Origin of the sequence: Mycobacterium mantenii (assembly GCF_001667865.1) — a bacterium.
In the GTDB taxonomy this organism is placed as follows: Bacteria; Actinomycetota; Actinomycetes; order Mycobacteriales; family Mycobacteriaceae; genus Mycobacterium; species Mycobacterium mantenii_A.
Window position 1 is genome coordinate 57672 of the sequence record NZ_LZJP01000089.1, and the last position, 439129, is coordinate 496800.

Sequence of the window (439129 nt, forward strand, 5' to 3'; positions counted from 1 at the left end):
CTACCTTGTATCAGTTCCCGAGTAGCAGCGGGCCCGTGGAATCTGCTGTGAATCTGCCGGGACCACCCGGTAAGCCTAAATACTTCTCGATGACCGATAGCGGATTAGTACCGTGAGGGAATGGTGAAAAGTACCCCGGGAGGGGAGTGAAATAGTACCTGAAACCGTGTGCCTACAATCCGTCAGAGCCTCCTCGTGGGGTGATGGCGTGCCTTTTGAAGAATGAGCCTGCGAGTCAGGGACACGTCGCGAGGTTAACCCGTGCGGGGTAGCCGCAGCGAAAGCGAGTCTGAATAGGGCGCATCCCCTTTGGGGTGTAGTGGCGTGTTCTGGACCCGAAGCGGAGTGATCTACCCATGGCCAGGGTGAAGCGCGGGTAAGACCGCGTGGAGGCCCGAACCCACTTAGGTTGAAGACTGAGGGGATGAGCTGTGGGTAGGGGTGAAAGGCCAATCAAACTCCGTGATAGCTGGTTCTCCCCGAAATGCATTTAGGTGCAGCGTTGCGTGGTTCACCACGGAGGTAGAGCTACTGGATGGCCGATGGGCCCTACTAGGTTACTGACGTCAGCCAAACTCCGAATGCCGTGGTGTAAAGCGTGGCAGTGAGACGGCGGGGGATAAGCTCCGTACGTCGAAAGGGAAACAGCCCAGATCGCCGGCTAAGGCCCCTAAGCGTGTGCTAAGTGGAAAAGGATGTGTAGTCGCAGAGACAACCAGGAGGTTGGCTTAGAAGCAGCCACCCTTGAAAGAGTGCGTAATAGCTCACTGGTCAAGTGATTATGCGCCGATAATGTAGCGGGGCTCAAGCACACCGCCGAAGCCGCGGCACATTCACCGTACGGTGGATGTGGGTAGGGGAGCGTCCCTCATGCAGCGAAGCCGCCGGGTGACCGGTGGTGGAGTGTGGGGGAGTGAGAATGCAGGCATGAGTAGCGATAAGGCAAGTGAGAACCTTGCCCGCCGTAAGACCAAGGGTTCCTGGGCCAGGCCAGTCCGCCCAGGGTGAGTCGGGACCTAAGGCGAGGCCGACAGGCGTAGTCGATGGACAACGGGTTGATATTCCCGTACCCGTGTATAGGCGTCCCTGATGAATCAGCGGTACTAACCACCCAAAACCGGATCGACCATTCCCCTTCGGGGGCATGGAGTTTCGGGGCTGCGTGGGACCTTCGCTGGTAGTAGTCAAGCGATGGGGTGACGCAGGAAGGCAGCCGTACCAGTCAGTGGTAATACTGGGGCAAGCCCGTAGGGAGAGCGATAGGCAAATCCGTCGCTCACTAATCCCGAGAGGTGATGCATAGCCGATTGAGGCGAATTCGGTGATCCTCTGCTGCCAAGAAAAGCCTCTAGCGAGCACATACACGGCCCGTACCCCAAACCAACACAGGTGGTCAGGTAGAGAATACCAAGGCGTACGAGATAACTATGGTTAAGGAACTCGGCAAAATGCCCCCGTAACTTCGGGAGAAGGGGGGCCGGAATACCGTGAACACCCTTGCGGTGGGAGCGGGATTCGGCCGCAGAAACCAGTGGGTAGCGACTGTTTACTAAAAACACAGGTCCGTGCGAAGTCGCAAGACGATGTATACGGACTGACGCCTGCCCGGTGCTGGAAGGTTAAGAGGACCCGTTAACCGTAAGGTGAAGCGGAGAATTTAAGCCCCAGTAAACGGCGGTGGTAACTATAACCATCCTAAGGTAGCGAAATTCCTTGTCGGGTAAGTTCCGACCTGCACGAATGGCGTAACGACTTCCCAACTGTCTCAACCATAGACTCGGCGAAATTGCACTACGAGTAAAGATGCTCGTTACGCGCGGCAGGACGAAAAGACCCCGGGACCTTCACTACAACTTGGTATTGGTGTTCGGTACGGTTTGTGTAGGATAGGTGGGAGACTGTGAAATACAGACGCCAGTTTGTATGGAGTCGTTGTTGAAATACCACTCTGATCGTATTGGACACCTAACGTCGAACCCTTATCGGGTTCACGGACAGTGCCTGGCGGGTAGTTTAACTGGGGCGGTTGCCTCCTAAAATGTAACGGAGGCGCCCAAAGGTTCCCTCAACCTGGACGGCAATCAGGTGTTGAGTGTAAGTGCACAAGGGAGCTTGACTGCGAGACCTACAAGTCAAGCAGGGACGAAAGTCGGGACTAGTGATCCGGCACCTCTGAGTGGAAGGGGTGTCGCTCAACGGATAAAAGGTACCCCGGGGATAACAGGCTGATCTTCCCCAAGAGTCCATATCGACGGGATGGTTTGGCACCTCGATGTCGGCTCGTCGCATCCTGGGGCTGGAGCAGGTCCCAAGGGTTGGGCTGTTCGCCCATTAAAGCGGCACGCGAGCTGGGTTTAGAACGTCGTGAGACAGTTCGGTCTCTATCCGCCGCGCGCGTCAGAAACTTGAGGAAACCTGTCCCTAGTACGAGAGGACCGGGACGGACGAACCTCTGGTATACCAGTTGTCCCACCAGGGGCACGGCTGGATAGCCACGTTCGGACAGGATAACCGCTGAAAGCATCTAAGCGGGAAACCTTCTCCAAGATCAGGTTTCTCACCCTTTTAGAGGGATAAGGCCCCCCGCAGACCACGGGTTCGATAGGCCAGACCTGGAAGCCCAGTAATGGGTGCAGGGAACTGGCACTAACCGGCCGAAAACTTACCAACACACAATCGCAACCACAGTCCATTTCACGGCAGTAATGCCGCGAAAACGCCACACCCCCCACCAAACAAATTTAAATAGAGTTACGGCGGCCACAGCGACAGGGAAACGCCCGGTCCCATTCCGAACCCGGAAGCTAAGCCTGTCAGCGCCAATGATACTGCCCATACGGGTGGAAAAGTAGGACACCGCCGAACATACACAAAAACACCCCCGGCAACGGGGGTGTTTTTGCATTCGCAATCAAATGCGTTATTCAGTCGAATAAGGTTAAGTTCGCCGCCGTGCGGCTGCGCTCGAGATCGAGAAGCGTTCGCTTCCGGTCCAGGCCGCCACCGTAGCCGGTGAGGCTGCCGTTGGCGCCGATCACCCGGTGGCACGGGACGACGATCGCGATCGGGTTGTGCCCGTTGGCCAGTCCGACCGCGCGTGCGGAACCGGTAGCTCCGATCTGGTGGGCGATCTGTCCGTACGACCGCGTCTCCCCGTATGGGATTGTCAGCAACGCCCGCCATACCCGGCGCTGGAATTCGGAGCCGAGCAGGTCGTATTCGAAGTCGAAGTCGGTGCGCTCGCCGGCGAAATACGCGGCCAGTTGCTCGACGGCCGCGCTGAACGCCCGCGGATTAGGCGACCAACCGGTGCGGCTCGGTTCGTAGGTCTGGTCGACCATCCGCAGGTGTGTCAGCACCGAGCCTCGGCCGGCCAGGGTCAGCAGCCCGATCGGGCTGTCGATGGTGCGGTACTCGATCATGTGTGCCACTCTCCCCCGCAAGCGGGAGGTGCCCCCACTTCATCGCTTCGCTCTGCATCGTCGCCGGCGCGAATCATGCGACCTCCTTTGGCGGCCAATGGTTTACGGGATGTTCGAGTGTGGTCCAGAGGTACTGGGTGGCGTAGGAGCGCCAGGGTCGCCACCGCGCACTGCGCGCGACGAGGGAGCGCTCGTCGGATGGCAAGCCCAGCTGTTCGGCGGCCAGGCGCAGACCCAGATCGCTGGCGGGAAACGCGTCGGGATCCCCGAGGCCGCGCATTGCGATCACCTCCGCGGTCCATGGGCCCACCCCGGGCAGGGCGAGTAATTGCGTTCGGGCGCTTTCCCAGTCGCACCCGGTGCCCAGGACGACGCTGCCGTCGGCGAGGCCGGCGATCAGGGCGCTGAGCGTTCGTTGCCGGGCCTTGGGCACCGCCAGATGGACGGGATCGATTTCCGCGAGCTGCTCGACCGACGGGAAGGTGTGGGTCAGAGTTCCCTCGGGGTCGTTGATCGGCTGGCCGTAGGCAGCGACCAGGCGGCCGGCGTGTGTGCTCGCTGCCTTCGTCGATACCTGTTGCCCTAGGACCGCGCGCACCGCGAGTTCGGCCTCGTCGACCGTGCGGGGAACCCGCTGCCCGGGCGCCTTGGCTACGACGGCGCAGAACTCCGCATCCCCACTCAGCGCTTCGTCCACCGCTTCGGGGTCGGCGTCGAGGTCCAGCAGCCGCCGGCACCGCGCGATAGCCGTTGTCAGATCGCGAAAGTCGTCGAGTACGAGCATGCATCGGACATGGTCGGCAGCGGGGGTCAGGGTGACGATCGCGCTGCCGAACGGAAGGCGCAGACTGCGCCGGTAGGCGCCGGCGCGGACTTCCTCGCAACCAGGCACCGTGCCGGCCGCCAGATGACCGAAGACCCCCGCATAGGCGAACGGTGTGCGCACCGGGAGCCGAAGACACACGGTGCCAGGGGAATTGGGCACCGCGGTGGAGGGTGTCGCCGCGCGCCGGCGCAGCGCGCTCGGTGTGTTCTCGAACACCGAGCGCACGGTGTCGTTGAACTGGCGGATGCTGGAAAAGCCGGCGGCGAATGCGACGTCGCCGAATGGCAGGTCCGTTGTCTCGATCAACACCCTGGCGGTCTGAGCCCGTTGCGCGCGGGCCAGCGCGAGAGGGCCGGCCCCAACCTCGGTCTGTAACAGCCGCTCCAGTTGCCGGGTGGTGTAACCGAGACGGGCGGCCAGGCCGCCGACACCTTCGCGGTCCACCGTCCCGTCGGCGATGAGCCGCATCGTTCGCGCCACGATGTCACCGCGCACGTTCCATTCCGGAGACCCCGGCGACGCGTCGGGGCGGCACCGCTTGCACGCCCGGAAGCCCGCACGCTGGGCGGCCGCCGCCGTCGGGTAGAACCGCGCGTTGCGGGCGAACGGTGGGCGCACCGGGCAGCTGGGCCGGCAGTAGATCCGGGTGGTCAGCACCGCGGTGACGAACCAGCCGTCGAACCGGGCGTCCTTGGACTGGACGGCGCGGTAGCAGCGTTCGAAGTCGTCGTGCACGGTTCCAGACTTACACCCCGCCTCCGACAAAACTGGCGGAAAAGCGACATCGTCGTGGGCTGGTGCCGCGGCCCCGGAGTCGGCCGTGCGGGGTTCGCCATCTGCCGCGGATTTCTCGTCCAAACGAGATTTTTGCTGCGGCCGATGGTATTTACTGTGATCCGGCTCACTGACTCTGGTGGGTATGACTCGACGGGGTGAGCGAGTTGGGGAAGGCGAACCGATGACGTGGCTGGCGACATGGTGGGGCCAGGACGACCATTTCGACTGGCTGACAGGCTATTTGCAAGCCCACGGGCTGAGCACAAGTACTCGCAAGGTTCTAGCCGTGGTGGCGGCCTCATTGGTGTTGGTGCCCGTCAACGTGTTGTGGGGACCCGTCCCGTTGTACCCGCGTGTCGCGCTGACGGTTTCGGTCGTCGCCGCCATCCTGGGGCTGGGCATGGCGGCGCTGTGGTTGAGCGGATGGCCCACTCGGCGCCAGTCCATCTTCTACATCATGACCGGCGCCGTATCCATCGGCGGCGGTTGCCTGTGGCAACCCCAGCCGCTCATCGGGCTGATGGCGTGCTCGGCGTTATCCGTCACCGGCGGGTACATCGCGTTCTTCCACACAGCAAGGCTCATGGTGCTGAACTTCGTGCTGGCCAGCACAATCGGGGCCTGGCAAGCGGTGCGCCTGGCCGCTTCCGGGCAGACGGTGCTGGCCTTCACCGGTTACTTTCTGGTCCTGGAACTGAACGTGGTCGTCCCGCTTGCCATCCAGGTCGTGGTGCGCGCGCTGTGGTTGGACCTCTTGCGAGCCAACCGCGACCCGCTGACCGGGCTGCTGAATCGGCGGGCCTGCGACCGGGCCATCGTCGGCCGGATGCTCGCGGGCGCCAATCACATGTTTCTGGCGGTGGCGATGGTCGATCTGGATCGCTTCAAAGAGCTGAACGACACCCGCGGGCACGCCGCCGGCGACGAGGCGCTGATCGCGGTGGCGGGCACCTTGACCACCGCGTGCGGAGACACCGCCGTCGTCGGTCGCGTCGGCGGGGAGGAATTCCTGGTCGCCGACATCGTTACGACAGAACAGCTGCCGAGGTGGGGCCGGCAACTCTGTGACGCCGTGGCCGCGGTGAACGCGTCCGTGACCGCCAGCGTCGGCATAGCCACCCTGGAGTTGGGCAGCGTGATCTCGGAATACGCCGAACATGCGTTTCACCAATTGGTCGCCCACGCCGATAAGGCGATGTACGAAGCCAAGCGGTGTGGGGGCAACCAAACGCGCCATCATCAGATCGCGGTCTGAGGCACTACTCGCACGCCGTTGTCTGGGGTCTCGACTCTGGATTCTCCACGGCTGCGGCGGCCGCGATGAAGTCCCGGGGCGAGCGGGACAACGGTCGGCCGGAGTCCCAGATCACGCCCACATCCCGGCTCAGCCGGGAGGCGTCCCGACGCACACGCCGCCGGCGCACGCACCCGCGCCGCCCGGTCCCGCAGACGCGCCCGCGCCCGGCACACCCGCGCTGGCCCCACCGGGCCCGGCACCGGCGCCCGAACCGCCAGGCCCGGCAGTAGTGGCGCCACCCGGTCCGGTGGCGGGACCCCCGCCGGGTCCGCCGGGAGCCGGCGACGTCGGTGCAGTCGTCGTGACGCTCGCCGGCGTCGTGACGGTGGTGGTGACGGTCGAGGTGGTCGGGTTCTTGTTGTCGTTGCTCGAGCCGCATCCCGCGGTCAACGAACTCAGGGCGATCGCCGCAGCGATCCCCGCGGCGACAGAAGCGCGGCGGGCGAGTCCACTACCGGTCATGTCAAAGCCAATCTCTGAGGGGTCATTTCCTGTGTCCCTCTACCCATTTCGTCCCGATATCAATCGTGCTGCGGGTCGTCAGCCCCGGCGGGCGCCGCCAGCCGGATGGGACGGTCATGCCCGCGAAGGGTCACGCTGTCACCCAAAGACCAACGCGTCCGCTCGTTTTCACTTGCACCCTCGATGGCGTGGGCCGTCGCGAGCAGCCGGTTCGGGTGTGACTTGGCGAGTTCGCACAGCCGGGCTGCCGCGTTGACCGGTTCACCGATCACGGTGTATTCGAAGCGTTCCCTGGCGCCGACGTTGCCCGCGACGACTTGACCCGCCGCCACGCCGATGCCGGCCTGGCAATCCGGCATCTCGTCGTTCAGGCGCTCGGCAATGCAGCGTGCGGCGGCCAGCGCCTCGTCTTCGGGACTGGCCAGGCGATTCGGGGCCCCGAAGATGGCCAGCGTCGCATCGCCCTCGAACTTGTTGACCAGCCCGCGGTGGCGGTCTACCTCCTCGACGACGATGCCGAAAAATTTGTTGAGCACCGAAACGACTTCGGAGGGAGGCCGACTGGTCACCAACTGGGTGGAGCCGACGATGTCGATGAACAGGACCGCAACGTGGCGTTCCTCGCCGCCCAGCTTCGGCCGCTCACGTTCCGCGGCGAGGGCGACCTCACGCCCGACGTGCCGGCCGAACAGGTCGCGGACGCGTTCGCGCTCGCGCAGCCCGTCCACCATCGCGTTGAAACCGCGTTGTAGCTCACCGAGTTCGGTGCCGTCGAACACGACGAGGTCGCCCCGCAGGTCACCCCGCTCCACACGCCGCAGCGCCGCACGGACCACGCGCACCGGTGTCGCGGTGAGCCAAGCCAGAATCCACATCAAGGCGCAACCGAAGGTCACCGTGGCTATCGACACGATGAACACGCCAACCGCGAACTGGGTTTCGGTCAGGTTGCGCATCAGGGCCTGAAAGCCCGCCAGAAAGGCGATGCCGAGAACGGGCAGGCCCGACCCGAGGAACCAGACCACCATGGTCCGGCCCATGATGCCCGAGGCGAATCGCCGCGGTGGTGGCCCCGCTTCGAGCGCCTGGGCCGCCGCCGGGCGCAGCGCGAACTCGGCGAGCAGATAACTGCCGGTGGCCACCAAGATGCCGCAGATGCCCACCGCGATGAGGAAGCGCGGGATGAACAGCGTGTTGACCAGGCCGTAGAGCGTCGTCAGCACCACCGCCCCGACACCCCAAAGGACGAGATCGAAGCGGGCGATCCGCCATGGCGCCAGGAAAGTATTGCGCTCATCATCCTGGTTGGGCGTGCGCTCCTCGATGGCCCAGCGGAGCGATACGACGGTCCTGCGGGTGATCCAATAAGTGCCCACGGCCAGTGCCAGCGCGATATAGCCAGGTGATGCCAGGAAGGTTATCCACCACGGTGCGTCGAACACGCTTGGCTGCGGAATGGCGACCGTCACCAGGAGCAGCGCGACGGCGATGCCGATCAGGTTGGCCCCCAGCACGAGCACGGTCAGGATGACCTGAATGCGGATGCGCCGACGTCGCTGGCTTTCGGAGACCCGGCCGAGCAGCAGGGAGCCGTAGGCCGGAGTCTCCGGTAACCGGCCGCTCTGCCGGGTGACCGTCTCGAGCACCCGGCCGATGCGTTTTGCCAAGCTATGGGTGGCCGACATGGTGGCGTCAGCCTAATTTGTCGGCCACGCTCTAAGGTGAGTCGGGTGCGTCTAGTGATCGCCCAATGCACCGTTGACTATGTCGGCAGGCTCACCGCGCATCTGCCGTCCGCGCGCAGGCTGCTGTTGTTCAAGGCCGATGGGTCGGTCAGCGTGCACGCCGACGACCGCGCCTACAAGCCGCTGAACTGGATGAGTCCGCCGTGCTGGCTGATCGAGGAGCCCGGCGACCAGGCGTCGCTGTGGGTGGTCGAGAACAAGGCCGGCGAACAACTGCGCATCACCGTCGAGGAGATCGAGCACGACTCCAGCCATGAGCTCGGCGTCGATCCCGGGCTGGTCAAGGACGGAGTCGAAGCGCACCTGCAGGCCCTGCTCGCCGAGCACGTGCAACTGCTGGGCGAGGGATACACGCTGGTGCGCCGCGAGTACATGACCGCCATCGGACCCGTCGACCTGCTATGCCGTGACGAACGCGGCGGCTCGGTGGCGGTGGAGATCAAGCGACGCGGCGAGATCGACGGGGTCGAGCAGCTCACCCGCTACCTGGAGTTGCTCAACCGCGACACCGTCCTGGCTCCGGTGAGGGGAGTGTTCGCCGCTCAGCAGATCAAACCCCAGGCCCGTACGCTGGCCACCGATCGCGGCATCCGTTGTCTGACACTGGATTACGACAAGATGCGCGGGATGGACAGCGACGAATACCGGCTGTTCTGAGTATTCGCCACTAGAGGAGATCGCATGGCTCGGCGCCGGACCCCATCGCGGCGGCAGCGGCCGTGGGCGCCACTTCCGGAGCTGCGCCGGGTGGAGACCGGGCCCGACGGCCATGACTACGAAGTCCGCGCCGTCCCCGCCGCCCGCGCGGTCAAGACCTACCGGTGCCCCGGTTGCGACCACGAAATACGTTCCGGCTCAGCACATCTGGTGGTGTGGCCGATCGATTCGACCTTCGGTGCGGGCCCGGGCCAGGTCGAGGACCGCCGGCATTGGCACACGCCATGCTGGGCGCACCGCGCTACCCGCGGTCCGACCAGGAAGTGGTCGTGAATGCCCGGTCTCAGGCGGCCGGTTCGACGAGCTCGATCAGAACTCCGCCGCCATCCTTGGGGTGGATGAAGTTGATCCGGGAGTTTGCCGTGCCGCGACGGGGTGCGTCGTAGACCAGTCGCACACCCTGCTCGTGGAGCTGCTCGACGAAGGCGTCGAGATCGCTCACCCGAACGGCCATCTGCTGGATGCCGGGTCCGCGCTTGTCGAGGAACTTCGCGATGGTCGACGACTCGTCGATCGGGGCCATCAACTGGATCTGAGCGGTGCCCGCCTGGGCGCCACGCACAGCCAGCATGGCTTCGCGGATTCCCTGCTCCTCGTTGACTTCCTCGTGCACCAGGATCATGCCGAGGGTGTCGTGGTACCAGGTGATGGCGGCGTCCAGGTCGGCGACTGCGATGCCGACGTGATCGATCGCGGTCACCAGGGAGGTGGCCAGGAACTGACGGGCGTCAACTTGATCGGTCGTCATCACATAACGGTAACCTGGCGGCAAAGATTGCGCTTCTCGGGGCGGCCGAAACGGCCATCGGGGGCGCGCCAGTAAGCCTTAGGAGAGAGTCATGACGACGTCGGTGATCGTTGCTGGAGCGCGGACACCCATCGGCAAGCTGATGGGTTCGCTGAAGGATTTTTCCGCCAGCGATCTGGGGGCCATCGCGATCGCCGGCGCGCTGGAAAAGGCCAATGTTCCGGCCTCGGCGGTCGACTACGTGATCATGGGCCAGGTGCTGACGGCCGGGGCCGGCCAGATGCCGGCACGCCAGGCGGCCGTGGTGGCGGGCATCGGCTGGGACGTTCCGGCGCTCACCATCAACAAGATGTGCCTGTCCGGGATCGACTCCATCGCGCTCGCTGACCAGCTCATTCGGGCCGGGGAGTTCGACGTGGTGGTGGCCGGCGGCCAGGAGTCCATGACCAAGGCGCCGCACCTGCTGATGGACAGCCGCTCGGGCTACAAGTACGGCGACGTGACGGTGCTGGACCACATGGCCTACGACGGCCTGCACGACGTCTTCACCGACCAGCCGATGGGCGCGCTCACCGAACAGCGCAACGACGTCGACAAGTTCACCCGGCAAGAGCAGGACGAGTTCGCTGCGCGGTCCCACCAGAAGGCGGCCGCGGCCTGGAAGGACGGTGTCTTCACCGACGAAGTGGTGCCGGTCAACATCCCGCAGCGCAAGGGCGATCCGCTGCAGTTCGCCGAGGACGAGGGGATCCGGGCCAACACCACCGCCGAGTCGCTGGCCGGCCTCAAGCCGGCATTTCGCCGCGATGGCACCATCACCGCCGGATCGGCCTCTCAGATCTCCGATGGTGCGGCCGCGGTGGTGGTGATGAACAAGGCCAAGGCACAGGAGCTGGGGCTGAGCTGGCTGGCCGAGATCGGCGCGCACGGCGTGGTGGCCGGGCCGGACTCCACCCTGCAGTCGCAGCCGGCCAACGCGATCAAGAAAGCGATCAAGCGTGAGGGCATCTCGGTGGACCAGCTCGATGTCATCGAGATCAACGAGGCATTTTCCGCGGTGGCGCTGGCGTCGACCCGCGAACTGGGCGTGAACCCCGACCTCGTCAACGTCAACGGCGGCGCGATCGCGGTCGGACATCCCATTGGGATGTCGGGGGCGCGGATCACGCTGCATGCCGCCCTGGAACTGAAGCGGCGCGGCTCCGGATACGCCGTCGCGGCGCTGTGCGGCGCCGGCGGACAGGGCGACGCCCTGATTTTGCGCGCAGGATAGCCAGCGGTTGCGGGCTTTCGCCGAGGTTGCTGGCGCGGCGCGCCGACGACAAATTGTGATCTTCGTCATATCGGGGCGCTGCGCCGCCATTCGGAGCGATTTTTCGCCCCTTGCGCGGCCGCCTGAGCGCCGCCGCCACCGGGTGGATGGGTGGCCCACGCGCATGACAAACTTGACGGCGTGACGCGTCCGCGACCCCCTATCGGCCCCGCCCTGGCTGGTGCGGTCGATCTCTCCGGCCTCAAGCAGCGGGCCCAGCCCGCAGGCACCCCTGCCGGAGGATCCGCACCGTCGGCCGCCGAGGGTGACCCGGGAATCATCACGGTCACCGAGGCCAATTTCGAGGCCGAGGTCCTGCTCCGGTCCGAGGAAGTGCCCGTTGTCGTGTTGCTGTGGTCACCGCGCAGCGACGCGTGCGTCCAGTTGCTCGACACGTTCGCCGGCCTGGCCGCCCAGGACAATGGCAAGTGGGCGTTCACGACGGTCAACGTCGATGTCGCGCCCAGGGTTGCGCAGATATTCGGTGTCGACGCCGTCCCGACCGTGGTGGCGTTGGCCGCCGGTCAGCCGATCTCGAGTTTCCAGGGGATGCAGCCGACCGAGCAGTTGCGCGGCTGGTTGGACCAAATTCTCTCGGCGACCGCCGGAAAGCTCAAGGGCGCAACCGGTTCCGCGGGGCCTGAGGCGATCGACCCCGAGCTGGCCGCCGCCCGTCAACAGCTGGAGGACGGCGATTTCGAGGCGGCCAAAGCGTCCTACCAATCGATCCTGGACGCCGACCCGGCCCACGCCGAAGCCAAGGGCGCGATTCGCCAAATCGAATTCCTCACGCGCGCAACCACGCAACGCCCGGACGCCGTCGATGTCGCCGACGCCGCGCCCGGCGACATCGAAGCCGCCCTCGCGGCGGCGGACGTGCAGATCCTCAATCAGGATGTCAGTGCGGCGTTCGATCGCCTGATTGCCTTGGTGCGCAGCACATCCGGCGACGACCGGACGCTAGTGCGCACTCGCCTGGTCGAGCTGTTCGAACTCTTCGACCCGGCCGATCCCGAGGTGGTCGCGGGCCGGCGCAACCTCGCCAACGCGCTGTACTGAAGCGGCTCTACTCGGGTTCCAGCCACAGGGCCGACGTCGGCGGCAGCACCAGCATCGCCGAGGCCGGGCGGCCGTGCCACGGCTCTTCGGTGGCATCGACGCCGCCCATATTGCCGATCCCCGAACCGTTGTACGCCGTCGCGTCCGTGTTGAGCACCTCGCGCCAGCGACCGGCCGACGGCAGGCCGAGCCGGTATCCGCCGTGTTCGGCACCCGCGAAGTTGAACACGCACGCCATCACCGAGCCGTCCTTGCCGTAGCGCAGGAAGCTCAACACGTTGTTGGCCGAGTCGTTGGCGTCGATCCAGGAATAGCCGTCGGGCACGGTGTCCTGGCTCCACAGCGCGGGGTGGCTGCGGTAGATGTCGTTGATGTCGCGGACCAGGCGCAGCACCCCGTTGGAGAACCCTTGCTCATCGAGCTGCCACCAATCCAGACCGCGCTCCTCGGACCACTCGGCGCGCTGCCCGAATTCCTGTCCCATGAACAACAATTGCTTCCCCGGGTGCGCCCACTGGTAAGCGAGCAGGCTGCGCAGCCCCGCTGCCTTGACGTGATTGTTGCCCGGCATCCGGCCCCACAGCGTTCCCTTGCCGTGGACCACCTCGTCGTGGCTGATCGGCAGCACGTAGTTCTCGCTGAACGCGTACAGCATCGAGAACGTCATCTCGTGGTGGTGGAAGCTGCGGTAAATCGGATCGCGGCTGATGTAGTCGAGCGTGTCGTGCATCCAGCCCATGTTCCACTTCATCGAAAAGCCCAGGCCGCCAAGGTTTGTCGGTCTTGTCACCCCGGGCCACGAGGTCGACTCCTCGGCGATGGTGACGATCCCCGGGGCGGTCTTGTGCACCGTGGCGTTCATCTCCTGCAGGAACTGCACGGCCTCCAGGTTCTCCCGGCCGCCGTAGATGTTGGGGGTCCAGCCGCCCTCCGGGCGCGAGTAGTCCAGATAGAGCATCGAGGCGACGGCATCCACCCGTAGGCCGTCGATGTGGAACTCTTCGAGCCAGAACAGCGCGTTGGCCACCAGGAAGTTGCGCACCTCCCGACGGCCGAAGTCGAATACGTAGGTGCCCCAATCGAGTTGCTCGCCACGCTTCGGGTCGGAGTGCTCGTAGAGCGGCGTGCCGTCGAATCGGCCCAGCGCCCATGCGTCCTTCGGGAAGTGCGCCGGCACCCAGTCCACCAGCACGCCGATGCCGGCCTGGTGCAAGGCGTCGACCAGGGCCCGGAACTCGTCCGGTGTGCCGAATCGGGACGTCGGCGCGTAGTACGACGTCACCTGGTAGCCCCACGATCCGGCGAAGGGATGCTCGGCGACCGGCAGCAGCTCGACGTGGGTGAATCCGTGTTCCACCACGTAATCGGTGAGTTCGCGGGCCAATTGGCGGTAGTTGAGTCCGGGGCGCCATGAACCCAGGTGGACCTCGTAGGTGCTCATCGGCTCGAACACCGGGTTGCGCTGGGCGCGCTCGGTCATCCAGTTGGCGTCTTCCCAGGTGTACTCGCTGTGCGTGACCCGGGAGGCGGTGTGCGGCGGCACCTCGGTGGCGAACGCCATGGGATCGGCCCGCTCGGTCACGACGTCGTCGGCGCCGTGGACGCGGAACTTGTAGAGGCCGTGCACGGGGAAGCCGGGCCAGAACAGCTCCCAGACACCCGATGAGCCCAGGACCCGCATCGGGGCTTCACTTCCGGTCCAGCCGTTGAATTCGCCGATCAGGTTGATGCCCTTGGCGTTGGGCGCCCACACCGCAAAGGACACGCCGTGCACGACGCCGTCGGCCGTGGTGAACGAGCGAGGATGTGCGCCAAGGACTTCCCAGAGCCGCTCGTGGCGCCCTTCCCCGAACAGGTGGAGGTCGACCTCGCCCAGCGTCGGCAAGAAGCGGTATGCGTCGGCGATGACGTACGGTTCGGCGCCTTCGTAGGTGATCTGCAGCCGATAATCGATCAGGTTGACGAAGGGCAACACCGCGGCGAACAGGCCGGACTCGACGTGCTGCAGCGGAAACCGGTCATCGCCGACCAGCGCGACAACTTCGGCCGCGTGCGGCCGGTAGGCCCGAATGACGGTGTGATCCCCGTATTCGTGGGCGCCCAGAATGCTGTGCGGGTTGTGGTGTGTGCCAGCGATCAGGCGCGACAGGTCGGCCGGATCGGGAGCCAGGTGTGTCCGAGCGAGTTGGTCGGTTTGGCTCATGTCCCTTTCACCTCCGGTCCGTTTCATTGCCTGCGTAGCAGTGTCATTCGTGAGTCGTACGGTATGAGTGGCATGTTGATGATGTGCGCGACCGCCTGCCCGGGGTCGAGGCGAACGTAATTGGCCTGCCCCCATTGGAATTCCTGGCCGGTGATCTCGTCGCGCACCCAGAAGCGCTCGTATGGCTCCATACCCAATGCGGCCATATCCAAAAACAGCGTCGCTTCCTCGGTGCCGAACGCGTTGAGCGTGACCACCACCAACACGCAGTCGCCGGTCGCCGGGTCGAACTTGGAGTAGGCGATCAGCGCATCGTTGTCCACGCTGTGGAAATGGATCGTGCGCAGCTGCTCCAGTGCGGGGTGCAGGCGGCGAATTGCGTTGAGCTGCGTGATGAATGGCTCGAGCGAGCGTCCTTCGGCGAGCGCACCCGCGAAATCACGGGGCCGCAACTCGTACTTCTCCGAGTCCAGGTATTCCTCGCTGCCCTCCCGCACCGCACGGTGCTCGAACAGTTCGTAGCCCGAATACACGCCCCACGCCGGCCCCATGGTCGCCGCCAGCACCGCGCGGATGGCGAACATTCCGGGACCGTTGTGCTGCAGGATGGCGTGCAGAATGTCGGGGGTGTTCACGAACAGGTTGGGTCGGCGGAAGTCGGCCAGGTTGGCGATGTCGTTGCCGAACTCCGTCAGCTCCCACTTCGCCGTGCGCCAGGTGAAATAGCTGTACGACTGCGTGAACCCCAGCTTGGCCAGGCCGTACTGCCGCGCGGGCGGCGTGAACGCCTCGGACAGAAACAGGACGTCGGGGTCGATGGCTTTCACCTGAGCGATCAGCCAGGCCCAGAAATCCGGCGGTTTGGTGTGCGGGTTGTCGACGCGAAAGAACTTGACGCCGTGGTCCATCCAGTGCCGGACCACACGCAGCACCTCGTCGTAGAGGCCGGCCGGGTCGTTGTCGAAATTGATCGGATAGATGTCCTGGTATTTCTTCGGCGGGTTTTCCGCGTATGCGATGGTGCCGTCCGGCAATTCGGTGAACCAGTTGCGGTGCTCACGCGCCCAGGGATGATCCGGTGCGCACTGCAGCGCCAGGTCCAGCGCCACCTCCATGCCCTGCTCGCGCGTCGCGGCGACGAAGGCGTCGAAGTCGTCGATGGTGCCCAGATCCGGGTGGATGGCGTCGTGCCCGCCCTCGTCGCTGCCGATCGCCCAGGGCGAACCCACATCTCCGGGCGCGGCGGTCGGGGAGTTGTTGCGCCCCTTGCGATGTACCTTGCCGATCGGGTGGATCGGCGGCAGGTAGACGACGTCGAATCCCATTGCCGCGATACGTGGAAGTTGGGCGGCTGCCGTCGCGAAGGTGCCGTGCACGGGTTTGCCCTTGGCATCCCACCCGCCGGTCGAGCGGGGAAACATCTCATACCAGGAGCCGAACCGGGCCAGCGGCCGGTCCACCCAGATGCCGTACTGCTCGCCCCGGGTGACGAGATCGCGGAGCGGGTAGTCCGCCAGGATCTCCTCGACCGCCGGCCCCAGCGCCAGCGCGGATCGGGTCACCGGGTCTCCGGACTTGCGCAGCGCGGCCGCGGCCGACAGCAGAGGTTCGCGCAGCGCGCGCGGCACGCCCGTCGCTGCGCGCTCGAACAAACCGGCACCGACCAGCAGGTCGTTCGACAGTTCGGTCTCGCCCTGACCGGCGTCCAGTTTGGCGACCAGCCCGTGCCGCCACGAGTGAATCGGGTCGCCCCACCCGTCGACCCGGAAGGTCCACAACCCGACCTGGTCGGGCGTGAACTGACCGTGAAAGACATAGGGCTCGAGACCCATCGTCATCGGCAGCAGCAGCGGCTTGATCCGTTGCTGGTCGACTTTGCCGTCGCGTTCGGTCGCCGGCCGCGCGGGGGCCTGCACCGCCTTGACTCGGCGGGTCTCCGTTACCTGTGGATAGCCGGGACCGAGGTAGCGCACGACCAGGGTCGCCGCCACCGCCTCGTGGCCCTCTCGCCATACCGCGGCCCTGACCGGCACGACCTCGCCGACCACGGCTTTCGCGGGATAAGCGCCACAGGAAACGACCGGTTGGACGTCATCGATTTCGACACGACCGGGCACCACCACTCCGTTCCGATTGTGTGCGGCCAACCCGCGGTGTGCTCCGTGCGGAATGCCGCTCGTCGGGAAACTTCCTGTCGTGGGGAACTTTCTGTGCGGGGAAGCATCGTTGCGACCCCGATAACTACTCGATACCCACCCTAGTCTTCGGTCACACACCGTCGGGGAAAAGCGGTCCTTCCCGCCGTGCACGGGGCGGGAACCTCAGTAAGGTAGTAACGCGTGAAAGCCCTCCGCCGGTTTACCGTCCGTGCTCACCTTCCGGAGCGTCTGACCGCGCTGGACCAGTTGTCGACCAACCTGCGATGGTCGTGGGACCTACCCACCCAGGAGCTTTTCGCGACCATCGACCGCGACCTGTGGGAGCGGTGCGGCAGCGACCCGGTCGCGTTGCTGGGCGCGGTCAACCCGGCGCGGCTCGACGAGCTGGCGCTCGACGAGACCTTCCTCGGTCGGCTGGACGAGCTGGCCGCCGACTTGAATGACTACCTGAGCCGCCCGCTGTGGTATCAGCAACAGCAGCAGCAAGGCGCCGAGATGCCGGCCGCCATCGCCTACTTCTCGATGGAGTTCGGCATCGCCGAAGTGCTGCCCAACTACTCCGGTGGCTTGGGGATCCTTGCCGGTGACCACCTGAAGTCCGCGTCGGATCTGGGCGTGCCGCTGGTCGCGGTGGGGCTGTACTACCGCTCCGGATATTTCCGGCAGTCGTTGACCGCCGACGGCTGGCAGAACGAGACGTACCCGTCGCTGGACCCGCAGGGCCTACCGTTGCGGCTGCTCACCGACGCGACCGGCGAGCCCGCCCTGGTCGAGCTGACGCTGCCCGATTCCGCGCAGCTGCACGCCCGGATCTGGGTCGCCCAGGTGGGCCGGGTTCCGCTGTTACTGCTGGATTCCGACGTCCCCGAGAACGAACACGAACTGCGCAGCGTGACCGACCGCCTGTACGGGGGCGATCAGGAACACCGGATGAGGCAGGAGATCCTCGCCGGCATCGGCGGGGTCCGCGCGATCCGCGCGTTCACAAACTTTCACGGGCTGCCCGCACCCGAGGTGTTCCACATGAACGAGGGCCACGCGGGGTTCCTCGGAGCCGAACGCATCCGCGAGCTGATGACCGGTCCGGGGCTGGACTTCGACACCGCGCTGACGGTGGTGCGCTCCAGCACGGTGTTCACCACTCACACCCCGGTGCCCGCCGGCATCGACCGCTTTCCCATCGAGATGGTGCGGCTGTACTTCGACGACCACGCGGGCGCATCGAAATCGGATGAGGCGGCGGAATCCGGTGCGGCAGCGCAATCCGGTGACAAGGCCGCGCCCTCGGACGCCACGGCCGCGCCGGTGTTGCTACCGGGGGTGCCGACGGCCCGCATCCTGGCACTCGGCGCCGAGGACGACCCCGAAAAATTCAATATGGCGCACATGGGTCTGCGGCTGGCCCAGCGCGCCAACGGTGTGTCGTCGCTGCACGGCCGGGTCAGCCGGTCGATGTTCAACGAACTGTGGCCCGGCTTCGACGCGGGTGAGGTGCCGATCGGCTCTATTACCAACGGAGTTCACGCGCGCACCTGGGCGGCGCCGCAGTGGCTGCAGCTGGGCCGTGAGCTGGTCGGGTCGGATTCGTTCAGCGATCCGGGTGTTTGGCTGCGCCTCAAGCAGGTCGATGCGGGCCATCTGTGGTGGATCCGCTCGCAGCTGAGGTCGTTGCTGGTCGACGACGTCCGGCGCCGGCTACGTCGCTCGTGGCTGGAACGAGGTGCCTCCGACGCTGAATTGGGTTGGATAGCAACGGCATTCGATCCCGAAGTGTTGACCATCGGGTTCGCTCGACGGGTGCCGACGTACAAGCGATTGACGCTGATGCTGCGCGACCCGGAACGGCTGGAACGGCTGCTGCTCGATCAGGAGAGGCCCATTCAGCTGATCGTCGCCGGGAAATCGCACCCTGCCGACGACGGAGGGAAAGCGTTGATTCAGCAGGTGGTGCGCTTCGCTGACCGGCCGCAGGTGCGCCACCGCATCGCATTTTTGCCCGATTACGACATGTCCATGGCGCGGCGGCTGTATTGGGGCTGCGATGTCTGGCTGAACAATCCGCTGCGGCCGTTGGAGGCTTGTGGCACGTCGGGAATGAAGAGTGCGCTCAACGGCGGCCTGAACCTGTCAATCCGCGATGGTTGGTGGGACGAATGGTTCGACGGCGAAAACGGTTGGGAGATACCGTCTGCCGACGGTCTGGCCGACGAGGACCGGCGCGACGACCTGGAGTCCAGCGGGCTATACAAGCTGCTGGAAGAAGCCGTGGCGCCGAAGTTCTACGAACGCGATGAACACGGCGTCCCGCCGCGCTGGATCGAGATGGTGCGCCACACGGTGCAGACGCTCGGCCCGAAAGTGCTGGCGTCCCGCATGGTGCGCGACTACGTCGAGCAGTACTACACGCCCGCCGCGCAGTCGCTGCGCAAGACGATCGCCCCCGCCGACGGCGCGGCGGGCGGCGCCGAGTTCGGCGCGGCCCGCGAGCTGGCCGCCTACCGCCGGCGCGCCGAGGAGGCCTGGCCCAAGATCGTCATCACCGACGTCGACAGCACCGGCCTGCCGGACAGTCCGGTGCTCGGCTCCAAGCTGACCCTCACCGCCACCGTCCAGCTGGCCGGGCTGGCGCCCGACGAGGTCACGGTCCAGGCGCTGGTGGGCCGGGTCGACGCCAGCGACGCGCTGCTGCAGCCGATCACCGTCGAGATGTCCTACACCGGCACCGCCGAGGGTGGCAACCAGGTCTTCTCGACGACAACGCCGCTGCCGCTGGCGGGATCCGTCGGCTACACCGTGCGGGTACTGCCCCACAACCCGATGCTGGCGGCCAGCAACGAGCTCGGTCTGGTCACGCTGGCCCGCTAGCCGAACCGCTGCTGGGTAATTCCCAGGTGGCGTTCGGATAGGCCCTCGGCGAACCGGATGCGGTTGAATCCGGTGCGTTTCCAATCACTTCGTGAACCTTCGCGGCCGATGGCCTACGGTCGTCCACTCGAGGCGAACCGATCGGTCATATTTCCAAGTCTCATTATCAAAAAGCCCCGCTTCAGGTGCGTTTTTGGGCAACAATTGCGGCGACGGCGCAACGGCCTCACCGAGCGGAGATGCGTCATGGCGAACGAGACTGCTGCTCATTCTGCGACTCGTGGCAAGCATGCCGGCGATCATGCGAGGACCGGGGATGCCCGAGCCATCGCTGGTTTCAACCCGGTCAATAATTCGATCAGCAGACGTCGCCTCGCCGGGAGACGACCCGCCACTACGCTCACCAGACGTCGTCAGCCGTCGTCGACGACGGTCCTACTGGTCGCGGCGTTCGGCGCGTTCTTGGCATTCCTCGACTCAACGATCGTCAACATCGCGTTCCCGGCCATCCAGCGGTACTTCCACAGCAGCGACATCAGCAGCCTGTCCTGGGTGCTCAACGCCTACAACATTGCGTTTGCCGCCTTTCTGGTGGCCGGCGGCAGGATTGCCGACTTACTCGGGCGCAAGCGGATGTTCATCTACGGGGTGGTGTTGTTCACCGTCGCATCCGCGTTGTGCGCGGCGGCCGACACCGTCGGGCAGCTCGTCGCATTCCGGGTGCTGCAAGGCATCGGAGCGGCGACTCTCGTGCCGGCGTCCCTAGCGCTCGTGGTCGAGAGTTTCGAGGAGGCGCGACGCGCACATGGCGTTGGTCTCTGGGGCGCAGCAGCTGCCATCGCGTCGGGTCTCGGGCCTCCCATCGGAGGCGCGCTCGTGGAGGCGTCGAGTTGGCGCTGGGTCTTCTTGGTGAATCTGCCGCTCGGCGTTGTAGCTGTGGTAGTGGCACGGCGGGGGCTGGTCGAAAGCCGCGCCTCAGGACGGCGGCGTGTGCCTGATTTACGGGGTGCGGTGTTGTTGGCCGTAGGACTCGGATGCCTGACCCTCGGCTTGGTCAAGGGCCCGGACTGGGGCTGGGTCAGCCCAACAACCATCGCGTCGTTCCTGGCCGCTGTCGTCGCGATGCTCGGATTCGTGATGAGTTCGCGAGGCCATCCAACGCCGCTGATAGATCCCGCGTTCCTCCGCATTCGGTCGTTCACCGCAGGCAACGTCCTCACGCTTGTCGCCAGTGCCGGGTTCTACGCCTACCTGCTGACCCACGTGTTGTTCCTGAACTACGTGTGGGGCTACAACTTGCTGCGCGCGGGCTTGGCGGTCGCGCCCGCTGCTTTCGTCGCGGCTTTCGTTGCAGCGGTGCTCGGACGCGTCGCCGACCGGCATGGTTACCGCCTGATCATCATCGCGGGCGCGCTGGTCTGGACGAGCAGTCTCCTGTGGTACATCGAACGCGTCGGATCCAAACCCGATTTCGTCGGGCAATGGTTGCCCGGTCAACTGCTGCAGGGCATAGGGGTCGGGGCGACGCTGCCAATGCTTGGCAGCGCCGCACTTGCCGGGTTGGCCGCAGGCGGCAGCTATGCCACCGCGTCGGCCGTGGTCAGCAGCACACGCCAGCTGGGCGCCGTGATCGGCATCGCATTGCTGGTGATTGTCGTGGGAACGCCGGCCCACGGGGCCACCGAACAGACGTTGCGCCGAGGCTGGGTGCTGGCCGCCGTCTGTTTCGCGGTGGTTGCGATCGGCGGGGTGTTGCTGGGGCGCACCCGCCGCGTCGCTGCGATGCCGGCGGAATCGGAACTCCCGCTGCGCCTCGATTCGCCGGAACCGGGAAGTGCCCCCGGGATCGTTTCCCTTCCCGCCATTTCGCGGTCGGGCGCGGAGGGCGGGGTTGATCCGCTGGGCGGTCTGCCGCTGTTTGCCGGGCTGGACCCGATCTGCCTGTCAGAGCTGCGCGAGTGCGCCGAGCAGATCGAGCTCGAGGCGGGCTCGTATCTCTTTCACGCCGGAGACGCGTCCGATTCGCTGTATGTGGTGCGTAGTGGTCGCCTGCAGGTGCTCCAAAACGACGTGGTTACAACGGAATTGGGCCGCGGCGAAGTCGTCGGTGAACTCGGATTGCTGATCGATGCACCCCGGTCCGCGTCGATTCGTGCGGTGCGCGACACGACCCTGGTGCGGCTCACCAAGGCCCAATTCGACAAAATCGCCAATCCCAGCGTCCTCGAGGCGTTGGTCCGCGTGCTGGCAACACGGCTGCACCAGGCTCCGCCCCCGGCGGTGCCGCCTGCCTCGACACCTGAGGTGGTCGTCGCGGTCGTCGGCCTCGACAATCGCGCGCCGGTATCGATGGTGGCTGCCGAACTGGTGACCGCGCTGTCACCGCGGCTGCAGGTGCTGGACCCGGGCCGGGTGGACCGCGACGGCTTGGAGCGTGCCGAGCGGGCGGTGGACAAGGTGGTGCTGCACGCGGCAACCGATGACGCCAACTGGCGTGACTTCTGCTTACGGTCGGCCGACCGGGTCGTGCTGGTGACGGCCGATCCGGCACCGCCGTCGACGCTGCCGGCACGAGCAACGGGTGCCGACCTCGTTCTCGCGGGACCGCCCGCCGACCGCGAATGCCGTCGCCAGTGGGAAGAATCCTTGACGCCGCGCTCGGTGCAGGTAGTGCGGGCAGGTCACAGGACTGCCGATCTGCGGCCCCTTGCGGCACGCATCGCGGGACGCTCGGTCGGGCTGGTCCTCAGCGGCGGGGCGGCGCGCGCCTTTGCGCACCTTGGGGTGCTCGAAGAGTTGGAGGCGGCGGGGGTGACGGTCGACCGTTACGCCGGGACGAGCATGGGCGCGATCATCGCGGCGCTCGCGGCGACCGGTAAGGATGCGGCAGCCGTAGACGCGCACATTTACGAATACTTCATTCGCAGCAACCCGACCAACGACTACACCCTGCCGAGCAAGGGACTGATTCGGGGGCGGCGTACCTTGGGCGCTCTCGACAGTGTCTTCGGGGGACAGTTGGTCGAGGAATTGCCGAAGGAATTCCGCTGTGTCAGCGTCGACCTACTCGCGCGTCGGGCCGTCGTGCATCGACGAGGTCCGCTCGCCGATGTCGTCGGTTGTTCTCTGCGGGTGCCGGGTCTGTACGCACCGATCGTTTATGACGGGGTGCTCCACGTCGATGGCGGTGTGCTCGACAACCTGCCGGTAACGACGCTGGCGCGCCACGAGGGCCCACTCCTCGCGGTGAGCATAGGCACGGGTCAGCAGGCAACCCCCGCCACCGACAGGAAGCCGGCGCGCTCGCCGCGGGTGCCAAACGTCGTAGACACGCTCATGCGCACCATGACGATCGGCAGCGCGATGGCAACGTCGACCGTTCTCGAGCAGGCGGATCTGGCGATCCACCCCGACACCAGCAGCATCGGCTTCCTCGAATGGCACCAGATCGACCGTGCCCGCGAGGCCGGCCGAATCGCGACCCGTGAAGCCCTGCCGCAGATCATGCGGGTAGTGCAGGGCGAATCTGCGCATGCCTGAGGTCGCGGTGGTGACCGACAGCACCGCCTACTTGCCCGCCGCACTCATCGACAGCCTCGGCATTACGGTTGTGGCGCTGTATTACGACATCAGCGGCGATGCTTCTCCTGGCGGGGGCCACGATGTGCCTGGCCGCGGGCTGCGCGAATCGGAATTCGACGGTGATCTCGGGCGGTTCTTTGCGGAGCTGGACGCATCGAAGACGGTCGCGACGACGTCGCCGCCTACCGTTGAGGATTTCGTCGAGGTCTTTGACCGGTTGCTGCAGCGGCACAGCGCCGTCGTCTCGGTGCTGATCTCCTCAGGCATTTCCAGGACCTGCTCGATCGCCCGACAGGCAGCCGCACGGCTGGAGTCTGAGGGCCGCGGTGGCGCCCGGGTGGAAGTGATCGACTCGGCCGGCACGGCCGGCCACCAGGGCGTTCAGGCACTGGCGGCGGCGCGGGCGGCCGCCGCGGGGGAAGACAGTTTGGGAGTGATCGCCGCGATGCGCCGGGCGCGCCAGGAGGTCAGGCAATGGTTCGTTCTCGACACGCTTGAGTATGTGCGGCGCAGCGGCCGGATCGGTGGCGCGGCCGCATGGCTCGGATCCGCGCTCGACCTCAAGCCGATCTTGCTGATCGAATCGGAGTTCAAGGCCGTCGAACGAGTGCGCACGCGCAGGCGCGCTGTCGAGCGGTTGGTGGAGCTGATGCGGGAGCGCCGCGCGGTGGGCGCCGATCGATGGTTCGTCCAACACGCGTATGCGCACGAGGACGCGCAACGGCTGGCTGAGCGTCTTGCCAAGGTGTTCGGCTCTGAGCCTGAGTTCGTCTCCGAGGTCGGCCCGGTAGTCGCGACGCACACCGGTCCGGGAGCGTTGGCGGCCGGAAGTCTTCCCACGACGGCATTGGAGGGCGCATATGGCTGAAGTCGCGGTCGTTACCGACAGCACCTGCGCGTTGCCGCAGGCGCTTGTCGAGAGCCTGGGCATCACTGTGGTATCGCTGTATTACGACATCACCGGTGCCGCGTCGCCCACCGGCGGTCATGAGCTGCCTGGCCGTGGGGAGCGCGAGTCGGACTTCGACGGTGATTGGGCACGGTTCTTCGCCGAACTCGACGCGTCGAAGACCGTCGCGACGACCGGGCCGCCCAAGGTCGAAGATTTCGTCGCGGCCTATGAACGGCTGCTGCAGGAACACAGCGCCGTGGTCGGCGTCATGCTTGGGTCAAACCTGTCCCCGACGTGCGAGTTCGCACGTGAGGCGGCGGCACGGGTGGACGGCGAGCGGATAAAGGTCTTCGATTCGGCCGGCGTGGCCGGCCACCTGGGTTGTCAAGCGCTGGCGGCGGCGCGTGCCGCGGCGGCAGGAGCCGACCTACAGGGCGTGGCCGAGCAGGCACGCCGGGCGCGCCAGGAGGTCAGGCAATGGGTCCTTGTCGACACGCTTGAGTATCTGAGGCGCGGCGGACGGGTCGGCACCGCCGCCGCATGGATCGGGTCGGCGCTCGATCTCAAGCCGATCTTGATGATCGAATCAGAGATGAAGGCCGTCGAACGCGTGCGCACTTTCAGGCGCGGGGTCGAGCGGTTGGTCGAGTTGATGCGACAGCGGCGCGCGGTCGGCGCCGATCGATGGTTCGTCCAGCACGCCGATGCGCAGGAGGACGCGCAGCGGCTGGCCGAGCGTCTCGCCGGGCTGTTCGGCACCGAGCCGGAGTTCATCTCTCCGGTCGGACCGGTACTGGCCACTCATACCGGTCCGGGGATGCTGACGGTCGGCGGTCTTCCCAGCGCGGCGTTGGGATAGGCGAGGTAGGCGACCAATGGGCCGGCTATCCGCGTGGCTGAATGAGAGGTCAGACCGGCCAGCGCGTGTCTGGAACCGGTTGGCGATCGGAGGTCTTGCCGGTGCGGCGCTGGGGTAGCGAGCATCGCGGCCCCTGGTCACGGATGCAGCCCAGGTGTTCGACGAAAGTCAGCAGACTTCCCCCCGCCGGAAGTCTGCGGCAGTACGCTTACTGCCGTTACAGGTCGTGGCTGGACATGATTCACGGTGTTCGGGACCGGCTGGAGTGCGCGCATGGCTGATGTCGCGGTGGTTACCGACAGCACTGGCTACCTGCCGCCTGCGCTCGTCGACAAGCTCGATATCACGGTGGTGTCGCAGTACTACGACACTGGTGAAGGACCACTGCGCGAGTCGGAGTTCGACGGTGATTTCGCACGGTTCTATGCGGAGTTGGACGCGTCGAAGAACGTCGCGACTACGTCGGCGCCGACCGTCGAGGATTTCGTCGCGGTCTTTGACCGACTGCTGCAACAACACAATGCCGTCGTCTCGGTGCTCATCTCGTCTGGTATTTCCGAGACCTGCTCGATGGCTCGACAGGGAGCCGCGAAGCTAGGGGGCGATGGCGGCGAGCGGGTGGTCGTGATCGACTCGGCCGGCTTCGGCGGCCACCTTGGACTGCAGGCTCTGGTGGCAGCGCGCGCCGCGGCCGGGGGAGCCGACGCGGAGGGTGTTATCGAGCGTGTGCGCCAAGCCCGCAAGGAAGTCAAGGGCTGGGGCCTGGTGGATACGCTCGAGTACCTCCGCCGAAGCAACAGAGTGGGCGCCGTGGCCGCATGGGTCGGATCGGCGCTCGATCTCAAACCCATCCTGGCGATCGAATCGGAACTCAAGGCCCTCGAGCGCGTGCGCACCCACCGGCGAGGTGTCGAGCGACTGATCGAACTGATGGTCCAACGGCGCGCTGCGGGCGCCGACCGGTGGTTCGTCCAGCACGCCTTCGCACACGAGGAGGCGAAGCGGCTGGCCGAGCGCGTCGCCGAACTGTTAGGCACCGAACCGGAGTTCATCTCCGAGATCGGACCCGTTGTTGCAACGCATGTCGGTCCGGGGACGCTGTTGGTCGGTGGACTTCCAGGTGCGGCGCTGAGGTAACCGATGAGTGCGCCCGCGAACGTGAAGTGCGGTCAGTGTGGGGCTGGGAACCGGCCTCAGGCCAAGTTCTGCGGCAAATGTGGCGGCCCGCTTGCGGTCGAGATTGCATGTCCGGGATGCGGCGCGCGCCATCCTGCGGGACAGCGCTTCTGTGACGAGTGCGGCACCGAGCTGAACGCGCGGTCCGCGCCGGCGCAGCCTACGGGTCCGCCGGTTCCCCAGACGCTTGCAGACGCGCGTTACAGGCTCGGCCGCCTGCTCGGCGAAGGTGCCGGCAAGCGGGTGTACCTGGCGATCGACACCCGCCTGCAGCGCGAGGTGGCCGCCGCAGTGTTCAAGGCCGGCGGTACAGACGAGGCAGCCATGCGCCGCGCGCGCCGGGAAGCCGAGGCGATGGCGAAGCTCGGCGAGCACCCGAACATCGTCAACGTGTACGACTTCGGCGATGAGGCGGGGCAGCTATACCTGATCAGCCAGTACATGGCCGGCGGGGACCTCTACAGCTTGTTGTCAGACGCAGTGGATCACCGGCTCGCCGTCGAAGAGGTGGTCCGCATCGGGCAGGACGTCGCCAGCGGCCTGGCGCACGCACACGCCCAGGGTGTGGTGCACCGCGATGTCAAGCCCCAGAACGTGTGGCTGGCACCCGACGGCACCGCCAAGATCGGAGATTTCGGGCTCGCGGTCGCAGAAGGCGCAACGCGAGTGACGGCCGTCGGGACGGTGATCGGAACGGTCGCCTACATGCCGCCCGAGCAGGCCCTCGGTCGGGGTTCCGACGCACGTTCGGACATCTACTCTCTTGGTGCGCTGCTGTACGAATTGCTCTGCGGGATAACACCATTCGCGGGTGAATCAGCGGCTGCGATTGTCTCCCAGCATGTTTCGACTGCTCCGGTCGCGCCGAGCGGGCATCGCTCCGGTGTTCCTGCACCGCTCGACCAGTTGTTGCTCAAAATGCTGGCGAAGTCGCCAGAGGCGCGCCCTCAGCAGGCAGCCGAAGTTCGCGATGCTTTAGGGGCCATCGCCGCTGCGGTTGCCCGTGGCGATGGCTCGACTCAGGACATGGCGGCGCTCGACCGGATCACCGATGGCACATTCCTCGGACGAGAGCGGGAGACCCACGAACTCCGGGCCGCGATCGATGACGCTGTGGGCCGGCGCGGCCGTACTGTGCTGATAAGTGGCGAGTCGGGAATCGGCAAGACCCGGCTCGCGTCGGAGGCCGCGGCATACGCCGCCCTTCGGGGAGCGCAGGTCCTGTGGGGTCGCTGCTATGCGGGTGCGGGCGCTCCTGCCTATTGGCCGTGGGTCCAGGCGATCCGCGACTATGCACGCGGTCACGATGCCGAAACGGTGGCTGCTGACTTGGGCTCCGGAGCGTTCGAGATCGCACAGATCGTCTCCGAGATACGCGAGCGGATGCCGGAGATCCCCGAATCGCCGGCATTGGACGCCGAGCAGGCGCGATTCCGGCTGTTCGATTCGGTGGCGCGATTCCTGATCGGTGCCTCCGACCGCCAGCCTCTGGCAATCTTCCTCGAAGACCTGCAACAAGCCGACCAACCCTCGCTGATGCTGTTGGCTTTCGTGGTGCGTGAGTTGGCTCACTCGCGCGTGTTCGTGCTGGGCACCTACCGCGACGACGAGCTTCCCGATGATCACTACTTAAACGAAGTGCTCACCGGGCTCAGCAAGGAACGCGGCTACGCACGCATCAAGCTGCGAGGGCTTTCCGATCAACACGTCAAGGCGATGCTCGAAGCGGTGCTGCAACAACCGCTGGATCGACGTGACGAACTCGCGCTCGCCGACGCCGTTTGCCGAGAGTCGGAGGGCAATCCGTACTTCACCGAAGAGATCGTTCGCCACCTGATCGACTCCGAAGTGCTTGATTGGCGCGACGACCGTTGGGTTGTCAACATCAGGGACGATGGGGAGCTCGGTATCCCTCGGGGTGTCCACGAGGTGGTCTCCCGCCGGTTGGAGAAGTTGCCCGCCGAAACACTCGAGCTGCTGTCGACCGCGGCGGTCATAGGTCGCGAGTTCGACCTGCCGGTGCTGGCCCACGTCAGCGCGCTGGAGGCGGATGCCGTTTTGGAGCGGATGCAGCCAGCGCTCGAGGGGGCGATCGTGCGGCAAGCCAGTGGCGAGCCGGGCCGGTATGCCTTCGCCCACGGCGCGACTCGTGACGCGCTGTACGACGACCTCGCCACGCTGCGGCGCTCCCAGCTGCACGTCGCTGCCGGCGAGGCCATTGAGGAACTCTACGAAGACCGGATCGAGTCCCACCTGTCTGCGATCGCGTTCCACTTCGCCAAGGCGGCTCCCTACGGTGATGCCGCCAAGGCAGCCGACTACGCCTGGTGGGCGGGCGAGCGGGCGGCGGCGACGTATGCCTATGAAGACGCAGTCAGCCTTTACGGGACGGCGCTGCGGCTGTTCGACACGATCTCGGAGGTGGTACCGCAGCGCCGGTGCGATCTGCTGCTGGCGCTGGGGGATGCCCAGTGGCGGGCCGGCGAAGGCGAAGGCGCCCGAAAGACTTTCGGCGAGGCGGCGTCGATCGCGCGCGAGCTGGCGCTCAACGACCACTTTGCCCGTGCCGCACTCGGATACGGTGGCGGCCCGGGCGGCTTCTCGATCACCGACCGCGCCGACGAACAGTTGGTGACCTTGTTGGATGAGGCGCTCGAGGTCCTGCCGGCGCGCGACAGCGCGCTGCGAGTGACGGTCCTTGCCCGGCTGGCGCTAGAGCTTCGCCGCAAGGGCGCGCTGGCGGAAGCCGACCGAGTCAGCGCGCAGGCCATCGAGATGGCCGAACGCGTCGGCGACACAAAAATCTTGCTGCTGGCCATGCACAGCCGGCAGTGGTCCACCTTGGGTCCTGATCGGATCGACGAGGCGATCGCGTCGGGCGAAGAGATGGCGCGGCTCGCTCGGATCCTCGGTGACCGGGACATGGAGTTCGAGGGCCACCAGCTGCGGCTGATCGCGCTTGCCCAGCTCGGCGACTTCCGGGCGGTGGATCAGGAGATCGCGGCGTGTGACCGGCTGGCCAACGAACTGCACCAGCCGCGCTACCTGTGGCAGACCGCGGTGTTCCGCACCATGCGAGCACTGATGCAGGGTCGCTACAAGGAGTCGGAGCGTCTTGCGCAGACGGCGCTGTCGATCGGCCAGCGCGCCGAGCCGGAAGTCGCGGCAGTGGTTTTCGGCGCGCACTCTTTTCTGACCCGGCTCGCGGACGGCACCCTGGATCAGCTGCGCGATGCCGCGCGCGAAGCCGCGGCGCGCTACGGCCAGGCGTGGCCGGCATCGTACGTGTGGCTGCTGACCGAGATCGGCCAGCTCGATGAGGCGCGCGCCAGGTTCGCGGAGCTGGCGACTGACGGCTTCCAAGCGCTACGCCGCACCAGTGATTGGTTGACGTCAGTCTGCGTGCTCTCGATGGCCTCGATTCCGATCGGTGATCGACACTCCGCCAGCGCTCTGTACGAGCTGCTTTTGCCCTACGAAGACCGCTGCACGCTGTTTTTGGCCGGGGCCGGGTGTCTCGGCTCCAACCACACGTTCCTCGCCTTCGCCGCCGCGGCGGCGGACCGCCGCGTGGACGCACAGCATCACTTTGACCTGGCCCTTGCGCGTAATGCGGAGATCGGCAGCGACTACGTGACACCCCGGGTCTGCTACGAGTACGCACGCATGCTGCTCAACACGTCTGAGCCGGCGGATCGGGCCAAGGCGATGGGCCTGATCGACCGGGGACTCGACATTGCGCAGCGCAACAGCATGCGCGTCGAGGTCGAGCGACTCGTGCAGCTGCGCCGAGGGCACGAGGAGAGCCGGGCGCAGCAGCTCGGGTGGTCGGTGATGGACGACGTTGCAGAGTCGGTCGAGGCGGACCGGCCCGACCTCAGCAGGGTCGCCGCCCCTGACGGAACGGTCACGATCATGTTCTCGGACATCGAGGGCTCGACGGTACTTGCCGAGCAACTCGGCGACGATCGCTGGCTGAAGCTCTTGCACCGCCACAACGCAGTTATCCGCCGACAGCTGGCAGCCCACAGCGGCTTTGAGGTCAAATCGCAGGGTGACGGCTTTATGGTCGCCTTCGCCAGCGCCCGCAACGCGCTGCGCTGCGCGATCGCGATACAACGCGACTTGGCGTCCTATCGCGATCCGTCCGGTAGCCAGGTAGTGCGCGTCCGGATCGGGCTGCACACCGGCGAGGTGATTCGCGAGCGGGAAGATTTCTTTGGGCACACCGTGATCCTGGCGGCGCGGATCGGGGCCAAAGCGAACGGGAACGGGATCCTGGTGTCGGCGGTCTTACGCGGGTTGGTTGCCGGCAGCCACGAGTTCCAGTTCGGCGAAAGCCGAGAGGAACAGCTCAAAGGCCTGCAGGATCCGCAGCGCGTCTATGAGGTCTGCTGGAATTAGGCCTCAGGCCGGCAGACCTTCCGCGGCGCCGCGCAGGCGCTGCAGCGCCTGGCGCACCTGCTCGCCGTTCGTCGTCTGCCAGAACGGCGGCAATGAGGCCCGCAGGTAGCCGCCGTAGCCGGCGGTGACCATGCGCGAGTCGAGCACCGCCACCACGCCGCGATCGGTGACCCGGCGCAACAGCCGTCCCGACCCCTGCGCCAGCAGCAGTGCCGCGTGGCTGGCCGCGACGGCCATGAAGCCGTTGCCGCCGCGCGCGGCGACCGCGCGTTGCCGCGCGCTCAGCAGCGGGTCGTCGGGCCGGGGGAACGGGATGCGGTCGATCAGCACCAGCGACAGCGACGGCCCGGGAACGTCGACGCCCTGCCACAGGGACAGCGTGCCGAACAACGACGTCTGGGGGTCGGCGCTGAACTGCTCGACGAGTGCCGACGTACTGTCGTCGCCCTGACACAGCACGGGCGTCGACAGCCGTTCGCGCATGGCCTCGGCCGCCGCCCGGGCGGCGCGCATCGATGAGAACAACCCCAGGGTGCGTCCGTCGGCGGCGGTGATGAGTTCGGCGATCTCGCTCAGCTGCTCGGCTGAGCCGACGCCGTCGCGTCCCGGCGGCGGCAGGTGGCCGGCCACATAGAGGATTCCGGCTTTGGCATGCTCGAACGGCGAACCCACGTCCAGCCCGCGCCAGCGGGCGTCGTCGTCCTCGGCGGTCAGTCCCCACGCCGCGGCCATGGCGTCGAACGATCCGCCGATGGTCAGCGTCGCCGACGTCAGCACCACCGTCGAACCCGAGAAGACCCGGGCCCGCAGCAGCCCGGCGACCGACAGCGGCGCCACCCGCAACACCGGACGCGGTGCGCCCCTGATCTCCTCGTGCTCCAGCCAGACCACATCGGTGCGGTCGGGGATGGCCGGGCCGAACGACGCCAGCACGCGCGATGCGGTGTCCGAGATCTCGCTCAGTGCCGCAACGGCTTCGGCGCGCGCCGAGGCCGCCTTGGGGTCGTTCGTGGTGTCGATCGCCGAACGCGCCGCGGTCGCCACGTCGCGCAGTGCCGTCAGGTAGGTCGCCAGCTCGTCATCGAGGCGATCGATGCGGCCCGGCGTGCCGTCGTGGATGAGCGAGGCGAAGTTGGCCGTCGCCGCCTCCAGACGCTGGACCAGTTCCGGGTCCACCAAACGGCCGATCCGCCGGGCGGCCACCCCGAGGCCGGCCGACGTCAACTCCGCGGTTGCCACCGACGTCACCCGATCCACCAACTCGTGCGCTTCGTCGACGACGAGCAGCGCATGCTCGGGCAGCACCGCCGAGTCGGCCACCGCGTCGATGGCCAGCAGCGCGTGGTTGGTGACCACGACGTCCGCGCGGCCCGCCTGACTCCTGGCCCGTTCGGAGAAGCACTCGGTGCCGAACGGGCAGCGCGACAGGCCGAGGCATTCCCGCGCGGAGACGCTGACCTGCGACCAGGACCGGTCCGGGACGCCGGGCTTGAGATCGTCGCGATCACCCGATTCGGTGCTCGACGCCCATTCGGTGAGCCGTTGCACGTCGCGGCCCAGGGCGCTGACCGCCATGGGGTTGAAGAGTTCCTCCTGCGGCCGGTCGTCGCCTTCCTCACCGTCGGCCGCCCCGCCGTTGTGAATCTTGTTCAAACACAGATAGTTTCGTCGGCCTTTGAGCAACGCGAACCGCGGGCGGCGTGGCAGCGCATCGGCCAGCGCGTCGACAAGCCGGGGCAGATCGCGATCGACGAGCTGACGTTGCAGGGCGATCGTGGCCGTGGACACGACGACGGGGGACTCGTCGTCGAGAGCGTGGACGATCGCGGGCACCAGGTACGCGAGCGACTTGCCGGTACCGGTGCCGGCCTGCACTACCAGATGCTCCCCGGTGGCGAAGGCTCGCGCCACCGCGGCGGCCATCTCCTGCTGGCCGCTGCGTTCACTGCCGCCGAGCGCGGCCACGGCGGTGGCCAGCAGCTCGGACACGGACACGTCGGACGTGGCTACCCTCTTCGCAACTCTGGGGCGGTGCTACCGCCGAGCAACTCTGGGGCGGTGCTACCGCCGGCCGGCGGGAATCAGCGTCGTCGTGACCGCGGGATCGCCGTGCGACAAGTTCAATCCCTCCCACGGCAGACTGCGCAGCCCGGAAGTTACCAGCTCGCGCGCCGCCGCGAGGTTCGGTTTGGACACCAGCTCGCCGCCGCGGACCAGAGGGACGGTCACCAGCCGAGCCGGTCCGGAGACCGCGGGCCGATGGCCGGCCGGATACACCACCTCCTCGGTGATGATGCCCGAGCCGCGCGCCAGGCGCAGCGCCTCCTTGCGCCCGCCGCGGGATTCCTTGTGGCTGCTGCGCTTTTGCACCGGCAAGCCGTCCACCTCGACGAGTTTGTACACCATGTTCGCCGTCGGGGCGCCCGAGCCCGTCACCAACGAGGTGCCCACGCCGTAGCTGTCCACCGGCTCGGCGGCCAAGGCCGCGATGGAGAACTCGTCGAGGTCACCGGAGACCACGATGCGGGTTCGGGTGGCTCCCAACTTGTCGAGTTGCTCGCGCACCTGGCGGGCCAGCACGCCCAGCTCGCCGGAGTCGATGCGCACCGCACCCAGTTCGGTGCCGGCGGCGGCCACGGCATTGGCCACACCGGCCGTCACGTCATAGGTGTCCACCAGCAGGGTGGTGTCCACACCGAGCGCCTCGACCTGTGCGCGAAACGCCGCCAATTCGGTCGATTCCGTAGCTGAGTCGGCGCGGGAGTACAGCATGGTGAACGCGTGCGCGGAGGTGCCCTCGGCGGGTATCCCGTAGCAGCGCTGTGCCTCCAGGTTGGACGACGCGGCGAAGCCCGCGAGGTAGGCGGCGCGGGCCGCCGCGATCGCGGCGTGCTCGTGGGTTCGTCGCGACCCCATCTCGATCAACGGGCGTCCCCTGGCCGCGCTCACCATGCGCGCCGCGGCGGACGCGATCGCGGTGTCGTGATTGAAAATCGACAGGGCCAGCGTCTCGAGCACCACGCATTCGGCGAACGTCCCGCTCACCGACAGCACGGGTGATCCGGGGAAATACAGCTCGCCTTCGGCGTAGCCGTCGATGTCACCGCCGAACCGAAATTCGCGCAAGTACCGCAACGTATCTGGGTCGAGGAATTGCCCCAGCGACTGGCATGCCTGGTCGTCGAAGGTGAACTGCGGTAGCGCCTCGAGCAGCCGGCCGGTTCCGGCGACCACACCGTAGCGGCGCCCCTGGGGAAGTCGGCGGGCGAAAAGCTCGAAGGTGGTCCGTCGATCGGCGCTGCCGTCGCGCAGCGCCGCGGCCAACATCGTCAACTCGTACTTGTCGGTCAGCAGCCCAGTAACGACCGCGTCGTTCATTCCATAACGGTATCGGCTGCCATTAGGGGCTCTGTAACGTCGTCCATCCCTCGGTATCGTGTAGGCCATGGTTGTTATGTCAGCGCCCACGAAGCCGGGCACTACAGGACAACGAGAGTCCGCTCCGGTAGAGGCCACGACAAGCCCGTGGGTCACGATCGTCTGGGACGACCCGGTCAACCTGATGACCTACGTGACATACGTGTTCCAGAAGTTGTTCGGTTACAGCGAGCCGCACGCCACCAAGCTGATGCTGCAGGTGCACAACGAAGGAAAGGCCGTGGTGTCCGCCGGCAGCCGGGAGTCCATGGAAGTCGATGTGTCCAAGCTGCACGCCGCCGGTTTGTGGGCGACGATGCAGCAGGACCGCTGAAGCCCGAGGCGCTGGCGATTCCCTGTGCGCAAATGGAAGCGGGTCGAGACCGCCGACGGTCCCCGTTTTCGGTCGTCGCTGGCCTCCCATGAGGCCGCCCTGCTCAGAAACCTGGCGACGGCGATGATCGGTTTGCTCGACGAGCGTGAATCTTCCTCGCCCGCAGACGAACTCGAAGAGATTACCGGGATCAAGACCGGAAACGCCGAACCGCCGAACGATCCCACGCTGCGCAGGCTGCTGCCCGACTTCTACCGGCAAGACGACGAGGACGACGCGTCGCCCGATGCCGCGGACAGCCTCAACGCCGCCCTGCGCAGCCTGCACGAGCCCGACATCGTCAACGCCAAACGCGTTGCCGCACAGCGGTTACTGGATACGGTTCCCGACGACGGCGGCCGGTTCGAACTCACCGAGGAGGACGCGAACTCCTGGATCGGGGCGGTCAACGACATCCGGTTGAGTTTGGGCGTCATGTTGGAGGTCGGGCCGGACGGCCCCGAGCGTCTGCCACCCGATCATCCGCTGGCCGTGCACTTCGACGTGTACCAGTGGCTGACCGTGCTGCAGGAGTACCTGGTCCTGGTGCTCATGGGTCCCCGATGACCGCGACGGACGCCCGATGAACGCCATCACCGACGTCGGGGGAATCCGCATCGGCCACTACCAACGACTGGACCCCGACGCGTCCCTGGGCGGCGGCTGGGCCCGCGGGGTGACCGTCGTGCTCGCCCCGCCGGGTACCGTCGGCGCCGTTGATTGCCGCGGCGGGGCGCCCGGCACCCGGGAGACCGACCTGCTGGACCCGGCCAACACCGTGCGGTTCGTGGACGCGGTGTTGCTCGCCGGGGGCAGCGCCTACGGGCTGGCCGCCGCGGACGGTGTCATGCGCTTCCTGGAGGAACGCGAACGCGGTGTGGCGATGGACGGCGGAGTGGTGCCCATCGTGCCGGGAGCGGTGATCTTCGATCTCCCGGTCGGTGCCTGGGAGTGCCGGCCGACGGCCGAGTTCGGTTACGCGGCCTGTGTCGCCGCCGAGGACGGCACGGCGATGGGTGTCGGCAGCGTCGGCGCCGGCGTCGGGGCCCGCGCCGGGGTGCTCAAGGGCGGTGTGGGAACGGCCTCGACGACGCTGCCGTGCGGCGTGACCGTGGGCGCGCTGGTCGTGGTGAATTCCGCCGGTGAGGTCGCCGACCGGGCGACCGGCCTGCCGTGGATGGCCGACCTGATTGATGAGTTCGCGCTGCGGCCACCGCCGGCGGAACAGGTCGACGCCTTCGCCCAGTTGCCGACGGCGTCCACTCCGCTGCAGAACCCGCTCAACACCGTCATCGGGGTGGTGGCCACCGACGCCGCGCTGAGCCCCGGCGCGTGCCGTCGCGTCGCCGTGGCCGCCCAGGACGGCCTGGCCCGCACCGTCCGGCCGGCGCACACCCCGTACGACGGCGACACCGTGTTCGCGCTTGCGACCGGGGCCGTGGAGGTGCCACCCGCGGCCGACGCACCCGCCTCGTTTTCGCCGGAGATGCGGCTGGCCGCCGAGGTGGGTGCCGCGGCGGCCGACTGCGTGGCGCGCGCCGTGCTGGTCGGTGTGTTCGCCGCGGATTCGGTCGCGGGGATACCGACCTACCGCGAGGTGTTGCCCGGGGCTTTTCCCTCATGAAAAGTTCACCGCCGTCCGCCCCGGTAACCTGCAGCTATGGGTAAGAGCACCGGGCGTCCCGCCGCACCGGCGACCCGGGCGAAGCGGCCCGCGTGGGCGGTGGGTGCCGCCACCATCCTGACCTTCGTGGCGCTGCTCTACCTCGTCGAGTTGATCGATCAGCTGACCCGGCACTCCCTGGACCAAAACGGCATCAGACCGCTTGAGGCCGACGGGCTGTGGGGGATCGTCTTTTCTCCCGTCTTGCACGCCAGTTGGCAGCATCTGATGGCTAACACGGTCCCGCTGTTGGTGCTGGGATTCCTGATGACGCTCGCCGGCCTGTCGCGGTTCATATTCGCCACGGCCATCGTCTGGATTCTGGGCGGCTTCGGCACCTGGCTCATCGGCAATGTCGGCGCGCGCTGCCCGTACGTCGGCGTACGCTGCGAGACCACCCACATCGGTGCGTCGGGCCTGATCTTCGGCTGGTTGGCGTTCCTGATCGTGTTCGGCTTCTTCACCCGCAAGGTGTGGGAGATCGTCGTCGGCATCATCGTGTTGTTCGTCTATGGCGGCGTCCTGCTCGGCGTGCTGCCCGGCACGCCCGGCGTGTCCTGGCAGGGCCACCTGTGCGGGGCGATCGCCGGCGTCGTGGCCGCCTACGTCTTGTCCGCACCGGAACGTAAGGGCCGGACGTCGAGGAAAGTCGGCGCCGCCGCGCCGCGGCCCAAGACATGAGCGCGGCATTGGCGCCCATCGGGGTCTTCGACTCCGGTGTCGGGGGACTCACCGTCGCGCGGGCGATCATCGACCAGCTGCCCGACGAGGACATCATCTACGTCGGCGACACCGGCCACGGCCCGTACGGTCCGCTGACCATCCCCGAGGTCCGGGCGCACGCCCTGGCCGTCGGTGACGATCTCGTCGGCCGCGGCATCAAGGCGTTGGTCATCGCCTGCAACACCGCGTCCGCGGCTTGCTTGCGCGACGCCCGCGAACGCTACGACGTGCCCGTGGTGGAGGTGATCCTGCCGGCGGTGCGCCGTGCGGTCGCGACCACCCGCAACGGGCGGATCGGCGTCATCGGCACCCAGGCGACCATCAACTCGCACGCCTATCAGGACGCGTTCGCCGCCGCCCGCGACACCGAGATCACCGCGGTGGCCTGCCCGCGCTTTGTCGACTTCGTGGAGCGCGGCGTGACGAGCGGGCGCCAGGTGCTCGGGCTGGCCGAGGGCTATCTGGAGCCGTTGCAGCGGGCGCAGGTCGACACCCTGGTTCTCGGCTGCACGCACTACCCGCTGCTGTCGGGACTCATTCAGCTGGCGATGGGTGACAACGTGACGCTGGTCTCCAGCGCCGAGGAAACCGCCAAGGAGGTGCTTCGGGTGCTTACCGAGCGCGACCTGCTGCGGCCGCACGACGCGCCGCCCGCGACCCGGGTCTTCGAAGCCACCGGCGACCCCGAGGCATTCACGAAGTTGGCGGCGCGATTCCTGGGTCCCGCGGTCACCGGCGTGCAGCCCGTTCACCACGTGCGGATCGATTAGCCGTGCCGACGAGATTCTCATCACATCAATGCGGCGATGTTTTCGTCACGGTCCCATCGGGCATGGCACAGTAGTGTCCGTGCGAATAACCGTGCTCGGCTGCTCGGGCAGCGTGGTGGGGCCGGATTCGCCCGCGTCGGGTTATCTGCTCCGGGCACCGGACACTCCGCCGTTGGTCATCGACTTCGGCGGGGGCGTTCTCGGCGCGCTGCAGCGCTATGCCGATCCCGGATCCGTGCACGTGCTGTTGTCGCATCTGCATGCCGATCATTGTTTGGATTTGCCCGGACTTTTCGTTTGGCGGCGCTATCACCCGACGCGCCCCGACGGCAAGGCTTTGCTGTACGGCCCCGGGGACACCTGGTCGCGGTTGGGCGCGGCGTCGTCGCCCTACGGCGGCGAGATCGACGATTGTTCGGACATCTTCGACGTTCGTCACTGGGTCGACGGCGAGGCGGTGACGATCGGCGCGCTCACGGTGACCCCTCGAGTGGTGGCTCACCCGACCGAGTCCTATGGCCTGAAGATCACCGATCCCTCAGGCGCGTCGTTCGTCTACAGCGGTGACACCGGTGCGTGCGATCAACTTGTCGACCTGGCTCGCGGTGCCGATGTCTTTCTCTGCGAAGCCTCCTGGACGCACTCCCCGGACCGTCCGCCCGCCTTGCATCTGTCGGGCACCGAGGCCGGCCGGGCCGCGGCCGAGGCCGGCGTTCACGAACTGTTGCTGACGCACATCCCGCCGTGGACCTCGCGGGAGGACGTGATCAGTGAGGCCAAGGCCGAGTTCGATGGGCCGGTGCACGCGGTGGTGTGCGGGGAGACGTTCGATATCCGCCGCTCCGAAAGGGTCTGAGCCACGCGCGACCGCGCCGAGTCGCCCGGCTCCTCAGCGCGGGGCGCGCATCGTCGGCGGGCTAGTGTTGGCTTCGTGACGAGACGAGAAGACGGCCGCCTTGACGACGAGCTTCGGCCTGTCGTCATCACCCGCGGTTTCACTGACCACCCCGCCGGTTCGGTGTTGATCGAATTCGGCCACACCAAGGTGATGTGCACCGCCAGCGTCACCGACGGGGTGCCGCGCTGGCGCAAGGGTTCGGGCCTGGGGTGGCTGACCGCCGAGTACGCGATGTTGCCGTCGGCGACTCACTCTCGCTCGGACCGCGAATCGGTGAAGGGCCGCCTGTCCGGGCGCACCCAGGAGATCAGCCGGCTGATCGGTCGGTCGCTGCGGGCCTGCATCGACCTGGCGGCGTTGGGGGAGAACACCATCGCCGTCGATTGCGACGTCTTGCAGGCCGACGGCGGCACCCGCACCGCGGCCATCACGGGCGCCTTCGTGGCGCTGTCCGATGCGGTGACGTATCTCGCCGCGGCGGGCAAGCTGTCCGATCCCCGCCCGTTGTCGTGCGCGATCGCGGCGGTCAGCGTCGGCGTGGTCGACGGCCGGATCCGGGTCGACCTGCCCTATGAAGAGGACTCCCGCGCCGAGGTCGACATGAACGTCGTCGCCACCGACACCGGGACCCTGGTGGAGATTCAGGGAACCGGTGAGGGCGCCACCTTCCCGCGTTCGACGCTGGACAAAATGCTCGACGTGGCCCTGGCCGCATGCGAGAAGTTGTTCTCCGCGCAGCGCGAGGCGCTGCAGCTCCCGTACCCCGGTGACCTTCCCGAGGGGGCTCCGGCGCCGAAGGCGTTCGGCAGCTGACCGTGCCTGATGGTGACGACCCGCAGCGCCCGGCTTCGCCGCGCTTGCGATCGTCACGCCCGCTGGTCGCCAGCCTGACCTTGACCTAACTGTCCCGCGGTTTACCACCGCCGACACCGCGGCCAAGACGAGACAACTTCCGGTCGGTTATGACCCGTCCTTCTGCAGCTCGAATATCGGGATGACGCGGGTGGTCTTTGACTGGTAGTTCTCGAACGCGAACGCGGGTACCTTCGCGTTGATCTTCGGGATGACCGCCTGACGCTCGGACGAGTCGAGCTCGTGCGCGACGACGTCGAACGAGTCGGTGGCGACTTCAACGCGCGCCCGCGGGTTGGCCCGCAGGTTGTGCACCCATCCCGGGTTGACGTCGGCGCCACCGTAACCCGCGACGATCAGCAGCTTGCCGTCGATACGGAAGACCACCAGCGGCGCGACGCGCGGCTCGCCGGATTTCGCGCCCTTCGTAGTGAGTAGCAACAGCTCGTTGCCCTCGAATCGTCCGCCGACCTTGCCGGCGTTGGCGCGGAACTCGCCGGTGATGTTGTTATTGATCGCCTTGAGCGTCTCGGTATCGGGTTTGTGGCTCACCCTGGGGGAAGCTGGTTCGTCGCCCTGTCTATTCCTTGCGGAACGTGCCTTAAGCCGTGGCGGCACTGCTGAGCGATTCGCGCCGCCGACCCATCGGCTCGCAGTCCGTAAGGTGGCCGGGGTGCATCGGCAACGGCCCAGACGCGTGGTTAGGAATAGATGATGACCCGGCTGCTGGTCGCCAGCCGCAATCCGAAGAAGCTGGCCGAGTTGCGCCGGGTGCTCGATTCTGCCGGCCTGACGGGGCTGACGTTGGCGTCGCTCGACGATGTGGCGCCGTTCGAGGAAGCGCCCGAGACGGGCGCGCTTTTCGAGGACAACGCCTTGGCGAAGGCGCGGGATGCGTTCACCGCGACCGGACTGGCGAGTGTGGCCGACGATTCCGGGCTGGAGGTGGCCGCGCTCAACGGCATGCCGGGTGTGCTGTCGGCGCGCTGGTCGGGTAAGCACGGCGACGACGCCGGCAATACCGCATTGCTGCTGGCGCAAATGCGCGACGTGCCCGACGGCCGGCGCGGCGCGGCGTTCGTGTCCGCCTGTGCGCTCGTCTCGGCCGCCGGCGAGGTCGTCGTCCGCGGCGAGTGGCCCGGCAGCATTGCCCGCGAACCGCGCGGCCATGGTGGCTTCGGTTACGACCCGGTGTTCGTTCCTGATGGCGATAACCGCACCGCGGCGGAGCTGAGCCCTGCGGAGAAGGACGCGGTGTCGCATCGCGGTCGCGCGTTGCGGTTGCTGTTGCCGGCGCTGGAATCGCTGGCCCGATCCCGGGATTAAAACGCTCCGCATGGCATCGGCAACAGGCGTCACTTAAGTCCCGGCGCAGGATGATTGACGTTTTGCCCGCCTTTGAGCGACAAATCGCTATTGCCCGGCGTTGTCGCGCAAAGGTGGGCACTCGCGGTGCCATGCCGGGGAGAGACCGGTGGGGCGGATGTGACCTAGATGCCGAAGCGCGCCTTGACGTCCCTGGTCTGGAAATGCTCGACGATGATGCCGAGCAGCGGGACGGTCCCGGAGAGCAGCACGCCCACCGTCTTGCCGAGCGGCCAGCGCACCTTGACCGCCAGGTTGAAGGCGGTCAACACGTAGATGAAATACACCCAGCCGTGGACGACTTCGATCCAGCGGATCTCGTGGCCGAAGGCGAGGTGCGAGACGATCTCGTAGCACAGTGCGATCAGCCACAGACCGGTCGTCCACGCCATGATCCGGTAGCCGACCAACGCGGTGCGGATCTTGTCGACGGGGACTGCGGGCACTGGCGCCCCGGGCGTCTCCGGTGTGGTCATGCGGTTGTCCTCTTCTGCTTTTCGGCGTCTTGCGCGGCGAGCTCGGCCAGGTAGGTGTTGTACTCCCGTAGCGCTGGGTCGTCGGATTCCTGCGGCGGGGGCTTGGGTCGCTCGGGCAACAGCCCGGCGGGTATCTCGGTCATCGCGTCGGCGCTGCGCGGCTGTGGTGGTTCCTCTTCGTAGCGAACGAATTTGCGGTACGCGTACACGCAGAACCACGCGAACAGCGGCCACTGCAACGCATAGCCGAGATTCTGAAATGAGCCGGAGACGGACTGGAACCGGGTCCACTGCCACCAGCCCAGGGCCAGGCAGCCGCATGCCGCGACGATCACCAGAGCGATCAGCGCCGGCCTGCGACGATGTGTAGTGGACACCCCTTGACCGTACCGCTCACGATTTGGCCCCGACGAATTCGTCGAGGCGCGCCACCGCCGCCTTGCGATAGACGGCGATGACGTAGCGGCTCGATCGCGTCCACGGGATGCCGAGGTCGTCGAGCGCATCGGTGAACAACCCGCGAATGTCGTCGGATCGGTTCGAGAAGTGGTAGCGGACACTTCGGACCCCGCGGTCGTTTGCGACCACACGGCATCCGTCGCTATCGATGAGGCCGCGAATGAACTCCTGGGTGGCTTGCTTGACGAGCACTTCTTGCCATGGCTCCAACCGGATCGGCCTTAGGTGCTTCTTGCCGGGACCATGTTGGGGGAGCAGGCATGGCCAGTGTTTCGAGTACAGCGAGACGACTACGCAGCCATTGGGCTGTGGGTGGATCGACGCGCGCTGGCCGGGCATCAGGGCGTCGATGGCTACCCGGCAGCGTTCGATGATTTCGGGATATTTTTTGTCCAGCGTGACGCGGAGACGCCAGACTCGTCGATCTCGTGAGACGCAACCGTCACCGAGGTACAGGCCAAGGACGTAGGAATATGGCGCGGCCGGAAGAGCACCGAAGTCGTGAAGGTTGCCGCAGTCTGACCCGCCTAAAAGCCGCGGTCGAATCTGCGGCCTGCGCCGCCAATCCTGCACTGTCGGTCGCGGCACAACGAGCTGTCGCGCAATCGCGCAGTCGTTTACACCAGCTGCGATGAGGCGCCGCGCCGCGTCAAATTGCTCCGCTGAGCGCACGTTGCCGCCTCTCGTCCTTGATAACCCAAGTTAGATCACGCCGCCGACATGTTCTGGCAGCGCTAAGCGGATAAGATCACGAGCGCTTGCGGGCGTGGCGAAACTGGAAAACGCGCCGGCTTTAGGTGCCGGTGCTCGAAAGAGCGTGGGGGTTCGAGTCCCCCCGCCCGCACAGATGCTCCAGGACGGTCGGGTCTAGCTTCGCTTGCGAGCCGCACGGCCAGATGGGAGGCAACAGCAAACGAACCCGAGCCGAAGATTTCCAACGGTGTGTGCGTCAAACCCTCCATCGCGGGTACCTGAAACTCACCGGACGGAAGGGAAACGCCATGCCCACCGGAACACAACCCACACCGCCAGGCGAAAAAGCCGTCACCGCAGAAGAAATCGAGGTCGCAGAACGCAGAGCCGCCGTAGCCCGCGAACGCGCGTTTCGCGCGGGGCTGTCCGCGGCGCAAAGCTTCGAAGACTCCGCGATCCAGCATGAACGAGTCGCGAAGCTACAGGACCGGGCCGTCGAACGGGGCTCGCTCGACGCTGACGTGCACCGCAGGTCTGCGGTCATCCACCGCCAAGCGGCGGCAGACGACCGCAAGCTGGCCGAGCTGAAGCGGAAACAATCCGCGGATTACGGCGCCGGCTCCTAACCCACGCTCTCAGTCCGCCACGAATCGGGTGCGCACCTGCGGCGCCGGCAGCGGACAACTGTCGTACTTGCCGCCGACGCGATAGCGGACGGCGGCGAACCTGTCGTAGAGCCAGTCGCGCAGCGGAGCCGGAATGGCGCGCGCAACCGTGAACACCCGCCACGCTCCGCCGAGATAATCGGCCACGCGCAGTACGGCATCGGACCGGACGGCCACCCGCTCAGAGGGTCGGCCGGGGTCATCGACGAACACCACCGAATCGACGCCCCCGATCTCCGGATGCCGCTCGATGATCGCCTTGGCGAAGACGCTCTCTAGGGCCGCGAAGCGCAGGGGACCGGTGGGATCGAAGCGAAGGATCGTGCGCACCGACCGGTTGCACACCCCGCACACCCCGTCGTACAGGAGCACCGGCGCCGTCGACTCACCGCTCATTCCTGTCACGTTACCGACGGGCACGGATCATGGCGGGGACCGAGGTTGACCTATGGTTAGGCAACCCTTAGTTTGTGCGGTAACGTACCCAGCCGTGACCGCCTGGCCGGTGATCAGCTCGCCGAACTCAGGGTGTACGCGGCCGTCGCCGGCCGCCCCGATCCGTGGCCTCACGGCGATGATTGCGCCGGGTCGTCAGATCGGTGAGGCCGCCGCGCCGTGCGCCGCAAGAAAGGACCGGTGATGGCACGCGGATTCTCCGGTGTGATGCTGCGCAGCTTCGGTGCGCGCGACCACACCGCGACGGTGATCGAAACCGTCCGGATCGCCCCGCATTTCGTGCGGGTACGCATGACCTCGCCCACGCTCTTCGAAGACGTGGATGCCGAACCGGCCGCCTGGCTTCGGTTCTGGTTCCCGGACCCGGACGGGTCGAAGACGGAATTCCAGCGCGCCTACACGATCTCGGAGGCGGACGTCCCCGCCGGACGCTTCGCCGTCGACATCGTGCTGCACGACCCCGCCGGCCCGGCATCGCTCTGGGCGCGCACCGTGCAGCCCGGGGCCAGCATCGCGGTGATGGCGCTGATGGGCTCGTCGCGATTCGATGTGCCCCACGAGCAGCCCGCCGGTTACCTGCTGATCGGCGACTCGGCATCCATTCCGGGAATGAACGGGATCATCGGGGTCGTCCCCGACGACGTCCCGATCGAGCTGTACCTCGAACAACATGACGACAACGACACGTTGATCCCTATCGCCCGGCATCCCCGGCTGCGCGTGCACTGGGTGCCCCGCCACGACGAGAAGTCGCTTGCGGCCGCGATCGAGAGCAGGGATTGGTCCAACTGGTATGCGTGGGCGACGCCCGAGGCCACGACGCTCAAGCAGGTTCGAACCCGGCTGCGCGACGAATTTGGCTTTCCCAAATCCGAGGTGCACGCCCAGGCCTACTGGAGCGCCGGGCGCGCGATGGGCACCCGGCGCGGCGACGAGCCGGACTCGCCCGACACGATCGCACCCGGCGTATCCGCGGAAGACCTTGCGGCGCAGCTGGAATCGGCTCCGCAGGTATCCGACGCGCCACCCGTCCCGGCGGCCCGCGGGAACTGGCGCGCCCAGGGCGCCGGCCGGCTGCTCGCGCCGCTGCGCTCGGCGCTGATCCTCTCGGGCGTGTTGCAGGCGGTGATCACGCTGGTGCAACTGGCGCCGTTCGTGTTGCTGGTCGAGTTGGCCCGGCTCCTGGTATCCGGGGCGCCCGCATCGCGACTGGTCGATCTCGGCATCGCCGCGGTATCGCTGCTGGGCCTGGGAGCGCTGCTCGGTGCCGCCCTCACGCTCTGGCTGCACGTCGTCGACGCGCGATTCGCCCGAGATTTGCGGTCGCACCTGTTGCGCAAGGTGTCTCGGCTACCCCTGGGCTGGTTCACCGCACGCGGGTCGGGGTCGATCAAGCAACTACTGACCGACGACACGCTGTCGTTGCACTACCTGGTCACCCATGCCATTCCGGACGCGGTCGCCGCCGCCGTCGCTCCGGTCGCGGTGCTGGTCTACCTGTTCGCCGTCGACTGGCGGGTCGCGCTGGTTTTGTTCGCGCCCGTGCTGGTGTACCTGGTGCTGACGTCGTCGCTGACGATTCAGTCCGGCCCGCGCATCCCGCAGTCGCAGCGCTGGGCGGAGACGATGAGCGGTGAGGCCGGCGCATACCTGGAGGGCCAGCCGGTGATTCGCGTCTTCGGCGGCGCCGCCGCGTCCAGCTTTCGGCGCCGGCTGGACGAATACGTCGGCTTCCTGGTCGCCTGGCAACGCCCGCTGGCCGGCAAGAAGACGTTCATGGATCTGGTCACCCGTCCCTCGACGTTCCTCTGGCTCATCGCGGTCACCGGCACATTGCTGGTGGTAACGGGCCGGATGAATCCGGTCGATCTGCTGCCGTTCCTCTTGCTGGGCACCACATTCGGCGCTCGACTGCTCGGCATCGCCTACGGCCTGGGCGGCATCCGGGCCGGCATGCTGGCCGCCCGACGCCTGCAGAACACGCTGGATGAGGCCGACCTCGCGGTGCGAGACCGCGACGAGACCACCGGGGAGCCGGCCGCGACGGTGGTGTTCGACCACGTCGGCTTCGGCTACCGCCCCGACGTCCCGGTCGTTCACGACGTATCGCTGACCTTGCGGCCCGGCACGGTCACCGCGCTGGTCGGCCCCTCCGGATCCGGCAAGTCGACGCTGGCCGCCTTGCTGGCGCGGTTCCACGACGTCCAGCAGGGTTCGATCCGCGTCGGGGGACAAGACATTCGGTCGATTACCGCCGACCAGCTCTACGCCCAAGTCGGATTCGTCCTGCAGGAAACGCAATTGGTGCACGGCACCGTCGCCGAAAACATCGCGCTGGCCGTCCCCGATGCCACCGCGGCACACATCGAACAAGCGGCCCGTGAGGCGCAGATCCACGACCGCATCATGCGACTGCCGGATGGCTACGACACCATTCTCGGCGCCGGAAGCGGGCTCTCGGGTGGTGAACGCCAGCGGCTCACCATCGCCCGCGCGATCCTGGCCGACACCCCGGTGTTGATCCTGGACGAGGCTACCGCTTTCGCCGACCCGGAATCGGAATACCTTGTGCAGCAAGCGCTCAACCGGCTGACGCAGGACCGCACCGTGCTGGTGATCGCGCATCGCTTGCACACGATCACCCGGGCCCACCAGATCGTCGTACTCGACCACGGCCGCATCGCCGAACGCGGCACGCACGACGAGCTGCTGACCGCCGACGGCCGGTACCGACGGCTGTGGGACGGCGGTCGCGCGCAGGTGGCCGCCGGCGCGCCGGGCGAGGGGGCGCGATGATCCGCACCTGGTTGGGTCTGGTTCCGGCGGATCGCCGCAACCGGGTCATCGCCTACACGGTGCTGGCATTGGTCTCCGTGGTGGCACGCGCGGTGGCCACCGTGATGTTGGTCCCGCTGCTGGGTGCGTTGTTCGGCGACGTCCCGCAGCGCGCGTTGGTGTGGCTGGGCTGGCTGACCGCCGCGACCGTGACGGGTTGGGTCGTCGACACCGCGACCGCGCGCATCGGTTTCGACCTGGGTTTCGCGGTGCTGGATCACAGCCAGCACGACGTGGCGGATCGATTGCCCGGCGTGCGGCTGGACTGGTTCACCGCCGAGCACACCGCGACGGCACGACAGGCGATCGCTGCCACCGGACCCGAACTCGTCGGGCTCGTCGTCAACCTGCTCACGCCGCTGATCTCCGCCGTCCTGCTGCCCGCGGCCATCGCCGTGGTCTTGTTGCCGGTCTCCTGGCAGCTGGGGGTCGCCGCGCTGGGGGGCCTGCCGCTGCTGCTGGGCGCGTTGTGGGCGTCGGCGCGCCTGGCGCGCCGCGCGGATGCCGCGGCGGCCGACGCCAACAGCGCGCTCACCGAGCGGATCATCGAGTTCGCCCGGACCCAGCAGGCATTGCGGGCCGCGCGGCGCGTCGAGCCCGCGAGGAGTCTGGTCGGCGACGCGCTGGCGGCACAACACGGAGCCACCATGCGCCTGCTCTCCATGCAGGTTCCGGGCCAGCTGCTGTTCAGCCTCGCCAGCCAGCTCGCGCTGATTCTGCTGGCCGGGGCGACCACCGCGCTGACCGTGAACGGCACGCTCACGGTGCCCGAGGCGATCGCGCTGATCGTCGTCATCGTCCGTTACCTCGAACCGTTCACCACCATCAGCGAGCTGGCGCCGGCGCTGGAGAGCACCCGCGCCACGCTCGACAACATCCGGCGCGTGCTCACCGCGCCGCTGATGAACGCCGGAACCGCGACGCTGGAGGGCGCCGCGGCGCCCCGTATCGAGTTCGACGACGTCATGTTCCGCTACCCAGCTGTCGGTGGCGCCACCGACCTGGTGCTCGACGGGGTGAGCTTCACGCTGGAGCCGGGCAGCACCACGGCGATCGTCGGACCGTCCGGTTCGGGCAAGAGCACCATCCTGGCGCTGATCGCCGGGCTACACGAGCCCGCCGGTGGCCGGGTGCTGATCGACGGGGTGGACGCGGCGACGCTGGACACCGAGGCCCGGCGGGCAGCCAGCAGCGTCGTCTTCCAGCATCCCTACCTGTTCCACGGCTCGATCCGCGACAACGTGCTTGCCGGAGATCCCGGCGCCGGCGACGAGCACTTCGCGCGGGCGGTGGCACTCGCGCGCGTCGACGAGCTCGTCGGGCGGCTGCCCGACGGCGCCGACACCGTCGTCGGCGAGGCCGGCTCGGCACTGTCCGGTGGTGAGCGCCAACGGGTCAGCATCGCCCGCGCGTTGCTCAAACCCGCCCCGATCCTGCTGGTAGACGAGGCGACCAGCGCTTTGGACACCGAGAACGAGGCCGCGGTGGTCGACGCGCTCACCGCCGACCCGCACTCGCGCACCCAGGTGATCGTCGCGCACCGGCTGGCCAGCATCAGCCACGCCGACCGCGTGCTGTTCCTCGACAACGGACAGGTGGTCGAGGACGGCGCGGTCGACGAATTGCTCGCTGCGGGTGGCCGTTTCGGCGAATTCTGGCGGCAGCAGCACGAAGCCGCCGAATGGCGCATTCTGGCCGATTAGCGTACCGCGATGGACCGCAACTCTTGCGGTATGCCTTACAGTTTGTCAGTCGGACCGAGCGGTCTGCGTACAGGAGGCGTGCTGCTTATGAGTGCTGTGCTGTCGATACCGCGTTACCCCGGCGACGTGACCCCGCAGTGGTTGTCGGCCGCGCTCAGCGGGAGCGGCGCACCTGTCGAGGTCGCCGACGTGGACGTGGTCGCGATCGGCACCGGACAGACCGGGGCGACCTACCGGGTCACCGCTCGCTACGCGACGGATCCCGGTGACCTGCCGCCGACCTTCGTGATCAAACTGCCCGCCCAGGACGACACGGTGCGCGACCGGGTGGTGATCGGCTACCGCAGCGAATGCGCCTTCTACTCCTCGGTCGCGGATCGGGTGCAGGTGCCGACGCCGCGGTGCTTTTACTCCGAAATCAGCGAGGATGCAATGGATTTCGCCCTGCTGCTGGCCGATCAGGCGCCGGCGGTGCAGGGCGATCAGCTCGTCGGCTGTGGCGAAACCGAAGCGCGCCTTGCGGTTACCGCGCTGGCCGGCCTGCACGCGCCGAGTTGGTGCGATCCCGTCTGGCTCGATTTCCCGGGCATCGCCTTCGGCCGGCCGGATGAAGCCGGCGCGGGCGGGATGGGCGAGGTGGCGAAGATGAGCGCCGACATCACCCTGGAGAAGCTGGGCGATCGGATGAGCCCCGAAGACCGCGACACCTTCCGCGCGGCAATGGGTTCGATTGCGCCGTGGCTGCTGTCCGAGTACGACCGGTTCGCCTTGCTGCACGGCGACTACCGGCTGGACAACCTGCTGTTCGATCCCGAGCGCACCAGGGTCAGCGTCGTCGACTGGCAGACCCTCGGCGTCGGTTTGCCGGCCCGCGACCTCGCCTACTTCACCGCGACCAGCCTCAATTCCCGGCTGCGCGCCGGCATCGAAGAAGAGCTCGTCGCCGCCTACCACCGCTCGCTGACGGCGCTCGGGGTCAGCGACTACGACCGCGAAACATGTTGGCGCGACTACCGGCTCGGGGTGTTGCAGGCACCGCTCATCTCGGCGCTGGGATTCGCGTTCGCCGCGGCCACCGAGCGCGGCGACGACATGGTGCTGACCATGCTCAGCCGCGGCTGCCGGGCGATTCGCGACCTGGGGACGCTGGACCTGATCGGCTGAGGACTCAGAGGTCGCCGGTGAAATCGGCGCTCAGCCAGCGGTCCGGCCGGATGGTGAAGAGCACCTCCTCGACGCCTTCCATGCTGCGCACGAACGCGCGGCCGCCCTCCTCGCCGAGGTACCGGACGGCGGTCGACTCCTGCAGGTCCGCCGGGGCCGGCTTGGTGGTCTCGACGACGGTGCCTTCCACCACCACGTACTGATACGGCGGCTCCTCACGCTGAACCACCAGCGTCACCGCCCCGGTCTGCGCGATCAGGCGGGCCTTGCGGCTCGACGCCCCGGTCATGATCCGGATGTCCCCACCGGGGGTGTAGTCATACCAAATCGGGACACTGGCCGGCGGCCGGCCTTCGGTGGCGGCGACGGACAGCACCGCCACGTGCTTGTCGGCGAGGAACTCCTGGCGCTCGGTTTCGCTGAAGGCTCTCATGACGAGTGCAAACGCCGGGACCGTGGAGCTATTCCCGTGCGACCGGTCAGTACTGCGTCGAACCCTGATCGACCGGGATCTGGGCCGCGGTGACCTTGCGCGACTCATCGCTGGCCAGCCAGCACACGGTGTCGGCGATCTCCTCCGGCTCGGCGACCCAGTCGGGCAGGAACGGTGTGAGGACGTGCGACAGCTGTGGGTTGGTTTCCATCGTCTTGCCCACCGCCGTGACCATGTCGCCGGATCCCATCGCTGTGTTCACCGGACCCGGGTGCACACTGTTGACCCGGATCGAGTGCTTGCCCAATTCCGCGGCGAACGCCCGCGCCAACCCCGTTACGGCATGCTTGCTGGCGGTGTAGTGAATCATGAACGGCTGCATCTTCATTCCGGCCGCCGAACTGATCAGGATGATGGAGCCGCCGCGGCCGCCCTCGATGATCTTGTCCGCGCCCGCCATCACGGTGTTCCAGGTGCCGGTGACGTTGATGTCCATCACGTCGCGGAAGTTCTCCGGCGTGATCTCGTCCCAGGCCTGCGGGGCCGCGACCCCGGCGTTGGCGACGATGACGTCCAGGCGTCCCAGCTCGGCGACGCCATCCGTGACGACCTTGCGGAGTTCGTCGAAGTCGCGGGTGTCCACGACCGAGGCGATGATCCGGCGGTCGGCCGCCTCGACCAGGCGCACGGTCTCGCTCAGGTCATCGGGAGTCGCCGGGTCGTAGGGCACGCACGACGGCAGCTTGCCGGCGATGTCGACGGCGATGATGTCCGCGCCTTCGGAGGCCAGGCGCACCGCGTGCGCCCGGCCCTGTCCGCGTGCCGCGCCGGTGATGAATGCCACTCTTCCGGCAAGCTTGCCGCTCATGGTTGCTCCTCTGTTGGGTTCGGCGCGGCCACCGCTAGCGCTGCGCCGCCTTGACGAGATTCGATCCGATGATCAAACGCTGAATTTCACTGGTGCCCTCGTACAGCCGGAGCAAACGCACATCACGGTAGATGCGCTCGACGGCCACGCCCCGCATGTAACCCGTGCCGCCGTGAATCTGCACCGCGAGATCCGCGACGTTTCCGGCCATTTCGGTGCAGAAGACCTTGGCGGCCGACGGTGCGATCCGGCGATCCTCGTTCGCTACCCACAGCCGAGCGGCCTCGCGCACCAGCGCACGGCCGGCCATCACACCGGTCTGCTGGTCGGCGAGCATGCCCTGCACCAGCTGGAAGCTTCCGATCGGCGTCCCGCCCTGCGTCGCGGTGGCGGCGTACGACACCGATTCGTCGAGCGCGCGTTGAGCAGCGCCCACCGCGAGCGCGGCGATGTGCACCCGCCCGCGGGCCAACGACGTCATCGCTGCTCGATATCCGTGGTCTTCACTGCCGCCGACGAGCGCATCGGGGCCGACGCGGACGTCGGTGAAGTTGACGTCGGCCGTCCAGGCGCCTTCCTGGCCCATCTTGGCGTCCTTGGCGCCCACCTCGACGCCCGCGGCGTCCGCGGGAACCAGGAAGACGGCGATCCCCGGGCCCTGATCGTCGGCGGGCCGGGTCCGTGCGAACACCACGAAGAGATCGGCGACGGGCGCGTTGGTGATAAACCGCTTCTGGCCGGAGATGACCCAAGCCCCATCCTTTCCGGAGCCGTCGCGAACGGCTTTGGTCCGCAGCCCGGCGGGGTTCGATCCGGCGCCGGGCTCGGTCAGCGCGAAGGAGGCGACGACGTCGCCCGAAGCGATCGACTCCAGCCAGCGGGATTTCTGTTCGTCGGTTCCGAACCCGACCAGAACCTGCCCGGCGATGCCGTTGTTGGTGCCGAACATCGACCGCAGCGCCAGGGACGTGTAGCCCAACTCCATCGCCAGCTCGACGTCTTGCCTGAGGTCGAGGCCAAGACCGCCCCACTCCTGGGGAATCGCGTAGCCGAACAGTCCCATCTTCTTGGCCTCGTCGCGCAGGTCGTCGGGGACGCGATCGGTGTCGAGGATCTCCTGCTCGCGCGGGACGACGACGCTGCGCACGAATTGCCTTGTCTGAGAGTGGATCTCACGGAAGTCTTCGTCCGATACTTCAGCGAATTCGGCGGTCGCCATCGACTCCACGCTCCTCTCCCCATCCGGGGCACCCCGGTTCAGAGCAGGATCCTATATCAAATATGATATTTGCCGGCACGTGCCCGGTGGAGGCGATAGCAGTGAAGGATGAGTGATCAGGTGTCGTTGTTGTCAGGTCAGACCGCAGTCATCACAGGCGGAGCGCAAGGGCTGGGGTTGGCGATAGCGGAGCGCTTCGTCGCCGAGGGTGCGCGAGTCGTGCTCGGTGACGTCAACCTCGAGGAAACCCAGGTGGTGGCCAAGCAATTGGGCGGCGACGACGTCGCCGTCGCGGTCCGGTGCGACGTCACCCAGTCGTCCGACGTCGAAACGCTGATCCAGACCGCGATCGAGCGCTTCGGCGGCCTGGACATCATGGTCAACAATGCCGGCATCACCCGGGACGCGACGATGCGCAAGATGACCGAGGAACAATTCGACCAGGTGATCAACGTGCACCTGAAGGGGACCTGGAACGGCACCCGGCTGGCCGCCAACGTCATGCGGGAAAACAAGCGCGGCGCCATCATCAACATGTCCTCGGTGTCGGGCAAGGTCGGCATGATCGGCCAGACCAACTACTCGGCGGCCAAGGCCGGCATCGTCGGCATGACCAAGGCGGCCGCCAAAGAGTTGGCATACCTGGGCGTCCGGGTGAACGCGATTGCCCCCGGCTTGATCCGCTCCGCCATGACAGAGGCCATGCCGCAGCGCATTTGGGATTCCAAGGTTGCCGAGGTGCCGATGGGCCGGGCCGGTGAGCCCAGCGAGGTCGCCAGCGTCGCGCTGTTCCTGGCGTCCGACCTGTCGTCGTACATGACCGGCACCGTTATGGAAATCACCGGCGGCCGGCACCTGTGAGCGCCATGCGCCAGGCCGTCATCTGTGAGCCCGTCCGGACGCCCATCGGCCGTTACGGCGGGATGTTCAAATCGCTGACCGCGGTTGACCTCGGTGTCACCGCACTCAAGGGGCTGCTGGAGCGGACCGGGCTGACGCCCGACGCCGTGCAGGACGTGATCCTCGGCCACTGCTATCCCAACAGCGACGCGCCGGCGATCGGGCGCGTGGTGGCGCTGGATTCCGGTCTGCCGGTGACGGTTCCGGGCATGCAAGTGGACCGGCGCTGCGGGTCGGGCCTGCAGGCCGTCATCCAAGCGTGCCTGCAGGTGGGCAGCGGCGACAGCGATCTCGTCGTCGCGGGCGGTTGCGAGAGCATGAGCAACGTCGCCTTCTACTCCACCGACATGCGCTGGGGTGGCGCCCGCCACGGGGTACGGGTGCACGACGGGCTGGCCCGGGGACGCACGACCGCCGGCGGCCGCAACTACCCGGTACCCGGCGGAATGCTGGAAACCGCCGAGAATTTGCGCCGCCAGTACGGCATTTCACGCCGGGAGCAAGACGAGCTCGCGGTGCGCTCCCACCAGCGTGCCGTTGCCGCGCAGAAAGACGGCATCCTGGCCTCGGAAATAATTCCCGTGATCATCCCCACCCGAAACGGCGAGGAAGTCGTCGACACCGACGAACACCCACGCGCCGACACATCGGTCGAATCGCTGGGCAAGCTCAAACCCGTTCTGGTAAAGGATGATCCGGAGGCGACGGTCACCGCAGGCAACGCCAGCGGACAGAACGACGCGGCGTCGATGTGCGTGGTCACCACGCCGGAGAAGGCCGACGAATTCGGGCTGACGCCGTTGGTGCGCCTGGTGTCGTGGGGCGTGGCGGGGGTCGCGCCCAACGTCATGGGCATCGGGCCGGTGCCCGCGACCGAGGTGGCGCTGGCCAGGGCCGGCCTGCAATTGTCGAACATCGACCTCATCGAGCTCAACGAAGCCTTTGCCGCCCAAGCGCTTGCGGTGATGCGGGAATGGAAGTTCGGCGCCGCCGACCACGAGCGGACCAATGTGCACGGTTCGGGGATCTCGCTGGGCCATCCGGTCGGCGCGACGGGCGGGCGGATGCTGGCGACCTTGGCGCGCGAGCTCGATCGTCGCGAGGCCCGCTACGGCCTGGAGACCATGTGCATCGGCGGCGGCCAGGGCCTTGCCGCCGTCTTCGAGCGGGTCGCATCGCGATGACCCGATCGGGGTTGCCGCTGGACGGCCTCACCGTGGTGGAGGTGTCGAGTTTCGTCGCCGCGCCGCTGTGCGGCATGACGCTCGGTCAGCTTGGCGCGGAAGTCATTCGCGTCGATCCCATCGGTGGCGCCTCCGACGTGCACCGGTGGCCGTTGGCGGCGGACGGCACCTCGATCTACTGGACCGGGCTGAACAAGGGAAAGCGCTCCGCCACCATCGATCTGCGCTCCCCGGACGGCCAGGAACTGGTCCAGCGGCTGATCATCCAGGGCGACGGCGTCGTCGTGACCAACGCCGCGGGCTTGTCCTGGCTCGGCCACGATGTCCTGACGGCCAAGCGCCCCGACGTGATTCACGTCCAATTGCTCGGGCGCGGTGACGGTTCCACCGGAGTGGACTACACGGTCAACGCGGGCCTCGGGTATCCGCTCGTCACCGGTCCGGCCGATCATGCCGGTGCGGTCAATCACGTGCTGCCGGCCTGGGACGTGTGCTGCGGGCTGTACGCCGCGCTGGCCGTCGTCACTGCGGTGCGCCACCGCGAACAGTCCGGGGCGGGGGCGCGGATCAGTCTGGCGCTGGAGGACGTGGCCCTGGCCACCGCCGCCAACCTCGGGCTGCTGACCGAGCCGCAAGTCGTCGGGACACAACGCGAACGGCTGGGCAACGCCATCTACGGCCAGTACGGGCAGGACTTCACCAGCAGCGACGGGGCCAGGTTCATGGTGGTTACGTTGACCAATCGGCACTTTCGAGACCTGCTCGCGGTGACCGGCACGGACGCCGCGGTGTCAGCCCTCGCCGAGGCACTGGGCGCCGATTTCGGTGCCGAAGGCGATCGTTACCGCTACCGCGATGTGCTGTCGAGTCTGTTCGCCACCTGGTTCGGCGATCACACCGCCGACGAGATCACCACCGCGCTGTCGGGCACCACGGTGCTGTTCGAGCGGTACCGCACCTTCGCCGAGGTCGCAGCGGGACCGAAGGTCACTGAAAATCCGATGTTTTCGCGATTGCGCCAACCGGGTCTCGGCGACTACCTCGCCCCGGGCCTGCCGGCCGCGTTCGACGGCACCCATCCGGCCCCCGCGCCCGCGCCCGCCCTGGGGGCCGACACCGCCGACGTCCTGGCGCGTCTGGGGTTGAGCGCCACCGACATCGAGCGTCTGACGAACGCCAAGACCATCGCCTGCTGAGCGGCCGAAAGGGAAAGACAGCACATGACCAAACTCGCCCAGACCCTCGGACTGACCGAGATCCAGACCGAGATCATCGCCACCGTACGGAAATTCGTCGAGAAGGAAGTCATTCCGCACGCGGCCGAGCTCGAGCGCGGTGACACCTACCCTCAGGAAATCGTGGACCAGATGCGGGAGATGGGCCTGTTCGGCCTGATGATTCCGCAGGAATACGGCGGGCTGGGGGAGTCGCTGCTGACCTACGCGTTGTGCGTGGAGGAGCTGGCGCGCGGTTGGATGAGCGTGTCCGGAGTGCTCAACACGCACTTCATCGTGGCGTACATGCTGCGCCAGCACGGCACCGACGAGCAGAAGCAGCGGTTCCTGCCACGCATGGCCGCCGGGGAAACCCGCGGCGCCTTCTCGATGTCGGAGCCGGAGCTGGGTTCCGACGTGGCCGCGATCCGCACCCGGGCCCGGCGCAACGACGACGGCACCTACACCATCGACGGCCAGAAGATGTGGCTGACCAACGGCGCCACCTCGACGCTGGTGGCGGTGCTGGTGCGCACCGACGAGGGCTCGGACAAGCCGCACCGCAACCTCACGGCGTTCCTCGTCGAGAAGCCGGTCGGTTTCGGCGAAGTCGTTCCCGGCCTGCGGATCCCGGGCAAGATCGACAAGCTGGGCTACAAGGGCATCGAAACGACGGAGATGATCTTCGACGGCTATCAGGCCGGCGCCGACGACGTTCTCGGCGGCACGACGGGACAGGGCTTCTTCCAGATGATGGATGGCATCGAGGTCGGCCGGGTCAACGTGTCTGCGCGCGCGTGCGGTGTCGGGATTCGCGCCTTCGAGCTCGCGGTGCGCTACGCCCAACAACGTGAGACCTTCGGCAAGCCGATCGCCGAACATCAGGCCATCGCATTCCAATTGGCCGAGATGGCGACCAAAGTCGAAGCCGCACACCTGATGATGGTCAACGCGGCACGCCTGAAGGATTCGGGGGAGCGCAATGACGTGGCCGCCGGGATGGCCAAATACCTGTGCAGCGAGTATTGCACCGAGGTCACCCAACAGAGTTTCCGGATCCACGGTGGCTACGGCTATTCCAAGGAATACGAAATCGAGCGGCTGATGCGTGACGCGCCGTTCCTGCTCATCGGAGAGGGCACCAGCGAGATCCAGAAGAACATCATCAGCAAGCGACTGCTCGCCGAGTATCAGGTGTAAGCAGATGAGCGTTCCGGATTTCGCTGCGCGGCCTCAACTTTCGGAGGACGTTGCGCGGATTATCCGCAGGCGGATATTCGACGGCACGTACGCCGCCGGATCGTACGTCCGGTTGGATCAATTGGCTGCGGAGCTGGGCATCAGTGTCACCCCGGTGCGTGAGGCGCTGTTCGCGCTGTGCGCCGAGGGCCTGATCAATCAGCAGCCGCGACGCGGCTTTGTGGTGTTGCCGGTCACCGGACGCGACCTCACCGATGTGGCGAACGTGCAGGCGCACGTCGGTGGTGAATTGGCCGCGCGGGCGGCGCTCAACATCACCGACGAGCAGTTGCGCGAACTCAAGGAGATCCAGGCGCAGCTGGAGGCCGCCTATGCAGGCGACGAACACGAACACACCGTCCGGTTGAACCACGAATTCCATCGCGCGATCAATGTCGCGGCGGACTCGCCCAAGCTCGCCCAACTGATGTCTCAGATCACCCGTTACGCCCCCGAATCGGTGTTTCCCGCGATCGAGGGCTGGCCCGAGCAATCGATGCAGGACCACCGGCGGATCCTGTCCGCCCTGAAAAAGCGCGACGACAAGCTCGCCCGGGCGGCCATGTCGGAACACCTTGCCGCCGGTGCGGTTCCGTTGATCGACCACCTCGTTGCGCGTGGGGTGGTCGTCGAGGCCGGCGCCGGTTCTCCCTAAGGCCACCGCGGCGGCATCTCTTGTTGCGCACGCCCAACTAGGCATACGCTGCAACGCAAGGGGGCAAGAGGGCAGAGCGAGGAAGAATGTCGCCACCGCTTCGTGCATCGGCAGTGTTCGTCGCCTGCATTAGCGCACTCGCATTCGCCGCACCGGCGAATGCCGACCTGCTCGACCCGATCCCGGGCAACGGTGTCTTCGTCGTCGGGCCCGACATCGCACCGGGCCTCTATCACACCGGCGGGTCGGGATCGACCTTCGGAGTGTGGATCAACAACGTGCCGACCCAGGAGTCGATGTGCTCGTGGTTCACCTACAGCACGCCGGACGCGAACAAGGACCATGTGCTCCAAACGAACACCTCCATCGGCCCGATGTTCGCGAACATCAACTCATCGGTGAAGGCCTTCGAGTCGCAGAACTGTCAGCCCTGGACGCGGGTCCCCTGAGCCTCGTCGGCCAGCATCTCGCGGAGTCGGCGGATGTCGACCTTGCCGGTGCCGCCGCGCGGCACGTCGTCGTCGGAATCCAGCAGCAGCCAGACCGTCGGGACCTTGAAGGCGCTCAGCAGGGTTCGTGCCGAGCGGCGCAGCGGCTCGGCACTCAGTGCGCGATCGCCACACACCACCGCCGCGCCCACCCGATCACCCGTCGTGCCCGGCACATTGGTGACGAAGGCGTTGTCGATGCCGTCGATGGTGCGCAGCGCGCGCTCGACCTCGCTGGGGTAGACGGTCGCCCCGCTGACCTTGAACATGTCATCGGATCGCCCGTGGTAGAACAGGAAGCCATCCTCGTCGAGGTGGCCGAGGTCACCGGTGGGGTAAAAGCCGTCGGCGGTGAAGAGGTCCTCGCGGGTCCGCCCGCAGATGCCGCGCAGGGTATGCGGGCCGCGGATGTGGATCATGCCGGTGGCTCCCGCTGCGACGGGCTCACCGGTGTCGGTATCGACAATGCGGACTTCTGTGCCGGCGAACGGCTTTCCGCAACTGCCCCAGGCCGTCGCGGGCATGTCGGTGTCGGCGGGATAGCCGCAGTACGGCCCGAAGGCCTCGGTCATGCCGAACAGCGTCGCCCGGGCGCCGGGTTGGGCGCGCTGCTCGGGAGGCAACAGGGCCTGCAGACTTCCCGCCTGTAGAGCCGAGAGGTCAGCGTGGGCCTCGCCGGCGTGCCGTGCCAAGGCCTCGGCTTGGTCCGGCCAGCCCCGAAACAGCGTGACCCGTTCGCCCTCCAGCAGTTTCAGGGTCGTTTCCGGCCGGGGTATTTCCTCGGTCACCAGGGTGGCGCCGGCCAGCAGGACGGACAGTATCCCGCTGCCGAAACCGCCCACCCAAAAGAACGGCATCGGCAGGTACAGGCGGGTTTCGGAGGTGATGCAACGCGCCGCCAGGCCCGACTGCACGGCGCCCAACGCGTTGCCGTGGGAATGGACGACTCCCTTGGGCGATCCGCTGCTGCCCGAGGTGAACATGATGACCAGCGGGTCGGCGGGCGTGACCGTCGCGGTCATGGCGTCCACGATGCTGCGGGCAGCTTCGCTAGCGACCGCGCTGTCGAGTCGGTCGATCGACCAAACCTGGCGCAACGCAGGGAGTTCGGCTTGTCGCGCCGTCGGCAGGTCGTCGAGGTAGCGGTGGCCGCGGAATTCCTCGACGCTGATCAGGAATTGCACCGCAGCCGTACGCAGTTGCGCGGCCAGCTCCGCGGCGGTCAGCAGGGTGCTCAGCGGGACCAGCACCGCGCCGACGCGGGTCAGGGCGATGGCGACCCGCACCCAGCGGGTGCCGTTGGGCATGATGAGTCCTACCCGGGTGCCCTTGCCGATGCCGGCTTCGACAAAGGCTGCGGCCAAATCACGTGTGGTCGAGTCGAGTTCGCGGTAGGTCATCCGGGCGGCGGGATCGATCACCATCGGCGTGTCACCATCGTGGGCGGCCCGCAGCCGCACCAGGTGGTCGATGGTGCTAGACATCGAAGAGCTTTCTGAGTTGACGCACGTCGGCCTTGCCGCTGGACAGCAGCGGAACCTCGGCACTGCGCAGGGCGACGAACCGCTTGGGAATCTTGTACGCGGACAGCTCCGTTCGGAGTCGTTCGCCCAGCGCGGCGCCGTCGAAGTCCGCCGCACTCCCGTCCTGGACAACCACCGCGGCAACGACCTGACCGCGCCGCGCGTCGGGAATGCCGATCACATAGGCCTGCGCTCCGCCGGTGACCCTGCCGATGGCCTTCTCCACTTCGGCCGCCGAGACGTTGGCACCCGACGTTTTGATCATCGCGCTGCGCCGACCGACGAAATAGACGAATCCGTCGGCATCGACACGCACCAGGTCGCCGCTGTGGAACCAGCCGTCGGCATCGAAACACTCTTCCCGGCTGCGCTTGTGGTAGCGCTGCATCAGGTAGGGCCCGCGCAGGCACAGTTCGCCGATCTCGCCGACCGGTACGGCGGCCGCGGTATCGGGATCGATGACCTTGGTCTCGAATCCCGGTGCCGCCCTGCCGAACGATCCGCGCCGGTGCTCGGGCTGGTCGGACTCGTCGTCGCCGATCAGCACGACGCTGCCGGCCTCGGTCATGCCCAGCATGTTGTGCCGCAGTTCCGGGTCGGCCGGGCGGGCGTCGGGCGCCATGATCGGGTAGAGGTTGCCGCGCCGCATCGACGACAGATCGCGCTGGGGAAAGCTCGGGTGGTCGGTGAGGTGGGCGATCGCCGCCGTGAAACCGTTGGTGATGGTCGGCTTTTCGGCTTCGAGCAGGTCGAGCGTCGCGCCCGCATCGGTGGCGTTGGAACACACCAGGGTCGATCCGGCGAGCAGGGTTGCGAGCAGGCCGAACGCCAGCCCGCCGATCCAGAAGAACGGCGAATTGCAGAACAATCGGTCGTCGGCTTTCAGACCCCGGATGTCGTTGAGGTTCTGCTGGTGCGCGAGCAGGGCACCGTGGGTGTGCACCACCCCCTTGGGGGCGCTGGTGGATCCCGACGTGTACACGATCGTCAGCGGATCACATTCTGCGACGTCATCTTCCAGCGCCGTCAGGAGCGCGGGGTCGATGGAATCGGCTAGCCGGTACACGGCCTCGTGAGTGACCGCGACGTGGCGCAGCTGGGGTGCTGCCGCACACAGCAATCGGGAACCGAGGTCGGCGTCCGGGAGGATCTCGGACAGTCGCTGCACGTAATCGTGAGAGCGAAAAGACGCGGCGGTCAACAAGATTGCAACGTCGCCGTCGACCAGTTGCTCGCGCAGCTCGCGGGCGGTGACGAAGGTGGAGAACGGGATCACCACGGCGCCGATCCGGGCCGCCGCCAGCATCCCGACGACGAACGCGGGTCCGTTCGGATAGAGCAGGCCCACATGTGTTCCCTTGCCGGCGCCGAGGGCGATCAACCCGCGGGCCAGCTCAGCCGAGCGCCGATCGGCGTCGGCGTAGCTGATCCGGTCATCGTCGCAGACCAGCAGCGGGTGGCCCCCGCGCGCGCGGGCTTGATGCCGCAGGGTCTGGGCGACCGTCAACGACTCAACGGGCATGGTCGCGCTGCATTGCGGGCTCGCGAAAGAAGCCCCGAATCGCGCCGAGATCGGCCTTCCCCGAAGGTGTTCGAGGGAGGGCGTCGACGATCGCGATTTCGGTGGGTATCTCGTAGCGAGCCAGTCGCTCGCGCAGATACGCCACCAGCTCGTCGGCCGACGCGGGCTGGCGGAGCTCGACCATGGCGACCGGCGTCTCGCCGAGCCGCTCGTCGTGTTGGGCGATTACGGCCGCACCGGCCACCGCGGGGTGGCTTTCCAAAGCGGCGCGCACGTCGTCGGGCATCACCTTGAAGCCGCCGCGGATGATCGCCTGGTCGGCGCGGCCGACGATCCAGAGAAAGCCGTCGTCGTCGATGCGCGCCATGTCGGTGGTCCGCATCCATTGCGCGGCGGGCCCCAGCTGGCCCGGCTTGACCTCCAGCAGGCCGACTTGGTCCGGGCCCAGCGGTGTTCCGTCCTCTGCGACCACCCGGAGCTGCGCGCCCGGGTTGGCCCGACCGACGCTGCCCCTCTTGGTCTTCCAGTACCGCTGGTGGTCGGGAAGAGTCCAGCCCGCCACGCCGCCACCGAATTCGGTTGCTGCATACGAGGTCAACACCGGCACGCCGTACTTCTCGGTAAAGGCATCGGCATCCTCGGCCGACAGCGGCGCCGTCCCGCAGGTGACGGCGCGGAGGCTTTCCAGGTCGGCGCGCGAAAGATCGGAATGCAATACCGTGCGCAGGGCGGCCGGTACCAGCGACGCCGCGCGGGGCCGGTGCTTGCGCACCGCCTCGGCCCATGCGGTGAGCTCGAATCTCTCCAGCAGCACGAACGGCCTTGCCTCGGTGATGCATTGCAACACACGAAATACCCCGCCGATGTGCACCAGCGGCGAGTTCACGATGGCGACGCCGCGGCGCGGCTCCACCGGCGCCGGCGCGCGGTCGGGTTCGGCGCCCATCACGCTGCGCGCCAACATGTCGTAGCCCAGGTCGATTCGCTTCGGCGGGCCCGTCGTTCCGCTGGTCAGCATGCGCACGGCGACACCGGACGGCGGACCGGCGTCGCCGGTACGCGGCGCGGGAACGTCGTCGCCGTCCAGCAGGCCCGAGATCGTAACCGTCGGCGTGCCCGCGTCGACCAGCCTCGTCAGATCGTCGCGCTCGCCGATGATCACGGGAAGCCGCAGCCCGGCAACGTCGGTCTTGGTGCGCTTGTCACCGCGCGAGGGGTTGATGACCACGACCGTGCCACCGCCGAGCAGCACGCCCAGGAAGGCCGCCACGTGCCCCGGCCGGTTGCGCAGCAGCATCCCGACTTCGGCTCCCTCGGTGACGGCAGCGATGCGTCGCGCCGATGCGCCGACCCGAGCCCAGGAGATCCATTGGCCGCCATATTCGATGGCGTGCGACTCCGGTTGGAGGTCGAGCACGTCGGCGATGCGTTGAACCAATGGGTGACGCGGCATCAGCGTATCTTCGGTGTCCGCGCGGCGGGCGGGGCCGGGGAATCGTGCTGAGCGGCGAGTTCCGCCGTGCCCAACGGGTTTCCCAGCCGCGTGTAGATCAGGCCCTGGTCCAATGCGGCGCGGTACGGCTTGTCCAGCGATTCCCAGATTGCCTTGACGGTGCCCTGGGTCGCGGCCGGCGGCTTGGCGGCGATGGTGGCCGCGATCTCGTGGGCGCGGTCCCACAGCGTCTCGGCGCCAACCACTTCCGACACCAACCCAATGCGAAGCGCCGTGTCGGCGCTGACCCGTTCGTCGTTTCCCATCAGTGCGATGCGCAACGTCTCGCCCAGGCCGATGCGCCGCATCAGGCCGATCGGCTCCAGCGCGCAGACCAGTCCGGCCGATACGTGCGAATCGAAGAAGGTGGTGTCGTCGGCGCAGATGACCACGTCGGATTCGTTGATGAAGTAGAACGCCCCCGCGGTGCACATGCCCTGAACCGCACACACCACCGGTTTCCACATCTTCTGCCATTTGGGGCTGAGCAGTTCCCCGGGATCCTCGTGATTCCAGACGTTTTCGGGCTGGCCGTACGGCGTCTTGATATCGAGCCCGGCGCTGAATGCCCGGTCGCCGGAGGCACGCAATACCACCGCATGCACCGAATCGTCGAATTTGACCATCCGCCACGCGCGGGCCATCTCCTCGCACATGGTGCGGTTGAACGCGTTGAGTTGCCCAGGGCGATTCAGCGTGATCGTGGCGACATGGTCGTCCGCGTCGACCTCGAGCAGAATGGTTTCGAAGGTCATCGGCATTGCCAATTCGGTTTGCGCTTCTCGACGAACGCTCTGGGGCCTTCCTGCGCGTCCTCGGTGCGCAGCACACGCTCCCGGAAGGTCTCGGCGAGTATCTCCGCCTCGTGCAGCGGCACGTTGAGGCCTTTGAGGATCGCCAGCCTGGTTCCCCGGACAGCCAGCGGCGCATTGGAATTCACGATGTCAGCGATCTCGTGGGCCCGTTCCAGCAGGCGATCGTGCTCGACGATCTCGCTGATCAACCCGAGCTCGTAGGCGCGCCCGGCGCCCATCCGCTCGTGCTTGCCCATCAGGGCCATTCGCAGCGCGATCGAGCGGGGCAACACCCGAGACACCCGCACCAGCTCCCGGCCGGCCACCAGCCCGATGCTGACGTGCGGATCGAAAAATGTCGCCTGCTCCGAGGCGATGACGATGTCGGTCGTGGTGACCCAGTCCATGCCGGCGCCACAGCAGATTCCGTTCACCGCGGTCAGCACGGGCTTGGCCATGGTGCGAAACGGCGGTGTGCCCTCCTGCGGCGCCTCCCATTGGTCGTACGTCGACAGGTATGGCCGCTCGTAGATCACCTTGCCGTCTTCGGGTATCTCTTTCACGTCGGCGCCGGTGCAGAACGCGCGGCCGGTGCCGGTGACGATGGTCAGCCAGACGTTGTCGTCGTTTTCGGCCTCGTCGTATGCGGCCCGAAGCTCGGTGATCATGTGCGGGCTGAGCGCATTGAGGGCGTCCGGACGGTTCAGGGTGATGGTCGCGGTGTGTCCGTCGACCTCGTACTTGATCGTGTCGAACGAATCAGTGGGCATCGGTCGTCCCTTCGTATGAACGTCGAGTGTGGGGCATATGGACGGATTCGAGGCAGTTCCCGTGCGTAGGGCCCACACTCGATGCCCAAGAGTTAGCGTCCACGAAAATCCGGATCCCGTCGCTGCCGGAAGGCTTCCAGACCCTCCTTGAAATCGCTTGTTCGGCAGGATAATTCCAGGTTGAACAGCTCCTGGGTCAGCGACTGGCTCAGCGTCGCATGCTGGCCGAAGTTCAGCGCCTGTTTGGCCAGTCCGATCGCCGCGGTCGGCCCGGAGGCCAGCCGGCCGACCAACTCCTCGGCGGCATGTTCGAGGTCGGGGCCGCTTACCGTTTGGTGAATCAATCCCCAGTCGGCCGCGTCCGGCGCGCCCACCTTCTCGCCGAGCAGCAGCATGCGCCGGGCCCGCGCCAGGCCGACGAGCCGGGGCAGCAGCCAGGTGGACCCCGAGTCCGGGCTGAACCCGCGGCCGACGAACGGCTCCCAGAACACCGCGTCGTCGGCGGCCACGGTGAAGTCGGCGCCCAGCGCGAGATTGCAGCCGAATCCCACGGCCCATCCCCGGACGCTGCACACCACCGGCAGCTGGATGCTTGCGATGAGCTCGATGACGCGGTGGGCGGCGTGGGGGATTCTCCGCACCAGGTCCCCGGCGCGGGGACGTTGGCCGCCGGGATCGTTGGCCGCCACCCAGTCGGCGCCGGCGCAGAAGTCGTCGCCGGCGCCACGGATGTGCACGGCCCGCAGCGAATCGTCGGCCGCGGCGTCGGTGAGTGCGTCGACCAAAGACCGGATCATCAACTGCGTCAACGAGTTACGCCGGGAAGCGCGATCGAGCGTAACCAGCAACACCGCACCGTCTCGGTGCACTGTTACCGAGCCCTCGGTACCGGCCGTGTCGGCCCCCTGACTCACCGTCGAATCCGGCCTTTCCTCGCCGATACGGTTACCCATACAGTAGGCAATACGATTGATACGCTGTATAAGTTAGCAAGGATACGCTGCCTGCGAAACAACGGGGTGGAAGAGAAAACCACGACCCGCGCCGGCGACCACGCGAAGCGAAGCACTGAGGAGGAGCGGCGCCTATGCCGATCGAGGAGGGGCCCGCCGCGCCCGCGCCGACGAGCAACGGCGACGCGAGATTCGGCGAGGCGCCGCTTGCCCAGACGGTGGCCGCGGCAGCCGCCATGCGGCGCCTCAGCTCGCTGCTGGTGTCCCTCGAGCACCCGCACCGCGCGGTGGACGCCATGCTGGAGAAGTTCGCCGAGTGGGAACGCGAGCTGGCCGCCGCGGCGCCTGCCGACAACGCGCCGCGCATCGGCGAAATGCCCGACGATCCCCGGCGCGTCTACCTGAACCACGCAACCGATATCGGTGCCTACAATCCGAGCTTTCCCGAATACCGGTTCGACCACCTGGATGCCGAAAACGCGACGGGCACAGTCGATTTCCCCCTGATATACGAGGGGCCGCCGGGACTGGTGCACGGTGGCTTCCTGGGCGTCTTCTTCGACTGCGTCATTCAGCACCACAATTGCGTCACCGGGCTTTCCGGCAAAACGCGATCCCTCGTCGTGACCTTCCGCCGGCCGACACCGGTGTTGACCGAGTTGCGCTTCGACATCGCCCGCCTGCAGGGCGAGCGCGGCATCACGTCGACCGGGCGGCTGCTGCTCGACGACGAAGTCCTGTGTACCGGCGAGGTCAACACGTTGGCGTCACGGCCGGAGAAGCTTGCCGGATCGCGATTCGGCAGGCGCCGAAAGGAGTCCAATACATGACCGGCTCGAGCACCTCTGACGATCGCGTGCTCTTCGACGTCGATCCCGATCGGCGCATCGCGACCATCACGCTGAACAACCCCAAACAACGGAATTCCTATGACGCGGCCATGCGCGAGGCCGTCGCCCGTTGTCTGGACCGGGTGGCCGACGACGACGACCTCACGGTGGTGCTACTGCGCGGGGCCGAGGGAGTTTTTTCCACCGGTGCCGACATGAACAATGCCTACGGCTGGTATGGCTCGTCGGCGCCGCCGGACCAGGCGGCCGGCGACGACCGGACCGCCAACCGCCGCCCCAGTCAGCGCCGGCGACTTACCGTGGACCGCAGGTCCTTTGGCTTCTATCACAATTTCATGGGCTTCCCGAAGGTGACGGTGGGCGAGATCGCCGGCTACGCCCTCGGCGGCGGTTTCGAGATGGCGTTGATGACCGACATCTCGGTGATCGCGCGGGACACCAAGATCGGCATGCCGGCAACCCGTTTCCTGGGCCCCGCGCTCGGCAGCCTGCACATGTTCTTCCACCGGCTCGGGCCGGTGCTGGCCCGACGCCTGTTGTTGACCGGCGACATCATCGAGGCGGGGGAGATCGAGCACCTCGGCGTCTTCACCGACACCTGCGCTCCCGGCGCGGTGACGGCCCGGGCGCGCTATTGGGCCGAGAAGGCGGCGAAGATGCCCGCCGACGGTGTCGTCATCGCCAAGGAGGCGTTCCGGCTTGTCGAGCAGAGCCAGGTGTACCAGGGCGAAGAGGTCGCCAGCTACCTGTTCCACGCCTTCGGCACGAACCTGCAATTCGGGCCGGGCGAATTCAACTTCGTCAAAACCCGTGCGCAGCACGGCGCGAAGGAAGCGTTTCGGTTACGCGACGAGCATTTCCACGTCCCGGAACCCGAGGGCTGACAAGGCGTTTGGTGCGGGGCTAGCGAGTAGCTGCCGCCTTGGTTCGGCCGCGCGTGGAAGCCGACTTGGCGGGCTTGCGTTGCCGTGCCGGCGCCGCCTTGCCGTCCTTCGAACCCTTGCTCTCGTCGATCAGCCGGCCGGCGTGATCGAGGATGCAGGTGAGCCCGTACTCGAAGTTGGTTTCATCGGGCGCGCCGATGCGGTGGCCTATCCGGGTCACCTGGGCAAGAAGTGGGGTCTTCTCCGGGTCGATGGACACGGCGTCTTCGATTGCGCGGGGTCCGACGTCCGACGACTGGTTCTTTTCGTAGAGCCGTTGCAGTACCACCGAACCGCGCACGTGAACCGAAATCGCCGAATAGGTGTCGAACGCATCCTCCGGTGACAGCCCGGCCTGCACCAGATTGGCGACCGCCTTTTCCATCTCCTGAGCGCCCATCCGCGCCGCCTTCGGGGAAAGGGCCGCCCGAATCAGAATCAGGTCGCACAGAATTGGGTTGCCCATGAACGTCTTACGCATCAAGCGCGCATGGTTGGCCAATGTCTCGCGCCAGTCGCTGGCTTCGACATAGGGAGTGGCGAACACGTACTTGCTCAGCGCACGGTCCGTCATCGCGTTGAGCAGGTCGTCCTTCTTGCGGAAGTACCAGTAGATGCTCGTCACACCGACACCGAGATGTTTGCCGAGCAGCGGCATGCTGAGGTTGTCGATCGACACTTCCTCCGCGAGTTCGAATGCGCCGCTGATGATGTCATCGGGATTGATGGACCCGCGTTCGCGCCGTTGGCGCTTATCGGCGGTTGCCTGTTTTGCCACTACGGGCACCTCCATCAAATTCCGTTCCGTACCTGCGGTCTGGCAGCCGTACTGCCGGTACAGTTGAATTTACCGGCACTTCTCTTCTGACCTGCGTATACGCCTTCGTGTCGCATTCTTCCTCTGCTACTGTAATACCTATCGTAGGCTTTTTGGTAAACCGGCTGGACAGGCGAAAATGACCAGACTAGGGCTACGGATTAAGCAATGGATCTAGGGCTGGCGAATGCCACTGCGGTGGTGGTCGGCGGTAGCCGCGGCATGGGCTTGGCGACGGCGCGCTGCCTCGCCGACGAAGGCGCTCGGGTGGCGGTGGTGGGCCGTAGCCGCGACGCCCTCGACGCCGCGGTGAGCGATCTCACGCAACGTGGCAGCCCGGACGCGATCGGACTGACCGCCGACATCGGCGACGACGATGCCGTCGGTGAGGTGTTCAGCGAGCTTGCCCGGCGATGGGACGGCGCACTCAATGCCCTTGTCATCACGGTGGGGCCGGGCGCCGCGGGAACGTTCGAGGATCTGACCGACGACCAGTGGCGCCAGTCGGTCGAAGACGGCGTGCTGGGGATGGTGCGCTGCGTCCGTGCGGCGCTTCCGCTGCTGCGCAAGGCGCAATGGGCCCGCATCGTCAACTTTTCGGCGCACTCGACCCAGCGGCAAAGTGTCATGCTGCCCGCCTACACGGCGGCGAAATCGATGCTGACCAGCGTCTCGAAGAACCTGTCGCTGCTGCTGGCCAAAGACGAAATCCTGGTCAACGTGGTCTCACCCGGCAGCATCGCGTCGGAATCCCTGGTCGGCTGGGCGAAGTCGGTGGGGGTGGACGGCAACGACCCCTATGCCCTGATGGAGGCCATTGCCAAGCATTTCGGTCATCCCGCGCACCTGCCGCGTGCGGGCCTGCCGGACGAAATCGGCCCGGTCGCCGCGTTCCTCGCCTCGCGGCGTAACTCCTACATGACCGGTGCCAACATCAACGTCGATGGCGGTTCAGACTTCACCTGACCACGGGTCGAAGAAATCGATTGGCAGACAGAAGGAGTCGATTGTGGCTACGGCAGCAGAGGCGCGCACCTGGGCGCCCGGCGCATTGCGGGGGATCGGTGACTCCCTCTACACCCCGTTCTGCGGCACCGACGGCGATGACATCGACTGGGACGCCTACCGGACGCTGGTGCGCTATTGCGTCGGTGATCTCGGGCATCCGATGTTGTGGTGTACCAGCGGGATCGCCGAGTTCTGGTCGCTGACCCTCGATGAGCGGAAACGCCTGCTGGAGGTGGCAGTCGAGGAAGCGCGCGGCATCAATCCCGGCGTCGTGGTGCAGGCGTGCACGGCGGCCAATTCGGCGAAGGACTGCGTGAACCTGACGCTGCACGCTCAGGAGGCGGGGGCTGACATTGCCTACATCCAAACACCGATGATGGAGGCGCACGGCGGCGAGGGTGTGTTGCGCTTCTTCAAATATGTTGCCGCGCACACGGATATCGCCTTGGGCATGTTCAATTCGCCATCCTCGGGTTATGTGTTGACGCCCGTCGAAAGCGCCCGCATCTATGACGAGGTTCCGGCCGTGTGCGCAACCAAGGAGGGTGCTTTCCGGCCGGCGAGCAGCCGGATGCTGCATGAATTGGCACCCGGTCTGGCCGTGTGGGAATGCGACAAGACGGTGTACCGGGCCGGCTGGCTGCGCGACGGGATCGTCTGTCCGGCGCAGCTGGGTACCGCGGGCTATCTCTTCGAAACGCCTGCGCGGCGACTGTTTTCCGAATACTGGGACCTGGTTCAGAGTGACAAGCTCGTCGAGGCCATGGATTACGGTCGCGAGTCCGGCCTGGACCAGTTCGACCTCGACATCGGATCCTGGTGGACGTGTTACCCGGGACGAGCGGATTACTTCACCCACTGGGGCGGGGCATTCAAGTACGCGGCGTCGCTGCTGGGCCTGCCCATCGGTGCATATCCCCATTCCCGCCCCCCGCAAGCCGAGCTGCCCGCCGAGGCGAAGGCTCAGATCGAAAATGCCTACCAGCGGCTGGGCTTGCTCGAAAACGCGTTGCAGTAGCGGGGATCACGCAGCGAGGCGGACCCGGTCTCCGACCGGGTCCGCTCCACTGGCTGGGGCCGTTACTGCTGTTCGGCCCGCTCACGCTCCTCGTGGGCCTTGGCCTTGCCACGGGCTTTCTCGGCGGCCGCTTCCTTCTTTCCAGCGTTGCGCTGCGCTTCCGCCTTGTCCTGCTGGGCCTTGCCCTCTTCGACCAGGCCGTCGTTGTTGATGATGATCCCGATGACCTGCTTGGTCTTTCCGAGGGCATCCTCGATGATGCCGCGGACGAGTTCGATCGGGCCGCTCTTGGTGTCAACCATTGCATCTACCTCCCCATTGTCGACTGCTTGTTGTGGGTTTCCCGATCGCGCGGCCGATGCAAACGTGTCGCCAACGTGTCACGCGCCACAACATTCAAGTCTTGCCACGCCGTCGGCCGTTTGGCCCCGAAATTGGGCCGTGGCAGGCGGTTCGGGAGTTACGGGCCCGTCAAAATCGGTGTGGCCCGCACCGTCGATACGCGTGCGGCTGGAGCGTCGCCTCGGCGTCCGAAACCGCAGTTTAGTCGGGGTTTCGCGGCCTGATTGCCGCGGTTGTGGAATGCGGTACCGATAGGTATACAGTATGGGTACAAACTCGCCTGTTGGTCAGCTATGAGGGGACGGTCTGATGAGCGCCGCCGACCGTGTGGTCACCGATGAGGCGGTACTGTACGAGACCACTGATACCGGTGTTGCGATTTTGACGTTCAATCGTCCGGATCGCCTCAACGCCTGGGGCCCCGACATCGCCGCGGGGTTCTACGCGGCGATCGACCGCGCCGAGCAGGACCCGGCCGTCCGGGTGATCGTGCTGACCGGCCGCGGCCGGGGGTTTTGTGCCGGTGCGTATTTGGGCGCACCGAGTTCGGCACCCAGCTACGGCGAGACGATGGAGAAGGCGGGTCAGACGGACCTGGCCGACCTGGTCGGGGAGCGCCCACCCCACTTTGTGACGACGCTGCGCAAGCCGGTCATCGCGGCGATCAACGGTGCCTGTGTCGGCATCGGGCTGACCCAGGCGCTGATGTGCGATGTGCGGTTCGCCGCCGCCGGCGCGAAGTTCGGCGCCGTATTCGCCCGGCGCGGTCTGATCGCGGAGTTCGGGATCTCGTGGATACTGCCCCGGCTGACCAACTGGGGCGTCGCTCTCGATTTGTTGCTGAGCGGACGGACCTTTCTCGCCGAGGAGGCCGCCGAGTTGGGCCTCGTCAAAGAGGTCGTTGCGCCGGACGGTCTGCTGCGGCGCGCCTTGGACTATGCCGAGGACATCGCCGCCAATTGCTCTCCGGCGTCGATGGCCGTGATCAAGAGGCAGGTCTACGGTGACGCCAACCGCGACGTCGTACAGGCCAATTCGCTTGCCGAGGTTTTGTTGCACGAGGCCATGCCGCGCCCCGACGTCATCGAGGGCATCACGAGTTTTCTCGAGAAGCGGCCGCCGCGATTCCCCTCCCTCGATTCGACCGACGCTTGATGTTCGCCGGTAAGGCGGAAAGGATTGATCATGGCTGACTTGAGTTACCAGGCGATCGACGTTGACAACCACTACTACGAGCCGCTGGACTCCTTCACCCGTCATCTGGACAAGAGGTTCAAGAGCCGCGGTGTGCAGATGGTCAGTCAGGGCAAGCGCACCTTGGCCGTGATCGGGGGGCGGGTCAACCACTTCGTTCCCAATCCCACCTTCGACCCGATCATCGTGCCGGGCTGCCTGGACCTGTTGTTCCGCGGCGAGATTCCCGACGGTGTCGACCCGGCGTCGCTGATGAAGGTCGAGCGGCTCGGCGAACACCCGGAGTACCAGAACCGCGACGCCCGCGTCGCGGTGATGGACACCCAGGACATCGAGACGGTGTTCATGCTGCCCACCTTCGGCTGCGGAGTCGAGGAGGCGCTCAAACACGACATCGAGGCGACGATGGCGTCGGTGCATGCGTTCAATCTGTGGCTCGACGAGGATTGGGGCTTCGACCGGCCGGACCGCCGAATCATTGCGGCGCCGATCATTTCGCTGGCCGACCCGGCCGAGGCGGTCAAGGAGCTCGACTTCGTGCTGGGGCGGGGCGCCAAGCTGGTGCTGGTGCGGCCGGCGCCGGTGCCCGGGTTGGTCAAGCCGCGGTCGCTGGGCGATCCCAGCCACGACCCTGTGTGGGCCCGGCTGGCCGAGGCGGGGGTGCCGGTGGGATTCCACCTGTCCGACAGTGGTTATCTGCACATCGCGGCGGCGTGGGGTGGCAAGGCGACGTTCGAGGGCTTCGGCGCCAAGGATCCGCTGGACAACGTGCTGCTCGACGACCGCGCCATTCACGACACGATGGCCTCGATGATCGTGCACGGGGTGTTCACCCGTCATCCGAAACTCAAGGCGGTCAGCATCGAGAACGGTTCTTACTTCGTGCACCGACTGATCAAGCGCTTGAAGAAGGCGGCCAACACCCAGCCCCAGTATTTCCCCGAGGACCCGGTGGAGCAGTTACGCAACAACGTGTGGATCGCCCCCTACTACGAGGACGACCTGCCGGAGCTTGCCGAGGCCATCGGCGTCGACAAGATTCTGTTCGGTTCCGATTGGCCGCACGGGGAAGGCCTCGAATCGCCGGTCTCGTTCGCCGAGGAGCTGAAGGGCTTCAGCGAGTCCGATGTCCGAAAGATCATGCGGGACAACGCGCTAGATCTGCTCGGCGTCCAAGTCGGCTCGGCCGCTTGATCGACTTGATTATCCAAGGCCGGCCACGCCCGTGAGTGAATGGACCATAGGGGCGGTTCTCGACGAAATCGCCAACGTCATCGGAGACCGGACGATGACGGTGTGCGGCAGCCGCCGCAGCACCTTCCGCGAGTCGGCCGACCGCACCCGCCGGCTGGCGAACTTCCTGGCCAGCAACGGATTAGGGGCGCACCGGGAACGCGCAACCCTGCAGAACTGGGAGTGCGGGCAGGACCGGGTGGCGCTGGTCATGCACAACGATCTGTACCCGGACATGGTCATCGGCTGCCTCAAGGCCCGGACCGTTCCGGTGAACATCAACTACTACTACACGCCGCGCGAGGTCGCGGAGCTGCTCGACTACATCCAGCCCCGAACCGTCATCTACCACCGCGGGCTGGGCGAAAAATTCGCCGACGTGCTCACCGCCGCCGGCGTTGACGTGTTGTTGTCGGTCGACGACGGAAGCGGTGCCCCGGAACTGCCCGGCGCGGTGTCTTTGGATGACGCACTGGCGCAGGGGGATGCCGACCACGGCGTGACGGCATCCCCGGACGACCTGCTGATGATCTGCACCGGCGGCACCACCGGTCGGCCCAAGGGTGTGCTGTGGCGCCAGTCCGACATCTATGTGTCGTCGATGGTCGGCGCGGACCATGCCTGCGCCCGGGAGATCCACGACAAGGTGCGCGGCAACGCCGGTGCACCGTGGTTCGCGGTCTCGCCGTTGATGCACGCGGCCGGCATGTGGACGGCCTTCTCGGCGGTCATGGCGGGTACGCCCGTGGTGCTCTACGACACCTCCAGAAAGCTTGACCCGCATGTGGTCTGGGAGACGGCCGAGCGTGAGAAGGTCGGCATGATGACCATGGTGGGGGACGCCTACGCCGCTCCGCTGGTGGCGCAGTTACAGGGCGGTTCCTACGATTTGTCGTCGCTGTACGCCATCGGCACCGGCGGTGCCGCAACGAATCCGAAGTATCAGCAAGCCCTGCTGGAGCTGTTACCACACATCACCCTCATCAACGGGTATGGCTCATCGGAGACCGGGAACATGGGCTTCGGCCACAGCCGGCCCGGCACCCAGGCCGACACCTTCACGCTGCGCGAAGGCGGATTGGTTCTCTCCGAGGACTATAGCCACTTCCTGTCCCCGGGAGAGTCGGAGGTGGGCTGGGCCGCCAGGGAAGGGCGAATACCGTTGGGATATTTCAACGATCCCGAAGCCACCCGCAAGACCTTCCCCGAGATCGACGGCAAGCGGGTGGTGATATCCGGCGACCGGGCCGCACTGGAACCCGACGGGGCGCTGCGGTTGTACGGCCGCGACTCGTTGGTGGTGAACACCGGCGGCGAGAAGGTTTTCGTCGAGGAGGTCGAAGAGGTGCTGCGCGCCCACCCGGCGATCGCCGACGCGCTCGTGGTCGGTCGCCCCAGCGAGCGCTGGGGCGAAGAACTCGTCGCCCTCGTCGAACTCCGGGTCGGTGCCGTCGCCGGCGCCGATGAGTTGCACACGCTGTGCACGTCGCGACTGGCGCGGTTCAAGGCGCCCAAGGAGTTCCTCGTCGTCGAGCAGGTCCAGCGCCTGGGCAACGGCAAGGCCGATTACCGTTGGGCGAAACGTCACGCGACAGCAAAGGCGCCGATGTCGACATGAAAGCTATCGATTGCCTGGTCAACGTGCACTTCGGCGAGACCGAGCAGCAGCCGACGTGGATGCTCAAGGTGCGCGACGACTACTTCAAGGGCCCGGAGTCCATGTTCGAGCCGGTCGAGTTGGCCAAGCTGCTCGACGAGATGGACGCGCAGGGTGTGCACAAAGCCATCCTGATGGACAACCTCGCCAAGCCGTCGGTGACCGCGCGCAAATTCGTCGAGGAGAAGCCCGAGCGCTTCGCCCTGGCCATGGGTGGGGTGAACCTGCTGCGGCCGATGCCGTCCCTGCGGGAACTGTCCGCCATCGTCAACGACCTGCCGGTTGCCTATGCCGCTGTGGGGCCGAGCTTTTGGGGTGACGGTCAGTACCCGCCCAGCGACGCCGTCTATTACCCGCTCTACACCAAGTGCGCTGAGCTCGAGCTGCCGCTGTGCATCAACACCGGCATTCCCGGGCCGCCCATCCCCGGGGAGGTGCAGAATCCGATCCACCTCGACCGGGTCTGCGTGCGATTTCCGGAACTGAAGCTCTGCATGATCCACGGCGCGGATCCCTGGTGGGACATCGCGATCAGGCTGTTGATCAAATACGCCAACCTGCGGCTGATGACGTCGGCGTGGTCGCCAAAGCGATTGCCGGAGAGCCTGTTGCACTACATGCGGACCCGCGGACCAAACAAGGTGATCTTCGCTTCCGACTGGCCGGTGCTGAAAATGCACCGCGTCGTTCCGGAAGCCGCCGGGCTGGACCTGCCCGCCGACGTGCTCGACAACTACCTCTACAACAATGCCCAAGAATTCTTCTTCGGTGGCCGGGAGAAAGGCTGAGGATGGACCGCTACGAACTACGTAGGCTCGACTACAGCCTGACGCCGGATCACGAGGCGTTGCAGGCCGCCTACCGTGATTTCTTCAAGACGCGCTGTTCGATCGAAACCGTGCGCGCCGCGGAGGAAACCGGGTTCGACAAGAACCTGTGGGAGCGGTTGTGCGCCATGGGCGCAACAAGCATGGCGGTCCCGGAATCCGCGGGCGGGGACGGTGCGACGCTCGTCGATCTGACGTTGGTGGCCGAGGAGATCGGGCGATCGCTGGCGCCGGTACCGTGGATCGACCAGGTCTGCACCGCACGGCTACTCGCGCGCCTCGGCGCGGCCGAACCCGACGTCGTCCACGGCAAGCGACTCGCCGCGTTCGATCCGCAGCACGACAGCGCGTCCGGCGCCCGGCTCCTGCCCACCGGGTCGATTGCCGATGAAATCATCGTCCGCGACGGCGAGGACGTCGTCGCGCTGACGTTCGGTACGCGCCCCACCAAGGTGGACAACATCGGCCGGCTGCCGATGGCCTGGGTGGATCCGGCGACCGCGGACACCCGGACCGTGTTGGCCGCCGGGCCCGAAGCGTTGGTGGAATATCAACGGGCACTTGACGAGTGGCGGGTGCTGAGCGCAGCGGCGTTGGTGGGCCTGGTGGAGGAGACCATGACCATCGCGGCCGAGTTCGCCAAGACCCGCTACACGCTGGGGGTGCCGATCTCGACGCTGCAGGGCATCTCCCATCCGCTGGCCAACATTGCGATCACCGTGCAGGGCGGCCGCAATCTGGCCCGGCGCGCGGCCTGGTTCCTCGACAACGAGCCGCACGAACGACCGGAGCTGGCGCCCTCGGCGTTCGTGTTCATGGCGGAGGAGGCGGCGAAGGCCGCGACCATGGCAGTACATATCCAAGGCGGACTTGGTGTTTCGGCGGAGGCGGCGGCGACCGCGTATCTGGTGCGTGCCCGGGGCTGGGCACTGGCGGGTGGGGATCCCGGCGCCAGCGCCAAGTACATCGGCGAGCTCGTCGCCGCACGCGAAAGTGGAAAGGGCGCCTAAGTGGACTTCTCACGTGTCGCGCTATCCGGCGACGATCAGCGCTTCCTTTCCGAAGCGCGCGATTTTCTGCGCACGCACGTGACAGAAGACGTCAAGCGCCGGGACCGGGAAACGGGCGACAACTTCGACGAAGGGGTGCACCTGGCGTTGGGTGCCGCCGGCTATCTCGAACGCGAATGGAAGTCGGCAGCCGACGGCGGCTTCAGCCGGGTGCATCGCCGCATCTGGGAGCTGGAGAAGCGGCGCGCGCACGTGCCCTGGGTGACCTGGGGCACCACCGCGATGGTGGCCCGTTCGGTCGCGAGGTTCGGCTCCGCCGAGTTGCAGGATGAGGTGTTACCGGGCGTCTTCAGCGGGCACGTTCGCCTGTGCCTGGGCTACACCGAACCCGAAGGCGGGTCCGACATCGCCACCTGCAAAACCCGCGCGGTCCGCGACGGCAACGGTTGGGTCATCAACGGCTCCAAGATGTTCACCACCGGGGCCCACAACTGCCAGTACGTCTTCCTCATCACCAATACCGATCCGGACGCTCCGAAGCACAAGAGCCTGACCATGTTCCTGGTCCCGCTGAACTCCGCGGGCATCGAGATCCAGGGCATCCGCACCGTCGACGGCGACCGCACCAACATCGTCTACTACAGCGACGTGCGCGTCGACGACAAGTACCGCCTGGGCGATGTGAACGCGGGCTGGACGGTGTTGCGTGAACCCCTCAACACCGAGCACGGGGCGGTGGCGGCCGCCCCGGACGGGCTGCAGGACGTCTCGATCATGATGCACCAGGCCGGCTTCATGGCCGACGCCCTGGACAAGGCCGCAGCCAGGGTCGCGGAGCGGAACCCGAACGGGCGCAGGCTGATTGACGACTCGGCGGTGTCATATCGCCTGGGCCGCAGCGCCGCACGGATGGAAGCGTCACTGAGCGCGCCCGGCATCTTCGGGCGCGTCGCCCTGGCGCAGACGATGCGTGACATCGCCCCGGACCTGATGGACATCCTCGGCACCGCGTCCACGCTGCCTGTCGGCACCGACGGCGCGGCCGACGACGGCGCCGCGGAGTACGTGTACCGCTTCGCGCCGCTGGTCGGGATCTACGGCGGCACCCTCGAGGTGTTCCGCAACATGATCGCGCAGTACATGCTGGGCCTGGGCAAGCCGGCGTACGCGCCGCCGGTCAAAAAGGTCTCCTAGCGCCCGCGGCCATGCCGCGGTGGTGCTGTTAGCCCGTCGCCGAATGTGCACTCAGCGCGAGAAATCACCCCGATTTTCGCACCGAGCGCACGCTCGGCGCGCGTCAGTGGTTTTCGCGCGCCAACCCGAGCGGTCCGTCATCCGTGCCCGTAGATGATCCGCAGCATCTTGAGGTTGATACGGATGAAACGTCCGAACTGCACGAGAATGCTCTGACGCATCCGGAGCGTCGCAGCGGTGGGCAGCGGTGCGTCGGCAATACGCTCGGCCGTCAGCGCGTTCACGTCTGAGCGGGTGTTCTCGTCGTCCATCGCGTGCCTTTCACTCAGGGATCAGCCACCAGAACGGGCGGGCCTTCGCCTTGTAAATGAAGAGATAGTGCAACAGCAGCTTGATCCAGTGACCGGCCAAGCCGAGCTCACCGGACGTGCCGGCGACATCCCGACCCGTTTGCGGATACTTCACCGGGTCGGGAACCACGGGGAACATCGTCATCGCCGCGGCCGAGCCCTCACGCAACCCGGTGCCAGCCGACGCAACGCACGCGGCGCCCATGCTTGCCATCGACGCGTGATGCGCAACAGCATTCGGGCCCTTGGTGATTCGATCCCGGATGGTCTCGGCAACCGTCTTGGCCATGATGCCCGACGGCATCCCGGTGCGCGGCGGGCTTGGCGTGATCACCGTGCCGTTGGGACTCGTACGCGGCCGGGATATCGGGTGGGGCGGCGCGAAAGCGATGCCGGGCGCGAAGACGTTCGGGTAGGCGGGGGATTCGTAGGTGTGTGGCCAATCCTCGGCCGACCACTCGTCGTAGGACTTGACCGAGTAGTCGGCATCCACCTTCAGGAAACCTGACGGTGCGAACAGGACCGACGTGATGTCGTTACCGCCCTTGTCGTATGCGGCAATGGCGGCTCCCCTGAAAGGCGGCAGCAGCATGGCGAAGTCGAAGTCCAGCTCGTGCTCTTTGCCGTCGAGTTGCTCGTAGCGCAGCTTGCCATCCATCACCTCATGGACTGCCGCTTGGGTGATGGCCCTGACGCCGCGCTCACGGAACAGCGACTCGGTCCACAGCCGGCTGGACTGCACAAAGCCCTTTTCGACGAAACTCATGCCGCCGACTCCGAAGTCGCCCAGTTCGTACTCGTTCGTGAGGTAGACGATATCGGCGAGGTCGCGCACGCCGGCGGCCCGCAGCGTGTGCTCGACGTTGAAGGCGTACTCGAACGCCGCACCCTCGCAGGTGCAGGTGCCGTGTCCGACGCCAATGACAAGGCGCTGCTTCTCGCCTGCCTTCATCCTGGCGATGACTCGGCCGAGCGCTTCCGCCGCTTCGACGGCATGGGCCGCCGTGCACACCGAGTACGAGTGGCCGGCGGGCCCGAGCCCGGGAGTGGCCGCGAAGTTCAGTCGCGGCCCGGTTGCATTGACGAGGTAGTCGTACGTAATGGAGCCGGTCTGGCCGTCTTGCTCCTCGTCGGTGTAGGTGAAGTCCACCGATGGTGCCGACTGGTCTCCACTGCCCTCCGGATGGATTGCCGTGGCCAGCGCTTGATGAAAGACGATGCCCTTGCGCCGGTAGATCGGCCTGAGCGGAATGAGCACCTTGGCTGGATCCATCCGGCCGACGCCGACCCAGATGTTTGACGGAATCCAGTTCCAGTCGGCGTTGGGGGAAATCACGACGACCTCGTGACGGCGGGCCAGCCATCGGCGCAGGTGCAGCGCGGCGGTGTGCCCCGCGATGCCGGCACCCAGGATCACGACTCGTGCCATTGATACTCCTCGGTCAAAGCTGACAACTCGACTAACGCCAAGGTGCTCCCGAGGTCAGAATGCGCGTGGTGATATCCCGGTTCTAGGGCCCATTGACTCTATTGGGGGAGATCTAGGTGCTACATCGTTCAAAACGTGACCGATCGACCCGAATTGGGGAGGGTAACGACCACCGCGCGGCCCTCTGTCAGTGATTCATTCGAGCGGCCGAGTCGGCTGGGTCGGATCGCGGCGCGGGTGGGCATCGTTGCCGGTGTGGTGTCCGTGACCGCCGCGACCTAGGTAACCGGGCCCGAATTTCGAAGTGGGAATACCCCTACCCGTATAGGTATTATAATGAGTATGACGGAAGACCGCCACCACCACCAGCAGGTCCTAGACGACCTCAACCCGCAGCACCGCGCTCTGCGCAAGATGATCCCCGAGGTCTATCGGGGATTCGCAGAGATGAGTAACGGTGCGTTGTCCTCGGGCGCCTTGGACAAGAAATTCAAGGAGCTGATCGCGATGGCGATCGGCGTCGTAGCCGGGTGCGACGGTTGCATCGCCTCCCACGCCCAGGGGGCGGCCCGTGCCGGCGCGACTAAGGAGGAGGCCGCCGAGGCGATCGGCGTCAGCATCCTCATGCATGGCGGGCCGGCCACGATCTACGGTGCTCGTGCTTACGACGCGTTCTGCGAATTCGCAGACAAGACCGCGAATACCGGGGCCGGATCGCCTCAATGATTGTCGTATAGGACCGTCGGTGGCCCCGGGTGTCCGGGCCGCTGGCGTCCTCGGGCCTACCTGCGGGGCCGGCCCAAAACCCCGAAAGGAACACTGATGACCGTCAAAACACTTACCGGCGCCGATTTCGAGTCGACCATACGCGCAAATCCGATTGTGCTGGTGGACTTCTGGGCTTCTTGGTGCGGACCGTGTCGGGCTTTTGCGCCGACCTTCGAACGGTCGGCGCAAAACCACCCGGATATTGTTCACGCCAAGGTGAACACCGAAGCCGAGCGCGAACTGGCCGCTGCCGTCGGCATCCGCTCGATTCCGACAATCATGGCGTTCCGCGAGGGAATCCTCGTCTACAGCCAGCCGGGAGCAATGTCACCCGCGGTGCTGGACAACCTGATCGGACAGGTCGAAGGGCTCGACATGGAGACGGTCCGTGCGAAGATCGCCGAGCGCAAAGCTGCGGTAAAGGCGTAGCGGCCGAGGCTGTTTCGCCCTGCCACGCAGAGAACTACCGTGTGTTATCCCGTACGTTGCAGCCACTGCGGCAAGATCACGTGGGCGGGCTGTGGTCAGCACGCCGAGAGCGTGATGAAACGTGTGCCCACCGACCAACGGTGTACCTGCAGCCGTAGCAGCGCCAGATAGTGGCGTAGATGTCGCGCGGCGCGGCCGGCGTCGGCTCCTCGGCGCTCACCCCGCTCAGGTGGTGAGGATCGTCGCCGCGGCCGTGCCGGGCGCGCCATAGAGCTGAGTGAATCCGACCTTCGGGTTGCCGGGCACTTGGCGCTCGCCCGCCTCACCGCGGAGTTGGCGCACGATTTCGTGGATCTGCCGCAGGCCGGAGGCGCCGATGGGCTCGCCGTTGGCGATCAGCCCGCCGTCGGTGTTGACCGGCATCGTCCCGTTGATCTCGGTGGCGCCCTCGGCGAGCAGCTTTTCCTGATCGCCGTGCTCGCAGAATCCGCACTCGGCCATGTGGATGATCTCGGCACCGGCGTCGGTGTCCTGCAACTGGATCACGTCGACATCGGCGGGGGCGATGCCGGCCTTGGCGAATGCGCTACGGGCGGCGTAAACCGTTGGGGCCACGTCTTCCTCGACGGGGGCGCAGGTGGTGTTGACCTCGTAGGCGCCGTAGCGGCGGGTGCGGACCTCGACCGCCCGCAGGTAGACGGGCTTGGCGGTGTAGCGGTGCGCGATGTCCGCGCGGCACATGACCACGGCGGCGGCGCCCTCGTCGGGCGCGCAGAACATGTATTGGGTCAGCGGATAATTGAGCATCGCCGAGTTCAGGATGTCTTCTTCGGAGATCGGTTTGCGGCGAAATGCGTTGGGGTTCATGGCCCCATTGCGGAAGTTCTTGGCGGCGACCCTGGCCAGGGTCTGCTGGGAGATGCCGTGGTCGTGCAGGTAGCGGTTGGCCTTCATGCCGAAGAACTGAGTCGTCAGGTATTGCCCGTTCTCCGCATACCAGCGCGGCATCCCGACCAGGGCGGGGTCCTCGGTGAACGCACCCCGCGGGTGCTTATCCAGCCCGACGGCGATCCCGATGTCGTAATCGCCCAACCGGATGCCGTCGGCGCACGCCTTGGCGGCGCTGGCCGCGGTCGCGCACGCGTTGAACACGTTGGTGAACGGGATGCCGGTCAGGCCGACCATGCCGACGATCGCGTCCGGATTGGCCACCGTCCAGCTACCGCCGGTGGCGAATTGGACGTCCCGCCAAGCGATACCGGCGTCGGCGACCGCGGCGAGGATGGCGTCGACGCCCATCTGCATCGCCGACTTGCCCTCGAAGCGCCCGAACGGGTGCAAACCCACGCCGATGATGGCGACATCATTCATGGGCGCCGCTCCTCCCCATCGCTTCGCTCTGCATCGTCGCTGCGCGGTTGCTGTTGGGGGTCACGCAATGGCTCCCGCGTTCTTCAGTTCCTCGATGCGGTCCCAGTCCATGCCCAGCTCCATCAGCACCAGCTCGGTGTGCTCGCTGGCCTGTGGCGCCCGCGTCGTGGTCAACGGCTCGTGGTTGAACTGCACGGGGCCGCGGACCACGCGGAACGGCTTGCCGCCGGCGGCGAGTTCGACCTCGCTGATCATGTCGTTGGCGACGGCCTGCTCATCGTCGATCAGGTCGAGCAGGCTCTGGAAGGGCGCCCATTGGCCCTTCATCGTTTTGAGGTGCTGCCGCCAATAGTCAAAGGGCTTGCCGGCGAAGGCCTTCGCGATCAGTTCGGTGGCGGCGTCGGCGTTTTGAATCAGCGGAAGCACGTCGGAGAAGCGGGGATCGTCGGCCGCATCGGGGATGCCCAGGTGTTCGAACGTGTCGCGGATCAGGCCGGTCGGGCTGATGATGCACAGGTTGATCGTGCCGCCGTCGGAGGTTTCGTAGTTGCCCATGAACGGGTTTACCGATGGCGCGCCGGAACCCGGCATCGGGGTGCGCATGACCTCGCCGGTCTCCATGCCCTGCGTCACGCTGGCGCCCGCCGCCCACCAGGCCGTGCTCAGCAGCGACACGTCGAGCTCTACGGCTTCGCCGGTGCGCTCCCGGTGCAGCAGCGCGGCCGAGATGCCGCCCGCGATGAACATGCCGCCGATCGAATCGCCGAACGCGGGAATGCCTTGTCCCAGTGCGCCGCCCAGCTCTTCCGGCGTCAGCGCGTAACCGATGCCGCTGCGCGTCCAGAACGCCGTTCCGTCATAGCCGCCGGTGTCACGCTCGGCCCCTTTGTCGCCGTAGGCCGAACCGCGCGCGTAAACGATGTTCGGGTTCACCGCGCGGATGTGCTCCACGTCGAACTTGTGCTTCTGTCGCTGCGCGGGCATGTAGTTGGTGAGGAACACGTCGGCGGTCTTGGCCAGCTCGTAGATCACTTCCTGACCGCCCGGCGTCGATACGTCGACCCCGACGCTGCGCTTGCCCCGGTTGGGATGCTCCATCAACGGGTGCCGCTCCGGATCGAGTTGAATGCCACCCATGTTGATGAAACCGCGTTGGGTGTCGCCGCGCAACGGGTGCTCGACCTTGATGACGTCCGCTCCCCAGTCCGCGAGGATCGCTCCCGCCGCCGGAACGAAGGTGAACTGCGCAAGCTCCAGGACCCGAAAGCCCGCCATGACTTTGACCATTTTGTGGACCCTACTTCGCGTCGAACGTCACCGGAAGCGCATTCGGTGACCGGAAGGGCTGACCGTGGATGTGCGGGTCACCCTCGGTCAGCAAGGTGACGTTGGTCAGCCGGTTCAACAGGCATTCCATCGCAACGCGCGTCTCCAGCCGTGCCAGATGCAATCCCAGGCAGGTGTGCTCGCCCGCGGCGAACGAGATGTGCGGAATCTGCTTGCGGAAAATGTCGAACTCTTCGGGGCGTTCCCAGCGCCGCTCGTCGCGGTTCGCCGATCCGATGCACACCCCGATCACCGAACGTGCCGGAATCTTCACACCTGCCACCTCGGTGTCCTCGGTCGTGAAGCGCTGCACGGTGGTCAGCGGCGTCTCGTAGCGCAGCCCTTCCTCGATGGCGGGTGCCAGAAGCTCGCGGTCGGCTTGCAGCGCGGCGAACTGCTCCGGGTGCGTGAGCAAGAGATAGAGCAGGTTTCCCGACGAGCGGTAGGTGGTTTCCAGGCCGGCGGGCAGCAGCAGCCGCAGGAACGAGTAAATGGCTTCGTCGCTGAGCTTTTCGCCGTCGATCTCCGCGGTGACCAGGTCGCCGATGATGTCCTCGGTGGGCTTGGACTTGCGCTGTTCGATCTGCTCGACGAAGTACTCCTTGAGCGCGGTCGACGCCTCGAAGGCGCGCTCGTAGTTGACGTGGTAGCTGATCAACTGCACGGCGCGAGTGTGGAACATCGGCAGGTCGTCATCGGGCAGCCCGAGCAGCCGGGCGATGACCCGGGTGGGGAATTCGAAGGTGAACTGCCGGACCAGGTCGGCCCGGCCGGTCTCGATGAATTCGTCGATCAGGGCATTGCAGATCGGCCGCACGATGGTCGGCTCCCAGCGGGCCAGCGCCTTCGACTTGAACGCCGCGGAAACCAGGTTGCGGTGTTCGCGGTGCTTCTTGCCCTCCATCGCCAAAATCGTCGGCCCCATGAACAGGCCGATGGTCTTGTCGTACGGCTTGGAACTGAACACCCGGCCGTCCCGGAACACCGTGTTGACCGCGTCGAACGACATCGCGGAGTACTCCCGTTTGGGCATCAGGGACTCCGGCGTCTTGGAGTAGTCCATCACCGAGCCGGCGAACACCCCGGCCTCTCGCCGTTTGCGGGCGAAGAACGGGTAGGGGTCGCGCAGGCTGACGGTCTCGTCGCCGGCACCGGCGGCGGTGTGAACGTTGGTCGTCACCTGATCTCCAGCATCTTGATCTCAGCACGATCGAACACTTCCTCGTAAGATCGTACTGTAATTATTACAGTAGGCAATATGGGCATGACCGGGCGAGGCCGCTCGCCGGTCCGGACACCGAAGGTGATTCATGAGCACACTCGACGAACGCGCTCACGGCACAGTCGAACAGCGGCCCGCCGAGCTGGGTGCCGTGCTGGAGCGGCAGCGGCGTGCGTTCCTGGCCGAGGGGCCGCCCAGCCTGACGGTGCGGCGCAACCGCATCGACCGGTTGATGGCGCTCGTGTTGGACAACACCGATGCGTTCGTGGACGCGATGGCCGCCGACTTCGGCACGCGGTCCAAGGCGGCAACGTTGTTCACCGAGGTCATCGGCATGCTCTCGGTCATCGAGCACACCAGATCCCATGCCGCGCAGTGGATGCGACCGACCAGGCTGATGCGGACGGCGCGGCTTTGCGGGCTGCGGGCCGAGGTCCAGCCCTCACCGCTCGGGGTGATCGGGATCATCGGGCCGTGGAACTTCCCGCTCAATCTCGTGGTCCTTCCCGCGGCCACCGCGTTCGCGGCCGGCAACCGGGCGATGGTCAAAATGTCGGAGGTCACCGCGCACACCGCCGACCTGATGGCGTCGCTGGCGCCCGAGTACTTCGACTCAGAGGAACTGCACGTCGTCACCGGCGGTCCCGACGTGGCGGCGGCCTTCGCCGCCCTGCCCTTCGATCACCTCTTCTTCACCGGCTCACCGTCGGTCGGTGCCCTGGTGCAAAGGGCGGCGGCGCAGAATCTGGTGCCGGTGACGTTGGAACTCGGCGGCAAGAATCCCGTCGTCGTCGCGCCGGGCGCCGACATCCACCGCGCCGCGGTACGGATCGCGCAGGCACGCATGGTCAACGGGGGACAGGTGTGCGTCTGCCCCGACTATGTGTTCGTGCCCGAGGAGAAGCTGGACGCCTTCGTCGTCGTCGCGCGGAGCACCTTGCGTGACATGTTCCCCACCATCGTGTCGAACAAGGACTACTGCTCGAGCGTCAACCAGGCGAATTTCGATCGGGTCGTCGGCCTGATCGAGGACGCGCGGGGCAAGGGGGCCGACGTGGAAACCATTGCGCCGGGCGGGGAATCGTTGCCCGACCATGCCTCCCGCAAGATCGCTCCCACCATCGTGCGTGATGTCGATGACCGGATGAGGATCGCCGGCGAGGAAATCTTCGGCCCGGTTCTGGTGGTGAAGGAGTATTCGCGGTTGGCGGAGGCCATCGACTACATCAACGGCCGCCCGGCGCCGCTGGTGGCGTACTGGTATGGACCCGACGATGCCGACTTCCGCGCCTTCGTTCGTCGCACCCGCAGCGGCGGCGTCGCCCGTAACGACTTTGCGGCACAGATGATCCCGTCGGCGGCGCCATTCGGGGGAGTGGGCCGCAGCGGGATGGGTGCCTACCATGGCAAGGCCGGTTTCGATACCTTCAGTCATCACCGCACCGTGGTGGGCAACGACCTGCCGTTCAGCATCACCGGGAACGCGGCGCCGCCGTTCGGCCGGTCACTGCGGCTGGGCGCAAACCTCATGATGCGCATGACGCGCGCTCGCACCCACCGGCGGCTGCGGGGCCGGCCGCGCGGATAGCGACGGCGCTCTAGCGGTCGGCGTGCGCGGAGCCCGAGTTGGTCAGCCTCGCGGCGCGCGCCAGCAGGCCCGCGTAGCGCACACCGAGCAACCGCGGCACCGCGGCCATCGCGCGCCCGTCGGCACCGATGAGGATTCTGGCCTGATTCCTCTCGGCCCCACGCAAAATGAGCCGGGCGGCCTTGGTGGGAGAGGTGAGTGCCGCGCGGTCGAAGAGTTTGGCCGCGACCTCGGGATCCTCGGTGTCCGACGTGCGCATATTGGCCCCGAAGTTGGTACGCACGACACCGGGATGCACGCAGTGCACGGTCACGGGGCGGCGTTCGATGATCATCTCCTGCCGCAGCGCTTCGGTGAAGCCACGCACCGCGAACTTCGACGTGCTGTAGGCGCCTTGGTAGGGAATCGCGATCAGGCCGAAGGCGCTGGACAGGTTGATCAACCGGGCGGGTCGTCGCGGCGAACCGGCCTCGATGAGTTGTGGCAGAAAGGCTTTGGTCCCGTTGATGACGCCTCCGACGTTGATGCCCATCAGCCAGTCGAAGTCCTGCCAGGACATGTCCGCCACGCTGGCGAACAGGTCGACTCCGGCGTTGTTGAACAGCATTGCGGCGGGCCCGTGCTGGCGGCGCACCTCTTCGGCGAAGCCCATCACCGCACCCCGGTCGGCGACGTCGACCCGATAGGGCGTGACTTGCCCTGCCGGACATGCCGCCTGGGTTTCGGCCAGGCCGTTCGGGTCGATATCGGATGCGGCGACGTGCGCCCCATCCCGGGTAAGCGCCTGCGTCAAGGCGCGGCCGATGCCGGAGCCGGCACCCGTGACCACTGCGACACGACCTTGGTACTTCACGAGTTTGTCACGCCTCCACTCCTGCTTCGACGATCCCGCGGATCCGGTCTACCGAGACGTCGAGGTTCTTCTGCAGATCTCCACGACGGTCCCGGACGAACAAGAACAGGTGCTCGAATGCGACCGCGCCGAACGGCAGCCGAACGCACATCCGGAACGTTTCGGTGAGACGCGTTGTGCCGATGGTGGATCCGGGATCGATGAGGTACGTCCATTGCGTCCAGTCCCCACCCATCGCCTGAACGACGAATGAGAACCTGTGTCCCGGTTCGGCTTCGACGACGTCGGCAACGGTGCGCCACCGGCCCAGGCGACGGCGGTTTCACGCCTGGAAACGGTTCGGCCCCAGCCACTTTGCGCGCGTTGTCTCCGGACTCCACTCCGGAATGCGGGTGACGTCGGAGACGACGGCGTAGACCTGTTCCGCGGAGGCCCGCACTTCGGTCGATGCCGTCAGCGTCTCGTCCTGTTGCAGCAACGTCATGATCTACGCCTTCCCGCGGCGGGCCGCCGGCAGCACCGTCAGCCATTCACCGCCTGCTCGCGCGCCCACCGATAGTCGGCCTTACCCGACGGGCTGCGCTCGATGATCGAACGGAACACGATCGCTTTGGGCAGCTTGTAGCGCGCCAGCGTCTGCGCGGCGTGCGACACCAGTTCTTCGGCCTCGGCGCCGGCGCCCGGTGCGAGCGCCACCACGGCGACGACCTCCTGGCCCCACCGTTCGCTCGGACGGCCGGCGACCACCACGTCGGCGACCGCGGGATGCGACGCGATGGCGGTTTCGACCTCCTCGACGAAGATCTTCTCGCCCCCGGAGTTGATGGTGACCGAATCCCGGCCCAGCAATTCGATGGAGCCGTCGGTGCCGTGGCGTGCGCGGTCACCGGGGACGGCGTACCGGACACCGTCGATCACCGGAAATGTCTTGGCCGTCTTGGCCGCATCGCCCTTATAGCCGAGCGGAACGTACCCCCGCTGCGCTAGCCAGCCCATCCCGTCGTGGCCTGGGTCCAGGATTGCCGTCAGGTCCTCGGCGGCTACGAAGGTGTCGGGCCCGGCGTTGAACGTGCCGGTGGCCACCGCCCCCGACGTCGACATGTGATGCATCTGCGCCCCGGTCTCCGACGAGCCGACGCCGTCGACCACAACGGCGTTCGGCAGCGCTTCGATCAGGCGTTGCTTGACGTAAGGGGTCAGCAGCGCGCCGCCGTTGGCGACGACCGCCAGCGACGACACGTCGGCGATCCCTTTCTCGATGGCCGCGACCAGGGGGCGCGCCATCGCATCGCCCACCACGGTGACCACCATGACTTTTTCCCGCTCGATCGTCCGCACCACGTCTTCGGCGTCCAAATGATCGACGACTGTGGGAAAGACGACGGACTGCCCGGTGGTGATCGCGGTCATCACGCTCCACTGGGCCGCACCGTGGATGAGCGGGGGCAGAATCATCAGCTTGGTGCCCGGGCCCGCGGCGGCACGTTCGACGATCTCGTCGATGGAGCTCGACGGCTCGCCCGTCATGAGATTCCGGCCGCCGAATGAGGTCATGAATATGTCGTGCTGGCGCCACAACACGCCCTTCGGCATCCCCGTCGTGCCACCGGTGTACAGGACGTACAAGTCGTCGGCGGAGTGCTGCACCGGCGGCGGTTCCGGCGACACCGACGCCAGGGCCGCCTCGTAATCGACTGCGCCCTCGAGCAAGTCGTTGCCCGACTCGTCCGCGATCTGGATCAGCACGCGCAGCTGTGGCAGGTCCGGCAGGATCTCGGCCACCCGCGGCGCGAACGTGGCGTGGTAGAGCAGCGCGGTCGCGCCGGAATCCGCCAGCAGATATTGCAGCTCGCTCTTCACGTAGCGGAAGTTGACGTTGAACGGGGCGACTCGCGCCTCGAAGCTGCCCAGCAGGGCCTCGACGAATTCGTTTCCGTTGTAGGCGTAGAGGCCCAGCAGGTCTTGGCCCACCTCGTGGCCGCCCAGCGCGGCGCGCTCGGTGTGGCATCCAAGCCCACGGGCGTGCAGGTACGCGGCCAGCCGGCTGGAGCGCTCGATCACCTGCCGGTAGGTGTAGCGCCGGTCTCCCTGGATGATCAGCTCCCGATCGGGGATGGCGGCGGCGACCGCCTTCGCGACGGCCGGAACCGTGAATGCTGTTGTGGTGTCGGACATCGTGCCTCTCACGGCTGGTGGGGTAGCAAACGAACCATCAAGCCGTTGGCTTCGCTGAGCAATGTTCCATCGGCGGCTATCATAGTAGCGTCAATGAAAACCTTCCTACCCTCGACGCTGGTGATGCGGCCATGCGCGGTCAGCGGCTGGTCAATGGGGGTGATGTTGCGGAAGTCGACGTGCAAATAAGCCGTGCGCGTCGGCCGGATGCCCGCGGTGGTCACGACCATGCCGAACAGCCAGTCGTAGAACAGCGGGATCATGCCGCCGTGCACCGCCCGGTTGCCGCCGATGTGCGACGTGGTGAAGTGACCGGCCATCCGCACGCCGTCGCGGCCGGACTCGGTCACCAGCCAGGGCGGCATCAGGGGATGGGCCAGTCCGGGCAGGCTCAGCACCCGGCCGGCCACCGCCTCGGTCTCCGGGACCTCGTGGCCCTCCAGCAGCGCGCAGGCGTCCTCCAGGTGCGCGGTCGCGGCCGCCCACAGCGCGGGGTCCGGCTTGGTGGACACGGTCAGGTCCTGCAGGCGACGCAGCGCGGCGACGAACGGGCCCAGTTCCGCGGGAGCGTGCTCCACGGGGGTGACGTCGGGGAATCCGCCACGCACTTCGGGCGCCGTTTCGGTCATCGCGCTGCCCCGTCCCATGCCTGGAGCAGATCGTCGGTGCTGGTGATGCTGGCCAGCAGCGACAGCGTGTTGGCGATCATCGCTGCACCATAGTCGGCGGGTATGCCGGCGACCGCATCACGGGGCAGGACCACCCGGTAGGCGGCGTTGACGGCGTCCATGACGAGGTTGGGGATCGCGATGTTGAGCGAAACGCCAACCACGACAATGGTCGACACCCCGAGATTGCGCAGCACGGCGTCCAGGTCCGTGCCGCCCATCGGGCCCACGCCGTGCCACCGGCGCAACACCAAATCCGAAGGCTCCGGACCTAAGTCGGGCAGCAGCTCCGCACCCGGCGTGCCGGGCGTGATGTCCACCCGATTGCCGCCGCCCATCGCGAAAATCTTCGCGTTGTGGTTGGAGCCGAGCCCGTCGGGCCGCCGCTGTACCAGGCAGTGCACGACGCGCACCCCGGCCGCCCGGGCCGCGGGCAGCAGGCGCGCGATGTTGGGCAGCGCCTCGCGGCGGGCCTCCTCGGCGAGCATCGCCAGCCCGGCATCGGGTCCCATCACCGCACCCTGGCACTCCTGGGTGACGATCGCGGTGTGCGCGGGTGTGACCAGTCCGGCCAGCCGGTCCGTCATGCGGGGGTGCCCGCCGGAGCGACATCATAGAACTGCGTCGCCCATTTCCTCAGCGCCATATAGCCTTTCGCATCGACCTTGGACAGCGCGGGGTGTTCCACGTATTTCTGGTAGCGCCAGATTTGCAGATCGTCGAACACGGTGGACAGGAACTGCTTCTCGATGACCTCCCGCAGTTTGCCGTCAGGAACGGCCGCGGTGTCGCCGGGCAGTCGCGGCCACCAGATCGAGTAGAACAGGTCCGAGCATTCGTCGTCGACCGGTGTGCAGGTGAAGATCAGCCGATGATTCTGCGCGCCCTCGAAGACGCTGATCGCACCGCCGAGGCCGAACAAGTGGCTGTGGAAGCGCAACGCGAGGTCCTCGGGGTTGTCGCTGCGCGCGTCCGGCCAGCCCGCGACGAACTGCCACTCCTGGTCGACGATCTTCCAGTCCAGCACCCGGGGCGTCACGGTGGCGTGGTGCACGTACTCGAAATGTGCGCTGTCGGGCGCATTCTCGGCCACGATCTGCGGGTGCACCGGTTCGCGCTCCGCGCGCCGGGAGAACTCCGGGTACGCCCGGTAATAGGCCGCCGGGTCCGTCTCGAACTGCGGGAACTTTCCGAAGATGTCCGGCATCCCCCACTGCGGCTCCTTGCCGTCCGGGTGGTGCCAGACGAAGACGCAGTCGTACTGCTCCCGCACGGGAAACACCCTGAGCCGTAGCCCGCGGTTGGGCCGGTCCGGCTGATACGGGATGTACCGGTTGGTGCCATCCGGTCCCCACCGCCAGCCGTGGAAGGGGCACTCGACGCAGTCGCCGACCACCTTGCCGCCATGCCCGATGTGCGCGCCGAGGTGTTTGCAGTGGGCTTCCAGGACGTGCAGCTCACCCTGCTCATCTCGGTAGGCCACCAGATCCTCCCCGAAGTAGTGCAGCGGCCGGACCTCGCCGACGGGAAACTCCGGAGACCAGCCGACCATGAACCAGCCGGTGACTTTCCAGGTGAATGGGACTTTCACGCGAAGCCTCTCGATTTCCGATAGATACTAAGTCCGTTACAGTATAGATTTCAGCAGTCTGGTCCGTAACCGGCAAGGGAGTGACATGACTGAGGCGGCGGACGAGCTGGAAGCCATCCGGCAGCTGAAGGCGCGCTACTGCCGTTTCCTGGACACCAAGGACGCCGCGTCCTGGCGTGACGTGTTCACCACCGATGTGGTCGTCACGCTGGACATGGCGGTGTCCACCGCCGGCGCCGATCCCCAGACCGCGGCACCGATCGAAGGCGTTGACAACTTCGCTCCCGTGGTGATGGGCGGCCTCGAGAACGTAGGCGACCCTGCACTTCCTCTGCAGGAAAGCCACACCCCCGAGCTGAACCTCACCTCGGCCACCACCGCGACGGGCATCTGGGCGATGGAGGACCTGCTGATCTTCAATGACGGCCGCGAGTTATACGGGGCCGGTCACTACCACGAGACCTACGAGAAGAGCGACGGTCGCTGGCGGATCAAAAGCCTGCACCTGACCCGAACCATCTTGAAGATGACCGGTGGTGAGAATGGCTGAACCTGATACCTCGTTCGATGTGCTCGTCATCGGCGCCGGATTTTCCGGGCTGTATATGCTGCACCGGCTGCGGCAACTCGGGATACGGACCCGGGTGCTGGAGATGGCCGGAAACGTCGGCGGCACGTGGCTTTTCAACCGGTACCGGGGTGCGCGGTGTGACATCGAGAGCATCGAATACTCCTACAGCTTCTCCGAAGAGATTCAGCAGGAATGGGTTTGGACCGAGTCGATGCCGGCCCAGCCCGAGATCGAGGCCTATCTGAACTTCGTGGCCGACCGGCTCGACCTCCGGCGCGACATTCAATTCAGCACCGAGGTCGTCGCGATGACCTTCGACGAAGTCGCCGGCGTGTGGCTGGTGCGCACCGAAGCCGGCGAATCGTTCCGGGTGCCGTTCGTCGTCGCCGCCTCGGGCATTCTGTCGGTGCCGCTGGAACCCGACATTCCCGGAATGGACGCCTTCGCCGGGACCTCACTGTTCACCAGCCGCTGGCCCGAGGGCGGCGTGGACCTCAGCGGCAAGCGCGTCGGCGTCATCGGCACCGGCTCGACCGGCGTTCAGCTCATCCCGGTGGTAGCTCGAGAAGCCATGCACCTGAGCGTGTTTCAGCGCTCGCCCGCCTACACCCTGCCCTGGCGGGTGCATCGGTTCTCCCCGGGCGAACTCGACGACATGAAGGCACGTTACGACGACATCCGGGCCGCCCAACGAGCCCACCCGATCGGGGCGGCGCGGCTGAGCGCCTTCTCCGTCCTGCTCGAGATGCTCGGCAGGCCACCGTTGAAGTCGGCGACACGCACCGAACAGCTGCGCGCCATCGAGGAGAACGGTGTCATGGGCGCGTTGAACTGGGGCGACATCTTCTTCGACATCGAAGCCAACCGGATGGCCGCCAAGCTGTACGGCGAGGCGGTGGCCCGGATCGTCAAAGACCCGGACACCGCCGCGTCATTGGTGCCGGTGCATCCCTTCGCGTGTAAGCGACCGATCATCGACCAGGGCTACTACGAAACGTTCAACCGGGACAACGTCACCCTGGTCGATCTGCGGCGCTCGCCGATCCGTGCGGTCACACCGGGTGGCATCCGCACCGAGAACCAGCTGCACGAACTCGACGTCATAGTCTACGCAACCGGATTCGACGCCATGACGGGCGCGCTCAGCCGGATCGACGTCCGCGGTCGAGGCGGGATGTCGCTGGGCGACTTCTGGGCCACCGAAGGACCGCTGTCGTATCTGGGCGTCGCGGTCGCCGGCTTCCCGAATCTTTTCACGGTTCAAGGGCCGGGCAGCCCGAGCGCCGCCACGAACTTCGTCGCCGCACTCGAACAGCACGTGGAGTGGATCGGTGACTGCATCGCGTATCTGCGCGCCAACGACATTCGCACCATCGAAGCGCTGAGCACCGCCCAGCAGGAGTGGATCGACCACGCCACCGCGCTGGTCGCGCCGACGGTGTTGGTTCACCCGTCATGCAACTCCTGGTACAACGGCGGCAACGTGCCGGGCAAGAAGCGGATGTACATGGGTTATACCGGCGGCATTCCCGAATACCGGCGCCGCTGCGACGAAATCGCGACCGGCGGATACACCGGTTTCAAGCTGTCCTAGTTGGTGAAGGTGACGACATGGCAACGGCATTGAACGGACTGGGCCTGGCCAGAGATATGGCCCGCGAATTGGGAATGCTGGTGCCGCGCACGGTCGCCGGGCTGCAGGAGTCGACCGGCTGGGCGCCCCTGTCGCCCCGCGGCGCGCGGCAGTTCGGCGAGGCGATGCTCGACGAACTGGTGCTGAGCGGCTTTTCGCTGCTGGCCAGAAGCCCCGCGGCGATGCGGCCGTTGGATGCGTGCACCGCGGCGGCCGAAGAGCTTTCGTCGCTCGGTATCGACCGTGCGCACGCCGATCCGAAACCGTTGCGGGCAAACTCGATACGCAGGCGCAGCATCGCGGGTCTGGCGTATGAACGGATGGCCTTCGAGCACGACCCGGCGTTGCCCGCCACGCTGGAGGCCGACGGCCTGGGCGGGCCGGCGCGGGCGGTGGTGCACCTGTGCCGGCACCACGACGGGCCCAGGCCGTGGCTGGTATGGGTGCACGGCGCCGGCCAGGGTGGCACCGAAGACCTGCTGCTGTCCCGGATCGGACGGCTGCATCACAAGCTGGGGTTCAACGTCGCGCTACCGGTGCAGCCCGGCCACGGTTGCCGGCGGCGCCAATGGCCGGTCTATCCCGACATGGATCCGCTGGGCAATGTCGCGGGGATGATGCGCGTGGTCTCCGAGGTGCGCGCAGTCGTGCGCTGGGTGCAGCCGCAAGCCACCGCCGTTGTGGTGGCCGGGATTTCGATGGGCACACCGGTGGCCGCGCTGGTTTCGCACCTGGAGAAGCAGACCGACGCCGTCGCCCTCTACACGCCCATCCTGGGGCTCAACGCCATGATCGCGCGGCACCTGCAGCGGTGGGGTCCCTCGCGGGACGGGTTCCGCGAACTGCTGGAATCCCCCGTGGTCACCCAGCTGACCTCGGTGATCGATCCGTTGGCGGTCACTCCGGCCCCGCCGCCGGATCGCCGGCTCATCGTCGGCGCGTGGCACGACCGGATGGCGATGCGCGAGCCCGCCGATGCTCTGCAGGACCGCTGGGGCGGCCAACTGTACTGGTATGAGGGCAGCCACGTCGGGCACATCTTCTCGCGGCGCGTGCAGCGCATCACCGACCGATTTCTGCGCGACGTGGCCTCGCGCCAAGACGACCCGGTGCCCGACTGATGGCGGCCGCATGGACGGCACGTACGGTGGTCGAGCTCTACAACCTCGTCGTGTGGAACGAATGCAACATCGACCTGGCCGCGGAGCTGTTGGCCGACACCGTGATCCGGCACGAGGTGGGCGGGGCGCGCACGCTGACCCACGCCGAAGCGGTGCAGCGGGTGGCCGACATGTGGCAGATGGCCGACTCGCTGCACTTCGACCTCAACGTCGTCATCGAGGGCGACGACGGTGAGCACGTGGCGATCGTCTACGACTCGACGATTACCACCAAGGACGGCACCGAGACCAACATCGCCAGCATCGAGGTGTTCCGCGTCGTCGATGGCAAGATAACCGAGGTGTGGAACTGTGGCTACCAGCAAGGGGTTTGGAATTGAGTGAGCGTTCGCTTGATGAATTGGGCTTTTACCTGCTGGCCGGGGCCGGTGGTGAGGGCCCGGCAACCTTGATGGACGAGGCCCGTCGCGGCGAGGAACTCGGCTTCGGCAGCGCCTTCATCTCCGAGCGGTGGAACGTCAAAGAGGCGTCGTCTCTGGTGGGGGCGGCGTGCGCGGTGACCAACCGCATGCAGATCGCCACCGCCGCAACCAATCACAACACCCGCCATCCCTTGATCACCGGCTCGTGGGCGACCACGATGCATCGCCTGTCCGGCGGCCGATTCACCCTCGGCATCGGCCGTGGCATCGCCGCGATCTACGGCGCCTTCGGCATCCCGCCGGTGACGACGGCGCAGATGGAGGACTGGGCCCGGGTCATGCGCCGGCTGTGGCATGGCGAGCTGATCTTCAACCACGACGGCCCGATGGGCAAGTACCCCATCCTGTTCCTCGATCCCGACTTCAACGAAGACATTCGGCTGGCGCTGGTGGCCTTCGGGCCCAACACGCTCGCGCTCGGGGGGCGAGTGTTCGACGACGTCATCTTGCATACCTACTTCACCCCCGAGACTCTGCAGCGAAGCGTCAAAACCGTGAAGTCGGCCGCGGAGAAGGCCGGCCGTGACCCCGGCAGCGTCCGGGTGTGGTCGTGCTTCGCCACCGTCGGTGACCATCTGCCCGAGGAACTGCGGTTGAAGAAGACCGTGGCGCGCCTGGCCACCTATCTGCAGGGCTACGGCGATCTGCTGGTCGAGACCAACAACTGGGATCCCGCTGTGCTGCAACGCTTCCGGGAAGACCCGGTGGTCACGTCGATCGCGGGCGGGATCGATCACAAGGGAACGGCCGAGCAGATCGAGCACATCGCGACGCTGATTCCCGACGAATGGCTGGAACCGTCGGCTACCGGGTCGGCGCAGCAGTGCGTGGACCGCATCCGCAAGGAATTCGACTACGGGGCCGACGCGGTCATCATGCACGGTGCCACACCCGACGAGCTCGAGCCGATCGTCGCGGCCTACCGCGAGACTGTAACTACCGACGCTCCCACTCGGTAAACGCGTCGGTAGTTGCAGTTTCGCGGCAGTCCTAAGGCATGATGACGGTCCGGGTGACCGGTTCGGCGGCCGCCTGCCTGCTGGACAGGCCGCGCTTCAGCGAGGCAAGCAGGGCGTCACGCGTCTCCCGGGGATCGATGAGTTCGTCGAAGCCCATGTGCTCGGCCGACCGGAAGGAAGCCTGCAACTCGGCATCGCGCAACTTCGCGGTGACGTCCTCGCCGGCGTGCGTCGCCCGGCCCAGCGCCGCAGCGCTCATGGCGCCCATCGTCGCGCCCGGGTAGGCGAAGGTCGCGACCTGATGGTCGAAGCCCAACAGCGACATGACCATCGACCCGAACCCATACGCCTTGCGCAGCGTGAGATGCAGTTTCAACGTGGTGGCGGCGGTCTGCGCGGCGAACATCCGCGCGCCGGCACGCAACACACCGCTGCGCTCGGAGCGGCTGCCGGGCAGCATGCCGGGATTGTCGGCCAGGAACACGATGGGCAGGTGAAACGAGTCGGCCACCATGATGAAGTGCGCGGCCTTGTCGGCGGCGTCGGCATCGATGGAGCCGGCCAGCACCTGGGGCTGGTTGGCCACCACCGCGACCGGATGGCCGCCGAGGTGGGCGAGCCCGCAGATTATCGCCTTGCCGAACTGCGGCTGCACCTCGAACCAGTCCGGGCTGTCGAAGACGACTTCGAGCACCGCACGCATGTCGTAGACGCGGCGGTTGTCCCGGGACACGATGTCGAGCAACTCCGGCGTCTGCCGAGGCGCGGTGGCCCCGTCCGCGGGCAGTGACGGCGGGTAGGACCAGGCGCTCGGCGGGAAGTACGACAGATAGCGCCGGACGTCGTCGAGGACCGCCTCGTCGTTCTCGGCGACATTGTGTATCACCCCGCTGGGCAGGGCGACGGTGGGCCCGCCGAGGTCTTCCTTCGAAATCTCTTCTCCGGTGGACTCTTTGACGACTGGCGGTCCGGCGGTGAAGATCGCGCCCTGGGCACTCATGATGCGGAAGTCGCAGACCGGGGCCACCAGCGCGCCATGTCCGGCGGAGGGGCCGAGCACGGCCGCGACGGTCGGAACCCGGCCCGAGCACTGCGCCTGCGCGAGCAGATCGGTGGGGGTGCGCCCGTAATGCCCGCCGCCGGGACGGAAGCCGGCGCCTTCGAGCAGCATCACCAGCGGAATCTTGTCCCGCAGCGCCAGTTCGGCGATGCGGTACCGCTTCGAGTTGCCGCCCGGGCCGATGCTGCCCGCCATGGTGGTGAAGTCCTCGGCGCCCAGCATCACCGGCGAGCCGTTGATCTCACCGGAGCCGACCACCAGGCCGTCGCCCGCGATTTCACCACCAACCAGGGTGCCGAGCTCGCGGAATGTGCCCGGATCGAGGAGGTACTCGATTCGCGCCCGCGCGTCGAGCTTGCCCTTGTTGCGATGCTTGTCGAGCCGCTCCGGCCCGCCCATGTCCCACGCCTGCTGACGGCGCCGCTCGAGATCCTCGAGCGTTTCTCCCCAGTCCTGGGCTTTCGGCATGCCTATGTCCTACCTCATGGAGATTCGTCGCGCGACCAGTCCTATGGTGGCGACCCGCTGCGCCGCGCTTGCGACCGCCACAGATCTGTAGGGTCACATACTGGATTGCTTACTGTAAAGTTACCCGCATGCGCGACGCCGCCCGCCTCAAGGTCGACGGGGGCATCCCCAATCGGCTTGCACAGGTGGCCGATGCGGCCGTCGCTCTTGAAGAGCAGGGGTACGACGGAGGCTTTACCGCCGAAACCAGTCACGACCCTTTTCTTCCGCTGCTGCTGGCCGCGGAACACACGTCGCGGCTCGAACTCGGCACCAACATTGCGGTGGCGTTCGCGCGCAATCCGATGATCGTCGCCAACATCGGCTGGGACCTGCAGGCGTATTCGCAGGGCCGGTTCATCCTGGGCCTGGGAACGCAGATCCAGCCGCATATCGAAAAGCGATTCAGCATGCCGTGGAGTCATCCGGCGGCCCGGATGGCCGAATTCGTGTCCGCGTTGCGGGCGATCTGGTCGGCGTGGACGGACGGCACCAAGCTTCGTTTCGAGGGCCGTTTCTACACCCACAAGATCATGACTCCGATGTTCACCCCTGAGCCCCAGCCACATCCACCACCGAAGGTCTTTCTGGCCGCCGTCGGTGAGGCGATGACCGAGATGTGCGGCGAGGTCGCCGACGGGCACCTGGGGCACCCGATGGTCTCCAAGCGCTATCTCGACGAGGTGACGGTGCCGGCGCTGCTGCGCGGCATGCAACGCGGCGGCCGCGATCGCGGCGACTTCGAGGTGTCGTGCGAAGTGCTCGTCGCCACCGGTCACACCGACGACGAATTGGCCACCGCCACCGCGGCCGTGCGCAAGCAGATCGCCTTCTACGGCTCGACGCCGGCCTATCGCAAGGTCCTCGACCTGCACGGGTGGGGCGAGCTGCACACCGAACTGCACCGGCTTTCGCTGGCGGGGGAGTGGGACGCGATGGGATCGCTGATCGACGACGAGGTGCTCGGGGCTTTCGCCGTCGTCGGACCGCTCGACACCATCGCCGCCGCCTTGAAAAGCCGGTGCGAAGGTGCGGTCGACCGTGTCCTGCCCATCTTCTTGACCGCGTCGCAGTCCTGTATCACCGCCGCATTGAAGGAGTTTCACCAGTGAGCGCAACGACGATGGACGAGGCCGCAAAGCTTTTGGCGGACCCGTTGGCGTACACCGACGAGCAGCGGCTGCATGCGGCGCTGACGCACCTACGCGCCAAAGCTCCGGTGTCCTGGGTGGAGGTGCCCGACTACAAGCCGTTCTGGGCGATCACCAAACACGCCGACGTCATGGACATCGAACGCGAGAACATGCTCTTCACCAACTGGCCCCGGCCGGTGCTGACGACCGCGGAGGGCGACGAGATGCAGGCCGCCGCCGGCGTGCGCACGCTGATTCATCTCGACGATCCGCAGCACCGGGTGGTGCGCGCGATCGGCTCCGACTGGTTTCGTCCAAAGGCGATGCGGGCGTTGAAGGTTCGCGTTGACGAACTGGCCAAGATCTATGTCGACAAAATGATGGCGGCCGGCCCGGAATGTGACTTCGTACAGGAAGTCGCCGTCAATTACCCGCTCTACGTCATCATGTCGCTGCTGGGCCTGCCCGAGGCCGACTTTCCGCGGATGCTCAAGCTGACCCAGGAGTTGTTCGGGAGCGACGACTCCGAATTCAAACGGGGCAGCTCGAACGAGGATCAGCTGCCCGCGCTGTTCGACATGTTCCAGTACTTCAACGGTGTGACCGCGTCGCGCCGCGAGCATCCGACCGAGGACCTCGCGTCGGCGATCGCGAACGCCCGCGTCGACGGCGAACCCTTGTCGGACATCGACACCGTGTCCTACTACCTGATCGTGGCCACCGCCGGGCACGACACCACCAGCGCGACCATCTCGGGCGGCCTGCAGGCGCTCATCGAGAATCCCGATCAGCTGCGGCGCCTGAGCGACAACCTCGACCTGATGCCGCTGGCCACCGAGGAGATGATCCGCTGGGTGACGCCCGTCAAGGAATTCATGCGTACCGCCGCCAGGGACACCACCGTGCGCGGAGTGCCCATCGCCGCTGGGGATTCGGTGCTGCTGTCCTACGTTTCGGCCAACCGTGACGAGGACGTGTTCAGCGATCCCTTCCGCTTCGACGTCGGTCGTGACCCCAACAAGCACGTGGCCTTCGGCTACGGGGTGCACTTCTGTATGGGCGCGGCGCTGGCCCGCATGGAGGTCAACAGCTTCTTCTCCCAGCTGCTGCCCCGGCTCAAATCCATTGAGCTGACCGGTGATCCGGAACTGGTCGCCACCACTTTCGTCGGCGGACTCAAGCATCTGCCGGTTCGGTACTCGCTGGCCTGACCTTAAGCCCCGCCCCGGTCGCTACACTTCCGGTGGAGGTCTGGCAATGACGCGCAGGACGATGGTCATCACGGGCGCCAGCGACGGCATCGGTGCGGCGGCGGCCCGCCGGCTCAGCCGCGGCGGTGACAACGTGGTGCTGGTGGGACGCTCGGAGAGCAAGACCGCGGCCGTGGCCGCGGAGCTCGATGCCGACTACTTCGTCGCCGACTTCGCCGATCTGTCCCAGGTGCGGGCCCTGGCGGACAAACTCCGGTCCGAGTATCCGCGCATCGACGTGCTCGGTAACAACGCCGGGGGCGTGTTTTCCAAGCTGCGGCGAACGGCCGACGGCCACGAGATCACTCTGCAGGTCAATTACCTGGCGCCGTTCCTGCTCACCACGTTGTTGCTGGACGTGCTGGTCGGTTCGCGGGCGACGGTCGTCAACACGTCCAGTTCGTCGCAGCGACTGCTGCGCAAGGTCAAGCTCGCCGATTTCGACACGACGGACAGGCGCCGGCCCAGCACCGCCTATGCGGTGGCGAAGTTGGCAAACATCTTGTTCACCAAGGAATTACATCGGCGCTTTTTCGCCGACGGACTGTCAGCGGCGGTCGTGCACCCGGGTTTCGTCAACACCAACATCGGTCACTCGTCGGGATCCCGATTTCTGACCACCATGCAGCGAACCCCGGTGAGCCGTTTCATCAAAACTCCGGATCAGGGCGCCGACCAACTGGTCTGGCTGGCGACCAGCTCGCCCGGCGTCGACTGGGCTTCCGGCGAGTACTACGCGAAGGGCAAGGTCGCCAGGGTCAACCGCGCGGCCGACGATCCCGTGCTCGCGCGCAAGCTGTGGGATCGCACCTTGGCCAAGGTTGCCTAGCAGGGCGGCAACCGCCGAGCGTCACGCCAGCGTGACGGCGACCCCCACGCGTGACGGTGGGCGCGGCCGATGGGGTGGGGGCGGACTAAACTCGCGTCTTGTGCAAGATGGTCCCCGCTCGGCCCTGGTGACCGGAGGCGCGTCCGGCATCGGGCATGAGGTCGCCGCACGGTTGCGCGAAGCGGGGCGCGACGTCGTGGTGTGGGATCTCTCAGGTGCCGACATCGACTGTGACGTCAGCGATCCCGACGCCGTGTCGGCCGCCATGCGACAGGTCGTACGAGACCACGGCCCACCCGACCGGATCGTCACCTGCGCCGGAGTCGGCGCGTCGGGCCTGTTGCTCGAGCAGTCGCCCGCGGAATGGAACCGGGTGTTGAGGGTCAATCTCACGGGGACCTGGCTGACGATTCGCGCCGGCGCGCAGGCGATGGTCGACGCGGGGGTGGGCGGCTCGATCGTTGCGGTCTCAAGCATCAGCGGCACTGTCGCCGATCGCGATATGGGCGCCTACTGCGTGTCGAAAGCCGGCGTGAACATGTTGGTGAAGGTCGCCGCAGCGGAGTGGGGGGCCTACGGCATCAGGGTGAACGCCGTCGGGCCGGGCGTCACTCGAACTCCGATGCTGGCGAAACCCGAACAGCTACCCGGCTGGGTGGAAGCTCTGTCCGAACGAACTGCGCTGGGAGGTCTGGGGGACGCCGTCGACGTGGCCGGGACGATCGTGGGCGTGCTCGAGTTGCCCTGGGTGACTGGCCAAGTCGTGCACGCTGACGGCGGCTTGGCGCTGCACAGTCCCATCGACGCGTACGGCCAACTGCAGCGGGTGGTGGGCCGAAAGGCCTCAGCTGATCCCGAAATCGATGATGCCCCGGACGATCTTGCCGTTGAGTAGGTCGTCGTAGGCGTCGTTGACCTCGTCGAGGCGATAGCGCTTGGTGATCATCTCGTCGAGCTGAAGCTGACCGGTCTCATAAAGCCTGGCCAGCCGGGCGATGTCCGCCTTCGGGTTGCACGAGCCGAATATGGTGCCCGCCAACGTCTTGTTCATCAGGATGAAGTCCTGCAGGTCGATTTTGACCGACCGGGTCAACTGCGACGTCATGCCGGTGAGGACGCAGGTGCCGCCCTTGCGGGTGAGCTTCACCGCGTCGCGGACGTCCTCGGGGGTGATCAACGAGGGTGAGACCACCACCGCGTCGGCCATCACCCCGTAGGTCAGACCGCGCACCAGGTCCAGCGCCTCGTCGATCGTTGCCGCGCTGTGCGTCGCGCCGAATTGCAGCGCCGATTTCTGTTTGAAGTCCACCGGATCGACGGCCACGATCTGGGCTGCGCCGTTGATTCGGGCACCCTGGATCGCACCCGTGCCGATCCCGCCGACGCCGATCACCGCCACGGTATCGCCGGCGCGCATGTTCGACCGGTTGGCGACCGAACCGTAACCGGTTGGAATGGCACACGACAGCAGCGCGCTCGACGCCAGTGGCAGATGTTCCTCGATCTTCACCAGTGAATTGGTCGACACCACAGTGTGTTCGGCGAATGCGCCGACCTTGGCGATATGACCCAGGTTGCGGCCGTCGGCGGTGTGGTGGCGGAAGGTGCCGTCCGTCGGCATCCCCGGGATCATGGTGCCGATGCCGACGTCGCACAGGTATTCGATTCCGCTGGCGCACCAACGGCATTGGCCGCACACGGCGACGAAGGACATCACCACGTGGTCACCGGGTGCGAAATCGGTGACGCCGGGGCCGACCTCGCGCACGATGCCGGAGCCTTCGTGGCCGCCGATGGTCGGGAACATGGTCGGCAGCCCCATCGATCGCATCACCTCGTTCGGCGCCGACATGTCGCCCTTGAGGATGTGGTCGTCGGAGTGGCACAGGCCGGCGGCCGCCATCTGTACCAGTACCTCGCCGGCCTTGGGAGGATCGAGCTCGAATTCCTCGACAGACCACGGTCCGCCGACGTCGTGCAGGATCGCTGCGTGGCTTCTCATGCGGCGGGGGCGAAGGTGACCAGCAGCTTGTTCGGCGACCGGAAGGTGAGCCCGACGATTTTGGATTCCTCGCCGGTTCCGTCGTCAGGCACGAACGCCAGGTCGTCGACGCGGTCGAGGAGGCTGTTCAACATGACCCGCGTTTCCAGCCGGGCCAGATGCATGCCGAGGCACATGTGGATGCCGCCGGCGAAGGCGATGTGGGATTGCCGCGGCCGGCGGATGTCGAACGTGTTGGGATCGGTCCAGCGGCTCTCGTCGCGGTTGGCCGAGCCCATGCACATGTCGATCTGGGCATTGGCCGGGATTGTCTTTCCGCCGATTTCGACCTCTTCGGTCGTGGTCCGCATGACCATCGTCAGTGGCGTTTCGAACCGCAGGCCTTCCTCGATCGCCATCGGTATCAATGACCGGTCCCGGTCGACCATCGCCAGCTGTTCTGGGTGGGTCAGTAGCAGGTACAGCAGATTGCCCGACGAGCGGTAGGTGGTCTCCAGGCCGGCCGGCAGCAGCAACCGCAAGAAGGCGATGATGGCCTCGTCGGTGAGTTTCTCCCCGTCGATTTCGGCGGCGACCAGGTCGCCGATGATGTCGTCGGTGAGCTTGCGCCGGCGCTGCTCGACTTGTTTGAGGAAGTAGTCGTAGAGCTCGGTCGCGGCGTTCAATCCCGCCATGATGTCGGTGGGGATCGAGATCAGGTCGAGGGAGAGCCGCCGGAACAGGTCCAGGTCCTCGGCGGGCAGGCCGAGCAGCGTCGAAATGATCCGCGTGGGAAATTCGAAGGTCACGGCCTTCACCAGGTCAGCATGACCGTCATTCTTGATTTCGTCTACCAGTCGATCGCAGACCGGCCCGATGACCGACGGCTCCCAGCGTTCCAGCGCGGTCGCCCGGAAGGCCTTGGCCACCAGGTTGCGGTGGTCGTGGTGTTCCCTGCCGCCCATCGCCAGGATGGTATGTCCCATCACCAGCCCGATCGTCTTGTCGTAGGCGGCCGACGTGAAGACCCGGTCGTCGCGAAAGGCTTGGTGGACACCGTCATAGCCGAAAAGAACCCACTCGTCGCTGGGCCTCAGTTCCTCCGGCAACTGGGTGTTGTCCGAAAGGGACCCGTGCCATACCGGGTCGGTGTGCCGCATGTGTTCGAAGAACGGGTAAGGGCTGGTTTCGCCGGTGAAATCGAGCGGGGGTACGACGGGCTGACCGTTCGGGCCAGTGCTGAGCGTCATCAGCGCTCCTCCTGAGACAACCGATAAGGCCGTTCACGCGGACGGGTTTGCGAGTGCCCGCGGGATCCACGGCGGGGATGTACCGAGCGGAAAATAGCTATCATAGTATAAATAGCAACGAAGCCCAACGGCGTGGGTGGTAACGCCACCCGCACGGTGACCGATGTGGGGCGTGCGCGGACCCACTCGACGTGGTCTCAGTCCTATCGCACCGGCGGCCCGCCGGGCTCGAGTCGCGGTGCCGAGCACCTCGTGTGTCACTCGCTAAAAGCGCAGGTCTACCTTGAAGGTGGTTTCCGGTACGGGACACCGTCCGGGACCGCCGAAGCGCCCGCACGACGAGCCCGAAAAACGAGTTGACATGACACAGACGAACCTGGCCCGGCCGCACGGCCTCAACCGCATCGACCCGGTGTTGCGGGACGCCGCCGTGGAGTTGGGCGCCTTCGAATTTCGCGCCGAGACATTGCCCGCCGAGCGGGAACACGCCAACCTGCTTGCCGCGCAGCGCGCCGCATCGGCCGACACCACGGGCGTCTCAATCGATTCACGATCCATCGCCGGGCCGGACGGTCAGCAGCTCGGCCTGCGGCTCTACCGCGGCCGCACGGAATCCTCCGCGCCGCTGGTGGTGTACGCCCACGGTGGCGGGTTCGTCACCGGGAACCTCGAGACTGACCATGCCCACTGCGTGGAGCTGGCCCGCGACGGTGGCTGCCTGGTGGTATCGGTCGACTACCGACTGGCGCCCGAGCATCCCTGCCCGGCGGCGCTCGACGATGTCGAAGCGGCCTTCCGGTACGTCGTCGCGAACAGCGCGGAGCTGGACGCCGACGCCGCCCGCATCGCGGTGATGGGCCGGGACGCCGGCGCGGCGCTGGTCGCGGGCCTGACCCAGCGCATGTTCGACCAGGAAGGCCCGACGATCCTGATGCAGATCCTGCATCAGCCGATGCTCGATTCCGACGCCACGCCGTCGCGTCGCGAATTCCAGCGCACCCCGGGCCTCAACGGCCCGGCCGTCAGCCGGGCGTGGAACCACTACCTCGGGCACGCCAGCGCCAACGGTCAGCATGTGCCCGCGCACCGAGCCAATCTCGAAGGCCTACCGCCCACGTTCATCAGTTGCTCCGAGATCGATCCCTGCCGCGACGAGGCCATCGACTACGCCAACCGGCTGCTGCACGCGTACGTCCACACCGAATTGCACGTGATCGCCGCGACGTTCAACGGCTTCGACTCGATGGTCCCCGATTGGATTGTTTCCCAGGAGAATCGGGCGCTGCACGCGCAGGCGCTGCGCCGCGTGTTCGCCATGTAGGTTCGACCGGGCCCCGCTGAGCCGGCGCCTTGTCGATTGATGGTCGACGGTCCCCTTTTACCGATTGAACTCCGGTATCTCTTACCGTATCGCGCGTTGCTAACATCGGAAATGCCAGCCAACCGAGGACCGATCGGGCGGATGATCAAACACTCAAACCGTTTCCGTTGCAGCCGCAGCGATCGAATATCAAGAAGGATCCCCTCGGCACCATGACCACCCTCGACTCTCCCGAAAAGATTCTTTTCACCTCGACCACCCAAGCCTTTCTGGATAAGGAAGCGCCGCTGCGACGGGTGCGGGAGCTGCACGCCGCGGGTACGTCGTTCGATCCCGCCTGGTGGCAGCGCGCCGCCGAGCTCGGCTGGACCGCCCTGCTCGTTCCGGAAGAGCTGGGCGGCGGAAGCGTCTCGGAAAACGGCTTCGCCGATCTGGCGATGGTGGCCGAACAACTCGGGAAGACGGTGGCGCCCGGACCGCTGTATCCGGTCAGCACCGTGCTGGCGGGCCTTGTCGAGTGCACAAACTCCGGCGAGCACGCCGACACCATCGAGGCGCTGATATCCGGTGAGGCCGTGGCGTCGTGGGCGGTCTGCGAGCCCGGTCAGGGGTGGGCACCGCTGAATCCGTCGGTGACCGCCACCGAGACCGACTCCGGTTACCGCATCGACGGCATCAAGGACCGCGTCGAGGCGGGCGCCCAGAGTGCGGCGCTGCTGGTGGTGGCGCGCGGCGCCGCGAACGCCGGTGAAATTCGCCAGTTTCTGGTCCCGACGGACATGCCGGGCGTCCGGATCGAGCCCCAGCAGTCGGTCGATCTGGTCAAGCAATACGCCCGCGTGCACTTCGACGGTGTCGTGGTGCCACGCTCCGCGGCCGTCGGAAGCGCCGGCGAGACCCCCGCACTCGTCGAGCGGCAGAGCCGGATCGCCCAGGTGCTGCAGTGCGCCGAGGTGATCGGCGCCCTGCAGACGGTGTTCGACCTGACCGTGCAATGGGCGCTGGACCGACACACGTTCGGTCGTCCGTTGGCCTCGTATCAGGCCCTCAAACACAAGTTCGCCGACATGAAGCTCTGGCTGGAAGCCTGTCGCGCCACCACCGCGGCGGCGGTGGCCGACGTGGCCGCCCGCTCGCCGGAAGCGAACCTGTCGGCCAGCATTGCCAAGTCCTACGTCGGGGAGATGGCCGGCCAGATCGTGCAGGCGTGCGTGCAGATGCACGGCGGAATCGGTGTCACCTGGGAGCACGACTTGCATCTGTATCTTCGTCGGGTCACGTTGTACCGCGGCATGTTCGGGACGCCGGAGGAGCACAATCTGCGCGTCTACGAGTTCGAGAAGGCGGGTCGTTCGGCGAAATGAAGAAGACCAGATGACGTCGACGGAATCCGTTGCGGAGTTCGCCGCGCGGGCCAGGGCATGGCTGGCGGACAACATGCCGCCCGTCGACCGTGAGGCCCCGCCGGCCGCGCCTCGTGACGAGGAACGGTCGTGGTTGAGGGCCCGAGAACTGCAGAAGCGCTTGTACGACGGCGGATTCGCCGGCATCTGCTTTCCCCGGGAATACGGCGGCCTCGGGCTGGACTACGAATATCAAAAGGCATTCGACGTCGAATCCCTCGACTACGAAATGCCGTTGATTCTCAACACCCCGACGTTCACCATCTGCTGCGCCACGCTGCTGGACACCGGCAGCGAAGACCAGAAAAAGCAGCACATCGCCGCGGCGCTGCGTGGCGAGGAAGTCCTGGTGCAGTTGTTGAGTGAGCCGAGCGGCGGATCGGATCTGGCCGGGGTCCTCACCCGGGCCGAGCGGCATGGCGATCGTTGGATCATCAACGGCGCCAAGACCTGGAGCACGAGTGCGTTCGCCGCCGATTACGGCCTGTGTCTGGCCCGCACCAACTGGGACGTGCCCAAGCACGAGGGCCTGACGATGTTCCTGGTACCCATCGCGCATCCGGGAATCACGTTGCGGCACATCACGATGCTGAGCGGTTCCACCGAATTCTGCGAGGAGTTCCTCGACGGGGTCGACGTCGGAGATGACGCCGTCGTCGGGGAGGTCAACGGCGGCTGGGCGGTTGCGTCACGCCAGCTGTACCACGAACGGCGAGCGGTGGGGCAGGGATCCGAGTTCGCCAGCGGCAGCGGCAGCGAGGGCGGCAATGCGATTCCGGTCGATTACGTGGCCCTTGCGGAGAAGACCGGGCAAGCCGACGACGAACGCGTACACGAGATGGCCGGTCGCGCCCTGGTACATCGTGCGGTAGCCGAGCAATTGATCGGTCATGTGTACCGCAGCGTCAGGGACGGCGCGCTGCCGCCGGCCGCGGGAACGCTCATCAGGCTGTTCCACTCGGAGACCACGACGACAGATGTCGACACGGCCTTGGCGATCGCGGGCACCGCCGGCGTGGTGGGGGAGCAGGGTGCCGGGCTCGAAACAGGCCTGCGTTATCTGTCTCGGCAAACCGTCGCCATCGGCGGCGGGACAACGGAGATGGCCCGCAACGTGATCGGCGAGCGGGTGCTGGGCTTCCCCCGGGAATACGCCGCGGACCGCGGGGTGCCGTTCAACCAGGTGCGGCACGGCGAGCGGTCCGACCGGGTCTAACCCTCGGCGACGAGATTCTCGGCGAGGCCGCTGACCACCGGGATCTGCACCAGCGACAACACGTGGTGCGCCGGGCTTCCCGGCGGAGCCACCAGTACGTACTCGCTGCCCTGTCGCTGCGCCCGTTCGCGGGCGGCGGCCAGCGCGCTGACACCCGCCGATCCGAGCTGGGTGACCCCGCTGAGATCGACCGTCAACGGTGCCACGCCGGAACGGCTTTCGACCGCGATCTGCCGGTCCAGGGTGGATGCGGTGTTGGAGTCGACGTCGCCACTGACCACGATGCGGCCCGGTTCGCTGACCTCGGAGACGAATTCTGCGCTAACCGGCCGCCGACCGGTCGCCCGGCTGACCACCGAGTCCGCGATGAAATTCGCCGGCCGCGAAAGTTGGTGCGTCACACTGGCGGTCGTCCCCTCGGCGCCATGACTGACATGCGCCTCCGACACCAGGGCCTCGGCCATGGCGAGGCCGCGGCCGCGGCCGGTCTCGCCCTCCAGGTGATCCTTCCACCGCCCACGGTCGCGCACCGACGCGTGCAGGTTGCCATCGCCGGACAGCGTCGCCTCGACGACAACGCCGTCGGTGACCTCGGCCGCATAACCGTGCTCGACCGCATTCTCGACGAACTCCGAGATCGCGTGCACCACATCGGAGATGTCGTCGGCGTCGGCGCCGATCTCCGCCAGCCACTCTCGCAGGCGGGTGCGCACCGTGCGCGCGGCCCGGATGGTCGCGTCCAGTGTCAGGTGCAGCGGTGCGGGCGGCGTCTTGCGTTGTGCGGCAAGAAGTGTCACGTCGTCGCTGTAGCCGGTCGAGCGCAGCAGCAATTCCAGAGTCTCCGAACAGATGCGGTCGATCGGCCGCACCGACGACTCGATGACGAAGCCGCGCTGGCCGCCGGCGATATTCGCGGCGAGCTCGGCGAATTCGGCGGTGCTGGCGCCCAGGGGCCGGCCGGGTCTTTCGATCAGGCCGTCGGTGTACAGCAGGATCGAGTCGCCCACGTCGAGGAATTCCGTGCGTACCGGGAAGCCGGTGCCGCTGCCGAGCGGACCCGCACCGGACGGCTCGAGATAGCGTGCGGTGGCGTCCGCCGTAACCAGCAGCGGGGGCGGGTGTCCGGCGGTGCAGTAGCGGAATTCGCCGGTGCCGAAGTCGAGCGAGCCGACGCAGATCGTGGCCGCCTTGGACCCGGGGACGTGCTTGCGGAATCGGTCGACGGCCTCGAGCGCCGCGGCGATCGGATATCCCGCCACGACCTGCATCCGCAGCGCGGTCCGCAGCTGCGACATCACCGCGGCCGCTTCGACACCGTGGCCGACGACGTCACCGACGACGAGCACCAGCCGGTCCCCGAGGGGTATCGCGTCGAACCAGTCGCCACCGGCCGCGGTGTCCTCTGCGGCGACCAGATACTGCGCGGTCACATCGGCGCCGGGAATGACCGGCACCGACGGTGCCAGGAGCGCCTGCTGCATGACGGTGGCGGAATCGCGGACGTTGCGGTAACGCTCGGAAAGCTCCTCGAGGCGGGCTTCGGCGGCCGTCCGCGTTTGCACCCGGCTTGTCACGTCGACGAAGGCCAGCTGCACGCCCTCGATCGAGCCGTCCTCCGCGCGGCGCGGCGTGACGATGAAGTCGAAGAAGTGTTCCTGGGCTTGCCCGGTGCCTTCGAAGTCCGCCTGTACCCGCCATTCCGTGCCCGACTGGGGCTCGCCCGTTTGATACACCCGGTCGAACATCTGGATGATTTCCTGGCTCTCCAGCTCGGGGTAGATGTCGCGGACAAATAGCCCGATGGAGTCGATCGGCGGACTGAGCGTGCGGTAAGCCGCATTGACCGCGACGAATCGGTGGTCGGGCCCCTCGAGCCCGACCAAGAGCGCGGGGACGTTCTCGAAGACGCGGCGTACGTCGTCCGCCGCGCCGACGGTTCTGTCCCAGTCCTTTTCGGCCGACATTTGGCCGTCCTCCTAGCAGCCCCGAAGGCCCGCAAAGCGGGGCCGGGTCGAAAACCGGGTCAAATGGGCCAACCTAATTGCACACGTAGGTGTTCACATTAGCAATCAATCCCGCATATGCATTGCAATGGTTTGGTACCCGTTGGATTGGTGTCGCCGAATTCGCGGAGAAATGCAATTGACGGCGGCGGAAAAACGGGGTCAGCTAACCGCACAGTGGCCCGTTTGCGGATGTGGGCGACGGGTACCACGCAATCGTGGCCGATCTTGTGGCACGACGCGGGACGGGGCTCTGGCGGCGCCTCCTGTCGTCGCCGGTGCTCACCCTGAACGGCTGGGTGGCGTTCAACCTGCCGCGCGCGGTGACCGCGCTGGGCGGGGCGCTGCTGACCGGTCTGGTGGCGGTGCACGTCTACACACTGACCGCCCAGCGTGACGCGCCCGGGTATTTCGTTGCCTACGTGCTTGTGCTGGCGGCCGCGTGTGTGGTCGCCGCGAGCGCGATGCTGGTCGGTATCAAACCGTCTGTGCCCCAAGCTGGCTGGTTTCTCGGCAGCTTGGTCTGCCTGGCTTTTCTGGGCGTGTATCTGGTCACTCGGTGGGTCAGTCTGCCCGGGCTCGCCACGGTGACCGCCCGATGGGACTTCGCGCCCGGAACATTGGGAATGGTTTGCGCGGCGGCGTTTATCGCCGTGCATACGACCGTGTTGTCGGGCATCAACGTCGCCTACCCGCAACGGCAGCAGTGGTATGACTGACGGAGCCCAGGCATGACGACGTTGGATTATCCGGTATGGCTGCGCATCGATCATTGGCTGAACGTCTTGTTTGTGACGTTGATTCTGCGCAGTGGCATCGAGATTTTGGCCACCCACCCGAAGTTGTACTGGCACGACGACAGCAAGCCGGGCACGGAATGGGCACGCTTCACCAGAAAGGTGATGCCACGGGACCGGATCTACGACACCCTCGACGAAGAAGAGGACTACAGCCCGTTCATTTCGCTGCCCGGACGCGCGCAGTTGGGCGTGGGCCGTCACTGGCATTTCTTTGTGGTCATCGGCTGGATTCTGCTGGGCCTGTCGTACTACATCCTGTTGTTCGCTACCGGCCAGTGGCACCGGTACTGGCCGGCCTCCTGGTCGATCTTCCCCGAAGCGTGGGACGACATCGTCACCTACCTGACATTCAACCTGCCGCCGGTGTTGCCCGGTGAGCCGCTGGACGCCATGCAGAAGCTGACCTACGCAGGGGTCATCTTCGTCCTGGCGCCGTTCCAGATACTGACCGGAGCCGCTCAGTCCCCGGCGATCGAGGCGCGGTTCCCGTGGTACGTGCAAATGTGGGGCGGTCGGCAATGGGCCCGAAGCCTGCATTTCCTGGGGCTGATCGCATTTCTGGTCTTCATCGTGATTCACCTGTCGATGATTTTCTTCTGGGGCTGGGGCAGGCTTACCGCGGCAATGATTTTCGGCGCCGTCCGTAACACGCACTGGGCGACAGCGATCTCCCTGCTGATCATCGCGGCGATCATCGCCGTCCATGTCGCGGCGACGGTCTGGAGTCTGCGCAACCCACGGTCGGTGCAGCGTGTGCTGGGGGCGGTGGTCACCGCGGCCCGGCTACTGCTGCTGCGGCCATTGAACTCACGCCAGAACTATCCCGCGCACAAGATTTCCAAGCAGCACCGCATCAACGGAAAGCCGCCCACCAGCACGGAATACAAGGTGATGGCGGTGCACAACTTCGTGGACTGGCGACTGCGGGTCGGCGGCCTGGTGGAAAACCCGGTGACCCTGGACCTCGCTGCGCTGCGCGCGCTGGCCGAATCCGAAACGCAATGTGTGATGCACAATTGCGTTCAGGGCTGGACCAGCATCGGCGAATGGACCGGGGTACATCTGCATCAGCTGGTGGACCTGGTGCGGCCGCTGCCGCAGGCGCGCTACATCTGCTTTTTGACCATGCAGGACAACAGCACCGACGAGCCGGCATCGCACGGCGGCGGCCAGTTTTATGAGGTGCTGGACCTCGAATTCGCCGACAAGCCGCAGACCCTGTTGGCATATGAAATGAACGGCGCGCCTTTGCCGATCCAACACGGTGCGCCCTTGCGGTTGCGAGTGGAAACCCAGGTGGGTTTCAAAATGGCCAAGTGGATCAACCAGATCGAATTCGTCGAGGACTACGCCGGGATCGGCATGGGTACGGGCGGCTGGCGCGAGGATCGCGTCTACTACGACAAGGACGTGGAGATCTGAGATGGGCGAGACAGCGACCGACGGGGTGGGCGTGCGCCCCGAGCTGATCAGCTTGGAGACGGTCGCCCGCCATCGCGTTCTCGAACAGGTCGCGGCGAAGGGCGGCCATTGTGAGGCCTGCGGCGCAACCGATTTCGACGTCGGCGACGCTCTCTACCTCGGCTTCCTGTTTTTGAACGAGGAGGCCGGCGCCTATATAGTCGCGCTGACTTGCCGCAATCCGAGCTGTCCCAAGCCGCGAACCGCGATCAGGTTGCGCGACAACGAGTTTCTCACCTACGCAGGAACCGCCTCGGGCGCTTCCGGGCCCGACGCCCACCATTAGCCTGACCGTCCGTGGACCCCGGAAGCTGCGGCCAGGCGAGGTCGAAACGCTTTATCAGAGGGGACAATTCCCCTAGCTGATCGCACAGCGACTGAAACCGGCGCTGATCGTCGTCACCGAGGCGGCCCAGCGAGCTGTAATGCGCCACGCGGGGTAGCCGTCCCGCGAGCGCGGTACCCCACCTGATGCTCAGGTCATAGATCTCTTCGTCGTCGACGTCGTCACGCTGTCCAAGTTGCCGCAGCGCTTCGATCTGCTCGGTGAGAACTGCGACGTCGTCATCGATGCTGACCGGAAGCCGGCCTTGGGATGTCACGCTCATCTGCCCTCCTCGACCGATGCACTCCTAGTGACCGCGGAACACGCACCATGTTGCGTATACCCCTTTCTCGCGGCCGGACGCTGGCATCCACCCCCGGTTGCCGCGACGAGCGGTGATGAGTCTGCGTCATACCTGCTCTCGCGGCTGTACCCGTTTATCTCGGGTGCCGGAGGGTACTTGTCGAACACCGTGCAGCCGACCCGGCCGTTAGAGCGTTTTATGGCGCTAATCGTTCCGGGAACGTTCCGTCAACCCCAAAACGTCGTGCAAGGAGTAGAGCGATGAGCGACCAGGACGGAATCATCGAACGATTGCGCGACATCCTCGACCGATCAGATGGCTTATCCGATCTCCTCGAGCAATCACTGGTTCATGCCCGAGCCACGGCCGAGAGTCAGTTGCGGCCTGACCTATTCGCGGGGCTGGAGTGGCCGACGAACGCCGCGGAGTACGAGGACTATCTAGAACACTTCATCAGATGGGTACACCGATGGCACGATGCCGCCGCAGGTCCTGATTCGATTTCCTCTTAGGAAGCCGGGAGGTGGCGATGAGTGACCTACTAGCGCAGTTCTTCGACGGATGGCAGCCTGCGGTCTATGCGGCGCTCAAAGCGCTCGCCTTATTCACCACCGCGGTAACGGCTTTCCGGCTCGTGCTGCGGCGAACCATCGCCGAGTTCACGCCGTTCGACTGGGTAACCGCAGTCGCGGTCGGCGCCATCGTGGGGCGCACCGCGACGGCCGCCGACACCTCCTGGCTAACCGGGACCGCAGCGCTGCTCACCCTGATCGCCGCCCACGACCTTGTCGCGCGGCTGCGCCTGATTCCATGGGTTCGCCGACTCGTTGACCCGCCGGTACGAGTTCTGATCAGCGACGGTCAAGTCGACGACGCAAACTTGAAACGTTGCAGGCTGACTCGAGGAGATTTAGACGCGGTCCTGCGCCAACACGGTCAACAAACGGCCGACGACGTTCGTCTCGCGGTGTTCGAAACTAAAGGTGTGGTTTCCGTTTTCTCCAATGCCGACCCATCCGGCGCTGTCGACCGATCAGGCTGAGACCTGCTTTTTGGCCGGCGCGGAAACCTTCATGAGCTTCATCAGGTTGCCGCCCATGATCTTGGCGATGTCCTCCTCTGAGAAGTCGCTCAGCTCGTCGACGAAGGAGATGGGGTCTTTCAGGCCTTCGGGGTGCGGCCAGTCGGAGCCGAACAGCACCCGGTCGGTGCCCACCATGTTCACGATCTCGGTGAAGCGGTCCTCCCAGAACGGGGTGATGTAGACGCAGCGCTTGAACGCCTCGATGGGGTCCTCGCTGAACGACTGCGGCATCTTCTTGTAAACGCCCTTGAGGCCCTTGAACAGGTCCGGCACCCAGTCGGCGCCGTTCTCGATGGACAGGATCCGCAGCTCCGGGTTGCGGGACAGCGCGCCGTGGCAGACCAGCGCACCCATCGCGTCCAGGATCGGCCGATGGCCCATCGCGAAGCTTCGGAACGGGGTCGGCTTGAACGGCAGGAACTCGTCGCCGGGCTCCCACACGTTCGCGAATTCGGAGTAACCGCTGTCCGAAGCGTGCATCGACACCGGGATCTCGGCCTCGATGCAGGCCTGCCAGAAGGGGTCGAACTCCTCGAGCCCGAAGGATCGGCTGCCCTTGAAGCCGGGGACCGGTGCCGGGCGAACCAGCACGGTGCGGGCGCCGCGCTCGAGGCACCACTGGAGTTCTTCCAGTGCGCGGTCGACGATCGGCAGCGTGATCACCGGGGTGGCGAAGATGCGGTCGGAGTAGTTGAACGTCCACTGCTCGTGCATCCACTCGTTGAGCGCGTGGATGACGTCGTGGGTCATCTCCGGGTCGTCCTTCATCCGCTCCTCGACCAGGCTGGCCAGGGTCGGGAACATCAGGGCGTAATCGATGCCGAGCTCGTCCATGACCTCCAGGCGCGCGCCCGGTTCGCGGAATGCGGGGATGGACTTCATCGGCTCGCCGAGGATCTCGCGGTAGCTCTTGCCCTGTGCGCCGTTGCGGAAGTAGTCCTCCTGGGCGCCGGGCTTGGCGACCTTCTCGAAGGTCGGGTTGGGGATGTACTCGCTGATGTGGCCGCGCACGACGATCTTGGTGCGACCTCGGACCTGCACGTAGTCGATGACGTTCTTGCGCTTCTCCGGAAGATACTTGGTCAGCGCTTCCTGCGGCTCGTACATGTGGTTGTCGGCGTCGAACACGGGGAAGGAAAGTTCGCGGGAGGGCATGGCGATCTCCTTGCAGAAGTCCTGAATTCTCACTGTGTGGTAATGACGTTACCACTTTGGCCCGGTCGCGTGTAGCGCCCCAGCCGGCTCGGTCGCGCGCTGAACGTCACGCTGGCGTGACGGTCGATGGCGGCTGCCACGCTGGCGTGACGCTCGTCGTCGCCTAGCCGTCCGGCCAGCTTGGCAGCTTGGGTGTGGCGCCCTCGATCACGGCGAAATTGACGGTCGCCGTCGCCAACAAGTCCTCATCGCCGTCACCGTAGATGTCGATTTGCATGACCATCGCTCGCCGACCGGAGCGCAACATCCGGGGCACCGCGAACGCCGCGCCCTGCCGGATCGGTCGCAGGTAGCGGATGAACAGATCGGCAGTGGTCATCGTGGTGCCCGGCTGCAGGTAGCTCAGCCCGAATTGTCCGCCCGCCACATCGACGAGCGTGGCGATCAGGCCGCCCTGTAACGCGCCGGAGGTGTTGACGACCGCGGGACTGACCGGCATGGTCATGGCGAATTCGCCGTTGCGCGTGCTCGGGCGCATGCCGATCTGACTGAACAACTCGGCCAGCGACGGGGCGGCCGATTCCTCGTCGGTGTCGCGGATGCCCAGGGCGCGGCTGCAGAAGTCATAGAGCTGGCCGGCATCGACCGGTGTTCCGTTCAATTCCGAGCCCAGCCAATGCAATCGCTGCGCGCCCATCACCGTCTGCATCACGATGGCCGCCGACGCGCCGATGTCCAGTCCGGGGTTGAAGACGCCCTCGGTGATGCCCTGACCGACGATGTCGCGGATCAGGCCGTGCAGGGGAGAGAGCACCCGGGCGTATTCGCGGGGCCTGGTCTCGGCCAGGTGCTGGTTGTACAGGGTCAACGCGCGGTTGAGGCTGTCCTGGGTGCTCGACTCCGGTTGCTGGCTGAGCCGGTCGATAAGCAATTTCAGTGCCGAGGTGCTGTCCAGCCCCGTGGTCTCGGCGCGCCACGTCTGCACCGATTGGGCGATGGTTCGATCGAACAGCGCCAGCAGTAGCTCGTCCTTGCTGCTGAAGTGTTGGTAGAAGGCGCGCAGCGACGTCTTCGAGCGGGCGACCACCTCTTGCACGGTGAAGTCGGTGCGTCCCGTTTCGCCCAGTATCGCCACGGCGGTCTTGATGAACCGGTCGCCGCGCGGTACTTCAATTTCGTCACTGGGGTCGGCCATGAGCGATTGGTCCCCTTCTATGCGGCGCTGCTCGCGCTATGAGAATGAGGTTACCGCGCGTCGCCGCTGGCTGTGCTCAGACGGTGCAGGCCGAGCCAGGCGCATCTTGGGATTGGTAGCGGAATGGCCCGTGTGTGCTGGTTAGGAGGACGCCGCGCGAAACGGGGGAATGGAAAGGGAAACCCGTCATGGCAACCAATCGGATCATTGCCGGCACGCTGGCGTTGGGCGGTGTAGCGATCGCTTTCTTGGCTCTGGCCGCACCCGCTCAGGCCGGCCCGTCGTATTGGCACTACTGCCCAGGACATTGGCAGTACACCGTTCCGGTTCCGGCGGGAACCGACATGAGCGTGTGTCACCGGCTCGCCGTCACCGTTGTTCGCGGTCCGTCGGGCCCGGTCTACAACTTCGTCGAAGTTGATCAGTCCCAAGTGCCTCCGCCCGCGCCTGGCTTCCCTTGGCCATGAAAGTAACTGGGAAGGGCCAGTTTCACTCGCGGGGTGCGCGCTCTGCCTCGTGGGCCAGCGCCTCGGCCAGGCGCGCATAGGACGCGCCAATCCTGGACTGCATGAAATTTCCGAAGCCGGGGACACGCGGTGTGCAACTCACGGTCCATATGATGCGGCACCCGTTGGGGTCATCTTCGATCCGGATATCGCCCCGGTAGTCCTTCAGCCCCATGTACCAAGGAAGCGACGCGACATAGGCCTGATGACGCGGTCGCGTTCCGTCGACGATCGTGTCGCGAACCACGCTGTGCCCGATGCGCATCCACCTGATGCCACCCCTCTCGGTGTCGGGCTCTCCGTGCCGCTCCCATGATGCGGCGGACACAGTTGGCAGGAAATCTGACCAACGCTCGACATCCATGAGTACGTCGTATACCGCTACAGGTTTCGCGGTCGACAGCTGTTCGGCCCGGCATGACAAGGACCTACTCATGCTGCCGAAACGTAATACAGCAGCCCGGCTCCACGCGGTGATTCGGGCGAATCCCTCGCTCAGAATGGCGGCGGGCCGTCATCGGGGTCGTCCGGTGGGGCGGGGCCGGGTGACGCGGCTTGTTGTGCGGATTGACGGGCTTGACGTACTGCGCGGTTATGCCGGCGCCCGTCGGCAATGTACTTCGCGCGGTTCTCGGCGCGGGTGCGCCGCCGCCTGGGCATCATGGCGGTCCGATCGGCAACGCGATCGCGCTGGCGCGGCGGGGCTATCTCACCCGTTGGTGCGCACAAAGACGGAAACAGCAGCGCACTGCCCGGCGTGGTCACGTAGGTTTGCCCCGACGGGGAGCGCCAGATCACCGTGCCGTCGGGCAGCTGCTGATCCTGCCATCCCCAGAAAGTTTTGATCAGATGATGTTGACGGCAAAGACATTTCAGGTTGGACGCGTGCGTCGGGCCGCCCTGAGAATGGGGGATCGTGTGGTCGAGATCGGCTTCGGTCGCGGGGCAGTCACAGCCTGGGAAGCGGCAGGTTAAGTCGCGGCAGCGCACGAAGTCGGCCAGCGTCCGCGAAGGGACGTACCCGCGCTCCGGCGATGCCTCCCCGGGATGCACCAGCGGTCGCAGTCGTGACGAGTCGGCAAGCTGCGCAACCAACTCCGCAGGGATCAGCACGTCGGTGCCGACGATCGCGCCGGGGTCTGGCGCGGCGCCGTCAACGGTGGACTGGTTGGCCACCACGTGGATCACGACCGGGCCGGGCGCGGGACTCGCACCGGCGGAACAATTCGGCTGCCCGCAGCGGCACTGCAGCCTTTCGGCTCCGGCCGCCATCGCCCCCACCGCATCGGCGCGACGCTGCTGCAGAGTTCGCGGGTCGCTTTCACAAGCGGTGCCGGCCAAGGCATTTAGCCGGGCGTCCACGGCGTGGGCATCGGTGGCGAACAGTCTTGCGTGAACCTCTGACAGGCCGTCGCCTCCGTCCCATATGGAGAACTCACGACTCGCTTGCTGCTTGCGGCGACGCCGGACCGCGTCGCGGTCGGCCCGGGCCACGACCCGGTCCACCGCAGCGGCCAGTCGTCCGCGCGTCATCGTCGGCCATCGTTGGACCCTCAACGCGAGCGCAGTATCGACCGCGGCCATCACCTCGGCATCGTCGATCAAGTCGGTGCGGAACACGATCGTCTGGAACGCCGAGTAACTGATGTCACCGGAAACCAACGCGGAGCCCACTTTTGGTAGGCGATTGCGCATGGCGCGCGAGTAGTTCAGGTAACTCGACGCCTGCGCTTGGCTTATTTGCAGCGCCGCCGCGATCTCTGCGGATATGGAATCCCACGTGTCGGTCCACCAGGTCTCGCGTTCCCCGTACTGGCGCAGCCGCAGCGTGTCGAGCTCGCCAATTGCCGCCAATCGCTGACCGGCCGCCTGGTTCTCCGCACGCGACCACGAACAGATCCGTTCCAGCAAGGCCGCCGACTCCGGCGTCGAGGCCGGATAGACCCGCTCGAACATCGCGTCCAACCGCGCGATCACCTCGGGTGGAGGCCTGCGGCCCTCAGTCGACTCGAACATAAATTCGAATATAAGTCGTCGGTCCGACAGTTTCTCCGAGCGCTCAGCCGCCCCGGGCTTCGATCATCGCCGAGCGGTTGACCTTGGTTGCCGCGGTGCGGGGAATCGCGTCGACGAACTCGACCGTCTTGGGGGCCTTGTAGTGAGCCAGCCGGCCCTTCGCGTACTCGATCACCTGCTGTTCGGTCAGCGGCGCGCCCTCCGCGACCTCAATCACCGCATGCACCCGGCGTCCCCACTGCGTGTCGGAGAGCCCTATGACCACCACGTCGGCGATGTGGGGGTGGCCGGCGAGGGCGGACTCGACCTCGGCCGGAAAGACGTTGGCGCCGCCGGTGACGATCATGTCGACGCGGCGATCGACGATGTAGAGGAAGCCCTCCTCGTCGAGGTGGCCGATGTCGCCCGCCGAGCGGAAGCCGTCCTCGGTCGACGGCAGCGGCGCCGCACCACCCAGATAGCGGGATCCCGCACTCATCGGCGCGCGCAGGTATATCTCGCCGTGTTCACCGGGGCCAAGGGGTTTCCTTCCGGCGTCGAGAATGCGAATCTCGGTCTCCCGGAAGCCGCGGCCGACACTGCCCGGATGAGCGAGCCACTCGTCGCCGCGCAGCGCGGTGAGCCCGAGGTTCTCCGTCATGCCGTAGGCCGACACGATCCGCTCCGGGCTCAGCAGTTCAAACCAGGTGTGCATCAGCGACGGCGGCATCACAGCGGCGCCCTGCAGGATGAAGACGACGCTGGACAGGTCCCGCTGCCGAACATCGGGCCGGGCCGCGATGCGCGCCAGCATCGTGGGCGTGGCCGTGAAGTTGGTGATCCGAAATCGTTCGATCACATCCAACACCAGTGCCGCGTCGAACTTTTCGAGGATGACAAGGTGGTCGCCGGCTAGCAGGAAGAAGAAGGTGGCGAAGCCGTTGGTGTGATACATGGGAGCGGGCACCATGATGGTCTGCGGCTGCGCCACCGGCGTCCAGTTCGACAGGAACGGCTCGCCGTGCTGAGGCGTCCACAGCGACGGTGCCAAGCTGAGGATCACTTTGGGGACGCCGGTCGAACCGCTGCTGCAGATGCCGTTGACGTGCGGGGAAACGACGGTGGGCAGCGGGCTTGCGGACTCGCCGGCGGCGCAGGTCTCCAATTCCCACCGCGTCTTTTCGTCGACGACGACGGCGGGGTCGATGACTTCGCGCACCCGGTCCCGCTCCCATTCGGGGAGATCCCAGTGCATGGGGACGGGAACTGCGCCGATCTTCCAGCACCCGAGCGTCGCCAGCACCAGATGCACCGAGTTCGGAATGGCCAGTGCGACAAGGGAACCCTCTTGCGCGCCCTTGCCGGCCAGTGCCCGGCCCCACTGATTGGCGCGGGCATCGAGTTCACCGAAGGTCAGCGAGGTCGCGCTGCCGTCGAGCGCGACAATCGTCACCCCGAGATCGTCGCGCCGTTCCTCGGCGAGCTGTTGCAGCTTGATCCCGAAAGGGATCCCGTCCTCGAGCGGGTTGGGTGTCACCGCGGCCGCGACGGGTTCGGTGGTCATCTGCGCCGCTCCTCCTCATCGCTTCGCTCTGCATCGTCGACGGCGGTGGTCATCTGCGCCGCTCCTCCTCATCGCTTCGCTCTGCATCGTCGCGGGCGGTGGTCATCTGCGCCGCTCCTCCTTAACGCCGGCTCATGCGAATACCGGCTCGCTGAACAGTGTCTCCAATGACCCGTCCGACACGCAGGGAATCAGGCGTAAGGCGAGTTCCTCGGTGCCCAGCGGCAACCGCATCAGCGGTTGGGTATGCCGGTCCAGCACGCTGACGTCGGACTCGTCGCAGAACCCCAGCGCTCCGAGCAACTGGTGGGACGTGCGCATCACCTGCCGAGCCGTGTCGGCGGCCTTCAATCGAAGAACCAAAGCATCGGCCGAATGAATCTGCGCCGGAAGGGTTTCGGGGCGGCAGATGGTGAACTTCGCGAGTTCGTGCAGGCCGCGCACCGCCACGGCCGCATCTGCGACCGCGAACCGGACGGCCTGAAAGTCCGCGAGCGGCTTGCCGAACTGTATCCGGGCGCGCACGTGGTCGGTGACGATCCGCAACGACTGCTGCACCGCTCCCAGAATCCGCCATGATCCCAGCACGAGATGAAGGTTAACGTCGTCGGCGGGCACGGTTCCCTCGGGTGCGCTCAAGGTGGCCGGGACCAGGAACGGCCCCAGCTTGGCGCCGGTCCGCGAGGCCGGCTGCGGCCGGTAGCGGTTGCCGTCCAGGTCCGCGGCGATCCAGTCGCCGGCCAGGTCGCCGTGGTCGATGCGCGGGGCCGTCGGATTGACCAGGGTCAGACGCGCGCCGTCGATCGCCAGCAGCTCCTCCACCAATGGATAGGGGAGCACGGTGGCGCCGGCGGCCTGGCACAGCACCGCGGCGGCCAGCAGGTCATCGGGCGCCGAGCGCACGTCGAGGTCGAACGCGCCGACATCGTTCAGCGCGGTACGCGCCGCATCACGGACGGCGTCATCGGTCTCGGCGCGCAGCGCGGCCGGCGGCCCACCCAATCGGATGAGCCGCTTGCCGGCGACGGCGGCGAAGTCGCTGATGTCTTGTGGTAGATCGGTTTTCACCTGTGTTCTCCCAATACGTCTCGTGCCACCAGCATGCGTTGCACCTCGATGGTGCCCGATGCCACGGTGGCCGCTTGCGCGTAACGCCAGTGGTCTTCGATCGCTCCGTGCAGTGCCGCGGAGGAGCCGCTGTCGAGCGCCGTCGGGCCCAGCACGTCGAACAGCAGCTCGGCGACCAGTTGATCGCACGTCGTGGTGATGATGCGCGCGGCACTGGCGGCCGCCCCCGCCGCCGGATCGTCCTGCAGCGATACGGCGCGATAGGCCAGCAACCGGGCGACCCGCAGGTCGACGAGCGCGCGCACCCATCGGGTGCGGATCGTTTCGGGCAGCCGGTCCCAGTCGTCGCCGAGTTGAGCGCGTATCCGTTCGAGCAGCGACTCGCAACGTGCGTAGCGCGCGATGCCCACGCGCTCGAAAGCCAGGGCCTCGCGCATCACCCGCCACCCGTCGCCGACCTCGCCCAGGACGTCGCCGGGAAACGCCTGCACGTCGTCCAGGAACATTTCGTTGAGGTGGTGCGGTCCCAGCATCGACGGAATCGGCCGGACGGTAAAGCCCGCACGGTCCATCGGAATCAGAAAGAGGGTGAGCCGCTTGTTCTTTGGGGCCTCGGGGTCGGTGCACGCCGCCAACACGCACCAGGATGCCATCAGCGCATACGACGTCCACACCTTCTGGCCGGTGATGCGCCACCCGTCGCCGTCGGCAACTGCGCGGGTGCGCAACGACACCAGATCGGTTCCGGCCTCCGGCTCGGAAAAGCCCTGGCACCAGATCACGTCTCCGGCGGCGATGGCGGCCAGGTGCTTGGCCTTCTGTTCTTCCGTCCCATAGCGCATGAGTGCCGGACCGACCCAGTTGATTCCCATGTACTGCGGACCGCGCGGCTCGTGCTGGGCCCACATCTCCTCGCGCAGGACCGTCTGTTGCCAGACCGAACCACCGCCGCCGCCATGCTCTTTCGGCCACGCCAGCGCCAGGAGCCCCTCGGTGGCCAGCAGTTTGCAGAACGTCTCGGTGGTGGCGAGGTCCTGTGGGTTTTCGGTGCAGGCACCCAGGAAGTCGGCCGGGATGTGGCTGGCAACCAGCTCGCGCAAGTGGGTTCGCAGTTGTCCGGCGTCGTCGCCGAGGTCGTAGTCCATTGTCGTCATCCCTTCGGCAGCCCGAGCAGCCGCTCGGCGATGATGTTGCGCTGAACCTCCGACGTTCCGCCGTAGATGGTCGCGGCCAACGCGTCCTGACGTTCGAACAAGAGATCCGGATCGGTGGCCGAACCGGGGCCCGCGGCGGCCGCACTCAGTTCCCAAACACGCTGCAAGGTAAGCGATCCCAGCAGCTTCATGGTGTCGGCTTCCGGGCTGGGCCGGCCCGCGAGTTCGTTGCCCAAAGCGCGATATCCGGTGGCCCGCAACGCTTCGGCATCGGCGAGCAGCGAACCGAGTTCGGCGTACACGTCGTGACTCGCGGCGCCGGCATCGCGCACCGAGTCGAGTCCGCGTTTGATCTCGACCCAGTTCATGATCCAGATCATCTGGCGCTCGTGGTGCAGCGACGACATCGCGACATTCCAGCCGCCGTTGAGTGGTCCCAGGAGGTTCTCGGCGGGCACGTCGACGTCGTCGAGAAAGACCTCGCAGAACGTCTCGTCGGAGATCGACGCCATCCGGATGGGCTCGATTCTGACCCCGGGCGAATGCAGATCGAGGATGAAGCATGAAATGCCACGGTGTTTCGGCGCATCCGGATCCGTGCGGGCATACAAGGTGCACCAGCGCGACTCGTGTGCTTGCGTGGTCCAGATCTTGTGGCCGTTGACCCGGAACACCTCGCCGTCGCGTTCCGCGCGGGTACGCAGACCGGCGAAATCCGACCCCGCCTCGGGCTCGGACATGCCCAGCGCCCACCACTCGTCACCGCGCAGCAGCGGGACGAGCAGCCGCTCGACCTGGGCGGGCGTGCCGAACTGACGGATGCCGGGCGCGGCGACGCCGGGGCCGGCAATATTCGGCAGCTTGGGCGCGGACCGCAGCGCCGCCTCGATCCGGACTTCCATCGCGTCGCGCAAGCCCAGCGATCGGCCACCGTGCTCGCGCGGCCAGGTCGGTTGTAGCCAGCCGGCCTCGAACGAGGCCCGCTGGTAATCGCGCCGCAACCCCAGGTCCCAGCGGTACTGCCGATAGTTCGCGTAGTAGTCGTCCGGCAGAAACTCCGCCAGCCACGCGCCGAATTCCTCGACCACCGGGTTCACGCCGCACCCCCACAGAATCGGCGGCCGACCTCGTAATACAGGGCGCGGCTGTCGCCCAGCAGGGCGGCGCCCTGCCAGGCGCGCCTGACATAGAGGTGGGCGTCGTGCTCCCAGGTCTGCCCGAGCGCACCGTGTACCTGGACCGCGGTGCGCGCGCAACTGGTTGCCGCGTCGTTGGCCGCCGCTTTGGCCAGCGCGGCGGCGGTCCACACCTCGGTGGGTGGGGTGGTCGGGTCGGCGAGCCGGGCCGCCGCCGCATAGGTCAGGCTGCGGGCGCGCTCGACGCCGACGTAGTTGTCGGCCAGGGCGTGTTTGATGCCCTGGAATGCGCCGATCGGCCGGCCGAACTGGCTCCGCGATTTCGCGTGCTCGACCGAGCGGTGCAACACCGCGCTCGCCACGCCGAGGAGGTCGGCGGCCGAGGCCACCCACGGCGCCGTCAACGCCGTTTCGAGGTCGACCGGCGCCACGGCGACGGGCTCGGTGTCGATCTCGACGCCGGCCAACGGCTGAGCGGGATCGGTGGATTCGGACGCCGTCGCCGCGGTGATCCCGTCGCCGCAGCGGGCGACCGCCGCCACGGTGTCACCGTCCTCGGAGCGGGCCAGCGTGACGACGAGCTCCGCGCGCGAGAGGTTGGGGACCGCGACCGCCGTGCCGCGCAGGCGTCCCTGACCCATGGTCATCGGCGCCCCGGGCAGTCGGGAGCCCGGGGCGTGCAGGGCCACGGTGGCCACGGCACCACCGGCGATGTCGGTCAGCACCGAGTCGAGGCCGCTGTTGCGCAACAGGCCCGCGGCCAGACCGACGCTGCTCAGCAACGGAATTGGCGCGAGGGCGGCGCCGCACTCCTCGAGGACCACGGCCAGCTCGACCGGTCCGTAGTCACCGGCGTCCGGGGCTGCGAGCTCGGTCCAGCCGAGGTCCACGACCGTCTTCCACAGCGTGCGCCAGCGCTCCGGATCGGTCATCGCTTGACGAGCGGCGTCGGTCGGGCACTCCGTACGTAATATGTCGCGTACGGTGTCGCGCAGCGAGAGCTGCTCCGAGTTCAGCCCGACATCCATAAGACCTCTAACATAGTAAAGATAATAAACTAGCCGTGCCGTCAATCGCACGGGTCCCGGACGCATAGGTGGCGCATGGCTGAGTGGTATCTGTTCCTGCCGCAGGTGAGGTTGTCGGCCGCCGACATCGCCGACCGGGCACATCACGCCGAGGCCAGCGGCTTCGACGGGATCGCCTTCATCGACCACCTCGAGGCTCCGGGGTTGCCCGACGAAAGCATCTGGGAGGCAATGGGCATTGCCACCTGGGTCGCGGCCAGGACCGAGCGGTTGCGGATCGGGCATTTGGTGCTGTGTGATGCATTTCGGCATCCGGCCGTGCTCGCCAAACAGGCCGTCACCTTGTCGGAGGCCTCGGAGGGCCGGTTCGAGTTGGGCCTCGGGGCGGGATCGTGGCCCTCGGAATTAGCCAGATTCGATATCGGCCAGCAGGATCCGCGGGCCAGGGTCGAACAACTCGGCCGTCACCTGGAACTCATCAGGGGATACTGGGGGGACAACGAACAATCCGGCCCGGCTTCGCAGGCTCCGCGACGGTCGTACCCGATACCGCTGGTTCTGGGTGGGAGCGGACCCAAGATGATGGAACTCGTTCGCAGATATGCGGATTGGTGGAATCTGCCGGCCAACCAGCTCGACAGGCTGCCCAAGCTCGCGCCGTCCGCGGGAACCGCCCGGATGTCGATTCAGCAGATGGTGGGCTTTGTGCGGTCGGGCAGCGATCCCGAAACCGTGCGCGAGGTCAGCGCACGGCGATTCGGCAACCTCGGGTCCGGACTGGTCTGCGGCGACGCCGACGAGCTGATCGGGCACTTCCGTGGGCTGGCCGCGCAGCGGGTCGAGCGGTTCTACGTCTGGTTCGCCGACTTCGCCGTGCCGGACTCCCTGCGCGAGTTCGGCGAATCGGTGATCAAGGCCTTTCCGGCGCCGTAGCCCTCGCGCGGCGACGGGCTTCGGTGGGCACGACCGGCGGTCGCGCGAAGGGTCCGCGCTCCACGGCGGACAGCCGGATTTCCGGCAGGTCGACCGAGGGGTCGAGGGTATCCAGCCAGGCGACCGCCTCGGCGACGTCCGACACCTGAATCGCGTACATCTCGAAGGGAACGTCCTGCAGCATCTCGGTGGCCACCGGGCCCGGCGTGACGATGTGCACGCTGATGCCGTCGCGGTCGACTTCGAGTGCCAGGGCCCGCGCGAACGCGTTCATTCCGGCCTTCGACGCGGAGTAGGCGGTGCGGGCCGGCATCGGCTCGTGCGCCGCCGACGACGAGATGAACACCAGCCGCGAGCCCGCCGTCATTTTGGGCAGCACCGCGGACGTCACCACAAAGCACGAATCCAGGTTGGCCGACATGATGGATTGCCACTGCTCGAAGGTCTGCTTGCGTGCGTAGGTTCCGCCGAGCGCGCCGGCCGCGTGCACGACGAGGTCGATCGTCTCCAATGCGCTTATGGCAGTGGAGAATCCGTTTGGATCCGAGGCGTCGGCCACGATGTGGCGGGCACCGATCTCCTCGGCGGCCGCGCGCAATGGTGCCTCGCGGCGGGCGGAGAGCACCACGTCGTAGCCGCGCTCAACCAGCTTGCGGGCGCACCCTTTTCCGATCCCACCGCTGCCGCCGGTGACCAATGCGGTTCGCATGACCGTTGCAGGCCGCCCTTCAGGAGTGCCGAACGTCCCGCGGCCGCGACAACGCCTGCGGGGAGAGCGCGTAGATGCGTTGATCGTGCTGACCGGACAGGACGTAGGTCTGCGTGTCGGCCAGGTGGCGACCCGCGATGCGGCGGGCCCGCTCGACGTTGCCCTCGGCGATCGTCTCGGTCAGCTTGACGTGCGTGCTGAGCACCGCGCGGCGCTGAGTGAGCGAGGGGTAGGTGCCGCGGGACGCGCTCTCGTCGGCCCACTGGCGCTCGTGGCTGCTCCACAGTGTCTCGAGGCTGCCGACGACGGCGATGATCGTGTGATTGCCGCAACCACGGACGACCTGATCGTGGAATTCACGGCCGATTTCCGTGAAAAGCCTTCCGTCGTCCAAGTTTTCGGCCATCGATTCGTTGATTCGCGTCAGTTCGGGCACCAGGGTTTCGGCCCGGTCAGGCCGGCGGGCGGCCAGGGCGGCGCAGGCGGGCTCGAGCTCCTGCAACGCCATGCCGAGGTCAGCGACCTCAACCGACTCGCTCTGCAGTAACAGGCCGAGCATGTAGGCGGCGCTGGTCTTCGCAGGGGCGTGCACGACGGCACCACCACGGTTGCCCCGCCGCACCGAAACCAGCCCCTCGGTCTCGAGAATCCGCAAGGCTTCGCGCAGCGAGACCAGACTCACGTTGAACTGTTCGACGAGCACCTCTTGGCGTGGCAGGAGATCGCCGTCCGCGAGTTCGCCGTCGATGATCTGACGGCGCAACTCATCGGCTACGATTTCGGCGATCCGCGGCGCCGACAACCGGCGCCGGGCGTCGGGGCCAATTCCCAAGGCGGTCATCCGATCCTCGAAACACAAGCAACTCGCTGGCTTAGCTATTTTAGCAGTAATGATATAAATAGCTTCTCTGATCGCATGTCGATCGGAAGGGCGGGTGCAATTGAGCGAGCGGTCCGACAGCCGGCCGACACCGCTACACGATTTGCGTGTCGTCGAGATCAGTGACCGGATAGCGGGCAGCTACTGCGGGAAGCTGTTGCTCGACGCCGGTGCGCAGGTGCACAAAATCGAGCCGCCGCAAGGGGATTCGCTGCGGCGGTATTCGGCCAGCGGTTCGCCGGTTGCGCCGGAGGCCAGCGCGCCGTTTTTCAGCTATCTCAATGCGGGCAAGCGCAGCGCGATCTTCGCGCCCGGGTCACAGCGCTACCGCGACGAACTCGCCGCCGCCGACGTCGTGGTCGTGACGGCCGGCCCGGCTCGGGCCGCGGCGCTGGGCATCGACCCGCAGCAACTGCTGGACCGCTCGCCGCGGGCAATCATCGTCACCATCTCCGACTTCGGCTGGACCGGGCCCTACGCGGACCGGGCCGCCACCGAGTTCACCCTGCAGGCGTGGGCGGGCTCGCCGGGCTTCCGCGGCGATCCCGCCGGGCCGCCGATTTCGATCGGCGGTGATCTCGGCGAGTACATGGGCGGGGTGTTCGCCGCGTTCGGTGTCCTGGCGCTGCGCCGCCGCGTCGAGCGCGGCGGCCTGGGCGAACACCTGGACCTGTCCATGCTGGAAGCGATCACCACGATGCAGAGCAGCGAATGGCTGCATTCGCAGCTGCTGCGCGTCCCGCCGATCCGGCGCACCACCGAGGTGCCGTCGATCGAACCCGCCAAGGACGGCTACGTCGGCATCACCATGGTCACCGGTCAGCAGTGGCTCGACTTCGCCGCGATGGTCGAATGTCCGCAGCTGGAGCAGATCGAACAGCTGCGGTTTCAAATCGGCCGGTGGCAATACCGGGACCTGATCCGCGAACAGATCCATCCCTGGCTGGCCGAACGCACCGTCGCGGAAATCGTCGAACTCGGCCAGCTGTTCCGGCTGCCGATCGCCGCGCTGGGCAACGGCTCCACCATTCGGGAGCTCGAGTACGTGCGCGAGCGCGGGGTCTTCACGCGAAACCCCGCCGGCTTCCACCAGCCCCGGCCGCCGTGGCTGATGTCGGTGTGTGCGCCCGCACCCGTGGGTGCCACGCCCCTGCTCGGCGAGGCCGACGACGAGTCCCCTTGGCGCCGTGCGGAACTCGAAGCGGATCCGACGCTGGATGGATTACCGCTGGCCGGGGTTCGCATAATCGACCTGACCGCGTTCTGGGCGGGCCCCGCCGCAACCCACCTGCTTGCCGCCTTCGGCGCCGACGTCGTCAAGATCGAGTCGATTCAGCGCCCAGACGGCATCCGCTACTCGGGCGGGATGCGCACCGACGTGGACGACTGGTGGGAGTACGGCTGGGTGTTCCACGCGATGAACACCAACAAGCGTTCCGTCACACTGGATTTGGGATCCGAACCGGGTCGCCGCCTGTTCACCGAGCTGGTCGCCGGCGCCGACATCGTGATCGAGAACTTTTCGCCGCGGGTGATGGAGCAATTCGGGCTGACCGACGACGTACTGCGCAAGGTCAACCCGAAACTGGTGTTCGCGCGCATGCCCGCGTTCGGAGTGGAAGGGCCGTGGCGGGAACGGGTCGGGTTCGCCCCGACCATGGAACAGATCGCGGGCTTGGCCTGGGTGACCGGCCTGCCGGACGCGCCGCCGGTGACACCGCGCGGGGCCTGCGATCCGCTGGCCGGCGTGCACGCCGCGTTCGCCGTGCTGGCCGCGCTGAACTTCGCCGAGCGCACCGGGACAGGCCAGCTGGTCGAGCTGCCCATGCTCGAAACCGTGCTCAATGCCACCGCGATCCAGGCGATCGAGGCGGAGGTCTTCGGGGTGACGCTGAGCCGTCGCGGCAACCGCGGCCACAGCGCGGCGATCCAGAACATCTACCGGTGCTCCGGTTCGGACGACTGGATCGCGATCACCGTTCGCAACGATGAGCAGTGGACCGCGCTGGTGGACGTGATGGATCGACCCGGGTGGTGCGACGACGAGGCCTTGTCCACAGTCGCCGGACGTCACCAGCGAGCCGACGACATCGATGGCCGGCTGGCGGACTGGTTCGCCGGGCAGCCACTCGACCCGACGGTGGAGCGTTTGGCGGGCGCGGGCGTCCCCGCTGCTCCCGTCGTGTCGCCGTCGCTGGTCACCGACAATCCGCAACTGCGCGAGCGCGGCTTCTTCGAGGCGTTGCATCATGCGAGTACCGGATTGGGTCTGTACCCCTGCCCGCCGTTCGCCCGCCTCGCCGGGCAGGACAACTGGCTGCTGCGGCCGCCGCCGAGGCTGGGCGAGCACAATGAAGAGATCCTGCACGATCGGTGCGGGCTGACCGACGAAGAACTGACACGCCTCGCGACCAGCGGGGTGATCGGGACCCGACCCAAGGGCCTCTAGAGAAGTGGAGGGTATCTGATGCGCGTAACGGTCGACGAGAATTTGTGTGAGGCCAACGGCTTCTGCGAATCGCTTGCGGCGGAAGTGTTCGAGCTGGGTGACGCCGATGTGGTGCAGATCGCGGACGGTCCCGTGCCGCCGCGCCTGGAGATCGACGTGCGCGCCGCGGTGGACCAATGCCCCAAGGCCGCGTTGCGGCTGCTGGACTGACTCATCCGACGACGAGCGCCGAAACGGCGCGAGTGTGGGGGCGCTACCTGAGTCAGCGCCGTTCGGTCAGCGATATGGCCATCTCGTCGTAGATCGACATGTTGGTGGTCAGGTTTGGATGCGCCACCGTGGCCGGGCCGATCTCGATGTCATCGCAGCGCAACAACAGTTCGTCGAGGACCGCGCGGAGTTCTGCCCGGGCCAGCATCGCCCCCAGGCAGTGATGCGGTCCGCCGCCCCCGAATGCCACGTGAGGGTTGGGCTGCCGGCCGATGTCGAAGACGAACGGGGACTCGAAGACCTCCTCGTCGCGGTTGGCCGAACGCAGCGTCGACACCACGCGTTCGCCCTTGGCGATGTGCTGGCCGTCCATTTCGACGTCGACTTTTGCGGTGCGGGTCCAGTACGCCACCGGCGAGGCCCAACGCAATACCTCCTCGACCGCGCTGGCCCGCAGCGCTTCCTCCGAGCGGTACCGCTCGATCTGCTCGGGGTTGGCGATGAAGGCTTGCAGCCCGATGGCCAGGGCGTTCTTGGTGGTGTCGCTGCCGGCGAACGCCAGCACAAAGAAGAAGAATTCGAGTTCGTTGGCGGGCAGGCTGAACGGCTCGCCGTCGTCACCGGTGATGACCGCGGACGCCAGGGTGCTCCAGATGTCGTCGGTGGGGTTGCGCCGCTTTTCGGCGGTCAGCTGCATCGCGTACTCGAAGACCGAGCCGAAGAGCTCGAGTTCGACCTGACCGCTCGGGTGGTCTTCGGGCGCGAGCGCCTTGAGGATGCGGTCGAATATGTCGAAGATCCGCGGCCGATCCTCCTCCGGAATGCCGATGATGTCGCCGATCACCGTCATCGGCAACGCGTCGGCGACGTCCTCGATCCAGTCGCCACCGCCCCGGGCGAGCAGGCCGTCGATCATCCGCGCCGCGCGGGCTCGGATGCCGTTCTCCAGCTTGGCGATCGCCCGCGGATTGAACGCGTTGGAGATCAGCTTGCGGCGCTTGTTCAACGCCGGCGGGTCCAACGTGATGATCGTCGGGAACGACGAGAACATGGCGACCGGTTGAATGAGTGGACCGTCGGCCGCGGTGAACGAGTCGGTGTCGCGGTGCAGGCGGACCGCGTGCCGATGTTTGGTGGCGACCCAGAATTGGCGCTTGACGGTGGAGGCGACACCCGGCGTCAGGTCGTGCCGGAACAGCGGATTGCTGCGCCGCAGTTCGGTGAACAACTCGTCGGGAAAGCCGTTACGCCACAGGGCGAAATCGGAAAGGTCGACTGCCGCGGCCGTCATGCACCACCCCGCTTGCTCAGGCGTCACGCGACCACCGGCGGGCGCCGCGTTGACGTTCAATGTCTAAAATAGTAAAAATAGACTTTAGTCGTCGAAACGCGGTGAGGTAAGAGCGGCCCAATTGCGCCCGGCCGCGTGGGAAACGGAGTTCTCGTGACGAATACGATTCCAGAATCAGACCCTTCAGAACGGGAGTTCGGGCAGGCCGGCATCGCGTTGTCGACCTACCGCTTCCCGACGGGCTGGTTCATCGTCGCTTTTGGGACCGATCTGGCTCCGGGCCAAGTCAGGCGCGCGCACTACTTCGGTGAGGAGTTGGTGCTGTTCCGCACGCAGTCCGGCCAGGTCCACGTGATGGAGGCCTACTGCCAGCATCTTGGCGCCAACCTCGGGGTCGGCGGCACGGTGGAGGGCGAAAACATCGTCTGCCCCTGGCACGGGTGGCAATGGCGCGGCGACGGAACCAACGCGCTGATTCCCTACAGCAAGATCGGCTGCAAGAACAACGTCCGCATCCGGACTTACCCGAGCATGGAGTGGTACGGCTTCATCTTGGCCTGGCACGAGCGGCACGGCCGGGCGCCGTACTGGCAGCCGCCGGTGCTACCCGAGCTGGAAACCAACGAGTACTACCCGCTGCACCCGCACACCCAGATGCTCAACCGGGTCAAGGTGCATCCGCAGATGATCATCGAGAACGCCGCCGACCCTTACCACGTGCAATACGTGCACAAGGCGGCCAATCCGGCCACCACGGCGTCGTTCGAGGTCGCCGGGTACCACCTGCACGCCACGGTCAACGCCCATTTCGGCGGGGGACGGGCGCAGACGTGGTTGACCCCGAACGGCCCGGTCGACGCCAAGATCATCTACGACAACTATTCGCTGGGCCTGGGCGTGGTGCGGTTCCCCAGCGAGTTGGTGGCCACCGTGCAGGTCACCGGTCAGACGCCGGTCGACGAGGACTACACCGATTACTTCTACACGCAGGCGTCCGTCCGGGAGCCGGGCGACAGCGGTGACGTGCCCACCGGACGTGCCGCCCGGTTCCTGGCTCTCCAGCAAGAGGTCATCAAACAGGACTTCTTTACGTGGGAGAACATGAAATACCTGGAGAAGCCGAACCTGGCGCCCGAAGAGGCCCACGACTACGCGGCGCTGCGCCGCTGGGCGCACCGCTTCTACCCGGGGGAGCAACCATCGCCCTCCGACTTCGGCTATAACGCCGACGGCGAGCCCGACCCCGCGGCCGCGAAAGCTTGATGCGGGGGCCCGCCGACTTCGGCGTCGACCGTTTCACCGTGCCGGCCGTGCTGGATCGCCGCGCGCAGCAGTATCCCGACCGGGTGATGATGTCGATTGCCGGCGTCGACGTGACCTTTGAGCAGATGCGCCGGCGGTCCTGCGCCGCGGCAAACATGTTGACCGACTTGGGTGTCGGGCGGGGCGACCGCGTCGCGTTGTTCACCGGCACGTGCCCGGAATGGGTGTACTTCTGGCTGGGCGCCGCGCGAATCGGGGCGGTGAGCGCGGCGATCAATGCGGCGAACAAGGGTGACTTCCTGCTGCACGCCCTTCGGCTGTCGCGGGCCAAGGTGCTGCTGACCGACGCCGAACGCCGGCCCCGCGCCGCCGAGGTCGCCGACGCGGTGGAAACCCTGACAAGCGTTGTGGTGCAGGGTGATTCGCTCACGGCGACGTTGAGTCAAGACACCGACGGTGCACCGGCCGGCGGCCCCGGTCAGGCGGACGGCCTCGCCTGCCTGTTCTACACGTCGGGCACCACCGGCCCGTCCAAGGCGGTCGCCACGACATGGCAATACCTGTTTTCGGTCGCCGCGACGGCCTCATCGGCCTGGGAATTTCGCGAGGGTGAGGTGCTGTGGACGGCGATGCCGCTGTTTCACCTCAGCGCGGCGCCCAGCATCCTGGCCCCCATGCTGGTTGGCGCAACCACGGTGCTGGCGGGGGCTTTTCATCCCGGCGAGGTCTGGGACGACATACGCGCCCGCGGGGCCATCGGGTTCGCCGGCGCCGGGGCGATGGTGTCGATGCTGCAGAACATGCCCGCGGATCCGCGCGACGCACAGCTGCCGTTGCGGTTCATCTCCGCCGCTCCGATCGATGTGGCTTCCTACCGCGCGATCGAGAAGCGCTATGGCTGCCGCATCGTTACGATGTACGGGCTCACCGAGGCGTTTCCCATCGCGGTCAAGGCGGTGGCCGACAGTGGGGTTCCGGGCACCTCGGGACGGCCGAATCCCGATTTCGAGGTGCGGATCCTCGACGAACACGGAACCCCGCTGCCCGCCGACACGGTGGGTGAGATCGCTTGTCGGCCCAGGCATCCGCATGTGATGAGCGAAGGTTATGTCGGCGCGGATTCGGAGATAGAGCCGCATCCGGAATGGTTTCGCACCGGCGATCTCGGGAGGCTTGATCGCGATCGGAATCTGACATATGTGGACCGGCTCAAGGATTCTTTGCGCCGGCGCGGTGAAAATATCTCTTCGGTCGAAGTGGAGAGCGTCGTCATGCGCCATCCCGCCGTGGCGGAAGCCGCGGCCGTCGGCGTGCCCAGCGAGCTGGGGGAGGAGGACGTCCTGATAGTCATCACGTTGCGGCCGGGCGCCACACTGGATTTCGCGGAACTGCTGGACTTCTGCTCGGCCCGTATGCCGTACTTCTGCGTGCCTCGATTCGTGGAGACGGTCAATGAACTGCCGAAGAACGTAATCGGACGAATACGTAAAGATTTGTTGCGTGCTCGTGGCTTGAGTGAGGCCACTTGGGATCGCGAAGAACACGGTTATGTCGCCAGCCGCTGAGTTAAGTTAGTGTTACGTGAGGCGATTTCCCGTCATTTCCCTACAGAGGCTGGAGAGCCACCATGACCCTGACCTATCAACAAGAGCAGTTCCTCCACGCCGCGACGGGACGCGCTGCAATCCTGGATTTGAATGCCCGGCACAACCGGGCCTACTCGGCCGGCGACCGCGACCGCTGGATCTCCACCTTCCGTCATTCGGGCGCCAGCTATACCCGCGACGGTGAGCGGTTCGACGACCTGCGTTCGGCCTTCGACGGTGGCGACGGTCAGCGACTGGTCACGGTCGATCACGAGATTCGCATCGACGGGGTCAACGCGTCCCAGCATTGTGTCGTCGTGCTGTTCGCCGCCATGTACGGCGACACCACATTGCGGGCCACCGGGACATTCCGCGACACCTTGACCTACGAGCGGGGTGGTTGGTACTTCACTTCCCGTACGTTGCAGTGGGATTCGGTCCCGAGTCGGCACCCGCTCGTCATGTGAGCGGCACCAATACGTGGATCAGGACTTCAGTCAGCGGCTAGCCTTCGGCACCTATGAGGATGCGCTGCGGATGGTCGGCGCGAAGGGCGAGCCCCGCACAGCGGCGACCGCGGTCAGCGCCGCACGCATCCAGTTGTTCGCCGCGATGGTCCGCGACGGCAATCGCTCCTATTGGGATTCCGAGTTCGCCCGCCGGCATTGGGGAGGCCTGCTAGCGCCACCGGCGCTGTTGATGGGCTGGCTGATCGCGCCGCCATGGCAACCCGGAGGCAGGAGGTCGGGTTCGCTGATCGCCCTGCGGGTGCCGCTGCCCGGCACCACATTCATCAACGCCGCCAACACGGTCGAGTTTCCCGAGCCCATCGTCGAGGGTGACGTGCTGACCGTGGTCGACGAACTGGTGTCGGTGTCGCCGGAAAAGCAGACGCGGCTGGGCGTGGGCCACTTCGTGGAGACGCTGGAGACCTACCGCCGCCAGGACGGGACCGTGGTGGCCACCTGTCGTAATACCTTGTTCCGCTTCACCCCAGGGGCGTCCTCGTGACCGGCGACGGCCTGGACTGGAACCGGATCACCGTTCCTGCCGAGCTGCCGGAGGTGGTCGACCACATCAGCTACCAGCGCGTGGTGGAGAACGCCGGAGCGACGTGGGACTATTTTCCCGGACATTTTGATCCGAATTACGCTCAGACCCAGGGCAATCCGACGATCTACGTTAACACGATGCACCTGGCTGGTTTCGCCGACCGGGTCGCGACCGACTGGGCGGGCCCGCGGTCCCGGGTGGTACGCCGCTCCATGCGGCTGGCCGGCTCGGTGTATGCCGGCGACACGATCATCGGCCGGGGCCGGGCCGTCGCGAAGCGGCGGGACACCTCGGTGGACCCGCCGCGCTGTCTGGTCGACATCGAAATCCAGGTGACCAATCAGCACGGCGCCCTGTGCTGTCCGGTCGAGCTGACCCTGCAGGTGCCCGAAACCGTTTGAGCGCCGGTGCGTTTCAGTTGGACAGCGGCGGCAGTTGGCCTTTGCAGATCAGCGTCTGCAGCTCGACGTACTCGTGCAGCCCCTCGGGCCCGAACTCGCGCCCGATGCCGGACTGCTTGAAGCCGCCAAACGGTGCGCCGATGTCGAGGGTGTACATGTTGATGCCATACGTCCCCGTGCGGACGGCGGCCGCGACGTCCAGTCCGTGTTCGATGTCGGCGGTCCACACCGAACCGGCCAGCCCGTAGTCGGTCTCGTTGGCGATGCGGATCGCGTCGTCCTCGTCGCGGTAGCGCAGGACCGTCAGCACCGGACCGAAGATCTCCTCCCGGGCGATGCGCATGTCGTTGGTGGCGTCGGCGAACAGCGTCGGCTGCACGTACCAGCCGCGCTCGGACGGGCTCTGTTCGCCACCGAGCACGACGCGGGCGCCTTCGCTGCGGCCCGACTTGATGTAGTCCTGGACGCGGCGCTGTTGTCGTTGGGCCACAAGCGGTCCGATGTCCGTCGCCTCGTCGGCCGGATCGCCGACGTTCAGCGCCGACATCATTCCGGCCAGCGCGTCGACGACCTCGTCATGTTTACGGTCGCTGACCAGGATCCGGGTTTGCGCGACGCAGGCCTGCCCGTTGTTCATCAGCCCCGCGGACTTCAGGCCGGCTACCGTCTTACCGATGTCGGCGTCGTCGAGGATGATCGCCGCGGACTTGCCGCCGAGCTCCAGGCTCACCCGCTTGAGCTGCTCGCCGCACAGCGCGGCGATCCGGCGCCCGACGGCACTGGAACCGGTGAACGCGACCTTGTCCACCCCGGGATGACGCACCAGTGCCTCGCCGATCTCGGGGCCGCCGGGCAGCACCGACACCACGCCTTCGGGCAAACCGATCTGCTCGATCATCTCGGCCAACCACATAGCGTCCAACGGTGTTTCGGGCGCGGGCTTGATGATGACCGTGCAGCCCGCGATCAACGCCGGGATCAGCTTGGGCATGATCAGAAACTGCGGGACGTTCCACGGCACAATCGCCGCGACCACCCCGACCGGGGCCCGGCGCAGGTGCACTTCGCCGAGCACGCCCTGGCGGCGCTCCTCCCACGCGAAGTCGCGGGCGGCGGCCAGCGAGAGGTGGATCAGCGCGGCGGCGGCCGCCCCCTGGCCCATCCGGCTGAAACTGCGCGGTGACCCCATCTCGTCGGTGATGAGGTCGGCCATCTCGTCGGCGTGGCCGGCGTAGATTCCGGCGAGCTGTTCGACCTTGGCCATCCGGTCGGCATGGCTCATCCGTGGCCACGGGCCGTGATCGAACGCGTGCCGTGCGGCGGCGACGGCGGCCTCGACGTCCTCGGGGCCGGCGACCTGGACGTGCCCCATCGGTTCCTCGGAATGCGGCGAGATCACGGCGAGCTGCTGGGGATTGGCGGGCTTGCGCCACTGCCCTCCGATGAACAGTTCGTCATAGCAACGATGGTCGGAGTTGTTCGTCATCAGGGCACTTCCTTGGGGCGGCGGCGGGTGCAGGATGAGACGGTGTCCGCAACTTTCTATTGACGCTAACATAGCGAAAAAAGGACTGGTCAGAAATCCGCGGGCGGATCATCAGCGACGATGGCGAGGCGAGGCGCGATATGAATAATGACTGGCGCAGCTATCCATTTCAGTTGGTGCCCGGCGACAGCCAGTTGGAGTTTCCCGCCGCCGAAGGCGAACACCCCGATCAGGAGTCGGACACCTGGTTCATCGCCGGCCAGCTCGACGCCGCGGACACCGGTCGGTCGTTCGCCTTTCTGACCATCTTCAACAAGAACCGCCCCGGCGGGACGGTCGTAGCGGACTTCTACACGATGGCGCTGTTCGACCTCGACACCGGCGATTACGGAACCTTCACCGATTACGACATGCCGCCGGCCAATATGGAGCCGGGCGCCCAGCGCAAGCTGACGATGGCGTCAGGCCATCTCGACATCACTTACCACAGCAGCGCGGGAACCGCGTCGTGGACCACCAGCCGCAATAGCGATGGCGAACTGCTGCCCTACACCTATCGGGTCAGCCTGGTCGGAAAGGATCAGTCCGGTCGGCCCATGCGGCTGGATCTGGCCGTAACACCAACGCGCGCACCGACACCGGTGGGTGCATCGACGTACAACGGGAAGATCGTCTGCTTCGGTCAGAGCGATACCTATTCCTACTTCCAGACCGGTATGGCGATGACCGGCACCTTGCGTTGGGGCGACGTGGTCCAGCAGGTGTCCGGCACCAGCGGGCACGTCGATCGGCAGTGGTTCCCGAAGTACGCCGGCGGCGGTGGGTCCGGGGGAGACCCGCGGGCCAGGTCGCACGAATGGCGCACGATCAACTTCGACAACGGTGTTGACCTGAGTATCTGGCGCCAGTTCGACCGCACCAACAGCAATGAGCTGCAGCCGTTTACCGGTGTCACGACCAGCCACCCGGACCCCGCGATTGCGCCGGAATGTGCCGAAGACCTCGAGGTCACCGTCACCAGTTACGTGCGCTGGCCGGAGGCCGTGCGTCCCCTGGTGCGGCCGCTAGCCCCGGCTCGGTACATGCCCGATCGGCACCGGATCACTTGTCCCACATTGCAATTGGACCTCATTGGAGAGCCGTTGGTGGCGGCCCCGGCGCACGGCCTGCCGATCGAGTACATGGAGGGTCCCTACCGCTACCACGGGACGATGTGGGGAAATCCGGTCACGGGCTTCGCCTTCAATGAACGCTCGCTGGCGCTGTACCGGGATTGGGAACTGATCGAGGTGCTTTCCACCACCGTCGCGAACTTGGCACCGCCGGCCCCCGAGCTGCAGACCATGGTCGATCAGGTCGTGCCCCTGGTGGCCGCCGGCCATCGCAAGGCGGCCGTTGAGCTGCTGTTCAGCTCGGCGCCTGTCGAAAATGACGCGCTGGCAATGCTTCTCGATGACCTGATCAAGGTGCTATCGGCTGACGGCAGTTGACTGCTGCGACAGCGCCCGGGCCCACGTGATGTGGCGATGCTGTAACCCCGGCTCGTTGCGGCCGAACACCAGGTGGTCGCGGGCTCCCGACTCGAGATTGGCTTGCAGCCCCGCGGCCAGCCGGTAATCCTCGTCGCGCACGGTGGCGTGCGCATAGTCGAAAACTTGTTGGACGGCGGTTGCCACCGCATCATCGGAGACGTCTTGCGGTGTTGCGTTCTGGTGGACGGTGATTGACCTGCCGGGCCGGTCCCCGGGGTAGACCCGGAACAGCTCACCGTTGGCGATCGTCACCGAAATCACGATGTTGGGGAACAGTGCATAGATCACCACCACGTTGTAGAACGGGCTCCATTGATCCTCCGGCACGTCGTCGAGCTCCACGATGGTGTTGAGCGGAAAGATCAGCCGGTGGTGCGGCCCGTAGGAGTCGAACACCGTGCAGTTGCTCCGCGCGATCGTGGCGAAGGTCTGCCGGTGGACGGTGGCGAAGTGATAGTTCTCGGCGAAGGTGTCGATCGCTAATTTCCAGTTGATCGGGGAGTCCAGCACCTTCTCACCCAATGGGGACCAGCGCCCGATGCCCCAGGAGTCGAGTTCGTCGGCCAGCGGGCCCAGGTGTGCGGCCACGTCCAGCGTCGCCCCGGGATCCAGTGCCACCCAGAGGAATCCGGCGAATTCCGAGGCCGGGAGCTCGGTCAGGCCGGCGGACCCCAGCGGTACGTCAGGGAAACCCTCGCGTCCGGGCATCCCGGCCAGCCGCCCGGTGTTGTCGTACGTCCAGGCGTGGTACGGACAGGTGAACCGCTTGGCGGTGCCGCATCCCGACGCCACCTGCGACTGGCGGTGCAGGCAGACATTGTTGAATGCCCGCACCGCTCCATCGGCGGCTCTGGTCAACAGGATGGATCGCCCCATCACCGTCTTGGTGCAATACGCGCCGGGGCCGGGAAGTTCCGAGACGTAGCCGACCAGTTGCGGGCTGTCCAGCAGCATGGCGCGGTCCTGATTGTGCCGCTCGATGCCGGTGTAGTCCTGCGCGTCGACCGTGTGCTGGGCGGGAGCGAGATCGGTCGTCTTGTCCCGCGCCAACTTCAACGCGCGCCGGGTCAGGTCGATGAGCTGGTGGTGTTCCATCCGCTGATTACAGACCTTGTGACAGTTGTAAGGTCAAGGAGTGGCTGAGCAGTTGCTGATCGGCGACGTCACGGCCTTGACGGGCATCGCTTCCGGCCGTATTCGCCATTACGAGAAAATCGGATTGCTGCACGCGCATTACCTGCCCAACGGCTACCGGGTTTTCGACGTCGAGCAGGTCCTCGACTTGTTGCGCATCGACCTGATGCGGAGCCTCGGCCTCGGCATCAACGACATTCAGCGGCTGATCGAAGGTGGGCACAGCACGCTGGCCGGCCTGCTCGACGAGCACCGCACGTTGCTGATGCAGCAACGCGAGCGGCTGGACCGGCTGATCCAAGCCATCGATGCCGCCACCGAGTGCGGCGGCGGAGACCTCAGCGAACACATCCTGCGCCGGTTGGCGACCACACACCGCGACAGCATCGGTGTGATCGGGCGGCTCAGCGCCCCCGTGTCGGCACCCCTCGCCGCGATGTACGCCGACTTGTTCGACGAGTGGGACCTCCCGGTTCCGGTGTTGTTCGGACAAATGGTGCTGCCGACCGCGGCCAGCACCCTGTTGTCGCAACTGGCCGAGACGCCGGGCCGCGAGGTGCTGTTCGATCGGTTGCGCGACCTGGCCGCCGATGTGATCGCGTTGGGCGAGGACGTTGCGGCGGCGGAGAAACTCGCCCGCAGGTGGATCGACCAGCAGCTCGCCGACCCCCTGCCCGACGATGTGGTGGCCGTGCTGCGGGGCGTGCAACCGCTGTTGGAGCACGATCCGGTGATCGTGCAGGGCTTTCGCGCGTGGGCGGGCTCCATCAGCCCGGCCGCCGCCCGGTTCATCGCGGAGATTGCCCAGCAGACGGCTTGCCGCGGACTGGAGGCCGTGAGCGTCATCGTGCTGCCCGCGCCGGAACCCGTCCAAACCGACGATGCTGCACTGTGATGCAGATGTGATCAGTGTGATCCACGTGGCATATGGGGTTTCTGTCGTACCCTGTGGCTTGTGTCATCCGTTTCGCGACGCGATCTGCTCAAATTCGCGGCCACAGCCCCTGCGCTGCTCGGTCTGGGGGCCGCGGGCGCGTCGCTGAGCGCCGCGCCGGCATCGGCTTCGCTCGGCACCCTGCTCGACTACGCGGCCGGGGTCATTCCGGCCAGCCAGATCCGGGCCGCCGGCGCCGTGGGATCGATCCGGTACGTGTCGGACCGCCGCCCCGGCGGCAACTGGATGCTGGGCAAGCCGATCCAAGTCGCCGAAGCGCGGGACCTCGACAGCAACGGCCTCAAGATCGTGTCCTGCTATCAGTACGGCAAGGCCAGCACCGCGGACTGGCTGGGCGGCGCCAACGCCGGCCTGCAGCATGCCCAGCGTGGGATGCAGCTGCACGCCGCGGCCGGCGGGCCCGCCGGCGCACCCATTTATGCCTCGATCGACGACGATCCCTCCTACGAGCAGTACAAAAGCCAGGTGGCGCCCTATCTGCGTTCGTGGGAGTCGGTAATCGGTCATCAGCGCACAGGCGTGTACGCCAATTCGAAGACCATCGACTGGGCGCTGCACGATGGATTGGGCTCGTACTTCTGGCAGCACAACTGGGGTTCGCCCAAGGGGTACGCCCACCCGGCGGCCAATTTGCACCAGGTTGAAATCGACAAACGCAGCGTCGGTGGGGTCGGCGTGGACATCAACGAGATCCTCAAGCCCCAATTCGGTCAGTGGGCCTAACGCCCGATGCCGTCGTCCGGCGCCGCCGAAACGCCGACTCTTAGAAATCCCAGCAAACACTCGTTCGCTCATTTCCGGTAGGGGCGCGGGCGGCCAATCGCCGTCGGATGCTGCCGGCGGCACCGCGACGGCACTCCGCGGCCCAAAATTTTTATGTAACGATTCGATAACAAGACTGCCTTGATCTGCGCAGTTATAGCTACTCGACCGTAACCACCTGCATGCAGCAGGTTTGTTAATCGGGTCCGCGCCGCCGGTGAAACCGCGTGTTACCCAGGACACGGTTACCCGTGCGTAGAACTCATCAGTAACCGATCAGCACGCAAAACGAGGGCTGATCCTTATGACACTCTTAGTACAGCCGATGGAGTCCGTCGCGCCGCTCAGCACCACCCGGGCGGTCCGCCGACAACACACCGGCCAGCCGTTTTCCCGGCTAGTGATTCGACGCTGAACCACGCCGCATCGACAGAACCCCCGCCCGGCGGTGGTGACCGCCAGACGAACGAGACCTAAAGACGCATACAGGGGAGACAGACAAAGTGACGATCCACGAGCACGACCGGGTGTCCGCCGACCGCGACGGGCATGGCCCGCAGGGGGGCAAGCACCCACAAGCCGGGGACACCCACGCTCTTGTCGACCGCCTGACGGCCGGCGAGCCGTACGCCGTGGCATTCGGCGGCCAGGGCAGCGCCTGGCTGGAGACGCTCGAGGAACTGGTGTCGTCGGCCGGCATCGAGTCCGAGCTGGCGACGCTGGTCGGTGAGGTGAACCTGCTCCTCGAGCCGGTCGCCAAGGAACTTGTCGTGGTGCGTCCAATCGGCTTCGAACCGCTGTCGTGGGTGCGTGCGCTGGCAGCCGAGGATCCGGTCCCCTCTGCCAAGCACCTGACTTCGGCCGCGGTATCAATACCGGGCGTGCTGCTCACCCAGATCGCGGCCGTGCGGGCGCTGGCACGGCAAGGCATGGACCTGAAGGCGACGCCGCCGGTGGCGGTCGCCGGACACTCCCAAGGCGTGCTCGCCGTCGAGGCGTTGAAGGCCGGGGGCGCCCGCGATGTCGAGCTGCTGGCGCTGGCCCAGCTGATCGGTGCCGCCGGCACGCTGGTGGCCCGCCGGCGCGGGATCTCGGTGCTCGGCGACCGCCCGCCGATGGTGTCGGTCACCAACGCCGATCCCGAACGCATCGGCCGGCTGCTCGAAGAGTTCGCGCAGGACGTGCGCACCGTGCTGCCGCCAGTGCTGTCCATCCGCAACGGCCGCCGTTCGGTCGTCATCACCGGCACCCCGGAACAGCTGTCCCGCTTCGAGCTCTACTGCCAGCAGATCTCGGAGAAGGAAGAAGCCGACCGCAAGAACAAGCTGCGCGGCGGCGACGTCTTCTCGCCGGTGTTCGATCCGGTCCAGGTCGAAGTGGGCTTCCACACGCCCCGGCTGGCCGACGGCATCGACATCGTCGGCAGCTGGGCCGAGAAGGTCGGCCTGGACGTCGAGCTGGCCCGGCACCTGACCGAGTCGATCCTGGTGCGTCCGGTCGACTGGGTGGAGGAGATCACCCGCGTCAACGACGCCGGCGCTCGCTGGATTCTCGACCTGGGGCCCGGTGACATCCTGACCCGGCTGACCGCGCCGGTGATCCGAGGCCTCGGTGTGGGCATCGTGCCCGCGGCGACCCGCGGCGGGCAGCGCAACCTCTTCACCGTCGGTGCCGTCCCCGAGGTCGCGCGGGCCTGGTCGAGTTACGCCCCGACGCTGGTTTCCCTGCCCGACGGCAGGGTCAAGCTCTCGACCAAGTTCACCCGGCTCACCGGCCGCTCGCCGATCCTGCTGGCCGGCATGACCCCGACCACCGTCGACGCCGCGATCGTGGCCGCCGCGGCCAACGCCGGTCACTGGGCCGAGCTGGCCGGCGGCGGGCAGGTCACCGAGGAGATCTTCGCCGACCGCGTCGAGCAGCTGTCCGGGTTGCTCGAGGACGGCCGTACCTACCAGTTCAACGCGCTGTTCCTGGACCCGTACCTGTGGAAGCTGCAGGTCGGCGGCAAGCGGCTGGTGCAGAAGGCGCGCCAGTCCGGCGCGGCCATCGACGGTCTGGTGATCAGCGCCGGCATCCCTGATCTGGAGGAGGCCGTAGAGCTGATCGAGGAGCTGGGCGAGGTCGGCATCAGTCACGTCGTCTTCAAGCCGGGCACCGTCGAGCAGATCCGCTCGGTCATCCGCATCGCGACCGAGGTTTCCACCAAGCCGGTGATCGCGCACATCGAGGGTGGACGCGCCGGCGGTCACCACTCCTGGGAGGACCTCGACGACCTGCTGCTGGCGACCTACTCGGAGTTGCGGTCGCGCTCCAACATCACCGTCTGCGTCGGCGGCGGCATCGGCACGCCGGAGCGGGCGGCCGAATACCTGTCCGGGCGCTGGGCGCAGGCCTACGGCTTCCCCCTGATGCCGATCGACGGCATCCTGGTCGGCACCGCGGCGATGGCGGCCAAGGAGGCCACCACGTCGCCGTCGGTCAAGCGGATGCTGGTCGAAACCCAGGGCACCGATCAGTGGATCGGGGCCGGAAAAGCTTCGGGCGGAATGGCGTCCAGCCGTAGTCAGCTCGGTGCGGACATTCACGAGATCGACAACAGCGCCTCACGGTGCGGCCGGCTTCTCGACGAGGTAGCGGGAGACGCGGAAGCCGTCGCGGAACGTCGCGACGAGATCATCGCGGCGATGGCCAACACCGCCAAGCCGTACTTCGGCGATGTCGGGGAGATGACCTACCTGCAGTGGCTGCAGCGGTACGTCGAACTGTCCATCGGTGATGGCGATTCGACCGCCGACACCGCGTCACCGGGCAGCCCGTGGCTGGCCGACACCTGGCGCGACCGTTTCGAGCAGATGCTGCAACGGGCCGAGGCGCGTTTGCACGCACAGGATTTCGGCCCTATCGAGACGCTGTTCGACGGCTCCACCGACGACGGCGCACGGCTGCTGGAAAATCCCGCCGAGGCTATCGCCACCCTGTTGGCGCACTACCCCGACGCCGAGCGCGTGCAGCTGCACCCGGCCGACGTCCCGTTCTTCGTCACGCTGTGCAAGATGCTGGGCAAGCCGGTCAACTTCGTGCCGGTGATCGACAAGGACGTGCGGCGCTGGTGGCGTAGCGACTCGCTGTGGCAGGCGCACGACGCCCGGTACGACGCCGATCAGGTGTGCATCATCCCGGGTACCGCGGCGGTGGCCGGCATCACCCGGATGGACGAACCCGTCGGTGAACTTCTGGACCGCTTCGAGCAGGCCGCCATCGACGAGGCGCTGGCCGCCGGAGTGGAGCCCAAGGCCGTCACGTCGCGCCGCACCGGTCGCGCCGACGTGACCGGTCCGCTGGCTCTCGTGCTGGACGCCCCCGACGTGCTCTGGGCCGGCCGCACCGCGACCAACCCGGTCCATCGGATCGCCGATCCCTCCGACTGGCTGGTGCATGACGGACCCGAGAGCCGCCGCGCCACGCATTCATCGACCGGGGCGCGGCTCCAGGTCGACGGCGACCGCGTCGTGCTCAGCGTTCCGGTGTCGGGCACCTGGATCGACATCCCATTCACCTTGCCGCCCAACACCGTTGACGGTGCCACCCCGGTGGTCTCCACCGAGGATGCCGCCACCGCGATGCGCGCGGTGCTGGCCATCGCCGCCGGGGTCGACGGGCCCGACTTCCTGCCCGCGGTCACCGACGGAACGGCCACCGTCACGGTGGACTGGGACCCCGAGCGGGTCGCCGACCACACCGGCGTCACTGCCACCTTCGGAGAACCGTTGGCGCCGAGCCTCAAAACCGTGCCCGACGCGCTCGTCGGCCCCTGCTGGCCCGCCGTCTTCTCGGCCATCGGCTCGGCCGTCACCGACGCCGGCATTCCGGTTGTCGAGGGCCTGCTGAGCCTGGTGCATCTCGACCACGCCGCCCACATGGTCGGCACCCTGCCGAAGTCCCAGTCGCAATTGACGATCACCGCAACGGCTTCGGCGGCCATCGACACGGACATGGGCCGCGTCGTCCCGGTTTCGGTTGTCATTGCCGACGCCAACGGTCAGATGATCGCCACGCTCGATGAGCGTTTCGCCATCCTGGGACGCACCGGCTCCGCCGAACTGACCGACCCGGCGCGCGCCGGTGGCGCGGTGTCGCAGAACGCGACCGACACCCCGCGTCGGCGCCGCCGCGACGTCACCATCACCGCCCCGGTCGACATGCGGCCGTTCGCGGTGGTCTCCGGTGACCACAACCCCATCCACACCGACCGGGCCGCCGCACTGCTGGCCGGACTGGAATCGCCCATCGTGCACGGCATGTGGCTGTCGGCCGCCGCCCAGCACGCGGTGACCGCCACCGACGGTCAGGCCCGCCCGCCGGCGCGGCTGATCGGCTGGACCGCGCGCTTCCTGGGCATGGTGCGTCCCGGCGACGAGGTTGCGTTCCGGGTCGACCGAGTCGGAATCGACCAGGGCGCAGAGGTTTTGGAGGTCGCCGCCCGAATCGGATCGGACCTGGTGATGTCGGCGACGGCGCGCCTGGCGTCCCCGCACACCGTCTACGCCTTCCCCGGCCAGGGAATCCAGCACAAGGGCATGGGCATGGACGTCCGGGCCCGGTCCAAGGCCGCCCGCAAGGTGTGGGACAAGGCGGACAAGTTCACCCGCGACACCCTGGGCTTCTCCGTCTTGCACGTGGTGCGCGACAACCCGACCAGCATCATCGCCAGCGGTGTGCACTACAACCACCCCGAGGGCGTGCTGTACCTGACGCAGTTCACCCAGGTCGCGATGGCCACGGTGGCCGCCGCGCAGGTCGCCGAGATGCGCGAGCAGGGCGCCTTCGTCGAGGATGCGATCGCCTGCGGCCACTCCGTCGGTGAGTACACCGCGCTGGCCTGCGTGACGGGCATCTACGAGCTGGAAGCCTTGCTGGAAACGGTGTTTCACCGTGGATCGAAGATGCACGACATCGTGCCGCGCGACGAGCTCGGCCGGTCCAACTACCGGCTGGCCGCGATTCGGCCGTCGCAGATCGACCTGCCCGACGACGAGGTTCCGGGCTTTGTCGCTGGAATCGCCGAGAGCACAGGCGAGTTCCTTGAGATCGTCAACTTCAACCTGCGCGGCTCCCAGTACGCGATCGCCGGCACAGTGCGAGGCCTGGAAGCGCTCGAAGAAGAGGTGGAGCGGCGCCGCGAGATCAGCGGCGGCAAGCGCTCGTTCATCCTGGTGCCCGGTATCGATGTGCCGTTCCACTCGCGGGTGCTGCGCGTCGGGGTGGCGGAATTCCGGCGGTCGCTCGACCGGGTCATGCCGCGCGACAAGGACCCCGACGTCATCATCGGCCGCTACATTCCGAACCTGGTGCCGCGTCCGTTCACCCTGGACCGCGACTTCATCCAGGAGATCCGCGATCTGGTGCCGGCCGAGCCGCTCGACCCGATCCTCGCCGACTACGACACTTGGCTCGCCGAGCGCCGCATCGAGATGGCACGCACCGTCCTGATCGAGCTGCTGGCATGGCAGTTCGCCAGCCCGGTGCGCTGGATCGAGACGCAGGACCTGCTGTTCACCGAAGAGGCCGCCGGCGGTCTGGGTGTGGAACGGTTCGTCGAGATCGGTGTGAAGTCCGCGCCGACCGTCGCGGGCCTGGCCACCAACACCCTCAAGCTGCCCGAATACGCCCACAGCACAGTGGAAGTGCTCAACGCCGAGCGCGACGCGGCCGTGCTGTTCGCCACCGACACCGACCCCGAACCCGAGGACGAGCCGGAGGTCGCGGTGGATTCCGACGCTGCCGCGTCGGACGTGGGGCCCAACCCCAATGTCGCACCGGCCGTCGCTGCGGCTCCCGCTGCCGCCCCGTCGGGGGGCCCGCGCCCCGACGACATCGGGTTCGACGCCGCCGACGCCACCCTGGCGCTAATCGCGTTGTCGGCCAAGATGCGAATCGACCAGATCGAGGAGCTGGACTCCATCGAGTCCATCACCGACGGTGCGTCGTCGCGGCGCAACCAGCTGCTGGTGGACCTGGGTTCGGAGCTGAACCTGGGCGCCATCGACGGCGCCGCCGAAGCGGACCTGGCCGGGCTGCGCGCGCAGGTGACCAAGTTGGCGCGCACCTACAAGCCTTACGGCCCAGTGCTTTCCGACGCGATCAACGACCAGCTGCGCACGGTGCTGGGGCCCTCGGGCAAGCGGCCCGGCGCCATCGCCGAGCGGGTCAAGAAGACCTGGGAGCTGGGCGAGGGCTGGGCCAAGCACGTCACGGTCGAGGTGGCGCTGGGAACCCGCGAGGGAACCAGCGTGCGGGGTGGCGCCATGGGCCACCTGCACGAGGGCGCGCTCGCCGATGCCGCTTCCGTCGACAAGGCGATCGACGCCGCGGTGGCTTCCGTCGCCGCGCGTCGTGGCATCGCGGTTTCGCTGCCGTCTTCGGGCGGTGCCGGCGGCGGTGCGACCGTCGACGCGGCCGCGCTGAGCGAATTCACCGACCAGATCACCGGCCGCGACGGCGTGCTGGCCTCGGCGGCCCGCCTGATCCTGGGCCAGCTGGGCCACGACGACCCGGTGAGCGCGCTGCCGGCAGCCACCGACGCGGAGCTCATCGACCTGGTGACCGCCGAGCTCGGCGCCGACTGGCCACGCCTGGTGTCGCCGGTGTTCGAGCCGAAGAAGGCGGTGCTGTTCGACGACCGGTGGGCCAGCGCGCGCGAAGACCTGGTCAAGCTCTGGCTCAGCGACGAGGGCGACATCGACGCGCGGTGGGTGGACCTGTCCGAAAGGTTCGAGGGCGCAGGCCATGTGGTGGCCACCCAGGCCACCTGGTGGCAGGGCAAGGCCCTGTCCGCGGGCCGTCAGATCCACGCATCGTTGTACGGCCGCATCGCGGCCGGCGCCGAGAACCCGGATCCGGGCCGGTACAGCAGCGAAGTCGCCGTGGTGACGGGCGCCTCCAAGGGCTCGATCGCCGCGTCGGTCGTCGCGCGACTGCTCGACGGCGGTGCCACCGTCATCGCCACGACGTCCAAGCTCGACGACGAGCGCCTGGCGTTCTACCGCGGGCTGTACCGCGACCACGCCCGCTACGGCGCCGCGCTATGGGTGGTCGCCGCCAACATGGCGTCCTATTCCGACATCGACGCGCTGGCCGAATGGATCGGCACCGAGCAGACCGAAAGCCTTGGGCCGCAGTCGATCCACATCAAGGACGCGCAGACCCCGACGCTGCTGTTCCCGTTTGCCGCACCGCGGGTCGCGGGTGACCTGTCCGAGGCCGGCTCTCGCTCCGAGATGGAGATGAAGGTGCTGCTGTGGGCGGTGCAGCGGTTGATCGGCGGGTTGTCGAGGATCGGCGCCGAGCGCGACATCGCGTCGCGGCTGCACGTGGTGCTGCCGGGCTCGCCGAACCGCGGAATGTTCGGCGGTGACGGCGCTTACGGTGAGGCCAAGTCGGCGCTGGACGCCTTGGTGAGTCGTTGGCACGCCGAGTCGTCGTGGGCGGCCCGGGTCAGCTTGGCGCACGCGCTGATCGGTTGGACCCGCGGCACCGGGCTGATGGGCCACAACGACGCCATCGTCGACGCGGTCGAGGAGGCCGGGGTCACCACCTACTCGACCGATGAGATGGCGGCAATGTTGTTGTCGCTCTGCGACATCGAGTCCAAGGTGGCCGCGGCGAGTGCGCCGATCAAGGCCGACCTGACCGGCGGGCTGGGCGAGGCGAACCTCGACATGGCCGAGCTCGCGGCCAAAGCCCGCGAGCAAGCCACTTCGGGCGAGGAGGCCGACGAGGCCGCCACCGAGGGCACCATCGCCGCGCTGCCGTCCCCGCCGCGCGGCTTCACCCCGGCACCGCCTCCGGAATGGGCAGACCTCGACGTCGACCCGGCCGACCTGGTGGTCATCGTCGGTGGCGCGGAGCTGGGCCCCTACGGCTCGTCACGAACCCGCTTCGAGATGGAGGTCGACAACGAACTGTCGGCTGCCGGCGTCCTGGAGCTGGCCTGGACCACCGGGCTGATCCGCTGGGAGGACGACCCTCAACCCGGTTGGTACGACGCGCAATCGGGCGATCTGGTCGACGAATCCGAGTTGGTCGAGCGCTATCACGACACCGTCGTCGAGCGCTGCGGCATCCGCGAGTTCGTCGACGACGGCGCGATCGACCCCGATCACGCTTCGCCGCTGCTGGTGTCGGTGTTCCTGGACAAGGACTTCGCCTTCGTGGTGTCCTCGGAGGCCGACGCGCGCGCCTTCGTCGAGTTCGATCCGGAGCACACGATCATCCGGCCGGTGCCCGACTCCAGTGACTGGCAGGTGATCCGCAAGGCCGGCACCGAGATCCGGGTGCCGCGAAAGACCAAGCTGTCGCGGACAGTGGGGGCGCAGATCCCCACCGGGTTCGACCCGACCGTGTTCGGCATCAGCCAGGACATGGCCAGCTCGACCGACCGGGTGGCCCTGTGGAACATCGTCGCGACCGTCGACGCGTTCCTGTCGTCGGGCTTCACCCCGGCCGAGTTGATGCGCTGGGTGCACCCGGGGCTGGTGGCCAGCACGCAGGGCACCGGCATGGGCGGCATGACGTCGATGCAGACGATGTATCACGGCAACCTGCTCGGCCGGAACAAGCCGAACGACATCCTGCAGGAAGTTCTGCCGAACGTCGTTGCCGCGCACGTCATTCAGAGCTACGTCGGCAGCTACGGCGCGATGATCCACCCGGTGGGCGCGTGCGCGACCGCGGCGGTGTCGGTCGAGGAGGGCGTCGACAAGATCCGTCTCGGCAAGGCCGAGCTGGTGGTCGCCGGCGGATTCGACGACCTGACGCTGGAAGCCATCATTGGCTTCGGTGACATGGCGGCCACCGCCGACACTTCCATGATGCGGGGCCGCGGCATCCACGACTCGAAGTTCTCCCGGCCCAACGATCGACGCCGGCTGGGATTCCTCGAGGCGCAGGGCGGCGGCACCATCCTGCTGGCGCGCGGCGACCTGGCGCTCAAGATGGGCCTGCCGGTGCTGGCCGTGGTGGCCTACGCGCAGTCGTTCGCCGACGGCGTGCACACCTCGATCCCGGCGCCGGGGCTGGGCGCGCTGGGCGCCGGTCGCGGCGGCAGGGATTCGGCGCTGGCGCGGTCGCTGACCAAGCTCGGCGTGGGCGCTGACGACATCGCGGTGATCTCCAAGCACGACACGTCGACCCTGGCCAACGATCCCAACGAGACCGAACTGCACGAGCGGCTCGCCGACTCGCTCGGTCGCTCCGAGGGTGCGCCGCTGTTCGTGGTGTCGCAGAAGAGCCTCACCGGGCACGCCAAGGGCGGCGCGGCGGTCTTCCAGATGATGGGGCTGTGCCAGATGCTGCGCGACGGGGTGATCCCGCCCAACCGCAGCCTGGATTGCGTCGACGACGAACTGGCCGGCTCGGCCCATTTCGTGTGGGTGCGCGAGACCTTGCGGCTCGGGGAGAAGTTCCCGCTGAAGGCGGGGCTGCTGACCAGCCTTGGGTTCGGCCACGTTTCGGGGTTGGTCGCGCTGGTGCACCCGCAGGCCTTCGTCGCCGCGCTCGACCCGGAGCAGCGCGCGGACTACCAGCGGCGCGCGGACGCACGCCTGCTGGCCGGTCAGCGGCGGCTCGCGTCGGCGATCGCCGGCGGCGCCCCCATGTACGAGCGGCCACCGAACCGTCGCTTCGACAGTGAGACACCGGAGAAGCGTCAGGAGGCGGCGATGCTGCTCAACCCGGATTCGCGCCTGGGTGACGGCGAGGCCTACCAGGTCTCGGCCGGATGACGCCGGCTTGTTGTCCGGCTGCGCACCGGTCGGCTACGCGGACCGCATCGTCGCCGCGCCCGGCCATCCGTTAGCCTGGCGACCGATGGGAATTGTCGGTGTGGGGATCGATCTCGTCTCCATTCCTGATTTCGCCGAGCAGGTCGACCAGCCGGGAACCGTCTTCTCCGAGACGTTCACGCCGGGGGAGCGCCGCGACGCGTCGGACAAGAGTTCGTCGGCGGCGCGTCACCTGGCGGCCCGCTGGGCCGCCAAGGAGGCGGTGATCAAGGCCTGGTCGGGGTCGCGGTTCGCGCAGCGCCCCGTGCTTCCGGAGGACATCCACCGCGACATCGAGGTGGTCACCGACATGTGGGGACGCCCCCGGGTGCGGCTGAGCGGCGACATCGCCAAACACCTGGCCGACGTGATCATCCACGTATCGCTGACGCACGAGGGCGATACCGCGGCCGCGGTGGCCATCCTGGAGACGTGCTGACGTCGAGCTGGCGTGTCCCCCGCAAGCGGGGGTGCCCCCAGCTCGGCTCTGGCCGACTAGCCTCGGGGACATGAGCGATCTGGTTGAACGCGTCCGCGAGTTGCTGCCATCGGTGCGCCGCGACCTCGAAGACCTGATGCGCATCGAATCGGTGTGGGCGGACCCCGGCCGCCGCGACGAAGTACACCGCAGCGCGCAGGCCGTCGCGGACCTGTTGTCGCAGGCCGGTTTCGGCGACGTGCGGATCGTCAGCGAAGGGGGAGCGCCTGCGGTCATCGCGCGCCACCCCGCGCCTCCCGGCGCGCCGACCGTGCTGCTGTACGCCCACCACGACGTCCAGCCCGAAGGTGACCGCGGCCAATGGCTGTCGCCGCCCTTCGAACCCACCGAGCGCGACGGCCGGCTCTACGGACGCGGCAGTGCAGACGACAAAGCCGGCATCGCAACGCATTTGGCTGCATTTCGGGCGCACGGCGGCCAGCCGCCGGTGGGCGTGACGGTATTCGTCGAAGGGGAGGAGGAATCCGGGTCGCCGTCCCTGGCCCGACTCCTGGCCGCCCACCGCGATGCGCTGGCCGCCGACGTGATCGTCATCGCCGACTCGGACAACTGGAGCACCGAGGTCCCTGCGCTGACGGTGACGCTGCGCGGCCTGGTCGACTGCGTCGTCGAGGTCGCCACCCTCGACCACGGGCTGCACTCCGGCATCTGGGGCGGCGTGGTGCCCGACGCCCTGAGCGTGCTGGTCCGGCTGCTGGCCAGCCTGCACGACGACGACGGAAATGTGGCCGTCGCCGATCTGCACGAAAGCACTGCCGCCGCGGTCGATTACCCGCCCGAGCGGGTGCGCGCCGACTCCGGTCTGCTGGCCGGGGTGGCCGAGATCGGCTCGGGGTCGGCGCCGCAACGGCTGTGGGCCAAACCGGCGATCACTGTGATCGGTATCGACACCACACCCGTCGAGAAGGCGTCGAACACGCTGATCCCGCGGGCGCGGGCCAAGATCAGCATGCGCGTCGCGCCCGGCGGTGACGCCGCGGCGCACCTGGACACCTTGACCGCCCACCTGCAAAGCCACGCGCCGTGGGGTGCGCACGTCAGCGTCACCCGTGGCGACATCGGTGAGCCCTACGCCATCGACGCCACCGGCAGCGTCTACGACGCCGCGCGGGCCGCGTTCCGGCAGGGGTGGGGGACCGATCCGATCGACATGGGCATGGGCGGATCGATCCCGTTCATCGCTGAGTTCGCCGACGCGTTTCCGCAGGCGAAGATCCTCGTCACCGGCGTGGAGGACCCCGCGACGCAAGCGCACAGCGTCAACGAGAGCCTGCACCTCGGGGTGCTGGAACGCGCGGCGATCAGCGAGGCGCTGCTGCTCGCCAACCTGGTCTGAGCCGTCGCACCGAGGCTTCGGCAACGTCGCGGCAACGACGCTGTCCACCTCAACGTGAGGTTGAATCTCCCGGTTGGTCTTTGTTTAATACCCCAGCTCAAGGGTAGATAGACCTCTAAGGCCTCATAGGAAAGATTTTCGCGAGGGCTGAAATTAGCTCTGCTGCAATGCATCTGACGGGATAGCTCTCGGTCGGCCCGCCTGGTAGAGACCGTGTGTTCGGCCGCTTGCCACCGCACCCATTTCGTGTAACCTTCTTAACTATTAAGTAAGTGAACTGACTCTCTTGGTAAGAGGGGGACGCGTGGACGTGCGAGCGCAGCTGTCGCACTTGAGCTCGGAGGAGCGCGAGACCCTGGCGGCCAGGATCATGACCCGCTTGGACGCCGACTCGGCCTCCGCCGATCACGACGTCACCATTCTCGGAGGCGGCGTCGCCGGCCTCACGCTGGCGCTTGAGCTCCGTAGCGTGCGTCCGCAGACTCGAATCCTCATCATTTCGCCGGCGTCACACCCCGTTCCGGAGGTCACCCACACGGTCGGGGAGTCGACAGTCGAGGTTTCCGCTCATTACCTCCGGGATCGGCTCGGATTAGGCGATCATCTGCATACCGCCCAGATCCGCAAAATGGGGTTGCGGATGTTTTTCTCGCACGACGGGAACACCGATATCGCCCGGCGGTTGGAGCTCGGCAGCTCCGCATTCATACCGCAGGTGACCTATCAAATCGACCGCGGCAGGTTGGAGAACGAGCTGTACCGACGTTGCCTGGCGCAAGGTGTTGCCATCCTCCGCGGTCGAGTCGTGTCGGTCGCCGGCGGCCATGGGGGGCGCGCACACACGGTCTCCGTTCAGAACGGTGAAACGATCACCCACACCACCGCGCGCTGGATCGTCGACGCATCGGGCCGCAACCGGACGCTGCCTCGCCAACTCGGCCTGAAGCGCCCCAACAAACACAACTGCAATGCGGTGTGGCTACGTGTCGCGACCGAGATAGACATCGGCCAGTGGAGTGACGACCCGGCTTGGCAGGCGCGCCTCATCGAAGGCGATCGTGCGCTGTCCACCAATCATCTGATGGGCGAGGGATATTGGGTCTGGCTGATCCGGCTCGCGTCGGGGTCGACCAGCGTTGGGATCGTTGCCGACCCCGCCTTCCACAAGTTCGACCGCTTCAACACGCTCGCTAAAGCCCGAACGTGGCTGCGCCAATACGAGCCGCAGTGCGCCGCGGTCTTGGCAGAGCACGAACACCTGATCAGAGACTTCAGGGTGATGAAAAACTACAGTCACGGCGCCACCAAGGTGTACGACGGCCGCGACCGTTGGTGTCTCACCGGGGACTCGGGAATCTTCCTGGATCCCCTGTATTCGTCGGGACTCGACCTCATCGCGATCGGCAACGGTCTGATCACCGACATGATCGCCCGCGAGCTCGACGGCGAGGATGTCGTGGCGCGGTCCGGCATCAGCGATTCCCTGTTCCGGTCCCTCACCGACATGTGGCTCGCTGTCTACTGCGACCAATACCAACTGATGGGCTCGCCTGCCGTCATGTCGGCGAAAGTAATCTGGGATATCGCGTTCTATTGGGGCTTCGTGGGCTTGCTCTACAGAAACGGTCGATTCGTCAGTGTCGCAGACGACCCTCATGTGGTGCCCCACCTGGAAGGGCTTATCGCGCTCAGTAACCGCACGCAAAAATTCTTCCGCGAGTGGGCCGCGGTCGAGATCGCCCGTCCGGCGGCACAATTCGTCGATTTGTACTCGCCTTTGAACTTCATGGTGACGCTCCACATCGCGATGATGAAAGAACCCGCGGACTTCGCCGCACAGTTCGATGCGAACGCCCGGCTCCTGCGTCAGCTTGCAGGCCACCTGGTGGAGACCGTGGTGTCGGAGAAATGTGCTGATTTCGCCGAAGACGGCGTGATGCTGCAGGTGCAAGCCTGGCAACAGGACCCTCTGCTGCGCGAGCTCCGATCCGTCTATCGCCATGAGCAGGCAATTAATCCGATCAGCCAAGATTGGATTCTCGGCACCGTACCCGCACTAGAAGCAAGTTGACCCGAAGAAGAATCGCCCGCGGTCTGGCTCTGGGAGCCTTGCACATTCGCCGGCCAGCGTCCCCTTTGCCCTCGGTGGAGAGCACGGCGAACCACAGGCGGCCGCGGATGCACACGAACGACGAATGCGCCCGCAACGGCCAGCCGCGGCAATCCCGTGCGAGCCGATGAAAGGCCTTACGGGGAAAGGATGAGCATGGCCGTCGAACACAGCACTCGCGAACCCTTGGCGATCGTCGGCATCGGGTGTCACTTTCCGGGCGGCGCCCACACGCCAGATAGCTACTGGAACCTGCTGTGCAGTGAAATCGACGCCACGCGCACAGTCCCCGAAACACGATGGAATGCCGAGAAATACTACGATCCGAACCCGGCGAAGGTCGGCAAGATGGTTACCCGTCGAGGCGGATTCCTCAGCGAGATCGATCAATTCGACCCGCAATTCTTCGGCATCTCTCCACGAGAGGCGAACCTGGTCGATCCACAGCAACGCCTGTTGCTTCAAACGACGTGGGAGGCTCTGGAAGACGGCGGAATAGCCCCGGACAGCCTGGCCGGCACCGAGGTCGGCGTCTTCATCGGTGGTTTCACCCTCGACTACCAACTTCTGCAGAATCGCGGACGCGCCAGCCGGTACCGATTCAAAACCCACTCCGCCACCGGAATGATGATGACGATGCTGGCCAACCGGATCTCGTTCGCCTTCGATTTCCGCGGCCCAAGCATGACGGTCGATACGGCATGCTCGAGCTCACTGGTCGCCGTACATCTTGCGGCGCTGAGCATCTGGAACGGTGAATGCGACCTCGCGCTGGCCGGTGGCGTCAACATCATGATCGGGCCGAACACCGCCATCGCCGAATCGAAGAGCGGCTTTCTCAGCCCGGACGGCCGATGCAAGGCCTTCGACGAATCCGCTGACGGCTACGCGCGCGGAGAAGGCGGCGCGGTCGTCGTCATCAAACCGCTCGAGCGGGCGCTGGCCGACGGCGACGAAATCTACGCGCAGATCCTCGGCACCGCCGTGTCACAGGACGGTCGCACCGACGGCATCACCGTCCCCAGCGCCGAAGCACAAGAAGCGGCGATCACCACCGCCTTGCGACGAGCGGGCGTTCGGCCCGGCGAAGTCGGGTACGTGGAGGCGCACGGCACTGGAACCCCCGTCGGCGATCCCATCGAGGTCCGCGCCCTCGCCAATGTCCTTGCCGCAGACCGGCCGGCGTCGGACCCACTGCTGATCGGATCGGTCAAAACCAACATCGGCCATCTCGAGGCCGGTGCGGGGGTAGCCGGACTGATCAAAGCGGCACTAGCGCTCAAGCACGGCTACATCCCGGCGAACCTGCACCTGAAAAACCCGATTGCCCTGGGCAGCTCGGGTCTTGCCGTCGCCGGGACCAGTCGCCCGTTTCCGGGCGACAGGCGACGCGTCGCGGGGGTCAACTCGTTCGGGTTTGGCGGCACCAACGCCCACGTGGTGCTCGCCGAGCCCCCGGCCCCAGTTCGCGCCGAGACCTCGAATCACGCTCAGCGGCCGCCGCTGGCCGTGCTGCCGATCTCCGCGCGGACAGAGGAGGCGTTGGTGGCGGCGGCCGGCCGATTGGCCGAGCACGTGCGCGCTCACCCCGACCTCGCACTGCACGACCTGGGTTACACCCTCAGCCGGCGTCGGTCGCACCTGAGTTATCGCGGTGCCCTCGTCGTGGACAGCATTGCCGACGCGCTGGACCAACTCCAGGCCTTCGTTGAAGGCCGGCGCAGCCCCGCGGGCCGCACACCGCCAACTCCGCCCAAGTTGGCGTTTGTCTGTACCGGGATGGGACCCCAGTGGTGGAAGATGTGCCGCGGACTGCTGGACGTCTATCCCGCCTTCACCGACAGCATTCTGCGAAGCGACCGCGAGCTCGCCCGTTACGCCGACTGGTCGTTGATCGATGAGCTCCGAGCCGACGAGCCCGGCTCTCGTATGGCGGAAACCGACGTCGCGCAACCCGCCAACTTCGCTATTCAGCTAGCGATCGCCGAGCAGCTCAAGCAGTTCGGGGTCAACCCCGACGCCGTGATCGGACACAGCGCCGGTGAGGTCGCCGCGCACTACCTGGCCGGTGTCCTCACCTTCGAGCAGGCGATCCGGGTCATTTATCACCGGAGTCGCCTCCAGCAACGCACGCGCGGACTGGGCCGCATGCTCGCCGTCGGCCTCAGTGCCGACTCGCTCACCCAGTGGATCGACGGCGCAGCGTTGGACGACCTCTGGCGGCGGGTGTCGATCGCCGCGGTCAACAGCCCGTCGGCGGTCACCGTCGCGGGAGACGGCGATGTCCTGGAAGACATCGCTCGCCAACTCGACGAACGCAAGGTCTTCAACAAGTTTCTCGCCGTGGAAGTGCCCTATCACACCCACTACATGGACGCGGTGCGAGACGATCTGCACAGCGCCCTGGACGGGCTGTCATCCAAAGCGGCGACGATCCCGCTGTTCTCCACGGTGACCGGAGAGCGGTTGCAGAGATATGCCGCCGGTGCCGCCTACTGGTGGCAAAATACCCGCACCACAGTACTTTTCGAGCCCGCGATCACCCGGATGCTCGACGAGGGATATACCCACTTCGTCGAGCTGGGACCACATCCCGTTCTGGCACCGTCCATCGCCGAGATCGCCGCAGCCCAGAACAAAGACGCTGTCGTCCTGGCGAGCCAGCGACGAAACGAGGACGACAGCCGCACTCTGATGAATTGCGTTGCCGCACTGCATTGCTATGGCCACCCGGTGGGGTGGGACGCTTTCTACCCCAGCCAGGCGGCGCGGCCGGTAAAGCTCCCTTCCTACCCATGGCAATGCAGAAGGTATTGGAACGAGACCCAGGAAGCCGCGGAGGACCTGCACTACGACCCGGTGCATCCGCTGCTCGGGCAAGCGGTGAGCGCCGTGCACCCCACTTGGGAACTGGAGTTGAGCACCGCCACCGTCCCGTTCATCGCAGATCACCAGGTCCAGGGAAGTGTTCTGCTGCCCGGGGCGGCATACATCGAAATGGCCTTGGCCGCCGGCGAAGAAGCCTACGGGTCGGCGGACCACAGGGTGGAAAACCTGAGGCTGCATCGCGCCCTCATCCTCGACGACACATGCGACCCTATCCTCAGGACAACCCTCAACCAGGACACCGGGACGCTCGAATTCGCGGCATTCACCGCGACGGCGGACGGCGAGCTGAAGTGGACGATAACGGCGACCGCGGAACTCAATGCACTTCCGCGATCGCCCGGCCACCACGAGTTCCCCAGCACGACAGGGCAAGTCATCACCATCGACGGCGACGAATTCTACGCCCGCACCCGAGCCGTCGGCTTGGCGTACGGTGACGCATTCCGGACCATCACCGGTGCCGCTGCCGGAGACGGCTGGGCGACAGCCCGGATCGCTATTCCCGCGAGCCTCACCGGAGAAGTCGCCAGCTACCGATTCCATCCGGCTCTCATCGATGGCGCTTTCCAAACGCTTTTGGGTACATCGCTTTTCGGGCGGGACGCGAACGAGAGTCCCTACCTTCCCGTTCGGATCCGGCAGAGCGCCATATACGGCGCGCCCGAAGAGAATATGACCGTCCAGGTACGGGTCACATCGGCCACCGAAGACGAGATCGAGAGCGACATCGCGATCGTCGGGGACGGCGGGCGACCGCTCGCCGTCTTCAACGGATTCACGGTGCAATCACTCAGTGCGTCGTCTCGCATGTCGCCCGAACGTGTCGACAAGGGACTGTATGAAATACATTGGGTCGCACAGCCCGGCGTCGAACGCGATCACCGCGAGAGTCCGCTTACGGCCGAGAGCATGTCGTGGCTGATCTTCATCGATGCCGCCGGCGTGGGCTCGGCGCTCGCGGAGCGGATGCGGCGCGGCGGCCAGCGCGTCCGAACAGTCGAGCATCGACCCGTCGAGTCGCTCGCGGAGCTCGACGACGGGTACGCGCTGAACCCGCGACAGCCCCGACAGCTGCACCAGTTGCTAGAGACACACCTCGCCAGGGAAGGACAACTCGCCGGCATCATCAACTGCTGGCCGATGAATTTCCGTCCACATCCCGACGCTTCCGAAACGAATGACCAGATCGGCGTTTTCGCGATCCTTCATCTCGTCAAGGCCCTGGCAGAATACGACATCGTCCAGCCTCGCCTCTACGTCGTCACCGCTAACGCGCAGCCGGCGCCCGGGACCGAAGCGCTGGCCGTCGAACAAGCGGTCGTCTGGGGACTGGGTCGCGTCGTCGGCCACCAGGAATTCGTCAAGCACTGGGGCGGTCTTATCGACATCGACGACACCGACGATCACGTGGAGACCGCCGCCCGCATCTGCGAGCACGTTCTCGGCGATGACCCAGAGGACCAGATCGCCGTGCGGGGCTGCAGGACGTTCGTTCCGCGTCTTCGCCCGAGCAGCAGCCTCACGAAGGCCTTTCCAACCAAACTCACCCCCGACGCGACCTACGTGGTCACCGGTGGAGCAGGGTCCCTGGGCCGCACCATCGCGGCATACCTTGCCCGACGGGGGGCACGGCATATCGCCCTGCTGTCCCGGAGCGAAATCCCGTCGAGGAGTTGCTGGCCGTCGCTACCCGACGACCACCGGCATAAGTCAACCGTCGGCGCGATCCAACACATCGAACACCTCGGCGCTCGGGTGACGACAGCCAGTGTCGACGTAACCGACGCCAGGCAAGTCGAGACCTGGCTGAGTCATCACCTCCGAGACGGAGGCCCGCCCGTTCGTGGAATCATCCATGCCGCAGGTTCTGTCGACGATCAGCTTCTGGTCAACATGACCGAAGCGGATTTCGCCGCAGTGATGGCGCCCAAGGTCACCGGCACTCGCGTGCTGCACAACGCTTTCAAAGAGCACGAGCTGGAATTCTTTGTGATGTTCGGGTCCGCAGGGTCGGTCATCGCAGCACCGGGTCAAGGTAACTACGCCGCCGCCAACGCTTTCCTCGATGCCTTCGCGCACTACCGACAGGCCGAGGGACTGCCGGCCCTCACCATCGGGTGGGGCCCCTGGTCGGTCGGCATGGTCGAAGAGCTCAAGCTCGAAAAGATCTACGCTCAGCGCGGAATCGAGCTGATCACGCCCGCGGCGGGCACCCAGATTCTCGATCGACTCATCAACCAAAAGGCGCCCAACGTCATCGCCATCACCGTCGAATGGACGCGGGCCCGCCGGGTCGGGCTTGTCGGACAATTACCGCCGATGTTCTCCGAACTGGGAACGGCCGACGCCGCGCCCGATGACACCGATTCCGAATCGTCCATACTCGACACCCTGTCCGGTTGTCCGGAAGCCGAGAGGCTTGACATGGTCGCCCGCCTCGTTCGGCAAATCGTGTCCGCGGTCTTCGAAGTCGCGGTGACCGAAATCGGACCCGACGACGCCCTCGACGATCTTGGGTTGGACTCAATGATGGCAATGGATTTCAGGACAAGAATCAGTGCGACCTTCGCGATCGACCTACCGGTGCTGGAATTGCTCAGAGGGGTAAGCGTCAACTCACTGGCCGTTCGGATACTCGGCGAGCTCCAACCTGGCTGCGCCGACCCGCCCGGGCTCGACGAACAACCACCGGAGGCTACGTCCGATGACGTCGATCGACTCATCGAGCAGTTATCCGAGGCGGACCTGCGGGAAGTGCTGGCCGATCTTCAAAGACATCCCACCGAGCGGGGGACGGGAGGGGCGCAAGCGTGAATCCCGCACCACCGCCGGGCCCGGCGATGACGACGGCCGACCGCTCGTCCGCGGTGCATGTTCGGGGTTTGTCGAAGACCTACGGACAGTTGCACGCGGTGCGCGATCTGGACCTCGACATAGGCTACGGCGAAATTTTCGCGATCCTGGGGCCGAACGGCGCCGGCAAGTCGACGACCATCGAAATCCTCGAGGGCCACCGGCAACGCGATTCGGGACACGTGCGTGTTTTGGGCGCAGACCCCGGGACCGCGGGGCGGACCTGGCGCGCCAAGATCGGCGTTGTGCTGCAAGAAGCCAGCGACTTCGGCATGCTGACGGTGTCCGAGACCGTGCACATCTTCACGAAATGCTATGGAAGAGCTCGTGTCCCGGAGGAGACACTCGAACTCGTCGGGCTGGCCCCGGTTTCCGATTCCAGGGTGAGGACGCTATCGGGGGGACAACGCCGTAGGCTCGACGTCGCTCTCGGCATCATCGGCATGCCCGAATTGCTGTTCTTGGACGAGCCGACGACGGGGTTCGATCCAGACGCGAGACGCCGATTCTGGGACCTCGTCAGGCTATTGGCCGGCGATGGCACGACCATCCTGTTGACCACCCACTACCTGGAAGAAGCTGCCGCACTGGCGGATCGCGTGGCGGTCCTCGCCGGCGGCAGGGTGGTGGCGGTCGACTCGCCGGCGAAACTGACCGAATACGTGAACTCGGCCGCGACGGTCCGCTGGATGGAGGGAGACGAGGTCCACGTGGAGAAGACTGATCACCCCACCGAATTGATCCGGCAGCGGTCAAGGGACGGGGCGGAGCTGTCTGCGCTGACGGTCTCCCGCCCGACGCTCGAAGACGCTTATCTTGAGTTGATCGGTTTGGCGTGATGGACGTCGACCAAGTCAGAAGTGCTTCACCGCCACGCGGCCTGACCGTCGTGCAGCCGCCGCTTCCGTCGCCGCTGCGCATCGGGGTGTCGCGAATCGTGCCTGAGTTGAAGATGTTTTACCGCCGGCCGGAGCAGTTGGTTCTCACCTTTTCGATGCCCGCGGTGATCGGCATTCTGTTGGGTTCGATCTTCACGACCAAACTGCCCAACAGCGATACCAGCACGGGCGCCGTGATCGCGGCGAGCATCCTCGCTTACGGGATTCTCTCGACCTCATTCATCAACCTCGGCATCAGCATCGCGGCCGACCGTGAAAGCGGCGCGCTGAGGCGCCTGCGGGGAACTCCGACGACCGCGTCCTCGTATTTCATCGGAAAGATCGCCCTGGTAGCCGTCGCAAGCCTCGCCGAGGCCGTTGTGCTCCTGGCCGTAGGCGTGCTCGTCTTCAAACTTCATCTACCTACCAATGGGTTTGGATGGTTCACCCTGTCCTGGGTGTTCATCCTGGGCATTGTCAGCTGCTCACTACTGGGCATCTTCGTCAGCAACTTGGCCAGTGGCGCGGTTTCCGCCGCCGTGATAACCAACGGCCCGGCGGTGGCTCTGCAATTCGTGTCAGGCACATACGTTCCGCTGATCGCACTACCGGCATGGATGTTGACCATCGGCTCCGTGTTCCCCGTGAAGTGGATGGCCCAAGGGTTCCGGTCGGTGCTCCTACCGCCGAACATGGCCGCATTCGAACCGGCGGGCAGTTGGGAACACTGGACGACGTTTCTGGTATTGACGGCGTGGAGTGTGGGTGGATTGATCGCCTGCCTCGCGGTTTTCCGCTGGTCGGACACGAAATAATCCCGATGCCTTCCCTGCTCGCTATCACGTCGCACTTCTTCCTCCAGATCGCATTCATCTTGCTGACTTATCGCCTGCTCTGGCCGCTCTTCCGCCGGCTGGGTCAGGTGCAAGTGGTCGCGATCATGGTGGCCGGATTCGTGCTCGGCCCTTCGGTTTTGGGGTGGATATGGCCGGCCGGGCAGCACTGGCTGTTCCCGACGAAGCTGACCATCGGCGCCGAAACGTTCACACATCCGAATCTCACGGCCATCTACGTCGTCGGCCAACTCGGGCTCGTGCTTTACATGTTCCTGGTGGGGGCGTCGTTGAAGCTCGAAATTCTGAGCGCACATCTGCGGCAGGCAGGTGCGACTTCGGCCGCCGGTATCGGTATCCCATTGATGCTCGGTGGTGTCACCGGATGGTTCATGGTCAGCCTCGGGGGCTATTTCACGGGCAAGGTCGCGCATTGGCAGGGTGGCCTATTCGTTGCCTCCGCGGTGGCCATCACGGCGTTTCCGATGCTGGCGTGGATCGTCTACGACTCCGGACTGCTCAACACCCGACTGGGGACGATGTCGTTGTCCTGCGCGGCCGTTGACGACGCTTGCTCGTGGATACTCCTGGCCACGCTGGTGGCGACCGCCAAGGGAAGCCTGTCCGGCGCGGTTCTGGCGATCGGAGGCGGGCTGGCCTACTTGCTGTTCATGGTCTTCGTCGGCCGGCCGCTCCTTGCCAGATTGGCAACGTGGACACCGCCCCGCGCCGACGTCGAACGCACCGGTGGATTGCCGATCGCGCACCTGTCCGTCGTTCTGCTGGTCGTGCTGACCGCGAGCTGGTTCACCGATGCAGTCGGAATCTATTCCGTCTTCGGTGCTTTCGTGGCCGGCGCCGTAATGCCCCGCGGCGCCCTGCTTGATGCACTCCGAGATCGGTTCGAACCGCTGGTCGCATACCTGTTGATTCCGGCGTTCTTCATCTACTCGGGGCTGAACACTCAGCTCAGTCTGATCTTCGACGGATCTACCCTCGTCATGGCGATCATCGTGCTCGTCGTGTCGTTCGCGGCGAAGTTCGGTGCCATCGGACTGACGGCGCGCTGGCAGGGCATGAGCTGGAACGAATCGGGTGCGATGGGGGCGCTCGCCAACGCCCGCGGCCTGATGGAACTGATCCTGATCAACATCGGATTGGAAGCGGGCCTGATCACCGGCAAGACCTACACGATCCTGGCGCTGATGACGATCATCACCACGTTCGTTGCCACCCCGCTGCAGCGCCTGTTCGAACACCGCCTGAAGAAATCGGGATGCAGGTTCGGGCCCGCGGGCGAGGAGCCTTACCGCGAAGTTGTTCGCGGCCCCGGCCGAGCGCGAAACTCGAGCCCCGGATTGCATATGTAGAACGACGGTCTCGTCGCATACTGCTTCTGTATGCAGCCACTCGTCCGCAGGAGACGCCACCGTGAGCACGGAAAACACCCTGACCGGAGACGCCGGCAAGACCAAGCGTTACCACTTTGATCGCCACACCCCCGAGTACCGCGAGCGGTTCACCGCGATCACCGAGGAGATGCACGCCAGGTGCCCGGTGGCGTGGACCGACACCTACGACGGGCATTGGGTGGCCGCGGGCAACCAGGAAGTCTTCGAACTCGCTCGCTGCCCGCACGTGTCCAACGATCACGACGTCACCGGCGAGGGCACCGGCTATAAGGGCATCACGATTCCCACGCTGCCGCAGGGCACCGGCGTCCGCGGCGGCATGCTCGAGATGGACGAACCCGAGCACTCCGCCTACCGCAGCATCCTCAACCCCTACCTGTCGCCGGCGGCCATCAAGCGCTGGGTGCCGTTCGTCGACGAGATCGTGCGGGCCAGCATCGACGAGAAGATCGAAGTCGGGCGAATCGATTTCGTCGACGATCTCGCGAACGTCGTGCCCGCCGTCCTGACTCTGGCGATCATGGGCGTTCCGCTGAAGAAGTGGCAGTTGTATTGCGAGCCGGCCCACGCGGGCGTCTACACCCCCGCCGATTCCCCGGATGCGCCAAGGGTTTTCGAGCAGACGATGGCGATGGTAGCGGACCTGTTCAACCACCTCCTCGAGATCCGCGAGAACCCACGCCCCGGCATAGTGGACGCGTTGGCAAGACTGCAGATCGACGGCGAACCCGCCCCCGACGCCGAACTGCTCGGAATGCTCAGCTTGATCATCGGCGGGGGTTTCGACACGACGACGGCGCTGACCGCGCACGCGCTCGAATGGCTGGGCGAGAATCCCGAGCAACGCGAACTGCTGACGCGGGCGTCGGAAACGCTGCTCGACTCGGCGACCGAGGAATTCCTGCGCTACTTCACGCCCGCTCCCGGCGACGGCCGCACGATCGCCGCCGACCTCGAAATAGCGGGCACCCGGTTCAAGGAGGGCGATCGCCTGTGGTTGTCCTGGGCGATGGCCAACCGCGACCCCTCAGTGTTTCCCGATCCGAATAGGTTGGACCTCGGCCGTAAGAACAACCGGCACTTCAGCTTCGGGCTCGGCATCCACCGCTGCATCGGCTCCAATCTCGCGCGGGTCGTGTTCAAGTCGATGCTCACGGCGGTGCTGGACCGGATGCCCGACTATCGCTGCGACCCCGAGGGCACGGTGCACTATCCGACCATCGGCGTGATCCAGGGCATGCAACATCTTCCGGCCACCTTCACCCCCGGCGAGCGGCTCGGACCGGGGATCGACGAGACGCTGGAGAAGTTGCAGCGGGTCTGCGACGAGCAGGGGATCGCGCGGCCCATCACCGAGTACAAGGAAGCCGCCGTCATCGGCTAGACCGACAGGTCGCGGCGCAGCTTGGCGACGTGGCCGGTCGCCTTCACGTTGTACTGCGCGACGGCGATCTTGCCCTTCTCGTCGACGACGAAGGTGGACCGGATGACGCCGGTGACCGTCTTGCCGTACATCTGCTTCTCGCCGTAGGCGCCGTAGGCCGTCAGCACCTTACGGTCGGGGTCGGACAGCAGCGGGAACGTCAGCTTCTCGGCGTCGCGGAACTTGGCGAGCTTCTCCGGCTTGTCGGGGGAGATGCCGATGACGTCCAGGCCGGCACCGTTGAGCTCGGCCAGGCTGTCCCGAAAGTCGCACGCCTGTTTGGTGCACCCCGGCGTCGAAGCGGCCGGGTAGAAGTAGACGACGACGCGACGCCCCTTGTAGTCGGCCAGCGACACCTTGTTCCCGTCGGCGTCGGGCAGGCTGAAGGAGGGGGCTTTGTCGCCCGGTGCAAGCCGCGTGGTCTCGGTCAAGGTGGTCCCTTTCTGTTCACCGGAGCGTTGGGGTTACCGCCAGCTGATCTAGGGTAGTTCGGGCAGGTGCATGAGCCGGATAGTGGGCGACTTGGAGGACACAGTGGCGGACCGGGACCCCGAAGCCATCAAGCAGGACATCGACGTCGCCCGCGACCAGCTGGCGGCCACCGTCGACTCGCTTGCCGAGCGGGCCAACCCGCGTCGCCTCGCCGACGACCTCAAGGTCCGGGTGATCGGATTTGTGCAGAAGCCCGCGGTGCTGGCGTCGCTGGCCGGGGTCGGGGTGCTGGTCGTGGTGGTGACGGTGCATCGCGTCAGGAATCGCTGACGCGAGGGCCACGTCTTGGATCGCGCCTCGCGGCGACCAGAGGCCCGGCTTACCCCCAGCCCGGCGGGTCGTTCTCGGCCATGTACGCCTCCCACGCGGCGCGTCGCATGGTCCGGGTGTGCAGGTCCTGGCAGATCGCCTGCGCCTCCCCGGCCGAGCCGGCCCGGCCCAGGTCGTGGTGCACCAGCCCGTCGTCGACCCGCTCGGCGCGGAAGCCGCCCGTCGAGACCGCATGGACCCGAAACTCGCTGCGGTCGTCGATGTTGGCATGGAAGTGGCCTTCGTAGGGCTCGACCCACTTCAGCTCCGTTTTCACAAGTCCCCTCTGAGAAGCCCCGTCGGGACAGATCGTAGGTCTCGCGGGGACGCTGGGAAAGGGATTTGTCGGAGATTGATACCCATCGGGCAACCCCCGCTGGAACTGGTGAAGCCACCGAATACCCAGAGATTCGGTGGCTGGTGCGCCGTCAGGGTTTCGAACCCCGGACCCGCTGATTAAGAGTCAGCTGCTCTACCAACTGAGCTAACGGCGCTTGTGGTCGGCCGAGACCGCGTAGGCGACAATAACAGGCGTCCCGCCGCGGAGCGAAATCCCGACCTCGGTCCAGGATACCGCCCGGGGCGAGGGGTGCTTTCCCGTGTTCGCGTCGGTGCGGGTCGGCGGCGCGCGCTCGAGCCAGCCGGATCGCCGGGCCACCGCCGGTGCGGTCTTGTCCCGCAAGGATTTTCATTTCTGGCGACGTCACAACACCGTGCCGCAGAAGGGTGTCCGGTCGGTGCAAAAGGCGGCGTCCAGCTCGGCCAAAGCGCCCTGGCGTGCCCCGGTGATGCGACCGGCCCGGGCAAGCTCGGAAACCCGGTGCGCCCCCATGTAGACGGTGGCCAAGTCGGCCAGACCGATCTCGATGTCCGGGGACCCGTCGTGGGGCGTGCACTTCCCGGCGCCATCGCGAGTCCGGAGCGCAAAGCGCCCTCCAGCGAGGCCGAGCGGGTCTGTGACGTCCAGCACGATGTCGGCGTCGGCGGCGTAGGTGCGGGCGCTGAGCGTCTCGGGGATGTCGTTGAGGCGCACCCACAGGAAGTCGCTCACGCCCTTGGTTTCGGCGGCGCGTTGGTCGACGAGTTTGAGCGGCAGTGGATCATCGGTAGGCACGTCGATCTCGACGCGATAGAACATCTCCAGCACCAACAGCGTCTGCAGCAACTCGGTGTGCGCCTCGTCGGTGACCGGGCAGAAGTCTTCGACGACCACGGTGCCCAGCGGTGGACGGAACGCGTGCTGGTGCGATCCCGCAACCCGGTAGGTCAAAAAGCCGTCGGGGTGAATGGTGTAATGCAGCGCAGATCCGTTGCCGCGCTGGGTCGGTCGGTCGTCCAGGTAGTCGGCCCACCACGCGTCGTCCCGGGATATCGCGCCATTGGTTGCGGCACACCATCGTTCGTAGATCTCGGGCAGGTGCCGTCGCGCCTCGGCGGCGTTGACCTCCCGCGCCCGAATCCGGGTGGGCGCGGTGCGTAACTTCGCGAAGCGGCGGTCGATGGAGTACGTGTGGGTGTAGCTCGATACGCCGGCGCCGAAACCGTCGTACATCGCGGTCTGCGTCGGTACGCCGCAGACGATGGGGTAGCCGCGGTCCAACAGGATGCCGAGCCCCTTGGCGCTGAGCTGCGCCCAAAGTCCCTTGCCCTGATGCGTTGAGGCAACGGCGATCATCGTCAGCCACGCGACCCGCAGGTTGGCGCCACCCGGCACGGTGAGCCGCGAGGGGTAGATGATGGACGTTCCCACCAGATTTGGTCGTTCCGGATCGGAGACATCCTCGGCAATCAGGATGTTGTCCAAGCTGACTCGGCGTTTCCACCCCTCGAGGTCTTCCGGGCCCACCGGATCGCCGAAAGTCCGGGCCTGATTCTCAAAGACCGCCTGCCAATCGTCTTCGGTGGGATGCCGAATGTTGGTGCCGTCGTCCTTGTCATCCATAGCACATCCAATCTGCTTGTAGCCCAGCCAAACCGGCACTGCGCACAGCGAATCCACGTACCGAGTGTGCTTTTACTTTCGATACCCGAGTGCCTGACGGTCAAACCTCGATCCGAACATAGGAGCGATGCGCGCGAATTCGGGCCGATGCGAGCAATTAGATTCCGGGCGGGTCAAACGGCACGCTTTCGGGTAGGCGATAGGCCATGCTGCACGTAATCACCCGGCTTGCGATCGCCGCGCCGCGCCGCATCATTGCGGTCGCCGTGCTGCTCCTGCTGGGGGCGGCGATCTTCGGGCTGCCGGTGGTCAACGGTCTTTCCGGCGGTGGATTCCAGGACCCCACCTCGGAGTCTTCCCGCGCGACCGACACCCTTCGGGACAAGTTCCACCAGACCGATCAGCAGATGCTGATCGTGGTGACCGCGCCCACCGGCGCCCGCGGTGATCAGGCGCGCCGGGCCGGCACGGAGATTGCCGAGCAGCTGAAACGATCGCCGTGGGTGCTCAATGTGTCGTCGGCGTGGACGTCACCGCCCCCGGCCGCGGCCCAGCTGGTCAGCAAGGATGAGAAGTCCGGAATGATCGTGGCCGGCCTGAAAGGCGGGGAAAACGACGCGCAGAACTACGCCAGCGCGCTGACCAAGGACCTGGTGCATGACCGCGACGGCGTCACCGTGCGCGCCGGCGGGATGGCCGTGGCGTATGCGCAGATCAATGACCAAAACCAGCGCGATCTGCTGTTGATGGAGTCCATCGCGATCCCGCTGAGTTTCGCGGTGCTGGTCTGGGTGCTGGGCGGAGTGGTGGCGGCGGCGCTGCCCATCGTCCTTGGTGCGTTGGCCATCGTGTGCACCATGTCGGTGTTGCGGCTGATCAGCTTCGCCACCGACGTATCGACGTACGCGCTGGACCTCAGCATCGCGATGGGCCTCGCCCTGGCAATCGACTACAACCTGCTGATCATCACCCGCTACCGCGAGGAGCTGGCGCGAACCGAGGACCGGGATCGGGCGTTGTACCGCACCATGGCCACCGCCGGTCGGACCGTGCTGTTCTCGGCCACCACAGTCGGTTTGTCGATGGCGGTGATGGCGCTGTTCCCGATGTACTTCCTGAAGTCGTCGGCCTACACGATCGTGGCCACCGCGGTGATCGTCGCGATCGCGGCCGTGGTGGTGACCCCGGCGGCGATCGTGCTGCTGGGGCCCCGGTTGAACACGATGGACGCCCGCCGAATGATGCACCGCATCCTGCACGGGCAGCGCTCATTCCGCGATCCCGCGCACAACCCGCTCGTGTCGCAATTCTGGTACCGGTCGACGAAGTTCGTCCTGCGCCGCGCCATGCCGGTCGGGCTGAGCGTCGTCGTGCTGCTGCTGTTGCTGGGCGTGCCGTTTCTGGGGGTGAAGTGGGGTTTTCCCGACGAGCGGGTGCTCCCACGATCGGCGTCGGCGCGCCAGGTGGCCGACATGCTGGACAGCGATTTCGCGAACGGCCTGGGAACCTCGGTGTCCGTGGTGGTCCCCGACGCCAACGGGGTGACCCCCGGCGAACTGCGGCGCTACGCCACCGAGCTGTCCCGGGTGCCCGACGTGACCGCGGTCACCGCACCGATGGGGACGTTCGTGGCCGGGAAGCGGGTGGGGCCGCCCGCCGCGGCCACCGGCGTGGCCAACGGCAGCGCATTCTTCACCGTGGGCAGCTCGGCGCCGCTGTACTCGCGGGCCTCGAACACCCAGCTCGATCGATTGCATCGGGTCGGCGGCCCGGCGGGGCGGCCGGTGGAGATGACCGGGCTGGCGCAGATCAACCGGGACAGCGTCGATGCGATCACCAAGCGTCTGCCGCTCGTGTTCGCGCTGATCGCGCTGATCACGTTCACACTGCTGTTTTTGCTCACCGGCAGCGCGGTGCTGCCCCTGCAGGCCCTGGTGTGCAACGTGCTGTCGCTGACGGCGGCATTCGGTGCGATGGTGTGGATCTTCCAGGACGGCCACCTGGGTGCGCTGGGCACCACCCCCAACGGGACGTTGAACGCGAACATCCCAGTGTTGTTGTTCTGCATCGCTTTTGGGTTGGCCATGGATTACGAGGTTTTCCTGGTCTCGCGCATCCACGAATACTGGCTGGCGTCGCAGGCCATCCGGGAGACGCGCCCGACGCCGGCCCAGGCGCGCCACGAAACCGACGAGAGCACCGCGCTGGGCATCGCCGGCATCGGCCGGGTGGTCACCACCGCCGCGCTGGTGATGTCGATTTCGTTCGCCGCGCTGATCCCCGCGCATGTGTCGTTCATGCGAATGCTGGGCCTGGGCCTCACCCTCGGTGTGCTCGTCGACGCCACCTTGGTGCGAATGGTGTTGGTTCCGGCCTTCATCCACCTGATGGGCCGCTGGACATGGTGGGCTCCCCGGTGGTTGTCGTGGCTGCGGGACCGGTCCGTGACCGGCGAAGGCGGCGAGGTCGCGGTGGGGCGGGGCCGCTGGGCCCGCGACGCACCCGAGGTGCCGCGACCGATGATCAGAAGGTGGCCGACCAGAGCCGCGCCCGGGCGCAGCTGACACGACGAGGTGCGTTGTAGGGCAATGACTTTCGCATAGACGACACCGGTGCTACCAGACATCGACGGAGAACCCTTATGGCTCAAGCGAATATCGCCGCGCTACTGGCGTTGAGTTCTGCGCTGTGCGTGGCGATCGGCGACGTCCTGCAGCAGCGCGCCGCGCACTGCATCGCCGACCGGTCGACCGGCCCCGTCGAACTGTTCGCCAGCCTGCTGCGTAACCGGCGGTGGTGGTGGGGCGCACTGCTGCTGGTGGCCAGCATCGCGCTGCAGGCCGCCGCGTTGGGCGGGGGTTCGGTGCTGTTGGTGCAGGCGCTGCTGATGTCCTCGGTGCTGTTCGCGCTGCCCATCAACGCCAGGTTCTCGCACCGCACCGTGACCGGTGGCGAATGGGTGTGGGCTGCGTTGCTGACGGCCGCGGTGATCGTGGTCGTGATCGTCGGCAATCCGCAGGCCGGTCATTCGGGCGCATCGCTGCGGACGTGGGCCGCGGTGGCCGCCGTCCTTGGGCCGCTGCTGGTCGGCTGTGTGGTGGTCGGCCGCATCTGGGGTGGTGCCGCGGCCGCGGCGCTATTCGCCTTCGCATCGGGGTCGTTGTGGGGCGTCTTCGCGGTGCTCGCGAAGGAGGTTGTCGCCCGGCTCGGTGACGGTGCTGGCGCGCTGACCCGGACTCCGGAGCTGTATGCCTGCATCCTGGTCGCGCTGGGGGGAGTGGCGTGGAGTCAGTCGGCGTTCCGGGCGGGTCCGTTGACCGCGTCGATGCCGACCCTGCAGATGTCGCAGCCGGTGGTGGCCGCGGTGCTCGGCGTCGTCGTCCTCGGCGAGACGCTGAACACGGGCCGTGCCGGGATGATCGCCCTGGCGGTGGCGGCGCTGGTGATGACCGCGGCGATCGTCAGGCTCGCGCGCGTGGAGGCCGTCAGCACCCGCGACAGGGTCGAGGCGCAGCTGCGTGACGAGGTCGGATTGCCGGCGTAATCGCACCGCGGCGGGCCTGGAAATCGGCCCGCGACGGCCTGGCAATCGGCCGGTGGCGGCGGCTGGACCTCGCCCGAATGACGAATTCATTGCGGTGGTGACACCGAACGGTCGCCCCGCCTCTCGTACGCATGGGAGTGTCGGCGAAAGCCATTAGAATGCCTGCAGCTACCTCGCTGGTCAGCGGTGACCAACTCGAGAAACACAGGGAAGGTCACTGGATGGCGCATTTGCGGAGACGACGATCGTGGCTGGTAGCCGCGATGGTTCCGATTGCTGTCCTCGGCGCCGCCTGTCACAGCAACCAGGCGGCGGCACCGCCGAAGGTCATCTTCGACAAGGGCACCCCGTTCGCCGACCTGCTGGTCCCCAAGCTCACCGCCTCGGTGACCGATGGCGCCGTCGGTGTGACGGTGGATGCGCCGGTGACCGTGACCGTCGCCTATGGCGTGCTCGCGTCGGTCACCATGGTCAACGAGAACGGCAGGTCGATCAGTGGGCAGCTGAGTCCCGACGGGCTGCGCTGGTCGACCACCGAGCAGCTCGGCTACAACCGGCGCTACACGCTGAGCGCGAAGGCGACCGGCCTGGGCGGCGCGGCCAGCAAGCAGATGACGTTCGAGACCAGTTCACCCGCCCATCTGACCATGCCCTACGTCAGTCCGGCCGACGGCGACGTGGTGGGCATCGGCGAGCCGGTGGCGATCCGCTTCGACGAGAACATCGCGAACCGGGCGGCAGCGCAGAAGGCCATCAATATCACCACTAATCCTCCGGTGGAGGGGGCGTTCTACTGGCTGAACAACCGCGAAGTGCGTTGGCGCCCAGAGCGTTTCTGGAAGTCGGGGACCGTTATCGATGTGGCGGTCAACACCTACGGGGTTGACCTGGGCGACGGGATGTTCGGTGAGGACAACGTCAAGACGCACTTCACCATCGGCGACGAGGTTGTCTCGACGGCCGACGACACCACCAAGACGGTGACCGTGCGGGTCAACGGTGACGTCGTCAAGACCATGCCGACGTCGATGGGCAAGGACAGTACTCCAACGGCCAACGGCGTCTACATCATCGGCGCGCGGTTCAAGCACATCATCATGGACTCGTCGACCTACGGCGTTCCGGTCAACTCGCCCAACGGATACCGCACCGAGGTCGACTGGGCCACGCAGATGTCCTACAGCGGCGTCTTCGTGCATTCAGCGCCGTGGTCGGTGGGCGCTCAGGGCCACACCAACACCAGCCACGGCTGCCTCAACGTCAGCCCGAGCAACGCCGAGTGGTTCTACGACCACAGCAAGAGCGGCGACATCGTCGAGGTGGTGCATACGGTCGGGCCGACGCTGCCGGGGATCGAGGGGCTCGGCGACTGGAACATCCCGTGGGCGCAGTGGAAGGCGGGCAACGCCAACACCTGACGTGCCGGTCAGTCGATCTTGTGCCAGTTCCCGCAGCTGCGGGTCATGAACGCGACATCGGTCGGCAGGATCCGGACCACCTGAGGGCCGTCGCCGACGTTGTTGTCGATGATGTCGTTGGTGTCGAAACTGCGCAGCCTGGCCCAATAGCATCCGTATTTGCCGCCATCGGTGCGATAGGTGCCCGCGGCGATGTCTTTGTTGACGATGTAGGTGCCGTTGCTCTCGATCGAAGTCTTGGGCCCCGGCGGGGGTGGCGGGGTGACGGTCTTCGTCACCGTTTTGGTCTCGGCCGGCAGCGTGGAGATCACGGTCGTCGTGGTGTGACTCGAGCCGCCGCAGCCCGCGATGAATAGCGCGACCACCACGGCTGTATACGTCGCCCAGCGGCCCGTGCGAAGCGGGCCCCGTCTGGCCGGGGCGGGAGGTTGTCTGGTCACTGTTTTCCACTCACGGTGCATCCGCGTTGCGGGGAGTCCTTAACACGATAAAAGGTCAGGGAGCGCGATGCTCCCTGACCTGTGGGGTGAGTGACGGGACTCGAACCCGCGACATTCAGGATCACAACCTGACGCTCTACCAACTGAACTACACCCACCACGGCCGCAGGCCGACCTTCGCACGATGAGGGTCAACGAGCGGCGACGTCGATACTAGCCGGTTGGCGGCGCGCCGGCCGAATCGCTTGGCCCCGGTGCGTCTTTTCCGCCGTCGAGGGCGGTGACCACCGCCTCGATTTCGCTGGTAGACGGGCCCGGTGGCGAGACGAATGCGGTCTGCCGGTAGAACTGCAGCTCGCGGATGGATTCATGGATGTCGGCCAGCGCGCGGTGGGCCAGCCCCTTGACCGGCTGGCCGAAGTAAATCCGCGGGTACCAGCGCCGGCAGAGCTCCTTGATCGAGCTCACGTCGATCATGCGGTAGTGCAGGAACGAGTCCAGGGCGGGCATGTCGCGCACGATGAAGGCGCGGTCGGTGGCGATGGAGTTTCCGGCCAGCGGCGCCGTCTTGGGTTGCTTGACGTGTTCGCCGATGTAGTCCAGAACCATCGCCTCCGCGGTCGCCAGGTCGACGGTGGAGGCCCTCACTTCGTCGGTCAGACCGGAACGCGAGTGCATTTCGGTGACCACCTCGCCCATTGCCGCAAGCGCGGCATCGTCGGCATGGATCACCACGTCGACCCCCTCGCCGAGAATGTTCAAATCGGCGTCGGTCACCAGCGCCGCGATCTCAATCAGCTTGTCCGAACCCAGATCAAGCCCGGTCATCTCGCAGTCGATCCACACCAATTCGTCTCGCACAGCGCTCAGACTAGTTGTGATCGCAACTGCGGCGGAGCCGGGCGTGGCGGGTCGCCACCATCAGACGAGGCCCAGGTGACGCCCGCGGCGGCCCTCGCCCCCGTATCCGCTAGAGAAGTAGGGTGAGCGTTGTCGAACTGCATGCCGAACCACCGGGGAAGAGGGGCGCAGCACGATGAGCACCGATTCGGCGGCCACGGCCGCGACGCAGATCGCCGGCGGCTACGCCGTCGACGGCCAGTCGCTGGAATTGGGCACGGTCGTCATCGACGGCGCGGCCGACCCGGCGGCGCAGATCCGTATCCCGCTGGCCACCATCAACAGGCACGGCCTGGTGGCCGGGGCCACCGGAACGGGCAAGACCAAGACGCTGCAACTGATCGCCGAGCAGCTCAGTGCCGCCGGTGTGCCCGTGCTGATGGCCGATGTGAAGGGCGACCTGTCCGGGCTGGCCCGGCCCGGCGAGGGCAACGACAAGACCGCCGCGCGGGCCAAGGACACCGGCGACAACTGGGAGCCGACGGGGTATCCGGTCGAGTTTTTGTCGTTGGGCACCAATGGAATCGGCGTGCCGATACGCGCGACCGTCGACAGCTTCGGCCCGGTGCTGTTGTCGAAAGTGTTGGGGCTCAACGCCACCCAGGAGTCGACGCTGGGGCTGATCTTCCACTGGGCCAAGGATCAAAATCGTCGGCTGGTCACCACGGACGATCTCCGCGGCGCGATCGGCTACCTGACCAGTGACGAGGGCAAGGAAGACCTGAAGTCGCTGGGAGGCGTGTCGGCGACGACGGCGGGCGTCATCCTGCGGGCGCTGGTGAACCTCGATGCCGAGGGCGGGGACACGTTCTTCGGCGAGCCCAAGCTCGACCCGAACGATCTGCTGCGCGCCAACGAGCGGGGCCAGGGCATCGTCTCGCTGCTGGAGTTCACCGGTCAGTCGGTGCGTCCCGTCATCTTCTCCACCTTCCTGATGTGGCTGCTCGCCGACCTGTACGCGAAACTGGACGAGGTCGGTGACGTGGACCGGCCCAAGCTGGTGTTCTTCTTCGACGAGGCGCACCTGTTGTTCGCCGACGCGTCCAAGGCCTTCCTCGAGCAGGTCGAGCAGACCGTCAAGCTGATCCGCTCCAAGGGCGTCGGGGTGTTCTTCTGCACGCAGCTGCCGACGGACATCCCCAACGACGTGCTCTCCCAGCTGGGCGCCCGGATCCAGCACGCGCTGCGGGCGTTCACGCCCGACGACCAGAAGGCGCTGAGCAAGACCGTCCGCACCTACCCGAAAACCGATGTCTACGACCTGGAGTCGGCGCTGACGTCGCTGGGGATCGGCGAGGCCGTCGTCACCGTGCTGTCCGAGAAGGGCGCACCGACGCCCGTCGCGTGGACCCGGATGCGAGTGCCGCGCTCGCTGATGGCCTCGATCGGCACCGACGCGATCGAAGCCGCGGCGAAAAGCAGTCCGCTGCAGGCGAAATACGGTCAGACGGTCGCCCAGCCGGCGCAGCCCCAGGCCGGACCGCGGGATCAGCAAGCCCAGCCCGCGCCGCAGCCGCCGCAGGCCCAGCCCGGCTACCCGCCGGTGCCGCCGAACGAGCCGGTCCCGCCGATGCCGGAACCGGCGGAGCCCAAGGGGTCGAAGGGTCCCTCCATGTGGGAGGAAGTCCTGCAGAACCCGACGGTGAAAAGCGGCATCAACACCGCGATACGCGAGGCGGTGAAGGGCATCTTCGGCACCGGCCGCCGCCGGAGGTAACGCCTACCCGCCGCCGAGCTTTTTGTAGAACGCGCCCACAATGGGCGCCACGATGGCGCGCGGACCGTACCCGCTGGCCACCGACATGGCCTTCGACGTCAGGCCCGGCACGACACGCATCTTGTTGCGCGCCAACGCATCCAGCGATACCCGCGCGGTGTGCTCGGTCGAGATCCAGAGGAAGTCGGGCACCAGCCGCTCGACGATCGAGGCCTCGGTGTCATCGGGCAGGTCGGTGCGTACCGGGCCCGGCGCCAGCAGCGTCACATTGACACCGGACCCGCGCAGTTCGCCGCGCAGCGATTCGCTGAAGGTGTTCGCGAACGCCTTGGTGGCCGCATAAGTCGCGTTGTAGGGGATCGGCGAATTACCCGCCGCCGAGCCGGAAATCAGGATGCCGCCGGCCTTCCGTTCGACCATCCCGGGCAGCACCGCCAACGTAAGGTCGTGCACGCCAAGGACATTCAGCTGCAGCTGCGCCTTTTCACCGGCCGGATTGAGCGTGGCGACCGGACCGAAGGTGGCGGTGCCGGCATTGGCGCACAGGATCGAAATGGGGCGGGCGCCCAGTTCGTCGCACAGTTTCGCGCGTTCGGCCGGGTCGGCAAGGTCGGCGGGGCGAACCTCGACGGTGACGCCGTACTTGTCGGTCAGGCGAGCGGCCAGGTCCTTGAGCAGGTCTTCGCGGCGCGCGGTGACTATCAGGTTGTGTCCGCGTGCGGCGAGTTCGGTGGCGAGCGCTTCACCGATGTTCTGCGAAGCTCCGGTGACAACGGCGCGCGCCTCGGGGCTAGGAGCGGGTATCGGCATGCGCCAATCGTAGACAGCGGGCGATACGTGGCCCGCAGGCGATCGCGGGCGCCTATAGAGTTGCCGGGCATGAGCCAGCCGGAGCCGCGTGCCGCCACGCCCGTGCGGTCGCACGTGTTCGCGTGGGCGCTCTGGGATTGCGGCTCGACCGGTCTGAACGCGATCGTGGCCACCTTCGTCTTCGCCGTCTATCTGACCAGCAGCGTTGGCGTCGGGATATCCGGAACCACCTCGCCGGCGAGCTGGTTGGGCCGCGCTGCGGCCGTCGCCGGGCTGACCGTCGCCGTGCTGGCGCCCGCCGTCGGCGTGTGGGTGGAGTCCCCGCACCGCAGGCGGGTGGCCTTGAGTGTGCTGACCGCCGCCGCTGTGACGCTGACCTGCCTGATGTTCTTCGTCCGCGACCGCCCCGCCTACCTGTGGGCGGGCCTGGTGCTGTTGGGCGCGACGGCCGCCTGCGGCGACCTGGCCAGCGTCCCGTACAACGCCATGCTGCGTCAGCTCTCGACGCCGCAGACGGCCGGGCGGATATCCGGATTCGGCTGGGCGGCGGGTTATCTGGGAAGCGTCCTGCTGCTGCTGGTGATCTACACCGGGTTCATCTCCGGGTCCGGCACCGGACCCGACGCCACGCGTGGCCTGCTGGCAGTTCCCTTGCGGGACGGGCTGTATGTCCGCGAGGCGATGGTGGTGGCCGCGATCTGGTTCGCGGTGCTGGCGCTGCCGCTGCTGTTCGTCGCGCACCGGCTGAGCGAATCGCCGGAGGCGCATCAGCCGACGAGCATGCTGGGTGGCTATCGCAAGCTGTGGACCGAAATCAGCGCGGAATGGAGGCGCGATCGCAACCTGGTGTACTTCCTGTTCGCCAGCGCGCTCTTCCGGGACGGGCTGGCGGCGATCTTCGCGTTCGGTGCGGTGCTCGGCGTCAACGTGTACGGCATCTCGCAGGCCAACGTGCTGATCTTCGGGGTGGCCGCCAGTGTGGTTGCCGCGGTGGGCGCGGTGCTGGGCGGGTTCGTCGACCACCGCGTCGGATCGAAACCCGTCATCGTGGCGTCCCTGTCCGCGATCGTCGTCCTGGGCCTGACCTTGATGGTGTTGTCCGGGCCGGTGGCGTTCTGGGTGTGCGGGCTGCTGCTGTGCGTGTTCATCGGGCCGTCCCAGTCGTCGTCGCGCGCGCTGCTGCTACAGATGGCCAAGCACGGCAGGGAAGGGGTCGCGTTCGGCCTCTACACCATGACCGGGCGGGCGGTGGCGTTCGTCGCGCCGTGGCTGTTCTCGGTGTTCGTCGACGTTTTCGGCGCCGTGCGGGCCGGCCTGGGCGGGATTTCGCTGGTGCTGATCGCGGGGCTGGTGGCGATGCTGGTGGTCCGCGTTCCGCTGCGCGGCGTCGTGGTGACCGAGCCCGCGGTAGAACCGTCGTAGCCGGCCGCGCTAGCCGCGGGCGTCGCAGATCGTCAGGCCGCCGCCGACCCGCTTGCTGACCTGAACCCCGTCGACGGTGAGCGTGCAGGTGACGCTGTGACCGATGTTGACGATCGTGACGTTGGCCGGGTGGGAAGCGGACTTCGACAGGCTGACCTCTTTGCTCCAGGGCAGCGCGACGTTGAATTCGGTCTGGATGAGCCCGCCGGTATCGATGTACATGATGCTGATCGCGCGCCCCTCACCGCTGACGGTGTAGACAACGTCTTGCATTGCGGCCGGCCCGGTCGTCTCGGGCGGCGTCTCGGGGCCGCTGGTCGGCGGTATCGGGACCGGGATGAGCGACGGTGACCGGTGCGTCGTCGTGGTCGGGCTCTGCGGGCTCGGCTCGGGCATCGCCGGCAGCGGCGGGACGGCGGTCTGGGTCTTGATCGCGTCGTTGGCGAGCACCAGCGCGATCACCAAAGCGACGACCAGCAGGACCGCCGCGCCGGCGCCGAGCCACAACCATCGCGACGACTTCGGCCCGTCCGGCGGCGGGGGAGCCATGCCCGGCGGCAGGCCGCCCGACGGGGGAAGGTCCTGCTGCCAGTAGGCCGGCAGCCGTTTGGTCGTGTTCGTTTCGTCCGGGGTGGGCGCCCAGGGCGACGGTGTTGCGCCGTAGTGGGGCGCGTACGGCGTCTGGTCGGCGTACGCGGGATCAGCGGAGGGCGAATACCTCGGCTGCTGCGGCCCCGGCTGCGATGTACTAAACCGCTCGGTGGGACGTGAATCGTTCATGTCCACCTCATGGCTTGCAGGGTACCTGGACTCGGTGTTAAAACCCTGAGTCACTTTACGACGGGCAGCTCAGGGGCACTGATTTCCGGCGGCGAGCGCGGCCACCGTCATCGCCCGCATGACGCTGCGCGATCGCGCCGCGCGCACGGTCTTGCTGCGTGCAGTATCGGGGGACTTCATGCTGTGCGGTGTCGAATTCAGCAGGCCGAACACGGCGTGCGCGGTCAGCCGGGCGTCCGCCTCGGCCAGCTCGGGGTTCAGCTCCCGCAGCACGCCCACCCAGACCTCGACGTATTGGCGCTGGGATTTGCGCACCTGCTTTTCGGCGGCCTCCGGCAGGTACGCAAGGTCGCGATCCTGAATGCGGATCAGGTCGGGCTCGTTGAACACGAAGTCCAGATGGAAGTCGATCAGCCCGTCCAGCGCGGCGGCGGCGTCGGGGGTGTCGGTCTGCACCTGCCGGGCGCCGGCGAGCAGCCGGGTGCTGATCCCCACCAGCAACTCGACCAGCAGCGACTCTTTGTTGGGGAAGTGCCGGTAGATGGCCGGCCCGCTGACCCCGGCGGCGGCCCCGATGTCTTCCAGCCGCACCGCGAGGAACCCGCGCTCGGCGAAGAGCCGCTCGGCGGCCGACAGCAGTTGTAAGCGGCGGTCGGACTTCAACTGGCTGCGGCGGTTTGGGGCATCGGCGGCACCGGCCCGGCCCTCGGAGGCGGACGTTGTCATGACGTACCTCCGTTTGGCTGATTGGCCCCAACGTAGCACGAGTTACTCGCGATTAACTCGCATTTTTCGACCGCTGCGGTCCTCCCTGGACCGGCAACGGCGGCAATGGTATTCTCACTCCTTGAGTTAATGAGCATTAACTCAATAGCCCGACCGCACGACGGCAAGGAGGCTGCTGCGGCGATGGACAACGTGGCGACCGCGCCCGCGAAGGCGTCGTTCTCCGATGAGCACCGCCGGCTGGTCGGTGAGTTGAACACCAAGCTGGCGGCCGCGGCACTGGGCGGAAACGAGCGCGCGCGGGAGCGCCACGTCAGCCGCGGCAAGTTGCTGCCCCGCGAGCGGGTGGACCGTCTGCTCGACCCGGGTAGTCCGTTCATGGAGCTTTCACCGCTGGCCGCGGACGGCATGTACGGCGACGAATCCCCCGGCGCCGGGATCATCACCGGCATCGGCCGCGTGTCGGAGCGCGAGTGCGTGATCGTTGCCAACGACGCGACGGTCAAGGGCGGCACCTACTACCCGATGACGGTCAAGAAGCATCTGCGCGCGCAGGAGGTGGCGCTACAGAATCGGCTCCCGTGCATCTACCTGGTGGACTCCGGGGGCGCGTTCTTGCCGCGGCAGGACGAGGTGTTCCCCGACCGCGAGCATTTCGGACGCATCTTCTACAACCAGGCGACCATGAGCGCCAAGGAAATTCCGCAAGTGGCCGCGGTGCTCGGTTCGTGCACGGCCGGCGGCGCCTACGTGCCGGCGATGAGCGATGAGGCCGTCATCGTCCGCGAGCAGGGCACGATCTTCCTGGGCGGCCCGCCCTTGGTCAAGGCGGCGACCGGGGAGATCGTGTCGGCCGAAGACCTCGGCGGCGGCGACCTGCACTCCCGGGTGTCCGGTGTCACCGACCACCTGGCCGAAGACGACGAGCACGCCCTGCGGATCGTGCGCGCGATCGCGGCCACCTTTGGCCCGCGCGAGCCCAGCCCGTGGGACGTGCGAACCCCGCTCCCGCCCACCTGCGCGCAGACGGAGCTTTACGACGTGGTGCCACCCGACCCGCGGGTGCCCTACGACGTGCACGAGGTGATCGTGCGGCTGGTCGACGGCGGCGAATTCAGCGAATTCAAGGCCAATTACGGCAAGACGCTGGTGACCGCGTTCGCCCACATCCACGGCCACCCCGTGGGCATCGTGGCCAACAACGGTGTGCTCTTTAGCGAATCCGCCTTGAAGGGAGCACATTTCATCGAGCTGTGCGACAAGCGCAAGATCCCGCTGCTGTTTCTGCAGAACATCGCCGGCTTCATGGTCGGCCGCGACTACGAGGCCGGCGGCATCGCCAAGCACGGCGCCAAGATGGTCACCGCCGTCGCCTGTGCCCGGGTGCCCAAGCTGACCGTCGTGATCGGTGGATCCTATGGGGCGGGCAACTATTCGATGTGCGGCCGGGCATATTCGCCACGCTTCCTGTGGATGTGGCCCAACGCTCGCATCTCGGTGATGGGCGGTGAACAGGCCGCGTCGGTGCTGGCCACCGTGCGCGGCGAGCAGCTCGCCGCCGCCGGCAAACCGTGGTCGGCCGACGAGGAAGAGGCGTTCAAGGCGCCCATTCGCGAACAGTACGAAAGCCAGGGCAACCCCTATTACTCCACGGCTCGACTCTGGGACGACGGGATCATCGACCCGGCCGACACCAGAACTTTTGTCGGGCTTGCCCTTTCGGTGTGCGCCCAGGCGCCGCTGGAACCCGTCTCCTACGGCGTCTTCCGGATGTGAGTGCAGTGTTCGAGACCGTACTAGTGGCCAACCGCGGCGAGATCGCGGTGCGGGTGATCCGGACCCTGCGACGGCTGGGCATCCGCTCGGTCGCCGTCTACAGCGATCCCGACGATGGCGCCCGGCATGTGCGCGAGGCCGACGAAGCGGTGCGGTTGGGACCCGCCGCGGCGCGCGAGAGCTATCTGAACATCGACAAGGTCGTCGAGGCGGCCCTGCGCACCGGATCTCAAGCGATCCACCCCGGGTATGGATTCCTCTCCGAGAACGCCGATTTCGCGGCCGCCTGCGAGCGGGCCGGGGTCATCTTCCTGGGGCCGCCGGTCCGCGCGATACAGGTGATGGGCGACAAGATCACCGCCAAGAACGCGGTCGCCGCCTTCGACGTGCCGGTGGTGCCCGGCGTGGCCAAGCCCGGGCTGAGCGACGACGACCTGGTCGCGGCCGCGGACGAGGTCGGATATCCGGTGCTGATCAAACCGTCCGCGGGCGGCGGCGGCAAGGGCATGCGACTGGTGGAGGAACCGGCCAAGCTGCGCGAGGCGCTGGTCGGGGCGCGGCGCGAGGCCGCCTCGTCCTTCGGCGACGACACGCTGTTCCTCGAACGATTCGTGTTGCGGCCCAGGCACATCGAGGTGCAGGTGCTCGCCGACACGCATGGCAACATCGTGCACCTCGGCGAGCGCGAGTGCAGCCTGCAGCGACGCCATCAGAAGGTGATCGAGGAGGCGCCCTCGCCGTTGCTCGACGAGGCGACGCGGGCGCGCATCGGGGCGGCCGCCTGCAACACCGCACGCAGCGTCGATTATGTCGGCGCGGGCACGGTCGAATTCATCGTCTCCGCGGACCGGCCCGACGAGTTCTTCTTCATGGAGATGAACACCCGCCTGCAGGTTGAACATCCGGTCACCGAGGCGGTCACCGGGCTGGACCTGGTCGAGTGGCAGCTGCGGGTGGCCGCCGGCGAGAAGCTGGTGATCGCCCAGGACGACATCGAACTGCACGGGCACGCGATCGAGGCCCGCGTGTACGCCGAGGATCCGGCTCGCGGATTCCTGCCGACCGGCGGGCGGGTGCTGCAGGTTTCCGAGCCGTCCGGTGCCGGTGTGCGGGTCGACTCCTCGCTGCTGCCGGGGACGGTGGTCGGCAGCGACTACGACCCGATGCTGAGCAAGGTGATCGCCCACGGGACCGACCGCGACGAGGCGCTGGCGAAGCTCGACCGGGCTTTGAGCCGCACCGCGATCCTGGGAGTCCAGACCAACATCGAATTCCTCCGGTTCCTGCTCGCCGACGAACGGGTGCGAGCCGGCGATCTGGACACCGCGCTGCTGGACGAGCGGCTGTCGGACTTCGCTCCGCTGCCGGCACCCGATGACGTGCTCGCGGCGGCCGGTCTCTATCGGCAGTCGGCGCTGGCGTTTTCGGCTCGCCGCTTCGCGGGCAATCCCTGGGCGGCGCCGACGGGGTGGCGGGTCGGCGGTAGCCCGGCGCCCGTCCGCACCGACATGCGCACCCCGCTGCGCAGTGAGACGGTGTCGGTGTGGGGGCTGCCCCAGGCGGCCACCGTACAGGTAGGCGAGAATGAGACCCATTCCGCCGCAGTGCAAGTTGAGCGCGACCGGATGAGAGTGACGCTGGACGGTGTGCGCCGCGAATACCGCTGGGCCGAGGCGGACCGGCATCTGTGGATCGCCGACGAGCGGGGAACCTGGCACCTGCGTGAGGCGGAGGAGAACAAGATCCACCGCGCCGCGGGCGCGCAGCGGGCCGAGATCGTCAGCCCGATGCCCGGCAGCGTGATCGCGATTCAGGCATCCTCGGGCGCCGACGTTTCCGAAGGCGACGTGGTGGTCGTCGTCGAGGCGATGAAAATGGAACATTCGCTTGCCGCACCGATTTCGGGACAGGTGGAGGTGCTCGTCTCCGTTGGCGATCAGGTGACGGTGGACCAGGTGCTGGCCCGGCTGGCGCCCGAAGAAAGCAAGGATTAAGGGATCATGACGACAACGATTACCGCGGGAACGCTACCCAAGGAATACGAAGACCTGCGCGCCACCGTCGCCGATTTCGCACGGACCGTGGTCGCACCCGTGTCGGCGAAACACGATGAGGAGCACAGCTTCCCGTACGAGGTCGTCGCCAAGATGGGCGAGATGGGGCTGTTCGGGCTGCCGTTCCCGGAAGAGTACGGCGGCATGGGCGGCGATTATTTCGCGCTGGCGCTGGCCCTCGAGGAGCTCGGCAAGGTCGACCAGTCGGTGGCCATCACGCTGGAAGCCGGCGTGGGGTTGGGCGCGATGCCGATCTACCGGTTCGGCACCGAGGAGCAGAAGCAGAAGTGGCTGCCTGACTTGGTCGCCGGACGGGCGCTGGCCGGCTTCGGGCTGACCGAACCGGGCGCCGGTTCCGACGCCGGTGGCACGCGCACCACCGCGCGGCTGGAAAACGGCGAGTGGGTGATCAACGGCGCCAAGCAATTCATCACCAACTCCGGCACCGACATCACCTCGCTGGTCACCGTCACCGCGGTCACCGGGACCGTCGGCGACAGCAAGAAAGAGATCTCGACGATCGTCCTGCCCAACGGCACACCGGGATTCACCGTCGAGCCGGTGTACAACAAGGTCGGCTGGAACGCCTCGGACACCCACCCGCTGACCTTCGCCGACGCTCGCGTGCCCGAGGAGAATCTGCTGGGCGCCCGCGGAACCGGGTATGCGAACTTCCTGTCCATCCTCGACGAGGGCCGCATCGCGATCGCCGCGCTGGCCACCGGGGTGGCACAGGGCTGCGTCGACGAGAGCGTCAAGTACGCCAAGGAACGCGAATCGTTCGGCAAGCCGATCGGCTCCTACCAGGCGATCAGCTTCAAGATCGCGCGGATGGAGGCGCGGGCACACGTCGCGCGCACGGCATACTACGATGCGGCAGCAAAGATGTTGGCGGGCAAGCCTTTCAAGAAGGATGCGGCGATCGCGAAGATGATCTCCTCGGAGGCCGCGATGGACAACGCCCGCGACGCCACCCAGATCCACGGCGGCTACGGCTTCATGAACGAATATCCGGTGGCGCGGCACTACCGCGACAGCAAGATACTCGAGATCGGTGAAGGGACTACCGAAGTGCAGTTGATGCTCATCGCGCGATCGCTCGGGTTGTCATGAGCGCACCCGACCAGGAAGGCAAGTCGATTGTCCAGCGGGGCTTGTGGTTTGAGGAGTTCGAGACCGGCACCACCTACCTGCACCGGCCCGGCCGCACCGTCACCGAGGCCGACAACGTCCTGTTCACCACGCTGACGATGAACACCCAGTCGCTGCACCTCGACGCGGCCTGGGCCGCCGAGCAGCCCGGCTTCCGGGGCGAGCGGCTGGTCAACTCCATGTTCACCCTCTCCACACTGGTCGGGCTGTCGGTGTCGCAGCTGACGCTCGGCACCATCGTGGCCAACCTGGGTTTCTCCGAGGTGTCCTTCCCCAAGCCCGTTTTCCACGGCGACACCCTGTACGCCGAAACGGTGTGCACGGGCAAGCGCGAATCGAAAAGCCGGCCCGGCGAAGGCATCGTCACCCTCGAGCACACGGGACGCAACCAGCACGGCGAGGTCGTCGCGCTCGCCGTGCGCACCACGCTGGTGCAGAAGCGCCCAAGCAACCAGGAGACCAAGTGAACCTGCAAACCGCCGGCCCCGGATGGCTCTTCTGCCCGGCCGACCGTCCCGAGCGTTTCGCCAAGGCCGCCGCTGCCGCCGATGTGGTGATCCTCGACCTCGAGGACGGCGTGGCCGAAGCGGACAAGCCCGCGGCGCGCAAGGCATTGCAGGAGACACCGCTGGACCCCGAGCGCACCGTCGTACGGGTCAACGCGGCCGACACCGCGGAATACCCTCTCGACCTCGAAGCCTTGGCCGGGACCGCGTACACCACGGTGATGTTGTCCAAGACGGAGTCGGCCGCGCAGGTGACGGCGCTGGCGCCGCGCGATGTGATCGCGCTGCTGGAGACGCCGCGCGGTGCGGTGTTCGCCACCGAAATCGCGGCGGCACAGGGCACCGTGGCGCTGATGTGGGGCGCCGAGGACCTGGTGGCCGCGCTCGGCGGTAGCTCCAGTCGCAAGGCCGACGGCACCTACCGGGACGTCGCCCATCACGTGCGGTCTGCGGCCCTGCTCACGGCGTCCACCTTTGGCCGGGTCGCGCTCGACGCGGTGCACCTGGACATCCGGGACCTGGATGGTTTGCGGGACGAGGCCGAAGACGCCGTCGCGCTGGGTTTCGCCGGCACGGTGTGCATCCACCCGAGCCAGATCCCGGTGGTCCGCGAGGCGTACCGGCCCAGCGACGAGAGGCTGGACTGGGCACGACGGGTGCTGACGGCGGCGCGTTCCGAGCGCGGGGTCTTCGCGTTCGAAGGACAGATGGTCGACTCGCCGGTGCTCAAGCACGCGCACATGACGTTGCGCAGGGCGGGTGAGACCGTCCCCGACTGACGGCTTCGGGAACCGCCCGGACGGAATTCCTGCGCCGCAGCGCGACACGCTGCGCCGTCTTCGCAATCCCGCGGTCTCTTCTCGTTTGAGCGCATAATGGTGAGTACGCCAGTGTCGCGGCGAGCGAAGCCTTTCGGGCAGCCGACGATCGACCTCCGCTCGCGGTGGGTTTCGGCTGACCGTGTGCCGGGACCCGTTGTGGCTCACCGGGCCACGCGGCACCGGCAAGAGAGGCGGTGTGGCGCAGGTGTCTTCGACGCCGATGACTGTCGATCTCGAGCCGGTGCAACTCGTCGCCCCGGATGGCTTACCCACGTCCGAACACCGCTACAGCCGTGAGCTTCCCGCCGAGACGCTGAGCTGGCTCTACGAGATGATGGTGGTCACCCGCGAGCTGGACGGCGAATTCGTCAACCTGAAGCGGCAAGGGGAACTGGCGTTGTTCGCGTCCTGTCGCGGCCAGGAAGCCGCCCAGGTCGGGGCGGCCGCGTGTCTGCGCAAGACGGACTGGTTGTTTCCCCAGTACCGGGAACTCGGCGCATTTCTGGTGCGCGGCATCCCGCCCGGGCACGTGGGGGCGGCGTGGCGCGGAACATGGCACGGCGGTTTGGAATTCACCAAGAAGTGCTGCGCTCCGCTGTCGATTCCGATCGGCACCCAGACGCTGCATGCGGTGGGGGCGGCGATGGCCGCCCGACTCCTCGACGAAGATTCGGTGACGGTTGCCTTCATCGGTGACGGCGCCACTAGCGTCGGAGACGTGCACGAGGCGCTCAATTTCGCGGCCGTGTTCGCCACGCCCTGCCTGTTTTTCGTGCAGAACAACCAGTGGGCGATCTCGGTGCCGATCTGCAAACAAACCGCCGCACCGTCGTTGGCCCACAAGGCGATCGGCTACGGAATGCCCGGAATCCGGGTGGACGGCAACGACGTCCTGGCCTGTTACGCGGTGACGGCCGAGGCCGCCGCCCGGGCCCGGGCCGGCGGCGGACCGACGTTGATCGAGGCGGTCACCTACCGCTTGGCACCGCACACCACGTCCGACGATCCGAGTCGATACCGGACGCAGGACGAAGTCGACCGCTGGGCGGCCCTGGAACCGATTGCGCGGTACCGCAGCTACCTGCAAGGGCGGGGCCTGTGGTCAGAACGGTTGGAGGAACGGGTTGTCGGCCGCGCGAAGCGGATGCGGGCCGAATTGCGCGAAGCGGTGTTCGACGCGCCCGATTTCGACATCGACGAGGTATTCACGTCGGTGTATGCCGAGATCACTCCGGGACTACAGGCGCAGCGGCAGCAGCTGCGGGCCGAACTCGACCGAGGTGATTGAGAGGCGTCCATGACTCAGCTCGCTGATCGGCCCGCCGGCCACGGCGAAACGCTCACCGCGGCAGTGGAGAACGTCGCGCTTGGGGCAGAGTCGTTGACGATGGTGCAGGCGCTCAACCGCGCACTGCACGACGCGATGGCCGCCGACGATCGCGTGCTGGTATTCGGTGAGGACGTCTCGGTCGAGGGAGGGGTGTTCCGGGTAACCGAGGGACTGGCCGCGGCGTTCGGCGAGGACCGCTGCTTCGACACGCCACTCGCGGAGTCCGCCATCATCGGGGTCGCGGTGGGGCTGGCACTGCGCGGCTTCATTCCGGTACCCGAGATCCAGTTCGACGGATTCTCCTACCCCGCCTTCGATCAAGTGGTCAGCCACCTGGCGAAGTACCGCACCCGCACCCGCGGCGAAATCAACATGCCCGTGACGGTGCGCATTCCCTCGTTCGGGGGAATCGGTGCCGCCGAACATCATTCGGACTCCACCGAGTCATATTGGGCGCACACCGCCGGCCTGAAGGTGGTGGTGCCGTCCAGCCCGGCCGACGCGTATTGGTTGCTGCGTCACGCGATCACCTGCCCGGACCCGGTCATGTATCTGGAGCCCAAGCGCCGGTATCAGGGCCGTGGGCTCGTTGACGTCACCCGGCCGGAACCGCCGATCGGACGGGCGATGGTGCGCCGGCCGGGCACCGACGTGACCGTCGTAACCTACGGCAGCTTGGTCGGCACCGCGGTGGGTACCGCCGAAGAAGCGCAGCGGCAACGTGGTTGGAGCCTGGAGGTCATCGACCTTCGATCCCTGGTGCCGCTGGACTTCGATACCGTCGCCGCGTCGATCCATCGGACCGGGCGCTGCGTGGTGATGCACGAGGGGCCGCGGAGCCTGGGGTATGGCGCGGGGTTGGCCGCCCGAATCCAGGAGGAGTTGTTCTACGAGCTCGAGGCACCCGTGTTGCGCGCGTGCGGGTTTGACACCCCGTATCCTCCGGCGCGGTTGGAGAAGTGGTGGCTGCCCGGCCCCGACCGGCTACTGGATTGTGTCGAGCGCGTGTTGGAACAGCCATGAGCGACGAGCGGATCAAGTCGTTTCGGGTTCCCGACCTCGGTGAGGGACTGGAAGAAATCACGGTGACGCGGTGGCACGTGGCGGTGGGTGACGACGTCGCCCTGAACCAGGTGTTGTGCACGGTGGAGACCGCCAAGGCAGAAGTGGAGATTCCCAGCCCGTACGCTGGGCGGATCGTCGAAAGGAACGGCGCCGAAGGCGATGTGCTCAACGTGGGGGCGGTACTGCTGCAGATCGACGTCGCCCCGGTCGGCGGCGAATTGCCGTCCGCTGAAACGGACGTGCCCACGCTGGTCGGTTACGGCACCGACTCAGGCATCGACGCCAGCCGGCGCACCACCCGTCCGCTGGCCGCCCCTCCGGTCCGCAAGCTGGCCAAAGAGCTGATGGTCGACCTCGGCTCGGTACAGCACCGCGCAGGCGCCGTCATCACCCGGCAGGATGTGCTCTCGGCGGCTCGCGCCAACGGAAACGGCGCCGATGTCCGGCCCGTCCGGGGTGTGCACGCCCGGATGGCGGAGAAAATGGCGTTGTCGCACAGGGAGATTCCGGCGGCAAAGGTTGGTGTCGAGGTCGACTGCAGCGAGCTGCTGCGGATGTCCGACCGGCTTCGGTCGGCGCATGCGGAGATCACGCCCTTCGTGCTCATGTTGCGACTGCTGGTCATCGCGTTGCGCCACAACGAGATATTGAACTCGACGTGGGTCGACTCGCCGCAGGGACCGCAGGTGCGCGTCGACCATCGTGTGCACCTGGGCGTCGCCACGGCCACCGAGCGTGGCTTGCTCGTCCCGGTAATCGCCGACGCCCATAGCAAGACGACCCGCGAACTAGCCGGCAGGGCAGCCGAATTGGTCGCCGGTGCGCGTGCGGGCACCCTGGAACCGGGGGAGTTACGGGGTTCGACGTTCACCGTGACGAATTTCGGGGCGCTGGGCGTGGACGACGGCGTGCCGGTGATCAACCATCCCGAAGCCGCCATCCTAGGCATCGGGGTGATCAAGCCGCGGCCCGTCGTCCGCGGCACCGAGATCGTGGTGCGCCCGACGATGACGTTGACGTGTGTGTTCGACCATCGCGTCGCCGACGGCGCCCAGGCGGCCCAATTCGCCTGCGAGCTCAAGGATCTGATCGAGTCGCCCGATACCGCGCTGCTGGACTTGTAGGTTCGGGTCAGGAGTGCGGCGGCACCGGGCACCAGAACAGGCCGCAATTGAAATTGGGCTGGTGAAACGGCGGCGGCGGGGGGTACGGCGGCGGGTTGTCGGTGTCCCAGCACTGATTCCAGTACCTGTTCTCACCCCATGCCGGGTTCCACGGCTGGTTGGGGCACCAGTGCACTCGTGGCGCAGGCCCCGGCTGCGCGTGCGCGGCTCCCGGGGCCAGTGCGACTCCGGCCGTCGCGACTCCGCTGGACAGCAGGACCCCGGCGATCAGTCGGGTCAGGGTGTAGTGGGTGTGCACGCTGCAGTCCTTTGCTCAGGCCGGTTGGCGTCGTCGCGGCAAGTGCACCCCGACGGCTACGCTACCGATCCCAAACTGCACACACACGGGAACGCCTACCTGCGTTGTGCCGCGGCCAATCGCTGTGCGAATTCCGGTGATTGGATCGAATAGGACTGCGGACCCAGCTCGGCGCGCATGGCGAGCTGATGTTGCTCGTTGTCCAGCGACCCCGGACTGACGGTGGCGCGCATGGTGGCCTTGGTCGCCAGCACCACTTCCCGCGGGGCCGCCGCCGGGCCGGCGGCCAGCTCGAGCGCCGCAGCGACCGGATCGTCGGCGACGCTCAGCGCCAAGCCATGCCGCACGGCGGCGTCGGCGTCGAAGCGCATGCCGAACAGCAGGGCAGCGCGGGCGACCTGCGGGCCGACCGCTCGCTGCAACATCCATGTCGCACCCCCGCCGGGGTGCAGCCCCAGCTTCTGGAATCTCGCGTCGAACACGGCGGCGGGTCCGGCGATCCGCACGTCGGCCGCCAGGGCAAGGTTCAGACCCGCGCCCACCGCCGCGCCGTTGACCGCGGCAATGGTGGGCAGCCGGCAACTACCCACGGCCATAAACCCGTCGTACAGCTGCTGCAGGCCCGTCTCGGCCGCTCCGCCGCCGGCCGCGCCCAGGGCACTGAGATCGGCACCCGCGCAGAACGCCTTGCCGGCCCCGGTGACCACCACGGCATGCACATCAGGATCGGCCTCGGCCCGCTCGACGGCCTCGCGCAGGTGCCCGGACGACTCGGCGGTTATCGCGTTGCGCCGATCGGGATCGTTGACGGTGATGAGTGCGACGCGGTTGGTGACGGAGAACAGGATGAGTTCGGACTGGGCCATCGGGCACCTCCGGCTTCGGGTATCGGCTGTGGATGCACCCGACCATGCATCGGCGGCAGCGTCGCGGGCGAGTTAAGACTACTTCGCGCGTTGGGGGCGGGGTCCGCCGGTGTGAACGTCACTAACGAGAACCAGGGGAAAAGGCGGGCATTCCACCGGGTCTTATTGGCTCATCCGAGCAGCCGACGCCATTAGCGGGCGCCCCGCGCATCTACGGCCACGCCGCGCAAACGCGAAAACCTTTGCGGGGTGCGCGGTCGTTACCAGAATCTACAAGTATTGCTGTATTTATTGGAAACAATCCGACGCGTTTGGCCTCGTTGGCCAGCTCGCCGAGTCGACCTGGCAACACGCACGGTGAAACGTCGACCGGGCCAGGGGCCAGCGCTTTGGTGTCGTCTTGTTGAGCCGCCGAAATTGATGGGAAACGCTACAGCTCGGGTTTCGCTAACTTCTTCGCCAGCTCATCGAGTTCGGCCTGGCGCTCACGCACCGCGCACCCCCCGCGCTCCGTACGCGCGCCCTGCAGAATGGCCCTCGGCAGCGCATCGCTTCGCAACCTGTTGTTGGCGTAATGAATTGCGGCGTCGATCATCTCGATGTACCGCTCCGCGTCGTCCTCTGCGCAGGAACCCTCGATGCGCTGGACTTCGTCCCAGCACGGATAGGACGAGTATCGGGCGTCAAGCTGTTGCTGGGAGACTTGCGTTCCGAAGTAACAACGCCAGTCGCGGCTCAACCAACCCCTAGTCTTGACTTCGACTTTGATTCGATTGCCAACGCCGGCTACAAACCTCGGCTCTCCGACGCGTACTACCGGCTCCCAGTCATTCGACGCCATATCGCCAACCCCTCGAAGAGAAGACGCTCTAAGTAATGATCTCCCCGTAAGCGCCATCTGCTCGTTTTGACACGCTGTTCCCGGAATGGTTAAACCGCAAACTTTTCAGAGCGACTTCGACCTTTGCCGGTGTATCAGGCAGTATGGAAGACGACCCAAATGCCATTACCGGCGGTTCCGCGTACGCGCTTTGCGGTCCTTGGCTTCGTCTGCAAATTTGGCCGTGACCTGCGTCACTGTGGGTACCGCCCGGACGCACACTCCCAACCTTGGCCCGCGGCCGTCACATCCGCCACTCGGGCACCCCCTGATCGTCACGAGGTGACTTCCGAATCCGCTAGCACATGCGCTATCGGACTCGCGAAGCTCGAAGTGGTCAAGACCAGCGGTCGCCCGAACTCGCCACGCGCCGATCGCGCCGGCCCGTTTCGAGCTCCCGCAGCCAAGGATCCGTTGAGGATCCGCCAAGCCGCCGCCCCCAAGCTCATGTCAGCCCAAAAGGGCATCCCAATCGGCATCAACGCGAGGAGCACCTCATGCGGAAAACGGGGTACAGGACGACGCGGTACGGGGCCATGGCGGCCCGGGCGTACGCAAGGACACGCGATCCCAGAATCGGATACGTGCGCCTGATGCTGGTCTCCATCACGACAGCCGGGCTGATCGGCCTCGGCGTCGGTGTCGGTGTCGCCAGCCTCGATCGGCCGTTGGCCGGGCGGCGTTGCTCCGGTCCGGATGTGACCACGCACGACGCAACCGGCCTGACGTTGTCGTGCGGCCCGGCGGCGGGTGACAATCGCGAGGCGGTGTGGCAGCATGCGCCGGCGTCATAGCCCCCGTAGGTCAAGTGGCAGAGCGGGCTTCGGGTCCGTCGAATGCCCCTCGGCGGTGCGCCCCGGCAAGGACGAGCGAGCGCCACCATCCGCGGTGCGCGCCGTTGACGCGCCACTTCATCAAAGAACTGAGGCAGGCGCCCTCAGAGATGGCCCGCCACGAAAGTGGCGGCCTGACTGGGCATTCCGGACCCTTTGTAAGACTGGGCGGCCGCCGAGAACATCTCGTCGTGCGAGGGCAGCGCCAGGGCCCCACCCGGAGTGCAGACCGGGTCACCGGGCGCGCACAGGTCGATGGCCTTGGCGCCGTACCACGGGCTGACCACACTCACCGGTGCCCCCAGGTACCGGGCCGACGGGTTCCCGAACAGGGCGAGCGCGGCGACATGGTTCGCCTCGTCCGCCGTCAGGATCTGGGGCATCAAGCCCGCGATCGGTGCCTGGGCGATGGTGATCAGATCGATCACCATGGCGCCCTGGGAGTATCCGCCGAGCACCAGTTTGGTGCCGGGACACGTCGCAACCATGGCCTGAACGTGAGCATGGGCGTCGCCGGCGCCGGCCGATGCGGACGGGGCGAAATCTTCGTCGGCCGGATAGTTGACCGCATACACCGCGACGGAGCGGCCCCCGACCTGGGAACGCAGGGAATCGATGAATTCCTGTCCGACCCCGCCGACGCCGGGCGGCTCAGCGGTGCCTCGGGCGAACGTCACCTCGATGTCGGGGCAGGGGACGGCGGATGCGGAAATCGGCGGGCACAGCAGCGCCGCGCAGGTTGTCGCCACCGCGGCACCCAGCAAACGCGCTAGCCGGCGTGCGTTCACGCAACCAATGCTGACATATCGCGGCCGCAAAAGGCACCGCCCAAATCACGCCGGTCGGCGCCGGAACTTTCGATCCGCACCGCTTGCCGGCGGGTGGTGGCGTCGGCCGCGTGTAATCGAAGGTATCGCTAGTCGTTATGGCGCAACGGTTCTCGATGCCCGGGTGATGCCGTTGTTGGCAACGCATGCAATGTCCGGCTAAAAGCGGCAGCAACCAGACAGCAGCGTCCGAACGCTTCGTTGTCCGTCAAGCCCATCGCGGCGCCTGGGAATCGCCCACCCGTTGGTGGTGACAAAGCGGTGGCAGAAGCAGGTCCGCCGACTTCGCTGCAGGTCGAAGGGTGATCGTCGAGCCTGACTTTCTCACGGCCGATGACTATCCGCAAAAGGAATCTATTGGGTTCTCATTTGCAACGAATGCAATACTCGTCAGCCTGATTCTGCGTTTCGTGTATCGAACTGCATTCAGGACACTCTTGAATGTATTTGTGATTTGGATTCAGGCACGTAGCCATCGAGGCCTGTTTTTGCCTGAATACACTTGCTGAACTCTTATTCCTACCGGACAACATTGCGATCGATTTCCCTGCTCAAAGGTGCATAGCAGCGGCTGCGAAAGCAGCTACCTCAGTTTGCCGTTATCCATCCCTGTTCCCAAACACGGCTGGTTGAAACCTCGGGGGAGGTCGACCTCCCACAACGCTGTCGCGAGGCCCGCGGGGCTGCAGTGGGCTACCCCGCATCTGCATTCCAAAATGGCGTAGCCCACTACTCTAGACGGCTCATTCTGCCGCGCCGGAGACTAATAACGTTCTGCCCCTCCAGCGAAAGGTTAAGCCATGACCATCGTCGCTACAACGATTGTCCATCCGAACCCTGGGGTCACCTGGGACGACATTCAGAAGCAGCTGAAGCGAGCGACTGGGCTTGCTCGCAAACATGGCGCGGAGAACGTCACCGCACTGGTCAACATGATCGGAGGTCAGGGCACCAACGCCATCGGCCTGCTGACGACCGCCGAGGACTGGGCCACATACGGCAAGATCCAGCAGAGCCTCAATGCTGACCCGGATTACCAGAGCCTTCTCGTCGACGCGGCCCAGATGGCCACCTGGGAGAACTACGTCAGTCAGACGATCGAGGTCTGAAAACGCGCTGAGTATCACGTGATCGACAACCCTCGGCCCTGCGTATCGGCGCCGTTGATTGTCGATCGCCCATCGACCGCCTAGGTAGACACCAGTAGTGGCTACCTAGGCGTTAGGCGACCGTTCTCCAAGTGAGATCGCCCATTCCCGCCGGGAGCGGTGCCGCAACTCAAACCATTCTGAAAGATCGACCGAAATACCGACAGGCCTTATCCGCAGACGAGACGTCAAGCGTCATCCGACGTCATACACCGAACAAAGTGCCCCCGGCACGACTCGAACGTGCGACCTAGGGATTAGAAGGCCCTTGCTCTATCCACCTGAGCTACGGAGGCAATGTGCAGGTCAGTCTATCCAACCCCACCCGCTGAACCGACTCGCCGCCGCGACGCGCGCGAAAACCCTTCCCGCGCCACGTTTATCGGTTATCGTGAGGACCCTCGACACACGTACAACATCGGCCGGTCATCGGCTGTTAACCGCAACGGGGCGTGTGCATAACGTCGAGTCGAGAGGTGACGTCGTAATGAGCGTGGCCAGTAATCGGACATCGCCCTGCTCGTGGGCCGGCACCCAGGCGGCACGCCTGGCCGCCGAAGCCCGGGATGTCTACCAGCTCGGCAACCTGGTGCTGCGGGGAGGCCCGCTCGCGCTGGGCTTTGTCGCCGGCTGGCTGTTCACGGAGTTTCCCCCGCACGTGGTGACCGGGCATGCGCTGTCCCGTGTTTCGCACCCGTCGGTCGGCCGGGTCGGCAAGACGCTGGCCGCCCAGCGGGCCGACCGAACCCTGACCACCGCGCTCGAGGAGGCCTTCGGCCCCGAGTTCCGGGAGCAGGTATGTCACCCGGCCGCCGTCGCGGCCCTGTGCGCCCGGCGAGGTGGACTGCTGGGCAGGCCCGGGCCGCACCGCCGGTACGCGGCCCAGACGTCCGGCATCTCCTACGGTCCGAGTCCGCGCGACAACCTGCTTGACATCTGGCGGCGCGATGACCTGGCGCCCGGCTGCCGGGCGCCGGTGCTGATCCAGGTGCCGGGCGGGGCCTGGGCGCTGAACGGCAGGCGCCCGCAGGCGTACACGCTGATGAGCCGCATGGTCGAACTCGGCTGGATCTGCGTCTCGATCGACTACAGCAAGAGCCCCCGCGCCACCTTTCCCGCGCACCTCATCGACGTCAAAAGGGCGATCGCGTGGGTCCGGGAGAACATCGCCGACTACGGCGGTGACCCCGACTTCGTCGCGATCACCGGCGGTTCGGCGGGCGGGCACCTGGCCTCCCTCGCGGCGCTCACGCCGAACGACCCCACCTTCCAACCCGGTTTCGAAGACGCCAACACCACCGTGCAGGCGGTCGCGCCCTATTACGGCGTCTACGACTTCACCGACTTCGAGAACATGCACGTGCTGATGTTGCCGTTCCTCGAACAGTTCGTGATGAAGGCCCGTTACGCCGACGAGCCCGAGCGCTTCACGGCGGCGTCGCCGGTTTCCTACGTGCACAGCGACGCGCCGCCCTTCTTCGTGCTGCACGGCGAGAAGGACGAATTGGTGCCCAGCGGCCAGGCCCGTGCCTTCTGCGCGGCGCTGCGCGCGGCCGGCGCGGCCACGGTGGCCCACGCCGAACTCGGCAACGCTCACCACGCTTTCGACATCACGCCCACGGTGCGGTCGCGGCTGGCCGCCGACGCCGTCGCCGATTTCCTCGGTGTCGTCTATGGGCGGCGCGTCAGCTCGCTGCTGGATTCGCTGCCCCTGTCGGCCACTTCGGCCAGCTGAGCCCCCGCCCGAGTACCTGTCACTCCTTTCACCAGCGCGGTAACCCGACTAGCGTTGGGTAGACCATTGGGGTTGGTGGGTCCAAGGCAGGAGGCTTGATCGACGGTGACAAGGTTGGCGCGTCGAGCTGATGACCATGACTGAGGCCGTCGAGGCGATCAAGTTGTCCGACCAGCTCGGGCCGGTTGACTACCTACTGCACAGGGGAGAGGCGAACCCCCGAACCCGGTCGGGGATCATGGCGCTGGAGCTCCTGGACACCACGCCGGACTGGCAGCAATTTCGCACCCGATTCGAGAACGCCTCCCGCCGGGTGTTGCGGCTGCGGCAGAAGGTCGTGGTGCCCACCTTGCCGACGGCGTCGCCGCGCTGGGTGGTCGATCCCGATTTCAACCTGGATTTCCACGTGCGCCGGGTGCGGGTGTCCGAACCCGGCACGCTTCGTGAAGTATTCGATCTCGCCGAGGTCATTCTGCAGTCGCCGATGGACATTTCGCGGCCGCTGTGGACGGCCACCCTGGTCGAGGGTCTGGCCGACGGAAGGGCCGCGACGCTGCTGCATGTCAGCCACGCCGTCACCGACGGCGTCGGCGGGGTCCAGATGTTCGCCGAGATCTACGACCTCGAGCGCAATCCGCCGGCCAAGCCGACGCTGCCGCTGCCGGTCCCGCAAGACCTGACGTCCAATGACCTGATGCGCCAGGGCATTAACCACCTGCCGTTCGCCCTCGTCGGCGGTGTGATGGGCGCGCTGTCGGGCGCGGTCTCGGCGGCCGGGCGCGCGGTCCTGGAACCGACCGCCACCGTTTCGGGGATCGTCGGGTACGCCATGTCGGGCATGCGCGTCCTCAACCGGGCCGCCGAGCCGTCGCCGCTGCTGCGGCGGCGCAGCCTGGCCACCCGCAGCGAGGCGATCGATATTCCGCTCGCGGATCTGCACAGGGCCGCAAAAGCCGGCGGCGGATCGATCAACGACGCCTACCTCGCCGGACTGTGTGGCGCCCTGCGCCGCTACCACGAGGCGCTCGGCGTGCCGATTAGCACGCTGCCGATGGCGGTGCCGGTCAACCTGCGCGCCGAATCGGACACGGCCGGCGGCAACCGGTTCACCGGTGTCAACCTAGCGGCGCCGATCGGCACCGTCGACCCGGTCTCCCGGATGAAAAAGATTCGCGCTCAAATGACGCAGCGCCGTGACGAGCCCGCGATGAACATCATCGGCTCGGTGGCGCCGGTGCTCAGCGTTCTGCCGACCGCGGTGCTGGAGGGGATCACCGGCTCGGTGATCGGCTCCGACGTGCAGGCCAGCAACGTCCCGGTCTTCCCGGGAGACACCTACATCGCCGGCGCAAAAATCTTGCGACAGTACGGTATCGGCCCGCTGCCCGGAGTGGCGATGATGGTGGTGCTGATTTCCCGGGGCGGCTGGTGCACCATCACCGTGCGCTACGACAGGGCCTCGGTGAAAAACGAGACGTTGTTCGCCCAGTGCCTGCTGGACGGTTTCGACGAGATCCTGGCGCTGGCCGGTGATCCACCACCGCGCGCGGTGCCCGCCTCGTTCACCGAGCCGGCCGCGTCGTCCCGATCGGCGGCGGGCTCATGAGCGCCTCGACGGAGCAGCCCGACGAACGCGGTACCCAAAACACCGGGCAGGACATGCGGCTGCCCGGCTCGGTCGCCGAGATCATGGCCAGCCCCACCGGGCCCAAGATCGGTGCGTTCTTCGACCTGGACGGCACGCTGGTCGCCGGGTTCACCGCGATCATCCTGACCCAGGAACGGCTGCTGCGCCGCGATATGGGTGTGGGGGAGCTGCTCGGCATGGTGCAGGCGGGCCTGAGCCACACCCTGGGGCGCATCGAGTTCGAAGACCTCATCGGCAAGGCCGCCACGGCGCTGGCCGGCCGACTGCTCGACGACTTGGAAGAGATCGGCGAGCGGATGTTCATCCAGCGGATCGAGTCGCGAATCTACCCGGAGATGCGCGAGCTGGTGCGCGCTCACATGGCCCGCGGTCACACCGTGGTGCTCAGCTCGTCGGCGCTGACCATCCAGGTGAACCCGGTCGCGCGTTTCCTCGGCATCCCCAACATGCTCACCAACAAGTTCGAGACCACCGAGGACGGCATGCTCACCGGTGACGTCGAGAAGCCGATCCTGTGGGGGCCGGGCAAAGCCGCTGCGGTACAACGGTTTGCAGCCGAGCGCGATATCGATCTCAAGGACAGCTACTTCTACGCCGACGGTGACGAGGACGTCGCCCTGATGTACCTGGTCGGAAATCCGCGGCCGACGAATCCCGAAGGCAAGATGGCCGCGGTGGCCAAGCGCCGCGGTTGGCCGATCCTGCGCTTCAGCAGCCGCGGGCCGGTGGGCCTACGGCGGCAATTGCGCACGCTCGCCGGCTTCGGCTCGATGTTCCCGGTCGCTGCCGGCGCGGTGGGCATCGGCGTGCTGACCCGCAACCGGCGGCGCGGCGTCAACTTCTTCACCTCCAACTTCTCCCAGTTGTCGCTTGCGATTGCCGGGGTGCAACTCAACGTCATCGGCAGGGAGAATCTCACCGCACAACGCCCGGCGGTCTTTATCTTCAACCACCGCAACCAGGTTGACCCGGTCATCACCGGCGCGCTGGTGCGCGACAACTGGGTCGGCGTGGGCAAGAAGGAGCTGCAGAAAGACCCCGTCATGGGCACCATCGGCAGGCTGGTGGACGGCGTGTTCATCGACCGCGATGATCAGGCCGCCGCGGTGGAGATGCTGCACGAGGTCGAAGACCGGGCGCGCAGGGGGCTCTCGATCGTGATCGCCCCGGAGGGCACCCGCGTCGACACCACCGAGGTCGGCCCATTCAAGAAGGGGCCGTTCCGGATTGCGATGGCCGCGGGCATCCCGATCGTCCCGATCGTGATCCGCAACGCCGAGCTCGTTGCCGCCCGAAACTCGACCGTCATCAACCCGGGCACCGTCGACGTCGCGGTCTTCCCGCCGATCTCGGTGCAGGACTGGACACTTGACGACCTGCCGGAGCGGATCGCCGGGGTGCGCCAGCTGTATCTGGACACGCTCGCGAACTGGCCCGTCGGCGAACTGCCCGAGGTCGACCTGTACGCCGAGAGGAAGGCGGCCGAAAAGGCCAAGAGCCAGGCCGCCAAAGCATCGGCGAAGAAGGCCACGGCAAAGAAGGCGCCCGCGAAGAAGGCCGCTGCAAAGAAGGCGCCCGCGAAGAAGGCCGCGCCGAAAACGAAGCAGCCAAAGGCGAATCCCCACGAATCCCAGGCCGCCCTCAAAGACGGTGAGGTGCAACGACCCGCCGCGGCCGTCAACGCCGAGCCGCCGGAGTCGCCGACCCGAGGGCATCCGTGACCGAACCGGCCGCAGATACCAGCGCGATCCTAGCCAGGACAGACTCGCTGGTATTGGCGTCGATGACCTCGCCGGTCGAGATGGATCTGGTGACGGCGTGGATGGATCGACAGCGCGCCGGCAATCCGGGGGCGAATTTCGATCTGGTGAAACTGCCGAGGCTCGACGCGCCGCCGGAAGCGATGACGGCCCTGGCCGAACAGCTCGAGTGCGGGGAAGACCGCTCGATCGTGCCGGTGCGGGTGTTCTGGCTGCCGGAGCCGGATCGCGGCCGACTCGCCAAGCTGGCCGGGCTGCTCCCGGGCCGGGATCCCTACCATCCCAACCAGCGTCAGCAAGAACAGATCGTGCGAACCGCTCCCCAGCGGGCACGGGTGGTGGCCGGCGAAGCGGCCGCCGTCTCCGAACTGCGCCGGCAATGGCGGGACACCACCGTGGGGGAAGACAAGAACGACTTCGCCCAGTTCGTGATCCGCCGCGCCATCCTGGCGATGGAACGCGTCGAGTACCGAATCCTCGGACCCCAGTACAAATCCCCGCGATTGGTGAAGCCGGAGATATTGGCCTCCAACCGGTTTCGCGCGGGCCTGGCCAAGATTCCCGGCGCCACCGTCGACGAGGCCGGAAAGATGCTCGACGAACTCGCCACCGGGTGGAGTCGCGCCTCGGTCGACCTCGTCGGGGTTCTGGGCAGGATGCTCAGCCGCGGCTTCGATCCCGAGATCGACTACGACGGCTACCAGGTCGCGGCGTTGCGGACCGGCCTGGAGGCTCACCCCGCGGTGCTGCTGTTCTCGCACAGGTCCTACATCGACGGCGCGGTGGTGCCGGTTGCCATGCAGGAGAACCGGTTACCGCCGGTGCACGTGTTCGCCGGCATCAACTTGTCGTTCGGTGCCATGGGCCCGCTGTTGCGACGTTCCGGTGTCATCTTCATCCGCCGCAACATCGGCAACGACCGGCTCTACAAGTTCGTGCTGCGCGAATACGTCGGGTACATAGTCGAGAAGCGGTTCAACCTGAGCTGGTCCATCGAGGGCACCCGTTCGCGCACCGGAAAGATGCTGCCACCCAAGCTCGGCCTGCTGGCCTACGTCGCCGACGCCTATTTGGACGGCCGCAGCGAAGACATTCTGCTGCAACCGGTTTCGATCAGCTTCGACCAGCTGCACGAGACGGCGGAATACGCCGCCTACGCCCGCGGCGGTGAGAAGACACCCGAAGGTGTCGGCTGGTTGTACAACTTCATTCGCGCGCAGGGTGAACGCAACTACGGCAAGATCTACGTCCGATTCCCCGAAGCGGTGTCGATGCGCCAGTACCTGGGCGCACCGCACGGCCCGGTGGCGCAGGATCCGGACGCCAAAAGGCTTGCGCTGCAGAAGATGTCGTTCGAGGTCGCCTGGCGGATCCTGCAGGCGACGCCGGTGACGGCCACGGGTCTGGTGTGCGCATTGCTGCTGACCACGCGCGGGGCGGCGTTGACGCTCGGCCAGCTGCACCACACCCTGCAGGACTCGCTGGATTACCTGGAACGCAAACACAACCCGATGTCCACCAGCGCCTTGCGGCTGCGCACGCACGAGGGGGTGCGCGCGGCGGTCGACGCCCTGTCCAACGGACACCCGATCACCCGGGTCGACGGCGGCCGGGAACCGGTGTGGCGCATCGCGCCCGAGGAACAGCACGCCGCGGCCTTTTACCGCAATTCGGTGATCCACGCGTTTCTGGAGACCTCGATCGTCGAGCTTGCGCTGGCCCACGCCCGCCACGCCGACGGCGACCGCATGGCGGCCTTCTGGGACCAGGCGATGCGGCTGCGCGATCTGTTGAAGTTCGACTTCTATTTCGCCGACTCGGCGACGTTCCGGGACAATATCGCCGAAGAGATGGCCTGGCACAACGAGTGGGAGGCCCACGTCGTCGCCGGCGGTGACGAGATCGACGCGCTGCTGTTCGCCAAGCGTCCGCTGATGGCGGAAGCGATGTTGCGGGTGTTCTTCGAGGCCTATGAGATCGTCGCCGACGTGCTGCGCGACGCACCGCCGGACATCGACCGACAGGAACTGACGGAGTTGGCGCTGGGCGTCGGCCGACAGTACGTGGCGCAGACCCGGATCCGCAGCAGCGAATCGGTGTCGACGCTGTTGTTCGCCACCGCGCGTCAGGTTGTCGACGACCAGAATCTGACCGCACCCGCCCCGGACCTGGCCGAGAGGCGAGGCCAATTCCTGCGGGAGCTGCGCGACGTCCTGCGCGACTTCAACTACGTCGGGCGGATCGCGCGCGACCAGTTCGTGGCCCGCGAGGCAAGGGCGCGTCAGGACCGTCTGAACAGCCACACTCTGTAGCCGGCCGGCCCGCCCATACCCTGGATGTATGACCGTCGCTCCGTCTGCCGGCACGGCCCCGACCGACGCCGCCCAGCGCCGCGCGCTGGTGTGGCCGGTGCTGGCCGGAGTCGCCGTGCTGGCGGGCTGCACGGCCGCCGGCATCGGGACGCTCTCGCTCGCCAGCGCGCTGACCGTGACTGGCCTGCCCGATCCGGGCCAGGTGACCACCCTGGGGCTGCCGTTCGTCCGGGCCGCGGGCGAGATCGCCGCGGTGCTCGCCGTCGGGTCGTTTCTGCTCGCCGCATTTCTGGTGCCGCCACAGCGCAACGGTGTCCTCGACGCCGACGGCTACCGGGCCCTTCGGCTCGGGACGGTGGCGTCGGGGGTGTGGGCGGTGTGCGCCGCCCTGCTGGTCCCGCTGACCATTTCGGACGTGTCAGGCCATCCCGTCGCCGACATTTCCCCGATGCGGATGTGGTCGTTGGCGGGCATGATCACCAACGCCTCGGCCTGGCGCTGGACCGCGCTGCTGGCCGCGGTGATCACGCTGGCGAGCCTGTCGGTGCTGCGCTGGTCTTGGACGCCGGTGCTGGCCGCCGCGTCGGTGGTGACGCTGATTCCGCTGGGGCTTACCGGTCATTCGTCGGCCGGGGGTTCGCACGACCTGGCGACCAACGGCCTGCTGATCCACCTGGTCGCCGCCAGCCTGTGGGCCGGTGGCCTGCTCGCCCTGCTCGCCCACGTCCTGCGGGGCGGTGGTCACCTCGGGTTGGCCGCCCGGCGCTTCTCGACGATCGCGCTGTGGTGCTGGGTCGCGATGGCGGTGAGCGGACTGGTCAACGCCGCGGTTCGGGTGCAGCCGTCCGACCTGCTCGGCACCGACTATGGGCGGCTGGTCACCGCCAAGTTCGTCGCGCTGTGTCTGCTGGGCGCGCTCGGTTGGCGCCAGCGACGCGTGAGTGTGGCTGCGCTGCAAGCGGATCCGACTCCGGCGCGCGCGCGTGGCGCGCTGTTGAGGCTGACGCTGATCGAGGCCGCCGTTTTCGGCCTCACCTTCGGCATCGCCGTCGGGCTGGGCCGCACCCCGCCGCCGCCACCCCCGGCCCGGTTGCCGTCGATTCCCGAAGCCGAGATCGGTTACGACTTCGACGGGCCGCCCACGCTGGCGCGCATCCTCTTCGATTGGCGCTTCGACCTGATCTTCGGCTCCGCCGCCCTCGTCTTCGCCGGGCTGTACGTGGCGGCGGTGGTGCGGCTGCGCCGCCGCGGCGACAAGTGGCCGCCGGGCCGGACGCTTTCCTGGCTGCTCGGCTGCGCGGTCTTGCTGTTCGCGACGTCGTCGGGCGTCGGTCGCTACATGCCGGCGATGTTCAGCATGCACATGGTGGTCCACATGTGCCTGTCGATGCTGATCCCGATCCTGCTGGTGCTGGGCGCCCCGGTCACCCTGGCGTTGCGGGCGCTGCCGGCGGCCCGCCGTGACGATCCGCCGGGCATGCGGGAATGGCTGCTGGCCGCGCTGCACAGCCGCTTCTCCCGGTTACTCACCAACCCGGTGGTGGCCACGGTGCTGTTCGTCGGCGGGTTCTACGGGCTGTACTTGTCGAGCCTCTTCGACACCACCGCGAGCAGCCATGCCGGCCATCTGGCGATGAACACGCACTTTCTGCTGAGCGGCTACCTGTTCTATTGGGTGGTGATCGGGGTGGACCCGACGCCGCGACCGATCCCGCCGCTGGCCAAGGTGGCCGTGGTGTTCGCCTCGTTGCCGCTGCACGCCTTCTTCGGGGTGGTGATGATGGGCACCAAAAAGGTGCTCGGCGCCGACTATTACCGCTCGCTCGGCCTGAGTTGGCACACCGATCTGCTGGGAGACCAGCGACTGGGCGGGGGCATCGCCTGGGCGGCGGGGGAGTTCCCGCTGGTGATCGTGATGCTCGCGCTGCTCATCCAGTGGGCGCGCAGCGATCGGCGCACCGCCAAGCGGCTGGACCGGGCCGCCGAACGCGACGACGACGCCGAGCTGGTGGCCTACAACGCGATGCTGGCGCAGCTGGCGCAGGGCGGAACCCCCAAGCGGTCCGGCCAGGCCCCTGCCGATCCCGACTGATCCACAGTCCAGGGTTCCTCCACAGCGATGACCGGCCCGGCCGGTTTTCGGGCCGTTTCCCTTCGGCGTCGTCGGTGGCGCCGCGCTTACTGGCGGCCATAGCCAATGCAATCGAGAAGGGATCAGCCCATGTTCGAAACCCCGCTTACCGTCGTCGGTCACATCGTCAACGACCCCGCGCGCCGCAAGGTCGGCGACCAGGAGGTCCTCAAGTTCCGGGTGGCCAGCAACTCGCGCCGCCGCACCGGGGACGGCGGCTGGGAGCACGGGCACTCGCTGTTCGTCACGGTCAACTGCTGGGGAAAGCTGGTCACCGGGGTGGGCGCCGCGCTGGGCAAGGGCGCACCGGTGATCGTGGTGGGCCACGTCTACACCAGCGAATACGAGGACCGCGACGGCAACCGCCGCTCGTCGGTGGAGATGCGGGCGACCGCGGTCGGGCCGGACCTCTCCCGCGTGATCGTGCGCATCGAGAAGCCCGGTTACACCGGCCCCAGCGCCGTCCAGGACAGCGCCGCCCCGGGAACTCTCGCCGATGCCGCCGACGTTAGAAGCGAGGACCCGCTGGCCGGCGACGATCCGGCCGGTACAGGTGACGTCACCGCCGACGAGGCCCCGCTCTCGGTTCCCGCCTGAGCCTTGGCTCGGGCGCGGGGCTGCGGCCGCCGGGCGATGCCTAGGATGGTCCGCGAGATCACTTCGCAAACCAGAAAGGCAACACCGCGGCATGGCTGAGTTCATCTACACGATGAAAAAGGTCCGCAAGGCGCACGGCGACAAGGTGATCCTGGACGACGTCACGTTGAGCTTCTATCCAGGCGCCAAGATCGGTGTCGTCGGACCCAACGGCGCCGGCAAGTCGAGCGTCTTGCGGATCATGGCGGGCCTGGACAAGCCGAACAACGGTGACGCCTTCTTGGCCAACGACGCGACCGTCGGCATCCTGCTGCAGGAACCGCCGCTGAACGAGGAGAAGACCGTTCGAAGCAACGTCGAAGAGGGCCTGGGCGAGATCAAGGTCAAGCTCGACCGCTTCAACGAGGTCGCCGAGCTGATGGCCACCGACTACTCCGATGAGTTGATGGAGGAGATGGGCCGGCTGCAGGAGGAGCTCGACCACGCCGACGCGTGGGACCTCGATTCGCAGCTGGAACAGGCCATGGACGCGCTGCGCTGCCCGCCGCCCGAGGAGCCGGTGACCAACCTGTCCGGTGGTGAACGCCGCCGCGTCGCGCTGTGCAAGCTGCTGCTGTCCAAGCCCGACCTGCTGCTCCTCGACGAGCCGACCAACCACCTCGACGCCGAGAGCGTGCAGTGGCTCGAGCAGCACCTCGCGTCCTACCCGGGTGCGATCCTGGCGGTCACCCACGACCGGTACTTCCTGGACAACGTCGCCGAATGGATCCTGGAACTGGACCGCGGCCGCGCCTATCCGTACGAGGGCAACTACTCCACTTACCTGGAGAAGAAGGCCGAGCGCATCGCGGTCCAGGGACGCAAGGACGCCAAGCTGCAGAAGCGGTTGACCGAGGAGTTGGCGTGGGTGCGCTCCGGGGCCAAGGCGCGTCAGGCCAAGAGCAAGGCGCGGCTGCAGCGCTACGAGGAGATGGCGGCCGAGGCCGAGAAGACGCGCAAGCTCGACTTCGAGGAGATCCAGATCCCGGTCGGCCCGCGGCTGGGCAACGTGGTGGTGGAGGTCGACCATCTCGACAAGGGCTACGACGGCCGCACCCTCATCAAGGACCTGTCCTTCACCCTGCCGCGGAACGGCATCGTCGGAGTCATCGGCCCCAACGGGGTCGGTAAGACCACGCTGTTCAAGACCATCGTCGGCCTCGAACAGCCGGACAGCGGCACGGTCAAGGTCGGGGAGACCGTCAAGCTCAGCTACGTCGACCAGACCCGCGCCGGAATCGATCCCAAGAAGAACGTGTGGGAAGTCGTCTCCGACGGGCTGGATCACATCGTGGTCGGCCAGACCGAGGTGCCGTCGCGGGCCTACGTGTCGGCGTTCGGGTTCAAGGGACCGGACCAGCAGAAGCCCGCCGGCGTGCTCTCCGGTGGCGAGCGCAACAGGCTCAACCTCGCGCTGACGCTCAAGCAGGGCGGAAACCTCATCCTGCTCGACGAGCCCACCAACGACCTCGACGTCGAGACGCTGAGTTCGCTGGAGAACGCCCTCGAGCAATTCCCCGGCTGCGCGGTGGTGATTTCGCACGACCGGTGGTTCCTGGACCGCACCTGCACGCACATCCTGGCCTGGGAGGGTGACGACGACAACGAGGCCAAGTGGTTCTGGTTCGAGGGCAACTTCGGCGCATACGAGGAGAACAAGATCGAACGGCTGGGCGCCGAGGCGGCACGGCCGCACAGAGTGACCCACCGCAAGCTAACGCGCGACTAGTGTCAGCTCTGCCCCGCGACACCGTGGAATGGGGCGATTGAGCGCACTGACAACCGTCGCCAGTTGGGAGCTATCGGCATGACGATCGATCCCGGAGCCAGACAGGATCTCAAGCCGTGGACGACCTTCACCCAGCAGCAGGACATTCCCGAGTGGATCGCGAGAGCCTACGTCGAGAGCTATCGCGGTCCGCATAGCGACGAGTCGGGCGGCGCCGAAACCAGGCCCATCGACCTGACGGTGCCGGCGGCGATCGTGACCCCGGCCATGCTGAGCGCGCACTATCGCCTCGGCCGGCACCGGCCCGACGGGGAAAGCCGCGTCGCGGTGTACCCGGCGGACGATCCCGCCGGTTTCGGCCCTGCGCTGCAAGTCGTCACCGATCACGGCGGCATGCTGATGGATTCCGTGACCGTGCTGCTGCACCGGCTCGGTGTCCCCTACACGGCCATCATGACCCCGGTGTTCGAAGTGGGGCGCAGCCCCGAGGGCGACCTGCTGCGGGTCGAGGCGAAATCGGCAGGCGCCTCGCAATACGCCGGCGAGGCGTGGATACACGTGCAGCTCCTGCCGTCGGTCGACAGCAAGGGACTCGCCGAGGTCGAACGGCTACTGCCCAAGGTGCTGGCCGACGTTCAGCGGGTCGCCAGCGACGCGTCGAGATTGATCGCCGTGCTCGACGATCTGGCCGCGCAGGTCGAGGCGAACGCCGGCGACCACTTCTCGGCGCCGGACCGCGACGACGTCGCGGCGCTGCTGCGCTGGCTGGGCAACGGCAACTTCCTGCTGCTCGGCTACCAGCGTTGCCACGTGCACAACGGTCAGGTCTCCGGCGACGGATCACCCGGCCTCGGCGTCCTGCGCACCCGCACCGGCTCCCGCCCCCGGCTGACCGACGACGACCGATTGCTGGTGCTCGCGCAATCCGTGGTGGGCAGCTATCTGCGTTACGGCGCCTACCCGTATGCGATCGCGGTGCGTGAATACGAGGACGGTGCGGTGATCGAGCACCGCTTCGTCGGGTTGTTCACGGTGGCCGCCATGAACGCCGATGTCCTGGAAATCCCCACCATTTCGCGCCGGGTCCGTGAGGCGCTGGCAATGGCCGACAGTGACCCGATCCACCCCGGTCAGCTGCTGCTCGACGTCATCCAAACCGTTCCCCGCTCGGAGTTGTTCACGCTCAGCTCCGAACGGCTTCTGGCGATGGCCAAGGCGGTGGTGGATCTGGGACCGCAACGAAACGCATTGCTGTTCCTGCGCGCCGACCGCCTGCAGTACTTCGTCTCCTGCCTGGTGTATCTGCCCCGCGACCGCTACACCACGGCCGTGCGGCTGCAGATCGAAGACATCCTCGTTCGCGAATTCGGTGGTACCCGACTGGAATTCACCGCCCGCGTCAGCGAATCACCTTGGGCCCTTATGCATTTCATGGTCCGCCTGCCTGCCGATGGCCCCGACGCTGCGCCGGTCGACGTCTCCGACGGCAACCGGATCCGCATCCAGGCGCTGCTGAGCGAAGCGGCGCGAACCTGGACCGACCGGCTCGTGGCCGCCGCCGCGGAGGGGTCCGTGGGGCACGCCGACGCCGAGTACTACGGGGCCGCCTTCCCCGAGGTCTACAAGCAAGCCGTCACCCCGGCCGACGCCATCGACCACATCGCCATCGTCAATGAGCTGCAAGACAACTCGGTCAAGCTGGTCTTCGCCGAAGCCGGCGACGGCACCGCCCAGCTGACCTGGTTCCTGGGCGGACACACCGCCTCGCTGAGCCAGCTGCTGCCGATGCTGCAGAGCATGGGTGTGGTGGTGCTCGAGGAGCGCCCCTTCACCGTCAACCGGTCCGACGGGATGCCGGTGTGGATCTACCAATTCAAGATCTCACCGCACCCGACCATCCGGCTGGCCTCGACACAGGCCGAGCGCGACGCGATGGCCGAGCGGTTCGCCGACGCGGTCACCGCGATCTGGCAGGGCCGCCTCGAGATCGACCGGTTCAACGAGCTGGTGATGCGCGCGGGACTGCGATGGCAGCAGGTCGTGCTGTTGCGGGCCTACGCAAAGTATCTGCGGCAGGCCAACTTTCCGTACAGCCAGTCCTACATCGAGGCGGTGCTCAACGAGCATCCCTCTACCGCGCGATCACTGGTCGCGCTCTTCGAGGCGTTGTTCGATCCCAGCCCCGATTCGTCCACCAGCCGCGATGCCCAGACGGCCGCCGCGGCGGTCGCCGCCGACATCGACGCGCTGGTGAGCCTGGACACCGACCGCATTCTGCGTGCCTTCGCCTCACTGGTGCAGGCCACGCTGCGGACGAATTACTTTGTGACACGCGAGGGTTCAGCCCGAGCCCGCAACGTGCTGGCGATCAAGCTGGACGCCCAGCTGGTCGACGAGCTGCCACTGCCGCGTCCCAAATACGAGATCTTCGTCTACTCTCCCCGGGTCGAAGGCGTGCACCTGCGGTTCGGCCCGGTGGCCCGCGGGGGCCTGCGCTGGTCGGACCGTCGAGACGACTTCCGCACCGAAATCCTGGGTCTGGTCAAGGCGCAAGCGGTCAAGAACGCCGTCATCGTGCCGGTGGGCGCCAAGGGCGGGTTCGTGCTCAAGCGGCCACCGCTGCCCACCGGCGATGCCGCCGCCGACCGCGACGCCAGCCGCGCCGAGGGCGTCGCCTGCTATCAGCTGTTCATCTCCGGCCTGCTCGACGTCACCGACAACGTCGACCATGCGACCGGAAAGGTCAGTCCGCCACCGGAAGTCATCCGGCGCGACGGCGATGACGCATACCTGGTGGTGGCGGCGGACAAGGGCACCGCCACCTTCTCCGATATCGCCAACGACGTCGCCAAGTCCTACGGATTCTGGCTGGGGGACGCGTTCGCGTCCGGCGGGTCGGTCGGCTATGACCACAAGGCCATGGGCATCACCGCCAAGGGCGCGTGGGAGGCCGTCAAACGGCACTTCCGGGAGATGGACGTCGACACGCAGACCGAGGATTTCACCGTGGTGGGGATCGGCGACATGAGCGGCGACGTCTTCGGCAACGGCATGCTGCTCAGCAAGCACATCAGGCTGCTCGCCGCCTTCGACCACCGCCACATCTTCTTAGACCCCGACCCGGACACCGCGCGTTCCTGGGAGGAACGCCGGCGGATGTTCGACCTGCCGCGGTCCAGCTGGGAGGACTACGACACGTCGCTGATCAGCGCGGGCGGCGGGGTGTACAGCCGTGAGCACAAGGCGATTCCGGTCAGTCCCCAGGTCCGCGACGCATTGGGCATCGAGGGCTCCGACGACGGGGTCACCGAGATGACTCCGCCCAATCTGATCAAGGCGATCTTGCAGGCGCCGGTGGACCTGCTGTTCAACGGGGGCATCGGCACCTACATCAAGGCGGAGTCCGAGTCGGATGCCGACGTCGGCGATCGCGCCAACGATCCGGTTCGGGTCAACGGAAGCCAGGTGCGCGCCAAGGTGATTGGCGAAGGCGGAAATCTCGGGGTGACGGCGTTGGGCCGCGTCGAGTTCGATCTGTCGGGCGGTCGGATCAACACCGACGCCATGGACAATTCGGCCGGCGTGGACTGTTCGGACCACGAGGTCAACATTAAAATCCTGATCGACTCCCTGGTGACCGCCGGCAAGGTCAAGCCGCAGGAGCGCAAACCACTGCTGGAGTCGATGACCGACGAGGTCGCGCAACTGGTGCTCACCGACAACGAGGACCAGAACGACCTGATCGGCACCAGCCGGGCCAACGCCGCCAGCCTGTTGCCGGTGCACGCCAGGCTGATCCAGTACCTGGTGGACCAGCGCGGCATCCACCGCGACCTGGAAGCGCTGCCCTCGGAGAAGGAGATCGAGCGCCGTGCCGAGGCCGGCATCGGGCTCACCTCACCCGAGCTGTGCACCCTGATGGCGCACGTGAAGCTGGGACTCAAGGATGAGATGCTGCAGACCGAGCTGACCGAACAGGACGTGTTCGCGTCCCGGCTGCCCCTGTACTTCCCGAAACCGTTGCGGGAACGGTTCACCCCCGAAATCCGCACGCATCAGCTGCGCCGCGAGATCGTCACCACCATGTTGATCAACGACCTGGTGGACGCCGCCGGGATCAGCTACGCCTTCCGGATCACCGAGGACGTCGGCGTCGGTTCGGTCGACGCGGTGCGCACCTACGTCGCCACCGACGCGATCTTCGGCGTGGGGGAGATCTGGCGGCGCATCCGCGCGGCGAATCTGCCGGTCGCACTGTCGGATCGGCTCACCCTGGACACCCGCCGACTCATCGACCGGGCCGGGCGCTGGCTGCTCAACTACCGCCCGCAGCCGTTGGCGGTCGGCGCCGAGATCAACCGGTTCGCCGCCAAGGTCAAGGCGCTGACGCCGCGCATGTCGGAGTGGCTGCGCGGCGACGACAAGGCCATCGTCGAGAAGGAAGCCGCGGAGTTCGCGTCCCAGGGCGCGCCAAAGGACCTGGCGTACATGGTGGCCGCCGGCCTCTACCGCTTCAGCCTGCTCGACATCATCGACATCGGCGACATCAACGACATCGACGCCGCCGAGGTCGCGGACACCTATTTCGCGCTCATGGACCGGCTCGGCACCGACGGGCTGCTGACGGCGGTGTCCGAGCTGCCCCGGCGGGACCGCTGGCACTCCTTGGCGCGGTTGGCGATTCGCGACGACATCTATGCTTCGCTACGGTCGCTGTGCTTCGATGTGCTCGCCGTGGGGGAGCCGGACGAAAGCGGTGAAGAGAAGATCGCCGAGTGGGAGCACCTGAGTGCCTCCAGGGTCGAGCGGGCCCGCCGAACACTCATCGAGATCCAGGAAAGTGGGGATAAAGATCTCGCAACGCTGTCCGTCGCCGCGCGACAAATCCGCCGCATGACCCGCACCAGTGGAAGAGGATCATCGAGTTGAGCGTCGGCTTCGTCGCGCCAGTGCTTGTGCGCTGGTCGGACATCGACATGTATCAGCACATCAACCACGCCACCATGGTCACGATCCTCGAGGAGGCGCGCGTTCAGTTCCTGCGTGAGGCGTTCGAGGTCGACATCTTGACCATCGGGTTGCTCATCGCCGAGGTCAAGGTGACCTACAAAGGCCAACTGCGGCTGGTCGATTCGCCGCTGCAGGTGACGATGTGGACCAAGCGGTTGCGGGCGGTCGACTTCACGCTGGGCTACGAGGTGCGTTCGGTCGCCGCGGACCCGGAGTCGAAGCCCGCCGTCATCGCGGAGTCGCAACTGGCCGCCGTCCATATCGAGGAGGAGCGGCTGGTTCGCCTCTCGCCACAACATCGGGAGTATCTGCAACGGTGGATCAGGTAGCCGACCGAGGATTATGGCTGGGCGCCGACTCGAGGGACGCCCACCGCAAAGATCTGGCCGCGTTCGTCGAACGCGCGCTGCGACTCGATGACGCCGCGATCATCCGGTTCCGGACCAGATCACCGGGCCTGCTGACGGCTTGGGTAGCAACGGGTTTCGACGTGCTGGCCAGCAGGGTGGTGGCCGGCGTGGTGCGGCCCGGCGATTTGTCGGTGGGCGCGGACGCGCTGGCCCGCGGCCTGTCGGCGATGGACGACTCCGGTTACGTCGACCCGGGCTTCGCGATGGACTCCGCATGGCGGGGGGCCCTGCCGCCGGAATCCGGCTTCACCCACCTCGAGGACATCCCGGCCCGGGTGATCCTCGACCTCGCGCAGCGCGGCGCGCAACTTGCCAAGGAACACAGCAGTTCTCATGGCCCGCCGGTTTCGCTGCTCGACCAGGAGGTCATCCAGGTAAGCTCGGCCGACGCGCACGTGGGGCTGCCCATGCGCTGCGTGTTCGCGTTGACCGCGATGGGTTTTCTGCCGCAGTCACCCGATGCGGTCGAGGCCGACGAGTTGATCCGGGTCCGGATACTGCCGACGTGGTTGCGGCTGGATGCCCGGTTCGGTTCGGTGTATCGCCGCCGCGGCGATCCCGCGCTGCTGCTGGGCTGACGCGGCCTGGCCGGGGCGACCCTCCAAACGGATCAGGCTGAGTTTAATGCGATCACCGACCGCCTCGGCCACCGCGATCATGGGCCGTAGAGCAGCCAGAGCGGCAGCACGGCGTCGATAAAATCCATGAATTTCTTCAGGCCCACCCGAAACTGCCCGTACCCGTAGGGGTCCTCGGCGTATTGGGGGAACGCGATGCCCACGCCGAACAGGCCGGGGGCAAGGATTCCGTTGGTGCGGTTGTAGTCGAGCTGCCCCCACTGTGGGGTCTCGGGCAACTTCCTGCGCTCGAAGCCGACGGTGTACACGGCGCGGTCACACTGCGCCAATGTCTCGGAGAATTCCGGGCTCGACACCCAGCACCTCTCCAGGCGGTCGGGCAGCACCCCGTCGATGTTCTCCCGGGCCCAGACGGCCGCCTGACCCTTCAGTCCAGTGTCGTCAAAAAGTATCCAATCATCGAGATACACAGCGTATTTCAGTGGGCTTCGATAGAAGTTGACGATGCGCTTGACGGGGTGGCGCAGCAGGTTCGGCAGCACGATCATGGACGAGTGCGAGGAGCCGAACACGGCGACCGTTGCGCCCTCGAGCGGCTCCTGGGCTAGTTTCTCGGGATCCAGGGCGACCTCGACCGGGATCTCCGCCAGGTCGGGATGGCAAAGCTTTTTGGGATCCGCGCCGACGGCCAGGATCACGTTCTTGGAGAAGATGTCGTGTTGGTCCGTCTCGATCCGCCACTGCCGATCTCGCAGGGTCAACGCGGTGGCGGTCGCCGTGAGGGTGTCGACCTGCTCACGCAGCTGCCCGGTGATCCAGACCAGCGGCTCGGCCACCAGTGCGAGCGCGCAGGTCTCCGGCGGGTCGATCTCCTTGAGTGGCATGGGCGGCGCCTCGGAGAACCGAAATGATTTGGCGCCGTTGAAGTATTCGAGAAACAGTCCGGCGTGGGTATTGCTCGAGACCGACCGCCACTTCCGGCCGATGTCGCCGGCGCCGAAGGCCGGGTCGACCCAGGCGATCCGTTCGGCCGCGACCCCGTGATCCAGCAGCCGTCCCACCGCGGCGATGCCCGCCGGCCCGGCGCCGATCACTGTCCACTCGTAGGAAGCCATGCACAACATATAGAACAGTCAGCCGCGAAATGCTCACCGTGACTCCGGCGGCGCGACCCCGATCCGGCTACGCCAGCCAGGCCGCCGAATCCGGCGGCAGTTTCCCGTCCAACAGCGATGCGCTCGCCAGGATCAGCTCGCCCGCCGGCAGCGGCATCGGCGCGTCGCCGCTGTTGAGCGCGCAGGTCAGCCCGCCGGGGCGCCGGAAGATCACCGCATCGCCGGACGCATCCACCCATTCGACGCCCTTGCCGTCGAATTCCACGCGGCGCCTTCGCAATTCAAGAGCACGCTGGAAGAACGACAAGGTGGAGTCGGGATCGCCGCTCTGCTTTTCGACGGTCAGCGCCGCCCATTCCTTCGGCATCGGTAACCACGTGTCGGGTGAGGAAGAGAAGCCGAACGGGGGAGCCTCGCCCGACCACGGCATCGGCACCCGGCACTTGTCGCGGCCCCGCTCGGTGCGTCCCGAACGTTCCCACGTCGGGTCCTGCAGCACCTCCTCCGGCAGGTCCAGCACATCGGGCAGCCCGAGTTCCTCGCCGTTGTAGATGAACACCGTGCCCGGCAGGGCGAGCATCGCCATCACCATGGCTTTCGCCCTGCGCAGGCCGATTTCGCCGCCACCGTAGCGGGTGACCTCGCGGTCGACGTCGTGGTTGGACAGCGTCCACGTCGGGACCGCGTCATAGATCGCGGTGGCCGCGAGCGAATTCTCGATCGCGTCGTGGATCTGGCGGGCGTCGAAGTCGATCTTGGTCAACCGGAAGTTGAAGCCGAGATGCAGTTCGTCAGGCCGCAGGTATTCCGCCCAGAGCTGGTTGTCCAGCACCCAGACCTCGCCGATCGTCACCGCATCGGGGTACTCGTCAACGATCTTGCGGATCTTGCGGTGGATGTCGTGCACGCTCGGGTGGTTGAACCGCGGATCGTCGTCGCTGTGCGACAGCACCTTGATGTCTTCCTCGGCGTCGGGCAGGCCGGACGGCTTGGCCATCCCGTGGGCCACGTCGATGCGGAAGCCGTCCACCCCGCGCTCCAGCCAAAACCGCAGCGACTTCTCGAAGTCGTCGAAGACGTCCGGGTGTTCCCAGTTCAGGTCCGGCTGTTCGGTGTCGAACAGGTGCAGGTAGTACTGACCGGGATTTCCGTCGGGCTCCACCACCCGGGTCCAGGCCGACCCGCCGAACACCGACGTCCAGTTGTTCGGCGGCAGCGCCCCGTCGGGTCCCAGACCATCGCGGAAGTAGTACCGCTCCCGCGCGTCGGTGCCCGGGCCCCCGGCCAGCGCGGCCTGAAACCACGGGTGCGCCGAGCTGGTGTGGTTGGGCACCACGTCCATGGTGATCTTGATGTCCCGCTCGTGTGCCGCCGCGACCAGCCGTTCGATCGCGGGCATCCCGCCGAACAGCGGGTCGATGTCACGGGGATCGGCGACGTCGTAGCCGTGGTCGGCCATCGGCGAGACGGTGACCGGGCTGAGCCAAACCGCCTCCACCCCGAGGCGCACCAGGTGGTCCAGATGGGCGACGATTCCGTCGATGTCACCAACGCCGTCGCCGTTGCTGTCGGCGAACGATCGGGGATAGACCTGGTAGAAAACCGCGTTCGACCACCATGCTCCGGGGCTCATCCTGCTCCGTTCGGTTCGCTGGGTGTTAAAACGATGAATTGACGAGTGAGTGGGCGGCCATTTCCAGATAGTTGAGCAACTCGCGACGGTGTTCGTCGTCGAGCGTCTGCGAATCGATGGACGCGACGGCCGTGTGCATGCACCGCAGCCACGCGTCGCGCGCCAGGGGAGTGATCCGGAACGGCACGTGACGCATCCGCAACCGGGGGTGTCCGCGCCGGTCGGAGTAGGTGCGCGGGCCGCCCCAGTACTGCTCGAGGAACATTCGCAGGCGCTCTTCGGCGCCCTCGAGGTCGTCCAGCGGATACAGCTCGCGCAGGATCTCGTCCTCGGGAACCTGGGCGTAAAAGCGCGACACGATCGTGTGGAAGGTGTCGGCACCGCCGACCGCGTCGTAGAAGGACTCTGCTACCTGATCCATCGCCATCCATTGTGGTGCATCCTCGCGGCGCCGGGCGGAGGCGGCCCGGCCACCCGCTTGGTGTTCACCGGATCGACACGGCGTTCACCTGCAATAGGGGTGCGATTGGCGGCGAATCATGGTGGACTGTTCGCGGAGGATCTATGGCGCAGGGCAAGAGACGCCGCAGCCACCGCAGTCCGGTAGCCGCGGCAGGGTTAAACGGGCCCACAACCGCGTCGTCGCTGCATAGTGTTGAAACCCATCCGCCCGCGCGCCCGGAGAGCACTTCTATCTGGAGTCGCCGGCGGGTCCTGCTGCTGAATTCCACGTACGAGCCCCTGACCGCGTTGCCGATGCGCCGCGCGATCGTCATGGTGATCTGCGGCAAGGCCGACGTGGTCCATCACGATCCGGCCGGCCCGGTGATCCACTCGGCGACCAGCTCGATCGTGGTGCCCTCGGTGATCCAGTTGCGGTCCTACGTCCGCGTTCCCTACCGGGCGCGCGTCCCGATGACCCGCGCCGCGCTGATGCACCGCGATCGGTTCTGCTGCGCCTATTGCGGGGCGAAGGCGGACACCGTCGACCACGTGCTGCCACGCAGCCGCGGCGGTGACCATTCGTGGGAGAACTGCGTCGCGTGCTGCTCGACGTGCAACCACCGCAAGGGCGACAAGCTGCTCAGCGAGCTCGGCTGGGCGCTGCGCCGGGCGCCGCTGCCACCGACCGGACAGCACTGGCGGCTGCTGTCGACGGTCAAGGAACTCGATCCGGCCTGGGCCCGATATCTCGGCGAGGGCGCGGCCTGATCGACAATCTGGTGTCCGGTCGCGCCGGCAACTCCCTCGGTGGGATACGGTTTGCGTCGTGAGCCTTATGCAAATCCACCTGTTCTTCATTGGCATACCTCTGTTGCTGGTGGTCGCGCTGTCGGTGCTGATCTGGTCCCACAAGGGACCGCACCCAGCGGCCTACAAGTTGGGCGAGAAGTGGACGCATCCGCCGATCCTGTGGGCTGCCACCGGCGAAGATGTCGGCCACGCCCACGGCGGACATGGTGAGCACGGCACGTCGGAATTCTCAGTTGGAGGTGGCGCCAGTGGCACGTGGTGAGGTAGCGACGAGAGAACCCGCCGAACTGCCGCACGGCACGGTGATCACCACGAGCGGACGGATCTCCGGGGTCACCGAGCCCGGCGAGCTGTCGGTGCAGTTCCCGTTTTCGACCAAGGACCTGGTCACCGTGGACGACGCGCTGAAATTCGGCTCGCGGGCATCCAAGACGCGTTTCGCGATCTACCTGGGCGATCTGGGTAGCGACACCGCCGCGCGGGCCCGCGAGATCCTGGCCGACGTGCCGACGCCGGACAACGCCGTGCTGCTGGCCGTCTCACCCGACCAGAAGGTCATCGAGGTGGTCTACGGCACGCAGGTTCGCGGGCGGGGCGCCGAGTCGGCCGCACCGCTGGGTGTCGCCGCCGCGTCCTCCGCGTTCGAGCGCGGCGACCTGGTCGACGGCCTGGTCAGCGCGATCCGCGTGCTGAGCGCCGGGATCTCGCCGGCTTAGCCGGGCGCGGCTCAGGCCGGGCCCGCGTCGAAGCGGCGCGCCCGCAACGAACGCTTCACCCCGGCCTGGCCCTCGAGCACCAGGCGTCGCAACGCCGCCGGCACCTCAGGGTCGGACAGGAACTTGTCCGCGGCGGCGACGCCCTCGTCGCTGATGTCCCAGTGTGGGTACAGGCCGATCACCACTGTCTGGGCCACCTCGCTGGACCGGCGCGCCCACACCCCGGAGATCGCCTGGAAATAGCGCTCGGTGAACGGCTTGAGCAACTCGGCCTGCCCGGCCGGGGCGATGCCCGCGATGATCGAGCGGGCGGTGATGTTGGCCAGGGTGTCGTCCTCGACCACCGTCGTCCAGGCTCGCTCCTTGACCTGCAGCTGAGGCCGCGCCGTCGCGGCCTGCGCGCCGTGCCGCTTCCCGGCGGCGGTCGGGTCGCGCTGGATCTCGGCGTCGATGAACGGCGTCGCGGTCCCGTCGGCGTCGACCTTGCCCGCGGTGGCCAGCGCCGTCACGATCCGCCACCGCAGGTCCGTGTCGACTTCGAGCCCGGCCAGCCCCAACTCGGCGGGGTCACGGTCGAGCAGATCCGCCAGGGTCGCAACGTGGCCGGTCGACAGCACCGACGAGCACAGCGTGTTGACGAAGGCGAGTTGGTGATCCGAGCCGGGCTGCGCGGCGCGCGCCAACTCCAGCAGCCGGTCGGCGAATTGCGGCCAGCCGTGCTCGCGAGCCCAGCCCTGCTCGGCGTAGGACGTCAGGGCCGTCTGCGCCTGCAGCAGGAGTCGTTGTGCCACACCGACTTCGGATTCGGCGTGCACGCCACCGGTCACCAGGGCCACGAAGTCGCGGGCCCGCAGTTCGGCCTCGCGCGTCATCTCCCAGGCGGCCGACCAGACCAGCGAGCGGGGCAGTGGCGCGGCGATGTCGGCGATGCGCTCCAGCGCGGTGCGCAGCGAGTCGGCGTCCAGCCGTAGCGAGCAGTACGTCAGGTCGTCGTCGTTGACCAGCACCAGCTTGCCCCGCGAAACACCAACCAGCCCGGGAACTTCGGTGACCGGGCCCTCGACGTCGAGTTCCTCGCGGTGCACCCGCACCAGCTTTCCGGTGCCGTCATCGTCGTAGATCCCGACCGCCAGGCGGTGCACCCGGGTTTCGCCGGCGCCCGGCGCGGCGCCGCTCTGGTTCACCGCGAACCGGGTGAACTTGCCGCCCGAGTCCACATCGAACTCCGGCCGCAGCGTGTTCAGTCCCGTCGTCTTCAGCCACTGCTGGCCCCAGTCGGACAGGTCTCGCCCGGACGCCTGCTCCAGCGCGGCGACCAGATCGTCGAACGTGGCGTTGCCGAAGGCGTGGGCGCGGAAGTAATCGCGCAGCCCGGCCAGGAAGTGCTCCAACCCGACATAGGCGACCAGCTGCTTGAGCACCGAGGCGCCCTTGGCGTAGGTGATGCCGTCGAAGTTCACCTCGACCGCGGCCAGGTCGGGGATATCGGCGGCAATCGGATGCGTCGAGGGCAATTGATCCTGGCGGTACGCCCACGACTTCTCGACCGTCGCGAACGTCGTCCACGCCTCGGTGAATTCCGTTGCCTCGCTTTGGCACAGCACCGATGCAAAGGTCGCGAAGGATTCGTTCAGCCACAAGTCGTCCCACCAGGCCATGGTGACCAGGTCGCCGAACCACATGTGCGCCATCTCGTGCAGTACGGTCTCGGCGCGCCGCTCGTAGGAGGCCCGGGTGACCTTGCTGCGGAAGACGTAGTCCTCGAGGAATGTCACCGCACCCGCGTTTTCCATTGCGCCGGCATTGAATTCGGGCACGAACAGCTGATCGTACTTCCCGAACGCGTAGGGCAGACCAAAGTTCTTGTGGTAGAAGCTAAATCCCTGTTTGGTCTGGGTGAACAGCCGCTCGGCGTCCATGTGTTGGGCCAGCGACGACCGGCAGAAGATGCCCAGTGGGATCTCGCCGTGCTCGTCGGTGTAAGAGTCGTTCCACTCGGCGTACGGGCCGGCGATCAGGGCCACCAGATAGGTGCTCATCCGCGGGGTGGTGGCGAAGGTGTGCAGGCCGTCGTTCACCGACACCGTCGCACCATTGGAGATCACCTTCCAATGCGCGGGCGCGGTCACCCGCACGTCGAAGGTCGCCTTCAGGTCGGGCTGGTCGAAGCAGGCGAACATGCGCTTGGCGTCGGCGGTTTCGAACTGCGAGTACAGGTAGGTCTCGTTGTCGACCGGGTCGACGAACCGATGCAGACCCTCGCCGGTGTTGGAGTAACGGCAGTCGGCGTCGACCACGACGACGTTGCGGTCGGCCAGCCCGACCAGGGGGATACCCGTCGACTCGTCGTAGCCGGAGACATCCAGATCGTGTCCGTTGAGCGTGGCGCTGCGGATGGTGTCGGCGGCGATGTCGATGACCGAGTCGGCGCCGGCGAGCGCGTCGAACACGACGGTGGTGACCGAGCGGAAGGTCCGTTCACCGGGAGGGCCACCGGGACCGGAGCCGTCGGTGAGATCGAGGTCGATTTGATAGCTGGCGACGGTGATCAGAGCGGCGCGCTCGACAGCTTGTTCGCGGGTGAGATTCGGGAGAGCCACGTGTCCAACTTACGGGTCGGGCAAATCGGGAACAGGATGCAGACGCCTACGGTTGTGCAGATCAGACTTTTCATTGACGAGAGGATGCGCCATGCCTGACACCGCCGCCGCGAAGAACAAAGTCGATTTCTGGTTCGATCCGCTGTGTCCGTGGGCATGGATCACCTCGCGCTGGATCCTCGAGGTCGAGAAGGTTCGCGACATCGAGGTGAACTTCCACGTGATGAGCCTGGCGGTGCTCAACGAAAACCGCGAGGGCCTGCCCGACGAATACCGCGAACGTCTGTCGAAGGCCTTCGGTCCGGTCCGGGTGGCGATCGCCGCCGAGCAGGCCCACGGCTCCGAGGTGCTGGCACCGCTGTACACCGCGATGGGAACCCGGATCCACAACGAGGGCAACAAAGAGCTCGATGACGTGATCAAGCTGGCGCTGGCCGACGTGGGCCTGCCGGCCGAGCTGGCGGAGGCCGCCAACAGCGACGCGTACGACGAGGCCCTGCGCGAGAGCCACCACGCCGGCATGGACGCGGTGGGCGACGACGTCGGCACGCCGACCATCCACGTCAACGATGTGGCGTTCTTCGGGCCGGTGCTCTCCAAGATTCCGCGCGGTGAGGAAGCGGGCAAGCTGTGGGACGCCTCGGTGACCTTCGCGTCCTACCCGCACTTCTTCGAGCTCAAGCGCAGCCGCACCGAGAAGCCCGAATTCGACTAGACCGCCGCGTGCGATCGCGGCGGACCGGGCGGCGGGTGGCTGTGTAAGTATTGCGGGCATGCGCGTCTACCTCGGCTCTGACCACGCCGGATTCGAGCTCAAGCAGCAGATCATCGACCACCTCACGAAATCCGGGCACGAGCCGATCGATTGCGGTGCCTTCAGCTACGACGCCGAAGACGATTACCCGGCGTTCTGCATCGCCGCCGCGACACGCACGGTGGCCGACCCGGACAGCCTGGGCATCGTGTTGGGCGGGTCGGGCAACGGCGAACAGATCGCCGCCAACAAGGTGCCCGGCGCCCGGTGCGCGCTGGCTTGGAGCGTGGAAACCGCGGCGCTGGCCCGCGAGCACAACAACGCCCAACTGATCGGCATCGGCGGTCGCATGCACACAGTGGCCGAGGCGCTGGCCATCGTCGACGCCTTCCTGACCACGCCGTGGTCGAAAGCTCCACGCCACCAACGGCGTATCGACATACTCGCCGAGTACGAACACACCCACCAGGCCCCGCCGTTGCCCGGCGCGGCGGGCTGACGCCGGAAAGGTCTGCGCGTGCCCGAAGGGCATACCCTGCACCGGCTCGCCCGGCTGCACCAGCGCCGATACGCCGGCGCCCCCGTCGCGGTGTCCAGCCCGCAGGGCCGCTTCGCCGATTCGGCCGCGATGGTCGACGGCCGGGTGCTGCAGCGCACGAGCGCGTGGGGCAAACACCTGTTTCACCACTACTCCGGCGGCCCGATCGTGCACGTGCATCTCGGGCTGTACGGCGCCTTCACCGAATGGGAACGGCCCGGGGACGGGCTGCTACCCGAGGCGACCGGGCAGGTGCGGATGCGCATGATCGGCGCCGACTATGGAACCGACCTGCGCGGCCCGACGGTGTGCGAAGTCATCGACGAGGGCCGAGTCAGCGACGTCCTGGCCCGGCTGGGCCCTGACCCGTTGCGCAGCGACGCCGATCCGTCGTGGGCGTGGAAGCGGATTGCGAAGTCCCGCAGGCCCATTGGTGCGCTGTTGATGGATCAGACGGTGATGGCCGGGGTGGGCAACGTGTACCGCAGCGAGTTGCTGTTCCGCCACGCGATCGACCCGTTCCGGCCCGGCCGCGACGTCGGCGAGGACGAGTTCGCCGCGGCCTGGACCGATTTGGTCGCGCTGATGAAGGTCGGATTGCGTCGCGGCAAGATCATCGTGGTGCGGCCCGAACACGACCATGGCGCGCCGTCGTACCGGCCCGATCGGCCCCGCACCTACGTCTACCGGCGCGCCGGCGAGCCCTGCCGCGTGTCCGGCGATCCGATCCGCACGACGGTGCTGGAGGGCCGAAACGTCTTCTGGTGCCCGACCTGTCAGCAATGAGCCGGCCGCACCCGACCAACCGAAGCCGGGGGCGGCCGTGCGGATCGGTATCAATCTCTCAGCGCAAGACACTGGCGTTCGTTGTTTAGCCAAAGCACCGATTTGGGTAAAGGTGTCTTCGTGAAAACTCTTCCACGTTTGGCCGCAACGGCTCTCGCAATCGGCGGGCTGGGTTTGGCGGGCTTGGGCGTCGCGACTGAGGCGCAGGCCCACCCCGGACCCTTCCCGCAATGGTGTCCGGGTGAGTTCTGGGATCCGGGCTGGGGAAACAACTGGGACTGGAACAACTGCCACGACTGGCGCGGGGGACCGCCTGGGCCGCAACCGGGCTGGGGCCACCCTGGACCGCCCCCGCGTGGACCGTGGGGCCCCGGCGGCCCGGGCGGACCACCGCCGCCTCCCGGCTGGCACCCCTGATCCGACACGTCCGCACAGTCAAAGCGCGCCCTACCGACACCGGCGGGGCGCGCTTTTCGTCGGAAAGCTAGACGACTCCCAGCACGGAGTAGACCTCGTTGGACAGGACCAGGCTGCGGGGATCCGCGTTGGCCTTGGTGGGATCGAAGTGATTCGCCACATAGGCGTAACCGATGCGGTGCTCCAGGTCGACGAACCCGAACGAGCCGCCCAGCCCGCCGTGGCCGAAGATCCGCGGGTTGGGTCCGTTGACGCATCGCTGGTTGAGCATGTAACCCAGACCCCATCCGTGGTCGGCGACCCGCGGCCCCAGCACCAGATCGGTGTCCAGGCCGCCCTGGCAGACCCGCACCAGATCCATGTGCTCGCGGCTGAGCACCTTCTCCTGGGCGAGCGCGTTGTAGAACGTCGCCAATCCCAGCGCCGAAACCTGCCCGTTGGTGCCGGGGAACTCGAGTTCGCGCCACAGGTCCAGGTCGTGCGAGCCGAGTTCGTCGTCGGGGGCGAACCCCATCGAGATGGACAGCCCCGCCTTGGGGTGCTCGGCCAGGCTGGTCGGGTAGCCGGGGGCATTCGCGTCGGCCAGCAGGTCGCGGGCGTGCGGCTTGTTGACCCGCTCGGCGCAGCGATGTTGTTCGCTCAGCGGCAACCCGATGTGGACGTCGGCGCCGAGCGGTTCGGCGATCTCGGTGCGCAGGTATTGGCCGATGGTCCGGCCCGTCACCCGGCGAAACACCTCGCCCATGATGAAACCGAAGGTGGTCATGTGGTAGCCCTGCGCGGTGCCCGGCTCCCACCACGGCTCCGCGGCGGCCAGTTGTTCGCAGACGTAGTCCCAGTCGGCGACCTGCTCCCACCGCATCCGGGTGCGCGGGCCGATCACCCCGGAGCGGTGGCTCATCACCATCGCCAGCGTGATGTCTTGTTTGCCCGCCTGGGCGAACTCGGGCCAGTAGCGGGCGACTGGAGCCTGCAGGTCCAACTCGCCGCGGTCGGCGAGTTGGTGCACGCAGGTGGCCGACAAGCCCTTCGTGCCCGACAACACGGTGGTCAGGGTGTTCTGCCGCCACGGCCGGGTGCGGGCCGCGTCGGCCCAGCCACCCCACAGATTGACGACCAGAGACCCGTCGACCCACACCGCGACGGCCGCGCCGACTTCGTCGCCGACGGTGAAATTGCGCTCGAATGCGTCGCGAACACCGACGAAGTCCGACGCGCATGAGCCGTGGATTGACGCGTCGGTCATCAGGTCGCTCATGGCGCCTCTCTATCGAGCAGATAGTTAGCCCGAGCGGGCGACGGGAATCGAACCCGCGTAGCTAGTTTGGAAGACTAGGGCTCTACCATTGAGCTACGCCCGCATGTATTTAGTCGAGCGTGACTGTAGCTGGCGACGGAGATCAAATCTAATCGACTCGGTTTTGTGATCGCTCCGTGAGGTCTGCGACGTCGCCGCGAAGCCCGTGGCCAACCCGGTGGTGAGGGGCCTTAGGATCATCGAGGTCAGCGCGGGGTGTAGCGCAGCTTGGTAGCGCATCCGCTTTGGGAGCGGAAGGCCGCAGGTTCAAATCCTGTCACCCCGACCAGCACGACCGGCCCCGTGCCCTGCGCACGGCCCACCGACCGCCAACAACGAGCCAGAACGAGCACTGAGGAGCACACCCGTGAAGAGCACCGTCGAGCAGTTGAGCCCCACCCGGGTGCGCATCAACGTGGAGGTTCCTTTCTCAGAACTCGAGCCCGACTTCCAGCGCGCCTATAAGGAACTGGCCCGGCAGGTGCGATTGCCCGGGTTCCGTCCCGGCAAGGCGCCGGCGAAGTTGCTGGAGGCCCGGTTCGGCCGCGAGGCGATGCTCGATCAGGTCGTGAGCGAGGCGCTGCCCGCACGCTACGGGCAGGCCGTCGCCGAATCGGAGGTGCACCCCCTCGGCCAGCCCGAGATCGAGGTCACCAAGAAGGAGTACGGCGAGGAGCTCGCCTTCACCGCCGAGGTCGACGTCCGCCCCAAGCTCACTCTGCCGGACCCCGGCGAGTTGAAGGTCTCGGTGGATCCGATCGAGGTCAGTGACGACGACGTCGACGCCGAACTGCAGTCGCTGCGCGCCCGATTCGGCACGCTGACCGGGGTGGACCGCCCCGTCGCCGACGGTGACTTCGTCTCGATCGACCTGTCGGCCACCATCGACGGCGAAGAGATCCCGGGCGCCGCCGCGCAAGGCCTGTCCCACGAGGTCGGCTCGGGCCGGCTGATCGCCGGCCTGGACGAAGCCCTCATCGGTTTGTCCGTCGACGAATCCAAGGAGTTCACCGCGCAGCTGGCGACCGGCGAACACGCGGGCAAGGACGCGCAGGTGACCGTCACGGTCAAGTCGATCAAGGAACGAGAGCTGCCCGAGCCCGACGACGAGTTCGCGCAACTGGCGAGCGAGTTCGACACCATCGACGAGCTGAAGTCCAACCTGCGCGAGCAGGTCGGCCGCACCAAGCGCGCCCAGCAAGCCGAAAACATTCGCGAGGCCGCCCTCGACACACTGCTGCAGCAGGTCGAGGTGCCGCTGCCGGAAGCGATCGTGAAGGCCCAGGTGGACAGCGCACTGCACAACGCCCTGCACAGCCTCGACCACGACGAATCCAAGCTCGAGGAAGTGCTGGCCCAGCAGGGCAAGTCCCGCGAAGAGTTCGAAACCGAGACGCGCAGCGCCGCCGAGACGGACGTCAGACGACAGCTCCTGTTGGACGCCCTGGCCGACGAGCTTCAGGTCCAGGTCGGCCAGGACGATCTGACCGAGCGGCTGGTGGCGACGTCGCGGCAATACGGCATCGAGCCCCAGCAGTTGGTGGCCTACCTACAGGAGAACAACCAGCTGCCGGCCATGTTCGCCGATGTGCGCCGGGCGCTGGCCATCGCCGAGGTGATCCGGTCGGCGACCGTCACCGATACCGCCGGAAACACCATCGACACCAGTGAGTTTTTCGGCAAGCGTTCGGAGGAGGCCGACAATTCGAATGCCGAGGCCGACGCAGCCGAGCCGGCTGGCGAGGCCGAGCAGGCCGAGGACAACGGGGCCGACGAAGACTCGGACAAGACCGCCGCCGGGGAGTGACCGCGCCATGACGCTGTGAGCGAACGCGCCCGTTTCAGGGGCGCGTGGCCGCGAAACAGTCGGCGCGGTTGGTTAGTGTCGTGAATACAGATCTCGTAGAAAGCAGGTAACCCAGTCGTGACTGACATGCGTTCAAACTCGCAGGGTCTCAACCTCACGGACTCGGTCTATGAGCGCTTGCTGTCCGAGCGCATCATCTTCCTGGGTTCGGAGGTGAACGACGAGATCGCCAATCGGCTGTGCGCGCAGATTCTGCTGCTCGCCGCCGAGGACGCGACCAAGGACATCAACCTCTACATCAACTCGCCGGGTGGATCGATCAGTGCCGGAATGGCGATCTACGACACCATGGTGCTGGCGCCGTGTGACATCGCCACCTATGCGATGGGCATGGCCGCATCGATGGGTGAGTTCTTGCTGGCCGCCGGCACCAAGGGCAAGCGCTACGCGCTGCCGCACGCCCGCATCCTGATGCACCAGCCGCTCGGCGGGGTGACCGGCAGCGCGGCCGACATCGCGATCCAGGCCGAGCAGTTCCACGTCATCAAGAAGGAGATGTTCCGGCTCAACGCCGAGTTCACCGGCCAGACGATCGAGCGCATCGAGGCCGACTCCGACCGTGACCGCTGGTTCACCGCCCCGGAAGCCCTGGAATACGGGTTCGTCGACCACATCATCACCCGCGCCGCCCACATCACCAATGGAGAAGCCCGATGAACCCCGAAACCCAGCCCCAGGCGCGCTACATCCTGCCGTCGTTCATCGAGCACTCGAGCTTCGGCGTCAAAGAGTCCAACCCGTACAACAAGCTGTTCGAGGAACGCATCATCTTCCTCGGCGTCCAGGTCGACGACGCGTCGGCGAACGACATCATGGCGCAGTTGCTGGTGCTCGAGTCGCTGGACCCTGACCGCGACATCACCATGTACATCAACTCGCCCGGCGGCGGATTCACGTCGCTGATGGCGATTTACGACACCATGCAGTACGTGCGCGCCGACATCCAGACGGTGTGCCTGGGGCAGGCCGCTTCGGCGGCGGCGGTGTTGCTGGCCGCCGGGACGCCGGGCAAGCGGATGGCGCTGCCCAACGCCCGGGTGCTCATCCACCAGCCGTCGCTGCAGGGCGTGATCCAGGGGCAGTTCTCCGATCTGGAGATTCAGGCCGCCGAGATCGAGCGGATGCGCACGCTGATGGAGACCACGCTCGCCCGGCACACCAACAAGGAGCCCTCGGTGATCCGCAAGGACACCGACCGCGACAAGATCCTCACCGCCGACGAGGCCAAGGATTACGGGATCATCGACACCGTGCTGGAGTACCGGAAGCTTTCGGCGCAGTCCGCCTAACGGCCAGGCCGTCGCGAGCGTAACCACACTGCGAAAATCGGCGCCGGAAACCGCAGCCTAATTACGCTCGCGGGACGACGGCCGCCAGCGCGGCGATATCGGCGGGCCCGATTCGGCAGCATCCTCCGACGATGCGCGCGCCGGCCGCGATCCACTGCGCCCCGAGGTCCGTGCTGAATCGCGACGGGCCGATCCAGCTGCGCTGCAAGGCATCCCAGCGTTCGCCGCTGTTCGGGTAGACGATGACGGGTTTGCCGACGGCTGTTGCGGCCGCGATCGCGGGCAAAACGTCGTCGGGCGCGCAGCAGTTGACCCCGATCGCCACGATCTCGTCGACGCCGGCCGCCACCGCGAACGCGTCGGCCAGCGGCTGCCCGGCGCGGGTCCGGTCCCCGTCGATGGTGTAGCTCAGCCAGGCCGGTTTCCCGACCGAGCGGACCAGTTCGACCAGGGCCTGCGCCTCATCGATGTCGGGCACGGTTTCGCAGGCGAGCACGTCGGGACCGGCGGCGGCCAGGGTCTCCAGCCGGGGCCGATGCCATCGCTTCAGGGCCGCCACGGACAGACCGTAGCGGCCGCGGTACTCCGATCCGTCGGCCAGCGCCGCGCCGTACGGGCCGATCGACGCGGCCACGAGCGCGCCGTCGGCGCCGGCTTCGTCCCGCGCGGTCCGGGCGAGCTCGACGCTGCGGCGCAACAGCCCGGCGGCCTCTCGTCGATCGATCCCGCGCGCCGCGAACCCCTCGAACGACGCCTGGTAGCTGGCCGTCGTCGCGATCATCGCCCCGGCGCGGAAGTAGCCGTCGTGCACGGCGACGATCTCCTGCGGCGCATCGGCGAGCAGCCGGGCCGACCACAACGGGTCGGACAGGTCATGACCGCGCGCCTCGAGCTCGGTGGCCAAGCCGCCGTCGAGCAGTACGGATCCGCTGGGCCATACAGCGTCCACAGCCAAACCCACGTCGCCACTGTAGGGTGATTTGTTGGGGGTCCGCCCAGGCCTCGCATGATTGTTGGCGTTGGGTTGGCACCTCCACACCGAAGCACGGTCGGAGGGCAGCCAGCCTCGGTCGTATTACGACCGCGACACGCCAAAGACACGCAAAGCGCGCCTTTCGCGAGTGACGGGCACCGTCTGGCTATATGTTTCATCAATACGGACATTGCATGAATACCACTGACGCGATTCGACACTTATTGTCGCGTCGGGCCCGATCAAACGGGTAGCGTCGGTGAATACATGCGGGGACAGGCAAGACCAACGGCGAACAGGAAGTAGGCCCTCAGCACCATGGCGCGCATCGGAGACGGCGGTGACCTGCTGAAGTGCTCGTTCTGCGGGAAGAGCCAGAAGCAAGTCAAGAAACTCATTGCTGGCCCCGGCGTATACATCTGCGATGAGTGCATCGATCTCTGCAACGAGATCATCGAAGAGGAGCTCGCCGACGCCGACGACGTGAAGCTCGATGAACTCCCCAAGCCGATCGAGATCCGGGAGTTCCTCGAGGGATACGTCATCGGGCAGGACACCGCCAAGCGCACGCTGGCCGTCGCGGTCTACAACCACTACAAGCGCATCCAGGCTGGGGAGAAGGGCCGGGACTCCCGGCACGAGCCGGTCGAGCTGACCAAGTCCAACATCTTGATGCTCGGGCCCACCGGGTGCGGCAAGACCTACCTGGCCCAGACGCTCGCCAAGATGCTCAATGTCCCGTTCGCCATCGCCGACGCCACCGCCCTGACCGAAGCCGGTTATGTCGGCGAGGACGTCGAGAACATCTTGCTCAAGCTCATCCAGGCGGCCGACTACGACGTCAAGCGCGCCGAGACCGGCATCATCTACATCGACGAGGTCGACAAGATCGCCCGCAAGAGCGAGAACCCGTCGATCACCCGGGACGTCTCCGGGGAGGGCGTCCAGCAGGCCTTGCTGAAGATCCTGGAAGGCACCCAGGCCTCGGTTCCCCCGCAGGGCGGCCGCAAGCACCCGCACCAGGAGTTCATCCAGATCGACACCACCAACGTGCTGTTCATCGTCGCGGGCGCGTTCGCGGGCCTGGAGAAGATCATCTACGAGCGCGTCGGCAAGCGCGGCCTGGGCTTCGGCGCCGAGGTGCGCTCCAAGGCCGAGATCGACACCACCGACCACTTCTCCGACGTGATGCCCGAAGACCTGATCAAGTTCGGCCTGATCCCCGAGTTCATCGGCCGGCTCCCGGTGGTCGCCTCGGTCACCAACCTGGACCGCGAGTCGCTGGTCAAGATCCTGTCCGAGCCGAAGAACGCGCTGGTCAAGCAGTACACCCGGCTCTTCGAAATGGACAGCGTGGAGCTCGAGTTCACCGACGACGCCCTGGAAGCGATCGCCGACCAGGCGATCCACCGCGGCACCGGGGCTCGTGGCCTGCGGGCCATCATGGAAGAGGTCCTGCTGCCGGTGATGTACGACATCCCGAGCCGCGACGACGTCGCCAAGGTCGTGGTGACCAAGGAGACCGTCCAGGACAACGTGTTGCCGACGATCGTGCCGCGCAAGCCTTCCCGGTCCGAACGCCGCGACAAGAGCGCCTAACTAGATCCTGGAGCGCTCCCGCACGCCCGATGAGAGCGCTGATGCCGTTCCACGGCGTCTTGCGCACGGCCTGGATCTACTGAACTTCCTGCTGGCCGACGTTCGTGACGGCTTGGGCCCGTACCTGTCGATCTATCTGCTGCTGACCCATCATTGGGACCAGGAGTCGATCGGGTTCGTGATGGCGGTCGGGGGCATCGGGGCCATCGTCGCGCAGGCCCCGGCCGGCGCCTTGGTGGACAGAACCACCGCCAAGCGGGCGCTGATCATCGTCGGCGCGCTGACGATCACGACGGCATCGCTGGCGATGCCGTTGTTCCCCGGCTTCTATTCGATCTCCGTGCTGCAGGCCCTCACCGGAATCGCCGGATCCGTTTTCGCCCCGGCGCTGGCCGCGATCACGCTGGGTGTCGTCGGGTCCCGCCGGTTCTCGCGGCGGATCGGACGAAACGAGTCGTTCAACCACGCCGGGAACGCCTGCGCCGCAGCGCTCACCGGCGGCTTGGCCTACTTCTTTGGACCGGTGGTGGTGTTCTGGGTGCTGGCCGCCATGGCGGCCGCCAGTGTGGTTGCGACGCTGTGGATTCCGGCTGACGCGATCGACCACGACGTCGCGCGGGGCATGGACCATCTCCCCGGAGAACCGCATCAGGCCCCGTCGCGGCTGACGGCGCTGCTGGGCAACCGCCGGCTGATGGTCTTCGCGGCCACGGTGATCGCCTTCCACTTCGCCAACGCGGCCATGCTGCCGCTGGTCGGCCAGCTGCTGGCGCTGCACAACAAGGACGTGGGGACCGCTCTGATGGCCGGCTGCATCGTCGCCGCGCAGGTCGTCATGGTGCCGGTGGCTTACCTGGCCGGGGCCAAGGCCGATTCGTGGGGCCGCAAGCCGATCTTTCTGGTCGGCTTCGCGGTCCTGGCCACCCGCGGATTTCTCTACACGTGGTCCGACAACTCGTATTGGCTGGTGGGCGTGCAGCTGCTGGACGGCGTCGGAGCCGGCGTGTTCGGCGCGCTGTTTCCCCTGGTCGTGCAGGACGTGACGCACGGGAGCGGTCGATTCAACGTCAGCCTGGGGGCGATAACGGCCGCGACGGGCGCCGGCGCCGCGGTGTCGAACCTTGTCGCGGGCTCGATCGTGGTCGCGGCCGGCTACAACGCCGCATTCGTCTTCCTGGGTGCGCTCGCTGCGGCAGGTTTCGTGCTGTATCTGGTCGCGATGCCGGAAACTGCGGGGACCAAATTCGGCGCCAAAATCGCGGCTTCCGATGGCAGACACGGTATGGACGACGGTAGTTAACGTGCAGGACGTGACCAACAACACAGTTTGTTTTCATACTCGCTAGTAGCCCCGCCTGACTTCGTGTTTTGCCGACAAAACGGCGGCGTGGCATGCATAAGAGACGGCCATACAGCCCTCAAAGAAATGCCATAATTGATACCGGCAGTGACATAAAAGCGCTGGTGCGCTGAGGCCGCTCCAACGGCGCGTAACCTGGAACGTCGGCGGAGTTTCTGTCCGGTGAACAAAGTGGAGGGCAAAGACGTGGATCCGAACGGCAGCGGAGCCGGCTCAGACTCACAGAATGGGGCGTCCCCCACCGGATCCACCCGTCAGCGCCTCGAACAAGTCGTCATTCGCTTCGCTGGGGACTCCGGCGATGGCATGCAGCTCACCGGAGACCGATTCACGTCCGAGGCAGCGCTTTTCGGCAATGACCTGGCGACGCAGCCCAATTACCCGGCCGAGATCCGTGCCCCCGCAGGCACGCTGCCCGGCGTCTCGTCCTTCCAGATTCAGATCGCCGACTACGACATCCTGACCGCCGGCGACCGGCCCGACGTCCTCGTCGCGATGAATCCCGCTGCGCTCAAGGCCAATATCGGTGACTTGCCCCGCGGTGGAATGGTGATCGCGAACTCCGACGAGTTCACCAAGCGCAACCTGACCAAGGTGGGCTACATCACCAACCCGCTCGAGTCCGACGAACTCGACGACTACGTCGTGCATTCCGTCGCGATGACCACGCTGACACTGGGGGCCGTCGAGACGATCGGCGCCACGAAGAAGGACGGCCAGCGCGCCAAGAACATGTTCGCGCTGGGCCTGTTGTCGTGGATGTACGGGCGGCCGATCGAAACCAGCGAAAAGTTCATCCGGGAGAAGTTCGCGCGCAAGCCCGAAGTCGCGGAGACCAACGTGCTGGCCCTGAAGGCGGGCTGGAACTACGGCGAAACGACCGAGGCTTTCGGCACCACCTACGAGGTGTCCCGGGCGACCCTGCCTTCGGGCGAATACCGCCAGATCTCGGGCAACACCGCGCTGGCCTACGGCATCGTGGCGGCCGGCCAGCTGGCCGATATTCCGGTCATGCTCGGCAGCTACCCGATCACGCCGGCCTCCGACATCCTGCACGAGCTGTCCAAGCACAAGAACTTCAACGTCATCACCTTCCAGGCCGAGGACGAGATCGGTGGCATCTGCGCGGCGATCGGCGCCTCGTACGGCGGCGCGCTGGGCGTCACCACCACCTCCGGCCCGGGCATCTCGCTCAAGTCCGAAGCGCTCGGGCTGGCCGTGATGACCGAACTGCCGCTGCTCGTCGTCGACGTGCAGCGCGGCGGGCCCTCGACCGGGTTGCCCACCAAGACCGAACAGGCCGACTTGCTGCAGGCCATGTTCGGCCGCAACGGCGAGTCGCCGGTCGCGGTGCTGGCGCCGCGGTCACCATCGGATTGCTTCCAGACCGCGCTCGAGGCGGCGCGGATCGCGGTGTCGTACCACACCCCGGTGATCGTGTTGTCCGACGGCGCAATCGCCAACGGGTCAGAGCCGTGGCGCATTCCGGACGTCAGCACGCTGCAGCCCATCACGCATACCTTCGCCAAGCCGGACGAGCCGTTCCAGCCGTACGCGCGTGACCCGGAGACGCTGGCGCGGCAGTTCGCCGTGCCCGGCACCCCGGGGCTCGAGCACCGCATCGGTGGGCTGGAAGCGGCGAACGGCTCGGGCAACATCTCCTACGAGCCGGTCAACCACGACCTCATGGTCCGGTTGCGCCAGGCCAAGATCGACGGGATCTCCGTTCCCGACCTGGAGGTCGACGACCCGACCGGCGACGCCGAGCTGCTGCTGATCGGCTGGGGCAGCTCCTACGGTCCGATCGGCGAGGCCTGCCGGCGCGCACGGCGCAAGGGCATCAAGGTGGCGCACGCCCACCTGCGTTACCTGAACCCCTTCCCGGCCAACCTGGGTGAGGTGCTGCGGCGCTACCCGCAGGTGGTCGCGCCGGAAATGAACCTGGGCCAGCTGGCGTTCCTGCTGCGGGGCAAGTACCTGGTGGACGTGCAATCGGTGAGCAAGGTGCAGGGTGTCGCATTCCTGGCCGACGAGATCGGCCGCGTCATCCGCGCCGCACTGGGCGGGACGCTGGCCGAAGTCGAGAACGACAAGATGATGGTCGCCAAGATGGCGGCAGCAACGGTCGGAGCCGGCGCATGAGTTCAGTGATTCCGGCCGGCGACTATGCGGAGCGAAGCGATGAGAAAGCGGTGCTCGTGACATGCGCAGCGACGATGCAGAGCGAAGCGATGAGGAGGAGCGGCGCTCGTGACTGACGTGATCGGCAACTTGGCGGGCAAAGACCTCGGTGTGACCGCGAAGTTGACTAAAAACGACGGGGTCCCCACCACGGACCAGCCACAGAAGTCCAAGGACTTCACCAGTGACCAAGAGGTCCGCTGGTGCCCGGGCTGCGGGGACTACGTCATTCTCAACACCATCCGCAACTTCCTGCCCGACCTCGGGCTGCGCCGCGAGAACATCGTGTTCATCAGCGGCATCGGCTGCTCGAGCCGGTTCCCGTACTACCTCGAGACCTATGGTTTCCACTCGATCCACGGCCGCGCACCCGCCATCGCCACGGGTCTGGCGCTGGCCCGCGAGGACCTCTCGGTGTGGGTGGTCACCGGTGACGGCGACGCGTTGTCGATCGGCGGTAACCACCTGATCCACGCGCTGCGCCGCAACGTCAACATCACCATTTTGCTGTTCAACAACCGGATCTACGGCCTGACCAAGGGGCAGTACTCGCCGACATCCGAGGTCGGCAAGGTCACCAAGTCGACCCCGATGGGATCGCTGGACCACCCCTTCAACCCGGTGTCGTTGGCGCTGGGTGCCGAGGCGACTTTTGTCGGCCGCGCGCTGGACTCCGACCGCAACGGACTGACCGAGGTGCTGCGCGCCGCCGCCGGGCACCGGGGCGCCGCCGTGGTCGAGATCCTGCAGGACTGCCCGATCTTCAACGACGGCTCGTTCGACGCGCTGCGGAAGGAAGGCGCCGAGGAGCGGGTCATCAATGTCCACCACGGCGAGCCGATTGTGTTCGGCGCCAACGGCGAATACTGCGTGGTGAAGTCCGGCTTCGGGCTGGAGGTGGCCAAGACCGCCGACGTGTCGGTCGACGAGATCGTCGTTCACGACGCGCACAGCGACAACTCGGCCTACGCCTTCGCCCTGTCCCGGTTGTCGGATCAGAACCTCGATCACACCGTGCTGGGCATCTTCCGTAACATCAGCCGGCCCACCTACGACGACGCGGCACGCGCTCAGGTGCAGGCGGCCCAGTCGGCGAAGGCATTTGACTCCGCCGCGCTGCAATCGCTGCTGCGCGGGCGCGACACCTGGACCGTCGACTGACGTGGGCGAGCAGATGCCCGACACAGAAAAGGCCGGGTCACTAGCGGGGATCGTGCTGGCCGGCGGTGAATCGCGGCGCATGGGCCGGGACAAGGCCACCTTGCCGGGCCCCGGCGGGGCCGCCACACTCCTCGAATACGTCGCCGGGGTCATCGCCCAGCGCTGTGAGCCGGTTTTCGTGATGGCGGCACCCGGTCAGCCGTTGCCTGCGGTGCAGGCGCAGGTCATCCGTGACGAGGTGCGCGGCCAGGGACCGCTGCCGGCGACGGGACGCGGGCTGCGGGCGGCCGCGGAGGCGGGCGCCCGGCATGCCTTCGTCTGCGCCGTCGACATGCCGCTGCTGTCTGCGGAATTGATCGACGACCTGGTGCAGCTGGCCACCGAGACCAACGCCGAAATCGTCCTGCCATGGGACGGTCGCAGCCACTATCTCGCCGCGGTGTACCGCACCGATCTGGCCGAGCGGATCGACGGCCTGGTCGCCGGCGGCGCCCGCTCGATGCGTGCCTTGATCGATGCCTCCGACGCCCAGCAGATCGTGTTGCCGGAATCGCGCTTTTTGGCCAACGTCAACACGGAGAGCGACCTGCTGGCTCTGGCGCAGTCCCGGAGCTGACGGCCGGGTGTCGGCCCGGTCGGGCGGGCGGATCTTGTTTTCGGCGTATTTAACTCGGCAATAACCCGACCCGCTTTTGCTGCTTGCGATGTTCCGAGATTCCGGAATAGTGATCCCGTAATTCCCTTGTGGTGGCGCCGTCGATCTGCGTTGAGTCCACGGCCGTCGACTAGCTGGTCGCTGTGATCTGTTGGGGCAGCGGCGATTTGAGCGTTCGTGAGCTCATCTGACCGAATGGCGGACGCGCCATGCGTGCGTCTTCGCAAACGAGAAGGGTGCGCCATTCTGGCAAATTCGTGCAGCGCGAGCTCGCATGCCCTCTGGTCGGCGGAAGTCACTCGATCAGCGGTGTGAGGCCAGCGCCCATGGTGGCGTGTGCTCCGCCAGACGTAGCCGAAATAGGTTGCTGTTTCGGTTATTTCGTAAAAAAGTGTTGTGCGGCAGGGTAATACGTCGGGTGGGCGCTGTCGCGTGCGAAACACTCGGCTCCGACGTGATCACTCGCTCTACAATTGTGCTGGCGCACAGCATAAGTCGATGCCGCTCGGCCTTCTCATCTGTGGCTTGACGCGCGCAGCCTTGAAACGGGCGCAACTTGCGGTACCCTGCGCCGGCTGGCGACGGCGAGTTCGGATCCGTTGAAGCGCTGGCAAATCGGAGCCAACGCGCAAAATAAACGTGCGCCAGCTCACAAAACGCAGGTGATTCGGCTCACCATTTGTTTGCCGACCCCGTCCATGCATCGGTTTCGGAAAGGCCGCGATGACCTGCGTAAATGGACGCGCTACCGCGTCGTGATGGGCTCGTTACCGAACGGAGACATCCGATTTCCGAAGATGACGAACGCGCCGGGGTCTTCTACGGTCCCTATTAGCCCACAACGGGTTACGGAAGAGTAAATCAAATAATTGAATCCACGGACCCGCGTGTGAGCGGCGCCACGGACGGCGAAAGCCCGACCGTGGTCGGTGGGTAACCCCCGCCGGGCAGACTTCGCCCGCCGCTGCCGTGCCTGACCCAGACGGCACGTTTCAAAGCAGGCATCAAACAAACAGCTTCAGCCCACATCGGTGGGCTTGCTTTGGCGCGCGCACCGCGAAAGGAAATAACTTGCAGAACGTCCGAAAGACGCTCATCCTTGCCGCGGTCACGGGCACGCTCGTGACCATCCCCTCGGCCGCCGCTCACGCGGATCCGGCACCGGCGGGCTTCGACCCGAACACGCCGGCGGCCGGCCCCGCTCCGGACGCTCCGCCGCCCCCGGCCCCGGACGCTCCGCCGCCGCCGGCTCCGGACGCTCCGCCGCCGCCGGCTCCGGACGCTCCGCCGCCGCCGGCCCCGGACGCTCCGCCGCCGCCGGCTCCGGACGCTCCGCCGCCTGGCCCGGACGTCCCGCCGCCTCCCGCTCACCGGGCGTACAGCGTGAACTGGGATGCCATCGCGCAGTGCGAGTCGGGTGGCAACTGGGGGATCAGCACCGGTAACGGCTTCTCCGGTGGCCTGCAGTTCACCCCGAGCACCTGGCACGCCAACGGCGGGTCGGGTTCCCCGTCCGGCGCGAGCCGCGAGGAGCAGATCCGGGTGGCCGAGAATGTGCTGCACTCGCAGGGCATCGGCGCTTGGCCGGTCTGCGGGCGCCGCGGCTGAGCCGCAGCCGCAATCGACGGCTTCGCCGTCATACATATAAGAAGTGCCGGGCCTTTGTGCCCGGCACTTCTTAGCTCCAGGTGGCCCGGGCGTCGGGTAGCGTCGGGCCCGTGACCGCAACGCCGCGCGAATTCGACATTGTGCTGTATGGGGCGACCGGGTTCGTCGGGAAGCTCACCGCCGAATACCTGGCCGGCTCGGGACCCGACAAGAGGATCGCGCTGGCCGGCAGATCGACCGACCGGTTGCGCGCCGTCCGCGACACGCTGGGCGAGACGGCGCAGTCTTGGCCCATTCTCAACGCCGACGCCTCATCGCCCTCGACACTCAACGAGATGGCGGCCCGCACCCAGGTCGTCATCACCACGGTCGGGCCTTACACCCGCTACGGGTTGCCGCTGGTGGCCGCCTGCGCCGCCGCGGGCACCGACTACGCCGACCTGACCGGCGAGGCGATGTTCGTCCGCGACAGCATCGACCAGTACCACAAACAGGCCGCGGATACCGGCGCCCGCATCGTGCATGCGTGCGGGTTCGATTCCGTCCCCTCGGACCTCAGCGTGTATGCGCTCTACCGGGCGGCGCGAGACGGCGGCGCCGGAGAGCTTCTCGACACCGACCTGGTGGTTCGCTCCTTCTCGGGCGGCGTGTCCGGCGGAACCGTCGCGTCGATGTTGGAAGTGCTGGACACCGCCTCCCGCGATCCCGACGCCCGCCGCCAACTCGCCGACCCGTACACCCTGACCACCGACCGCAGCGCCGAACCCGAAATCGGTCCCCAGCCGGATCTGCCCTTGCGTCGCGGTCGTCGGATTGCACCGGAACTGAGCGGGTTGTGGACGGCGGGCTTCCTGATGGCGCCCTACAACACCCGGATCGTGCGGCGCAGCAACGCATTGCTCGACTGGGCCTACGGCCGCCAGCTGCGGTACAGCGAAAGCATGAGCCTGGGCTCGTCGCCGCTGGCTCCGGTGGCATCGGCCGTGGTGGGCGGCGTCGGCGCCGCGACGTTCGGACTGGGCAGCCGGTACTTCCGGCTGCTGCCACGCAAACTGGTGGAGCGCATCGTGCCCAAGCCCGGAACCGGCCCGAGCGAGGCCGCCCGGGAACGCGGCTACTACCGGATCGAGACCTTCACCACCACAACCACCGGCGCCCGCTACGTGGCACGCATGGAGCAGCGCGGTGACCCGGGCTACAAGGCGACGTCGGTGTTGTTGGGGGAGTGCGGCCTCGCGCTGGCGTTGGACCGCGACAAGCTTCCCGATCTGCACGGCGTTCTCACCCCCGCAGCCGCGATGGGCGACGCACTGCTGGAGCGATTCCCCGCGGCGGGCGTGACATTAGAGGTCGAGCGGCTGAACTGAGCCGGCCGCGTCGGACGGCGCTGCGCGAAGGGTGTTGTGTTGGGCCGCATGGGTCTAGTGTCGTAACCGACTTGGCTCATAAGTCCCAATAAAGGCGGGTGACCCCGATGGCCGGTCTTGATGATCTCTACGCGCAAATCCCTACATCGGAAATCGCGACCAAGCTCGGCGTTGACGAAGGCGAGGTCGCGAACGCGGTCCACACGTTGGTGCCGGTGCTGCTGAGCGGCCTTCACCAGAACTCGCAGGACCCCGCGGCTGCCGACAGGATCGAATCCGCGGCCACGAGCCACGCCGCGCACGGACTGCTTGACGCCGGCGTGGACGTCGACCGGGTCGACACGAGCGCCGGGCAGCAGGCGATCGCGACGGTCTTCGGCGTCGATGACTCCGACCAGGTCGCGTCGGCGCTGGCCAAGGAAGGCGCCGGTAACAGCGACCTCCTTAAGTCCTTGCTGCCGGTCTTGATGCCAATCGTGTTGGCATACATAGGAAAACAGCTGAACGCGGGCGGGGCGGGGGCGCCCGAAACGGTCCCCCGGACAACGCAGGCCTCGTCCGGTGGCGCCCTGGGCCAAGTTCTGGGCAGCATTCTCGGGGCGAGCTCAGGAGACAAATCCCTTGGCGGCATCCTCGGAAATGTGTTGGGCGGCAAGGGCGGTGCGCTAGGCGACATCCTTGGCGGCCTGCTCGGTGGCAAGAAGTAGCCCGGCGCCGCAATACCTCGGAGTTTCGTCGGCATTCGGGTGGTTTCGATTGCGTCGAGGGAGGGATGTCCAGCCCCAACAGAAAGATCGAACAGGCCCTAGCGGGCACGAGCAATGTCTGGCCTTGGCCTGGCCGGACTGCGTTGATGAGAGAGGTAATGCCATGTCAGACACGCTTACTGGTGGTCAAAAGCTTGTGCGCGGGGAATCCCTCGCCTCCAACAACGGGGCCTACACCCTGACCCTGCAAGACGACGGCAACCTGGTGCTCGCCTCGCGCGGCCAGCCACTGTGGTCGACGTCGACCGTCGGCCAGGATGTGGTGCGCGCCGAGGTGCAGCCCGACGGCAACTTCGTCCTCTACACGGCGGACAAGCCCATTTGGCACACCGACACCAAGGGCAAGAAGGACGTCAAGCTCGTGCTTCAGGACGACCGCAACCTGGTGCTCTACGCGGCCGACGGGCCGGCCTGGTCAACACACACCGAGACCGACAACCCGCCGCCACCGGAACCCGAGGCCGCCGCGGAACCGGCCGCCGACGAGTCCGCCGCGCCGGCCGAGGAAGCCGTCGCTGAGCAGGCCCCGGCCGAGGCCGCCCCGGAGCCAGAGCCCGCAACGCGGACCTACACCGTCGTCTCCGGCGACACTTTGTGGGCGATCGCGGAGCGCTTCTACGGTGACGGCAACAGATATCAGGCCATCGCCGATGCCAGCGGCATCCCCAACCCGGACCTGATCCAGCCCGGCCAAGTGCTCACCATTCCCTGATCAACAACAACAGACCCCCGCCACCTGCGGGTTTGGGCGCTTACATGGGGGTAAACGGCGCTCCCTAGAATTGACGGGTGACCGTCAGCCGCAGCCCCGCCACCGACCTCCCCAAGTCATGGGATCCCGGTGCGGTAGAAAGCGCCATCTACCAGAAGTGGGTGGACGCGGGATACTTCACGGCAGACCCGAACAGCGCCAAGCCCGGGTATTCGATTGTGCTGCCACCGCCGAACGTGACCGGCAGCCTGCACATGGGCCACGCGCTCGAACACACCATGATGGACGCCCTGACCCGCCGCAAGCGGATGCAGGGATATGAGGTGTTGTGGCAGCCGGGCATGGACCACGCGGGCATCGCGACCCAGAGCGTGGTGGAAAAGCAGCTTGCGGTCGACGGCAAGACCAAAGAGGACCTCGGCCGCGAGCTGTTCGTCGAGAAGGTCTGGGAGTGGAAGTGGGAGTCCCGTGGCGCCATCGGCGACCAGATGCGCCGGCTCGGCGACGGAGTGGACTGGAGCCGCGACCGGTTCACCATGGACGAGGGCCTGTCCCGTGCGGTCCGCACCATCTTCAAGCGGCTCTATGACGCCGGATTGATCTATCAGGCCGAGCGGTTGGTCAACTGGTCGCCGGTGCTCGAGACGGCGATCTCCGACATCGAGGTCGTCTACGAGGACGTCGAGGGCGAGCTGGTGTCGTTCCGGTACGGCTCGATGGACGATTCGCAACCACACATCGTCGTGGCCACCACCCGGATGGAGACGATGCTCGGCGACACCGCGATCGCTGTGCATCCCGGTGACGAGCGCTACCGCCATCTGGTCGGCTCCAGCTTGCCGCATCCTTTTGTGGACCGGCAGCTTCTCATCGTCGCCGACGAGCACGTTGATCCCGAATTCGGAACCGGCGCAGTCAAAGTCACGCCCGCGCATGACCCCAACGACTTCGAGATCGGGTTGCGGCATCAGCTGCCGATGATCTCGATCATGGACACCAAGGGCCGAATCGCCGACACCGGAACCCAATTCGACGGCATGGACCGCTTCCAGGCCCGAGTTGCGGTGCGGGAAGCGCTGGCGGCCGAGGGCCGGATCGTCGAGGAGAAGCGGCCGTACCTGCACAGCGTCGGGCACTCCGAGCGCAGCGGGGAGGTCATCGAACCGCGGCTGTCGCTGCAGTGGTGGGTCCGGGTGGAATCGCTGGCCAAGGCCGCCGGCGACGCGGTGCGTAACGGGGACACCGTGATTCACCCGGCCAGCATGGAACCGCGCTGGTTCGCCTGGGTCGACGACATGCGCGACTGGTGCATCTCGCGTCAGCTGTGGTGGGGCCACCGCATCCCGGTCTGGTACGGGCCCAACGGCGAACGGCGCTGCGTGGGTCCCGACGAAACGCCGCCCGAAGGCTGGGAGCAGGATCCCGACGTGCTGGACACCTGGTTCTCGTCCGGGCTGTGGCCGTTCTCCACATTGGGCTGGCCGGAGAAGACCCCGGAGCTGAAAGAGTTCTATCCCACAAGCGTTCTGGTCACCGGTTACGACATCCTGTTTTTCTGGGTGGCCAGAATGATGATGTTCGGCACCTTCGTCGGTGACGACGATGCCATCACCCTGGACGGCCGCCGAGGCCCGCAGGTGCCGTTCACCGACGTCTTCCTGCACGGGCTGATCCGTGACGAGTCGGGCCGCAAGATGAGCAAGTCCAAGGGCAACGTCATCGACCCGTTGGACTGGGTGGAAATCTTTGGGGCCGACGCCCTGCGGTTCACGCTGGCCCGCGGCGCCAGTCCCGGCGGTGACCTGGCGATCGGCGAAGACCATGTGCGGGCGTCGCGCAATTTCTGTACCAAGCTTTTCAACGCCACCCGCTACGCGCTGCTCAACGGCGCCAAGCTGGCCCCGCTGCCTGCGCAGGCCGAGCTCACCGATGCCGACCGATGGATCCTCGGACGACTGGAAGAGGTTCGGGTGGAAGTCGATTCGGCATTCGACAACTACGAGTTCAGTCGCGCATGCGAGGCCCTCTATCACTTCGCGTGGGACGAATTCTGCGACTGGTATGTCGAATTGGCCAAGACTCAACTGGCCGAAGGGATTACGCACACCACCGCCGTGCTGGCGGCGACGCTGGACACCCTGTTGCGGTTGTTGCACCCGGTGATCCCGTTCATCACCGAGGCCCTCTGGCAAGCCCTGACCGCCGGCGAGGCCCACCACGAGTCGCTGGTGATCGCCGAGTGGCCGCAGTCGTCCGGGATCAGCCTGGATCAGGTTGCCGCGCAGCGGATCACCGACATGCAAAAATTGGTGACCGAGGTCAGGCGGTTCCGCAGCGATCAAGGACTGGCGGATCGGCAGAAGGTGCCGGCCCGGATGGCCGGTGTCGACGAATCCGATCTGGGCGCCCAGGTGAGCGCGGTGAGGTCGCTGGCGTGGCTCACCGCCGCGGGCCCGGAGTTCAGCCCTTCGGCGTCGGTGGAAGTGCGGCTGAGCGGCGGCACCGTCGTGGTCGAGCTCGACACGTCGGGCACCATCGACGTCGACGCCGAACGTCGCCGGCTGGAAAAGGATCTGGCCGCGGCGCACAAGGAGCTGGCGTCGACCACCGCCAAATTGGCCAACGAAGCCTTCTTGGGCAAAGCCCCGCAAAACGTCGTCGACAAGATCCGCGACCGTCAGCGCCTGGCCCAGGAGGAGACCGAGCGGATCAACGCGCGGCTGGCCGGAATGAAGTGACCGAGCCGCCCGAGTGGCCGCAGGACGAGCTTGCCGACGCGGTTCCCGACCCGGCCCCCACCCCGGACGAGATCGCGTCGCTGCTGCAGGTCGAGCACCTGCTGGACCAGCGCTGGCCGGAGACCAAGATCGAGCCGAGCCTGACCCGGATCAGCGCTTTGATGGACCTGCTGGGCTCACCGCAACTGGCCTACCCGTCGATCCACATCGCCGGCACCAACGGCAAGACCTCGGTGGCGCGGATGATCGACGCGCTGATCACCGCGCTGCGTCGCCGCACCGGGCGCACCACCAGCCCGCACCTGCAATCGGCGGTGGAACGCATCTCGATCGACTCGAAGCCGATCAGCCCGGCCCAGTATGTGGCGACCTACCGCGAGATCGAGCCGTTCGTCCAGATGGTCGACGCGCAGTCGCAAGCCGACGGCGGACCCGCGATGAGCAAGTTCGAGGTGCTGACCGCGATGGCCTTCGCCGCGTTCGCCGACGCCCCCGTCGACGTCGCCGTGGTCGAGGTGGGAATGGGCGGGCGCTGGGATGCCACCAACGTGGTCAACGCCCCGGTAGCGGTCATCACCCCGATCTCCATCGACCACGTCGAATACCTGGGCGACGACCTCGCCGGCATCGCGGGGGAGAAGGCCGGGATCATCACCAGGGCTCCCGACGGCGCACCCGATACCGTCGCGGTCATCGGGCGTCAGGCCCCCGAAGTGATGGAAGTGCTGTTGGCGCAGACCGTGCAAGCCGATGCCGCGGTGGCCCGCGAGGATTCGGAGTTCGCCGTGCTGGCCCGCCAGGTCGCGATCGGCGGGCAGGTGCTGCAGCTGCAGGGCCTGGGCGGGGTGTATTCGGATGTCTACCTGCCGCTGCACGGCGAACACCAGGCGCACAACGCCGCGCTGGCGCTGGCGGCGGTTGAGGCGTTCTTCGGCGCCGGTGCGCAGCGTCAGCTCGATGTCGAGGCGGTTCGCGCCGGTTTCGCCGCCGTCGCCAGCCCGGGCCGGCTGGAGCGGATGCGCAGCGCACCGACGGTGTTCATCGACGCCGCGCACAACCCCGCCGGGGCGGCCGCACTGGCGCAGACCCTGGCCGGCGAATTCGACTTCCGCTATCTGGTCGGGGTGCTCGGCGTGCTCGCCGACAAGGATGTCGACGGGATCCTCGCCGCGCTGCAGCCGGTGTTCGACGCCGTCGTGGTGACCCACAACGGATCCCCGCGGGCACTCGACGTCGAATCGCTGGCCCTGGCGGCGCGCGAGCGGTTCGGACCCGACCGGGTGAGCACCGCCGAGAACCTGCGCGACGCCATCGACGTCGCGACCGCATTGGTGGATGACGCCAGTCGGGATGGGCCGGCCGAAGCGTTCTCCGGGACCGGGATCGTCATCACCGGCTCGGTGGTCACCGCCGGGGCGGCGCGGACGCTGTTTGGGCGTGACCCGCAATGAGCGACGTCCCCGAGAACCCCGAGGAGCAGGTCCCGGCGTCACCGGCTGACCCGTGGCGGAGCTTCGGCGCCGTGATGGCCCTGACGCTGTTCCTGGAAGCGATCGTGGTGCTGCTGGCCATCCCGGTGGTGGGCGCGGTCGGCGGCGGCCTGACGACGGCGTCCCTGGTCTACCTGATCGGGCTGGCCGTCCTGCTGATCCTGATGGCCGGGGTGCAGCGCAAACCTTGGGCGATCTGGGCCAACCTGGGCGTGCAGGTGATCCTGCTCGCCGGCTTCGCGGTCTACCCCGGCGTCGGGTTCATCGGCGTGCTGTTCACCGGGCTCTGGGGCCTGATCGCCTACTTCCGCGCCGAGGTCCGGCGCAGGCAGGGATAGGCCGCGGTAGGGCGGTGTCGGGGCCCGGCCGCCGTCGCCCGACCTCGTCGCGCCGGATTATGTACGCTGTCCGCCGTGACCGAACGGACATTGGTAGTGATCAAGCCCGATGGCGTCCAGCGGCGGCTGGTGGGGGAGATCATCGGCCGCATCGAGCGCAAAGGCCTCTCCATCACCGCGCTGGAGCTCCGGTCCGTCAGCCGCGACCTCGCCGCCCAGCACTACGCGGAACACGAGGGCAAGCCCTTCTTCGAGTCGCTGCTGGAGTTCATCACCTCGGGACCGGTGGTGGCGGCCATCGTGGAGGGGCCCCGGGCGATCGCGGCGTTTCGGCAGCTCGCGGGTGGCACCGACCCGGTGGAGAAGGCGATCCCCGGCACGATCCGCGGCGATTTCGGGCTGGAGACGCAGTTCAATCTGGTGCACGGGTCCGACTCGATCGAGTCCGCGAAGCGCGAGCTCGCGCTCTGGTTCCCCAACGCTTAGAGCTGCGGCGATAGCGCCCGCGACGCCATCCCGAACGGCTTTGCTGACGCCGTCTGCATCAGGTGTGGCTGGGCCCGCGACGTGATGTGGGATACTGGTCTCGGGTGAACGTCGCCGGACCGGCGTCAGACACCCGAATGAAGACTTAGACAAGCGCGACCATAGCCCCGTCGCCTTGGTTCGCTGCATGTCAGGCCGTCATTCAGCACGGCGCCGAGTGGGTCCTTACCTGGGCCGCTCGGGGCGAGACCATCACAAGCCCGGGAGAAGTGACCCGGGCCCATAGCGAAGCCCTCGCGTGGCCGCGTCGCAACGACGCGCCCGGGGGCTTGAGGAGAATACGTGGTAGACGGTGCACCGACTGCAGACCCATCAGAAGAATCGACTCGGCCCGGGGAATTGCCGGACCGCCTGAGAGTTCATTCGCTGGCCCGAACGCTGGGAACCACCAGCAAGCGGGTGCTGGACGCGCTGAGCGAGCTGGACGGGCGCATCCGCAGCGCACACTCCACCGTGGACCGTGACGACGCGGTCCGGGTTCGGGACCTGCTGGCGGCCGCGCAGCCTCCAGCAGGCGCGGAGAACGCGGCCAGCGCCGAAGCGAAAGCCGACGCCGCGGAGGGCGAGCCGGAATCCCGGCTGATGCTCGAGACCCCGGACAGCGCCGCCGAGCGGCCGCACTACATGCCGCTGTTCGTCGCGCCGCAGCCGATCGACTCCCGCGAGGAGGTCGGCACCGACGACAGCGCCGCCGACTCCGACGATTCCGAAGGCGACGACGACGAGCAGGCCGACCGGCCGTCGAACCGGCGTCGGCGCCGCGGCCGCCGCGGTCGTGGCCGCGGGCGCGGTGAGCAGGGCGGACCCGACGGCCAGGGCGACGACGGCGACGACGACGAGGGGCAACCGCGGGGCAAGAAGGGCGCTCAGGCGGACTCCGACGACTCCGAGGACTCCGACGGCCAGGATTCCGACGACTCCGATGACTCGGACGACTCCGACAACGGTGACGAGGGCTCGGGCGACGGCGGCAATCGTCGTCGCCGCAGGCGCCGGCGGCGCAAGTCCGGATCGGGCGACGACAACGACGAGGGGTCGTCGCCCGACGACCCGCCCAACACGGTGGTGCACGAGCGGCCGCCACGCAACGGCAAGGGCGGCGGAGACGACTCCGCCGGCCCGAACAACGAGATCAAGGGCATCAACGGCTCCACCCGGCTGGAGGCCAAGCGGCAACGGCGCCGGGACGGCCGCGACGCCGGACGGCGCCGCCCCCCGGTGCTGACCGAGGCCGAATTCCTGGCGCGCCGCGAGGCCGTCGAGCGGATGATGGTCGTGCGCGACCGGGTCCGCACCGAGCAGCCGCATCAGGGGTCGCGCTACACCCAGATCGCGGTGCTCGAGGACGGCATCGTCGTCGAACACTTCGTCACGTCGGCCGCGTCGGCCTCCCTGGTGGGCAACATCTACCTGGGCATCGTGCAGAACGTGCTGCCGTCGATGGAGGCGGCGTTCGTCGACATCGGCCGCGGCCGCAACGGCGTGCTCTACGCCGGCGAGGTCAACTGGGAGGCCGCCGGACTCGGCGGGTCCGACCGCAAAATCGAGCAGGCGCTCAAACCCGGCGACTATGTCGTCGTCCAGGTCAGCAAGGACCCGGTCGGGCACAAAGGCGCGCGGCTCACCACGCAGGTGTCGCTGGCGGGCCGCTACCTGGTCTATGTGCCGGGCGCGTCGTCGACCGGGATCAGCCGCAAGCTGCCCGACACCGAACGCCAGCGGCTCAAGGAGATCCTGCGCGAAGTGGTGCCATCCGACGCCGGGGTGATCATCCGGACCGCGTCCGAGGGCGTCAAAGAAGAGGACATCCGCAGCGACGTCACCCGCCTGCAGGAGCGCTGGAAGCAGATCGAGGCCAAGGCGATCGAGATCAAGGAGAAGGCGGCCGGCGCCGCGGTGGCCCTCTACGAAGAGCCCGATGTGCTGGTCAAGGTCATCCGCGACCTGTTCAACGAGGACTTCGCCGGCCTCGTCGTCTCCGGTGACGAAGCCTGGACCACGATCAACGATTACGTGAATTCCGTTGCCCCCGACTTGGTTTCGAAGCTCAGCAAGTACGAGCCGCCCACCGGGCCGGAGGGGCAGGCCGGGCCCGACGTGTTCGCGGTGCATCGCATCGATGAGCAGTTGGCCAAGGCGATGGAGCGCAAGGTGTGGCTGCCGTCGGGCGGCACGCTGGTCATCGACCGCACCGAGGCTATGACGGTGGTCGACGTCAACACCGGCAAGTTCACCGGATCCGGGGGCAACCTCGAGCAGACGGTCACCAAGAACAACCTCGAGGCGGCCGAGGAGATCGTCCGCCAGCTGCGGCTGCGCGACATCGGCGGCATCGTGGTCATCGACTTCATCGACATGGTGCTGGAGTCCAACCGGGACCTGGTGCTGCGGCGGCTGACCGAGGCGCTGGCCCGCGACCGCACCCGCCACCAGGTGTCCGAGGTGACGTCGCTGGGTCTGGTCCAGCTGACCCGCAAGCGGTTGGGCACCGGACTGATCGAGGCCTTCTCGACGTCGTGTCCGAATTGCAGCGGACGCGGGATCCTGCTGCACGCCGACCCGGTGGATTCGGCCCCGTCGAACGGGCGCAAGTCCGAATCCGGTGGGGGTGGCCGCCGGGGCAGGCGCAAGAAGAACAAGCCCGAAGAGCAGGTGGTGGCCAAGGTGCCCACCCACGCTCCCGGTGAGCACCCGATGTTCAAGGCGATGGCCGCCGGATCCTCGACGCCGTCCGAGGGCGACGAATCCGACGAGACCACCGAGGACACCACCGAGGAACTCGACCAGGAGAAGGCGCGCGCCGGCGACGTCGGGGACACCGACCAAGAGGACTTCGAGGACAACGACCAAGACGACTACGACGACACCGACGACGAGGACGACGAGGACTCGGATGACGACGAGGACTCGGATGACGACGAGGACCTCGACGACGACGACGAGGACATCGACGATGAAGAGGATCTCGGCGACGACGACGAGGATCTCGAGCTCGACGACGACGAGCTGGACACCGAAGACGACGATTCCGACGACGCCGATGCTCCGCGAGGCTCCGCTGCGGCCGACCAGGCCGGGCCGGGACGCCCCCGGCGCAGACGCGCCGCGGGAAGGCCGGCCGGCCCGCCGATCCATGCGGACTGAACCGGCCGACCGGCGGGCGCAGGCCGGGTCCGGTTTGACCCTGTAGCCGCTGGTCACGTACCCTTGGACAGTTGTCGTCAGGCCGGGCGAGGAAAACTTCGGCCGGCGGCAGCGGGACTCCCGGGGAATCGGCGCAGGCCCGCGACCCAGACCCACCACGTGCACCGCGGCTGGTTGGCGCGCGACGCGCAGAGCAGCGGCTAGAAGAAGGAGCAGTAGCGACGATGGCGACCTACGCAATCGTGAAGACCGGCGGCAAGCAGTACAAGGTCGCCGTCGGGGACGTGGTCAAGGTCGAGAAGCTCGAATCCGAGCCCGGCTCGAACGTGTCGCTGCCGGTCGCCCTGGTGGTGGACGGCGCCAAGGTGACCACCGACGCGGCCGCGCTGGCCGAGGTCGCGGTGACCGGCGAGGTGCTCGAGCACACCAAGGGCCCCAAGATCCGTATCCACAAGTTCAGGAACAAGACCGGCTATCACAAGCGTCAGGGACACCGTCAGCAGCTGACGGTCCTGAAGGTCACCGGAATCAAGTAGCGGAGGCGAAGACATGGCACACAAGAAGGGCGCTTCCAGCTCGCGCAACGGTCGCGATTCCGCCGCCCAGCGGCTGGGCGTGAAGCGATTCGGCGGCCAGGTCGTCAAGGCGGGCGAGATCATCGTTCGGCAGCGCGGCACCAAGTTCCACCCGGGCGTGGGTGTCGGGCGCGGCGGGGACGACACGTTGTTCGCCAAGGAAGCCGGCGCCGTCGAGTTCGGCCTCAAGCGCGGCCGCAAGACCGTCAACATCGTGGCCGCCGGGCAAGCCACCGACTGAGGTGTGTTTCCGGGCCCAGCCCGGTGATTTCGGCGCCCGGTGGTAGGTGAGAGGACCCACGATGCCTCGGTTCGTCGACCGCGTCGTCATCCATGCGCGCGCCGGTGCCGGGGGTAACGGCTGCGCGTCGGTCCATCGCGAGAAGTTCAAACCGCTCGGCGGCCCCGACGGGGGCAACGGTGGCCGCGGCGGCAGCATTGTCTTCGTCGTCGATCCGCAGGTGCACACCCTGCTCGACTTCCATTTCCATCCGCACGTCTCCGCGCCCTCGGGCAAGCAGGGGATGGGCAACAACCGCGACGGCGCCGCCGGCGCCGACCTGGAAGTCAAGGTGCCCGACGGCACCGTCGTCCTCGACGAAAACGGCCGTATGCTGGCCGACCTGGTCGGCGCGGGCACCCGTTTCGAAGCCGCCGCGGGTGGACGCGGCGGGCTGGGCAACGCTGCTCTCGCATCGCGGGCGCGCAAAGCCCCCGGCTTTGCGCTACTGGGCGAACAGGGCCAGACCCGCGACCTGACGCTGGAACTCAAGACGGTCGCCGACGCCGGCCTGATCGGCTTTCCCTCGGCCGGCAAATCTTCGCTGGTGTCCACGATCTCGGCGGCCAAGCCCAAGATCGCCGACTATCCGTTCACGACGCTGGTTCCCAACCTCGGCGTGGTGTCGGCGGGCGAGCACACCTTCACCGTCGCCGACGTGCCCGGCCTGATCCCGGGTGCCTCCCAGGGCCGCGGCCTGGGCCTGGATTTCCTCCGGCACATCGAGCGATGCGCCGTGCTGGTGCATGTCGTCGACTGCGCGACCGCCGAACCCGGCCGCGACCCGATCTCCGATATCGACGCGCTGGAGGCCGAACTGGCCGCGTATACGCCCACGCTGCAAGGGGATGCGACGTTGGGTGATCTGACCGAGCGGCCCCGCGCGGTGGTACTGAACAAGATCGACGTGCCGGAGGCGCGCGAGCTCGCCGAATTCGTTCGTGACGAGATCGCCGCGCGTGGCTGGCCGGTGTTCCTGGTGTCGACGGTGGCGCGAGAGGGTTTGCAGCCGTTGATCTTTGGGCTGTGGAAGATGATCTCGGACTATCAGGCCGCCCAGCCCGAAATCGTGCCGCGGCGTCCGGTGATTCGGCCGGTTCCCGTCGACGACAGCGGGTTCAGTGTCGAGCCGGATGCCCAGCAACCGGGCGCCTTCGTCGTCAGCGGCGCGCGGCCCGAACGCTGGATCCGCCAGACCAATTTCGACAACGACGAGGCCGTCGGATACCTCGCCGACCGCCTGGCGCGCCTCGGTGTCGAAGAGGAGTTGCTGCGGCTGGGCGCGCGACCGGGTTGCGAAGTGACCATCGGGGACATGACGTTCGATTGGGAGCCGCAAACCCCTGCAGGGCAACAGGTTGCGTTGTCGGGCCGCGGCACCGACGCGCGGTTGGAGCGCACCGAGCGCATCGGCGCCGCCGAACGTAAGGCCGCCCGGCGCCAGCGCCGCGCCGGCGACGATGCAGAGCGCAGCGATGCGGAGGAGCGGCGCATCGTGACCGCCGGCGACGATGCAGAGCGCAGCGATGCGGAGGAGCGGCGCAGAACCAGCCAACGCGGTGAGGAGTCGTGAGCCCCCACCGCGACGTCATCCGCGGAGCTCGCAGCCTGGTGGTCAAGGTCGGGACCAACGCGCTGACCACCCCGGCCGGGGTGTTCGACGCGGGCCGGCTGGCCGGGCTCGCCGATGCGATCGAAGCGCGGATGAAGGCGGGTACCGACGTCGTCATCGTGTCGTCGGGAGCCATTGCCGCCGGCATCGAGCCGCTCGGATTGTCCCGTCGTCCAAGGGATTTAGCGACAAAGCAGGCCGCGGCCAGCGTCGGTCAGGTCGCCCTGGTCAATTCGTGGAGTGCCGCGTTCGCCCGCTATGGCCGCACCGTCGGGCAGGTGCTGCTCAGCGCGCACGACATCTCGATGCGGGCCCAGCACACCAACGCCCAGCGCACGCTGGACAGGCTGCGCGCACTGCACGCGGTGGCGATCGTCAACGAAAACGACACCGTGGCCACCAACGAGATCCGGTTCGGCGACAACGACCGGCTCTCGGCGCTGGTGGCCCACCTTATCGGCGCCGAGGCCCTGGTGTTGCTGTCCGACATCGACGGGCTCTATGACTCGGATCCGCGAAAGACCGACGGCGCGCGGTTCATCCCGGAGGTGTCGGGATCCGCGGATCTGATCGGCGTAACTGCCGGTCCCGGAAGCGATTTGGGCACGGGCGGGATGACCTCGAAGATGTCCTCGGCGCTGCTGGCCGCTGACGCCGGCGTCCCGGTGTTGCTGGCGGCCGCGGCGGACGCCGCGGCCGCGCTCACCGACGCTTCGGTCGGCACGGTGTTCGCCGCGCGACCGGTGCGGATGTCGGCGCGGCGGTTCTGGGTGCGTTATGCCGCCGAGGCGGCCGGCGCACTGGCCCTGGACGAGGGCGCCGTGCGCGCCGTGTTGCGGCAGCGCCGCTCGTTGCTGCCCGCCGGGATCACCGCGGTGTCGGGAAGGTTCTACGCCGGCGACGTCGTCGAATTGCGCGGCCCGGACGCGGTGATGGTGGCCCGTGGCGTGGTCGCCTACGACGCGACCGAGCTGGCCACCATGATGGGCCGCTCGACCTCGGAACTGCCCGGCGAGCTGCGCAGGCCCGCGGTGCACGCCGACGACCTGGTGGCCGTGTAGGGGACGATCCCGGCGCGCGCCGTGGCCGGCACTTTAGGACCAAGCCGGGACTAATAGGACCTTTCCGAACGTGCTAGCGCATGGGTTAGCACGTTCGGGAATCACCTCATTCGTCGGACTGTCGGACCATCGGTTTCGAGTCGGGTCAGTGCTCCCGGATCGGCTTGAGATACAGTGCGCCCCAGACGATTTCGGCTAGGGTGGCGGCCAGCTCGGCGTCGTAGGCGGGGGGCTTCGTCGGCAGGTTCTGCTGGCAGGCCCGCTCGACCATCCAGGTCAGCGCGCTGGCGGTGGTGAGCGCGGCCAGCTCGGGGCGGATCGAACCGTCGGCCTGGCCATCTTCGATGACGTGGGTCAACTGCTCGGAGATGCCGGTCAGCAGCTCGCGATACGTTTCCGCCGTCGGGGGGTCGTAGGCGGCCATTTCGTTGAGCGCGACCAGCACCGCCTGATGACGCCGGTAGGTGGCGATGATGCGGCCCATCGCGGTCCGCACGTCGTCCGGGTCGTGCCGCCCGGCCACGCTCCACCAGCTCCGCGCGCCGTCGGTCAGATCGCCGAACACCTGGCTCGCCAGCCGGCGCAGCAGATGACCCTTGTCCTCGAAGTAGATGTAGAAGGTGGCCCGGGAAATGCCGGCCTCGCTCGAGAGCCGGTCCACGCTGACTTCGGTGAAGCTCGCGCCGTCGCGCATCAGCCGTTCGGTGGCGTCCAGCAGTCGGCGCTCCATCTGTTCGCGGCGCTGCTCGCGGGGCGCACCTCGGTGCCCCTGCGGCTTGCGGGTCAGCGACGGCATGCGCCGAGCATAACCGAGCTGTCGACATATTGACTAGACATAGTGTCTAGGCATATTGTCGCGAAGAATCTGTGACCAGGGTCATACGAGACGACGGAGGATCACCATGGCCGTGATGACAAATGAGTCTGAGACCGGCGAATCCGGTCGCGCCTACGACGAGATCGATCTGTCCTCGCGGGCGTTCTGGTCCACCACAGCGGCGGACCGGGAACGCTCGTTCGCCGTGCTGCGGGCCGAGCGGCCGGTGAGCTGGCATCCCCCGGTCGAAGACTCGCTGATGCCCGATCCGACCGACCCCGGCTTCTGGGCGGTCACCCGGCGCGCCGACATCGTCGCCGTCAGCCGCAACAGCGACGTCTTCCTGTCCGGCCAGGGGGTGATGTTCGAGAGCATCCCGGTGGAACTGCTCGAGGCGTCGCAGTCGTTCCTGGCGATGGACCCGCCGCGGCACACCAAGTTGCGCAAGCTCGCGCACGCCGCGCTCAGCCCCCGCCAGGTCCGCCGCATCGAGGACTCGATCAAAGCCAACGCCAAGGGCATCGTCGACGAACTGCGGACCGCCGGCAGCGGAGTGGATTTCGTCGACCACTGCGCCAAAGAACTGCCCATCCGCACCCTGTCGGACATGATGGGGATTCCGGAATCCGAGCGGGAGCGCATGGCGCACGCCACCGATGCGCTGGTGTCGTGGGCCGACCCGGAATTCCTCAACGGGCGCCCGGCGATGGAAGTGTTGGTGGAAAACCAGCTGTATCTGCACCAAGTCGTCGGCGCCCTGGCCACCGAACGTCGCGAGCGCCCCGGCGACGACTTGATCAGCAGCCTCGTCACCGCCGAGGTGGACGGCGACCGGCTGGAAGACGCGGAGGTCGCGGCGTTCTTCGTCCTGCTCTCCGTCGCGGGCAACGACACCACCCGGCAGACCATCAGCCACACCCTGAGGGCGCTCACCGACTTCCCCGACGAAAAGGCATGGCTGCTCGAGGATTTCGACACTCGGATCGGGACGGCCGTCGAGGAGTTCATCCGTTGGGCGACGCCGGTCATGACCTTCCGCCGCACCGCCGCAACCGATACCGAGCTGGGCGGCCAGACCATTCTGGCGGGGGAGAAGGTGGTGATGTTCTACCCGTCGGGCAACTGGGACACCGACGTGTTCGACCACCCGGAACGGTTGAATTTGAGCCGCGACCCCAATCCGCACGTCGGCTTCGGCGGTGGCGGGCTGCACTTCTGCCTCGGGGCGCACGTGGCCCGCGCGCAGCTGCGGGCCATCTTCGCGGAGCTGTTTCGGCAATTGCCCGACATCCGGGCGGGCGAGCCCGCCTACCTGGCGGGCAATTTCGTGCATGCCATCCGCAGCATGCCGTGCATCTTCTAATGCGTTGACAGGGGCGCCAACTCGTCGGCGAGCAGCGCCAGCAACTCCGAGCATCCGCCGTCGACCTTGACGGTGGCAAGGTCGTCGCCGCGGGTCCCGCCGCGGTTGATGATGGCGATCGGCATGCCCAGCGCGGCGGCGTGGCGCACGAACCGGTAGCCGGAGAACACGGTCAGCGACGAGCCGGCGACCAAAAGCACTTCGGCCTGCTCGACCAACCTAAACGATTCCGCCACAACGTCTTTGGAAACGCTTTCGCCGAAGTAGACGATGTCCGGCTTGAGCATGCCGCCACAGCGGTCGCAATCCACATACCGGAACGACGCGGTGTCCGCGACGACGGCGTCGGCGTCGGGAGCCACCGCCAGCCCGCCGATCGCTTCGGCGCGCTCGATGAATCCGGGGTTGAGCGCTTCCAGCCGTTCGGCCAATGCGGCACGGGTCATGGTGGCTCCGCAGTCCAGGCAGATCACCTGCGCGAAGGTGCCGTGCAGGTTGATGACGTTGCGGCTGCCGGCCTTGGAGTGCAGCAGATCGACGTTCTGGGTGATGACGCCGGTGACCACCGACGCGTCCTCGAGTGCGGCCAGCGCCCGGTGGCCGGCGTTGGGCAGCGTGTCGTCCATGTGCCGCCAACCGACGTGGTTGCGCGCCCAGTACCGCTGCCGAAACTCCGGATCGCCGGTGAACTGGCGGATGGTCATGGGATTGCTCGGCGGTGAATCCGGCCCGCGGTAGTCGGGAATGCCCGAGTCGGTGGAGATGCCCGCACCGGTCAGCACCGCGATCCGGCGACCGGCCAGCAGCGCGACCAGTTCGGGGGATTCTGCGCAGCCGACGGTCACCCGATCCAGCGTACGGATCAGCCCAGGCAGTCGGCCGCGGTCGTGAGCTCGGCAGACATGTTCCGCTGCATCATCTTGCACGCCGCCTCGCCCAGGTCGGCGTCGATGTGTGCGACGGCATCGGTCGGGATCACGACGGGGAAGTGCCGAACGTAGGCGTCCAGCGCCGTATAGAGGATGCATTGCTCGGTGACCTGACCGGTGATGATCAACCGCTTGGTGTCCAGCCGGCCGAGCAGATAGGCCAGCGCCGTGGCATAAAACGCGCTGTGCCGCACCTTGGTCATCACGCGGCAGGCGTCGGTCGGCAGGATCGGCTTCACCAGGTCGGGCCGGTCCCCGTCGCACGCGGCATGGACGATGTCGGAGAACTCCGCGGTGAAATCCCCGTAGTTGTCGTTGACGTACACCAGGTCGACGTCGTCGCATTCGCGTGCCCGCCGAACCAATTCGGACAACGGGTCGATGATCCTCTCGACATTGGGTATTAGATTTTCAGCGTCGGGATGCTGATACGTATTCATCATGTCGACTACTAGGACGGCCGTGTCGCTCATGCCGTCGGGGATACCCGGCGGCTACGAGTTGACACGCATGGGGCGACAATGGAAGGGCGATGGACTTTTACAACGCTTACAGCCAGGGCTTCGCCCGCGTCGCCGCGTGCACGCACCACACCGTCATCGCTGACCCGGCGGCGAATGCCGAGTCGGTTCTGCGGATGGCCAGACAGTGCCACGACGACGCCGTCGCGCTGGCCGTCTTTCCGGAACTGACGCTGTCCGGGTATTCCATCGAAGACATCGTGCTGCAGGACCTGTTGCTCGACGACGTCGAAAAGGCCATCGCGGAAATCGTCGCGGCCTCGGCCGAGCTGTTGCCGGTCTTGGTCGTCGGTGCCCCACTGCGACATCGGCACCGGATCTACAACGCCGCCGTGGTCATCCACCGCGGCACCGTGCTCGGGGTGGCGCCGAAGTCGTATCTGCCCACCTATCGGGAGTTCTACGAGCGCCGCCAGATTGCCCCGGGGGACGACGAGCGCGGCACCATCCGCCTCGCGTGCGTCGACGTCGAGGTGCCCTTCGGTCCCGACCTGCTTTTCGAGGCCGCCGACGTGGCGGGCCTGGTGCTGCACGTGGAAATCTGCGAGGACATGTTCGTGCCGATTCCGCCCAGCGCGGAAGCCGCGCTGGCGGGCGCGACGGTGCTGGCCAACCTGTCGGGCAGCCCGATCACCATCGGCCGCGCCGAGGACCGCTGCCTGCTGGCCCGTTCGGCCTCATCGCGTTGCCTGGCCGCCTACGTGTATTCGGCTGCGGGAGAGGGCGAATCGACGACCGACCTGGCCTGGGACGGTCAGACCATGGTGTTCGAAAACGGTGTGATGCTGGCCCAGTCCGAGCGCTTCCCCAAGGGCGAGCGACGCAGCATCGCCGACGTCGACATCGAATTGCTCCGCTCCGAACGGCTCCGGATGGGCACGTTCGACGACAACCGGCGCCACCACCGGACGACGACGGAGGCGTACCGGCGCATCGAGTTCCGGCTGGACCCGCCGGGCGGCGACGTCGGACTGCGGCGCGACATCGAGCGCTTCCCGTTCGTTCCCGCCGATCCGCAACGGCTGGAACAGGATTGCTTCGAGGGTTACAACATTCAGGTCGCCGGTCTCGAACAGCGGCTGCGCGCGCTGGATTTCCCGAAGGTCGTCATCGGGATTTCCGGTGGGCTGGACTCGACGCACGCCCTGATCGTTGCCGCGCGCGCGATGGATCGCGAAGAGCGGCCGCGCAGCGACATTCTGGCGTTCACCCTGCCCGGCTTCGCGACCGGCGACCGCACCAAACGTAACGCGGCCGAGCTGTGCCGCACGCTGGGTGTGACGTTCTCCGAGATCGACATCCGCGAGTCCGCGCAGCTGATGCTCAAGGAGATGGATCACCCGTTCGCGCGCGGCGAGAAGGTGTACGACGTCACCTTCGAAAACGTCCAGGCCGGTTTGCGCACCGACTACCTGTTCCGGCTGGCCAACCAGCGGGGCGGGATCGTGCTGGGCACCGGCGACCTGTCCGAGCTCGGGTTGGGCTGGTCGACATACGGTGTCGGCGACCAGATGTCGCACTACAACGTCAACGCCGGCGTGCCCAAGACGCTGGTCCAGCACCTGATCCGGTGGGTGATCTCCTCGGAACAGTTCGAGCCCGAGGTCAGCGAGGTGTTGCAGTCGGTGCTCGACACCGAGATCACCCCGGAGCTGGTGCCCAGCGGCGAGGAGGAGGAGCTGCAGAGCAGCGAGGCGAAAGTGGGTCCCTTTGCGCTGCAGGACTTTTCACTGTTCCATGTGCTGCGCTACGGATTCCGGCCGTCGAAGATCGCCTTCCTGGCGTGGCACGCATGGAGCGACCCCGAACACGGCATCTGGCCGCCCGGCTTCCCCGACGACAAGCGGCCGTCGTATTCGCTGAAGGAAATTCGGCACTGGCTGCAGGTTTTCGTGCAGCGGTTCTACTCGTTCAGCCAGTTCAAGCGCTCGGCGTTGCCCAACGGGCCCAAGGTGTCGCACGGGGGTTCGCTGTCGCCGCGGGGGGACTGGCGCGCCCCGTCCGATATGTCCGCGCGCATCTGGCTCGACGAGATCGAACGCGAAGTCCCCGAGGACTAGCAGGCACCCAGGGCCCGCCCGGGCGCGCCGAGCGGGCCCATCGGCATTCGGGGTCAGGCCTTTGCGCGGCGCCAGCCCTGGTATTGCACTTCGGCGAACACCAGCGTGTAAACGCCGGCCGCCAGGTTCAACACCACGCCGGTCGACGTCAGCGGAAAGACGTCCGCGAGCACCAGAACTATCGCGGCCACCGTGTATGCCACGTTCGCGATGATGACGGCCATGCCGGCGCGCCGCACCGACGGCAGGCTGGCCAGCCCGAACACGACCACGCCGTAGGCGATCAAGAACGCGCCCATGCCGTATTCGAACGCCTTCGTGGTGCCCGAGACCCCGGCGAGCCAGCCAGCCACCGGCATGCCGGCCAGGCCGACCAGCCCGCTGATGGCGGCGTCGGCGCGCATGGCGAGGCGTAGCAGGCCGTCCCGGGTGCCCGTGCGGTCAATCGTGGTAGCGGACATGATGTTCCTTTCTCGATGGCGAACTGCGATCGCCACCGACGCTGCCCGCAAACCACTGCCAGATCGACGTCGCCCGCTGCCAAACACTGCCAACCGCAGGTCAGCGGGGTGAAGCACGCGTTCAGCGCTCGTAGGTTCCGGTCAGCATGCCGCGGGCCAGCACGTGGCCGCGCATGGCGTCCAGCAGTCCCTTCGCGGTGGTGACGGTGTCCGGGAGGACGGCGTCGAGCGCGAACACGTGAAACCGGTAATGGTGTGGCCCGTGTCCGGGAATGGGGCGGGGTCCGGCGTAGCCGTGGTGACCGAGGTCGGCCCGCAGGAAGCGGATTCCCGCGCATCCCGGCTGCAGTGCGCCCGCGGCCACGCCGCCGGCGCTCGGCTCGAGCACCACGGCGGTGTGCACCAGCGGGCGGGGGAGCGGGACGTCGACGTCGTCGATGAGGAGCACCAACTGTCGCGTGCCGGCCGGTAGCCCCGCCCAGCGCAACGGCGGCGACGTGTTGTCACCCACGCCCTTGCCCGCGCTGGACGCCGGCATGGCGCCGCCGTCGGCGAACGCGGCGCTGGCGACGGTGATGGTGGTGGGCGCGGCGAATGCACCATTGGCGAGCGGACTTCGGTGGGCGCCCGCGCGCACGCCACGGAGCATTCTGCCCAGTCGTTCGATCATGCGCCGCTGCCCGCGCCGCGCATCGCCACCGCGGGCGAGCGCAGCAGGTCGCCCAATTCGCTGGGCAGATAACCCTGCCGGGCAAGGCGGGGCAGCACGCCGCCGCTTTCGATAATGTCGAGGATCAGGTCGGGCAGCTTGCCGACGGTGCCCGAGGCTCCGGTCGTCTCGTTGCGCCAGCTGCCGTCGGCGAGGTCGAATGTTCCGGTGTCGCCGTCGCTGAATATCGAGGTGGCCTCGGGAACGGTGATCGCCGGCAGACCGGAGTTTACGGCGTTGCGAAAAAACAGCGAGTTGAATTCCTTTGCGACCAGTCCCGCAACGCCGAGCTCGACGAACAACGCCGCCACGGGCCGCGACGAGCCGAGTCCGAAGTTCTTGCCGGCCAACACGATATCGCCCTGAGACACCTCCTCGGTCCAGCCGGGCCGCACCTCATAGAAGACGTGCTTGGCGGCCTCGGCGGGTTCCATTTTCATGGCGAACGCCGGATACATGGCGTCGGTGTTCAGGTTGTCGCCGAACACCCAGACCTTGCCTTGGAATGCAAGCGAACGCAGCGTCATGCGATCACACTCCTCGGGTCGCTGATGTAGCCGGTGACCGCGGACGCGGCGACGGTGGCAGGGGAGGCCATGAAGATCTGGGCCTCGGTGCTACCCATCCGCCCCGTGAAGTTGCGGGTGCTTGCAGTGATGCACACCTCGCCGGGGCCCACCACGCCCATGTGGTAGCCGAAACAGGCTCCGCAGGTGGAGTTCGTGACGACGGCGCCGGCGTCGGCGAGGTCCTGGAGGTAGCCGCGCCGCATGGCCTCGCGGTACACGGCCTGCGAGGCGGGCGTCACCAGCAGTCGCACGCCGGGTGCGACGGTCTTGCCGCGCAACACCTGCGCAGCGATCTGCAGGTCCTCGAGTTGCCCGTTGGCGCAGGAGCCGATGAAGGCCTGGTCGATTTTCTGTTTTCCTAGTTGCGATACCAGCGAAGCGTTGCGGCTGACGGTGCCCGGCCGCGCCACGTAGGGTTCCAGCGCCGCCAGGTCGATGTGCCGGATGTCCTGGTAGGCGGCGTCGGAATCCGGTGTGACGGCGTCGAATCCGGTGGTGCTGCGTTTGTCGAGGAACGACGCCAACACGTCGTCCGGCTCGAACGTGCTGAAATCGGCCGACACCTCGGCGCCCTGGGTCGCGATGGTCCGCCGATCGTGCATCGGGATGCCGGCCAGGCCGGGCCCGCCGAACTCGAGGTTCTGGTTGGGCGCATCGCCGTACTCGTTGGCGATGTGCAGGAAGATGTCCTTGCCGCTCAACACGTCCGGTTTGGCGCCGTGGAATTCGTAGCGGATCGTCGGCGCGACCTGGAACCAGGTGGAACCGGTGCACATGATCGAATAGATCTCGGCGGGACCCAGTCCGCGCGCCGCAGTGTTGTATGCGCCGGCCGCGCAGGTGTGAGAATCGGTGCAGGCCAGCACTTCTCCCGGGCGGGCCAGCCCGTTCTCCGCGATCACCTGATGGCAGATGCCATGCCGGCCGACGTCATAGAAGCGCTCGATGCCGAAGTCGGCGACGAACTTGCGGGCGTGTCGGCCGCCGTCGGCGTCCTTGATGGTCGGGGCGGGCACGGCGTGGTCCATGATCACCGCGAGCTTGTCGGGGTCGTGAATCCTGTTGGGTTGTATCCACATGGTGGCGAACTGCAGGTCGATCAACGCGGTCATGTCGACGTCGACCACGACGGTGTCACCCGGTGCCACCGACTCCAGCCCGGCTTTGCGGGCGAAGATCTTTTCGATGATGGTCATACCCATGTGCGGTCCTCGGTGTGTGCGTACTTGTCGTCGAGTGCCCGCCATTCCGCCATGCCCACCAGGTTGAAGAAGTCAGCCGGGCAGGTGGGCAGCTGGGCGGCGAGGTCGGTGCCGTTGAGTTCGCACAGGCTTTGCAGCATGGCGAACGTCGTCTGCATCAGCAGATTGCTGGGGTGGATGGCGATCGCGTAACCCAATTCCTGCAGCCGTGACGCCGACTGCAGCGGTGTCAGGCCGCCGAGCACCAGGTTTATCAGCAGAGGAGAGTCGACTTCGTTTGCGATGCGCTCGATTTCGCCAACGTCCTGCGGGGCCTCCACAAAGATGATGTCGGCGCCCGCTTGGGCGTACCGGTTGGCGCGCTCGATCGCGGCATCCAAACCGAGTGGTCCGCGGGCGTCGGTGCGGGCCACCACCAGCAGGTTGTCATCGGATCTGGCGTCCAGTGCGGCCGCCAGCGTCTGTTCGAACACGGCCGCGTCGACGACCTGCTTGTCCGGCAGGTGACCGCAGCGTTTGGGGAACACCTGGTCCTCCAGCTGGATGGCGGCCACGCCGGCCGCGTCGTAGGAACGAACCGTGCGCACCACGTTCATTGGTCCGCCGTAGCCGGTGTCTGCGTCGGCGATCAGGGGGACGTCACCCAGCGCCCCGCTGATCATCGCAACCCGGTCGGTCATCTCGGTCGCGGTGACCAGGCCGATGTCGGGCAAGCCGAAACCCGACGCTGCCACACCGGCTCCGGTCATGTAGGCCGCGACGTGTCCGGTGCGTCGGGTCAGGTGCGCGGATATACCGTCGAAAACGCCTGGCGCGACGATGAGTTCGCGCTTGTCCAACAATGCTCTGAGCCTAGCGCGGGCCGGCGTTGTTGCCATCTTGCGTCCTTTCAGTCCAGCGCGCCGGCGACGGGGCCGGCGAGCAGGTCGATCAGGTTGTTGACGTCGGGTACGTCCTCGAGCCCCAGCACCGCGCGCTCGATTGCCGCGGCGCGGCCGTGATTGGTGACCCGGTCGGCCAGGGCGTGGAACTTGGCCACCAATTCGTGGTTGGTGACGGGGTCGTTGGGCGCGCCGTGCGGCAGGGCCACCCGCGCGTGGTGCACTGTTCCGTCCAGGGTGGTGACCGTGATGTCGGTGCGGAATTTCTCGGCGATGCCGGCCCCGCTCAGTGATTCGTCGAGATGCACCGTGGTGGCCGCGATCAGCGACCAGATGTCGTCGGAATCGAGCCGCGCCGGGCTGAACTGTTCGGGCAGTACGTTGCCGTCGAGCAGCGCGGCCGCGGTGGCGTACCCGATGTTCATCTGTGCCCCGATCGGCGTGAGCGGGCGCTCCGGCAACCACCAACCGTGCTTGTAAACGGTCTCTCCAATGGTGATAGCCACCGACGAGATATCCTCTGGTGCAACGAAATTCCGCAATTGGCGGGCGGCGTCGATGGCACCGTGCAGCCCGCCCATCGCGGCATAGGATTTGACCATGATCACGGTGGTCTCCCAGCGGTGGCCGAGTTCAAAGGTCAGCAGCGCGGCATCCGGATCATGGCCCTCGCCGAAGACGCTGAGGAAGCCGCCATACTCGCGTTCGAAAACGCGCTTGATGCCGGTGTATCCGGCGGCCGCGAGGCCCGCCGCGTAGAAGCCGTTGCGTGCGGCCAGGCCGTGGTGCATGCGCTTACTCATCGCTTCGTACTGCGCGGCCATCAGACCCGCCGACTGGGTTGCGGCCAGACCCAGGGCGTCCTCCAATTGAGCCGGCGGCAGTGCGCGCAGCTTGCCGGACGCCATCGCGGCGGGATGGGTGCCGAAGACCGGGCCCGAATGCCATCCGCGGTCCAGCATTTGGGTGCCGTGCAGGGTGTAGCCGACGCGCGGGCCCACTTCGAAACCGGCCACCGCCGCCAGCAGGAACTCGGCGCCCGACGTCGTCGACGGTCGTGTCGATGCCGTCGACAGCAGCGCCGGAATGAGCAGTGAGCAACTGTGCAGCGGGGCCAGGGGGTGGAAGTCGTCGAGTTCGAAGCCCTGGATGAACGTGCCGTTGAGCACCGCGGCCGCGGGCGCGCTGGTACGGTGACCGGTTCCGATGACGATGCTGTCGCCCTGTCCTTCCAACGCGAGGACGGCGTCGGTGGCGATTCGTGACCACGGCAATTGTGCCCCCACCAGGGCGCAACCGATGCCGTCCAACAGCAGGTGTTTGGCGCGGTCGACGACAGTCGCCGGGACATCGTCGAGCGCGAGATCGGCGACCCAGGTGGCAAGGCGCCCGGTCGGCCCAGCCGGATCGGTGGCGGCCCGCTGTTGCACCGCGGTCATCGCGACCCCCTGGTAGATGCGTGGGCAGTTGTTATATGTTTATAACAACTAGTCCAATCCCGCAAGGGAGGCGGTGTGGAAGCATTGGGCACCGTGCAGCAGCGCAGCGAAAAGGCCGGGCAGGTGTCCGCCGCCGCCGGTGTGCCGTTGCACCGCCAGCTGTACTTGGTACTGCACGACGAGATCGACCGCGGTGTCATCGCCCCCGGCGAGGCGCTGCCCACTGAGCAGACCCTGTGCGATCAGTTCGGGGTTTCTCGCATCACCGTGCGCCGCGCGCTGGCCGACCTCGCCGAACAGGGATACATTGAACGCCGGCGCGGTGTCGGTTCGTTTGTGCGCCAACATGATCCGGCCGATGTACCGACCGGGCGTTCGTATCTGCAAGAACTGCGCCAGACTCAATTCGAGACCGAGGTAGAGGTGGTCGAACTGGGCACGCGGTCGCCGCCACGGGTCGTCGCCGAAACCCTCCGGCACAACGGGGAATTGCTGCACATCGTGCGGGTGCGGCGGCAGCGCAGGACCGGCGAGCCGTTACTGGTGACCGACGCCTGGCTGCCGCCGGAGCTGGCCCCCGTGCTCACCGAGGCTGCGCTGCGCCGCGCACCACTCTACGAGCTGCTGTCCGACAGCGGAATCACCGTGAACCGGGTGCGGCACGAGATCACGGCCGAAATCGCGGGCCCGCGCAACGCGCACCTGCTCGACATGCCGATCGGCGCGGCCCTGCTGCGGGTCAACCGGCTGGTCTACGCGGCCGACGCACCGCATCACTATCTCTCTGCCCTGCTATCGCCGAGCCGAAGTCGAGTGTTGCTCAGTCAGACGGCGGACGAGATGCAGACCGGCGATGGACTGAGAATCGCCCACGACGTCGGCGACCAGCGCGGCTAAGACGCGTCCCGAATCGCCTTCTCGATCGCCGCGGCATCCGGTGCGCAATTACCGGCGCCGGCGACCAGCGTCGCCAGCGCACCCGCCGCGCAGGCGCGCCGCAGGGCGATCCGCCGCTGGTCGGGCGAGCCGGGATTGGGTGGCCAATTGGCGGCCAGCACGCCGGCGAACACGTCGCCTGCCCCGGTGGTGTCCACCGCATCCACCGCCGGCGCGGAGACGGTGAACTCGCCGTCGGCGCCAACGTAGCGGGCGCCGCGCGCACCCAGGGTGACCACCAAATGCTCTGGACGCCATGGCCATTTATCGGCTTCTTCTTCGTTGGTGATCACCACGTCCGCGGCGGCCGCCAACTCGTCCAACGAGTCGGCGTCCTGACCGGCGGGCGAAGCGTTCACGACGACGACCGCGCCGGCCGAGCGGGCGTGTTGCGCCGCGGCGACGGCGGTGCGCAGCGGGATCTCCAGCTGGGTCAACATCACATCGCAGCCGGCGACGACCGCGCGGGCACGGTCGTCGGTCAGGGTGAACCGCCCGTTGGCACCGGGCGCGACCACGATGGTGTTTTCGGCGTTCGCGTCGACCACCACGATGGCCGTGCCGCTGGGGCCGGGAATTTCGATGGCTCCGTCGAGCCCGACGCCGTTGGCCTCCAGGTGTGCGCGCAATTGTTCGGCGGCCGCGTCGTCGCCGACCGCTCCGACGAACTGCACCTGTGCGCCCGCGCGCGCCGCCGCCACCGCCTGATTGCCGCCCTTGCCGCCGGGGGCGTGCGTCAACGACGACGCTAAAACCGTTTCGCCGGGCCGTGGCAGGGCGTCGACACCCAGCGACAGGTCGAGATTCACGCTGCCCACTACACAGACACCTGCCATGAGGCCGACGTTAGTCGTGCCGGGATGGCGAAGGACGCCAGGGCCACCCGCGCTTTCGACGCCGAATCGCGTCACGGCAAACGCTGAATAACTCGATGTCCGCACGATATTCTGCTGCGTTGGGGGTGCTGAATCCCGAGAAAAGGGGCAGGCGATTGACCACGAGCGAGCTGACCGACGCTGAACCCCATGTCGATCCCGGCCCTGCCCAACCGGCCACCAAGCGTCCGCGCCGGCGGAGCCTGGGGCGCTTCCGCTTCGGCATCCAGTCCAAGATTCTGGTCATGATGCTGTTGTCGAGCATCCTGGGCGTGGCGGTGATCGGCGCCATCGGGGCGGTGTCCGGGCGTAACGCGTTGCGGCAGGTCGAATCGGAACGCTTGATCGAGATGCGCGAGTCCCAGAAGCGGGCGGTGCAGGCGCTGTTCCGGGAGGTGTCGAATTCGCTGATCACCTGGAGTGGCGGGTTCGGCATCACCGAGGCGACGACGGCGCTCACGGCGGGCTTCGCTCAATTGGGCAACGCGACGATCTCGCCCGCCCAGCAGCAGTCGCTGGTCGATTACTACGACAACGACATGATCAGACCGATCAAGCGAATCACCGGGGACACCATCGATATTCGGGCTGTCCTGCCAAGTTCCAACGCGCAGAAATACATTCAGGCGTATTACACGGCCGGGCCGCGGCCGAACCCCGATGCCCTGCCCATCCAGGACGCCGGCGACGGCAGCGCCTGGTCGGCGGCCAACGCGCGCTTCGACTTCTACATGCGCGGCATCGTCACCCGCTTCGACTACCGGGATGCGCTGCTGTTGGACATGCAGGGCAACGTCGTCTACAGCGTGTTGAAGGGACCCGATCTCGGCACCAACGTCCTGACCGGACCGTACCGCGAATCCAAGCTGCGGGAGGCATACCAGAAAGCCTTGGCGTCCAACGACCTCGATTTCGTCTGGATCACCGACTTCCAGCAGTACCAGCCCGCACTCGACACCCCGACGGCGTGGGTGGTGTCACCGATCGGCATGAACGGCAAGTTCGACGGCGTGATGGCGCTGCCGGTGCCGGTCGCCAAGATCAACAAGATCATGACCGCCGACAGGCACTGGGACGCCGCGGGGATGGGGCCCGCGACCGAAACGTATCTGGCGGGCCCCGACGACCTGATGCGCTCCGATTCCCGGGATTTCATCGAGGACCCAAAGGAATACCGGCGCTCCGCGATCGACGCTGGCACGCCGCCCGACGTGGTGGACCGGGCGATCCGGCTGGGCGGCACCACCCTGGTGCAGCCGGTCGACACCGCCGGGCTGCGCGCCGCCCAACGCGGCGAGAGCGGCGTGCTCAGCGCCACCGACTATCTGGGTAACAGAGAGTTGGAAGCCTATGCCCCGCTGAGTATCCCGAACTCCGACCTGCACTGGTCGATCCTCGCGACGCGCGACAACTCCGATGCGTTCGCCCGGCTCGGCAGGTTCAGCAAGAATCTGGTGATCGCCGTCGCCGGAATGATCTTCGCCATCTGTGTGGCCTCGCTGTTCGTCGCCCAGGCCGCCGTGCGACCGGTCCGTCGCCTCGAGGAGGGCACCCGTAAGATCAGCTCCGGCGACTACGAGGTGAACATCCCGGTCCGACGACGCGACGAAATCGGCGATCTCACAGCGGCTTTCAACGAGATGAGCCGAAATTTGGCGATTAAGGAAGAGCTGCTCGACGAGCAGCGCCGGGAAAACGACCGCCTGTTGCTGGCCTTGATGCCCGAATCGGTGCTGCAACGCTATCGGGAGGGCGAGGAGACCATCGCCCAGAAGCATCAAGACGTCGCCATCATCTATGCCGACATCGTGGGTCTCGACGAGTATTCCAATGACGTGCCCGAAGACGAGTTGGTCGGGACCGTCGACGATCTCTTCCGGCAATTCGATTCGGCCGCGGATACTCTCGGCGTCGAACGAATTCGCACGTTCCACAACGGCTATCTGGCCAGTTGCGGGGTGGTCACCCCCCGGCTGGACAGCATTCACCGCGCCGTCGACTTCGCCCTCGAGATCGGCCGCATCATCGATCGATTCAACAACCAAGCGGCGCGCCAGCTGGGTCTGCGGGTCGGTGTGAACACGGGCAACGTGGTGAGCGGGCTGGTCGGGCGCTCCAGCCTGGTTTATGACATGTGGGGCGGCGCGGTCAGTTTGGCGTATCAAATGCACAGTGGCTCACCGCAGCCGGGCATCTACGTCAGCGCGCAGGTGTACGAGGCGATGCGGGATGTTCGGCAGTTCACGCCCGCCGGCACCATCTCGGTCGGCGGTGTCGATCAGGCCATCTACCGGTTGCTGGAGCGCTGATGAACGTCTTCAACTCGACGTGGTTCTACTGGGCGATCGGCATCGCGGTTGGACTGCCGCTCGGGTTGATCGCTCTCACCGAGCTGCACGACGCGCTGCTGCGCAGGAACAGCCCGCTGGCCCGGCAGGTCGGCCTGCTGCGCAACTACCTGCTCCCGCTCGGCGCGCTGTTGCTGCTGCTCGTTCAGGCCTCCCAGGTCCCGTCCCGCGACGTTCCGGTGCGCGTCCTGACCACGGTGTTCGGCCTGCTGGTGCTGGTGCTCGTGCTGTCCGGTCTGAACGCGACGATGTTCGAAGGTGCGCCCGAAAAGAGTTGGCGCAAAAGGCTACCCACCATCTTCCTGGACTGCGCCCGGTTTGCTGTGATCGGTGTCGGCCTGGCGGTGATGTCGTCCTACATCTGGGGTGTGCGGATCGGCGGTCTCTTCACCGCGCTGGGCGTCACTTCGGTCGTCATCGGCCTGATGCTGCAGAACTCGGTGGGCCAGATCGTGTCGGGCCTGTTCATGTTGTTCGAGCAGCCCTTCCGCATCGATGAGTGGCTGGACACCGGCACGGCCCGCGGACGCGTGGTCGAGGTGAACTGGCGCGCCGTGCACATCGACACCGGCAGCGGAATCCGGGTCATGCCGAACTCGATGCTCGCCAGCACCGCCTTCACGAATCTCAGTCGTCCGCCCGGCGCGCACAAACTGGCGGTGACGACGACGTTCTCCAGCGTCGACCCGCCGGACCGGGTGTGCGCGCTGCTGTCGCGCATCGCCGAGGGCTTGCCGCAGCTCAAGGCCGGCAGCGTGCCGCGGTCGGTCCCGGCCGGCGCGGGCGAGTACCGGACGACCATCGGGTTGAACTCGCCGGCGGACGCCGGCGCCGCCAAGGCGACCTTCCTGCGCTGGACCTGGTATGCCGCGCGGCGGGAGAATCTGCACCTCGACGACGCCGACGACGATTTCTCCACGATCGAACGCGTCGAGCATGCCCTGCACACGGTGGTGGCGCCGGCATTGCGGATCGGCGCCGAGGAGCAGCGATCGCTGCGGTCGGCGGCGAGGATCGTTCGCTACGGCGCCGACGAGGTGGTGGAGTACGCCGGCCAGGTGCCCACGACCATGACGTTCGTGGTCGCCGGGCGCGTGCAGCTGACCACCACCGCGGACGACGGGTCGATGGTGCCGATCAGCACGCTGGACGAGGGATCGTTCCTGGGGCTGACGGCGCTGACTCGGCAACCGAATTTGGCTAGCGCGTACGCGCTGGAAGAGGTCACGGCGCTGGAGATCGATCGCGAGCACATCGAGCATCTGGTGATGCGTGCGCCCCTGCTGCTGCAGAATTTCGGCAACATCATCGAAGAGCGGCGCAGCAAGGTGCGCAGTGCCCGCCACGGCGAGCGGGTCGGGTGATCGCGGGCGCGGCGGAGCCGGGCGAAGCGGGTCGCCACCGTCGGGCTAGGCGGTCGGGTGATCGCGGGCGCAAAACGTTGCGCACGGGTCGCCTCACCCGGGCTTTTCCCGCCCGATACCCTGGTTCAATGAGTCTGCAAGCACCATCGCTTCCTGACTTGCGCCAGGAGGTGCACAACGCCGCGCGCCGCGCCCGCGTTGCATCCCGTGTCTTGGCGTTGCTGCCCACGGTCGCCAAGGACCAGGCACTGCGCTCGGCGGCAGACGCGATAGCCGCCCACACCGAATTGATCCTGTCGGCCAACGCCGAAGATCTCGAGGCGGCCCGCGCCGCCGGTACGCCGACCGCGATGCTCGACCGGTTGGCGTTGGACCCCAAGCGCGTTGAGGGCATCGCCGCCGGCCTGCGCCAGGTCGCCGGGCTACCCGACCCGGTCGGGGAGGTGTTGCGCGGTTACACGTTGCCCAACGGGTTGCAGCTGCGGCAGCAGCGGGTTCCACTCGGTGTGGTCGGCATGATCTACGAGGGCCGGCCCAATGTCACGGTCGACGCCTTCGGTTTGGCGCTGAAGTCCGGTAACGCCGTGCTGCTGCGCGGTAGTTCGTCGGCGGCGCGGTCCAACCAGGCGCTGGTCCAGGTGTTGCGGGCGTCGCTGGTCAGCGAGGACTTGCCCGCCGATGCGGTGCAATTGCTTTCGGCCGATGACCGGTCGACGGTGACGCATCTGATCCAGGCCCGCGGCCTGGTCGACGTGGTGATTCCGCGCGGTGGGGCGAGCCTGATCGACGCGGTGGTTCGCGACGCGCAGGTGCCCACCATCGAGACCGGCGTCGGCAATTGCCACGTCTACGTGCACGAAGGCGCAGACCTGGACGTAGCCGAGCGAATCCTGCTGAATTCCAAGACTCGTCGGCCCAGCGTCTGCAACGCCGCCGAGACATTGCTGGTCGATGTCGGGATCGCCGAAACGGCACTGCCCCGGCTGGTGACGGCCCTGCAGGACGCCGGCGTGACCGTGCACGGTGGCTTTTCCAAGGATGCGCAGGAGGACGACCTGCGCCGCGAGTACCTGTCGATGGACATCGCGGTGGCGGTGGTCGACGGTATCGACGCCGCGATCGCCCACATCAACGAGTACGGCACCGGACACACCGAGGCCATCGTGACCACTAATATGGCTGCGGCGCAGAAGTTTACGGACGGTGTCGACGCCGCCGCGGTAATGGTGAACGCGTCCACGGCGTTCACCGACGGTGAGCAGTTCGGTTTCGGTGCCGAGATCGGCATCTCCACCCAGAAGCTGCATGCCCGCGGCCCGATGGGGCTGCCCGAACTGACCTCTACCAAATGGATTGCGTGGGGAGACGGACAGATTCGTCCGGCCTGATACCCGCGTGCAGAAAGTGTTTTAGGAGAACCGATTGTGAGTGTGCCCGCCCGGCCCAAGCCGTTGTTCGACGACATCGACGACGTCTCGCGGCGGTTGGCCGAGACCGGCTATCTGCCCGACACCGCCACCGCGACGGCGGTGTTCCTGGCCGACCGGCTCGGCAAGCCGCTGTTGGTGGAGGGCCCGGCCGGTGTGGGCAAGACCGAGTTGGCCCGTGCCATCGCCCAGGCCACCGGCTCGGGCCTGGTGCGCCTGCAGTGCTACGAGGGCGTCGACGAGGCTCGCGCGCTCTACGAGTGGAACCACGCCAAGCAGATCCTGCGCATCCAGGCCGGTTCGGGGGATTGGGACCAGACCAAGGACGACGTGTTCAGCGAGGAGTTCTTGCTGCAGCGTCCGCTGCTGACCGCCATCCGGCGTACCGAACCCACGGTGCTGCTCATCGACGAGACCGACAAGGCCGACATCGAGATCGAGGGCCTGCTGCTGGAGGTGCTGTCCGACTTCGCGGTGACCGTTCCCGAACTGGGTACGATCACCGCCGAGCGCACCCCGCTGGTGGTGCTGACGTCCAACGCCACCCGCGAACTGTCCGAGGCGCTCAAGCGTCGGTGCTTGTTCTTGCACATCGACTTTCCGAGTCCCGACTTGGAACGCCGCATTCTGTTGTCCCGGGTTCCCGAACTGCCCGCGCACCTGGCCGAGGAACTCGTTCGCATCATCGGTGTGCTGCGCGGCATGCAACTCAAGAAAGTCCCGTCCATCGCCGAGACCATCGACTGGGGCCGCACGCTGCTCGCGCTGGGCCTGGACACCATCGACGACGCGGTCGTCGCGGCCACGCTCGGCGTGGTCCTCAAACATCAATCCGACCAGCAGCGCGCGACCGGCGAGCTGCGGCTGAATTAGGACGACGCGATGGCCACCCGCCGTATCCGCCCCTCCCGGCCGCTCGCCCCGCACGGGCTGCCGGGTCATCTGGTGGGATTCGTGGAAGCGCTTCGCGGGGCGGGGATTTCGGTCGGCCCGTCGGAGACGGTGGACGCCGGCCGGGTGATGGCGACGCTCGGCCTGGGCGATCGTAAGGTGCTGCGCGAGGGCCTGGCGTGCGCCGTGTTGCGCCGGTCCGATCACCGCGAGACCTATGACGCCATGTTCGACCTGTGGTTCCCGGCGGCGCTGGGGGCGCGCGCGGTGGTCACCGACGACGAGGCCGACGACTCGTCCGATGACAATGCGTTGCCGCCCGACGACGTCGAGGCGATGCGCCAGATGCTGGTGGATCTGCTGACCGACAACCCCGATCTCGCCGACATGGACGAGCGTCTGGTCGCGATGATCGCCCGGATCGTCGAGGCCTACGGAAAATACAGCTCCAGCCGCGGCCCGTCCTTCTCGTCGTATCAGGCACTCAAGGCGATGGCGCTCGACGAACTCGAGGGCAAGCTGCTGGCCGGGCTGCTCGCCTCGTACGGTGACGAACCCACTCCCAGCCAGGAGGAGATCGCCAAAGCCCTTGCCGCGCAGCGGATCACCCAATTGCGCAAGATGGTCGACTCCGAGACCAAGCGGCGCACCGCCGAGCAGTTGGGCCGCGATCACGTCCAGATGTACGGCATTCCACAGCTTTCGGAGAACGTGGAGTTCCTGCGCGCCTCCGGTGAGCAGCTGCGCCAGATGCGCCGGGTGGTGGCGCCGCTGGCCCGAACGCTGGCGACCCGCCTGGCGGCCCGCCGCCGGCGCGCCCGGGCGGGGTCGATCGATCTGCGCAAGACGCTGCGCAAGTCGATGTCCACCGGCGGGGTGCCGATCGACGTGGTGCTGGCCAAGCCGCGCCCGGCGCGGCCCGAACTGGTGGTGCTGTGTGATGTCTCCGGCTCGGTCGCCGGGTTCAGCCATTTCACCCTGCTCCTGGTACATGCTCTGCGCCAACAGTTCTCACGCGTTCGCGTGTTCGCCTTCATCGACACCACCGACGAGGTGACCCACATGTTCGGCCCGGAAGCCGATTTGGCCGTGGCCATTCAGCGGATCACCCGGGAGTCGGGCGTCTACAGTCGCGACGGCCATTCCGACTACGGCAACGCGTTCGCGTCGTTCGTGCAGGCGTTCCCCAACGTGCTGTCACCGCGCACTTCGCTGCTGGTGCTCGGCGATGGGCGCACCAATTACCGCAATCCGGAGACCGAGCTGCTGACCCACATGGTGACCGCCAGCCGGCACGCGCACTGGCTGAATCCCGAGCCCAAGCACCTGTGGGGCAGCGGTGACTCGGCGGTGCCGCGCTATCAAGAGGTCATCCCGATGCATGAGTGCCGGTCCGCCAAGCAGCTGGCCGCGGTGATCGACCAGCTGCTGCCGGTGTGAGGTCGGTTGTCGTGGCTGCGCCACGCCGGCGTGACGCTCGAGCGCCAGGGTTGCGCCAGCGTGACGTTCGCGGGAGGCTCGCCCAGGATGTGACCAACGCCTGGGAAATGGGGCCGTAACAGCGGCTCAAGTAAGCTGGCACATCGTGCAAAAGCAGCTTCGCAGGTTAGGCGTGATGGGTGGGACGTTCGACCCCATCCATTACGGGCACCTGGTTGCCGCCAGTGAGGTCGCCGACCTGTTCGACCTCGACCAAGTGGTGTTCGTGCCCAGCGGTCAGCCCTGGCAGAAGGATCGGCACGTGTCCGCCGCCGAGGACCGGTATCTGATGACGGTGATCGCCACGGCGTCCAATCCCCGCTTCTCGGTCAGCCGGGTCGACATCGACCGAGCCGGACCCACCTACACCAAGGACACCCTGCGCGACCTGCACGCCCTGAACCCGGACTCCGAGCTGTACTTCATCACCGGCGCCGACGCGCTGGCCTCCATCCTGTCGTGGCAGGGCTGGGAGACGGCGTTCGAACTGGCGCGCTTCGTCGGCGTCAGCCGGCCCGGCTACGAGTTGCGGCGCGAACACGTCACCGGCGTGCTGGGTGAACTGCCCGAGGACGCGCTGACCCTGGTCGAAATCCCGGCGCTGGCCATCTCCTCGACCGATTGCCGCCGCCGCGCGGCGCAGCGCCGTCCGCTGTGGTATCTGATGCCCGACGGCGTCGTGCAGTACGTCTCCAAGCGTCGCCTCTACCGCGACGATGCGGAGCCGCCGGTAATCGTGGGCGAAACACGCCTGACCACAGGGGATCACCAATGAGCGCCACCCAGGAGGCCATCGACATGGCGGCGGTGGCCGCCGGCGCCGCCGCCTCGAAGCTGGCCGACGACGTCATCGTCATCGACGTCTCGGCCCAGCTCGCCATCACGGACTGCTTCGTGATCGCCTCCGCGTCCAACGAGCGGCAGGTCAACGCCATCGTCGACGAGGTCGAGGAGAAAATGCGCAAGGCGGGCTACAAGCCGGCCCGACGCGAGGGCACGCGGGAAGGCCGCTGGACGCTGCTGGACTATCGGGACATCGTCGTCCACATTCAGCACCAGGAGGATCGCGACTTCTATGCCCTGGACCGGCTGTGGAGTGATTGCCCGGTGGTGCCGGTAGACCTCGACGAGGACCGCGACAACGCCGAAGAGTCGGGCACGCGATGAAGATTCGCCGTCTGATCATGTTGCGGCACGGGCAAACCGAGTTCAACGCCGGTAGCCGGATGCAGGGCCAGCTGGATTCCCAACTCAGCGAACTCGGTCGGGCACAGGCGATCGCCGCCGCCGAGGTGCTGGGCAAGCTGCAGCCGTTGCTGATCGTGTCGTCGGATCTGCATCGCGCCTACGACACGGCGGTCAGGCTGGGGGAGCTGACCGGCCTGCCGATCCGGGTGGACCAGCGGTTGCGGGAGACCCATCTGGGCGACTGGCAGGGATTGACCCACACCGAGGTCGACACGCAGGCTCCCGGCGCCCGGCTGGCCTGGCGCGAGGACGCCACCTGGGCGCCGCACGGCGGCGAGAGCAGGGTCGACGTCGCCGCTCGCAGCGTGCCACTGGTCACCGAACTGGTGTCGGGCGAGCCGGAATGGGGTGACCCCAACGGGCCGGATCGCCCGGTAGTGCTGGTGGCCCACGGGGGCCTGATCGCCGCACTGTCGGCCGCACTGCTGAAGCTTCCGGTCGCCACCTGGCCGATCCTGGGCGGCATGGGCAATGCCAGCTGGGTGCAACTCTCCGGCCACAACGACGATCCCGCCGACGAATTCGCCAGCATCCGTTGGCGTCTGGATGTGTGGAACGCTTCGGCACAGGTGTCCAACGATGTCCTCTGAGCGGCGGCAAAAGCCCACACTGCTGATTTTCGCCGACTCGTTGGCCTACTACGGGCCGACCGGGGGGCTACCCGCCGACGATCCCCGAATCTGGCCGAATATCGTTGCCGCGCAATTGGGCTGGGATGTCGAGCTGATCGGCCGCATCGGCTGGACGTGCCGCGACATCTGGTGGGCGGCGACCCAGGACCCGCGGGCCTGGGCGGCGCTCCCCAGGGCCGGCGCGGTCATCTTCGCCACCGGCGGCATGGATTCACTGCCGTCGGTGCTGCCCACCGCCCTGCGTGAGCTGATCCGCTATGTGCGCCCGCCGTGGCTGCGGCGCTGGGTCCGCGACGGCTACGGCTGGCTGCAGCCCCGGCTCTCACCGGTGGCCAGATCGGCGCTTCCTCCGCACTTGAGCGCCGATTACCTCGAACAGACCCGTGGCGCAATCGATTTCAATCGTCCCGGCATCCCGATGGTGGCATCGCTGCCGTCGGTGCACATCGCGGACACCTACGGCAGGGCGCACCACGGCCGTGCGGGGACCGCCGCGGCGATCACCGAATGGGCGCAAAACCACGAGGTTCCCCTGGTCGATCTCAAAGCCGCTGTCGCCGAACACATTATGAATGGGCGGGGGAACCCCGACGGCATTCACTGGAGTTTCGAGGCGCACCAGGCGGTCGCGGAGCTGATGCTCAAGGCACTCGCCGAAGCCGGCGTGCCCCATGAGAAGCCCCGCGGGTAGCGCTCGTGACCGTAATAGTGGTGACCGACTCGTCGGCACGTCTGCCGGGCGACCTGCTGGAAAAGTGGGGGATACGCGTCGTTCCGCTGCACATCCTGCTCGACGGCGCCGACCTGCGTGACGGGGTCGACGACGTTCCGGCCGATATCTACAAACGCGCGGCCACCACCGCGGCGGCCACTCCGGCCGAACTGGCCGATGCGTACCAGCAGGCCCTGGCCGACAGCGGCGCCGACGGGGTTGTGGCCGTGCACCTTTCGTCCGCGCTGTCGGGCACCTGCCGCGCCGCCGAACGCACCGCCGCCGACCTCGATCCGAACGTGCGTGTCGTCGACTCCAGGTCGGCCGCGATGGGCACCGGCTTCGTCGCTCTGGCCGCCGCGCGTGCCGCGGCCGACGGCGCAGACGTCAACACCGTCGCGGCCGCCGCGCGCGCGGCCGTGGACCGCGGGCATGCCTTCATCGTGGTGCATCGGCTGGACAACCTGCGCCGCAGCGGACGCATCGGCGGGGCGAAGGCGTGGCTGGGCACCGCGCTCGCGCTCAAGCCGCTGCTCCGCATGGACGACGGCAAACTCGTTCTGGCCCAACGGGTGCGCACCGTGAGCCATGCGACGGAGGTGATGATCGAGCGGGTCTGCCAGGTAGTGGGCCAGGAGGCCGCCGCCTTGGCGGTGCACCACGTCGACAACCCGGACGGCGCCCGCGAGGTGGCGACCGCGCTGGGCGAGCGGCTGCCGGCATGCGAGCCCGCGATCATCACCGAGCTGGGACCGGTGCTCGCGTTGCATGTCGGCGCTGGCGCGGTCGCGGTTTGCGTGCAGCTACCGGCGAGCTAACCCGCCGGGGCCGGCACCGGCCGTCGCGCGTGGTCACCGCGCGGATGCACGACCTGCGGCCACCAGAACCACCGGCCGAGCAGGGTGGCGATCGAGGGCATCAGCAGCGTTCGCACGATCAGCGTGTCGAGCAGCAGACCGATGCACACGGTCGACCCGAACTGCCCGAGCACGCGCAGGTCGCTGCCCAGCATGGACGCCATGGTGAAGGCGAACACCAGACCCGCCGCCGTCACCACACCACCGGTGCCGGCCATCGACCGGATGATCCCCGTCTTGAGCCCGCGGTGGATCTCTTCGCGGAACCGGGAGACGAGCAGCAGGTTGTAGTCGGACCCGACGGCCAGCAGGATGATGACCGACAGCGCCATGACGATCCAGTGGATCCGGATGCCGAACAGGTCCTGCCAAATCAGCACGGACAGACCGAACGACGCCGCGATCGAGCTGGCCGCGGTGCCGACGATCACCAGCGCGGCCACCACGCTTCGGGTCAGCAGCAGCATGATCATGAAGATCAGCGTCAGGGCCGACACCACGGCGATCATCAGGTCGTACTTCTCGCCGTCGGCCATGTCCTTGAACGTCGCGGCGGTTCCGCCTAGATACACCCGGGCGTCCGACAGCGAGGACTGCTTCAGCGCCTCCTGCGCGGCGGTGCGTTCGGCGTCGACCCGCGCGATGCCGTCCGGTGACATCGGGTCGCCCTGGTGGGTGATGAAGAACCGCGCCGACTTACCGTCCGGCGACAAGAACATGCGAAGGCCCGTCTGGAAATCCGGGTTGTCGAAGGCTTCCGGCGGCAGGTAGAAGAAGTCGTCGTTTTTGGACTGATCGAAGCTCTGCCCCATCACGATGGCGGTGTTACTCATCGCCTCCATCTGGTTGATCATCGCCTGGAACGTCTGGTAGAGCGTCAGCGTGATGCCCCTGGTGTTCTTCAGCGTGTTGATCAGTATGGGGAACAGCGCATTCAGGTCGTGTGTGGCTTTGGCGGTGTGCGCGATATCGGCGGTGAGATAGTGGAACTGCTCGGCTAGCTGGTCGAACCCGTCGAACGTGTCGAAGAGGGACCGCAATCCGATGCACACCGGGATGTCGTAGCAGTGCTTCTCCCAGTAGAAGACACTGCGTATCGGCCGGAAGGTGTCGTCGAAATCCGCGATGTGGTCGCGCAGGGTGTCGGTGATCTGCGACGTCACCGCCGTCGTCTTTGCGCTGTCGTCGGCGGCGTTGGCCAGGTCCAGCGACACCTCGTACTGGCGCTGCGTGGTGTTGATCTGGGTCTGCAGGTCATCGGCCATCTTCAGGATGTCGTTCATGCGCTCCTTGAGGAAGCCCATGTTCTGCATCGTCGTCTGGCTTTGGATGCTGTTCTGGAACGGGATCGAGCTGTGCTGGATCGGAATGCCTAGCGGCCGGGTGATGTCCTGGACCATGGCGATTCCCAGCGTGCGCATCTCGTTCTTGGCCACCCGGTCCAGCACCAGCATGTCGGCGGGGTTGCGCATGTCGTGGTCGGATTCGACCATCAACAGATCCGGGTTCATCCGCGCCTCGGAGAAGTGCCGATTCGCGGCCTCTTGTCCTTGGTTCGACGGGGCCGACAACGGCAGGTAATGGCGGTCGTTGTAGCTCGTGTGGAAGCTCGGCAGGGCGATCATCCCGACCAGCACGACCGCGGCGCTGACGGCCAAAACCGGTGCGGGCCAACGCACCACGGCGGTGCCCACCCGGCGCCACAGCCGACCACGCTTGGCCTGCCTTTCGAACAGGTGGAAGCGACTGCCGATGAAGACCACCGCGGGACCCAGCGTGACGCCGGCCAGCACCACGACCAGCATGCCGATCGCCACGGGCGCGCCCATGGTGTTGAACCACGGCAGCCGCGAAAAGCTCAGGCAATACGTCGCGCCCGCAATCGTCAGGCCGGAGCCCAAGACGACCGGGGCGACGCCCTTGAAGGTGGTGTAGTACGCGGTTTCTCGATCCTCGCCGGCGGCCAATGCCTCCTGATAGCGGCCGACGAGGAAGATGCCGTAGTCCGTTCCCGCGGCGATCGCCAGCATGGTGAGGATGTTTGCGGCGAACGTGGTGAGCCCGAATGCGTTGTGGTAGGCCAGAACCGCGACGACCCCGCGCGAACACGCCAGCGCGACGAAGGTCATGAACAGCTGGATCAGCGTGGTGACGATGGACCGGTAGACCAGCAGCAACATGATCGCGATCGCACCCAGGGTGAACAGCGTGATCTTGGCCAGGCTGGCGTTACCGATGATGTGCATGTCGTCGGACAGCGCCGCGGGACCGGTGACGTAGGCCTTCACGCCGGGCGGCGCCTTGTTCTCTTCGATGACCTTGCGGACGGCGTCCACGGACTCGTTGGCCAGCGTGGTGCCCTGGTTACCGGCGAGGTTTATCTGCACATAGGCGGCCTTGGCGTCGGCGCTCTGCGCGCCCGCGGCCGTCAGCCGGTCTCCCCAGAAATCCTGGATGTGCTGAATGTGTTTGGGGTCCTGGCGGAGTTGCCGAATCAGTTTGTCGTAGTACTGGTGCGCGTCCTGGCCCAGCGGGTGCTGACCCTCCAGCACGACCATGACGGTGCTGTTGGAATCGAACTCGTGGAAGTTGTGGCCCATGCGCATCATCGCCTTCATCGACGGCGCGTCCAGCGGCGTCATCGGCGCCGAGTGCGCCTCGCCGACTTTTTCCAGCGTCGGGACGATGACGTTCACCAGGACCGTCACGAACACCCAGATCAAGATGATCGGTATCGCGAAGATGCGGATCGCGTGGGGCAGGTAGGGCCGGTGGCCGCGCTGGGCTTTGGACAGACCCGGGGTGGTGATCGGGCCGGTGTCGGCTGCGCTCAGGTCGCGATCGGTCTTGTTGTTCGTTTCGCTCATGCGGACTTCACCAGGCAGAAGGTCTGGGCGTTATGGCCGTCGGAGTTTTGCTGTTCGCGGACCACGCCGTCCACGGTGATCTTGCAGGCGATCGTGGGGCCGTCGCTCTGCGCCATGATGTTGGCGCTCACCGACGGCAGCGTGGTCGAGATCGTGGTCGACCAGGGCAGCGGGGCGTTGTTGACCTGGTGGGTGTTGGCGTCCGCGTCCCAGTAGTTGATGTTCGCCGTGCTTCCGGGGGCGCCGGAGATTTCGTAGACGACGACCTTCGGGTTGAACTGCACGATTTCGATCCCCTTGCCGGCGTTTGCGTTGAGATCTTCCGAGCCGAAGATCTTGTGCAGTCGCGACACGATCAGTGCCGACAGCGCCAGCACGATCACCAGCAGCAGCGGGATCCACCCTTTTTTCAGGACGCGGCTCATGAAGCCGGGGCGGGGACCTGAATTTGGACTAGCCACCACCTGACCGCCTTCCGCAAAGCTCACCAACCGCCGCCGACGACACCGATGTCAACGCAACATTTGCTCAGTTAGGGATCCTAACCATAGTGCACGCAAGCGTTCCTCCCGGGGGCCGCCCGTTGTGGCGAACGGCATACCCGCTACGGGGCCAGCCGACCCGTGACCGGCGGCAAATCCGCCAGTGTCACGATCCCCGGCTCGGCGGCCACCACCGCCGGGACGGCGTTGGTCACCGGCATCGCGGTGTAGATCATTCCCAGTCCCATGAACCCGGGCTCCGTCCAATCCTTCGGCGGCAGGCAGTGCAACACGGTGCGCATGTTGGGCAGCCCGAACACCTGGATGACGTGCCCGTGCTCGAGCGGTTTGGGCGGGACCACGTGACTGCCCATGGTCCAGTTGAACCCGACGCTGACGACGTTGCGATCGCCGACCCAGCCGCGGTGGTAGCCGTAGACGCTGCCGACCGTTCCGGCGGGAATCTTCATGAAGCCCAGGTCGGAGTCGTCGGTGGCCGCGGTGAAGGTGACGTCGAAGGTCATCTTGTCCAGCTTCGCCCCGATCGCGTCGGCCATCATCGCGGCCGATTCGGCGAAGACTTCGCTTTCGGTCCGCACGCTCTCGGCCAGTCCCGGGGTGTCGGGGTCTTGCGAGAACCCCATGGCCGTCTGGGTTTCCGCCGATTCGTAGGTCGAGCAGTCCACCGACTCGGTGATCCGGATCTCGTCGACGCGCTCGCACGAGGCGGACAGCACCATGCCGACCATGTTCGTCATGCCGGGGTGCGCGCCGCTGCCGAAGATCGTCGAATTGCCTTGTCTGCAGGCGTCCTCGATGCGTTTGCGGTCCTGCGGCGTCTGCTTGCCGCCGGTGATCCACGCGGCGCTGGTGCACACGTTGACCCCCGATTCGAGCAGCCGCACCAGCTCGTCGACGTCAGGCCACAACGGGTTGTAGCAACACGCGTCGGCGCCCAGGGCCAACAGCGCATCGATGTCGTTCGTGGCCCGCACGCCGGTGGGTTCCGGCCAGCCCGCCAGTTCCGCCGCGTCGACACCGACCTTGTCGGCGCCGTGTGCATACACCCCGGCCAGTTCAAGGTCGGGTCGCCCGATGATGGCGTGCAGGGAACGCCGGCCGATGTTGCCGGTCGTCCATTGGATCACCCGCAGCGGACGGTCTGTGCTTGCCTTGCTCATCGCGGCTCCTTTGCCGTCGGCGAATTGGACTCATTATCTCCTCAGCGGTAGCGCGGCGTTTGAGAAAGGTTCAAAGCCCGGCCGCGCCCACCGCGAGGAAGGCGCAGCCGGCCGCGGCCAGCAGGAGAGCGACGTCGACGCGTCGGCGCGACCGAATCCAGCCGTGCAGCGCCGCCATCCACGTGGCGGTTGCCTTGGGTGCCAGCAGATGGGCCAGCAGCGGGATCTCGATAAGCGCGAAGGCCACGGCGTTGAACATCAGCAGCACCGCGACTTGCGTCAGGGCCGTCGCGCCCGAAGCCAGGATGACGGCCAGCGCGGCGAGGTAGTCGACGGACGGCAGTGCGACGCTGAGGCCGGCGATCCCCGCAACCGACAGCGAATGCCGGCTCAGCAATCGCTGAACCGGCGTCGCCATTCGGGTGGGCCGCGAACCCAGCCGCGCGGGGAGATTCGCCGCCACGACCACCGCGACCGCCAATGCCAGGAAACCGACCAGAATCTGCACCTTGGGCAACGCGAAATAGGTGGAACCCAGCAGGCTGCGCCGAAAGGCGAACAGGACAACCAGGCCGACCGCCATTCCCATGGCGAAACCGCCGGACAGAAACGCGAGCAGTTGCAGCGCCGGTCTGGGCCTGTTCAGCATCAGCACGGTCATACCGATGCGGAACGGTTCGACGCTGACGGCAAAGGCCATTACCAGGACAGTGACCAACATCGGCATCGTTCAGCGGCGCCCGACCGCCGGCTCAGGTGTCCAACCGGGCGAATTGGTGCCGGCGATATTGGTCGACACAGGCGGCGCGCCGGATCTTGCCACTCGTGGTGGTGGGAATCGAGCCGGGCGGCACCAGGACGAGGTCGCCCACATTCACGCCGTGCGCATTGGAAATCGCCGAGGTGACGTCCCGCTTGACGCAGGTCAGCGATTGCACGGTCTCCTCGGTGGACTCGCCTCGTTTCTTGAACTCGATGACGGTGACCAGCTTCTCGGTACTGTCCACCGGAACCGATATCGCCGCGACACGACCACCGGTGATCTCCTGGACCGTCGCCTCGATGTCCTCGGGATGGTGATTCCGTCCGCGGATTATCAGCAGATCCTTGATACGGCCGACGATGAACAGCCCACCCTCGTGGACGAACCCCAAATCCCCGGTTTTCAGCCAGGGTCCGTCGGGCGTACCCGGCGACGGGTCGACGAGCGTCGCGCCGAAGCAGCACTGATCCTCGGGCGGTTTGCGCCAGTAGCCCTCGGCCACATTGGCGCCGCGCACCCAGATCTCGCCCACCACGCCCTGCGCGCATTCGCGGTCGGTGTCGCCGTCGACGATTCGCAGTGTCGGTGATTGCGGTAGCTCGTATCTCACCAGCGATGAGCCGGTCCCGGTCGCGCACGGCCGGGCGCGACCCGCGGACAGCTCGTCGATATCGAAGTGAACCGTCGAGGAGTCGCTCCAGGTACCGCTCGCCACGAAGACGGTCGCCTCCGCCAAGCCGTACGAAGGACGCATCATCTGGTCCCGAAAGTTGAAGTGCGCGAACCGATCAACGAAGCGATCCAAGGTGGCCGGCTCGACGCGTTCGGCACCGCTGATGATGCCCAGCACCCCGCCGAGGTCGAGCCCGGCCAGATCGCGGTCACTCGTTTTGCGGGCCGCCAGGTCGAAGGCGAAGTTGGGCGCCGCCGACCATGAAGAGGTATTCGCGGCCAGCGATCGCACCCACCTGGCCGGCCGTTCCAGGAACGCGACGGGGCTCATCAGCTCGCCGCGCCAGCCGCCCAGGATCGGCGCGCAGACTCCCAGCACCAAACCCATGTCGTGGTAAAAGGGCAGCCACGAAACAATCGTGGTGTCCGCCGGGGCTTTCATGTGGGAGTCGGCGAAGAAGCTGCGCATCAGCTGCTCGAAATTCACCTGGAGATTGCGGTGCGAGACGATCACGCCGGTCGGCGTTCGGGTCGATCCGGAGCTGTACTGCAGATACGCGACACTGGGCAAATCGGTTGCCGGAACGTTTGTCCCGCAGTCGCCGTCGAGATTCATCGAATCGATTTCGACGATCTTCGGAAGATCGTCCATGCGTGCGCGATCGACATATTCGGCGACCTCTTCCGCGACCGCGGAGGTGGTGAGGACGACCGACGGCGAGGTGTCGGCAAGCACCGCACTGACCCGCTCGTCGCTCGAGCCGCGATGCGGCAGGGGGAGCGGAACCGCGATGAGCCCGGCCTGCATGGATCCCAGGAACGCCGCAATGTATTCAAGGCCCTGCGGCGCCAGAATCACCGCTCTGTCTCCGATCGATCCGTGCTGGCCGAGCTCGCGCGCCACATGGAATGTCCGGCGGGACATTTGCGACCACGTGACACTCTCGGGAACACCGTCGGGGTCGTCCTCGAAATTGGTGAAGGTGTACGCCACGTCGTTGGGCCGCAGGCTGGCACGTCCGTGCAGCATTGAGAGAATCGATGATCCGGACATAGGCGCGTTGTCTAGCCGTTGCCGCCGGACAGCGCGGACATGGCGCCGCTGACGAGTTGCGAGAGAGGGTCGCCGCTGCCGAGTGCCGCCTGGTTGACCGGCGCGATGACTTCCGCCGGGTCGAAGCCGTGCACCGGGTCCACCTGGACCGGAGCGGTCGCCGGGTCGTCGTTTCGCGAATAGCCCGCATTCACCCGGGGAATCAGGATTGCGTCCAGTTTGTTCAGCGTGTCTTCCGGGATGCCGAGGTAGGCCAGCGGCATGACAAGCGGCAGGTGCTTTTCCGGAACCATGATCGTGGTGTCTTTCGCACCACGGGAGTTGATCGTCGTCCTGATGTTCTGCGGCGGCACCATGCTCGGGTTGGTGAAGGCCACCGCCGTGTGACCGGTGGCGAGACCCAGCAGCGTGTTGGCGAGAGCGAACATGTTGTCCGGCCGGTCGGGGAAGTCCGCGATCAGGTCGTATGCGGCCACGAATCTGTTTGTGTCGTACTGGCTTTCGTACTGCGGTGGCATGGTGTAGTCCAGTGCGGGAACGGTGCTGCCGACGCCGAACATGGCGGTCAGGAAGCTCTGACCGAAGGCGTGATGCCCGATCGGGTCACCGAATGTCGCGAAGTTCAGTTTGTCCGGCGGGGGAGCGGTCGGGTCATTCGCCAGCCGAGCCTGCTCGCCATCGACCACGAACCCGCCCTCGGACAGGCCGATCGCCGTACCCGGGCGTCCGGTGCGAATCGCCGCGTCGAGGTTGTCCACTCCCTCGACGACCGACTCGCCGATGCTGGGGCCGTCTATCCCCAGGCCCGGGAACTGCTCATTGAGCTTGCCGATGCCCGGGAACAGCCGCTCCAGCACGTGCCCCTGGATCTGGCCCGCCGGGTAGGGGACGATTTCGCGCTTCTGGCCCGGGAACCAGCGGGCGCCCTCCTGGCGTATGTACTCGTCGTAGGGGATGCCCGCGACGTGAGCGCCTCCGAGGGCGAACGCGGTCTGGTCGCCCGGTGCCCCGGGGGTCGGCGGACCACCGACCGGCGCCTCGTCCGCCGTCGCGGTGTTGACGCCGAAACATCCTGTGGCAGCTACGGTTACCAGTGCGGTAACTGTCGCGACTAGTGTCTTCATTCTTAATCCTGCCCGCTCGGATTCGCCTCGTAGTCTCACATACGTCATGTTTGCGCGCTAGCTGGGTTGCGCCTCGGCGCGTCGGATCGGCGGCCGTCGCACGCCCACCGGCGCACCCGCGTCCGACGGCCACCAGTTCGCCCGTCCGACCAGCGCGGCCATGGCGGGAACCGTGATGGTGCGCACCAAGAACGTGTCCAGCAAAATACCCACCCCGATCACGAAACCGCCCTGGACCACGGTGCTGATGCCGGAGAACAAGAGGCCGCCCATCGATGCAGCGAAGATCAGTCCCGCCGCAGTGATCACGCCGCCCGTCGAACCCAGGGTCCGAATGATGCCGTACCGCATGCTGTGCGGGGACTCCTCCCGCATCCGCGAGACGAGCAGCATGTTGTAGTCGGCTCCCACCGCGACCAGCACCACGAATGCCAGCGGGGGCACGCTCCAGTGCAATTGCTGGCCCAGCATGTATTGGAATACCAGCACGCCGATCCCCACCGCCGACAAATACGAAATGACCACGGAGGCAACCAGATACAGCGGAGCAATGATCGCACGCAGCAGCGCCATCAAGGTCAGCAGCACGACCAAGAGGGTTACCGCGATGATGAACCGGATGTCGTGTTGGTAGTAGTCACGCGTGTCCTTCAGGGCGACGGTGTATCCGGCCATCGACACCGTGGCGTCCGCCAATGCGGTGTTCGGTTGGGCTCCGCGAGCGGCCGCACTGATCGCGTCGACCTGGTCCATGGCTTCGGTGCTGAACGGGTTGAGTTTCGTTTGGACCAGGTACCGCACGGAGTGGCCGTCCGGCGAGATGAAAGCCTTGGCGGCCTTCTGGAACTCCTCCAAGTGCAGCAGCTGAGGCGGGATGTTGAACCCGGCCATTGCCGGTTGTGCCGCATCGCGTTTCAGCGACAACAGAAACGCCGCCGACTCATTGAGCCCGCTACCGAGCTGTTTGACCTGGTCGACGACTTGGGCCACCGCGTCGGCCACCTGGCGGCTCCCACCGGCGAACCGGTTCGCGCCATCTTGCAGGCTGTTCAGGTTCGCCTGCAGGCCACCGGGTTTATCCATGCCCAGGGAATGCAGCACGTTGGTGAGCTTCGCCAGCGCGGCACGCAGACGGTCCGTCGACGCCTTCAGCGCCCGCTTGTCCGGATAATCCTGCAGCTGGTGGGCCAGATCATTGATCGCGTCGAGGTCTGCCTGATCGTGCGCGCCAAGCAGCTGCTCGAATGTCCCGCGGGTGGCGCTACACGACGGATCGACGTCGCATCGCGGGTTGCCCTGCAGCGCCGCCAGCACCGGCCCGATCCAGCCGAACATGTTCTTGGCCGCGGAGAAGTTCCAGCCCATGGAATTGCTGAGCGCGTTGACATGGTCGACGAGCTGGGCCGCGATGTCGACCTGTTTCACCAGCGCGTCGCCGGTGTACTGGTTCTTCGCCGACGAGAAGGCGCTCTCCAGCTCCTGCATGCTGGCGGCGAGCTGGACGACCTGGCCCCGCACATTGCCCAGGTTGTCCGCCAGCGTGCCGGCGCCGTCGACCAGCCGGTTGAGGTCGCCTGTGTGGTCCTTGATCAGCGTGGACCCGCCGGCCAGCAGGGTGCCGATGGCGCCCGCCTGATAGGTGGCTCTGAATTGCTCGGGCACATTTCCGGTCGGACGCGTAATTCCGCTGACGACCGCAACATTCGGCAATTGACTGACGCGGTCCGCCATCTGTTCCAGGTCCGCGAGGGCCTTCGGCGTGCGCAGGTCATGCGGTGATTGGACCAGGATGTACTGCGGAATGGACTCATTCACCGGAAAGTGGCGATCCAGCGCCGCATACCCGATAGAGCTTGGAGCGGAAGACCGCAGGGCCTTGCGATCGTCGTAGTTGTACCGCACCAGGCCGGCGCAGCTGGCCAGGACGATCAACACGAGCACGCTGGCAATCAGATTGACCTTCGGTCGCCGCACGATGCGGATGCCCGAACGCCGCCAGAACCGGGAGGTCAGCTCCCGCCGCGGCTTGACCCAGCCGCGCCGCCCCGCGAGCACCAGAATGGCCGGCAGCAACGTCATCGCGGCGAGGAATGCCACACCGATCCCGATCGCCGCCGACGCCCCGACCGTTTTGAAGACTCCCATCTGGGCGAAGCTGATGAGGAAGAACGTGATTCCGACGGTGGCGGCGGATGCGGCGATCACTTTTCCGATCGAGAACATCGCGCGCCTGACCGCTCGATCGGGATCGGCACCCGATCGCAGATAGTCGTGGTACCGGCTGATCAGAAAGACTGCGTAATCCGTTCCGGCACCGGCCATTATGGCGCTCAAGAACACGACGGACTGGTTTGAGACGCCCGAGCCGGTCAGTTGGGAGTAGCCCGCTACCACCGCCTGCGCGATAACCAGGGATATTCCGATCGTCAGCAACGGCAGCAGCATGGTGACCGCGCTGCGATAGATCAGCATCAGGACGATGAGCACCAGCACCGCGATGGCCAGCTCGATGGGCATCCGATCCCGCGCGCCCGCGACCGTGAGGTCGGCGACGGTCGCCGCCGGGCCGGTGAGGTTCACGGTCAGCGGCGTGCCGCGGACGGTGCGTTCGACGATGTCGCCGATGCGGTTGAACGCGGCGTACGCGCGGGGAGTGCCCAACTCACCCGCTACGCCGACCGGCAGCACCCACGCCTTGTGGTCTTTGCTGGTGACGACCGAGCGCAGTGCCGGCGTACTGACGAAGTCCTGCACCATCAGGACGTCCCGGGGGTCGCGGCGCAGCGCGTCCGCGAGTTTGCCGTAGGTGGCCTCGTCGGCGGGGCCAAGCCCCCTCTCGTCGGTCAGGACCACCAGCAGGAGGTTTTCTGAGCCCGACTCGTGAAACGCCTCGGTCATCTTCCGCGCGGTGACGGCCGATGGCGCATCGCTGGGCAGGATGGCGAGCGGATGCTTCTCGGCCATGTCGTTGAGCGATGGAACGGTCAGCGGCAGCGCGACCGCGATCGCGACCCAGATCCCCACCACGACCCAGGGCCACCGCACCACAAAATCGGCTAGCCGTCGCATACCGCCCTCACTCCCGGTCGGATGCGCCCGCCGGCGACGCTCGGCCGCACTCGCCCGAGCCCGGTCAAACAATCTCGCATCACGCGCCATCGAAGTGCCCCACGCTACGCGACGCGTCCCCAACTCCCGCTGCCGGCGACCCGGACGCATACCGACTTCATCGCTTCCATATAGCGGACAACCGATTTCCGGGCGACCGGGTTGTCCGGATGCATGATCGCCATGACCGTGCCCTCTCCGTACCGGAATATATAAATCGTCAATTGATAGGAGTACCGGCCGTCGGGATAGATGCCGATATTGTCCGCGAGCCCCAGGTCGGCCGCGGCAAGAATGGCGTTGAGCGGAGCAGCGCCGCCATGAAAGAAGTTCGACACCGGAAAGTTCGGCCGTGGCCAGCGCAACCACGGCGCCAATTCCAGCACACGGTAGTAGGGCACCTTCGCCATGTCCAGGCCCGAATCGAAGGAAGCCTGCGCCGCCCACGCGGCATCGCCGAAAGAGGCCGCAGCAATTGGCACGGTGATGGGAATCAAGCCGGTAAACCAACCCTGCGTCATGAAATTGTCCGTGCCTTTGCGGGAATCCCTTGGAGTGAGCCCGTAATACGTGAGAGCGCCGGTGAATTCGTGCTCCACCAGGGCGAGGCATGCGAACAGGCCCCCGACGAAGCGCGCGCCGACCGCCGCGCAGGCCGACTCGAATCGCTCCGTCTGCGCCGTGTCCATCAGGAGTTGGGAGGTCATGTCGCTGCTGCTCGCGTCCAGTGGGTTGCCCAACGGCAGCGGGAATTCGGGAAAGCCACCGTTATTGTTTTCGGCGAAGTCAATCCATGCGCGCACCTCGGGCGAATCGACGGTTAACGTCGACGTGTATTCGCGTTCGCGGGTGCAGAAATCATCGAAGCTGCCGGCGTCGGGAAGAGCAAGGGCTTCACCGCCACCGCTCAACGCCGTGTACATGCCGTTGGCCTCCATCATTGTGGTGCCGATCAATGTCGCGTCCCCGTGGACATGATCCATGGCGGCAAAGAAAGTGAAATGGCTTTCGCCTTGGATGATTCCGAACGTAAAGCAGCCCCACTCCAGCGGGTTCGGTATGGCCACGACGTGAGCGTGTATTTCGTCAACCGTCATCTCACCGTGCTCGATCGGCGCGAATTCGATATCGGCGGGATCGCCGGTGGTGTGCCTGATGAACTCTCCGTTACCGGTGTGCTCGAACCAGCTGCGGAATGTGTCATGCCGGCGCAGGTACGCGTTGACGGCGTGATTCATCGCGGGAATATCGCATCTCCCGGCAACTTCGCAGGTGGCGATGATCTGCCGGGAGAAATTCAGGCCCGCGGCCGTCCGCTCACAGTAATTGCGAAGATGTTGGCCCTGCATGTAACTCACCGGTACGGAGCTCACCGGCGCCTGCCGGACCTTTTCGGTGGCCGCGGCGGTCGGGTGCCACGAGGTGACCGAGCCGGGGGTCAGCGTCCAATCACCGAGTGATCCGATCGTGATCTTCCCGATGCGCAAAGCTTCGTCCTCCTCGGTAACGGCTGCGGCCAGGCCGGCGGCGAGACCAAGATAACCCTTTCCGCGAAAGTCGTCGCAGACTTGCACGAGCCAAGGCCTACACTCACACACGGATCCGCTGGCCGTTGTCGCGATCGAACGGCCGGGCGAGCGAGCAGGGCGGCAGCCGCACCGGCTGTCGTGCGCGGTGTCGACGCTGCAAATGCAGCGCTGGCCTGCGGACATGCTTGTAGAAGCGCAACCGGCCTCGCGTCGGATCGAACCTTGATCGGGCAAGGAGGACAAGCGCATGACATCTGTCGTGGGTCTGGGCGAGTCGGCGTCGGGTTTTGCGATCGTCGGCTATGCGGCGCGGTTTCCTGGAGCCGCTGATGCGGATGAGTTCTGGGACGTGTTGCGAGACGGCCGGGATGTCATATCCGAAGTGCCGCAGGATCGCTGGAACGTCGACGAATTCTTCGACCCGGAACCGGGTGCGCCCGGCAAGGTCGTCACCCGCCGTGCCGGTTTCGTCGACGACGTAACGGGATTCGACGCCCCGTTCTTCGGCATGTCGACGCGCGAGGTCAGGTTGATGGACCCGCAGCACCGGATTCTGCTCGAAACGGCATGGCGCGCGGTCGAGCATTCAGGCACTGCGCCAACGGATCTGGCGAACAGCAACACCGGTGTCTTCGTCGGTCTGGCGACCCACGACTACCTGGGAATGGTGTCCGACGAGCTGACCTACCCCGAAATCGAGGCCTACATGGCCATCGGGACGTCCAACGCCGCCGCGGCGGGCCGGATCAGCTATCGATTGGGCCTGCAGGGCCCCGCGGTCGCCGTGGACACGGCATGCAGCTCGTCGCTGGTGGCCATCCATCAGGCGTGCCAGGCGCTGCGTCTCGGCGAATGCGACCTCGCCCTGGCCGGCGGGGCGAACGTCCTGCTCACCCCGGCGACCATGATCACGTTCTCCAGCGCGCACATGCTCGCACCCGACGGCCGGTGCAAGACATTCGATGCCGCGGCGGATGGCTATGTGCGCGGCGAGGGCTGCGGTGTCATCGTGATCAAGCGCCTCGAGGACGCGATCCGCGACGGTGATCGCATTCGCGCCGTGATCCGCGGCAGCGCGATCAACCAGGACGGTGCTTCGGGTGGGTTGACGGTGCCGAACGGCGTTGCCCAGCAACGGGTTATCGCCGATGCGCTGAAGCGCGCCGACCTGCAACCCCGTGACGTCGGGTACCTGGAGGCGCACGGCACCGGGACGTCGCTGGGTGACCCCATCGAAGCCCAGGCCGCGGGTGAGGTGCTCGGCGCGGGACGCGAACCCGACCGGCCGCTGCTGATGGGCTCGGTGAAGACGAACATCGGACACCTGGAAGCAGCCGCGGGCATCGCCGGGGTGATCAAGGTAATCCTGGCGCTCGAGAACGAACTGCTGCCGCAGCACCTTCACTTTCAGAACCCGTCGCCCCACATTCCCTGGGACCGCCTTGCGGTGCAGGTGGTCGAGGAGCCCACCGTCTGGAAACGCAACGGTGAGCCGCGCATTGCGGGAATCAGCTCATTCGGATTCGCCGGCACGAACGCTCACGTCATTCTTTCCGAGGCGCCCAAGCAACCGGCGCCGGTTCCGGTCGAGCATCCCGCGGACCCTCGGTTCAGCATCCTTCCGCTCTCGGCGCGGACGCCCGCCGCGTTGGCACGGCTCGCGGCCGACTACCGCAGCTGGTTGGTCGCGCACCCGGAAGCCACCCTGGCGGACGTGTGCTTCACCGCCGGTGCGGGGCGAGCACACCTGGAGCAGCGCGCCGCTTTGGTGGTCAATTCGAGAGAATCTGCGCTCGAGCTACTCGATGCGCTTGCGGAAGAGCGCCCGGCGCCCGGTTTGTTCCGCGGGGAATCCCATGACGCACCGAAGACGGCGTGGCTGTTCACCGGTCAAGGCAGCCAATACCCCGGCATGGCCCGCGAGTTGTTCGACACCGAGCCGGTGTTTGCCGAAACGCTGAAGCGTTGCGCCGCCGCGGTCGCTGATGTTCTCGAAAAGCCGTTGCTGGACGTAATTTTCGATGTGGACAGCCCGGACGGCGAAGCGACGCTGCAGCAGACCTCCTACGCACAGCCCGCCTTGTTCGCGGTGGAACTGGGCCTGGCCCGGCTCTGGCAGTCGTGGGGCTTCGAGCCGGACGTGGTGCTGGGTCACAGCGTGGGCCAGTATTCGGCGGCGTGCGTCGCGGGCGTATTCAGCCTCGAGGATGGCGCGCTGCTGATGGCCGAACGGGGCCGCCTGTTCGGCAGTTTGCCCGCCGGAGGCCGAATGGCCGCGGTGTTCACGGCCGCGGATCGGGCCGAGCGGCTGACCGACGAGTTCCCCAGTCTGTCCGTCGCCGCCTACAACGGCGCCAACACCGTATTGTCCGGACCCGCAGGGGATCTGGAGAAGGCGGTGGCCGTGCTGACGGCCGACGGCGTTCGATGTGACTGGCTGGACACCAGCCACGCGTTCCATTCGACGCTCCTGGACCCGATTCTGGACGAATTCGAATCGACGGCCGAACGTTTCAAATTCGGTACGCCACAACGAATCCTGATCGACAACCGTACCGGTGCCGCGCTCGGCAGGAGCGTGAAACTCGATGGCGCCTACTGGCGCCGGCACGCGCGCCAACCTGTGGAGTTCGCCAAGAGCGTGCGCACACTCGCCGAGCTGAACTGCAAACTGTTGCTCGAGATCGGTCCGCGGCCCGTGCTCACCGCCGCGGCCCTCGGCGCATGGCCCGACCCGCCCACCGCACCGCGGGCCATCGCGTCGCTGCGCCGAAACACCGCTGACCACCGACAGGTCATCGAAGCCCTCGCCGACGCCTATGTCTTGGGCCACCTCCCCGAATTCGCCGCGTTGCGGCAGGGCCAGGCGCAAAAACTCGACCTGCCCACCTATCCGTTCGAGCGCCGCCAGTATTGGTTCCGAGACGATCGCGAGCGCGCCGACCTGCACGCCGGCGGACCGCGCACGCAGGCCGTCCGCCTTCTCGAAGACGGCCGAATCGAGGAACTTGCGGCGCTGCTCGACGGCGGCAGCGGCGATCACCAGGTCCTGGATGTGCTGACCAAGCTTGCGGCGCAACACAACCAAGAACGCAGGACCCAATCCATCGCGGAGGACCGCTACGAGATCCGCTGGGAGAAGTCCCCGACACCGCTCGGCAGTGCCGAGGCAGCTGAGGGATCCACATGGCTTCTCCTGGGTGCCGATTGCCCCGCGCTTCAGCCGTTGGTCGACGCGCTCACCGCGCGCGGACAACAGCATCGGTTCGTCGGGTTACCGATGTCGGACGCCGACGAGGAACAACTCGTCGCCGCGTTGCGTGCCGCGATGTCCGAGGAGCCGACGCTGCGTATCGTGCACGTCGCGGCGGTACAGGCCGAAGCCGCGCCGTCGATGCAGTCGCTGCTGCGGATGCAACACCAAACTCTGGCTGGAACGCGGCGACTGTTCCGCGCCGCGGTCGCCGTTGACCTGCGCACCCCCATCTGGATGGTGACCCGCGGCGCGCAGCGAGTCACCGGAGCGGACACCGTGGCGCCCGACCAGAGCTCCCTGTGGGGCTTCGGGCGCGCCGCGTCACTGGAGCATCCGCAGGTGTGGGGCGGCCTGGCCGATTTGTCGGACTGCAGTACCGACGAGTGGATTCAGTTGATTTCTCGGATCACCACCCCGTACGATGCGGCTTCGCGGGAAGATCAAGTCGCGCTTCGTGATTACGCGATCTATGTGCCCCGGCTGGTTCGGCCGGACCGGCCCCCCACCGCTACGCCGATCGAATTGCGTCCTGATGCAACGTATCTGGTGACCGGTGGGCTGGGATCGATCGGATTGGAAATCGCCGGGTACCTGGCCGCGCACGGTGCCGGGACTTTGGTGCTGACCAGCCGTCGCGCGCCGGACGAAGCCGCGCAACAGCGCATCGACGCGCTGGCCGCAGAGCATGGCTGCGACGTCCGGGTTGTCACCGCCGATGTCGCCGATGCGCACGACGTCGCTCGCCTGTTGGCAGGCGTGCGGGCCCAACTCCCACCGCTGGCCGGCATCGTTCACGCTGCCGGCGAGATCGGCACGACACCGCTGAACCAGCTGGACGACGCCGAAGTGGACCGGGTATTCGCCGGGAAGGTCTGGGGTGCTTGGCATTTGAGTGAGGCCTCGGCCGACTTGCAGCTCGACTTCTTCATCAGCACCTCCTCGATCGCATCGGTGTGGGGCGGATTCGGCCAGACCGCCTACAGCGCCGCCAACGCATTCCTCGATGGGCTGGCCTGGCGGCTGCGCGAGCGAGGCGTCCTCGGGACCAGCGTCAACTTCGGCCCCTGGTCAACGGGCATGGCCGACGCGGAATCCCGTGCGCGACTGGAGCAGCGCGGGGTGCGGACGCTGGCACCGGCCGAGGCGCTGGCGGGACTGGCGGACGTCGTGTCCTCGGATGTGCCGCAGGGCGTCGTGGCCAGAATCGACTGGGGCCGCTTCCTGCCGCTCTACGAGCAAGCCGGCAGGCGGGCATTCCTGACCGGGTTGGAGCACGAGGTGCCCGGTGCGGTGCCGGCCATGACGCCCTCAGGGAAAACCCCGCTGGTAGAGCGGCTCACGAACGCCCCAGTGCAGCAACGAAAGAAGCTGCTGACCGATTACCTGCGCGACGCGGTGGCGGAGGTGACGCGGGTCGATGTCGCCGAGGTTCGGGAGAATGCCGGGTTCTTCGACCTCGGCATGGATTCGCTGATGGCCGTGGAAATGCGCCGCCGCATCGAGCACGGCGTGGGCAGGGAGATACCGGTCACCCTGGTGATGGATCACCCCCGGCTGTCCGACGTGGCCGACTACCTGCTCGGTGACGTGCTCGGGCTCAGCGAGGCGTCGGCTGCGGCGGCGGCTCAGCCCGCCTCGATGCCGACGCGCACGGACGAACCGATCGCGATCGTTGCGGTGTCGTGCCGTTTCCCCGGCGCGCCCGACCCGGAAGCGTTCTGGGACCTGCTGTCCGGCGGTGTCGACGCGATCCGGGAGGTCCCGGAGGACCGATTCGACATCGACGAGTTCTACGACGCCGACCCGGACGCTCCGGGCAAGACCTACACGCGGTTCGGCGGATTCCTCGAGGGGATAGACGGATTCGATCCCGAGTTCTTCGGCATCTCACCCCGCGAGGCGGTTTGGATCGAGCCCCAGCAACGGCTCATGCTCGAAACGGTCTGGGAAGGTCTGGAACGCGCCGGGTATTCGCCGGGGGCATTGCGTGGCAGCAGAACCGGGGTCTTCGTCGGTGTGGCGGCCAACGAGTACGCGCACCTGCTGTCGTCGGAGTCGGTCGACAAGATCGAACCGCACTTCATCACCGGCAATGCGCTCAACGCGATTTCCGGTCGGGTTGCCTTCGCGCTGGGCCTCGAAGGGCCGGCGGTGGCGATCGACACGGCATGCAGCTCGGCGTTGGTGGCCGTGCACCAGGCGTGCCAGGCGTTGCACTCCGGTGACTGCGACATGGCGCTGGCCGGCGGCGTGAACGTGTTGCTGAGCCCGGTGACGGTCATCGCGGCCTCGCGCGCGAGAATGCTTTCCCCGGTGGGGCGCTGCAAGACCTTTGACGCCTCCGCCGACGGTTACGTGCGCAGTGAGGGCTGCGGGGTTCTGGTGCTCAAGCGGCTCAGCGATGCCGAGCGCGACGGCGATCGGATCTGCGCGGTCATTCCCAGCAGCGCGGTCAACCAGGACGGGGCATCCAGTGGGTTGACCGTGCCCAATGGTGGTGCGCAGCAACGCCTGATCGGGACGGCGCTGGCTCGCGCCGGTCTGGCCGGCGCGGACGTCGACTACCTCGAGGCGCACGGGACGGGCACCCCGCTGGGTGACCCGATCGAGGTGCAGGCGGCCGCGGCCGCCTACGGCGCGAAGCGCGACGCCGACCGGCCGTTGCTGATGGGGTCGGTGAAGACCAACATCGGACACACCGAATCGGCCTCGGGCGCAGCGGGTTTGATCAAGGTCGTGTTGTCGCTGCAGCACGAGGTGCTGCCGCCGAGCCTGCACTTCGAGGAGCCGTCACCGCACATCCCATGGGATTCGCTGCCGGTGCGGGTGGTGGACCAGGCGAGGCCGTGGCATGCCAACGGCAGGCCTCGGCGCGCCGGCGTGAGCTCCTTCGGATTCACCGGCACGAACGCGCATGTGCTGGTCGAGGAGGCGCCGGCGCGAGCCGCATCCGCCGACGGACACCGCGGCGACGTCGCGACAGAGTCGGCGCCGGGGGCCCGGCCTGAACAGGCCTGGGTGCTGGCGCTGTCCGCGCGGTCACCGGAAGCGCTGGCGGCGTTGACGAAACGGTATGAGGCCTGGCTCAGCGCCCACCCGGATGTGGACCTCGCCGAGGTATGCCGCACCGCCGGGACGGGTCGTTCGCACTTCGAACATCGGGCCGCGCTGGTCGTGGATTCGGTCGAGGGTGCCCGCGAGGCCCTGGCCGAATTGGCCGAGAACCGCCTGCGGCCCGGTGTCGTTCGTGGTGAGCACACCCACCACCCGACGACGGCATGGTTGTTCACCGGCCAGGGCAGCCAGTACCCGGGGATGGCACGTGAATTGTTCGACACCGAACCGGTTTTCGCCGATACGGTGACACGGTGTGCGGACGCGGTCGGTGACATACTCCCGCTTCCGTTGCTGGAGGTGTTGTTCGCCACCGATCGCGAAACCGGTGGCGAAGCCGGAGAAAGGCTGCGGCACACGTCGTATGCGCAGCCGGCACTTTTCGCCGTCGAGATGGGACTGGCCCGCCTGTGGCAGTCGTGGGGGATCGAACCCGATGTGGTGCTGGGGCACAGTGTGGGCCAATATGCGGCGGCGTGTGTGGCCGGTGTGTTCAGCCTCGAGGACGGCGCCCGGCTGATGGCCGAGCGCGGCCGGATGTTCGGCAGCCTGCCCGAGGGTGGGCGGATGGTGGCGGTGTTCGCCGACGCCAAGCATGTCGAGGCGGTTGCCGGCGAATTTCCGCGAGTGTCGGTCGGCGCCTATAACGGGCCCAACACCGTGCTGTCGGGTCCGGGTGAGGATCTGGAGCAGATCGTCGCAAGGTTCGGTGACGAGGCGATCCGCTGCACCTGGCTGCAAACCAGCCACGCCTTCCACTCGGAACTGCTGGATCCGGTGCTCGACGAATTCGAGTCGTACGCCGCGCAAATGCAGTTTGCCGCCCCCACGATGCCGCTGGTCTGCAACCGCACCGGGGCCGTGCTCACGGCGCAGACACCACTCGACGCTCAGTACTGGCGGCGGCACTCCCGACAGCCGGTGCAGTTCGCCGAAAGTGTGCGCACGGTGGCGGCGCTGGGCTGCACGGTGCTGATGGAGATCGGGCCGCAGCCGGTACTGACCGGCGCCGCGGTGCAGGTCTGGCCGGAGCACCTGGCCGCTCCGCGGGCGATCGTCTCGCTGCGGAAGGGCGTCGGCGATCGGCGCCAGATCGCCGACGCGCTGGCAGCGGCCTACGTCGGTGGCCATCGCCCCGATTTCGTTGCGCTGCAGGGTCAGCCACGCCGCACCATTGAACTGCCCACCTATCCGTTCCAGCGCCGCCGCTTCTGGCCCAAGACGTCTGGTATCGCCATGGAGGGAGGGGTCGGTCCGGCGGTATCGGGAATCCTCGGCAACGGTAAAGACCTCGCCTCGGGCGACTCCGTCTACACGAGCAGGCTGTCCGTCAAATCGCAGCCGTGGTTGTCCGATCACGTCATCTACGGCACCGTCGTCGTCCCCGGGGCGACGTACGCGGCAATGGCGTTGGCCGCAGTCGGTACTCCGGCACGGGCGAGGGACGTCTTCTTCTACGAACCGATCATCCTGCCCGAGAAGAGTTCTCGCGAGGTGCAGCTGACCTTGCATCCGTCGCAGGACGGCCGAGAGTCCACCTTCCAGGTGCACAGCCGGCCGTACGGTGAGCGCGACGCCGAATGGTCGTTGAATGCCGAGGGCACCGTCGTGCCGGGCGTCGACGCCGAACCGGTGTCCGCGGAGGCGGTTCCGGTCGACGAAGCGATCGAGCGACTGAACCGCATGCGGCCACAGGAGTTGTTCGAGACCTTCGCCGATTTGGAACTGGCCTGGGGGCCGACCTGGTCCGGTTCGCTGAAGTCGGTGTGGCTCGGCGAGGGCGAGGCGATCGGCGACATCCTGGTCGGCGAGGAACTTGCCGAACAACTCGGCAGCGAGCCGATGCACCCGGTGCTGATGGACCTGTGCACCGGTGTCGCCTTCCCCGCGTTCCCGGCACTGCTGGCGGCCGAGCAGGGCGTCAACGACCTGTTCTTGCCGTTGCGCTACGGGCAGGTGACCCTGCGCGAGAAGATGCCGCGGCGGTTCTACTGCCGCGCAAAGTGGCACAACAGTGAACTCAACAGCGAAACCCAGGTCTTCGACCTCGATTTCGTCGATCGGGACGGCCATCAGCTGGGTGGCATCCGCGAGTTCACGGTCAAGCGCGCACCCCGCGAGGCACTGCTGCGCGGCCTGGGTGGTGACGCCACCCGGCTGCTCTACACGCTCGGCTGGCACGAGGTGCCGCCGCCGCCCTCGGGAGACGAGGCCGGACAGGTCAGCGGCACCTGGCTGATCGCCGGATTCGACGAACTGGCCGCCAAGGTGCCGGGCGCCATCTCGTTCGACCGGGCGGTCGGTTCGGAGCCCTTGGGGCAGTTGCTCGGCGAGGCGGCGGAGTGCGGGCTGCCGTTCTCGGGTGTCGTCTGGCACAGCAGCGGACCGAACGGCGATGAGTCGAGCGCCGATGTCGCCGCGCGGCTCGAGGCGGAGATCGCCAATCTGCTCGGCGCCGTGCACGCGGCGCAGGGCGGCGAGGTGAAACTGCCCGGCGGATTGTGGATCGTCACCGAGCGGGCCGTGGCATGCGAATCCGGCGAGCCGGTCGATCCGGTGCAGGCGGCGCTGTGGGGATTCGGGCGCACCACGATCAACGAGGAACCCGCGCTGCGGGCCAAGTTGGTCGATTGCGACGGGTCGCCGGAGGCCGTGCAGGCGCTGGCCGACCTGTTGGCCACCCCGGTCGACGAACCGGAACTCGCGGTGCGGCAAGGAAAGCTGTTGGCCTCCCGGTTGTTGCCATGGGCGCGTAGCGGTCATCTCACGGTGCCGCGCACAGGTGACTACGCGTTGGCGCCCACCGAACGCGGCGCGATCGACAACCTGCGGCTGACCGAAGTCGACGTGCCGGCACCGGACCAGGGCTACGTGCAGGTGCGGGTGGAGGCCGCGGGCCTCAACTTCCGCGATGTGCTCAACGTCCTCGACCTCTACCCTGGCGACCCCGGACCGATCGGTGGCGACTTCGCCGGCGTGGTCACCCAATTGGGTGAGAGTGTCACCGGAGTCGAGGTGGGCCAGCGGGTCTACGGCTTCATGCAGGGCGCGTTCTCCAGCCGGTTCAACGTGCCTGCCCAGCTCCTGGCGCCGATCCCCCCTCGCGTGAGTGCGGTCGACGCGGCAACGATTCCCGCCGCGGCGTTGACGGTTCGGCTCGCGTTCGACTGGGCGCAGCTGAAGCCCGGCGAGCGGGTGCTCATCCACGCCGCCAGCGGCGGTGTCGGCCTGGCGGCGATCCAGATGGCACAGCAGTGCGGTGCCACGGTCTTCGCCACGGCGAGCACCTTCAAACGCGCGACGCTGCGCAAGCTGGGTGTCGAGTACGTGTACGACTCGCGCACAACGGATTTCGCCGACCAAATCCTGGCCGATACCGACGGTGCGGGCGTCGATGTGGTGCTCAACAGCCTGACCAGTGAGGGATTCCTCGAGGCGACCGTGCGGGCCACCGCCCAGAACGGCCGCTTCGCCGAGATCGCCAAACGCGACATCTGGACGCCCGAGCAGATGGCGGAGGCCCGTCCCGACATCGCCTACGAGATCGTGGCACTGGACACGGTGACCTTCCAAGAGCCCGAACGCATTCGGGGTCTGCTGACCGAGGTGTCAGAAGGGTTGGCCAACGGCGAGTGGACACCGCTGCCCGCCGAGATCTACCCGCTGACCGAGGCCCGGGCCGCGTTCCGCCGCATGCAGCAGGCGCGCCACATCGGAAAGATCGTGGTGCAGATGCCGAATCCGCTTCAGCCGCGGGCCGATCGGAGCTACCTGATCACCGGCGGCCTCGGCGCCATCGGGCTGCACACGGCGTCGTATCTGGCGCAACTCGGCGCCGGTGACATCGTGCTGACCAGCCGGCGCGCACCCGACGCGGACGCTCAACGCGTGATCGAGGACATCGCCGAACGCTACAAGACGCGCATTCACGTCTTCGCCGCCGACGTGGGCGTCCAGGCCGAGGTTGCGCGGCTGTTGGAGCGAATCCGCGCGGAGCTGCCCCCGCTGGCCGGTGTGGCACATCTGGCGGGCGTGCTCGACGACGCTCTGCTGTCACAACAGAATCCGGAGCGGTTCCGAACAACTCTGGCGCCCAAGGCGTTTGGTGCCTGCCACCTGGACAGGTTGACGAAAGACGACGAGCTGGACTTCTTCATCGTGTCCTCCTCGGTGTCCAGCCTGTTCGGTTCACCCGGGCAGTCCAACTATGCGACGGCCAACGCGCTGCTCGACGGTCTGGTCGCGCGGCGACGGGCGCAAGGTCTGCCCGCCACGGGAGTCAACTTCGGTCCGTGGGCCCAGGGCGGCATGGCCTCCTCGGAGGCCGCCACCGCCAATATCGCTGCGCAGGGCCTGATTCCGCTGGAACCTTCGGCGGCGCTGGCGGCCCTCGCCGAGGTCGTCGCCAACGGCACCGGCCAGGCCACCGTCATCAAGGCGAACTGGCAGCGTGCGGCCAAGGTGCTGGGCAGCTCGCGGCCACCGATCCTCGACCTGGTGCTGCCGAGCGCCGTGGGAGAGGTGACCGGCGACAGTGAGTTGCTCAAGCAGCTGCAGGAGATTCCGGTGCCGCAGCGCGCCGGTTTCGTGACGGAATTCCTGCAGCGCGAAGTGCAGAACTTCCTGCGACTGGCGCAACCGCCCGCCGCGAGCAGTCGATTCCTGGACCTGGGTACGGATTCGCTGATGGCGATCGAGCTTCGCAACCGGCTGCACAGTCAGTTCGGCGGCGCGTTCACGATCAACGCGACGGCGGTGTTCGACTATCCGACCATCGGCGGGCTCGCCGAATACCTCGTGGGCCAGCTGCCCGACGCGGACGCGGAGTCGGCAGAGGCGGAATCGGTTGTGGCGCCGGAGTCGAGCTGATTCAGGCGCTGATGTCGAATCCGGTGACGACCTTGGTCGGGCGGACCCGCACCACCAGTTCGCCGGGGGCGGAGTTGCGGCGACCGAACTCCTCGGCGCGCTCGGCGCCCATGTACCGACCGCCCGTGCGGGTCGCGATGTCCAGCACGTCGTGCGGGTCCTCCGTCACCGTCGCGACACCCTGTACCTGCACGAACGAGTAGGGCGGGTGCGGGTCGTCCACACAGATCACGACCCGCGAATCACGCGCCAGGGCACGACCTTTCGACGTGTCGCGCCCGGTGTTGAACGCCAACTGCGCACCGTCTGGTCCGAAGTCGACGACGAACCACACCGGGGCGACCAGCGGTCTGCCATCCGCGGCGACGTACCCCAGCATCCCGGTGCGGGTGCCGGCTGACAGGAATTCGACAACCCCGTCGGATAATTCGGCCATGCCTTAGAGGCGGGCCAGGTCGTAGTCGCCGAGGTGGTCGATCAGGTTGTGCAGGTGCTCACCCGAGGTGCCCAGCGTGTGTTCGATGGCGGTGAGCCGGGCGGCGTAGTGGCTGACGGGGTATTCCGCGGTCACGCCGATCCCGCCGTGCATTTGGACCGACTCCTGCGCGATGTGCCGGCCCGACCGGCCGATCTGCAGCTTGGCCCGTGATGCGATCACCGGGTCGATGTTGCCGTCGGCGATCGACATGGCCGCGTACAGCGTCATGCTGCGCGCCAATTCCAGCGACACGTACATGTCGGCGGCGCGCTGCGTGAGCGCCTGGAATTTGTTGAGCGTGACGCCAAACTGCTTGCGTGTCTTGAGGTAATCGGTGGTCAGGCGCAGCGATTCCTCCATCGCGCCCAGCGCCTCGGCGCACAACGCCGACTGGATGCGCACGATGGCGCCGCGGATGGCGCCCGACGCGTCGACCGCCTCGCCCAGTGGCTCGGCGGGTGTGGAGTCCAGGTCGATCTGGGCGCCGCGCTGTCCGTCGAACGTCCGGTACGGGTGCCGTGTCACCGATGCCGCATCGACCAGGAACAAACCGGTGCCGCCGCTGGGCAGGGCGGCGCTGACCACCAAGGTGTCGGCGCAGTCCCCGGCGAGCACCGGGTTCTTCCGGCCGCTCAGTGACCACGAATCACCTTGCTGCGCAGCCTTGGTGCCCACCTCGGCGGATGGGTCACGCTGACCCGGCTCGAGGTGGGCGAACGCCAGCAGCCGTTGTCCGCCCGCGACCTCGTCGAGCAGTTGCTTCTGTTCCGCGCTGCCCAGCTCCGCGATCAGCGCGCCGGGCCCCAGCGCGGCGTGCAGCACCGGTTCGGGGGCCAGCCGACGTCCGATCTCGTTGAGCACCACCATGATCTCGATCTGGCCGGACTCCTCCGGCTCGAAACCCAGACCGAGGATTCCCGTGTCGGCGAGCTGGTTCCAGACCTCGCGGCTCCAGCCGAGATCGGAGCCGATGACCTTGTTGCGGCTCTCCGGGTCATAGCTTCGCGACAACAAATCGCGGGTGGTGTCGCGGAGCAAGGCCTGCTCGTCGCTCAGCTGAAAGTCCATGACTGCCTCACAATCCCAGAATCGTCGACGCGATGATGTTGCGCTGCACCTCGCTGCTACCGCCGTAGATCGACGTCTTGCGGTAGTTGAGGTAGTGCGGGGCAGAGTGTTGCGCCCACGACGGCGATGCGATGTCTTCGCCGTCGGCCGGCAGCGCATCCGGCCCGGCGACCTCGACGAGCAGTTCGGTGGCGGCCTGCTGCAGCTGGCTGCCGCGCAGCTTGAGCACCGACGACGCCGGGTTGGGCTGCCCGTCGGCGGAGTCGGTGACCACTCGCGACTGCGTGAGTTCCAGTGCCAGCAGCTCGTTTTCGGCCTCGGCCAGCCGCGCCGCGAACAGCGGGTCGTTCAGCACCCCGGTGGCCGCGGCGTGTTTCTTCACCTCGGCGAGGCGCACCTTGGTCCGCCCCACCCCGGCGATGCCGGTGCGCTCGTTGCCGAGCAGGAATTTCGCGTACGTCCAGCCCTGATTCTCTTCTCCGACAAGCTGATTGGCGGGCACCCGGACGTCTTCGAAGAAGACCTCGTTGATCTCGTGGCCGCCGTCGATCGTCTTGATGGGCCGCAGGGTGACGCCCGGCGTCTTCATCTCGAACAGCAGGAACGAGATGCCGGCCTGCCGCTTGGGTGCCTGCGGGTCGGTGCGGACCAGGCAGAAAATCCAGTCCGCGTACTGGCCCAGCGTGGTCCAGGTCTTCTGGCCGTTGACGACGTAGTCGTCGCCGTCGCGGACCGCGGTGGTGCGCAGCGACGCCAGGTCCGACCCCGCCTCGGGCTCGGAGAACCCCTGGCACCACCAGATGTCGAGGCTGGCCGTCGGGGGCAGGAAGCGCTTTTTTACCTCCTCCGAACCGAATTCGGCGATCACCGGGCCCACCATCTTCGTGTTGAAGTTCAGCGGCTCCGGGACGCAGGCCAGCTGCATCTCGTCGGCCCAGATCTGATGCTGGGTCGGCGTCCAGTCCTTGCCGCCCCACTCGACCGGCCAGTTCGGTACCGCCAGGCCGTGCTCGTGCAGGATCTTGTGGCTGGCGACGATGTCCTCGTGGTTCACTTCCGCCGAGCCGCGGCGCACCCGCTCGCGCATCTCCTCCGGAATCTTGGTCGTGTAGATGCTGCGAAGTTCGTCGCGGAACGCGGCTTCCTCGGGCGTGAGCGCCAGTTGCATGGCAGCCTCCTGTCGTTTCTCCGGTGACCGTGGCGACCCGCCGCCGAGAGCTGTTTCCGGCGATGGTGGTCGTTCGCTCGACTTCCATCTTGACCCATCCCTCGGGCGGCCCGTGCACAGCCTCGGGTTAATCCACAGATCGGCCCGGCGGCCCCGTTGAGCGGTGCCGTTCTGGCGGCGCGGACCTACCGTCGGCCCATGCGAACAGAACTTCCAGCGGAGCGCCTGCAGCGACGGCTCAACGCAGAACCGGAGACCGGGCCCGAGGACGCCGGCTCGGCCTCGACGGAGGAATCCCCCGACGACGACCAGAATTCGCTGCTGCCGCGGTGGCTTCCCGACGCGTCGCAGGACCGGGGTTGGGTGGCCAGGGTGCGCGCCGACCCCGGACGCGCCGGCGCCATCGGGCTGGCGATCGTGGCCGCGCTGGCGGTGCTGGTCACGGTGTTCACGTTGCTGCGCGACCGGCCGGCGCCGGTGATGTCGGCCAAGCTGCCACCGGTGGAGAAGGCGTCGACGGCCGGCCCCAGATCGTCGGGGAGTCCGGGTGCCGCGCCGCCGACCCCCGACCGCCCGCTGGTGGTCAGTGTGGTCGGTCTGGTGCACACCCCCGGCCTGGTGACCCTGGCCCCGGGCGCGCGCATCGCCGATGCGCTGCAGGCCGCCGGCGGTGCGGTGAACGGCGCGGACACCATAGGACTGAACATGGCCCGTCCGGTCGATGACGGAGAACAGATCGTGGTCGGGCTCGCTCCCGTTCCGGGACAGCCGGCGGCGCTGGGCAGCTCGGTGGCCACCGCAACGGCACCGACGTCGAAGGCGCCGCCACCGGGGTCGGGGTCGGTCAAGCCGAAGCCCGGCCAGGCGGTCGACCTGAACACCGCGACCGTTCAGGAACTCGACGCCCTGCCCGGCGTGGGGCCGGTGACCGCCGCCGCGATCGTGGCGTGGCGGCAGGAAAACGGGAGATTCACCAGCGTCGACCAGCTCGCCGATGTCGAGGGCATCGGCCCGGCGCGGTTGGAGAAGCTGCGCGCCCTGGTCCGTGTCTGACCCCGGTGGTTCATCCCGGGCCGGGCGGTGCGCCATCCGGGCGCGTCGATGTGCGGCTGGTGCCGGCCGCGTTGACGTGTTGGGCGGTGACGGCCGGGGGGATCTGGTGGTCGTCCGGCCGGATCCTCGCCTGGTGCTGCGTCGCGTTGATCGCCGCGTCCGGTGCACTGGCGTGGCGCGCGGTACGCCGGCCCGACCGGGATGCGCGGCTGCTGGCGTTCAGCGCCGGCCTCGCAGCGATCGGTGTGGTCGGGGCGGGATACGGCTTCGCCGTTGCGCTGCGCACCGATGCGGTCGGTCACCACCCGATCACCGCCACCTTCGGATCGAGCGCTCCGGTCACGGTCACCCCCAGCGAGAGCCCGGTGTCGCTGGGCAGCGGCCGGTTGATGTTTCGGGCCACCCTGCAGCGCCTGCGGGCGGCGGAAATATCGGGCCGGGTCGTCGTTTTCGCGCGGGCCTCGGACTTCGGCGCCGTGCTGGTGGGGCAGCCGGTGCAATTCACCGCGCGGATCACCCGTCCCACCCGTCGCGACCTGACCGTCGCGGTGCTCAACGCGTCGGGCCCGCCGACCGCGGGTACCGCGGGCGCCGTGCAGCGGGCCGCGCAGGGCGTCCGCGGCCGATTCGCGGCCGCCGTGCGCGACACGCTGCCCGGCGAGCAGGCCGTGCTGCTGCCCGCGCTGGTGCTCGGTGATACCTCGGCGGTGCCGAGCGAAACCAGCCGCGACTTTCGTGCGGCCGGCATGACACACCTGATGGCCGTATCCGGTGCCAACGTCACGATCGTGTGTGCCGCCGTGCTGTTTTCGGCCCGACTGATCGGTCCCCGCGCGGCCGTCGTGCTCGCCGCACTGGCGCTGGTGGCCTTCGTCATCGTCGTGCAGCCGACGGCAAGCGTGGTGCGGGCGGCGGTGATGGGCGCCATCGCGCTGGCGGGAATGCTGTTTTCGCGTCGGCGGCAAGCCATTCCGGCGCTCGCCGCCACCGTGCTGGTGTTGCTGGCCGTCGCCCCCGCGCTGGCCGTCGACGTGGGGTTCGCGCTGTCGGTGGTGGCCACCGCCGCGCTGATCGTCATCGCGCCGGTCTGGTCGCGGCGCCTGGTGGGTAAGGGGTGGCCTAAGCCGCTGGCCGACGCGCTGGCCGTCGCCTGGGCCGCGCAGGCGGTGACCGCGCCTCTGGTTGCGGCGATCTCCGGCCGATTCAGCGTGGTCGCCGCTCTCGCGAATCTCGTCGTGGCCGCCGTCATCGCGCCAATCACGGTGCTGGGCACCGCGGCGGCCGCGCTCTGCGCGATATGGCCTGCCGCCGCGCGGCTGCTGATCCGGTTCACCGGCCCGGAGTTGTGGTGGGTGGACGGCATCGCCCACTGGGCGGCCACCATGCCCGGCGCCACCCTGCCGGTCCCGGACGGTATGCCCGGCACGGTGATCGTCGGCGGTGTCACGGTGCTGGCGGTGGTGCTGTGGCGGTGGCGACCCTTCCGCGTCGGGGCGGGGGTGGCGGCGCTGGCCGGGGTGGCCTGGGCGCTGTCCGGGTTGGGATAGGCGGTTCGTCGGCTGTTGGATCCCCGGTCGGCGTGGTCGGTGGGTCGTGACACCATCGTGGGGTGAGCGAGCTTTCGCCGTTGCACCTGGTCCTGGGAGACGAGGAACTGTTGGTCGAGCGGGCCGTGGCCGAGGTGCTGCGGTCGGCGCGGAATAAGGCCGGCGCCTCGAAGAACGCAGACGTTCCGGTCAACCGGATGCGGGCCGGCGACGTCAGTACCTACGAGCTCGCCGAGCTGCTGAGTCCGTCACTGTTCGCCGACGAGCGCATCGTCGTGCTGGAGGCCGCCGGCGAAGCGGGCAAAGACGCTGCCGCAGTGATTGTCTCGGCCGCGAGCGACATGCCGACGGGTGTGGTGCTGGTCGTGGTGCACTCGGGCGGCGGCCGGGCCAAGGCGCTGGCCACCGAGCTGCAGTCCCTCGGCGCCGTGGTGCATACATGCGCTCGGATCACCAAGCTCAGCGAGCGCGTCGATTTCGTCCGCAAGGAGTTTCGCGGCCTGCGGGTCAAGGCTGACGAGGAGACGGTGACCGCGATGCTGGACTCGGTGGGTTCCGATCTGCGGGAGTTGGCTTCCGCCTGCTCCCAGTTGGTCGCCGACACCGGCGGGGTGGTCGACGCCGCCGCGGTGCGTCGCTATCACAGCGGCAGAGCCGAGGTGAAGGGCTTCGACATCGCGGACAAGGCGGTGGCCGGAGACATCGAAGGAGCCGCCGAGGCGTTGCGGTGGGCGATGATGCGGGGGGAGCCGCGGGTGGTGTTGGCGGATGCGCTGGCCGAAGCGATCCACACGATCGGCCGGGTCGGGCCGCTGTCGGGCGATCCCTACCGGCTGGCGTCACAGCTCGGGATGCCGCCCTGGCGGGTGCAGAAGGCCCAGAAGCAGGCCCGGCGTTGGTCGCGTGACTCGGTGGCGTCGGCGATGAGGGTGGTGGCCGCGCTCAACGCGAACGTCAAAGGAGCGGTGGTGGACGCCGACTACGCCCTGGAATCCGCGGTCAGACAGGTTGCCGAGCTAGCGGCCCAGCGCAGCCACTAGAGCGGCGCTTTGTCGGCCGGGAAGGCCTCAGATCTTGTTGAGGGCCTGCGCCAGCGCCGACTTCTTGTTCGCCGCCTGGTTCTTGTGGATCACGCCCTTGCTGGCCGCCTTGTCCAGCTTGCGGTTGGTCGACACCAGCAACTCGGCGGCCTTCTCCTTGTCGCCGGCATGGGCGGCCTCACGGAACGCGCGGACGGCGGTACGCAGCGACGACTTCACCGACTTGTTGCGCAGGCGAGCGCGCTCGTTGGTCTTGTTGCGCTTCTGCTGCGACTTGATGTTGGCCACGCTGGAGTTCCTTCTTCGATGAGACGTTTTGTTGGGCGCCGGTTAATCACCACACAGCGACTGCCCAGGTTATCAGTGAGTTACGTTTTCTCCCAAAATGGGAACACGTGGGCTGCCAGAACGTCGACTTGAGGCAGCATCTGAACAGTGAGTCTTACCAACCAGCTTGACGAGACCAAGCGGGGTTTTCGCGCTGTGCGTTCTGAGCGCATCTTCGGCGGATACAACGTGTCGTCGGACGCCTACGAGATGGCGTTCGACGAGATGTTCGACGCCCAGGGCGCTGTCCGCGGCCCCTACAAGGGCATTTACGCCGAGCTCGCGCCATCGGACGCCTCGGAGCTCAAAGCTCGCGCCGAAGCCCTATCCCGCGCCTTCCTCGACCAGGGGATCACCTTCTCCCTGTCGGGCCAGGAGCGGCCCTTCCCGCTGGACCTGGTGCCGCGGGTCATCTCGGCCGCCGAGTGGACCCGGCTGGAGCGCGGCATCACCCAACGGGTCAAGGCGCTCGAGATGTACCTCGACGACATCTACGGTGACCAGGAGATTCTCAACGACGGGGTCATCCCACGCCGCCTGATCACCTCTTGTGAGCACTTCCACCGTCAGGCGATGGGCATCGTCCCGCCCAACGGCGTGCGGATCCACGTCGCCGGCATCGACTTGATCCGCGACGACAAGGGCACGTGGCGGGTCCTCGAGGACAACCTGCGCTCGCCGTCGGGTGTGTCCTACGTCATGGAGAACCGGCGCACCATGGCACGCGTCTTCCCCAACCTGTTCGCCACCCACCGGGTGCGCGCGGTCGACGACTACGCCTCGCACCTGCTGCGGGCGCTGCGCAACTCCGCGGCCACCAACGAGGCCGACCCCACGGTGGTGGTGCTGACCCCGGGCGTCTACAACTCGGCGTATTTCGAACATTCGCTGCTGGCCCGCCAGATGGGGGTCGAGCTGGTCGAGGGGCGCGACCTGTTCTGCCGCGACAACCAGGTGTACATGCGCACCACCGAGGGCGAGCGTCAGGTCGACGTCATCTACCGGCGCATCGATGACGCCTTCCTGGACCCGCTGCAGTTCCGTGCCGACTCGGTGCTGGGAGTGGCCGGGCTGGTCAATGCCGCCCGCGCGGGCAACGTGTCCATCTCCAGCGCGATCGGCAACGGCGTCGGCGACGACAAACTCGTCTACACCTACGTGCCCACGATGATCGAGTACTACCTGGGCGAGAAGCCGCTGCTGGCCAACGTGGACACGCTGCGCTGCTGGCTCGACGACGAACGCGAGGAAGTGCTGGACCGCATCGACGAGTTGGTCCTCAAGCCGGTCGAGGGGTCCGGGGGTTACGGCATCGTGTTCGGACCGGATGCCTCCGAGAAAGAGTTGGCCGCGGCGGCCAAGAAGGTGCGCGACGATCCGCGGAGCTGGATCGCACAGCCGATGATGGAGCTTTCGACGGTGCCGACTCAGATCGGCAACACCCTGGCACCCCGCTACGTGGATCTGCGGCCGTTCGCGGTCAACGACGGCGACGACGTATGGGTGCTGCCCGGCGGGCTGACCCGGGTGGCCCTGGTCGAGGGGTCGCGGGTGGTCAACTCCAGCCAGGGTGGCGGCTCCAAGGACACCTGGGTGCTGGCGTCGCGGGCGTCGGCCGGCGATCACGAGCTCGAGGCGGCGGAGGTGGTGCGCTCGCTGCCCGCCTCGATGCCGGACCCGTTGCTCGACGACGCGCCGCGGCTGACATCTCAGCAGGCGCAGCCCACCGAACAGCCCCGGCGCGGAAGGCGACAACAACAACAGCAACGGCAACAACAAAGGGCGGTGCATGATGCTGGCACGTAACGCCGAGGCGCTCTACTGGATCGGCCGCTACGTCGAGCGCGCCGATGACACCGCCCGCATCCTGGATGTGGCGCTGCACCAATTGCTCGAGGACTCCAGCGTCGACCCCGACCACGCTTCGCGGCTGCTGCTGCGGGTGCTCGGCATCGACCCGCCGAATCACGACCTGGACGTGTGGTCGTTGACCGACCTGGTGGCCTACGGCACCAACACCCAGGGTGGCTCCTCGATCGTCGACGCCATCACCGCGGCGCGGGAGAACGCCAAGTCGGCCCGCGAGGTGACCTCCAGCGAGATATGGGAGTGCCTCAACACCACCTACCACGCCTTGCCCGAACGCGAGCGGGCCGCCAAACGCCTTGGGCCACATGATTTCTTGTCGTTCATCGAACGGCGCGCGGCAATGTTCGCCGGCCTGGCCGACTCGACGTTGTCCCGCGACGACGGCTACCGGTTCATGGTGCTGGGCCGGGCGATCGAACGGGTCGACATGACGGTGCGGCTGTTGCTGTCGCGGGTGGGCGACAGCGCCTCGTCCCCGGCGTGGGTGACGTTGTTGCGCTCGGCGGGTGCGCACGATACGTACCTGCGCACCTATCGCGGCGTGCTGGACGCCGGTCGAGTGGTCGAATTCATGTTGCTGGACCGGCTGTTTCCGCGTTCGGTGTTCTATTCCCTGCGACTGGCCGAGCACAACCTCGACGAACTGGTCCGCAACCGGCAGAGCCGGATCGGGGCCACCGCCGAGACGCAGCGGTTGCTCGGTCAGGCTCGCAGCGAACTGGAGTTCGTCCAGCCCGGCGTGCTGCTGGAATCGTTGGAGAGCCGTCTGGCGGGGCTGCAGCGAACCTGCCGAGACGTCGGAGAAGCGTTGGCGCTGCAGTACTTCCACGTGACGCCCTGGGTAGCGTGGTCGGACGCGGGCCAGCGCGCCCGGCTGGTCGGCAGGAAAGGGGACGGCTGATGTGGCGGCTGCGGGTGGTGCACACCACGGGATACGCCTACCAGTCACCGGTGACGGCCTCCTACAACGAAGCCCGGCTGACCCCGCGGTCGAACACCCGGCAGAACGTCATCCTCAACCGCGTCGAAACCATCCCGGCGACCCGGTCCTACCGCTACATCGACTACTGGGGTACCGCGGTCACGGCGTTCGACCTGCACGCTCCCCACACCGATCTCACGGTGATGTCATCCTCGGTCGTCGAAACCGAACGGGCCGAGCCACTTTCGACGGAGGCGGGCTGGAGCGACCTGCAATCGGAGGCGGTGATCGATCGCTACGACGACTTGCTGCGCCCCACCGATCACACGCCGGCCAGCAAGCGGGTGGCCTCGGTGGGCAAGAAGATCAGTAAGACCCACGAACCGGCCGAAGCCGTTGTCGCCGCGGCGGATTGGGTGCGCGACGAACTGCAATACCTGCCGGGAACCACCAGTGTGCACTCGTCTGGGCTCGACGCGCTCAAGGCGGGCAAGGGCGTCTGCCAGGACTTCGTGCATTTGTCGCTGATGTTGTTGCGCAGCATGGGAATTCCCGCGCATTACGTCTCGGGGTACCTGCATCCCGATCGTGACGCGGTCGTCGGGGACACCGTGGACGGGCGAAGCCACGCCTGGATCGAGGCGTGGACGGGCGCGTGGCGGAGCTATGACCCCACCAACGGCACCGAGATCACCGAGCAGTACGTCGGTGTCGGTGCGGGCCGCGACTACGCCGACGTCTCCCCGTTGAAGGGCATCTACTCCGGGGAGGGCGCCACCGACCTCGACGTGATCGTCGAGGTGACCCGGCTCGCCTAGCCGGGCGCGCGTCGCCGGCTGTGAACCGACCCGGGGATACCGTTGCAGGGATGACTGATTCGGCCGTAGGCGCGGCTCGGCTCGAGGGGAACCGGCCCGGGCATGGCGGGTCGCCGCTCGCGGCGCTGGCCCTGCTTTGCATCGGGCTGCTCATCGGTGGCATCTCGCTCGGGGTGGCCGTAGGCGGGATCATGCCGTTGCCGTACGGCCCGGCGGGCGCCGTCACGGTCTATGTCCGCGCCCAGCCGGGGGCGGTGCGCGTCATCGCCGTCGCGACGTTCGCGTCCTCGGTGCCGTTGGCGCTCTACGCGGCGCTGGCCGGCGCGCGGTTGCGCCAGCTCGGGGCCGGCGCCGGGGCAGCCGCGATCGCGCTGACGGGCGGCACGTTGGCGGCCGGTGCGCTCGGTCTGGCCGGACTGCTGGGCTGGTCGTTGTCGATGCCGGACGTCGCCGCGAACGCGGCGCTTGTCAGGGCGCTCTACCTGCTGGTCTTCCTCACCGGCGGCCCGGGGCACCTGGTGGCCTTGGGCGTGCTGGTCGGCGCCCTCGCGGCGCCCGGCAAGAGATTGCTGCCCGGACCGATCGCCCGGCTCGGTCTGGCGACGGCCGCCCTCGCCGAACTGACCACGGTGGTGCTGATCTGGCCGGCGCTGGGCGTCATCTTGCCGATCGCCCGGGTCCTGGCGCTGACCTGGCTGATGGTGGCGGGCGTGGCCCTAACGCATGCGACCCGTCGGGGTTCGGCGGCCCGGGGAGCGGTGGCCGATGGCCGTCACGAGGGCGCGTCGACCTGAACGCGGAGCAGGTCGTCGCCGAGTTCGATGCGACCGCCGAACTCCGCGGCTGCCAGGCCCCGCCACTGTTCTTCCTGACCGGGCACCAGCGCCGGCACGTAGTGCGTCATGACCAGGGTGCCCACCCCCGCGCGGGCCGCGGTCGCGGCGGCTTCCTGCACTGACGAGTGGTAATCGCAGATGTCCTGCAGCCGCTGCTGGGGGATGGTGGCGACGATGTCCTTGCGGATCACGGTGTGCACCAGCGCGCCGGCGCCCGCCGCCAGCTCGTCCAGGCCTGCACACGGGACGCTGTCACCGGCGAGCACCACCGAGGCGCCCTGGTAGTCGACGCGGAATCCGATGGTCGGGGCCACCGGCCGGTGATCGGTGGGGGCCACCCGGATGGCCACGTCGTCGCGGTCCCAGACGGCGCCTTCGGTGTATTCGTGGACGTCCACCGCCGGCGGCTCGTTGATGTCGCTGTGATGGGCGATCCGGTAGCCGATGTCGTGGCGGAACGCGTTCAGCGTGGCGGCGACCGCCTCGGCGGTGCCGGGCGGTCCGATGATGGGGAGGGGCGCCGGATCGGGGGTAAAGGTGCTGATCCAGCGCGTGATGAGGACGTCGCCGAGGTCGCCGATGTGGTCGCTGTGCAGGTGGGTGAGCAGCAACGCCGACAGTCCGGCGGCGCCCACGCCGACCGCGGCCGCGCGCTGCAGCACGCCACGCCCGCAATCGACCAGGAACACCTGCCCACCGGCGCGCACCAGAGTTGACGGCCCGGCGCGGTTCGGGTCGGGGATCGGACTTCCGGTTCCCAGCAGCGTGACCTCGATCATGGCCCTATCTTGCAAGCCCGCGGTGCGCGTAGTGGCTCAATCGGCCGATCGGCGCGGCATTCACCGAATGGACACGATCTGTTTGCAGGTTCTGTTAGTGGCTTTTCCGCCGCGCGAGTTAGCCGTAGCCTGATGTGAAGCGGATCACAAACCGGCTGGAGGCCTCGATGCGGATAGCGGACGTCTTGCGGAACAAGGGCGCGGCGGTGGTGACCATCAACCCGGATGCGACGGTTCGCGAGCTGCTAGCGGGGCTGAGCGACCAGAACATCGGCGCGATGGTCGTGGTCGGCGACGAAGGGGTGGTCGGCATCGTGTCGGAGCGCGACGTGGTGCGCCAGCTGCACACTCATGGCGCCAGCGTGTTGTCTCGGCCGGTGTCCAAGATCATGACGTCCATGCTGGCCACGTGCACCAAGACCGACGAGGTCGACGCGATCAGCGTGTTGATGACCAAGAACCGGGTGCGGCACGTACCGGTGCTGGACGGGAAGAAGCTGATCGGCATCGTCAGCATCGGTGACGTGGTGAAGACCCGGATGGAAGAACTCGAGGCCGAGCAGCAGCAGCTGCAGTCTTACATCACCCAGGGCTGATCGGCCCCATCGCCGACGCACTAGCGCCAGGAGTAGTCGGCGCGCAACCGGGCGGCCACCACGTCGAAGATCTCGCGATCCAGAATGGCGCCCTCGCGGCGGATGCCCTCTTCGGGGACGTCGAGCACCCGGTCCAGCCTGACCCAGCTTTGCCTGCCCTCGTAGTCCCATGAGCCAGAACCGATTCCGACCCAGTCGGGGTCGGCGGCGTGCCGCTCCTGGCTGGACACCATCAACCCCAGCAGGACGCTGCGGTCGCGCCCCACGACCAGGACGGGACGATCCTTGCCCTGGGTGGGATCGTCCTCGTAGACCACCCACGTCCAGACGATCTCGCCGGGATCGGCGCGGCCGTCCAGGCTCGGCGCATACACCAGCCTGCGGGCGCGTTGCGCGGTCGGGAGGCTGGCGTTGGTCACCGGCCGGCCGCTGACGGGCGCGTCGGCAGGCGGCGGCGCCACCGCGGCGATGACGTTCGCGGTGATCCGCACGGCCTGCTGCAGTTCGCGCAGCACGGTCTGGGAATTCTGCACCTGCCGGACCAGGCGCGGAGCGCCGTTGAACACCAGATTCTCGGCGAACCGCTGAAACGTCTTCCACTGGGATTTGCGGGGAGACGCCATATTCGCAGCATAGACGCGAGCGGCGGGGTGCGATTGTGTCCAAGTAGGTCCAGACGGCCCTGTCTGGATACGCTGGACATACCCGCGAACCGCCCCGGAAAGGCCGCGACGCGCCCCGTCAAGCTTGCACGCACCAGGAGATTCCCATCAGCAGTTTCGCCGACAAGACCTTCACTGCGCCGGCGCAGATTCGGAATTTCTGCATCATCGCCCACATCGACCACGGGAAGTCCACGCTGGCCGACCGGATGCTCCAGCTCACCGGCGTCGTCGACGAGCGGTCGATGCGGGCCCAGTACCTGGACCGGATGGACATCGAGCGCGAGCGCGGGATCACCATCAAGGCGCAGAACGTGCGCCTGCCGTGGAAAGTCGGCGACACCGAATACGTGCTGCACCTGATCGACACCCCGGGCCACGTCGACTTCACCTACGAGGTGTCGCGCGCGCTGGAGGCGTGCGAGGGCGCGGTGCTGCTGGTCGACGCCGCGCAGGGTATCGAGGCGCAGACGCTGGCCAACCTCTACCTGGCGCTGGACCGCGACCTGCACATCATCCCGGTGCTGAACAAGATCGACCTGCCCGCCGCCGACCCCGACCGCTACGCCGCCGAGATCGCCCACATCATCGGCTGCGAGCCGGGCGACGTATTGCGCGTCTCCGGCAAGACCGGTGAGGGCGTGGCCGACCTGCTCGATCACGTGGTGCGTGAGGTGCCGCCCCCGCAAGGCCAGGCCGACGCCCCGCTGCGGGCGATGATCTTCGACTCGGTCTACGACATCTACCGAGGGGTGGTGACCTACGTCCGGGTGGTCGACGGCAAGATCACCCCGCGCGAGCGCATCGCGATGATGTCCACCGGCGCCACCCACGAACTGCTCGAGGTGGGCATCGTTTCGCCCGAACCGAAGGCCAGCGACGGCCTGGGCGTGGGCGAGGTGGGTTACCTGATCACCGGCGTCAAGGACGTGCGCCAATCCAAGGTGGGTGACACCGTGACGACCGCCCGCCGCGGTGCCACCGAGGCGCTGACCGGGTACCGCGAACCCAAGCCGATGGTCTACTCGGGTCTGTATCCGGTGGACGGTTCCGACTACCCGGATCTGCGCGACGCCCTGGACAGGCTGCAACTCAACGACGCGGCCCTGACCTACGAGCCGGAGACCTCGGTGGCGCTGGGCTTCGGATTCCGTTGCGGCTTCTTGGGTCTGCTGCACATGGAGATCACCCGGGAGCGCCTGGAGCGCGAGTTCAACCTGGACCTGATTTCGACGTCGCCCAACGTCGTCTATCGCGTGATCAAAGAGGACAACACCGAGATCCGGGTGACCAACCCGTCGGACTGGCCGGAAGGCAAGATCCGCGAGGTCTACGAGCCGGTGGTCAAGACCACGATCATCGCGCCGAGCGAATTCATCGGCACCATCATGGAACTGTGCCAGTCGCGCCGCGGCGAGCTCGGGGGAATGGATTATCTGTCACCCGAACGGGTCGAGCTGCGCTACACCATGCCGCTGGGCGAGATCATCTTCGACTTCTTCGACTCGCTCAAGTCGCGCACCCGCGGCTACGCCAGCCTCGACTACGAGGAGGCCGGCGAGCAAGAGGCGCAACTGGTCAAGGTCGACATCCTGTTGCAGGGCGAGGCCGTCGACGCGTTCAGCGCGATCGTCCACAAAGACGGGGCCTCGGCGTACGGCAACAAGATGACCACCAAGCTCAAAGAGCTGATCCCGCGCCAGCAGTTCGAGGTGCCCGTCCAGGCGGCCATCGGATCGAAAATTATTGCGCGCGAGAATATTCGCGCAATCCGCAAGGATGTGTTGTCCAAGTGCTACGGCGGCGACATCACCCGTAAACGCAAGCTTCTGGAAAAGCAGAAGGAAGGCAAGAAGCGGATGAAGACCATCGGTCGCGTCGATGTGCCGCAGGAGGCGTTCGTCGCGGCGCTGTCCGCCGACGCCGCGGGGGACAAGGGCAAGAAGTAGCCATGCGGATACTGGGCGCGGCGACGGCACTGATGGCGGTCGCCGCCGTGGCGACGGGCTGCGGCGGGGTCGTGACCGGCACGGCGAAGCCGGCGCCGAACCTGAAGCCGCGGCCGATCAGCGGCGCAACGGTCAAACAGGTGCTCCTCGACGGCGCGACGCTGTCGCGGATGCTCGATCAGACCTTCGTGGCGCGGGATCCGGCCGAATTCGGCGGACCCGAAACGCTTTACGACGTCAAGCGATCGATGTCGCAGGCCGGTTGCCTGGGTGTGACGGCGATGCTGCAGAAGGACGTGTACGGGTCCGCCGACGTCAAAGACGTTGCGTCGGAGTCGTGGTGGAACAACGGCGAACCGGCGCAGGTGATCACGGTCGAGGAGGGCGTGGTCTCGCTCTCCTCGCCGTCGCAGGCCCAGGCGTTGTTCGCGCAGTTCTCCGGGCAATGGCAGCAGTGCAACGGCATGACGACGTCGGAACAAAGCGGCCCGATCAGCACCACGAACGTCATCAGCGATGTCCGCGTCACGGCTTCCACCATCGCGGCGACCAAGACGGCGACATCGATACTGCCCAACATGCCGCCCCTGCGGCCCACCCCGCAGGCGCGAGCCATCGGTATCCGGTCGAACTGCCTCGTCGAGGTCCAGGTGGTGTTCTTCGGCGGGCGACGGTCCTCCGATCCGGGATCGGCCGACATCAACTCCAGCGCCATCGACATCGCGCACGCGCTGATGGACAAAGTCAGCGCGCTGGGCTGACGGGACAATCGACAGAAGTGACAAGCCGCTGGTGCTCGCTGGTCGCCCTGGTGGTGCTGGCGAGCGGGTGCACCGCAACGACCGGTGGCAAGGCGGGACCGGCGCCGAGCTCGGTGCCGCACGCGCTGACGGGCCCAATCATCAAGCGAGCCTTGATCGATGGCGCCGGGCTGGCGAAGATGCTCAACCAGCCTTTCCAGACCGCCCCCAAATTCTCGGAGTTCGGCGGCAGCGACAAATTGGGAAGCGCGTGGGAGAACGCGCAGTCCGCCGATTGCCTCGGCGTGGTCCACATGATGCAGCGGGGGCCCTATCGCTCCGCGCCGATCCAAAACACGGTCAGTGAAATGTGGGACCACAACGGTACTTCCGTGAAGGTCGACAACGTCGACGAGGGCATCGTCGCGTTGCGGTCGGCCGCAGACGCCAACGCGTTGTTCGCCACGTTCGCTTCACAGTGGCGGCACTGCGATGGCACCACAGTGACGACGCCGCCCGTCGATGTCTACGGCCAGAACGCCCTATCCGACGTACGCGTCACGGATTCGGTTGTCGCGGCAACAGTCTCGATGGGTTCGGGCCCCCACTCGATGTTGACGACCATCCCCGAAGCCCGGGCCCTGGGCGTGCGGGGGAATTGCCTGGTCGAGGTCATGGTCAGCTTCGTTCCCACCTCCTACCCGGGAGACGAGGGGACCGGCGACATCAATACCAGCGCCATCGACATCGCGCACGCGGTACTCGACAAACTCAGCACCCTGACCTGACACGGCCTCACCATCGGAACCTGGGACATGCCTGACGTTGCGCTGTGTCCTCGGTGTGGCATGCGGTGTGCCCCTCGCCGGCGAACGTAAAGTCCGGTTAAGGCGGTAACGAGCGAGCTAGCGGATCTGGAGGCGCGGCAAGAAGCGTGATGACCGGTACGAGAGACTCCCGGCGCATCGGTGCCCTGATGGTCATCGTGATGCTGGTCTCGGGCTGCTCCGTCGCGGTCGACGGCACGGCGCGGCCGGCACCCGGCGCCGCGCCGCGATCGCTCAGCGGATCGACCATCAAGCGGGTGCTGCTCGGCAAGAGTGCACTTTCGCGAATTGTCAAGCAGCCGCTGAACATTGATCCCGGATTCCCGCCGAGTTTCGCGGGCCCCGAGTCGCTGCAGGGGGACAGGTCGGGCTCGCCCGACGACTGCATCGAAGTCGCGGTGATGCTGCAGCAAAGCGCCTACCGATACCGGAACGTCAGAGACGTCGCGCAGGAGACGTGGCGGCCCGAGTCCACGACCGCCGCGGTGGTCAGGGTCAAAGAGGGGGTGGTCGATTTGCCGACGCCCAACGACGCCGGGGCGCTGTTCGTGACGTTTACCAGGCAATGGCAACGCTGTGCGGGCAAGACGGTTCCACTGACCGGTGGGGCGTTCAGGCTGAAGGCGAAGGTGAACGAAGTGCATGTTGAGGCTTCGGTTCTCGCGGCGACGACGTCGATCGAATTGGACTCGCCGAACCCGCTTTTCGACGAATCCCTGCCGGTCGGGCGGGCCATCGGTGTGCGGGACAACTGCCTCATCGAAGTCGAGGTCGACTTTGGGAGCATGCCGAACCGGTCGCCCCGGCAACTAGGCGATGTCGACGCCAGCGCCCTCGATATCGCGCAGGTCATGCGGGACAAGATCGGAGCGCTACGCTAGGCGGGAGCTGCGGCGCTTACGGTGTCGCACAACGCGTTTGGCGCCCGACACGACTGCGATCACCACTACATCGGCGCGTTGGCGGGCTGGAACATCCCGGAGCCGTCGGCTTCCTCTTCGGCGCGGATGACGTGGACCACCGCGTTGATCAGCGCCAGGTGGGTGAACGCCTGCGGGAAGTTGCCCAGCTGCCGGCCGGTGCGCGGTTCGATCTCCTCGGCGTAGAGGTGCAGCGGGCTGGCGTAGGACAGCAGCCGCTCGCACAGGCGTTTGGCGCGCCGCACCTCGCCGATCTCGACCAGCGCCGAGACCAGCCAGAACGAGCAGATCGTGAAGGTGCCCTCCTCGCCGGACAGCCCGTCGTCGGTCTCCTCGACCCGGTAGCGCAGCACCAGGCCCTCCTGGGTGAGTTCGTCGGCGATCGCCAAAACGGTGTTGCGCACCCGCGGGTCATCCGGCGGCAGGAACCGGGTCAGCACCACCAACAGCAGCGAGGCGTCCAGCGCGTCGCTGCCGTAGCGCTGGGTGAAGACGCCGCGGGAGTCCACGCCGTGCTGCAGGATGTCGTCCTTGATCTCCTCGGCGATCGCCCGCCACTGCTGGGCGTAGCTCTTCTCGCCCTGCCGCTGGGCCAGCTTGGCGCCGCGGTCGAGCGCCACCCAGCACATCACCTTCGACGACGTGAAGTGCTGCGGTTCCCCGCGCACCTCCCAGATCCCGCGGTCCGGCTCGCGCCAGTGCTTGATCGCCTCTTCCACCTGCTTTTTCAGCACCGGCCACAACGTCTCCGGGACTTGCTCGCGGGACTTGGCGTGCAGGTAGAAGGAGTCCAGGATGGAGCCCCAGATGTCGTGCTGGATCTGGTCGTAGGCGCCGTTGCCGATGCGTACCGGGCGGGCGTGGTCGTAGCCGGACAGGTGGTGCAGCTCTTCTTCGACCAGACTGCGTTCGCCGCCCACGCCGTACATGACCTGCAGCGGGTGCCGCTCGTTGTGGTTGGCGCCGGAGACGTCGGCGATGAAGGCGAAGAAGTCGTCGGCCTCGCGGTCCAGTCCGAGCGTGTACAGGCCCCACAGCGCGAACGTGGAGTCGCGCACCCACGCGTAGCGGTAGTCCCAGTTGCGTTCGCCCTGCGGTGTTTCCGGCAGCGACGTGGTGCTGGCCGCCAGCAGCGCACCGGTGGGCGAGTAGGTCAGGCCCTTCAACGTCAGCGCGCTGCGCTGCAGGTATGCCCGCCACGGGTGGTCGGGGAAGTTGCCGATGTTGATCCACTGCCGCCAGCACTCGGTGGTCTGCCACATCTTGTCGGCGGCTTCCTGGTAGGTCTGCGGCGCCGGGTGCTTGGTCCAGCTCAGCGCGACGAACACGTCGTCGCCCTCTTTCATCCGGGTGCGCGCGCGTGCCTCCCGGCCTTCCAGCCCGATCCGCAGGTTGCTGGTGAGCCGCAGCGTCGGGTGGGCGTCGGGTTCCCTGGTGGCGCGTGCGACGGCCTCGCCGTACGCGTTCGCGGAGTACTCCCAGCTGGCGCCGACGCGGTGGTAGTCGAACGCCGGTTCGCAGCTCATCATCAGTTCGACGGTGCCGCTGACGCAGCGCACCGTCCGCAGCAGGATGTGCTCGGCATCCCAGTCCATCGGGGTGCGGCGGTGCGTCCGTGATCGCCGTTCGAGATCATGCCAGGGGCCCATGACCAGCGCGTCGCGCACGATCAGCCACCCGGTGTGGGTCTGCCAGGTGGTTTCCATGATGAGGCTGCCGGGCAGGTAGCGGCGGGCCGAGGGCACCGAGACCCCGTAGGGACCGAGCCGGAAATGGCCGGCGCTGCGGTCCAGGATCGCGCCGAACACGCTGGGGGAGTCCGGCCGGGGCACGCACAGCCATTCCACCGATCCGGCCGGCGAGATCAGGCAGGTGGTTTCCCAGTCCGACAGGAACGCGTAGTCGGCGATCGGCGGGAAGGGGTTCCGCAGGGCTGCGCTGGGAGCAAGCGGTCCGGGCGTGCGCAGGTCGATGGACGACGACATCGTCGTTGCGGGAGCAGCTTCGAACGCGTCCTCGGGCATGGCTTCGTCCGGGTCGGCCGGTTGGTCTTCGGGCTGGGCATGCAAAACCATCTGGACATCATCGCTGCTCAGCGATCCCGCGTCCAACGTTTCGCCAACCGCGGCGTTGCGCGCCGCACATTGGTCTTCGGCAGCCAGGCCGAATAGGGTGAGCCTCGTGAACGCGTTCCTCAATTGGTGGGACGGCAACGAGCTGTGGCTTTCCGGGTTGCCCTTCGTGCTGCAGGCCATGGTGGTGATGCCGATCGTGCTGGCGGTGGCCTATGCCACGGCCGCCGTGCTGGATGGCCTGCTCGGCAGGGGCATCAAGCTGATGCGCCGTGCCCGTAACGCCGACGGGACGCCCGGGTAACGCGCATGCCTCGGTCGCACGTGACGCTGGTGCTCGGCATCCTGGTGGCGCTGGTGGTCGTCACCTGGTTGGTCACCCATTTGATGCACCGCTAACGCACGCGGGCCGGTTGCCCAGCCACCGTCGCGGTGGCGGCAACGTCAATTCCTGTTAGGCTTCCCGCCATGCGCATGGCAATCGGCATTCCGGGGTGCTATGCCTTCGTGCACTGTTGTCGCTGACTCCCAAACCCGTGCGCGGTCTGGTCTGGAGTTTTCGAATTCTCCTGAGGTTCTAGGTGCCCTTCCGCAGAAACGGGACCGCAATCCCATACGTTTCGCATCGGAAGGCCCTCAATGGACATCAGGACCGCATCGCGCTGGCGGCCCGTCCTTGCCCTTGCCCTGATTGCCGGCGTCGTCGCCGGATGCCACGGTGGCGCCAGTGACGCCGTCGGTGGCGGCGGGCTGCCCAACGCCCGCACCAGCATCACTCTGGTCGCCTACTCGGTCCCAGAACCGGGGTGGAGCAAGATAATTCCGGCGTTCAATGCCTCCGACGAGGGCAAGGGCGTGCAGGTGGTCACCTCCTACGGGGCTTCCGGTGATCAATCCCGCGGTGTCGTCGACGGCAAGCCAGCCGATGTGGTGAACTTCTCCGTCGAACCCGACATCGCTCGGCTGGTCAAGGCCGGCAAGGTTTCCAAGGACTGGAATGCCGACGCCACCAAGGGAATTCCGTTCGGCTCGGTGGTAACGCTGGTGGTGCGCAAGGGCAATCCGAAGAACATCAGGGATTGGGATGACCTGCTGCGGCCCGGAGTAGAGGTCATCACCCCCAGCCCGCTGAGTTCCGGATCGGCCAAATGGAACCTGCTCGCGCCGTACGCCGTCAAGAGCGAAGGCGGTGCCCACAGCGACGCCGGTGTTGAATTCATCAAGAAGTTGGTGACCGAACACGTCAAATTGCGCCCCGGATCGGGGCGGGAGGCCACCGATGTCTTCGTGCAGGGCAGCGGCGACGTGTTGATCAGCTACGAGAACGAGGCCATTGCCACCGAGCGAGCGGGAAAACCGGTCGAACACATCAACTTGCCGCAGACCTTCAAGATCGACAATCCGGTGGCGGTGGTGAACACCAGCCCGCACCTGGATGCCGCGGTCGCCTTCAAGAACTTCCAGTACACGGCTGCGGCCCAAAAGGTTTGGGCGCAGGCCGGTTTCCGCCCGGTCGATCCCGCCGTCGCCGCCGAATTCCGAAACCAGTACCCGGTGCCGGCGAAACTGTGGACCATCGCCGAGCTGGGTGGCTGGAGCACGGCGGATCCGCAGTTGTTCGACAAGACGACCGGCAGCATCACCAAGATCTACACGAAGGCCACCGGATGACGGCCATCACGCCGGACCCGCTGGCGATCCGGCCCGAGCTCAGCGGTGACGTGCCACCGCTTCCCGGGCGTGGTCGCGGGACCACCGCCCTGCGGGTCGGCGCGGCCACGGTGTGGCTGTCGGTGATCGTGTTGCTGCCGCTGGCGGCGATCGCCTGGCAGGCCGCGGGCGGCGGCTGGCACGCGTTCTGGCTCGCGGTCTCCTCGAATGCCGCGCTGGAGTCGTTCCGGGTGACCCTGACGATCTCGGCCGGGGTCACGGTGCTCAACCTGATTTTCGGCCTGGTGATCGCGTGGGTGCTGGTGCGCGACGACTTTCCGGGCAAGCGCCTCGTCGACGCGATCATCGATCTGCCGTTCGCGCTGCCGACCATCGTCGCCAGCCTGGTGATGCTGGCCTTGTACGGCAACAACAGCCCGGTCGGTCTGCACCTGCAGCACACCTCGTGGGGTGTGGCGGTGGCGCTGGCCTTCGTCACGCTGCCGTTCGTGGTGCGGGCCGTGCAGCCGGTGCTGCTGGAATTGGATCGCGAAACCGAGGAGGCCGCGGCGTCGCTGGGCGCCAGCGGCCCGAAGATCTTCACCTCCGTAGTGCTGCCGTCGCTGTTGCCCGCGTTGCTATCCGGTGCGGGCCTGGCGTTCTCGCGGGCGATCGGCGAATTCGGATCCGTGGTGCTCATCGGTGGTGCGGTGCCGGGCAAGACCGAAGTGTCGTCGCAGTGGATACGAACCTTGATCGAGAACGACGACCGCACCGGTGCCGCGGCGATATCGATTGTGCTGTTGGCGATTTCGTTCGTGGTGCTGCTCATCTTGCGAATCGTGGGCGGACACGCGGCCAAACGAGAGGAACTGTCCGCATGACATCGTCTGCGGGGGTCCGCTATTGGTTGCGATTCATCGCGCTCGGATACATCTTCGTGCTGCTCGTCGTCCCGGTGACGTTGATTCTGTGGCGAACGTTTCAACCCGGGCTCGGTCAGTTCTACGCCTGGGTGAGCACCCCCGCGGCGATCTCTGCGCTGAATCTGACGCTGCTGGTGGTGGCCGTCGTGGTGCCCCTCAACGTCATCTTCGGTATCCCAACCGCATTGGTCCTCGCGCGCAACAGGTTTCGCGGCAAGGGCGTGCTGCAGGCGGTCATCGACCTGCCGTTCGCGGTTTCGCCCGTCATCGTGGGCGTCGCGTTGATCGTGTTGTGGGGGTCGGCCGGTGCGCTCGGGTTCGTGGAAAAAGACCTCGGGTTCAAGATCATCTTCGGCCTGCCGGGAATCGTGCTGGCCAGCATCTTCGTCACGCTGCCGTTCGTGGTCCGCGAAGTGGAGCCGGTGCTGCATGAGCTGGGAACCGACCAGGAGGAGGCCGCCGCCACCCTGGGTTCGGGCTGGTGGCAGACCTTTTGGCGGATCACCCTGCCGTCCATCCGGTGGGGTCTGACCTACGGCATCGTGTTGACCATCGCACGTACCCTGGGGGAATACGGTGCCGTGCTGATGGTGTCGTCGAACCTGCCGGGGAAGTCACAGACGCTGACGTTGCTTGTCTCCGACCGGTACAACCGCGGTGCGGAATACGGCGCCTACGCGCTGTCGACGCTGCTGATGGGAGTTGCCGTGCTGGTGCTGGTTTTCCAGGTGGTGCTCGACGCGCGCCGCGCACGAGCGGCGCGACAGGCCTGACGAGGGGAATGACCGTGACAAACGCCAACCGGGGCGACCTCGCCATCATCGTGCGCGACGCCAACAAGCGTTATGGCGACTTCGTCGCGCTCGACCATGTGGACTTCGTCGTCCCCACCGGCTCGCTGACGGCATTGCTGGGGCCCAGCGGCTCGGGCAAATCGACCCTGCTGCGCACCATCGCCGGCCTCGACCAACCCGACACCGGAACCGTCACCATCTACGGACGCGACGTGACCCGCGTGCCGCCGCAGCGCCGCGGCATCGGGTTTGTGTTCCAGCACTACGCGGCGTTCAAGCACCTGACGGTCCGCGACAACGTGGCCTTCGGGCTCAAGGTTCGCAAACGTCCCAAAGCCGAGGTCAATGCCAAAGTCGACAATCTGCTCGAAGTGGTGGGGCTGAGCGGTTTTCAGGGCCGCTATCCCAACCAGCTGTCCGGTGGTCAGCGACAGCGGATGGCGCTGGCGCGGGCGCTGGCGGTCGACCCGCAGGTGCTGCTGCTCGATGAGCCGTTCGGCGCGCTGGACGCCAAGGTGCGCGAGGATCTGCGAGCGTGGTTGCGCCGCCTGCACGACGAGGTGCACGTGACCACGGTTCTGGTCACCCACGATCAGGCGGAGGCGTTGGACGTCGCCGATCGGATCGCGGTGCTCAACCATGGCCGCATCGAGCAGATCGGCTCCCCGACGGACGTTTACGATGCCCCGGCGAACGCGTTCGTGATGTCGTTCCTCGGTGCGGTGTCCACCCTGAACGGCACGCTGGTGCGGCCGCACGACATCCGGGTGGGGCGTACCCCCGAGATGGCGGTGGCCGCCGAAGACGGCACCGCCGAGTCCACGGGCGTGGCACGGGCCGTCGTCGACCGGGTGGTGAAGCTGGGCTTCGAGGTCCGGGTGGAGTTGACCAGCGCCGCGACCGGCGGATTCTTCACCGCCCAGATCACGCGCGGTGACGCCGAAGCGCTCGCGCTACGCGAGGGGGACACCGTCTACGTGCGTGCCACCCGGGTGCCGCCCATCACCCCCGGCGCGACGGACGCCAGTCGCGAGGCCGACGAGGATGAGACCACGCTGACGTCGGCGTGACCGCCGGATCGGTCCTGTCGCGCGCTACGACGCGTGCAAACCGCATTCGGTCTTGGCCCGTCCCTGCCAGCGTCCGCTGCGCGGGTCGGCGCCCGCCAGCGGCTTGGCCGTGCAGGGGGCGCAACCGATCGATGAATAACCGTCGTACATAAGCGGATTGACCAGCACGCCGTTCTCGTCGATGTAATTCTGGACGTCCTCGTCGGACCATTCGACCAGCGGGTTGACCTTCACCAGCTTGAAGCCTTCGTCGAAGCCGACCACCGGGGCGTTGGCGCGCGCGGCGGTCTCGCCCCGGCGCAGCCCGGTCACCCACGCCGAATATCCGCGCAGCGTCTTGCCCAGCGGCTCGACCTTGCGCCGCCGGCAGCACTCACCGGGATCCCGCGCGAACAGATCCTTGCCCAGCAGTTTGTCCTGCTCGGCGACGCTCTGCTCGGGGGTGACATTGAGCACCCGAATGTCATACACCGACTCGATCGCGTCCCGGGTGCCGATGGTCTCCACGAAGTGATAACCGGTGTCCAAGAACACCACCGGCACACCCGGGCGTGCCTTGGCCGCCAGATCGATCAACACCGCCTCCTGCATGCTGGAGGCCACCACGTAGTTGCAGGTAGCCCAGCCGCGCGGCCCGTTGATGCCGCCGAAGGTTTCGTCGGTCCACCGCAACACCTCGGCGGCGCTGGCACCTTCGAGCTCGGCCGCGCCGCGGGCGGCAAGCGCGCGCAGTTCGGCCTCCGAAAGTTTGGTCGTTCGTTCGCTCATCGCAAATCGTCCTCGTCTGCCCTCATAGCCCACTGTGCGAAACGTTCACCCTCGCCGCGATATTTCAGGTAGTTGCGTGTGACCCGCTCGATGTAGTCGCCGAGCTCGTCGCTGGTGACCTTGTGCTGACGCAGTTTTCGCCCGAAGCCGCTGTCCAGGCCCAAGCTGCCGCCCAGGTGAACCTGGAAACCCTCGACCGAGCCGCCCTCCCCGTCGTCGACCATCTGGCCCTTGAGCCCGATGTCGGCGACCTGGATGCGGGCGCACGAATTGGGACAGCCGTTGATGTTGACGGTGATGGGCACGTCGAGCTGCTGATTGATGTCCGCGAGCCGGCGTTCCAGCTCGGGAACCAAAGATTGTGCCTTGACCCGGGTTTCGGCGAACGACAACTTGCAGAACTCAATCCCGGTGCACGCCATCAGGTTTCGGCGCCACTGCGACGGCCGTGACTGCAGGCCGAGCGCGTCGAGGCCCGCAATCAGTTCGTCGAGCTTGTCATCGGGCACGTCGAGGACGACCAGCTTCTGGTAGGGGGTGAGCCGAATCCGGTCCGAGCCGGCCCGCTCGGCCAGGTCGGCCACCGCGGTGAGGATGGTGCCCGACACCCGACCCGCGATCGAGGCGACGCCTACCGCGTTGAGGCCGTTCTTGAGCCGCTGCACCCCGACGTGGTCGATCGGATGCTTCAGCGGCTCGGGTGCCGGGCCGTCGATCAGCGGACGCTTGAGGTACTCGGTCTCGAGAACCGCACGGAATTTTTCGATGCCCCAGTCCTTGATCAGGAACTTCAGCCGCGCCTTGGCGCGCAGGCGTCGGTAGCCGTAATCGCGGAAGACCGAGGTCACCGCGTGCCACACCTCGGGCACGTCGTCGAGTGGCACCCAGGCGCCGACCCGCTGGCCCAGCATCGGGTTGGTCGACAACCCGCCCCCGACCCACAGGTCCAGCCCGGGGCCGTGCTCGGGGTGGTTGACGCCGATGAACGCGACGTCGTTGACCTCGTGCACCACATCCTGCAGGCCCGAGATCGCGGTCTTGTACTTGCGTGGCAGGTCGGCGAAGTCGGGCTGACCGATGTAGCGGCGCACGATCTCGTCGATCGCCCAGGTCGGGTCGAGCACCTCGTCGAGGGACTCACCCGCCAGCGGCGAGCCCAGGATCACGCGGGGGCAGTCGCCGCACGCCTCGGCGGTCTGCAGCCCGACCTCGGCCAGCCGGCGCCAGATCTCGGGGACGTTCTCCACCTCGATCCAGTGGTACTGCACGTTTTCCCGGTCGGTGATGTCGGCGGTGTCGCGGGCGAATTCGGTGGAAATCCGGCCCACGGTGCGCAGCGCCGCCGCGGACAGAGCGCCGCCGTCGCAACGCACCCGCATCATGAAGTATTTGGCTTCCAGCAGCTCGGCGTTGTCGTCGCCGGTATACGTGCCGTCGTAGCCCTGTTCACGCTGGGTGTACAGGCCCCACCAGCGGAAACGCCCACGCAGGTCGCTCTTGTCGATGCTGTCGAAGCCGTCCCTGGCGTAGGTGTTCAGGATGCGGTCCCGCACGTCCAGCGGGGCGCCGGCCTGCTTCATCTCCTCGTTCGGGTTCAGCGGCTCACGATTTCCCAGTGCCCATTGGCCCTCGTTACGGGCCTTCGCGGGTCGGGCGGTGGTCATCGGAAGTTTTCTCCTTTAAAAAGATCGCCAGCGCGGCCAGCACAGTTCACCGACATTTGAGCGGCGCGGAACCTTCGGCCAGCTGGAGACGCAGGGGGCCTGGGTCTACCACGTCAAGGCAGACAGATACAGCTGCAAACGCGCTTGAGATCAATGTGCCGCCGCGCCACGAGCACAATGTGCGGGCTGGGCTGGTCGACGGTCACGACCCCATTGTGCCATGGTCGCCGAAGGGCCGTGCGAGCAGGTCAAATCTTGGCTCACGGTGATTAAAACTACCGATCGAGGCTGGGAGATCCCACTCGCAAAGGCTTGGGAGTTCATGCGACGTCGCGTGCCCGGCCGGTCGTCGTCCCGGGTGGTCGACGGCCCCGGGGCGCCCGGTTCGCCGTGGGATCATGTGGCATGGCCATTCGCGAGGAACCCCTCGACCTGCCCGACATCCGGGCGGTCGCCGGGCAGCCGTTTGGCATTTACGTGCACGTCCCGTTCTGCATAACGCGTTGCGGCTACTGCGACTTCAACACCTATACCCCGGCCGAGCTGGGGGGCGTCAATCCGGACGCCTGGCTCAGCGCGCTGGGCGCGGAACTGGAACTCGCGGCCGCGAGGCTGCAGGCGCCGCCGGTGGATACCGTGTTCGTCGGTGGCGGAACGCCCTCACTGCTGGGGGGTCCGCGGATGGCCACCCTGCTCAACATGGTGCGCCAGCACTTCACGCTGGCGCCCGACGCCGAGATCACCACCGAGGCCAACCCCGAATCGGCGTGGCCGGACTTCTTCGACGCCATCCGGGCGGCCGGCTACACCCGGGTGTCGCTGGGCATGCAGTCGGTGGCGCCGAGGGTGCTGGGGGTCCTCGACCGCATCCACACACCGAACCGGTCCGCGGCCGCCGCCCGCGAGGCGCTGGCCGCGGGATTCGAGCACGTCAGCCTTGACTTGATCTACGGCACGCCGGGGGAGTCCGACGAGGACCTGTTGTGCTCGGTCGACACGGCGATCGAGACCGGTGTGGATCACGTGTCCGCCTATGCGCTGGTGGTCGAGGAAGGCACCGCACTGGCCCGCCGGGTGCGCCGCGGCGAACTGCCCGCACCCGACGACGACGTGCTGGCCCATCGCTACGAATTGGTGGACGCGCGGCTGTCGCAGGCCGGGATGTCGTGGTACGAGGTGTCCAACTGGGCGCGGCCGGGCGGTGAATGCCGGCACAATCTCGGCTACTGGGACGGCGGCCAGTGGTGGGGCGCTGGGCCGGGAGCGCATGGCTACGTCGGTTCGACGCGCTGGTGGAATGTCAAGCATCCCAACGCTTATGCGGAGAGGTTGAGTGCCGCGGCGCTGCCGATAGCCGGATTCGAGCAACTCGACGCCGAGGCCTCACACACCGAGGACGTGCTGTTGAAAACCCGTTTGCGCCAAGGGCTCCCGGTCGCGTTGCTGAGTGCTAGCGAGCGCGAACGCGCCGGGGGCCTAGTCGCCGACGGGTTGCTGGTCGCCGACGGCGACAGGCTTGTCCTGACTCCGCGCGGACGGCTGCTGGCCGACGCCGTGGTGCGAACGCTATTGGGGTAGCGGCGTTTACCGCGTGGTCAAACCCCGAACCAATGCTCAAAGAGGCGGGCGATCTCGATGTAGAGCGGGATCCCGATGGTGACGTTGTAGGAGAACGTCAGGCCCAGGGAGGCGGCCAGCGGCAGCGTCGGGCTCGCCTCGGGGATCGCCAGGCGCTGCACCGCCGGGACGGCGATGTAGGACGCAGCACCGCACAGGACCGCGAACAAGACGTAGGTTCCGGTCTTGAAATCGGTGTGGGTCAGCGCTGCGTAGCTGCAGGCGACGAAGATGCCAAGTGTCGCAAAGACATTCGGCGCCACCAGGCCGAAGACGATGAAACCCGGACCCGCCGTGCGAAGGTCCTTCAACTTGCGCGACGCCGTCATCCCCATCTCGAGCAGGAACAGACACAGCACGCCCTGGAAAGCCAACACGAAGAATTTGTCGTCGTCGGCGACGACTTTCTGCCCCTGCAGTCCGCTGACGAGGCCGATGATGATGCCGCCCATCAAAAGCACAAGGCCGGGATTGAGGAAGACCTCCTGAAACAGCTCCCGGGAGAAGATCGGCACCTTCTTGCCCTTGGTGCTCGCCGGGATCTGGTCGTCCCAATCCGGGTGCTCCATCTTTTCCAGCGAAAGTTCCAGCTCCTGCTCGATGGCCGCTTCCTCCTGGCTCTCCAGGCTCTGGCCGCGCGGCGGGCGCGCGGCGGTGCCGGGGCCCACCCCGACCTTGACCGGCGGCGTGTAGCCGACCTCGTCGGGCATGTAGCCGGCGGAGTCCATGCCGCGGTGGCGCAGTCGGGCCACGAAATACAGCGCCACCAAACAGCCCGGGATCTCCATCACGGCCAGCATCACCGGCATGTACGCGTTGAAGGCGATGTTCACCGCGGCCAGGACGGCCACGCAGGTGGCGAAGGTACCCGCCGAGTCCGACCCGTAATAGCCGGCGACCGTCGCGCGGTCGACTTTGCGAAGCGATTTCAGGCGGCTGAGGCCGAGGTAGGCCAGGCCGCCGATCGCACAGTTCAGCACGAAGCCCAGGACCATGAATCCCACGATGGCGCCGACGCTGGACGCGCTGACCTGCGCGAGCTCTTCCCCGCCGTGCCAGCCGATGGCCAGCAGCAGGTACATCGTCAATCCCTGATAAATGACGTAGGGGAATTCGAATCGCACCTTCAGGATGGGAATCAAAAATCCGAAGTAAAAGAACAGTAGAAGTGGCTTGAACAAGTTGTGGGTGAAGTTGTGCCAGAACTCTTGCAGCATCGATGCCTCCGTCAAATAGGGCGCTGATCAGGGGAGGCACCGTCCGCAAGCGGAGCAACCACGAAACATCCCGACCGACCGTGAAGAATTTATCGCCGCCGTTGACTTGCCGCCACTTGAACACACACAGGGAAGCGGGCGCCTTTTCGGCGGCTAGTGGGCGGTAAACCTGCTGGTCAGGGCGGTGCGCGTCGAGCGGGATCCCGTATTTGCGCGGGCCGAGGGCGGCGACAGTTTGGTGTGAATATGCTGTGTGTTTACTGTGGAGTCAATATTGGTCAGCGCGCCGACGCGATCAGCGAGGGCCTAACCCCGGCTCCCTTTTTACGGTGCGTTACCGACAGCCAGGCCGACGGCGAGTAATGCGTTGTGATTTCCTCGAAACCGTCGACGCGGGAAACCGAAAGCACTCCGGTCTGCTGATTGATTTCGAGTTCGTCGCCTTCGCTCGCGTGCACTTCCTCGCCGTTGAAAAGCCGGATTATGAACACCGTGATCCTCCAATCCGGCGGGTGGGGGGGCGCGAAGCAAGTGGGCGCTAGGGAAAGTGTCGCTGCCGCAGTCGCTTGTTGTGCGACCGCGACGTAAACGGTTGGGAAACCTTTGGAGTGGCGATCTTGAAAGCCGGCGACGGAATCCGCGCCCCGGATGCGGATCTCACCCCGGTCTAGCTGGGCGAACAGGTGGGCGACGCCGGCGCGCCGGAACTCGTCGGCGGTTACCGCCCGAGCCGGCCGGCGCTTTAACTCCGTGGGAGTTTTAGCTGAACGCGCCACACGAGGAGTCGGTTGGCGGGAGCGGTTGCGCGCGAGAACATAGGTTAGGCTACATTTACTAACCGTGACCGAGGTCAGCGTCGAGACAAGTTCCGCCGGCTCTGAGTCGCCGTCGATTCCGCTCCCCGTGCATATCGACCCGGCGGACCTGGCAGCCGAGCTGGCCGTGGTTCTATCCGAGCGCGTCGGGGACGAGTATCTGCTCTACGAGCGTGGCGGTGAATGGGTGCTGGCCACCGGGGTGCACGCGCTGATCGAGCTGGACAGCGACGAGCTGCGCGTGATCCGCGACGGCCTGACTCAAAGCCAGCGGTGGTCGGGCAGGCCCGGGCCGGTTCTCGGTGAGGCCATCGACCGGCTCTTGCTGGAAACCGACCAGCTCTTCGGTTGGATCGCCTTCGAATTCGGCGTCTATCGCTACGGGCTGCAGCAGCGGCTGGCGCCGGGAACTCCGCTGGCCCGGGTGTTTTGGCCACACGGCCGCATCGTGGTGACCCGAAAGGCGGTCCGCCTGTACGGCACCTCGGCCGGCCACCGCGACGAAGTCCTGGACGTGCTCGGCGCCGGTGTGCCCGACGTGCGCGCCGCCTCGGCGGTCGATGTCGTCGCCGACCCGTCCGCCTACCGCGATCGGGTGGCGGCCGCCGTCAGCGAGATAGCCGCGGGCCGCTACCACAAGGTCATTCTTTCCCGGTCCCTGGAAGTGCCCTTCCCGCTCGACTTTCCGTCCACCTACCGGCTGGCCCGTCGCCACAACAACCCGGTGAGGTCGTTCCTGTTGCGGCTAGGCGGGATTCGCGCGGTGGGCTACAGCCCCGAACTGGTCGCGGCCGTGCATCGCGATGGCATCGTGGTGACCGAACCGCTGGCGGGCACCCGCGCACTCGGCCGTGGCGAGGCGCGTGACCGCCAGGCCCGCGACGACCTGGAGTCCAATTCCAAAGAGATTGTCGAGCACGCGATTTCGGTGCGAAGCTCGCTGCAGGAAATGATAGAGATCGCTGAGCCGGGCACCGCCGTCGTCACCGACTTCATGACAGTGCGGGAACGGGGGAGCGTGCAGCACCTCGGCTCCACGGTCAGCGGTCGGCTGGGGACCTCGAACGACCGGATGGACGCGCTGGAAGCGCTTTTCCCGGCGGTAACCGCGTCGGGAATACCGAAAGCCGGTGGCGTTGAAGCGATCATGCGCCTCGATGAGGGGCCGCGCGGGCTGTATTCGGGTGCGGTCGTGATGATTTCGGCCGACGGTGGGCTGGATGCGGCGCTTACGCTACGGGCGGCTTACGAACGTGACGGCAAGACGTGGCTGCGGGCCGGTGCGGGCATCATCGAAGAGTCCACTCCCGAGCGCGAATTCGAAGAGACCTGCGAGAAGCTGTCCACGCTGGCGCCGTATCTGATTGCGCGTCAATAGCTTTTAATCGCTCCTCCTGCGCGGCGGTCGTGGTACCAGGCCGCTCCGGTGTTTTCCGTGTCACGGTTGGTGCCGTAGGGACTTTCGGCCCTATTTACCTCGTTCCCCGGTATGTCATCTTCGTGTAACCGCATGACACAGATACATTGCGCATAACCGATTGTCACAGATAACTGGGAGGGCTCCGTGCCCAAGGCACTGACTAACCTGCAGCTACTTCACGAGCTCGAGCCGGTGGTTGAGGGCTTGCTCAATCGTCACCTGTCGATGTTCAAAGAGTGGAACCCGCACGACTATGTTCCCTGGTCGGACGGCAAAAACTTCTACGGGCCGTCCGGTCAGGGCTGGGAGCCGGGGCAGGCCAAGCTGCCCGACGTCGCACAGGTGGCGATGGTCCAAAATCTGCTGACCGAAGACAATCTGCCGTCGTATCACCGCGAGATCGCGATGAACTTCAGCATGGACGGTCCGTGGGGCCAGTGGGTGAACCGGTGGACCGCGGAGGAGGCCAGGCACAGCACGGCGTTGCGCGACTACCTGGTGGTCACCCGCGCCGTCGACCCGGTGGAGCTGGAGAAGCTGCGCCTGGAGCAAATGACGAGGGGCTTCAGTCCCGGCCAGAATCAGCAGGGCGATATGTTCGCTGAGAGTCTGTTCGACTCGGTCATGTATGTCTCGTTCCAGGAACTCGCCACCCGCGTCTCGCACCGCAACACGGGCAAGGTCAGCAACGACCCGATCGCCGAGCAGTTGATGGCCAGGGTGTCGCACGACGAGAACCTGCACATGCTCTTCTACCGGGACATCAGCGCCGCCGGCCTGGACATTGCCCCCAATCAGGCGATGAGGTCGGTGCACCGGATCCTGCGCAATTTCAAGATGCCCGGATATACGGTCCCAGAGTTCCGTCGCAAGGCGGTGGTCATCGCCGTCGGCGGCGTCTACGACCCGCGGATCCATCTCGAAGAAGTGGTCATGCCGGTACTGAAGAAGTGGCGGATCTTCGAACGCGAAGACCTCACCGGCGAGGCCGCCGGGATGCGCGACGATCTCGCGCTGCTTGTCAAGGAACTCGAGGATGCCTCGGAGAAGTTCGACGAATCCAAACAGCGCTATCTTGAGCGTGAGGCGCGCAAGACCGAAAAAATCACCGCCAGCAAAGTGCTCCAGACTAAGGGAACGTTAACGCTGAGCAAACACTGATGGCGGCTATGTTTCTTGATGAGACCCCTCGGGTGGTTTCGACGAAACCTTCGGGTGCCCTTGATGAGACCCTCGGGTGGTCTCGGTCAGACCTTGGGGTGGTCTTGGCGAGACCTTCGGGTGACCGAATATCGGTCACTACCAAGCTTTTTGGTGGCGCCGGGCGTAGGATATGTCCAACTTCAACCCGATGGAGGATTCGTGTCTGGCCTCAAGTCCAAAGTCATCGTTGCCATGATGCTCGCCCTCGCTTACCCGATGGCTGCGGCCTGTACGGGCACAATTACCTGCCCAACCTGCGTCGTCGTCACCGTTTAGCAAAGCCCGAACGTCTGAGTTGGCGGTCGCACGACCCAGGGGTCGTGCGCCGCAGGCTCAGGCCGAAGAGCCCGATTCGAGATAGTCGGCCAATATCCGACCGACCAGCGACTCGATGTTGGATTCGATGGACGAGGCGAGCGTGGCGGTGACGGTCGCCACCGCCTGAGTGCGGAAGCGCACCAGCATGGTGATCAGCTCGGCGATCTCGGCATCGGCCGGCAGCGGTTCGCCGGGCTTGATGCGGTCCAGCACGTGCTCGGCCCCGGCGCGCACCAGCATGTCGCTGATCTTGTCGATCTCTGGGACGATCTGCTCGTGGAGATCGATAAGCTTGTCGAATTTGACGCCGTAGCCACGGATTTCGTTGAATGCTTCGATGAGTTTCGGGCGGGTGATGGTGGCCTGCGTCCCATCGAGCCGGATCACCTGGAGCGCGACCAGGCGGTCGAACGCTTGCGCGTCGTCGACGAGTTTTTGCGCGTCGGCCAGCGACATCGTCTCGGGCTTCTCGGTGGTCCAGGTGCCCGCGATGGCCGTTTCCAGGCCCAGCACGTCACCCAGGTTCTTGCCTTCCTCCCAGGCGCCGAGCATTTCGCGCACGTGCGCGATGTTGTAGCCGCGGTCGAGCATCGAGGTGATGAGCCGCAGCCGGGTCAGGTGGGTGTCGTTGAACAACGCGATCCGGCCGACCCGCAGTGGGGGTGGTAGCAGTCCGCGGTCGCGGTAGACGCGGATGTTGCGGGTGGTGGTGCCGGCCAGCCGGGCCAGGTCGTCGATCCGGTACTCGCCGGAGTTCGCGGCGCCGTGCGGGTGCCGGGCCGCCGCGTCGAAAAGCTGCGACACCGCGCCCTCGATGAGCTGGCGGTACTCCCGCGATTGGCGCCGAACGCGTTTGGGTGCTCGCCGCACATTGTGCAGCACGCTGGCTATGGTGCCGGGTTCGGGCCGCGATGCGCGCTCGGTGGCCATCTCAGTGCGGCATCTCAGACGGACGCGGTGGCCCGCGTCTGGGCGTGGCGCGCCACCGCCTGGTAGTCCTCGTACCGGAAATCCCTCATCTGGCGAAGATACTGCGTGGCGAAACCGGGATACATCGAGCCGTTGAATCCGTCCTTGGTGAGATACCAACTGCGGCACCCCGACATCCAGGTCGTCTTGGTGAGCCGGCGTTGAATGTCCTCGTTGTGGCGACGCTGGACCTCCTCGCGCACATCCAGGTAGCGCAGGTCGTTGTTGAGGACGGTGGTGATGCCACGCACCGCATAGTCCAGTTGGCCCTCGATGTAGACCAGCAGGGAGTTGTGCCCCGGTCCGGAGTTGGGCCCGGTCATGACGAACAGGTTCGGATACCCGTGCACGTTGATGCTCTTGTAAGCCTGTGCACCGTCGGCCCATTCGGCGGCCAGCGAACGGCCGCCGAGTCCGGTGACTCCGAAGGGCGGACCGGTCAGGTGCACGTCGTAACCGGTGGCGAACACGATGCAGTCGAGATGGTGTTCGATGCCGTCACTGGTGCGAATGCCGACCGGACTCAATGTGGCGATCGGCCAGTCGATGAGCTTGCAGTTGTCGCGTTGCAGCGCGGGGTAGTAGTCGCTGGAGACCAGCATGCGTTTGCACCCCGGCCGGAAGTCCGGCGTCAGCTGACGCCGCAACCACGGATCTTTCACCTGGGCGCGCAGGTGCGCCCGCCCCAGCCGGGCGACCAGCGAGGTCAGCGGCGTGTCCCAGACCAGCGCCGTGGCGCTGGCTTCGTGGCCCCAATACAGCGCCTGGCGCGCAAGTTGTTGGGTGGCAGGGATTTTGGCGAACAGCGATTGCACGGCCGGCGGGGTGGCGACGTCTATGCGTGGCAGCACCCAGCACGGTGTGCGCTGGAACACCTTGACGAACCCGGCCCGCTTGACCAGCTCGGGGATGACCTGGATCGCGCTGGCCCCCGTGCCGATGACCGCGACGCGCTTGCCGGTGAAGTCGTAGTCGTGGTCCCAGCGCGCGCTGTGAATCTTGTGTCCGCGGTAGCTGTCCAGGCCCCGGATCTCGGGGAAGCTGACATCGGACAGCGGACCGGAAGCCAGCACGACGGTGCGGGCGCGAAACTTCTTGCGGTTCTTGGTGGTCGCGGTCCAGACGCCGGCTTCCCCATCGAAGGTCAAGTCTTTGACGGCATGGCCGAACTTGATGCGGCTGCGGATGTCGAACATGTCTGCCATGTCCTCGAGGTGACGATGAATTTCGGGGGCGGGCGAGTAGGTGCGTGACCACGCCGGGTTCTTGACGAAGGAGTACGAGTACAGCAGTGACGGGACGTCGCAGCTGGCACCGGGATACGTGGTGTCGCGCCAGGTCCCGCCGACACGGTCGGCACGTTCCAGCATCACGATGTCGTCAACTCCGGCCTCGGCCAACCGAATTGCCGCCCCGAGCCCGGTGAAGCCGGCTCCGACGATCAGCGCCGCGTGGGCGCGGTTGTTCACCATGGTCACGCCGCCGGCTCGTGGGTGAGTTCTCCAACCCAAGTCGGTACCGACGGAAGCAGGGGCCGCGGATACCGGTCGGAAAGCCATACCATCGAATTCGCCAGCAAGTGGTACGGATGGCGTGGATTTGTGACCACTCCCGCGTAGCGCCTCAGGAAACGATAAGTCGGTACCCGCCTTGTACGTTCGCCGCGATCACCAAGCTCTTTGAATCGTTTCACGGCCCGGTAAAGCCGCTCTGGCTCCATGCCCATGGCGGTGATCTCGTTGCGGATCCTGTTGATCAGCGGTGCGCCCATGATCGCACCGATGATGAGCCCCGGAGTGGCATTGTGACCGACGAAGTCGATCAGCAATCGTCGGATTTTCGCGTGCCCGATCATGTCCAGGACTTCGAAATCGACGACCAGGTGGCGTGATTCGTCATTGTTGATCTTCTCGAAAACCTGGTGGCAGATGGGGTCGTGCACCTCGTCGAGGAGGAATTTCAACAGGGCGCCGTCCAGTGCGACTTCGAGCATCGGAATGACCGTGCCCAGCAGAGACAGCGGCATGTCGTCGGCCCAGCGGTCCAACCAGTCGATCGCCAGCCGGATGTTCACGTTCGGCTCGGGAATCTCACCTTCGGTGAGCATGCCCCAGCGCTTCATCAGCGCCAGTTCGGCGTTGGCGTGGCGCTGCTCCTCGGCGTGGAAGTAGCGGTAGATCTCGGCGATGGTCGGTGTGGGTGCCTTCTTCGCCAGCGCCGCGAAGCCCCTGGCGCCGATGTTCTCGATCCAGCACAGGTCGGCCATGAACGCCTTGAGCTGTGGCCGCTGTTCATCACTGATCATTTCGGCGCCGGGCGCATCCCAATCGATGTCGGCGAGCGCCCACTGCCGGTCTTTGATCTTGGCGAGCATGGCTTCCATGTCGATGGCCATCGCAAGCTCCTCTTCGTCGGGTGGATCAGGGCAGGTTGATCCGGGACACCAGCCCGGCCGCACGTGTGTAGGTCTGTGGGGCAAGGCGTTTGATGTTCCAGCCGATCTTGGCGTCGAACTGCGGCATGCAGTACAGGTCGCCGCGGTCGTGTGTGTCCAAGCAGGCCCGCGCGACCTTCTCCGCGGATAAACCCGTCCAGCGCATCAGTTTCGCGGCCAGTTCGCTCGATTGCTCGCTGATGCGGCCGGACTCGAGGATGTTGGTCTTGACGAAGGTCGGGCACAGCACGGTGACTTTCACCTGTGTGCCCGCCAATTCGGCGGCCAGGGTCTCCGAGAGTGAGAGCACCCCGGCCTTGCTGACGTTGTAGGCGGCCATGCCGGGAGCCGCGCCGAACGCCGCCGCCGAGGCCACATTGATGATGCCCCGCGGCGAGTGTGTCGGCTCGGCGTCGCGCAGGATCGGGGTGAACACGTGGCACCCGTGGATGGGACCCCACAGGTTGATGCCCAGGGTCCAACGCCAATCGTCCAGCGGTGCGTCACCGATGGCCGCGCCGCCCGCGCCGACGCCGGCATTGTTGATCACCAGGGTGGGTGCCGCCCCGAACCAGGACTGCGACTGTTCGGCCAGCGCCTGCACGTCCTCGAATCGCGAGACGTCACAGCGGATTGCCACCGCGTCGGCGCCCCGCTCGGTGATCGTGTCGGCCGTCCGCTTGGCGGCGGCTTGGTCGATGTCACTGCATACGACCTTGCCGCCGCGCTTGCCCAGTTCGACGGCGAAGGCGGCGCCGATGCCGCTGCCGGCGCCGGTCACCACCGCCGAGGCGCCGCGGCTGGTCCTCGAGCGGCTCAGCAGTCTGTCTATGGGTCCGAGCATGGTCAGTGCGCCTCCTCGGTGACGGTGCGCGCATCCTGCAGTGCGTGGGCGATGAATCGCGCGACGTAGGCCATCGCCTTGGCGGCCTCGGGCGTGATGCGTGGCAGCGCCTGGAAGACGTGCACCTGATGGGGCCAGATCTGCAATTCGCATCTGCCACCGGCGGTTTGGATGTCGGTGGCGAGCTGGCGTGCATCCTCTTGCAGCATCTCGGCTCCACCGGCCTGGATCAGGGTGGGGGGAAGCGCGGGGCCGCCGGCGACGTCGAGCGTCAACCGTTGGTGGGTGAGGTCGACGCCGTTGTGGTACAGGCCGACCAGGCGGACCGCGCTTGCCGCCCGGGTGGCGGGATCGGGGCGTATCTGTTCGCGCGCGAGCGACAACTCGAACGTGAGGTCGTACAGCGGGGAGAGCAACACCTGTGCGGCGGGGTGATCGATGTCGGGCTGCAGCAGCATATCGACCGACAGGTGTCCGCCCGCCGAGTCACCGGCGATCACAATTCGTTTGGGCGGCACGCCACAGGTGTTGACCAGCCAGTCCCAGCCCGCGCGGACGTCGTCGGCCGCTGTGGGGAAGCGATGGCGGGGTGCAAGTCGGTAGTCGACGCAGAAGACGGGAAGCCCGGTCAAAGCTGACAGCCAGGATGTCAAGCGGCGGTGCGTCTTTGGCGAGCACACGGCGTACCCGCTGCCGTGCACGTAGTAGATCGCACCATCGCTCATTGATGAGCGTTTGAACTCGCTTGTCGGCGTTCGCGGCCCATAGACCCACTCACCCTTGACGCGGCGACCGTCGGGCAGCCTGACGTCTACCGATTCCACGCGGGTTCCCGCGAGCGTGGGACCGAACGTCCCCATGATCCTGGCGACGATCTGGCGCGATACCCACAGCCCCCAGGCCCGTTCGGGCGGGATCACGCTGGTGATCGGCCGAAGGGTGTACGTACTTACCGCCGCCGCGCCGCGGGATCGCAACGACCCACGAGCCGGAACGTCGTCCGTCATACGACGAAGTCAACACCAAATGGTGACATTGGTCAATGGCAGGTTTGCGCGCGTCGTAGCTTTCCGCTCACCATCGTCGAAAATCCCGTTAGAACTCTGTGCGAAGCAGAAAACTGAGCGAGGGAGGGGCCTTACCAGGGTCTAGGCTCACCGGCGTCGTGTGCGTTTGGGGCTAGGGTGACGGTCAGGTCATCAACGGCGACACGGTATTTGCTTCTCCACAGTTCGGCGTCGACAGGGTCGTCGATGGTCACCGCATGATCGCCGAATGTTTCATGTGCCTCCAGGGCCACCGCGAGTTTTGCGAGCATGCCGGGTAGCCCTCTGGAGTACCACAGCCGTCTCAGGGCGGCTAGATCACTGAGGTTCTTCAGGTCACAGGTGAGGCTGACTACCTCGTCGAAGTCGTCCGCATGGTCGGCTTTGATCGCGGCGAGCGTTTGCTCTAATTGGACGACTGAGTGTTGTTGTTCGATCAACTCGCGCACGAGCGCCCATACGGCATCGGCCGGATCTATACGGAAGGGTCCTTGAGCGTCCATGTCAGGCATGCTCATCGCGTCACCCTTTCGCTCGGCCGTGGTTACCCCGCTGGCGTAGTCCCCGGTAGATCAGACTTGAGTGGGCTCGGATGCGACCATCGAGCTCGTGTCTTAACCGAGGTCCGAGGCTCCCCGCGGATCGCGGCACCTTTGCTGCAACGAGTCACGTGACGCACGCCGTCACTCGAAGGCGATGACGCCGCGGATGTTGTTGCCGGCGCGAAGGTCTTTCATGGCCTCGTTGATGTCGTCGAGCTTGTACTTCTGCGTGACCAACTCGTCGAGCTTGATCAGGCCTGCCTCGTACATCGATAGCAGCTTGGGCATGGCTTCGCGGGGGTTCATCTCGCCGTAGAGCACACCCTTGAAGGTCTTGCACGAGCTGACCATGTCGGTGAGGACCATCGGCACCATCAGATCGGTGATCTTCGGCATCCCGGTCAGCACGCAGGTTCCGCCCTTGCGCAACAACATCATCGCCATCATCACCATGTCCGCAGGAACAACCCCGGGAGTCAGAACGACCCGGTCGGCCATCACACCCCAGGTGATCTCCTTGACCAGTTCCAGCGCGGAACCGGTATCGGTGGCGGTATGGGTGGCGCCGAATGTCGGCGCGACCGACCGTTTGAACTCGTTCGGGTCGACGGCGACGATCTGCTTGGCGCCGGCGACCTTCGCGCCCTGCACGGCGTTCATGCCGATTCCGCCGACGCCGATCACGACGACGGTGTCGCCCGCCTGGGTACCTGCTGCCACCGAGCCCGAGCCGAATCCCGTTGTCACACCGCAGGACACCAGTGAGGCAGCCTCCAGGGGAATCCAGTCATGGACTTTGACCAGCGAGCGTTCGGACGCCACCACATACTCGGAGAACGTACCGACCTGCATCATCGCCATGAGGTCTTCGCCGCCGAGGTGGCGACGTCGGGTGCCGTCGGTGGTCATCGCCTTGCTGTAGATGTCGGCACCGATATCGCACAGGTAGGTGTAGCCGCTGGTACACCATCGGCAATTGCCGCAAGCGGGTAGAAACGAGATGGCGACGTGATCACCGGGTTTCAGCGTCTTCACCTCAGGGCCAACCGTTTCGACGATCCCCGAGCCCTCGTGTCCGCCGAGCATGGGAAACCATTCGGGGACCGGAAGCCCGGCCGCCCGCATCATCTCTTCCATCTCCGCGGTCGGCACGCTGTCGCCGGTGTAGAAGTGCTCGTCGGAGTGGCAGATCCCCGCATAGGCCATCTTGACCAGCACTTCGCCTGCGTGCGGCGGGTCGAGCTCTACTTCGGTCACTTCCCAGTCCACACCGACACCGCGCAACACCGCTGCTTTGGACCTCATTGCTTCTCTTTCGTTGGAGAGGACGCCGGTCAGGAAGCCGGCCAGCCGACAGTCTTTGTCTCGGTGAAGATCTCGAGCCCCTCGATGCCGCACTGCCGGCCGATGCCGGACTGCTTGTAGCCCCCGAACGGCGCGTCGGCGCCGTACCAGAGTCCGCCGTTGATGCCGAGGGTGCCGGTTCTGATCCGGCTGGCCACCGACTTCGCCCGGTCGAGGTCGTTGGCGAAGACCACGCCCGAAAGGCCATAGATCGACTCGTTGGCGATCCGCACCGCGTCGTCGTCGCCGTCGAATCCGATGACTGACAGCACAGGTCCGAAGATCTCCTCCTGCGCGATGGTCATCTTGTTGTCGACATTCGCGAACACCGTCGGCTCCACGAAGTAGCCCTTCGGCAGGTGCTTGGGGACGCCGCCGCCGGTGACTAGCCGGGCGCCTTCCTGCTTGCCCTTTTCGATGTAGCCGAGGACCCGTTCGTGCTGCTTCTTGGACACCAGGGGCCCTTGAAGTACCGAGGGATCGGTGGGGTCGCCGTATTTGTTCTTTTCCATCGCGGCCTTGACGATCTCGACCGCTTCGTCGTAGCGCGAATTGGGTACCAGCAGGCGGGTGGGCATTGCGCAGCCCTGCCCGGCATGCATGCAGATGAACGCGCTGCCGCCAACCGCGCCGCCGAGGTCACCGTCCTCGTCGAGGACGAGGTACACGGACTTGCCGCCGAGTTCCAGGAAGGTGGGTTTCACGGTCTCGGCAGCGGCGGCCATGATGCGCCGACCGGTGACCGTCGATCCGGTGAACGCCACCATGTCGACCAATGGTGACATCGAAATCACCTCCCCGACAAGGTGATCAGAAGAGGGCACGATGTTGATAACGCCGGGTGGGATGTCGGTGTGTTCGGCGATGATGCAGCCGATCCTGGTGGCGTTCCAGGGCGTATCCGGGGCAGGCTTGAGCACGCAGGTGTTGCCCATCGCCAGGATGGGGCCGATCTTGTTGAGGATGATCTCCAAAGGGAAGTTCCACGGGGTGATGACCCCGACAACGCCGACGGGCTCCTTCCAGACCTCCCGGGTGGTCAGGCTGCCCATGCCGAACGCGTCCTTGTCGGGAAGCGAACGCCTCCAGGCGAACTCGCCGATCATGTCCGCGGGCCAGGTGAGCGCCTCCCTCAGGGGTACGTCGAGCTGCGGTCCGTAGGTGGACAGCACGGGGCAGCCCACCTCGGCGATGAGTTCGGCGCGCAGGTCCTCGCGTTCGGCTTCGAGCGCCGCCTGCAATTGGCGCAGGCCGGCGGCACGCGCATCACCGTCGCGTGACCACTCGGTGTTGTCGAACGCATTCCGGGCCGCGGCGATGGCGCGTTCCATGTCGGCGCGGGTCCCATCACAGGTAGCGCCAAGGACCTCTTCGGTCGCCGGGTTGATGTTGTCGAACTGCCTCCCGGTCTCGGACTCGACGAGCTTGCCGTCGATGAGCATTCGCGATTCGTGATTCACCATTGCCGGAGTTCCTTCACCGCGTCGGAGGCGCGTGGGGCCAATGTCAGGTAGGGAATGAAACTGCTTTTGCCGCAGCGGATCACGGAATTCACGACGTCGGTCAGGTGCGCCGCGTCAACGAGACCGCCCACCATGTACTTGTTGTCCATCCAGTACCTGATGGCCGTTTCCAGTGCATCCGGATCCCAGCTCTTGTTGAACTCGGTTTGCGCATCGCCGGTGCCGCCCAGACTGTCACCCACGGCGAGACGGGTGAATCCGATCTCCGGATGTTCGATGCGCCAGGCCTCGACGAGCTTGTCCAGGGCGCTCTTGGTAACCGCATATGCGCCGAGCATCGGCCATGGCGTCGTGTAGGACGCGCTCAGCGACGACAGGTACACGGCCGAGCCCGCCGCTGCCGCCAGGTGCGGCGCCGCGGCCGCGTTGACCAGCGAGGCCCCGGTGACATTCGTGGCGAACAACTGCGCCCACTGTTCTGCGGTCACCTCGCGCAGTGGTGCCAGCACTCCCATGCCGGTCGTGTACACCAGGGCGTCCAGACCGCCGAGCGCGCCGACCACCTCGGCGATCGCCTTCTGGCAGTTGTCGGCGATAGTGACGTCGCAGGCGACTGGCACCGCATCGTTGCCGGCATCCTTGGCCGCGTCGACCAACCTGTCGTATCGACGAGCAAGCAGGGCGACGTGGGCGCCCCGCTGGGCGAGCCCGGTGCCAATGCATCGGCCGAGACCTGCTGAGGCACCGACGACCGCGACCCGCAGGGGTCGATCTCCGTTGTCAGACATCGAGCTTGGCGCTCACGGAGCCGAGGGTCGCGCCCGCGGTGCGTTCGAAACGGCCGTGGTCGAAGCTGTGGATCGAGACGTCGTGGTCGCCGACTTCGGCGCGCAGGGCGCCCACCGTGCACTGCTCGCGGGTGCGGTGTTCGAACGGGTCGAACGAGTACCACCGACAGGCGTTTTCGAAGGTGATCTTGTTGATTTCGTCGTCGGGCAGCCCGTTCATGACAAGGGCGAGTTCCTCGGCCGCCGCGGGCCAGGACGAGTCGGAATGCGGATAGTCGCACTCCCAGGCGATGTTGTCGATCCCCACGTCGTGTCGCAGTTTGACCCCGATCGGATCGGCTATGAAGCAGGTCAGGAAGCGCTCCCGGAAGACTTCGCTCGGCAGTTTGTCGCCGAAGTCTTGGCCGGTCCACAGATGATGCATTTCGTAGGTCCGGTCGAGCCGGTCCACGAAGTATGGGATCCACCCGGTCCCGCCCTCGGAGAGGGCGAATCGGACGTCGGGGAACTCCTTGATGACTCGCGACCACAGCAGGTCTGCGGCCGCAGAGCAGACATTCATCGGCTGCAGCGTGATCATCACGTCGATCGGGGCGTTCTCGGCGGTCATTGTGATCTTGCCCGACGATCCCAGGTGGACCGATAGCACCGTGTTGGTGTCCGACAGTGCCCGCCACATCGGATCCCAGTACTCGTCGTGGAAGCTCGGGAAGCCAAGGGTAGCGGGGTTCTCGGTGAAGGTCACCGAGTGGCAACCCTTCTCGGCATTGCGACGGATCTCCTTGGCGCACAGCTCCGGATCCCACAGCACGGGTAATCCCATTGGCAGGAAGCGTCCGGGATACGACCCACACCAATCGTCGATGTGCCAGTCGTTGTACGCCTGGGTGACGGCGAGTGCGAGGTCCTTGTCGGGGTGCGTGGCGAACAGCCGGCCCGCGAAGCCGGGGAAGGACGGGAAGCACATCGACCCGAGCACGCCGCCGGCGTCCATGTCCTTGATCCGCTCATGAATGTCGTAGCACCCCGGCCGCATCTCATCGAAGGCAGTGGGTTCGATGCCGTACTCCTCGCGCGGGCGGCCCGCCACCGCGTTGAGGCCGATGTTGGGGATGATCGCGTCGTTGAACGTCCAAACCTCCGAGCCGTCGGGCCGGCGGATCACTCGCGGCGCTTCGTCCGCGTACCTGCTTGCGAGCCTGCCTTCGAACAGGTTCGGCGGCTCGACGAGATGGTCGTCGACGCTCACCAGGATCATGTGTTCGGGCTGCATGGGTCTCCTTGCGCACTGGTCAAGAGCGAGGCTATCAGGTTGTAGAGGGACTATATTCAATTGCGGAAATGTACATTTCCAATAGGGCGGCGTTCGGCCACGGACTTGGATCTAAATGGCTACCGCCGCAGCACTTTTCGGGGTTCGACGGCAAAGGAGAGCAGGAGCCGATCGAGGACTTTGGCGGCGCGGCGCCGCGCCGCGGTGGGATTTGCGGCATGTACTACCAGAAGCGAGGCCTCCTCGAGCGCGGCGACGAGCATGTGCGTCAGCTCCCCGACGGGTTGGTCGTCGATGATGCCGGCTGCGATCGCCTCGCGGACCACGTCGTTGATGAGGGCAATGCTGTTGCCCTCCTGGATCTTGCGCAGGGTCTGCCAGCCCAGAACCACCGGTCCGTCGACGAGCATCACCCGCTGCACTTCGGGTTCCTGTGCCGCTTCGAGAAACCCGTGCAGACCCCTCGTGAGCCGCTCCCACGGGTCCGCTCCCGGCGGGGGAGCGGCAATGGACCGAAGCGTGAGGTCATTCTCGACATCTTCGAACACGGCGCGAAACAGCTCTGCTTTGTCCTTGAAGTGGTGGTAGAAGGCGCCGCGGGTGCCGACACCCGACTTCGTCACGAGGTCGCCGATGCTCGTATTGAAATATCCCTGTTCCACGAACAGAGCCCGACCCGCATCGATCAGGTCGCGCCGGGTCTGCTCGCCGCGGGCGCGCCGATCGTCGTCCGCACCACCACGCTTGGCCATGTCGACGATGGTAGCAACATTCGGTCTGTATGTTGAGTGCCCGGCCGAAACGTCGTCAGCGCACAATCCCGCGCACGGTCATGAGCCCAAGCTCGGCATGGGACTTGAAACCCGGCGGGGCATCACAAATGGCGGGAATGGCATTCACTGGTTCCATCGCGGTCCAGGCGTAGCCGATGTAGCCCGGCTTCGCCTGATCTCGTGCCTGCTGGCTGCCCCGCAGGATCAGCTCGGTGCCTGGGTCGCCGTCAATCACGACGCGGTAGTGGTAGTACGGCTCCCAATCAGGCTTCGGATCGATGGCGTCGTGCTCGATGAACGAGTAGAGCTCGTGCAGGGTGATGAATGGCCTGCCGTCCACCCATGCCGTCCATAGGTGATGCTGGGATGCGACGGTGCCCTTCTTGATCACACCTTTGAGCCCGGGCATGTCCATATCCGGGGTTCCCTCATAGCGGATATCGCGGGTGGCCGTGCCCAACTGCACGTCCGTCGTGAACTTCTCCACGGTTTTGCCCAGCCCTTCGACGACCATCGTCAGCGACTGCGCGAACAACGACCACGCGTCTTGGAACAGATTGCCTTTCGCGAATTCGGTCGGGGTTTTTCCGAAACCCATCTCGTCCAAATACTTCAGGGTGTCCTTGTTGAAGTTCACCGCCTCGTAGACGTGGATGTGATCGGTTTTGCCGACGATGCGGGCCAGCGTCAGGACGAGCAGATCGGCGGCGTATCCGGGGTGGATGCCGCCTCCGTGGAACGATGTGCCGCCGTCTTGGCACGCCGCTTCGATCTTGTCGATGTCCGCGCTGTTGCTTTCGGTCCGATGCCACCACGCACCACCGGAGGCGACGACGCTCTTTCCGCCGCGGAGCAGGCGGCAGATCTCGTCGACGTCCGACCACAGCGGCGCGTAGAACACGCAGTCGGCGTCGGCGGCCTCGAGGGCGGCCTTGTCGGTGGTTGCGAGCACGCCGATTGGCGCTACTCCGACGAGCTCGCCTGCGTCCCTACCGACCTTCTCGGGGCGATTGCAGAGCACCCCGACCACTTCGTACAGGGGGTTGTGTGCGAAGTGGCGTAGCGCCAGCGTGCCCACATTGCCCATGCCCCACTGGATCACGCGATACTTCTTCTCGGCCGGTGGCGCGCTGGCTTCGAGCGGCGATGCGAGTGTCATGGTGTCTCCTTCGCGCGGCCCATACGCGAAGCTAACACGTCGAAACTGCGCTATGCGGTTTTTGTAAATGATTGTTTTCGTACGGTAGGGAGTCGACAACATTCATCCGGTATGTTGCCGCTATGGCAGACGACGAGGTTCGCGCATATGGTTCGGTCGCTCCCCTGAAAGTCGGATTGCTCAACGATTATCCGACCAGCGGCGACACCGACAACGACAGTGTCGACGCACTGCGGCTGGTGATGGACGAAGCGCTTTCCTCGGGCCTGCTTGATCGACCGATCGAGCTGGTGACGCGCAATGTGGTTGGCCTGCCCAACGGTACCTACCTTGCGGTTGAGCGAGCATTCGACGAGCTCGTCGCGGAGGGTTGCTTGGCCATCTACGGGCCGTGGGTATCGGACAATGTGGTGCCGCTGCGTTCCCACGTCGAGACGACCGCACGGGTTCCGATCGTGACCCTCTCGGGGTCGGAGGGCGCGCTCGGCGATTGGTGCTTCGCGCTGAACAACGGCTCGATGGCCGAGGAACCGGTGATGCTGGCCGCGGTGATGATCGGTGATGGTCGATCGCGGATCGCCATTGCTTACGAGTCGTCGCTGATCGGTAAGGAATATCTTACCTTCGCTCAGCGAGCCTACGACGCGGCGGGCCTGAAGGTCGTTGCGACCGTGGCGATTCCGCAAGTGGAAGCCGACAAGTCAGAGGCGGTCGCCGCGTTGCGCGCAGCCGAACCCGACGCGCTGGTGCACGTCGGGTTCGGTCACGGCTTGTGGGGCTTCACCGATGCGCTGCTGGGCGCGGGCTGGGATCCGCCGCGGTACACGACGACGGCCTTCGAAATGGCGCACATCAACGCGGAATGGAGGCGCCACCTGTCTGGCTGGATCGGCCTGGACAGCTACGACGAGCGCAACACCGTCGGACAGGCCTTCCTCGACCGGTTCGAGGCCCGGTACGGCCGGCGGCCCGGACACTCGATGCCGGGCCTGTCCGCCGACGCGGCCACGGTGATCGTGCGCGGCCTCGCCGCGGCGCGCCCCCTGACGGGAGAGGGCGTGAAGAACGGGATGGAGCAGGTGAAGCTCGTCCCGTCTGCCAGCGGTGCCCCGGGAACGTTCCTGCGGTTCGGCCGGTTTATTCGACAGGGCTGGATGGGTTCCGATTATCTGGTGGCCCGGCGGGTGCTGCCCGACGGCAGCGCGCACGTCTTCCATGGGGCGCCCAGCGACCACATCGCACGCGCGGTAGCTCCAAGGTCAAGCTAGTGCCATCTGGCGCGCGTCGAGCGTGTATGGAATGTGCCTACTTTTCGTCCACATCCGCCGCGTTCGGCGAGCCAAGTTGGATCGCGCCGAACACCGGTGCGGTCACGATGCCGGGCGGTTGAGCGAGGACGTAGGGGATGGCGCGAACCGCACCCATCGCAATCATCAGGTGACCGGGCTGGGCGTGCTGACCCGCCGGCGTCGCGCCATCAAATCCGACGTCGAGCTGGAGTTCGAAGCTCGGCTCGCCTTTGATGAGCGCGCGGATCAGGGGCGCCTTCTCGCCGGGCGCCAGCGGCGCCATGCCCCACTGCGGCAGGTCGCGGGTGAGGACCCACTCCTCGTGAATGGCCAGCAGTGGACGCCCAGAAAAGTGCCCGGTCCACGAAAACCGCTGACCGACAACCGTTCCGGCCTCAATAGTGCCGGCGAGGACCTCGATGTCGTGGGGCAGCGTGGTGGCGTCGACCGCCACGTCGATGTGCGACAGGGTGATCCCCAAGACGTCGGCCGTGGCATTGAGCGCTTGGCGATAGGCCGTGTCGAGCTTCTTGATGATCGGGGAGTCGATGCTGACATCTTCCGGCGCCCTGCCCATGCCCATGAGGTCGACGAGCATCGGCCGACTGTCGACGGCTGAAACATCGGTGGCCTCGTAGAGGTCGATCCGGTCGATGGTCTTACTCAGTCCCGTCACCGTCGCGACGAGTCGCTCGAACATGAACCCGGGATTCTCGCCCGCGGCGTGGAACCGCGACCCACCTTGCCGGCAGGCATCGACGAACGCCGACGCGGTTTCCGCCCCGTAGGTGGGCAGGTGGTTGTACGACGTCGTGGTGATGACGGTGCTGCCCGCCGCAAGCAGCCGGCAGATGTCCTCGGCGTTCGTCTCGACGGCGTGAGCCTTGCTGGCCGCGTGCACGACGACCTCGGCGCCCAAGGCGATGATCTCGTCTTTGTCCGCCGTGGCGATTACGCCCGTCGTTGGCGGTAGCCCGCACAGAGCGCCCGCGTCGACGCCCGTCTTCGCCGGGTCGTACACCAGCACACCCACTAGGTGATAATCAGGATTCTCAATCAGCTCCTGCAGCGCGGCCCGACCGACGGCGCCGGTGGCCCATTGCACGACACGAGTAGCCAATCGAATGCTCCAGGTTGTGCTTTCGCGGTTGCTTGGTTCTGGTTGGTACAACCTACATCATGTAGGTTTGCAACCGACAGTATGTAGGTTGATCGAACCACAAGAGGTGGCACGTGGCGGAGCCGACGGTTACTGACGACATCGAGCAGCGCATCCGCGAGGCGCAGGAGAAGTTCAACGCCGGAATGGGCGCCGACGGCGACGCGACACCCTATCCGCTGCTGCGCGAGCTGCGCACGAAAGCCGCGGTCCACCCCGGCTGGCCGGAGATGGGCGTCCCCGAGGACGGACCGGACGGTAAGAAGACGTTTACGGCGTACTCGTTCGATGCCGTCAAGGCCGTTTTCACCGACAACACCACGTTCAGCACCCGGATCTACGAGGACATGGTGCGGCCGCTGCAGGGCCCGACAATCTTGGAAATGCAGGAGCCCGAGCACGCCACCTACCGCCGATTGCACGAATTCGCTTTCGCCAGATCCTCGATGAGGCGTTGGGACACCGAACTCGTCGGACCTCTCGTGGATCGCACGATCGCGAAGTTCCGCGACAAGAAGCGGGTCGACCTGGTCGACGCGGTGTTCATGCCGATCCCGGTGCGGATCATCGCCGCTCTGCTCGGGTTGCCCGAGTCCGATATCGGCGAGTTTCACCGGCTGGCCATCGACCTGCTGGGCTTTCGCGCCGATATGGAAACGGCGATGAAGGCGTCGGCGGAGATGAAGGAGTACTTCATCGGCGTCCTCGCCGACCGGCGCAAGTCGCCGAAGGATGACATGGTGACCATCCTGTCGCAGGCCGAGATCGACGGTGTGAAGATGTCGGACGAGCAGATATACGGGTTCATGCGGAATCTCCTGCCCGCGGGGGCGGAGACCACGTCGCGATCGACCGCCAGCCTCGCGTTGGCTCTGTTGACCCACACCGACCAGCTTGATGCGGTGCGCGCCGACCGCGGCCTGTTGCCGCAGGCGATCGAGGAGGGCATCCGGTGGGAGACGCCGCTGCTGAACTTCATCCGTGAGGTGAGCACCGACACCGACTTCTTCGGGCTGCACCTCCCGAAGGGCTCGACGATGATGGTGAATCTGGGCAGCGCCAACCATGACGAGACGCGATGGGAGGACGCCGAGTCCTTCGACATCTTCCGGGAGCGCAAGCCGCACATCGGGTTTGGTCACGGTGCGCACGTCTGCCTGGGAATGCACCTGGCACGGCTGGAGAGCACCAAGATCTTCAACGCGCTGCTCGACGAGCTGCCCGGGATGCGGCTCGACCCCGACGCCCCGGCTCCCTACGTGACAGGCACGATGTTCCGCTCGCCACCGCGTCTCCACGTGGTTTGGGATTAGAGGAGATTGCCTGACATGACTCGCGTGATCCAGTGGGCCACCGGGGTGACCGGCACCATGTCATTGCGGCACGTCTTGACCCGGCGGGACCTGGAACTGGTCGGCGTGCGCGTGTACGACCCGGCGAAAGCCGGGCTTGACGCGGGCACCCTGTGCGGGGTCGCCGGGGCGGGAGTACTGGCTTCTGCCGATCGCGACGCCCTCATCGGTACCGATGCCGATGTGGTGCTCTACATGGGCAAGGTGGAGACCGATACGCCCGGCTGCTTCGCCGACGTCTGCGATCTGCTCGCGTCGGGCAAGAACGTGGTGGCCACCGGTAGCCGGTTCGTCCATCCCCGCTCGCTACACGAATCGCTGGCCGAAGGGATTGAAAAGGCCTGTCGTGCAGGAGGTTCGTCCTTTCTCGGGCTCGGCCTATACCCGGGCTTCGTCGGCGAGTCGCTGGCGCCGATCCTGTCCCGGCTCACCGAACGCACCGACCGGATCACCGTGCGGGAGGTGCTGAACTACTCGACCTACGCGAGCCACGATTTGATTTTCAACGCGATGGGCTTCGGCCACGCGCCGGATGACAACACCCCGTTGCTGACCAACACGGACTACGCGGCGAGCGCATGGATCGGCAGCGCGACGGTTCTCGCGCAGGCCCTCGGGCTCGAGATTCGGTCCGTCGAGGGGTTCCGCGAAGTCGTGACGACCCCGAGGGCCCTGACGGTAGCTGCGGGGGACATCCCCGCAGACACCGTGGGGGCGATGCGTTTTGGCGTCGTGGTCGACTGCGGCGAAACCACACTCGCCGTCGAACATCTCACCCGAATGGCCGACGATCTGGCCCCGGAGTGGCCGTCGGAGATTGGCTATCAGGTGACCTTCGAAGGCAAGCCCAACATGAGTTTTCGTCTCGTGATCGGCTCCCACGAGGAAGACCACGCCGAGCAGGGCTGCCTGGCCACCGCCATGCATGCCATCAACGCGATCCCCGCCGTGATCGCGGCTGAGCCTGGGCTCTATGACCTGTCGACCATCACCCCGTTCGTCGCGCACTGGACCGAGCGCGGTGTCGTACCGGCGTCACATCCCGGCGAGGAGGATTGAGTGCTCAAATCGATTGATTTCGAAGTCATTCGGCAGACCCCATCCCTCGCCCATTACCGACGTGAATGGGTTCCCACACCGGGCATGGGACTGTCGGGCATCTGGCTGGGGGCAGTCGTTGCCGACGCATCCGGGCAGAGCTATTGGGGGGTGCGTGGATGCGACGACTTCGTCGCCGGAATGACCCATGTCGTCTCTCCGGTGTGCGGATTTCGCTCGCTGCCGAAGAACATCGACATCGAAGCACCCCACCTCTACACCGAGTACTCGACGCTCGACTGGTTCGAGCCGCTGCAATACGTCGACGACGGCGCGACTGTGCAACTGCTGTATCCCAGCGGGCGAATCGCGCGTGACGCCGACGGGTTTCACTGGCACGATGCCAGTAACCGATGGGAGTTACATGGTCGGACGGTCAGCGATATCGTCCTCACATTCGTGCCCACGCAGCAAGGCATCGATGACGACGTCTACTACCGCCATGAGCTGATGTACGCCACCGGCAAGGTCGATGGCGTCGAGGTTTCGGGCTACGCACACCAGGACTTCGCGTACGGACCGCCGGGAAAGGTGTACACCGAGCTCCCCATCGCCCGTCACCTGCAAGGTATGTGGGTGTCCTGGCTGCATGAGCTCGGCGATGGGCAGTTGGGCGGTGGCAGTTTCTGGCAAGGTCGCGAAGGCGTGGCCTTCGGCCCGGGCTATCAGCTCAAAGACGGTGTCACGACGGTTCATAAGGACATCGCTGCGCAGCCGACCTTCAACGAGTCCGGAAGGATGACCACGCTCGACGCGGCCATCGGCGCCGATTCTTACACCTTCGCCTTCGAATCGAGCGGGAGCCCGCTGCACGTCTTCGGTTCGGTGACAAGCGCCTCGTCGGGGGTGCGGCCGGCGCGAAGCTGGTGCTGGGTCGAATACACCGGAAACATGCTGACACCGGAGCTGCTCGACGCGGCCACGGCCATGTTCGCCTTGGCGCGTGGGCTCGGCTGATGACGTTTTCCCAGGGTTGCTCCGCTCCCATTGCGCCGCCCGGCATCGTCACCGCGCTGGGCCATGCGGTGCCGAACCCGGAGGTCCAGGGCGGCCGGAGCCAAAATGATTACCTTTGACGATCGGGTCGTCCTGGTCACCGGCGGCGCCCGCGGTCTGGGCGAGGCGTACTGCCATGAATTGGCCCGCCGCGGAGCCGCCGTGGTGGTCCACGACAGCGGTGTCGAAACCGACGGAAGCGGCGGCGATCCGGGCCCGGCCGAGGACGTCGCCGCGGCTATCCGCGCCGCGGGTGGACGGGCGGTGGCGTGCGCCTTGGACGCCAGCACCGAACAAGGGGGGCGTGCCGCGGTCGACCTCGCCGTCGCGGAGTTCGGGCGGTTAGACGCGATTGTCGCCAACGCCGGCATCATCCACGACGACCCGTTCCCGGACTGGCCGACAGAACGCTTCGAGGCGCTGCTGCGCCATCACGTGTTGGCCGCCTTTCATGTTGTCCGCCCGGGTTTCTCGGTGATGCGCGACGCCGGATACGGCCGGTTGGTGTTCGTTTCCTCCGCAGCGGGGGTTTTCGGGCAGCCGGGATTGACGGGATACGCCACGGCGAAGACGGCGATGCTCGGATTGATGAACGTCACGGCGCTCGAGGGTGCGGCGCACGGGATACGCGCCAACGCCATCATGCCGATGGGCGACACGCGAATGGCAATGGCGCTGATGGGGGAGGCCGGCCGCACGGCCGACGCGCGGGCGTTCCTGGAGACGTTGCGGCTCGATCAAGTGGCACCGGTGGTTGCCTACCTGGCCAGCGAGCACTGCGCGTTGACACACAGGGTTCTCAGCGCTTTCCGTGGTCGGGTGGCCGCGCTGCAGATCGGTGTGACGCGTGGCTGGCTCGGCGCCGACGGCGCCCTTGACGCCGAGGACGTGGCCGCCAACCTCGACCGCATCCTCGACCCGTCGGAGATATTCGTGCCCGGCAGCATTTTCGATGAAATGGAGCATGCTTTCGCGCCGGCTCCTGTTGAGCCGCAAGCCGATTCCTGATCGAAACGCCTACGTCGCCAGTCCGGCCCACCGGCCTGGCGACGCTGCCTGCCGGTATTCGGCCGCGCCTAATCGCGTCAGTCTGCGAAGACGATGGGCCCATCACCGAAACCCGTATGGCTGCGTATCAGCGGCAGATCCGGGCCATTGCCAAGGATGCTCGCAGCCACCGCCCACAGCGGGTGAATTCTTAACTCCCTTCAAGCCGCTGCTAGATTCTTCAGTCTGTTCGCGGCGGCAATTGTTCTTCTCGAAAGCGCGTCAGATGAAGTCCGATCCGCCGTCGACATTGATGGTCGCCCCCGTCACGTAACCGTTTCGCCGTGACGCGAGATATGTGGTCGCGGAGGCGATCTCTTCGGGCAGCCCGGCGCGACCGATGTCACAGGGATGCCCGTAGGTTCTATCCACCCACGTCATCACGTGCTTCGGATCCGACGAGTCCAGCCCGTCCGCCGCCAGCGCTTCCCGCAGAATCTCGGTGAAACTAGCCGTCACGATGGTGCCGGGGCAAACGCAGTTCACCAAGATGCCCTCGACACCAAGGCTTTTAGACAGGTTCTTGGTGAAGCTGGAAAGCGCCGATTTGGCTGCCGTGTAGGCGACCAGGCGTGGGCTCTGGCGCTGGATGGAGTGCGCCGAGAGGGTGACGATGCGGGCCCAGTTGGCCGATCGCAGCATCGGCAGAGCGGCCCGCACCGAGCGCACGGCGGAGAGTGTGCCGAGATCGAATGCAGCGTGCCAGTCTTCGTCGCTGAGATCCTCGAATGCGCCTGCGTTCGGGCCGACGGTGTGCACTAGGACATTCAGGCTGTCCCAGGCATGACCAACGGCCGCGAACCCCGATGCGATGGATGCGGCATCGGACATATCGACGCTGATCGTCAGCACTTCGGGAGCGCCCGCACGGCGGATCCGCCTCGCAGCCGAGTCCAACGCAGTCGCGCCGCGCGCCATGATGGCCACCGAAGCGCCCTCGGCTCCGAGAGTCTCGGCGATCGCCAGCCCCATCCCCTTGCTGCCTCCGGTGACCACCGCGGTTGCGCCATCGAAACCCAGATCCATTGAGTCGTCCTTTCAATCGGAGCTGCCGCTGAAGGCTACTGACCCTTAACGATTCGAGGTGCAAGGTGAACGATCTCGCTGACCACTGTGGGGTTGGCGCGTGAAATCGCGATAAGGGAAAGCATGGTGTTGGCCACGTCCTCGACCGTAGACATCTCCTCCGGGATCTGGCCGCCACGCGCCCAGGCCCGATATAAATCGGCCAGCAGGTCGCGATCGGCCCCGCGTAAGATCTCGGTGTCACAGGTCGGGCCAACGCTGACCCGGATCACGGCAATCTCGGGATGTTCGGCCCTCCAGGACCGCAGTATCTCGTCGAGCGCCGCCTTGCTCGCATGGTAGGCCGAAACGCCCGCGCGGGGCCGGCCGACATCGTGGCTCGACGCCACGACGATCGTGGCGTCGTCGGCCAAGTGCGGGAGGGCAGTACGCAGTACGTGGGAGGCCCCAACGGCGTTGACTGCGTAAGAGTGGAGCCATGTTTCCACATCGGTCTCTTCGATCAACGCGAACGGCACGACGGCGCTGGTGAATACCACTGCGTCGAGCTTGCCGAACTTGTTGGCAACGTCGCTGATCACGGATTCGATGGCGCGCGGATCGGATACGTCGAGCTCGTGCGACGTTCCGCCAAGTCGATCGGCCAGTTCAGACAGGAGGTCGATCCGCCTCGCGGCGAGTGCCACGGCGGCGCCCCTGGTGTGGGCGGCAATGGCTAACGCCTGTCCGATGCCCGACGACGCCCCGATGATCAGCATTCGTGTCCCCGCGATGCTGGCGTGCCGGTCGCCCATAGGCTGCCTCCTCTGCTCCGACGTCCACATCATTCTCGCATGTGAGAATTAATATTCTCACTTGGGTGCTGTCGATTCCGTGGGGTTGCTTCCAGGATTCCGCGGCAGAGCGCAGATGCGTGCTATTGCCAAGAGTCCGTTGGCCGCTCAGGGTGTCCGGCGGCGCACCCAACTGTGGGCGCTGGTCGCCTCCGCAGCGTGGTATCGCGACGAACGCGGCACGCGGACGCAACTTAGACCGCTGTCGAAGCCAACGGCGGCAGTGCGCGGGAGGCCGGCCAACGTTCGGCACGTCCACGTCAAAGCTTGTCTGATCGTTGCGATAATGCATATTCTCGACCGGTCGAGGATGATTCTCGGCGCCTGGAAGGAAGGACGGCCGGGTGGCGCATACCGTGGGCACCGAACCGTACTATGACCCGTTCGATTTCGAAATCGACGACGACCCTTACCCCGTTTGGAAGCAACTTCGCGATACGGCGCCGCTATACCACAACGAGAAGTATGGCTTCTATGCCCTGAGCCGCTATGAAGACGTCGCACGCGAGCTGATCAATTGGAGAGATTACCGGTCGGGTAGGGGCACCATCATCGAGGTGATCCTCAATGGGGTCGAAATACCCCCAGGGGTGATTCTGTTCGAGGACCCACCGATCCACGATCTGCATCGCCGGCTGTTGTCGGGAGTGTTCACGCCGCGCCGAATGGCAGCGATCGAGCCGCTGGCACGAGAGTTCTGCCGCCATGCGCTCGACGCGCTGACCGGACAAGACACCTTCGATTTCATTGCAGACCTTGGCGCCTTGATGCCGATGCGAACCATCGGCTACCTGCTGGGGATCCCGGAAGAGAGCCAAGCCTCGATCCGACGCAACACCGACAAACTTCTCGAACTGAAACAGGCTGCGCCCCAGCAGGTCGCAGAGGACATGATGACGCGCCAATCTGGCCTACTCGAAGAGTTCATCGACTGGCGGTACGACCACCCGGCCGATGATCTGATGACCGAGCTGGTCAACGCCGAGGTCGAGGAGGCGGACGGTACACGCCGCCGACTCACACGCACCGAAGTGCTGACCTATACCGGCACCGTCGCGGGTGCGGGCAACGAAACCACGACGCGGTTGATCGGGTTCGCCGGGGCGCTATTGTCCGACCACCCGGATCAACGTCGCGAGCTTGCGGGTGATTTCAGCCTGATACCTGGCGCGGTCGAAGAGGTTCTACGGTACGAGGCTCCATCACCGGTGCAGGCGCGCTACGTCGCCTCCGACGTAGAGCACCACGGGCAACAGGTTGCCGAAGGGTCGGTGATGCTGCTCCTGAACGGGTCGGCGAATCGCGACGAGCGCCAGTTCCCGGACGCGGACCGGTTCGACATCCACCGCAAGGCAGCGACCCATCTGTCCTTCGGGCACGGCATCCATTTCTGTCTCGGTGCGGCCCTCGCCCGGGTGCAGGCGCGGGTGGCGCTCGAAGAGGTGCTGTCCCGTTGGCCGGACTGGGAGGTCGACTACGAGAAGGCCACACATGCGCACACCACCAGCGTGCGAGGCTGGGCCTCGCTGCCGGCGCGGCTCTGACATGGCGAATACCGTTGACTCCAAGACCGATTCGGCTTCCGTCGAGCCGATCGACGCGGGCGGTTCCCGATCCAAAATCGGGTGGGCGCTATTCTTCTTCGCCTACCTGATCTTCGCGGTGGTGATCGTCGCAACCATGCAATCGGGTACTCACGGGGACCCCCGGATCACCAACACGCACCCCGGTCCGGCGCCGTATCCGCCGTTCCTCGGATTCGACAACTGGCCGCTGGCGGTCGCGCTCAGCTCCATTCCGATGGCGATCGGTCTGGTCGGAACGCTGGTGTGGCTCTCCGTGCGACAGCGCGGGGTGCACTGGGCGGTGGTGATCGCGTTCGCGGGCCTGATCACCGGAGCGCTGGATCCATTGGCCAACTGGGCGACATTCGCGGTCTTCGACCCGCGCATGCTGCACTTCCCGCTGTCGTGGCCGTACGTGAACATCTCACCGAACCTCGAACCCGCCTTGTCGTTCCTGGGCGGTTATGCGGCCTACTATCTCCTCAACGGGCTGGTGGTGCTGCAACTGCATGACCGGCTGTTGGACCCACTGTTCCGGCGCACCAGGTGGCTTGCGCGCCATCGACTCGCCGCAGTCTTCCTCGGCGCCTTCGTCATTGCCATACCGCTCAACGGAATTGTCCAGTTTGCCTGGATGAGGGTTGGCATCTTCTACTACACCGAGGCGGTCGGGCCGACGTTGCAGATCGGCCACATCCGTCTTCCGCTCGTCATGGCGGTGTATGACTCCCTCATCTTCGCGATGGTGTCCGTCATGTGCGTCCGTGCCGAGGGCGACGAGTTGGTGCTGATCAACCGGATCGTCCGCCGGCTTCCAGCCCGACCTGGCCGCAACCGGGTCACGCTGACGCGACAGCTCCTCATTTCGCTTCTGGTCGGTCTCGTATCGTTCGGGGTGCCGCTCGCGGTGCTCTCCGGGCTGCGGGCGGCGGGGGTGTCCAAACCCGCATATGAGCAGAACCCGTATCCGAACGTCAAGGTGTACGACCCATACGGGCATCTCGAGGAAGCCGGTAAACCGGGACCGTTCTACAAGTGAGCCACTTCGTTCGAATTTACCGGGCCGCTTGACATTCAACCGAAGGGAGCGTTGATGACTGATAACGCCTCCGCCCGCTATCGTGTCGTGCACGTCGGGACTGGGCTCACGGGCAGAGAAGCGCTGCGGGCCACGATTCTCGACCCTGCACTGGAGTTGGTCGGTGTGAGGGTTTCCACCGCAGACAAGGTTGGCATAGACGCGGGCCGGCTCTGCGGCGTAACTGATGTTGGCGTGACGGCGACAGGCGACATGGGCGAAGTCATTGCGCTGAAACCTGATTGCGTGACTTACTGTGCAACGGCGGTGCGGCGCGAAGATGAGGCGATCGCGGATATTGCGGCGCTGCTGGAGTCGGGGATCAACGTCGTTACGATATCGACGATTCCGATGGTCTACCCGCCCGCCGCACCGCAGCATTGGCGCGCCGCGCTCGATTTAGCCACCGCTAAGGGAAGATCGACGTTCTACGCCACCGGAAGTGAGCCCGGCTTCATAAGCCTCAACCTTCCTACCGCACTTCTCTCCGGGGCGGGTACGGTGAATTCGTACCGAATGGACGAGTATGCGGTCGACTTGGATAGGTCCTATCCAATCTGGGATGTGTTGCATGAATCGATGGGCTTCGGCAAGCCGGACGGCCACGTTCCCGCCAGGATAGCTTCGGGCAAGGTAAATCATGATTGGGAGACGGTCGTGCGCTACCTCGCGGAGCTACTTGGCATTGAACTGGATCGCGTCGATCTGGACTGGGAGACGCTGTTAGCACCAGCCGACCTATCGACCGCCGTCGGCGTGGTGCCGTCGGGAACGATTTGCGGGCATCGCTGGCAGCTCTCCGGAGTGGTGAGCGACCGGAAAGTGGTGTCAGTCCAATATTTCGCGACGGTGAGCTCGACCCCTTGGCCCGAACGGTGGCCGAAGCCCTCCCGAGAGGGGCAGGGCGGGATGGTGTTTCGTGTCGAAGGCGATCCCAGCATGACCCTGGAGCTCTACCTCGAACAGTCCAGCGGAGACCGCGTCAATCCGGGAATCACCGCCACCGCGATGGCCGCGGTCAACGCCATTCCCCGCGTGGTGGCCGCGCCCCCCGGCGTCATCGAACGGCCGCTGGCCGGACCCGAAATCGTCAGCCGACTCTCGCGAACCCTACGTTGACCCTCTTCGCCCTACTGCACGGCGGCATGCATTTTGGCTCCTGCTGGGATGCGATCGCCGCACAGCTCGCGCAGCGGGGTCATCGCGTGGTCGCACCGGATCTGCCGGTCGATGACGACTCGGCCGGGGCGCTGGAATGGGCGCAGGCGGCAATCGACGCGATCAAAGGGGTCGAGGGCGGCCCCGCGTCCGAGGGAGTCGTCGTTGTCGCGCACTCGATCTCGGGGTTGTGCGCACCCGTCCTCGCCACGCTGCACCCGGTGCACCAGATCGTCTTCGTGGCCAGCCTGCTACCCGTGCCCGGCCAGTCATTCGTTGACCACCTGGCCGCCAATCCCGACGCGATCACGTTTCCAGAGCCGCAGGAACAAGGTGCCGGACCGTTCGGGCTCACCTGGGAGTCGGTGCTAGCGGGTTTCTATCATGACTGCCCGGAAGTCCTGGCGCGCCGGGCTTTCGACGATCTGCGGCATCAATCGTTCACTGTGTTCACCGAACGTTGTCCGATAGATCATTGGCCCGAGACCCGCTCGACCTACGTGTTGATGCGGGACGACCGCGCCGTGGGGGCGTCGTGGGCTCGCCGCAATGCGGTCGGCAGGATTGGCGCACGCGTCATCGAGCTAGACGGCGGCCACTCACCTTTCTTCGCCCGTCCGGCCGAGCTGAGTGCGGTGCTGCTAAGCCTGGGCGACTCCCACGTCGACGGAGATTGCGACGGCGGCAACGAGGTCAGGGGCGCTCCTCGCGGCCCGATGTTCACCGTCTAGCCGAAGTCGAATGCGTTGCGGGGAGCGGTGATCGGTAGTTCCAGTGATGTCGCGATACCGGGAGCCGCATCGACCACGTAAGGAATGGCGTTGACCACGCGCATGGCCGTTGCTTCCATGGCGTTGTCATTCGCCGAAGCCGCGGTGCCCTCGGTGCCGAACCGAAGATCGCAGTGAATGTATGGCTCGCCCTCGATGACGATTCGGTAGGTGCCGTGGGGGGCCGAGGCCCACTCGGGTGCCAGGTCGGGCGCCATGCGATTGATGTGTTCGATGGTGATGACAGGATGGCCGTCAACGACGCCGGTGGTCTCGGCCCGCACCGCCCCGCAGGTCCCGGCGGGAATCAAACCGCACGCGACATGCAGGTCCCGTGGGGTGATGACGCGCTCGTAGCTCTCGGTGACCTTGTCGAGTTCGACACCGAGTGCGCGCGCCACCAGGCCGATCGGGGGTCCCCAGGCGAACTGCTGGGCGCCCTCGAGCTCCAGGAGCGGCGTGAAGTCCAGCGGACGACCGAAGCCCATCGCATCGAACATGAGGTACTCGTTGGGGTAGGCCGAGTAATCGAAGATCTCCTGCGCGCGGATCGAGCGGATGGTGTTGGACAGGGTCGAAAGTATGACGGGGAACTGGTCACCGGCAAACCCCGGCTCGATGCCCGAGGTGTATATCGTCACGCCGCCTGCAAGCGCCGCGGCGCGAACCTGATCCGCCAAATCGGGAATCCACCTGTCCGGGAACATCATTCCCGGCGTGTTGGTGGTGACCACATTGATCCCCGCGTTCAGCAGACGGATGTAATCGCGGACCGCGGCCGCATCCATGTCAGGGCTGGTGGCCGTGTAGATGGCGCAGTCGGGTTCGAGCTTGATGATCTCATCGAGATCGGCGGTCGTCGTCACACCGATGGGGCCGAGCCCGACGACCTCACCGGCATCGCGGCCGGTCTTTTCCGGGCTGTGTACCCAGACCCCGACCAGGTCGAGGTGTGCCCGGCGGTTGATCGCTTCCAGCGCGATGCAGCCCACGCCGCCGGTAGATATCACTGCTATGCGTAACGCTTTGTCGGTCAAGGTCATCGCTCCTTCGTTGGGTGCTGCTGGCTACAGATCGGGGATTGGCAGCGATGAGTTCGGCCCTTGCAGGCCACCGTCGACGACGAAGGTCGAATTGGTGGCATAGCAGTCGCGGGTGGACAGATACACCGTCAACCGGCCGAGGTCCGCGACGTCACCGATACGATGCAGCGGCGTGAGCTCCTTCAACTTTTCCTCGGAGCCCGGCATCAGATCGAAACTCGACCGAAGCCCGGTGGTCATGAACGCACCCAGGGCGATGGCATTCACGCGGATCTTGGGGGCCAGCTCCTGTGCCATGGCTCGGGTCAGCGCTTCCAGCCCGCCCTTGGCCACGGAGTAGGGCAACAATCCACGGATGCCGAATCGGCCCGCCCCAGAGGAGATGTTGACGATGGAGCCTCGCCCCACCTTCAGCATGTGTGGCACCGCGAGCTGGCTCATGATGAACGCAGAGGTGACGCAGTAGTCGAACGTCTGTCGAAGGTTGTCGTCGGTCAGGTTCAGGAACGGGCCATAGGTCGCGAAACCAACATTGTTGACCAGGATGTCGATACGGCCGAACTCGTCGACCGCCGTCTGCACTACGCGTTCGCTGTCGGAGCGTTTGAGCGCGTCGGCGGTGAGTGCACGGCCTGTACCGCCCGCTTCTTCGATTTCCTTAATCGTCTGTTCCACCTCAGACGACGTCCGTGCCGTACCGACCACCGTTGCGCCCGCCTCTGCGAGCACCTTGGCGATGCCTTCGCCGACGCCGCGTCCGGCCCCGGTGACGATAGCGACCTGACCATCCAGCTCGAATTGTTCAAGTGCCACAAAGCGCCTCTCTGCGCAGAATATGGATACGCAGCGCGAATCTACCCTAACGAGAATGAATGCTCTCAATAATGGGAAATACTCCTTTGGTCCTCGTAGAGTCGTTCGCATCTCGGACTCGACACGGGTACGGCGGTGAGTTTTTTGTCCCGCAACGGCGACGGTCTGTTCTCCGTCGTCGTGCGTACCGCCGATTGTGTTGCAAGCGAACATGTTGCTGCGCGATACGGAGCTAAATCCGACTTCCGGCAGCGACATGAGGGCGACGGATTCGAGTTGACCGAGGTCAAGCTCGAACCGCTGTTCGGTATTCCTTTGACTCTGATGAGCACCAACATGCCCGATGGGCGACCGCTTACTCCTCAGCGGTAGCGAGCAGTCCGCTCAGCCGCTGTGCCAGTGCGGACTTCTTGACCTTTCCGGTCGCAGTGAAGGGAAGATCCTGCTTCGCAGTGACCCAAATGAACTTCGGCACCTTGTACGCCGACAGCTTGCCACGCAGTTGCGTCCGCAGAGACTCACCGTCGAGCGTCGAGTCGCCCCGGGGTACCACGGCCGCGGCGACCACCGTGCCGCCATCGCTCTCGGCGCCAACCACGTACGCCTCGAGCACACCATCGCAGTCGGCGAGCGCCAGCTCTACTTCGCTGGGTGTGACGTTGGTGCCGCCACCGGTCTTGATCAGATCGCCCAGCCGCCCAACGAACTTGATCCAGCCGTCCTCATACTCGACGCCACAGTCACCCGTCCGGTAGTAGCCGTCGGGGGTGAACACTTCCTCACGTTCTCGCTTGTGCAGGCGTTGCATCAACGAGTACCCGCGGACCCAGATCTCACCGGGGGTGCCTACGGGCGCCGGCTGCCCTGTCTCGGAGTCGACGAGCAAATGGTGCAGCCCTTCGATGGACACGCCGCCGGTTTCGCACCGATCGGGTGGCTGTGGCACATACGGGTCTACCCCAATGTGATTGCCACACAGTTCGGTCATCCCCAAGGCATTGGGGCCCTTCGGGCGACGTTCGGGGGGCACCATGGCGGGCATGCTGGTTCGCTGCACGGAGCTCAAATCGCAGGCGGAGAATTCGGGATGTTCGGCCAGTGTCTTGCCCTGCTGCGGCCAGCCCAGCGCAATTGTCGCGCGGTGGCGCTCAATGAGTTCCAATGCCTCGGCGGCGTCGAATGCCGGCTGGGTGACCAGCGTTGCGCCGTGGTGGATCACGGCATGCAATCCGGTGATCAAACCTCCCACCCAGAAGAAGGGCATGGCAGTGAACATCACGTCATCGTGGGTGACACCATAGGTGAAAGTGAGGTTGTAGGTATGGCGGACCAACGCGCCGTGGGTATGGACGGGCCCCTTCGGATCCCCGGTACTCCCGGAGGTGTAGATGATCGTCACGTCATCGGCCGGCGTCACGCACAATTCAGCGTCGACCAGGAAGTCGGCGTCGCCTGGCGACACGACGCTATCGTTGTTGATCGTTGTCGTCCAGGCCTGATCGGATGGGCCCCATACCGCAACGGTCCGCAGAAATGGTGCCTTTCGTACGGCGATGCGACCCGGCGCGCGTTGATCTGCCAATCCCGGCAACGCTTCCTGCAAACGAGCGACGAAGTCGTGGTTGCGGAACTGCGACCACGCCAAGATTGCGCGCAGGTCAGCATGGCGTGCGGTCCAGCCGAGTTCGGAGGCTTGGTAAAAGGTGTTCAGTGGGACAGCGACCGCACCGATTCGTGTGGTGGCAAACCAGGCCAATGCCCAATCGACGCTGTTCGGCATCAAGATTCCTACGTGATCGCCCTTGCCAATACCCTCCGCCAACAGGGCAATCGCCAGCGCGGCAGAGCGGCGATCCAGGTCGCGATAAGTCAATTCCTGCCCGTCCACGATGAGGAACGGCTTGTCCCCGAAACGCGCTGCGCAGGACCGCACCAGAGCAGGAATTGTGGGCAAGAGGTTCGGGAAGGGCATAAGCGCAGGATAGTAGGATTTGCTGAAAACGAGAACAGCGGTTCTCATTCCGCCCTTTCCGCCTACACTTCCAGCATGGCCACAGAAGTAGGGAGTCGGGCCTCGGTCGATCGCTTGGACCGGGTGGAGTCGAGTGTCGCGATCAGCCAACTGCCCAGCCGATATGCCATGGCCCTCGATGTCCGCGATCTCGACGCCCTGGTGGGGTTGTTCGTCGACGATGTCGACGCAGGCGCGGAGGGAATGGGCAGGGAGGCACTGAAGCGTTGGTACGACCGGGTGCTCCGGCGGTTTTACCGCAGCATCCATCTGATCTGCGGTCACCACTTCGATTTCGTCGACGCCGATAACGCGATGGGTTCGGTGTACTGCCGCGCCGAACACGAGGACGGGGACGGGTGGTACGTGATCGCGATGCGCTATGACGACGTCTATGAGCGTCGCGACGGTCAGTGGTGCTTCGTCAAGCGACGGGAGCATCCCTGGTATTCAGTCGATGTGACGGAGCGGCCGGGGCCGGAGTTCATGCGCTGGCCGGCCGACGTCCGGTTGCGCGCGGCCATGCCCCAGCGGATGCCGACGTGGCGGGCCTTCTGGGCCGAAGGAGACCCTGCGCTGCCCGAGCGGCTGTCGGCGCGTCCCTAGGATTTGCTGCCGACCGCTCCCAGCGTCGCCGCAGTTTACAAATCGTGCCGAAACTGCCATTCTCGCATAATGCAAGCAGGCGTTTCCGCCGTTGCAAGCCTACCGGTGCGCTCGCACCTCTACCACTGCGACCAATGGAGGCCGTCATTTCCGTCGACAAAGTGCTCAGCGGCGTCCGCGTGCTCGAGGTCGCCGCGTGGACCTTCGTGCCGTCGGCAGGTGCCGTGTTGGCGGAGTGGGGAGCGGAGGTTATCAAGGTGGAGCCGCGCGAAGGCGGTGACCCGCAGCGTGGATTGGTCACGATGGGCATCGTGGATGAGGGTGGTGGAACGGTCAACTACATGATCGAGATACCGAATCGGGGGAAGAAGTCAATCGGTGTGGATCTGAGCACTCCAGGCGGTCAGGACGTCATCCGCAAGCTAGCCGCGACGTGCGACGTCTTTCTGACCAGCTACCTACCGAGCCGCCGCAAGAAGATGGGCATCGACGTCGACGACATCAAAGCCGCGAATCCGGGCATCGTGTACGTGCGCGGGTCGGGCCACGGACCCAAGGGGCCCGACGCGGACAAGCCGGGCTACGACGGCGTCTCCTACTGGGCTCGCGGTGGCATAGCCTCCGTGCTTACCGAAGGCGACGCCGAGCCGGTGCGGTCGCGGCCGGCCTTCGGAGATCTACTCGGTGGCATGGCGATCGCCGGTGGGATCGCGGCGGCCTTGTACAAGAAGGCGACCACCGGTCACGGAACCGTTGTGGATGTCTCCCTGCTCGGCCTGGCGGCGTGGAACCTCAGTCCCGACGTCGCCGTGAGCCAAATCCACGGCGGCAGCTCGATCCCGAATTACAGCCACGCCGACGCGCCCAACCCATTGGTGGGGACCTACCGCACCAAGGACGGGCGCTATGTCCAGCTGATGATGCTGCAATTAGACAAGTTCTACGCGGAAGCGATGCGTGCAATTGGTTTACCCGACTTGATCCATGATGAGCGATTCGCTGATCCCGCAGCGCGATTCGCCAACCGAACGGAACTCATCTCTCTCATGGATGATGTGTTTGCTCAACGCACACTCGCCGAATGGCGTCAGCAGCTGGCCGCTATCTCCGGTGCGTGGGGAATTGTGCAGACGCCCGGCGAGCTCTGCCATGATCCGGCCGTCATCGCGAACGGCTATGTCGCGAAAACCACCACGATGAACGGGTCGGCATGCTCGCTGCCCACCAACCCCGTCCAGTTCGACGAAAGGCCCGTTGTCCCGGCGGGCGCGCCCGAACACGGCCAGCACACCGAAGAAGTGTTGATGGAGGCGGGCTTGGATTGGGACACCATTGCGAGCTACAAGGAAACCGGAGCGATTCTATGAACGTCATGCCGTCGCAAGTTGGTGTCAGTGACCCTGTTGACTTCGACCCGTTTTCGGACGACTTCTTCAATGGGGCGTTCGACACCTATCGGCGCCTGCGCGATGAGGCCCCCGTCTATTACAACGCAAAGTGGGACTTCTGGGCCCTGACTCGCTACGACGACGTGGCGCCCGCCACGAAGGACCACGAAACCTTCTCTTCTGCCAAGGGCGCCACGCTGGACATGGTGCAGGCCCATGACGATGCACTGCCGGTGCCCAAGGTGATCATTTCGATGGATCCACCCGAACACCAGAAAATGCGCAGGCTGGTGAGCAGTGTGTTCACCCCCCGGGCCATCGCCGCGCTGGAAGACATGGTGCGCGAGAAGGTTTACGAGCGTATCCATGCACTCGACCCGTCCTCTTTCGACGTGGTCGCCGACTTCTCGGCCCTGTTTCCGAACGAGGTCATCACCACCATGCTTGGAGTTCCGAAGCAGGACCGTGATCAGATCCGGCTCTGGCTAGATCTGCTGCTCGAACGCCGCCCAGGTGAGATCGCCACCACAGCAGAAGGTTTCGAAGCCTCGACGAAGACCGGGATCTATTACTACAACCTGGTGCAGAAGCGCCGTGCAGATCCGCGCGACGACATGATCAGCCGGCTCATCGAGACGGAGATCGAACGAGACGGACAGGTGGAGAAGCTCACCGACGTGGATATCACCGGTTTCGCGACGATGCTCGGGGGAGCCGGCGCAGAGACCGTCACCAAGCTGGTCGGCAACGCCATGGTCGCTTTCGCCGATTTTCCCGACCAATGGCAGAAGTTGCAGGAGGACCGCAGCAAGATTCCCGCAGCGATCGAAGAGTTGTTGCGCTATGAGGCGCCGTCACAGTACCAGGTTCGCACCGCCACTCGGGATGTGATGTTGCACGGCACTGTAATTCCCGATGGCAGCGCCGTCTTGCTCGTCACAGGCTCAGCGACGCGCGACGAGCGGATGTTCCCCGATCCCGATCGACTGGACATCGACAGGGAGCGCAAGATGGGTTTCAATCTCGCGTTCGGGTACGGCGTGCATAGCTGTTTGGGGGCGGCGCTGGCGAGGATGGAGAGCCGTGTCGCACTGGAAGCGCTGCTCGATCTGCTCCCTGAATACGACGTCGACCGCAGCGGGTTGCGGCGGGTGTCAATGTCCAATGTTTGTGGGTGGTCCAATGTGCCAGTGCGCAGAAGGCGCTGAGTTGTGTTTGCAAGCCGGCAGATAACACCATCGCTTTTCGAGGAGGTGGGAGCATGATGTCCGATCGGGTGGCTCGGCACCGCAGGATCGCTCACGCGAAATGGGAGACTTACGCGACTGCTCCGGAGACCGGGAAGATCACCTACGGCGGGGAGTGGGTCTACGCTCCGGACGCCGTCATGATGTGCCCCTTATTCAACGGCGGCACCGAGCATTTGATGGCCGACCTCGCGTCGGAAGAGGTCCTCGCAGCCATGCGGGCCTATGCGCCTGACGGCGACATGCTGACGTGCGAATTCCGCATGTGGTGGAAGCACATGCCCGACTTTCGAATCGTCACCCCGTTCGACTGCAGGGCCGCCGAGTGGGGGTTTGCGGTTCGCGACACCTATGCGGGAACGCAGAGCGACGGGACGGTGCTCAGACTCCACGAATGGGATTACGTCTGGATCAACGAGGAGGGCCAGATAACTCGCTGGGACTGGTTCGTCGATTCAGCGGAGTGGTATCCCTTTCTCGACCTCATCGGCCTCGACCGCAACGGCCTGACCTACCAGGACTACACCGTCAACTTCCTGCGTGAAGGGAGCATCGTCGGCTGACGTCGGGTCGGCTCATCGGCCGATAGACCGGTCCGGCGATCCGCCGGAGACGTCCCACGACTCTTGCGCCGGTCGTCGAGGAATCCCCGCACGACATGCGCGCGGACGAAATCGGCTACCGCGTCGTCGTCGCCCATGTCGAGATATGGCGAGGGAGTGGTAAAGAGTGAGAACAGCATTCGTGCGAACCATTCGGTTGCGACCTGAATGTTCAGGTCACTTCGCACCTCGCCGGTGAGCTTGGCGGCGGAGACGTACGGCGCGAGGAATTCGCTGCATTCCCGCAGTAGGGTGGACGCGTTCTTGGTCAACATCACATTGACCTGTTCTTGGTCGAAATACGACTCGGGCTCGACCACCCGGCGGGCCTGAGCGACGAAAACACCTGCCCGGGACAGCTTCTCCTCGAGGGTGCTGCCGCCGTGGCGGTCGATCGCCTTGGCCAGCCTGCGGTAGAAGCTCTGAGACGCTGCCTCCGCGCAAGCCTCGACGATCGTCTCCTTGTCCCGGAAATACTCGTAGAACGTGCTTCTGGACACGTCCGCGGCGCGTGCTATGTCGACGATCGTCGTTTTCCGCAGCCCTTGCGTTCGGAAGCAGGCGAAGGCGGCCGAGATGAGCATCTCCCGTGTGTCGACGGCCGTCGCGTGCGTCATCTGGATTACCGGCTTCCCTGATCAGTGATCGGGCGCGAGGATCAGACCGCTCGTCGGAACGCCGGTACCCGATGTGATCAGCACGTGTTCGACGTTGTCCACCTGATTGTGCGAGGTGCCGCGCACCTGACGGACACCCTCGGTGATTCCGTTCATGCCGTGAATATAGGCCTCGCCGAGCAGTCCGCCGTTGGTGTTGATGGGCATGCGTCCGCCCAGCGACAACTCCTCGACCGAGACGAAGTCCTTGGCTTCCCCGCGACCGCAGAATCCGAGTTCTTCGAGTTGGGTGAAGACGAAAGGCGTGAAGTGGTCATAGAGGAACGCGGTCGAAATATCCTGCGGTTTAAGACCGGAATTCCGCCATAACTTGTCGCCGACGACACCCATCTCGGGCAGCCCGGTGATCTCCTCGCGGTAGTAACTCGTCATCACCTCGCCGTCGTAGGCGGCGCCCTGAGCGGCGGCCGTGATGACGGCGGGCGGCTTGGGCAAGTCCCGGGCTCGCTCGAGGCTCGTCACCACCATCGCAACGCCGCCGTCGCTTTCCTGACAGCAGTCGAGCAGCCGCAGCACCGGCTCGATGATCCAGCGCGATTGCTGATGCTGCTCAAGCGTTATCGGCTTACCGTAGAACCAGGCGTCGGGGTTCTTCGCGGCGTGCTTGCGGTCGATGACCGAGATCTTCCCGAAATCGGCGTTTGTCACCCCATAGGTCGTCATGTAGCGCTGGGCGTGCAAGGCGACCCAGGCGGCCGGTGTCATGAACCCGAAGGGCGCATAGGGCGCCATCCACAGCGGTGTTACCCCCGGCTGGCGGCCGGCCCCGCCGAAACGGAAGCCGGAGCGCTCGTTGAACGCGCGGTAGCACACGACCGCTTCCGCCGCTCCCGTCGCGACCGCCATCGCGGCCTGCATCACCGTGCCCGCGGCCGCCCCACCACCGTGCGGGACCCGGGTGAAAAACGTCAGGTCGCGGATGCCGACATTCCGGGCGACCTCAATCTCCTCGTTCTCGTCGACGCTGAAGGTCACCATGCCGTCGATGTCGGCGGGCCGCAGGCCGGCGTCGCGGATCGCGGCGATGACCGACTCACAGGCGAGCTGCATCTCGGTGCGACCCGATTCCTTGGAGAACTCGGTCTGGCCGATCCCGACCAGGGCGGCTCGGCCGCCAATACCGTCCCTGCCGTCGCTCATGCATCCACACCTAGGAGCAGGCTGAGCAATGCGGTCCCGGAGACGTGGTCGCCAAGGCTGTTGGTGCCCTTGAAGGTGACCTCGACACGTCCTTCGCCGTCGGTCTTGGACGTGTCCGTGACGGAACCCGTGAAGCGCAGCGGATCGTTCGGGTATGCCGGTACTCCGAGGCGGATGGAAAGTCTCTTGATCATCGCCTCCGGGCCCGCCCAGTCGTGCAGGAATTTCACGCACAGACCGTTGGTCGTGAGGATGTTCAGGAAGATGTCCTTGGACCCTTGGGAATTCGCGAAATCCCGGTCGTGGTGCACCGGCATGTAGTCACGAGAGGCGATGGCGCCGGCGACGATCAGCGTGGTGGTCACCGGAACTTCCAGCGGGGTGACTTCGTCGCCGACGTTGACGGAGTTCCATGCCAGCGTGGCGGTGCGGTCGACGGTGGAGGTCATTTGATTCCTTCCGGGTATGCGGCGCCGAGGCGGGCGAGTTGTTGGGAGGCCGAGCCGAGCGAAAGCTCGATCTGCTTGGCCCACAGGAAATAACGGTGCAGTGGATAGGTGACGTCGATGCCCATGCCGCCGTGGACTTGCTGAGCGGACGCGACGACCCGCGCTCCGGCTTCAGCCGCCCAGAACTTGGCGATCGCCGCTTCGCGGCTCGCCGGCCGGCCCTCGGCAATCAGCCAAGCAGCATGCCAGGTGGTCCAGCGGATCGCCTCGACGTCGATGAACGCGTCTGCCAGTCGTTGCTGTACGGCCTGGAACGAGCCGATCGGCCTGCCGAACTGCTCGCGTTCGCTGGTGTAGGAAGCGGCGATCTTCAGGGCTCGCTCGGTCACGCCGACCTGTAGCGCGCACAGCCCGATCAAGGCCCTGGTGTACAGCGAGCCGACCGCGTCCGCGGCGCCGGGCCCGTTCAGCCGGTGGCCGAGGGCAGCGGCGAGTTCGACGTCGGCGTAGGGCTCAGCGTTGGTAGTGCTTGCGGGCGTGACCGTGAGGCCGTTCGTCGCAGTCTCGACGACAAAAAGGGCCGGGCCGTCGTCGGCCTGGGCCGAAACCACGATGGCGTCGGCAAGCTGCGCCGCGGGTACGAGTTCCTTGCTGCCGTCCAAGACCCAGGCGTCGCCGCCGTCGCGCGCGGTCGTGCGTGGCGCCGTCGGATCGGAGTTGCCCGGTTCGGCAAGTGCAGCTGTCAGGATCGCACTGCCGGCCACGACTTTCGGCAGGTACCGCTCCTGAATAGCCGAGTCCCCGTGGCGTGCAATGGTATCCGCGCCGAGTAGGAGGGTCGCATAGACAGGAACCGGCGCGACGCTCCAGCCGGCCTCGGCGAGCAGCACGCCGAGTTCCAAGAATCCGCCGCCGCTCCCGCCGACGGACTCGGGCAGCGCGATACCCAGCAGGTCCGACGATGCCAGCTCGCGCCACAGCTCTGGGTCGTAGCGAACATCGCCCGATTCGAGATCAGTGAGATGCTCGGTGGTGCAGCGGTGCTCGAAGAGCTGGCGGGCGACCTTGCCGACCGTCTCTTGTTCTTCGGTGAAGGAGAAATCCATGTTCGCGTCATGCCTCGTCTGTCAGTGCGCAGGCCGGAACTGGTGCAACACCAGCTCGTCACCGCTCGGGATGGCTTCGAACTTCTCGTAAAAGACCTCGACAGGCAGCCCGACCTCGATGGCGGCGGGCTCGATATCGCACAGGTTCGACACAATGCGTACGCCTTCGTCGAGCTCGATCAGGGCGACCACGTATGGGTACTGGAGGAACGGCAGCGGGGGATACTGCGGCATTACAAAGCTGTAAACGGTTCCGCGCCCGGTCGATTCGACAGAATCCCAGTTGAGTGACTGGCAGTTGCCGCACATGGGGCGAGGCGGAACCCGCAACGTCTCGCAGTCTGCGCACCGCTGAATCAGCAGCTTATGGTCCTTGAGCCCCGCCCAGAAAAATTCGGTGTCGGGGCTGATCGACGGAGCGAGTCTGGTCGCCATCAGCTTCCCGTCTTGAATCGCAGCGTGCGGAACCGCTGGCGGCCGATCACTTCGCCGTTCTGATCGCGGTAGGTCGTGATCCAGGTGACGAAGTAACCGTTACCCATCGCCGTCTTCTTCTCATCGGAAATCGCCTCGAAAACCGTCTCACCGGTGATCTCGTCACCGACGCGGGGATAGCGTTCGATCTCGAACTCCGAGTTCGTCGCGATGATGCCCGTATAGCCCGCGTCGGCGAGGAATTGCAGCGGATTCGTCTTGATCTCGATTGGGACGCCGCCGCGTTCATGGATGCCGGCGAGCTTGGGTGGAGGCATCGTCCAGCTCTGCAGCATCACCGGCGGGGAAACCAGGGCACCGTAGCGGGACTGCTCCGCGAACTCAGGATCGAGGTAGGCGGGATTCATGTCATCCAACGCGTACGCCCAATGCCGGATCATCGCGGCATTCACCGGATCAGGGGCGCGGGAGGGCTTGCCGACTCCGTCGGTGGGCGTCCCGATCAGCGCATCGAGGCGTTCGCGCAGCGGGTCCTTCTTGGTCTCGGTCACGGGTGTGGATGCTCCTTTCAGGATGCGCTGGCCCGCATGTCCCGGGGTGCGCGCGGCATCCCGAGACCGGCCATGGCGATGATGTCGCGTTGGAGCTCGTTGGCTCCGCCGCCGAACGTGTTGATGACCGCGAAGCGGTATGCGCTTTCCAGCTCGCCCGTGAGTGGGGCCGCCGAGTCCTTGCGCACACCGGCCTGCCCCACAACGTCGAGCAGTTCGCGGGCGACCTGTTGGGTGAGCTCGGTGCCGAAAACCTTGGCAGCCGAAGCCTCTCCCATCCCGAGGGCACCGGTGCCCATCGTCGCGTTCACGCGCAGGTTCAGCAGTCGGTAGGCCGCGACCTGCGCTTCCACCCGCGCCAGGGCCTGCTGAACCCACGGCTGGTCGATGACCATGCCGTCGTCAAGCGGTGTCGTCGACGCCCACTTCAGGGTCTTGCGGAAGAGCGGCTCGAGTGCACCAAGATTGCCCATGGCGGCGCGTTCCAGGTTGAGCTGGTTGGTCACCAGGGTCCAACCCTGGTTCTCGCCCAGCACGATGGCGCTCTCGGGGACCCGGACGTCGTCATAGAAGGTGTAGTACGTGGATACGCCCGGCATGGTGTGCAGCGGCTTCCAGGAGAACCCCGGCGTGTCGGTCGGCACGATGAATAGGGTGATTCCTTTGTGCTTCTTGGCAGTTGGGTCGGTACGTGCCGCCAGCCAGATGTAGTCGGCGAACTCGGCGCCGCTGGTGAACATCTTCGAACCGTTGATGACGAACTCGTCGCCGTCGCGTACCGCTGTGGTACGCAGAGAAGCTAAATCGCTTCCGGCACCGGGCTCGGAGTAGCCGATTGCGAAATCAACGGTGCCCTTGAGAATCGCGGGGAGGAACTTGGCCTTCTGCTCGTCGGTTCCGTACTGAATCAGCGTGGGGCCCACCGTATTGAGAGTGACGAACGGCAACGGCGCGTTGACCCGGCGGGCCTCCTCCGCGAAAATGTACTGCTCCAGCGCGGTCAGTCCGCCGCCACCGTATTCCACCGGCCAGGCGACCCCGAGCAGTCCGGCCTCGCCGAGCGCGCGCCTGCACTCGGTCACCGCGGCACCACCCTCCATGAGGTTTGCGACCGCAGCCCGGCGCTCCGGGGTCATCACCGCCTCGAGGCGGGTCCGGTAGTCCTTGCGGAGTTGTTCCTGTTCAGGCGTGTAGTCGAAGTCCATCAGCTGCCCGCTCCCAGTCGGATCGGCATGCGTTTCACGCCGGGCACCATGGTGGCGCGAAGTCGTGACACGTCACCGGTGAGCTCGATCGTCGGGTAGGCGCCCAGCAGCACCTCAAACATCACCCTGGCTTCCAGGCGGGCGAGCTGGGCGCCCAGGCAAGCATGCTCGCCGGCCCCGAATGCGATGTGCGGGTTGGGGTTACGGGTGATATCGAATTCCTCGCAGGTAGGCCCGAAGATTTCTTCGTCGCGATTGGCGGCGCCGTAGAGCATCACCACGGTGTCCCCGGCCTTGATCTGCTGGCCGCGGATCTCGACGTCCTCGGTGGCTTGCCGGGCCATGTGCGTGACCGGGCTGGTGAATCGCAGCATTTCCTCGACCGCGCAGGGCAGCAACGACGGGTCCGATCGCAGCAGCGCGAACTGCTCGGGATGGTCGATCAGCGCCAGCGTGCCCAATGCAATGAGGTTGCGGGTGGTTTCGTTGCCGGCGACCAACAGCAAGAAGGAGAAGTTGAGCAGATCCGCGTCGGTGAGGCGCTCGCCGTCGACCTCGGCCGCGGCCAGGATGCTCAGCAGGTCGTCCTGACCGGTGACCTCGCCGGAGCGCCGCGCGGCGATGAGCTTGGTGAAGTATTCGTAGAGTTCGCCCAGTGCGACCATCGAGTCCAGTTCGATGTCCGGGTCGGCAGTGCCAACCGCTGCGTCCGACCAGGCGCGGAATTGCTCCCAGTCTTCGGGCGGGGCACCGAGCATTTCCGCGATCATCCGGGTGGGAAGAGGTGCGGCAATCTCCTCGGCGAATTCGTACTCCCGCGAGGGGTCGACACCATCCACGATCCCCTTCACGATCTCGCGCACTTTGGGTTCGAGCAGTTGCACCTGTCGGCGGGTGAAGCCGGAGTTGATGAGCTTGCGTAGCTGCCGGTGTCGCGGGGGATCGGTAAAGATCAGGTTTCCTTCCTGGACAGGTTCAGGTTGCTCCGGATCCGGGATCGAGATGCCCTTCATTGACGAGAACGTCAGCGGATGTCCCGAAACGAAACGGACATCCTCGTACTTCAACAACGCCCAGAAGTTGGTCACGTCGTTCCACACGACCGGCGTTGTGTTCCGGAGTTCCCGGTAGATCGGATAGGGGTCGCCGGCGTAGAAGTCCGGTGAGTGCAAGGGAACGGTGGTAGTGGGCACAGCATGCCTTCCTTGACACTGAGGGCTTAGTCGGACATATCAATTAAGAATGTCCGTTCTCAAGCTGTCTACAGCAGAGCTGATGTATCTGTCAATCACGGTATTTTGGGCCAAAAGTCTGGCGAATTGCTCGTTGACGGCATTGCGGCTGCCGGTGTACACACAGTCTGAGTATGTAAGTTTTCTCGGTGGTGTCGCCCTTGCCGCGCCACGATCATGCGGTAGGAAGGCAGGTCATGGCTGGGTCGCATTCCCTCCTCGGCGCTTACGGGCATTACATCGACGGCCAATGGGTCGAGCCGGACAGCGGGCGCTACGACGTCGTCAACCCGGCAACCGAGGCCGTGATCGAAACGGCGCCCGATGCGAGCGTGGTTCAGGTCCAGCAGGCGGTTGCAGCGGCGAGGTCCGCTTTCGACACGGGCCCCTGGCCCGCGGCCGAGCCCTCGGAACGTGCCAGGTGCCTGCAACAGCTCAGCGATGCACTCCTGGCCAAAGGCGAGCAGATCTACGCCCTAGCCCAGTCCGAGTGGGGGTGTTCGGCAAACGAACGGCTGATCCATGTCGACGGGCCAGCGTTCATGGTCGGCCATGCCGCCGAGCTCGCCACGGAGCCCGCCGAGGCGCCGATGGATGCGTGGGGCGCCGCGGGCACCACGCTGCTGCGCTACGAACCGCTCGGCGTGGTGGCGGCCATGACGCCGTGGAACTTCCCGCACACTCTCAACGTCATGAAGCTGGGCGCAGCACTCGCGGCAGGTAATACGCTCGTGCTCAAGCCTTCACCACTGACCCCGCTGGCCGGGCTGGCCCTGGCGCGAATCATCGACGAGGACACCGACATTCCACCCGGCGTCGTCAATGTGGTCACGCCGACCGGCGTCGAGGCCAGCAGGAGCCTGACACTGGATCCCAGGGTCGACATGGTGAGCTTCACCGGCAGCTCCGCCGTCGGCCGCGATGTCATGGCGGGCGCGGCCACCACGATGAAACGCGTTCTGCTGGAATGCGGAGGCAAGTCGGCGACCATCCTGCTTCCCGACATCGACGTCAGCGACGAACTGTTGGAGCAGCTGTTGTTCGAGGGATGCACGATGCATGCCGGTCAAGCGTGCATTCTCAACAGCAGGTTGCTGCTGCCGGATTCGATCCACGACGAGGTGGTGGACCGGCTCGCCGAGCTGTCCCGCAAGGTCGTGATCGGCGATCCGGTCGATCCCTCGGTCACCATGGGACCGTTGATCAGTCGCGAGCATCTCGACCGAGTCGAGGGATTCGTCAGACGCGCTGAATCCGATGGTGCAATCGTCGTGGCCGGCGGAGGTCGTCCGAAGCATCTGAGCAGCGGTTTCTACTTCGAACCAACGATACTCACCGATTCATCGGCCGATTCGTACATCGCGCAGGAGGAGGTGTTCGGTCCCGTGCTGACCGTGTTGCGGTATCGCGACGACGACGATGCGGTGGCCATCGCCAACAATTCGTCCTACGGCCTCGGTGGCGCGGTGTGGGGCAGCGACGTCGATCGTGCGGTGGCCATCGCCCGCCGGATCAGGACCGGACAGGTATCGATCAACGGCACGATTCCCGGAGACGCCCCGTTCGGGGGTTTCAAGCAGAGCGGAATCGGTCGGGAGGGGGGCGTGATGGGGTTGCGGGCCTACATGGAGCCCAAGGCCATCGGGATACCCGCGTGAACCGGCCTCTTACGGGCCTGCGCGTTGTCGAGCTGGCATCCGAGATCGCGGGCCCCTATTGCACGAAGCTACTCGTGGATCTTGGCGCGGAGGTGTGCAAGATCGAGCCGCCTTCGGGTGACCCGCTGCGTCGCTGGGGTCCGTTCCCGTCAGGGATCCCTCACCCCGAGCGAAGTGGGCTGTTTGAGTACTTGAATGCCGGAAAGCTAGGCACCACACTTGATTTCGCACAAGAAGGCGACAGCGCGGCCGCGCGCGCCATCATCGCGCAGGCCGATGTTCTTGTCGAAGACCTACCGGTAGGCGGGCCTCAGCGTCGGGAGTGGGGTCTAGATGCGGACACCCTCGGGCAGATCAACCCAAATCTCGTCGTGGTCCGAATCTCGAGCTTCGGTCAGCAGGGGCCGCTGCGCGACCGGGTCACGACTCCGCTGACCCTGCAGGCGGCGGCGGGCTGGATCAACCTGCGTGAGCCCGGCCGAGCGCCGGTACAGGCCGGTGCCCGGATCCCGGAGTACATCGCCGGTGGATATGCGGCCCTCGGCGCGCTGACGGCACTACGCATCGCCAGAGCCGAAACGAACCGACCAGTCGAGGTGGACGTCTCGATGTTCGAATCTCTGCTGTCGACGTTGCCCTATCCCATGCTGATGGCTGCGCGCTTGAAAAGTCTCGGGCTGCCGACCAATTCCAAAGCCGCACCGATGTTGGGGATCGTCCATGCGGCCGATGGCTGGATCGGAATCAATTGCCTGACCGGCCAGCACTGGCTGGACGTGTGCGCAATGGTCGGGCTGCCCGAGTTCGGCGACCATCAGCTCGCGATCATGCTCGGCGGGCCCGAGCGCGACGAGTTCTTCGCCAAAGCCCAGCCCTTCCTCGAATCGATGTCCGTTGCCGAACTGGTCGAGTTGAGTCAGGCGATGCGGATACCGGCGGCGCCGATCACCGAAGGTGACACCATCCTGGAGTGTCCGCAGTACGCGGAGCGAGTATTTTTCGTCGAGTCGGCTACCGAAGCATGGCGATTCACCAGACCGGGAGCGCCGTTCCGGCTTTCCAAGACACCGGTCCGGCCGCCATTGCCTGCTCCCGCGATCCGCACAGATGTCAAGGTCGCGTGGAGCGAGCGCGGCGCACCCCGCAGGGAGGACGACATCCCGGACGTCGCTTCGCCGTTCGCCGGCCTGAAGGTGTTCGACTTGAGTACCTTCTGGGCGGGTGCCTACCTGACGTGCTACCTCGGTGCGTTCGGGGCTGACGTGATCAAGGTCGAATCCATTCAGCGCCCAGACGGACATCGCTACTCGGGTGCGTTACTGCGTGAGGGCGACGATTGGTACGAGCGTGGGCCGCTTTGGCAGGGAACCAATCTCAATAAACGCGACATCACGCTGGATCTCACCTCTGCCGCCGGTCGAGAGCTGGCGCTACGACTGGCCGCTGAAGCCGACGTGGTGGTGGAGAACTTCTCGCCGCGCGTGGTCGAGCAGTTCGGGCTGGACTACGACTCCATCGCGCGCATCAATCCCGGAGTGATCATGGTGCGGATGCCCGGCTTCGGGCTGGAGGGTCCGTGGCGCGACTACGTGGGCTGGGCGCTGAACATCGAACAGGTGTCAGGTATGTCCGCCACGACCGGGTTTGCCGACGGTCCGCCGTGCAATCTCCAAGGGCCCGCCGACCCGATCGCAGGCGTGCACGCATGCGTTGCGCTGCTGGCTGCGCTCGAACACAGGCGGTCCACCGGTGAGGGACAGCTGATCGAGGCCGCACAAATCGAGGTCGGCGCGGCGGTGACCGCCGAACCTGTCATCGAGTACTCGTTGACGGGATCGGTTCGCCCGCGCGAGGGAAACCGCCACCGCGAATACGCCCAGGGCGTCTATCCGACCAGCAACGTCGACGAGTGGGTCGCGCTCTCGGTGCGTGATGACGATGATTGGCTTGCGGTACTAGACGTCATTGATCGCGCCGACCTGCGCGACGACCCGAGGTTTGCGACTGCAGAAGCGCGTCGCGAAAACCACGATGAATTCGACGAAATACTGGCGAATTGGACAGGAAGGCAACCCGCGGACGAAGTCGTGGCAGCGCTCGACCGGCAGGGCGTGCCGGCCGAGCGACTACTGAGGGCCGATCAGATGTATGACATCGAGCAGCTCGACGCGCGCGGCTTCTATCAAGATCTGGACCATCCGATCACTGGCCGACAAAGGTTTCCCGGCTGGCCATTTCGCATCGCGCCCGGGCCCGCATGCCAGCACAGGGCCGCCGCCCCGACACTTGGGCAGCACAACGCCGAGGTGCTGGGAGGGCTTGGGCTCTCCGAACGCGGGATTGCCGAACTGCGAGAACAACGGGTCATAGGACATCGCGTGCTGAACGCGTAGTCGGCGATTCCTGTGCGGGTATGCCTCCACGAGGTTTCGTCAGGCGTCGACCATCGCGGCGATAGTGTCGACGACGCATGCCGGGCGGTCACTTCCCTCGACCTCGACGGTCACCCGAACCGTCGCCCGGCCTCCCTTGTCGTTACGCTCCACCTTCAGCAGCTCAGCTCCGGCCCGGATACGCGAGTCGACCGGTACCGGCGCGGGGAACCGCAACTTGTCCGAGCCGTAGTTCACCTGCATCGCCAGCCCGGTTACCCGGTAAATCTGTTGTACGAGAATGGGTACCAGGGACAACGTCAAATAACCGTGTGCGATGGTCTTGCCGTAGGGGCCCGCGGCCGCCTTCACCGGGTCGACATGAATCCACTGGTGGTCGCCGGTGGCCTCGGCGAACAGATCGATTTCCTTCTGAGTGACCTGACGCCAGTCGCTGTAACCAAGGTGCTCGCCGACGTGAGCCTCGAAGTCGGCGATCCCGTCGTACACCTTCGCAGCAGTGGGTGCTTGGGTCATGCCGGGACCTTGAGCCCCAACTGCTCAATAGCGTTGCCGCCCATAATCTTCGCCTTGACCGATTCCGAGACGCCGTCCAACCGGTCGACAAAGCTCAGCGGGTCACCGATGCCCTCGGGATGAGGGAAATCGGAGCCGAACATGACGTGATCCTCGCCCATGATGTCGATGATTCCCTTGACATCGTCCTCGAGGAACGGGTGGATGTAGATGTTGCGCTTGAACACCTCGACGGGATGCTCGTCGAACTCCTTGGGCATGATCTTGTACGCGGTGTTGAGCTGCTCGAGCAGATTGCGCACCCAGCCGCTGCCGTTCTCGACGCAGAGGATCTTCAAATCCGGGAAACGCGACAGCGCGCCATGGCAGATCATCGCGGCCAGGGTGTCCTCGATGGCGCGGTGGCCCATTACGACCTCGCGCAGCGCACTCGGCTTGAACGACAGGTACTCGTCGCCGCCCTCCCACTCCATGAGGTGCTTTTGGTAGCCGCTGTCCGAGGCATGCATGGTGACCGGGATGCCGGCGTTCACGACCTCCGCCCAGAACGGGTCGAACTCAGGCAGGCCCATCGAGCGTGAACCGCCGAAACGGCTGGGCACCGGTGCGGGCCGCACCAGGAATGTCTTCATGCCATGTTCCAGGCACCAGTGCAATTCCCTGATGGCTTCGTCCACCAGCGGCAGGCAGATGACAGGCGTCGCGAAGATCCGATCGTGGTAGTTGAACGTCCAGTGCTCGAGCATCCACTCGTTGAGCGCATGAATGATCGCGTGCGTGAGGATGACGTCGTCGGTGGTGCGCTCCTCGATGAGGCTGGCGAGGGTCGGGTACATCACGCACTGGTCGATGCCCAATTCGTCCATCAGCTCCAGTCGGGGAGCGGGTGCTTGGTAGGCAGGAATGACATCCATTGCCTCGCCGATGAACTCGCGAAAGTTGAGGCCCTCGGGGTTGTTGCCGAGGAAGTAATCCTCGGCGCTGCCCGGCCTGGCGACCCGCGCAAACGTCGGGTTGGGGATCATGTGGCTGATGTGGTCCTTGACGACGAGCTTTGGCCGGCCATTGACCTCGACGTAACCGACCTTGCCGCGGTGCTCCTTCGGCAGGTACTTCGTGAGCGCGTCCGTCGTCTCGTACATGTGGTTGTCGATGTCGAAAACCGGGTACGGCAATGAACGGGAAGGCATTGAACTTTCCTCCTGAGCAGCGAATATGACCATTTACGCTATGCGAGAATGACGTTATCACCATCGTATCGCAACATCCAGATCGGGTCAGGGTGTGTGGAACGCCCTCCATGCGTCGACCACGGCATCGGTTGTGGTCACTGTGGCGAGCAGTGTCAACGTGTTGTCGATGACGGACTCGGCATACTCCCTCGGATACCCACTGACCGCGTCGCGCGGCAACACAAATTGATAGCTACGATTCACCGCGTCCATCACGAAGTTAGTAATAGCAATGTTCACCGAAACGCCTACACCTACAATGGTTTTGATGCTCAGATTTCGCAGCACGGCGTCGAGATCGGTACCGGTCATCGGCCCGACGCCATGGGTTCGAGTGAGCACGAGGTCGCTGGGCACTGAACCAAGGTCTGGCAGAACCGACGCACCGGGACTGCCGGGAGTCAAGTCGGCCGCGAATGACTTCCCCGCCGCGAACAGCCGAGCGTTGGTATTCGACCCACGGTTGTCGGGGCGCTTCTCGATGAGGCAGTGCACGACCGTGACACCAGCGGCCCGGGCGGCATCAAGCAGTCTGGCGATGTTGGGAATGGCCTCGCGACGTGCCTCTTCGGCGAGTAACGGAAGGCCGGCCTGGGGCCCTATCACCCCGCCCTGGCATTCCTGGGTCACCAGGGCTGTGGTGGCGGGATCGAGCAAGTCCTGCAGGTTAGGTTGAGGCATGAGAATACACGTTATCGTGTGTCGGGGCATGAGTTTCATGAGGAGGCCGGATGGAGCTTTGGGAGCTTGAGGTGCGGGAGGCAGTGCGGCAGACGTTGGCCGACTACACCGCCGCCAGCGACCGATTCGATCTTGGCGCGCTGGCGGCATGCTTCTGCGACGAGGGGGTCTTGGAATTTACCGGAGGTGCCGAACCTTTGACAGGACCCGCAGAGATCGAGGCGGGTCTCGGCGCGGCAGTGACGCGGCCGCCGCACCCGGCGCGGCATGCGCCGACGCACGTCCGCCACCACGTCTCCAGCATCCGGTTCGGGGCGGTGACCCGCGGCAGGGTCGAGGTCAGCAGCTACTTCGCCGTCCACACTGACGTTGGACTCGACCACTGGGGCCGCTACCGTGACGTACTCGTACCCGTGAACGGTCGGTGGCTGTTCGCCCATCGCCGGATCAACGTGGACGCGTTCGCGGCCGACAGCTTGATGGCCTGAGGACGCGTCACGCCGTGATGAACTCCTTGGCGAAAGCGCGCGAATGGTCCAGGACCTCGGCCCTGTCGGCCCCGGGTGGCGCGATGGTGAGCCACGTGACTCCGGCAGCCTTCAGCCTATCGATGGCCGCGTGACGTTCGTCGTTTGATCTGTTGTCGTCCAATAGATTTCCCGCAGAGAAGCAGATGTCGAGCGGTGCGGTGCGGCCAATTTCGGCGGCATACCGCTTGGCCCATTTGATAGCAAGCTCCAGTTCGTCGATCGTCGAAATCTCCGCGGTACGCGACGCCGTGGCGTAACCGAAGGTATTGAACGGCGCCCAACCCTGAGCGCGCGATACCGCCCGGCGAACGGCCGGCTTGCTGTTTCCTCCCACCCACACCGGTGGGGGAGTCGGCGGCAGCGGGCGCAGCCGAACACCTCGCGAGGCGAACGAGGCTCCTTCGTAGGCGATGTCCTCGCCGGTGAGCACCTTGTCCAGCACGTCGAGTGCCTCGTCGAGGAGAGCACCGCGATTTTCGAAATCAATGCCGAGGGCTTTGAATTCGGGCTTCAGGTATCCCGCAGCGGTCCCGAGGATCAGGCGCCCTTTCGACAGCACCGCCAGGCTTTGGATCGATTTGGCGCCGAGAAACGGGTTGCGATAGGCGGCGATGTAGACATTGGTAAGCAGCTTGACTTCGGTCGTTGCGGCGGCGGCGAACGCCAGCGCGACGAATGGATCAAGGGCGTGGTGGCCGCCGTGGTCGAGCCACTTCGCGTCGGGCGCGGGATGGTCGGTGACGTGGACTGCCGCGAATCCGCTTGCCTCGGCCACTCGTGCGATGTCGGCGATGGCTTCAGCGGTGACGAACTCGTCGACAGCCTCGACACGCTGGGTGGGCAGTTCGAGGGAGAAGGAAACGGTCACGGGGGTCCTTTCACTTGGAGACGAGTGCGGCCAGGCGCTGGGCGTGGTAGTCGGGGTCGCCGAAGATCAACTGGGCGGCCTTGGCGCGTCGGACGAACAAGTGGGCATCGTGCTCCCAGGTGAAGCCGATGCCGCCGTGGATGCGCATGTTGTCAAGCGCGACCTGGTGGAGCGCTTCGGAACACACCATTTTCGCGACCGACGCGGCAGCCGGCAGATCATCGGTGTCCGCCACCTCGGCCGCATGTGATTCGGCCGAACGTGCACCCTCCACCTGGATCAACATGTCAGCGCACCGATGCTTCACCGCTTGGAAGCTGCCGATCGGTCGACCGAACTGAATTCGATTCTTGGCGTAGTCCACGGCCATGTCGAGGCAGCGTTGCGCCGCGCCGACCTGTTCGGCCGTCAGCGCGATGATGGCGAGATCCGAGGTGCGAGCGAGAAAGTTCGCGGCGCCACCGGGCGTGCCGATAACCTCGGCTTGCGCACCGTCGAACTCCATCCGGGCTACCTTGCGGGTGCGATCAAGGACGGCCAGCGGCGTACGGCGAACCCCATCCGAGTCGGCACGTATCGCGAACAACGAGACGCCGGCGTCTGTGCCGGCCGCCGCGAGAACGACGTCCGCGGTGTGGCCATCGATCACGAGCGCTGCCTCGCCGTGAATCCGGTAGCCGGTGCCGTCGCGGCCAGCCCTCAACGTCACGGCGGCGGGGTCCCAAGGGTCGAGGCGGCCGTTGAGGATCAGCGTCGCGGTGGTGGAGCCGTCGATGAACCCGGGGACGAACCGTTCTGCCGCCGCGTCGTCGCCGCTGGCGAGGATGGCCTGTGTCGCCAGCGCCACGGTGGCGAAAAACGGCGAACACAACAACGCGCGTCCCATTTCCTCAAAGACCACCGCCAGTTCGGTTACGCCAGCGCCCGCCCCACCCCACTGCTCGGGAACGGCGATGCCGTGCAGGCCCAACTCGCGGGCCATCTGCCGCCAGGACGCCTCGTCGTAGCCGGTGTCCGTCGCCATCAGCTCGCGAACGGTCTGGCTGGGCGACGTCACGGTGAGGTAGTCGCGTACAACGCTGCGCAGGTCGTCGACCTCAGTCGTCGGCATGCATGCCCCCTCGGCCAGGCCGCGACCCGGCTACGGCGGCAATGTGCTTGACCTGCGCCGCGATCCAAAGGGTCATTCAGGGTCACCGATCACGTTGTCGGTCAGCGACATTGATGGCGTCATGTGTTCCTCTGCACGTTCGCGGCCGAGCCGGCGCCGCCAACTCAACGCCCCTCGGCCATCCCGCCCGAGTTAGCCATTGCCGGATCAGGATAGTATGTTTTTTGAAAATAGAGAATAAGCATTCTCGTCTGAAGGAGCGACGTGGTGGCGACGAAACTCGATTACGGCATTATTGACTGCGATACCCACTGTTACGAGACGCGAGACGCGTTCACCCGTTATCTGCCGGAGAAGTTTCGGGACCGGGCGATCACCACCGTGCGCGGGGCGGATGGCGTTGAGGTGATCCTTGCCGGGCGACGCGTCGCCACCTTCAACAGCGAAGGGGGTCTGGGTCTCGATGTCGCTTACCGGCCCGGCTCGCTCAAGGAGATGCTCAAGCAAATGGGATCGGGCAACCCCGAGGAGTCCTACGAGCCGCAACCCATGCAACCGGAGTTCATCGAGCGTGCTGCCCGCCTGACTGTCATGGCCGACCAGAACATCGAGCGCATGGTCATCTATCCGAGCGGCATGGCCCTGGCCGCTGAACATTACGTCGATGACACGGCGGCACTGTATGCCAACCTGCGCTCGTTCAACCGATGGTTCGACGAAGAGTGGGGTTTCAACTACGACGAGAAAATCTTCGCCACAGCGCTGATGTCGTTGCGCGACTTAGACTCTGCGATCGCAGAGACGGAAGCGATCATCGCGCAGGGAGCGAAGTTCGTGCTGCTGCCGACCGGGCCGGCGTACGGTCGGTCACCCGGCGACCCGTACTTCGACCCGATTTACGCACGCCTGCAGGAGGCCGGCTGCATCCTGGTGTTCCACATCATGCCGTTCTGGTACTTCAACGCGATTTCGCCTGCCTGGGGACAAAACTCCGACCCCGCTTCTTGGCACATGTCGGCATGGCAATGGATGAACATCTACGGCCAACGGCCGATCGAGGAGACGTTGTCCGCGCTCGTCTTCGACAACCTCTTCGGTCGGTTTCCGGGGCTCAACGTTCTCGTGGCCGAGCACGGGGCGGAATGGGTGCCGTTCTTTGTGCGGCACATGGACAAAAGCCGTGGCATGGGCCGAAACGGTCCGTGGATCGGCGGGAAGCTGACCGAGCGGCCGTCGGCGATCTTTCGCCGTCACGTTCGTGTCGTGCCGTACCCGGAGGACGACATCCCAGCGATCGTCGCTGCCATGGGATACGACGATTGCCTGGTAATGGGCTCGGATTATCCGCATGCCGAAGGCATGGCCGAGCCCGCCGACTTCGTCAAACTGCTTGACCCCCTGGATGATGCCGCCAAGAAGCGGATCATGCGCGACAACGCCGCGCAACTGCTCTCCCGGAGCTGACAGCCCGATGCCAGATGACGACGTCGACCTCGAATTGCTGAGGGCGTCAGCCCGCGAGTTCCTGGCCGAACGTGGCGAGAAGGAATCGGTCACGGACCTCGCGGCGATGGACTGGACCGGGCTGCTCGTCGATGAGGCGATGGGCGGCGCCGGATGGCGTCCGGTCGAGACATGCGTCGTGGCCGAGGAACTCGGACGAGCGCACGACAGGTCTGCGTGGTTCGGAACCACGATGGCCGCGGCGGCACTGGCCGTTGCGCCCCACGAGGTCGGGCAACAGGTGCTGCCCGGGTTACTTGCCGGCAGAGCGACGGCGGGCTTTGCCGTCATCGACGATCCCATACGGGTCATCCGAGACGACATAGACATCGTGATCATGCTGGACCGCACCGGCATTCGGCTGGTCGGCGACCTGGAGCCGGCGCGGTTCAGCCCGGACGGTGATCTGTTGGACGTCACCAGGACGGTATGGCACGTTGACCTGATGGACGCGCCCAGCGTCTTGATCGGATCGCCGGAACGGGCCGAGCAGTTGTCCGCGGTTGCCCGGCTGCTCGTGGCCGCCGATTCCGTTGGCGCCGTGTCGATGACCTTCGAACGACTGACGGCATACCTTCGGGAGCGAGCGGCATTCGGGGCACCCATCGCAAGCTTCCAGGCGATTCAGCACCGGCTCGTCGAGCTGTTGGTTTTCGAGGTCAAAGCCCGCGCTGCCGTCTTGAGGGCAGCGCGCGCAATCGCCTCCGCCGACGAAAGGGCGACCGTGCTGACGGCGGCGGCGCACGCGTTCGTAGCGGCGAAAGCGACAGGCGCCATCGACGAGTGCATGCAACTGTCCGGCGGCATCGGATTCACCTGGGAGTACCCACTGCACTACGAACTCCGTCGCGTCTTCAGCAACGGTCACCTGATGGGTACGGCACGGTCGAGTCGGGCCCTGCTGGCTGAGGTGTCCGGCTGGTGACCGATTTCGGGAACCGGCCCACCGAAGCGCAGCTGGCGGAGTTCAGAAGTCGGGTCAGGACGCATATCGCCGAACACGCACCGGCGATCGAGGCGCGAGAAGGCCACCGGGCGCCCGAGACGGCTGAGCAGGAATCCCTGCTGCGCGCTTGGTTTGCCGGCCTGTTCGAGGCGGGGTTCGCCGGCGCGGACTGGCCGGTCGAATACGGCGGCCGCAGCGACTATCACCCGCTGCACGACCGCATCGTGAGCGAGGAGATTCTGCGCGCCCGCGCACCACGGCCGGTGGACCAGGTGAACCTCGCGGCCCACGTGCTCCTGCACTTCGGATCCGAGGAGCAGAAGCGAACGCTGCTGCCCCCGATCCGGCGCAGTGATCATGTCTGGTGTCAGCTACTGAGCGAGCCCGACGCCGGCAGCGACATCGCCGGGGTACGCAGTCGCGGTGCGCGGCAGGACGATGGCGGCTGGTTGATCGACGGGCAGAAGACCTGGATCACCGACGGCCACTGGGCCGACATGGGGCTTGCCCTGATCCGCACCGATCCCACGTCGACCCGTCATCACGGCCTGTCGGTCTTCATCGTGCCGCTATCGGCGGATGGTGTGGAGGTTCGTCCCATCCGCACCATCGGTGATGCGATCGAGGTCAATGAGGTGTTTCTTACCGGCGTCAGGCTGGGTCCCGAGAGTGTGGTCGGCGAGGTGGGCCAAGGCTGGTCGATCATCATGGCGGGCCTGGACTTTGAACGATTCGGCATCGGCGGGAACGTCGTCCTGCTCGAATTGTTGATCGATGATCTGGTCATCGTGGCCCGACACGCGCACATCGACGGCGCACCCGCGTTGGAGTCCGGCGACGTCCGCCAGCGGGTCGCCGAGTTGGCGGTGGAGGTCGAAGTGGCCAAGGCGTTCATCGACGATCACGTGGAGCGGCTGACGACGGGCGACGAGCAACCAGGTGACGGCTCGATCGCGAAGCTGAGCTTCGCCGAGACATATCACCTGGTGGCGGCGTACGGCGCGGAGCTGGCGGCGGCTACGCCGGGCGCCGGGGCCTCGGAGCCCGATGTGGCCAGGGCCAAACAGCGGTTGCGCGAATGCTGGCTCTGGTCGCGCGCCTACACGATATCGGGTGGCAGCTCGGAGATGATGCGCAACATCCTCGCCAAGCGCCGACTGCGGTTGCCGAGCCGGTGACGCTACAACCCTCGCCGCAGACCTACTGGTCTCTGGTTGAGACCGCCGCTCGAGCGCACCCTGACCGAGTGGTCCTCGCCGACGACTATGGGCGCCGCCTGTCCTGCGCACAGCTGCGGGAATCCGCACTGACGTGTGCAGCGGCGCTGGCGCAGTGGGGGATCGGCGCCGGCACGGTGGTGTCGTGGCAACTGCCGACCACGCTGGAGACGATGGTTGTCATGGTGGCGCTGACGCGTCTCGGTGCGATCCAGAACCCAGTGCTGCCGATCTGGCGAGAGAGTGAACTGCGTTTTGTGACAACGCAACTCGCGACCGAAGTCATCATCGTTCCGGGATGGTGGCGCAACTTCGACCACAGCGCCCTCGCGAATCAGCTCGCCGACGAACGGCCCATGTCTGTCGTGGTCATCGACCACGACGTGCCCATCACCGACCGGCTTCGGCTGCCCGCTGGAGATCCGGCCGTGCTGCCTCCGCCGCCGAGCAGCGGCGAGGACCCGCGCTGGATCTACTATTCGTCGGGCACGACGGCGGCACCGAAAGGCGCGCGGCACTGCGACCGCTCGGTCATCGCCGGCTCGGCGGGGGTCATCGGGATCGTCGGGGCTTCCAACAGCGACGTCAACCCGATCGCTTTTCCGGTCTCGCACATCGGCGGAGCGGCCATGCTCGCGGCGGGCCTGCATACCGGCATGCGATTGGTGCTGTTCGATAGTTTCGACCCCGCTCAAACGCCCGTCGCCATCGCGGCGCATCGGCCGACTCTGTTGGGCAGCGCCACCCCCTTCTTCGTCGCCTTCATGGCCGCGCAGCGCGCGCACGGCGCCGAGCCGCTCTTTCCCGATCTGCGGGGCTGCGTCGGCGGGGGCGCGCCGATCACTGCCGAGTTGGGACGCCAACTGCGGGAGACGTTTTCGGTCAATGGTGCGGCCAATTCCTGGGGTTTGACCGAGTTTCCGGTCGCCACTTCCCAAACGCCGGACGCTGCACCTGAACTCCTCGACCGAACCGTCGGACTTCCGGTGCCCGGCGTGTCAGTGCGGGTGGTCGACGATGCGGAACGCGAGGTCGGTATAGGTGAAGTGGGGGAGCTGCGACTCAAAGGGCCGCAGTGCTTCCTTGGGTATGTCGATGAATCGTTGGATGCCAATGCGTTTGATGCGGAGGGTTGGTTCCGGACCGGTGACCGCGGGCTTATCGACGCCGACGGGCACGTCGTCGTCACTGGCCGAATCAAGGATGCGATCATCCGCAACGCGGAGAACATCTCAGCACTGGAAGTCGAAGAAGCGCTGGCCAGCCACCCGGCAGTCGCCGATGTCGCGGTCATAGGTATACCGGATTCCCGTACCGGAGAACGTGTTTGCGCTGTCATCGTTGCGCACCAGGGTGCGATGGTGACGCTTTCGTCGGTATTCGAACACTGTCAAGCCCGTGGCTTGAGCAAACACAAGACGCCCGAACGACTCGAAATCGTGGATGCGCTACCTCGCAACCTCACCGGCAAGGTGCTCAAGACCGAACTACGGGCCCGCTTCGGGCGTCCGTGATGCTTGGTCCACGCCAGATCAGCGGGAGGACAACAACATATGACGTTCACACTGCGGTTCGACATGCGGGCACCGTCCATCGGTGCCCATCCGACAGACCTGTACGCCGCAGCGAGCGAGATGGCCGCGTGGGCGGAAACACGTGGCTGTGTGGCAGTAGTGCTCTGCGAGCACCACTGCGCCGACGACGGGTACCTGCCCGCACCGCTGATTCTGGGAGCGGCGATCGCCGCCCGCACCGAACAGCTGATGTTGAACCTGGTCGTCATCCTTCCGTTCTGCGACCCCGCCCGCCTCGCCGAGGACATGTCGGTCTTGGACCACATCAGCGCGGGTCGCGTAAGCTACGTGTTCGGGATCGGCTACCGCGCGGTGGAGTTCGACCACTTCGGCGTGTCGTTGTCGGAGCGCGGGCGACTGGCCGACGAGAAACTCAAGATTCTGCGTAGATTGCTGGCCGGCGAAGAGGTCGAACACGACGGCAGACGGATGAAGGTGACGCCCCGACCGCGTACGCCGGGCGGGCCCGTGATGATGTGGGGCGGGGCCAGCCTGGCCGCCGCGAGGCGGGCCGGGCGCAATGGCCTCGGTTTGCTCGCGAACGGTGTGGTACCGGGAATGAAGGAGGCGTACGAACGGGCAAGCCGTGAGAACGGGTTCGAGCCGGGGTTCATGTTGCTGCCCGAACGTGACGCCACCACAAATTGTTTCGTCGCAGAAGATGTCGACGCCGCATGGGACGAGATCGGAAAGTATCTGCTCCACGATGCGATGGCATATGCGGAGTGGAACCCCGCCAACGCGGTGTCGGCCAACATCACCCCCGCGAAGACCGTCGAGGAATTGCGTGCCGCGGGGTCCACTCATGTGATCCTGTCGGTCGACGAAGCGCGGCAGCGCGTCGCGGGCGGAGAGATGTTCAACATCTCCCCGTTGTGTGGCGGCATCCCGCCCGATGTCGCGTGGCCGTATCTGAAGCGCTTCGTCGAACTCGCCTAGAGGCCGATCAGCTCCTTGAGGTTGCCGCCCATCACTCGTGCCGTGGTGGCCGCCGGAAGGTTCTCGAGCTCCTTGACGAAGTCCGCAGGGGCGGCCAATCCCTCGGGATGCGGAAAGTCCGAGCCGAACATCACGCGATTCGCACCAAGGATGTCTATGAGGTGCGACATGTCCTCCTCGTGAAATGGGTTGACCCACACATGCCTACGGAAGACTTCACAGGGGTGTTCGCTGAACTCCCGCGGCTTTTTGCGGTACACCCGGTCGAATACGTCCATCAGGCGTTGAGCCCACGACCCGCCATTCTCGACCACACCGATACGCAGGCCAGGAAACCGCTCGAACACGCCGTGCGCGATGAACGCCGCGAGCGTGTCGAAAATATGGCGGCTCTCTTCGTAGATGAATCCCCGGAACTTCGTCAGCTGGAAACCCTGGAATTCGTTGCCGCCTTCCCAATCGGACAGGTAGCGATCGTAGCCGGCGTCGGAGTTGTGCATCTGCACCGAGATTCCCGACGACTCGACCAGTCGCCAGAAGTCGTCGAACTCGGGTAGGGCGGCTGAACGCGAGGTGCCGTCCTCCCGGGGCACCGGCGCCGGCCGGATCAGCACCGTCTTAGCCGCGTTCTCCAGGCACCACTCGAGCTCTTGGACTCCCTTCGCGGGATCGTTGAGGGAGATCGCCGGGACCGCGAAGATTCGGTTCTGATAGTTGAACGTCCATTCGTCGAGCAGCCAGCGGTTGAAGGCGTGGGTGACCGCATGGGTCAGCTCGGTATCGGACTTTGTCCGTTCCTCGAGCATGCCCGCTGTGGTCGGGAACATTACCGCTCCGTCGACACCCTGCCGGTCCATCAGTGCCAGGCGCAGGTCGGGGCGCCGGAACTCATCTGGGCAGCGGATCGGCTCGGCGAGTTCTCGCAGCGACTTGCCGTCCGGGTTGATCCCGCGGTAGTAGTCCGCCCACGCACCCGGGGTGGGGATCACCTCGTAGGTTGGGTTCGGAATGGTCTCGGTGATAACGCCGAGCACCTGAAGCTTTTGCCGGCCATTGACGTCGACGAACTTCAGTGCCTCGGAATATTTTTTCGGCAGGTATCGCGTGTACGCGTCGATGGTCTCGTACATGTGATTGTCGGCGTCCCAGACCTCGAACGCTTTCTCGTCGCTCACGAGCGCCTCCAACATGCTTGAGAATATTGATTCTCACATTAGCAAAAGACTGTATCCGACAGCCGTCAGGTCTAGAGATTCATGAAATGTCCGCCGTCGACGCCCAGGGTCTGCCCGGTGATGTAGCGGGCAGCGGGGCCGACCAGAAACGCGACGGCAGCCCCGATGTCGCGTTCGGGATCACCGATCCGTCCTAGCGGCACCCGCCGCGATAGTCGGCTCTCCATCGCCGGGTCAGCTTCAATCGCGGCGGTCATCGCAGGCGAATAGGCGAGCGGGGAAACCGCATTCACGGTGATGTTATGAGGGGCCCATTCCCGGGCGAGGCTCTTGGCGAAGCCGCGCAACGCCCCCTTCATCGTGGCGTAAAGGGGCAGTGTCGCGCTGCCTTCGATGCCGGCGGGTGAGGTCATAACGAGGAATGTTCCGCCTCGCTCCTTCAGAGCGGGGAACGCGGAAGCTGCGCAGCGGTGGGCTCCACGCAGTGACACCGAGTAGTGGTCGACCCAAAGCGCACGATCGACATGAGCGAGTTGGTGCGGCTGGCTGGAGGCATTGCTCGTGGCGTTGTGTACCACCGCATCTAGTCGCCCGGTGGCCGCCAGGGACGTACCGATCGCTGCGGCGACCGCGTCACTATCGGTCACATCGCATCGCGCCCACGTCGCAGCATGCCCCCGCCCGGCGATTTCATCGGCGACGGCCAACCCGGTCTCGGACCGGGTGGCAACGACGACGTGTGCTCCGGCCGCGGCGAGAGCCAAAGCGATGCCACGGCCAACGCCGGCGCCCGAACCGGTCACCAGCGCGGTGAGTCCCTGGAGGGTCACGGCAGCATCACCGATCCCCCGTCAACGACGATCGTCTCCCCCAGCAAGTGGTGCAGGTCTGGGCGCAGGAGGAAAGCCACCGCCTCGGCGACCGAATGGAGAAGTGTTGAGTCGTCCTGGACCACAGCCGCGGCGAGGTGCGCAGCAGAGGCATCCACTGAGGGGGCGAACAAGCGCAGCGGCGCTGCGACGAGGTTGACGGGCACCCCCTCGGGCTGCCATTGGCGCGCCGCGGATTTGGCCATCGCCCTGATGCCTTCTAGCGCGGTGGTGTATGCCAGGAGCTGGGCCGCGCCGGCCATGCCGATTGTCGGCACGACAACAACGATTCGTCCGCCGTCGGAGTTGAACGCGGACCGTGCCCGTTGGAGTGCGGCAAGCGCGGACCACATCATCCCATCCACTGTGCGATCCCAATCTGCGCCACTGAGGGTGGCCGCATCGGCGAGCCGCGGGGGAGGATGGGTACCGGCGACGACGACCGCGCTGGTGATGTGCGGCGGCAGCGCCTGTTCCGGCTCCGCGACGGTCCCGCGGAGTTTGTCCGCCAGCCCGCGCGACAGCCCGTCGGCCGGGCCCAATACGACTGCGGACAAGACGACGTCACCGACCTGATTGGCGCGCTATGCGTTCGTCGTGAATCTTCACCAGTTCCCGGAACCCGATGCGTACGTATCGAGGCTTTGGCTGGATGCCCCAGTCGTCGCGAGCCGTATGTTGGCCGGCGGCTTCAGGAGCTCCCCCGAAGGGAGGGCCGCCGATCGGGTAGGGCTGTTGACATTCGAGACTGTCGTTGGAGAATCGCACCTTCATGAGCTCGCTGCAAATCTCGGTCAGTGAGAGCGTGGGCCAGCCATACCAGACCGCGATCACCGGGACCGTCAGCGAGCCCTCGATGACCAGCCCGAACAGGCAGACGTACAGCCCGCGTTTGAGCCATTTGTGCATTCGCGCCCACGTCGGGGTGGTTCCGGCCGACAACGATTCAACCGAATCCTCATGCTCTACAGTCGAGTCAGACACGACGGTCCTTTCTGGCGGTGCTAGTCGGTGAAGATCTCTCGGTTGACGGTGTGCAGATAGGGAATGGCGAGGAACGGCGTCACGTAGAAGATGTTGAACGCCCACCATCCGAGTACCGGTAGCCCGACTGCCGCATAGCGAACGTCGGCGTACATCGTCATGTTGAAGATGTAGCCCGTCCACACGACCACTCCGAACCAACACGTCACGATCGTCCATTGGTGACCCCACCGCTTCATTTGAAGCAGACCGATGGCCGCGGCGATGCGCATGGGGAACACGATCAAAACGCAGACCAGGACCCAGGCCTTCTCTCCGGGTGCACTGGCTCCGCCGATCCAAAGTTCGTTGTAGTGCCAAAAGTAGCCGGCGTCGATCAGGTTGCCCCATGCGGTGAAGACCGTGCGGGTGATCAGGGCGTGGTTGGCGAATAGATCGAGCGCCCAGCCGATGCTGTTGAGCGCGGCGTCGAGGATGATTACGTATCCGATGAGCGTGACCATCATCGGCCGGACCGATAAGCCCTCGCGCTGCGCCTTTCTCAACAGATAGATACCACGGCAAAACAGCGGCAGGCCGACTATGCCGAGAACGAGAGTGCCCATGAGTGCGGTACCTGCGATGCACCATCGATCCGCGCGCCGTTGCACATCTCGCGTTTGCGTCCCATGTTCGTCCAGGGTGAGCGATTGGCTTGGAGCCATCATTGATCACCAATCCCTGGTCAAATACATCTGGAGTTGGATCGCGAACATCGCGATCAGTAGTCCGTAGATGAAGATCTGAAACGCGATCAGGCCGCGCTTCCGTCGTCGATCCTGATCGTCCACCGTGTCTCCTGCGCTTATCAGAACGTGCCGATGTTGGCCAGCATCCAGTAGAAGAAGGCGACTAGCCCGCACATCACTACCCAGGTCACCGCTATTCGGACCAGTTCCTGCCACATGGGCCCCTCCTATCGAAAGCCATGACTTGCAAACAAACGTTAACACCACTCTCGGTATTGAGAACAAGCGTTTCCGGTGGTGGATCTGGTGAGGGGAGAGGGTCAGGCGTCTGCGCGTGCGGCGAGGTCGCGTTTGACCACCTTGCCGACTTCATTTCGAGGTAGCTGTTCGATGAACACGATCCGTACCGGAACGCGGTAGGGGGTCAGGCGCTCCCGGCACCACGACACGAGACCGTCTTCGGAGACCGAATCATCTCCCTTTACCACGAATGCCCACGGCACTTCTCCAAGCCGCTCATCGGGTACGCCCACGACGGCGGCATCGCGCACGCCTTCGGCCGCCAGCAGGACCTCCTCAACCGTGCCCGGAAACACCTTCAGGCCACCACGATTGATCATGTCCGACACCCGGCCGTCGAGCCATAGGAAGCCATCGTCATCAAGCCATCCGAGATCGCCCGTGTGGAACCAGCCGTCGTCGGTGAGTCGGTCCAGAAAGGCTGCGTCGATCTTTCGGGCGGCAGTCGTGGGCGTGCGGACCATCACCTCGTCGTGGACGATTGTGACGTCGATGCCAGGCAGGGGTCGCCCGACGGAACCGAGTTTGGTTTCGCCCCACTCGCGGGCGTCGGCGGCGGACCAGCCCACCACCTCGCCGCCGAGTTCTGTCTGGCCGTAGGAGTTCAGCACGAGCACGCCGAATTTGTCTCGGAACCGGCCCGCCTGCACTGGTGACAGCGGCGCAGTGATCGAACGCACGATCTTCAACGGCGATAAGTCCGTGACGGAGTCATCGTGCAACACCATCGTGAGCGCGGCGGGCGGTAGCACCGTGGAACGGAGTCGGTGGCGCTGGACCAGCGCCGCAAAGTCCGCTGGGGCAAAACGGTCCATCAGTACCACACCCGAACCCGCCCGGAAGGCGAACAGCACCTGGTAGATACCGGCCCACAGCGACAACGACAGCGGCACAAGGTTGGGCATCGGCGGGCGCTTCGGCGTATCTGTAGCCGGTTTCGTCCCACGGAGTTTCGTCAGCAGACGGTCGATCAGGTCGAGCACCGTTGTGTGCCGAAGTGGTACCGGCTTTGGCGGACCCGTGGTGCCCGACGTGAACTGCAGTAGGGCCACGTCAGCGTCGTACTGGCGCGGATCGGCAGGGTGCTGCGTGCCGGCGGTGATCGACCACGACAGGTCCTTGGCGTGCACAACGGGCAACCCGAACGGCGTGAAGCGTTCGGCGAGTTCCGGAGTCGTGATGATAGCCACGGGACGCAGGGTCTCGAGTTGGGTCACGATCTCGGCGTCGGCTGCCCTGGGATTCAAGGGCGTGTACACGCCGCCGGCGCGCCACGTGCCGAACAGCGCGGCGACGGTGGTGGCGTCGTTTGGCAGCATCGCGGCGACGACTTGACCGTTGGTCAGTCCGCTGCCGCTGAGCAGTGCGCTGAGCCGTTCCGCACTGGCGGCCAGCTCATCGCGCGACACATCGACACCGAGCGTATGCACCGCGACGTCGGGCAGGCCGCCCAGCAGCTCGGCGAGACTCATGAATCAGCCTCGAGCGGAGCCCAATTCGGAGTTCGCTTGTCCGCAAAGGCAAGGGGGCCCTCGTTCTGATCCGGGTGTCCCCACATCGACGTCAGGTGCTTCGCGCCCTCGCGGCACGCATCGGTGAGACCGTATTCAAGTGCACCCCACAGCGCCCGCTTGGTGGCGCGCATCGCCGCGGGCGAGTTCTTGGCGATTTTCTCGGCGAGCTCCTGGGCTATCGCGCGCAGTTGACCGGGTGGGTCGACGACCTGGCTGATCATGCCGAGCTCGTATGCACGCTGGGCACTGAGCCGTTCGTGGCTGCCTACTAACGCCATCCGCAGCACGGCCTCGGCGGGCATCTTGCGCATCAGCGCGATGGTCTCCAAAGCACTGACCTGACCGATGGATACGTGGGGATCCACGAAGCTCGCGTCCGATGACGCGATGACGATGTCGGCATCGGCCACCCAGTGCAACCCGCCGCCCGCGCAAACCCCATTGACGGCAGTGATAACCGGCTTCTCGACGTTGCAGTGCCAGGCGCTCAGCTTGAGATCCATGGTGCGCATGGTCTCCTGGAACTGCAGCACCGCCTCGCCGTCGAGATCGTCGACGTCAGCCCCGACCTGGAAGGCTCGGCCGTTACCGGTATGCACGATGACGCGGACATCGGGGTTGGTGTTCAATTCCGCCCAGGCCCTGGGGAATTCCTCGCGCATTACGGCGTCGTAGGCGTTGAGACGGTCCGGCCGGTCATTGATGATCCAACCGACGGGACCGCGCCGCTCGACGATGAGTCTCCGGTATGTCATGGCACCTCCGCTGCATCCGCGAGCGGCTGCCACCGCGGGGCGCGCTTTTCGCGCCAGGCCCGCGCACCCTCTGCATGGTCGGGGTGGTTGCGCAGCCGCCAGATCTCATCGGCGGCATCGTTGCGCGCCTGGGTCATGCCGACCTCTAACGAATGCCACAACGCTTTCTTGGTGGCGCGCATCGCGGTCGGCGAATTGGTTGCGATCGCGGCGGCGAGGCGCTCCGCTGCTGCGTGAAGCCGGTCGGCGGGTACCACTTCGGACAGGATGCCCAACTCGTAGGCGCGCTGCGCTGAGAGGCGTTCACCCTTGCCGCTCAACGTCAGCCGGGTGATCGCCTCCATCGGGGACTTGCGCAGTAGCGTGATGGCCTCGTAGGCGACCGCCTGGCCGATCGACACGTGGGGATCGACGAACGACGCATCCTCGGCCGCGATCACGATGTCGGCGTCGGCCACCAGATGCAGACCGCCGCCCGCGCACACCCCGTTGACCGCTGCGATCACGGGCTTCCAGACGTCGCAATGCCAGGACGAGATTTTCAGCTCAGCGTCTCTGGTCCGGCGGGAGTGGCGTCGCATGGCCGCCTTGTCCCGCGCGACCTGGACCACGTCCATTCCGGTGCAGAACGCCTTGCCGTTGGCGGCGTTGACGATGACCTTGACATCGGGATCGCCATCCAATTGCGCCCACGCGGCTTCGAGTTCGTCGAGCATCACCGCGTCGAACGCGTTGCCGGCGTCGGGCCTGTTGAGAATCAGCCAGCCGATCCCGTCGGACTTGGAGACGATCAAACGTTCGTAGTCGCTCATGAACGGGGAATGTCTTTCCAGGGCTTGCCTTTCCATGGGTCAGGCTCCTTTGGCAACCCGAGGACGCGCTCGCCGAGGATGTTCTTGTTGATGTCGGTGGTGCCGCCCTCGGTGCCGTTGGCGAGGCTGCGCATCATGCCCTGGACATCCCGGGGCAGCAAGTCCGGATCGTCGGTGGCCGGCCACGCGATCGCATCCGTACCCAGCAGATCGACCATGAGGTCTTGGATCTGCTGGTTTAGCGTGGCCTGGTGCACCTTTCCGATCGACGAGGCCGCTCCCGGCGACTGACCGGCCGATAAAGCCGCGCGCACCCGAGCGTTCGTCCATCCCCGGACCTGCTCCTGCGCCCACAGGTGCATGACTTTGTTCCGGATGACGGGATCAGCCCACCGTCCGGTCTCCCTGGCCAGGGTGATCAGGCGTTCGGAACTGGAGCCGCCGAGACGGCCCATGCCACCCGACCCCGAACCTGACACCATCTGCCGCTCACTGGACAACGTCGAGGCACTAACACGCCAGCCGTCGTTGATCTCTCCGACGCGGTGGGTATCGGGCACTCGCGCTCCATCGAGGAAGACCTCGTTGAATTCGGCTTCACCGGTGATCTGGCGCAGCGGCCGTACCTCGACGCCCGGCTGGTGCATGTCAAGCAGGAAGTAGGTAATGCCCTTGTGCTTGGGTTGGTCGGGATCCGTCCGCGCCAACAGGATCGCAAAATCAGCCTCGTCGGCCCATGTGGTCCAGACCTTCTGGCCGGAGACCACCCAGTCTGCGTCTTCTCCGGAACCGTCCCGTACGGCCCGGGTGGCGAGCGATGCGAGATCCGAGCCCGCGCCCGGCTCGCTGAACAACTGGCACCACTTCTCCTCGTTTCGCACGATCGGCGGGAGGAACCGTCGGCGTTGCTCCTCGGTGCCGTGACTGAACAGGGCGGCGGCAGCGTTGTTGAGACCCAGCGGGTTGAGCCGCGAGAGGCGCAGCGGCGCAAGCACGCTCTCGATGGCGCGCGCAACGTCATTGCCGATGCCGAGGCCACCGTGGTCGGGAAGCCACGTGGGCGCCACCAGACCGGTCCGTGCGAATTTCGGATACCACCGGCGGTATTCGGCCGGGGTGCGGGCAGCCCGTAGCGCCGCAGGTCCCTCGGCCGCGGCCGAGCGCCAGGCGGCAGGGACCTCGGCGTCGATCCATCGCCGCACCACCGCGATCGCTTGGTCGACCGGTGTGTCTTGGGTGATCGGTAGTTGTGTCATGGTCTTTTCAATATGTCTTAACGGCCCTTGAATTCTGCGTCGCGTTTGTCGCGGAAGGCCGCCAGTCCTTCCTTGAAATCCTCGCTGCGGCTGGACAATTCGAGTGCCAGCGCCTCGTTCTGAAGGTGGCGGTCAAGATCGAGTCCGTTGCCGCTGTGTAACAGCCACTTGGTGAGCCCGAGTGAAACGGTGGGCGCCTCACCGAGTTGCCGGACGAGTTGCTCCGCAACAGAGGTCAAGCCATCGGAGGCGCAGGAGCCATGGACGATGCCCCACTCGGCAGCGGTGGCTCCGCTGATTTCCTGGCCCAGCATCAGCAGTTGTCTGGTGCGTACCAATCCGAGGAGCCGTGGCAGTAACCAGGCCGCCCCGCTGTCGGGGGTGAAGCCGCGGGCCATGAATGGCTCCCAGAACCGGGCATCGTCGGCGGCGACGCAGAAGTCTGAAGCCAGCGCAATGTGGAAGCCCAGACCGGTCGCCCAACCGCGGACCACGGTGACAATGGGCACTTGCGTCTCCAGCATCAACGGAATCAGCCGATTTGCCTTGTTCGGTAGGCGGCGCTGTGTGCTTCCCACGCGTGGTTTCCGCTCGGACTTTGTGTTGTTGGCGATCAAGTCCGCGCCCGCGCAGAAGTTCGGTCCGTTGGCGTCGATCCTGATGACCCGCACCGATTCGTCGATGCCGGCATCGGCCAGGTGGCCGATCATCGCGTCGAGCATGACGTCGTTGATGGCATTACGCCGGTCAGCGCGGTCGAGAGTCAGCTGCAGGATCGGGCCCTGCTGTTCGGCCAGGAGGCCAGGGACACTGCGGTAACTCATGTGCTCAGCGCTCGGCGAACTGTTCCGTCACCGCGGTCAGCAGCTCGCTCAGGCTGGCCGCACCGCCCGGCGGGTCGGGGAGGCGCACGGGCCCTCGGTCGCGGCTGGGCAACAGGATGGTGGCATGGCCGGGTGCGGTGATCTGGTCGCGGTGGTTGGTCGCGGCGAGATCGAGGTCGACAGCGGGCCGTTCGCTTTCAGCGAGATACTTGCGGACCACGGTGCCGGTGATGGTGTGGGCGTCGCCCACGTAGTTGAACAGACGAAACTCACAGTCCAGCTTCCACAGCCAGGCATCGTCGCCCATCCAGTCCGTGCACAAGTGGATCAGCCACGTCTCGCGCATGCGGCCATAGTCGAACGTGGTGGGATTGCCCGCATTGCGCGCGGCGCCGGGCTCCCAGTGCACCCGCTGCTGGGCATCGGGGACTCCATATTCGTTGGGTGTGTAAAACCGCGGGATGCGCTGGCGATTGCGCCATGCCAACCTCAGCGGACGCACACCGTACATGCCGGTGCCCATGCCGACGTGCCAGCAGACCATGTCGGTGACCGTCAGCGGGCCCTTCGTCAGCGGTCCCACTTCGTCGCCCTCGTTGACGTCCTCCCACCACCGCGGGACGGCGCCGCGCGGAGCTTCGCGCGCATAGCGTTCGTCGAGTTCTGCGATCTCGTCGGCGGTCCACGTCTTGAGCTCGACGGCGTCGTACTTCTTTCGGTCCCGTGCCTTGCTGCGTTCGGTTCGAATCATGTTGCGGTACTGGCCGCCCAAGATCGTGCCCTCGTCGTCGCGAAAGACTTGGGCGGACCACTCGTGGACGGCGCGGTCGGCGAACTCGCTGCTCTTGTCCAGCGCGGCCACCAGTGCGTTGCGCCGGAACACGCGGTGGTTGGCGCGCAGCGGCGCCCACCACTCCCGAGCCGACGAGGCGTAGAAGGCGTGTACCCCGCGCAGTGGATCGCCCTTGGTCAGTGCGCGGTCCTGATCCGACAGCGTCGTGACCTCGTCCTCCCCGATCAACGTGTCGCCGCCGACGAGGGCAGGTGGGGCCACAGACTCTCCCCATACGGACTTCGCGGCGTATTCCGGATCGACCCATAACGGGTTGGCGTCACCGTAACTTTCGGCGACGTGACGGAATGTGTCTTCGTTGGGGCGGTAGTAGTGCGGGGGCTGGGTATGGGGGACGGCGATGCCGATGGTAGCCCGCAACCTGGCCAATCCCTCGTCGGTGATCAGGCCGGTCTGCCCCATTGGATTGCCTCCTGTTGTGGCCCGCGTCGTAGTCGGGACGAGGTGGAAATTAAGATACCCGAAAAACGGAAACGCCGTTAACGCAGGGGTGAACGAGATGTCAGATGAAGCCTCCGGAATCGTGTGTGCGATCGGCGATGACGGCGTCGCGCGCGTGACAATAGATCGTCCTGATGTGGGAAACTCGTTGTCGCCGTTGGCGCGTGACGCATTGACCGAGGCCTTCGCGCAAGCCAATGACAACCCAGCCGTACGCTCGGTGCTCTTGACCGCCAGTGGCACCCGGCACTTCTGCGCCGGGGCTGGGCTGGCGCCGCAACCGGCGGGCGACGGGGCCACCGTCGAGCCGGTGCAGAAGCGTCCAGGTGACATCGCGCGGATGCTTCAGCGAGGCTGGCAGCGCCTGGTCACCTCTATTCTCGACTGCGACAAACCGGTGATCGCGGCGGTCAAGGGCACAGCAGCCGGGGCTGGCGCGAGCCTGGTTCTGGCGTGCGACCTAGTCGTTATGTCAACGGAGGCAACGCTTGTCGAGGCATTCGTGCATCGCGGAATCCTACCGGATTCCGGTGCCATCCACCTTCTGACGAGAATCGTGGGCCTGCGCAAAGCGACCGAACTGCTGATGCTCGGTGAGCCGGTCGACGCGACCGCGTGCGAAAGGCTCGGACTTGTCAATCGCTTGACCGCCCCGCACGACACCGACGCGGTCGCCGAGGAGCTGGCGGGGCGCCTGGCCGCGGGACCGACGGTGATGCTGACGCTGACCAAGCGACTGTTGTCGGTGTCGTCGGAGTCGGATCGGCAACGCGCGTTCGAGCAGGAGGCCTGGGCCCAGGAGGTGGTGTCGCGCACCGCGGACCTGCAAGAAGGCCTTGCGTCCTTCACCGAACGCCGCAAGCCCAAATTCCTCGGTCGCTGACTCCCGGGCTTCAACCTGTTGTGGGTCCGCCGCGAATGGTGAACGTGGCGGTGTCGTCGATCTCGTCGATCGACGATGCCACCGACTCCGCAGTCAGCGATGTGTCCTCGACTCCCTTGGTGACGCCGATGAACACCCGTGACACTTTGCCCGCTCCCACCGAGTAGATGTGTGCGGTGCGGTCGCAGGACCGATGACACAGATAGACGACAACGGGGGTGACAAGCTCAGGGTGCATACTCTTACCGGCTTCGCCCATGATGGTCTCGGTCATCCGGGTCCGCGCGATGGGGGCGATGGCGTTGACGGCGATGCCGTTGCGGGCGCCTTCGATGGCGAGAACGTGCATCATGCCGATCAGGCCCATCTTGGCGGCGCCGTAATTAGCCTGACCGAAATTTCCGAAAAGTCCAGTACCGGAGGTAGTTTGGACGATCCGTCCGTAATTCCGCTCCCGCATTACCGGCCATACTGCCCGAGTGACATTGAACGCGCCGGAGAGGTGCACGGCAATGACGGCGTCGACTTGGTCTGCTGTCATGTTCTTGAACGCGGCGTCGCGAAGAATTCCCGCGTTGTTGACCAGCACATCGACTTGGCCGAAAGCATCCATCGCGGCCGCCACAATTGCCGCACCGCCCTCCTCGGTGGCCACCGAGTCGCCGTTGGCGATCGCGGTGCCCCCGTCCGCGGTGATCTCGTCCACCACGGCTTGGGCCGCCGACGTCGACGCTCCGCTGCCGTCCACCGAGCTGCCCAGGTCGTTCACCACGACCCGGGCACCGCGCCGGGCCAGCTCGAGGGCATGGCAGCGGCCGAGTCCTCCGCCGGCCCCGGTGACAATGGCTACCTGGTTGTCGAAAGTCATTGAATGCATGGGGAGAGGCTACATTTACCTAATCGAGAGCAGACATTTGCATCGGAGGACATTTCATGGCTGGCCCGACCGAGTGGCTACGGCATGCGCACCAGCGAGCCGAAAGAATGCGGACCCGCTACCGTGCGGCCGGTTTCTGGGCGGCAGAGCCGATCGACGTGGTGCGATCCGCCGCCTCGCGGCACCCCACCCGGCTCGCCGTGGCCTATCGCGGCGGCGAGCTGACCTACGCTGAACTGGACAATCGCGTCGATGCGGCCGCCCACGTGATGGTCGATGCCGGCCTTGGCCGGGGCCGCGCGGTCGTCCTGGTAGTCGGTAACGACGTGGACTCGGTGGTGGCGGTCCATGCGGCGCTGCGAGTCGACGCGGTGGTTCTGCTTGTGCCCCGTAGCGCGGGGGCCGCGCACATCGCCGATATCTTCACACGCACGGATGCGCGATTCGGTGCGGCGCCGAACTGGCCGCGAATCACTGGGCCGGAACTGTCCGGGCGGTGTCATTGGCTTGACCTCGGTCACGATGACCCCGGCGGTGCCGCTGAACCCTTACGTTCGGTGCGATCGGCTGATGAGCCGAGCTTTGTGCTTTATACCTCGGGTACAACCTCTCGGCCCAAGGGCGTGATCCACTCGCTGAGCACATTGGCCAAGGCTTCGGTGAATTACATTGCCGCCGCGGGCCTCAGTCCGGACGACCGGATCTTTTTGATCAGTCCGCTCGCATCGGTCACCGGGGTGTTGCAAGCGCTGTTCATCGGTCCGATGCTGGCGATACCAGTGATTCTTGAAGATCGCTGGGATCCGTCGGCCACCTGCGACCTGCTGGTCAGTTCCGGTGCCACCTGGTACGGAGGCCCGGACCGGCTGCTGGACCGGATGCTCGACGAGGCCGTGGCACGCCGTGCTGCCGTGCCGTTACGTGCGGCGTATCTGGGTGGCACGATGCTGGACCGGCGGATCGTCGAGCGCATCGAAGACGATTTCGGGATCGTCGTCATGCGCGCCTACGGATCCTCGGAGATCCCGGTTAGCACCTCAGGCCTCCGCGCCGAACCCCGAGACGTACGGCATGCCGACGACGGTGTGGCGCTCGGCGAGGTCGAGGTGCGGGTGGGGTCCGTTGCCGAACCCACCGAGTGCTGCATCAAGGGTCCGCACACATTTCTCGGCTACACCGATGCCGAGGACGACGAAGCCGCGTTCGAGGGCGAGTGGTTCCGCACCGGAGATGTCGCAGATGTGGTCAACGGCCGGGTTCGGATCGTCGGCCGGATCAAGGACATCGTGATTCGCAACGGGCTGAAGATCCCGGCCGCCGAAGTGGAGGAGGCGGTTTCGCGAATGCATGGCGTGCGCGAGTGTGCCGCCTACTCCGTGCCCGACACCACCACCGGCGAGCGATTGGCCATGGCCGTCGTGCTCGAACCCGGCATGGTGATTTCGCTCCCCGAAGTGGCCCGTGCCCTCGTCGGGGAGGGCCTGCCGAAATACAAGCTGCCTGAAGAGTTGGTGTTGTGGGACGAGCCGCTTCCTGTCAATGCCAACGGCAAGGTCGACCGCACCAAACTCGGTGTGGGGTCGGCTGGGCGGCGGCGGTTGCTTGCCGATCGTCTCGTCACTGTCGGATGAAATGTCCCGCCGCCGAAATTTAGCCGGCAGGATGGAAGACCGGGACGACGAATCCGTCTTCGTCGTCGCGGAAGGCAACCACCAATTCCAGGTCAGCGCACAGATGTTCGACGCTACAGTTCTCCACGACCGTCATCAGCCGCGGTCCCTCCTCGAGGTCCACCATCGCCAGCACGTACGGTGTGCGCACGTCGAAAGGCGCGGCATTTTGGTGGATGACGCTCCATGTGTAGAGCCGCGCGCGACCGGTGGCCTGCGTCAACTCGACGTCATCATGCCAACAGTGCGGACAGAACGGCCGGGCGTACAGCGATGTTCGACCGCAGGACCGGCAGGTGTTCACCATCAGCCGGCGGTCCTGGGTGGCCGACCACCACGCTTGGCTGTCAGCGTCGATTGTGGGCCGATCAGGAGCCGTCATTACTGCCTCCCGAGAATCATTGTGGCGCTGTGGGTGAAGAACCCACCCATTGCGTGGACGCATGCCAGCCTGGCCTCGTCGACCTGGCGTTGTCCGCATTCCCCCCGCAACTGCCGCACCGCCTCCACCATGAGGAACATTCCTCGCATGCCGGGGTGACATGAGGCCAGGCCGCCGCCGTCGGTGTTGGTCGGGAGCGCCCCGCCCGGGCGAAGCGCTCCGGACTCGATGAAGGGCCCCCCTTCGCCCTTGGCGCAGAAGCCGAGGTCTTCCACGGTCAGCAGGACGGTGGAGGTGAACGAGTCGTAGAGCTGGCACACATCGATATCGGCCGGGCTGACGCCGGCACGCGCGAATGCAGGTGGGCCCGAGCGGGCCGCCGCCGATGTCGTGAAATCGGTCCATTGGCTCATGCTTACGTGCGACGTCGCGTCAGCCGCGCCGAGGATCCAAACCGGCTCCTTTGCACAGTCTCTGGCGACGCGCTCGTTGGCAAGCACAACGGCACCGCCACCATCCGTGCGTAGGCACACATGCTTGGAGGTGAACGGGTCGGCCAACATGGGTGCGGCAGCGACATCGGCCGCGGTGATGCGCTCGCGCTCAAACGCGTTCTCGTTCATGGACGCCCACTCGTGGGCCGCGACTGCGACTTCGGCCAGTTGGTCGACGGTGGTGCCGAATTCGATCATGTGGCGCCTGGCCGCCATGGCGTACTTGGCAATCAGTGTCGCGCCGTAGGGCGCCTCGTACTGCAGCGCGCCGCCGGTGCCCATCGCGGCAGCTGAGGCGCGCACCCGTCGCTTGACGTCGGAGCGCGCGGTCGAGGCGTAGGTCAACAGAGCGACCTCGATTTCCCCCGCCGCGATCGCGGCGGCCGCATGCCCGGCCATCACTTCCCACGAGGATCCGCCGACATTGGTCGCATCCACCCAGGTCGGTCGTAGACCGAGGTACTCGCTGGCTTCTACCGGGGGAAGCAACGCTCCGTGCCCGCCGAAACCATCGATGTCCCCCTTCGTCAGGCCGGCGTCGGCGACCGCCCGCCGCGACGACTGCGCCATCAGCGCCATGGCGGTCTTGTCGGGCACCCGGCCGCAGTCGGACAGGGCGGCGCCCACGATGGCGACGCGGTTCGACGGCATAGCTAATGGTTATCACATCGCGGCCGCAGCCGATAATGGCCGTTGACGATATTGTGGAAACGTTATTCTCGGTCCGCTACCGTGAGCCTATGACGACAGCGCTGCGCGACGCGTTGCGGGGCGATGCGCTTGTGCTGTGCCTCGCGCTGCTCAATTCGCGCACCCCTGACGTCCCGGGGGTCGCGGCGGCATGTGGCTACGACGCCGTCTACATCGATCTCGAGCACACATCGACGTCTTTGGAGGCGGCGCAGATGCTCTGCGTGAGCGCGCTTGGGGCGGGGATCTCCGGCCTGGTGCGGGTGCCGTCGCACGATCCCAGCGTCATTGCGAGGGTGCTGGATGGTGGCGCCGTGGGAGTCATTGTGCCGCATGTTGATTCGAAGGAGGAAGCGGAACGAGTCGTCCAGGCTGCGCGGTTTCCGCCGATCGGAAATCGGTCCATTTCGGGTCCCAATGCGGTCAGCGGATACACCCCGCGAGGAGCGCCGCAATTGGCGGAATTTCTCGAGCGGCGCACGGTCGTGGCGGTGATGATCGAGACCCCGGAGGCGGTCGAAGCGTCCGCCTCTATCGCCTCCGTCGGCGGCATCGACATGATCCTCATCGGACCGAGCGATCTGACCGCCGAAATGGGCATCCACGGACAGTATGAGAATGAGCATTTCCATCGTGCAGTAGAATCGGTCGCGGCGGCTTGTCGTAGTCACGGTGTGGCGCTCGGCATCGCCGGAATAAAGTCACTTGACCTGCTGAATCGATTCGTGGGACTGGGATTGCGATTTGTCTCGGCGGGCACTGACATCGGGATGATGACCGAGGCGGCCACATTGCGTGCGCAAGCGCTTCGCGGACTGCAGAACCGCCGCGATGCCCGACGTGACCAATGACATGAGTAGCCGAAGCGACGCCAACCCAACAGGAGGACCGGATGCCGACAGCCATCTACACCGAACGCGTCACCGACCCAATGGCGTGGACCGGCGCGGACTTCACGAGTAAGGAAGACTTCGCCTTCGATCTATCCGCCCGCAATGTGGCTGCGCTGGAATCGATCCTGGCCAAGACCGCGAAGAAGGACCGGGACGACATCACGCCAGACGACGCTCGGCACCCAGACCTCGACGACGACCTGGCACGGCTCTACCAGGATCTGATGTTCGGCAAGGGACTGGCTTGCGTGCGTGGCTTTCCGGTCGAGCAGCATTCGATTGAAGACCTCGAACGCATCTACTGGGCATTCTGCACGCATCTCGGCTATCTGGTGTCGAACAACTCCTTCGGCCACCGCATGGTGCGCGTGCAGGAAGAGATCTTGCCCGGCGGAGTGCAACCCGCTCGCGGCACGAAGTCTCGCGCCGAGCTGGCCATGCACAACGACGCCGCCGACATCTTGTCGCTGCTGTGCGTGTACCCGGCGGCCCAGGGCGGGGAGAGTCAATTCGCGAGCGGACCCGCGGCGCACAATCGGATCCTGGCCGAACGTCCGGATCTGCTCGACGTTCTTTACCAAGGCTTTCCGCATCACCGACGCAGCGAGCAGCCCGATGATCAGCCCGATGTGACGCCCTATGACGTCCCGATCTTCTCCCAGATCGACGGGCGGATCTGCATCAACTTCACCTACAGCAGCATCCTGCCGGCCATGAAGACCCTTGGCCGCGAATTCACCCCGAAGCAAGAAGAGGCCGTCGAGTTGCTCCGCAACATACTCGTCGACCAACAGGTCGAATTCCGCTTGGAATCGGGGGAGGCCGCCGTGGCCAACAACTTCGCCATGTGCCACTCCCGATCCGATTTCGTCAGCAGCAACGACCCCAAGAAGGCCCGCTGCTTCCTGCGAGCCTGGATGGAGGTACCGCGCCAAGATCGTCGTCTGCCAATCGGCCGTGAGTATTTCCACATGGAGAACAAGGACCTGCGGTTGGGATACGACGTGGTTCCCGGGCGCGACGGCGCGATCGCGCGCAACGACTACCGCAACGTCGACACCGCGCTGGCGGACATGTTCAAGGCGGCCCAGGCCAAACCGAAGGCGAGGCCGTGACCGCCGGCGGGAAAGGCGCACAACGCCGATGATCGACGTGCCGCGACCGCGGTTGGTCGTCGAACGGTGGACTGACCCGGCCGCAGGCCACATCCTCGAACTGTCCGGCATCGACGTCGTCCAACTCGATCTGAGCGCGCCTGCCGAACGAGGTTGGGCGGCACTGGGATCCGCACACGGCTATCAAGTCGCCACCCGTACCGACGTCGCGTCCGTCGCCGATGGCGCACAGTGGCTGGCCGGGGAGGCGTTGATCGCGCGCTGCCCGCTCCTGCTTGCAGTTTGTTCGGCGGGCGCCGGGTATGACGTCATCGACGTCGATGCGTGCACCCGTGCGGGAATCGCGGTGTGCAACAACTCGGGTCCAGGCGCGGAGGCAGTAGCAGAGCACGCCCTGGGATTCATGCTCGACCTCGCCAAGAAGATCACCGTCTCAGACCGGGCGCTGCGCAGCGGTCCGCTCGGCGATCGGCTGGCCTTGCGCGGAAGTCAGCTGCTCGGCAAGACGCTCGGGGTCATCGGGCTCGGTGCCATAGGCGGGCGCCTCGTCGAGTTGTGCGCGCCATTCGGCATGGAGGTGCTGGTCTTCGATCCGTACCTCGACGAAGCGACCGCGAGGGCACGCGGCGTGCGGCAGGTGACGCTCGCCGAGTTGGTCGAGAGCTCGGACTTCGTACAGGTGACCTGCCCCCTCACCAGCGAGACCCACGGGCTCATCGGCAAAGCGCAATTCGCCGCGATGAAGCCGACCGCCTTTTTCATCACCACGGCGCGCGGGCCGGTCCATGACGAGGCAGCACTGCTCGATGCGCTCGTCAGCGGTCGGCTCGCCGGAGCGGGCCTCGATGTGTTCCACGAGGAGCCGCCCCGCCAGGACAACCCGCTGCTGCAACTCGACAACGTCGTCGCAACACCGCACACCGCGGGCATCACCGTGGAAGCAGCGCGCGACATCGCTGTGGCGACCGCGACGCAATGGCAGACCATCTTCGATGGCCGTAAGCCGCCACGCTTGCTGAATCCGGATGTCTGGCCTCGGTACTGCGAACGGTTCCACGACATCTTGGGCATTCACCCCGCCGCCCGAGTCGCCGCAACTGCCGAGTGAAAAATGTTACTCCACAAAAAAATTGAGAGAAGGGCCCTGGCCAGGTGACACACTACGACACGATCGAGGTCGAGGTCAGGGGGCATACGGCCTGTGTGACCCTCAACCGCCCCGAGGTGCTCAACGCCATCAATGACGAGATGATCGCGGAGCTAGGCGTAGCTTACGCGGAAATTGAACGCTCGCAGGATATCTGGACGGTGATTATTACCGGTGCCGGCCGTGCGTTGTGCGTCGGAGCGGATGTCAACAAGGCCGCCGACCACGACATGGAGAATGCGGCGGGGATCGATAACCAGGGCGAGCCCATCCTCAGCTCGATGCGGCAGTGGGATGCACCACAGGAGGCGACGCCGCCATGGCTCCAAATGACCAAACCGATCATCTGCGCGGTGAACGGCATCGCCTGTGGCGCGGGAATGGACCTCGTTACCACTGCGGACATCACCATCGCGTCCGAGCGCGCGACGTTGATGGATCCGCATGTCAGCATCGGCGTGACATCCGGGCGTGAAGGGGTCAGGTTGGCCCGGATCCTGCCGCTACCCGTGGCGATGCGGCTGATCTTGATGGGCAAGCACGAACAACTCGACGCACAGCGCGCTTACGATTTGGGCGTCTTCACCGAAGTGGTCGCCCATGATGCCCTCATGACGCGAGCCTGGGAGACCGCCGACGTAGTGAACTCGAATGCGCCGCTGGCGGTGCGGGGTTCACGGATGGCCGTGCGCAAGGGACTGACGATGCCCATTTACGAGGCCGAACTGCTCGCCGAGAATTACCGGATGAAGGTTGCCCTGACGAGGGACGCCATCGAGGGGCCGCGTGCCTTCCTCGAGAAGCGCAAGCCGCATTGGCAGGCGCGTTAGCGTATAGGCCGGCGCGCTACACCATCCCAAAGAAGGTCTTCGCGTTCGTGGACAGCACCTTTCGCTTGGTCGCCTCGTCCAGACCCTCCGTCGCCTTGTTGGCGACCTCCGTGCTGTGCGGCCAGTTCGTGTCGTTATGCGGGTAGTCGGTTTCGAACATGAGCTGGTCTTCACCGACCAGATCCAGGATGCGGAACGCGACGGGATCGCCGAACGTCGAGAACCACACTCGACCTGGCACCTGGCTGCTCGGCGGCGCCGTCAGGAGCGGGTGGATGCCGCCCCATGCGCGCCTGTCCTCCCAAACCTCGTCGACGCGTTGCAGGTAGTAGGGGATCCAGCCCGCTTGCGCCTCGGCGAACGCGATCTTGAGGTTGGGGAACTGCATGAGCTTGCCGGAGAACAGCCAATCGACCAGGGCGATGGTGCAATTGACCGCCATCAGTGCGCTCGTCACGACGTGCGGAGAGTCGGGGGAGGACTTGGTGAGCGACGAACTCGATCCGATGTGCAGCATGATCCCTACCTGGTTTCGCTCGCATGCCGCGAAGAACGGGTCCCAATAGCCGCTGTGAATGGACGGCAGGTCGAGACGAGAAGGCAGCTCGGAGAAGCACACTGCGCGCATCCCACGAGCGGCCACCCTTTCGACCTCTTTCGCGGCGAGTTCGACGTCCCAGAGGGGGATGATGCCAAGCGGGATCAGCCGGCCGTTGGAGCTACCACCCCATTCGTCGATCTGGAAGTCGTTGTACGCCTCCACGCAGAGCTTGGCGAGCTCCTTGTCCTTGCCATACAGGAATCGCTGGCCGCAAAAGCGGACGAGCGTATTCGGGAAGCACGCCGAAGCTTCGATGCCGGCAATATCCATGTCGGCGAGCCGATCCGCCGGACGGAAGCAGCCCGGGCGCATCTCGTCGTAGGTGATCGGGTCGGTGGTGAGTTCGTCGAGCTCATATCCGGCCGCCGCGCTGATGAGCGGGATCGGGATAACCGCGTCCTCGTAGTGCCAGATGTCCGCGTCGCGGCCCTCGTCGTCTTCGATGAACGCGACATCGGATGTGACGGTGGGATCCATGCGCCCGCGGGTGCGAATAATCCGCGGGCCGATGTCGCGATAGCGCTCGGGCAGCCGGCTGGTCCACAAGTCGGCCGGCTCCACCAGATGGTCGTCCGGCGAGACGATTAGGATATCTGCGCTCAAGGCTGCACTCCTTCGACAACGGTCTGCGGCTTCGATCTGCGGCACACTGATCCGGAATGAGAATGACCGTTTCCACGGTACCGTATGGGATCGCACCAATGTTTCCGGGGACCTTCCTTGACTCCGATCTCTCCGTTGGCGGTGGTTGGTGGGCGAGGGGGGAAAGCCCGGGAATACGCGCTTACGTTCAGCGATAATCAACATGCACGTGTAGGTAGATCACGCATTTTCCGCGCCGTACGCGTATCCTTGCCGCATTATGCCTACGAAGAAGCCCGCCGGTCCCAACTCCGAACCCGGCTTGGAATTGGTCGATACCGAGGTCGAGCTGCCCGGCACATGGCAGCAACGCACGATCGAGCGGCGGCTGAGCACCGCCAGAGCGCGTGCGCTCGCCCGCAGTTCGCGCTTTCTGGCCACCGCGCTCGAATTGGTAGAGGAGTCCGGTAAAGCCGACTTCACGATCCAAACGCTCATCGACAGGTCCAATCTGAGCCTGCGGGCCTTCTACCAACACTTCGCCGGTAAAGAAGAACTCATGTTGGCGCTCTACGAGAACGTCACGAGTCAGTTCACCGAGGACATCCGGCAAGATGTCGCCGCGGCCGACGGGCCGATGGAGCAACTCGAGGCCTTCTGCCGGGGCGTTCTGTCCCGCGCTGAGTCATCGGAAGCGGTCGGCGGCCGGATTATGACGATCTACAACCTGAGCCTCGAGATCGAGCGGCCGGACGACTTCGCAAAGGTGTGGGAGCCTCATCTGAAGCTGCTGACCAAGATCATCACCGCGTGCGCTCGGGCCGGACTGGTACGCACAGACCTGACCCCCGCGCAGCTGACCACGTTGCTGAACACCACGCTCACCGCGATCGCTCAGATTGGGGTTTTCCACCTGGGCGGCAAGGGGTCGAAGCTGACCGAGGACCAGTTGTGGGCTTGGTGCAAACAGGCCGTCACGCCGCCCGCCTCCGACGCCAAGGCCAGGCCCGCGCGTAAGGCGACACCGCGTGCGACATCGGCGCGCAGGGTCAAGAAACTAACGGGGTAGGCCGAGCCCCCGCTGCGCGATGATGGTGCGCTGGACCTCGCTGGTACCCGCGTAGATCGTGGTGCCCAGCGAGAATCGCAGTGAGTGGTCAAACCGCCCGCGTTCGGGAGCGGACGGCTCGAGGTAGCTGCGTAAGGCGTCCGCGCCAACGAGTTCGACCACATCCTGGCTGGCGCGTTCGAGTGCCTCGGTGCTGAACACCTTGGACATCGGCCCCTCGGCCACGGGCATGTCGCCCTGTTTGAGCATCCACACGCACCGTCGCTGCAACAGCATCGAGACTTCGGCCTCCATCGCCACACGGGCGAGCCGGCGCCGGACATCGGTTTGCAGGATTGGTGGTGAGCCATCGTCGGGTTGGCTTGTGGTGGCCCAACGCTCGGCATGGTCGAGCAGTCGAATCAGATGCGGGCCCCAACCGGATGCGTGCTCGTCAAGCAGCGACAGGCCGAGCACCTGCCAGCCGCCATCGACTTCGCCAATCCGCCACTCGTCGCCAATCCGGACATCGCTGTAGAAGGTTATGTTGGTGCGTTCGCCGGACAGGGTCCACACGGCTTGCGCGGCAAAGCCATCGGAGTCGCACGGAACCAGGAACATTGTCAGGCCCTTGTGTTTTGGTTTGTCCGGGTTGGTGCGCGCAAGCAGGAACACGAAGTCGGCGATGTGACCGTTGGTGGTGAACATCTTGGAGCCATTGATCACCCATTCGTCGCCGTCGCGCACGGCCCTGGTGGCGGCCGCCGCGACGTCCGATCCACATTCGGGTTCGGTGAAGCCGAGGGCAATGGTGATCTCCCCACTGATCGCGCCGGCCAGGATGCGTTCCTTCAGAGCCGGGGTGCCGACCTCGCGGATGATCGACGCCACCATTCTGGTGGTCTCGGAGAGGTACACCGGCGCGTCGAAACGCATGAGCTCCTCTTTGACGACCTGGTCATCCCATGCGTCCCGGTTCTGCCCCCCGAATTCGACGGGCCAGGCCGGCGCGAAATAGCCCTTGTCGACCAGGCTTTTCGCGAAGCCGTCGTCGTGGGCGACGCCGCCACGGTAGACGCGTTCCTCGAATTCGGGAGTCAGCACATCATGGAGGTGGGCGCGGATCCCGTCGCGGTAGGTCACGGTATCTGCATCGAGCTGAAAGTGCATGTGTGTCTGCCAATCTGTCGTCGCATACAGCCCAGGGCGGCACGGTCGGGAATGCTAATCTCAATTTTGAGAGTAACCATATCCGCGCTTGATTGGACGATGATCGTGGACCTGAGCCTAACGGGCGAACAGAAACAGTTGGCGGATTCGTTCGCCGCGCTGTTTGCGCGTGAGTCGACCACCGAGCGAATCCGGGCCGCGGAACCGTCGGGCTTCGATCTCCGACTCTGGAGGGCGCTGCAGGAGACAGGGGCGGTGCAGATGGCCGTCGGCGAGGCTGCCGGCGGATGGGGTGCATCCGAATTGGAACTCGCGCTGATCGCCGAACAGTTCGGCCGCGCAATTGCGTCGGCACCGGTCATCGAAGCACAGGTTGCCGCGCGACTGCTGGCCGAGTGCGGCGAATCGGGCGCCGAGCTGTTAGGTGCTGTTCTCGCGGGTGAGCAACTGGTTACGTTCGCGCCACGCGCCGGACGCGGTAACAAGCTGGGGATGGTGCCCGGCGGGGCCGTAGCCGATCATGTGATCGCTATGTCAGAGCGACGGCTGCTGGTGGTGCCTGTCGAGGAAAACCGCGTAGCGGTGGGGAACCTTGGGTCAATGCCACTGGCGGACATCATCATTGACAAAGAGCCCGTTGTGCTCGCCGACGGGGCGAGGGCGCGCGACCTGTTCTCCGACGCTCTTGACCTATGGCTTGCGCTGACCGCGGTCGCGTTGGCCGGCGCGGCCAAGAAGGCCGTAGAAATCGGTGTCGAGTACGCCAAGCAACGCCGCGCTTTCGGATCGGCGATCGGCACCTTCCAGGCGGTGTCTCACCCGCTGGCCGACAGCGCCACCGCCGCCGACGGATCGCGGTTGCTCGGGTTCAAGGCGGCCTGCGCGTTTGCCGATGAGCCGCCTCGCGTTCGAGAACTGGCTGCGATGGCCTTCGCATTCGCCTATGAGACGGCGCGCGATGCAACGCGGCGCAGCCTGCACGTTCAGGGTGGATATGGGTTCGGTATGGAGGGCGACATCCAGCTGTACTACCGCCGGGTGCGTGGCTGGGCGATGGTGTTCGGCGAGCCTGCCGTCGCGTTGGACCGCGTGGCCGACGCCCGTTACGGTGCCGCCGCCGGCTGAACGGGGTCGCGCGGCGGCAGGATCGCGAAGCTGAGCGTCGCTCGTGCCGCAGGGCGGTTTCGACCGACGTCGGAAACGTCAACGGCGACAACAATCATCCGCTTTCCGGCGCGGACCAGCGTGGCTGTGGCGCGCGCCGGACCCTCGACGATCGGCGCCAGGAAATGGATGGTCATGTCGGCGGTGCCCGCACCGCTACCCTCGCCCGCGTACTTGATCGCAAGTCGTCCGCCGGCCACATCGATGAGCGTGGCGACCAGCCCACCTTGCAGCGCGCCCCGAATGTTCACCAGGTCCGGTCGGTTCTGCAGGTCAACGATGACCGACTGGTCGGTATCGACGACGTCGTAGAACGGTAGCTGGGCAAAGAGGTGACCGGGGATAGTCACCTCCATGGGTTGTGGCGCAGGCTGGGCTGACGAAGTGGCACCGGTCACGCGTCGGACCGGACCTGATCTTTGACAGCCAGGGCCACCGGGGGAGCGCTGCGCCAGTTGGGTACCCCCTGCTCCTCACCCGCGGTGGGAAGCTTGTCCTCACGGATCTGCGCCCAGTGGGAATGGTTCAGTTGGTGGAGCGCGAAACACGATTGCAGCGAGTTGTAGAAGCCCATGTTGTCGACGGATTGGTTCACCGACTCCTTGATCAGCAGGGCCGCCATTGTCGGGACCTTTGCGATGCGCCTTGCCATCTCGAGGGTGCGCCCGGCAAGTTCGTCGCGCTTGAAAATCTTGCTGACCATCCCGATCCGGTAGGCCTCTTCGATATCGATCGCGTCACCGGTGAGCATGAGCTCTTTTGTGCGTCGCGGCCCGAACTCCCATGGGTGGCCGAAGTATTCCATCCCGCACATGCCCAACCGGGTGCCCACCACGTCGGCGAAGCGCACCTCCTCGCTACCCACGATGAGGTCACACGCCCAGATCAGCATGAGCCCCGCCGAGAAGACGTCGCCGTGCACCTGGGCGATGGTGATCTTGCGCAGGTTGCGCCATCGCAGGTTGTTCTGGAAGAAGTAGTGCCACTCCTGCAGCATGGTTCTCTCCGCGCCGTCGCGGGTTCCGCCATGGATCGTCACCGTCGGATGCTGGCCCGGGCCCGGGCTGAACTCCGCGCGGGCCTGTTTGGAGCCGATATCATGCCCGGACGAGAACATCGGGCCCTCGCCGGCGAGGATGACGACACGGACCGTATCGTCCGCCTCCGCGCGGGCAAACGCGTCATCGAGTTCGACCAGCATGCCGCGGTTCTGGGCATTGCGCTGGTCGGGGCGGTTCAGTGAGATCCGAATGATCATGCCGTCGTCGAAGGTCTCCCACTTCAAGAATTCGTATTCGCTCACCGTTGGCCCCTTCTCTCGTCTGCATTCGGTAATGGTGTTATCAATATATGAGAAGTGATGTTCTCACAGATGGGGTCGATGACGGCGGGAAGGGTGCAGATGGCGGAAGGTCAACGGAGACCGCGAGTAATTCTGTGGGGTCCTGGCCAGGTCGGTATCGGTGCGTTGCGCGCCCTCATCGCGCACCCAGGCCTCGAGCTTGCCGGCGTCGTAGTGCACGCCGAGGCCAAGGACGGCCAGGATGCGGGGGAGCTGTGCGGAATGCCTGCGACGGGCGTCATAGCCACGCGCGACATCTGTGCGGCGCTGTCGATTGACGCGGACGTGGTGGCGTATTTCGCATCGGGTGACTATCGCTATCACGATGCGGCCCAGGACATCGCGCGCTGCCTGCGCGCGGGCAAGCATGTGGTGTGCACCTCGCTGGTACCCATGTGCTACCCACCGGCGGCCGACAAGGAGACCGTTGAACTGCTCGAAGCGGCGTGCATGGAGGGCGGCACCAGCTTCTTCAACAGTGGTGTCGACCCCGGCTGGGCGAACGACGTGATCGCGCTGACTATGACAGGCTTCAGTAGTCGAGTCGACAGCATCACCATGCTCGAGATTCTCGACTACGGCCCGATCAATCAACCCGACATCATGTTCGATTTCATGGGCTTCGGACATCCACCCGACCATCCGGCACCGCTCTTCGACCCAGAGCGCCTGGCCGCATTGTGGGCGCCCACCGTCCACCTGGTCGCCGACGGCGTCGGTCTCCCGCTCGACCGCGTCGACACATCTATCGAGAAGTGGTTGGCCACAGAGCGATACGAGGTCGCGTCGGGCTGGATCGAGCCGGGGACCATGGGAGGAATGCGTTTCAAGCTCGCCGGCATGGTGGGTGGCGAGGAACGCGTTACGCTCGAACACGTCACCCGCATGGGCGCCGGTTCCGCACCGGACTGGCCGCGGCATCCCTCCCCGCACGGCGGATACCGGGTCATCGTCGACGGCCTGCCCACCTACACCGTCGACATCGAGATGCACGGCCGCGGGAACAACATGCGCGGACTGACCTACGCGACCGTCATGCGCGAACTCAACGCCATCCCCGCCGTGATGGCCGCCCCCACTGGTTTGCTGTCCACCCTCGATCTGCCTCTGGTCACGGGTCCGATGCGCGGCGGAACATGGCAGGGCGTGCTACCCGCGACGGCGAAGTCGTGAACGGGCAAGCGGTCCCGCAGACGTCGGCCGACCTGTGGGAAGTCATGCGCACCGCAACAGCGGTGCGGCGCTATCGCGACAGACCTGTGTCGGACGAGGCCATCGACACCTGTCTGCGCGCGGCGAGTTGGGCTCCGTCTGGCGGCAACCAGCAGCCGTGGAAGTTCGTCGTACTGAGGTCGAGCAGTGTGCGTGACGTGATCACAGCCGCAGCCCACAAGACATGGGAGGTTATGACCGAGTTCTATCGGCTTTCGATGCCCGAGAACGAGGCTGACGACCCCAAGTCGCGAGTTGTGCGAACGATGGCTGAGCACATGAGCGTCGGTGGCGGGGCACCTGTGCTGGTGCTGTTCTGTGTCCAGCCGCAGCGGGGAACCACCGAACTGCAGCAAGGTGGGTCGATCTTTCCCGCCGTCCAGAACTTTCTGCTTGCGGCGCGTGCGCAAGGCCTGGGCGCGGCGATCACCCTGTGGCACGGGTCCTGCGAGGACGAGCTGCGGTCCATGGTCGGAATTCCTGACGACTGGAAAATCGCGACCCTGGTTACGGTCGGCTGGCCCAAAGGCGGGCACCACCCGGTGCGGCGCAAACCACTCAATGAGGTGGCGTCGGTCGATCGTTGGGATCAACCTTGGGCGGGGTCAACCGCATGATGGAGAGCCAATCCGCAAATCTCGCCTTATCTAAAAACATTCGACGACGTGACCCGGTGATCCACAGTTCCGTTCACGGCCGAGGATCCCCTGTGCAGCTGCGCGACCACGCAGGCTCGACGAAACCAGCTGTGATCCTTCATCCTTCCGGCACCGTCGTGAGCTTCGCGGAGCTGGAAGCCAGCGCCAACAGGCTCGCCCACTTTTTGCGACGGTCGGGCATGGGGGCCGGGGGCACGGTCGCAGTGCTCATGGAGAACAACGAACACGTTCACGCCGCGATGTGGGCGGCAAAGCGGAGCGGCCTGTACTACACGCTGGTCAACACACATCTGAGCCCCCCCGAGATCGCCTACATACTGTCAGACAGCGGGGCGACGGCCATCATCTCCTCACGGGCCATGCGAGACGTCTGCGGTCAACTGCCCAAACACCTTCCGGGCGGGCTACCACCCGTCGCGCTGATTGCCGACGACGGTCTCGGCGGCTGGCAGGGCTATCCCGAATGCGTGGCGACCGAGCCTTCGACACCGGTCGCCGACGAACGCGACGGTCAGCTGTTGCAGTACTCCGCCGGCAGCACCGGTCGCCCAAAGGGAATCAAGCGGTCGTTGAAGCCACGCGGCTCCGCTCTTTCGAATCTATCGACGCCAGTCTTCGAGGCGCTCGGGGTTACCCAGGACTCGGTCTACCTAAGCCCCGCCCCGACCTACCACACGGCGCCGGCCATGTGGACGATGGCAGCGCAAGCCACCGGCGCGACAACGGTTCTCATGGAGAAGTTCGATGCCGAAGAGGCTCTCGACTGCATAGAGCGTCATGGTGTTACGCACGCCCAGTTCGTGCCGACGATGTTCGTGCGGATGCTGCGGCTGCCCGAAGAGATCCGGATGCGTTACGACCTGTCGAGCCTGCGACGCGTCGTCCACGCCGCCGCTGCGTGTCCGCCGGAGATCAAACGCCAGATGATCGAGTGGTGGGGGCCGATCGTCGACGAATACTACGGGTCATCCGAAGGCGCGGGCATCTCGTTCATTCGAGCCGATGAGTGGCTTGCCCATCCAGGGTCAGTGGGCAAACCGATGCTGGGTACACCGCACATCGTCGATGACGAGGGCACCGAGCTTGGACCGAGACAAATCGGCGAAATCTACTACGAGGGCGGATATCCGTTCGAGTACCTCAATGACCCGGCAAGAACGGCTGCGGGGCGAAGTCCTGAAGGCTGGGTCACCGTTGGCGACGTAGGCTACCTTGACGAAAAGGGTTATCTTTACCTCACCGATCGCCGAAATCACATGATCATCTCCGGCGGAGTGAACATCTACCCGCAGGAGACCGAAAACGCTCTCATCAGTCACCCACTAGTGGTTGACGCGGCGGTGTTCGGTGTGCCCGATCCGGTGATGGGCCAGTCGGTCACGGCCGTCGTGCAACTGGCCGATCCTACTCAGGCGTCCGACGGGCTCGCCCACGAACTGATCGCATGGCTCCGAAATCGCATGGCGCACTACAAGTGTCCGCGGTCGCTGTATTTCGAGACGCAATTGCCGAGGACCGATGCCGGCAAGCTATACAAGCGCGAACTGATCGAGAAGTATGTGGGAGTCAGCGATCTTCCTACGTAGTTCAGCCCAACAGGCGGCGCCAGTCGGCTGCGGGCTTGCGGTTTCGGTCGGAAGCGAACGGCAACGTGCGACCTCGAATCCAAGTTGAGCCGTGACTCATCGGCTGCTGGACTCGCAGTAGCAGCGAAGATTGTCTACCGTTAACAGGCCGATTGACAACGCGGCGCTCCCCTTCACTCACTCGTTGCCAGCGCACCGCCCGCCCGCGATGGTTCTCGACGAGCTTGCGGGAACGTCCGCTATGGGCGGCAACACGATTTGACACTTGTCAGTGGGTATCAAAGTCCCGTGCTTCTACGCTGTCTCCACCAACTGGCACAACACTTCTCGGTGATGGCGCGCATCCCCGCACAGCATCGAGTTGACCCGAGCCCGGCGTAGATACAGATGTAAATCGTGTTCCCAGGTGAAGCCGATGCCGCCGTGTAGCTGAAGGGCATTGCCGGCCACCCGGTTGACGGCGTCGGAAACATAGGCCTTGGCGCTGCTGACCGACCGATCGGCGCTCGGATGCTCGCTATCGAGTGCCATGGCGGCGTGGTACGTCGCCGCGGTGCTGGCCTGGACCCACATTCTCATGTCGGCACACTTGTGTTTGACGGCCTGAAACTGACCCACGGGCCGGCCGAACTGGATCCGATCCTTTACGTAGTCGATGGTCATCGCCAGCAGTCGCTGCCCGATCCCGACAAGCTCGGCACACATCAGTACGGTATTGAGCTGCATCGTGCGGGCGATTGAATGGCGTGCGGCGTCGCCAGATAACACCAGGGCGGACGCGGCGACTGGGACCTCCTCGAACGTGACGTCGCAGTAGCTGCGCGTGACATCGAGGGTCCGCTGCCGTCGGATCTCCACGCCCGGCGCGCACGTCGGCACCGTGAATCGAGCGGGCGAATCATCGAGGATGGCATCGACGAGAAGGATTTCCGCCGTATCGGCGTCCTGCGCCGATACCTTAGCCCCATGCAGCAGATACCCGTCGGCATGCCGACGTGCCTGAGTGCTGTTGGCGTCGACCGACCACGGCTGGCCGAACTCGGCAAAAGCCCAAGTCGCAATCAGGGATCCCTCGGCTAACGCATGTAGCAGTTTTGGTGCGTGTTCGTAGCTCGCTCGCCCAAGTGCGTCCGCGGCGACCACCGTGGGGATGAAAGGGGTGCAGGCCAGGCCACGGCCAAGTTCGGTCGCAACCAGTGCCAGATCGATGGCCTGCTGACCCAGTCCCCCGTCACTTTCGGCGATGGCCAGCGCCGGCCAGCCGAGTTCGGCGCCGTGCCGCCACAGTTCGGCGTCGAATCCGCGTTCGCCGTCGATGAGCTCCCTCGCCCGAGAAACCGGGAACTTCGTCGCAAGCAGTGAACGGGTGGAGTCGACGAGCCCTCGTTGCTCGTCGGTGAGCTCGAAATCCACGGGCTGCTCCTCGGGTGAGATGGGCAATCGGGGCGGGGGGATTGAAAAACTGACTCCGAAGATACAGGATACTGATTAAGTTGAATGGACTATTGGTCGTGAACTGGGGGAGGACACCGTGCAGCTCGCGCAAGATGCCGAACTCGACGCATTGCGGGAGCGCGTCCGGACGTTGGCAGCACAGTACGCGCCGCCACGTCATGAGCGCTCCGGCGTTCGCGCACCCGACGCGCATGACGTGCCAGCTCTACGGCAGTGGACTGAAATATTGTTTGCGCGACACCTGTTGGGTGTGCACTGGCCGGTCGAATACGGCGGACTCGCCGACCCGCACCCCTTGCACGAGTCGGTGGTCACCGACGAACTGATCCGCGTCGGTGCGCCGGGTCCGGTCGGCGGCGGGTTGCTGGCCGCCGCCGCGATCATCGCGTCCGGCAGTACGGCGCAGAAAGACTACTTTCTGCAGCGGATCCGTTCGGGGGAACATATTTGGTGTCAGTTGTTCAGCGAGCCCGATGCAGGCAGCGACCTGGCCGGCCTGCGGACCCGGGCTCGCCGTGACGGTGATCACTTCGTGGTCGACGGGCAGAAGGTGTGGACCACCAACGGTCAACATGCAGACTGGGGATACCTGTTAGCCAGAACCGATCCCGACGCCCCCAAACACGCAGGTATCACCGCGTTCGCCTTGGATATGACCACGCCGGGTGTCTCGGTGCGGCCGCTGCGCGAGATCACGGGCACCGCCGATTTCAACGAGGTGTTTCTCGATGCGGTGCGGATACCCGCCGATCGGGTGATCGGCGAAATCAACCAGGGCTGGGCGGTGACTACTGCCAGCCTGGCGCGCGAGCGGTCCAGCGCGGGAAGCGGGGCGTCGCTGTTTGGCGCGCTCGACCGTCTCGCGAAGCTGGCCGGATCGGTGACACGCGACGGCCGCCCCGCTATTGACCACGAGGATGTCCGCCAGACGATCGGCGGTTTCGTAGCCGATGTCCACGTGAACTCGCTGGTATCCGCCTTCGGTGAGAGCCGGGCGCTGCACGGCACCGGTGATGCGGCCGACGCGCCCGTGTCGAAGATCCTGTTCAGCGAAATCAACCTTGCACTTCATGAATTCGGCGTTCAACTGCAAGGGCACGATGGGGTGCGGATCCAGGGCGATGCGCACGTTCACGACGACGGGTGGTGGCAGGACGCCTTCATGTACGCCCGCGCATTCACCATCGCCGGCGGGACCAACGAGGTGCTGCGGAATGTGATCGCCGAGCGTGCGCTGGGCTTGCCTCGCTGACCCGCTTCCAAACCAAAGGAGACACAATGCCGTTGCAGGACTGGATGAAGATTATCTCGGTTGACGACCACGTGATCGAACATCCGCTGGTGTGGCAGGACCGGCTATCCGAAGCCCATCGCGAGCAGGGCCCGAAAATCATCGAAACTGCTGAGGGCCATCACGTTTGGCGCTATGAAGGGCAGCTTTATCCGCAGATAGGACTTAACGCCGTCGCCGGCAAGCCACCCTCGGAATATGGAATGGAGCCGGTGCGCTACGACCACATGATCCCCGGGTGCTACGACCCGGTCGAGCGGGTCAAGGACATGGACATCGACGGTGTGCACGCCGCACTGTCCTTCCCGTCATTCCCGGGTTTCGGTGGCGGGGTATTCCAGCGCGCCAAGGACAAGGAATTGGCTCTGGCCTGTGTACGGGCCTGGAATGACTTTCAGGTCGACGAGTGGTGCGCCTCGGCGCCAGACCGGTTGATTCCGTTGGGAATTCTGCCCACCTGGGATCCACAACTGGCCGCGAGCGAAGTCGAGCGGCTAGCGCAGATCGGTACCAGGGCGGTGTCCTTCCCGGACAGTCCTGTGCCGCTCGGCCTGCCGTCCTTCCACCATCCGACGCACTGGGAACCGCTGTGGGATGCGTTGGAAGCCGGGGACATTCCCCTATGCCTACACTTCGGATCCGGCGGCTACGTCCCAGGTTTCTCGTTCGCAAATCCATCCCCTCAGGACAGCGCTCCGTTCGCGGTGGCGATCGCCACCTTCTCGACGAATCTCATGTGGAGCACCGCGGATCTGGTGTTCTCCGGGATGCTGCAGAGACATCCCAATCTGAAATTCATGTTGTCCGAGGGCGGAATCGGGTGGATCCCGTACCTGCTGGAGCGTTTGGATTACACCTGGGAGCGGCACCGGTGGTATCAGAACATCAGCCGCACAGACCGCCCGTCGGATTTATTTCGCAAGCACATCTGGGGCTGCTTCATCGACGACGTGCACGGAGTGAGTTCCCGCGAGGCCATCGGCATCGACAGAATTCTCATCGAAGTCGACTATCCGCACTCGGACTCGAACTGGCCCAACAGCCGCAAACGGATTGCCGAGAACCTGGTCGAGGTAGGCGACGACGATGTTCATCGGATCGTTGAACTCAACGCACGCGAATTGCTGCATTTTGGCGACCGGCGATGACCTTCGCAGAGTCCGGACAAGGTAACTGCGAATCCGACGTGCAGCGGCCGGAATCCGACGACTACGACCTGCTGACGTTCGGCGAGGTTGCGGCGCGGCTCTCCGAAGAGTTGTCCGCCGAGACCGCAGAGCTGGATCGACTACGCCGCGAGACCCGCTCGGATCCGAATCTGTTGCGCCGTCACGAGGAGCGCATCGCCCTGCTCAAAACCGTTGCGAACCGGTACCGCGAGGAGCAGCAAACCAACGACAATTTTTCCCGGAGATTCGGCTCTCTACGCGGAGCCGGGGGCGATCGACCGCAATGGCGGTAACGGACTCTGTGGTGGGCGGCAACGTCGGCTCTATCGGGAGCCCGCCGCCTCCGTCGCCGCTTGGCGAGATCGGTGAGTGGACCCGAGGCTACGTCGACCGACACCCCATCGCCGCATTGGAAACGGTGGGAAGCCAGTGCATCCTGGGTGTCAACGCGCTGCGGTACCTGGTTGCCGACATCGCCACGGGGCGGTTCCCGTTCGGTGAGTTCGTGCAGCAAGGGGCCTTTATGGCCGCGACCGCGATGCTGCCGACCATGTGTGTGGCAATCCCCATCGGGGTGACGCTGCAGATCCAATTCGCTCTGCTCGCGGGCCAGGTGGGGGCGACGTCGCTGGCCGGCGCGGCCAGTGGGCTCGCGGTCATTCGGCAGGGTGCACCGCTGGTCGCCGCCCTGTTGATGGCTTCGGCCGTGGGCTCTGCGATCTGCGCCGATCTCGGATCGCGCACCATCCGCGAAGAGGTCGATGCCCTTGAAGTGCTGGGCATCTCGGCGGTGCGCCGACTTGTGGTGCCGCGCCTGGCCGCCGCGATGGTGGTGGGCTTGGCCCTCACCGGCCTGGTGTGTTTCATCGGTTTTCTCGCCGGATATCTGTTCAACACATTTGTGCAGAATGGGGCCGCCGGCAGCTTCGTCGCGACGTTTGCGTCATTCGCGACGGTGGGAGACCTCATCCTGACCGTGATCAAATCCGTGGTGTTCGGGGCGATCGTGGCGATCGTGGCCTGCGACAAAGGATTAACCACCAAGGGTGGGCCGGCGGGTGTAGCGAACTCGGTCAATGCCACCGTAGTGGCATCGATTCTGCTGTTGATGATCACCAACGTGGTTTTCACCGAGATGTATGTCCTGTTGTTTCCCAAGGCAGCGCTGTAATGGCGGCGCCGTACTACCCGCGGGGTGTCCGGCCAGTGGTGACCGCCGCGACCGCCTTCGCCGGCGTCGGTATCCGCCTGGGTCACATGCTGACCTTTTTTGTTTACGCCGTGTCGATGGTGCCGGTGGTACTGACGCGTTACCGCAAAGCGTTTCTGACCATCCTGTCCGACGTCACGTGGGGGAACGGCTCCATCGTCGTCGGTGGTGGCACAGCGTGGGTGATCATCGTGCTGGGCGGCACCGCGGGCGCGATCGTCGGCATCGAGGGCTACCAGGCGTTACACCTGCTGGGCATGGAACCCGCCGCGGGGCTGCTGTCTTCGACGGTCTCCACCCGAGAGCTCGCGCCGATCATGGCCGCACTGGCGTTCGCTGCGCAGGCGGGCTGCCGGTTCACCGCGCAACTGGGATCGATGCGCATCTCCGAAGAGGTCGATGCGATGGAATCACTTGCCATCCGGCCGATTCCCTACTTGGTTACCACGCGGCTGTTGGCCTCGGCGATTGCGATCATCCCGCTCTACATCCTGTGCCTGGTGATCAATTACACCGCGGTGCAAACCGTCGTCACGGTCGCGGGCGGCCTTTCGGCTGGTTCCTTCACCCATTATTTCCGGCTGGTGCTGACCGGTTCTGACATCGCGTACTCGGTCTTTAAGGCGATTGTTTTCGTTATCATCACCACGACGATCCAGTGTTACTACGGCTACTTTGCGGCCGGCGGACCACAGGGTGTGGGCATCGCGGCGGGTCGTGCCATGCGGGCCAGCATCTCGGTGATGATCATCGCCAATCTATTTCTCACCATCGGCCTTTGGGGCATCGGATCTGTTGCCAGGCTGGGGGGTTGACGATGGTCCAACCGCTCGAATCGGCCTCGAAGGCCATCTCGCCGGGCCGGCTGCTGGTGCGCGGTGCCGCATTACTGATCGCGACCGGGTTGCTGGCCGCCGCGGCGATCGCCAAATCGCAAGGAACGTTCTCCGACAGCGTCAGGGTAATCGCAATGCTGAGCAATGTCGGTGATGGGCTTCCCAGCGGCTCCGACGTCAAGTTCCGCGGTGCGTTGGTAGGAACCGTTGATACGGTGACACCGGCGCTCGACGGTCGTGCCAACGAGATCTCCTTGAGGATCAACCCGCACTTCGCCAAAGCCATCCCCGCCACGGTGACTGCGCGCGTAGTGCCCAGCAACGTGTTCGCGGTCTCGTCGATCCAGTTGGTCGACAACGGACCGGCTGCGGGCTTGCGGCCCGGCTCGCACATCGTCCAGGACGAGAGCCTGGCCACCGTCCAGTTCCAGACCGCGCTGACCAAACTGCGCGAGGTGCTCGGAGCGGCCGGTCGGCCCGGATCCGATGACACTGTGGGAGTTCTCGCAGCGGTTGCCGAGGCGACCAGGGGACGCGGTGACGCGCTCTCCCGCGCGGGCGCCGGGGCGAACCGCATCGTCAACCAGCTCAACACCGTGATGGCCGACGACGGCACCGAATCGTCGTTGCACGTGCTGTCGTCGTCGTTGCACGGGCTGCAGTCCACCGCGCCGGATCTGCTCGAAGCGCTCCATCACGCGGTCGTGCCGATGCGCACCGTTGCCGAAAAGCGCCAATCACTGACGAACTTCTTGTCCGCAGGCCAAACCACCTTCGGAACGATGGGCGAGGCGTTCGAGAACAATACCGATCGGTTGATCGTGATTACCACGCAACTGTCTCCGGTAGTTGGTGTGATCGCCGACGGCGGTGGTGAATTCGCGCCCATGGTGACCCGCATCAACGATGTCGTCAACAAATTCTTCAGCGAAGTGTGGAGGGCTGACCGCAACTCCGCGGCGGGCAAGTTCCTTTTGGTCTTCACCCCGAACCGGATGTACACCCGGCAGGACTGTCCGCGATACGGCCAAATGGAGGGGCCCAGTTGCCAGACCGCACCCTTGACCGCAGACCCCCCCGCGCTGCCGCGAACGCTGGATCCACGCAATTACCCCGTCGCGCCACAACTGGCCGGAGGTGTCGGAGGCAACGTGGGTTCGGTGGGTAGCCCCGAGGAGCTCGCACAGTTGAGTGAAATCCTGGGCCCCGGAACCAATCCGGCGTCAGAGCTGTTGCTCGGGCCGATCGCGCGGGGCGACACCGTACAGGTTTTCTCCGACCCAGACGCTCCGACACAACCGGCACCTCCACCGGGGGCGCCCTTGCCGGCCGAAGCCACGGCGCCCAACCCCGGACCGGCCGCGGGAGCGCACCCATGAGGTCCTATCGTCGTCCGCTGATCGGTCTCTGTGGTTTCCTCGTCATCTGTTTCGCGCTGATCTGGACCGTTTTCGTGACGCTACAGCGCAAGGTCGACGCTCCGACCAAGTCGTACGCCGCCCTCTTCACCGATGTGTCGGGCCTCAAGGTCGGTGACGAGGTTCGTATGGCGGGAGTCAAAGTCGGCCGGGTCGATCACGTGGCCTTGGACGGCAGCCTGGCCCGGGTTGACTTCCGTGTCGAGTCCAATCAGGTGCTGTATGGGAACACCAAAGCATCCATCGACTACCAGAACATTATCGGCCAGCGCTATGTGGGATTGTCGCTGGGCCAGTTCAGCGACCCGCGTGTGCTTTCTGCTGGTGCCGTCATTCCGGCCATGCGTACGGAGCCATCCTTCGACATCTCGAAGCTACTCAACGGTTTCGAGCCGTTGTTCGCGCTGCTGAATCCCAAGCAGGTGGACAATCTCACCACTGCGATCGTGCGTGCGATGCAGGGTGATTCCGGCGCTGTCACCACGTTGATCTCCGAAACCACCACGCTTGCCAATGCCTATTCGGGTACCGATCAGATACTCGATGGGGTACTGAAGAACCTGAATTCGGTGTTGGGTTCGTTGGCGCAACGGCGCACTGACCTGGAGAGCACCATCACCTCGGCCAAGTCGATGTTCAACGAGTTCGGCGTGCGCCGTGAGGAATTCGTCAATTCGCTGGACCAGGCCTCGATAGTGGGGAGTCGGCTCGCCAATGTCATCGGCGACGTACAGCCCGATCTGCAGGAGTGGCTCGATCGCGACCCGGGATTTGCCAAGCACTTCATGCAGGATAAACAAGGATTCGCCTATATGGGTTTCAACGTCCCGCTGCTGCTCAAGGGCTTGGCTAGGTTCAGTCAGAGTGGGACCTATCTCGATGTGTATGCGTGCGACCTGACGATCAGCGAGTTTCCCCGAATCGACAGTCTGATAGCCAAAATCGTCGGGGTGGCCACACCCGGCGGAGTCGCTCAACACAGTGCGAAGTGTCGGTGAGTGTGCGATGTACAAGATCGCGCGACTATTGATCAGGCCGACGGGCGAGCAGCGCAAGCTGCGCCTGGGGGTGATCACGGTGCTGGTAATCGCGGTAGTTCTGGGTGCCGCAATCGGCCTGGGCCAGCTCGGGCTCGGGCAGCGCAGTTATGTCGCCGACTTCGCCCAGGCGGCCGGTCTCAGCACGGGTGATCAGGTGACCGTGGCAGGCGTCCGGGTCGGCACCGTCAAGGGGCTTCGACTCGACGGTGACCACGTGGCGGTCACCATGGAGATCGATAAGGGGCTGCACCTGGGAAAGAGCACCCGAGCGGCCATCAAGCTCACCACCCTGCTCGGGGCGCGCTACGTCGATATGCAGCCGGGGGCTGCGGGTGATCTCGTGGCGGGACGAATCCCGCTGTCCAACACCGAGGTTCCCTACGATCTGCAGAAGGCCCTGCAGGACGCCACCACAACTTTCGAAGCGGTCGACGCAGAAAAGATCGCCCAGTCGATGACGACGTTGTCCGAGCAGCTGCAGGGTGCACCCCGAATTTTGCCTCAGGCGCTGGAGAACATCCAGCACCTGTCATCGGTGATCGCGTCGCGTCGCGACGAAATCGGGGAACTGCTCCGCAGCACCCAGCAGGTCTCCGACCTGCTCGGCAACCAGCAGCACAGCCTGGGTCTGCTGCTGGCCCAGGGCCACGACGTGCTGGGAGATCTGGCTGCGCGCAAGGAACTTATCGTTCGGCTGATCGGTGCTACCACCAAGCTCGTGCATCAGCTGCAGCCCGTTCTCGTCGGAAACCGGCACCAGATCGACGAACTGCTGGCCAACCTGAACGGAATGCTGTCGTCGGTCGGCAAGAACGACGCCCTGCTGCGGAACACGTTGCAGCTCATGCCGGTTCCACTGCGGAATTTCACCAATGCCACCGGCAACGGCAACGAGTTCGACTTCACCTCGACTGGGGGCACGCTCATCGACTCCTGGATGTGCGCCATCAGTGGGCGGGCCAAGCAGTACAAGCTGCCGAACTATTTCCAGGACTGTCAATGACGCGGCTACCGATCATCAAACTGGTCGTCATCATCGCGATGGTGCTCGGCGCCTGCGGCTGCGCGAGTGGCGCTTTCGTCGCGTTGGATCGCGGGATGACCATCGTGGCGCAGTTCGACAGTGCCAGCGGGCTCTACGAAGGCAACGCCGTGTCCATTCTGGGCATGCCGGTCGGCAAGGTCGAAAAGATCCTGGCCAAAGGGCAATACGTCGAAGTCACGATGCACGTCGACGGCGGGGTCAAGATCCCGGCCAACGCACAGGCGGTGACTGTGTCGACGTCCATCCTCACCGACCGCCATGTAGAGTTCACCCCGGTCTACAAGGGCGGGCCGACCTTGGCGGACCATGACATCCTCAGTCTGGCTCGCACGCGCACACCGGTCGAGTTCGACCGGGTGCTGGCGATGGTCGACAAGCTGGCCGTCAAACTGCAGGGCGACGGCCGAGGGTCGGGGCCCGTCGCCGATCTGCTCGATGTCAGTGCGGCGATGACGGGCGGAAACGGCCCCAAGATCCGTTCGGCGCTGGGCGAGTTGTCCCAAGCGTTGAAGGTGAGCCAGGAGCGCGGGGCGCCGACCCGGGATGCGATCACAACTATCGTCACGAGCCTCGACAGGTTGACGAAGGCCGCCGCAGACAATGACCAGACGATCCGCGAAGTCGGGTCGGCGGTACATCAACTCAGCGACGTACTCGCGGACGAGCGACTCGGCAGTGGATCCACCGGCGCCCAGATCAACCAGATCCTTTCGGGCACAGCGGATCTGCTGGACGCTAATCGAGATACCTTGAAGTCGACCGCAGCCAATACCGAGACGGTTACCCGGGCAATCGCCGACTACCGGCGGGAGATGGCCGAGGTACTCGATCTGATCCCTCTGCTGTTGGACAACGTCTACAACATGATCGACACCAACAAGCACGCCATCAGGGCGCACCCGGTGCTGGACAAGGTCGAGCTCAACGGCCAGGCCACCAAAGAGTTGTGCAATCTGATGGGGATGCGGCAACTCGGATGTGCCACCGGCACCATCCAGGATTTTGGACCCGACTTCGGTGCGACCAGCATGCTCGAGGGACTGGCGGGATTGAGCTCGCGATGAGGCAGCAGATCCACAGAACAAGAAAAATTCTCCTGACGGCCGTGGCCTGCATTGGCATTCTCGGACTGAGTTCCTGCTCGATGGGGCTCGGCCAAATCCCGTTGCCCGCGCCGTCGGCGGGAACGCGGACGTATCCGATCACCGCCACGTTCGCCGACGCACTCAACCTTCCCGCCAAGGCCAAAGTGCGTCTGTCCGGTGCCGATGTCGGCGAGGTGGAATCCATGGCGGCGCATAACTATCAGGCCGCCGTGACCCTGCGGATCGCCTCCGACGTCCAGATCCCGGTCGGCACCAAAGCCGAACTCCGTTCAGCTACTCCGCTAGGTGACGTTTTTGTGTCTCTCACCCCGCCGGCCACAGCCACCGTGGGTGGGCCGGTGCTGCACCCGGGCGATGACATCCCGCTGAACTCCACCGCATCCGCCGCCACCGTCGAAGAAGTGCTTACCACCGCGTCAGTGCTCGTCAACGGTGGCGTGATCCGCAACCTCACCAATGTGGTCAACGGGATGGGGCGTGCCGTTGGTGGTAAGGGTGAGGACCTGGGCCGGTTTCTCGACGCGTCGACCCGTCTGGTGCAGAGCTTGTCGGACCGGTCGACGGCGATCAAACGCGCATTGACCCAGAGCGGTGATCTGTCGGCGACTCTTTCGGCGCGTCAACAGTCCATCGATGAGGCGATCGCCGCGGCAGGCCCGGCGCTGGGTACGGTGGCCGACAACAGCGACCACATCGTCGACCTGGTGGTGCGACTGAACCGAATTACATTGCAGCTGGCTAAGTTCCCGTCGATACGTGGTGTGCGCACACGAAGCATGATGGCCGATCTGAACCGGTTGTCGGCCGAACTCAACGAAGCTTCGTTGGCCCCCGGCGCGTCGCTGGCCACATTCAATTCCCTGTTTGGTCCGTTCCTCAAACTGACCGACTCGACCTCGGCGCACGTGGATATCGATCTGGCCGACATGGCCATCGGATCGATGGCCGACCTACACCATCCCGGCGATCCGGGAAGCCATGGACCCGGCAGGGAAGATTTCCGCAACATGGTCGGCAGCATCACGTACGAGCTGGTGCAGCTTCGCAACAAGTTCTGGGGGCAGCCGGCCGCGCCGCCCGGAAACGTGCCCCCGCCGAATCTGATCGGCCCGAACCCTGGTGCCTTGACCCCGGCGCCCAATCCGTCGCCGGCAGCGCCGCCAACTAGCTCACCCGGGGATGGGGGTACGCCGTGAACACCCCGTGGCGGTGGTTCAAAAGCACAGTCGGATATGCGCGGGCCAAGCGACTCGGCCTTTCGGCGTGCGCGCTGGCGATGATGTTGGTCCTCGGCGTGGCCTATCTGCTGTTCGTGACACTGCGGATCGACCCGGCCAGAACTGACAAGCTGGTCCGGGTGCACCTCGCTGAAACGGGTGGTCTGTTGCCGGGCCAGGATGTCACCCTGCGCGGGGTGCCGGTCGGACGTGTTCGGTCGGTCGACCTGACCGCTCAGGGCGTGGTGGCCCTCGCGGCGATCGACCCCGAGGCGCAGATTCCCGCCGACGCCGACGTACGGGTGTCGGCGCTGTCACCGGCGGGGGAGCAGTACCTCGATTTTCGGGCCAACCGCAATGGCGGTCCATACCTCGCGAATGGCGCCGAAATATCCAGTGACAGAACGCATACACCGGTTACGCTGGCGACACTGCTGGGCGATCTGGACGGTACCCTGCGCCAGGTGGACAACGCCAAGTTGCAGGCTGTCCTCAATGAACTGAGGGTGGGCCCCCAGGGACCGCAGAAGCTTGCGGCCATCCTCGACGGTGGTGCGCTTTTGGTGTCAACGCTGGATTCGGTGCTGCCGCAAACCGTCAGCCTGCTCAACAACAGCAAGGTGGTGCTCGCGACGGTGCGCGATGTGAGTCCCGGCTTGGCGGCGACATCGACGGATCTCTCCGCGATTTTGGGCGGCGCGGAAAAGATGGACGGCGGCTACCGCAAGCTGCTAGATCGCGGGCCCGATGCGATGCACGGCATCGACAACGTCATCGGCGACAACTCACCCACGATGGTGCAGTTACTCGGGAACCTGACGACCATCTCCCAGCTGACCTATCTTCGGGTCCCGGCGTTGCAGGAATTCTTCTTCCCGCAGTACCGGAAGGGGTCGGCGCTGGAAGCCTTGGGCAGCACCTTCCATAACGGCGGGGTCTGGGGTGCAGTCAGTCTCTACCAACGGTATTCGTGTGATTTCAACCTTCCTCACTCGCCGCCGTCGGTCGCCGACAGTCCCGACCCCTACCTGTACACCTACTGCCCCAATCCCGACCCCAAGTACCTCGTTCGGGGTGCCCGCAGTGCTCCGCGCCCGCCCGGCGACGACACCGCGGGACCACCGCCTGGCGCAAATCCGTTGCAGCGGGCCGACCCGACACCGACGGGGCCCTACACCATTCCGATCCCTTACGCGGGCCCCAACCTGCCGTTGCCGCCGGCGCCGAGCGGTCCCTGACGCGAACCCGTTTCGAAAGGAATTAGCCCATGATCAAAGCCGATCAACTGCTGACCCAGGCCGCCGACAGCCGTACCGGGGCCGACGATTCTCGCGTTGACGCCGCGGACGTGACCGAACTGGCCGGGGAATTCGAGGTGGCCGAGGCGACTGAACCCAACGCGGTCAGCGATGCCGAGGACGAAGACGGCGGCACGCAGGCTGCGGATTCTATTGCGCCGGAAGGTGGGTCAAACTCCATCCGGCGCAGGCTCGGGATGTTGCGGCGGACGTCGCGACGCACGGTGGTCGCCGCCTGCGGCACCGCGCTGCTCGTGGTGGCGGTGGCCGCCGCAGCGACGATGGGCTGGCAACTGCATAAGCAGCGCGAGATCGATGAAGCCGCTCAGCAGGCCCTCGCTGTGGCGCAGCAGTACGCGATCGTATTGACCAGTGTCGACGCCGCCAACCTGGATCAGAACTTCTCGGCGGTCCTCAACGGGGCAACCGGTGAGTTCAAGGACATGTACAGCCAGTCCAGCTCCCAGCTCAAGCAGGTACTCATCGACAGTAAGGCCAGAGCCCAGGGCAAAGTGATTGCGTCAGGGATAAAATCGGCGACCACGCACAAGGTGGAAGTCATGGTGTTCCTCGACCAATCGGTTACCAACTCGCTCAACCCCCAGCCCCGGTTGGACCGCAACCGGATCATCCTCACGATGGAGAAAGTCGGCGGTCGCTGGTTGGCGAGCAAGGTGGACCTACCTTGACTGGTTGGCGCGACGGCGCGGGCGCCGCTGCGAAGTTCCGAAACCTCAGGCGGTTGATTGCTATATCACTTCGCCTCTGCACGGTAGCGTTCACGGTCGGGGCGGCGGTGACGCTCGGTCCCGCATCCCGGGCTATTGCCGACAACGTCTCGAATGGGGTCACCTACACGGTCGTGCCCGACGTCTTGGCCGGCGGCAGCCCGAACGGGCTGGGCGACTGGACGGTGAACTACGAGAAGATCGCCGGGGGAAACCCCGAGACCACCGATGCCATCAATAAGATTCTCGACGACGAAGCCAACGGACAGGTATGGACCTACGTCGCCAGCTCCAGCAAGACCTCGCCGTGGGCTTTCCACACCCAGGGCAGGTTGGCATTTCGGCCGCTGACCATCTCGGCGCTGTACCTGGGGCAGTACAACGCCGTTCAGCTACCGAACATGCCAGTGGACACCGTGGCGACGCGGGTATTCGATTCCCGCAGTGGGATTCAGATCGTGTGGGACAACCTGTTCGTCGACAAGCAGGCCGGTTTGGCGCGGTTGTCTGATCTGACCAAGAAGATCCTGCCGACCACCTACCCGAGTGCCCCGCTGGGCGGATGGGCGGAATACGGACCTGCGATGGCACCGCTGGAGCGCAATTTCCAGTTCTGGATTCCGACCAACGCGGGCATCGAATTGCATTTCCCCGACAGCCAATTTGGCCGCGGCCTGCGGGTCATCACAATTCCGTGGTCTGCGATTGGTGACTTGATCGCCCCGGAGTTCGCGGCGATCACCAGTTGAGTACGTCGTCGGGACCGCCTGGGTTACAACCCGAGTTGAGCAAGATCGTGTTGGAAACGATGGGCCGCCACGGTTCAAGGTTCCAGCTGCCTATCTTCCCGGGATTGGTGAACGACGCCAGCTGCCAGTAGCAGAAGAACTGATTCTGCATCGTCAGGGTATTGGCCTCGGGCGCGTTCTCCAGCAGTTCGGCCCATGCGTCATAATTTTGGGCGCCATTGCTGAACACCCCGGCGGCTAACCAGCCCCCGTAGGTCGGGAAGACGCGCAGCGTGGCGCGGTCACCGTGGTACACCCACTCGGTGTGATCGATATAGCGAGGTGCGTCCGGCGGCCGGATGGGTTGTGGGGCGGCGTGCGCCGGGGTCGCAGTGAGCATCGCGATCACAGCGACCGCACTGGCCATCGCGGTGATGATGCGCCGGCAAAACATGCCCACCAGCTCAATCCACCAGTTGGATCGCCTCGCGGGGGCACGCCGAGGCGCCTTCGCGTGCATCATCTTCCAGCTCGGCCGGGACGGTGATCTCATCGATCGCGCTGTACCCGTCATCATCAACGTCGAAGAGCGCAGGGGCGACGGCGAAGCACCGCCCGTGCCCTTCACACCGTTCGTGGTCCACGATCGCGCGCACGCTTGCTCCCTTCCTTCCTAGCCAACCGGCCATTGAAGAGCTTTGTGCTGCAGAAACTCCGACAAGCCGTACTGCCCGAACTCCCGGCCGATGCCGCTGTATTTGTAGCCGCCGAACGGTGCTGCGGGATTGAGGCCACCCCCTCCGCCGTTGACGACCACCATGCCGGTGCGCAGCCGACGTGCGAGCGCGGCGGCGCGCTGGACGTCGCCGGACCAGACGCCACCGGCCAGGCCATAGCGGGAATCGTTGGCGATCCGCACGGCCTCATCGTCGTCACTGAACGGGATCACCACCGCGACTGGACCAAAGAATTCCTCCTGGGCAATCCGCATACTGTTCTCGACACCGACGAACAGGGTTGGCTCGAGGAAGAATCCGCGGTCCAGGTGGGCGGGGCGGCTGCCACCGTAGGCGATCTGCGCGCCTTCGTCCACGCCGGCCGCGATCAGCGCCTCCACCCGGTTCCGCTGCACGTCGCGGATCAGCGGGCCCATCATGGTGGCCGGGTCGGCCGGGTCGCCCACGGTGATGAAGCCAAGTGTTCCCACGATGCGGGCAACCAGGTCGTCGTGCAAGGACTCATGTATCAGGATGCGGGTGAGCAGCGCGCAACCCTGGCCGGCATGGGTGATGAACCCGGCCAGCACGCTTTCCATGACCTTGTCTAGGTCGGCGTCGTCGAGGATGATGTTCGCCGATTTGCCGCCGAGTTCCAGGACCACCTTCTTCATGGTGTCGGCGCCCTGCGCATAAACCTTGCGGCCCACGGTGTCTGATCCGGTGAAGCTGACGATATCCACCCCTGGGTGTTGCGTCAGTGCCTCACCGGCTGCGACGTCACCGGTCACGATGTTGAGCGTCCCCGGTGGAAGGCCGGCGGATTCGGCCACTTCGCCCAGGATTAGCGCCTCCAACGGTGTATACGGGGAGGACTTCAGAATGGCGGTGCACCCCGCGGCCAGCGCCGGCGCCAGCTTGGCGAGGTTGAGCAGAAATGGGAAGTTGAATGCGGTGATCAGCGCCGCGACGCCGTAGGGCTCACGCACGACCATGCCCTGGCCGATGCCGTGGCCGATGATCGGGGCCACCGGCTCCTCGAAGGCGAACTGTGGCAGCACCCGGTGCGCCATGTCCGCGAAATGGTCGATGGGCGTGCCGACCTGTAAGGCTTCGGCGATCATCCGTGTCGATCCGGCCTCGGCGATGTTCAGCTCTACCAACTCGGCTCGCCTGCGCGTCAATTCGTCGGCCATGGCCGCGAGGATCTGGGCCCGCTCGGCGGGGCGCATCGTTGACCACGGGCCCTCGTCGAATGCGCGGCGCGCTGCTGTCACCGCGTTGTCGATGTCAGCCGGCGTGGCCTGCGGCACCTCGGCGATCGTCTCCTCGGTCGCGGGATTGAGCACGGCGATGCTCTCGTCCCCGGTGCCCTCGGTCCATGCGCCGTCGATGAACAGCCCGCGGATTGCCAGCGGAATGTAGGTGGTCATGTGTTCCTCCCAGTAGTCCGAAATTACGGCCGCAATGAGTAAGATGATTTAGGTAATGGGTACGGGCGGGATGCAAATGGGTTCGCCGTGGACGACGAGGAATGGACGCCAAGATGGCTGCGACGAATCGACCTAACGGGGCAACGAAATTGGTGCGAGCGCCGAAGACCGCCGAGATCATCGCCGACCAACTGCGGAGCAGCATCGTGCGCGGCGTTCTCAAGAAAGGTGATGCGCTGCCGACGGAGGTGGAACTGGTCAAGCAGTTCGGCGTTTCGCGGCCGACGTTGCGGGAGGCATTTCGCATCCTGGAAAGTGAATCGCTGATCGTGGTCCGCCGCGGCTCTCGCGGGGGTGTGTTGGTGTCCGCGCCGGAAACCAGTGTGGCTGCACGCAATTTCGGTTTGCTGCTGCAGATGTCGGGCACGACGCTGGCCGACGTGTACGAGGCCCGCAAAATCTTCGAGCCGGCCGCGGCCGAGATGCTGGCCGCGCGTGCGACGCCCGAGGATATTGCAGACCTGAAGGCAGCTGCGGGCGCGCTGGCGGTGCTGGTCAATGAAGGTACCGACCGGGCTGACTTCGGGGAGTGGTCGGCGGCCACGTTCCGGTTCCACGACCTGATCCTGGAGCGGGCCGGAAACAATACGGTGACCCTGATCGGTGCGGTGTTGCGCGAGGTGGTCATGCGGCACATGGAGCGTGTGATGGCTACGGCGAGCAATCATGCCGAAATTGAGAAGCAGTTCAAGGCGACCATTCGCGCGTTCACCAAGTTCGCCGGGCTCATTGAGGATGGTGACGGCCCCGGGGCCCGAGAGTTCTGGGCCGCGCACATGCGCCGGGCCGGTCGCAACATGCTGTGGGGTGGCCTGGCCACCGAGACAGTCATCGACCTCTACGTCTGACATCAGCCCAGGGCACCTTCATCGCGCAAGGCGCCGATCTTGTCCCAGTCCAGCCCGCTCTCCAACAGAACCTCCTCGGTGTGCTGACCGAGTTCGGGCGCGGGCCCGGCGGGTACGCTGGGTATTCCGTCGAACTGATAGGGCGGGGCCACCAGCCGAAACGGTCGGTCGTCGGTACCGGCGACGGTCGGCAGGTACCCGTTCTCGGCGACTTGAGCACTGTCGCGCACCTCATCGAATGTGACTGCGGCCGACCAGACTCCGGAGAAACCGGCGAGTTCTTGTCGCCATTCCTGCACCGTCCGGGAACCGAAGGTCTGGTCCAGTTCGGCGATGCAGGCGGCGCGATTGACGAAGCGGGACCCGGCATCGCAGAAGCGCTCGTCTTTGGCAAGCTCCGGTCGGTCGATGAGTTCACATAACTCGGTCCAGAACCGATCAGACTGCAAGCAGACCAAATTCAGCCAACGGTCGTCGGCGGTGCGGTAGCTGTTGACGATCGGGTTAGGCGCTTCTAGGCGATCGGTGCGCGGCAATTCGCTGACCCCGACGGCGCTGGCAGCCAAATCAGGGCTCATGGTCCACATGCCGGTGTTCAACAGTGAGACATCGACCACTCCACCCTCGCCGGTACGTTCCCGGCGGAACAACGCCATGGCGACCGCACCGGCGATCGCGCTGGAGCCCTGCAAATCGAAGAACGCGGCGGGCTGTGCGGCTGGGGCGGCGGCACCGGGCGCGGTGAGCTTGTGCTGGATACCCGCCGCCGACCAGGCCGCAGCGGCGTCGAACCCGCCGGCATCAGCCATTGGACCTTTGGTGCCCCAGCCGGAGCCACGCACATAGATCAGACGTTCGTGGCCGGCGCGCAGATCCTCAGGGTCGATGCCGAGTTTGGCGCGCACCTTGGGTAGATAACTGGTCAGGAACACGTCTGTGGTGCTGACCAGATGGCGCAGCGTCGCGATGCCGGCGGGGCACGACAGATCCAAGGTGATGCTGCGTTTGCCCCGGTTCGGCACTTGCAGAAAGGGATTCGGCAGCGACGTGTCGGCGTTGATCGAATTGAGCAGGCCACGCTGGGGGTCGCCGGAGGGCGGCTCAACCTTGATCACGTCGGCGCCCAGATCCGCCAAGATGGCACCGGCGCCGGGGACGAACGTCCACGCCGCTACCTCGATGACACGTACGCCTTCGAACGGTCGGGTCACTGCTTTTCTCCTGATCTGCTGAGCTTTGTCAGTGCACTGCATGCAGCGCGTCGAGCATGCGAGCGAAATGCTCTGGGTGCCAGATGTCCTGGTCCTCGCCCCAGCCGATCTCGCCGTCGAAGTCCCACCGCATCAATGCGGTGCTGCCACCGCCGCGTTCGCAGATGTGGCTCACCGTGAAGCCCTCGGTGTCCATCGTTCGGCCGGTCACGTCGGTCAGGTGCACGTCCATGTGTGAGCTCCACCCGGTGACGGGATCGCGGTAGTTCTTCATGCGGCTGGCGGATTTGTCTAGAAGTTCGAAACGCCCGTCACGCAGCATCCATCCGTGGTTCAGTGGTGAAAAGCCGGCAGCATCGCCATCGGCCACCCGGACGAATGCCAGGAACCCGGTCTGCGCACCGGAATGGCCGAAGATGTATTGGATTCGGCCCCTGCCTCGTTCTCGCTCGATTTCACGCCAGCGCGGGCCGCCCGGATGCCGGACCCGTTCGGAGTTGTCGATGGTTTGGGCGGCGGACTTATCGCGCGGCAGTCGTGGGCCGCCCCGTGGCGCCCAAGACCGGTCCCGTATGGAATAGCAGTCGATGTCGATCTGCTCGCCCAGCAGGATCAGTTCGCCGGTGACATGGCCGAGTTGGTCGAAATGGGTGTGCTCCATGAACGGTGGCTCGCCGGGTGTGTAGCGGCGCGGATCATGGACACCCTGGAAGGTGAAACGCACTGCGAAATCCGCTCCGTCATCAGAGAATTCGATGCGGTAATCGCGCAGGGGACGCAGCATCTGCACGCTGAATCCGCCACCCGGGACGGTAATGTCGCGCAGGTCGGGGGTGAGACCGGCGACCGGCACGTCGGTGGCCGTGCGGAAGTACCGCAGATCACCGGGCCGCGCGCCGCTGGGATCCCAGACGTACACCCGCCAGGTCACGGTGCCGCGGTTCGTGTTGAATGTGGCGTGCAACCAGCCCCCAAGCCTGCGTTCAGGCACATTGAACGACCACCACGTCGTCTCGGCCCAGAACGGGTTGTCATCGGGTGGGGTATGGAAGTTGTCGTCGGCCGCGACGAAAGGAGTATTGGCGGTGACGGATTCAACCTTTCCGTCCACCGTGCCCGGTGAGAGTGCACGCGGCATGTCGCAATCCTAACCTAAAAGGATACTCATTTAGTAGTTAGTTGTGGGTTCGGCAGGTTCGGCGGGGAGGAAGGGCAATGCTCGGAGTAGAGCCCATACGGGTCGTAGACGACGGTGTCGGCATACGGCCAAGGGCAGGCCGGTGAGGTCGCGGTACCTGAAAGCCGGACAAGCGCGAAGGCTCCGGTGTATAGGGCGGTGGCCAGCGTGATCACCAGGAATGACGCTGTGAATTCGCGTAACAGCGGTCGGTGCTTCAGGCGGCCGATGCGGTTGGCAATGGTGCTGCCCTCGTCGTCGGTATAGACCGACAGTGCCGCCACCCCGAACATGACGAAGCACAGCGCGGGTTCCCAGAACAGATTGGACTGCCACGTTGACCCCGGACGTAAGGCGGCCACGCCGATCTGCGAGTACGTGATGATCTCTAATCGTGTCGCGGCCCACGCCTGGCCGACGTCGAAAACCGCAGCACCCGCGCCAACGATGAGGAACAAAGTAGTCATCGGCCGGCGTCGGATCAGCGAGCCCGGTCGGGCCCGGCGGGCGAGGCGGCTGTGGACGAGCGATCCCGGGACCACCGACATCACGAAGAACATCGCATAGCCGGGCAGTGATGCCAACGGCTGGACTGTCGGCACGATGTCATACAGCGGCCAACTTTCCGGCACGTGCAAGAGGCGGGGGTCATAAGCGGTGAACGCCGCCCAGCTAATCAGCGGATCACACAGCGGTGAGATCAGCGTTGCAACGATCAACATGATCAGGACCGGATGGAATCGGCGTTGCCGGTACGACAGTCCGGCATACCAACCGTAGATCGCCAAAGCCTGTACAAAAACGACGATTTGGGCCACCAGTGGCCAGTGGTGAAATCCCAGGAACGGTGGATTGGCGTAGATCGCGCCACCGACTTTATAGCCGCCACGCGGCGGCGTCGCCGCGATCCGATCGCCCGGCCCAGCGGTCAACTGCGACAGGAGCAGGAGCATGAGGATTATCAGCGCGGTAGCCGTCAGCGCGAACGCTGACCTATGCCGACTGGTGCTTCTGTGAGCATTCTCCACGGTCACAGTCCCCATCAACCAGTTACCGAAATGCGTGGCGCGGCAGTGGGGAAGAGCTGTCCGCCCGACTCAGTGAGCGCCCTGCGCGCCATGATGTGTGGGTGGCGGGCGGCCTCGGCGAAGGTGAGTACGGGCGCGACGCATGCGTCGGTGGCGGAGAACAGCGCCGTCCACTGGTCCTGCGTGCGTTGTCCGAACCGGTCGGCGATCAGCGCCCGTAGCAGGGGCCAGCGACGACGGTCGTCCTGCGGCGGCGCTTCGTCGATCTGCAAGCCACGCAGCAGCTCGGCGAAGAACTGCGGTTCGATCGCCCCGACCGCCATCCACTTGTCGTCGGCGGTGCGGTACACGTCGTAGTACGGGGCACCGGTGTCCAGCAAGTTGGTGCCTCGTTCATCGGACCACTGGCCTTCGTTGCGCAGACCGAGGATGAATGCGGCTAGCGACAATGTGCCATCGACGATCGATGCGTCGATTACCGCGCCGGTGCCGGTGCGGTTGCGCTGGTGAAGTGCGGCCAGCATGCCGGTCAGCAGGAACATGGTGCCGGCACCGAAGTCGCCGACCAGGTTCAGCGGAGGTTGCGGTGGTCCGTCGGCGCGGCCGATCGCTTGCAGTACCCCGGTGATGGCGATGTAGTTGATGTCATGCCCGGCCGCGCCCGATAGCGGTCCGTCCTGTCCCCACCCGGTGATCCGGCCGTAGATCAGGCCGGGATTGCGTCGCAGGCACGCCTCGGGGCCGATCCCGAGGCGCTCGGCGACGCCGGGGCGGTATGGCTCGATGAGTAGGTCGGCCTTCTCGAGCAGACCGAGCACTGTGCTCCGTCCAGGCTCCGTCTTCAAGTCGGCAGTCACGATCCGGCGAGCGCGACCCACCACCGAGTCCCCGCGCCGGCTGCCCTCACCCGGACGGCCCACCAGAGTTACCTCGGCGCCCAGTTCGGCCAGCAACATGCCGGCGTACCGGCTGGGCCCGATCCCGGAAAGTTCCACGGCAACAACACCGTCCAGCGGGAGTGCCATCGACTACTGCGCCCCCCGGCTGACATCGAAAAGTGATTCTTGGGTCAGGCTGGCCAACAGGGTGCCGTGCGTGTCATAGATCTGTCCGTGGTAGACACCGCGCCCGCCCGAGGTGGCCAGCGGGTTGAGGTCCACCAGCAGCCAGTCGTTGGGATCTCCCTGGCGATGTAGCCATACCGCGTGATCGATGCTGGGCAGCAATCCAACCCGTTCGATCTCCGGCGCCCGGGATAGTCCCGTGCACAGATCCGACAGGAACACCACGCCGCAGGCCTTGATGTTTGGATCGTCACTGAGGGGTTCGCGGATGCGCAGCCACAGCCGGGCCGGCCAGCGGTACCAGGGGTCGGGGTCCTCGGGAACTCGGGCTTCCAGATCGAAGGTACGCGACGCGTTGAGTTGGTAAGTGACCAGTTCGGTCGGAGATTGCACGTCAGGGATCTGGGCGGCCTGGAATTCGGCGGCGTCGTCTTTCGGGCGGGAAAACGAGCACCCCATCGAGAAGATCAGCTGCTCGCCTTGATGCGCGGTGACACGGCGGCCGGAGTATCGGCCGCCTTCACGGTCACGGACCACCCGCAACTCCAGTGGGGCGCTGGCGTCGCCGGCGGCCAGGAAGTATCCGTGCATGGAGTGGGCGATCCGCTCCTGGGGCACAGTGAGGCTCGCCGCGCGCAGGGCCTGGGCAGCGACCTGACCGCCATAGATGGTGCGCCGGTCGGGCCCGCTGACCGGGTAGGCCAGGAAGCGGTCGCGCGGAAGGTTTTTGAGCGTCAGCACCTCGGCCACCGTGGTGGGGTTGGCCTGATCGCCGTCGAACACGTCGCGCGACACGAGGCTCACAGCAGTTCCACGATCGTGGCGTTCGCCATGCCGCCGCCCTCGCACATCGTCTGCAGGCCGAAGCGGATGCCGTCGCGGCGCATGCGGTGCACCATCGTGGTCATCAGGCGAGCGCCCGAGGCCCCCAGCGGGTGGCCCAGCGCGATCGCCCCGCCGCTGGGATTTGTCACCAGCTCGCTGGCCCCGGTGTCCTTCAACCAGGCCAGGACCACCGACGCGAACGCCTCGTTGACCTCGAAGGTGCCGATGTCAGACATCGACAATCCAGCTCGTGCAAGGGCTTTGGCGGTCGCGGGAATCGGAGCGGTCAACATCGTCACTGGGTCGGAGCCGGCCAGCACCGCGGTGTGGATCCGGGCCCACGGTCGCAGCCCCAGCTCGTGTGCCCGGGCTGAGGTGGTGATCAGCAGGGCGGCGGCGCCGTCGGAGATCTGTGACGAATTACCGGCGTGGATCAGCCCGTCCTCGATGAACAACGGCTTGAGCTGTCCGAGGGTCTCGATGCTGGTGCCACGGCGCAACCCCTCGTCGGTATCGAATTCTCCGGTCTCCGTGGAAAGTACGATGATTTGCGCGTCGAATGCACCGGAGTCGATAGCCGCGGCGGTCCGCTGATGCGACGCTGCGGCGTAGGCATCGAGATCGACCCGCGTCAATCCCCACTTTCGTGCCACCGCCTCGGCGCACAGTCCCTGATTGAACGAGAAATCGTCAAACCGCTGCATAACCCTCGGGCCGTATGGGAATCCACTTTGCCGCGTTACGCCAAGCGGCAGTCGGCTCATGGATTCCACCCCACCCGCTACTATTACGTCGCAGGCGCCGGCGGCGACCGCTTGGGCGGCGAAATCCACTGCCTGCTGGCTCGATCCGCAGGCCCGGTTGACCGTGGTGCCCGGAATGGTCACCGGCCATCCAGCGGCCAACACGGCGAACCGCGCGATGTTGCTTGACTGATCACCGATTTGGGA

376 protein-coding genes, 6 tRNA genes, 2 rRNA genes and 1 pseudogene (1 of these 385 running past the window's edge) are annotated in these 439129 nt (G+C 66.2%); 218 read left to right on the forward strand and 167 right to left on the reverse strand.

The window, feature by feature from the left end; genetic code table 11:
* A 23S ribosomal RNA gene (locus tag A5688_RS14085) occupies nt 1–2670 on the forward strand (it extends 440 nt beyond the left edge of the window).
* 82 nt (nt 2671–2752) lie between these two features.
* Nucleotides 2753–2865: ribosomal RNA gene (gene rrf / locus A5688_RS14090) — 5S ribosomal RNA — on the forward strand.
* Between the two features lie 59 nt (nt 2866–2924).
* Here the strand turns inward: rrf and A5688_RS14095 are convergent.
* The gene (locus A5688_RS14095) at nt 2925–3422 is read right to left on the reverse strand and encodes a methylated-DNA--[protein]-cysteine S-methyltransferase (RefSeq protein WP_067837987.1); all 498 of its coding nucleotides are present in this window, start codon (nt 3420–3422) and stop codon (nt 2925–2927) included.
* Between the two features lie 73 nt (nt 3423–3495).
* Nucleotides 3496–4983 (reverse strand): DNA-3-methyladenine glycosylase 2 family protein, encoded by a 1488-nt coding sequence (locus tag A5688_RS14100; RefSeq protein ID WP_067911576.1) that lies wholly within the window; start codon nt 4981–4983, stop codon nt 3496–3498.
* A 223-nt stretch (nt 4984–5206) separates the two neighbouring features.
* Between A5688_RS14100 and A5688_RS14105 the strand changes: the two genes are divergently transcribed.
* Entirely contained in the window at nt 5207–6280 is a 1074-nt protein-coding gene (locus A5688_RS14105) for a GGDEF domain-containing protein (protein WP_067911573.1), read from the forward strand.
* A gap of 129 nt (nt 6281–6409) precedes the next feature.
* On the opposite strand, the gene A5688_RS27910 is transcribed toward A5688_RS14105, so the two are convergent.
* Both A5688_RS27910 and A5688_RS14110 read right to left on the reverse strand, forming a co-directional pair.
* The gene (locus tag A5688_RS27910; RefSeq protein WP_067837836.1) at nt 6410–6784 is read right to left on the reverse strand and encodes a hypothetical protein; all 375 of its coding nucleotides are present in this window, start codon (nt 6782–6784) and stop codon (nt 6410–6412) included.
* Between the two features lie 59 nt (nt 6785–6843).
* Nucleotides 6844–8469: an adenylate/guanylate cyclase domain-containing protein gene (locus A5688_RS14110; protein ID WP_067837837.1), complete on the reverse strand. Its 1626-nt coding sequence runs from the start codon at nt 8467–8469 to the stop codon at nt 6844–6846.
* A gap of 45 nt (nt 8470–8514) precedes the next feature.
* Between A5688_RS14110 and nucS the strand changes: the two genes are divergently transcribed.
* Both nucS and A5688_RS14120 read left to right on the forward strand, forming a co-directional pair.
* Nucleotides 8515–9186 (forward strand): endonuclease NucS, encoded by a 672-nt coding sequence (gene nucS / locus A5688_RS14115; protein ID WP_067911570.1) that lies wholly within the window; start codon nt 8515–8517, stop codon nt 9184–9186.
* 24 nt (nt 9187–9210) lie between these two features.
* Nucleotides 9211–9519: a hypothetical protein gene (locus tag A5688_RS14120; RefSeq protein WP_067837839.1), complete on the forward strand. Its 309-nt coding sequence runs from the start codon at nt 9211–9213 to the stop codon at nt 9517–9519.
* Between the two features lie 10 nt (nt 9520–9529).
* Here A5688_RS14120 and mce read toward each other — a convergent pair whose 3' ends face one another.
* Nucleotides 9530–9997 carry a methylmalonyl-CoA epimerase gene (mce, locus tag A5688_RS14125; protein ID WP_082951325.1) on the reverse strand — a complete coding sequence of 156 codons (468 nt, stop codon included), beginning with the start codon at nt 9995–9997 and terminating at the stop codon, nt 9530–9532.
* Nucleotides 9998–10085: 88 nt separating this feature from the next.
* On the opposite strand from mce, the gene A5688_RS14130 reads away from it, so the two are divergent.
* A complete protein-coding gene (locus tag A5688_RS14130) occupies nt 10086–11267 on the forward strand; it encodes an acetyl-CoA C-acetyltransferase (RefSeq protein WP_067911568.1) in 1182 nt (393 codons plus the stop codon).
* A gap of 180 nt (nt 11268–11447) precedes the next feature.
* Nucleotides 11448–12365: a thioredoxin family protein gene (locus A5688_RS14135; RefSeq protein WP_067911643.1), complete on the forward strand. Its 918-nt coding sequence runs from the start codon at nt 11448–11450 to the stop codon at nt 12363–12365.
* Nucleotides 12366–12372: 7 nt separating this feature from the next.
* Here the strand turns inward: A5688_RS14135 and glgB are convergent, their stop codons facing one another.
* Both glgB and A5688_RS14145 read right to left on the reverse strand, forming a co-directional pair.
* Nucleotides 12373–14568, reverse strand: a complete 2196-nt coding sequence (gene glgB, locus A5688_RS14140; RefSeq protein ID WP_067911565.1) for a 1,4-alpha-glucan branching protein GlgB — start codon at nt 14566–14568, stop codon at nt 12373–12375.
* Nucleotides 14569–14591: 23 nt separating this feature from the next.
* Nucleotides 14592–16685: an alpha-1,4-glucan--maltose-1-phosphate maltosyltransferase gene (locus tag A5688_RS14145; protein ID WP_207546668.1), complete on the reverse strand. Its 2094-nt coding sequence runs from the start codon at nt 16683–16685 to the stop codon at nt 14592–14594.
* 222 nt (nt 16686–16907) lie between these two features.
* Here A5688_RS14145 and glgP point away from each other — a divergent pair, with 222 nt between their 5' ends.
* The 6 genes from glgP (at nt 16908) to A5688_RS14175 (ending at nt 30505) form a co-directional block, all read left to right on the forward strand.
* Nucleotides 16908–19592, forward strand: coding sequence for an alpha-glucan family phosphorylase (gene glgP / locus A5688_RS14150; RefSeq protein ID WP_067911562.1), 2685 nt, complete (start codon nt 16908–16910; stop codon nt 19590–19592).
* 57 nt (nt 19593–19649) lie between these two features.
* A complete protein-coding gene (locus A5688_RS14155; RefSeq protein ID WP_242660305.1) occupies nt 19650–23132 on the forward strand; it encodes an MFS transporter in 3483 nt (1160 codons plus the stop codon).
* A 10-nt stretch (nt 23133–23142) separates the two neighbouring features.
* Entirely contained in the window at nt 23143–24042 is a 900-nt protein-coding gene (locus A5688_RS14160; RefSeq protein WP_165607477.1) for a DegV family protein, read from the forward strand.
* Complete coding sequence (locus tag A5688_RS14165) at nt 24035–24925, forward strand: DegV family protein (protein WP_067837857.1); 891 nt, start codon at nt 24035–24037, stop codon at nt 24923–24925. Before A5688_RS14160 ends, A5688_RS14165 begins: the two co-directional genes overlap by 8 nt.
* Before the next feature lie 273 nt (nt 24926–25198).
* Entirely contained in the window at nt 25199–26062 is an 864-nt protein-coding gene (locus tag A5688_RS14170) for a DegV family protein (protein WP_067911556.1), read from the forward strand.
* 3 nt (nt 26063–26065) lie between these two features.
* On the forward strand, nt 26066–30505 hold the full coding sequence (locus tag A5688_RS14175) for a protein kinase domain-containing protein (protein WP_082955115.1): 4440 nt from the start codon (nt 26066–26068) through the stop codon (nt 30503–30505).
* 3 nt (nt 30506–30508) lie between these two features.
* On the opposite strand, the gene A5688_RS14180 is transcribed toward A5688_RS14175, so the two are convergent.
* Nucleotides 30509–32500: an ATP-dependent DNA helicase gene (locus A5688_RS14180; RefSeq protein WP_120312545.1), complete on the reverse strand. Its 1992-nt coding sequence runs from the start codon at nt 32498–32500 to the stop codon at nt 30509–30511.
* Nucleotides 32501–32566: 66 nt separating this feature from the next.
* Nucleotides 32567–33883 (reverse strand): nicotinate phosphoribosyltransferase, encoded by a 1317-nt coding sequence (locus A5688_RS14185; protein ID WP_067911551.1) that lies wholly within the window; start codon nt 33881–33883, stop codon nt 32567–32569.
* Nucleotides 33884–33950: 67 nt separating this feature from the next.
* On the opposite strand from A5688_RS14185, the gene clpS reads away from it, so the two are divergent.
* From clpS to rph, 7 genes are all read left to right on the forward strand, one after another.
* Entirely contained in the window at nt 33951–34256 is a 306-nt protein-coding gene (clpS, locus tag A5688_RS14190; RefSeq protein WP_067096345.1) for an ATP-dependent Clp protease adapter ClpS, read from the forward strand.
* 24 nt (nt 34257–34280) lie between these two features.
* Complete coding sequence (locus A5688_RS14195) at nt 34281–34862, forward strand: DUF2017 domain-containing protein (protein ID WP_067837863.1); 582 nt, start codon at nt 34281–34283, stop codon at nt 34860–34862.
* 16 nt (nt 34863–34878) lie between these two features.
* A complete protein-coding gene (locus A5688_RS14200) occupies nt 34879–35919 on the forward strand; it encodes a P1 family peptidase (RefSeq protein ID WP_067837864.1) in 1041 nt (346 codons plus the stop codon).
* Nucleotides 35920–35955: 36 nt separating this feature from the next.
* Nucleotides 35956–36639 (forward strand): rhomboid family intramembrane serine protease, encoded by a 684-nt coding sequence (locus A5688_RS14205; RefSeq protein ID WP_067837867.1) that lies wholly within the window; start codon nt 35956–35958, stop codon nt 36637–36639.
* Nucleotides 36636–37451: a glutamate racemase gene (murI, locus tag A5688_RS14210; protein WP_067837868.1), complete on the forward strand. Its 816-nt coding sequence runs from the start codon at nt 36636–36638 to the stop codon at nt 37449–37451. Before A5688_RS14205 ends, murI begins: the two co-directional genes overlap by 4 nt.
* 73 nt (nt 37452–37524) lie before the next feature.
* Nucleotides 37525–38307 (forward strand): cyclic nucleotide-degrading phosphodiesterase, encoded by a 783-nt coding sequence (locus tag A5688_RS14215; RefSeq protein ID WP_067837869.1) that lies wholly within the window; start codon nt 37525–37527, stop codon nt 38305–38307.
* 75 nt (nt 38308–38382) lie between these two features.
* Nucleotides 38383–39162 (forward strand): ribonuclease PH, encoded by a 780-nt coding sequence (gene rph, locus A5688_RS14220; RefSeq protein ID WP_067837870.1) that lies wholly within the window; start codon nt 38383–38385, stop codon nt 39160–39162.
* A gap of 147 nt (nt 39163–39309) precedes the next feature.
* On the opposite strand, the gene A5688_RS14225 is transcribed toward rph, so the two are convergent.
* On the reverse strand, nt 39310–39753 hold the full coding sequence (locus A5688_RS14225; RefSeq protein WP_067837872.1) for a nitroreductase family deazaflavin-dependent oxidoreductase: 444 nt from the start codon (nt 39751–39753) through the stop codon (nt 39310–39312).
* 159 nt (nt 39754–39912) lie between these two features.
* Between A5688_RS14225 and rdgB the strand changes: the two genes are divergently transcribed.
* On the forward strand, nt 39913–40527 hold the full coding sequence (rdgB, locus tag A5688_RS14230) for an RdgB/HAM1 family non-canonical purine NTP pyrophosphatase (RefSeq protein ID WP_207546669.1): 615 nt from the start codon (nt 39913–39915) through the stop codon (nt 40525–40527).
* Between the two features lie 164 nt (nt 40528–40691).
* Here rdgB and A5688_RS14235 read toward each other — a convergent pair whose 3' ends face one another.
* Genes A5688_RS14235 through A5688_RS14245 form a run of 3 tightly spaced genes read right to left on the reverse strand, consistent with a single transcriptional unit; the run spans nt 40692 to nt 42173 of the window.
* Complete coding sequence (locus A5688_RS14235) at nt 40692–41042, reverse strand: DUF3817 domain-containing protein (protein WP_067837874.1); 351 nt, start codon at nt 41040–41042, stop codon at nt 40692–40694.
* Entirely contained in the window at nt 41039–41419 is a 381-nt protein-coding gene (locus A5688_RS14240) for a hypothetical protein (protein ID WP_067837875.1), read from the reverse strand. The genes A5688_RS14235 and A5688_RS14240 overlap by 4 nt, the downstream gene beginning before the upstream one ends.
* 16 nt (nt 41420–41435) lie before the next feature.
* Nucleotides 41436–42173, reverse strand: coding sequence for an LAGLIDADG family homing endonuclease (locus tag A5688_RS14245; protein ID WP_067837876.1), 738 nt, complete (start codon nt 42171–42173; stop codon nt 41436–41438).
* Between the two features lie 88 nt (nt 42174–42261).
* Between A5688_RS14245 and A5688_RS14250 the strand changes: the two genes are divergently transcribed.
* Nucleotides 42262–42345: transfer RNA gene (locus tag A5688_RS14250), tRNA-Leu, on the forward strand.
* Between the two features lie 127 nt (nt 42346–42472).
* Nucleotides 42473–42820 carry a hypothetical protein gene (locus tag A5688_RS14255; RefSeq protein WP_207546681.1) on the forward strand — a complete coding sequence of 116 codons (348 nt, stop codon included), beginning with the start codon at nt 42473–42475 and terminating at the stop codon, nt 42818–42820.
* Nucleotides 42821–42829: 9 nt separating this feature from the next.
* On the opposite strand, the gene A5688_RS14260 is transcribed toward A5688_RS14255, so the two are convergent.
* The gene (locus A5688_RS14260; RefSeq protein ID WP_067911548.1) at nt 42830–43255 is read right to left on the reverse strand and encodes a thiol-disulfide oxidoreductase DCC family protein; all 426 of its coding nucleotides are present in this window, start codon (nt 43253–43255) and stop codon (nt 42830–42832) included.
* Nucleotides 43256–43498: 243 nt separating this feature from the next.
* On the opposite strand from A5688_RS14260, the gene A5688_RS14265 reads away from it, so the two are divergent.
* From A5688_RS14265 to A5688_RS14275, 3 genes are all read left to right on the forward strand, one after another.
* Nucleotides 43499–46111, forward strand: a complete 2613-nt coding sequence (locus A5688_RS14265; protein ID WP_067838011.1) for an ABC transporter ATP-binding protein/permease — start codon at nt 43499–43501, stop codon at nt 46109–46111.
* Nucleotides 46108–47853, forward strand: a complete 1746-nt coding sequence (locus A5688_RS14270; protein ID WP_067911635.1) for an ABC transporter ATP-binding protein — start codon at nt 46108–46110, stop codon at nt 47851–47853. The genes A5688_RS14265 and A5688_RS14270 overlap by 4 nt, the downstream gene beginning before the upstream one ends.
* An 87-nt stretch (nt 47854–47940) precedes the next feature.
* Nucleotides 47941–49017 carry a phosphotransferase family protein gene (locus tag A5688_RS14275; RefSeq protein ID WP_067911545.1) on the forward strand — a complete coding sequence of 359 codons (1077 nt, stop codon included), beginning with the start codon at nt 47941–47943 and terminating at the stop codon, nt 49015–49017.
* 4 nt (nt 49018–49021) lie between these two features.
* On the opposite strand, the gene A5688_RS14280 is transcribed toward A5688_RS14275, so the two are convergent.
* From A5688_RS14280 to A5688_RS14290, 3 genes are read right to left on the reverse strand one after another with little or no spacing between them, the layout of a single operon-like run.
* Complete coding sequence (locus A5688_RS14280) at nt 49022–49450, reverse strand: pyridoxamine 5'-phosphate oxidase family protein (RefSeq protein WP_067911542.1); 429 nt, start codon at nt 49448–49450, stop codon at nt 49022–49024.
* Nucleotides 49451–49496: 46 nt separating this feature from the next.
* Nucleotides 49497–50318 carry a mycofactocin-coupled SDR family oxidoreductase gene (locus tag A5688_RS14285; RefSeq protein WP_067911540.1) on the reverse strand — a complete coding sequence of 274 codons (822 nt, stop codon included), beginning with the start codon at nt 50316–50318 and terminating at the stop codon, nt 49497–49499.
* A gap of 34 nt (nt 50319–50352) precedes the next feature.
* On the reverse strand, nt 50353–51537 hold the full coding sequence (locus tag A5688_RS14290) for an acyl-CoA dehydrogenase family protein (protein ID WP_067911632.1): 1185 nt from the start codon (nt 51535–51537) through the stop codon (nt 50353–50355).
* A 108-nt stretch (nt 51538–51645) separates the two neighbouring features.
* Here A5688_RS14290 and fabG point away from each other — a divergent pair, with 108 nt between their 5' ends.
* From fabG to A5688_RS14320, 6 genes are all read left to right on the forward strand, one after another.
* On the forward strand, nt 51646–52398 hold the full coding sequence (gene fabG / locus A5688_RS14295) for a 3-oxoacyl-ACP reductase FabG (RefSeq protein WP_067837883.1): 753 nt from the start codon (nt 51646–51648) through the stop codon (nt 52396–52398).
* Complete coding sequence (locus A5688_RS14300) at nt 52395–53621, forward strand: acetyl-CoA C-acetyltransferase (RefSeq protein ID WP_067837889.1); 1227 nt, start codon at nt 52395–52397, stop codon at nt 53619–53621. Before fabG ends, A5688_RS14300 begins: the two co-directional genes overlap by 4 nt.
* On the forward strand, nt 53618–54817 hold the full coding sequence (locus tag A5688_RS14305) for a CoA transferase (protein ID WP_067911537.1): 1200 nt from the start codon (nt 53618–53620) through the stop codon (nt 54815–54817). Before A5688_RS14300 ends, A5688_RS14305 begins: the two co-directional genes overlap by 4 nt.
* A gap of 24 nt (nt 54818–54841) precedes the next feature.
* Nucleotides 54842–56035, forward strand: coding sequence for an acyl-CoA dehydrogenase family protein (locus A5688_RS14310; protein WP_067837895.1), 1194 nt, complete (start codon nt 54842–54844; stop codon nt 56033–56035).
* Between the two features lie 4 nt (nt 56036–56039).
* Nucleotides 56040–56729, forward strand: a complete 690-nt coding sequence (locus A5688_RS14315) for a GntR family transcriptional regulator (protein WP_067837898.1) — start codon at nt 56040–56042, stop codon at nt 56727–56729.
* An 86-nt stretch (nt 56730–56815) separates the two neighbouring features.
* A complete protein-coding gene (locus A5688_RS14320) occupies nt 56816–57178 on the forward strand; it encodes a hypothetical protein (RefSeq protein ID WP_067837900.1) in 363 nt (120 codons plus the stop codon).
* Here A5688_RS14320 and A5688_RS14325 read toward each other — a convergent pair.
* From A5688_RS14325 to A5688_RS14350, 6 genes are all read right to left on the reverse strand, one after another.
* The gene (locus A5688_RS14325; protein WP_067911534.1) at nt 57154–58701 is read right to left on the reverse strand and encodes a class I adenylate-forming enzyme family protein; all 1548 of its coding nucleotides are present in this window, start codon (nt 58699–58701) and stop codon (nt 57154–57156) included. The genes A5688_RS14320 and A5688_RS14325 overlap by 25 nt on opposite strands.
* Nucleotides 58694–60262: a class I adenylate-forming enzyme family protein gene (locus A5688_RS14330; protein WP_067837905.1), complete on the reverse strand. Its 1569-nt coding sequence runs from the start codon at nt 60260–60262 to the stop codon at nt 58694–58696. Before A5688_RS14330 ends, A5688_RS14325 begins: the two co-directional genes overlap by 8 nt.
* Nucleotides 60252–61715 carry a class I adenylate-forming enzyme family protein gene (locus tag A5688_RS14335; protein WP_067837909.1) on the reverse strand — a complete coding sequence of 488 codons (1464 nt, stop codon included), beginning with the start codon at nt 61713–61715 and terminating at the stop codon, nt 60252–60254. Before A5688_RS14335 ends, A5688_RS14330 begins: the two co-directional genes overlap by 11 nt.
* Nucleotides 61715–62515, reverse strand: a complete 801-nt coding sequence (locus A5688_RS14340; RefSeq protein WP_067837911.1) for an enoyl-CoA hydratase/isomerase family protein — start codon at nt 62513–62515, stop codon at nt 61715–61717. Before A5688_RS14340 ends, A5688_RS14335 begins: the two co-directional genes overlap by 1 nt.
* Nucleotides 62506–63318, reverse strand: coding sequence for an enoyl-CoA hydratase/isomerase family protein (locus A5688_RS14345; protein WP_067837913.1), 813 nt, complete (start codon nt 63316–63318; stop codon nt 62506–62508). The genes A5688_RS14340 and A5688_RS14345 overlap by 10 nt, the downstream gene beginning before the upstream one ends.
* A 92-nt stretch (nt 63319–63410) precedes the next feature.
* A complete protein-coding gene (locus A5688_RS14350; RefSeq protein WP_067838025.1) occupies nt 63411–64232 on the reverse strand; it encodes an enoyl-CoA hydratase/isomerase family protein in 822 nt (273 codons plus the stop codon).
* A 173-nt stretch (nt 64233–64405) separates the two neighbouring features.
* On the opposite strand from A5688_RS14350, the gene A5688_RS14355 reads away from it, so the two are divergent.
* Both A5688_RS14355 and A5688_RS14360 read left to right on the forward strand, forming a co-directional pair.
* Entirely contained in the window at nt 64406–65101 is a 696-nt protein-coding gene (locus A5688_RS14355; protein ID WP_067837916.1) for a hypothetical protein, read from the forward strand.
* Nucleotides 65098–66006, forward strand: coding sequence for an enoyl-CoA hydratase/isomerase family protein (locus A5688_RS14360; RefSeq protein ID WP_067837919.1), 909 nt, complete (start codon nt 65098–65100; stop codon nt 66004–66006). The genes A5688_RS14355 and A5688_RS14360 overlap by 4 nt, the downstream gene beginning before the upstream one ends.
* 19 nt (nt 66007–66025) lie before the next feature.
* On the opposite strand, the gene A5688_RS14365 is transcribed toward A5688_RS14360, so the two are convergent.
* Nucleotides 66026–66838 (reverse strand): TetR/AcrR family transcriptional regulator, encoded by an 813-nt coding sequence (locus tag A5688_RS14365; protein WP_067837921.1) that lies wholly within the window; start codon nt 66836–66838, stop codon nt 66026–66028.
* 192 nt (nt 66839–67030) lie between these two features.
* Here A5688_RS14365 and A5688_RS14370 point away from each other — a divergent pair, with 192 nt between their 5' ends.
* Complete coding sequence (locus A5688_RS14370) at nt 67031–67828, forward strand: SDR family NAD(P)-dependent oxidoreductase (protein ID WP_067837923.1); 798 nt, start codon at nt 67031–67033, stop codon at nt 67826–67828.
* 43 nt (nt 67829–67871) lie between these two features.
* Nucleotides 67872–68888, forward strand: a complete 1017-nt coding sequence (locus tag A5688_RS14375; RefSeq protein WP_067837924.1) for a dihydrodipicolinate synthase family protein — start codon at nt 67872–67874, stop codon at nt 68886–68888.
* Between the two features lie 62 nt (nt 68889–68950).
* On the opposite strand, the gene mbp1 is transcribed toward A5688_RS14375, so the two are convergent.
* Entirely contained in the window at nt 68951–69190 is a 240-nt protein-coding gene (gene mbp1 / locus A5688_RS14380) for a microaggregate-binding protein 1 (RefSeq protein ID WP_067837925.1), read from the reverse strand.
* Between the two features lie 349 nt (nt 69191–69539).
* Here mbp1 and A5688_RS14385 point away from each other — a divergent pair, with 349 nt between their 5' ends.
* The 6 genes from A5688_RS14385 to A5688_RS14410 are packed head-to-tail and all read left to right on the forward strand — an operon-like array spanning nt 69540 to nt 76345.
* Nucleotides 69540–70385: an enoyl-CoA hydratase gene (locus A5688_RS14385; RefSeq protein ID WP_067837927.1), complete on the forward strand. Its 846-nt coding sequence runs from the start codon at nt 69540–69542 to the stop codon at nt 70383–70385.
* 30 nt (nt 70386–70415) lie between these two features.
* Complete coding sequence (locus A5688_RS14390; RefSeq protein ID WP_067837928.1) at nt 70416–71618, forward strand: amidohydrolase family protein; 1203 nt, start codon at nt 70416–70418, stop codon at nt 71616–71618.
* Nucleotides 71619–71649: 31 nt separating this feature from the next.
* Nucleotides 71650–73275, forward strand: a complete 1626-nt coding sequence (locus A5688_RS14395) for an acyl-CoA synthetase (RefSeq protein WP_067837930.1) — start codon at nt 71650–71652, stop codon at nt 73273–73275.
* Nucleotides 73272–74102 carry an amidohydrolase family protein gene (locus tag A5688_RS14400; protein WP_067837931.1) on the forward strand — a complete coding sequence of 277 codons (831 nt, stop codon included), beginning with the start codon at nt 73272–73274 and terminating at the stop codon, nt 74100–74102. The genes A5688_RS14395 and A5688_RS14400 overlap by 4 nt, the downstream gene beginning before the upstream one ends.
* A 2-nt stretch (nt 74103–74104) precedes the next feature.
* Nucleotides 74105–75151 (forward strand): acyl-CoA dehydrogenase family protein, encoded by a 1047-nt coding sequence (locus A5688_RS14405; RefSeq protein ID WP_067837932.1) that lies wholly within the window; start codon nt 74105–74107, stop codon nt 75149–75151.
* Nucleotides 75152–76345 carry an acyl-CoA dehydrogenase family protein gene (locus A5688_RS14410; protein ID WP_067911532.1) on the forward strand — a complete coding sequence of 398 codons (1194 nt, stop codon included), beginning with the start codon at nt 75152–75154 and terminating at the stop codon, nt 76343–76345.
* A 137-nt stretch (nt 76346–76482) separates the two neighbouring features.
* On the opposite strand, the gene A5688_RS27760 is transcribed toward A5688_RS14410, so the two are convergent.
* Together A5688_RS27760 and A5688_RS14415 are read right to left on the reverse strand one after the other, a co-directional pair.
* Entirely contained in the window at nt 76483–76656 is a 174-nt protein-coding gene (locus A5688_RS27760) for a hypothetical protein (protein ID WP_165606972.1), read from the reverse strand.
* 10 nt (nt 76657–76666) lie between these two features.
* The gene (locus A5688_RS14415; RefSeq protein ID WP_067911529.1) at nt 76667–78124 is read right to left on the reverse strand and encodes an NAD(P)/FAD-dependent oxidoreductase; all 1458 of its coding nucleotides are present in this window, start codon (nt 78122–78124) and stop codon (nt 76667–76669) included.
* A gap of 342 nt (nt 78125–78466) precedes the next feature.
* On the opposite strand from A5688_RS14415, the gene A5688_RS14420 reads away from it, so the two are divergent.
* On the forward strand, nt 78467–78850 hold the full coding sequence (locus A5688_RS14420) for a carboxymuconolactone decarboxylase family protein (protein WP_067838033.1): 384 nt from the start codon (nt 78467–78469) through the stop codon (nt 78848–78850).
* A 96-nt stretch (nt 78851–78946) separates the two neighbouring features.
* On the forward strand, nt 78947–79321 hold the full coding sequence (gene trxA, locus A5688_RS14425; RefSeq protein WP_067837937.1) for a thioredoxin: 375 nt from the start codon (nt 78947–78949) through the stop codon (nt 79319–79321).
* Nucleotides 79322–79546: 225 nt separating this feature from the next.
* Here trxA and A5688_RS14430 read toward each other — a convergent pair whose 3' ends face one another.
* The 3 genes from A5688_RS14430 to A5688_RS14440 are packed head-to-tail and all read right to left on the reverse strand — an operon-like array spanning nt 79547 to nt 83198.
* Entirely contained in the window at nt 79547–80692 is a 1146-nt protein-coding gene (locus tag A5688_RS14430) for a thiolase family protein (RefSeq protein ID WP_067837939.1), read from the reverse strand.
* A gap of 60 nt (nt 80693–80752) precedes the next feature.
* On the reverse strand, nt 80753–81967 hold the full coding sequence (locus tag A5688_RS14435) for a CaiB/BaiF CoA transferase family protein (protein WP_067838037.1): 1215 nt from the start codon (nt 81965–81967) through the stop codon (nt 80753–80755).
* A gap of 22 nt (nt 81968–81989) precedes the next feature.
* Nucleotides 81990–83198 (reverse strand): cytochrome P450, encoded by a 1209-nt coding sequence (locus A5688_RS14440; protein ID WP_067911526.1) that lies wholly within the window; start codon nt 83196–83198, stop codon nt 81990–81992.
* Between the two features lie 193 nt (nt 83199–83391).
* On the opposite strand from A5688_RS14440, the gene A5688_RS14445 reads away from it, so the two are divergent.
* A complete protein-coding gene (locus tag A5688_RS14445; RefSeq protein WP_067911629.1) occupies nt 83392–84828 on the forward strand; it encodes a coniferyl aldehyde dehydrogenase in 1437 nt (478 codons plus the stop codon).
* A gap of 10 nt (nt 84829–84838) precedes the next feature.
* On the opposite strand, the gene A5688_RS14450 is transcribed toward A5688_RS14445, so the two are convergent.
* From A5688_RS14450 to A5688_RS14475, 7 genes are all read right to left on the reverse strand, one after another.
* Entirely contained in the window at nt 84839–85681 is an 843-nt protein-coding gene (locus tag A5688_RS14450) for an SDR family NAD(P)-dependent oxidoreductase (RefSeq protein WP_067911523.1), read from the reverse strand.
* A gap of 7 nt (nt 85682–85688) precedes the next feature.
* The gene (locus A5688_RS28145) at nt 85689–85916 is read right to left on the reverse strand and encodes a hypothetical protein (protein WP_242660304.1); all 228 of its coding nucleotides are present in this window, start codon (nt 85914–85916) and stop codon (nt 85689–85691) included.
* Between the two features lie 87 nt (nt 85917–86003).
* Nucleotides 86004–86165, reverse strand: coding sequence for an SRPBCC family protein (locus A5688_RS28150; RefSeq protein ID WP_242660303.1), 162 nt, complete (start codon nt 86163–86165; stop codon nt 86004–86006).
* 38 nt (nt 86166–86203) lie between these two features.
* Nucleotides 86204–87856 carry an acyl-CoA synthetase gene (locus A5688_RS14460; protein WP_067911520.1) on the reverse strand — a complete coding sequence of 551 codons (1653 nt, stop codon included), beginning with the start codon at nt 87854–87856 and terminating at the stop codon, nt 86204–86206.
* An 8-nt stretch (nt 87857–87864) separates the two neighbouring features.
* Nucleotides 87865–88485, reverse strand: a complete 621-nt coding sequence (locus A5688_RS14465; protein ID WP_067837955.1) for a PaaI family thioesterase — start codon at nt 88483–88485, stop codon at nt 87865–87867.
* Nucleotides 88482–89111 (reverse strand): cysteine hydrolase, encoded by a 630-nt coding sequence (locus A5688_RS14470; protein ID WP_067911517.1) that lies wholly within the window; start codon nt 89109–89111, stop codon nt 88482–88484. Before A5688_RS14470 ends, A5688_RS14465 begins: the two co-directional genes overlap by 4 nt.
* Complete coding sequence (locus A5688_RS14475; RefSeq protein ID WP_067837965.1) at nt 89108–90115, reverse strand: Rieske 2Fe-2S domain-containing protein; 1008 nt, start codon at nt 90113–90115, stop codon at nt 89108–89110. The genes A5688_RS14470 and A5688_RS14475 overlap by 4 nt, the downstream gene beginning before the upstream one ends.
* A gap of 85 nt (nt 90116–90200) precedes the next feature.
* Here A5688_RS14475 and A5688_RS14480 point away from each other — a divergent pair, with 85 nt between their 5' ends.
* The 5 genes from A5688_RS14480 to A5688_RS14500 are packed head-to-tail and all read left to right on the forward strand — an operon-like array spanning nt 90201 to nt 94881.
* Nucleotides 90201–90665, forward strand: coding sequence for a nuclear transport factor 2 family protein (locus A5688_RS14480; protein ID WP_067911514.1), 465 nt, complete (start codon nt 90201–90203; stop codon nt 90663–90665).
* The gene (locus tag A5688_RS14485; RefSeq protein WP_067911511.1) at nt 90658–92280 is read left to right on the forward strand and encodes a flavin-containing monooxygenase; all 1623 of its coding nucleotides are present in this window, start codon (nt 90658–90660) and stop codon (nt 92278–92280) included. The genes A5688_RS14480 and A5688_RS14485 overlap by 8 nt, the downstream gene beginning before the upstream one ends.
* A 17-nt stretch (nt 92281–92297) precedes the next feature.
* Complete coding sequence (locus A5688_RS14490) at nt 92298–93440, forward strand: PHB depolymerase family esterase (protein WP_067911508.1); 1143 nt, start codon at nt 92298–92300, stop codon at nt 93438–93440.
* On the forward strand, nt 93440–93820 hold the full coding sequence (locus A5688_RS14495; protein WP_067828952.1) for a nuclear transport factor 2 family protein: 381 nt from the start codon (nt 93440–93442) through the stop codon (nt 93818–93820). The genes A5688_RS14490 and A5688_RS14495 overlap by 1 nt, the downstream gene beginning before the upstream one ends.
* Nucleotides 93817–94881: a TIGR03857 family LLM class F420-dependent oxidoreductase gene (locus A5688_RS14500; protein ID WP_067828956.1), complete on the forward strand. Its 1065-nt coding sequence runs from the start codon at nt 93817–93819 to the stop codon at nt 94879–94881. Before A5688_RS14495 ends, A5688_RS14500 begins: the two co-directional genes overlap by 4 nt.
* Nucleotides 94882–94912: 31 nt before the next feature.
* On the opposite strand, the gene A5688_RS14505 is transcribed toward A5688_RS14500, so the two are convergent.
* Entirely contained in the window at nt 94913–96409 is a 1497-nt protein-coding gene (locus tag A5688_RS14505) for an acyl-CoA carboxylase subunit beta (RefSeq protein ID WP_067828958.1), read from the reverse strand.
* Between the two features lie 128 nt (nt 96410–96537).
* Here A5688_RS14505 and A5688_RS14510 point away from each other — a divergent pair, with 128 nt between their 5' ends.
* The 4 genes from A5688_RS14510 (at nt 96538) to A5688_RS14525 (ending at nt 100555) form a co-directional block, all read left to right on the forward strand.
* The gene (locus tag A5688_RS14510) at nt 96538–97560 is read left to right on the forward strand and encodes an LLM class F420-dependent oxidoreductase (protein WP_067911505.1); all 1023 of its coding nucleotides are present in this window, start codon (nt 96538–96540) and stop codon (nt 97558–97560) included.
* Nucleotides 97561–97571: 11 nt separating this feature from the next.
* Nucleotides 97572–98792 carry a cytochrome P450 gene (locus tag A5688_RS14515; RefSeq protein ID WP_067911502.1) on the forward strand — a complete coding sequence of 407 codons (1221 nt, stop codon included), beginning with the start codon at nt 97572–97574 and terminating at the stop codon, nt 98790–98792.
* Nucleotides 98793–98838: 46 nt separating this feature from the next.
* On the forward strand, nt 98839–99660 hold the full coding sequence (locus A5688_RS14520) for an SDR family NAD(P)-dependent oxidoreductase (RefSeq protein ID WP_067911500.1): 822 nt from the start codon (nt 98839–98841) through the stop codon (nt 99658–99660).
* Between the two features lie 100 nt (nt 99661–99760).
* Nucleotides 99761–100555 (forward strand): SDR family NAD(P)-dependent oxidoreductase, encoded by a 795-nt coding sequence (locus A5688_RS14525; protein WP_067828974.1) that lies wholly within the window; start codon nt 99761–99763, stop codon nt 100553–100555.
* Here A5688_RS14525 and A5688_RS14530 read toward each other — a convergent pair.
* Both A5688_RS14530 and A5688_RS14535 read right to left on the reverse strand, forming a co-directional pair.
* Nucleotides 100505–101662, reverse strand: a complete 1158-nt coding sequence (locus A5688_RS14530) for a Zn-dependent alcohol dehydrogenase (protein ID WP_067911497.1) — start codon at nt 101660–101662, stop codon at nt 100505–100507. The genes A5688_RS14525 and A5688_RS14530 overlap by 51 nt on opposite strands.
* The gene (locus A5688_RS14535; protein WP_067911495.1) at nt 101659–102891 is read right to left on the reverse strand and encodes a cytochrome P450; all 1233 of its coding nucleotides are present in this window, start codon (nt 102889–102891) and stop codon (nt 101659–101661) included. The genes A5688_RS14530 and A5688_RS14535 overlap by 4 nt, the downstream gene beginning before the upstream one ends.
* Before the next feature lie 361 nt (nt 102892–103252).
* Here A5688_RS14535 and A5688_RS14540 point away from each other — a divergent pair, with 361 nt between their 5' ends.
* The 3 genes from A5688_RS14540 to A5688_RS14550 all read left to right on the forward strand — a co-directional run bounded on the left by A5688_RS14540 (nt 103253) and on the right by A5688_RS14550 (nt 106831).
* Complete coding sequence (locus A5688_RS14540) at nt 103253–104212, forward strand: alpha/beta hydrolase (RefSeq protein ID WP_067828983.1); 960 nt, start codon at nt 103253–103255, stop codon at nt 104210–104212.
* 212 nt (nt 104213–104424) lie between these two features.
* Complete coding sequence (locus A5688_RS14545; RefSeq protein ID WP_067911492.1) at nt 104425–105576, forward strand: acyl-CoA dehydrogenase family protein; 1152 nt, start codon at nt 104425–104427, stop codon at nt 105574–105576.
* 10 nt (nt 105577–105586) lie between these two features.
* The gene (locus A5688_RS14550) at nt 105587–106831 is read left to right on the forward strand and encodes an acyl-CoA dehydrogenase family protein (protein ID WP_067828986.1); all 1245 of its coding nucleotides are present in this window, start codon (nt 105587–105589) and stop codon (nt 106829–106831) included.
* Here the strand turns inward: A5688_RS14550 and A5688_RS14555 are convergent.
* Complete coding sequence (locus A5688_RS14555) at nt 106828–108795, reverse strand: SpoIIE family protein phosphatase (protein ID WP_067828990.1); 1968 nt, start codon at nt 108793–108795, stop codon at nt 106828–106830. The genes A5688_RS14550 and A5688_RS14555 overlap by 4 nt on opposite strands.
* Before the next feature lie 257 nt (nt 108796–109052).
* Here A5688_RS14555 and A5688_RS14560 point away from each other — a divergent pair, with 257 nt between their 5' ends.
* The 3 genes from A5688_RS14560 to A5688_RS14570 are packed head-to-tail and all read left to right on the forward strand — an operon-like array spanning nt 109053 to nt 111381.
* Nucleotides 109053–109553 carry an oxidoreductase gene (locus A5688_RS14560; protein WP_067829176.1) on the forward strand — a complete coding sequence of 167 codons (501 nt, stop codon included), beginning with the start codon at nt 109053–109055 and terminating at the stop codon, nt 109551–109553.
* 12 nt (nt 109554–109565) lie between these two features.
* Entirely contained in the window at nt 109566–111056 is a 1491-nt protein-coding gene (locus tag A5688_RS14565; RefSeq protein ID WP_067828993.1) for a molybdopterin-dependent oxidoreductase, read from the forward strand.
* A gap of 1 nt (nt 111057) precedes the next feature.
* Complete coding sequence (locus A5688_RS14570) at nt 111058–111381, forward strand: hypothetical protein (RefSeq protein ID WP_067911488.1); 324 nt, start codon at nt 111058–111060, stop codon at nt 111379–111381.
* On the opposite strand, the gene A5688_RS26925 is transcribed toward A5688_RS14570, so the two are convergent.
* Nucleotides 111329–111697: a hypothetical protein gene (locus tag A5688_RS26925; RefSeq protein WP_067911626.1), complete on the reverse strand. Its 369-nt coding sequence runs from the start codon at nt 111695–111697 to the stop codon at nt 111329–111331. The genes A5688_RS14570 and A5688_RS26925 overlap by 53 nt on opposite strands.
* A gap of 287 nt (nt 111698–111984) precedes the next feature.
* Here A5688_RS26925 and A5688_RS14575 point away from each other — a divergent pair, with 287 nt between their 5' ends.
* Both A5688_RS14575 and A5688_RS14580 read left to right on the forward strand, forming a co-directional pair.
* On the forward strand, nt 111985–112236 hold the full coding sequence (locus A5688_RS14575; RefSeq protein WP_067911485.1) for a hypothetical protein: 252 nt from the start codon (nt 111985–111987) through the stop codon (nt 112234–112236).
* Between the two features lie 17 nt (nt 112237–112253).
* A complete protein-coding gene (locus tag A5688_RS14580) occupies nt 112254–112766 on the forward strand; it encodes a DUF421 domain-containing protein (protein ID WP_067829003.1) in 513 nt (170 codons plus the stop codon).
* Here the strand turns inward: A5688_RS14580 and A5688_RS14585 are convergent.
* Entirely contained in the window at nt 112758–113963 is a 1206-nt protein-coding gene (locus A5688_RS14585) for an amidohydrolase family protein (protein ID WP_067911482.1), read from the reverse strand. The genes A5688_RS14580 and A5688_RS14585 overlap by 9 nt on opposite strands.
* A gap of 163 nt (nt 113964–114126) precedes the next feature.
* The gene (locus A5688_RS14590; RefSeq protein WP_067829006.1) at nt 114127–115158 is read right to left on the reverse strand and encodes a hotdog fold thioesterase; all 1032 of its coding nucleotides are present in this window, start codon (nt 115156–115158) and stop codon (nt 114127–114129) included.
* Between the two features lie 188 nt (nt 115159–115346).
* Between A5688_RS14590 and A5688_RS27570 the strand changes: the two genes are divergently transcribed.
* Nucleotides 115347–115625, forward strand: coding sequence for a hypothetical protein (locus tag A5688_RS27570; RefSeq protein ID WP_131812150.1), 279 nt, complete (start codon nt 115347–115349; stop codon nt 115623–115625).
* A gap of 22 nt (nt 115626–115647) precedes the next feature.
* Here A5688_RS27570 and A5688_RS14595 read toward each other — a convergent pair whose 3' ends face one another.
* From A5688_RS14595 to A5688_RS14625, 7 genes are all read right to left on the reverse strand, one after another.
* Entirely contained in the window at nt 115648–116100 is a 453-nt protein-coding gene (locus tag A5688_RS14595; protein WP_082955113.1) for an SRPBCC family protein, read from the reverse strand.
* Nucleotides 116101–116159: 59 nt separating this feature from the next.
* Nucleotides 116160–117680: an HNH endonuclease signature motif containing protein gene (locus A5688_RS14600; protein WP_067911476.1), complete on the reverse strand. Its 1521-nt coding sequence runs from the start codon at nt 117678–117680 to the stop codon at nt 116160–116162.
* 43 nt (nt 117681–117723) lie between these two features.
* Complete coding sequence (locus A5688_RS14605) at nt 117724–119223, reverse strand: class I adenylate-forming enzyme family protein (RefSeq protein ID WP_067829014.1); 1500 nt, start codon at nt 119221–119223, stop codon at nt 117724–117726.
* Between the two features lie 132 nt (nt 119224–119355).
* Nucleotides 119356–120291: an acyl-CoA dehydrogenase family protein gene (locus A5688_RS14610; RefSeq protein ID WP_067829017.1), complete on the reverse strand. Its 936-nt coding sequence runs from the start codon at nt 120289–120291 to the stop codon at nt 119356–119358.
* Nucleotides 120288–121445 carry an acyl-CoA dehydrogenase family protein gene (locus A5688_RS14615; RefSeq protein WP_207546670.1) on the reverse strand — a complete coding sequence of 386 codons (1158 nt, stop codon included), beginning with the start codon at nt 121443–121445 and terminating at the stop codon, nt 120288–120290. Before A5688_RS14615 ends, A5688_RS14610 begins: the two co-directional genes overlap by 4 nt.
* The gene (locus A5688_RS14620) at nt 121442–122533 is read right to left on the reverse strand and encodes an acyl-CoA dehydrogenase family protein (RefSeq protein WP_207546682.1); all 1092 of its coding nucleotides are present in this window, start codon (nt 122531–122533) and stop codon (nt 121442–121444) included. The genes A5688_RS14615 and A5688_RS14620 overlap by 4 nt, the downstream gene beginning before the upstream one ends.
* Nucleotides 122534–122538: 5 nt before the next feature.
* On the reverse strand, nt 122539–123609 hold the full coding sequence (locus A5688_RS14625) for an acyl-CoA dehydrogenase family protein (RefSeq protein ID WP_067911470.1): 1071 nt from the start codon (nt 123607–123609) through the stop codon (nt 122539–122541).
* Nucleotides 123610–123684: 75 nt separating this feature from the next.
* On the opposite strand from A5688_RS14625, the gene A5688_RS14630 reads away from it, so the two are divergent.
* Nucleotides 123685–124542 carry an LLM class flavin-dependent oxidoreductase gene (locus A5688_RS14630; protein WP_067911467.1) on the forward strand — a complete coding sequence of 286 codons (858 nt, stop codon included), beginning with the start codon at nt 123685–123687 and terminating at the stop codon, nt 124540–124542.
* On the opposite strand, the gene A5688_RS14635 is transcribed toward A5688_RS14630, so the two are convergent.
* Nucleotides 124520–125251, reverse strand: coding sequence for an SDR family oxidoreductase (locus A5688_RS14635; protein WP_067911464.1), 732 nt, complete (start codon nt 125249–125251; stop codon nt 124520–124522). The two genes, A5688_RS14630 and A5688_RS14635, sit on opposite strands and share 23 nt — an antisense overlap.
* 19 nt (nt 125252–125270) lie before the next feature.
* A complete protein-coding gene (locus A5688_RS14640; protein ID WP_067829032.1) occupies nt 125271–126092 on the reverse strand; it encodes a FadR/GntR family transcriptional regulator in 822 nt (273 codons plus the stop codon).
* A gap of 94 nt (nt 126093–126186) precedes the next feature.
* On the opposite strand from A5688_RS14640, the gene A5688_RS14645 reads away from it, so the two are divergent.
* Together A5688_RS14645 and A5688_RS14650 are read left to right on the forward strand one after the other, a co-directional pair.
* A complete protein-coding gene (locus tag A5688_RS14645) occupies nt 126187–128580 on the forward strand; it encodes a CaiB/BaiF CoA-transferase family protein (protein ID WP_067911461.1) in 2394 nt (797 codons plus the stop codon).
* Nucleotides 128581–128598: 18 nt separating this feature from the next.
* Nucleotides 128599–128790: a ferredoxin gene (locus tag A5688_RS14650; protein WP_067829038.1), complete on the forward strand. Its 192-nt coding sequence runs from the start codon at nt 128599–128601 to the stop codon at nt 128788–128790.
* A gap of 52 nt (nt 128791–128842) precedes the next feature.
* Here A5688_RS14650 and A5688_RS14655 read toward each other — a convergent pair whose 3' ends face one another.
* Nucleotides 128843–130141, reverse strand: coding sequence for a cytochrome P450 (locus tag A5688_RS14655; protein ID WP_207546671.1), 1299 nt, complete (start codon nt 130139–130141; stop codon nt 128843–128845).
* Between the two features lie 93 nt (nt 130142–130234).
* Here A5688_RS14655 and A5688_RS14660 point away from each other — a divergent pair, with 93 nt between their 5' ends.
* From A5688_RS14660 to A5688_RS14680, 5 genes are all read left to right on the forward strand, one after another.
* Entirely contained in the window at nt 130235–131344 is a 1110-nt protein-coding gene (locus tag A5688_RS14660) for an aromatic ring-hydroxylating oxygenase subunit alpha (protein ID WP_207546672.1), read from the forward strand.
* Nucleotides 131344–132909, forward strand: a complete 1566-nt coding sequence (locus A5688_RS14665) for an AMP-binding protein (RefSeq protein ID WP_067911455.1) — start codon at nt 131344–131346, stop codon at nt 132907–132909. Before A5688_RS14660 ends, A5688_RS14665 begins: the two co-directional genes overlap by 1 nt.
* 62 nt (nt 132910–132971) lie before the next feature.
* Entirely contained in the window at nt 132972–133397 is a 426-nt protein-coding gene (locus tag A5688_RS14670; RefSeq protein ID WP_067829047.1) for a nuclear transport factor 2 family protein, read from the forward strand.
* A 13-nt stretch (nt 133398–133410) separates the two neighbouring features.
* The gene (locus tag A5688_RS14675; protein WP_067829050.1) at nt 133411–133941 is read left to right on the forward strand and encodes an FAS1-like dehydratase domain-containing protein; all 531 of its coding nucleotides are present in this window, start codon (nt 133411–133413) and stop codon (nt 133939–133941) included.
* The gene (locus A5688_RS14680; RefSeq protein ID WP_067911450.1) at nt 133938–134384 is read left to right on the forward strand and encodes a MaoC/PaaZ C-terminal domain-containing protein; all 447 of its coding nucleotides are present in this window, start codon (nt 133938–133940) and stop codon (nt 134382–134384) included. The genes A5688_RS14675 and A5688_RS14680 overlap by 4 nt, the downstream gene beginning before the upstream one ends.
* A gap of 13 nt (nt 134385–134397) precedes the next feature.
* On the opposite strand, the gene A5688_RS14685 is transcribed toward A5688_RS14680, so the two are convergent.
* Complete coding sequence (locus tag A5688_RS14685) at nt 134398–135870, reverse strand: aldehyde dehydrogenase (RefSeq protein WP_067829056.1); 1473 nt, start codon at nt 135868–135870, stop codon at nt 134398–134400.
* Nucleotides 135871–136010: 140 nt separating this feature from the next.
* On the opposite strand from A5688_RS14685, the gene A5688_RS14690 reads away from it, so the two are divergent.
* Entirely contained in the window at nt 136011–137360 is a 1350-nt protein-coding gene (locus A5688_RS14690; RefSeq protein WP_067911447.1) for a secreted hydrolase, read from the forward strand.
* On the opposite strand, the gene A5688_RS14695 is transcribed toward A5688_RS14690, so the two are convergent.
* Entirely contained in the window at nt 137340–138497 is a 1158-nt protein-coding gene (locus A5688_RS14695) for an aromatic ring-hydroxylating oxygenase subunit alpha (protein ID WP_067829063.1), read from the reverse strand. The two genes, A5688_RS14690 and A5688_RS14695, sit on opposite strands and share 21 nt — an antisense overlap.
* A 40-nt stretch (nt 138498–138537) precedes the next feature.
* On the opposite strand from A5688_RS14695, the gene A5688_RS14700 reads away from it, so the two are divergent.
* The 11 genes from A5688_RS14700 (at nt 138538) to A5688_RS14750 (ending at nt 164268) form a co-directional block, all read left to right on the forward strand.
* Complete coding sequence (locus tag A5688_RS14700) at nt 138538–139431, forward strand: MerR family transcriptional regulator (RefSeq protein WP_067829066.1); 894 nt, start codon at nt 138538–138540, stop codon at nt 139429–139431.
* A gap of 60 nt (nt 139432–139491) precedes the next feature.
* The gene (locus tag A5688_RS14705; RefSeq protein WP_067829069.1) at nt 139492–140214 is read left to right on the forward strand and encodes a DUF1906 domain-containing protein; all 723 of its coding nucleotides are present in this window, start codon (nt 139492–139494) and stop codon (nt 140212–140214) included.
* A gap of 542 nt (nt 140215–140756) precedes the next feature.
* A complete protein-coding gene (locus A5688_RS14710) occupies nt 140757–150035 on the forward strand; it encodes a type I polyketide synthase (RefSeq protein ID WP_067911444.1) in 9279 nt (3092 codons plus the stop codon).
* An 85-nt stretch (nt 150036–150120) separates the two neighbouring features.
* Entirely contained in the window at nt 150121–150513 is a 393-nt protein-coding gene (gene acpS, locus A5688_RS14715) for a holo-ACP synthase AcpS (protein WP_067829075.1), read from the forward strand.
* Between the two features lie 70 nt (nt 150514–150583).
* Complete coding sequence (locus A5688_RS14720) at nt 150584–151909, forward strand: dipeptidase (RefSeq protein ID WP_067829078.1); 1326 nt, start codon at nt 150584–150586, stop codon at nt 151907–151909.
* 310 nt (nt 151910–152219) lie between these two features.
* On the forward strand, nt 152220–153980 hold the full coding sequence (locus tag A5688_RS14725) for an NAD(P)/FAD-dependent oxidoreductase (RefSeq protein ID WP_067829190.1): 1761 nt from the start codon (nt 152220–152222) through the stop codon (nt 153978–153980).
* Nucleotides 153981–154175: 195 nt separating this feature from the next.
* Nucleotides 154176–159722, forward strand: a complete 5547-nt coding sequence (locus tag A5688_RS14730) for a type I polyketide synthase (protein ID WP_067911620.1) — start codon at nt 154176–154178, stop codon at nt 159720–159722.
* A gap of 26 nt (nt 159723–159748) precedes the next feature.
* The gene (locus tag A5688_RS14735; RefSeq protein WP_067911441.1) at nt 159749–160600 is read left to right on the forward strand and encodes an ABC transporter ATP-binding protein; all 852 of its coding nucleotides are present in this window, start codon (nt 159749–159751) and stop codon (nt 160598–160600) included.
* Nucleotides 160600–161454 (forward strand): ABC transporter permease, encoded by an 855-nt coding sequence (locus A5688_RS14740; RefSeq protein WP_067911438.1) that lies wholly within the window; start codon nt 160600–160602, stop codon nt 161452–161454. Before A5688_RS14735 ends, A5688_RS14740 begins: the two co-directional genes overlap by 1 nt.
* A 5-nt stretch (nt 161455–161459) precedes the next feature.
* A complete protein-coding gene (locus A5688_RS14745; protein WP_067911435.1) occupies nt 161460–162842 on the forward strand; it encodes a cation:proton antiporter in 1383 nt (460 codons plus the stop codon).
* A gap of 61 nt (nt 162843–162903) precedes the next feature.
* Nucleotides 162904–164268, forward strand: a complete 1365-nt coding sequence (locus tag A5688_RS14750; RefSeq protein WP_067829088.1) for a cytochrome P450 — start codon at nt 162904–162906, stop codon at nt 164266–164268.
* Here A5688_RS14750 and bcp read toward each other — a convergent pair.
* A complete protein-coding gene (bcp, locus tag A5688_RS14755; protein WP_067829090.1) occupies nt 164265–164738 on the reverse strand; it encodes a thioredoxin-dependent thiol peroxidase in 474 nt (157 codons plus the stop codon). The two genes, A5688_RS14750 and bcp, sit on opposite strands and share 4 nt — an antisense overlap.
* Before the next feature lie 103 nt (nt 164739–164841).
* On the opposite strand from bcp, the gene A5688_RS14760 reads away from it, so the two are divergent.
* On the forward strand, nt 164842–165069 hold the full coding sequence (locus A5688_RS14760; protein ID WP_067829201.1) for a DUF3618 domain-containing protein: 228 nt from the start codon (nt 164842–164844) through the stop codon (nt 165067–165069).
* Nucleotides 165070–165118: 49 nt separating this feature from the next.
* Here A5688_RS14760 and A5688_RS14765 read toward each other — a convergent pair whose 3' ends face one another.
* The 3 genes from A5688_RS14765 to A5688_RS14780 all read right to left on the reverse strand — a co-directional run bounded on the left by A5688_RS14765 (nt 165119) and on the right by A5688_RS14780 (nt 167050).
* Complete coding sequence (locus A5688_RS14765; protein WP_067911432.1) at nt 165119–165385, reverse strand: hypothetical protein; 267 nt, start codon at nt 165383–165385, stop codon at nt 165119–165121.
* A 141-nt stretch (nt 165386–165526) separates the two neighbouring features.
* Nucleotides 165527–165602 (reverse strand) — tRNA-Lys (locus A5688_RS14770).
* A gap of 209 nt (nt 165603–165811) precedes the next feature.
* On the reverse strand, nt 165812–167050 hold the full coding sequence (locus A5688_RS14780; RefSeq protein ID WP_067911429.1) for a GNAT family N-acetyltransferase: 1239 nt from the start codon (nt 167048–167050) through the stop codon (nt 165812–165814).
* A 206-nt stretch (nt 167051–167256) separates the two neighbouring features.
* Here A5688_RS14780 and A5688_RS14785 point away from each other — a divergent pair, with 206 nt between their 5' ends.
* From A5688_RS14785 to A5688_RS14795, 3 genes are all read left to right on the forward strand, one after another.
* On the forward strand, nt 167257–169614 hold the full coding sequence (locus tag A5688_RS14785) for an MMPL family transporter (protein WP_067911427.1): 2358 nt from the start codon (nt 167257–167259) through the stop codon (nt 169612–169614).
* Between the two features lie 77 nt (nt 169615–169691).
* Nucleotides 169692–170594 carry a DMT family transporter gene (locus A5688_RS14790; RefSeq protein ID WP_067911423.1) on the forward strand — a complete coding sequence of 301 codons (903 nt, stop codon included), beginning with the start codon at nt 169692–169694 and terminating at the stop codon, nt 170592–170594.
* Between the two features lie 221 nt (nt 170595–170815).
* A complete protein-coding gene (locus A5688_RS14795) occupies nt 170816–172012 on the forward strand; it encodes a L,D-transpeptidase (RefSeq protein WP_067829103.1) in 1197 nt (398 codons plus the stop codon).
* 8 nt (nt 172013–172020) lie between these two features.
* Here A5688_RS14795 and A5688_RS14800 read toward each other — a convergent pair whose 3' ends face one another.
* The 3 genes from A5688_RS14800 to orn form a co-directional block, all read right to left on the reverse strand.
* The gene (locus A5688_RS14800) at nt 172021–172377 is read right to left on the reverse strand and encodes a hypothetical protein (RefSeq protein WP_242663208.1); all 357 of its coding nucleotides are present in this window, start codon (nt 172375–172377) and stop codon (nt 172021–172023) included.
* A 157-nt stretch (nt 172378–172534) separates the two neighbouring features.
* A tRNA-His gene (locus tag A5688_RS14805) sits at nt 172535–172610 on the reverse strand.
* 55 nt (nt 172611–172665) lie between these two features.
* Nucleotides 172666–173313, reverse strand: a complete 648-nt coding sequence (gene orn, locus A5688_RS14810) for an oligoribonuclease (protein ID WP_067911421.1) — start codon at nt 173311–173313, stop codon at nt 172666–172668.
* A 175-nt stretch (nt 173314–173488) separates the two neighbouring features.
* Here orn and A5688_RS14815 point away from each other — a divergent pair, with 175 nt between their 5' ends.
* Nucleotides 173489–175069, forward strand: coding sequence for a helicase HerA-like domain-containing protein (locus tag A5688_RS14815; RefSeq protein ID WP_067911418.1), 1581 nt, complete (start codon nt 173489–173491; stop codon nt 175067–175069).
* A 3-nt stretch (nt 175070–175072) separates the two neighbouring features.
* Here A5688_RS14815 and cmrA read toward each other — a convergent pair whose 3' ends face one another.
* Entirely contained in the window at nt 175073–175879 is an 807-nt protein-coding gene (gene cmrA / locus A5688_RS14820) for a mycolate reductase (RefSeq protein ID WP_067829112.1), read from the reverse strand.
* A gap of 69 nt (nt 175880–175948) precedes the next feature.
* Here cmrA and A5688_RS14825 point away from each other — a divergent pair, with 69 nt between their 5' ends.
* Complete coding sequence (locus tag A5688_RS14825; RefSeq protein WP_067911414.1) at nt 175949–177301, forward strand: MFS transporter; 1353 nt, start codon at nt 175949–175951, stop codon at nt 177299–177301.
* Nucleotides 177302–177310: 9 nt separating this feature from the next.
* On the opposite strand, the gene A5688_RS14830 is transcribed toward A5688_RS14825, so the two are convergent.
* Nucleotides 177311–178087 (reverse strand): MmpS family transport accessory protein, encoded by a 777-nt coding sequence (locus tag A5688_RS14830; protein ID WP_082951064.1) that lies wholly within the window; start codon nt 178085–178087, stop codon nt 177311–177313.
* 63 nt (nt 178088–178150) lie between these two features.
* Nucleotides 178151–178807, reverse strand: coding sequence for an SACE_7040 family transcriptional regulator (locus A5688_RS14835; protein ID WP_067911411.1), 657 nt, complete (start codon nt 178805–178807; stop codon nt 178151–178153).
* Nucleotides 178808–178990: 183 nt separating this feature from the next.
* On the opposite strand from A5688_RS14835, the gene A5688_RS14840 reads away from it, so the two are divergent.
* From A5688_RS14840 to A5688_RS14875, 8 genes are all read left to right on the forward strand, one after another.
* The gene (locus tag A5688_RS14840; RefSeq protein ID WP_067911408.1) at nt 178991–180583 is read left to right on the forward strand and encodes a carboxyl transferase domain-containing protein; all 1593 of its coding nucleotides are present in this window, start codon (nt 178991–178993) and stop codon (nt 180581–180583) included.
* 5 nt (nt 180584–180588) lie between these two features.
* On the forward strand, nt 180589–182577 hold the full coding sequence (locus A5688_RS14845; RefSeq protein WP_067911405.1) for an acetyl-CoA carboxylase biotin carboxylase subunit: 1989 nt from the start codon (nt 180589–180591) through the stop codon (nt 182575–182577).
* Between the two features lie 6 nt (nt 182578–182583).
* Nucleotides 182584–183750 carry an acyl-CoA dehydrogenase family protein gene (locus A5688_RS14850; protein WP_067829132.1) on the forward strand — a complete coding sequence of 389 codons (1167 nt, stop codon included), beginning with the start codon at nt 182584–182586 and terminating at the stop codon, nt 183748–183750.
* Entirely contained in the window at nt 183747–184256 is a 510-nt protein-coding gene (locus A5688_RS14855) for a MaoC family dehydratase (protein ID WP_067829135.1), read from the forward strand. Before A5688_RS14850 ends, A5688_RS14855 begins: the two co-directional genes overlap by 4 nt.
* Nucleotides 184253–185074: an HpcH/HpaI aldolase/citrate lyase family protein gene (locus A5688_RS14860; RefSeq protein ID WP_067829138.1), complete on the forward strand. Its 822-nt coding sequence runs from the start codon at nt 184253–184255 to the stop codon at nt 185072–185074. The genes A5688_RS14855 and A5688_RS14860 overlap by 4 nt, the downstream gene beginning before the upstream one ends.
* Nucleotides 185075–185336: 262 nt before the next feature.
* Nucleotides 185337–186404 (forward strand): pyruvate dehydrogenase (acetyl-transferring) E1 component subunit alpha, encoded by a 1068-nt coding sequence (gene pdhA / locus A5688_RS14865; RefSeq protein ID WP_120312547.1) that lies wholly within the window; start codon nt 185337–185339, stop codon nt 186402–186404.
* A gap of 9 nt (nt 186405–186413) precedes the next feature.
* The gene (gene bkdB / locus A5688_RS14870) at nt 186414–187469 is read left to right on the forward strand and encodes a 3-methyl-2-oxobutanoate dehydrogenase subunit beta (RefSeq protein ID WP_067911402.1); all 1056 of its coding nucleotides are present in this window, start codon (nt 186414–186416) and stop codon (nt 187467–187469) included.
* Nucleotides 187466–188635, forward strand: coding sequence for a dihydrolipoamide acetyltransferase family protein (locus A5688_RS14875; protein ID WP_067911399.1), 1170 nt, complete (start codon nt 187466–187468; stop codon nt 188633–188635). The genes bkdB and A5688_RS14875 overlap by 4 nt, the downstream gene beginning before the upstream one ends.
* Nucleotides 188636–188642: 7 nt before the next feature.
* On the opposite strand, the gene A5688_RS27575 is transcribed toward A5688_RS14875, so the two are convergent.
* From A5688_RS27575 to A5688_RS14885, 3 genes are all read right to left on the reverse strand, one after another.
* Nucleotides 188643–188933 carry a hypothetical protein gene (locus A5688_RS27575; RefSeq protein WP_131811891.1) on the reverse strand — a complete coding sequence of 97 codons (291 nt, stop codon included), beginning with the start codon at nt 188931–188933 and terminating at the stop codon, nt 188643–188645.
* A 95-nt stretch (nt 188934–189028) separates the two neighbouring features.
* The gene (locus tag A5688_RS14880) at nt 189029–189799 is read right to left on the reverse strand and encodes an enoyl-CoA hydratase (protein WP_067911396.1); all 771 of its coding nucleotides are present in this window, start codon (nt 189797–189799) and stop codon (nt 189029–189031) included.
* Between the two features lie 430 nt (nt 189800–190229).
* Nucleotides 190230–190640, reverse strand: a complete 411-nt coding sequence (locus tag A5688_RS14885; RefSeq protein ID WP_067829150.1) for a hypothetical protein — start codon at nt 190638–190640, stop codon at nt 190230–190232.
* A gap of 623 nt (nt 190641–191263) precedes the next feature.
* On the opposite strand from A5688_RS14885, the gene A5688_RS14890 reads away from it, so the two are divergent.
* Entirely contained in the window at nt 191264–191473 is a 210-nt protein-coding gene (locus A5688_RS14890; RefSeq protein ID WP_067911393.1) for a hypothetical protein, read from the forward strand.
* Between the two features lie 143 nt (nt 191474–191616).
* On the opposite strand, the gene A5688_RS14895 is transcribed toward A5688_RS14890, so the two are convergent.
* On the reverse strand, nt 191617–192300 hold the full coding sequence (locus A5688_RS14895; RefSeq protein ID WP_207546673.1) for a cutinase family protein: 684 nt from the start codon (nt 192298–192300) through the stop codon (nt 191617–191619).
* Nucleotides 192301–193139: 839 nt separating this feature from the next.
* Here A5688_RS14895 and A5688_RS14900 point away from each other — a divergent pair.
* Complete coding sequence (locus A5688_RS14900) at nt 193140–193448, forward strand: hypothetical protein (protein ID WP_067829156.1); 309 nt, start codon at nt 193140–193142, stop codon at nt 193446–193448.
* Between the two features lie 261 nt (nt 193449–193709).
* Here the strand turns inward: A5688_RS14900 and A5688_RS14905 are convergent.
* A tRNA-Arg gene (locus tag A5688_RS14905) sits at nt 193710–193783 on the reverse strand.
* Between the two features lie 191 nt (nt 193784–193974).
* Here A5688_RS14905 and A5688_RS14910 point away from each other — a divergent pair.
* The 10 genes from A5688_RS14910 to A5688_RS14955 all read left to right on the forward strand — a co-directional run bounded on the left by A5688_RS14910 (nt 193975) and on the right by A5688_RS14955 (nt 211436).
* Complete coding sequence (locus A5688_RS14910; RefSeq protein WP_067829158.1) at nt 193975–195222, forward strand: alpha/beta hydrolase; 1248 nt, start codon at nt 193975–193977, stop codon at nt 195220–195222.
* 130 nt (nt 195223–195352) lie between these two features.
* Nucleotides 195353–196828, forward strand: coding sequence for a WS/DGAT/MGAT family O-acyltransferase (locus A5688_RS14915; RefSeq protein WP_067829162.1), 1476 nt, complete (start codon nt 195353–195355; stop codon nt 196826–196828).
* The gene (locus tag A5688_RS14920) at nt 196825–198591 is read left to right on the forward strand and encodes an HAD-IB family hydrolase/lysophospholipid acyltransferase family protein (RefSeq protein WP_067911390.1); all 1767 of its coding nucleotides are present in this window, start codon (nt 196825–196827) and stop codon (nt 198589–198591) included. Before A5688_RS14915 ends, A5688_RS14920 begins: the two co-directional genes overlap by 4 nt.
* Entirely contained in the window at nt 198588–200942 is a 2355-nt protein-coding gene (locus A5688_RS14925; protein WP_067911387.1) for a glycerol-3-phosphate 1-O-acyltransferase, read from the forward strand. The genes A5688_RS14920 and A5688_RS14925 overlap by 4 nt, the downstream gene beginning before the upstream one ends.
* 28 nt (nt 200943–200970) lie before the next feature.
* Complete coding sequence (locus A5688_RS14930; protein WP_067911384.1) at nt 200971–203034, forward strand: cytochrome c oxidase assembly protein; 2064 nt, start codon at nt 200971–200973, stop codon at nt 203032–203034.
* Nucleotides 203035–203163: 129 nt separating this feature from the next.
* Complete coding sequence (locus A5688_RS14935) at nt 203164–203670, forward strand: single-stranded DNA-binding protein (protein ID WP_067911382.1); 507 nt, start codon at nt 203164–203166, stop codon at nt 203668–203670.
* Between the two features lie 91 nt (nt 203671–203761).
* Nucleotides 203762–205438: an energy-dependent translational throttle protein EttA gene (gene ettA / locus A5688_RS14940; protein ID WP_067911378.1), complete on the forward strand. Its 1677-nt coding sequence runs from the start codon at nt 203762–203764 to the stop codon at nt 205436–205438.
* 78 nt (nt 205439–205516) lie between these two features.
* The gene (locus A5688_RS14945; protein WP_067911375.1) at nt 205517–210367 is read left to right on the forward strand and encodes an NAD-glutamate dehydrogenase; all 4851 of its coding nucleotides are present in this window, start codon (nt 205517–205519) and stop codon (nt 210365–210367) included.
* Nucleotides 210364–210777: an acyl-CoA thioesterase gene (locus A5688_RS14950; protein WP_067829708.1), complete on the forward strand. Its 414-nt coding sequence runs from the start codon at nt 210364–210366 to the stop codon at nt 210775–210777. The genes A5688_RS14945 and A5688_RS14950 overlap by 4 nt, the downstream gene beginning before the upstream one ends.
* Nucleotides 210765–211436 (forward strand): hypothetical protein, encoded by a 672-nt coding sequence (locus A5688_RS14955; RefSeq protein ID WP_067829711.1) that lies wholly within the window; start codon nt 210765–210767, stop codon nt 211434–211436. Before A5688_RS14950 ends, A5688_RS14955 begins: the two co-directional genes overlap by 13 nt.
* A 77-nt stretch (nt 211437–211513) precedes the next feature.
* Here A5688_RS14955 and A5688_RS14960 read toward each other — a convergent pair whose 3' ends face one another.
* The 3 genes from A5688_RS14960 to A5688_RS14970 all read right to left on the reverse strand — a co-directional run bounded on the left by A5688_RS14960 (nt 211514) and on the right by A5688_RS14970 (nt 214605).
* Nucleotides 211514–212530 carry a pyridine nucleotide-disulfide oxidoreductase gene (locus A5688_RS14960; protein WP_067911612.1) on the reverse strand — a complete coding sequence of 339 codons (1017 nt, stop codon included), beginning with the start codon at nt 212528–212530 and terminating at the stop codon, nt 211514–211516.
* An 88-nt stretch (nt 212531–212618) separates the two neighbouring features.
* Nucleotides 212619–214184, reverse strand: coding sequence for a glycoside hydrolase family 13 protein (locus A5688_RS14965; RefSeq protein WP_067911372.1), 1566 nt, complete (start codon nt 214182–214184; stop codon nt 212619–212621).
* Nucleotides 214185–214209: 25 nt separating this feature from the next.
* Entirely contained in the window at nt 214210–214605 is a 396-nt protein-coding gene (locus A5688_RS14970) for a globin (protein ID WP_067830371.1), read from the reverse strand.
* Nucleotides 214606–214748: 143 nt separating this feature from the next.
* Between A5688_RS14970 and A5688_RS14975 the strand changes: the two genes are divergently transcribed.
* The 3 genes from A5688_RS14975 (at nt 214749) to A5688_RS14985 (ending at nt 216154) form a co-directional block, all read left to right on the forward strand.
* A complete protein-coding gene (locus A5688_RS14975; protein WP_067829716.1) occupies nt 214749–215396 on the forward strand; it encodes an HNH endonuclease in 648 nt (215 codons plus the stop codon).
* 67 nt (nt 215397–215463) lie between these two features.
* The gene (gene ctaJ, locus A5688_RS14980) at nt 215464–215700 is read left to right on the forward strand and encodes an aa3-type cytochrome oxidase subunit CtaJ (RefSeq protein ID WP_067829719.1); all 237 of its coding nucleotides are present in this window, start codon (nt 215464–215466) and stop codon (nt 215698–215700) included.
* The gene (locus A5688_RS14985) at nt 215687–216154 is read left to right on the forward strand and encodes a DUF5130 domain-containing protein (RefSeq protein ID WP_067911369.1); all 468 of its coding nucleotides are present in this window, start codon (nt 215687–215689) and stop codon (nt 216152–216154) included. Before ctaJ ends, A5688_RS14985 begins: the two co-directional genes overlap by 14 nt.
* Before the next feature lie 11 nt (nt 216155–216165).
* On the opposite strand, the gene pepN is transcribed toward A5688_RS14985, so the two are convergent.
* Nucleotides 216166–218754, reverse strand: coding sequence for an aminopeptidase N (gene pepN / locus A5688_RS14990; RefSeq protein ID WP_067911367.1), 2589 nt, complete (start codon nt 218752–218754; stop codon nt 216166–216168).
* A gap of 91 nt (nt 218755–218845) precedes the next feature.
* On the opposite strand from pepN, the gene A5688_RS14995 reads away from it, so the two are divergent.
* The 3 genes from A5688_RS14995 to A5688_RS15005 are packed head-to-tail and all read left to right on the forward strand — an operon-like array spanning nt 218846 to nt 220832.
* Entirely contained in the window at nt 218846–219469 is a 624-nt protein-coding gene (locus A5688_RS14995) for a DsbA family protein (protein ID WP_067829730.1), read from the forward strand.
* A 58-nt stretch (nt 219470–219527) separates the two neighbouring features.
* Nucleotides 219528–220007 (forward strand): ribose-5-phosphate isomerase, encoded by a 480-nt coding sequence (locus A5688_RS15000; protein ID WP_067911364.1) that lies wholly within the window; start codon nt 219528–219530, stop codon nt 220005–220007.
* Nucleotides 220008–220025: 18 nt separating this feature from the next.
* Nucleotides 220026–220832 (forward strand): Fpg/Nei family DNA glycosylase, encoded by an 807-nt coding sequence (locus tag A5688_RS15005; protein ID WP_067829735.1) that lies wholly within the window; start codon nt 220026–220028, stop codon nt 220830–220832.
* 484 nt (nt 220833–221316) lie between these two features.
* On the opposite strand, the gene A5688_RS15010 is transcribed toward A5688_RS15005, so the two are convergent.
* Nucleotides 221317–222507: a serine hydrolase domain-containing protein gene (locus A5688_RS15010; protein WP_067911361.1), complete on the reverse strand. Its 1191-nt coding sequence runs from the start codon at nt 222505–222507 to the stop codon at nt 221317–221319.
* A 32-nt stretch (nt 222508–222539) separates the two neighbouring features.
* Nucleotides 222540–222610, reverse strand: a tRNA-Gly gene (locus tag A5688_RS15015).
* A gap of 148 nt (nt 222611–222758) precedes the next feature.
* On the opposite strand from A5688_RS15015, the gene A5688_RS15020 reads away from it, so the two are divergent.
* The 4 genes from A5688_RS15020 (at nt 222759) to clpP2 (ending at nt 225702) form a co-directional block, all read left to right on the forward strand.
* Nucleotides 222759–222835, forward strand: a tRNA-Pro gene (locus tag A5688_RS15020).
* Between the two features lie 78 nt (nt 222836–222913).
* Nucleotides 222914–224353, forward strand: coding sequence for a trigger factor (gene tig, locus A5688_RS15025; RefSeq protein ID WP_067911358.1), 1440 nt, complete (start codon nt 222914–222916; stop codon nt 224351–224353).
* Between the two features lie 126 nt (nt 224354–224479).
* Complete coding sequence (gene clpP1 / locus A5688_RS15030) at nt 224480–225070, forward strand: ATP-dependent CLP protease proteolytic subunit ClpP1 (RefSeq protein WP_067829744.1); 591 nt, start codon at nt 224480–224482, stop codon at nt 225068–225070.
* Nucleotides 225067–225702 carry an ATP-dependent CLP protease proteolytic subunit ClpP2 gene (clpP2, locus tag A5688_RS15035; RefSeq protein WP_067829746.1) on the forward strand — a complete coding sequence of 212 codons (636 nt, stop codon included), beginning with the start codon at nt 225067–225069 and terminating at the stop codon, nt 225700–225702. The genes clpP1 and clpP2 overlap by 4 nt, the downstream gene beginning before the upstream one ends.
* Before the next feature lie 61 nt (nt 225703–225763).
* Here the strand turns inward: clpP2 and mmuM are convergent, their stop codons facing one another.
* Nucleotides 225764–226663, reverse strand: coding sequence for a homocysteine S-methyltransferase (mmuM, locus tag A5688_RS15040; RefSeq protein WP_067911356.1), 900 nt, complete (start codon nt 226661–226663; stop codon nt 225764–225766).
* A 330-nt stretch (nt 226664–226993) separates the two neighbouring features.
* Here mmuM and clpX point away from each other — a divergent pair, with 330 nt between their 5' ends.
* From clpX to proB, 18 genes are all read left to right on the forward strand, one after another.
* Nucleotides 226994–228274 (forward strand): ATP-dependent Clp protease ATP-binding subunit ClpX, encoded by a 1281-nt coding sequence (gene clpX, locus A5688_RS15045; RefSeq protein ID WP_067829749.1) that lies wholly within the window; start codon nt 226994–226996, stop codon nt 228272–228274.
* 7 nt (nt 228275–228281) lie between these two features.
* On the forward strand, nt 228282–229574 hold the full coding sequence (locus A5688_RS15050) for an MFS transporter (RefSeq protein WP_082955112.1): 1293 nt from the start codon (nt 228282–228284) through the stop codon (nt 229572–229574).
* Between the two features lie 246 nt (nt 229575–229820).
* Complete coding sequence (locus A5688_RS15055; RefSeq protein ID WP_120312225.1) at nt 229821–231776, forward strand: 2-oxoacid:acceptor oxidoreductase subunit alpha; 1956 nt, start codon at nt 229821–229823, stop codon at nt 231774–231776.
* A 108-nt stretch (nt 231777–231884) separates the two neighbouring features.
* Nucleotides 231885–232976, forward strand: a complete 1092-nt coding sequence (locus A5688_RS15060) for a 2-oxoacid:ferredoxin oxidoreductase subunit beta (protein ID WP_067829756.1) — start codon at nt 231885–231887, stop codon at nt 232974–232976.
* Nucleotides 232977–232989: 13 nt separating this feature from the next.
* A complete protein-coding gene (gene mobA, locus A5688_RS15065; protein ID WP_067830379.1) occupies nt 232990–233592 on the forward strand; it encodes a molybdenum cofactor guanylyltransferase in 603 nt (200 codons plus the stop codon).
* A gap of 1110 nt (nt 233593–234702) precedes the next feature.
* On the forward strand, nt 234703–235239 hold the full coding sequence (locus A5688_RS15070) for a transglycosylase family protein (RefSeq protein WP_067911349.1): 537 nt from the start codon (nt 234703–234705) through the stop codon (nt 235237–235239).
* A gap of 110 nt (nt 235240–235349) precedes the next feature.
* A complete protein-coding gene (locus tag A5688_RS15075) occupies nt 235350–236606 on the forward strand; it encodes a saccharopine dehydrogenase family protein (protein WP_067911344.1) in 1257 nt (418 codons plus the stop codon).
* 107 nt (nt 236607–236713) lie between these two features.
* The gene (locus tag A5688_RS15080; RefSeq protein WP_067911606.1) at nt 236714–237313 is read left to right on the forward strand and encodes a DUF937 domain-containing protein; all 600 of its coding nucleotides are present in this window, start codon (nt 236714–236716) and stop codon (nt 237311–237313) included.
* Between the two features lie 163 nt (nt 237314–237476).
* Nucleotides 237477–238085, forward strand: a complete 609-nt coding sequence (locus A5688_RS15085; protein WP_067829766.1) for a LysM peptidoglycan-binding domain-containing protein — start codon at nt 237477–237479, stop codon at nt 238083–238085.
* Nucleotides 238086–238162: 77 nt separating this feature from the next.
* A complete protein-coding gene (locus A5688_RS15090) occupies nt 238163–240823 on the forward strand; it encodes a valine--tRNA ligase (protein ID WP_067911342.1) in 2661 nt (886 codons plus the stop codon).
* Nucleotides 240820–242274 carry a bifunctional tetrahydrofolate synthase/dihydrofolate synthase gene (gene folC, locus A5688_RS15095; RefSeq protein WP_067911341.1) on the forward strand — a complete coding sequence of 485 codons (1455 nt, stop codon included), beginning with the start codon at nt 240820–240822 and terminating at the stop codon, nt 242272–242274. Before A5688_RS15090 ends, folC begins: the two co-directional genes overlap by 4 nt.
* The gene (locus A5688_RS15100) at nt 242271–242651 is read left to right on the forward strand and encodes a DUF4233 domain-containing protein (RefSeq protein ID WP_067829775.1); all 381 of its coding nucleotides are present in this window, start codon (nt 242271–242273) and stop codon (nt 242649–242651) included. Before folC ends, A5688_RS15100 begins: the two co-directional genes overlap by 4 nt.
* 75 nt (nt 242652–242726) lie before the next feature.
* Nucleotides 242727–243137: a nucleoside-diphosphate kinase gene (gene ndk / locus A5688_RS15105; protein WP_067911338.1), complete on the forward strand. Its 411-nt coding sequence runs from the start codon at nt 242727–242729 to the stop codon at nt 243135–243137.
* Nucleotides 243138–243479: 342 nt separating this feature from the next.
* Complete coding sequence (locus A5688_RS15110) at nt 243480–246341, forward strand: Rne/Rng family ribonuclease (RefSeq protein ID WP_067911335.1); 2862 nt, start codon at nt 243480–243482, stop codon at nt 246339–246341.
* 224 nt (nt 246342–246565) lie between these two features.
* On the forward strand, nt 246566–246877 hold the full coding sequence (gene rplU, locus A5688_RS15115; protein WP_067911332.1) for a 50S ribosomal protein L21: 312 nt from the start codon (nt 246566–246568) through the stop codon (nt 246875–246877).
* Nucleotides 246878–246890: 13 nt separating this feature from the next.
* Complete coding sequence (rpmA, locus tag A5688_RS15120; RefSeq protein WP_067829783.1) at nt 246891–247157, forward strand: 50S ribosomal protein L27; 267 nt, start codon at nt 246891–246893, stop codon at nt 247155–247157.
* A gap of 61 nt (nt 247158–247218) precedes the next feature.
* Nucleotides 247219–248769: a GTPase ObgE gene (obgE, locus tag A5688_RS15125; RefSeq protein WP_165607478.1), complete on the forward strand. Its 1551-nt coding sequence runs from the start codon at nt 247219–247221 to the stop codon at nt 248767–248769.
* On the forward strand, nt 248766–249869 hold the full coding sequence (proB, locus tag A5688_RS15130) for a glutamate 5-kinase (protein ID WP_067829786.1): 1104 nt from the start codon (nt 248766–248768) through the stop codon (nt 249867–249869). Before obgE ends, proB begins: the two co-directional genes overlap by 4 nt.
* Nucleotides 249870–250014: 145 nt before the next feature.
* On the opposite strand, the gene A5688_RS15135 is transcribed toward proB, so the two are convergent.
* Entirely contained in the window at nt 250015–250665 is a 651-nt protein-coding gene (locus tag A5688_RS15135; RefSeq protein ID WP_067829789.1) for a TetR/AcrR family transcriptional regulator, read from the reverse strand.
* Nucleotides 250666–250771: 106 nt separating this feature from the next.
* Between A5688_RS15135 and A5688_RS15140 the strand changes: the two genes are divergently transcribed.
* Nucleotides 250772–252049: a cytochrome P450 gene (locus A5688_RS15140; RefSeq protein ID WP_067910171.1), complete on the forward strand. Its 1278-nt coding sequence runs from the start codon at nt 250772–250774 to the stop codon at nt 252047–252049.
* Here A5688_RS15140 and A5688_RS15145 read toward each other — a convergent pair.
* Nucleotides 252046–252894, reverse strand: coding sequence for an SIR2 family NAD-dependent protein deacylase (locus A5688_RS15145; RefSeq protein ID WP_067829796.1), 849 nt, complete (start codon nt 252892–252894; stop codon nt 252046–252048). The genes A5688_RS15140 and A5688_RS15145 overlap by 4 nt on opposite strands.
* Nucleotides 252895–252911: 17 nt before the next feature.
* On the reverse strand, nt 252912–253451 hold the full coding sequence (locus tag A5688_RS15150) for a cysteine hydrolase family protein (protein ID WP_067910174.1): 540 nt from the start codon (nt 253449–253451) through the stop codon (nt 252912–252914).
* A 59-nt stretch (nt 253452–253510) separates the two neighbouring features.
* On the opposite strand from A5688_RS15150, the gene A5688_RS15155 reads away from it, so the two are divergent.
* Nucleotides 253511–255559 carry an NAD(+) synthase gene (locus A5688_RS15155; RefSeq protein ID WP_067829802.1) on the forward strand — a complete coding sequence of 683 codons (2049 nt, stop codon included), beginning with the start codon at nt 253511–253513 and terminating at the stop codon, nt 255557–255559.
* 53 nt (nt 255560–255612) lie between these two features.
* On the opposite strand, the gene A5688_RS15160 is transcribed toward A5688_RS15155, so the two are convergent.
* The 6 genes from A5688_RS15160 to A5688_RS15185 form a co-directional block, all read right to left on the reverse strand.
* Entirely contained in the window at nt 255613–256020 is a 408-nt protein-coding gene (locus A5688_RS15160) for a hypothetical protein (protein WP_067910178.1), read from the reverse strand.
* A 121-nt stretch (nt 256021–256141) separates the two neighbouring features.
* A complete protein-coding gene (locus A5688_RS15165; RefSeq protein WP_067829809.1) occupies nt 256142–256690 on the reverse strand; it encodes a YbhB/YbcL family Raf kinase inhibitor-like protein in 549 nt (182 codons plus the stop codon).
* On the reverse strand, nt 256687–257256 hold the full coding sequence (locus A5688_RS15170) for a 3-isopropylmalate dehydratase (protein ID WP_067829813.1): 570 nt from the start codon (nt 257254–257256) through the stop codon (nt 256687–256689). Before A5688_RS15170 ends, A5688_RS15165 begins: the two co-directional genes overlap by 4 nt.
* Nucleotides 257253–258500, reverse strand: a complete 1248-nt coding sequence (locus A5688_RS15175) for a 3-isopropylmalate dehydratase large subunit (protein WP_067910181.1) — start codon at nt 258498–258500, stop codon at nt 257253–257255. The genes A5688_RS15170 and A5688_RS15175 overlap by 4 nt, the downstream gene beginning before the upstream one ends.
* Nucleotides 258491–259378 (reverse strand): isocitrate lyase/PEP mutase family protein, encoded by an 888-nt coding sequence (locus A5688_RS15180; protein WP_067829818.1) that lies wholly within the window; start codon nt 259376–259378, stop codon nt 258491–258493. Before A5688_RS15180 ends, A5688_RS15175 begins: the two co-directional genes overlap by 10 nt.
* Nucleotides 259379–259389: 11 nt before the next feature.
* Nucleotides 259390–260820 (reverse strand): MmgE/PrpD family protein, encoded by a 1431-nt coding sequence (locus A5688_RS15185; protein WP_067829820.1) that lies wholly within the window; start codon nt 260818–260820, stop codon nt 259390–259392.
* 84 nt (nt 260821–260904) lie between these two features.
* Here A5688_RS15185 and A5688_RS15190 point away from each other — a divergent pair, with 84 nt between their 5' ends.
* Complete coding sequence (locus A5688_RS15190) at nt 260905–261717, forward strand: GntR family transcriptional regulator (protein WP_067830391.1); 813 nt, start codon at nt 260905–260907, stop codon at nt 261715–261717.
* Here the strand turns inward: A5688_RS15190 and A5688_RS15195 are convergent.
* Nucleotides 261714–262592, reverse strand: coding sequence for a ribokinase (locus tag A5688_RS15195; RefSeq protein ID WP_082955080.1), 879 nt, complete (start codon nt 262590–262592; stop codon nt 261714–261716). The genes A5688_RS15190 and A5688_RS15195 overlap by 4 nt on opposite strands.
* Nucleotides 262593–262747: 155 nt before the next feature.
* Between A5688_RS15195 and A5688_RS15200 the strand changes: the two genes are divergently transcribed.
* From A5688_RS15200 to A5688_RS15245, 10 genes are all read left to right on the forward strand, one after another.
* On the forward strand, nt 262748–264940 hold the full coding sequence (locus tag A5688_RS15200; RefSeq protein WP_067830387.1) for an adenylate/guanylate cyclase domain-containing protein: 2193 nt from the start codon (nt 262748–262750) through the stop codon (nt 264938–264940).
* Nucleotides 264940–266343 (forward strand): mechanosensitive ion channel domain-containing protein, encoded by a 1404-nt coding sequence (locus A5688_RS15205; RefSeq protein ID WP_067829825.1) that lies wholly within the window; start codon nt 264940–264942, stop codon nt 266341–266343. The genes A5688_RS15200 and A5688_RS15205 overlap by 1 nt, the downstream gene beginning before the upstream one ends.
* Before the next feature lie 128 nt (nt 266344–266471).
* Nucleotides 266472–267731: a glutamate-5-semialdehyde dehydrogenase gene (locus tag A5688_RS15210; RefSeq protein ID WP_067829829.1), complete on the forward strand. Its 1260-nt coding sequence runs from the start codon at nt 266472–266474 to the stop codon at nt 267729–267731.
* Between the two features lie 36 nt (nt 267732–267767).
* Nucleotides 267768–268643 (forward strand): AAA family ATPase, encoded by an 876-nt coding sequence (locus tag A5688_RS15215; protein ID WP_067829832.1) that lies wholly within the window; start codon nt 267768–267770, stop codon nt 268641–268643.
* 9 nt (nt 268644–268652) lie between these two features.
* Nucleotides 268653–270101 (forward strand): vWA domain-containing protein, encoded by a 1449-nt coding sequence (locus A5688_RS15220; protein WP_067829835.1) that lies wholly within the window; start codon nt 268653–268655, stop codon nt 270099–270101.
* Nucleotides 270102–270246: 145 nt separating this feature from the next.
* Nucleotides 270247–270915 (forward strand): nicotinate-nucleotide adenylyltransferase, encoded by a 669-nt coding sequence (gene nadD, locus A5688_RS15225; RefSeq protein WP_082951086.1) that lies wholly within the window; start codon nt 270247–270249, stop codon nt 270913–270915.
* Complete coding sequence (gene rsfS / locus A5688_RS15230; protein WP_067829842.1) at nt 270912–271307, forward strand: ribosome silencing factor; 396 nt, start codon at nt 270912–270914, stop codon at nt 271305–271307. The genes nadD and rsfS overlap by 4 nt, the downstream gene beginning before the upstream one ends.
* Nucleotides 271304–271978, forward strand: a complete 675-nt coding sequence (gene gpgP / locus A5688_RS15235; RefSeq protein WP_067908584.1) for a glucosyl-3-phosphoglycerate phosphatase — start codon at nt 271304–271306, stop codon at nt 271976–271978. The genes rsfS and gpgP overlap by 4 nt, the downstream gene beginning before the upstream one ends.
* Nucleotides 271968–272711, forward strand: coding sequence for a diglucosylglycerate octanoyltransferase (gene octT, locus A5688_RS15240; protein WP_067908582.1), 744 nt, complete (start codon nt 271968–271970; stop codon nt 272709–272711). The genes gpgP and octT overlap by 11 nt, the downstream gene beginning before the upstream one ends.
* A gap of 5 nt (nt 272712–272716) precedes the next feature.
* Nucleotides 272717–273550, forward strand: coding sequence for a DegV family protein (locus tag A5688_RS15245; RefSeq protein ID WP_067829848.1), 834 nt, complete (start codon nt 272717–272719; stop codon nt 273548–273550).
* On the opposite strand, the gene A5688_RS15250 is transcribed toward A5688_RS15245, so the two are convergent.
* The 8 genes from A5688_RS15250 to A5688_RS15285 all read right to left on the reverse strand — a co-directional run bounded on the left by A5688_RS15250 (nt 273547) and on the right by A5688_RS15285 (nt 286327).
* Nucleotides 273547–276456 carry an RND family transporter gene (locus A5688_RS15250; protein ID WP_067829850.1) on the reverse strand — a complete coding sequence of 970 codons (2910 nt, stop codon included), beginning with the start codon at nt 276454–276456 and terminating at the stop codon, nt 273547–273549. The genes A5688_RS15245 and A5688_RS15250 overlap by 4 nt on opposite strands.
* A complete protein-coding gene (locus A5688_RS15255) occupies nt 276453–276881 on the reverse strand; it encodes an MmpS family transport accessory protein (protein ID WP_067829852.1) in 429 nt (142 codons plus the stop codon). Before A5688_RS15255 ends, A5688_RS15250 begins: the two co-directional genes overlap by 4 nt.
* 179 nt (nt 276882–277060) lie before the next feature.
* Nucleotides 277061–278119 (reverse strand): NAD(P)H-dependent amine dehydrogenase family protein, encoded by a 1059-nt coding sequence (locus A5688_RS15260; protein ID WP_067829855.1) that lies wholly within the window; start codon nt 278117–278119, stop codon nt 277061–277063.
* A 70-nt stretch (nt 278120–278189) separates the two neighbouring features.
* The gene (locus tag A5688_RS15265) at nt 278190–278840 is read right to left on the reverse strand and encodes a GAP family protein (protein WP_067830395.1); all 651 of its coding nucleotides are present in this window, start codon (nt 278838–278840) and stop codon (nt 278190–278192) included.
* Between the two features lie 31 nt (nt 278841–278871).
* Entirely contained in the window at nt 278872–280608 is a 1737-nt protein-coding gene (locus A5688_RS15270; RefSeq protein WP_082955021.1) for an AMP-binding protein, read from the reverse strand.
* An 11-nt stretch (nt 280609–280619) separates the two neighbouring features.
* Nucleotides 280620–281732, reverse strand: coding sequence for an acyltransferase PE (gene pe / locus A5688_RS15275; RefSeq protein WP_067908576.1), 1113 nt, complete (start codon nt 281730–281732; stop codon nt 280620–280622).
* 57 nt (nt 281733–281789) lie between these two features.
* Nucleotides 281790–284801 (reverse strand): RND family transporter, encoded by a 3012-nt coding sequence (locus A5688_RS15280; protein ID WP_207546674.1) that lies wholly within the window; start codon nt 284799–284801, stop codon nt 281790–281792.
* 104 nt (nt 284802–284905) lie between these two features.
* On the reverse strand, nt 284906–286327 hold the full coding sequence (locus A5688_RS15285; RefSeq protein ID WP_067908628.1) for a condensation domain-containing protein: 1422 nt from the start codon (nt 286325–286327) through the stop codon (nt 284906–284908).
* A gap of 289 nt (nt 286328–286616) precedes the next feature.
* Here A5688_RS15285 and A5688_RS15290 point away from each other — a divergent pair, with 289 nt between their 5' ends.
* Nucleotides 286617–297608, forward strand: a complete 10992-nt coding sequence (locus A5688_RS15290; RefSeq protein WP_067908572.1) for a type I polyketide synthase — start codon at nt 286617–286619, stop codon at nt 297606–297608.
* A 1-nt stretch (nt 297609) separates the two neighbouring features.
* On the opposite strand, the gene A5688_RS15295 is transcribed toward A5688_RS15290, so the two are convergent.
* Genes A5688_RS15295 through A5688_RS15305 form a run of 3 tightly spaced genes read right to left on the reverse strand, consistent with a single transcriptional unit; the run spans nt 297610 to nt 300322 of the window.
* On the reverse strand, nt 297610–298044 hold the full coding sequence (locus A5688_RS15295; protein WP_067908569.1) for a PPOX class F420-dependent oxidoreductase: 435 nt from the start codon (nt 298042–298044) through the stop codon (nt 297610–297612).
* 3 nt (nt 298045–298047) lie between these two features.
* A complete protein-coding gene (locus A5688_RS15300; RefSeq protein WP_067908567.1) occupies nt 298048–299154 on the reverse strand; it encodes an acyl-CoA dehydrogenase family protein in 1107 nt (368 codons plus the stop codon).
* 7 nt (nt 299155–299161) lie between these two features.
* Nucleotides 299162–300322 (reverse strand): acyl-CoA dehydrogenase family protein, encoded by a 1161-nt coding sequence (locus A5688_RS15305; RefSeq protein ID WP_067829879.1) that lies wholly within the window; start codon nt 300320–300322, stop codon nt 299162–299164.
* 198 nt (nt 300323–300520) lie between these two features.
* On the opposite strand from A5688_RS15305, the gene A5688_RS15310 reads away from it, so the two are divergent.
* From A5688_RS15310 to holA, 3 genes are all read left to right on the forward strand, one after another.
* Complete coding sequence (locus A5688_RS15310) at nt 300521–301375, forward strand: ComEA family DNA-binding protein (RefSeq protein ID WP_067829882.1); 855 nt, start codon at nt 300521–300523, stop codon at nt 301373–301375.
* A gap of 50 nt (nt 301376–301425) precedes the next feature.
* Nucleotides 301426–302922: a ComEC/Rec2 family competence protein gene (locus A5688_RS15315; protein WP_067908563.1), complete on the forward strand. Its 1497-nt coding sequence runs from the start codon at nt 301426–301428 to the stop codon at nt 302920–302922.
* A gap of 80 nt (nt 302923–303002) precedes the next feature.
* Nucleotides 303003–303962 (forward strand): DNA polymerase III subunit delta, encoded by a 960-nt coding sequence (holA, locus tag A5688_RS15320; protein ID WP_120312550.1) that lies wholly within the window; start codon nt 303003–303005, stop codon nt 303960–303962.
* 27 nt (nt 303963–303989) lie between these two features.
* Here holA and rpsT read toward each other — a convergent pair whose 3' ends face one another.
* Complete coding sequence (rpsT, locus tag A5688_RS15325; RefSeq protein WP_007769864.1) at nt 303990–304250, reverse strand: 30S ribosomal protein S20; 261 nt, start codon at nt 304248–304250, stop codon at nt 303990–303992.
* Between the two features lie 147 nt (nt 304251–304397).
* Between rpsT and A5688_RS15330 the strand changes: the two genes are divergently transcribed.
* From A5688_RS15330 to A5688_RS15345, 4 genes are read left to right on the forward strand one after another with little or no spacing between them, the layout of a single operon-like run.
* On the forward strand, nt 304398–306095 hold the full coding sequence (locus tag A5688_RS15330) for a circularly permuted type 2 ATP-grasp protein (RefSeq protein ID WP_067908558.1): 1698 nt from the start codon (nt 304398–304400) through the stop codon (nt 306093–306095).
* Nucleotides 306082–307059, forward strand: coding sequence for an alpha-E domain-containing protein (locus A5688_RS15335; protein WP_067908625.1), 978 nt, complete (start codon nt 306082–306084; stop codon nt 307057–307059). Before A5688_RS15330 ends, A5688_RS15335 begins: the two co-directional genes overlap by 14 nt.
* Nucleotides 307059–307898 (forward strand): transglutaminase family protein, encoded by an 840-nt coding sequence (locus A5688_RS15340; protein WP_067829894.1) that lies wholly within the window; start codon nt 307059–307061, stop codon nt 307896–307898. Before A5688_RS15335 ends, A5688_RS15340 begins: the two co-directional genes overlap by 1 nt.
* 50 nt (nt 307899–307948) lie before the next feature.
* Nucleotides 307949–308692 (forward strand): hypothetical protein, encoded by a 744-nt coding sequence (locus A5688_RS15345; RefSeq protein WP_067908555.1) that lies wholly within the window; start codon nt 307949–307951, stop codon nt 308690–308692.
* Here the strand turns inward: A5688_RS15345 and A5688_RS15350 are convergent.
* A complete protein-coding gene (locus tag A5688_RS15350; protein ID WP_067908552.1) occupies nt 308671–309513 on the reverse strand; it encodes a ribonuclease Z in 843 nt (280 codons plus the stop codon). The two genes, A5688_RS15345 and A5688_RS15350, sit on opposite strands and share 22 nt — an antisense overlap.
* Before the next feature lie 167 nt (nt 309514–309680).
* Between A5688_RS15350 and A5688_RS15355 the strand changes: the two genes are divergently transcribed.
* Complete coding sequence (locus tag A5688_RS15355) at nt 309681–310109, forward strand: CBS domain-containing protein (protein WP_067830401.1); 429 nt, start codon at nt 309681–309683, stop codon at nt 310107–310109.
* 20 nt (nt 310110–310129) lie between these two features.
* Here A5688_RS15355 and A5688_RS15360 read toward each other — a convergent pair whose 3' ends face one another.
* Complete coding sequence (locus A5688_RS15360; RefSeq protein WP_067829902.1) at nt 310130–310732, reverse strand: type II toxin-antitoxin system PemK/MazF family toxin; 603 nt, start codon at nt 310730–310732, stop codon at nt 310130–310132.
* Between A5688_RS15360 and lepA the strand changes: the two are divergent.
* From lepA to A5688_RS15380, 4 genes and pseudogenes are all read left to right on the forward strand, one after another.
* Nucleotides 310714–312720, forward strand: a pseudogene (gene lepA / locus A5688_RS15365) (translation elongation factor 4). The gene A5688_RS15360 and the pseudogene lepA sit on opposite strands and share 19 nt — an antisense overlap.
* A 2-nt stretch (nt 312721–312722) precedes the next feature.
* On the forward strand, nt 312723–313481 hold the full coding sequence (locus A5688_RS15370; protein WP_067908549.1) for a sensor domain-containing protein: 759 nt from the start codon (nt 312723–312725) through the stop codon (nt 313479–313481).
* A 17-nt stretch (nt 313482–313498) separates the two neighbouring features.
* A complete protein-coding gene (locus tag A5688_RS15375; protein ID WP_067908546.1) occupies nt 313499–314248 on the forward strand; it encodes a sensor domain-containing protein in 750 nt (249 codons plus the stop codon).
* Between the two features lie 149 nt (nt 314249–314397).
* On the forward strand, nt 314398–315168 hold the full coding sequence (locus tag A5688_RS15380) for a sensor domain-containing protein (RefSeq protein ID WP_207546675.1): 771 nt from the start codon (nt 314398–314400) through the stop codon (nt 315166–315168).
* Nucleotides 315169–315233: 65 nt separating this feature from the next.
* Here A5688_RS15380 and A5688_RS15385 read toward each other — a convergent pair whose 3' ends face one another.
* Entirely contained in the window at nt 315234–317282 is a 2049-nt protein-coding gene (locus A5688_RS15385; RefSeq protein WP_067830407.1) for a glycoside hydrolase family 15 protein, read from the reverse strand.
* Nucleotides 317283–317388: 106 nt separating this feature from the next.
* On the opposite strand from A5688_RS15385, the gene A5688_RS15390 reads away from it, so the two are divergent.
* The 5 genes from A5688_RS15390 to A5688_RS15410 all read left to right on the forward strand — a co-directional run bounded on the left by A5688_RS15390 (nt 317389) and on the right by A5688_RS15410 (nt 321719).
* Nucleotides 317389–317583, forward strand: coding sequence for a hypothetical protein (locus tag A5688_RS15390; RefSeq protein ID WP_067829914.1), 195 nt, complete (start codon nt 317389–317391; stop codon nt 317581–317583).
* Nucleotides 317584–317918: 335 nt separating this feature from the next.
* The gene (locus A5688_RS15395) at nt 317919–318950 is read left to right on the forward strand and encodes a sulfate ABC transporter substrate-binding protein (protein ID WP_067908540.1); all 1032 of its coding nucleotides are present in this window, start codon (nt 317919–317921) and stop codon (nt 318948–318950) included.
* The gene (cysT, locus tag A5688_RS15400) at nt 318947–319813 is read left to right on the forward strand and encodes a sulfate ABC transporter permease subunit CysT (protein WP_067829920.1); all 867 of its coding nucleotides are present in this window, start codon (nt 318947–318949) and stop codon (nt 319811–319813) included. Before A5688_RS15395 ends, cysT begins: the two co-directional genes overlap by 4 nt.
* Nucleotides 319810–320628 carry a sulfate ABC transporter permease subunit CysW gene (gene cysW, locus A5688_RS15405; RefSeq protein WP_067908537.1) on the forward strand — a complete coding sequence of 273 codons (819 nt, stop codon included), beginning with the start codon at nt 319810–319812 and terminating at the stop codon, nt 320626–320628. The genes cysT and cysW overlap by 4 nt, the downstream gene beginning before the upstream one ends.
* 8 nt (nt 320629–320636) lie before the next feature.
* Nucleotides 320637–321719, forward strand: a complete 1083-nt coding sequence (locus tag A5688_RS15410) for a sulfate/molybdate ABC transporter ATP-binding protein (protein WP_067829927.1) — start codon at nt 320637–320639, stop codon at nt 321717–321719.
* A gap of 24 nt (nt 321720–321743) precedes the next feature.
* Here the strand turns inward: A5688_RS15410 and A5688_RS15415 are convergent, their stop codons facing one another.
* The 3 genes from A5688_RS15415 to A5688_RS28570 form a co-directional block, all read right to left on the reverse strand.
* The gene (locus tag A5688_RS15415; RefSeq protein WP_067829929.1) at nt 321744–322487 is read right to left on the reverse strand and encodes a phosphoadenylyl-sulfate reductase; all 744 of its coding nucleotides are present in this window, start codon (nt 322485–322487) and stop codon (nt 321744–321746) included.
* A complete protein-coding gene (locus A5688_RS15420) occupies nt 322484–324151 on the reverse strand; it encodes a nitrite/sulfite reductase (protein ID WP_067908534.1) in 1668 nt (555 codons plus the stop codon). The genes A5688_RS15415 and A5688_RS15420 overlap by 4 nt, the downstream gene beginning before the upstream one ends.
* 113 nt (nt 324152–324264) lie before the next feature.
* Nucleotides 324265–324357, reverse strand: a complete 93-nt coding sequence (locus A5688_RS28570) for an Ms4527A family Cys-rich leader peptide (protein WP_431739706.1) — start codon at nt 324355–324357, stop codon at nt 324265–324267.
* A 199-nt stretch (nt 324358–324556) separates the two neighbouring features.
* On the opposite strand from A5688_RS28570, the gene hemW reads away from it, so the two are divergent.
* Nucleotides 324557–325729 (forward strand): radical SAM family heme chaperone HemW, encoded by a 1173-nt coding sequence (hemW, locus tag A5688_RS15425; RefSeq protein ID WP_067908531.1) that lies wholly within the window; start codon nt 324557–324559, stop codon nt 325727–325729.
* A 17-nt stretch (nt 325730–325746) separates the two neighbouring features.
* Here the strand turns inward: hemW and A5688_RS15430 are convergent, their stop codons facing one another.
* Together A5688_RS15430 and A5688_RS15435 are read right to left on the reverse strand one after the other, a co-directional pair.
* Nucleotides 325747–326985 carry a sodium-dependent bicarbonate transport family permease gene (locus A5688_RS15430; RefSeq protein WP_067829938.1) on the reverse strand — a complete coding sequence of 413 codons (1239 nt, stop codon included), beginning with the start codon at nt 326983–326985 and terminating at the stop codon, nt 325747–325749.
* Between the two features lie 278 nt (nt 326986–327263).
* Nucleotides 327264–327476, reverse strand: coding sequence for a hypothetical protein (locus tag A5688_RS15435; protein ID WP_067908528.1), 213 nt, complete (start codon nt 327474–327476; stop codon nt 327264–327266).
* Nucleotides 327477–327825: 349 nt separating this feature from the next.
* On the opposite strand from A5688_RS15435, the gene A5688_RS15440 reads away from it, so the two are divergent.
* Nucleotides 327826–329178 carry a salicylate synthase gene (locus A5688_RS15440; RefSeq protein ID WP_067829944.1) on the forward strand — a complete coding sequence of 451 codons (1353 nt, stop codon included), beginning with the start codon at nt 327826–327828 and terminating at the stop codon, nt 329176–329178.
* 186 nt (nt 329179–329364) lie between these two features.
* On the forward strand, nt 329365–330381 hold the full coding sequence (locus A5688_RS15445) for an acyl-ACP desaturase (protein WP_067908525.1): 1017 nt from the start codon (nt 329365–329367) through the stop codon (nt 330379–330381).
* A gap of 375 nt (nt 330382–330756) precedes the next feature.
* On the opposite strand, the gene A5688_RS15450 is transcribed toward A5688_RS15445, so the two are convergent.
* From A5688_RS15450 to A5688_RS15505, 12 genes are all read right to left on the reverse strand, one after another.
* The gene (locus A5688_RS15450; RefSeq protein WP_067908522.1) at nt 330757–331671 is read right to left on the reverse strand and encodes a MerR family transcriptional regulator; all 915 of its coding nucleotides are present in this window, start codon (nt 331669–331671) and stop codon (nt 330757–330759) included.
* Between the two features lie 14 nt (nt 331672–331685).
* Entirely contained in the window at nt 331686–333182 is a 1497-nt protein-coding gene (locus tag A5688_RS15455; protein WP_431602643.1) for a flavin-containing monooxygenase, read from the reverse strand.
* A gap of 2 nt (nt 333183–333184) precedes the next feature.
* Nucleotides 333185–334105, reverse strand: coding sequence for a reductase (locus tag A5688_RS15460; protein WP_067829957.1), 921 nt, complete (start codon nt 334103–334105; stop codon nt 333185–333187).
* Between the two features lie 25 nt (nt 334106–334130).
* Entirely contained in the window at nt 334131–334988 is an 858-nt protein-coding gene (locus A5688_RS15465) for an SDR family NAD(P)-dependent oxidoreductase (protein WP_067829960.1), read from the reverse strand.
* A 2-nt stretch (nt 334989–334990) separates the two neighbouring features.
* Nucleotides 334991–335995, reverse strand: coding sequence for an alpha/beta hydrolase (locus A5688_RS15470; protein WP_082955018.1), 1005 nt, complete (start codon nt 335993–335995; stop codon nt 334991–334993).
* Nucleotides 335996–336126: 131 nt separating this feature from the next.
* Complete coding sequence (locus tag A5688_RS15475) at nt 336127–336552, reverse strand: hypothetical protein (RefSeq protein WP_067908519.1); 426 nt, start codon at nt 336550–336552, stop codon at nt 336127–336129.
* A gap of 165 nt (nt 336553–336717) precedes the next feature.
* The gene (locus A5688_RS15480; RefSeq protein WP_067908516.1) at nt 336718–337881 is read right to left on the reverse strand and encodes an NDMA-dependent alcohol dehydrogenase; all 1164 of its coding nucleotides are present in this window, start codon (nt 337879–337881) and stop codon (nt 336718–336720) included.
* A gap of 29 nt (nt 337882–337910) precedes the next feature.
* Complete coding sequence (locus A5688_RS15485; protein WP_067908513.1) at nt 337911–339383, reverse strand: aldehyde dehydrogenase family protein; 1473 nt, start codon at nt 339381–339383, stop codon at nt 337911–337913.
* Nucleotides 339377–340171 carry an SDR family oxidoreductase gene (locus tag A5688_RS15490; protein ID WP_068268205.1) on the reverse strand — a complete coding sequence of 265 codons (795 nt, stop codon included), beginning with the start codon at nt 340169–340171 and terminating at the stop codon, nt 339377–339379. Before A5688_RS15490 ends, A5688_RS15485 begins: the two co-directional genes overlap by 7 nt.
* Nucleotides 340164–341444, reverse strand: coding sequence for an amidohydrolase family protein (locus tag A5688_RS15495; RefSeq protein WP_067829976.1), 1281 nt, complete (start codon nt 341442–341444; stop codon nt 340164–340166). The genes A5688_RS15490 and A5688_RS15495 overlap by 8 nt, the downstream gene beginning before the upstream one ends.
* A 119-nt stretch (nt 341445–341563) precedes the next feature.
* A complete protein-coding gene (locus A5688_RS15500) occupies nt 341564–342196 on the reverse strand; it encodes a TetR/AcrR family transcriptional regulator (RefSeq protein ID WP_067829980.1) in 633 nt (210 codons plus the stop codon).
* Nucleotides 342197–342251: 55 nt separating this feature from the next.
* Nucleotides 342252–343376, reverse strand: a complete 1125-nt coding sequence (locus A5688_RS15505; RefSeq protein ID WP_067908510.1) for an NAD(P)H-dependent amine dehydrogenase family protein — start codon at nt 343374–343376, stop codon at nt 342252–342254.
* 122 nt (nt 343377–343498) lie between these two features.
* Between A5688_RS15505 and A5688_RS15510 the strand changes: the two genes are divergently transcribed.
* Nucleotides 343499–344644 (forward strand): ABC transporter substrate-binding protein, encoded by a 1146-nt coding sequence (locus A5688_RS15510; RefSeq protein WP_067829986.1) that lies wholly within the window; start codon nt 343499–343501, stop codon nt 344642–344644.
* A gap of 37 nt (nt 344645–344681) precedes the next feature.
* Here the strand turns inward: A5688_RS15510 and A5688_RS15515 are convergent, their stop codons facing one another.
* Entirely contained in the window at nt 344682–345770 is a 1089-nt protein-coding gene (locus A5688_RS15515) for a dihydrodipicolinate synthase (RefSeq protein ID WP_067829989.1), read from the reverse strand.
* 128 nt (nt 345771–345898) lie between these two features.
* Between A5688_RS15515 and A5688_RS15520 the strand changes: the two genes are divergently transcribed.
* The 4 genes from A5688_RS15520 (at nt 345899) to A5688_RS15535 (ending at nt 350278) form a co-directional block, all read left to right on the forward strand.
* On the forward strand, nt 345899–347137 hold the full coding sequence (locus A5688_RS15520) for a cytochrome P450 (RefSeq protein WP_067829992.1): 1239 nt from the start codon (nt 345899–345901) through the stop codon (nt 347135–347137).
* Nucleotides 347138–347152: 15 nt separating this feature from the next.
* Nucleotides 347153–348235 (forward strand): NAD(P)H-dependent amine dehydrogenase family protein, encoded by a 1083-nt coding sequence (locus A5688_RS15525; protein ID WP_067908507.1) that lies wholly within the window; start codon nt 347153–347155, stop codon nt 348233–348235.
* Nucleotides 348236–349231: a hypothetical protein gene (locus tag A5688_RS15530; RefSeq protein WP_067908504.1), complete on the forward strand. Its 996-nt coding sequence runs from the start codon at nt 348236–348238 to the stop codon at nt 349229–349231.
* A gap of 105 nt (nt 349232–349336) precedes the next feature.
* The gene (locus A5688_RS15535; RefSeq protein ID WP_067908502.1) at nt 349337–350278 is read left to right on the forward strand and encodes an SDR family NAD(P)-dependent oxidoreductase; all 942 of its coding nucleotides are present in this window, start codon (nt 349337–349339) and stop codon (nt 350276–350278) included.
* Nucleotides 350279–350539: 261 nt separating this feature from the next.
* Here A5688_RS15535 and A5688_RS15540 read toward each other — a convergent pair whose 3' ends face one another.
* Nucleotides 350540–351343 carry an SDR family NAD(P)-dependent oxidoreductase gene (locus A5688_RS15540; RefSeq protein WP_067830002.1) on the reverse strand — a complete coding sequence of 268 codons (804 nt, stop codon included), beginning with the start codon at nt 351341–351343 and terminating at the stop codon, nt 350540–350542.
* A 35-nt stretch (nt 351344–351378) separates the two neighbouring features.
* Nucleotides 351379–352137: an SDR family oxidoreductase gene (locus A5688_RS15545; RefSeq protein WP_067908617.1), complete on the reverse strand. Its 759-nt coding sequence runs from the start codon at nt 352135–352137 to the stop codon at nt 351379–351381.
* A gap of 383 nt (nt 352138–352520) precedes the next feature.
* On the opposite strand from A5688_RS15545, the gene A5688_RS15550 reads away from it, so the two are divergent.
* From A5688_RS15550 to A5688_RS15565, 4 genes are read left to right on the forward strand one after another with little or no spacing between them, the layout of a single operon-like run.
* Complete coding sequence (locus A5688_RS15550; RefSeq protein ID WP_067908499.1) at nt 352521–353720, forward strand: cytochrome P450; 1200 nt, start codon at nt 352521–352523, stop codon at nt 353718–353720.
* Between the two features lies 1 nt (nt 353721).
* Nucleotides 353722–354780, forward strand: coding sequence for a spirocyclase AveC family protein (locus A5688_RS15555; RefSeq protein ID WP_067908496.1), 1059 nt, complete (start codon nt 353722–353724; stop codon nt 354778–354780).
* A 54-nt stretch (nt 354781–354834) separates the two neighbouring features.
* Complete coding sequence (locus A5688_RS15560) at nt 354835–355938, forward strand: dihydrodipicolinate reductase (RefSeq protein ID WP_242660203.1); 1104 nt, start codon at nt 354835–354837, stop codon at nt 355936–355938.
* A gap of 26 nt (nt 355939–355964) precedes the next feature.
* Nucleotides 355965–356708 (forward strand): alpha/beta hydrolase, encoded by a 744-nt coding sequence (locus A5688_RS15565; protein ID WP_242660202.1) that lies wholly within the window; start codon nt 355965–355967, stop codon nt 356706–356708.
* Here A5688_RS15565 and A5688_RS15570 read toward each other — a convergent pair.
* Nucleotides 356705–357790 (reverse strand): NAD(P)H-dependent amine dehydrogenase family protein, encoded by a 1086-nt coding sequence (locus A5688_RS15570; protein WP_067908493.1) that lies wholly within the window; start codon nt 357788–357790, stop codon nt 356705–356707. The two genes, A5688_RS15565 and A5688_RS15570, sit on opposite strands and share 4 nt — an antisense overlap.
* A 24-nt stretch (nt 357791–357814) precedes the next feature.
* Entirely contained in the window at nt 357815–358603 is a 789-nt protein-coding gene (locus A5688_RS15575) for an SDR family NAD(P)-dependent oxidoreductase (RefSeq protein ID WP_067908490.1), read from the reverse strand.
* Nucleotides 358604–358738: 135 nt separating this feature from the next.
* On the opposite strand from A5688_RS15575, the gene A5688_RS26950 reads away from it, so the two are divergent.
* Complete coding sequence (locus A5688_RS26950) at nt 358739–358975, forward strand: hypothetical protein (protein WP_242660201.1); 237 nt, start codon at nt 358739–358741, stop codon at nt 358973–358975.
* Here A5688_RS26950 and A5688_RS15580 read toward each other — a convergent pair.
* Entirely contained in the window at nt 358959–360575 is a 1617-nt protein-coding gene (locus A5688_RS15580) for a class I adenylate-forming enzyme family protein (protein ID WP_067908487.1), read from the reverse strand. The genes A5688_RS26950 and A5688_RS15580 overlap by 17 nt on opposite strands.
* Nucleotides 360576–360689: 114 nt before the next feature.
* On the opposite strand from A5688_RS15580, the gene A5688_RS15585 reads away from it, so the two are divergent.
* The 4 genes from A5688_RS15585 (at nt 360690) to A5688_RS15600 (ending at nt 364418) form a co-directional block, all read left to right on the forward strand.
* Nucleotides 360690–361220 (forward strand): nuclear transport factor 2 family protein, encoded by a 531-nt coding sequence (locus A5688_RS15585; protein WP_082951093.1) that lies wholly within the window; start codon nt 360690–360692, stop codon nt 361218–361220.
* Nucleotides 361221–361354: 134 nt separating this feature from the next.
* The gene (locus tag A5688_RS15590) at nt 361355–362587 is read left to right on the forward strand and encodes a CaiB/BaiF CoA transferase family protein (RefSeq protein WP_067908484.1); all 1233 of its coding nucleotides are present in this window, start codon (nt 361355–361357) and stop codon (nt 362585–362587) included.
* Nucleotides 362584–363816: a cytochrome P450 gene (locus A5688_RS15595; RefSeq protein WP_067830026.1), complete on the forward strand. Its 1233-nt coding sequence runs from the start codon at nt 362584–362586 to the stop codon at nt 363814–363816. The genes A5688_RS15590 and A5688_RS15595 overlap by 4 nt, the downstream gene beginning before the upstream one ends.
* Nucleotides 363817–363869: 53 nt before the next feature.
* A complete protein-coding gene (locus A5688_RS15600) occupies nt 363870–364418 on the forward strand; it encodes a hypothetical protein (RefSeq protein ID WP_242660200.1) in 549 nt (182 codons plus the stop codon).
* Here the strand turns inward: A5688_RS15600 and A5688_RS15605 are convergent.
* Genes A5688_RS15605 through A5688_RS15640 form a run of 8 tightly spaced genes read right to left on the reverse strand, consistent with a single transcriptional unit; the run spans nt 364376 to nt 371192 of the window.
* Nucleotides 364376–365074, reverse strand: a complete 699-nt coding sequence (locus tag A5688_RS15605) for a TetR/AcrR family transcriptional regulator (RefSeq protein ID WP_082951094.1) — start codon at nt 365072–365074, stop codon at nt 364376–364378. The genes A5688_RS15600 and A5688_RS15605 overlap by 43 nt on opposite strands.
* Nucleotides 365075–365095: 21 nt before the next feature.
* Nucleotides 365096–366274: a lipid-transfer protein gene (locus A5688_RS15610; protein WP_067830029.1), complete on the reverse strand. Its 1179-nt coding sequence runs from the start codon at nt 366272–366274 to the stop codon at nt 365096–365098.
* Nucleotides 366271–366723: a MaoC family dehydratase gene (locus A5688_RS15615; RefSeq protein WP_067908481.1), complete on the reverse strand. Its 453-nt coding sequence runs from the start codon at nt 366721–366723 to the stop codon at nt 366271–366273. The genes A5688_RS15610 and A5688_RS15615 overlap by 4 nt, the downstream gene beginning before the upstream one ends.
* Entirely contained in the window at nt 366720–367829 is a 1110-nt protein-coding gene (locus A5688_RS15620; RefSeq protein ID WP_067908478.1) for an acyl-CoA dehydrogenase family protein, read from the reverse strand. Before A5688_RS15620 ends, A5688_RS15615 begins: the two co-directional genes overlap by 4 nt.
* Nucleotides 367830–367850: 21 nt before the next feature.
* Nucleotides 367851–368264, reverse strand: coding sequence for a Zn-ribbon domain-containing OB-fold protein (locus A5688_RS15625; protein ID WP_067830039.1), 414 nt, complete (start codon nt 368262–368264; stop codon nt 367851–367853).
* The gene (locus A5688_RS15630) at nt 368264–368815 is read right to left on the reverse strand and encodes an FAS1-like dehydratase domain-containing protein (RefSeq protein WP_067830042.1); all 552 of its coding nucleotides are present in this window, start codon (nt 368813–368815) and stop codon (nt 368264–368266) included. Before A5688_RS15630 ends, A5688_RS15625 begins: the two co-directional genes overlap by 1 nt.
* 17 nt (nt 368816–368832) lie before the next feature.
* On the reverse strand, nt 368833–370020 hold the full coding sequence (locus A5688_RS15635) for an acyl-CoA dehydrogenase family protein (RefSeq protein WP_067908475.1): 1188 nt from the start codon (nt 370018–370020) through the stop codon (nt 368833–368835).
* A complete protein-coding gene (locus tag A5688_RS15640) occupies nt 370020–371192 on the reverse strand; it encodes a cytochrome P450 (RefSeq protein ID WP_067830422.1) in 1173 nt (390 codons plus the stop codon). Before A5688_RS15640 ends, A5688_RS15635 begins: the two co-directional genes overlap by 1 nt.
* A 257-nt stretch (nt 371193–371449) precedes the next feature.
* Here A5688_RS15640 and A5688_RS15645 point away from each other — a divergent pair, with 257 nt between their 5' ends.
* Nucleotides 371450–372910: an aldehyde dehydrogenase family protein gene (locus A5688_RS15645; RefSeq protein WP_067830048.1), complete on the forward strand. Its 1461-nt coding sequence runs from the start codon at nt 371450–371452 to the stop codon at nt 372908–372910.
* On the forward strand, nt 372907–375303 hold the full coding sequence (locus tag A5688_RS15650) for a CaiB/BaiF CoA transferase family protein (protein WP_067908472.1): 2397 nt from the start codon (nt 372907–372909) through the stop codon (nt 375301–375303). Before A5688_RS15645 ends, A5688_RS15650 begins: the two co-directional genes overlap by 4 nt.
* Nucleotides 375304–375342: 39 nt before the next feature.
* Here A5688_RS15650 and A5688_RS15655 read toward each other — a convergent pair whose 3' ends face one another.
* From A5688_RS15655 to A5688_RS15665, 3 genes are all read right to left on the reverse strand, one after another.
* Nucleotides 375343–375819: a MaoC family dehydratase gene (locus A5688_RS15655; protein ID WP_067830054.1), complete on the reverse strand. Its 477-nt coding sequence runs from the start codon at nt 375817–375819 to the stop codon at nt 375343–375345.
* A complete protein-coding gene (locus A5688_RS15660) occupies nt 375816–377009 on the reverse strand; it encodes an amidohydrolase family protein (protein ID WP_067908469.1) in 1194 nt (397 codons plus the stop codon). Before A5688_RS15660 ends, A5688_RS15655 begins: the two co-directional genes overlap by 4 nt.
* An 87-nt stretch (nt 377010–377096) precedes the next feature.
* Nucleotides 377097–377732, reverse strand: a complete 636-nt coding sequence (locus A5688_RS15665) for an isochorismatase family protein (protein ID WP_067830425.1) — start codon at nt 377730–377732, stop codon at nt 377097–377099.
* A 50-nt stretch (nt 377733–377782) separates the two neighbouring features.
* Here A5688_RS15665 and A5688_RS15670 point away from each other — a divergent pair, with 50 nt between their 5' ends.
* Entirely contained in the window at nt 377783–378220 is a 438-nt protein-coding gene (locus tag A5688_RS15670; protein WP_067830060.1) for a nuclear transport factor 2 family protein, read from the forward strand.
* A 7-nt stretch (nt 378221–378227) separates the two neighbouring features.
* Here A5688_RS15670 and A5688_RS15675 read toward each other — a convergent pair whose 3' ends face one another.
* Together A5688_RS15675 and A5688_RS15680 are read right to left on the reverse strand one after the other, a co-directional pair.
* Nucleotides 378228–379130: a TIGR03619 family F420-dependent LLM class oxidoreductase gene (locus tag A5688_RS15675; RefSeq protein WP_067830063.1), complete on the reverse strand. Its 903-nt coding sequence runs from the start codon at nt 379128–379130 to the stop codon at nt 378228–378230.
* Nucleotides 379131–379140: 10 nt separating this feature from the next.
* Nucleotides 379141–380241: an acyl-CoA dehydrogenase family protein gene (locus tag A5688_RS15680; protein ID WP_067908466.1), complete on the reverse strand. Its 1101-nt coding sequence runs from the start codon at nt 380239–380241 to the stop codon at nt 379141–379143.
* A gap of 267 nt (nt 380242–380508) precedes the next feature.
* Between A5688_RS15680 and A5688_RS15685 the strand changes: the two genes are divergently transcribed.
* From A5688_RS15685 to A5688_RS15705, 5 genes are read left to right on the forward strand one after another with little or no spacing between them, the layout of a single operon-like run.
* Nucleotides 380509–381705, forward strand: a complete 1197-nt coding sequence (locus A5688_RS15685) for an amidohydrolase family protein (RefSeq protein WP_067908613.1) — start codon at nt 380509–380511, stop codon at nt 381703–381705.
* A 7-nt stretch (nt 381706–381712) separates the two neighbouring features.
* A complete protein-coding gene (locus A5688_RS15690; protein ID WP_067830069.1) occupies nt 381713–382669 on the forward strand; it encodes an acyl-CoA dehydrogenase family protein in 957 nt (318 codons plus the stop codon).
* Nucleotides 382666–383868 carry an acyl-CoA dehydrogenase family protein gene (locus A5688_RS15695; protein WP_067908463.1) on the forward strand — a complete coding sequence of 401 codons (1203 nt, stop codon included), beginning with the start codon at nt 382666–382668 and terminating at the stop codon, nt 383866–383868. Before A5688_RS15690 ends, A5688_RS15695 begins: the two co-directional genes overlap by 4 nt.
* Complete coding sequence (locus tag A5688_RS15700) at nt 383865–385421, forward strand: class I adenylate-forming enzyme family protein (RefSeq protein WP_067830075.1); 1557 nt, start codon at nt 383865–383867, stop codon at nt 385419–385421. The genes A5688_RS15695 and A5688_RS15700 overlap by 4 nt, the downstream gene beginning before the upstream one ends.
* A gap of 39 nt (nt 385422–385460) precedes the next feature.
* Nucleotides 385461–386420, forward strand: a complete 960-nt coding sequence (locus A5688_RS15705; RefSeq protein WP_067908460.1) for an LLM class flavin-dependent oxidoreductase — start codon at nt 385461–385463, stop codon at nt 386418–386420.
* Here A5688_RS15705 and A5688_RS15710 read toward each other — a convergent pair.
* The 11 genes from A5688_RS15710 to A5688_RS15760 form a co-directional block, all read right to left on the reverse strand.
* Nucleotides 386417–387610, reverse strand: coding sequence for an amidohydrolase family protein (locus A5688_RS15710; protein ID WP_067908457.1), 1194 nt, complete (start codon nt 387608–387610; stop codon nt 386417–386419). The genes A5688_RS15705 and A5688_RS15710 overlap by 4 nt on opposite strands.
* A gap of 56 nt (nt 387611–387666) precedes the next feature.
* On the reverse strand, nt 387667–388425 hold the full coding sequence (locus A5688_RS15715) for an SDR family NAD(P)-dependent oxidoreductase (RefSeq protein WP_067908455.1): 759 nt from the start codon (nt 388423–388425) through the stop codon (nt 387667–387669).
* Nucleotides 388422–389021, reverse strand: a complete 600-nt coding sequence (locus A5688_RS15720; protein WP_242660199.1) for an SDR family oxidoreductase — start codon at nt 389019–389021, stop codon at nt 388422–388424. The genes A5688_RS15715 and A5688_RS15720 overlap by 4 nt, the downstream gene beginning before the upstream one ends.
* A 7-nt stretch (nt 389022–389028) precedes the next feature.
* On the reverse strand, nt 389029–389373 hold the full coding sequence (locus A5688_RS15725) for a hypothetical protein (protein ID WP_067908452.1): 345 nt from the start codon (nt 389371–389373) through the stop codon (nt 389029–389031).
* Between the two features lie 95 nt (nt 389374–389468).
* Complete coding sequence (locus A5688_RS15730; RefSeq protein WP_207546677.1) at nt 389469–390155, reverse strand: hypothetical protein; 687 nt, start codon at nt 390153–390155, stop codon at nt 389469–389471.
* 341 nt (nt 390156–390496) lie between these two features.
* A complete protein-coding gene (locus A5688_RS15735) occupies nt 390497–391948 on the reverse strand; it encodes a class I adenylate-forming enzyme family protein (RefSeq protein ID WP_067830096.1) in 1452 nt (483 codons plus the stop codon).
* A complete protein-coding gene (locus A5688_RS15740) occupies nt 391945–392745 on the reverse strand; it encodes an enoyl-CoA hydratase/isomerase family protein (RefSeq protein ID WP_067830099.1) in 801 nt (266 codons plus the stop codon). Before A5688_RS15740 ends, A5688_RS15735 begins: the two co-directional genes overlap by 4 nt.
* Nucleotides 392742–393557 carry an enoyl-CoA hydratase/isomerase family protein gene (locus tag A5688_RS15745; RefSeq protein ID WP_067908449.1) on the reverse strand — a complete coding sequence of 272 codons (816 nt, stop codon included), beginning with the start codon at nt 393555–393557 and terminating at the stop codon, nt 392742–392744. Before A5688_RS15745 ends, A5688_RS15740 begins: the two co-directional genes overlap by 4 nt.
* Entirely contained in the window at nt 393554–394813 is a 1260-nt protein-coding gene (locus tag A5688_RS15750; RefSeq protein ID WP_067830107.1) for an acyl-CoA dehydrogenase family protein, read from the reverse strand. The genes A5688_RS15745 and A5688_RS15750 overlap by 4 nt, the downstream gene beginning before the upstream one ends.
* A gap of 17 nt (nt 394814–394830) precedes the next feature.
* Nucleotides 394831–395637, reverse strand: a complete 807-nt coding sequence (locus tag A5688_RS15755; protein WP_067830111.1) for an enoyl-CoA hydratase/isomerase family protein — start codon at nt 395635–395637, stop codon at nt 394831–394833.
* A gap of 4 nt (nt 395638–395641) precedes the next feature.
* On the reverse strand, nt 395642–396892 hold the full coding sequence (locus A5688_RS15760; RefSeq protein ID WP_067908447.1) for a hypothetical protein: 1251 nt from the start codon (nt 396890–396892) through the stop codon (nt 395642–395644).
* Between the two features lie 88 nt (nt 396893–396980).
* On the opposite strand from A5688_RS15760, the gene A5688_RS15765 reads away from it, so the two are divergent.
* Nucleotides 396981–397814, forward strand: a complete 834-nt coding sequence (locus A5688_RS15765) for an enoyl-CoA hydratase/isomerase family protein (RefSeq protein ID WP_067908444.1) — start codon at nt 396981–396983, stop codon at nt 397812–397814.
* Between the two features lie 10 nt (nt 397815–397824).
* Here A5688_RS15765 and A5688_RS15770 read toward each other — a convergent pair whose 3' ends face one another.
* Entirely contained in the window at nt 397825–398691 is an 867-nt protein-coding gene (locus A5688_RS15770; protein ID WP_067830120.1) for an SDR family NAD(P)-dependent oxidoreductase, read from the reverse strand.
* A gap of 107 nt (nt 398692–398798) precedes the next feature.
* Here A5688_RS15770 and A5688_RS15775 point away from each other — a divergent pair, with 107 nt between their 5' ends.
* Complete coding sequence (locus A5688_RS15775) at nt 398799–400322, forward strand: class I adenylate-forming enzyme family protein (RefSeq protein ID WP_082955014.1); 1524 nt, start codon at nt 398799–398801, stop codon at nt 400320–400322.
* 19 nt (nt 400323–400341) lie between these two features.
* Here the strand turns inward: A5688_RS15775 and A5688_RS15780 are convergent, their stop codons facing one another.
* Together A5688_RS15780 and A5688_RS15785 are read right to left on the reverse strand one after the other, a co-directional pair.
* Nucleotides 400342–400743: a Zn-ribbon domain-containing OB-fold protein gene (locus A5688_RS15780; protein ID WP_067830126.1), complete on the reverse strand. Its 402-nt coding sequence runs from the start codon at nt 400741–400743 to the stop codon at nt 400342–400344.
* Nucleotides 400743–401888 (reverse strand): acetyl-CoA acetyltransferase, encoded by a 1146-nt coding sequence (locus tag A5688_RS15785; protein ID WP_067908439.1) that lies wholly within the window; start codon nt 401886–401888, stop codon nt 400743–400745. The genes A5688_RS15780 and A5688_RS15785 overlap by 1 nt, the downstream gene beginning before the upstream one ends.
* Nucleotides 401889–401923: 35 nt before the next feature.
* On the opposite strand from A5688_RS15785, the gene A5688_RS15790 reads away from it, so the two are divergent.
* The 4 genes from A5688_RS15790 to A5688_RS15805 are packed head-to-tail and all read left to right on the forward strand — an operon-like array spanning nt 401924 to nt 405912.
* Nucleotides 401924–402778, forward strand: coding sequence for an HpcH/HpaI aldolase family protein (locus A5688_RS15790; RefSeq protein WP_082955013.1), 855 nt, complete (start codon nt 401924–401926; stop codon nt 402776–402778).
* Nucleotides 402779–402819: 41 nt separating this feature from the next.
* Entirely contained in the window at nt 402820–403935 is a 1116-nt protein-coding gene (locus A5688_RS15795; RefSeq protein WP_067830132.1) for a TauD/TfdA family dioxygenase, read from the forward strand.
* Between the two features lie 28 nt (nt 403936–403963).
* The gene (locus A5688_RS15800) at nt 403964–405043 is read left to right on the forward strand and encodes a hydroxyacid dehydrogenase (RefSeq protein ID WP_067908436.1); all 1080 of its coding nucleotides are present in this window, start codon (nt 403964–403966) and stop codon (nt 405041–405043) included.
* Between the two features lie 44 nt (nt 405044–405087).
* A complete protein-coding gene (locus tag A5688_RS15805) occupies nt 405088–405912 on the forward strand; it encodes an enoyl-CoA hydratase/isomerase family protein (RefSeq protein ID WP_067830138.1) in 825 nt (274 codons plus the stop codon).
* Nucleotides 405913–405928: 16 nt separating this feature from the next.
* Here the strand turns inward: A5688_RS15805 and A5688_RS15810 are convergent, their stop codons facing one another.
* Nucleotides 405929–407116 (reverse strand): amidohydrolase family protein, encoded by a 1188-nt coding sequence (locus A5688_RS15810; protein WP_067830141.1) that lies wholly within the window; start codon nt 407114–407116, stop codon nt 405929–405931.
* A gap of 259 nt (nt 407117–407375) precedes the next feature.
* On the opposite strand from A5688_RS15810, the gene A5688_RS15815 reads away from it, so the two are divergent.
* Nucleotides 407376–408164: a TetR/AcrR family transcriptional regulator gene (locus A5688_RS15815; protein ID WP_067830144.1), complete on the forward strand. Its 789-nt coding sequence runs from the start codon at nt 407376–407378 to the stop codon at nt 408162–408164.
* Here the strand turns inward: A5688_RS15815 and A5688_RS15820 are convergent.
* Nucleotides 408153–409313: an acyl-CoA dehydrogenase family protein gene (locus tag A5688_RS15820; protein WP_067908433.1), complete on the reverse strand. Its 1161-nt coding sequence runs from the start codon at nt 409311–409313 to the stop codon at nt 408153–408155. The genes A5688_RS15815 and A5688_RS15820 overlap by 12 nt on opposite strands.
* A 105-nt stretch (nt 409314–409418) precedes the next feature.
* On the opposite strand from A5688_RS15820, the gene A5688_RS15825 reads away from it, so the two are divergent.
* A complete protein-coding gene (locus tag A5688_RS15825; RefSeq protein ID WP_067908609.1) occupies nt 409419–410438 on the forward strand; it encodes an acyl-CoA dehydrogenase family protein in 1020 nt (339 codons plus the stop codon).
* Here the strand turns inward: A5688_RS15825 and A5688_RS15830 are convergent.
* Nucleotides 410417–410833: a PaaI family thioesterase gene (locus A5688_RS15830; protein WP_067908431.1), complete on the reverse strand. Its 417-nt coding sequence runs from the start codon at nt 410831–410833 to the stop codon at nt 410417–410419. The two genes, A5688_RS15825 and A5688_RS15830, sit on opposite strands and share 22 nt — an antisense overlap.
* 38 nt (nt 410834–410871) lie before the next feature.
* Nucleotides 410872–411780, reverse strand: coding sequence for an enoyl-CoA hydratase (locus A5688_RS15835; RefSeq protein WP_067830156.1), 909 nt, complete (start codon nt 411778–411780; stop codon nt 410872–410874).
* A 99-nt stretch (nt 411781–411879) separates the two neighbouring features.
* On the opposite strand from A5688_RS15835, the gene A5688_RS15840 reads away from it, so the two are divergent.
* The 3 genes from A5688_RS15840 (at nt 411880) to fadD4 (ending at nt 415276) form a co-directional block, all read left to right on the forward strand.
* Nucleotides 411880–412992 (forward strand): NAD(P)H-dependent amine dehydrogenase family protein, encoded by a 1113-nt coding sequence (locus A5688_RS15840; protein WP_067908603.1) that lies wholly within the window; start codon nt 411880–411882, stop codon nt 412990–412992.
* 44 nt (nt 412993–413036) lie between these two features.
* Nucleotides 413037–413648 (forward strand): nitroreductase family protein, encoded by a 612-nt coding sequence (locus tag A5688_RS15845; protein WP_067908606.1) that lies wholly within the window; start codon nt 413037–413039, stop codon nt 413646–413648.
* A 92-nt stretch (nt 413649–413740) separates the two neighbouring features.
* Complete coding sequence (gene fadD4 / locus A5688_RS15850; protein WP_067908427.1) at nt 413741–415276, forward strand: fatty-acid--CoA ligase FadD4; 1536 nt, start codon at nt 413741–413743, stop codon at nt 415274–415276.
* A gap of 294 nt (nt 415277–415570) precedes the next feature.
* Here the strand turns inward: fadD4 and A5688_RS15855 are convergent, their stop codons facing one another.
* Nucleotides 415571–416689 (reverse strand): acyl-CoA dehydrogenase family protein, encoded by a 1119-nt coding sequence (locus tag A5688_RS15855; protein ID WP_067908422.1) that lies wholly within the window; start codon nt 416687–416689, stop codon nt 415571–415573.
* 118 nt (nt 416690–416807) lie between these two features.
* On the opposite strand from A5688_RS15855, the gene A5688_RS15860 reads away from it, so the two are divergent.
* The 13 genes from A5688_RS15860 (at nt 416808) to A5688_RS15920 (ending at nt 429838) form a co-directional block, all read left to right on the forward strand.
* Nucleotides 416808–417983, forward strand: coding sequence for an acyl-CoA dehydrogenase family protein (locus A5688_RS15860; protein ID WP_067908420.1), 1176 nt, complete (start codon nt 416808–416810; stop codon nt 417981–417983).
* A gap of 26 nt (nt 417984–418009) precedes the next feature.
* Entirely contained in the window at nt 418010–419170 is a 1161-nt protein-coding gene (locus A5688_RS15865) for an amidohydrolase family protein (protein WP_067908417.1), read from the forward strand.
* Entirely contained in the window at nt 419167–419484 is a 318-nt protein-coding gene (locus A5688_RS15870; protein ID WP_067908414.1) for a hypothetical protein, read from the forward strand. The genes A5688_RS15865 and A5688_RS15870 overlap by 4 nt, the downstream gene beginning before the upstream one ends.
* Nucleotides 419475–420362, forward strand: coding sequence for an MlaE family ABC transporter permease (locus A5688_RS15875; protein ID WP_067908411.1), 888 nt, complete (start codon nt 419475–419477; stop codon nt 420360–420362). Before A5688_RS15870 ends, A5688_RS15875 begins: the two co-directional genes overlap by 10 nt.
* Nucleotides 420362–421216: an ABC transporter permease gene (locus tag A5688_RS15880; protein WP_067908408.1), complete on the forward strand. Its 855-nt coding sequence runs from the start codon at nt 420362–420364 to the stop codon at nt 421214–421216. The genes A5688_RS15875 and A5688_RS15880 overlap by 1 nt, the downstream gene beginning before the upstream one ends.
* 2 nt (nt 421217–421218) lie before the next feature.
* A complete protein-coding gene (locus A5688_RS15885; RefSeq protein ID WP_067908406.1) occupies nt 421219–422616 on the forward strand; it encodes an MlaD family protein in 1398 nt (465 codons plus the stop codon).
* On the forward strand, nt 422613–423653 hold the full coding sequence (locus tag A5688_RS15890; RefSeq protein WP_067908403.1) for an MlaD family protein: 1041 nt from the start codon (nt 422613–422615) through the stop codon (nt 423651–423653). The genes A5688_RS15885 and A5688_RS15890 overlap by 4 nt, the downstream gene beginning before the upstream one ends.
* Nucleotides 423654–423660: 7 nt before the next feature.
* Complete coding sequence (locus A5688_RS15895) at nt 423661–424698, forward strand: MCE family protein (protein ID WP_067908400.1); 1038 nt, start codon at nt 423661–423663, stop codon at nt 424696–424698.
* The gene (locus tag A5688_RS15900) at nt 424695–425804 is read left to right on the forward strand and encodes an MCE family protein (RefSeq protein ID WP_067908398.1); all 1110 of its coding nucleotides are present in this window, start codon (nt 424695–424697) and stop codon (nt 425802–425804) included. The genes A5688_RS15895 and A5688_RS15900 overlap by 4 nt, the downstream gene beginning before the upstream one ends.
* A 41-nt stretch (nt 425805–425845) precedes the next feature.
* Nucleotides 425846–427042, forward strand: coding sequence for an MlaD family protein (locus tag A5688_RS15905; protein WP_242663211.1), 1197 nt, complete (start codon nt 425846–425848; stop codon nt 427040–427042).
* The gene (locus A5688_RS15910) at nt 427039–428301 is read left to right on the forward strand and encodes an MlaD family protein (protein ID WP_067908392.1); all 1263 of its coding nucleotides are present in this window, start codon (nt 427039–427041) and stop codon (nt 428299–428301) included. Before A5688_RS15905 ends, A5688_RS15910 begins: the two co-directional genes overlap by 4 nt.
* A 29-nt stretch (nt 428302–428330) precedes the next feature.
* The gene (locus A5688_RS15915; RefSeq protein WP_242660196.1) at nt 428331–429050 is read left to right on the forward strand and encodes a hypothetical protein; all 720 of its coding nucleotides are present in this window, start codon (nt 428331–428333) and stop codon (nt 429048–429050) included.
* Nucleotides 429051–429157: 107 nt separating this feature from the next.
* The gene (locus A5688_RS15920; RefSeq protein WP_242660195.1) at nt 429158–429838 is read left to right on the forward strand and encodes a DUF3298 domain-containing protein; all 681 of its coding nucleotides are present in this window, start codon (nt 429158–429160) and stop codon (nt 429836–429838) included.
* Here A5688_RS15920 and A5688_RS15925 read toward each other — a convergent pair.
* Genes A5688_RS15925 through A5688_RS15935 form a run of 3 tightly spaced genes read right to left on the reverse strand, consistent with a single transcriptional unit; the run spans nt 429828 to nt 431966 of the window.
* Nucleotides 429828–430244: a DUF2599 domain-containing protein gene (locus A5688_RS15925; protein WP_067908595.1), complete on the reverse strand. Its 417-nt coding sequence runs from the start codon at nt 430242–430244 to the stop codon at nt 429828–429830. The two genes, A5688_RS15920 and A5688_RS15925, sit on opposite strands and share 11 nt — an antisense overlap.
* A 37-nt stretch (nt 430245–430281) precedes the next feature.
* Nucleotides 430282–430473 (reverse strand): ferredoxin, encoded by a 192-nt coding sequence (locus tag A5688_RS15930; RefSeq protein ID WP_207546678.1) that lies wholly within the window; start codon nt 430471–430473, stop codon nt 430282–430284.
* Between the two features lie 17 nt (nt 430474–430490).
* Nucleotides 430491–431966, reverse strand: coding sequence for an aldehyde dehydrogenase family protein (locus A5688_RS15935; RefSeq protein WP_067908387.1), 1476 nt, complete (start codon nt 431964–431966; stop codon nt 430491–430493).
* Nucleotides 431967–432067: 101 nt separating this feature from the next.
* On the opposite strand from A5688_RS15935, the gene A5688_RS15940 reads away from it, so the two are divergent.
* Entirely contained in the window at nt 432068–432874 is an 807-nt protein-coding gene (locus A5688_RS15940; protein WP_242660194.1) for a FadR/GntR family transcriptional regulator, read from the forward strand.
* Between the two features lie 2 nt (nt 432875–432876).
* On the opposite strand, the gene A5688_RS15945 is transcribed toward A5688_RS15940, so the two are convergent.
* From A5688_RS15945 to A5688_RS15970, 6 genes are all read right to left on the reverse strand, one after another.
* Entirely contained in the window at nt 432877–434085 is a 1209-nt protein-coding gene (locus A5688_RS15945) for a CaiB/BaiF CoA transferase family protein (RefSeq protein ID WP_082955011.1), read from the reverse strand.
* Nucleotides 434086–434113: 28 nt separating this feature from the next.
* Nucleotides 434114–435223: a DUF7065 domain-containing protein gene (locus A5688_RS15950; protein WP_067908380.1), complete on the reverse strand. Its 1110-nt coding sequence runs from the start codon at nt 435221–435223 to the stop codon at nt 434114–434116.
* Nucleotides 435224–435249: 26 nt separating this feature from the next.
* On the reverse strand, nt 435250–436215 hold the full coding sequence (locus A5688_RS15955) for a spirocyclase AveC family protein (protein ID WP_067908375.1): 966 nt from the start codon (nt 436213–436215) through the stop codon (nt 435250–435252).
* Between the two features lie 89 nt (nt 436216–436304).
* Nucleotides 436305–437315 carry a CaiB/BaiF CoA transferase family protein gene (locus A5688_RS15960; protein ID WP_067908372.1) on the reverse strand — a complete coding sequence of 337 codons (1011 nt, stop codon included), beginning with the start codon at nt 437313–437315 and terminating at the stop codon, nt 436305–436307.
* A gap of 3 nt (nt 437316–437318) precedes the next feature.
* Nucleotides 437319–438158 (reverse strand): acyl-CoA thioesterase, encoded by an 840-nt coding sequence (locus A5688_RS15965; protein ID WP_067908369.1) that lies wholly within the window; start codon nt 438156–438158, stop codon nt 437319–437321.
* Nucleotides 438155–439129, reverse strand: a 975-nt coding sequence (locus A5688_RS15970) for a thiolase family protein (protein WP_082995942.1), incomplete at its 5' end; no start/stop codon positions are given. The genes A5688_RS15965 and A5688_RS15970, both read right to left, overlap by 4 nt.

Excerpts from the sequence above, each read along its gene's own strand:
- A5688_RS15175 (WP_067910181.1), bottom strand. The coding sequence starts at position 258,500 with ATGGGTATGACCATCATCGAAAAGATCTTCGCCCGCAAAGCCGGGCTG.
- trxA (WP_067837937.1), top strand. The coding sequence starts at position 78,947 with ATGACCGTCAAAACACTTACCGGCGCCGATTTCGAGTCGACCATACGC.
- A5688_RS14720 (WP_067829078.1), top strand. The coding sequence starts at position 150,584 with ATGAGCGATCTGGTTGAACGCGTCCGCGAGTTGCTGCCATCGGTGCGC.
- A5688_RS14330 (WP_067837905.1), bottom strand. The coding sequence starts at position 60,262 with ATGCCCGTTGAGTCGTTGACGGTCGCCCAGACCCTGCGGCATCAAGCC.
- A5688_RS15880 (WP_067908408.1), top strand. The coding sequence starts at position 420,362 with ATGGCGGCGCCGTACTACCCGCGGGGTGTCCGGCCAGTGGTGACCGCC.
- A5688_RS15645 (WP_067830048.1), top strand. The coding sequence starts at position 371,450 with ATGGCTGGGTCGCATTCCCTCCTCGGCGCTTACGGGCATTACATCGAC.
- A5688_RS15180 (WP_067829818.1), bottom strand. The coding sequence starts at position 259,378 with ATGGCAACAACGCCGGCCCGCGCTAGGCTCAGAGCATTGTTGGACAAG.
- A5688_RS15710 (WP_067908457.1), bottom strand. The coding sequence starts at position 387,610 with ATGTTGGAGGCGCTCGTGAGCGACGAGAAAGCGTTCGAGGTCTGGGAC.
- A5688_RS15465 (WP_067829960.1), bottom strand. The coding sequence starts at position 334,988 with ATGCTCGGACCCATAGACAGACTGCTGAGCCGCTCGAGGACCAGCCGC.
- A5688_RS15345 (WP_067908555.1), top strand. The coding sequence starts at position 307,949 with ATGACTGATTCGGCCGTAGGCGCGGCTCGGCTCGAGGGGAACCGGCCC.
- A5688_RS14585 (WP_067911482.1), bottom strand. The coding sequence starts at position 113,963 with ATGCCCTCCCGCGAACTTTCCTTCCCCGTGTTCGACGCCGACAACCAC.
- A5688_RS14360 (WP_067837919.1), top strand. The coding sequence starts at position 65,098 with ATGACCGGCTCGAGCACCTCTGACGATCGCGTGCTCTTCGACGTCGAT.
- A5688_RS15620 (WP_067908478.1), bottom strand. The coding sequence starts at position 367,829 with ATGGATTTCTCCTTCACCGAAGAACAAGAGACGGTCGGCAAGGTCGCC.
- A5688_RS15875 (WP_067908411.1), top strand. The coding sequence starts at position 419,475 with ATGGCGGTAACGGACTCTGTGGTGGGCGGCAACGTCGGCTCTATCGGG.
- A5688_RS15670 (WP_067830060.1), top strand. The coding sequence starts at position 377,783 with ATGGAGCTTTGGGAGCTTGAGGTGCGGGAGGCAGTGCGGCAGACGTTG.
- A5688_RS14480 (WP_067911514.1), top strand. The coding sequence starts at position 90,201 with ATGACTGAGGCGGCGGACGAGCTGGAAGCCATCCGGCAGCTGAAGGCG.
- A5688_RS15265 (WP_067830395.1), bottom strand. The coding sequence starts at position 278,840 with ATGTTGGTCACTGTCCTGGTAATGGCCTTTGCCGTCAGCGTCGAACCG.
- octT (WP_067908582.1), top strand. The coding sequence starts at position 271,968 with ATGTCCTCTGAGCGGCGGCAAAAGCCCACACTGCTGATTTTCGCCGAC.
- A5688_RS14595 (WP_082955113.1), bottom strand. The coding sequence starts at position 116,100 with ATGAGTAGGTCCTTGTCATGCCGGGCCGAACAGCTGTCGACCGCGAAA.
- A5688_RS15220 (WP_067829835.1), top strand. The coding sequence starts at position 268,653 with ATGGCCACCCGCCGTATCCGCCCCTCCCGGCCGCTCGCCCCGCACGGG.
- A5688_RS15490 (WP_068268205.1), bottom strand. The coding sequence starts at position 340,171 with ATGTCTGACAACGGAGATCGACCCCTGCGGGTCGCGGTCGTCGGTGCC.
- A5688_RS14490 (WP_067911508.1), top strand. The coding sequence starts at position 92,298 with ATGGCAACGGCATTGAACGGACTGGGCCTGGCCAGAGATATGGCCCGC.
- acpS (WP_067829075.1), top strand. The coding sequence starts at position 150,121 with ATGGGAATTGTCGGTGTGGGGATCGATCTCGTCTCCATTCCTGATTTC.
- A5688_RS14780 (WP_067911429.1), bottom strand. The coding sequence starts at position 167,050 with ATGGATGACAAGGACGACGGCACCAACATTCGGCATCCCACCGAAGAC.
- A5688_RS15370 (WP_067908549.1), top strand. The coding sequence starts at position 312,723 with ATGCGGATACTGGGCGCGGCGACGGCACTGATGGCGGTCGCCGCCGTG.
- A5688_RS15350 (WP_067908552.1), bottom strand. The coding sequence starts at position 309,513 with ATGATCGAGGTCACGCTGCTGGGAACCGGAAGTCCGATCCCCGACCCG.
- A5688_RS15610 (WP_067830029.1), bottom strand. The coding sequence starts at position 366,274 with ATGAGCGACGGCAGGGACGGTATTGGCGGCCGAGCCGCCCTGGTCGGG.
- A5688_RS14970 (WP_067830371.1), bottom strand. The coding sequence starts at position 214,605 with ATGGATCAGGTAGCAGAGTCCTTCTACGACGCGGTCGGCGGTGCCGAC.
- A5688_RS14355 (WP_067837916.1), top strand. The coding sequence starts at position 64,406 with ATGCCGATCGAGGAGGGGCCCGCCGCGCCCGCGCCGACGAGCAACGGC.
- ctaJ (WP_067829719.1), top strand. The coding sequence starts at position 215,464 with ATGCAAATCCACCTGTTCTTCATTGGCATACCTCTGTTGCTGGTGGTC.
- A5688_RS14520 (WP_067911500.1), top strand. The coding sequence starts at position 98,839 with ATGACGCGCAGGACGATGGTCATCACGGGCGCCAGCGACGGCATCGGT.
- A5688_RS15165 (WP_067829809.1), bottom strand. The coding sequence starts at position 256,690 with ATGATCGAACGACTGGGCAGAATGCTCCGTGGCGTGCGCGCGGGCGCC.
- A5688_RS15470 (WP_082955018.1), bottom strand. The coding sequence starts at position 335,995 with ATGACGGACGACGTTCCGGCTCGTGGGTCGTTGCGATCCCGCGGCGCG.
- A5688_RS15475 (WP_067908519.1), bottom strand. The coding sequence starts at position 336,552 with ATGAGCATGCCTGACATGGACGCTCAAGGACCCTTCCGTATAGATCCG.
- A5688_RS15760 (WP_067908447.1), bottom strand. The coding sequence starts at position 396,892 with ATGGGGCAGACCGGCCTGATCACCGACGAGGGATTGGCCAGGTTGCGG.
- gpgP (WP_067908584.1), top strand. The coding sequence starts at position 271,304 with ATGAAGATTCGCCGTCTGATCATGTTGCGGCACGGGCAAACCGAGTTC.
- A5688_RS15385 (WP_067830407.1), bottom strand. The coding sequence starts at position 317,282 with ATGGTTTTGCATGCCCAGCCCGAAGACCAACCGGCCGACCCGGACGAA.
- A5688_RS15870 (WP_067908414.1), top strand. The coding sequence starts at position 419,167 with ATGACCTTCGCAGAGTCCGGACAAGGTAACTGCGAATCCGACGTGCAG.
- cmrA (WP_067829112.1), bottom strand. The coding sequence starts at position 175,879 with ATGCCGATACCCGCTCCTAGCCCCGAGGCGCGCGCCGTTGTCACCGGA.
- A5688_RS15600 (WP_242660200.1), top strand. The coding sequence starts at position 363,870 with ATGATGTCCGATCGGGTGGCTCGGCACCGCAGGATCGCTCACGCGAAA.
- glgB (WP_067911565.1), bottom strand. The coding sequence starts at position 14,568 with ATGAGCCAAACCGACCAACTCGCTCGGACACACCTGGCTCCCGATCCG.
- A5688_RS15085 (WP_067829766.1), top strand. The coding sequence starts at position 237,477 with ATGTCAGACACGCTTACTGGTGGTCAAAAGCTTGTGCGCGGGGAATCC.
- A5688_RS15250 (WP_067829850.1), bottom strand. The coding sequence starts at position 276,456 with ATGAGCGAAACGAACAACAAGACCGATCGCGACCTGAGCGCAGCCGAC.
- A5688_RS14315 (WP_067837898.1), top strand. The coding sequence starts at position 56,040 with ATGAGCGTTCCGGATTTCGCTGCGCGGCCTCAACTTTCGGAGGACGTT.
- A5688_RS14105 (WP_067911573.1), top strand. The coding sequence starts at position 5,207 with ATGACGTGGCTGGCGACATGGTGGGGCCAGGACGACCATTTCGACTGG.
- rdgB (WP_207546669.1), top strand. The coding sequence starts at position 39,913 with ATGATGACCCGGCTGCTGGTCGCCAGCCGCAATCCGAAGAAGCTGGCC.
- A5688_RS14695 (WP_067829063.1), bottom strand. The coding sequence starts at position 138,497 with ATGGAACACCACCAGCTCATCGACCTGACCCGGCGCGCGTTGAAGTTG.
- A5688_RS14535 (WP_067911495.1), bottom strand. The coding sequence starts at position 102,891 with ATGACGCTCAGCACTGGCCCGAACGGTCAGCCCGTCGTACCCCCGCTC.
- A5688_RS27760 (WP_165606972.1), bottom strand. The coding sequence starts at position 76,656 with ATGGACGACGAGAACACCCGCTCAGACGTGAACGCGCTGACGGCCGAG.
- A5688_RS15340 (WP_067829894.1), top strand. The coding sequence starts at position 307,059 with ATGTGGCGGCTGCGGGTGGTGCACACCACGGGATACGCCTACCAGTCA.
- clpP1 (WP_067829744.1), top strand. The coding sequence starts at position 224,480 with ATGCGTTCAAACTCGCAGGGTCTCAACCTCACGGACTCGGTCTATGAG.
- A5688_RS14570 (WP_067911488.1), top strand. The coding sequence starts at position 111,058 with ATGGGCGAGACAGCGACCGACGGGGTGGGCGTGCGCCCCGAGCTGATC.
- A5688_RS15690 (WP_067830069.1), top strand. The coding sequence starts at position 381,713 with ATGCCAGATGACGACGTCGACCTCGAATTGCTGAGGGCGTCAGCCCGC.
- A5688_RS14120 (WP_067837839.1), top strand. The coding sequence starts at position 9,211 with ATGGCTCGGCGCCGGACCCCATCGCGGCGGCAGCGGCCGTGGGCGCCA.
- A5688_RS14170 (WP_067911556.1), top strand. The coding sequence starts at position 25,199 with ATGGCTGATGTCGCGGTGGTTACCGACAGCACTGGCTACCTGCCGCCT.
- A5688_RS15255 (WP_067829852.1), bottom strand. The coding sequence starts at position 276,881 with ATGAGCCGCGTCCTGAAAAAAGGGTGGATCCCGCTGCTGCTGGTGATC.
- A5688_RS14795 (WP_067829103.1), top strand. The coding sequence starts at position 170,816 with ATGGCGCATTTGCGGAGACGACGATCGTGGCTGGTAGCCGCGATGGTT.
- A5688_RS15725 (WP_067908452.1), bottom strand. The coding sequence starts at position 389,373 with ATGCACAAATGGCTCAAACGCGGGCTGTACGTCTGCCTGTTCGGGCTG.
- A5688_RS15745 (WP_067908449.1), bottom strand. The coding sequence starts at position 393,557 with ATGAGCGACTACGAACGTTTGATCGTCTCCAAGTCCGACGGGATCGGC.
- A5688_RS14335 (WP_067837909.1), bottom strand. The coding sequence starts at position 61,715 with ATGCCGCGTCACCCATTGGTTCAACGCATCGCCGACGTGCTCGACCTC.
- fabG (WP_067837883.1), top strand. The coding sequence starts at position 51,646 with ATGAGTGATCAGGTGTCGTTGTTGTCAGGTCAGACCGCAGTCATCACA.
- A5688_RS15900 (WP_067908398.1), top strand. The coding sequence starts at position 424,695 with ATGACGCGGCTACCGATCATCAAACTGGTCGTCATCATCGCGATGGTG.
- A5688_RS14835 (WP_067911411.1), bottom strand. The coding sequence starts at position 178,807 with ATGACAACGTCCGCCTCCGAGGGCCGGGCCGGTGCCGCCGATGCCCCA.
- A5688_RS15270 (WP_082955021.1), bottom strand. The coding sequence starts at position 280,608 with ATGTCCGGATCATCGATTCTCTCAATGCTGCACGGACGTGCCAGCCTG.
- A5688_RS15775 (WP_082955014.1), top strand. The coding sequence starts at position 398,799 with ATGCGGACCCGCTACCGTGCGGCCGGTTTCTGGGCGGCAGAGCCGATC.
- A5688_RS14280 (WP_067911542.1), bottom strand. The coding sequence starts at position 49,450 with ATGAGAGCCTTCAGCGAAACCGAGCGCCAGGAGTTCCTCGCCGACAAG.
- A5688_RS14495 (WP_067828952.1), top strand. The coding sequence starts at position 93,440 with ATGGCGGCCGCATGGACGGCACGTACGGTGGTCGAGCTCTACAACCTC.
- A5688_RS14265 (WP_067838011.1), top strand. The coding sequence starts at position 43,499 with ATGGCACGCGGATTCTCCGGTGTGATGCTGCGCAGCTTCGGTGCGCGC.
- A5688_RS15430 (WP_067829938.1), bottom strand. The coding sequence starts at position 326,985 with ATGCTGCAAGAGTTCTGGCACAACTTCACCCACAACTTGTTCAAGCCA.
- A5688_RS15660 (WP_067908469.1), bottom strand. The coding sequence starts at position 377,009 with ATGCCTTCCCGTTCATTGCCGTACCCGGTTTTCGACATCGACAACCAC.
- A5688_RS28150 (WP_242660303.1), bottom strand. The coding sequence starts at position 86,165 with ATGACGTTGCTGCAACAGGACGAGACGCTGACGGCATCGACCGAAGTG.
- A5688_RS15605 (WP_082951094.1), bottom strand. The coding sequence starts at position 365,074 with ATGACGCACGCGACGGCCGTCGACACACGGGAGATGCTCATCTCGGCC.
- A5688_RS15410 (WP_067829927.1), top strand. The coding sequence starts at position 320,637 with ATGACCGTGACAAACGCCAACCGGGGCGACCTCGCCATCATCGTGCGC.
- A5688_RS15460 (WP_067829957.1), bottom strand. The coding sequence starts at position 334,105 with ATGGCCATCGACATGGAAGCCATGCTCGCCAAGATCAAAGACCGGCAG.
- A5688_RS15170 (WP_067829813.1), bottom strand. The coding sequence starts at position 257,256 with ATGACGCTGCGTTCGCTTGCATTCCAAGGCAAGGTCTGGGTGTTCGGC.
- A5688_RS15625 (WP_067830039.1), bottom strand. The coding sequence starts at position 368,264 with ATGGCGACCAGACTCGCTCCGTCGATCAGCCCCGACACCGAATTTTTC.
- A5688_RS14540 (WP_067828983.1), top strand. The coding sequence starts at position 103,253 with ATGACACAGACGAACCTGGCCCGGCCGCACGGCCTCAACCGCATCGAC.
- A5688_RS14880 (WP_067911396.1), bottom strand. The coding sequence starts at position 189,799 with ATGGCCCAGTCCGAACTCATCCTGTTCTCCGTCACCAACCGCGTCGCA.
- pe (WP_067908576.1), bottom strand. The coding sequence starts at position 281,732 with ATGAAGACACTAGTCGCGACAGTTACCGCACTGGTAACCGTAGCTGCC.
- A5688_RS15140 (WP_067910171.1), top strand. The coding sequence starts at position 250,772 with ATGGCCGTGATGACAAATGAGTCTGAGACCGGCGAATCCGGTCGCGCC.
- A5688_RS15590 (WP_067908484.1), top strand. The coding sequence starts at position 361,355 with ATGGAGGCCGTCATTTCCGTCGACAAAGTGCTCAGCGGCGTCCGCGTG.
- A5688_RS14605 (WP_067829014.1), bottom strand. The coding sequence starts at position 119,223 with ATGACCACCGAACCCGTCGCGGCCGCGGTGACACCCAACCCGCTCGAG.
- A5688_RS14920 (WP_067911390.1), top strand. The coding sequence starts at position 196,825 with ATGAGCGCCTCGACGGAGCAGCCCGACGAACGCGGTACCCAAAACACC.
- A5688_RS14435 (WP_067838037.1), bottom strand. The coding sequence starts at position 81,967 with ATGGCGGGCTTTCGGGTCCTGGAGCTTGCGCAGTTCACCTTCGTTCCG.
- A5688_RS14385 (WP_067837927.1), top strand. The coding sequence starts at position 69,540 with ATGAGCGCCGCCGACCGTGTGGTCACCGATGAGGCGGTACTGTACGAG.
- A5688_RS15795 (WP_067830132.1), top strand. The coding sequence starts at position 402,820 with ATGCCGACAGCCATCTACACCGAACGCGTCACCGACCCAATGGCGTGG.
- A5688_RS15730 (WP_207546677.1), bottom strand. The coding sequence starts at position 390,155 with ATGATGGCTCCAAGCCAATCGCTCACCCTGGACGAACATGGGACGCAA.
- A5688_RS15655 (WP_067830054.1), bottom strand. The coding sequence starts at position 375,819 with ATGACCCAAGCACCCACTGCTGCGAAGGTGTACGACGGGATCGCCGAC.
- A5688_RS14340 (WP_067837911.1), bottom strand. The coding sequence starts at position 62,515 with ATGCCGATGACCTTCGAAACCATTCTGCTCGAGGTCGACGCGGACGAC.
- A5688_RS14930 (WP_067911384.1), top strand. The coding sequence starts at position 200,971 with ATGACCGTCGCTCCGTCTGCCGGCACGGCCCCGACCGACGCCGCCCAG.
- A5688_RS14290 (WP_067911632.1), bottom strand. The coding sequence starts at position 51,537 with ATGGCGACCGCCGAATTCGCTGAAGTATCGGACGAAGACTTCCGTGAG.
- A5688_RS15635 (WP_067908475.1), bottom strand. The coding sequence starts at position 370,020 with ATGGACTTCGACTACACGCCTGAACAGGAACAACTCCGCAAGGACTAC.
- A5688_RS14460 (WP_067911520.1), bottom strand. The coding sequence starts at position 87,856 with ATGTCCGACACCACAACAGCATTCACGGTTCCGGCCGTCGCGAAGGCG.
- A5688_RS15205 (WP_067829825.1), top strand. The coding sequence starts at position 264,940 with ATGAACGTCTTCAACTCGACGTGGTTCTACTGGGCGATCGGCATCGCG.
- A5688_RS15305 (WP_067829879.1), bottom strand. The coding sequence starts at position 300,322 with ATGCAACTGGCGCTCACGCCCGAGGAAGCCGCGTTCCGCGACGAACTT.
- A5688_RS14690 (WP_067911447.1), top strand. The coding sequence starts at position 136,011 with ATGAATAATGACTGGCGCAGCTATCCATTTCAGTTGGTGCCCGGCGAC.
- A5688_RS14305 (WP_067911537.1), top strand. The coding sequence starts at position 53,618 with ATGACCCGATCGGGGTTGCCGCTGGACGGCCTCACCGTGGTGGAGGTG.
- A5688_RS14785 (WP_067911427.1), top strand. The coding sequence starts at position 167,257 with ATGCTGCACGTAATCACCCGGCTTGCGATCGCCGCGCCGCGCCGCATC.
- A5688_RS15935 (WP_067908387.1), bottom strand. The coding sequence starts at position 431,966 with ATGACCACCTACATTCCGCTGGCAATCCGCGGGCTGTTCATCGACGGC.
- A5688_RS15505 (WP_067908510.1), bottom strand. The coding sequence starts at position 343,376 with ATGACACTCGCATCGCCGCTCGAAGCCAGCGCGCCACCGGCCGAGAAG.
- A5688_RS15540 (WP_067830002.1), bottom strand. The coding sequence starts at position 351,343 with ATGGATCTGGGTTTCGATGGCGCAACCGCGGTGGTCACCGGAGGCAGC.
- A5688_RS14390 (WP_067837928.1), top strand. The coding sequence starts at position 70,416 with ATGGCTGACTTGAGTTACCAGGCGATCGACGTTGACAACCACTACTAC.
- A5688_RS14945 (WP_067911375.1), top strand. The coding sequence starts at position 205,517 with ATGACGATCGATCCCGGAGCCAGACAGGATCTCAAGCCGTGGACGACC.
- A5688_RS15595 (WP_067830026.1), top strand. The coding sequence starts at position 362,584 with ATGAACGTCATGCCGTCGCAAGTTGGTGTCAGTGACCCTGTTGACTTC.
- A5688_RS14310 (WP_067837895.1), top strand. The coding sequence starts at position 54,842 with ATGACCAAACTCGCCCAGACCCTCGGACTGACCGAGATCCAGACCGAG.
- A5688_RS14875 (WP_067911399.1), top strand. The coding sequence starts at position 187,466 with ATGAGCGACGAGCGGATCAAGTCGTTTCGGGTTCCCGACCTCGGTGAG.
- A5688_RS15570 (WP_067908493.1), bottom strand. The coding sequence starts at position 357,790 with ATGACCTTGACCGACAAAGCGTTACGCATAGCAGTGATATCTACCGGC.
- A5688_RS14640 (WP_067829032.1), bottom strand. The coding sequence starts at position 126,092 with ATGACCGCCTTGGGAATTGGCCCCGACGCCCGGCGCCGGTTGTCGGCG.
- A5688_RS14505 (WP_067828958.1), bottom strand. The coding sequence starts at position 96,409 with ATGCCGAAAGCCCAGGACTGGGGAGAAACGCTCGAGGATCTCGAGCGG.
- A5688_RS15080 (WP_067911606.1), top strand. The coding sequence starts at position 236,714 with ATGGCCGGTCTTGATGATCTCTACGCGCAAATCCCTACATCGGAAATC.
- A5688_RS15560 (WP_242660203.1), top strand. The coding sequence starts at position 354,835 with ATGACTGATAACGCCTCCGCCCGCTATCGTGTCGTGCACGTCGGGACT.
- A5688_RS14790 (WP_067911423.1), top strand. The coding sequence starts at position 169,692 with ATGGCTCAAGCGAATATCGCCGCGCTACTGGCGTTGAGTTCTGCGCTG.
- A5688_RS15355 (WP_067830401.1), top strand. The coding sequence starts at position 309,681 with ATGCGGATAGCGGACGTCTTGCGGAACAAGGGCGCGGCGGTGGTGACC.
- cysW (WP_067908537.1), top strand. The coding sequence starts at position 319,810 with ATGACATCGTCTGCGGGGGTCCGCTATTGGTTGCGATTCATCGCGCTC.
- A5688_RS15895 (WP_067908400.1), top strand. The coding sequence starts at position 423,661 with ATGTACAAGATCGCGCGACTATTGATCAGGCCGACGGGCGAGCAGCGC.
- A5688_RS15260 (WP_067829855.1), bottom strand. The coding sequence starts at position 278,119 with ATGAGCAAGGCAAGCACAGACCGTCCGCTGCGGGTGATCCAATGGACG.
- A5688_RS14735 (WP_067911441.1), top strand. The coding sequence starts at position 159,749 with ATGACGACGGCCGACCGCTCGTCCGCGGTGCATGTTCGGGGTTTGTCG.
- A5688_RS14670 (WP_067829047.1), top strand. The coding sequence starts at position 132,972 with ATGACCCTGACCTATCAACAAGAGCAGTTCCTCCACGCCGCGACGGGA.
- A5688_RS14365 (WP_067837921.1), bottom strand. The coding sequence starts at position 66,838 with ATGGAGGTGCCCGTAGTGGCAAAACAGGCAACCGCCGATAAGCGCCAA.
- A5688_RS14575 (WP_067911485.1), top strand. The coding sequence starts at position 111,985 with ATGAGCGACCAGGACGGAATCATCGAACGATTGCGCGACATCCTCGAC.
- A5688_RS14650 (WP_067829038.1), top strand. The coding sequence starts at position 128,599 with ATGCGCGTAACGGTCGACGAGAATTTGTGTGAGGCCAACGGCTTCTGC.
- A5688_RS14175 (WP_082955115.1), top strand. The coding sequence starts at position 26,066 with ATGAGTGCGCCCGCGAACGTGAAGTGCGGTCAGTGTGGGGCTGGGAAC.
- A5688_RS15885 (WP_067908406.1), top strand. The coding sequence starts at position 421,219 with ATGGTCCAACCGCTCGAATCGGCCTCGAAGGCCATCTCGCCGGGCCGG.
- A5688_RS14935 (WP_067911382.1), top strand. The coding sequence starts at position 203,164 with ATGTTCGAAACCCCGCTTACCGTCGTCGGTCACATCGTCAACGACCCC.
- A5688_RS14285 (WP_067911540.1), bottom strand. The coding sequence starts at position 50,318 with ATGAGCGGCAAGCTTGCCGGAAGAGTGGCATTCATCACCGGCGCGGCA.
- A5688_RS15500 (WP_067829980.1), bottom strand. The coding sequence starts at position 342,196 with ATGGCCAAGCGTGGTGGTGCGGACGACGATCGGCGCGCCCGCGGCGAG.
- A5688_RS14635 (WP_067911464.1), bottom strand. The coding sequence starts at position 125,251 with ATGCGAACCGCATTGGTCACCGGCGGCAGCGGTGGGATCGGAAAAGGG.
- A5688_RS15565 (WP_242660202.1), top strand. The coding sequence starts at position 355,965 with ATGCATTTTGGCTCCTGCTGGGATGCGATCGCCGCACAGCTCGCGCAG.
- A5688_RS15665 (WP_067830425.1), bottom strand. The coding sequence starts at position 377,732 with ATGCCTCAACCTAACCTGCAGGACTTGCTCGATCCCGCCACCACAGCC.
- A5688_RS27910 (WP_067837836.1), bottom strand. The coding sequence starts at position 6,784 with ATGACCGGTAGTGGACTCGCCCGCCGCGCTTCTGTCGCCGCGGGGATC.
- A5688_RS15740 (WP_067830099.1), bottom strand. The coding sequence starts at position 392,745 with ATGACATACCGGAGACTCATCGTCGAGCGGCGCGGTCCCGTCGGTTGG.
- A5688_RS14110 (WP_067837837.1), bottom strand. The coding sequence starts at position 8,469 with ATGTCGGCCACCCATAGCTTGGCAAAACGCATCGGCCGGGTGCTCGAG.
- A5688_RS15545 (WP_067908617.1), bottom strand. The coding sequence starts at position 352,137 with ATGGGCGACCGGCACGCCAGCATCGCGGGGACACGAATGCTGATCATC.
- A5688_RS14260 (WP_067911548.1), bottom strand. The coding sequence starts at position 43,255 with ATGAGCGGTGAGTCGACGGCGCCGGTGCTCCTGTACGACGGGGTGTGC.
- A5688_RS15155 (WP_067829802.1), top strand. The coding sequence starts at position 253,511 with ATGGACTTTTACAACGCTTACAGCCAGGGCTTCGCCCGCGTCGCCGCG.
- A5688_RS15780 (WP_067830126.1), bottom strand. The coding sequence starts at position 400,743 with ATGACGGCTCCTGATCGGCCCACAATCGACGCTGACAGCCAAGCGTGG.
- A5688_RS15865 (WP_067908417.1), top strand. The coding sequence starts at position 418,010 with ATGCCGTTGCAGGACTGGATGAAGATTATCTCGGTTGACGACCACGTG.
- A5688_RS15010 (WP_067911361.1), bottom strand. The coding sequence starts at position 222,507 with ATGAGCGACCTGATGACCGACGCGTCAATCCACGGCTCATGCGCGTCG.
- A5688_RS14325 (WP_067911534.1), bottom strand. The coding sequence starts at position 58,701 with ATGTCTAGCACCATCGACCACCTGGTGCGGCTGCGGGCCGCCCACGAT.
- clpP2 (WP_067829746.1), top strand. The coding sequence starts at position 225,067 with ATGAACCCCGAAACCCAGCCCCAGGCGCGCTACATCCTGCCGTCGTTC.
- A5688_RS15210 (WP_067829829.1), top strand. The coding sequence starts at position 266,472 with ATGAGTCTGCAAGCACCATCGCTTCCTGACTTGCGCCAGGAGGTGCAC.
- mbp1 (WP_067837925.1), bottom strand. The coding sequence starts at position 69,190 with ATGGTTGACACCAAGAGCGGCCCGATCGAACTCGTCCGCGGCATCATC.
- A5688_RS14235 (WP_067837874.1), bottom strand. The coding sequence starts at position 41,042 with ATGACCACACCGGAGACGCCCGGGGCGCCAGTGCCCGCAGTCCCCGTC.
- A5688_RS15790 (WP_082955013.1), top strand. The coding sequence starts at position 401,924 with ATGGCCGTTGACGATATTGTGGAAACGTTATTCTCGGTCCGCTACCGT.
- A5688_RS15485 (WP_067908513.1), bottom strand. The coding sequence starts at position 339,383 with ATGGTGAATCACGAATCGCGAATGCTCATCGACGGCAAGCTCGTCGAG.
- A5688_RS14625 (WP_067911470.1), bottom strand. The coding sequence starts at position 123,609 with ATGGATGTCGGGCTGAACTCGGAGCAGCTCTCGCTGCGCGACACCGTA.
- A5688_RS15510 (WP_067829986.1), top strand. The coding sequence starts at position 343,499 with ATGGCAGACGACGAGGTTCGCGCATATGGTTCGGTCGCTCCCCTGAAA.
- A5688_RS14665 (WP_067911455.1), top strand. The coding sequence starts at position 131,344 with ATGCGGGGGCCCGCCGACTTCGGCGTCGACCGTTTCACCGTGCCGGCC.
- mobA (WP_067830379.1), top strand. The coding sequence starts at position 232,990 with ATGCCCGACACAGAAAAGGCCGGGTCACTAGCGGGGATCGTGCTGGCC.
- A5688_RS14825 (WP_067911414.1), top strand. The coding sequence starts at position 175,949 with ATGAGCCAGCCGGAGCCGCGTGCCGCCACGCCCGTGCGGTCGCACGTG.
- A5688_RS14130 (WP_067911568.1), top strand. The coding sequence starts at position 10,086 with ATGACGACGTCGGTGATCGTTGCTGGAGCGCGGACACCCATCGGCAAG.
- A5688_RS15455 (WP_431602643.1), bottom strand. The coding sequence starts at position 333,182 with ATGGTGAACAACCGCGCCCACGCGGCGCTGATCGTCGGAGCCGGCTTC.
- A5688_RS15555 (WP_067908496.1), top strand. The coding sequence starts at position 353,722 with ATGGCGAATACCGTTGACTCCAAGACCGATTCGGCTTCCGTCGAGCCG.
- A5688_RS15915 (WP_242660196.1), top strand. The coding sequence starts at position 428,331 with ATGATCAAAGCCGATCAACTGCTGACCCAGGCCGCCGACAGCCGTACC.
- A5688_RS14965 (WP_067911372.1), bottom strand. The coding sequence starts at position 214,184 with ATGAGCCCCGGAGCATGGTGGTCGAACGCGGTTTTCTACCAGGTCTAT.
- A5688_RS15185 (WP_067829820.1), bottom strand. The coding sequence starts at position 260,820 with ATGACCGCGGTGCAACAGCGGGCCGCCACCGATCCGGCTGGGCCGACC.
- A5688_RS14185 (WP_067911551.1), bottom strand. The coding sequence starts at position 33,883 with ATGAACGACGCGGTCGTTACTGGGCTGCTGACCGACAAGTACGAGTTG.
- A5688_RS14345 (WP_067837913.1), bottom strand. The coding sequence starts at position 63,318 with ATGCCCACTGATTCGTTCGACACGATCAAGTACGAGGTCGACGGACAC.
- hemW (WP_067908531.1), top strand. The coding sequence starts at position 324,557 with ATGGCCATTCGCGAGGAACCCCTCGACCTGCCCGACATCCGGGCGGTC.
- A5688_RS14485 (WP_067911511.1), top strand. The coding sequence starts at position 90,658 with ATGGCTGAACCTGATACCTCGTTCGATGTGCTCGTCATCGGCGCCGGA.
- murI (WP_067837868.1), top strand. The coding sequence starts at position 36,636 with ATGAGCGCGGCATTGGCGCCCATCGGGGTCTTCGACTCCGGTGTCGGG.
- A5688_RS14200 (WP_067837864.1), top strand. The coding sequence starts at position 34,879 with ATGAACGCCATCACCGACGTCGGGGGAATCCGCATCGGCCACTACCAA.
- A5688_RS15770 (WP_067830120.1), bottom strand. The coding sequence starts at position 398,691 with ATGCATTCAATGACTTTCGACAACCAGGTAGCCATTGTCACCGGGGCC.
- A5688_RS14745 (WP_067911435.1), top strand. The coding sequence starts at position 161,460 with ATGCCTTCCCTGCTCGCTATCACGTCGCACTTCTTCCTCCAGATCGCA.
- A5688_RS15820 (WP_067908433.1), bottom strand. The coding sequence starts at position 409,313 with ATGCACTTTCAGCTCGATGCAGATACCGTGACCTACCGCGACGGGATC.
- A5688_RS15150 (WP_067910174.1), bottom strand. The coding sequence starts at position 253,451 with ATGAGCGACACGGCCGTCCTAGTAGTCGACATGATGAATACGTATCAG.
- A5688_RS14840 (WP_067911408.1), top strand. The coding sequence starts at position 178,991 with ATGGACAACGTGGCGACCGCGCCCGCGAAGGCGTCGTTCTCCGATGAG.
- A5688_RS15785 (WP_067908439.1), bottom strand. The coding sequence starts at position 401,888 with ATGCCGTCGAACCGCGTCGCCATCGTGGGCGCCGCCCTGTCCGACTGC.
- A5688_RS14205 (WP_067837867.1), top strand. The coding sequence starts at position 35,956 with ATGGGTAAGAGCACCGGGCGTCCCGCCGCACCGGCGACCCGGGCGAAG.
- clpS (WP_067096345.1), top strand. The coding sequence starts at position 33,951 with ATGGTTGTTATGTCAGCGCCCACGAAGCCGGGCACTACAGGACAACGA.
- rplU (WP_067911332.1), top strand. The coding sequence starts at position 246,566 with ATGGCGACCTACGCAATCGTGAAGACCGGCGGCAAGCAGTACAAGGTC.
- A5688_RS15940 (WP_242660194.1), top strand. The coding sequence starts at position 432,068 with ATGGACGCCAAGATGGCTGCGACGAATCGACCTAACGGGGCAACGAAA.
- obgE (WP_165607478.1), top strand. The coding sequence starts at position 247,219 with ATGCCTCGGTTCGTCGACCGCGTCGTCATCCATGCGCGCGCCGGTGCC.
- A5688_RS14320 (WP_067837900.1), top strand. The coding sequence starts at position 56,816 with ATGTCGCCACCGCTTCGTGCATCGGCAGTGTTCGTCGCCTGCATTAGC.
- A5688_RS14510 (WP_067911505.1), top strand. The coding sequence starts at position 96,538 with ATGCGCGACGCCGCCCGCCTCAAGGTCGACGGGGGCATCCCCAATCGG.
- A5688_RS14615 (WP_207546670.1), bottom strand. The coding sequence starts at position 121,445 with ATGACGACAATGGACTACGACCTCGGCGACGACGCCGGACAACTGCGA.
- cysT (WP_067829920.1), top strand. The coding sequence starts at position 318,947 with ATGACGGCCATCACGCCGGACCCGCTGGCGATCCGGCCCGAGCTCAGC.
- rsfS (WP_067829842.1), top strand. The coding sequence starts at position 270,912 with ATGAGCGCCACCCAGGAGGCCATCGACATGGCGGCGGTGGCCGCCGGC.
- A5688_RS15800 (WP_067908436.1), top strand. The coding sequence starts at position 403,964 with ATGATCGACGTGCCGCGACCGCGGTTGGTCGTCGAACGGTGGACTGAC.
- A5688_RS14155 (WP_242660305.1), top strand. The coding sequence starts at position 19,650 with ATGCGGTTGAATCCGGTGCGTTTCCAATCACTTCGTGAACCTTCGCGG.
- A5688_RS14545 (WP_067911492.1), top strand. The coding sequence starts at position 104,425 with ATGACCACCCTCGACTCTCCCGAAAAGATTCTTTTCACCTCGACCACC.
- A5688_RS14555 (WP_067828990.1), bottom strand. The coding sequence starts at position 108,795 with ATGTCGGCCGAAAAGGACTGGGACAGAACCGTCGGCGCGGCGGACGAC.
- A5688_RS27570 (WP_131812150.1), top strand. The coding sequence starts at position 115,347 with ATGGCAACCAATCGGATCATTGCCGGCACGCTGGCGTTGGGCGGTGTA.
- clpX (WP_067829749.1), top strand. The coding sequence starts at position 226,994 with ATGGCGCGCATCGGAGACGGCGGTGACCTGCTGAAGTGCTCGTTCTGC.
- A5688_RS28145 (WP_242660304.1), bottom strand. The coding sequence starts at position 85,916 with ATGGGTGGGGACTGGACGCAATGGACGTACCTCATCGATCCCGGATCC.
- A5688_RS15755 (WP_067830111.1), bottom strand. The coding sequence starts at position 395,637 with ATGAGTTACCGCAGTGTCCCTGGCCTCCTGGCCGAACAGCAGGGCCCG.
- A5688_RS15100 (WP_067829775.1), top strand. The coding sequence starts at position 242,271 with ATGAGCGACGTCCCCGAGAACCCCGAGGAGCAGGTCCCGGCGTCACCG.
- A5688_RS14600 (WP_067911476.1), bottom strand. The coding sequence starts at position 117,680 with ATGTTCGAGTCGACTGAGGGCCGCAGGCCTCCACCCGAGGTGATCGCG.
- A5688_RS15135 (WP_067829789.1), bottom strand. The coding sequence starts at position 250,665 with ATGCCGTCGCTGACCCGCAAGCCGCAGGGGCACCGAGGTGCGCCCCGC.
- A5688_RS15535 (WP_067908502.1), top strand. The coding sequence starts at position 349,337 with ATGATTACCTTTGACGATCGGGTCGTCCTGGTCACCGGCGGCGCCCGC.
- A5688_RS15335 (WP_067908625.1), top strand. The coding sequence starts at position 306,082 with ATGCTGGCACGTAACGCCGAGGCGCTCTACTGGATCGGCCGCTACGTC.
- A5688_RS14630 (WP_067911467.1), top strand. The coding sequence starts at position 123,685 with ATGGCTGAGTGGTATCTGTTCCTGCCGCAGGTGAGGTTGTCGGCCGCC.
- A5688_RS14995 (WP_067829730.1), top strand. The coding sequence starts at position 218,846 with ATGCCTGACACCGCCGCCGCGAAGAACAAAGTCGATTTCTGGTTCGAT.
- A5688_RS14910 (WP_067829158.1), top strand. The coding sequence starts at position 193,975 with ATGAGCGTGGCCAGTAATCGGACATCGCCCTGCTCGTGGGCCGGCACC.
- pdhA (WP_120312547.1), top strand. The coding sequence starts at position 185,337 with ATGACTGTCGATCTCGAGCCGGTGCAACTCGTCGCCCCGGATGGCTTA.
- A5688_RS14685 (WP_067829056.1), bottom strand. The coding sequence starts at position 135,870 with ATGACGAACAACTCCGACCATCGTTGCTATGACGAACTGTTCATCGGA.
- A5688_RS15950 (WP_067908380.1), bottom strand. The coding sequence starts at position 435,223 with ATGCCGCGTGCACTCTCACCGGGCACGGTGGACGGAAAGGTTGAATCC.
- A5688_RS14370 (WP_067837923.1), top strand. The coding sequence starts at position 67,031 with ATGGATCTAGGGCTGGCGAATGCCACTGCGGTGGTGGTCGGCGGTAGC.
- A5688_RS14915 (WP_067829162.1), top strand. The coding sequence starts at position 195,353 with ATGACCATGACTGAGGCCGTCGAGGCGATCAAGTTGTCCGACCAGCTC.
- A5688_RS15300 (WP_067908567.1), bottom strand. The coding sequence starts at position 299,154 with ATGGACTTTCAGCTGAGCGACGAGCAGGCCTTGCTCCGCGACACCACC.
- A5688_RS15360 (WP_067829902.1), bottom strand. The coding sequence starts at position 310,732 with ATGGCGTCTCCCCGCAAATCCCAGTGGAAGACGTTTCAGCGGTTCGCC.
- A5688_RS15310 (WP_067829882.1), top strand. The coding sequence starts at position 300,521 with ATGCGAACAGAACTTCCAGCGGAGCGCCTGCAGCGACGGCTCAACGCA.
- A5688_RS14975 (WP_067829716.1), top strand. The coding sequence starts at position 214,749 with ATGGCGCAGGGCAAGAGACGCCGCAGCCACCGCAGTCCGGTAGCCGCG.
- A5688_RS14530 (WP_067911497.1), bottom strand. The coding sequence starts at position 101,662 with ATGAGAAGCCACGCAGCGATCCTGCACGACGTCGGCGGACCGTGGTCT.
- A5688_RS14400 (WP_067837931.1), top strand. The coding sequence starts at position 73,272 with ATGAAAGCTATCGATTGCCTGGTCAACGTGCACTTCGGCGAGACCGAG.
- A5688_RS15195 (WP_082955080.1), bottom strand. The coding sequence starts at position 262,592 with ATGGCAGGTGTCTGTGTAGTGGGCAGCGTGAATCTCGACCTGTCGCTG.
- A5688_RS14420 (WP_067838033.1), top strand. The coding sequence starts at position 78,467 with ATGACGGAAGACCGCCACCACCACCAGCAGGTCCTAGACGACCTCAAC.
- A5688_RS15580 (WP_067908487.1), bottom strand. The coding sequence starts at position 360,575 with ATGCCCTTCCCGAACCTCTTGCCCACAATTCCTGCTCTGGTGCGGTCC.
- A5688_RS15955 (WP_067908375.1), bottom strand. The coding sequence starts at position 436,215 with ATGCTCCTGCTCCTGTCGCAGTTGACCGCTGGGCCGGGCGATCGGATC.
- A5688_RS15280 (WP_207546674.1), bottom strand. The coding sequence starts at position 284,801 with ATGCGACGGCTAGCCGATTTTGTGGTGCGGTGGCCCTGGGTCGTGGTG.
- A5688_RS14095 (WP_067837987.1), bottom strand. The coding sequence starts at position 3,422 with ATGATCGAGTACCGCACCATCGACAGCCCGATCGGGCTGCTGACCCTG.
- A5688_RS15680 (WP_067908466.1), bottom strand. The coding sequence starts at position 380,241 with ATGCCGACGACTGAGGTCGACGACCTGCGCAGCGTTGTACGCGACTAC.
- A5688_RS14565 (WP_067828993.1), top strand. The coding sequence starts at position 109,566 with ATGACGACGTTGGATTATCCGGTATGGCTGCGCATCGATCATTGGCTG.
- A5688_RS15750 (WP_067830107.1), bottom strand. The coding sequence starts at position 394,813 with ATGACACAACTACCGATCACCCAAGACACACCGGTCGACCAAGCGATC.
- A5688_RS14165 (WP_067837857.1), top strand. The coding sequence starts at position 24,035 with ATGGCTGAAGTCGCGGTCGTTACCGACAGCACCTGCGCGTTGCCGCAG.
- A5688_RS15295 (WP_067908569.1), bottom strand. The coding sequence starts at position 298,044 with ATGGCCGAATTATCCGACGGGGTTGTCGAATTCCTGTCAGCCGGCACC.
- A5688_RS14465 (WP_067837955.1), bottom strand. The coding sequence starts at position 88,485 with ATGACCGAAACGGCGCCCGAAGTGCGTGGCGGATTCCCCGACGTCACC.
- A5688_RS15290 (WP_067908572.1), top strand. The coding sequence starts at position 286,617 with ATGACATCTGTCGTGGGTCTGGGCGAGTCGGCGTCGGGTTTTGCGATC.
- A5688_RS14900 (WP_067829156.1), top strand. The coding sequence starts at position 193,140 with ATGACCATCGTCGCTACAACGATTGTCCATCCGAACCCTGGGGTCACC.
- A5688_RS15815 (WP_067830144.1), top strand. The coding sequence starts at position 407,376 with ATGCCTACGAAGAAGCCCGCCGGTCCCAACTCCGAACCCGGCTTGGAA.
- A5688_RS14730 (WP_067911620.1), top strand. The coding sequence starts at position 154,176 with ATGGCCGTCGAACACAGCACTCGCGAACCCTTGGCGATCGTCGGCATC.
- A5688_RS15420 (WP_067908534.1), bottom strand. The coding sequence starts at position 324,151 with ATGACCACCGCCCGACCCGCGAAGGCCCGTAACGAGGGCCAATGGGCA.
- ettA (WP_067911378.1), top strand. The coding sequence starts at position 203,762 with ATGGCTGAGTTCATCTACACGATGAAAAAGGTCCGCAAGGCGCACGGC.
- A5688_RS15830 (WP_067908431.1), bottom strand. The coding sequence starts at position 410,833 with ATGGAGGTGACTATCCCCGGTCACCTCTTTGCCCAGCTACCGTTCTAC.
- bkdB (WP_067911402.1), top strand. The coding sequence starts at position 186,414 with ATGACTCAGCTCGCTGATCGGCCCGCCGGCCACGGCGAAACGCTCACC.
- A5688_RS15000 (WP_067911364.1), top strand. The coding sequence starts at position 219,528 with ATGCGCGTCTACCTCGGCTCTGACCACGCCGGATTCGAGCTCAAGCAG.
- A5688_RS14550 (WP_067828986.1), top strand. The coding sequence starts at position 105,587 with ATGACGTCGACGGAATCCGTTGCGGAGTTCGCCGCGCGGGCCAGGGCA.
- A5688_RS15380 (WP_207546675.1), top strand. The coding sequence starts at position 314,398 with ATGACCGGTACGAGAGACTCCCGGCGCATCGGTGCCCTGATGGTCATC.
- A5688_RS14470 (WP_067911517.1), bottom strand. The coding sequence starts at position 89,111 with ATGACGGACCGGCTGGCCGGACTGGTCACACCCGCGCACACCGCGATC.
- A5688_RS15890 (WP_067908403.1), top strand. The coding sequence starts at position 422,613 with ATGAGGTCCTATCGTCGTCCGCTGATCGGTCTCTGTGGTTTCCTCGTC.
- rpmA (WP_067829783.1), top strand. The coding sequence starts at position 246,891 with ATGGCACACAAGAAGGGCGCTTCCAGCTCGCGCAACGGTCGCGATTCC.
- A5688_RS14590 (WP_067829006.1), bottom strand. The coding sequence starts at position 115,158 with ATGGCCGACCCCAGTGACGAAATTGAAGTACCGCGCGGCGACCGGTTC.
- A5688_RS15495 (WP_067829976.1), bottom strand. The coding sequence starts at position 341,444 with ATGCAGCCCGAACACATGATCCTGGTGAGCGTCGACGACCATCTCGTC.
- A5688_RS15525 (WP_067908507.1), top strand. The coding sequence starts at position 347,153 with ATGACTCGCGTGATCCAGTGGGCCACCGGGGTGACCGGCACCATGTCA.
- A5688_RS15705 (WP_067908460.1), top strand. The coding sequence starts at position 385,461 with ATGACGTTCACACTGCGGTTCGACATGCGGGCACCGTCCATCGGTGCC.
- A5688_RS14580 (WP_067829003.1), top strand. The coding sequence starts at position 112,254 with ATGAGTGACCTACTAGCGCAGTTCTTCGACGGATGGCAGCCTGCGGTC.
- A5688_RS14415 (WP_067911529.1), bottom strand. The coding sequence starts at position 78,124 with ATGGCACGAGTCGTGATCCTGGGTGCCGGCATCGCGGGGCACACCGCC.
- A5688_RS15450 (WP_067908522.1), bottom strand. The coding sequence starts at position 331,671 with ATGGCCACCGAGCGCGCATCGCGGCCCGAACCCGGCACCATAGCCAGC.
- A5688_RS15925 (WP_067908595.1), bottom strand. The coding sequence starts at position 430,244 with ATGGCCAGTGCGGTCGCTGTGATCGCGATGCTCACTGCGACCCCGGCG.
- A5688_RS15395 (WP_067908540.1), top strand. The coding sequence starts at position 317,919 with ATGGACATCAGGACCGCATCGCGCTGGCGGCCCGTCCTTGCCCTTGCC.
- A5688_RS15415 (WP_067829929.1), bottom strand. The coding sequence starts at position 322,487 with ATGAGCGAACGAACGACCAAACTTTCGGAGGCCGAACTGCGCGCGCTT.
- A5688_RS14405 (WP_067837932.1), top strand. The coding sequence starts at position 74,105 with ATGGACCGCTACGAACTACGTAGGCTCGACTACAGCCTGACGCCGGAT.
- A5688_RS14430 (WP_067837939.1), bottom strand. The coding sequence starts at position 80,692 with ATGAATGATGTCGCCATCATCGGCGTGGGTTTGCACCCGTTCGGGCGC.
- A5688_RS15735 (WP_067830096.1), bottom strand. The coding sequence starts at position 391,948 with ATGAGTCTCGCCGAGCTGCTGGGCGGCCTGCCCGACGTCGCGGTGCAT.
- A5688_RS15480 (WP_067908516.1), bottom strand. The coding sequence starts at position 337,881 with ATGAGGTCCAAAGCAGCGGTGTTGCGCGGTGTCGGTGTGGACTGGGAA.
- A5688_RS15615 (WP_067908481.1), bottom strand. The coding sequence starts at position 366,723 with ATGACCTCCACCGTCGACCGCACCGCCACGCTGGCATGGAACTCCGTC.
- A5688_RS14885 (WP_067829150.1), bottom strand. The coding sequence starts at position 190,640 with ATGGCGTCGAATGACTGGGAGCCGGTAGTACGCGTCGGAGAGCCGAGG.
- A5688_RS14850 (WP_067829132.1), top strand. The coding sequence starts at position 182,584 with ATGACGACAACGATTACCGCGGGAACGCTACCCAAGGAATACGAAGAC.
- A5688_RS15845 (WP_067908606.1), top strand. The coding sequence starts at position 413,037 with ATGCGCACCGCAACAGCGGTGCGGCGCTATCGCGACAGACCTGTGTCG.
- A5688_RS14275 (WP_067911545.1), top strand. The coding sequence starts at position 47,941 with ATGAGTGCTGTGCTGTCGATACCGCGTTACCCCGGCGACGTGACCCCG.
- A5688_RS15160 (WP_067910178.1), bottom strand. The coding sequence starts at position 256,020 with ATGTCCGCTACCACGATTGACCGCACGGGCACCCGGGACGGCCTGCTA.
- A5688_RS14815 (WP_067911418.1), top strand. The coding sequence starts at position 173,489 with ATGAGCACCGATTCGGCGGCCACGGCCGCGACGCAGATCGCCGGCGGC.
- A5688_RS15960 (WP_067908372.1), bottom strand. The coding sequence starts at position 437,315 with ATGGCACTCCCGCTGGACGGTGTTGTTGCCGTGGAACTTTCCGGGATC.
- A5688_RS15840 (WP_067908603.1), top strand. The coding sequence starts at position 411,880 with ATGGCGGAAGGTCAACGGAGACCGCGAGTAATTCTGTGGGGTCCTGGC.
- A5688_RS14740 (WP_067911438.1), top strand. The coding sequence starts at position 160,600 with ATGGACGTCGACCAAGTCAGAAGTGCTTCACCGCCACGCGGCCTGACC.
- A5688_RS14270 (WP_067911635.1), top strand. The coding sequence starts at position 46,108 with ATGATCCGCACCTGGTTGGGTCTGGTTCCGGCGGATCGCCGCAACCGG.
- A5688_RS14515 (WP_067911502.1), top strand. The coding sequence starts at position 97,572 with ATGGACGAGGCCGCAAAGCTTTTGGCGGACCCGTTGGCGTACACCGAC.
- A5688_RS14855 (WP_067829135.1), top strand. The coding sequence starts at position 183,747 with ATGAGCGCACCCGACCAGGAAGGCAAGTCGATTGTCCAGCGGGGCTTG.